This is a genomic window from Dyadobacter bucti (assembly GCF_005869225.1).
GTDB classification, from domain to species: Bacteria; Bacteroidota; Bacteroidia; order Cytophagales; family Spirosomataceae; genus Dyadobacter; species Dyadobacter bucti.
Genome location: NZ_SWFP01000001.1, coordinates 1 through 461,373 on the forward strand (window position 1 = coordinate 1; position 461,373 = coordinate 461,373).

Annotated in this window: 354 protein-coding genes and 1 tRNA gene (1 of these 355 only partly in view); 202 read left to right on the plus strand and 153 right to left on the minus strand. The window is 47.3% G+C overall.

Annotation, left to right across the window (positions count from 1 at the left end):
• Nucleotides 1–371: 371 nt before the first annotated feature.
• Both FBF61_RS00005 and FBF61_RS00010 read right to left on the minus strand, forming a co-directional pair.
• Nucleotides 372–1,916, minus strand: a complete 1,545-nt coding sequence (locus tag FBF61_RS00005) for a RagB/SusD family nutrient uptake outer membrane protein (protein WP_138475018.1) — start codon at nt 1,914–1,916, stop codon at nt 372–374.
• 42 nt (nt 1,917–1,958) lie between these two features.
• Nucleotides 1,959–5,126: a SusC/RagA family TonB-linked outer membrane protein gene (locus tag FBF61_RS00010; RefSeq protein WP_229214856.1), complete on the minus strand. Its 3,168-nt coding sequence runs from the start codon at nt 5,124–5,126 to the stop codon at nt 1,959–1,961.
• 473 nt (nt 5,127–5,599) lie between these two features.
• Here FBF61_RS00010 and FBF61_RS00015 point away from each other — a divergent pair, with 473 nt between their 5' ends.
• Nucleotides 5,600–6,472 (plus strand): helix-turn-helix domain-containing protein, encoded by an 873-nt coding sequence (locus FBF61_RS00015; protein ID WP_138475019.1) that lies wholly within the window; start codon nt 5,600–5,602, stop codon nt 6,470–6,472.
• Between the two features lie 79 nt (nt 6,473–6,551).
• On the opposite strand, the gene FBF61_RS00020 is transcribed toward FBF61_RS00015, so the two are convergent.
• Nucleotides 6,552–7,550: a helix-turn-helix transcriptional regulator gene (locus tag FBF61_RS00020; protein ID WP_138475020.1), complete on the minus strand. Its 999-nt coding sequence runs from the start codon at nt 7,548–7,550 to the stop codon at nt 6,552–6,554.
• 110 nt (nt 7,551–7,660) lie between these two features.
• Here FBF61_RS00020 and FBF61_RS00025 point away from each other — a divergent pair, with 110 nt between their 5' ends.
• The 5 genes from FBF61_RS00025 to FBF61_RS00045 are packed head-to-tail and all read left to right on the plus strand — an operon-like array spanning nt 7,661 to nt 12,734.
• Complete coding sequence (locus tag FBF61_RS00025) at nt 7,661–10,048, plus strand: TonB-dependent receptor (RefSeq protein WP_138475021.1); 2,388 nt, start codon at nt 7,661–7,663, stop codon at nt 10,046–10,048.
• A gap of 29 nt (nt 10,049–10,077) precedes the next feature.
• On the plus strand, nt 10,078–10,494 hold the full coding sequence (locus FBF61_RS00030) for a hypothetical protein (protein ID WP_138475022.1): 417 nt from the start codon (nt 10,078–10,080) through the stop codon (nt 10,492–10,494).
• Nucleotides 10,495–10,496: 2 nt separating this feature from the next.
• Entirely contained in the window at nt 10,497–11,306 is an 810-nt protein-coding gene (locus tag FBF61_RS00035) for a DUF4374 domain-containing protein (protein WP_510185885.1), read from the plus strand.
• A gap of 36 nt (nt 11,307–11,342) precedes the next feature.
• On the plus strand, nt 11,343–12,518 hold the full coding sequence (locus tag FBF61_RS00040) for a PepSY-associated TM helix domain-containing protein (RefSeq protein ID WP_138475024.1): 1,176 nt from the start codon (nt 11,343–11,345) through the stop codon (nt 12,516–12,518).
• A 9-nt stretch (nt 12,519–12,527) separates the two neighbouring features.
• Entirely contained in the window at nt 12,528–12,734 is a 207-nt protein-coding gene (locus FBF61_RS00045) for a hypothetical protein (protein WP_138475025.1), read from the plus strand.
• A 135-nt stretch (nt 12,735–12,869) separates the two neighbouring features.
• Here the strand turns inward: FBF61_RS00045 and FBF61_RS00050 are convergent, their stop codons facing one another.
• The 4 genes from FBF61_RS00050 to FBF61_RS00065 form a co-directional block, all read right to left on the minus strand.
• Entirely contained in the window at nt 12,870–13,778 is a 909-nt protein-coding gene (locus FBF61_RS00050) for a helix-turn-helix domain-containing protein (protein WP_138475026.1), read from the minus strand.
• A gap of 13 nt (nt 13,779–13,791) precedes the next feature.
• The gene (locus tag FBF61_RS00055; RefSeq protein WP_138475027.1) at nt 13,792–14,145 is read right to left on the minus strand and encodes a hypothetical protein; all 354 of its coding nucleotides are present in this window, start codon (nt 14,143–14,145) and stop codon (nt 13,792–13,794) included.
• A 123-nt stretch (nt 14,146–14,268) separates the two neighbouring features.
• Nucleotides 14,269–15,051 carry an SDR family oxidoreductase gene (locus FBF61_RS00060; RefSeq protein ID WP_138475028.1) on the minus strand — a complete coding sequence of 261 codons (783 nt, stop codon included), beginning with the start codon at nt 15,049–15,051 and terminating at the stop codon, nt 14,269–14,271.
• A 126-nt stretch (nt 15,052–15,177) separates the two neighbouring features.
• The gene (locus FBF61_RS00065) at nt 15,178–15,828 is read right to left on the minus strand and encodes a LuxR C-terminal-related transcriptional regulator (protein ID WP_138475029.1); all 651 of its coding nucleotides are present in this window, start codon (nt 15,826–15,828) and stop codon (nt 15,178–15,180) included.
• Nucleotides 15,829–16,100: 272 nt separating this feature from the next.
• On the opposite strand from FBF61_RS00065, the gene FBF61_RS00070 reads away from it, so the two are divergent.
• The 4 genes from FBF61_RS00070 (at nt 16,101) to FBF61_RS00085 (ending at nt 21,472) form a co-directional block, all read left to right on the plus strand.
• Complete coding sequence (locus tag FBF61_RS00070) at nt 16,101–17,210, plus strand: fatty acid desaturase family protein (RefSeq protein ID WP_138475030.1); 1,110 nt, start codon at nt 16,101–16,103, stop codon at nt 17,208–17,210.
• Nucleotides 17,211–17,346: 136 nt separating this feature from the next.
• Nucleotides 17,347–17,907: a helix-turn-helix domain-containing protein gene (locus FBF61_RS00075; RefSeq protein WP_205748203.1), complete on the plus strand. Its 561-nt coding sequence runs from the start codon at nt 17,347–17,349 to the stop codon at nt 17,905–17,907.
• A 314-nt stretch (nt 17,908–18,221) separates the two neighbouring features.
• Nucleotides 18,222–20,462, plus strand: a complete 2,241-nt coding sequence (locus FBF61_RS00080) for a glycosyltransferase family 4 protein (protein ID WP_138475031.1) — start codon at nt 18,222–18,224, stop codon at nt 20,460–20,462.
• Nucleotides 20,459–21,472: a glycosyltransferase family 4 protein gene (locus FBF61_RS00085; protein WP_138475032.1), complete on the plus strand. Its 1,014-nt coding sequence runs from the start codon at nt 20,459–20,461 to the stop codon at nt 21,470–21,472. Before FBF61_RS00080 ends, FBF61_RS00085 begins: the two co-directional genes overlap by 4 nt.
• On the opposite strand, the gene FBF61_RS00090 is transcribed toward FBF61_RS00085, so the two are convergent.
• Together FBF61_RS00090 and FBF61_RS00095 are read right to left on the minus strand one after the other, a co-directional pair.
• Nucleotides 21,459–22,931, minus strand: coding sequence for a glycoside hydrolase family 130 protein (locus tag FBF61_RS00090; protein WP_229214857.1), 1,473 nt, complete (start codon nt 22,929–22,931; stop codon nt 21,459–21,461). The genes FBF61_RS00085 and FBF61_RS00090 overlap by 14 nt on opposite strands.
• A gap of 297 nt (nt 22,932–23,228) precedes the next feature.
• The gene (locus FBF61_RS00095) at nt 23,229–24,149 is read right to left on the minus strand and encodes an alpha/beta fold hydrolase (RefSeq protein ID WP_229214858.1); all 921 of its coding nucleotides are present in this window, start codon (nt 24,147–24,149) and stop codon (nt 23,229–23,231) included.
• 351 nt (nt 24,150–24,500) lie between these two features.
• Here FBF61_RS00095 and FBF61_RS00100 point away from each other — a divergent pair, with 351 nt between their 5' ends.
• Nucleotides 24,501–25,565, plus strand: a complete 1,065-nt coding sequence (locus tag FBF61_RS00100; protein WP_205748204.1) for an NAD(P)-dependent alcohol dehydrogenase — start codon at nt 24,501–24,503, stop codon at nt 25,563–25,565.
• A 117-nt stretch (nt 25,566–25,682) separates the two neighbouring features.
• Here FBF61_RS00100 and map read toward each other — a convergent pair whose 3' ends face one another.
• Both map and FBF61_RS00110 read right to left on the minus strand, forming a co-directional pair.
• On the minus strand, nt 25,683–26,447 hold the full coding sequence (gene map, locus FBF61_RS00105; RefSeq protein WP_138475034.1) for a type I methionyl aminopeptidase: 765 nt from the start codon (nt 26,445–26,447) through the stop codon (nt 25,683–25,685).
• 215 nt (nt 26,448–26,662) lie between these two features.
• Nucleotides 26,663–27,001, minus strand: a complete 339-nt coding sequence (locus tag FBF61_RS00110; RefSeq protein WP_138475035.1) for a hypothetical protein — start codon at nt 26,999–27,001, stop codon at nt 26,663–26,665.
• A gap of 44 nt (nt 27,002–27,045) precedes the next feature.
• On the opposite strand from FBF61_RS00110, the gene FBF61_RS00115 reads away from it, so the two are divergent.
• Nucleotides 27,046–27,567 (plus strand): ABC transporter permease, encoded by a 522-nt coding sequence (locus tag FBF61_RS00115; protein ID WP_166444386.1) that lies wholly within the window; start codon nt 27,046–27,048, stop codon nt 27,565–27,567.
• Between the two features lie 164 nt (nt 27,568–27,731).
• On the opposite strand, the gene FBF61_RS34410 is transcribed toward FBF61_RS00115, so the two are convergent.
• On the minus strand, nt 27,732–27,869 hold the full coding sequence (locus FBF61_RS34410; protein WP_166444387.1) for a hypothetical protein: 138 nt from the start codon (nt 27,867–27,869) through the stop codon (nt 27,732–27,734).
• 72 nt (nt 27,870–27,941) lie between these two features.
• Between FBF61_RS34410 and FBF61_RS00120 the strand changes: the two genes are divergently transcribed.
• Entirely contained in the window at nt 27,942–29,084 is a 1,143-nt protein-coding gene (locus FBF61_RS00120) for a DUF418 domain-containing protein (RefSeq protein ID WP_166444388.1), read from the plus strand.
• Between the two features lie 119 nt (nt 29,085–29,203).
• On the opposite strand, the gene FBF61_RS00125 is transcribed toward FBF61_RS00120, so the two are convergent.
• Together FBF61_RS00125 and FBF61_RS00130 are read right to left on the minus strand one after the other, a co-directional pair.
• Nucleotides 29,204–31,516 carry an arylsulfatase gene (locus FBF61_RS00125; RefSeq protein WP_205748205.1) on the minus strand — a complete coding sequence of 771 codons (2,313 nt, stop codon included), beginning with the start codon at nt 31,514–31,516 and terminating at the stop codon, nt 29,204–29,206.
• 31 nt (nt 31,517–31,547) lie between these two features.
• Complete coding sequence (locus FBF61_RS00130) at nt 31,548–33,833, minus strand: arylsulfatase (protein ID WP_138475038.1); 2,286 nt, start codon at nt 33,831–33,833, stop codon at nt 31,548–31,550.
• 705 nt (nt 33,834–34,538) lie between these two features.
• On the opposite strand from FBF61_RS00130, the gene FBF61_RS00140 reads away from it, so the two are divergent.
• Nucleotides 34,539–35,093: a hypothetical protein gene (locus tag FBF61_RS00140; RefSeq protein WP_138475039.1), complete on the plus strand. Its 555-nt coding sequence runs from the start codon at nt 34,539–34,541 to the stop codon at nt 35,091–35,093.
• Between the two features lie 16 nt (nt 35,094–35,109).
• A complete protein-coding gene (locus FBF61_RS00145; protein ID WP_138475040.1) occupies nt 35,110–37,278 on the plus strand; it encodes a cation:proton antiporter in 2,169 nt (722 codons plus the stop codon).
• Between the two features lie 3 nt (nt 37,279–37,281).
• On the opposite strand, the gene FBF61_RS00150 is transcribed toward FBF61_RS00145, so the two are convergent.
• The 6 genes from FBF61_RS00150 to FBF61_RS00175 form a co-directional block, all read right to left on the minus strand.
• Nucleotides 37,282–39,663: a TIM-barrel domain-containing protein gene (locus tag FBF61_RS00150; RefSeq protein ID WP_138475041.1), complete on the minus strand. Its 2,382-nt coding sequence runs from the start codon at nt 39,661–39,663 to the stop codon at nt 37,282–37,284.
• Between the two features lie 33 nt (nt 39,664–39,696).
• Complete coding sequence (locus FBF61_RS00155; RefSeq protein WP_138475042.1) at nt 39,697–41,568, minus strand: glycoside hydrolase family 44 protein; 1,872 nt, start codon at nt 41,566–41,568, stop codon at nt 39,697–39,699.
• A 4-nt stretch (nt 41,569–41,572) separates the two neighbouring features.
• Nucleotides 41,573–42,739 (minus strand): glycan-binding surface protein, encoded by a 1,167-nt coding sequence (locus FBF61_RS00160; RefSeq protein ID WP_138475043.1) that lies wholly within the window; start codon nt 42,737–42,739, stop codon nt 41,573–41,575.
• A gap of 18 nt (nt 42,740–42,757) precedes the next feature.
• Nucleotides 42,758–44,383 carry a RagB/SusD family nutrient uptake outer membrane protein gene (locus FBF61_RS00165; protein WP_138475044.1) on the minus strand — a complete coding sequence of 542 codons (1,626 nt, stop codon included), beginning with the start codon at nt 44,381–44,383 and terminating at the stop codon, nt 42,758–42,760.
• A gap of 46 nt (nt 44,384–44,429) precedes the next feature.
• Nucleotides 44,430–47,648 carry a SusC/RagA family TonB-linked outer membrane protein gene (locus tag FBF61_RS00170; protein ID WP_166444389.1) on the minus strand — a complete coding sequence of 1,073 codons (3,219 nt, stop codon included), beginning with the start codon at nt 47,646–47,648 and terminating at the stop codon, nt 44,430–44,432.
• Nucleotides 47,649–47,961: 313 nt separating this feature from the next.
• Complete coding sequence (locus FBF61_RS00175; protein ID WP_138475046.1) at nt 47,962–52,101, minus strand: two-component regulator propeller domain-containing protein; 4,140 nt, start codon at nt 52,099–52,101, stop codon at nt 47,962–47,964.
• Between the two features lie 130 nt (nt 52,102–52,231).
• Here FBF61_RS00175 and FBF61_RS00180 point away from each other — a divergent pair, with 130 nt between their 5' ends.
• Nucleotides 52,232–53,908, plus strand: coding sequence for a sensor histidine kinase (locus tag FBF61_RS00180; protein ID WP_138475047.1), 1,677 nt, complete (start codon nt 52,232–52,234; stop codon nt 53,906–53,908).
• A 31-nt stretch (nt 53,909–53,939) separates the two neighbouring features.
• Here the strand turns inward: FBF61_RS00180 and FBF61_RS00185 are convergent, their stop codons facing one another.
• The 4 genes from FBF61_RS00185 to FBF61_RS00200 are packed head-to-tail and all read right to left on the minus strand — an operon-like array spanning nt 53,940 to nt 56,412.
• Entirely contained in the window at nt 53,940–54,209 is a 270-nt protein-coding gene (locus tag FBF61_RS00185; RefSeq protein WP_138475048.1) for a hypothetical protein, read from the minus strand.
• 34 nt (nt 54,210–54,243) lie between these two features.
• Nucleotides 54,244–55,386, minus strand: a complete 1,143-nt coding sequence (locus FBF61_RS00190; protein WP_138475049.1) for an NAD(P)/FAD-dependent oxidoreductase — start codon at nt 55,384–55,386, stop codon at nt 54,244–54,246.
• Nucleotides 55,387–55,392: 6 nt separating this feature from the next.
• Nucleotides 55,393–56,058, minus strand: coding sequence for a peroxiredoxin (locus FBF61_RS00195; RefSeq protein ID WP_138475050.1), 666 nt, complete (start codon nt 56,056–56,058; stop codon nt 55,393–55,395).
• Nucleotides 56,059–56,109: 51 nt separating this feature from the next.
• Nucleotides 56,110–56,412 carry a hypothetical protein gene (locus FBF61_RS00200; RefSeq protein ID WP_138475051.1) on the minus strand — a complete coding sequence of 101 codons (303 nt, stop codon included), beginning with the start codon at nt 56,410–56,412 and terminating at the stop codon, nt 56,110–56,112.
• A 66-nt stretch (nt 56,413–56,478) separates the two neighbouring features.
• Between FBF61_RS00200 and FBF61_RS00205 the strand changes: the two genes are divergently transcribed.
• The 3 genes from FBF61_RS00205 (at nt 56,479) to FBF61_RS00215 (ending at nt 59,841) form a co-directional block, all read left to right on the plus strand.
• Nucleotides 56,479–57,738: an Hsp70 family protein gene (locus tag FBF61_RS00205; RefSeq protein ID WP_138475052.1), complete on the plus strand. Its 1,260-nt coding sequence runs from the start codon at nt 56,479–56,481 to the stop codon at nt 57,736–57,738.
• Between the two features lie 130 nt (nt 57,739–57,868).
• Nucleotides 57,869–59,341: an ankyrin repeat domain-containing protein gene (locus FBF61_RS00210; RefSeq protein WP_138475053.1), complete on the plus strand. Its 1,473-nt coding sequence runs from the start codon at nt 57,869–57,871 to the stop codon at nt 59,339–59,341.
• A 5-nt stretch (nt 59,342–59,346) separates the two neighbouring features.
• On the plus strand, nt 59,347–59,841 hold the full coding sequence (locus tag FBF61_RS00215; RefSeq protein WP_138475054.1) for a DUF2271 domain-containing protein: 495 nt from the start codon (nt 59,347–59,349) through the stop codon (nt 59,839–59,841).
• 236 nt (nt 59,842–60,077) lie between these two features.
• On the opposite strand, the gene FBF61_RS00220 is transcribed toward FBF61_RS00215, so the two are convergent.
• Complete coding sequence (locus FBF61_RS00220) at nt 60,078–61,061, minus strand: FAD:protein FMN transferase (protein ID WP_138475055.1); 984 nt, start codon at nt 61,059–61,061, stop codon at nt 60,078–60,080.
• Between the two features lie 174 nt (nt 61,062–61,235).
• On the opposite strand from FBF61_RS00220, the gene FBF61_RS00225 reads away from it, so the two are divergent.
• From FBF61_RS00225 to FBF61_RS00285, 13 genes are all read left to right on the plus strand, one after another.
• Nucleotides 61,236–61,877 (plus strand): GntR family transcriptional regulator, encoded by a 642-nt coding sequence (locus FBF61_RS00225; RefSeq protein WP_138475056.1) that lies wholly within the window; start codon nt 61,236–61,238, stop codon nt 61,875–61,877.
• Between the two features lie 205 nt (nt 61,878–62,082).
• On the plus strand, nt 62,083–65,256 hold the full coding sequence (locus tag FBF61_RS00230; protein WP_138475058.1) for a SusC/RagA family TonB-linked outer membrane protein: 3,174 nt from the start codon (nt 62,083–62,085) through the stop codon (nt 65,254–65,256).
• 20 nt (nt 65,257–65,276) lie between these two features.
• The gene (locus tag FBF61_RS00235; protein WP_138475060.1) at nt 65,277–67,064 is read left to right on the plus strand and encodes a RagB/SusD family nutrient uptake outer membrane protein; all 1,788 of its coding nucleotides are present in this window, start codon (nt 65,277–65,279) and stop codon (nt 67,062–67,064) included.
• A 16-nt stretch (nt 67,065–67,080) separates the two neighbouring features.
• Nucleotides 67,081–68,289, plus strand: a complete 1,209-nt coding sequence (locus FBF61_RS00240) for a Gfo/Idh/MocA family protein (RefSeq protein ID WP_138475062.1) — start codon at nt 67,081–67,083, stop codon at nt 68,287–68,289.
• Between the two features lie 59 nt (nt 68,290–68,348).
• On the plus strand, nt 68,349–69,692 hold the full coding sequence (locus FBF61_RS00245; RefSeq protein ID WP_138475063.1) for an aspartate aminotransferase family protein: 1,344 nt from the start codon (nt 68,349–68,351) through the stop codon (nt 69,690–69,692).
• A 44-nt stretch (nt 69,693–69,736) separates the two neighbouring features.
• Nucleotides 69,737–70,915 carry a galactonate dehydratase gene (gene dgoD / locus FBF61_RS00250; protein ID WP_138475065.1) on the plus strand — a complete coding sequence of 393 codons (1,179 nt, stop codon included), beginning with the start codon at nt 69,737–69,739 and terminating at the stop codon, nt 70,913–70,915.
• 21 nt (nt 70,916–70,936) lie between these two features.
• On the plus strand, nt 70,937–71,707 hold the full coding sequence (locus tag FBF61_RS00255) for an SDR family NAD(P)-dependent oxidoreductase (protein WP_138475066.1): 771 nt from the start codon (nt 70,937–70,939) through the stop codon (nt 71,705–71,707).
• Nucleotides 71,704–73,083 (plus strand): neutral/alkaline non-lysosomal ceramidase N-terminal domain-containing protein, encoded by a 1,380-nt coding sequence (locus tag FBF61_RS00260; protein WP_138475068.1) that lies wholly within the window; start codon nt 71,704–71,706, stop codon nt 73,081–73,083. Before FBF61_RS00255 ends, FBF61_RS00260 begins: the two co-directional genes overlap by 4 nt.
• Nucleotide 73,084: 1 nt before the next feature.
• Nucleotides 73,085–74,656, plus strand: coding sequence for an SLC5 family protein (locus FBF61_RS00265; protein ID WP_205748206.1), 1,572 nt, complete (start codon nt 73,085–73,087; stop codon nt 74,654–74,656).
• Nucleotides 74,653–75,528, plus strand: coding sequence for an SMP-30/gluconolactonase/LRE family protein (locus FBF61_RS00270; RefSeq protein ID WP_138475070.1), 876 nt, complete (start codon nt 74,653–74,655; stop codon nt 75,526–75,528). Before FBF61_RS00265 ends, FBF61_RS00270 begins: the two co-directional genes overlap by 4 nt.
• A gap of 183 nt (nt 75,529–75,711) precedes the next feature.
• Nucleotides 75,712–76,221: a hypothetical protein gene (locus FBF61_RS00275; RefSeq protein WP_138475071.1), complete on the plus strand. Its 510-nt coding sequence runs from the start codon at nt 75,712–75,714 to the stop codon at nt 76,219–76,221.
• Entirely contained in the window at nt 76,222–76,692 is a 471-nt protein-coding gene (locus tag FBF61_RS00280) for a helix-turn-helix transcriptional regulator (protein ID WP_138475073.1), read from the plus strand.
• A 119-nt stretch (nt 76,693–76,811) separates the two neighbouring features.
• Complete coding sequence (locus tag FBF61_RS00285) at nt 76,812–77,621, plus strand: pseudouridylate synthase (RefSeq protein WP_229214859.1); 810 nt, start codon at nt 76,812–76,814, stop codon at nt 77,619–77,621.
• A 271-nt stretch (nt 77,622–77,892) separates the two neighbouring features.
• Here FBF61_RS00285 and FBF61_RS34975 read toward each other — a convergent pair whose 3' ends face one another.
• Nucleotides 77,893–78,699: an SRPBCC family protein gene (locus FBF61_RS34975; RefSeq protein WP_229214860.1), complete on the minus strand. Its 807-nt coding sequence runs from the start codon at nt 78,697–78,699 to the stop codon at nt 77,893–77,895.
• A gap of 204 nt (nt 78,700–78,903) precedes the next feature.
• Between FBF61_RS34975 and FBF61_RS00295 the strand changes: the two genes are divergently transcribed.
• Nucleotides 78,904–79,257, plus strand: a complete 354-nt coding sequence (locus FBF61_RS00295) for a hypothetical protein (protein ID WP_138475075.1) — start codon at nt 78,904–78,906, stop codon at nt 79,255–79,257.
• Between the two features lie 19 nt (nt 79,258–79,276).
• The gene (locus FBF61_RS00300; RefSeq protein ID WP_166444390.1) at nt 79,277–80,899 is read left to right on the plus strand and encodes a serine hydrolase domain-containing protein; all 1,623 of its coding nucleotides are present in this window, start codon (nt 79,277–79,279) and stop codon (nt 80,897–80,899) included.
• Nucleotides 80,900–81,094: 195 nt separating this feature from the next.
• On the opposite strand, the gene FBF61_RS00305 is transcribed toward FBF61_RS00300, so the two are convergent.
• From FBF61_RS00305 to FBF61_RS00315, 3 genes are all read right to left on the minus strand, one after another.
• Complete coding sequence (locus FBF61_RS00305; protein ID WP_138475077.1) at nt 81,095–82,084, minus strand: bestrophin family protein; 990 nt, start codon at nt 82,082–82,084, stop codon at nt 81,095–81,097.
• Nucleotides 82,085–82,232: 148 nt separating this feature from the next.
• Nucleotides 82,233–84,110: a tetratricopeptide repeat-containing sensor histidine kinase gene (locus FBF61_RS00310; protein WP_138475078.1), complete on the minus strand. Its 1,878-nt coding sequence runs from the start codon at nt 84,108–84,110 to the stop codon at nt 82,233–82,235.
• Nucleotides 84,111–84,291: 181 nt separating this feature from the next.
• Nucleotides 84,292–86,664, minus strand: coding sequence for a PDZ domain-containing protein (locus FBF61_RS00315; RefSeq protein WP_229214861.1), 2,373 nt, complete (start codon nt 86,662–86,664; stop codon nt 84,292–84,294).
• Nucleotides 86,665–86,821: 157 nt separating this feature from the next.
• Here FBF61_RS00315 and FBF61_RS00320 point away from each other — a divergent pair, with 157 nt between their 5' ends.
• The 3 genes from FBF61_RS00320 (at nt 86,822) to FBF61_RS00330 (ending at nt 91,986) form a co-directional block, all read left to right on the plus strand.
• Complete coding sequence (locus tag FBF61_RS00320) at nt 86,822–89,179, plus strand: ABC transporter permease (protein ID WP_138475079.1); 2,358 nt, start codon at nt 86,822–86,824, stop codon at nt 89,177–89,179.
• 138 nt (nt 89,180–89,317) lie between these two features.
• On the plus strand, nt 89,318–90,619 hold the full coding sequence (locus FBF61_RS00325) for a hypothetical protein (protein WP_138475080.1): 1,302 nt from the start codon (nt 89,318–89,320) through the stop codon (nt 90,617–90,619).
• Nucleotides 90,616–91,986 (plus strand): alpha/beta hydrolase, encoded by a 1,371-nt coding sequence (locus FBF61_RS00330; protein WP_138475082.1) that lies wholly within the window; start codon nt 90,616–90,618, stop codon nt 91,984–91,986. Before FBF61_RS00325 ends, FBF61_RS00330 begins: the two co-directional genes overlap by 4 nt.
• Nucleotides 91,987–91,992: 6 nt before the next feature.
• On the opposite strand, the gene FBF61_RS00335 is transcribed toward FBF61_RS00330, so the two are convergent.
• The 4 genes from FBF61_RS00335 to FBF61_RS00350 form a co-directional block, all read right to left on the minus strand.
• Nucleotides 91,993–93,039 (minus strand): hypothetical protein, encoded by a 1,047-nt coding sequence (locus tag FBF61_RS00335; RefSeq protein WP_138475083.1) that lies wholly within the window; start codon nt 93,037–93,039, stop codon nt 91,993–91,995.
• A gap of 109 nt (nt 93,040–93,148) precedes the next feature.
• Complete coding sequence (locus FBF61_RS00340) at nt 93,149–94,411, minus strand: alkaline phosphatase family protein (RefSeq protein WP_138475086.1); 1,263 nt, start codon at nt 94,409–94,411, stop codon at nt 93,149–93,151.
• 74 nt (nt 94,412–94,485) lie between these two features.
• Complete coding sequence (locus FBF61_RS00345; protein ID WP_138475088.1) at nt 94,486–96,291, minus strand: RagB/SusD family nutrient uptake outer membrane protein; 1,806 nt, start codon at nt 96,289–96,291, stop codon at nt 94,486–94,488.
• A gap of 18 nt (nt 96,292–96,309) precedes the next feature.
• Nucleotides 96,310–99,591, minus strand: a complete 3,282-nt coding sequence (locus FBF61_RS00350) for a SusC/RagA family TonB-linked outer membrane protein (protein WP_229214862.1) — start codon at nt 99,589–99,591, stop codon at nt 96,310–96,312.
• A gap of 218 nt (nt 99,592–99,809) precedes the next feature.
• Between FBF61_RS00350 and FBF61_RS00355 the strand changes: the two genes are divergently transcribed.
• Together FBF61_RS00355 and FBF61_RS00360 are read left to right on the plus strand one after the other, a co-directional pair.
• Nucleotides 99,810–100,421: a TetR family transcriptional regulator gene (locus tag FBF61_RS00355; protein WP_138475089.1), complete on the plus strand. Its 612-nt coding sequence runs from the start codon at nt 99,810–99,812 to the stop codon at nt 100,419–100,421.
• A 32-nt stretch (nt 100,422–100,453) separates the two neighbouring features.
• Nucleotides 100,454–100,786 (plus strand): DMT family transporter, encoded by a 333-nt coding sequence (locus FBF61_RS00360; RefSeq protein WP_138475091.1) that lies wholly within the window; start codon nt 100,454–100,456, stop codon nt 100,784–100,786.
• A 101-nt stretch (nt 100,787–100,887) separates the two neighbouring features.
• Here the strand turns inward: FBF61_RS00360 and FBF61_RS00365 are convergent, their stop codons facing one another.
• Nucleotides 100,888–104,343: a malectin domain-containing carbohydrate-binding protein gene (locus tag FBF61_RS00365; protein ID WP_138475093.1), complete on the minus strand. Its 3,456-nt coding sequence runs from the start codon at nt 104,341–104,343 to the stop codon at nt 100,888–100,890.
• 796 nt (nt 104,344–105,139) lie between these two features.
• On the opposite strand from FBF61_RS00365, the gene FBF61_RS00370 reads away from it, so the two are divergent.
• From FBF61_RS00370 to FBF61_RS00395, 6 genes are all read left to right on the plus strand, one after another.
• Nucleotides 105,140–105,958 carry an SDR family NAD(P)-dependent oxidoreductase gene (locus FBF61_RS00370; RefSeq protein WP_138475094.1) on the plus strand — a complete coding sequence of 273 codons (819 nt, stop codon included), beginning with the start codon at nt 105,140–105,142 and terminating at the stop codon, nt 105,956–105,958.
• A gap of 61 nt (nt 105,959–106,019) precedes the next feature.
• Nucleotides 106,020–106,910, plus strand: coding sequence for a helix-turn-helix domain-containing protein (locus tag FBF61_RS00375; protein WP_138475095.1), 891 nt, complete (start codon nt 106,020–106,022; stop codon nt 106,908–106,910).
• Between the two features lie 187 nt (nt 106,911–107,097).
• Entirely contained in the window at nt 107,098–108,639 is a 1,542-nt protein-coding gene (locus FBF61_RS00380; protein ID WP_138476091.1) for a M81 family metallopeptidase, read from the plus strand.
• An 83-nt stretch (nt 108,640–108,722) separates the two neighbouring features.
• Nucleotides 108,723–110,066 carry a WG repeat-containing protein gene (locus FBF61_RS00385; protein ID WP_138475097.1) on the plus strand — a complete coding sequence of 448 codons (1,344 nt, stop codon included), beginning with the start codon at nt 108,723–108,725 and terminating at the stop codon, nt 110,064–110,066.
• A gap of 338 nt (nt 110,067–110,404) precedes the next feature.
• Nucleotides 110,405–110,932 carry a YcxB family protein gene (locus FBF61_RS00390; protein ID WP_138475098.1) on the plus strand — a complete coding sequence of 176 codons (528 nt, stop codon included), beginning with the start codon at nt 110,405–110,407 and terminating at the stop codon, nt 110,930–110,932.
• Nucleotides 110,933–111,029: 97 nt separating this feature from the next.
• A tRNA-Leu gene (locus tag FBF61_RS00395) sits at nt 111,030–111,111 on the plus strand.
• 47 nt (nt 111,112–111,158) lie between these two features.
• Here the strand turns inward: FBF61_RS00395 and FBF61_RS00400 are convergent.
• Nucleotides 111,159–113,012: a T9SS type A sorting domain-containing protein gene (locus FBF61_RS00400; RefSeq protein ID WP_138475100.1), complete on the minus strand. Its 1,854-nt coding sequence runs from the start codon at nt 113,010–113,012 to the stop codon at nt 111,159–111,161.
• 56 nt (nt 113,013–113,068) lie between these two features.
• On the minus strand, nt 113,069–116,074 hold the full coding sequence (locus FBF61_RS00405; protein ID WP_138475101.1) for a CBM96 family carbohydrate-binding protein: 3,006 nt from the start codon (nt 116,072–116,074) through the stop codon (nt 113,069–113,071).
• 809 nt (nt 116,075–116,883) lie between these two features.
• Between FBF61_RS00405 and FBF61_RS00410 the strand changes: the two genes are divergently transcribed.
• Nucleotides 116,884–117,354: a hypothetical protein gene (locus FBF61_RS00410; protein ID WP_138475103.1), complete on the plus strand. Its 471-nt coding sequence runs from the start codon at nt 116,884–116,886 to the stop codon at nt 117,352–117,354.
• Here the strand turns inward: FBF61_RS00410 and FBF61_RS00415 are convergent.
• Nucleotides 117,351–117,965, minus strand: a complete 615-nt coding sequence (locus tag FBF61_RS00415; RefSeq protein WP_138475105.1) for a deoxynucleoside kinase — start codon at nt 117,963–117,965, stop codon at nt 117,351–117,353. The genes FBF61_RS00410 and FBF61_RS00415 overlap by 4 nt on opposite strands.
• A 196-nt stretch (nt 117,966–118,161) precedes the next feature.
• On the opposite strand from FBF61_RS00415, the gene trhO reads away from it, so the two are divergent.
• On the plus strand, nt 118,162–119,148 hold the full coding sequence (trhO, locus tag FBF61_RS00420; RefSeq protein WP_138475107.1) for an oxygen-dependent tRNA uridine(34) hydroxylase TrhO: 987 nt from the start codon (nt 118,162–118,164) through the stop codon (nt 119,146–119,148).
• A 3-nt stretch (nt 119,149–119,151) separates the two neighbouring features.
• Here the strand turns inward: trhO and FBF61_RS00425 are convergent, their stop codons facing one another.
• The gene (locus FBF61_RS00425) at nt 119,152–119,649 is read right to left on the minus strand and encodes a GNAT family N-acetyltransferase (protein WP_138475108.1); all 498 of its coding nucleotides are present in this window, start codon (nt 119,647–119,649) and stop codon (nt 119,152–119,154) included.
• Nucleotides 119,650–119,768: 119 nt separating this feature from the next.
• Between FBF61_RS00425 and surE (FBF61_RS00430) the strand changes: the two genes are divergently transcribed.
• Entirely contained in the window at nt 119,769–120,536 is a 768-nt protein-coding gene (surE, locus tag FBF61_RS00430) for a 5'/3'-nucleotidase SurE (protein ID WP_138475110.1), read from the plus strand.
• A 14-nt stretch (nt 120,537–120,550) separates the two neighbouring features.
• On the plus strand, nt 120,551–122,119 hold the full coding sequence (locus FBF61_RS00435) for a GH3 family acyl-acid amido synthetase (protein ID WP_138475112.1): 1,569 nt from the start codon (nt 120,551–120,553) through the stop codon (nt 122,117–122,119).
• A 14-nt stretch (nt 122,120–122,133) separates the two neighbouring features.
• Here the strand turns inward: FBF61_RS00435 and FBF61_RS00440 are convergent, their stop codons facing one another.
• Nucleotides 122,134–122,748 (minus strand): LysE family translocator, encoded by a 615-nt coding sequence (locus FBF61_RS00440; protein ID WP_138475114.1) that lies wholly within the window; start codon nt 122,746–122,748, stop codon nt 122,134–122,136.
• Between the two features lies 1 nt (nt 122,749).
• Complete coding sequence (locus FBF61_RS00445) at nt 122,750–123,304, minus strand: NUDIX domain-containing protein (protein WP_138475115.1); 555 nt, start codon at nt 123,302–123,304, stop codon at nt 122,750–122,752.
• A 39-nt stretch (nt 123,305–123,343) separates the two neighbouring features.
• Between FBF61_RS00445 and FBF61_RS00450 the strand changes: the two genes are divergently transcribed.
• Nucleotides 123,344–124,357, plus strand: a complete 1,014-nt coding sequence (locus FBF61_RS00450; protein ID WP_138475117.1) for a cation diffusion facilitator family transporter — start codon at nt 123,344–123,346, stop codon at nt 124,355–124,357.
• Nucleotides 124,358–124,378: 21 nt separating this feature from the next.
• Nucleotides 124,379–125,302, plus strand: a complete 924-nt coding sequence (locus FBF61_RS00455; protein WP_138476092.1) for a sugar phosphate isomerase/epimerase family protein — start codon at nt 124,379–124,381, stop codon at nt 125,300–125,302.
• A 153-nt stretch (nt 125,303–125,455) separates the two neighbouring features.
• Here the strand turns inward: FBF61_RS00455 and folE are convergent, their stop codons facing one another.
• Together folE and FBF61_RS00465 are read right to left on the minus strand one after the other, a co-directional pair.
• Nucleotides 125,456–126,145: a GTP cyclohydrolase I FolE gene (folE, locus tag FBF61_RS00460; RefSeq protein ID WP_138475119.1), complete on the minus strand. Its 690-nt coding sequence runs from the start codon at nt 126,143–126,145 to the stop codon at nt 125,456–125,458.
• Nucleotides 126,105–126,521 (minus strand): 6-pyruvoyl trahydropterin synthase family protein, encoded by a 417-nt coding sequence (locus tag FBF61_RS00465; RefSeq protein ID WP_138475120.1) that lies wholly within the window; start codon nt 126,519–126,521, stop codon nt 126,105–126,107. Before FBF61_RS00465 ends, folE begins: the two co-directional genes overlap by 41 nt.
• Before the next feature lie 349 nt (nt 126,522–126,870).
• Here FBF61_RS00465 and FBF61_RS00470 point away from each other — a divergent pair, with 349 nt between their 5' ends.
• The 6 genes from FBF61_RS00470 to FBF61_RS00495 all read left to right on the plus strand — a co-directional run bounded on the left by FBF61_RS00470 (nt 126,871) and on the right by FBF61_RS00495 (nt 133,316).
• Nucleotides 126,871–128,166, plus strand: coding sequence for a Gfo/Idh/MocA family protein (locus FBF61_RS00470; RefSeq protein ID WP_374756600.1), 1,296 nt, complete (start codon nt 126,871–126,873; stop codon nt 128,164–128,166).
• A 65-nt stretch (nt 128,167–128,231) separates the two neighbouring features.
• A complete protein-coding gene (locus tag FBF61_RS00475) occupies nt 128,232–129,452 on the plus strand; it encodes a sugar MFS transporter (RefSeq protein WP_138475124.1) in 1,221 nt (406 codons plus the stop codon).
• Between the two features lie 3 nt (nt 129,453–129,455).
• Nucleotides 129,456–130,538 (plus strand): GHMP family kinase ATP-binding protein, encoded by a 1,083-nt coding sequence (locus FBF61_RS00480; RefSeq protein ID WP_138475126.1) that lies wholly within the window; start codon nt 129,456–129,458, stop codon nt 130,536–130,538.
• Between the two features lie 212 nt (nt 130,539–130,750).
• Nucleotides 130,751–132,760: a (E)-4-hydroxy-3-methylbut-2-enyl-diphosphate synthase gene (gene ispG, locus FBF61_RS00485; protein ID WP_138475127.1), complete on the plus strand. Its 2,010-nt coding sequence runs from the start codon at nt 130,751–130,753 to the stop codon at nt 132,758–132,760.
• 17 nt (nt 132,761–132,777) lie between these two features.
• Nucleotides 132,778–132,957: a DUF6728 family protein gene (locus tag FBF61_RS00490; RefSeq protein WP_138476093.1), complete on the plus strand. Its 180-nt coding sequence runs from the start codon at nt 132,778–132,780 to the stop codon at nt 132,955–132,957.
• Nucleotides 132,954–133,316, plus strand: a complete 363-nt coding sequence (locus tag FBF61_RS00495; protein WP_138475129.1) for an MmcQ/YjbR family DNA-binding protein — start codon at nt 132,954–132,956, stop codon at nt 133,314–133,316. Before FBF61_RS00490 ends, FBF61_RS00495 begins: the two co-directional genes overlap by 4 nt.
• A gap of 179 nt (nt 133,317–133,495) precedes the next feature.
• Here the strand turns inward: FBF61_RS00495 and gldC are convergent, their stop codons facing one another.
• Nucleotides 133,496–133,837, minus strand: coding sequence for a gliding motility protein GldC (gldC, locus tag FBF61_RS00500; RefSeq protein WP_138475130.1), 342 nt, complete (start codon nt 133,835–133,837; stop codon nt 133,496–133,498).
• Nucleotides 133,838–133,895: 58 nt separating this feature from the next.
• Complete coding sequence (locus FBF61_RS00505) at nt 133,896–134,615, minus strand: DUF4197 domain-containing protein (RefSeq protein ID WP_138475131.1); 720 nt, start codon at nt 134,613–134,615, stop codon at nt 133,896–133,898.
• Between the two features lie 107 nt (nt 134,616–134,722).
• Here FBF61_RS00505 and FBF61_RS00510 point away from each other — a divergent pair, with 107 nt between their 5' ends.
• From FBF61_RS00510 to FBF61_RS00530, 5 genes are read left to right on the plus strand one after another with little or no spacing between them, the layout of a single operon-like run.
• Nucleotides 134,723–135,994 carry a competence/damage-inducible protein A gene (locus tag FBF61_RS00510; protein WP_138475133.1) on the plus strand — a complete coding sequence of 424 codons (1,272 nt, stop codon included), beginning with the start codon at nt 134,723–134,725 and terminating at the stop codon, nt 135,992–135,994.
• A 59-nt stretch (nt 135,995–136,053) separates the two neighbouring features.
• Nucleotides 136,054–137,346, plus strand: coding sequence for a dihydrolipoamide acetyltransferase family protein (locus FBF61_RS00515; RefSeq protein WP_138475135.1), 1,293 nt, complete (start codon nt 136,054–136,056; stop codon nt 137,344–137,346).
• Nucleotides 137,346–137,879, plus strand: coding sequence for a 5' nucleotidase, NT5C type (locus FBF61_RS00520; protein WP_138475137.1), 534 nt, complete (start codon nt 137,346–137,348; stop codon nt 137,877–137,879). Before FBF61_RS00515 ends, FBF61_RS00520 begins: the two co-directional genes overlap by 1 nt.
• On the plus strand, nt 137,876–138,553 hold the full coding sequence (locus FBF61_RS00525; RefSeq protein WP_138475138.1) for a response regulator: 678 nt from the start codon (nt 137,876–137,878) through the stop codon (nt 138,551–138,553). The genes FBF61_RS00520 and FBF61_RS00525 overlap by 4 nt, the downstream gene beginning before the upstream one ends.
• Nucleotides 138,554–138,556: 3 nt before the next feature.
• Nucleotides 138,557–139,933 (plus strand): sensor histidine kinase, encoded by a 1,377-nt coding sequence (locus tag FBF61_RS00530; RefSeq protein ID WP_138475140.1) that lies wholly within the window; start codon nt 138,557–138,559, stop codon nt 139,931–139,933.
• A 416-nt stretch (nt 139,934–140,349) separates the two neighbouring features.
• Here the strand turns inward: FBF61_RS00530 and FBF61_RS00535 are convergent, their stop codons facing one another.
• The 3 genes from FBF61_RS00535 to FBF61_RS00545 form a co-directional block, all read right to left on the minus strand.
• Nucleotides 140,350–141,096, minus strand: coding sequence for an acyl-CoA desaturase (locus FBF61_RS00535; RefSeq protein ID WP_138475141.1), 747 nt, complete (start codon nt 141,094–141,096; stop codon nt 140,350–140,352).
• 142 nt (nt 141,097–141,238) lie between these two features.
• A complete protein-coding gene (locus FBF61_RS00540) occupies nt 141,239–141,880 on the minus strand; it encodes a DUF4159 domain-containing protein (protein ID WP_205748230.1) in 642 nt (213 codons plus the stop codon).
• Nucleotides 141,881–141,923: 43 nt separating this feature from the next.
• Entirely contained in the window at nt 141,924–142,631 is a 708-nt protein-coding gene (locus FBF61_RS00545; protein ID WP_138475145.1) for an RsmE family RNA methyltransferase, read from the minus strand.
• A gap of 393 nt (nt 142,632–143,024) precedes the next feature.
• On the opposite strand from FBF61_RS00545, the gene FBF61_RS00550 reads away from it, so the two are divergent.
• Complete coding sequence (locus tag FBF61_RS00550) at nt 143,025–144,035, plus strand: glutamine synthetase beta-grasp domain-containing protein (protein WP_138475147.1); 1,011 nt, start codon at nt 143,025–143,027, stop codon at nt 144,033–144,035.
• Nucleotides 144,036–144,105: 70 nt separating this feature from the next.
• Here the strand turns inward: FBF61_RS00550 and FBF61_RS00555 are convergent, their stop codons facing one another.
• Together FBF61_RS00555 and FBF61_RS00560 are read right to left on the minus strand one after the other, a co-directional pair.
• Nucleotides 144,106–144,660 carry a hypothetical protein gene (locus FBF61_RS00555; protein ID WP_138475149.1) on the minus strand — a complete coding sequence of 185 codons (555 nt, stop codon included), beginning with the start codon at nt 144,658–144,660 and terminating at the stop codon, nt 144,106–144,108.
• 35 nt (nt 144,661–144,695) lie between these two features.
• Entirely contained in the window at nt 144,696–146,882 is a 2,187-nt protein-coding gene (locus tag FBF61_RS00560) for a glutamine synthetase III family protein (RefSeq protein ID WP_138475151.1), read from the minus strand.
• A 156-nt stretch (nt 146,883–147,038) separates the two neighbouring features.
• Here FBF61_RS00560 and FBF61_RS00565 point away from each other — a divergent pair, with 156 nt between their 5' ends.
• Entirely contained in the window at nt 147,039–148,874 is a 1,836-nt protein-coding gene (locus tag FBF61_RS00565; protein ID WP_138475153.1) for an LTA synthase family protein, read from the plus strand.
• A 36-nt stretch (nt 148,875–148,910) separates the two neighbouring features.
• Nucleotides 148,911–150,239, plus strand: a complete 1,329-nt coding sequence (gene mtaB, locus FBF61_RS00570; RefSeq protein ID WP_138475155.1) for a tRNA (N(6)-L-threonylcarbamoyladenosine(37)-C(2))-methylthiotransferase MtaB — start codon at nt 148,911–148,913, stop codon at nt 150,237–150,239.
• 116 nt (nt 150,240–150,355) lie between these two features.
• Here the strand turns inward: mtaB and FBF61_RS00575 are convergent, their stop codons facing one another.
• From FBF61_RS00575 to FBF61_RS00585, 3 genes are all read right to left on the minus strand, one after another.
• Nucleotides 150,356–151,675: an ammonium transporter gene (locus tag FBF61_RS00575; RefSeq protein ID WP_138475157.1), complete on the minus strand. Its 1,320-nt coding sequence runs from the start codon at nt 151,673–151,675 to the stop codon at nt 150,356–150,358.
• Between the two features lie 48 nt (nt 151,676–151,723).
• Entirely contained in the window at nt 151,724–152,947 is a 1,224-nt protein-coding gene (locus FBF61_RS00580) for a porin (protein ID WP_374756598.1), read from the minus strand.
• Between the two features lie 347 nt (nt 152,948–153,294).
• On the minus strand, nt 153,295–153,642 hold the full coding sequence (locus FBF61_RS00585; RefSeq protein ID WP_138475159.1) for a 4Fe-4S binding protein: 348 nt from the start codon (nt 153,640–153,642) through the stop codon (nt 153,295–153,297).
• A gap of 130 nt (nt 153,643–153,772) precedes the next feature.
• Between FBF61_RS00585 and FBF61_RS00590 the strand changes: the two genes are divergently transcribed.
• Complete coding sequence (locus FBF61_RS00590; protein ID WP_205748207.1) at nt 153,773–154,795, plus strand: acyl-CoA reductase; 1,023 nt, start codon at nt 153,773–153,775, stop codon at nt 154,793–154,795.
• A gap of 13 nt (nt 154,796–154,808) precedes the next feature.
• On the opposite strand, the gene FBF61_RS00595 is transcribed toward FBF61_RS00590, so the two are convergent.
• Nucleotides 154,809–155,621, minus strand: coding sequence for an alpha/beta hydrolase (locus tag FBF61_RS00595; protein WP_229214863.1), 813 nt, complete (start codon nt 155,619–155,621; stop codon nt 154,809–154,811).
• 192 nt (nt 155,622–155,813) lie between these two features.
• Here FBF61_RS00595 and FBF61_RS00600 point away from each other — a divergent pair, with 192 nt between their 5' ends.
• The 7 genes from FBF61_RS00600 (at nt 155,814) to FBF61_RS00630 (ending at nt 163,284) form a co-directional block, all read left to right on the plus strand.
• Nucleotides 155,814–156,521 (plus strand): esterase family protein, encoded by a 708-nt coding sequence (locus tag FBF61_RS00600; RefSeq protein ID WP_138475161.1) that lies wholly within the window; start codon nt 155,814–155,816, stop codon nt 156,519–156,521.
• Nucleotides 156,522–156,612: 91 nt separating this feature from the next.
• Nucleotides 156,613–157,752 (plus strand): ATP-grasp domain-containing protein, encoded by a 1,140-nt coding sequence (locus FBF61_RS00605; RefSeq protein ID WP_138475162.1) that lies wholly within the window; start codon nt 156,613–156,615, stop codon nt 157,750–157,752.
• A 27-nt stretch (nt 157,753–157,779) separates the two neighbouring features.
• Nucleotides 157,780–158,880, plus strand: a complete 1,101-nt coding sequence (locus FBF61_RS00610; protein WP_138475164.1) for a carboxylate-amine ligase — start codon at nt 157,780–157,782, stop codon at nt 158,878–158,880.
• Nucleotides 158,881–159,026: 146 nt separating this feature from the next.
• On the plus strand, nt 159,027–159,887 hold the full coding sequence (locus FBF61_RS00615) for a type 1 glutamine amidotransferase (protein ID WP_138475165.1): 861 nt from the start codon (nt 159,027–159,029) through the stop codon (nt 159,885–159,887).
• A 38-nt stretch (nt 159,888–159,925) separates the two neighbouring features.
• Nucleotides 159,926–161,116, plus strand: a complete 1,191-nt coding sequence (locus tag FBF61_RS00620) for a hypothetical protein (protein ID WP_138475167.1) — start codon at nt 159,926–159,928, stop codon at nt 161,114–161,116.
• 69 nt (nt 161,117–161,185) lie between these two features.
• Entirely contained in the window at nt 161,186–162,397 is a 1,212-nt protein-coding gene (locus tag FBF61_RS00625) for an aspartate aminotransferase family protein (protein ID WP_138475169.1), read from the plus strand.
• Between the two features lie 8 nt (nt 162,398–162,405).
• Nucleotides 162,406–163,284 carry an aldose 1-epimerase family protein gene (locus FBF61_RS00630; protein WP_138475171.1) on the plus strand — a complete coding sequence of 293 codons (879 nt, stop codon included), beginning with the start codon at nt 162,406–162,408 and terminating at the stop codon, nt 163,282–163,284.
• A 79-nt stretch (nt 163,285–163,363) separates the two neighbouring features.
• On the opposite strand, the gene trxA is transcribed toward FBF61_RS00630, so the two are convergent.
• From trxA to FBF61_RS00645, 3 genes are all read right to left on the minus strand, one after another.
• Nucleotides 163,364–163,696, minus strand: coding sequence for a thioredoxin (gene trxA / locus FBF61_RS00635; protein WP_138475173.1), 333 nt, complete (start codon nt 163,694–163,696; stop codon nt 163,364–163,366).
• A 90-nt stretch (nt 163,697–163,786) separates the two neighbouring features.
• On the minus strand, nt 163,787–167,437 hold the full coding sequence (dnaE, locus tag FBF61_RS00640; protein WP_138475175.1) for a DNA polymerase III subunit alpha: 3,651 nt from the start codon (nt 167,435–167,437) through the stop codon (nt 163,787–163,789).
• A 55-nt stretch (nt 167,438–167,492) separates the two neighbouring features.
• Nucleotides 167,493–168,164 (minus strand): DUF2461 domain-containing protein, encoded by a 672-nt coding sequence (locus tag FBF61_RS00645; protein WP_138475177.1) that lies wholly within the window; start codon nt 168,162–168,164, stop codon nt 167,493–167,495.
• Between the two features lie 115 nt (nt 168,165–168,279).
• Here FBF61_RS00645 and FBF61_RS00650 point away from each other — a divergent pair, with 115 nt between their 5' ends.
• The 7 genes from FBF61_RS00650 (at nt 168,280) to FBF61_RS00680 (ending at nt 172,580) form a co-directional block, all read left to right on the plus strand.
• On the plus strand, nt 168,280–168,477 hold the full coding sequence (locus FBF61_RS00650) for a hypothetical protein (RefSeq protein ID WP_138475179.1): 198 nt from the start codon (nt 168,280–168,282) through the stop codon (nt 168,475–168,477).
• Nucleotides 168,470–168,796, plus strand: coding sequence for a type II toxin-antitoxin system RelE/ParE family toxin (locus FBF61_RS00655; RefSeq protein WP_229214864.1), 327 nt, complete (start codon nt 168,470–168,472; stop codon nt 168,794–168,796). The genes FBF61_RS00650 and FBF61_RS00655 overlap by 8 nt, the downstream gene beginning before the upstream one ends.
• Before the next feature lie 35 nt (nt 168,797–168,831).
• Nucleotides 168,832–169,809 (plus strand): tryptophan--tRNA ligase, encoded by a 978-nt coding sequence (gene trpS, locus FBF61_RS00660; RefSeq protein ID WP_138475183.1) that lies wholly within the window; start codon nt 168,832–168,834, stop codon nt 169,807–169,809.
• Nucleotides 169,806–170,381: a phosphatase PAP2 family protein gene (locus FBF61_RS00665; RefSeq protein ID WP_138475185.1), complete on the plus strand. Its 576-nt coding sequence runs from the start codon at nt 169,806–169,808 to the stop codon at nt 170,379–170,381. The genes trpS and FBF61_RS00665 overlap by 4 nt, the downstream gene beginning before the upstream one ends.
• Before the next feature lie 38 nt (nt 170,382–170,419).
• On the plus strand, nt 170,420–171,364 hold the full coding sequence (locus FBF61_RS00670; RefSeq protein WP_138475186.1) for a ribose-phosphate pyrophosphokinase: 945 nt from the start codon (nt 170,420–170,422) through the stop codon (nt 171,362–171,364).
• A gap of 36 nt (nt 171,365–171,400) precedes the next feature.
• Nucleotides 171,401–171,967, plus strand: a complete 567-nt coding sequence (locus FBF61_RS00675) for a 50S ribosomal protein L25/general stress protein Ctc (protein WP_138475189.1) — start codon at nt 171,401–171,403, stop codon at nt 171,965–171,967.
• A gap of 112 nt (nt 171,968–172,079) precedes the next feature.
• On the plus strand, nt 172,080–172,580 hold the full coding sequence (locus FBF61_RS00680) for a DUF421 domain-containing protein (RefSeq protein ID WP_138475191.1): 501 nt from the start codon (nt 172,080–172,082) through the stop codon (nt 172,578–172,580).
• Between the two features lie 4 nt (nt 172,581–172,584).
• Here FBF61_RS00680 and FBF61_RS00685 read toward each other — a convergent pair whose 3' ends face one another.
• The gene (locus FBF61_RS00685; RefSeq protein WP_138475192.1) at nt 172,585–173,526 is read right to left on the minus strand and encodes a 2-hydroxyacid dehydrogenase; all 942 of its coding nucleotides are present in this window, start codon (nt 173,524–173,526) and stop codon (nt 172,585–172,587) included.
• Nucleotides 173,527–173,622: 96 nt separating this feature from the next.
• On the opposite strand from FBF61_RS00685, the gene pdxA reads away from it, so the two are divergent.
• The 6 genes from pdxA (at nt 173,623) to FBF61_RS00715 (ending at nt 182,028) form a co-directional block, all read left to right on the plus strand.
• Nucleotides 173,623–174,729, plus strand: coding sequence for a 4-hydroxythreonine-4-phosphate dehydrogenase PdxA (pdxA, locus tag FBF61_RS00690; protein ID WP_138475194.1), 1,107 nt, complete (start codon nt 173,623–173,625; stop codon nt 174,727–174,729).
• Between the two features lie 69 nt (nt 174,730–174,798).
• Complete coding sequence (locus FBF61_RS00695) at nt 174,799–175,686, plus strand: YicC/YloC family endoribonuclease (protein WP_138475196.1); 888 nt, start codon at nt 174,799–174,801, stop codon at nt 175,684–175,686.
• Between the two features lie 5 nt (nt 175,687–175,691).
• Nucleotides 175,692–176,312, plus strand: coding sequence for a DNA-3-methyladenine glycosylase (locus FBF61_RS00700; RefSeq protein WP_138475198.1), 621 nt, complete (start codon nt 175,692–175,694; stop codon nt 176,310–176,312).
• A 143-nt stretch (nt 176,313–176,455) separates the two neighbouring features.
• Nucleotides 176,456–178,300 (plus strand): tetratricopeptide repeat-containing sensor histidine kinase, encoded by a 1,845-nt coding sequence (locus FBF61_RS00705; RefSeq protein WP_229214865.1) that lies wholly within the window; start codon nt 176,456–176,458, stop codon nt 178,298–178,300.
• A gap of 69 nt (nt 178,301–178,369) precedes the next feature.
• Nucleotides 178,370–179,554, plus strand: a complete 1,185-nt coding sequence (locus tag FBF61_RS00710) for a class I SAM-dependent methyltransferase (RefSeq protein WP_138475200.1) — start codon at nt 178,370–178,372, stop codon at nt 179,552–179,554.
• A 230-nt stretch (nt 179,555–179,784) separates the two neighbouring features.
• Nucleotides 179,785–182,028: an efflux RND transporter permease subunit gene (locus FBF61_RS00715; protein ID WP_229214866.1), complete on the plus strand. Its 2,244-nt coding sequence runs from the start codon at nt 179,785–179,787 to the stop codon at nt 182,026–182,028.
• Nucleotides 182,029–182,079: 51 nt separating this feature from the next.
• On the opposite strand, the gene FBF61_RS00720 is transcribed toward FBF61_RS00715, so the two are convergent.
• The 4 genes from FBF61_RS00720 to FBF61_RS00735 all read right to left on the minus strand — a co-directional run bounded on the left by FBF61_RS00720 (nt 182,080) and on the right by FBF61_RS00735 (nt 185,538).
• Nucleotides 182,080–182,802, minus strand: coding sequence for a proteasome-type protease (locus FBF61_RS00720; protein ID WP_138475204.1), 723 nt, complete (start codon nt 182,800–182,802; stop codon nt 182,080–182,082).
• Between the two features lie 346 nt (nt 182,803–183,148).
• Nucleotides 183,149–183,472: a 2Fe-2S iron-sulfur cluster-binding protein gene (locus FBF61_RS00725; RefSeq protein ID WP_138475206.1), complete on the minus strand. Its 324-nt coding sequence runs from the start codon at nt 183,470–183,472 to the stop codon at nt 183,149–183,151.
• Between the two features lie 2 nt (nt 183,473–183,474).
• Nucleotides 183,475–184,479 carry an NAD(P)/FAD-dependent oxidoreductase gene (locus tag FBF61_RS00730; RefSeq protein ID WP_138475208.1) on the minus strand — a complete coding sequence of 335 codons (1,005 nt, stop codon included), beginning with the start codon at nt 184,477–184,479 and terminating at the stop codon, nt 183,475–183,477.
• A 153-nt stretch (nt 184,480–184,632) separates the two neighbouring features.
• On the minus strand, nt 184,633–185,538 hold the full coding sequence (locus FBF61_RS00735) for a diacylglycerol/lipid kinase family protein (RefSeq protein WP_138475210.1): 906 nt from the start codon (nt 185,536–185,538) through the stop codon (nt 184,633–184,635).
• A gap of 84 nt (nt 185,539–185,622) precedes the next feature.
• Between FBF61_RS00735 and surE (FBF61_RS00740) the strand changes: the two genes are divergently transcribed.
• From surE (FBF61_RS00740) to FBF61_RS00800, 14 genes are all read left to right on the plus strand, one after another.
• Entirely contained in the window at nt 185,623–186,357 is a 735-nt protein-coding gene (gene surE, locus FBF61_RS00740) for a 5'/3'-nucleotidase SurE (protein ID WP_138475212.1), read from the plus strand.
• A gap of 172 nt (nt 186,358–186,529) precedes the next feature.
• Entirely contained in the window at nt 186,530–187,834 is a 1,305-nt protein-coding gene (locus FBF61_RS00745; protein WP_138475214.1) for an MFS transporter, read from the plus strand.
• Between the two features lie 75 nt (nt 187,835–187,909).
• A complete protein-coding gene (locus FBF61_RS00750) occupies nt 187,910–190,225 on the plus strand; it encodes a DUF7133 domain-containing protein (RefSeq protein WP_138475216.1) in 2,316 nt (771 codons plus the stop codon).
• A gap of 65 nt (nt 190,226–190,290) precedes the next feature.
• Nucleotides 190,291–191,472 (plus strand): THUMP domain-containing class I SAM-dependent RNA methyltransferase, encoded by a 1,182-nt coding sequence (locus FBF61_RS00755; RefSeq protein WP_138475218.1) that lies wholly within the window; start codon nt 190,291–190,293, stop codon nt 191,470–191,472.
• Nucleotides 191,473–191,553: 81 nt separating this feature from the next.
• Entirely contained in the window at nt 191,554–191,730 is a 177-nt protein-coding gene (locus FBF61_RS34415) for a hypothetical protein (protein WP_166444391.1), read from the plus strand.
• Between the two features lie 211 nt (nt 191,731–191,941).
• A complete protein-coding gene (locus tag FBF61_RS00760; protein WP_138475220.1) occupies nt 191,942–192,682 on the plus strand; it encodes a DUF3891 family protein in 741 nt (246 codons plus the stop codon).
• 89 nt (nt 192,683–192,771) lie between these two features.
• On the plus strand, nt 192,772–193,344 hold the full coding sequence (locus FBF61_RS00765; RefSeq protein ID WP_138475222.1) for a hypothetical protein: 573 nt from the start codon (nt 192,772–192,774) through the stop codon (nt 193,342–193,344).
• Nucleotides 193,345–193,646: 302 nt separating this feature from the next.
• On the plus strand, nt 193,647–193,916 hold the full coding sequence (locus FBF61_RS00770; RefSeq protein ID WP_138475224.1) for a hypothetical protein: 270 nt from the start codon (nt 193,647–193,649) through the stop codon (nt 193,914–193,916).
• 232 nt (nt 193,917–194,148) lie between these two features.
• Nucleotides 194,149–195,744 carry a hybrid sensor histidine kinase/response regulator gene (locus FBF61_RS00775; RefSeq protein WP_138475226.1) on the plus strand — a complete coding sequence of 532 codons (1,596 nt, stop codon included), beginning with the start codon at nt 194,149–194,151 and terminating at the stop codon, nt 195,742–195,744.
• 15 nt (nt 195,745–195,759) lie between these two features.
• The gene (locus tag FBF61_RS00780) at nt 195,760–199,362 is read left to right on the plus strand and encodes a response regulator (RefSeq protein WP_138475229.1); all 3,603 of its coding nucleotides are present in this window, start codon (nt 195,760–195,762) and stop codon (nt 199,360–199,362) included.
• 42 nt (nt 199,363–199,404) lie between these two features.
• The gene (locus tag FBF61_RS00785; protein ID WP_138475231.1) at nt 199,405–199,770 is read left to right on the plus strand and encodes a response regulator; all 366 of its coding nucleotides are present in this window, start codon (nt 199,405–199,407) and stop codon (nt 199,768–199,770) included.
• 11 nt (nt 199,771–199,781) lie between these two features.
• Nucleotides 199,782–200,588 carry a CheR family methyltransferase gene (locus FBF61_RS00790; RefSeq protein WP_138475233.1) on the plus strand — a complete coding sequence of 269 codons (807 nt, stop codon included), beginning with the start codon at nt 199,782–199,784 and terminating at the stop codon, nt 200,586–200,588.
• A complete protein-coding gene (locus FBF61_RS00795; protein WP_138475235.1) occupies nt 200,570–201,148 on the plus strand; it encodes a chemotaxis protein CheB in 579 nt (192 codons plus the stop codon). Before FBF61_RS00790 ends, FBF61_RS00795 begins: the two co-directional genes overlap by 19 nt.
• 167 nt (nt 201,149–201,315) lie before the next feature.
• Nucleotides 201,316–201,693, plus strand: coding sequence for a DUF983 domain-containing protein (locus tag FBF61_RS00800; protein WP_138475237.1), 378 nt, complete (start codon nt 201,316–201,318; stop codon nt 201,691–201,693).
• 15 nt (nt 201,694–201,708) lie between these two features.
• Here the strand turns inward: FBF61_RS00800 and FBF61_RS00805 are convergent, their stop codons facing one another.
• Nucleotides 201,709–202,599 carry a helix-turn-helix domain-containing protein gene (locus tag FBF61_RS00805; RefSeq protein ID WP_138475239.1) on the minus strand — a complete coding sequence of 297 codons (891 nt, stop codon included), beginning with the start codon at nt 202,597–202,599 and terminating at the stop codon, nt 201,709–201,711.
• Nucleotides 202,600–202,733: 134 nt separating this feature from the next.
• Between FBF61_RS00805 and FBF61_RS00810 the strand changes: the two genes are divergently transcribed.
• The 8 genes from FBF61_RS00810 to FBF61_RS00845 all read left to right on the plus strand — a co-directional run bounded on the left by FBF61_RS00810 (nt 202,734) and on the right by FBF61_RS00845 (nt 209,012).
• Nucleotides 202,734–204,350, plus strand: a complete 1,617-nt coding sequence (locus FBF61_RS00810; protein ID WP_138475241.1) for an aminopeptidase P family protein — start codon at nt 202,734–202,736, stop codon at nt 204,348–204,350.
• Nucleotides 204,351–204,592: 242 nt separating this feature from the next.
• Nucleotides 204,593–205,114: a DinB family protein gene (locus FBF61_RS00815; RefSeq protein WP_138475243.1), complete on the plus strand. Its 522-nt coding sequence runs from the start codon at nt 204,593–204,595 to the stop codon at nt 205,112–205,114.
• 160 nt (nt 205,115–205,274) lie between these two features.
• Complete coding sequence (locus tag FBF61_RS00820; RefSeq protein ID WP_138475245.1) at nt 205,275–205,763, plus strand: hypothetical protein; 489 nt, start codon at nt 205,275–205,277, stop codon at nt 205,761–205,763.
• A gap of 21 nt (nt 205,764–205,784) precedes the next feature.
• Nucleotides 205,785–206,207, plus strand: coding sequence for a secondary thiamine-phosphate synthase enzyme YjbQ (locus tag FBF61_RS00825; protein WP_138475247.1), 423 nt, complete (start codon nt 205,785–205,787; stop codon nt 206,205–206,207).
• A gap of 94 nt (nt 206,208–206,301) precedes the next feature.
• The gene (locus FBF61_RS00830) at nt 206,302–206,796 is read left to right on the plus strand and encodes a DinB family protein (RefSeq protein ID WP_138475249.1); all 495 of its coding nucleotides are present in this window, start codon (nt 206,302–206,304) and stop codon (nt 206,794–206,796) included.
• 32 nt (nt 206,797–206,828) lie between these two features.
• Entirely contained in the window at nt 206,829–208,172 is a 1,344-nt protein-coding gene (locus FBF61_RS00835) for an MFS transporter (RefSeq protein ID WP_138475251.1), read from the plus strand.
• Between the two features lie 32 nt (nt 208,173–208,204).
• Nucleotides 208,205–208,591, plus strand: a complete 387-nt coding sequence (locus tag FBF61_RS00840) for a VOC family protein (RefSeq protein ID WP_138475253.1) — start codon at nt 208,205–208,207, stop codon at nt 208,589–208,591.
• Between the two features lie 43 nt (nt 208,592–208,634).
• Nucleotides 208,635–209,012 carry a DoxX family protein gene (locus tag FBF61_RS00845; RefSeq protein ID WP_138475255.1) on the plus strand — a complete coding sequence of 126 codons (378 nt, stop codon included), beginning with the start codon at nt 208,635–208,637 and terminating at the stop codon, nt 209,010–209,012.
• Nucleotides 209,013–209,024: 12 nt separating this feature from the next.
• Here FBF61_RS00845 and FBF61_RS00850 read toward each other — a convergent pair whose 3' ends face one another.
• A complete protein-coding gene (locus FBF61_RS00850; RefSeq protein ID WP_138475257.1) occupies nt 209,025–209,495 on the minus strand; it encodes an NUDIX hydrolase in 471 nt (156 codons plus the stop codon).
• A gap of 11 nt (nt 209,496–209,506) precedes the next feature.
• Nucleotides 209,507–210,025: an anthrone oxygenase family protein gene (locus FBF61_RS00855; RefSeq protein WP_138475259.1), complete on the minus strand. Its 519-nt coding sequence runs from the start codon at nt 210,023–210,025 to the stop codon at nt 209,507–209,509.
• A 228-nt stretch (nt 210,026–210,253) separates the two neighbouring features.
• Between FBF61_RS00855 and FBF61_RS00860 the strand changes: the two genes are divergently transcribed.
• The 5 genes from FBF61_RS00860 to FBF61_RS00880 all read left to right on the plus strand — a co-directional run bounded on the left by FBF61_RS00860 (nt 210,254) and on the right by FBF61_RS00880 (nt 215,133).
• On the plus strand, nt 210,254–210,703 hold the full coding sequence (locus tag FBF61_RS00860; protein WP_138475261.1) for a hypothetical protein: 450 nt from the start codon (nt 210,254–210,256) through the stop codon (nt 210,701–210,703).
• Between the two features lie 233 nt (nt 210,704–210,936).
• Complete coding sequence (locus FBF61_RS00865) at nt 210,937–212,757, plus strand: alpha-amylase family glycosyl hydrolase (RefSeq protein WP_138475263.1); 1,821 nt, start codon at nt 210,937–210,939, stop codon at nt 212,755–212,757.
• A gap of 374 nt (nt 212,758–213,131) precedes the next feature.
• Nucleotides 213,132–213,596, plus strand: coding sequence for a DUF1579 family protein (locus tag FBF61_RS00870; protein ID WP_138475265.1), 465 nt, complete (start codon nt 213,132–213,134; stop codon nt 213,594–213,596).
• A gap of 15 nt (nt 213,597–213,611) precedes the next feature.
• On the plus strand, nt 213,612–214,823 hold the full coding sequence (locus tag FBF61_RS00875) for a serine hydrolase domain-containing protein (RefSeq protein WP_138475267.1): 1,212 nt from the start codon (nt 213,612–213,614) through the stop codon (nt 214,821–214,823).
• Between the two features lie 58 nt (nt 214,824–214,881).
• Nucleotides 214,882–215,133, plus strand: coding sequence for a hypothetical protein (locus tag FBF61_RS00880; protein ID WP_138475269.1), 252 nt, complete (start codon nt 214,882–214,884; stop codon nt 215,131–215,133).
• 128 nt (nt 215,134–215,261) lie between these two features.
• On the opposite strand, the gene FBF61_RS00885 is transcribed toward FBF61_RS00880, so the two are convergent.
• Together FBF61_RS00885 and FBF61_RS00890 are read right to left on the minus strand one after the other, a co-directional pair.
• Entirely contained in the window at nt 215,262–215,858 is a 597-nt protein-coding gene (locus FBF61_RS00885; protein WP_138475271.1) for a 2'-5' RNA ligase family protein, read from the minus strand.
• 3 nt (nt 215,859–215,861) lie between these two features.
• Nucleotides 215,862–216,842, minus strand: a complete 981-nt coding sequence (locus FBF61_RS00890; RefSeq protein WP_138475273.1) for a GlxA family transcriptional regulator — start codon at nt 216,840–216,842, stop codon at nt 215,862–215,864.
• A 125-nt stretch (nt 216,843–216,967) separates the two neighbouring features.
• On the opposite strand from FBF61_RS00890, the gene FBF61_RS00895 reads away from it, so the two are divergent.
• The 4 genes from FBF61_RS00895 to FBF61_RS00910 are packed head-to-tail and all read left to right on the plus strand — an operon-like array spanning nt 216,968 to nt 219,042.
• On the plus strand, nt 216,968–217,381 hold the full coding sequence (locus FBF61_RS00895; protein WP_138475275.1) for a VOC family protein: 414 nt from the start codon (nt 216,968–216,970) through the stop codon (nt 217,379–217,381).
• A 57-nt stretch (nt 217,382–217,438) separates the two neighbouring features.
• Nucleotides 217,439–217,972, plus strand: a complete 534-nt coding sequence (locus tag FBF61_RS00900; RefSeq protein WP_138475277.1) for an SRPBCC family protein — start codon at nt 217,439–217,441, stop codon at nt 217,970–217,972.
• An 18-nt stretch (nt 217,973–217,990) separates the two neighbouring features.
• A complete protein-coding gene (locus FBF61_RS00905; protein ID WP_138475279.1) occupies nt 217,991–218,503 on the plus strand; it encodes a DinB family protein in 513 nt (170 codons plus the stop codon).
• Between the two features lie 56 nt (nt 218,504–218,559).
• Nucleotides 218,560–219,042, plus strand: coding sequence for a TlpA family protein disulfide reductase (locus tag FBF61_RS00910; RefSeq protein ID WP_138475281.1), 483 nt, complete (start codon nt 218,560–218,562; stop codon nt 219,040–219,042).
• A 41-nt stretch (nt 219,043–219,083) separates the two neighbouring features.
• Here the strand turns inward: FBF61_RS00910 and FBF61_RS00915 are convergent, their stop codons facing one another.
• Nucleotides 219,084–220,754: a serine hydrolase domain-containing protein gene (locus FBF61_RS00915; RefSeq protein WP_138475283.1), complete on the minus strand. Its 1,671-nt coding sequence runs from the start codon at nt 220,752–220,754 to the stop codon at nt 219,084–219,086.
• 218 nt (nt 220,755–220,972) lie between these two features.
• On the opposite strand from FBF61_RS00915, the gene FBF61_RS00920 reads away from it, so the two are divergent.
• Genes FBF61_RS00920 through FBF61_RS00930 form a run of 3 tightly spaced genes read left to right on the plus strand, consistent with a single transcriptional unit; the run spans nt 220,973 to nt 224,153 of the window.
• Nucleotides 220,973–222,157, plus strand: a complete 1,185-nt coding sequence (locus FBF61_RS00920) for an alpha/beta hydrolase (RefSeq protein ID WP_138475285.1) — start codon at nt 220,973–220,975, stop codon at nt 222,155–222,157.
• A gap of 40 nt (nt 222,158–222,197) precedes the next feature.
• Nucleotides 222,198–223,913 (plus strand): GMC oxidoreductase, encoded by a 1,716-nt coding sequence (locus FBF61_RS00925; protein WP_138475287.1) that lies wholly within the window; start codon nt 222,198–222,200, stop codon nt 223,911–223,913.
• A gap of 48 nt (nt 223,914–223,961) precedes the next feature.
• The gene (locus tag FBF61_RS00930; protein ID WP_138475289.1) at nt 223,962–224,153 is read left to right on the plus strand and encodes a hypothetical protein; all 192 of its coding nucleotides are present in this window, start codon (nt 223,962–223,964) and stop codon (nt 224,151–224,153) included.
• Between the two features lie 9 nt (nt 224,154–224,162).
• On the opposite strand, the gene FBF61_RS00935 is transcribed toward FBF61_RS00930, so the two are convergent.
• Entirely contained in the window at nt 224,163–224,366 is a 204-nt protein-coding gene (locus tag FBF61_RS00935) for a KTSC domain-containing protein (RefSeq protein ID WP_138475291.1), read from the minus strand.
• Between the two features lie 135 nt (nt 224,367–224,501).
• Between FBF61_RS00935 and FBF61_RS00940 the strand changes: the two genes are divergently transcribed.
• The 3 genes from FBF61_RS00940 (at nt 224,502) to FBF61_RS00950 (ending at nt 228,604) form a co-directional block, all read left to right on the plus strand.
• The gene (locus FBF61_RS00940; RefSeq protein WP_138475293.1) at nt 224,502–224,981 is read left to right on the plus strand and encodes a Dps family protein; all 480 of its coding nucleotides are present in this window, start codon (nt 224,502–224,504) and stop codon (nt 224,979–224,981) included.
• Nucleotides 224,982–225,641: 660 nt separating this feature from the next.
• Nucleotides 225,642–226,967 (plus strand): cytochrome P450, encoded by a 1,326-nt coding sequence (locus tag FBF61_RS00945; RefSeq protein WP_138475294.1) that lies wholly within the window; start codon nt 225,642–225,644, stop codon nt 226,965–226,967.
• A gap of 23 nt (nt 226,968–226,990) precedes the next feature.
• Nucleotides 226,991–228,604 (plus strand): Na+/H+ antiporter, encoded by a 1,614-nt coding sequence (locus FBF61_RS00950; protein ID WP_138475295.1) that lies wholly within the window; start codon nt 226,991–226,993, stop codon nt 228,602–228,604.
• A 14-nt stretch (nt 228,605–228,618) separates the two neighbouring features.
• Here the strand turns inward: FBF61_RS00950 and FBF61_RS00955 are convergent, their stop codons facing one another.
• The 4 genes from FBF61_RS00955 to FBF61_RS00970 form a co-directional block, all read right to left on the minus strand.
• A complete protein-coding gene (locus tag FBF61_RS00955) occupies nt 228,619–229,572 on the minus strand; it encodes a bifunctional metallophosphatase/5'-nucleotidase (RefSeq protein WP_138475296.1) in 954 nt (317 codons plus the stop codon).
• Nucleotides 229,544–230,308, minus strand: coding sequence for a 5'-nucleotidase C-terminal domain-containing protein (locus tag FBF61_RS00960; RefSeq protein WP_138475297.1), 765 nt, complete (start codon nt 230,306–230,308; stop codon nt 229,544–229,546). The genes FBF61_RS00955 and FBF61_RS00960 overlap by 29 nt, the downstream gene beginning before the upstream one ends.
• 82 nt (nt 230,309–230,390) lie before the next feature.
• Nucleotides 230,391–231,977: a RagB/SusD family nutrient uptake outer membrane protein gene (locus FBF61_RS00965; RefSeq protein ID WP_138475298.1), complete on the minus strand. Its 1,587-nt coding sequence runs from the start codon at nt 231,975–231,977 to the stop codon at nt 230,391–230,393.
• A gap of 11 nt (nt 231,978–231,988) precedes the next feature.
• Nucleotides 231,989–235,570, minus strand: a complete 3,582-nt coding sequence (locus tag FBF61_RS00970; protein WP_138475299.1) for a SusC/RagA family TonB-linked outer membrane protein — start codon at nt 235,568–235,570, stop codon at nt 231,989–231,991.
• 291 nt (nt 235,571–235,861) lie between these two features.
• Here FBF61_RS00970 and FBF61_RS00975 point away from each other — a divergent pair, with 291 nt between their 5' ends.
• A complete protein-coding gene (locus FBF61_RS00975; protein WP_138475300.1) occupies nt 235,862–236,257 on the plus strand; it encodes a hypothetical protein in 396 nt (131 codons plus the stop codon).
• 75 nt (nt 236,258–236,332) lie between these two features.
• Here the strand turns inward: FBF61_RS00975 and FBF61_RS00980 are convergent, their stop codons facing one another.
• On the minus strand, nt 236,333–238,471 hold the full coding sequence (locus FBF61_RS00980; protein ID WP_138475301.1) for a M43 family zinc metalloprotease: 2,139 nt from the start codon (nt 238,469–238,471) through the stop codon (nt 236,333–236,335).
• 220 nt (nt 238,472–238,691) lie between these two features.
• Between FBF61_RS00980 and dinB the strand changes: the two genes are divergently transcribed.
• On the plus strand, nt 238,692–239,798 hold the full coding sequence (dinB, locus tag FBF61_RS00985) for a DNA polymerase IV (RefSeq protein WP_138475302.1): 1,107 nt from the start codon (nt 238,692–238,694) through the stop codon (nt 239,796–239,798).
• Nucleotides 239,799–239,800: 2 nt separating this feature from the next.
• Here the strand turns inward: dinB and FBF61_RS00990 are convergent, their stop codons facing one another.
• Nucleotides 239,801–241,000, minus strand: a complete 1,200-nt coding sequence (locus FBF61_RS00990; RefSeq protein ID WP_229214868.1) for a putative sensor domain DACNV-containing protein — start codon at nt 240,998–241,000, stop codon at nt 239,801–239,803.
• Nucleotides 241,001–241,845: 845 nt separating this feature from the next.
• Here FBF61_RS00990 and FBF61_RS00995 point away from each other — a divergent pair.
• The 5 genes from FBF61_RS00995 (at nt 241,846) to FBF61_RS01015 (ending at nt 247,439) form a co-directional block, all read left to right on the plus strand.
• Nucleotides 241,846–242,829, plus strand: coding sequence for a glycosyltransferase family 2 protein (locus FBF61_RS00995; RefSeq protein WP_138475303.1), 984 nt, complete (start codon nt 241,846–241,848; stop codon nt 242,827–242,829).
• A gap of 113 nt (nt 242,830–242,942) precedes the next feature.
• Nucleotides 242,943–244,769 carry an ABC transporter ATP-binding protein gene (locus FBF61_RS01000; protein WP_138475304.1) on the plus strand — a complete coding sequence of 609 codons (1,827 nt, stop codon included), beginning with the start codon at nt 242,943–242,945 and terminating at the stop codon, nt 244,767–244,769.
• Nucleotides 244,770–245,714 (plus strand): glycosyltransferase family 2 protein, encoded by a 945-nt coding sequence (locus tag FBF61_RS01005; protein WP_138475305.1) that lies wholly within the window; start codon nt 244,770–244,772, stop codon nt 245,712–245,714. It abuts the gene before it with no gap.
• Nucleotides 245,711–246,667: a glycosyltransferase family 2 protein gene (locus FBF61_RS01010; protein WP_166444392.1), complete on the plus strand. Its 957-nt coding sequence runs from the start codon at nt 245,711–245,713 to the stop codon at nt 246,665–246,667. Before FBF61_RS01005 ends, FBF61_RS01010 begins: the two co-directional genes overlap by 4 nt.
• 1 nt (nt 246,668) lies before the next feature.
• Nucleotides 246,669–247,439: a glycosyltransferase family 2 protein gene (locus tag FBF61_RS01015; protein WP_138475307.1), complete on the plus strand. Its 771-nt coding sequence runs from the start codon at nt 246,669–246,671 to the stop codon at nt 247,437–247,439.
• On the opposite strand, the gene FBF61_RS01020 is transcribed toward FBF61_RS01015, so the two are convergent.
• Nucleotides 247,432–248,331, minus strand: a complete 900-nt coding sequence (locus tag FBF61_RS01020; RefSeq protein WP_138475308.1) for a glycosyltransferase — start codon at nt 248,329–248,331, stop codon at nt 247,432–247,434. The genes FBF61_RS01015 and FBF61_RS01020 overlap by 8 nt on opposite strands.
• 131 nt (nt 248,332–248,462) lie before the next feature.
• Between FBF61_RS01020 and FBF61_RS01025 the strand changes: the two genes are divergently transcribed.
• The 3 genes from FBF61_RS01025 to FBF61_RS01035 all read left to right on the plus strand — a co-directional run bounded on the left by FBF61_RS01025 (nt 248,463) and on the right by FBF61_RS01035 (nt 254,653).
• Entirely contained in the window at nt 248,463–250,421 is a 1,959-nt protein-coding gene (locus tag FBF61_RS01025) for a sialate O-acetylesterase (protein WP_138475309.1), read from the plus strand.
• A gap of 22 nt (nt 250,422–250,443) precedes the next feature.
• On the plus strand, nt 250,444–250,905 hold the full coding sequence (gene tnpA, locus FBF61_RS01030) for an IS200/IS605 family transposase (protein WP_138475310.1): 462 nt from the start codon (nt 250,444–250,446) through the stop codon (nt 250,903–250,905).
• A gap of 1,627 nt (nt 250,906–252,532) precedes the next feature.
• Nucleotides 252,533–254,653, plus strand: coding sequence for an outer membrane protein assembly factor BamB family protein (locus FBF61_RS01035; protein WP_138475311.1), 2,121 nt, complete (start codon nt 252,533–252,535; stop codon nt 254,651–254,653).
• A 1-nt stretch (nt 254,654) separates the two neighbouring features.
• On the opposite strand, the gene FBF61_RS01040 is transcribed toward FBF61_RS01035, so the two are convergent.
• The 9 genes from FBF61_RS01040 to FBF61_RS01080 form a co-directional block, all read right to left on the minus strand.
• Entirely contained in the window at nt 254,655–255,608 is a 954-nt protein-coding gene (locus tag FBF61_RS01040; protein WP_229214869.1) for an aldo/keto reductase, read from the minus strand.
• 128 nt (nt 255,609–255,736) lie between these two features.
• Nucleotides 255,737–256,165, minus strand: coding sequence for a hypothetical protein (locus FBF61_RS01045; RefSeq protein WP_138475312.1), 429 nt, complete (start codon nt 256,163–256,165; stop codon nt 255,737–255,739).
• Between the two features lie 131 nt (nt 256,166–256,296).
• Entirely contained in the window at nt 256,297–256,659 is a 363-nt protein-coding gene (locus FBF61_RS01050) for a hypothetical protein (protein WP_138475313.1), read from the minus strand.
• A 130-nt stretch (nt 256,660–256,789) separates the two neighbouring features.
• Complete coding sequence (locus FBF61_RS01055; protein WP_138475314.1) at nt 256,790–258,511, minus strand: PQQ-dependent sugar dehydrogenase; 1,722 nt, start codon at nt 258,509–258,511, stop codon at nt 256,790–256,792.
• 132 nt (nt 258,512–258,643) lie between these two features.
• Nucleotides 258,644–258,964 carry a hypothetical protein gene (locus FBF61_RS01060; protein ID WP_138475315.1) on the minus strand — a complete coding sequence of 107 codons (321 nt, stop codon included), beginning with the start codon at nt 258,962–258,964 and terminating at the stop codon, nt 258,644–258,646.
• A 197-nt stretch (nt 258,965–259,161) separates the two neighbouring features.
• A complete protein-coding gene (locus tag FBF61_RS01065; protein ID WP_138475316.1) occupies nt 259,162–259,461 on the minus strand; it encodes a hypothetical protein in 300 nt (99 codons plus the stop codon).
• A gap of 148 nt (nt 259,462–259,609) precedes the next feature.
• Nucleotides 259,610–260,395, minus strand: coding sequence for an SDR family NAD(P)-dependent oxidoreductase (locus FBF61_RS01070; protein WP_138475317.1), 786 nt, complete (start codon nt 260,393–260,395; stop codon nt 259,610–259,612).
• 8 nt (nt 260,396–260,403) lie between these two features.
• The gene (locus FBF61_RS01075) at nt 260,404–261,264 is read right to left on the minus strand and encodes an alpha/beta hydrolase (protein ID WP_138475318.1); all 861 of its coding nucleotides are present in this window, start codon (nt 261,262–261,264) and stop codon (nt 260,404–260,406) included.
• Between the two features lie 141 nt (nt 261,265–261,405).
• Nucleotides 261,406–262,785, minus strand: coding sequence for a Gfo/Idh/MocA family protein (locus tag FBF61_RS01080; RefSeq protein WP_138475319.1), 1,380 nt, complete (start codon nt 262,783–262,785; stop codon nt 261,406–261,408).
• 156 nt (nt 262,786–262,941) lie between these two features.
• Between FBF61_RS01080 and FBF61_RS01085 the strand changes: the two genes are divergently transcribed.
• Nucleotides 262,942–263,427 carry a DinB family protein gene (locus FBF61_RS01085; RefSeq protein ID WP_138475320.1) on the plus strand — a complete coding sequence of 162 codons (486 nt, stop codon included), beginning with the start codon at nt 262,942–262,944 and terminating at the stop codon, nt 263,425–263,427.
• 6 nt (nt 263,428–263,433) lie between these two features.
• Here the strand turns inward: FBF61_RS01085 and FBF61_RS01090 are convergent, their stop codons facing one another.
• A complete protein-coding gene (locus FBF61_RS01090) occupies nt 263,434–264,072 on the minus strand; it encodes a 3-keto-disaccharide hydrolase (RefSeq protein ID WP_138475321.1) in 639 nt (212 codons plus the stop codon).
• A gap of 188 nt (nt 264,073–264,260) precedes the next feature.
• On the opposite strand from FBF61_RS01090, the gene FBF61_RS01095 reads away from it, so the two are divergent.
• On the plus strand, nt 264,261–266,273 hold the full coding sequence (locus tag FBF61_RS01095; protein ID WP_138475322.1) for a PAS domain-containing sensor histidine kinase: 2,013 nt from the start codon (nt 264,261–264,263) through the stop codon (nt 266,271–266,273).
• A gap of 22 nt (nt 266,274–266,295) precedes the next feature.
• Here the strand turns inward: FBF61_RS01095 and FBF61_RS01100 are convergent, their stop codons facing one another.
• Complete coding sequence (locus FBF61_RS01100) at nt 266,296–266,586, minus strand: GNAT family N-acetyltransferase (protein ID WP_138475323.1); 291 nt, start codon at nt 266,584–266,586, stop codon at nt 266,296–266,298.
• 240 nt (nt 266,587–266,826) lie between these two features.
• Between FBF61_RS01100 and FBF61_RS01105 the strand changes: the two genes are divergently transcribed.
• The gene (locus FBF61_RS01105) at nt 266,827–267,270 is read left to right on the plus strand and encodes a hypothetical protein (RefSeq protein ID WP_138475324.1); all 444 of its coding nucleotides are present in this window, start codon (nt 266,827–266,829) and stop codon (nt 267,268–267,270) included.
• Between the two features lie 9 nt (nt 267,271–267,279).
• On the opposite strand, the gene FBF61_RS01110 is transcribed toward FBF61_RS01105, so the two are convergent.
• Entirely contained in the window at nt 267,280–268,194 is a 915-nt protein-coding gene (locus tag FBF61_RS01110) for a sugar phosphate isomerase/epimerase family protein (RefSeq protein WP_138475325.1), read from the minus strand.
• A gap of 106 nt (nt 268,195–268,300) precedes the next feature.
• Between FBF61_RS01110 and FBF61_RS01115 the strand changes: the two genes are divergently transcribed.
• Nucleotides 268,301–268,795, plus strand: a complete 495-nt coding sequence (locus tag FBF61_RS01115) for a VOC family protein (RefSeq protein WP_138475326.1) — start codon at nt 268,301–268,303, stop codon at nt 268,793–268,795.
• 47 nt (nt 268,796–268,842) lie between these two features.
• On the opposite strand, the gene FBF61_RS35790 is transcribed toward FBF61_RS01115, so the two are convergent.
• The 12 genes from FBF61_RS35790 to FBF61_RS01170 form a co-directional block, all read right to left on the minus strand.
• Nucleotides 268,843–268,905: a hypothetical protein gene (locus FBF61_RS35790; protein ID WP_510185886.1), complete on the minus strand. Its 63-nt coding sequence runs from the start codon at nt 268,903–268,905 to the stop codon at nt 268,843–268,845.
• 4 nt (nt 268,906–268,909) lie between these two features.
• Entirely contained in the window at nt 268,910–269,134 is a 225-nt protein-coding gene (locus FBF61_RS01120) for a type II toxin-antitoxin system PemK/MazF family toxin (protein ID WP_205748208.1), read from the minus strand.
• Nucleotides 269,135–269,356, minus strand: a complete 222-nt coding sequence (locus FBF61_RS01125; protein WP_138475327.1) for a hypothetical protein — start codon at nt 269,354–269,356, stop codon at nt 269,135–269,137.
• A 98-nt stretch (nt 269,357–269,454) separates the two neighbouring features.
• Nucleotides 269,455–270,591: a glycoside hydrolase family 5 protein gene (locus FBF61_RS01130; RefSeq protein WP_138475328.1), complete on the minus strand. Its 1,137-nt coding sequence runs from the start codon at nt 270,589–270,591 to the stop codon at nt 269,455–269,457.
• A gap of 95 nt (nt 270,592–270,686) precedes the next feature.
• On the minus strand, nt 270,687–272,699 hold the full coding sequence (locus FBF61_RS01135) for a M56 family metallopeptidase (RefSeq protein WP_138475329.1): 2,013 nt from the start codon (nt 272,697–272,699) through the stop codon (nt 270,687–270,689).
• Between the two features lie 30 nt (nt 272,700–272,729).
• Nucleotides 272,730–273,095 carry a BlaI/MecI/CopY family transcriptional regulator gene (locus FBF61_RS01140; protein ID WP_138475330.1) on the minus strand — a complete coding sequence of 122 codons (366 nt, stop codon included), beginning with the start codon at nt 273,093–273,095 and terminating at the stop codon, nt 272,730–272,732.
• A gap of 148 nt (nt 273,096–273,243) precedes the next feature.
• Nucleotides 273,244–274,251: a sugar phosphate isomerase/epimerase family protein gene (locus FBF61_RS01145; RefSeq protein WP_138475331.1), complete on the minus strand. Its 1,008-nt coding sequence runs from the start codon at nt 274,249–274,251 to the stop codon at nt 273,244–273,246.
• A 37-nt stretch (nt 274,252–274,288) separates the two neighbouring features.
• On the minus strand, nt 274,289–275,413 hold the full coding sequence (locus FBF61_RS01150) for a redoxin domain-containing protein (protein WP_138475332.1): 1,125 nt from the start codon (nt 275,411–275,413) through the stop codon (nt 274,289–274,291).
• Between the two features lie 489 nt (nt 275,414–275,902).
• The gene (locus FBF61_RS01155; protein ID WP_138475333.1) at nt 275,903–277,492 is read right to left on the minus strand and encodes a SusD/RagB family nutrient-binding outer membrane lipoprotein; all 1,590 of its coding nucleotides are present in this window, start codon (nt 277,490–277,492) and stop codon (nt 275,903–275,905) included.
• A 46-nt stretch (nt 277,493–277,538) separates the two neighbouring features.
• The gene (locus FBF61_RS01160) at nt 277,539–280,958 is read right to left on the minus strand and encodes a SusC/RagA family TonB-linked outer membrane protein (protein WP_138475334.1); all 3,420 of its coding nucleotides are present in this window, start codon (nt 280,956–280,958) and stop codon (nt 277,539–277,541) included.
• Nucleotides 280,959–281,125: 167 nt separating this feature from the next.
• Nucleotides 281,126–282,151, minus strand: coding sequence for a FecR family protein (locus tag FBF61_RS01165; RefSeq protein WP_138475335.1), 1,026 nt, complete (start codon nt 282,149–282,151; stop codon nt 281,126–281,128).
• A gap of 17 nt (nt 282,152–282,168) precedes the next feature.
• Complete coding sequence (locus FBF61_RS01170; RefSeq protein ID WP_138475336.1) at nt 282,169–282,723, minus strand: RNA polymerase sigma factor; 555 nt, start codon at nt 282,721–282,723, stop codon at nt 282,169–282,171.
• Nucleotides 282,724–283,147: 424 nt separating this feature from the next.
• On the opposite strand from FBF61_RS01170, the gene FBF61_RS01175 reads away from it, so the two are divergent.
• Entirely contained in the window at nt 283,148–283,372 is a 225-nt protein-coding gene (locus FBF61_RS01175; protein WP_138475337.1) for a hypothetical protein, read from the plus strand.
• A 143-nt stretch (nt 283,373–283,515) separates the two neighbouring features.
• Here the strand turns inward: FBF61_RS01175 and FBF61_RS01180 are convergent, their stop codons facing one another.
• Nucleotides 283,516–287,349: a PVC-type heme-binding CxxCH protein gene (locus FBF61_RS01180; RefSeq protein ID WP_138475338.1), complete on the minus strand. Its 3,834-nt coding sequence runs from the start codon at nt 287,347–287,349 to the stop codon at nt 283,516–283,518.
• Between the two features lie 214 nt (nt 287,350–287,563).
• Between FBF61_RS01180 and FBF61_RS01185 the strand changes: the two genes are divergently transcribed.
• The gene (locus FBF61_RS01185; RefSeq protein WP_138475339.1) at nt 287,564–288,463 is read left to right on the plus strand and encodes a hypothetical protein; all 900 of its coding nucleotides are present in this window, start codon (nt 287,564–287,566) and stop codon (nt 288,461–288,463) included.
• 105 nt (nt 288,464–288,568) lie between these two features.
• Here the strand turns inward: FBF61_RS01185 and FBF61_RS01190 are convergent, their stop codons facing one another.
• A complete protein-coding gene (locus FBF61_RS01190) occupies nt 288,569–288,835 on the minus strand; it encodes a hypothetical protein (RefSeq protein WP_138475340.1) in 267 nt (88 codons plus the stop codon).
• Nucleotides 288,836–289,448: 613 nt separating this feature from the next.
• On the opposite strand from FBF61_RS01190, the gene FBF61_RS01195 reads away from it, so the two are divergent.
• On the plus strand, nt 289,449–291,575 hold the full coding sequence (locus FBF61_RS01195; protein WP_138475341.1) for a type IA DNA topoisomerase: 2,127 nt from the start codon (nt 289,449–289,451) through the stop codon (nt 291,573–291,575).
• A gap of 8 nt (nt 291,576–291,583) precedes the next feature.
• Here FBF61_RS01195 and FBF61_RS01200 read toward each other — a convergent pair whose 3' ends face one another.
• Nucleotides 291,584–291,826 (minus strand): helix-turn-helix domain-containing protein, encoded by a 243-nt coding sequence (locus FBF61_RS01200; RefSeq protein ID WP_138475342.1) that lies wholly within the window; start codon nt 291,824–291,826, stop codon nt 291,584–291,586.
• Nucleotides 291,827–291,954: 128 nt separating this feature from the next.
• Here FBF61_RS01200 and FBF61_RS01205 point away from each other — a divergent pair, with 128 nt between their 5' ends.
• A complete protein-coding gene (locus FBF61_RS01205; RefSeq protein ID WP_138475343.1) occupies nt 291,955–292,791 on the plus strand; it encodes an aldo/keto reductase in 837 nt (278 codons plus the stop codon).
• A gap of 24 nt (nt 292,792–292,815) precedes the next feature.
• Nucleotides 292,816–293,565, plus strand: coding sequence for an SDR family NAD(P)-dependent oxidoreductase (locus tag FBF61_RS01210; RefSeq protein WP_138475344.1), 750 nt, complete (start codon nt 292,816–292,818; stop codon nt 293,563–293,565).
• 26 nt (nt 293,566–293,591) lie between these two features.
• On the opposite strand, the gene FBF61_RS01215 is transcribed toward FBF61_RS01210, so the two are convergent.
• The 4 genes from FBF61_RS01215 to FBF61_RS01230 form a co-directional block, all read right to left on the minus strand.
• Entirely contained in the window at nt 293,592–294,956 is a 1,365-nt protein-coding gene (locus FBF61_RS01215; RefSeq protein ID WP_138475345.1) for an amidohydrolase family protein, read from the minus strand.
• A 36-nt stretch (nt 294,957–294,992) separates the two neighbouring features.
• Nucleotides 294,993–296,156, minus strand: coding sequence for a Gfo/Idh/MocA family protein (locus tag FBF61_RS01220; protein ID WP_138475346.1), 1,164 nt, complete (start codon nt 296,154–296,156; stop codon nt 294,993–294,995).
• A 118-nt stretch (nt 296,157–296,274) separates the two neighbouring features.
• Complete coding sequence (locus tag FBF61_RS01225; RefSeq protein ID WP_138475347.1) at nt 296,275–297,102, minus strand: DUF481 domain-containing protein; 828 nt, start codon at nt 297,100–297,102, stop codon at nt 296,275–296,277.
• 69 nt (nt 297,103–297,171) lie between these two features.
• The gene (locus FBF61_RS01230) at nt 297,172–297,615 is read right to left on the minus strand and encodes an RpiB/LacA/LacB family sugar-phosphate isomerase (protein ID WP_138475348.1); all 444 of its coding nucleotides are present in this window, start codon (nt 297,613–297,615) and stop codon (nt 297,172–297,174) included.
• Nucleotides 297,616–297,755: 140 nt separating this feature from the next.
• On the opposite strand from FBF61_RS01230, the gene FBF61_RS01235 reads away from it, so the two are divergent.
• Nucleotides 297,756–301,148, plus strand: coding sequence for a DEAD/DEAH box helicase (locus FBF61_RS01235; RefSeq protein WP_138475349.1), 3,393 nt, complete (start codon nt 297,756–297,758; stop codon nt 301,146–301,148).
• Between the two features lie 10 nt (nt 301,149–301,158).
• Here the strand turns inward: FBF61_RS01235 and FBF61_RS01240 are convergent, their stop codons facing one another.
• Entirely contained in the window at nt 301,159–302,622 is a 1,464-nt protein-coding gene (locus tag FBF61_RS01240; protein ID WP_138475350.1) for a fibronectin type III domain-containing protein, read from the minus strand.
• Between the two features lie 14 nt (nt 302,623–302,636).
• A complete protein-coding gene (locus tag FBF61_RS01245; protein ID WP_138475351.1) occupies nt 302,637–303,542 on the minus strand; it encodes a magnesium transporter CorA family protein in 906 nt (301 codons plus the stop codon).
• 369 nt (nt 303,543–303,911) lie between these two features.
• On the opposite strand from FBF61_RS01245, the gene FBF61_RS01250 reads away from it, so the two are divergent.
• Nucleotides 303,912–304,769 carry an SDR family oxidoreductase gene (locus tag FBF61_RS01250; protein WP_138475352.1) on the plus strand — a complete coding sequence of 286 codons (858 nt, stop codon included), beginning with the start codon at nt 303,912–303,914 and terminating at the stop codon, nt 304,767–304,769.
• A gap of 53 nt (nt 304,770–304,822) precedes the next feature.
• Nucleotides 304,823–305,227, plus strand: coding sequence for a DUF1801 domain-containing protein (locus tag FBF61_RS01255; protein WP_138475353.1), 405 nt, complete (start codon nt 304,823–304,825; stop codon nt 305,225–305,227).
• A 70-nt stretch (nt 305,228–305,297) separates the two neighbouring features.
• Here FBF61_RS01255 and FBF61_RS01260 read toward each other — a convergent pair whose 3' ends face one another.
• The 14 genes from FBF61_RS01260 to FBF61_RS01325 all read right to left on the minus strand — a co-directional run bounded on the left by FBF61_RS01260 (nt 305,298) and on the right by FBF61_RS01325 (nt 326,696).
• Nucleotides 305,298–305,690, minus strand: a complete 393-nt coding sequence (locus FBF61_RS01260; protein ID WP_138475354.1) for an NUDIX hydrolase — start codon at nt 305,688–305,690, stop codon at nt 305,298–305,300.
• Between the two features lie 32 nt (nt 305,691–305,722).
• Nucleotides 305,723–306,172, minus strand: a complete 450-nt coding sequence (locus FBF61_RS01265; protein ID WP_138475355.1) for a GNAT family N-acetyltransferase — start codon at nt 306,170–306,172, stop codon at nt 305,723–305,725.
• A 55-nt stretch (nt 306,173–306,227) separates the two neighbouring features.
• Nucleotides 306,228–307,529 carry an MFS transporter gene (locus FBF61_RS01270; protein WP_138475356.1) on the minus strand — a complete coding sequence of 434 codons (1,302 nt, stop codon included), beginning with the start codon at nt 307,527–307,529 and terminating at the stop codon, nt 306,228–306,230.
• Nucleotides 307,529–308,167 (minus strand): bifunctional 4-hydroxy-2-oxoglutarate aldolase/2-dehydro-3-deoxy-phosphogluconate aldolase, encoded by a 639-nt coding sequence (locus tag FBF61_RS01275; protein WP_138475357.1) that lies wholly within the window; start codon nt 308,165–308,167, stop codon nt 307,529–307,531. Before FBF61_RS01275 ends, FBF61_RS01270 begins: the two co-directional genes overlap by 1 nt.
• Entirely contained in the window at nt 308,164–309,171 is a 1,008-nt protein-coding gene (locus FBF61_RS01280; RefSeq protein ID WP_138475358.1) for a 2-dehydro-3-deoxygalactonokinase, read from the minus strand. The genes FBF61_RS01275 and FBF61_RS01280 overlap by 4 nt, the downstream gene beginning before the upstream one ends.
• Before the next feature lie 366 nt (nt 309,172–309,537).
• A complete protein-coding gene (locus tag FBF61_RS01285) occupies nt 309,538–311,697 on the minus strand; it encodes an outer membrane protein assembly factor BamB family protein (RefSeq protein WP_229214920.1) in 2,160 nt (719 codons plus the stop codon).
• A 145-nt stretch (nt 311,698–311,842) separates the two neighbouring features.
• Nucleotides 311,843–313,321 carry a RagB/SusD family nutrient uptake outer membrane protein gene (locus tag FBF61_RS01290; RefSeq protein WP_138475359.1) on the minus strand — a complete coding sequence of 493 codons (1,479 nt, stop codon included), beginning with the start codon at nt 313,319–313,321 and terminating at the stop codon, nt 311,843–311,845.
• 97 nt (nt 313,322–313,418) lie between these two features.
• A complete protein-coding gene (locus FBF61_RS01295; RefSeq protein WP_138475360.1) occupies nt 313,419–316,406 on the minus strand; it encodes a SusC/RagA family TonB-linked outer membrane protein in 2,988 nt (995 codons plus the stop codon).
• Between the two features lie 164 nt (nt 316,407–316,570).
• On the minus strand, nt 316,571–317,818 hold the full coding sequence (gene dgoD / locus FBF61_RS01300; RefSeq protein WP_229214870.1) for a galactonate dehydratase: 1,248 nt from the start codon (nt 317,816–317,818) through the stop codon (nt 316,571–316,573).
• A 38-nt stretch (nt 317,819–317,856) separates the two neighbouring features.
• Complete coding sequence (locus FBF61_RS01305; protein WP_138475361.1) at nt 317,857–319,098, minus strand: mandelate racemase/muconate lactonizing enzyme family protein; 1,242 nt, start codon at nt 319,096–319,098, stop codon at nt 317,857–317,859.
• 74 nt (nt 319,099–319,172) lie between these two features.
• A complete protein-coding gene (locus FBF61_RS01310) occupies nt 319,173–320,210 on the minus strand; it encodes a LacI family DNA-binding transcriptional regulator (protein WP_138475362.1) in 1,038 nt (345 codons plus the stop codon).
• Nucleotides 320,211–320,581: 371 nt separating this feature from the next.
• The gene (locus tag FBF61_RS01315; protein ID WP_138475363.1) at nt 320,582–321,937 is read right to left on the minus strand and encodes an enolase C-terminal domain-like protein; all 1,356 of its coding nucleotides are present in this window, start codon (nt 321,935–321,937) and stop codon (nt 320,582–320,584) included.
• A gap of 60 nt (nt 321,938–321,997) precedes the next feature.
• Nucleotides 321,998–323,539 carry a SusD/RagB family nutrient-binding outer membrane lipoprotein gene (locus FBF61_RS01320; RefSeq protein WP_138475364.1) on the minus strand — a complete coding sequence of 514 codons (1,542 nt, stop codon included), beginning with the start codon at nt 323,537–323,539 and terminating at the stop codon, nt 321,998–322,000.
• Nucleotides 323,540–323,561: 22 nt separating this feature from the next.
• A complete protein-coding gene (locus tag FBF61_RS01325) occupies nt 323,562–326,696 on the minus strand; it encodes a SusC/RagA family TonB-linked outer membrane protein (RefSeq protein ID WP_138475365.1) in 3,135 nt (1,044 codons plus the stop codon).
• Between the two features lie 707 nt (nt 326,697–327,403).
• Between FBF61_RS01325 and FBF61_RS01330 the strand changes: the two genes are divergently transcribed.
• The 4 genes from FBF61_RS01330 to FBF61_RS01345 all read left to right on the plus strand — a co-directional run bounded on the left by FBF61_RS01330 (nt 327,404) and on the right by FBF61_RS01345 (nt 330,938).
• Nucleotides 327,404–328,600 (plus strand): sensor histidine kinase, encoded by a 1,197-nt coding sequence (locus FBF61_RS01330; protein ID WP_229214871.1) that lies wholly within the window; start codon nt 327,404–327,406, stop codon nt 328,598–328,600.
• Nucleotides 328,572–329,345 (plus strand): LytR/AlgR family response regulator transcription factor, encoded by a 774-nt coding sequence (locus tag FBF61_RS35380; protein WP_138475366.1) that lies wholly within the window; start codon nt 328,572–328,574, stop codon nt 329,343–329,345. The genes FBF61_RS01330 and FBF61_RS35380 overlap by 29 nt, the downstream gene beginning before the upstream one ends.
• Before the next feature lie 161 nt (nt 329,346–329,506).
• On the plus strand, nt 329,507–329,830 hold the full coding sequence (locus FBF61_RS01340; RefSeq protein WP_138475367.1) for a hypothetical protein: 324 nt from the start codon (nt 329,507–329,509) through the stop codon (nt 329,828–329,830).
• A 199-nt stretch (nt 329,831–330,029) separates the two neighbouring features.
• Complete coding sequence (locus FBF61_RS01345; protein WP_138475368.1) at nt 330,030–330,938, plus strand: LysR substrate-binding domain-containing protein; 909 nt, start codon at nt 330,030–330,032, stop codon at nt 330,936–330,938.
• A 687-nt stretch (nt 330,939–331,625) separates the two neighbouring features.
• Here the strand turns inward: FBF61_RS01345 and FBF61_RS01355 are convergent.
• Complete coding sequence (locus FBF61_RS01355) at nt 331,626–333,266, minus strand: ArnT family glycosyltransferase (RefSeq protein ID WP_138475370.1); 1,641 nt, start codon at nt 333,264–333,266, stop codon at nt 331,626–331,628.
• A gap of 129 nt (nt 333,267–333,395) precedes the next feature.
• On the opposite strand from FBF61_RS01355, the gene FBF61_RS01360 reads away from it, so the two are divergent.
• A complete protein-coding gene (locus FBF61_RS01360; protein WP_229214872.1) occupies nt 333,396–334,325 on the plus strand; it encodes a Nif3-like dinuclear metal center hexameric protein in 930 nt (309 codons plus the stop codon).
• Between the two features lie 48 nt (nt 334,326–334,373).
• Here the strand turns inward: FBF61_RS01360 and FBF61_RS01365 are convergent, their stop codons facing one another.
• The 4 genes from FBF61_RS01365 to FBF61_RS01380 form a co-directional block, all read right to left on the minus strand.
• A complete protein-coding gene (locus tag FBF61_RS01365) occupies nt 334,374–336,641 on the minus strand; it encodes an NADP-dependent malic enzyme (RefSeq protein WP_138475371.1) in 2,268 nt (755 codons plus the stop codon).
• Nucleotides 336,642–336,747: 106 nt separating this feature from the next.
• On the minus strand, nt 336,748–338,232 hold the full coding sequence (locus FBF61_RS01370) for a TolB family protein (protein ID WP_374756601.1): 1,485 nt from the start codon (nt 338,230–338,232) through the stop codon (nt 336,748–336,750).
• A gap of 57 nt (nt 338,233–338,289) precedes the next feature.
• Nucleotides 338,290–338,562 carry a hypothetical protein gene (locus tag FBF61_RS01375; protein ID WP_138475373.1) on the minus strand — a complete coding sequence of 91 codons (273 nt, stop codon included), beginning with the start codon at nt 338,560–338,562 and terminating at the stop codon, nt 338,290–338,292.
• Between the two features lie 264 nt (nt 338,563–338,826).
• The gene (locus tag FBF61_RS01380) at nt 338,827–339,582 is read right to left on the minus strand and encodes an MBL fold metallo-hydrolase (protein WP_138475374.1); all 756 of its coding nucleotides are present in this window, start codon (nt 339,580–339,582) and stop codon (nt 338,827–338,829) included.
• Nucleotides 339,583–339,807: 225 nt separating this feature from the next.
• Here FBF61_RS01380 and FBF61_RS01385 point away from each other — a divergent pair, with 225 nt between their 5' ends.
• Nucleotides 339,808–340,044, plus strand: coding sequence for a helix-turn-helix domain-containing protein (locus tag FBF61_RS01385; RefSeq protein WP_229214873.1), 237 nt, complete (start codon nt 339,808–339,810; stop codon nt 340,042–340,044).
• A gap of 32 nt (nt 340,045–340,076) precedes the next feature.
• Here the strand turns inward: FBF61_RS01385 and FBF61_RS01390 are convergent, their stop codons facing one another.
• A complete protein-coding gene (locus FBF61_RS01390; RefSeq protein ID WP_138475376.1) occupies nt 340,077–340,577 on the minus strand; it encodes a DinB family protein in 501 nt (166 codons plus the stop codon).
• 331 nt (nt 340,578–340,908) lie between these two features.
• On the opposite strand from FBF61_RS01390, the gene FBF61_RS01395 reads away from it, so the two are divergent.
• From FBF61_RS01395 to FBF61_RS01420, 6 genes are all read left to right on the plus strand, one after another.
• The gene (locus FBF61_RS01395) at nt 340,909–342,243 is read left to right on the plus strand and encodes a sugar porter family MFS transporter (RefSeq protein ID WP_205748209.1); all 1,335 of its coding nucleotides are present in this window, start codon (nt 340,909–340,911) and stop codon (nt 342,241–342,243) included.
• A 28-nt stretch (nt 342,244–342,271) separates the two neighbouring features.
• Nucleotides 342,272–343,180 carry a carbohydrate kinase family protein gene (locus tag FBF61_RS01400; protein ID WP_138475378.1) on the plus strand — a complete coding sequence of 303 codons (909 nt, stop codon included), beginning with the start codon at nt 342,272–342,274 and terminating at the stop codon, nt 343,178–343,180.
• A 32-nt stretch (nt 343,181–343,212) separates the two neighbouring features.
• Nucleotides 343,213–346,374 (plus strand): SusC/RagA family TonB-linked outer membrane protein, encoded by a 3,162-nt coding sequence (locus tag FBF61_RS01405; RefSeq protein WP_138475379.1) that lies wholly within the window; start codon nt 343,213–343,215, stop codon nt 346,372–346,374.
• Nucleotides 346,375–346,392: 18 nt separating this feature from the next.
• Nucleotides 346,393–348,105: a RagB/SusD family nutrient uptake outer membrane protein gene (locus tag FBF61_RS01410; RefSeq protein WP_138475380.1), complete on the plus strand. Its 1,713-nt coding sequence runs from the start codon at nt 346,393–346,395 to the stop codon at nt 348,103–348,105.
• 120 nt (nt 348,106–348,225) lie between these two features.
• On the plus strand, nt 348,226–349,740 hold the full coding sequence (locus tag FBF61_RS01415; RefSeq protein ID WP_138475381.1) for a glycoside hydrolase family 32 protein: 1,515 nt from the start codon (nt 348,226–348,228) through the stop codon (nt 349,738–349,740).
• Between the two features lie 139 nt (nt 349,741–349,879).
• Nucleotides 349,880–352,600 (plus strand): substrate-binding domain-containing protein, encoded by a 2,721-nt coding sequence (locus FBF61_RS01420; RefSeq protein ID WP_138475382.1) that lies wholly within the window; start codon nt 349,880–349,882, stop codon nt 352,598–352,600.
• An 8-nt stretch (nt 352,601–352,608) separates the two neighbouring features.
• Here the strand turns inward: FBF61_RS01420 and FBF61_RS01425 are convergent, their stop codons facing one another.
• Nucleotides 352,609–353,238: a hypothetical protein gene (locus FBF61_RS01425; protein WP_138475383.1), complete on the minus strand. Its 630-nt coding sequence runs from the start codon at nt 353,236–353,238 to the stop codon at nt 352,609–352,611.
• A gap of 466 nt (nt 353,239–353,704) precedes the next feature.
• Between FBF61_RS01425 and FBF61_RS01430 the strand changes: the two genes are divergently transcribed.
• From FBF61_RS01430 to FBF61_RS01490, 13 genes are all read left to right on the plus strand, one after another.
• Nucleotides 353,705–353,941 (plus strand): hypothetical protein, encoded by a 237-nt coding sequence (locus tag FBF61_RS01430; protein WP_138475384.1) that lies wholly within the window; start codon nt 353,705–353,707, stop codon nt 353,939–353,941.
• Between the two features lie 209 nt (nt 353,942–354,150).
• Nucleotides 354,151–356,595 carry a heavy metal translocating P-type ATPase gene (locus FBF61_RS01435; protein ID WP_138475385.1) on the plus strand — a complete coding sequence of 815 codons (2,445 nt, stop codon included), beginning with the start codon at nt 354,151–354,153 and terminating at the stop codon, nt 356,593–356,595.
• A 93-nt stretch (nt 356,596–356,688) separates the two neighbouring features.
• On the plus strand, nt 356,689–356,856 hold the full coding sequence (gene ccoS / locus FBF61_RS01440) for a cbb3-type cytochrome oxidase assembly protein CcoS (RefSeq protein WP_138475386.1): 168 nt from the start codon (nt 356,689–356,691) through the stop codon (nt 356,854–356,856).
• 47 nt (nt 356,857–356,903) lie between these two features.
• A complete protein-coding gene (gene ccoN, locus FBF61_RS01445) occupies nt 356,904–359,054 on the plus strand; it encodes a cytochrome-c oxidase, cbb3-type subunit I (RefSeq protein ID WP_138475387.1) in 2,151 nt (716 codons plus the stop codon).
• Nucleotides 359,055–359,069: 15 nt separating this feature from the next.
• Nucleotides 359,070–360,101, plus strand: a complete 1,032-nt coding sequence (locus FBF61_RS01450; RefSeq protein ID WP_138475388.1) for a cbb3-type cytochrome c oxidase N-terminal domain-containing protein — start codon at nt 359,070–359,072, stop codon at nt 360,099–360,101.
• Between the two features lie 181 nt (nt 360,102–360,282).
• Nucleotides 360,283–361,689: a cytochrome c oxidase accessory protein CcoG gene (gene ccoG / locus FBF61_RS01455; protein WP_138475389.1), complete on the plus strand. Its 1,407-nt coding sequence runs from the start codon at nt 360,283–360,285 to the stop codon at nt 361,687–361,689.
• Entirely contained in the window at nt 361,686–362,150 is a 465-nt protein-coding gene (locus FBF61_RS01460) for a FixH family protein (protein ID WP_229214874.1), read from the plus strand. The genes ccoG and FBF61_RS01460 overlap by 4 nt, the downstream gene beginning before the upstream one ends.
• A 7-nt stretch (nt 362,151–362,157) precedes the next feature.
• Complete coding sequence (locus tag FBF61_RS01465; protein ID WP_229214875.1) at nt 362,158–362,862, plus strand: sulfite exporter TauE/SafE family protein; 705 nt, start codon at nt 362,158–362,160, stop codon at nt 362,860–362,862.
• Between the two features lie 778 nt (nt 362,863–363,640).
• A complete protein-coding gene (hemN, locus tag FBF61_RS01470) occupies nt 363,641–365,005 on the plus strand; it encodes an oxygen-independent coproporphyrinogen III oxidase (protein ID WP_138475390.1) in 1,365 nt (454 codons plus the stop codon).
• Nucleotides 365,006–365,124: 119 nt separating this feature from the next.
• A complete protein-coding gene (locus FBF61_RS01475) occupies nt 365,125–366,357 on the plus strand; it encodes a PAS domain-containing sensor histidine kinase (RefSeq protein ID WP_229214876.1) in 1,233 nt (410 codons plus the stop codon).
• A gap of 53 nt (nt 366,358–366,410) precedes the next feature.
• Complete coding sequence (locus FBF61_RS01480) at nt 366,411–367,475, plus strand: response regulator (protein ID WP_138475392.1); 1,065 nt, start codon at nt 366,411–366,413, stop codon at nt 367,473–367,475.
• 125 nt (nt 367,476–367,600) lie between these two features.
• Nucleotides 367,601–369,394 (plus strand): hypothetical protein, encoded by a 1,794-nt coding sequence (locus FBF61_RS01485; RefSeq protein WP_138475393.1) that lies wholly within the window; start codon nt 367,601–367,603, stop codon nt 369,392–369,394.
• Between the two features lie 139 nt (nt 369,395–369,533).
• Entirely contained in the window at nt 369,534–370,262 is a 729-nt protein-coding gene (locus tag FBF61_RS01490; protein WP_138475394.1) for a TerC family protein, read from the plus strand.
• Here FBF61_RS01490 and FBF61_RS01495 read toward each other — a convergent pair.
• Entirely contained in the window at nt 370,253–373,726 is a 3,474-nt protein-coding gene (locus tag FBF61_RS01495) for a PAS domain S-box protein (RefSeq protein WP_138475395.1), read from the minus strand. The genes FBF61_RS01490 and FBF61_RS01495 overlap by 10 nt on opposite strands.
• Nucleotides 373,727–374,657: 931 nt before the next feature.
• On the opposite strand from FBF61_RS01495, the gene FBF61_RS01500 reads away from it, so the two are divergent.
• The 4 genes from FBF61_RS01500 (at nt 374,658) to FBF61_RS35385 (ending at nt 378,862) form a co-directional block, all read left to right on the plus strand.
• On the plus strand, nt 374,658–375,662 hold the full coding sequence (locus FBF61_RS01500) for a T9SS type A sorting domain-containing protein (RefSeq protein ID WP_138475396.1): 1,005 nt from the start codon (nt 374,658–374,660) through the stop codon (nt 375,660–375,662).
• A gap of 46 nt (nt 375,663–375,708) precedes the next feature.
• A complete protein-coding gene (locus tag FBF61_RS01505; RefSeq protein WP_138475397.1) occupies nt 375,709–376,476 on the plus strand; it encodes a phage tail-like protein in 768 nt (255 codons plus the stop codon).
• Nucleotides 376,477–376,986: 510 nt separating this feature from the next.
• Nucleotides 376,987–377,991 carry a T9SS type A sorting domain-containing protein gene (locus FBF61_RS01510; protein WP_138475398.1) on the plus strand — a complete coding sequence of 335 codons (1,005 nt, stop codon included), beginning with the start codon at nt 376,987–376,989 and terminating at the stop codon, nt 377,989–377,991.
• Nucleotides 377,992–378,037: 46 nt separating this feature from the next.
• Nucleotides 378,038–378,862, plus strand: a complete 825-nt coding sequence (locus FBF61_RS35385; RefSeq protein WP_138475399.1) for an exosporium glycoprotein BclB-related protein — start codon at nt 378,038–378,040, stop codon at nt 378,860–378,862.
• Nucleotides 378,863–378,946: 84 nt separating this feature from the next.
• On the opposite strand, the gene FBF61_RS01520 is transcribed toward FBF61_RS35385, so the two are convergent.
• Entirely contained in the window at nt 378,947–379,123 is a 177-nt protein-coding gene (locus FBF61_RS01520) for a DUF3606 domain-containing protein (protein ID WP_138475400.1), read from the minus strand.
• A 200-nt stretch (nt 379,124–379,323) separates the two neighbouring features.
• On the opposite strand from FBF61_RS01520, the gene FBF61_RS01525 reads away from it, so the two are divergent.
• From FBF61_RS01525 to FBF61_RS01535, 3 genes are read left to right on the plus strand one after another with little or no spacing between them, the layout of a single operon-like run.
• Nucleotides 379,324–379,698 carry a BlaI/MecI/CopY family transcriptional regulator gene (locus tag FBF61_RS01525; RefSeq protein ID WP_138475401.1) on the plus strand — a complete coding sequence of 125 codons (375 nt, stop codon included), beginning with the start codon at nt 379,324–379,326 and terminating at the stop codon, nt 379,696–379,698.
• Between the two features lie 11 nt (nt 379,699–379,709).
• Nucleotides 379,710–381,044 carry a M56 family metallopeptidase gene (locus tag FBF61_RS01530; RefSeq protein WP_138475402.1) on the plus strand — a complete coding sequence of 445 codons (1,335 nt, stop codon included), beginning with the start codon at nt 379,710–379,712 and terminating at the stop codon, nt 381,042–381,044.
• A 6-nt stretch (nt 381,045–381,050) separates the two neighbouring features.
• Nucleotides 381,051–381,650, plus strand: coding sequence for an OmpH/Skp family outer membrane protein (locus tag FBF61_RS01535; RefSeq protein ID WP_138475403.1), 600 nt, complete (start codon nt 381,051–381,053; stop codon nt 381,648–381,650).
• An 18-nt stretch (nt 381,651–381,668) separates the two neighbouring features.
• Here FBF61_RS01535 and FBF61_RS01540 read toward each other — a convergent pair whose 3' ends face one another.
• The 4 genes from FBF61_RS01540 to FBF61_RS01555 are packed head-to-tail and all read right to left on the minus strand — an operon-like array spanning nt 381,669 to nt 386,328.
• Nucleotides 381,669–383,552 (minus strand): aldolase/citrate lyase/malate synthase family protein, encoded by a 1,884-nt coding sequence (locus FBF61_RS01540; protein WP_138475404.1) that lies wholly within the window; start codon nt 383,550–383,552, stop codon nt 381,669–381,671.
• A 36-nt stretch (nt 383,553–383,588) separates the two neighbouring features.
• The gene (locus FBF61_RS01545) at nt 383,589–384,173 is read right to left on the minus strand and encodes a LutC/YkgG family protein (RefSeq protein ID WP_138475405.1); all 585 of its coding nucleotides are present in this window, start codon (nt 384,171–384,173) and stop codon (nt 383,589–383,591) included.
• 44 nt (nt 384,174–384,217) lie between these two features.
• Nucleotides 384,218–385,594 (minus strand): lactate utilization protein B, encoded by a 1,377-nt coding sequence (locus FBF61_RS01550; RefSeq protein ID WP_138475406.1) that lies wholly within the window; start codon nt 385,592–385,594, stop codon nt 384,218–384,220.
• Complete coding sequence (locus FBF61_RS01555) at nt 385,591–386,328, minus strand: (Fe-S)-binding protein (protein ID WP_138475407.1); 738 nt, start codon at nt 386,326–386,328, stop codon at nt 385,591–385,593. Before FBF61_RS01555 ends, FBF61_RS01550 begins: the two co-directional genes overlap by 4 nt.
• 251 nt (nt 386,329–386,579) lie before the next feature.
• Between FBF61_RS01555 and FBF61_RS01560 the strand changes: the two genes are divergently transcribed.
• A complete protein-coding gene (locus tag FBF61_RS01560; RefSeq protein ID WP_138475408.1) occupies nt 386,580–387,743 on the plus strand; it encodes a beta-propeller fold lactonase family protein in 1,164 nt (387 codons plus the stop codon).
• Nucleotides 387,744–387,746: 3 nt separating this feature from the next.
• On the opposite strand, the gene FBF61_RS01565 is transcribed toward FBF61_RS01560, so the two are convergent.
• Nucleotides 387,747–390,044 (minus strand): penicillin-binding protein 1A, encoded by a 2,298-nt coding sequence (locus FBF61_RS01565; RefSeq protein WP_138475409.1) that lies wholly within the window; start codon nt 390,042–390,044, stop codon nt 387,747–387,749.
• A gap of 105 nt (nt 390,045–390,149) precedes the next feature.
• Nucleotides 390,150–391,034, minus strand: a complete 885-nt coding sequence (locus FBF61_RS01570; RefSeq protein ID WP_138475410.1) for a sugar phosphate isomerase/epimerase family protein — start codon at nt 391,032–391,034, stop codon at nt 390,150–390,152.
• Nucleotides 391,035–391,443: 409 nt separating this feature from the next.
• Between FBF61_RS01570 and FBF61_RS01575 the strand changes: the two genes are divergently transcribed.
• The 9 genes from FBF61_RS01575 to FBF61_RS01615 all read left to right on the plus strand — a co-directional run bounded on the left by FBF61_RS01575 (nt 391,444) and on the right by FBF61_RS01615 (nt 407,976).
• Entirely contained in the window at nt 391,444–395,274 is a 3,831-nt protein-coding gene (locus tag FBF61_RS01575) for a malectin domain-containing carbohydrate-binding protein (RefSeq protein WP_138475411.1), read from the plus strand.
• 191 nt (nt 395,275–395,465) lie between these two features.
• Nucleotides 395,466–395,801: a PadR family transcriptional regulator gene (locus tag FBF61_RS01580; RefSeq protein WP_138475412.1), complete on the plus strand. Its 336-nt coding sequence runs from the start codon at nt 395,466–395,468 to the stop codon at nt 395,799–395,801.
• Nucleotides 395,798–398,431, plus strand: a complete 2,634-nt coding sequence (locus FBF61_RS01585) for an ABC transporter permease (protein WP_229214877.1) — start codon at nt 395,798–395,800, stop codon at nt 398,429–398,431. The genes FBF61_RS01580 and FBF61_RS01585 overlap by 4 nt, the downstream gene beginning before the upstream one ends.
• Nucleotides 398,432–398,566: 135 nt before the next feature.
• Nucleotides 398,567–399,679, plus strand: a complete 1,113-nt coding sequence (locus FBF61_RS01590; RefSeq protein WP_138475413.1) for a hypothetical protein — start codon at nt 398,567–398,569, stop codon at nt 399,677–399,679.
• Complete coding sequence (locus FBF61_RS01595; RefSeq protein ID WP_138475414.1) at nt 399,663–400,796, plus strand: Ig-like domain-containing protein; 1,134 nt, start codon at nt 399,663–399,665, stop codon at nt 400,794–400,796. The genes FBF61_RS01590 and FBF61_RS01595 overlap by 17 nt, the downstream gene beginning before the upstream one ends.
• 294 nt (nt 400,797–401,090) lie before the next feature.
• Nucleotides 401,091–401,702 (plus strand): RNA polymerase sigma factor, encoded by a 612-nt coding sequence (locus tag FBF61_RS01600; protein WP_138475415.1) that lies wholly within the window; start codon nt 401,091–401,093, stop codon nt 401,700–401,702.
• Nucleotides 401,703–401,798: 96 nt separating this feature from the next.
• Nucleotides 401,799–402,905 carry a FecR family protein gene (locus FBF61_RS01605; RefSeq protein WP_138475416.1) on the plus strand — a complete coding sequence of 369 codons (1,107 nt, stop codon included), beginning with the start codon at nt 401,799–401,801 and terminating at the stop codon, nt 402,903–402,905.
• Between the two features lie 176 nt (nt 402,906–403,081).
• Nucleotides 403,082–406,426: a TonB-dependent receptor gene (locus FBF61_RS01610; protein ID WP_138475417.1), complete on the plus strand. Its 3,345-nt coding sequence runs from the start codon at nt 403,082–403,084 to the stop codon at nt 406,424–406,426.
• A 29-nt stretch (nt 406,427–406,455) separates the two neighbouring features.
• On the plus strand, nt 406,456–407,976 hold the full coding sequence (locus FBF61_RS01615; protein WP_138475418.1) for a RagB/SusD family nutrient uptake outer membrane protein: 1,521 nt from the start codon (nt 406,456–406,458) through the stop codon (nt 407,974–407,976).
• A gap of 146 nt (nt 407,977–408,122) precedes the next feature.
• Here the strand turns inward: FBF61_RS01615 and FBF61_RS01620 are convergent, their stop codons facing one another.
• Nucleotides 408,123–410,717: a galactose oxidase gene (locus FBF61_RS01620; protein WP_138475419.1), complete on the minus strand. Its 2,595-nt coding sequence runs from the start codon at nt 410,715–410,717 to the stop codon at nt 408,123–408,125.
• Between the two features lie 248 nt (nt 410,718–410,965).
• Here FBF61_RS01620 and FBF61_RS01625 point away from each other — a divergent pair, with 248 nt between their 5' ends.
• The 12 genes from FBF61_RS01625 to FBF61_RS01680 all read left to right on the plus strand — a co-directional run bounded on the left by FBF61_RS01625 (nt 410,966) and on the right by FBF61_RS01680 (nt 434,411).
• Nucleotides 410,966–413,215 (plus strand): GH92 family glycosyl hydrolase, encoded by a 2,250-nt coding sequence (locus FBF61_RS01625; RefSeq protein ID WP_138475420.1) that lies wholly within the window; start codon nt 410,966–410,968, stop codon nt 413,213–413,215.
• Between the two features lie 220 nt (nt 413,216–413,435).
• Entirely contained in the window at nt 413,436–415,874 is a 2,439-nt protein-coding gene (locus FBF61_RS01630; RefSeq protein WP_138475421.1) for a Kelch repeat-containing protein, read from the plus strand.
• A 73-nt stretch (nt 415,875–415,947) separates the two neighbouring features.
• Nucleotides 415,948–416,898, plus strand: coding sequence for an O-fucosyltransferase family protein (locus FBF61_RS01635; RefSeq protein WP_138475422.1), 951 nt, complete (start codon nt 415,948–415,950; stop codon nt 416,896–416,898).
• A gap of 293 nt (nt 416,899–417,191) precedes the next feature.
• Nucleotides 417,192–418,202 (plus strand): peptidoglycan-binding domain-containing protein, encoded by a 1,011-nt coding sequence (locus FBF61_RS01640; RefSeq protein ID WP_138475423.1) that lies wholly within the window; start codon nt 417,192–417,194, stop codon nt 418,200–418,202.
• A 17-nt stretch (nt 418,203–418,219) separates the two neighbouring features.
• On the plus strand, nt 418,220–420,943 hold the full coding sequence (locus FBF61_RS01645) for a hypothetical protein (RefSeq protein WP_138475424.1): 2,724 nt from the start codon (nt 418,220–418,222) through the stop codon (nt 420,941–420,943).
• Between the two features lie 34 nt (nt 420,944–420,977).
• Nucleotides 420,978–423,440 (plus strand): hypothetical protein, encoded by a 2,463-nt coding sequence (locus tag FBF61_RS01650; protein WP_138475425.1) that lies wholly within the window; start codon nt 420,978–420,980, stop codon nt 423,438–423,440.
• Between the two features lie 30 nt (nt 423,441–423,470).
• Nucleotides 423,471–425,609 carry a hypothetical protein gene (locus FBF61_RS01655; RefSeq protein ID WP_138475426.1) on the plus strand — a complete coding sequence of 713 codons (2,139 nt, stop codon included), beginning with the start codon at nt 423,471–423,473 and terminating at the stop codon, nt 425,607–425,609.
• A 21-nt stretch (nt 425,610–425,630) separates the two neighbouring features.
• A complete protein-coding gene (locus FBF61_RS01660) occupies nt 425,631–427,910 on the plus strand; it encodes a hypothetical protein (protein ID WP_138475427.1) in 2,280 nt (759 codons plus the stop codon).
• 21 nt (nt 427,911–427,931) lie between these two features.
• The gene (locus tag FBF61_RS01665) at nt 427,932–430,172 is read left to right on the plus strand and encodes a hypothetical protein (RefSeq protein ID WP_138475428.1); all 2,241 of its coding nucleotides are present in this window, start codon (nt 427,932–427,934) and stop codon (nt 430,170–430,172) included.
• A gap of 11 nt (nt 430,173–430,183) precedes the next feature.
• A complete protein-coding gene (locus tag FBF61_RS01670; RefSeq protein WP_138475429.1) occupies nt 430,184–432,496 on the plus strand; it encodes a hypothetical protein in 2,313 nt (770 codons plus the stop codon).
• Entirely contained in the window at nt 432,493–433,575 is a 1,083-nt protein-coding gene (locus tag FBF61_RS01675; protein WP_138475430.1) for a hypothetical protein, read from the plus strand. The genes FBF61_RS01670 and FBF61_RS01675 overlap by 4 nt, the downstream gene beginning before the upstream one ends.
• A 35-nt stretch (nt 433,576–433,610) precedes the next feature.
• Nucleotides 433,611–434,411, plus strand: a complete 801-nt coding sequence (locus tag FBF61_RS01680; RefSeq protein WP_138475431.1) for a peptidoglycan-binding protein — start codon at nt 433,611–433,613, stop codon at nt 434,409–434,411.
• Nucleotides 434,412–434,415: 4 nt separating this feature from the next.
• Here FBF61_RS01680 and FBF61_RS01685 read toward each other — a convergent pair whose 3' ends face one another.
• On the minus strand, nt 434,416–435,876 hold the full coding sequence (locus FBF61_RS01685) for an NAD-dependent succinate-semialdehyde dehydrogenase (RefSeq protein ID WP_138475432.1): 1,461 nt from the start codon (nt 435,874–435,876) through the stop codon (nt 434,416–434,418).
• A 351-nt stretch (nt 435,877–436,227) separates the two neighbouring features.
• Here FBF61_RS01685 and FBF61_RS01690 point away from each other — a divergent pair, with 351 nt between their 5' ends.
• On the plus strand, nt 436,228–437,304 hold the full coding sequence (locus tag FBF61_RS01690) for a helix-turn-helix transcriptional regulator (RefSeq protein ID WP_138475433.1): 1,077 nt from the start codon (nt 436,228–436,230) through the stop codon (nt 437,302–437,304).
• Between the two features lie 661 nt (nt 437,305–437,965).
• On the opposite strand, the gene FBF61_RS01695 is transcribed toward FBF61_RS01690, so the two are convergent.
• The 4 genes from FBF61_RS01695 to FBF61_RS01710 all read right to left on the minus strand — a co-directional run bounded on the left by FBF61_RS01695 (nt 437,966) and on the right by FBF61_RS01710 (nt 443,917).
• Nucleotides 437,966–438,286 carry a hypothetical protein gene (locus FBF61_RS01695; RefSeq protein ID WP_138475434.1) on the minus strand — a complete coding sequence of 107 codons (321 nt, stop codon included), beginning with the start codon at nt 438,284–438,286 and terminating at the stop codon, nt 437,966–437,968.
• Nucleotides 438,287–438,448: 162 nt separating this feature from the next.
• Nucleotides 438,449–440,530: a CehA/McbA family metallohydrolase gene (locus FBF61_RS01700; protein ID WP_138475435.1), complete on the minus strand. Its 2,082-nt coding sequence runs from the start codon at nt 440,528–440,530 to the stop codon at nt 438,449–438,451.
• Between the two features lie 130 nt (nt 440,531–440,660).
• Nucleotides 440,661–441,410 (minus strand): SDR family NAD(P)-dependent oxidoreductase, encoded by a 750-nt coding sequence (locus FBF61_RS01705; RefSeq protein ID WP_138475436.1) that lies wholly within the window; start codon nt 441,408–441,410, stop codon nt 440,661–440,663.
• 173 nt (nt 441,411–441,583) lie between these two features.
• Nucleotides 441,584–443,917 (minus strand): malectin domain-containing carbohydrate-binding protein, encoded by a 2,334-nt coding sequence (locus tag FBF61_RS01710; RefSeq protein WP_166444393.1) that lies wholly within the window; start codon nt 443,915–443,917, stop codon nt 441,584–441,586.
• An 816-nt stretch (nt 443,918–444,733) separates the two neighbouring features.
• Between FBF61_RS01710 and FBF61_RS01715 the strand changes: the two genes are divergently transcribed.
• Nucleotides 444,734–445,207 carry a carboxymuconolactone decarboxylase family protein gene (locus FBF61_RS01715; RefSeq protein WP_138475438.1) on the plus strand — a complete coding sequence of 158 codons (474 nt, stop codon included), beginning with the start codon at nt 444,734–444,736 and terminating at the stop codon, nt 445,205–445,207.
• Between the two features lie 513 nt (nt 445,208–445,720).
• Here the strand turns inward: FBF61_RS01715 and FBF61_RS01720 are convergent.
• Complete coding sequence (locus tag FBF61_RS01720; RefSeq protein WP_138475439.1) at nt 445,721–446,113, minus strand: hypothetical protein; 393 nt, start codon at nt 446,111–446,113, stop codon at nt 445,721–445,723.
• A gap of 345 nt (nt 446,114–446,458) precedes the next feature.
• On the opposite strand from FBF61_RS01720, the gene FBF61_RS01725 reads away from it, so the two are divergent.
• Nucleotides 446,459–446,908, plus strand: coding sequence for a GNAT family N-acetyltransferase (locus FBF61_RS01725; RefSeq protein WP_138475440.1), 450 nt, complete (start codon nt 446,459–446,461; stop codon nt 446,906–446,908).
• Between the two features lie 42 nt (nt 446,909–446,950).
• On the opposite strand, the gene FBF61_RS01730 is transcribed toward FBF61_RS01725, so the two are convergent.
• The 9 genes from FBF61_RS01730 to FBF61_RS01770 form a co-directional block, all read right to left on the minus strand.
• Nucleotides 446,951–447,379, minus strand: a complete 429-nt coding sequence (locus tag FBF61_RS01730; RefSeq protein ID WP_138475441.1) for an SRPBCC family protein — start codon at nt 447,377–447,379, stop codon at nt 446,951–446,953.
• Between the two features lie 263 nt (nt 447,380–447,642).
• Nucleotides 447,643–448,326, minus strand: a complete 684-nt coding sequence (locus FBF61_RS01735; RefSeq protein ID WP_138475442.1) for a nucleotidyl transferase AbiEii/AbiGii toxin family protein — start codon at nt 448,324–448,326, stop codon at nt 447,643–447,645.
• Nucleotides 448,323–448,637: a hypothetical protein gene (locus tag FBF61_RS34995; protein ID WP_229214878.1), complete on the minus strand. Its 315-nt coding sequence runs from the start codon at nt 448,635–448,637 to the stop codon at nt 448,323–448,325. Before FBF61_RS34995 ends, FBF61_RS01735 begins: the two co-directional genes overlap by 4 nt.
• A 261-nt stretch (nt 448,638–448,898) precedes the next feature.
• Nucleotides 448,899–451,277 carry an ABC transporter permease gene (locus FBF61_RS01745; protein ID WP_138475443.1) on the minus strand — a complete coding sequence of 793 codons (2,379 nt, stop codon included), beginning with the start codon at nt 451,275–451,277 and terminating at the stop codon, nt 448,899–448,901.
• A gap of 70 nt (nt 451,278–451,347) precedes the next feature.
• Nucleotides 451,348–452,262, minus strand: coding sequence for a hydroxypyruvate isomerase family protein (locus FBF61_RS01750; RefSeq protein WP_138475444.1), 915 nt, complete (start codon nt 452,260–452,262; stop codon nt 451,348–451,350).
• A gap of 45 nt (nt 452,263–452,307) precedes the next feature.
• Nucleotides 452,308–455,415, minus strand: coding sequence for a PVC-type heme-binding CxxCH protein (locus FBF61_RS01755; RefSeq protein ID WP_138475445.1), 3,108 nt, complete (start codon nt 455,413–455,415; stop codon nt 452,308–452,310).
• 40 nt (nt 455,416–455,455) lie between these two features.
• Entirely contained in the window at nt 455,456–457,246 is a 1,791-nt protein-coding gene (locus FBF61_RS01760; RefSeq protein WP_138475446.1) for a RagB/SusD family nutrient uptake outer membrane protein, read from the minus strand.
• Nucleotides 457,247–457,250: 4 nt separating this feature from the next.
• Complete coding sequence (locus FBF61_RS01765; RefSeq protein WP_205748210.1) at nt 457,251–460,646, minus strand: SusC/RagA family TonB-linked outer membrane protein; 3,396 nt, start codon at nt 460,644–460,646, stop codon at nt 457,251–457,253.
• A 166-nt stretch (nt 460,647–460,812) separates the two neighbouring features.
• Nucleotides 460,813–461,373, minus strand: the 3' portion of a protein-coding gene (locus FBF61_RS01770; protein ID WP_166444394.1) for a FecR family protein. It continues 441 nt past the right edge of the window; only the last 561 of its 1,002 coding nucleotides appear in the window; its start codon lies off the right edge, out of view — the gene reads right to left on this strand; its stop codon occupies nt 460,813–460,815.

Below are 461,373 nucleotides of genomic sequence, written 5' to 3' on the forward strand. Positions count from 1 at the left end.
CGAATTCTCTTTAACGAACTATCTTTTTTGCTCTCTTCATCATGTCAAAGAACGTTGCTCTGAATCTTTCAGAACTCGTTGTCTCGCCGTATGCTAGACCGTTGTTCCCGATTGGGAGTGCAAAAGTAGGAAGTTATTTTTAAAATACAAGCAACAGCAAGAAATTTATCTCAAAACATTAAAAAAAGTATGGTATGATAATATTTGCGGGTTTGTATTTTTAGTGGATATCTCACTCATGGGCTCGTCAAGAAATCAAATTGTGCGGAATAACCATCGTTGGTGAACAGCATTGAACTAAAAAGTGGCCAATGCATTTTCCCGGGCCATTGCATTAACGGCCCGGGAAAAATGTATTTATCTGATTTTTGTCAATAGCCTGAGTTCTGTACCAGACTCTTATTCTGATCGATTTCAGCCTGTGGGAAAGGCAGTACGTTATTTATTTCTCCAAAAGATAATGTAACGCCTGCGGGGTTTTTAACGGTGGCCAATTTTGCCGCCATAATCCCCCAACGTTTCAGGTCAAAATAGCGGTGGCCCTCCATGGCCAGCTCGATACGACGCTCGTGCCGGATGAACTCCCGCAGTTTTTCTTTCGAATTGTACAAAGTTTGGTCAACTGCCGGCAGGTTTACACCGGTTCTTGCACGAATTTTGTTCAGGGCATCGTAAATCGTTGGATCCGGCCCCGACAACTCGTTTTTAGCCTCCGCATAAGCGAGAAGGACCTCCGCGTAACGCATATGCACAACATTCATGTCCGTAACAGTGATTTTGGATCTGTCCCAGGGCAGTTTCGAAACGTCCATGTACTTCTTTTGAGAGAAGCCGGTCAATATCGGGTCGGATGTTACAAATGTGGAACCGTCCGGATTGATGTACGGATCTCCCGGCACCAGAATTGTCATTTTCAGTCTGGGATCCCTTTTTGCGTAAGGATTGGCAGCGTCATAGCCGGATGCCGGATCCGTGATCATTTTCCCGTTTGCCATTTCATACTCATCCACCAGGTTTTTATATGGCTGAATGGCACCATACCAGCCAATTTCCACAAGCATACCTTCGCCGCCCGGGGGATTATTGCCCTGTGCGTTGTTTGGAGCAAGATATTTGGTTGAAAAAATGATTTCAGGATTCCCTTGCTGCGTCGGCTGCAGAAAAAGATTGGCATAGCCGCCCTGGAATATCGAGAAAGTATTGGTAGCCATAATCTCACTCGTCAATGCTACGGCGTCAGCCCAGTTTTGCTGATAAAGCCTTACCCTGGCCTTCAGCATCTGTGCACTTGCCTTCACTGCGTGGCCTGCATAAGCAGTTGCAGGTAATTTTGATATGGCATCGTCCAGGTCCTCGATCACAAAGGCCAATACATCGGCCTTCGGACTTTTGGCAATTTTGGCCTCCTCCGCGGTTTCTGGCGCTACCTTGTAAAGAACCACATCGCCAAAGAACTGAACAAGCTCAAAATAAAACAATGCGCGCAAAAAACGAACCTCTGCCGTATAACGATCCTTTGTCCCTTGAGGTACTGCAGTTACGTTGCCGACATTTTCCAGAAAATAATTACAGGCTGCGATACCGGCGTACGGCTCATTGTATAACGACGTGTTAACGTTAGATGCGTTGATCACTCCAAGGGTCGCATTGTTAAAATTAAAGAAGGTGTGCCTGTCCAGGGCATTATCCGAATAAGTGTCCAGAAACGGTTTTCGAAATCCAAAAATGAAACTCTGAAGTCTGCGGTAAACACCGGTCAGGGCCATATCCACATCTGCCTGCGTTTTCCAGAAAGTTGCGCCCGATATGGCGTGGAGCGGATTTCTGTCGAGATAGCTGTCATCGCAGGAACTGGTACTACCCAGTACCAAAGTCGCCAGCAATGCGGGTAAAATATATTTATGTCGGAAATTCATTTTATTAACGGTTTAAATGTTTGAGAATCAGATTCACATTATCTAGAACTTGATACTTAATCCGGCGGTGTAGATCCGCAACTGGGGAAACTGGGCAAACCTGCCCGAACCGGCACGTTCCGGGTCATTTCCCTCGTATTTGGTCCAGGTAGCAAGGTTATCTCCCGAAATATAGACCGTCAGACCCTTCGACCTGATCTTGCTCAGAATCTTCTCATTAAACGCGTAGGAAAGGTAGAGGTTCTTTAACCGCAGGTAAGATGCATCCTGGATAAAATAGGTAGACGAATAACCCGCGACACCCGCATAGCCCGTCAGATAAGTAGCAGGAACAGTGTTGCTTGGATTGGTAGGCGACCATGCGTCCAGGAATCGTTTCGGAGGTGCAGATCCCTGCATAAAGGGTTCATACCCCCAGCCCGTCACCTGGGTATTGACGCCCTGCACCCCCTGGAAGAAAGCGGTCAGGTTAAAGCCCTTCCAGCCGGCATTCAAACTGAACGAGTAATTGTATTTGGGAAATCTGCTGATCCGTATCCTGTCTTCCGGTCCCACAGTACCATTGCCGTCCACATCTCTGATTTTCAGGTCCCCAGGTTTTAGAGTGCCGGAAGCTGGCTGCTTGGGCGAGCTGTTTATTTCCTCCTGACTCTGGAACACCCCGATCCAGTCATACACAAAAAAGTTGTTATAAGGCTGGCCGACTTCAATCGTACCAAGTGTGGGAGCGAGTAATTTGGTGACCTTGTTATTGAACTTGTGATACAGCACGCTTACGCCGTAATTAAATTCACCGAAGCTCTTTCTATGCCGCAATTCAACTTCCAGACCCGTATTCTGCATACCACCGGCATTGACAATGGGCGCTATCAGTCCTACGCTGGACGGCAAATCCGCACGCGTAGAAAGAATATCCGAAGTATTACGTTTGTACCAGTCGATAGTGGCGCCAAAAAGCCCTTTGAAAATATCAACGTCGAGCCCAAAGTCCAGCATCGCGGTTTTTTCCCATCTCAGGTCTTTGGTGACTAGGCGGGTCAGTTGGGCACCGGAACTTAATGTTGTATAAGGGTAAGCCGTAAGGGAAAGAATGTCCTGGTAGGGATAGTTACCGGCAAGATTTATCCTGTCAGCAACCCCGACATTGATTTCCTGATTTCCCAGTACACCATACGAAGCCCGGAGTTTCAGATTGTCCATCCAGGATATTGAGTTTTTAATAAACCCTTCTTCCGATATTCTCCACGCCGCGGAGCCCCCGCCAAACGTACCCCAACGCGAGCTTACACGCGATGTGCCGTCACGCCGGATATTACCTTCAATAAAGTACTTCCCCTTGTAGTCATAGTTGACGCGCCCGAACGTGGATCGCAGCGCCCATTCCGACGCTGTTCCTCCTGTTGCCTGATTGTTAGGCCCGCTGCCGTCCAGCACCATGATGGTGTTATTCGGGAAATCAAACCGGTTGCCCGACAAACGCTCGGTCAGGTTGTCCTGTTGCTCAAACCCTGCCAGAAGTCCCAGATTGTGATTGGTTCCGAATTGTCTGGTATAGTTCAGGGTACTGAAAAATGTCTTTGTGATGCTACGGTCCTCACGCTGCTGCAAGCCGAAAAACGTGGGGTTACCATTCGCAACCTGTACATAATTTCCGGAGGCATCGGGCTGGTAAGCAAACGAAGGAGAACCAAATTGCCTGTTTTTAAGCTGCTCATTAAAAAAGGTCAACCCTGCTTTGTTGAGCCACTTCAACCCTTTCAGAATTTCTATCTCTACAAAAGCCTGGGCGTTGACATTATATGTTTTCGTGAACTGCCCGCCCGTAGCGTACACTTCCTCCACACTCCTGTTGCCCGAGCCATTGGTGGTAAAGTCCCTGTTGGTGACTCTCCCGCTTCCGTCAGGCACGAAAGGCATAAATGTTGGCGCCGACGCATAGGCGAGCAATAGCAGATCGTCGTTGACCAGCCAAGGCGCCTTCGCATTCTGGTACGAGAGGTTCAGGTTAGTACCAACGCGTACCCTTTTATGTACCTGCGTCGAGAAGTCGATAAGCCCGTTGTAACGTTTGTACAAATAGCCTTTTGTGATACTTTCCTGATCGAGATAATTAAAAGAAACATTATAAAGGGTTTTCTCATTACCTCCGCTAAAACCAAGATGGTGATTTTGGATAGGACCTTTGTCCAATACATGATCCAGCCAGTTGAAATTCGGGTATTGATCGCTGTTGGGATTGTTTCTGTACAGGTCAATCTGCTCCGGCGTATAAATTGGCGCCTGGCCGCTTCTTTGCCTGGCCGAATTGTACATTTCCATATACTGAACCGAGTTTGTAATCAGCTCCGGTGTCCTGGTGGCCTCGCTAAGTCCGAAACTGCCCGTATATTCAATTTCTGACGATCCCGCTTTTCCCTTTTTCGTCGTGATCAGGATAACGCCATTCGCAGCACGTGCACCGTATATGGAGGCAGAAGCGGCATCTTTCAGCACTGTAACACTCTCAATATCCTGCGGAGAAAGGTTCTTGATCGATGCGATAATTCCATCGACAAGGATCAGGGGCGCGTTAGACGCCCCAAATGAGCCGAACCCTCTCAGCTGGTAAGCCGCATCATCGCGACCGGGCTCGCCCGTAGACTGGATCACATCCAAACCCGAGACCCTTCCCTGCAGAAGGTTCTGCACATTGGGTACCGGGCGTTCCGTAAGTTCCTTTCCCGACACCGTCGTTACCGAACCCGATAAATTGGCCTTTTTACTCGTTCCATATCCCACAACCACCACTTCTGACAGCGATGATTCCTCGGACTTCAGGTTGACGTTCAGCGCAGTCTGGGTACCCACCGGAACTTCTTGCCTGATGTAGCCGATGTAACTGAACACCAGCACCGAATTTTCCTGTACCTGCAAACCGTATTTACCCTCAGCATCCGTAATCGTTCCCGTAGTCGTCCCTTTCAATTGCACGCTCGCTCCTGGCAATGGTGCGCCATCATTATCAAACACGGTTCCCGATACCTGCCGGGTTTGAGCAAATGCTACATGACAGGACATCAGCAGGATGACTATCAGCATCCGCGAAAATTTACATAAACAACCGTTCACAGGTGCAGCTTTAACCGGACGAAGTCCACTTCGACCAAACTGGCTCGGAGTAGGAAGCCAGCCCGGCCTCGTCCATACCCCTGAGATGTAAAATTGATTCATAGAAACCAAGTGTTTAGTGGGAAAATTTGTACAATAGAGCTATTCAAGAGATAAGGGAGGGGCAATGTGTGGGGGATCAAAAACCTATCCGGCATGGTTACTGATAAAATCTCAACCGACAGGCCATGTTTCAGACAGCCGGCCATATCAATATGATATCAAAAGTCGGGTTTGACCTGGTGTTTATTGTGAAAACCGTTTTGATCTCTTTCAACTATCTGATCATAAATTATATGTATTGATCAGTTGGCAAAAGATTCAGCAACCCGCAAAGCAGGAAATCCACATCACAAACCTCTAATATCTCTTTAAGACAAATTAATAGTATCTTAATCCAATAAGTTGATTTCAGGTTGATATTTTATAGTACTATGTTTGCATTACCAACAATAAAATGATTCCAAAAGCTGGAAAGTTGGTTAAAGACAGACGGACGATATACAATAAGAAGTCGCGATCCACATCCGGATAAAATGAAAGTTGTACAGTTTACTATTCCCGTTTCGAAAGAACAAACGATTGTTGTGCAGGAGGACATACTGCCTCACTACTACAATCACCTGCACCGCCACCGTGAAGTACAGATCGAGTGGGTTGTGAAAGGCACCGGTATCCTGATCGCCGGCAATTACATGCAGCGGTTCGAGTCGGGCGATGTTTATGTCATCGGTGCTAACCAGCCTCACTTATTCAAAAGCGATGACGTTTATTTTCAGGGAGAGGAAGACAAAAAGATCCATTCAATTTCTATTTTCTTCAATCACGGACAACTCTCCGAAAACCTCCTGCAGCTTCCTGAAATGACGGGTATCCGAAAGTTTATCGACGGCCTTCATAATGGTATGCAGCTGCCCGAATCGGACGTCATCAAAAACACCATCGCCGAGGTCGTCGCCAGCAGGGAAAGCCTCCGCGTGGCTTCTTTTATATGTCTGCTGCATCATATATCCACCGTTCGGAACATCAAACCGCTGGCGACGAACAACAACGAGCAGCTTATCTCAGAAGCGGAGGGTATGCGTATGGACGAGATTTTTCAGTACCTGGTTACGAATTACAAAAGGCACATTTCCCTCACCGAAATTTCCGAAATCGCCAGCCTTACCCCGCATGCATTTTGCCGGTATTTCAAAAAACACACCGACAAAACGTTCGTTGGTTTTCTCAATGAACTACGGGTGAATGAAGCGTGCAAGATGATCGTATCAGGAAAATTCGATAGCTTCTCGGATGTCTCCTACAAAACAGGCTTCGACAATGTGACCAATTTTAACCGTGTTTTCAAGAAAACCATTGGCCGGTCGCCGCGGGAATACCTTCGTGATTTCAGGGAGAAGGTGATGTAGCACCTTTCCCTGACCATTTTCCACCGTACATGGGCCTTCCCTACTCACTGGTGTGCTTTCAGGTATTTTCGCTTGAAAATTAACCTTTCAAGTCCTTTGGTAAAAGGTGAAACTTGCGTTTGAAAGCAGCAGTGAAATGCTGTGGATTTTTATAACCCGATAGCGTCGCAATCTCGGCGATAGACGCCTCCTGGCTGATATCCAGGATTCGCTGCCGGGCCTCTTCCAGGCGCATGTCGGTGATGTACCCGAAAATGGTTGTACCAAATAATTTCTTAAACCCTTCCTGCAACTTGGTACGGTTGATACCCGCGATTTTGGAAAGCTCTTCAATGGAATAAGGGTTGTGCATGTTATTGAGAAGCAGGTCGCGTACATAATTGAGCTTTTCGATGTCGGCATTTTTCAGGCCTGTGCCTGATTTTTCGGTCGTCATAATCTGGTTGATCTGCAACGCCAGCAACTCTTGTACCTTGGCTTCAACAAATAATTTCTTCAAAGGCGGGCTATAAGGACAATTGCGTACTTCGACCAGTATATGCTTCATGGCAGGGGTAATCGGAAAGCTTTTGTTTCCCATAATGGCTGGGAGGTTTTTTTCTATTTTCTCTCCGAACTCGCCCAGCACCTCAAGATCACCTGCAAAAAGCTTTCGCAAAAAGTCGAGTGACAACTCTATTTCTACGCTCTGCGACCATGGTTTTTTCAGATAATTCAATTTGCCTTTCAGTGAGGGGTAAAAAAGCAGGCAGTGGGAACCTCCATACACAACGGTATCAATTTCAAACTTGGCCTTGGGTTGGTACAGACAACCTACTGTCGAAAGCTCGAAATGCATCTGTAGATACGGAAAATCACTTTCCAGAATTTGGACCAGGTCATTTTCCGACTCACCTTCCATCATCGAAAAGATCATCCCCGGACAGTATATGCGATGTGTTCGGCTCTTAAAGCCTTTGTAATCCCACTCGTTCAGCAGCTCCCGGATCTGGGATTTTTCGCTCACAGCGAAGCCCTCCTCGTACTCCCTTACATAATTCAGCTCTGAAATATCTTCTGACCGGAATGTAATTTTCATATCTCTGCTTATCGCGTCATTAAAACTGCTTTTCGCGTTACCCAGCCTCGTGCCGGCCACACTACTTTTGCAACTATTTATAAATAGTCTTATTAAGCAAATTTAGAAAATTGATCCGGCTTTTCCTCCTCTCCTTTTTTGTTCCGATTATCATATTACTGGCTGGGGTAACCGCCAGTGGTCAAGACGTTTACATAAATGGTGTTGTCAGGGACCATGGTGGTGCCACGCTGCCTGGTGCGGCTGCTTCGCTGGAGGGAACAGGTGAAAATGCTACCGCGGATCGAGAGGGCAGATTTCGCATTCAAACAAAAAGCGCTGATTCTTACAAGATAACCATCCAGCATATCGGGTTCAAAAAGCTTACACGGACGATTTCAGGCAAAGAAATCTCTGAAAATGAATTGGTATTCGTGCTTGCCGAACAGCAGACACAGCTCTCGGAAGTGCAGATTACCGGCCGTACTGAAACGAACCAGGCGCGGTTACAGCCGATCAAAGCCGAGGTGATCAATACCAAGGCCGTGCAAGAGCAGCCGTCAACGCTGGTAGAACTGATGAACCGATCGGCGGGCATCCGGATCAGGCAAACCGGTGGACTGGGTTCTAATGCTGGTCTGATGATGAATGGTTTCCAGGATCGCGCAATCAAAAATTTCAAAGACGGTATTCCTATGGACTACCTCGGCGCGGGTTACAATATATCGCTGGTGCCTGTGAACATGCTCGATCGCGTTGAAGTGTACAAAGGCGTGCTCCCGGCATCACTGGGAGCGGATGCATTGGGCGGGGCCGTGAACATGGTTACGAAAAAATCGCTTTACCGCTACGCCGAAACCTCATACGAAGCGGCGTCTTTCAATACCCACCGGGCGTCTTTAAATGCTTTATACACAGACTCTACCCGGCATTTTTTCATTGGCGGCGACGCGTTCCTGAACCGTTCCGATAATAATTACAAAGTATATGTGATCGTAACCGACCAGGAAACGGCAGCGAGGACGCCGGCGACGGTCCGTTTGTTTCACAACAAATTTGCCAATTATTACGCGGAAGCATACGGTGGTGTTACCAACCTGAAATGGGTCGACGAACTGCGTGCAGGAGTTACCTGGTTTCACATTAACCGCCAGAATCAATATGGTGCGACAATGTCACAGCCCTTTGGTGCTTCGCTGAGCACACAATATTCCGTGATACCGACGCTGCGGTATCGCAAAAAATTTGGTAAGCTGAGCGTTGACCAGTTTCTGACAACGAGCAACATCCATACCACTCAGGTTGACACGGCCAGAGGCACTTACGACTGGTACGGCAACTTTATTCCGAGTCCCTCGCGGGTAGGCGAAACATCGGTCCGCGGGACGTTGTCGGAAATTAAATTTTCCTATTTCACTTCCCGCACAAACCTGGCTTACCGGTTAAATCAAAACCACCTGGCCGAGCTGAATGTCGTCTCTACCAACATGGGTCGCACCGGTCGTGACCCGCTGGGACTTATATTGCCCGAAACCGGCCGGGATATCCTGACGCTTCCTGCCAAATATTACAAAATCGTGGCGGCAGCCGGTATACAGTCGACCTTCCTGAATGAAAAACTGACCAACAACCTCATTGCCAAATTCTTCCATTATCATACGTCGACCATTAATGTAGATATTTACGGCACTGCATTAGGTGAGCATCGGTACACTTCCGAAAACAGCTTTGGGATTGCCGAGGCACTGAAATTTGCGTTGACACCGAATACTTTTTTCAGGGTTTCCGCAGAGGCGGCTACGCGCCTTCCCGAGCAGGACGAAATGTTTGGAGATGGTAATTTTCACCGTTCCAACTTCCTTTTGAAACCGGAAAAAAGCACCAACGTCAATCTCGGTTTCCGCACCGAAAGACGAAATGCATACAGTCTGGAGGTCAATGCTTTCTACCGTGTCACCCGCGACCTGATCCTGAAAATGCCGATCGACTTTTTGTTTACCCAAAATCAGAATGTCGAAAGTGTAAAAGGTCTGGGATTTGAAACCGACCTCAACATTTCCCTGACACGCTGGCTGCGCGCGAATGGTAATTTTACGTACCAGGATTTCCGAATTTTCGACACAGGTAATCGTCTGAAAGAAAACGCAAGGCTACGGAATACGCCCTATTTCTTTGCCAACCTCGGTTTGAACAGCACGCTCGACCGCATCGGCGGACAAGGGAAACTGCACCTCTACTACTTCTTCTCGTTCGTTCGGGAATATTACCTCGACTACGTGCCCAAATCGCTGGAACCCGACGGCTTCCTGGGACTTTGGGGTAAAGCCAAATTCGACGCGCCAAACATTATCCCAAACCAGGCACTGCATTCAGCGGGCTTTACTTACAACCCGGCGGGAGAGCGATTTTCCATTGGATTTCAGGCCAAAAATTTCCTGAATGCGCGTGTTTACGACAATTTCCGCATTCAGAATGCCGGCCGCAGCCTGCACTTTAAAGTGAATTATACCCTCAAATAAATTTTATATCTCTACAAAATAACCTGTTTATGAAAGTTCCTTTATTCAAGTTTGTTTATTTCGTTTTTGCTGCCTCCATGCTGGCTGGCTGTTCTTCCGACAACAATACGGAGGAGCCTACACCAGAGGAAAAGGACAAGTTTATCCTGATGTCCACTACATCGCGTTTTGACGCCGGTTTTATCACAGCACTTGACGGATTTCCAGCCGGAAGCGTGAAGAATACCAACGCCAAAACTTTGCAGGTATCCAGTGCTTTTGGTTTTCGTACATTTGGCAAATGGCTCTTCAACCGCTCCAATGCGGCCGGCGACGCAGGTTTGCAGAAGTTTACAGTGAATGCAGACGGCAGCTTGAAAGACGAAGGTTTTATCTCTGGTTCAACACAGTTCCTGGTTTTGAATGAAACCAGCGGCTACTACCTCGACCCACGCGCGGAACGCTGAAAATCCAGAAGTTTAACCCGGCCACGATGCTACGCACCGGCGAGATCGACCTGTCGGCGCTTAAAAAGGCAGGTGTGGAATACCAAGCCATCGGCCAGCACACGATTGCTGCAAAAGAGGGAAAGTTGTATCTCGGAATTACATATGGCACTACCACGGGTGGCGGTTACGGCGACGATCTTTACAACACCATCGAATTTGCCGTGGTCGACATTGCAACTGACAAGTATGAGAAAACGATCAAGTACGACGGTCTGCGCAGCATCGGCTGGGGTTCGTCGGGGAACAAAATGTGGTCGATTGGAGACGACGGCGCATTATACCTTTATTCGACAGGTCTTGGTAAAATGTCATTTGAAAAATCTTCAATTATCCGTATTAAAAAAGGTGAAACGGATTTCGATAAAGACTGGATCCTGACAGCACCAAACGGCAACTCTCTTGTAATGGCGCTGATTAAAGGTGGAAAGCTATATTACGAAATGACATCGACTCCTCTGAAAACGGACTATTCGAACCTTACTGCCAGCATTTTTGAATATTATGTCTACGATTTCGCTTCCAAGCAAAGTACTAAAATCACAGGCATGCCGCTCCACGATTATGCTTATGCCAATGAACAGGCTATCACTGAAATCGATGGAAAAGTATACTTGTGGGTAAGAAACGGTACCGTGACCACCGTCGGTAACACGCAGGTGACGACGGTTAACGAAGACGGATATTATGTATTGGACGGTACCAATGCAACCTCTGTTTTCAAAGTTGACCACGATGGTACGATCCAGGGTTTTGCGAAACTGAGCGACTAACGAATTTCTCATACTTAACAGATAACCTTGTTCACGATGAGTTCAGTAAAAAAAATCCAGGTCTGGTTTCAGATCCACAAATGGACCAGCCTGATCTGCACGGCATTTCTGCTGATGCTTTGCCTTACAGGTCTCCCGCTTATTTTTCACGAAGAGATCGAAGAGCTGGAAGGTAAGCCGCACCTGGCCAGAGAAGTTCCTGCCGGAACACCGGTCGCCGGGCTCGACAAGCTGGCCGAGACTGCGCAGAAAAAGTATCCGGACAAGGTTATCCGTTTTGTGTACTGGGATGAACACGAACCCAATACCACCACATTCAGTTTATCCGACTCGATCGACGCGCCGCCCGACAACTACGTCAATCTGATCCTCGACGACCATACCGCCGAAGTACTCGACCAGCCAAAAGTACAGGAAGGCTTTATGTACATTATGCTGCAAATGCATATAGACATGTTCATGGGCATTGGCGGCAAACTCTTTCTGGGGTTAATGGGCCTGCTTTTCATCGCGGCGATCGTGTCGGGTATCATGCTCTACGGTCCGATTATGAAGCGCTTTGATTTTGGTATGATACGCACCGAGCGCTCGACAAGGCTGAAATGGCTCGATCTGCACAACCTGCTTGGTGTCGTGACGATCGTATGGGGCGTGGTAGTCGGCTTCACCGGCGTGATCAACACTACCTCGGACCTCATTCTGGGACTATGGCAAATGGGGCAGTTAGCGGAAATGACGGCACCCTACAAAGATGCTGCACCGCTGACAGGCAAGCTCAGCTCACTCGATCAGGCACTGGCGCTTACCAAAAAAGCAGCGCCGGGCATGGAACCTTCGATCATCACTTACCCTGGCACTGCATTTACCAGCAAACATCACTACGCAGTATTTGTAAAAGGCAATACCCCGCTCACCAAACGGATCATCAAACCCGCATTGATCGATGCAAAGAACGGTACGCTGACCGATTTGCGTGATATGCCCTGGTATGTGAATGCCTTGTTTGTTTCCGAGCCGTTGCATTTCGGCGATTACGGCGGCCTCCCACTCAAAATCATCTGGGCGCTTTTCGACATTGCTACTATTGTTATTCTCGGCAGCGGTCTGTACTTGTGGTTTGCAAGAAATAAAGCCACCAGGGCACACATCAATCGCCTGTCAAAAAATGACACCGAAATCCTGACGGTACTGGCTCAAAAAGAAAACGCCTGACGATTAGCCATGAAAAGCACATTTTGGAAAATATGGGGAATTCCGGTTATAACCGGTGTATTATCTGGCATAGGGTTGCTGTCGGCGCTTACCGGCGACGGTTTTTACGATCTCGTATCCTGGTCGACGCTGGGAGTTCCGGTAGCGGTTACCATTTGGTTTTTGTTTAAAACTAAAAAGCCAAAGGCCGAGGGCCGCGCTAAATCCCGAATTTAACCTCGAACAAACCACCGGCCGGTAACGTACTGGCGCCCGGCGTTCCGGGCGTCTGCGTCGGGGTTATTTCTTTAAAAAAGTTTGTTGCAGACAAGTATAGCTACGCGAAAAGTTCTTCCCAAACGTTCCTTCCTGTCAGTTAAACGACTGTCGGAATTCCAAAGGGCTTTGTTTTGTCTTTGCTTTAAAAAGCTTGTTGAAAGATTGTGAATGTTCAAATCCCAGTTCATAGGCAATTTCACTCACCGACAATTCGGTGGCCGACAACTTCTCTTTCGCCTTTTCAACGAGTTTTTCGTGGATGTGCTGCTGGGTAGTCTGTCCGGTCAGCTGCTTCAATAAGCTGCTAAGATACTTGGCCGAAATATTAAGCTGATCCGCGACAAGTTTAACCGTTGGCAACCCTTTCGACAATAGATCGTCGTTATTGAAATACTCGGTTAACACCTGGTCCATGCGCTCCAAAATTCTGCTGTTGGTTATTTTTCTGGTAATGAACTGACGTTCATAAAAACGCTGTGCATATGTAAACAGCAGTTCCAGTTGCGCGATAATCACATCCTGGCTGAATTTATCAATGTTGGACCTGTATTCGTTTTTGATGTTCCCGATGATGCCGTTGACCAGGGTTTCCTCTTGATCAGAAAGGAATAGCGCCTCACTGGTGGAATAGCCAAAGTAGTCGTATTGCCTGATCTTTTTGGCCAGCGATGTATTCCATAAAAAGTCCGGGTGGATGAACAGCATCCAACCTTCGAGCCTGGAAGGCACGCCATTTTCTTCGCCGCGCAAAACCTGCCCAGGTGACATAAAGGCCATTAGCCCTTCGTCAAAATCATACTTCTGCTGTCCATAGTACAGTTTGTCGCACCCTCTCTTCATGGATACAACATACAAGTCAAATATCACCGCATGAATGCCTGTATCATTGCTCAGTCCGGCTAAATCGATGAGGCCGATCAATGGATGGTAGGGTTTTCCCAGTCCCATCAGGCGATGGATTTCCGCGATAGACTGTATACGGTAGGGTTTCATGTTTGCCATAGCGAAAGGGTTTTCAATGTTTGAACGGATATTTCAGCCATATCATCAACAGGGGCATTGCCAAAAACGGAATTTCCATCAACGCGATTTTATAGTTGCCGGCATGGAGCGCCAGTGCCATAATTAAAACTATGGAGAAGGCATTCAGCACATTGCCCAGAAAAAAAGTTTTGGGGATGAGCAGCAGAATACCTGTCGCGATGGTCAAAACGCCAAAGAATGGAGTGAGCGATTCGCTGATACCCAGTTCAGCCATCATTTTAGCTGACTGAGGATTGTCCCGGAGGTTAAACGTGTCCCAGCCATGTTTGAAGCTGAGCGCTGCTGAAACGATCAGCAGTACTAAGGAGATGATGTTTTTGATCATGAAAAACTATATTTATTCGCGTCTTTTAAATTTAAATGTTTTTCCAATCAGGAAATACCGGTATATCCTGATTGTGATGCAAAGGTGATCAGCATCAGAACGATGCAGAGTAAGTTGTTCATTTTAACGCTGGTCTTGCAACGCTCTGATCTTCTTAAACTCTCTGTGCCCAAACTTCACGAGCAGTTCAGGAACAAGCCTTGCCGCAAGTTTTATCACATTGATCATCGTCGGTTTGAGCTCCGGCCGATCTTTCAGAAGTCCGTTGATGGCAACACGCACCATCTTGTCAACATCCATCATCATGCCGGCATCGGGCTGTACCGGCCAGTCGTTCTGAAGGTTGGTCTTAACACCCGGCGGTACCATTTCGAATACTTTTACGTTCGTGTCCTCCAACTGCAAACGCAAGGCTTGGGTGTAGGCATGGACGCCCGCTTTTGTGGCACTATATACCGGTGCCGCCGAGTAAGCCATAAATGCGATTCCCGATGAAACATTGACAATCGCGGCCGAGTTCTTTGTGAGCAGGTGGGGTAAAAACTGGTGTACCATTTGTATGGTTCCGGACAGATTGGTAGCAACCTCCATGTTGATTTTTTGCAGGTCCAATGTCGTATCCCGAAGATCGATCAACCGCATGAGGCCAGCGTTATTGATTATGATATTCAGTTGGGGAAATTGCCGGGTGACATCCTCGTAGAGCTGTTTAATCTCATGCGGATCACTGACGTCGCTTTGAAACGTATATACGTTGGGGAACATTTTTTTCGTGTCGTTCAGGGCATCTGCATTGCGCCCGGTCACAATGATATTTGCTCCCTCTCCGGTCAGTTGTTTTACAAGCTCTAAACCGATTCCGCTTGTGCCTCCTGTGATCAGGATGGTGCTGTTTCTCAATTCCATATGTCTGATGTTTTGTTATTGCAAAGTTCATCAGTCACCATAAAACAAGTTTAGCCAAAAGGCTCAATGTTGTAGTCAAAAGGGAGGACATGTTATGCAACCCCGATCTGAAAAGCAATAATCCTTTTAACCTTCATCCAGGATTTCTTTCAGCTTCAAAATGTTATCAATGCCCAGCTTGGCGAAAATGGCGGTTTTGAATGTGCTGATGGTGGAAATGTGCAGGCCCGTCTTTTCGGCGATCAAAGAGGTGGTCATTCCCTGCACCAGCAGTTTGGCGACTTCTTTTTGTCTCGGGGTCAGAAGGTCGTATTTTCTTGAAGTTTTATAGTTTTTTAAAAGGTACTCGAACAGGTGTTCGAGATGACCAGCACTTACATACCGTTTGCCTTGCGCCACTGTGTGAATGCAATTGATCAGTTCGGTCAGGTCCTTGTGTTTCAAAAGGTACCCGTTGGCGCCGGTTTTTAAATAATCGATTACGATCTCCGGCCTCATTTCTTCCCCATACAAAACAACCTGGGCATCCGGATAAACTGATTTAATGGTGCTCACGGGATTCAGTCCGTCTTCCTCAAAATCCGTATTGATCACCAGGATGAACAGTAATGCTCCCTGAGCCTGTTGCGACTCCTGGAAACCATTGAAACTTTCAAAATCCGACACATTTTCGGGCTTAAACTTCTCTTTGAGCAAAAATGAGAGGCCCATGCGTGGAACAGGATGCGAATCGAGGATAATTATTTTCGGAATGATGTACTGTGGCTGATCAATCATAACCAAAGGTAGAGCGAAAGAAAATAGAATCGGGTATTTATTAACTATGAAATATAATTCTGCCACTGATAAGTTCCAGAGATACTTTTATTCAGTACATTATGAAATTTGATCTTTGCAATCAAAACATTACGATTTCAAAATCATATTTATTTTATATAAAATCAAATAAATATCGGCGTCGTTCGTATTGACTATGGACTTCATGGCACAACTACGGTTAAACTCTGTTTTCTACGACTTAATCAACACGAGTTTAAACCAGCATATGAATGACCAGCTTCGAAAAAATCAAATTTGCCCCGCACGAGAAAAGCCTCTTTTATCCTACACTTAAAAAACGGATCGATCAGTATTTTGCGCGGACGCACACTTCCCGGTACGCTAACCGGACCATGGTGATCAAAACGATTGTTTTGCTATCCGCCTACATCCTGCCATTCGTATTCTTACTTATTTTCAATCCGCCATTCTGGGTAGGTATGCTGCTTTGGCTCACGATGGGCGCAGGCATTTCCGGCATTGGGATGAGCATTATGCACGACGCGAACCACGGCGCATTTTCAAAGAACCCAACTGTAAATAAATGGCTCGGATATACCATTAACCTGGCAGGAGCGGGATTGACAAACTGGAAATTGCAACATAACATTCTTCACCACACCTACACCAATATTGCGAATGTTGACGAAGATATCAAAGACCGCGGCGTGATCAAGCTTTCACCGCATGAAAAAGTATCCCCGGTACACCGTTTCCAATGGTTTTACGCTATTTTCTTTTATGGGATCCTTACACTCTACTGGGTGATACTGAAGGATTTTATCCAATATTATCAGTTTATCAAATCGGGCGTGAACCGCCAAAGCCGGACAGAAAACAGGCAAATGCTCGCAGGATTGATCGGACTTAAAATCATTTATTTCAGCATCCTTTTTGTAATACCCGTTTTTATATTCAACATACCATTCTGGCAAGTCCTAACCGGCTTTCTTGCCATGCATTTTACCGCCGGACTTGTCCTGACGGTCATATTCCAGCTGGCACATTCCGTGGAAGGAACGGATCATCCGTTACCGAACGACCAGGGTGTCGTAGAACAGGACTGGGCAATTCATCAATTGGAAACTACGGTCAACTTTTCGCCGGGGAACAAATGGTTAAGCTGGTACATCGGGGGCTTGAATTTCCAGATCGAACACCACCTTTTTCCTAAAATATGCCACGTTCATTATCCCCAAATCGCTCCGATCGTCAAGCAAACGGCCGCGGAATTTGGGCTGGTTTACATGGAAAATAAATCCTTCCTGACTGCACTGGGGTCACATATCAGAAGCCTGAAACGCTTTGGTACACCGAGGCTAGATGAAGCGATCGGCTAATTATTTTAAAAGTAAATAGCAGTGCGCTGCATCCACGTTCGGCATCATCATTTATAATTCAGAAACACACCGTAAAAAGTGGTATCTTGCTATAGATCGTCAACATCAATCAGAGTACATCAAAAATTCGATTTGAATGACAGTATATATCAAATACATGGTCAGTTTACGATGCAAAATGATGGTTCAGCAAGAATTGGAAAAGCTGGGCATTCATTACAGCGAAGTGGAGCTTGGCTCAGTGGAAGTAATGGAAGATATGACTGCGGTACAGCGTGAAGCATTTAAAAGAAATCTTTTAAAGTCAGGGCTCGAATTACTGGATGATAAAAGGAGTATTCTGATCGAAAAAATCAAGAATGTGATCGTGAAAATGATCCATCATGATGATGAATTCCCCAAGATCAACTATTCTGACTATATAGCAGAAAAATTAGGATATGACTATACATATCTATCTAACATGTTTTCGGAAATAAAGGGAATTAATATTCAGCAATTTATCATATACCACAAAATTGAAAAGGTAAAGGAACTTTTGCTCTATCAGGAGCTGAACCTGACCGAAATTTCGTACAGGCTACATTACAGCAGCGTTTCGCATTTATCCAATCAATTCAAGAAAGTGACGGGATTGTCGCCTTCATTTTATAAAAAGCTCAGGCAAAAAAGAAACAGTAACCTGGAAAACATTTAGCACCTTCTGCTGCCGGTGTTTTGGACCGGCAGCAGAAGATTTCACTCGTCTTTTGATTTGCCATCCCGCTTTTCCTTCTTATCCGCACGCTTCTCTTTCAGGTTCTTCGCGGGTTTCTTCTTGTCACCTTTCTGCACTACTTTTTCGCTTGACATGGTTTTTTGGTTTTATTTAAAGATAAGCCTTATTGCCGGATATCAAAGCTTTTTTCGAATAAACAGAACACTTTTGCGGGTTAACTGCCATACCCCGCCGCTATTCCCGGAAATACGGGATAATAAGGTTAACTTAGAAGAAATCAACCGTGTACCAGTATGAAAATTTCATTGATAGGATCTTATCCGCCCCGGGAATGCGGGATTGGTACATTTACTAAAAACCTTTTTGATTCAACAACAAAAAATGCGTCCGGAGTAAAAGTTCACCATGGATTTGTCATTGCCATTGACGATCACGAACAGGAATATGACTATCCCGGGGAAGTGAAAATGTCGATCCGGCAGGAGGAGCAGACGGATTACCTCGAAGCAGCAAACCACATCAACCTGAGCGGGGCTGATGTGTGTATACTGGAACATGAATTCGGGATATTCGGCGGGCAGAACGGCATTTACATTCTGCCGCTTTTACACAGACTGAAAATCCCGCTGATCGTCACATTGCATACCGTTTTGAAAAATCCGTCGTACAACCAGCGGGCAGTGCTGACGGAGATCTGTAAAATAGCACAATCGGTGGTGGTCATGACCCGGACTGCCGTGGATATGCTCGTGGAAGAATATGAGGTGCCTGCCGAAAAGATAGCCAAAATCGAACACGGCGTGCCCGATCTGCATTTTGAGCAATCATTGGCAAAGCAGGAATTCAAGCTCACCAAGAAAAAGGTCCTGCTCACTTTTGGGTTTATCGGGAGGAACAAAGGAATCGAAACTGTGCTGAAAGCCATGCCCGAGGTAGTGGCCAAACATCCCGAAGTGGTTTACATTGTTTTGGGCAAAACCCACCCGAACGTAGTCCGGCATTCGGGCGAGGAGTACCGGGTGTTTCTTACCGGGCTCGTCAAAAAGCTGGGGATCGAAAAGCACGTGATTTTCCTGAACGAATTCATAGACCAGCTGGAACTGTTCAAATACCTCTCGGCCTCAGATATTTACATTACACCCTACACCAGTGAGGCCCAGATTACCAGCGGCACTTTGTCGTACGCGATCGGCGCAGGGACCGCGGTGATTTCAACGCCTTACTGGCATGCGACAGAGCTTTTAGCCGAAGGGCGGGGAAGGCTTTTTGATTTTCATGACTCTGCTGCATTAAGCGAAACCTTGCTCGAACTGCTGAGCCATCCGGAGCAAATGAGCGAGCTTAGAAAAAACGCTTATGATTATGGCAGAGGCATCACATGGCCGCGAATAGGCGAAAAGTATATGCAGCTGGCAGATGAGGTCGTGGAAGCCCACCCCGAGGCCGACGAAAAAGAAGCCATTTTTGATCCGCTGACACTTCCTCCGTTTTTACTCGATCACATTCAGCGGCTTACAGACGATACCGGCATTATTCAGCATGCCAAATATGGCATTCCGAATTTGAAAGAAGGGTACTGCCTGGATGATAATGCGCGTGCATTGCTGATGGTGCTGATGACTTATAAAAGAAACAAACATCCGCTCGCGCTCAAATTGTCGCCGACTTACCTGAGCTATATCAATTACATGCAGAATACGGACGGCACTTTCCGCAATTTCCTGAGCTTTAACCGAAATTTTTTGGATGAGGTCGGGTCCGAGGATTCATTCGGGCGGGCGATCTGGTCGCTGGGTTACTTGCTTGGCAATGCACCCAATGATGCGTATTATCAGACCGGACGTGAAATTTTCTTCGACGCAGTACCGAATTTCGCCAGGCTGAAATCGATCAGGAGCATTGCGAATACGATTGTCGGGATCTGTCATTATCTCAAAAGCAATCCTTCGGACGAAGGCATGACGGAGGTGTTGAAGGCGCTCAGCAGCAGGCTCATCGCTGATTACGATATCAACCGGAGAGACGACTGGCGCTGGTTCGAGTCTCTGCTGGCTTACGACAATGCATTTTTGCCACTCGCATTGCTACATGCAGCCGAATTTATCAAAGACGAGCGGATTTTGGAGGTCGCGCTGGAAAGCTTGAATTTCCTTACGGAAAGTACGCTGAGCAACGGCTATCTCTCCATTATCGGGAACGAAAATTGGTTCAGGCAGGATAGCGAACAATCAAAATTCGCCCAGCAGCCGCTCGACGCCCTTGCCATGGTGCTGATGTTCCACCAGGCGTTCCGGCTTACCAAAGATCTCGCTTATGTTTCCAAACTGTACACTTCATTCATGTGGTTTTTGGGAGAAAACGATCTCAGGATCAGCCTCTACGATTTCGAAACGAAGGGCTGCTGCGACGGTCTGGAAAGCTATGGCGTCAACAGGAACCAGGGTGCGGAAAGTACACTTGCCTATCTGATATCCCACCTGAGCGTACTGGAAGCATTTGAAGAGGTGACCAAATTGGAAGCGGAACTGGTATGAAGGTCGCAATATTGTCCTCTATTGCCTGGCGCACACCGCCACGGCAATATGGCCCCTGGGAGCAGGTAGCATCCTACCTGACGGAAGGTTTGCATCAGAGAGGTGTGGACGTTACGCTTTTTGCCACCACTGACTCAGTAACCAATGCGACATTGGAAGGAGTGATCGGAACCCCCTACGCAGAAGACCGTGAAACCGACCCAAAAGTAGCCGAATGCCTGCATATCAGCCACTTAATGGAGCGCTCCGAAGAATTTGATCTGATCCACAATCATTTCGATTTCTTGCCGCTTACTTATTCAAAACTGGTCAGAACACCGCTGCTAACGACCATCCACGGGTTTTCGTCAACCAAAATCCTGGAAGTGTACCGGAAATACAATGCAGGCACGTCCTACGTTTCCATCAGCGACGCCGACCGGGACGGAAGTTTGGATTACATTGCCACGGTTTACAATGGTGTAGATAGCAAAGACTTTCCATTTGAACCGCATCCGCAGGATTATCTGCTCTTTTTCGGGAGGATTCATCCGGATAAAGGTACCCACGAGGCGATTCAGATTAGCCGGCAGGCCGGGAAGGTGCTGATCATCGCCGGGCTCATTCAGGATGATAATTATTTTGACCAAAAAGTAAAACCGTTCATCAACGACAGAACGGTATTCTATCTCGGAAATGTAGGTCCCGACGAGCGAAAAACCTTACTTGGAAAAGCACTGGCCTTACTTCACCCGATCTGTTTTGACGAGCCGTTTGGTCTGAGCGTGGCCGAGTCCATGTTTTGCGGCACGCCCGTTATTGCGTTCAACAGAGGCTCGATGCGGGAGCTTATCGTGGACGGGAAAACGGGTTTTCTCGTCCACGATAATGACGAAGCCATTCAGGCCGTGGACATGCTGGGACGGATAGATCGCCAGGAATGCAGGCATTGGGCACAGGCGATGTTCTCGAAAGAGAAAATGGTCGACGGTTATCTGTCTGTTTATGAAAAGATCCTCAGCCGACGGTGACCTCACCGGTAAGTTTGTTCAACAGCTCTTTCAGGTCAACGACCGCATAAGTTGATGCGTAGTCGGACATAGCGTAGGGAATGATCAGGCTCTCGTTATGTATGAAAGCGCCGCATGAATACACCACATTCGGCACATAACCGTCGCGCTCGGTCTGGTTCGGCATCAGCAACGGCTGGTCGAGCCGGCCAATTTCATGTTGGGGATCATGGAGTTCAAAAAGGGATGCGCCAAGCACATACTCGCGCATAGGGCCCACCCCGTGCGTCAGCACAATCCACCCGGCTTCCGTTTCAATGGGTGAGCCACAATTTCCCATCTGGACAAATTCCCAGGGATATTTCGGCGACTGGATCATCGTAGCTTCGCGCCAGATGCTGATATTGTCTGAATAGGCAATGTAATTGTTGACCCCGTCGATCCGGCAGAGCATGGCATACTTGCCATTAATTTTCCGGGGAAAAAGTGCCATTCCTTTATTCTGGGCTATCTCTCCGTGGATCGGCAATACTTTGAAGTGATAAAAATCCTTCGTCATCAACAGCTTCGGAAGAATAGTCATGCCATCGTAGGCCGTGTAAGTGGCATAGTACGTCTGCTCCTGATCTTTGCCCACAAAACGCACGAAACGTGCGTCCTCGATCCCCCGCTTTTCCGTATCCGCAATCGGAAAGATCACACGCTCTGAAATATCCGTATCCAGAGAAAAATCCATTTCATAGTGTGACGAGGCCAGCCACATCATTTCTCGGAGGAACAGCGCACTATTCCCATCCATTCCGGGCATGTTCCTCGTTTCGTCGACGTAACGTTTGAGCTCCTCGTACGTAAAGGTTTCCGTTAGTTTTTCCGCGATCACCGGGTATGCCGGATTGTCAAAACTTTGCATTTCGCCAAGCTTGGCAAGAAAGGTTACGCGCTTGTAAACATGGTTCCGGACATGCTCAGGCGAATCCAGGAGGCGCCCGGGCGGGTCCACCGTGATCAGATTATCCTGGTCGATGACCGCCGACCTGAACACGATCGAAGAAATGTGCCCCTCTCCCGTTGCCCTGAAACTCAGTATCACCCGTTTTTGACCGGGTTCTATCCGCGACTGGTCGGGATCTTCCACGATCGACGGATTAAAAAATGCCGCGGCCTCAATGGAATATTCCATCGTAAAATACGCACCGATCAGAAGTCGCTGGTTCATTTCTAATTCTTTGACATCCAGCTTCATGATATCAAACAACCGGGAAAGCCTTCTGAAATGTCGTTCGAACACTTTCAGGATATTGCGGTGCCGCCTCGCATATTTACGCAAAACATTGTTCAGCTCTTCACGTTGCTGCTTTTCCGACAGGGTCAGGATAGCCGTGATGAGCTGAATGCCCCTTTCTTCACTACTAAAAAGAAATCGCGCAATAACGCGGCTCGAATCGGGCTGGAAGGTGATATCTTTCCTGGTAAGGCGCATATTTATTTTTAAAAGAGCAACTGACAGACGATCTGATTTGTGGGTGACTTTTACTTCAAAACAGTTGTCTGATCAGGCCGCAAAGGTCGGTTTACTCCCGTGCCTTTCTTTATAGATATGACCAAAAAAGTTGTATAATTCACTGGTCGGCCAGTCGGCCCAAATTGTAATATTTGCCTCCTGAGCAAAATACCACATCGAGCCACGGAACCGGACGGCTACCCTGCCCAATGTTTTTTCCCCTCCTTATTGCTGACAATACTATTCCGTGGAATGAGCAAAATCCGGTTGCATAATTTATTGTAAAAAACCATCCAAATAACCGGATATTGCTTTTGTCTGCGTCATCAGGCCAACATGGCTTTGATTGGGAATAATGGCCAGGTGAGATTTTGGCATTGGTTGCATGCCAGCAGAAATACCCCCTCCCAGCAACTTATATGTTTTTGCCAGTTCGATTTTATCCATGCCATCATTGTCACCCGATATGATCAATACGGGTGCAGTGATCTTTGCTATATTTTCGTCGCCCATATCATATGGCTCCTGCGCCATGGCGATCATCTGTTCCAGGAAATTTGTCCATTTTGTTTTATCTGGTGCCACAGCATCGTAGGCAGCTTGCAGAGGCGAATTCGCAAAAAGCTCCGGCTTCATTTTTTTAAAAATTTCGGTTGTTCCGGTTACCCAGCCATCGCTTTTATAGACCGCAGAAATGATAACAAGTTTTCTCAGTCGTTTAGGACTTTGTATCGCAAACTGGTAGGCAATCTGACCGCCAAAACTATATCCTGCGATATCCGCACTGTCAATTTTCAGGTAATCCATTACTTTCTCTACGTCACTCGCTAATGTGGCCCGTGATAATTTTCTATCTGAAAAGGGTGTATGTCCATGTCCCTGCAATTCTATGGCAATCACTTTTCTCGTTTTTGCCAATTCAGGTATTAATTCCCCCCAATTCATCTCAATGGTATAGTAGGCGCCATGCAGTAAAACAATAGGCTTACCGTCACCGTATACTTCGTAATAAACTTTGATACCATTAGCAGGCGCGTAGCCACTGTCGGCAGGTTTGATTCGTTGTGCACTGGATGTAGACGCTACACTCATAATGATCGCTATTAGAAGTAATTTAATATGATTTCCTGGCTTAATATTTTTCATAACGTCACCCGGTTGAGTGTGATTGTTGTCTAATACAAAGTTCAGAAGCATTTGATGATTCTGCGCGGTGCAAAAACGACAATTTAGAGGGCGAATCCCGACATTCCAGCCATTGCTTACAGGTTTTCTTTCGAAAAAGCCCCGGAGTAGGCGTTGATCTGATCACGTACCCTACGGAACTCCTGCTTAATCTCTTCATCGTTGCCCGTGCCTTTCGCCGGATCCGGAAGTTTCAGGCAGCCTGCATGAAAAATCCATGATAAAAAGCAATAACATCAAAAATTTAGCCTTTCGGCAGTTAGCTTTGTAAACCGTCCGACAGAATGCAGTCGCCGCGGCCGGGACAGTAGGCATCCGGCAAACTGATGAAACAAAACACAGAATAATTAACTTTTTAACAACATGATCGAAACAAAAGACATAAAAGCTTACGGGACGCAGGCGGCAGACGCTTTGCTGGACCAGCTCAATATCAGCCGCAGAAAACCGACCGCGCATGACGTGGAGATTGAGATACGCTACTGCGGGGTTTGTCACTCCGACCTGCATACGGCACGAAACGAATGGCACGGCACCGTTTACCCCTGCGTCCCGGGTCACGAGATCGTCGGAACGGTGGTGAGCGTGGGCGATCATGTGCATAAATTCAAAGTTGGCGACACGGTGGGCGTCGGCTGTATGGTGGACTCATGCCGTGAATGCCAGTATTGTCAGGAAGGTTTGGAGCAGTATTGTGAACCAGGCATGACCGGCACGTACGGCTCACCGGACAAATATCTGGGCACGCAGACATACGGGGGATATTCCGAAAGCGTAGTAGTGAATGAAAACTATGTATTGAGCATCCCCGAAAACCTGGACCTGGCGGCAACCGCCCCATTGCTGTGCGCTGGCATCACCACTTATTCACCGCTCAGACACTGGAATGTGGGTCCCGGCAAAAAAGTGGGTATCGTCGGCATTGGCGGGCTGGGCCATATGGGGATCAAGATAGCCAAGGCAATGGGCGCTCATGTGGTCGCATTCACTACTTCGGAGTCTAAATTTGCCGAGGCGCAGCGCCTGGGCGCGGATGAAGTGGTTTTGTCCAAAGATGCGGACCAGATGGCGGCTTACCGTGGCAAGCTGCACTTTATCCTCGACGCAGTGTCGGCCGAGCATGACATCAACGCATACCTGAGCCTGCTCCGCGTGGACGGTTCACTCGCGCTCGTCGGCGCGCCGGAACAACCTCTGCCGGTCGCAGCATTCAGTGTGATCATGGGTCGTAAAAGTTTTGCGGGGTCAATGATCGGCGGCATTGCCGAAACTCAGGAAATGCTCGACTTCTGCGGCAAACACAATATCGTAGCGGACATTGAAATGATCGATATCGGGCAAATCAACGAAGCCTATGAAAGATTGCTGAAAGGCGATATCAAGTACCGTTTTGTGATTGACCTGGCCTCTTTGAAAAACAACAACTGATTTTACATATCAATAAAAACACCTGCAAAATGCTTTGATAATCAGCCCTTTGCAGGTGTTTCCATATCTGGCCTTAGTGTAAGCCTGCTGGATAAATCTTGAGACGGAGTTGTTGCGTCACTTGAATATTTCATTCATCTCGGTCAATATAAGCGGAGCGTTATCGGTTACCACTATCGTATGCTCGTGCTGGGCCATAAACCCACCTTTATTTCCGACCATAGTCCAGCCATCGCTGAGTGCAGTGGCGTAGGACGATGTTGTCGAAATGAAGGTTTCAATAGCAACGACGGAATTCTTCTTGAACCGCCTCTGGTCAAATTTATTTTGATAGTTCAGCAATTCGTCCGGCTGTTCGTGAAGCCCTCTGCCGATACCGTGCCCTGCCAGGTTGCGGATCACTTTAAAGCCACGCTTTTTAGCCTCAGACTCCATTAAATGGCCAATATCCGCAATTTTAACACCGCCTCTTATACTGTTAATGGTCTTGATCAAAATTTCCTTCGATGCGTTGACAAGCTTTTGATGCTGATTGATATCTTGCCCGAGTACAAACGAGCCACCATTATCAGCCCAAAAACCATTCAGCTCTGCCGAAACATCAATGTTGACAAGATCCCCTTCTTGTAACTTCCTTTTATCGGAAGGAACTCCGTGACAAAATTCATTATTAACGCTGATGCAAGTCCACCCGGGGAACCCGTACGTTGAGTGAGGGGCTGATTTTGCTCCGAACTCTGTCAATATTTTTGCACCATACTCATCCAGCTCATTTGTTGTCATGCCAGGCTGGGCGTAGTCTGTCATTTTCTTCAATGTATGTGCTACCGCCTCGCTCGCCTTCTGCATTCCCGTTAAATCGGACTCTTTTGTAATGGACATAAATGATATTGTAATGTTGAACAGCTATACTTTTTCATACCGGGACACCCACTGTGATCTTGTACCCGATCCATTTTGATTTGCAAAAATACGATTTTATTTTTTTGCCTGAGCAGGTGTCGGCTCCCGCATTGTCGTACCGGTAAGCGGTTATCCCGTTCGCGATTATGTTCGGTTTTGCAAGATTCGAAGGAAAAAAACTTCCGGAAATAATATTATTCGCGAAAATGAAGGCCGGCGACCATATCCTGTTGAATCAGTGTATGCAGTCTTCCCAAGGCTTCATACACGTCCGAAACCTGCTTTGGATTGGCCACGATTGCGTGTTCGAGCGGTACTTTAATGAGTTCAAGTTTTTGAAAAACATCCGTAAACTGCGCCTCAATTGCCTTGCTCAGTTTTACGTCGCCGGATTTGGCATCAGCTTTATCCAGCAGCCAGTTAAGTCCCCCCACCCCAGTCGTGGCAGTCTTCTGCCCCACAAAAATTTGCAGTACGCTCCGCAGTTCGGCATGAATAAAGTTGATCGACTCTCCTCCATATTTCGATTCCACCAGCTCCGGTCGGGCTGCTCCCTGGTCCGCTCCTAAAGGTGCTTGTGAAAGTAAAAGGCAATGAAATACCGGGAACCATTCAATTTCTTAATAATCAAGTCAATAAGCTTTCGCCATCCGCAAAATTCACCTATACCTTCATTGACGAAACACTCGACAAGCTATATACATCGGAAAACCGGATGAGCCAGGTGTTCAACTGGTTTGCGGCACTGGCTATCTTTATCTCCTGTCTCGGGCTTTTTGGCCTCTCTGCCTACTCGGCAAAGCTTCGGATCAAGGAAATCGGTGTTCGCAAAGTGCTTGGCGCGTCGGTTGGCAGCGTGACGTTTTTGTTATCCAAAGATTTCATCGTCCTGGTACTGATCGCCATTTTCATATCACTGCCCATGGCATGGTGGGCAATGGAAAAATGGCTGGCTTCATTTGCTTACCGCGTCATGATCGGCTGGCAGGAATTTACACTGGCCGGATTATCGACATTGCTGCTCGCATGGATCACCATCAGTTTACAGTCCGCTCAAACCGCATTGGTGAACCCGGTCAAAAATTTGAGGGCATATTAGGGTAATTTTTTTTTATTCAATTCCGTCTTTTCTGCTTTTGCTGACAATGGTGAGGATCTAAAAAGTAATGTAAAAAAACTTGTTAGAGATGCTAGCAAGCAGTGGATTTGATCCGACACTACATCATGACGGACATATTTACACTACGTATGCGCAGTGCCGCATTAATACTTTTGCTCGCAGATCGCGATCAGGATGGAGGCCATGGGCGCCTCGAGACCTATTTTGTTCAATGTACCGCCGGCAACTAGTGAATTGATCATATTCCCCGACCACTTCACGGCCCATTTTGTCCATTCCACGGGCTACAACTTGGCATTCGGCCGGTTAGGGGCGAAATTGCGACAATGGTTTCTCAACGTAAACTGAACCATTTGAAAAACTTTATAAGCACTCCTGTACTAACCGATGAAAATGTATTGCTTCAAAATCTGGACGGACGTGTGCAGATTGTTGACGTATTGCGTGGCTTTGCCCTGCTTGGTATCCTGCTGATCCATTCCGTCCAGAATTTCCTCCATGCTACTACCCGGGGCCTGATGGGTCTTAGCGAGCGGAACACTTTTGTAAAAACATCCCTCGAATTTTTGATTGAGGACAAGTTTTTTATCATCTTTTCCTTCCTCTTCGGATGGAGCTTTTATCTTATTTATCAGCACGCAGCGCGGAAAAGCAGGCCATTTGTCAAGCTTTTTGTCTGGCGGCTGCTGATCCTGCTCGGTATAGGCATTTTTCATTCATTTTTTTACCGGTCCGATATTCTTCAGGTGTACGCCGTGGTTGGCTTCACGCTGATTTTCTGCAGGAACTTCAATAACCGGAGCCTGCTGATACTTTGTGTGTGCCTGTTTTTCAGCAGCATTCCCTGCGTGATATTCCGGGATGAGATCGCCCGTTATTTTACCGAACTGAAACAGCAAAATATCCCGATACCGACAAAACTGAGCTATAATCTGTCGTCCGGCCGGTTATTTGTAACCAGTTCCATGTTTGTACTGGGTCTGTATGCCGGCAAGAACAACATTCTGCAGAACCTTTCCCGAGCGCACGGTTTATTAAAGAAGATCGTCGCCGTCAGTGGCTGTTCGATTCTGCTCACGGCCATCGGCATACGCTCCGAAACACTCAACCTCGGCCTTACCCACAGCGGAATTTATCTCAGCAATGCTATTTTTTATTGTTTGCAGAACATTGCATTTTCCGTCTTCTACGTATCGCTGCTAACGCTTCTTTATTCCCGTTCCGCGTTAGGTACCTCGCTTTCCTGGCTGGAACCGCTCGGCCGCATGGGACTCACGGCATACATCATGCAGTCCGTTTTCTTCCAGCTTTTTTACATGCAATGGGACGGCCTCGAACTGGGCTTCGCCGGCGCGTTGCTCGTTACTTTCGCCTTTTACATCGGGCAGATCCTTTTTGCCGAATTCTGGCTGATGCATTTCCGGCACGGACCTATGGAATGGGCCTGGAGGTCCCTTACATACCTGGTCGCCACCAGGCTGCCGGGGCTTCGCTAGGAAAGACTACAATATTACACCGGACGCAGGCGGCCGACCAGGCATTCAAGTACATAGGGATGCTCGCTCAAACTCCTTAAAAACATGACAAGCAACTGATTACCAACGAATCAATCCACCTAAAAATCGATTACCACACTTTTCAACTTCCCTGTGAACGGAAACGGCGATTTGTAGCTGTTTGAAACTGCTGTATTATCGTCCCTGCCGACAGACAGACCATCCCAGGAGTCTTTAAATATTGCATTGGCAAATTGTTTTTCACCTACCTTGTTATTGTTGATATAAATGGATGCAGTGCCGGTTTTCGCTGCCTTGTCAGCCTCAAAAACAAATTTTACCGTTGACTTCCCAGCCGGCAAAGTCTGGCTTCCGGAATTAAGGTGCTCTGTCTGAGCATCAAAATTATGAACCGCCTGCAATTTCTTATCCTGAACAAAGAGGCTCAATCCGCCGAAATGCCCGCCTATTGCAAACAGCACTCCTTCCTGTTTAGGGTCGGTAAGATCGACATCGGCAGTGATCGTAAACGACCGGTTATTGAAAACAGGGGCTTCGGTCAGGTGAGAAATTCCGTTGTAGAGCACGATATGTTTTTTCCCTTCAAAGAAATCCGGCTCCTTATCGGTTTCATTTCCGCTACCGTTTCTGAGCGGAAATACATTGTATTTTGTGGCCTCAGCATCAAAAACAGCTTTCAGCTCAGCCAGTTTTTCCGGATTCTTTTTGGAAAGGTCAACAAGCTCGTTGAAGTCTTCATCGATTTTAAATAACTCCCAGGTGTCATTTTCAAATGATGTTCCCCTTTTATGAAAAGCCCCGGCTTTCCAGCCGTCCTTGTAAACAGAACGTGTACCGCTTATTTCATAATACTGTACATTATGCTGATTGACAGCATTTTGATTATTGAGTGAAGCCGCAAAACTGGTCCCTTCAAGACTATCCTGTTTGATACCATTGATCGTTCCCACCGCTTTTGCCCCGGTAAGTTCAAGGGTAGTCGGCAAAATATCGATCACGTGCGTATACTGGTGGCGGATGCCGCCTTTTTCTTTGATGTGATCCGGCCAGAAAACAATAAGCGGGTTATGCGTTCCCCCTTCGCCGTTGGCTTCGGCTTTGAAATAACGAAAAGGTGTATTCGTAGCCTGCGCCCATCCGATCGGGTACAGGACATTCGACTTATCTGTTCCGATGAGATCTATATTGTCCAGGTCCCGCTTGATGTCGTCGGTCTGAGTGTTTTTAGCACCCGTGCCAAAATTGCTTCTACCGTTAACCCCTCCTGCCCTCGCCGATCCATTATCGCCTATTGACAGAAAAATCAGGCTGTTATCAAGCTGGTCGATGCTTTTAAGATACTGCACCAAACGGCCTATCTCGTGATCAAGGTGCGCCAGGTAACCCGCGTACACTTCTATATGGCGAATAAAAAGGCGCTTTTCGTCGGCCGACAGGCTGTCCCATTTTTTTACGTCAGCATAATCGGGAGCCAGCTTTACATAGGAAGGCACCACACCCAGTTTCTTCTGACGCGCCAGTACTTCCGCGCGGTACCAATCCCAGCCTTTATCGAATTTACCTTTGAACTTGTCGCTCCATGCTTTATCAACCTGATGAGGCGAATGCGTCGCTGCCGGGCCGTAATACAGGAAAAAAGGCTTTTCGGGCGCAGCTGACTTTTGATTGGCAATGTAATGGATCGCCCGGTCGGTGATCAGCTCCGACAGTAACCTTTTATCATCGTACGCTTTCTCCACTTTGTCAGTACCCTCCCATAATATCGGGCGGTACTGGTCGGTTGCTCCGCCGATAAAACCGAAATACTTTTCAAAACCTCTGCCTACCGGCCAGCGGTTAAACGGTCCGGCCTGAGTCTGGTCTCTTTTGGGAGTCAAATGCCATTTGCCTACCGCAAAAGTATTGTATCCCTGTTCGCGGAGGATCTCGCTCACGAATCCCTTTTCAAAGGGTATCACACGGTCATAGCCGGGCGTAGCCGCACCTGCATTGCTGCCCACGTGCGCCGAGTGATGGTTTCTCCCCGTCAGCAACGCAGTACGCGTTGGGGAACAAACCCCGGTGGTGTGAAAATTGGTGTATCTCAGCCCGTTATTTGCCAGACTATCGATATTCGGCGTCGGTATCAGCCCGCCGAAAGCAGATGCGGATCCATACCCGATGTCGTCGATCAGTATGTAAATGATATTCGGTGAATTTTTCGGAGCGATGATCTGATGTTCGGTAAACGATGTCTGAGTCTCAGGAATCGTTTTTCCGATTTTGCCCTGCCACGGTTTCTGGGGCGTGTACTGGGCTGCTGCATGCTGCAGGTTCAGGCTTCCGGCGACGACCGTTGCAGTCAGAAGTTTTAATCCGTTGCGTAGTAAAGACGCGGAAACCCGGTTATTATTGATAAGATTGGTTTTCATCAGCATAAATATGTTTTGACCTGTCAGGAGGTTATAATTTTTCTATCACAATGTCTTTGAGCACACCGGTAAAAGCGAAAGGTGCTTTATAGGCAGGTGAAACTGTTGTACCTACATCACTTCCAACCTCCAGTCCCTCGTAACCGCTTGCTGCGGTGGCAATAGTCCCGAGATTCAGCGTTCCGGCTTTTTCTTCATTAATGAACAAGGTCACCTCTTTGTCTTTTTTGTCATTACTGTACAAAACCTGCACTTTCAAAGTGATATCCCCGGCAGGTACCGGCTTATCCGAAGTCAATTCAAGCACTTTGCCTTCGGAATTGTACGCAAAAACCAGCTTCTTGTTTTTGACGTAAAAGCTCAGTCCGGATAAGGTATTTCCATACGACAGCAAGACTCCTTCCGCGCCTTTTGCAGGTACGACGGCACGCGCGGAAATTGAATATGATGAAGTTCCGAATCGGAAGGCCGAGCTGCCGGTATAGTGCGTTTCAGGGTACAAAGTCACCTTCGTTTTCCCGTCATAAATACTTTGATTGGCCGTTTCCCATTTGTCTTTCAACGGGTAGACATTGTATTTCCAGGCTTCTTTGTCAAATACCTCGGCAAGCTCTTTCACTTTGTCGGGATGCTTATCGGCCAGATCATTAAGTTCATTGAAATCCTCTTTGAGGTTGTACAAATGCCACTTTTCTTGGCTTTGCGGGATACGCTTCGAACGGTCACGCGGGAAGGATGCTTTCCAGCCATCCTTATAGATCGCGTGGGAACCGGTCATTTCATGGTATTGCACAGTGTGGCGCTCCGGAGCATTTTTATTCGCGGCGTCAACGGAGTAAGCCAGACTAACCCCTTCGATCGGTTCCTGCGAATATCCATTGATTACGGCTGGTACTCTGGCGCCAGCCAGTTCAAGCGTTGTAGGAAGTATGTCGTTGACATGCGAATACTGATGCCGGATCCCGCCTTTATCCTTTATTTTACCCGGGTAAAAAAGGATCAGTGGGTCGTGTGTCCCGCCTTCCAGATTGCCGTAACTTTTATAATAACGGAAGGGAGTATTCGTCGCTGCTGCCCAGCCGTCCGGGTAAAGGGCAGATGAGTTTTCAGTTCCCAGCAGGTCCAGATTTTTTACATACCTGGCTATGGTCTGATCCTGGGTTTCATTTGGTTTATTGGTTAAAAAACGACCGATCTCGCGACCGGCGCCTTCCGCTCCGTTGTCTCCGACCAGCACCACCACCAACGTATTATCCAGCTGCCCGATTTGCTCAATGTGGTTGATGATCCGTCCGATCTCGTGGTCGGTATGCGAAACAAACCCTGCATAAACTTCAATGTAACGCTCAAAAAGTTTCCTTTCGTCAGCTGAAAGTGCATTCCATTCTTTCACGCCGGGATTCGCCGGTGCCAGTTTGGTGTTCGCCGGAACCACCCCTAATGCGATCTGATTCTTCAGAACAGTTTCCTTGTATTGGTCCCAGCCAGCCTTGAATTTACCCTTGTATTTGTCAATCCATTCCTTGCTTACCTGGATGGGAGCATGAACGGCACCGGGCGCAAAATACAGGAAAAATGGTTTGTCGGGAGCTGCGGCCTTTTGTCCCGAAATATAATGAATGGCCTCATTGGCAAGCAGTTCCGTTACGTGCCGTCCTTTTGTATCCTCCGGTTCACGTTGGGTATCGCGGTATAAAGTCGGATGCCATTGGTCCGTAGCGGCTACTTCCGGGGAAAATCCGAAATAATGATCAAAACCCCGGCCGGTGGGCCAGCGGTTGAACGGTCCGGCTTGCGTGGCGTCGGCCGGATGCGTCAAATGGTACTTCCCTACAGCAAATGTATTGTACCCATTTTCTCTGAGTATCTCTCCGACAGTCGCTTTTTCAAAAGGTAGATAACCGTCATACCCAGGCGTATTGTAAGAATTGCTTGCAAAAAAACCGAAATGAACCGAATGCTGGTTTCTCCCCGTCAGCAGGGCAGCCCGGGTGGGTGCGCAAAAAGCGGTCGTATGGAAATTGGTATACCTTATCCCCTGGTTAGCCAGGCGGTCAATATTGGGCGTTTCAATAAGCCCTCCGAAAGCAGAAATGGCGCCGTAACCAATATCGTCGATCTGTATCCATACAATGTTGGGAGCGCCTGCCGGTGCTTTCGGATTGATTTTCGGGGCCGACTCCGTAGTTGTTTCAACGGTCTTTCCAATTTTACCTTCAAAAGCTGGCGTCGGACTGTACTGCGCAGTCACGCTCCCGGTTAGTAAAAAGGCAAGATAAAATAAGGCAATGTTCTTAGTGGTCAGGATTCTTTTCATGTGATCTGTTATTGAAATGCTTAATAAAAACCGGCAGGAGCCGGCGGCATGGACAATCGAAGTAAAAACGGTACACTTTATACGCTAGCCGGCAAGGCGCAGCGAAACGATGCGAATGATCTATTATATATGATACATTCACGCGGTTAACGCGACGGATACGCGGCGCTCAATGCTTTCCGACAGGAATTTTAAGAATTGATAATCCGGAATGGGAGTAGCGTCAACAACTGCGACAAGGTTGCTGAGCGATGCTGAAAGGCACACGAATGTCCACCCGGAAGGATAACCTCAAGTAAAGTAAATTAACCGAATTCATATAAAATGTCATTTGGATTAATACTTAGCTTCGGGTGGTTCGGCGCTAACTAAATAGTCTATAATATTGATAGACAAAATAAGGTAATTAATTTTGTTTTGCCAAATGGCCGGCAGAAATTTCCGAAAGATTTCATCTTGGTTACTTCCTGGAAACAGCCAAACCACTTTGAGCGGCTGGAAATCCTTCGCCTTTCAGCTGCTCAAAGCCACCAATATTGTAGAAAGTATGGAATCCTGATGTTTTCGAAGTGTCCGCAGCTTTTCGATCCGGTTGCCGAAAGTCAGTCCGACTTATCTTCCAGCGACACAGAAAATGTCCGAAATGTTCGTTTTTTGTTTGCCGCCCCCTTTTTATTTGCTATCCTTATGTACTAAAAGATGCGTATGAATATCTGGACTTTATTTTTTGTGTTTTTCGCCTTATGTCTGCAAAGCTGCGGGCACAAGGAGAAGGAAGAGCAACTGGCCCTGAGAGAGCAGCAGATCGCTAAAAAAGAGCAGACGCTGATGCAGTGGGAGCAGCAGCTGACTGTCATGGAAAAGGAATTGCAGCAGAAGAAGAAAAAGCAACAGGAAGACTCAACGGCCATCACCGATTCGCTTCAGGCACAGGCAGTCACCGGAAAATGGGTCGTAAAAATGCGCTGCACAGAAGCGAGCTGCAGCGGGTCCGCCATCGGGGATTCCAAAACAGAGACCTGGGAAGTTGCCTACGACAAAGGAATAATCGTCAATGCTTTTACAGGGAATGAACTTTCAAGGATTTACAACGGATCTTTTTCTCAAAATCGCCTCGAAGCAGTGAATGGCCAGCCCGGCGCGGAATCGGTGATGCGGGTCATGCTGGAACTGAAAGGAAATAAAATGGAAGGTATGCGGGAAGTGGAGCGGACGGATTGTAAAATCCGCTATGCCCTGACTGCGGAACGGCAGAAATAAAGCTAAACTTGTGTGTATGACTTCCATGTTGTTATTAGACCTCTCATTACCCCTCAAAAATCCGGTCATTATTTTTTCCCTGGTGCTTTTTATTATCCTTTTTGCACCTATCCTCTTCAACCGGATCAAAGTACCCCATATCATCGGGCTGATTATTTCAGGTATGATCGTCGGGCCTTACGGGCTGAACCTTCTGAGCCGCGACAGCAGCATTGTACTGTTCGGAACGGTGGGCCTGCTCTATATCATGTTCCTGGCGGGACTTGAAATCGATCTGGCGGAATTCAGAAAAAACCGCAATAAGATCATTGTTTTCGGCCTCCTGACATTTTTACTCCCGCTGATTTCCGGTACGCTCGCCAGTTACTATATCCTCGGCTACGGGTTTTTATCCTCGTTGCTGCTGGCCAGTATGTTCTCTACACACACGCTGGTGTCGTACCCTATTGCAAGCAAGTACGGCGTCACCCGCAACCGCGCGATCAACATGACCGTCGGCGGCACGATGATCACGGATATTCTTGCCCTCCTGATCCTTGCCGGTGTTGCCGGTATGTCAAAGGGTGATGTGTCACCTGCATTCTGGTTCCGGCTCGGGTTTTCGTTCATTGTCTTCGTAGCAATAGTCCTATTCGTGTTTCCGGTGATCTGCCGGTGGTTTTTTAAACGCTTCGACGACAGTATTTCGCAATACATATTCGTGCTGGCAATGGTATTTCTCGCCTCTTTCCTTGCGGAGCTTGCCGGCGTTGAAGCCATTATCGGGGCATTTTTCTCAGGTTTGGTATTAAACCGGTTTGTTCCTCATTCATCCCCTCTGAACAACAGGATCGACTTCGTCGGCAATGCATTATTTATTCCATTTTTTCTGATAAGTGTAGGTATGCTGGTGGATATCAGTGTGCTGGTTAAAGGATGGGGAGCATTGCGGGTGGCAGGCGTGATCCTTGTCATCGCCCTCGCCAGCAAATACGTTGCTGCATGGATCACCCAGAAAGTTTTCAGGCTGACTTCCGACGAAGGACTGATGATTTTCGGATTGAGTTCTTCCCATGCCGCCGCCACACTGGCCATTATACTGGTCGGTTACAATATCATCGTCGGTGAAACTGCGCTCGGTGAGCCGATACGCCTTTTGGACGAAGATGTACTGAACGGTACCATTGTGCTGATCCTGGTGAGTTGCGGCGTGAGTTCGTTTGTAGTGGAAAGGGCCTCAAAAAAACTAGCACTACTGCAGGAAGAGCAGGCTCCCGAAGACTCCGATGCGCTGACCGACGAAAAAATACTGGTCTCTTTGTCCTACCCCGACATGGTAGCCGATATGGTCGATTTCGGGATTATGCTGAAAGCAAAGCGCAGATCCATTCCCCTGTACGGATTGCATATTGTCACGGATGAAGATCAGAAGCACGATTCCGCCTCACATGGCAAAAAGATCCTGAACAAAGCGGTCGATCATGCCAGTTCCTCTGAAAATATACTCGTCCCCCTTACCCGTTACGATACCAATATCAGCAACGGAATTACCTATTCGATCAAAGAGCAGAACATTACAGACGTGATAATTGGTCTTCACCAGGAAACTGATCATAAAACATTCCTGGGCCCGAAAGTTGAGAACATTGTCAAGCGGATCTTTGAAACTATTTACATTTACAAACCTGCGCAGCCTTTTAATACCCTTACCAGGATCGTAGTGGCGGTGCCACCTGCGGCCAGCAACGAACCCGGTTTTTTACACTGGCTGGGAAAACTGGTCAGTCTTGCAAAATCGAATACGATGCCGATTCACTTCTACGCACCAGCCCAGATCATCAAGGAGATAAAAAGCATTGTTACGCGCAAGGCGGGGTCTGTCGAGGCACACTTTACAGCATTCGCTGAATGGGACGATTTCCTGATCTTTTCGCGCGAGTTACGGATAGACGACCTCTTTGTGATCGTTTGCGCCCGGAAAGGGTCAGCCTCCTATCTTCCGCAATTGGAAAGGCTGCCCTATTATCTTTCCAACTACTTCCAGGAACAAAGTCTGATCCTGATATACCCCAAACAACTGGAATCGGGCATTAACATGAGTGATATCGAGCAGGCCGACAGCACATTGATTGAAACCCTGTCCGAAAAATTAGGATCGCTCAGTACCGCTGCCAAATACCTCCGCCGGATGCTGGGGGATAAATAGTTTTTATTTCAAAACCCATTTAATTTTCCCTCCGAACGGATCCTTGCTGACAACAGATCTGGTACCTTTTTTGGTGACAACAACCTCCTGTACCACGTCCTGGCCCGGGAGGTACAGTTTCAAACTTGCCGTTGCCGGAGTATTTGAAAAACGCAGCAGCTCGATATTGTTCCAGTCAATTTCGCCGGTCGATTGTGCCACCCGGACCTGCGGAAGAACAACACCTTCCCGCACCATCATAATGACATCCAGCTCACCGGCCGTCACTTCATGCCAGCCACCGTTGTATTCCTTTCGCGTCTGGTAGTCCACCCATTTTCCTTTTGGCAGATACACCTGCCGCGTTTTCCCTGTTTCGAACAAAGGCGCTACAAGAATATCGGATCCAAGCATATACGCATTGTCCACCATCCAGGCGCCGGGGTCAGAAGGAAACTCCACGAGCAATGCCCGCACCATCGGCAGTCCTTTTTCCGAAGCCAGCCTGGCCTGAGTATAAATGTAAGGCATGAGCTTATACTTCATTTCGACTGCTTTTCTGAAATAATTCTGGAAATCCTCTCCATATTCCCAGGGTTCCTTGGGCGCCTGGCCATGTGTGCGGGTGTGCGAGCTGAGCAGGCCCATCGGCAGCCACCGGCGGTAAAGGTCTTCCGGTGTCTTCATCGTAAAGCCTCCCACATCGTGGCTCCAGAATGTAAAACCCGACAGCCCCAGCGACAATCCGCCCCGCAGCTGCGCCTCCATACCTTTATTGGTCGTTTCGGCATCGCCGCCCCAGTGGATCGGGTAACGCTGGCTGCCCGCCCAGGTGCTTCTTGCCCAGATAATGTTTTCGCCGTTCAGTTTCCTGGTCAGGTCCGAGACGATCTTGTTATACCGCAGCGGATAAAGGTTGTGTTCGTAAAAACCCGAGCGACCGGACGCATAAATACCGGAGACCGGGGCTGCTTCACCAAAATCCACTTTGATAGCCGAAACACCCAGCTTCAGCAACCCTGCAATCTTATCTTCATACCATTTGACGGTATTAGGATTGGAAAAATCAAGCACGGCGTCTTCGTAAGGGATTGTTCCGTTTGCGTTTTTGACGGCCAGCCCTTTTGATACGATTTCAGGATAAAGATCATTTTTTGGTACAAAATACGGCAACTGCCACAGCGAGGTATGAAAGCCCTGTTTTTTCAGGTCGGCTATCATCAGCGCAGGATCTTTGAAGCGGCTCGGCGCAAACATGTAGTCGCAGCGCCAGTCTGTTTCAAACCAGCCGGTATCAAAATGGATCACGTCGGAAGGGATGCGGTTGCTGCGGAGCTTTGCTGCGACATTTCTTCCATCCTGCTCCGAGAAATAGGTGATCCGGCTCATCCACAGACCAAACGACCACAGCGGGGGCATCGGCGCTTTGCCGGTAAGATCTGTGTAGGCGTCCAGGATATCTTTGGGCTTTCCCAGAAAAACAAACAGGTCCAGGTTCTCGTCACCGATCTGCATGGCGTTCGATTCTCCATAGGTCGCCCCGAAATCACAGGTGATCGGTGAAGTGGTGTGCATGAACATACCATACCCGCGAGAGCTCATGTAAAAAGGTATGGGCTTGTACATGGTCTGCGTTTGCACCCCGTTCGGATCGTGCGTCCAGAGCACAATTTTTTGTCCGTTTTTATCCAGCCGCGTAAATGATTCGCCGCAACCGAATATTTTTTCGTCGGGAGAAATGGAAAATACCGCTGCAACGCTGCGGGAATAATCGGCCGCGCGACGCACAAACGAAAATGGCAAGGTGGGTGTATAGGAAGACCTTCCGTCGGCGGCACCACGGGTTTCCGTGAGGATCTTGCCGTTTACGTCACGGATCAGGATCTTCCAGGGATTTTCGTAAATCGTTACCGATCCATACTTCCCGGTATACTGATGTCCGCCGCTGATCTTCGCGTATTTCCAAGAAAGGTCCTTTCCAGGCTCGCTGACCAGCATCAGCGAAGGCTCCGGCGCAGTAACCTGCTTACTTGTGTTTGCGCGTATGCGAACAGTTCGCTCAGAGGTAAATTCCACAGAAAACGGAAGCACCGGGTCCTGGGCATATTCAATGGCAGGAAACTCGTTGCTGTACGAACGCTTGTAGCCAAGCATGGAATTGTCAAAATTATGTGCGGAAAACGGCTCATGCCTTTTCCACTTGATGCTGCCGGTTCCCGATTGCGGATCAAAAGCGGCGAGGCTGTCGGCAAAGAAGACTGTATTGGAAAAATCCCGGAAATCCTCGCTGATATCGACCGGCTCGTTCACCAACCTGCTATGCTGGGCCGTGCTTTGAAATCCAGCAAAAACAAGCAGAAAAAGAGGAATTGACAACCATTTATGTGAAACCGTAGTAGGATGCATTGTATGAAATTCAAAATGTAGTGCCCGGAAAGATCAATGGGCAATGATTTTTCTAATGACCGATCGCCCTTTGGCAACAGTCAGTCGGATCAGGTAGGTCCCGTCGGAAAGCTGCTGGCGGATGATAATTTCCCGCTGTGCTTTACCAATTGTTTTTTCAAATACCTGCCTGCCCGTGTTCTCAATAATACTGATCTTCTGGAAGTCCTGGTTGGTCCATTTCACGGTTACGTTATCCCAGGTCGGGTTGGGAAAAACCTGAAAAGGCTCTGAAACGGGTTCCTTTCCCAGCACTTCCCCGCCACTGCGGAGCAGAACCGATGTTACCGACATGGCAGGAAGTGACAAATCAAAACTGTTACCGACGACATTTGTTTCCGATTTTTTCAGAGCATTCTGCGTGTGGGAAATGAACGTTTCGGTAGCGGGTAATTGAGACAAGGTATACGTGGCAGCATTTTCCTGCAAAGGTAAAAAATGTTCCAGCCGAAGGCTGACCAGCTGGCTTTGATCCGGGGATCGGTTGACCAATACGACCGTCATGGAATCCTTGGCCGCGTTGACACTCGGGTATGCCGATACCAGCGTCTCATTGGCCGAAGCTGCCTTCACTGCGTGCGTCTGATTGTACCTGCTCAACAAATGCAAGGTTTCCCACATACCCGTTTTCCAGCTCCAGGGTGTGAAGATCTCTACCTTGTTTCTCATAAATTCCCCCAGCGTTGAAGCATACCACACCGCAGTAACGGAAGGTGATATACTATCGTCGATGCCCGTTTCGGTCAGGCCGAGCGTAACGCCGTGGTTCTCCCCCAGGTATTGCGTGAGCCAGTCGTTGCAGCGGCTGAAAATGTATTCTTTGGTAATGCTGTTGTCATAACCGCCATGGATTGTTTTTACACCGTTCGCTTCGGGAAAATTATAGGTTTTGTCAAAAAACACCCTGTGCAGCTGTACCACATCTTCTGTTTTTTTAGCAGACGGGTAAAAGTGGATATCCAGAACGTCCAACAGCCTCACCCCGCTTTTTTGCTGCTCATCGGCAATGGTTTTGATGAAATATTCCAGCCAGGGAAAGGTTTTTCCGTTTTCCGTGATGGTTTTGTTGTCCCAGTTGTACCATTGCCACTCGTTGGCAGTCACAGGGCCTGCCAGTTTGACTTCGGGAAACAAGGCCCTGGCTTTTTTCGCAAGATCTACGTACCGCTGCATGAACTCCTGTGCACTGACCTGTTTCGGCATCACATCATCGTGGGTACCCGACCATATCTCCGGCTCGTTGTCCATGTTCCAGTATTGAATACCTTCCCGCTTCAGACCGATCCCATTTGTCCCAAACCAGTGGTCCAGGATCGCAACAGCAGAATCGGCATCCCATTTTTCAAGATAAAGATCAATGTTGCCTTCCTGTTTTGCTTTCGTACCGGTCGTGTTCGGAACACCGCCGCCGGCCAGGTTCTGGTTCACGCCTTCCCACCATTTCGACTGGTTATAGTCCCAGTCGGCGAAGTTGGCGGTACCGGTTTTGGCCGCGTATCCCAGCAACGGAAAGGCCCACATACCCTGTGCCGACGGAAAGTTCTTTTGCAGGGTTTGTGCCGCCTCGTCCCAGTTGTTGGTATATACATTGTTATACCAGTCCGGGTGACTGCTGAGTTTTCTCCGCCAGTTGTATTTACTGGAATTGTTACCGCCGCTTTCCCTGAAAAACCTTACCCCTGCATCACGCAATCTCACCACGTCTTCCTGAGGCAAGGTCCAGTTAGGATTTGTAGAAGAAATTGAATTGTTCCGCCCATAGAGGTAAGGGGATACTTCCCTGATATCCGCCTCCGCATCGATCACGATGGTGATCTGTGCGGAGGCGATTGGGGAAAGCAGGAGTAACAGGATGAATTTATACATGCAATTACTTCTTCACGATGCGGAAGTTATCTACGCTGCCGTTGAACGACGCAATGGTCACATCCGGCGTGTTGAACAGTACTTTCAGATCGGTGATCTTGGAAACATCGGCAATGGTCGAACCAGCTGCGTTTTTGAACTCCGAAAGCTCGATCACTGCCGTTCTCCATCCGTTGGTCTGATAACCGGTGGCAGCATATTCCGTGGAATTCCAGGGCTGGAACGAATAAACATATTCGCTTCCGGCGGCCCCGATGGTAATGTCGTACTTGCCTGCTTTCCACGGCTCTGCAATATTGTGTTCAAATTTAAACTGCCTGTCGGCTGCTGCGCCTGCGGGCAGTTTGAACTCAAAATAGCAGGTTGAGAATATCCAGCCATCATTGTAGCCAGTGGCTGGTAATTTGGTTTCTTTGATCCTCGAATATTTACCCGAAATGGCCCCCGGGTCCGTGGCAGCAATGATCGGCGCGGCACCGTAGCATACGTCCGATCCCCAGGAAGTGGCAGGAACATCGAAGTTGATCATATGACCGTCGCTATCGTTCATTTTGAAGTTTGTTTTGGCAGTACCAAACTCTCCTTCCACTGAAATGGCATCGATTAAGCCCGTAGCGGGCATTTTCGCGGTGATCTGTTTTACCGAACTGCTCAGTATCTGCAGGCTGGTTGTTCCAAGCTTCACTGATTTGATATTATAAAAATAGTCGCCGTTGATCACCACCGTTCCGTTCGCTTTCACAAACTCAGAGTACAACCCGCTGATAACCGGCATAGGCGACGTCAATACAAAGTCATAGGTAGCTTCCCCGCCTTTTGTCAAAACCTTGATCTTGTTGGAGACACCGGCCTCAACTGCTTTTGTAGGCGCATTGGGCGGGATGTTGACTATGATATTTGAATTACTGCCCAAAGCGGAATTAAAGCTCGCTTCGAAATCATTGAAATACACCTTTAAAACACTCCCGAGGTTCTGCCCCTGAACGACGATCAAGGTGCCCGGCAAGGCTCCGGTAACCGAACTGTCTGCCTTTTCGGGATCCAGCAGACGAACGTTGGTGATCGTTGGCGCGCCGTCCATGTCATCCTCATTGCAGCTCTGGAAAGACAACAGCATCCCTGCCGCCAGCAAAACGCCCAGACCTGCCTTATATAGATATTTAAAATTCATGTTAGTCGTAGATTAGGGTTAGTCAACTAGTTTGCTGAAATCAAAAGCCACCGGCTCATTTTTCAATGAAGGTGCATTCACGATCTCTCCTTCCGGGAAGGGCAGATACAATGTGTTGGCCGACAGCGGGTAGTATTCCGCGGTTGAATAAACCACATTGTATTTTTTGGGATTCGTTGAGCCAGCCACGTACGTCATGGTATAGTTTTCCTTATGCTGTGCAGCGGTATAGGCTATCGCTTTCGCAGGATTGAAATAATACCAGCGAACAACCTCATTCCATGAATTGCCTTCAAAAACCGTTTCAATTCTTCTTTCTTTGAAGATATCCTCGAAAGTGAGCGAAGCTTTAGCAGGCATACCGGCTCTTTTGCGGACAGCATTAAAGTATTCAAGCGCTTTGGCATCGGAGGTAGTTGCATTGTTGGCAAGCACCGCATCCGCATAAATCAGGTACACTTCGGCGAGGCGCAGCATATAGGAATTGATGTTGGCCGACATAAATCCGCCCAGACCACCATTGTCCGCCGGTGAGCCTATGATGTATTTTTTAATGGCCGATAATGCAGCCGGCCGGGTATACACCAATCCGCCCGATGCCTTTTTGAGATTCGGATACACATCGCCGTCAAACATACCGATGGCTTTCCGGCGCAATGAATCGGCAGGGTTTTCTACAAAATACTTTACCAGGTCGGCAGATACTCCCTGTGCAGCTCCCCACCCGTCACCGGTACCGGTGATGGTTGCATCATAGGCAAAGTAAGCCTGGAAGGAATTGTTAATGCCCCAGGGATTGCTGATCGGCATCCATTGCAGGGAGAAAAGGCTTTCAGGATTGTTTTTCGAGCTGTTGTTGTTCGCGCTTTCAAACAATTCTGCATAAGTCGGGGCGAGCGACAGGCCGCTTTTTGTGATGACACTCTCCGCATAGTATTTCGCGCTGTCCAGGTCCGACTGGCTACGGGTACCGTTCTGGTTCAGTCCTGCGCGCATCAGGTACATTCTGGCAAGCATACCTTCTGCTGAATATTTGGTGAGCCGTCCCTGGTCGGCAGTAGCAGGCAGACTGGCCGCTGCAAACCGGTAATCCTGGATCAGCAGTTTCCAGATGTCTTCAATCCGGTTGCGGACAGGGGGTTCATTGATCTGGGCCACGTTATCATATACAATCGGTACTGCACCCCAGTTCGTTACCAGGTAATAGTATGCGGTAGCACGCATAAAACGGCATTCTCCCAGTCCCTGGGCTTTCACATTTGCAGAGGCAGTACTTCCGGTTGCCTCCTTGATCGCCTTGTAGGCATTGTTGCTCTGGGCAATGATCTTATAAAATGATTTATACCCTGGCAAAAGTGTACCGACATCCGTTGAAGGAATCGCATGCTTGACGTATGCAGTACGGTCATTGGAATTCAGGTTACCGGCACGTGCCTCCTGAAAAGCCATATTCGCCTTGTCATTGAAATCAAACCATACGATGTTGTAAAGCGGCGCGGTTCCCGCCAGGATTTCATTATCTGTTTTGTAAAAATTCCCCGAAGTGAGCGCGTCCAGCGGCGGGCGGTCCAGGAAGTCCTCGCTGCATCCCTGCATGAGCATCAGCGCCCCGATAGCTGCTATGAGTCTGAATTTGAATTGCATATAAAATATTTTTAGAATTGATGTTATATCAGTTTGTCAGAACCTGTTAAAAATCAGCCAGCAGACCGAACGAATACATACGTACCGAAGGATAACGGCCGGTATCGATCCCTGCCATCACGGTACCACCGTAGTTGACCATACCGATCTCAGGATCGTAGCCCTTGTATTTGGTGATGGTGAACAGATTTTGCGCGCCCACCGATGCCTTCAACCCTTTGATAAACAAATCTTTCAGGATCGATTTAGAGAAGTTGTAACTGATCGTAATGTTTTTCAGACGCACATAGCTACCGTCTTCAATGAAATTGGTGCTCATCCGGTTGTTGCCGTTCGGGTCGCCCGGAGCGATACGTGGAATTGCATAGCCCGGGTTGGTTAGCGTTACATTTTCTGCATCGGCTACGTCATAGCTGCTTGGCCTCGCATAGTTGGCTACAGATTTCCATTGATTACCAAATACCCCTCCGTTTCCAGGAATTTCGGCACGGTAACGCGGGTAATTCAGAATGTCATTTTTAAAGCTTCCGGTCAGGAATGCGTTCAGTTCGAAGTTCTTATAGCTCACATTGTTGTTCAGCCCAAGCGTAAACTTAGGCCATGGATTACCGATCACGGTACGGTCCTCGGCATCGATCACGCCATCATTGTTCAGGTCGCGGAACTTGGTATCCCCTACCCAGCTGCCGGTTGCAGGATTGATCGTCAATTCGCCGTTCGATGTCTGGATAGCGTGGCCTTTGATGTCATTGCCATCCTGGTAAAGCCCGTCGGCAATGTAGCCGGTGATCATACTTGCAGGCTGTCCGACTTCGGTTTTAAAACCTACAGATGTTGCATTCCAGATCGGTGTGATCGGGTTCAGGAGGGAAGTCACTTTGTTGCGGTCGAACGAAACATTTAAGCCTGTTTTCCAGTAGAATCCACCTTTGTCGATATTCACCGTGTTCAATGTAAAGCCTATACCCCTGTTTTTCATAGAACCGGCATTTACGGCAGGCCAGCTCAGGTAACCCGGCGAATACGCGATATCACCTCCGTAAGTAAAGGGATAAGAATTGATGGTGATCAGGCTGGTGATATTCTTGATGTATGCATCCACGATCAGTTCCACCCGGTTTCCGAACATGTGCAGGTCCATACCTGCATTGATCACGTCATCTTTTTCCCAGGTAAGAAATTCGTTCGCAAAGTTGGATGCCAGAAAGCCTGTTCCCCAGCCAGTCGGTACCGTTTGAAGCGTTGAGAAAATAGCGTTTCCGCCGCTTCCCTGGTTGCCTGAGCGGCCGATTTCAAACCTTAATTTCAGGTCGTTGATGGCATTGACAGATTTCATAAATGGTTCTTCCGAAACCCTCCACGCAGCGGATACGGCCGGGAAATTACCCCAGCGGCGTCCCTGACGGAATGCTGACGAACCGTCCATACGGTAGGTTCCCTGCAGAAAGTAACGCTCATTGAAGCTGTAATTTACACGTGCAAAATAGGATTCACGCGCACCGGCACCTTTCCCGCTGTTGTTGCTGACGTTGGAAATCACCGATCCGTCCCCGCCCGAAAGCTCCTCAATGGTGTTGGTAATGAATTTTTTCCTTGTGGCCGTCAGCGATTCATAAGTATACTGCTGTGCCTCGTGGCCGGCCATCATATTGATGCTGTGTTTGTCCAGCTTCAGGTCGTAAGTAAGGCGGCTGTGCAAACTCCACCAGGTATTGGTGTTCACTGAACGCGTGGAAGTAGCAGCATCCTGCGACACGACAAACCCTCCGATGGTATAGGACGGATGAAAGGAGTAATATTTCAGAAACTCCGAGGTTCCGTTCGCTTCTGTATGCCATACCAGATTTTTCGCAAGCTTCACATCCGCGAACAAGCTTCCCAGAATGGAGGTCCGGCGGTTGTAATCATTGTAAATTTTGGAGATCATCACAGGGTTGGTAAACTGGAACTGCGTGGAAGCAGGCCCGCCCCAGCTGCCGTCAGGATTGGTTACCGGTACGGACGGATTCTGGTCCAGCGCAAGTTGAATGATACCGCCGTTATTGGTATTTACTTTTTCTTCGGTGATACCCACGTTCAGGTTGGCCCCGATTTTGAGCCAGTTGCGTGTCTGGTTTTCCAGGTTCAGACGGCCATTGTAACGCTTGAAACCCGAACCTTCCACAATCCCTTTTTGGTTAAAATATTCACCGGAGAGATAATAAGTCGTTTTTTCAGTTCCGCCGCTAAGTCCTACAGAGTATTTCTGAAGAGTCGTCGGACGGAAAAGCGCACTTTGCCAGTCGGTACCGTTGCCTAAAACGGAAGGGTCAGCGAATTCCGGGTCGGTGGCCGTGGAGCCAACCGCCGCAGCTTCATTTCTGAACTGTGCGTATTCCCTCAGGTTCATTACATTGATATGTTTGGGCTCTGCCTGCAACGTCACCAGCGAGTTGAAACTAACTTTGGCTTCACCTGCCTTTCCGCGCTTGGTGGTGATCATCACCACGCCGTTCGCTCCCACCGCACCATATATGGCCGTCGCAGATGGTCCCTGCAGAACGTTGATGGTTTCGATATCGTCGGGGTTAATGCTGGACAGGATGTTGGAGAAGCCCGTCGGGCGGCTATTCGGATCGTCCCTCATGTTATCCGGCTTGATCTGCACCCCGTCGATCACGTACAAGGGCTGGGTAGTACCGGTCAATGAGCTCAGCCCGCGGATCAGAACGGATGGAGCAGCACCGGGCTGCCCGGAGTTTTGCTGTACCATTACGTTGGCGGCGCGGCCCTGCAAGCCCTGTTCCAGCGACGTGTTAATGGTTTTGCTCAGGTCTTTTCCGGAAACAGTCACCTGCGAACTGGAAACGTCTGTCTTTTTCATTTCACCATATCCCACAACAACCACTTCTTCGAGGCTCGATATGTTTTCTTTCAGTTTTATATCGATCCTGGTTTTATTCCCCAGCACTACTTCCTGCGTCTCATACCCGATAAAAGAAAAAACGAGCGTGTTGCCCGAAGCAGCTTCGATCGAGAACTGACCGTCTGTGTTGGTGGTAGTTCCGTTTGAGGTGCCTTTCACCACCACACTTGTGCCAGGAACCGCATCACCTCGCTCTACCGAAATCACGCTACCGGTAACGGTTCTTTTGGTTTCTGTCTGCGCATAAGCGCCTGCTGAAACAGTCAGGACCACCAGTGAATAAAGCAGCGGCCGCAGCAACCGGACGAGGAAATCTAAGCTTTGTTTTTCCCGCCTTGTTTCGTAAAAATTTTGTTGCATGTTGTTTTGTTTTAAAAATGCATGTTTGCCCATTTCCGATTTAGACTATTCCGATATCCCTGTCACAAATGAAGAATAATGGTACAAATCGAATGAATAGTTGGACAAATGTGCGCTATAAAAACATGCTCGAAGGGGTCCAAATGTTTACAATTAGGGGATCATTTGTAAACTCTGGCAAAAAATAAAGCCATTTTTTCACCTTTTATTACATTTTAGCCATCAGAAATGAAGAGACCAGCTGCGTAAACAGTGAATCTGCAGAAAGAAATAAATTTAAAGTATCAGAATTAAATATTGAATTATTCCGGTATCAATCCTGCACACTATGCTGCCTGCGGTACTCGGTCGGCAGCATTTTATACTCCTCCTTGAAAAGTTTGGCAAAGTATTTCGGGTTGTTAAAACCGATCTGGTAGGCTATTTCGGAAACGGTGAGCTGGCTTTTTTCCAGCAGTCCCGCTCCTCTTCTGATGCGGATAATGCGGATGAATTCAATGGGGGTTTTCCCTGTGAGCGACAGTACCTTTTTATACAGATAGACCCGGCTCATGGCCATTGCGTCACTCAGTTCCTCAACCGTAAACTCGGCATTGGCAAGGTTATCCTCCACGGCTTTAACTGCGCTGATTACAAATTGTTCATCCAGCGAACGAACAGCTACTTTACTGGGCCGGATTTCTATATGTTGCTGGAATTGCTCTTGGAGCTGCTCGCGCTGCCGGATCAGATTAGCAATCCTGACTTGCAGGATATCGAGCCTGAACGGTTTGCTTACATACGCATCCGCGCCCGTCTGATATCCCTGTAAACGTTGCTCTTCCTCAGCCCTGGCCGTCAGTAAAACAACCGGTATGTGGGATATGCGCCGGTCAGTTTTGATGATACGGCAAAGTTCGATCCCGTCCATTTCGGGCATCATCACATCACTCACGATCAGATCCGGGACCTTGTCAAGTGTGATGTCCAGGCCAACTTTTCCATTGGGCGCTTCAAGCAGCTGGTAATCCTTTTGAAACACTTCCCTGAGGTACTCCCGGAATTCATCATTATCTTCCACAAGAAGAACAACCGGCCTGTCTTTACCCGCCTTTTCAACGGGCAGGTCTATTTCAATGGAAGATTTTTGAACGGGTGATTCCCCGGAAGAAAGGGGTGGTGATTTAGGCGGGTGGCTTTCACGCAGCGGAAGGGTCACTGTAAAAGTGCTTCCCATACCCGCAGTGCTTTCCAGATCAATGGTACCGCCATGCATTTTGACAAATTCCCCGGCTATGGAAAGGCCTATCCCGCTGCCCTGGTTCATGATATGGTCGGGCATAGGATGCTGATAAAACCTTTCAAAGACCTTCTGCTGGGCTTCTGCGGGAATACCGATCCCCGAGTCCTCGACCCTGATTTCCAGCAGGTCGTCCTGCCCGTTGCCGCTGATAACGCTCAACTTAACCGCAACCTGTCCGTTTTCCGGGGTGAATTTAAAAGCATTGGACAGCAGGTTGTACATTACCTTGGACAACTTATCCTGATCAAAATCTGCATACCGCGAATCCACTTCGCTTTCAAACTGGTAACGGATATGTTTATGCTCTGAAAGTTCGGAAAATGTTTGGGCGATCTGGCCGACAAACCGCACAATATCGCCCCGTTCCGGCCTGAACTGGGTTTCTTCTACTTCCAGTTTTTTAAAATCCAGCATCTGCGTAACGAGATTAAACAGCCGCTGCGCGTTGCGGTATACCAGCGACAGCTGCTTATGGACAGCATGGTCCTGACGGATGTTTTTAAGGAGATTTTCCAGAGGCGTGAGCATCAGCGTGAGTGGCGTCCGGAATTCGTGGCTCACATTGGTAAAGAACTTGATCTTCATCATATCCAGCTCATGCATCTGCTGGGCATAGCGCCGCTCCTGTTCCAGTTTGAAGTTCATCCGTTCCCGCTCGATCAGGATCCAGCGGGCCGTCGTCAAAGCGGCGATCACCAGCAAAACATACAAGAAATAGGCCCAGGGCGTGCGCCAGAACGGAGGTAAGATCTCCACTTCAAGGTTTCGTTCTGTGGATACGCCGCCCTCTTTCATTTTCACTTTAAAAACATAAGTACCCGGATCGAGGTTGGTATAGGTTACTTTCCTGGAGTTGTCCGCCTCGAACCAACGGTCATTGAAACCCTCCATTGTATACAGGTAATGGTTTTTCTCGGAATGCAGAAAATTCAGTGCGGCAAACTCGATGGTAAACACGTTCTGGCTGTATTTCAAAACAATGCGGTCTGTAAGCGTCACCGATTTTTCCAAAACCTGGTCTCCTTCGAAAGACTCCCCCGGCCTGATACTTTTGTTGAAGATCTGGAAGTCGGTAAGCATCACCTTTGCAGCCACAGGCTCATCCGTGATCCGGGCCGGGTCAAATATCGAAAATCCATTGGCGCCGCCAAACACCATTTCTCCCGAGCGAAGCCGGAGGGCAGCATTCTCATTGAAGCCTCTGCCTTGCAGTCCATCCACCTCATTATAGGTACTGACCTCAAACGCAGCAGGCATGCCCCCTGCCCGTTTGGTAACCCTGAAATTCACAAGGCCTTTTGGTGTTCCCAGCCAGAGGTTTTGTTTTTGATCTGTAACGACAGTTAAAACAGAGTTGTCCGGCAAACCATGCGAAGTGTTGTATTTGATGAATGCATTTCGTTTGCTGTCATAAAGATTGAGGCCTTCGAGCGTTCCCGCCCAGATGTTGCCCAAACTATCCTGTGCCAGTGAGGTCACTGCGTCGCTGCTCAGGGCCAGAGAATCACCGGCACTGTAAGAATAATGGATAAAACGACCGGAATCCCGCTTTAAAACATCAATCCCGTTAACCGTTCCGACCCATAGATTACCCTGCCTGTCTTCCAGCAAAGCAGAAATATAGTCCGAGCGCACGGAGTTGGGCGCGAGCCTGCGGTAGTGCCTGAATGTCTTTTTTGTCCTGTCAAAAAGGTCAAGACCGTCGCCCAGAGTCCCTACCCACAGCCTCCGGCGCGAATCTTCAAAAATTTCCCAAACCCTGTCGTCGATCAGACTGGTGAAATCGGCCGGATCATGCAGGTAACGGGTAAAGGTTGTCCCGTCGAACCGGTTGAGCCCCCCGAAATAAGTACCTATCCAGAGCACGTCACTTTTATCCAGAAACATACTGACGATCACGTCATTACTTAAACTATTACGATCCCCCGGAATATTCCTGAATTGCCGGAAAGTGCTGTTTTTCCGATCGTAATAAATCAGCCCGCCGCCGTTGGTGCCCAGCCAGATATTCCCTTTCCGGTCTTCCGCAAAAACATTCACATCATCGAAGGGCAGGCTGCCCGCTTTGCCGGGGATATGCCGGACAAGCGAAAATTTGAAAATATTTTTATGATAATTGCACAGCCCCTTTTTGAAAGTACCTGCCCAGATCATGCCTGTTGAATCCTTGTAAAGCGTTTGTATGCTGTTCTGACTGATCGTCCTCGGGTCGTTCGGGCTGGATAATAATGTGGAGACACTCCTTCGTTTTTTGTCCAGAATGTTGATCCCTCCGTGGTCGGTACCTAACCAGATCGTCCCGTCGGGCCCGGAAATGACTGAGCTGACCGCGTTATTGTTCAACCTGAAATCCGGCCCTGCCGTACTGGCGGTAAGCAGCGTGTTGTTTTTTTGATCAAAACAGAAAGCACCCTGCACGGCTTTGACAATATATACCCACGGATCGCCTTCATCATCCACGAAAACCCGGTGATTGATGGATTTCGCCAAGCTTCTTTTCTGAAGTAATGTACTTTGAAGCCCCGTCCGGTAGGTTTGGGCCTCTACACGCACCAGGAACCCATCGTCACAAACCACCCACAGATTGCCCTGCCTGTCCTCATCAAAATCGGAAATCACCCGCTTGCCCGGCCCACTCTGTCCGTCGGAAAGGCTCAATTTAACGCTGATCAACTTTTTAGTGCGGGTCAGGTATTTCACCAGCCCCAGCTTGTTGTGACTGATCCAGTAATCCCCGGACCGCGTCTTCATGATCCGGCTAAAATCCGCATCGGTAAGTCCTAAATGTTCCGAAGCCTTGTTTGCGTTGTGATCAATGCGCTCGGTAGCGGGATTGTACACATCGTATCCCGCACGGGTATTGATCCAGATATACCCCTGGGGATCCTCGAACATAGCATTGATCTGATTGTCGGAAATGGTGGCGGAATCAGCCGGATCATGCTTAAAAACCCTGAACGAATAGCCGTCAAAACGGTTAAGGCCGCCGGAAGTACCTACCCACACAAACCCCCGGCTGTCTTTCAGGAAACAATTGACCTGGTTATGTGAAAGTCCCTGTTCTGCGCTGTAACGCGCAAACTGATAATGACCGGATTGGGCAAACCCACCCCGTACCTCTCCCAGCACAACAGCACAAAACAAACAAAACCGCCAGAACCAACTTCGCATTGAACAAAAATATGATCTTGGTTTGAAGGTAAGGAATACCTTTTGTCCGGCAAAATACCTGGCGTTTGAACTAAATGTATCTTACACTATATTTAAGTCGAATTAGCTCGGGAAAATCAAAATAGTTTTAATGGAAAAACCCATCAAATTGGAAAAAGATATTGATCCGGCGATCAGGCCGCAGTTTCTACGCAATGCCGGCGAAGCGGGTACATTAATCTGGGAGTATAATTGGGCTGAAAATCCTGTAGGCCCGATCAGCCGGTGGCCGCACAGCCTGCGCACTACCCTCGGTATCATGCTGCATTCAGCATTCCCTATGTTCCTGTTTTGGGGAAAACACCGTATCTGCTTCTACAATGACGCCTATCGGCCCAGTCTTGGTGTGAACGGCAAGCACCCGGCTATCGGTAAAACCGCGAACGAAGTATGGCCCGAAATCTGGGAAATCACGGATTCGCTGATCAGCGAGGTATACAAAACCGGTAGGGCGCAGTGGTTTGAAGACCGAATGGTGCCGATCTTCAGAAATGGCCGGCTGGAAGATGTATACTGGACATTCAGCCACAGCCCTGTATACGGGGACGAGGATCAGATTGAAGGCGTGCTGGTGACTTGTGTGGAAACGACGTCAAAAGTGAATGCCCGCAAGGAAATCGAAGAAACAGTCGCCAGCAGGACAGAAGAACTGGAACAGGCCAATGCATCGATCAGAGAAGCCAATGCTTATCTTCAGGATATCATCAACTCTTTCAAACAGCCACTTCAGATACTGGAACCGGTCTTTGAGAATGGTGAGATCATTGATTTCCGGTTTAAGCTGACAAACCAGGCATACGCATCTTACGCGAATACGATACCCGAAAAAATACAGTACAAACGAGTCAGCGAGATTTTTCCGGGATACCTGAACACAACCAGCTTCAGCAATGTTGCGAAGACTTATTTGTCTGGCATAACCGATACCTGGATGATCCACTACGATCAGGACGGCCTCGATCTGTACAATGAAATGACGGCTATCAAGATGGGCGAGGCGGTGATCCTGCATTTTGCGGACTACACGAAACTGAAATACCTGGAATTTGAATTACTCAAAAAAATTGCGGAACTGGAGAGCTCCAATCAGAATCTTCAGGCATTCGCCCATGCCGCTTCCCACGATCTTAAGGAGCCGGTACGGAAGATTCAGATTTTCACAGATCGCCTCAAAACCCAGCTGGTCAATCAGTTGACGGAAAATGATCTTGCGATGCTGAACAAGATAGCCAATGCTTCGAAGCGTATGGGGAATTTGATAGATGACCTGCTGACCTACTCGCAATTCAGTAGGGTACCTCTTGAAAAAGAACTGGTTGACCTGAATGAAAACATACAACAGGTTATTGAAGACCTGGAAGTGAGCATCCAGGAAACAAACGCGTCCATTACCCTCGGCAAACTGCCGGTTGTGAGCGGCTATAAAAGACAGCTCAATCAGATGTTTCAGAATCTGATCGGCAATGCATTGAAATACCACAATCCGGAAGTGCCTTTGCATATCGACATTTCGTCTCAGCCCACCAGCGAGCACGGCAAGCAGTACCACCTCATCGAGGTCCGGGATAACGGAGTAGGCTTTGAACAGCAGTTTGCCGAACAAATATTCGAACTTTTCACCCGCCTTCATGCCGGGGGCATACAAGCCGGAAGTGGCGTTGGGCTGTCAACGGTAAAGAAAGTCGTTGATAATCATAAAGGATTTATAAAAGCCCAAAGCCAGCCGGGAAGCGGGGCCTCGTTCCGGGTGCATCTGCCTTTTGACTAGCATGACAGATCTCATCCCGAAGGCACAAATCTTACTCTACCGCATACTGCGTGACATCCTCCACACGGAATTTCACCAGCTCAACGATCTGCGCCTGGGGCCTCATCAGCGGGGGGATAGACCGGAGTACTTCGTCCTTGTTTTCAAAATCATAGATAAACCACATTTTGTGCACACCGTCCTTGCATCCCCAATGCGCTTTGGAAATAATATGAGAACCTGAGGTCAAAAAAACATTGATGACGTGCATACAGTCCGAAACCTTTTCGGAATGGGGTATTTCAACCAGATAAGTTGGCATTTTTTCGAAGTTTAAGGTTTTAAAATTCACTTCATTACAGGCCAAACCAGCGGCTTACGCGGCTTGACCCAAAATATTCCTTGTCCGCTACGATCTCGCCGGAGGCTTTCGTATAAGTCCCGAAAGGTGACGGTCCTGAGAAAAAGTCGACACTGACCTGACCAACACGCCCATCGCCGAACTCTATATAACAAATGCCGTTTCCCTTGTAAGGCGCCGGTTCTTCGCCACGCTCAAAATCCGCTACTATCGATTCCGCAGCTACTTTTGCCGCTCCTTCCGCAAATACGCCCGCCTTGGGCGTTCCCACGCTGTTGACATCCCCGATGGCATACACACCGGGATATTGTGTTTTCAGATTGACCTTCGAAACAGGAATCCAGCCATTTACAGTCATACCGCTTTCCTCCACTACCCGCGGAACCCGATGCTTGGGAATGCCGAGAAACAGGTCGAAAGGCATCTCGGTCCCGTCATCGAGTATGGCGGCCTTGCGCGACGGATTAATGGTTTTCACGACATGCTTCGGAATAAAAGTGATGTCACGTTCCGCAAAAGCATCAAGCAGTGCCAGAGAAGTATCCGGCGACGGGGGAATGGGCAGTCCGAACGGCATCACGATGCTGATCGTACAATCTTTTCTGATACCGCGCTTAACCAGATAATCATGCATGAGCAAGGCGGCTTCGCTCGGCGCGGGCGGACATTTGAACGGGGCCGAACATACACCGACGATCACATTGCCTTTTGAAAACGTGGGGAGCAACTCCCGTAACATTTCTGCACCTGAAAAAGAATAGAACTCATTACCTGCTTCGGCCAGGCCGGGTGTCGCCGTCACATCATAATCGGCCCCCAGGGCAACTACCAGAATGTCCGCTTCATAAGTTGTCCCGCTGTGCGTGCTTACCTGCTTTGCAATCGGATCTATACGCGTGATGGTGTCGCGCACAAATTTCACGCCGGGTTTGACAATGTTTTTATAATAAACCCTGACCTGTTCGGCGGTTTTATGACCGAACATGATATCAAATTTGGAGAACCCGAAAAAAAATGAGTCGCTTTGATCAATCAGGGTCAGATCGAGACGATCCCCTATTTTTTCAGAAAGTATGGTCGTCAGTTCAAGGCCTCCGAACCCTGCACCCAGAACGACTACACGTAGTTTTGTGGCCATAAAAGATCAGTTTTTTCCTGGTTGCGGGATAATCCGCAAATACGGTTTAAGGGTTTTCCAGCCGTCCGGATACTTTTCTTTCGCTTCGGCATCAGAAACGGCAGGCACAATGATGACATCCTCCCCATTGGTCCAGTTTACCGGTGTGGCAACCCTGTGGCCGGCGGTAAGCTGCATGGAATCCAGGACACGGAGTATCTCATGGAAATTACGCCCGGTGGTCATCGGATAGGTAAGGTTAAGCTTAATCTTTTTATCAGGCCCTACTATGAAAACAGATCGGACAGTCTGATTGGTAGCGGCAGTACGGCCTTCCGAAGTGCCGGGTTCATCGGCAGGAAGCATGTCATACAGCTTGGCAATAGCCAGATCGGGATCTCCGATCATGGGATAGTTTACGGCATGGCCCTGCGTTTCCTCAATATCTTTTTCCCATTTCAAGTGGCTTTCGACAGGGTCAACGCTCAAACCGATCACTTTGCAATTCCTTTCCTGAAACTCCGGGGCCAGCTTGGCCATGTAACCCAGCTCAGTCGTGCATACAGGCGTAAAATCTTTGGGATGCGAGAAGAGGATAGCCCAGCTATCTCCCATCCATTCATGGAAATGGATAGGTCCCTGGGTGGTTTCCGCCTGAAAATCAGGCGCAACGTCATTTAATCTGAGGCTCATAAGTTTTAAATTAAAGGTTTGTGACTAGGGTAAAGATTTGCTTGTAGCCGGTTATATGAGCAGAAAACCCTTTTTACAGGTTTCGCACTCATAGCTCTCAGCCTTGATACTTCCGAGAGACGTGATCTTCACAAGCCGGGCAGCAAACGATCTTTTTTTTGAAACCACCAGGTTTCCGCCACATGCACTGCAGCGGATTCCGAGGATGGTTCGTTTAATGATGATTTTGTCCAGATCTAGAAGTCCCATAACGCCACCAAAAGTGGCGCTATCCGGTTTCAGATTCAAAAAAGAGGGACGAACGTGCCTGCTCCGGGACGAACCGCATGAACTTTGGGACTTGTGTGGCGGCATTAGTTTCAAAATTCATTTGGATAGCCCGGCAAATAATAGGAGATTGCGCCCCCAATTTTCCAAACGATGATAAATTCTGTTTTTTGCGGTATTGATTTCGGCACTTCCAATTCAAGTCTGGCAGTGGCAAATCAGGACGAAGTTTTCCTGGTTCCGGTTGAAAAAAACCACCATACTATTCCCAGTGCCATGTTTTTTGCCAGAAAAGACAATCAGGCATTTTTCGGCCGCGAGGCAACCGAACGCTTTCTGAGCCGGCAGCCAGGCAGGCTGATGCGAAGCCTGAAACGTGTTTTGGGCTCTCCTGCCATGCGCCAGGGAACCATGGTCAACGGCGAGCTGATGAAATTTGATCAGATCATTGCGGCCTTTCTGGATCAGATGAAACGCAAGGCGGAATCCGATTGCAATACAGAACTCAAGCATGTAGTAATGGGACGGCCCGTACACTTTACGGACAATGACGCGGCGGCTGACCAACGGGCAGAAAACGAACTGAAGGCCATAGCGAAGAGCCTGGGTTTCGAGCATGTCGGGTTTCAGTTTGAACCCATAGCAGCTGCATTTGCCCATGAAGCAAGGGTTACCGGAGAGAAACTGGCGTTGGTCGTAGACCTGGGCGGCGGAACATCCGACTTTACGGTTATCCGGCTGTCCGGTAAAAATGCCCGCAAGCCCGACAGAAGCAGTGACATACTGGCCAACACCGGCGTACGGCTCGGCGGAAACGATTTTGATAAGGATCTGAGCCTTGCCGAAATGATGCCGGAGCTGGGCTTTCGGTCCCGGTACGGTTCTAAAAATCTGGAAGTACCCTCCTACCACTACTTTGATCTTTCCGAATGGAGCAAGGTTAACTTTCTGTATACCAACAAGATCATATTTCAAGCCAAGCAATTACTCCGCGAAACCCATGATCCGGTACGCTACGGCAGGCTGGTGAGTATTCTTGAACAAGAAACAGGGCATGCGGTACTGGCAGAAACAGAGAAGATCAAGATCGGTCTGGCGAGCAATGATAGCTATGCGGCTGCGCTTGATTTCATTGACCAGAACCTGCGGATTGATGTGGAGCGGGAGAATTTTAACCTGGCAATTGCCACAAAAACGGAACGTATCGTCCAGGCAGCCACAGAATGTCTGCGCGCGGCCGGGATCGGACCGGAAGCGATCGGCCTGGTGATCATGACCGGCGGGTCAACGGAAATCCCGCTTATCCAGGATCAGTTCCGGCGGCTTTTCCCTGCGGCGGAATGGTCGGAAGAAAACAAACTTTCCAGTGTAGGGCTGGGCCTGGCCTACGATGCCCGCAACCGTTTTTCCTGAAAAATATACCACAATTCATCAAAAAACGGATAAAAAAATTTATTTAGACTCGTTCTCGTTAACTTTGTGCACTTCCAAACAGTGCCACATCGATGCCGAAGGTTAACAGCATCTCAATAACATGTTTTTTATGAAAAAACTAGTAATCGTTGCAGCAGCATTATTGTCCTTTGCTGCACATGCCCAGCAAAATACGCTTCTGGAGCAATCCTTCTGGAAAAACGCACCGGACGTGAATGCAGTAAAGGCGGAAATCGAGAAAGGAAGCAGCCCTTCCCAGTTCAACGGCGCTACATTTGATCCTGTGGTTCTGGCGATAAACGCCGGGGCTCCGAATGCAACTGTCGAATACCTGCTCAGCCAGCCAGGAAATCCTGTGGACAAGCTGACGCACGACAGCCGCATTTATCTGCACTGGGCAGCGAGCAAAGGCAATACCGAGCTCATGGAATATCTGATTGCAAAAGGCTCGAAAGCTGACGTGATCGATAGCCACGGGTCAACGCCCCTCAACTTTGCAGCCGGAGCCGGCCAGCAGAATACAAAGGTATATGACCTCTGCCTGGCCAATGGTGCCAATCTCAAAAAAGACCTCAACCATGAGGGTGCCAATGCGCTGCTGATCGCAGTCGCCAACGATAAGGATTTCACAATCACCAATTATTTTACATCCAAAGGCCTGGACCTGAAAAGCACTGACGCTGCCGGGAATAACGCATTCAGTTATGCGGCACGGGGCGGCAATATCGAGATATTGAAAACACTTTTGCAAAAAGGCGTTCCTGCCAACCCTACGGCCATGCTGATGGCTGCTCAGGGATCACGCCGCGGCGCCAATTCCATTGAAGTATACCAATATCTGGAAAGCCTGAAACTTCAACCGAACATTGTCGGTAAAAACGGCGAAACTGCATTGCATTCGGTGGTACGCAGGCCTAAGCAGGACGATATCATCCGTTATTTTCTGTCGAAAGGTGTGGATGTGAACAAGGCAGACGAAGACGGAAACACGGCATTCATGAACGCCGCCGCGTCCAATCCCGACACAGCAGTACTTGCATTACTCGCACCGGCCCTTAAAAACATCAATCAGGGCAACCAGAAAGGGCTTACTGCGTTGGCTATGGCCGTTCGCAGCAATTCTCCCGCGGTGGTCAGTTACCTGATCGGAAAAGGGGCGTCTGTGCGTGTAGCTGATGCCAATGGTGACAACCTGGCTTACTATCTGATCCAATCGTACGCGCCCCGGAATGCAGCGGATTTTGATGTTAAAATGAAGCTTCTTCAGGACAAAGGTTTAAACATCACCGAAAGTCAGAAGAACGGCAATACCCTGTACCATCTGGCTGTGGCGAAAAATGATCTGGCGCTGATCAAAAAACTGGAAGCATACCAGGTCGATGTGAACGCCAAAAATAAGGAAGGGATTACCGCCCTGCACAAAGCAGCCATGATTGCCAAAGACGACGCCGTGCTGAAATACCTGATCTCGATCGGTGCTAAAAAGGACATCGTAACCGGCTTCGACGAGACTGCTTTTGACCTGGCAGGTGAAAATGAGTCGCTTTCTAAAAACAATGTAACTGTTAATTTCCTGAAATAATTTTCATGTCTGATTTTATAAAAACAGCAGTTGTATCTGTAGTGCTAACCCTTGCCGCGCATTCGGGAACTTTTGCACAGAGTACCGGTACAAGCAAATACAAATGCATGGTACAGATGACCAATTACGCTGGCGAAGGTGCTTATATCGTAGTTTCTCTGATCAATAGCAAAAATGGATATGACAAAACACTGTATGTCATGGGTCCCGATAAAAAATGGTACAACAGCCTGAAAGAGTGGTACAAGTTCCAATCCAAAAAACCGGCCAATATCAGCGCTGTCACCGGAGCGTCGGTGACCGGCGGCGACCGCAGTGTAAATGTGTTTGAAATCGAAACTGCGAAAATCAATGCAGGTTATAAGCTCAGGTTTGAAAGTGCGGTGGAAGATCAGAAATACCACGTGAAAGATGTGGAAATACCGCTGACAACAGAAGCACTTTCCGCTAAAACCGATGGTACCGGCTTCATCCGGTATGTGAGGTTCAGCCCTAATTAACAGGCAGCGCTTTTCATGACCACCCGCCTCGAAGCTCGAATTTACCTACCGGCGAACTGCTAGCGATTTATCCTGCCGGCGACCCAGCGAGAACGGCTGTATTCCGTCGGTAAAATAGCGAACGATGTTCAGCTTAGTGTTCAAATCCATTAAAAAGGCCGCGGCTCGGCATTTTATACAACCTGAGACCGGGCGGTTCGATCATACCAGTAGAACGGCCAGGTTCTGATGGATTGTTACTGACGCCCTGGAATATCCAGATTGGAAGAAGAAAAAACTTTTCCGTCATCCGTGATCATCAGGCAGCTGAACTCGGGAAAGCGGCTTATAAAACGCAGACCGGCTTCTTTTCCCATCACCATCAGCGAAGTACTGAAACCGTTGGCCCGTTCCGCGCTGGGACCAAAAACTGTTACGCTGGTCAGTCCGGTTGCAGGATAACCGGTAGCAGGGTTAATAATATGTGAATAACGTTTGCCATTGAGCGTCACAAATTTCTCATAGTCCCCGGAGGTAACCACCGCTCCGTCGCGAACCGGCAATACCGCGAAAAGATCGCCCGGATCCATAGGGTCGTTGATACCGATGATCCAGTCGCTTCCATCGGGTTGTTTCCCCCATACACTCATGTCGCCGGAACCATTGACAATACCTGCTTTAATACCTCTTTCCAGCATCATATCCCGGCATTTATCCGCTGCGTACCCTTCACCCAAAGCTCCGAAGCCGATTTTCATTCCTTTCATTCGGAGGAAAACCGTTGAGTTTTTTTTATTGAGGACAATGTTCTTATAGCCCACTTTTTCAACAGACCTCTTAACCGACTCCGGCGAAGGCATCGTGGTCATGGAACCATCGAATTTCCAGATCCGCTCCATAGCCGCGAAACTGATATCGAAAGCTCCGCCGGTGAGGCGCGAAAGTTCCAGAGCCCTTTCTGTCAGCTCAAAAACCTCCCTGTCCACCCGTACGGGCCGGATCCCTGCATTTGCATTCACCTGTGAAATCTGGGTAGCCGGTATCCAGTCAGAGATCAGGTTTTCGATCCTGGTGATCTCGCGGATCACTATATCAATATGCATTTCCGCCGCCGCAGAGTCCGCCGCCACGATCGTGATATCAAACCGACCGCCCATGAGCATGGTGGTGCGCTTTCGCAAAACCTGCGAACGTGCGCTCAATGCTATGAAAACAAAAAACAGCGTCAGAATTTTTTTCATATAAATTGTAACCGGTACCGGACGCAAAAAGTCTCCGCAGCTTCAAAAGTAATTGTTTGAACCAACCGGAAAAAGTGTATCGCACTTTCAGCAAACCTTAACGGATACCAGCGTGTTCAAAAAAGTACTAACTTTATATTCTGTTTATGTTATTTAATATTTTCTGTATACATAATGAAAAGCGATTCACAGGCAAGCAAGGTATATGTAGAACTCCGGCGAAAAATCCTGTCCAACCAACTTACTGCCGGGAGCAGGCTTAAAGAAGATGTGTGGGCAAAAAAAATGGAAGTCAGCCGCATATCCGTCCGTGAAGCATTAACCCGTCTCCTGGGCGAAGAGCTGATCATTTTTGGTGAAAAAGGCGGCTATTTTGTCAAATCGATGACCGCCCGCGATGTAAAGGAAATACGCCAGATGCGACAAATACTTGAAATCGGAGCATTGAGGCTCATCTTTCAGCTGCAAGACCCGCAATGCATCGCCAAACTGGAAGAAATATGTGACGATTTCACGTCCATGATACACCGGGGCTATCTGGGCGGGGCCTGCGAGGCCGATATCAAATTTCATGAAACACTGATCAACAGCGCCGGAAACGAAAAATTGAAGATGCTGTACCAGGTCAGCAATATCCCTTTATTTCACCAGAAACTAGGCCAGACACAGTCCCACATGGACGATTACGAGTTGACAGACATGGAACACCGGCAGATACTGGAAGCCATCAAAGCCAACGATCCGGCTCTGGCGGAGTCCGTTCTGAACAAACATCTGCTCAGAGGCGAAGCCGCAGTTCTGGAAGATATTATGTAGAGCCACCCGTTTTACTATTGCAGAAAGCCACCTGATAGTGTGGCTTTTTGCTTTTTACCGATCATTCTTCCGGAGTTTCGCCTACCCGCCCATATTTCATTCTTCATTTTCGATAAAATTAGATAGAAAAAATTTTTGTATACAGAATTTTGATATATTTGTATACCATATCTACTTTTTCAATCTACCCTAATGTTCCTGCCCAATGAAGAAAAACTACGTTCCGAAACTGTGCTCGGTCACTCTCTTACTGTTGTTGTTTGCTTTCTGTATTTCACCTGACGCCACGTCCCAGGGCGTTCAAAAAGTTGAAGGTACGGTAACCGAAAAAACATCCAATGCACTGCTGCCTGGTGTGAACATCGTTATAAAAGGTTCGAGCCGGGGCACCACCACCGACAGCGAAGGACATTTTGCCCTGGATGCCTCACCTTCCGATACGCTTACATTTTCGTTTATCGGATACGTCAGGCAGGATGTTGCGGTCAATTCATCCTCTGTGCTCAACGTGGCACTGGTAACCGATTCCCAGGCATTGAATGAAATTGTGGTAACAGGTTATTCCTCTCAAAGAAAAAGGGACATAACTGGTTCAGTATCTGTCGTGGACACCAAAGCAATGAAGTCGATTCCATCCGGGTCGGCAGTTCAGGCATTGCAGGGACAGTCGTCGGGGGTGAACGTGATCAGCTCGGGAGCTCCGGGTTCGCCCAGCAACATATTTATCCGGGGTATCAGTTCTTTCGGCGACACCCAGCCGCTGGTGCTCGTAGACGGTATCCAGGCTTCCCTGAACGATGTCAGCTCGGATGATATTGAATCGGTACAGGTGCTCAAAGATGCGGGCGCTGCGGCCATATATGGTGTAAGGGGCGCGAACGGGGTAATTGTAGTGACCACCAAAAAAGGCAAAGCCGGAACGCCGGTAATTTCCTACGATGCCTATTATGGCACCCAGAGGCCGTTGCAGGGGAATGTTTTCAATCTGCTTAATCCCGATAATTTTGCCCGCATTACCAAAATAGCTAATCCAAACAGCAGTCTTTTCAGAAATGGTATCCCTGATTTTGTATACAGAGGACCGGGCGGCTCGGGAACAGGAATGGCCGGAGACGCTGCGGTAGACCCTTCGAAGTATAATTTCAGCACATCCAATCCTGCCAACAATTACCTGATACAGAAATTAAACAAATCAGGAACGGACTGGTTTCACGAGGTATTCAGGCCAGCAGCCATGACAAACCATAACCTGACTATCAGCGGCGGCAGTGAAAAATCGAACTATATGGTTTCACTCGGCTACCTCAATCAGCAGGGAACGCTTATGGAAACGTATCTGAAAAGATACAGCCTGCGGGTCAATACGCAATTCAACCCCAGAAAACACCTGCGAATTGGTCAGAATACCTATATGTTTTACAAACAAAACCCTTCCTTTAACAACCGCTCTGCCGGCAACGCCATCGCACAAACCTATCGCATGATGCCATTGATTCCTGTTTACGATATCATGGGCAACTGGGGCGGAACGTTTGGTGGTCCGGAACTCGGAAACGGAAGCAATCCGGTAGCAACCCAGAAAAGCCTGATCAATAACCGCAGTAATTTCTGGAATGTGGTAGGGAACGTATTTGCAGAGGTAGATCTTTTCAAGAATTTCACTGCCAGAACAAGCGTGGGCGGTACTATCGACAATCAATACCACGTCAATTTTGCCTTCACTCCTTACTTTAATTCAGAAGGGAATACGAACCTGAACTCCCTGACCGAGTCGCCCCTGTTCAACAGCAACCTGATGTGGACCAACACGATCACCTATAACAAGACCTTTGGAAAACATTCGGTCCAGGCATTGATCGGGTCGGAAGCGATCAAAAACTATGGCCGTGCGGTAAATGCGTCTTCGAGCAACTTTTTCTCGACGGATTTTGACTACCTCATCCTGAACAACGGTACGGCCAACATCGCCAACAACAGCAGCGCCTACAAAAACACACTGTTCTCCCTTTTCGGACGTGTGGACTATGCATTTAACGACAAGTACCTGGTGGCTGCCACAGTTCGCCGCGACGGTTCTTCCCGTTTTGGGCCAAACAAACGCTACGGGGTGTTCCCATCGGCTTCGCTGGGCTGGCGGATCTCCTCCGAGGAATTCATGAAGGATGTTAATTTCCTGAATGAACTGAAGCTGCGCGCGAGTTACGGGGTGCTGGGCTCGCAGGCGAATGCCAATCCCAACAATGCCTTCGATCTTTTCGGCGGTACTTTTGCCAGGGCATACTACAACATTACCGGCTCTGGTAACAGCCTCACGCAAGGTTTCATGCAGACCAGCCTGGGTAACCGCAATACCGGCTGGGAACGTAACATTATCAGCAATATCGGGCTCGATGCGACTTTGTTCAGAAAACTGGACGTGTCTGTGGAGTATTACCGGAAATCTATTGAAGGCTTGCTGTTTGCAGAGCCGCTTCCCGCTACTGCCGGTGCTGCCACGGCGCCTACCATCAACATTGGCGACATTCGCAACCAGGGGGTGGATATCTCGGTGAACTACCGCGGAAACATGACGGATGATCTCAAATTTAACCTCGGCGCAAGCATTACAACTTATAAAAACACGATCCAAAACATCCCCGACCCGGGCTACTTCGACACCGGCTACTCACAGGATCTGGGCAATATGGTGAGAAACAAGGAAGGCAACCCGGTAGGATCTTTCTTCGGGTACCAGATTGTGGGGCTTTTCCAAAGCCAGGAGGACATTAACGGTTCGCCTACGCAGTCTGATGCCGCGCCGGGAAGGTTTAAATATCAGGATGTCAACAATGATGGTAAGATCAATGCCGATGACCGGACTTTTATCGGAAACCCAAACCCCGACTTTACTTATGGCCTTAACCTCGGACTGAACTACAAGGATTTTGACCTGTCGGCTATCTTTTACGGTTCGCAGGGAAATGAGGTTTTCAATACTGTGAAATCGTACACTCATTTTTACAGTACCTATGTGGGTGCCAAAAGCAATGACCTGCTGAATGCATGGACGCCTGAAAATACGGACACGAACATTCCGAAAGTAGAGACATCAGGCTCTTTCAGCTCGTCGGGTATAGTGAATTCATTTTATATAGAAAACGGCTCGTTTCTGAAACTGCGCTCGCTGGTGCTGGGCTACACCGTGAAGCCGGTAGTATTGAAAAAAATCGGAATGGACAGGCTGAGACTGTATCTGCAGGCTGCCAACCTTTTTACCATCACCAAATACACCGGGCTTGATCCTGAGCTGAGCGGCAACAGTTCCGATTTCGGTATCGACTTCGCGAACTATCCCAACAACCAGAGAAATTTCATTATCGGCCTCAATCTTTCTTTCTAAACAGAAATTCATCCATCGTCATGAAGAAATTAGCAACCTTCTGCTTACTGATCATATTGGGCACAAACAATGCCTGCAACAATGACTTCCTGGAAATCGGTGCGATTGGCACTACCAGCGAAACCACACTCGCCACAAAGGCTGGTGTAAACGGACTCCTGATGGGCGCATACTCGCTCCTCGACGGCTGGGGCGTACCGGGATCTACCTACTATTTTGTGGGTGTTGAAAACTGGATATTCGGGGGCGTTGTTTCCGACGACGCACATACCGGGACCGAAGCCGGGGCATTACCGCCGATGACATCCGTTGAAAGTTACAATTACGACGCCAGCATGCTGCCTTTCGCACAGAAATGGCAGGTGTTGTATGCCGGTGTACAGCGTGCGAACGATGTACTGCGTATACTAGCCAAAGTTACAGATGGTTCCATCAACGCCGAAGAAGAAAAACAGATCCGGGCGGAAGCAACTTTCCTGAGAGGGATTTACCACCTCGAAGCCGCTAAACTATGGGAAAACATTCCTTTCGTGGACGAAACGGTTTCTTATGCCAATGGTAATGTGAAGGTTCCCAACAATGTATCTGCCTGGCCTAAAATTGAAGCGGATTTTGCTTTTGCCGCTGCCAACCTTACCCCTACCAAATCGGAAGTGGGACGCTGCAACAGCTGGGCAGCCAAGGCTTTTCTTGCCAAAACCTATATGTTCCAGGATAAATATACCGAGGCAAAACCACTGCTGGAAGAGCTCATCGCCAGCGGGGTAACATCCTCCGGCGCCAAATATGCACTGGTCAATTTCGCAGACAATTTTAACCCCATCAAAAAGAACGGCCCCGAGTCGGTATTTGCCGTACAGATGTCGGTTAACGATGCGTCGATCTACGAGCATGGAAACATGGGTGCTTCGCTGAACTTTCCAATGGGCGGCCCGGCTACCTGCTGCGGCGCTTACCAGCCTTCGTTCAGTCTGGTAAATTCGTTCAAAACGGATGCTGCTACCGGGTTGCCGCTACTGGATACTTTTAACAATACCGATGTGACCCACGACCTGGGCATTGAAAGCAATGCGCCGTTTACACCCTATGCCGGAACATTGGACGCGCGACTGGACTATACGGTAGGCAGAAGAGGAATCCCTTATCTGGACTGGGGACTGCACCCCGGCAAATCGTGGATACGTCAGCAGGCAGTGGCCGGACCTTACAGCCCTATCAAAGCGATTTATTATAAAGCTGACAAAGCCACCACATCCTACGGAAACGGCCGCTATACTTCCAATAATTACACAATGATCCGTTTTGCCGACATATTGCTGTGGGCCGCGGAAGTGGAAGTAGAGATCGGTTCGCTGACAGAAGCGCAAAAATACGTGAACATGGTAAGGGCGCGGGCTGCGAATACCAACGGCTGGGCAAAAAAATACATTGACAACGCCGATCCTTCTAAAGGTTATTCCACCGAGCCGGCCGCCAATTACAAGGTTGGTTTGTATACCACTGAATTTACGGCCAAAGGAAAGGATTTCGCCCGCGAAGCCGTACGGTTCGAACGCAAGATCGAATTCGCTATGGAAGGCCACCGGTTTTTTGACCTTCGCCGCTGGGATAACGGCACCGGCTATATGGCAAATGTTTTAAATGCATATATTCAGCATGAAACTACAATCGCCGGCTACAACTTTGTGTATATGAACGGTGCTAAATTTACAAAGGGGAAAAACGAGATTTACCCGATCCCGCAGGCTCAGATCGATTTGAGCGTAGTAGATGGCAAATCCGTGCTGACCCAGAATCCAAATTATTGACCTTTTCAATTTTGTTATGCGTGAAAATCTTTTGAACCGCCGCAAATTTCTTGCCCTTTCGGCCTCTACCGGCCTGGCGTTGTCATCCCGCTTCGCGTTTGCGGCACCTTTCCAATCCGAGAGAAAACTTCGTGTGGGGATAGTTGGCGGAAGGTTCGGACTGGGTTTCTTTTTTAATGAACACCCCAATTGTACCGTGGAAGCAGTCAGTGACCTGCTTCCAGACCGGCGGGCCGCACTCATGAAAACCTATCAGTGTACCAAAAGCTATGAGTCGCTGGAAAAATTGCTGAAAGACCCGAAGATCGAGGCTGTGGCATTGTTTACACCTGCTCCCGACCATGCGAGGCATGTGATCCAGTCGCTGAAAGCGGGCAAGCACGTGTTGTGCGCCGTGCCGGCTGCATTGACGATCGAAGAGTGCCACGAGGTACATAAAACGGTAAAAAGCACAGGGCTGACCTATATGATGGCCGAAACCTCCGTATTCCGGGGAGACACGATCACTGCCAAAAAACTCTACAAGGAAGGAAAGTTCGGTACTATTTTCAGCAGCTCGGCCCAGTACTACCATCCGGGGCTGGAAGTGTTGTATTTTGAAAAAGACGGTAAACCTACCTGGCGGCACGGCCTTCCGCCAATGCTCTACCCTACCCATGTAACGGCTTTCCTGATCGCTGTGACCGGCGAGCGGCTGACCCATGTAACCTGCCAGGGCTGGGGCGACGATAGTCCTATGCTAAAAGGCAACCCGTATAAGAATCCATTCTGGAACGAAGCAGCTTTTTTCAGGACCAATCAGGGCAATTCCTTTATCGGGGAGGTTTGCTGGAAAGGTGCCTTGGTAGGCTGCGAACGGGGCGAGTGGCGGGGCGATAAAATGAGCTATTACAGCCAATACAAACACAATGAAACCCATATCGTGGAAGCCACAGAAAAAAAAGGCACCGACGATGGCGGCTTTTCCATAGCTGAACCGGAAATGCAGATTTACAAGGAAACGGTATGGTGGAAAACCGATCTGCTCCCCGCACCCATGCGCCATGACAGCGGCCACGGAGGTTCGCATACTTTTATTACCCACGAATTCATCGATTCCATTATCAGCAACCGCGAGCCGATCGTAAATATCCGTGAGGCGCTTGCTTACACCGCGCCGGGCATTATAGCACACGAGTCGGCATTGAAAAACGGGGAGTACCTGAAAATCCCGAGCTTCGACTAACTGGTTTTTAATCGACTCATTTTTAAAATTTTAATATCAATACGTATAATTTTTCGGCAATGAATGTCTGGCCAAAGTCACAAGCACTATTAAAAAATAATGAAAAATGGATTCCCGGCGGAGTGGTTTCGCTCAACCGGAAATCCGACCCGAATATTTGTTTTACAAAAGGCCGGGGAAGCCGGGTTTGGGATCTGGAAGGCAACGAATACATTGATTACCAGGCTGGGTTTGCGGCTTCCTTTCTGGGCCACAACGATCCGGATATCAACAAGGCCGTGCAGGAGTCTTTTTCACAGGATATGGTTTTGATGGGCGCAGGCCCCACTGATCTGGAAGGTAAATTTGCGGAGCTGTTCTGCAGCAGCGTTCCGTCCGTGGACAGCATCCAGATCACCACAACAGGCTCCGAGGCCACTTACCACGCCATCCGGATTGCGCGTACCGTTACTAAGAAAGACCATATCATAGTGATGCAGGGCGGATACAACGGCTGGCACAACGACGTCGCCTGCAATGTGATCAGCGCGCTGGCAGATGTGGGAGAAAGGGTAAGCCCGGGCGAGTATCCTTTCGACTCGCTGTCGGCCGGAATTCCCGATGCGCACAAATCCCTGGTACATATCATCAATTACAATGACCTTGATTCGGTAAGGTATGTGCTTAAAAGATATCCCGTTGCCTGTCTGATCCTGGAACCTATCCTGCAAAACATTGGTATCGTAAAACCATTGCCGGGTTACCTCGAAGGACTCCGCCAGCTTGCCGATGAAAACGGGTTTCTCCTGATCTTTGATGAGGTCAAAACGGGTTTTCGTCACGCAATAGGCGGCTACCAGAGCATCAGCGGCGTCACGCCCGACCTCAGTACATTTGGAAAAGCAGTTGCCAACGGTTATCCTATGGGCGTGATCGGCGGGAAAAAGAAATATATGGACCATTTCGTACATCCCGAACGAGATCAGCGTGCATTGATCGCTGGAACCTATAATGCTTTTCCGCTCACTACGGTTGCCGCAATTGCCACGCTTAAAAAACTCTCTTCGCCGGAGCATCAGGTATACCAGCACATTAACAAGCTGGGGAAAATGCTTGAAGACGGACTGAACACCATTTTTTCGACACTTGACAAACCTTATTATCTGGCACGTCAGGGTTCGGCCTACTGCATGTATTTCATGGACCACGCGCCTGTTGATTTCCATGATATTGTAAAAAACCATGACTTTGCCTTCGATAAAAACTACCGGATCAAACTCATCGAAAAAGGCATATTCAATTTTCCGCTTCCCATCAAGCAGGGCAGCATTTCTTTTGCCCATACCGAAAAAGATATCGAGATCACCCTCGAAAAAACGCAGGATGTGGTGAATGAAATGAGTATGCAGTACTATCCAGCCTGAGTTTTTTGACCTTCCGGCTATATCCTAAACCACCATTTTTTTTAATGAAAATTACTGCCATCGAAACCCAGGTTTGCCATGCCCGCATGCGGAACTGGGTCTTTGTCAAAATCATAACAGACCAGCCCGGGCTCTGGGGCTGGGGAGAAGCTACCCTCGAATGGCATACCCGCTCGGTGGTGGGTGCTATTGAAGATCTTTCGCAATTGCTGATCGGTGAAGACCCGCGACGGATCGAGCACCTCTGGCAAATGATGTACCGCCAACATTTCTGGCATGGAAACGGCATCGTCCGCGGCACGGCGATCAGCGGGATTGACATTGCGCTCTGGGATATTCTCGGGAAAATCCACGGGGTACCCTGCCATGAATTATGGGGAGGGCGTGTCCGTGATTACATCCGCCTGTACTGCCACCTCGGCGGCGGGAAAATGGAGGATTTTTACCAGACCCGCCCCGACGATGCCAGCCGTTTCGGCGAGTTGGCGCAAAAGGCAGTTGAAGATGGTTTCACCGCGTTCAAGTCGATGGCCGTGCCCGAAACCATGCCACTGGAAGGTTTACAGCCTGTTTACTACGCCGAAGCCTGTGTAAAAGCGATGCGCGACGCAGTCGGCGACAGCATCGACATCATGGTGGACTGCCACGCCCGCCCTTCCCCGAGGATGGGGATGCTTTTTGCAAAAGCATTGGAACCTTACGGCCTGTATTTCTTTGAAGAACCCTGCTGGCCCGAATCGATTGAGGATATTGCATTGATACAACGTGCCGTAAAAACACCCATAGCGAGCGGAGAAAGGCTGATCGGCATCCACGCATTTCGGGAAATGCTCGAACACCGGGCTGTGAGCGTGATCCAGCCGGACATTACCCACTGCGGCGGACTGAGCGAAGTGCGGCGCATTGCTGCCCTGGCCGAAGCCTACAAAGTTGCCGTGGCGCCACATAACCCGCAAGGCCCCGTGAGCACCGCCGCTTCTATTGAATTCGGTTTTGCAACGCCTTCCTACGTAATTTGCGAAAGTGTACACAGCGATGTGCCCTGGCGTACCGAGGTAGTGAGCGAAGGATTTACGGTGGAAGAAAAAGGCCGTATCGTAAGGCCGAACACCCGTCCCGGACTTGGTATCGACATTGACGAATCGGTGGTTAAAAAACATCCGTTTCAGCAGGAAGTATTGCAAAGGACATTTTACAAAGACGGCAGCGTCGGCGATTGGTAATCTAATATGCAAAGTGATTTGATGGATAAAATTTTTGGAACAAAAACAGTCCTGATCAGTGGCGGGCTCGGTGATATCGGACGTGCGGTGGCATTGAAATTTGCCGCGTCGGGAGCCGCCATTGCTTTGGGGGATATCAAAGAGCCTACTTCCGCGAAAGGGTTTCTGACAGAGCTGAGAGGTTTTGGGATCGAGGCAATTTACCACCAGACCGATGTTTCCAATGCCGCTTCCGTCAGTTCCTGGATCGACGCGGTAGAGCAAGAACTGGGTACACCGGACATCATTATTGCCAATGCGGCTACCGTCACCATAGGTAGCATTCATGAATTTACTCCCGAACAATGGTCGCAGGAACTGCGGGTAAACCTGGACGGGGCTTTTTTTATGACCCAAAACGCTACTGCCAGACTTCTGGCAAAACAGATGCCCGGCAGGGTCGTGTTCGTGGGGAGCTGGGCTGCACAGGCTGTACATCCGGGGTTACCGGCTTATTGTGTGTCAAAAGCAGGTGTAAGGATGCTTTGCAAATGCATGGCACTGGAACTGGCCCCGCACGGTATTCTGGTCAACGAAATTGCGCCCGGTTGGGTAGAAGCGGGGCTCAGCGCAAGCATCTGGAAAGGCAACCCGGAACAAGCAAAGACCGCTGCACAAAAAGTACCTGTCCGGAAACTGATCGGCCCGCAGGAAGTGGCCGCGCAAATCGTCCTCATCTGCCACCCCGAAAACGTACATATGACCGGCAGTACAGTATTAATGGATGGCGGACTTTCCTTACTGACCCTATGAGCCAGCCATTTTATCCTGCTATCAAAAACCCTTCTTTTTCCGGTATTATCGGTGTTTCCCAAACGGATATCACACCACCATCAGGCATATACGCACGTAATTGGGGTGCCGCAACCCACGAGGTAGCCGCAGGTGTGCACCGTCCGCTGATGCTCACCTGCACTACTTTTCAATCGTCACGGGATGCAAAACCGCTGGTACTGATCGGCGCGGACCTGGGCTGGTGGAAAAGTAAGGAAGATGAGCTTTTTTTGCGCCAGGGCGTATTGGAAGCATTGGAAATTGAATCTCCCCAATTGATGCTCTGCCTGTCGCATACGCATGCGGGGCCGAGCCTTTTCAGGGAGGATGAAAATAAGCCCGGCGGACAATTTATCGAACCATACCTGACAGAAATCCAACACAAGGCTATTGCAGCCATTAAAAAAGCACTTTCCTCTGCCACATCGGCTACGATCACCTGGAACTACGGAAAATGCGACCTGGCTACAAACCGGGACCTGCCTGAGTACGGCAGCGAACGGCTGCTCGTCGCATACAATCCGTCGGCAGAGGCTGACGATACTTTGCTCGTGGGACGGATTTCGAACTCGCAAGATCAGCTATTAGGCACAATCGTGAATTATGCCTGTCATCCCACCACGCTTGCCTGGGACAACCAACTGATCTCACCGGATTACATTGGTGCAATGCGGGAAACTATTGAAAACCAGACACATGCCCCATGCCTGTTTTTGCAGGGAGCTTCCGGCGAGCTTGCCCCCAGGGAACAATATGTGGGCGATGTGGCGATTGCGGATACTTACGGACGGCAGCTCGGTTATGCAGCATTGTCGGCGCTCGAAGGCATGCCACCAGCCAAAAGCCAGTTGATTTTTAAAGGTGCGGTGGAATCCGGCGCGCCTCTCGGAATCTGGGAAACGGCTGACTACGAACCGTCAAATCATTGCTCGGCAGAGATGACCGGGGTCGAATTTCCCTTGAAGCAGCTCCCGACATTGGCCGAAATTGAAAAAGAATGGGCGGCTTGCGAGGATAATGTTTTGAAAGAAAGACTCTGGCGCAAACGGGGAATCCGGAAAACAGTTGGCGACGGGGTAACTTCCGTAATGCCGCTCTGGGTCTGGAAACTGGGTGATTCGTTTCTGATCGGGCAGCCCAATGAAACCTATTCTTTGTTCCAAAAAACACTCCGTGATAAGCTATCGCCTCATGCAGTCGGTGTCATCAATATTGTGAACGGCTATGCAGGTTATCTGCCTCCGCAGGATTATTATTACAAAGATATGTATGCAGTGTGGCAAACCCCTTTCGAACATGGTTCGCTCGAAATGCTGATCGCAGTTTCGGTTGAAACGGCAAAAAAAATGATTTAAAATGAACCTGAACCTGACTGCGCTGGACGCAACCATTTTCGGCGTTTACATTCTCGGTGTGCTTGCACTCGGCCTGTACGCGTCCCGAAAAGGGAAACAGACCAAAAGAGACTATTTTCTGGCCGGCGACAAACTGCCCTGGTGGATGATTGGCGGCAGTATCATTGCTTCCAATATCAGCAGCCATCATCTGGTGGGTGCTATGGGTGCCGCGTACAGCCGGGGATTTGTGGTCATAGCTATGGAATGGGGTGCTATTCTGATGGGTTTCAATGCCTTGCTCTGGATCTTTCTCCCTTTTTATATCAGAAACGGATTTTACACCATACCTGAATTCCTCCACAAACGATTTGGAACGGCTGCACGTACCACCTATGCAGGCCTCATCCTGCTGACTTATGTGTTTGTCGAGATCAGCGCGGTGCTGTACCTGGGCGCATTGTCGCTGCACAGCCTGCTCAATATCCCTGTTTTTGCCAGTGTGCTCGTACTGGCGCTGCTTACCGGCGTTTATACGATTTCAGGAGGGTTAAGGGCGGTTATCTGGACAGAAATGCTGCAACTGGGCGTTCTCGTCATGGGCGGGATCATACTTACTGTCGCAACCGTGAAAGCAGCCGGAGGTATTGAATCAGTATTGGAAACATCCAAAGACTGGGAGCTGATCCTCCCGGCCAGCGATCCCGATTTTCCCTGGACCATGTATCTGGGCGGGGCGCTTTGTATCAGTATCTTTTACTGCGCTACCAACCAGTTTATCGTGCAGCGGGTACTTGCGGCAAAAAATGAATGGCACGCGAGAATGGGCGTTATTTTTGGTGATTATCTCAAATTTCTCGTGCCGCTGATCATTACCGTTCCGGCACTGGTTGCTCCGAAACTTATTCCCCACCTCGACAATCCTGACCTTCTTTTCCCGACACTGGTCGGCACCTTGCTACCATCGGGGCTGGTGGGGCTGGTCATGGCCGGCCTGATAGCCGCAGTAATGTCGCACCTTTCCGGCGCGATCAATTCCTGCACGACCATTCTGACAGTGGATGTTTTCCTGCCTTATTTCAGTAAAAATGCCACCGAAGCCGAAGCCGTACGTTTCGGCAGGATCTCCGGGGGCGTGATCATTGTCGTCGGTATTCTGTGCACAGGCGTGCTGATGAGCTACTCCGACAAACCCATTTTCATATACCTGATGAATGCATACGGTCTGTTCACACCCGGGATAGCGACGATGTTTTTGCTTGGGATTTTATGGAAACGCACTACACAGCAAGGCGCTCTGACAGCTGGTATCCTTACTATTCCCCTATCAATCCTGATTGAATTCGTATTCCCGCAAATGCCATTTTTTAACCGTACCGGCATTGTTTTCTGGACTTGTATGGCCATGTGCGTGCTGGTAAGCCTGGTCACGAAACCCAAACCGGAAGCAGAACTCGCCGGGCTGATCTGGAACAAGGAAAGCCTTTCGCTATTGCCAGAAGAACGTGAACAGCAGCGCGGCCTGAAGAACCCGTTCATCTGGTGGGCGATCATCACGGCCATTGTACTCTATTTTTATGTGCGCTACGCATGAACTGGGAGGTTGTCAACAGTCACAGATGCACGCTGGGTGAAAGTCCGGTTTGGGACGCAAAAGCGCAACGGCTTCTATGGGTCGACATTCCGGAAGGCGAAGTCCATTCTTATTTTCCCGATACCGGTCAGCACAGCATTTATCCAACCGGTACACAAATCGGTGCCATTGCCCTGAGGAAATCCGGTGGTTTGATCGGCGCTGCTGCTGATGGTTTTTTCAGGTTTGACATAAATACTCAAACCCGTGAATTTATCTCCGACCCTGAGGTGCATTTGCCGGGCAATCGTTTCAATGATGGCAAATGTGATCCGGCCGGGAGGTTTTGGGCAGGCAGCATGTCTATGAACAATGAGCCGGGACGTGGGAAATTGTATTGTCTTGAAAAAGATCTTTCCATTTCGATAAAGCTTGCCAACATAGGTTGTTCAAACGGCCTTGCATGGAGCCCCGACCACCGGAAATTTTATTATATCGATACGCTTGCACAGCATGTGATGGGCTATGACTATGCTACCGCAACCGGAGAAATCAGCAATCCGGAAATTATCCTGAACATTCCCAAAGCTACCGGTTACCCCGACGGCATGACAATCGACTCCCAAGGTATGCTTTGGATTGCTGTCTGGGGTGCGTCCAAAGTCATACGCTGCAATCCCGCCAACGGATTTATACTGAACGAAATACACTTTCCGGCAACCCAGGTCACCTCATGTACATTCGGAGGCGAAAATCTGGACGAACTCTATGTCACTTCTGCCTGCGCCGGATTAACCCGAAAACAGCTTGACAGCCAGCCGCTTGCAGGCAAGTTGTTTGTCGTGAGAGATATTCGATGCAGCGGGGTCCGTGCCGATAGGTTTGCAGGGTAAACAGCAGCCCAAAGAATCTTCCTATTATTTCACGAAAACCAGAAAAGCACCGCATCTTCTACCGATAGATACTTCAGATCAACCGACGGCTAAATACTACCCACATTGTAGTGAAAAACGGAATGAAAAATACTTTTTGATTATACAAATCGTATAATTTTTCATATCTTCGTAGAGGCTTTTATGAAAGTCAACATCATCAGGCTAAAAGACAATCAGCGCGTCGAATCAAACATTATCAAACCAAACGGGCTTCCACTTCCTAATCTGGGTGACGGCTGGCGGTTTAACTTTGAGAAACATTCAAAGGGCACCTTTAATGAAACCTTTGTTTTAATCACCGACGAAATGCCTCAGGAAATCGAAGGCTGCCTGATATTCAGGTTGGAAAAAGGTGAGCCCTATATGGCATACATTGAAACGGCGCCGCATAACAAGGGTGCTAGCAGGCGTTTTGACAAAGTGGCCGGGTGCCTGATCGCCTTTGCCTGCCGACTTAGTTTTATTCATGGCGAGGGCCATTTTAAAGGCTGGCTGGCATTCGACGTATTGGAAATGTATAAGGACGATAAGGTTAAACTGATGAGCATGTACTGTCAGAAATACGGTGCCCTGAAATGGGGAGAAACTACGATGGTAATATCGCCGGAAGCCGGTGAAAGATTAATTAATCAATATCTTGAATCAGAATAAATGGAAAAGACCAGAGAAATTGAACCGGAAGAAATTTGGGCCAGGAGCAAAGCCAAGGGCCTGAAAGAATTTATTGCATCGGAGTCGGCGAAGCAAACGGACGAGCAAAAGCTTCGAAACGAGTTACTTGCGGTTAAATACCTCATGCAGGATTACATCGAAAGTGAGCATCCAAGCAACCGTCTGCGTTTGATAGATTTTGTCAAAATGTATCTCAAAATATTAAATATCACACAGAAAACACTGGCCAATTTGTTTGAAATGAAGGATAGTAACCTGCATAAATATCTGGTCGGAGAAAGAAAACTCAATGCCGACCTTGTCCTCAAACTAAGCTCATTTTCGCACATTGATCCGGAATTCTGGTTCAGGATAGAGGTTAAGAATGAGCTGATTGAAATCAGAAACGAACAGGCGAAGGCAAAGGATTACCGGAAATACGATTATCGGAATTTATTGTCCAGGGGCTGAGGTTCCGGGCTGAGAATGATGACAAATACATGAATCTGCCGGCAATTGCCTACTTTTGCACCCGGATACGATACAATATCCAACAGCACCATTGCTAAGAAGTATTCATATCGCTTTTGTTGAAATCCCCCATTTTACCAGCCGACGTTTTCTTCACGCCTTTTGAAGGATCCGCAAATGATTATCCTTTACCCGATAAATTCACTTTCCCTTTTGGTAACAATCCGCATCCACTCAGCGTACGAGCGGCTGAAATGCTGCAATTGCACCTTGAAAACCAGCGTGACTGGCAGCATAACTTTGGCTTATCCAATGAGCCGGGAAACGTCATCGGTAAAATGTTTGGTGTGCTGGTGGTAGAGACCGAAACTAACGAAGTAGGGTACCTTGCGGCGTTTTCGGGGAAACTCGCCGGCGGAAACCACCACGCCAAATTTGTGCCGCCCATCTTCGACGGGGTCACCAAAGGTGGTTTTCTGAATGCCGGGATGACAGAGCTTTCGAGGATTAATGAGGAGATCAAAACACTCGTGGAGAACAAAGGGGAAGACCAGGAAATACAGCTCCGGGATCTGAAAGTATTGCGAAAAAAGCACTCCGTTTCTTTGCAGAACAAGATTTTCGACCAATATCATTTTCTGAACCAGACCGGCGACAGGAGAAGTTTACGGGAGATTTTTGCCGACGCCGCTTACAAAAATCCGCCCGCAGGCGCCGGTGAATGTGCTGCGCCCAAATTGCTTCAGTATGCTTTCGGGCACAAGATGAAACCGCTCGCACTGGCGGAATTCTGGTGGGGACTGTCTCCGAAATCGGACTTTTGGAAACATGGCCAATTTTATCCTGCATGCCGCGAAAAATGTGCGCCGATACTAGCCCACATGCTGGAAGGAATAGCAATGGAGGCTGAGCCGATCAGCGAAATATAACCCGATATTCCAGTCACCTCGCCCTCCCCTGCTCAAGTCCGGAGCCGGGGAGGAAGCAAAACCATTCCAGATAAATGATGCGGGCGAAGTAGCTGATATTTTTCACCCCCGGTCGGAATTTCCGTCTTGGTTTTGCAACAGCCTCTCCGCCCGGTGTTGCATCGGATTTTTTAATCGCCAAATTGGATTTCCCTCCTTATTTCTTCTTACCAGATTCGTTGCGCCCCACCAGATCATGCTAATAACGATTCAGGGACGAGCTGAAAAAAATCTAATAGAAGAATTGTTCTGAAATGATTTTCCCGTTTTTCACCTCGTACAGCATGATCTGGTTGTATTGAATCCTACCCAGATCCTTCACCGTTATATCTACCTCCCTCCCGACAGCAAAATGATTACCGCCTACGACGGGCTCCGTAGTGTAAGCCCGGTGTACCGCCTCTATCCGTTTTACAAAATCTTCACCTTTCCGGCGAACTGCTGCTTTTCCTTCCGCATTTTGAAACCAGGGGGAATTCTCCGGCTCAATACTCTTTACATCATTCTCAAAAAACTCATCCTGTATCTCGAACCACTTCTCCTCTCTCGCAAGCTCACTGAAACGCGCCGCCACTTCATGAACTGTATAGGCGGCAGTGTCCGAGTTCGGCAGTCCTTTGCCTGTCGTTATCAGGTTGAAAAGGCTGCGCTCGATGTACTGTGTCCAACCGTTTACGCAGGCGCCATAGCATTCGTATTCCGGAACCAGGCCTTCGTGGGTAAATTTGAGCTCAGTCTGATTACTTTGTTCAGTGATCTCAAAACTAACCTTCGTCCCTATCCACTCACTTTTGTCGCTGGTAAAATTAAAATAGTTGTCCAAAACCAGCCAGACCATTTTCTTATCCTGTACCACTTCTATCAGTTTCATTCTGCACCTGTGCACGTCATGGTAACTATAAGTAAACTCGTCATTGAGCTTGGCTGTACCGCCTTTTACTCCCTCAGACCACCAGCCTCGGACGTTGGTGATGGCATCGAATACTTCCTTGGGGCTTTGGTCTACCAAAACGATAATGGTGAAATCCTGTGTCGTCATTTTTTGATGATTTTTGATGGCCATTGATTGTATGATGCAAATGTATTGTCTTAATCCTCCCCGGAAGAGGTGCTAAATGGACTTTGTAGCGGGCCGATCCGGACAATCTTACACTTTTATCTTCCGACGGTTACAAATTTTATATTCACCTGAATTACATCAACTGAAATTATTTGTATTATTAAAACAAAAAACTGCAAAGCCATGAAAGTGATCCGAATTGGTATACTCTGCCTGATTTTTTTATCCTGTCAAAAGAAAGAAACCCCGGGCTGTGGGTGTGACGGACCTTCTGTAAAAGTTGTTGAAAACGTTCAGGCCAGCTATCTCGGCAACAGCCATTTTTTACTCCGGCTTACCAGCGAAACCGGCTCCCCTTATGAGGAAATAGTGAGGTCATGTACCCTGGACGAGGCATGGACGAAGACTGCGGAAATTACAAATCCAGATTACCTGATCAGTGCGGAATTGAAACGGGGATGCGGAGATACTCCTTCTTATTCAAGTATTTATTTGCCCGACCAGTTTAAAATCATCAGCGCAGAAAAGGTTTTTTAATGAAAAAGCAGATATGATAATGCTGAGGGCGTTCGCCATATTGCTGTCGTTACCTATGCTATTGCCCATGTACCCGTGTCCGCCCAAGACTGCCGATGGTACTGAAGAGAAAATTGACAGCATCGTAAACTTTTACAATACCGATAAGCCGGGTGGTCAGTTGGCGGTCAGTTTGGATGGGCGGGTGATTTATTCCAAATACTGGGGCCTGGCAGACATTGAAAACAAGGTACCCCTCATGACCGAAACCCTCATAGAAGCGGGTTCGGTATCCAAGCAGTTTACCGCCGCCGCCATTCTGTTGCTCGAAAAGCAGGGGAAATTGTCGCTGGACGACGATGTTGCCAAATACATTCCCACACTGCCATCTTATGGCCACCGGATCCTGATCAGGCACCTTATCCATCACACCAGCGGACTGCGGGAATGGAGCGATATCGCCGAGCTGGCCGGCTGGCCTCTGGCTCTGAACGTCCCGGATAACCCGGCGGTGCTGGCGATCATCTGCCGCCAGAAAAGCCTCAATAACCTGCCCGGGACGATTTTCAGGTACAGCAACTCCAATTATATTCTCCTTGCACTGATCACAGAAAAAGTAAGCGGCGTCACCTTTGCAGCGTTTACAAAAAAACACATTTTCGAGCGGGCAGGAATGACACATACGCGCTGGCGCGACGCCTTCGGTGAAGTAATACCGATGCGAAGCCAGGCCTATGAAGTGAAAAATGCTGAATTCCGGTCACTGATGCCGGACAACGCGATCCATGGCCCCGGCGGCTTGCTGACCACGGCGGAAGATCTTCTGAAATGGAATGAATTTTACCTGAGCGGAAAACTTGGCGGCAAGGCGCTGCTTGCAAAACAAACCGGGCTCGATACGCTCAGTAACGGTCTTTTGAACAATTACGCAGCCGGACTCTTTGTTGAAAACAATACAAAACGTGTGTTTCACCATGGAGGCGCAACCGCCGGATACCGCGCCAAACTCGTATGCTCACCCGACCTTCGGCTCTCTGTCGCCTGGCTCAGCAATACTTCGATGCTGGATACCGCAGGCAGGGACCCTGCCATGGAGGTTTTTCAATTACTGTCTGGGCCGTCGGACAATTCACCCAAACCGGACGCAGAAAAAACCGTTCAGATCAGCCCGGAAAAACTAAAACAATTCACGGGCCTTTACAAAAGCGGGCACAGCGGGCGGGACGTTGAAATAACTTCGGGCCCGGAAGGACTTCTGTTGTCAGGAACGCCCCTGAAACCGCTGGGAGAAAACCGGTTCAAATTCCACAGCATTGCATTGTATTTCGGCGGTAACGGAGAACTGATCGTAACACCTCCTTCTTCGGAACCGATGTTGTACCAAATTACCGATACCCCCACCCCGGCCAGCCCCCAGGAATATGCATCCAAGTACTATTCCGAAGAAGCAAATGCATGGATCGAAATAAAAAACACAAACGGAAAGCTCACTGCAAATCTGGCATCCGGCCCCGCGTATTCGATGGAAAGCTACCGCACCGATGGCTTCCTCGTTCCCGATCTGAAGGCTGACATCGTTTTTAAAAGGAACAAACAGAAGAAAGTTTCAGCAATGGAAGTGAGTACGCAGCGTTCGTTGCGGGTTTTGTTTGAGCGGAGATAAATCTCATTCATATAATTACTTTTTTGACAAAGACCAATCGGAACTTTTAGAAAGTAAACTAAAAATCGGCGGTTTCCCGACCTATCTTTTGATCGGCCAAGACGGGACCATCATCGATTCCCAGGCTCCGCAGCCTTCCTCGGGCAGCCTAATTAAAACCAGGCTGGACAAATTACTGGAATAGCCCCGCGCATTTCAAAACAATACGCCCAGATACGGCTTCCTGCGCTCGGGGATTTCTTCGTCACCCAGCATGTCTTTGATATCGATCTCAATGTTGCGGACGATGCTTCCCAGAGGAACGTCGTTAAGCAGGCCCTCGAATGGGTTTTCGCTGATGTCGCCGACGTATTCCATGAACATAAAAACCCAGGAAACGATGAGGTTGAAAGGGATCAGCAGGAACATGTATTTTTCGCCCAGATCCAGAAACTGCGGTAACAACCCGAAGGGCAGCAATGTCATGAAAACGAAAATGAAAAGGTTGGAAGTGGTCGCGTACTGGCGGGGAAAAGGTGTGTTTTTGATCCGCTCGCTCTTTCCTTGCTCGTCATAAAGTTTTGAGATAAGATCCTGTAAAGCAACATGCTGGTAAGCGTCGATCTTACCGTTTTGCCTCAGCAGATTCAAATCCTGCGACTGCCGGTCGAGAATCTGGGTCGCCATATTGGACTTGGTTTTCAGCTCCGCGAGTTCGGTTTCCGGTAAATGTTTAGCTATTTCAGTCTCACAGATCTCCTTTGCCCGATGCAGCGCTTCCCGCTGCCGGTTGCTTGCTTTGTCCTTATGCTCCCAGCTGGTGCGCTGAGCCATCGAATTGCGGAGTGCATAGAGCCACGCAATGTGCCGGTAAACAATAACACGCACCTCCGGGCTGACCGGTGTGGTCCCGCCAGCAGCAAATGCCCGCACCGCCGCACCGAACGACCGGCTGTGATTGGTAATAGCCCCCCAAACCTTGCGCGCCTCCCAGCTCCGGTCGTAGGACTGGTTGTTTTTGAAACCCACAAAAAATGCAGTGGCCGTACCCACCAGCGACACCGGCAGCCAGGGAATCGCCACCCATTTCCAGTCGAGATAATCGTACACGAAAATGGACAATGAACCGGTGAACAATGAAAAAAGCACCATCCGCCAGGAATAATAGTAGACAATCAGGGGTGAAAGGTAGCGGTTGACATACATAATAGTTGCTCGGTAATTTTTATATACTGAATAAACCGGATTCGGGCCGTAAGAACATTTACATTCACAAAATAGGAATTTGAAGACGTTACACGCCCTTTTTTTCAGATTTTTAGTAAAATATTTTTCTGAAAGTAAACAGCTTTGTCTAAACCATATCGGGCAGGAGGACTGAAAATGTCGTTCCTTTTCCCGGCTCGCTGTCAAACCAGATCCGCCCCTGATGGGCATCGACAATCTGCCTGGCAATATACAGACCGAGCCCGAAAGGTTGCTCCCCCGATGTGCCCTCACGTTTGGACGACGTAAAAGGGTCAAATATTTTGGCTGCGGCTTCTTTGGGTATTCCTATACCATTGTCTTTAACCGAAATAATGATCCCCTCCGGAGAGCGCTGCGTACTGATCTCGATCCTCCCTCCGATTGGCGTGAACTTGATCGCATTGATAATCAGGTTATTGAGAACCCGCAATAGTTTATCCCGGTCGGCAAGGGCCGATTTGTTCAACGGCTCTTTCAATACCAGCTCCTGATCTTTTTCCTTGGCCCTGAAAGTCAGCAGTTTCACGGTTTGCTGTAAAAATGGAGGCAGGCTGATCTGCTCTTTCTGAAGTTCGGATTCCTTTAAATTAAAATTCGTTTCCAGTAAATCCGTGATTAGATTGATACAGCTATTGCTCGAATCATTGATGAGCTGTAAAAATTCCCTGGTTTCTTCCTGAGAGACATCGTCTTCCAGCAGCAACCTGCTCAGGCTGTTGATCGCGCCGATAGGGTTTCTGAGGTCGTGCGCTACCACTTTGATCAGTTTTGCATAATTCTGGTTGGTCTGTTCGAGCGCCTCGCTTGTTGATTCAAGCTGGCGAAATTGCATTTTGAGCACATCATTGGTCTTCCTGCTCATAATCCAGTTTTTCAAAAGAAAAATAACGCTCAGAATGGTCAGGAAACAAACAGCCGTTGCCAGCCATAACAGGTTAGAATTGTACGCCGACTTTGCTTTTTCAGACTTAAGTTGTTCATCTTTCACAGCATACTCGATGTAATCGATTCCGGAGCTGTTATCGATCTCCGCCTGCTGTTCATACAGCCGTACCAGTTTGCGTGTGTACACAAAAGCGGCTACGTTTTCGCCTCTTTGGGCGTAATAATCATATAGTTTTTTACAAATATCGATGGCATACAACCGATACCCCTTTTGCTCGCTGATCGTCAGTGCCTTGGTGTAAAGTCCAAGTCCTTTTTCAGGGTCTTTTTTGAGATAGATGGTGCCAAGCTCAATCAAAATGTCCATACTCAGATAGTACAGCTCCATATCCAACGCGCTGGCCAGGGTACCTTCAAGCAATGCGACACCTTTTGCCTGGTGACCGTCGGCTATAAGTTTATCCGCTTTGACCTGCTGTAATGCGAGCTCCATCAGCGAATCCTTGTATTTCCTCGCGATGCTTCCTGCCCTTTCAATGTACCGTTCCTTTTCCGCATCACTGAATTTCTGCGGATACATCAGAATGTAATTATATATCACGAGGGCCGTGATCGAATCATGAGAAATACGGTTTCCCAGCGACATGGCCTGCTCAAAATTGGCCAGCGCTTTATCGTGTTTGCCGTTCACGCTATAAACGGAAGCGATATTCATCAGTGTCTGGGTTATGTTTGACGAGTCGCCGATTGCCCGGTACTGATTGTACGCATCGTTATAATACCGCAATGCGAGCTGGATATTTCCTTTGATATCGAATACGATACCCAGATTATTCGTTGCGTCCGCAATTCCTTTTGCATACTGCATCCTCTGTGCAATCTCGCGGGCGCGAAGGGAGTAGTAGAATGTGCTGTCTACGTTTCGTTCATAAAAAAGCAGGGAAATTTTGTTGATCGCGTCCACATATTGAATACTGTCTTTGATCGCCGGGAGGCTTTTTTCCAGCTCCCGGATCTTATCCACCTGCCCGAAAGCCGGGCATCCCGTCAAAATCATCAGGAATAGCGCAGTGGTTTTAAAAAATGTTATGGGTTGCATTTAAAGTACTCACAAAATGTATAGAATAAATATTACAAAATTATCAGATTAAAAACAACGAAGTTCTTATGAATGCCACTATGATGAAATCAAATTATATACAAAGGTCATTCCCGGTCAGGTAAAAAAAAGGCCGGCCATGGTGACATCCCACCAAAGCCGGCCTTTTGTCCAAAAATATTTATTTAAAAGAGACAGTCTCCTTTTCTATCTGCTGGTTTCTGAAATAAGTCACTTCGGAATTTCCCATCCAGTTGACCTCCTGAAAAACGTTGATCAGTTCTGTTACATTATCGATTTCCCGGTGGCTCAGTGAGCGGATCACATCTCCTTTCCTTATTCTGGATTTCGCAAGGACACTTCCTTTGGGAAGGTCTTCGACGATGACACCCTTTTCGTCAGGCAGGCCATACGCCGACCTGTCCCCCAACCCGCTCACATTCCGGACCTTTGCGCCCAGCCAGATCCTTTCATGGGCAGAGTTGCTATCGCCCATACCAGTGATAACCGGGACCGGAGCGGTTTCTGCTTTGGTTTTGAGATCGGGTGAAACTACCCCGAATTGATCCATCGGGAAGTTCACAAATCCTATTTTCAGAGCGGGGCTTTCGGGCTTTACCTGATAATTCCCTCTGCCCGGATCCACAAACATCGGGTCTCCCGCGGCGCTGTTTAAGTCGGTATTGTTTTCCTGTGCTTTTTTCAATGCGGCCTCGTCCGGGAATAGGTTATGATCTACTTCCTTCCCCCAATCCTTCACCTGAATGGGGAAATAGCCTTTCGTTAAAATATTTTTCCGGAAAATATCCCCGCTGTTGGCAAACCATACGTGCGGATGAAAAGAATTATTGATCATGATGTTATTTTCGACAGTTCGCTGAAAACCTTCCCGGAGTTTAAGCCCGCCATTAAGGCAAACATTGTTATAAATATGATAATTGCTGCTACCGTCGTCCAGATCGATGTCCCAGCCGTGGTCGCAGCGGAACCTGTTGTTCCGGATGATAACCTGCTTTTGGGCATCGAGCAAAATGATCTCGGGATGTGCGGCGGCGAGTTGGTTCATCACTTCCCGCTCCGGATGCCAGTACCTGTCCCTGCCCCATGAGTTAAATGAACCGTGATCGCCGGTTTCCAGGACCGTATTGAATACATCGTTGAACTCAATTATATGCCCTCCCCAGGTTCCCTCGCTGATATTGATCCCTGAACGCGGCATGTTGTAAATGCTGTTATGGCTGACGGTTATGTCCATCGACATCGAAATCTGTACCCCTGCTATTTGTTTCTCCACTTGCCCCAGTCCGTGCATGAGGTTGTCATACACTTTGCATTCCGCAGGATAATTTTTAGACTTCGGACCAGGATTTTTGTCAAGCTGATCGTAGGGAACCGATTCATGGTATTCGAAGCTGGGGGAACGGACCGCAGAAGGATCCCCGACGAAACAAACCCCGCTCGCGCCGATGTTCTCCATTTCACAGCCAGAAACCTCGCTTTTCCGGTTGTAATTATTAAAAAACACACCGTTTCCGCCTACTGTATTGAAATAACATTTCCTGACAAAACAGTTTTCGGTACCATCAAAAACCACCGTGCCTCCTCTGTATATAGCCCAGTCGCTTCGCAGAAGCGGCTCCTTGGTTTCCATAAACGTACGCAGGGTATGAGCGAACTCGAAGCCTTCCAGCCCGATATTCCTGACGGGCCCGTTCATTGTGCCGCGGAATTCAAAAAGGTGCCTGATCTGGGGAAGGACGATCTTTGCAGCGGAAAGATCCTGACCGTCAGACGCATACAGGTACAACATCTTTTCAGTTTTGTTATAAAACCATTCCCCCGGTGCATCCAGCTCCTCGAAAACATTTTCGATAAAGCGGTATTTGTCATGCATGCCCATCTGGCGGTTGTTCTGGTACCCACCCACCCATTTGAGTGTGCCGTCAGTATTTTTTCCAGTGACCAGATAATGGTAGTCGCCCCACTCATGTTTATGCATGGCGTGGATAAAAGCCCCCTCGGGAGATTTCCATGAACCGATCTTTTCAGGCGAAAGTACGTCCGCTGCATATCCTCCGAAATGGCTCGCAGCAGGATCGAAATTGGGATAGCGTGCCATCCGCAGTTTTTCCCCATTTACAAAAAGCTGGTCCATGAGCAGGTTCGGCTTCACAGCAGCTCTTTTGATATTCCCTTGATAAGTCTGCCACTTTGGTTTGATCTCCACAGCTCCGCTCACTACCACCTTTTCGCCCGGAAAAGCCTTAAAAACCGCCTCTTCACCATCTTTTCTGGAATCCTGTACTGCGAAAACGACAGGCCGCTCAAGATAATAAGTCCCTTCTCTGACAAAAACCGTAACCGGGTCATGGATATTCCTGATCTTGTTACGGGCGGCCTCCAAAGTCGCCAGCGGCTTTTCTTTTGTTCCCGGGTTGCGGTCGTTACCGTTTTTGGCGACGTAAATATCCATCGCCCCGGCCATACCCGGCAACAGAAAAAGCAGCAGTTTCAATATAGATTTGAAAGATTCGGCAGGGTATGTACAACGCATATTAAGGACTGGAAAATTGTTTTGAATACAAAAGACCCGAACCCTCCGCTTTTCCCCTCATTTGTGAAATGTTATTACACTGGGGCCTTTGTTCATTTCGCTGCAACATTTGACCTATTCATTTAGTATTACTTATTATAACTAATATCCTAAGCCTGTGATCCGAAATAACTTCAAAATCGCTCTCCGCAATTTGCGTGCAGGCGGTTGGTATTCTGCGCTGAACATTGGCGGCCTGGCTGTGGTGCTGGCCGTAAGTCTGCTCCTTTTTTGGTGGGTTCAGGATGAGCTGAGTTTTGATCGCTTCCACGCCGATGCCGAACGGATCTACCAGATCAATGTTCACTTTGGCAAAGGAGAGGACGAATATACTTCCACCTCAACGCCTGGCCCTATTGCCGTGGCGGCCCTCAGGGAAGTGCCAGAGGTGGAAAGCGCGGTGCGCCTGGGCGATTATCCCTCAGCAACATTCCGCGCCAACAACAAAACATTTACGGAAAAGGATAATCTGGCTTACACAGATGCCAATTTTTTTGAAATCTTCAACGGCTTCAAAGTGCTACGCGGCGACAAAAATGCACTTTTCCCATCCCCGAATGCCGTTGTATTGTCGGAGAAACTGGCCAATAAGTTCTTCGGAACGGCTGATGCCATTGGCAAAACCTTCACCAATGTTGAAAGCAATGCGACCTTCACGGTCAGCGCAGTTCTGGAAAATGCGCCCGATAATTCATCCTTCAAAAACGATATGTATGTAAATATTGCCATTCTGAAAACCCTCGATCCAAAAAAAGGGGGACGTCCGGTGGACGAAAATTGGGATGATTACAGCTTCGGAACTTATCTAAAACTTGCAAGAAAAGCTGATCCGTCGGTGGTGGCGAAAAAGCTGACTTCCATACAAGCCAACACGCGCCAGGATGCTACCAATCCCTCTGACTTCCGGTTACAGCCAATTTCTGAAATCCATCTTTATGGTGTCGAGGGCAATGAATCGGCCGGTAAGCAAGTGGGTATGATGGGAGCGGTTGCGCTGCTTTTGCTCAGCATTGGCTGTATCAATTATGTAAATCTGACCACCGCTCGTGCCACCAGGCGGGCCAAAGAAATCGGCATTCGTAAAGTCGTCGGCGCCGGCTCGCGGCAGCTGGCCACACAGCTGCTGGTGGAATCCCTGCTGACATTATGCCTTTCCCTGATTTTGTCCATTGTGCTGCTGCAAGGTATTTTGCCGTTTTATGCGAGCATTACGGGCAAGTCGGGGCACTTTTCTCTTTTCGATCCGCATACCTGGCAAATTATGCTCGGCGCACTCACATTCTGCTTTGTTCTGGCAGGCGTTTATCCCGCATTTCTGATTTCAGGATTTAATCCGGTCCAGGCGTTAAAAGGACGTTCAGGGCAGGTGAGCGGCGCCTGGCTGCGAAAATCGCTTGTGGTAGCGCAGTTCGCGCTGGCAACCATGCTGATTCTAGGCACTTTTGTTATCGGGAGCCAAATGCGTTTTATCCGGGATCGCGACCCGGGTTTTGACCGAAAAAATACCTTTACATTCGATGGCCGGGCTTTCACTCCACAGATCAAGCAGGCGCTGAGCGGGGAGTCGAGCGTGCTGGGCGTAAGTACTTCTACGGATACGCCTGTTAATGTCTTAACTGGTACTCTGTCAACCGATTGGGATGGAAAACCAAAAGATAGGGCGCTGATCATGGCACAGTTGAATGTGGATCGTGATTTTATTCCAAATTTTAAACTAAAACTGCTCACCGGACAGAATTTCAGGGGCGTCAAAGCAGATTCGACTTCCGTAATTTTGAATGAGACGGCTGTCAAACAAACGGGAATCAAAGATCCGATCGGCAAGCGGTTTAAGCTGGATGCTACGGAGGGCACCATCATTGGTGTGGTGAAAGATTTTAATATAACCTCGGTACGCGTGCCCATTTTCCCTTTGGTAATATTCAGCCATCCGGAACGAAATTACATGGTGCATGTGCACACAACGGCACAACTTGCGCCATCGGCTATTAAGAAAGCCGAAAAGCTATGGAAGAAATATATGCCTGCTTACCCATTCGAATATGCTTTTCTGGATGCCGATTACAACGCGCTTTATCGCACGGAAGAGCAAACAGGCCGGCTATTCAATTTTTTTGCGGGAGTCGCCGTCGTGATCTCATGCCTGGGATTGCTGGGGTTGACATCATTTACCACCGAACAGCGCACCAAGGAGATCGGCATCCGGAAAGTACTTGGCGCGACAGTTTTGAACATTACAACATTGCTGTCAAGGGATTTTATGAAATTGGTCCTGATTGCTATCGTAATCGCTTCACCCGTGGCATGGTTCGCAATGGATCACTGGCTGAAAGATTTTGCGTATAAAGTGGAGATCCGATGGTGGACTTTCCTGCTGGCTGGCTTGTTGGCTATGATAACTGCATTATTCACCATTTGTTTTCAGAGTGTCAAGGCGGCCATGGCTAATCCCGTACACTCGATCAAGGCGGAGTAAAAGAGAAAAATCCTGATATCGATCGGAACCGGTTCCGTTAAATAAATCCCTTCACCAAAACCCTGTTTTTCGCCCGTAAAAATTGCGCTAACACCTTGGTAATTATTAAATTAGTTGAAAATACGAAATGTAATTATCATGGTTGGAAATGTAGCACTCGATGTGGTCATCGGCCTGGTATTCGTGTATCTGCTGTACAGCCTTTACGCCACCGTGATCATGGAAATCATCTCGTCGTCACTTGGGCTGAGGGCGAAAAATCTGTCCTATACGCTCAAACGTATGCTCATGGACGAGAAGAAGTATACAAGCAATTTCCGGGAGAGATCCGACCGGTTGCTGAACACTTTTATGCAGATCGGCGGCAGGGCTGCCAATCTCACGAACAGTAACCTGTACAACGCCTTTTTAAAACAGCCTTCTATCAAGTACCTGGGCAGCGGGGGATTGAATAACCGTCCCTCCTATCTCTCGGCAGAGAACTTTTCAAGAGCGGTCATCAATGCCCTCAAAACAGACGATCCGGATATCAGTCTGCTGGGGAGGGTAGAACAGGGGCTGGAGGAACTTGAAATAGACCTTGATATCGCGACAGATCCTGCGCAGCCGGAACTATCGGAGACGGTCCTGCATATTCAGTCGCTGCTGGACGAGGCAAATAACGATCTTGTCAAATTCAAAATCCTGCTGGAAAACTGGTTCAATGACACTATGGACAGATCCACGGGCTGGTTTAAAAGAACTACGCAGATGATCCTTGTCCTGATCGGGTTTCTGCTTGCAGTCTCTTTTAATGTCGACACACTGGCGATCATAGATAAGCTGTCAAAAGATGATGATGCCCGCGACCAGCTGGTGAAAATGGCGGTTGATTTCAGCGAAAAAAACGGCACGGCTATACAGACGTTTACAGCGGCCAGGGATACCGCCGCATCAGCCCTGGCATTAAAAAGCAGACTGGATTCTCTGCAGATTGTCAAAAAAATGTTGGAAGACGACATCAAAAATTCCCAGACGATCCTTTCCTCGAACTGGCAAATTCCGGACTTGCTGAAATATTCTTTAAAAAAACAGCCCCCGCGCCCCGATTCCGTGGAAGTTGCCTATACAACGGGCAACGCCGGAACGGTATACCTGTTAGTTCATAAGTCCGTCGACCCAGGCATACTTACAAGGCACCTGTCGGACGAGGCGGCAAACGGCAAAATAAAGGTGCATACAATGGGCTACAAAATGGCCTATGTGTTCAGCTGGGAACATTTCTGGGGTTATTTACTCACGGTGCTGGCACTGTCGTTAGGCGCACCTTTCTGGTTTGATCTCCTCAACAAGCTCGTCAAGCTGAGAAGTGCCAAAGCCATTGCCCCTGAATCGGAGGGAAAATCACTCACAGTAGCGGCTACCGTGTCCAATCGAGAAATTTTAAACAGACAGGGATGAGAGGGATCGTCATCAAAACAAGCGTGACCGAACGCCAGAAACCAAGTGTGAATTCGATGGTTACGGCTGCTTATAATTTTGGGAAAATCGTCAACGTAACAGGTTCCGTGTTCGGAGACCTGGTGGACGGTGAGGATATCTGGTACAAGCTCGACAACGGCTTTTATTTATGGAGCGGCAGCGTGGAGCTGGATGTTGACTGCTCGTTCCTGCCTGAGGATCAGCGGGACCATTACCTGATTTCCTACCGGCAACGTCACCCGGACGGACGCCCGAACCTCGATACCAAGGAACCGCCCAAAGAACTTTATTTCGTGCCGGTACGGTTACCGGCCGACACAGAGAGCATACGTGCGGACGTACTGAACCCCATCACTTTTGCGGAATCGATCAGGCAGGCGGTGAGTAAACTGGATGATCACCGGAAACACGTTTTTGTATATATCCACGGTTACCAGCTTTTTTCGTCCCTCAAACTGGACCTCTTGTCGAGCTTTGTACTGAATTACATGACGCATCCGGAAAACAGTATCGCCAAGGTACTGTTTCTGGCTTGGCCGGGACAGGGAGGTCCGAGCCGCAAAACAGTAGACGACCGGTCGGTGAAGGCGGGCCAGCAGTTTACCGGGCTGGGCTTTTTCAGCTACTTCGAACATCTTGCAAAAGAAATCGAAAAAGAAGGCAGAACGCTCAATCTGCTGGTGCATTCCTTCGGCCACCAGCTGCTGAACGGTATGCTGAATCCTGGTGACTGTGTTTCAGGGAACACATCAAAAACAGAGAAAAGATTTAACAGGATCTTCAAAAACATCTTTTTGATGGCTCCCGACATCACGCACCTGACGTTACAAATGGACGGCAAGTGCCTGCCGAATTATTTCCAGGACAATGACGGGCTGAATTTTCATTACCAATTCTCACGCCTGAAAGAGCTTGGCGAGCATGTGCATGTTTTTCATGACAAGTATGATTACCTGCTCTATTCCAGTACCAAAAAATTTGTAGGCAAAAGAAATCTGCGACGGGCGAAGGATAAACTCGCTGTTACGCAGGACTACCGTAACCTGGGAAATTATGGAACAGGCAAACTTACTGAGGATATGATTGAGCCGGATTTTAACCTGGTCAGTGTGGAAGATCTGGTTAACCGGGGAGCGCCGGGAGATCTTCTGGATTTTCCATTTCAAAACATCAAAGACCGGAAAGCGGGACAGCTGATCGACCGCGTCTGGGACTTTGCGGACTACGACGGCATCAATGCCAAACAAATTATTTTCAATGCGGGCCGCTTTCCCAATCACCACCGCTACCTTTTTACGTGCAGGCCGGTTGTGGAAGAGGTTTTAAGATTGTTAAAGCAGCCCTGATATGCGCTAGTTACCGTCTGAACGGACCGGCTTTCTGGCAACGTTTCTGATGTTGACGATTTTCAGCAGCAATTCGAACCAGAAAGGTGCACCGAAAGACAAGGCGGCGGCGGTAAGCGCCCAGCCAAAGATGGTCATTATCCAGCCACCGCTGAATGTATCTTTCCAGGAAACCCAGCCAATAGGAATGCCGAGCGACTCCATATTATCCTGCAGGTATTGCACATATATTTCGTGAACCCGCAAACTGTCGAGGCCTGTAAGATTTTTACCGTCCCTGACATTAACAAATAATGCCGAGTCCTTTGCACTCAAATATTTGTCGACAAAAACCCTGTCTATTACTTGGGTGGTGTCTCCTTTTGCCTGATTTTCCTTGAAGACACCTTTACTGATACCAACTTTTGCAGTGTGTTCCGCTTGTTCGACCAGATTAGCACGCAATGTCTGGTCGCTGGAAATACGTTTGGCGATGGTGAGGGTATTAATGTTAAAAATTACCGTCACCAGCACGGCGATGATCCAGATAATGCCCTGATTGTAACGTTTGAACCAGCCGGTAACCTGCTCCATATAACCGTCATACCACTTTTCCAGGGCTTTTTTAAAATCCTCGAAATTGTTCGCTTTTGCCAGAAAAGGCTCGATGATCGGTTTCAGGGATACAAATTGCGGATCTGTAGTAATGGCCTGCCGGATCATCGCCAGTGTTTTGTCGGTTTCCGGTGCGTCGAACGGAAGTATGGGCGGGGTTCTGCCTTCCACAAGCAGGCCGATGAGCACGGTAGAGAAACTGTCGGCGGAGAGGTACGATATGGGTTTTAAAAAACCACCAACCTGGGACTGTTTGATTGTCGTGAGCTGGTGGTTCCAGAAAGAATTAAATATGCCGGTTCCCAGAAGTTTTCGCAAAGCATACTGCATCAGTTCTGACCGTTTTTCGATCATGGTGTTGATGAATTCTGCGATGCCGGAAACAAAAAGGCTGATCGTGAGATAGACGAACACCATAGACAGCGCTACGTCCAGAATGGTAGATAAGTTCAGGTTCATGTCAGATTGTGAATTTTAGGGCGTTGGTAGAATGAAGTTGCTAAACATTCATCAAAGCCTTGAAAATAAACATCTTACTACCTGTTTATCTAAATTCCGTTTTGGAAATTTATTTCTCCACGACCCAGCGGTTTACGGTGTTGTATTTTCCCTCGATCACCATTTTGTAAAAACCCTTCGGCAGCTTCGAAACATCGAGAATAACCTTTTCGTCTGCCACAGGAAGTTGTTTCATAAGCATATACTGATCACTCCCGCCTTCCTCAAAACGATTGGTCACGGCCAGCCAGATTTTAACATTTCCGTCCTTTTCCGCCGACTTCCATGTGAGGGTGATCTGGTCCCCTTCTTTTTTGGCATCCGGATTGGTTACCGAAATTTTTCCGGTCAGTGATACCCCGTCCAGTTCAAAAGCCTGCTCTTTCGGGAATGGGATAGCGAGATGTCTGCCAATAGTAGGCATAATATCCACGATGCCCGGAACCGGGTTGTTATTGCTACCGGATTTTAAAAAATAACTGTTCAAACCTTTCGCATTGGTTACGATCCAGGTACTGCGCTCTGCGTCGGACTGCCCGCCGTGGTCTTTCCCGGACGGTTCTCCCCTGCCGTGATCGGTGGTGATGAAGATCTGCCAGTTCTCACCGGATTTTTCCTGGCGCGTTTTAACGGCCTCCCACAACCTGCCCATTTGCGCATCCATTTTTTTGATCGCATTGGTAAATTGCTCGCTGTTGCCGTATCTGTGCCCCATATCGTCGGTATATTCGAGGTACACCCATGAAAGGTCCGGTGACTGCTCTCGGATATATTCGGCTGCCTCGTCCACTACTTTCTCATCAATCCTGGCGATGTACTCTGCGTTTTTATCGTGCGGAAAATGGATGGTATCCAGCTCAAAACCGTCGAAATAATAATCCATTTTCAGGTTACCTGTAGCCCGGAGCCCGGTGCCTATCAGCTTTGTACGGTTATCAAGCCAGGTTGAAAATACTGCGGCTTTTTTAGCCGGATATGCCTCTTTGAAAAAACGGAATATAGTCCAGTAGTTGTAGTTGGGCTCTTTGATCTCGTTTCCCCACACATTATGCTTGTTTACCCAGGTACTTGTCAGCAGGCTGTTGTATCCCACTGCTGAAATCGTAGGCGTTTGTGAATACCCCTTTTTCTCCCCGCCCACATAGGCCCTGGAAATCCCGCCGGCTTTGGCGATGGCATCCAGATTCGGCGTGGCTACCTTCTTCAGCTGTTCATAGGATATCCCGTCGACGATCACAAAAAGTGCTTTGTTCTTATCGGTTTGGGCGAATGCAGTCACATTGGTCAGCAAACAAAAGATTACAATACAGATATTTGAGAATTTAAAAGACATTGGTGAAAATTTTTTCTTGTAAATAAAAGAAACCGGCAGCTGAATATATCAACTGCCGGCAAGTGATCACAGATTTACCATCCGAAAATCTGTTTCAGATTAGGGTTAAGGGTCACCTGCGCTTGTGGAACAGGACGGTAATAATATTTGGGTTCCTGGAAAGTACCTCTTTCGGGGTCGGTAACAATGGTTCCGCTCGTACCGTTTTTCAGGAAAAACGACGCGTCGCTTCCCACCGGCCCTACCCGGTAGTAGATCAGTTTTTTACCAAGGGAATTGGATTCTTTGTCAGCCTCCCCCGGGATGGACTCGGCTACAGGGATCAGCTTCACATCCACGACCCCGTCACCGGTAAGATCGTATTTGCCGATTCCAGGAAAATATAGTCCTTCAGGTTCTTTTTCGATCAGTTTGCCTGCGTTCCAGCGCATCAGGTCATCAAAACGGTACCCTTCCAATGCAAGTTCCACTCTTCTTTCCCTTCTGATTTCCAGCACAATGCCTGTATTGGCGCCGGTTACGAGCGGATATTGCGCTTTGAGAACTGCGTCCACCGGCGCGGCCATCGTCAAAGGCGGCATACCGGCACGCGCTCTGATCTTGTTCACGGAAAGATCCAGATCAGCCTGTGTCAACTGTCCAAGCTCGGCTTTCGCTTCCGCATAGATCAGCAATATCTCTGCGAAACGCAGTACGGGGGTGTCCAGGCTATTGGCGACTGCCACTTCTTTCTGGTTCACGAATCCTTTCAGCTGGTGGTAACCAGACTGGTTTTTTGCGAATTGCTGCACGTAAATCCCCGCTCCCTGCGAATAAGTCGTCGCATTAACAAGCTCCCAGCCCGGGTAGGCAAATGTCTGGTATAGACGCGGGTCCCTGTCCTTAAATTCTTCCGTGAAAAGTTTGGTCGCATAGCCTGGCTGGCTGGTGTATGGCGTGCCGTCTTTCATCTGGTAGGCCTGCAGCAGATCGCGGGCCGGACTTGCCTCGTAATTTCCAAACATAAATGCTCCCCACCAGCCGCTATTGATCTTATCCTGCTCATTGAAAGTGCCGAGAATTACCTCAGGATTACTTTCCAGACTGGTATTGTTGAAAAGAGAAGCATAGTCTTCGGCCGGTTTTCCGGTATTATGGATAGAAAAGTCGCCGCTCTCGATGAGCTGCTGCGCAGCGTCTCTGGCTATTTCGAGAAAACCATTGGCGGTAGCCTGCATGGAAAGTTCGCTGTGGTACTTGCGATAGGTGCCTTCGTATAATGCATGTCTCGCCTTGTAAGCCAACACCACGGATCTGCTCACAGCACCGGAGCGGCTGTCGTCCCGCACATGTTCGCTGGCGAAATTATAGTCCTCGAAAATCTTGCCGACTACCATGTCGCGGCTGTCACGTGGTTTATTGAGATCTTCATCGTTGGTTGCCAACACCTTATCATACCAGGGTACATCGGAGTACCGGCCTACTTTTTCCATGTAAAACTTCGCCCTGAAAAACCGCGCAAGTCCCTCATAATGGTTGAGCGATTCTTCACTGATAGGCGCTTTACGGAAATTATCCAGAAAAAAATTGGCATCCCTTAGCTTCGTCCAGGTCCAGCCCGAGTTGACCGTAGCAGCTGACGGGTTACCCACCATAATGCTTTTAATCTCCGTTGCACCGGTAGTAGGCGCATTGTCGGTCGAAGCGTCGCCAACGTAAATCCCCACACCAGGAAATTCATCTTCGTACAAACCTAAAATATAGGTTTCAAGATCCTGCTCACTGTTAAAATAATTTTCTTTGGCGATCTCTGTTTGCGGCAGACGTTCCAGGAAATCGTCGTTACAGCCTGAAACGGTGATCATGCCGGCTGCCAGCAGCAATTGAATATATCTTTTCATTGTCAGATGCAGATTAAATTAAAACTGTAGTTCGAGTCCGAACGAGAATTTCCGCTGGAACGGGTAGGCATAGCCCCAGCCGCTCGATGTTTCCTTGGACGGATCAACTTTGTCTACATTATCCGTAATGGATTCAGGATCAAAGTATTTTTTCACTTTGGACCATTCGGTAATGTTTTCACCGCTGGCGTAGATACGCAGCCTCGAAACTTTGATTTTTTCCAATATCGAAGACGGTAAGGTGTAACCTATCGTCAGGTTTTTCAGCCTGATGTAGGCACCGCTCAGCATGTATTTGGTTTGCGGGATAGCAAGACCCTGGGCCTGGTCAATCCTTTCACCCAGATTACGGTCGGCAAGCCAGGATTGCAGCACCGGGAAATTAGCATCCGTATTGGCATCTGCCAGCCCGGCATCAATGTAAGACTGAGAGTGCTGCGCCCGGCGCACGTCGCTGTCCGGCGCTCCCCGGTAAAAGTCTAGCAAATGCGCATAACCCCCGGCGTAAGGCTGCTGATAAAAGCCCCAGTACAGATAATTGAGCGGATAATAATCCATTTTACCGATTCCCTGGAAGAATGCGCGGAAATCAAATCCGTTCCATTCCGCGCCCAGGTTAAGGCCGAAACGCAGACGCGGCGTCAGGTTGCCGATCCTGGATAGATCTTTGGGAGCATCCACGGTAGATCCTTTTTCAATGATGCCGTTTCCGTCCAGATCCTGGTATTTCGGCCAGCCCGGCACAATCGAAAGTGCGCCCCAGGGGATGATCTGCGATTGGTCCAGCTTTGAAATTTCATCCTGCGTCTGGAAGAAACCGTCGCTTTTGAGCCCCCATATATCTCCCAACTCCATTCCTTTGTAATATTGGGTCAATGTCCTGTTGGGGTTATCAAAACCAGTAATAAACGACCGGCTGTCGCCCAACGTAAATTTGCTGTTAAAACGCAGGCTTTTCCCTCCTACATTAAAGTCGTCATCATATCCTACCGACAACTCCCACCCATTTGTTTTCAGGTTAGCAGCATTCTCACGCGGTTCGGCAGCACCCAGTACGTCCGGCAGGTCACGTCCCTGCGTGAGCATTCCTTCCGTTCTGCGGTTGTACCAGTCGAAGGAAGCCGTGATCTTATGCTGGAAAAAACCCAGGTCTGCACCGATATTGCTAGACAATACTTTTTCCCAGGTATAGTTAGGAGAGACCAGAGGTGCCGATTTTACGATCTGAGGAACATTTCCGTCGATAATATTAGGCCCTCTTTCGGTGGGCATGGTAGCGATATAACCATACTCATCTACAAATTGGTTACCCAGCAAACCGTACGAACCGCGGATCTTGAAATGGTTGATCACCCGTGCAACCGGCTTCCAGAACTCCTCGCCGTCCACCTTCCAAGCTGCCGAAGCCGACGGAAAAAAGCCAAAACGTTTGTTTTTGGGGAATTTGGAAGAACCGTCATACCGACCGTTGAACTCCACAATGTATTTGTCGTTGTAAATGTAATTCAGCCTGTAAAATGCTCCGCGGATCGCCCACTCACGTATCTGCTCGCCCACAAGCGCCTCGCCGGTAGCCAGGCCGATGCTCGGCAGGGACGGAGATATCACCCCTGCTTTTTGTGCTGTGAACATATCGGCGCGGTTCAGCTCCTGGTTGTAACCTGCTATTGCCGTGATATTGTGGAAACCAAGCTGTTTGTGAAACGTGGTGTATGCGTTAAAAACCGTATAGCTGATGTTGTCGCTCCGGCGGTAGGCAATGTTGTTGCCTTCTTCCCGGATGTCCGATGGTCCGTAGCCAATCCTGTATCTGGACTGATTTTGGGTCCGGTTGATGTTTTCACGTCTCGTTGTAAAATCCGAATTGAATTTGAGCGCATCCTCGAAAAAGCTCAGCTCTGCATTGAAAGTAGTCTGAAGCATGTTACTCTTTTGATTGTCCCTGCCTCCGTCGGTCAGCCGAGCCCCTACCCTTCCCACGTCCGTATTGGCCCAGGTACCGTCCGGATTTCGGTCCACGCTGGTCGGTGAAAGATTGTAAAGGTCTGCGATTGACAGCTGATAAGGTTTTGCCCGCTCCGTCAATGCAATGGATGTATTGTTGCCAACAGAAAGCCATTTAAAAGGCTTGAAATTGACTTTCCCGCGGGTGGTATAACGGTCAAATTTATCCTCCGCAATTTTCAGCGCACCGTTTTGCGAATCATAGGCTCCGGACAGGTAATAAGAAGTATTGCCGGATTTTCCAGAAAGCGAAATATTGTGGCGCTGGGAAAGCGTAAAATTGTCCAGGAAATATTTTGTCCAGTCTCTGTTGCCCATGTATTCGTACAGCGAATTATCAACAGGGTTCAGACGTATCGGATCGGTTCCCGAGGGATTATCGGAACGTTCCTTCGCCCATGCATACTGGCTGTCGGTGTAATTAATGTTGTCCCAGGGCGTATTATCGGTCGAAGTCTCAAGTAAACGCATGTATATATACGGATCAGTGATCTTGTCCGGCAATACGGTTGGTTTCCCCCATGAAAAGTTGTTGGAATAATTAATGCTCAGCTTTTCGCCGGTTCCGGTTTTGGTCGTGATCAGGATCACCCCGTAGGCTGCACGTGCACCGTAGATCGCCGCGGAGGAAGCATCCTTTAACACAGAGATGCTCTTGATATCCGACGGAGCGATGTAACTGAGCTCGGCCGCATCCATCGGAACGTTATCGACCAGGATGAGCGGGTTTCCGCCGTTGATGGACGTAAAGCCTCTGATGTTGATTTTGGGCGCCTGGCCCGGCTCGCCGCTCACGAAGTCAATGTTAAGGTTTGGAACAGCCCCCTGCAAACCCTGAGCTACATTCTGTATCGGCCTTGCTTCCAGCATTTTACTATCCACCACATCTACAGCCCCGGAAAGATTTTCCTTTTTCTGTGCGCCGTAACCTACCACTACGATCTCCTGAAGATTGGCTGCATCCAGTTCCAGCACCACATCGATCACCGAACTTTTACCTACAGCCACTTCCTGTGATTTATACCCGATAAAAGAAAAAACCAGGACGGATTCCGGCTGAAGACTTTTAAGTACATATTTACCGCTACCATCGGATACTGTTCCCTGCTGGGTACCTTTAATAAGTACACTCACACCCGGAAGAGGCCCACTTCCATCCGCAGAGGTGATTACACCGCGGATATCCGTACTTTGCGCAATAGTTTTAAAACTACCAGTCCACACCAATAAGGCCAGCATGAGCATCATGCAACCTGACCACCGGACTCTAAACGAATTGGATAAATGTTGCCCCATAAAAAATGATTTTAGTAAAAAATGGAGAATTACGGTTGTTTCCCTGTTGTTAAAATTTTCACAAAGTTGCAGATTGGATGTCACATACAGTTTATGCTAATGTTAAGAAATAAATAATATTTTGATTGAACGTTCATTCAATTAAAATCCTTTAAAGTAGATTATCTACTCAAATCATTTTCTTAAGTAATATCGCATTTTAAACCTCAGCAAAACGCATGGGAAGAAGAAGCCTTAAAGCTACACGCCAGCAGGAAATTATCGTTGCCTTTTACAAACTTGCCAAAAAAGAGGGGCTGGAAAACACCTCGATCGCCAAGATCGCCAAAGCCATGGATGTGAACCCAAGCCTGATCATCCATTATTTCCAGACAAAAGAAGAGCTGATATACGCGCTGATCGATTTTATCCTTGATAAATACACGCCCATTTTCCACGTTCCGAACAAGGCCTCGAAAACGCCTAAAACGATCCTAATGGAAGTGATCGACAATCTCTTTTCAAAAAAATGGAACACGCTGTTCGACGACAGCCTTTTTTACGGCTGCTATGCGCTGTCGTTCCGCGAAAACAAGATAAAAGCCCGCTATAAAGCACTGCTGGACGGTTTGCGAAGCAAGTTGGCAGAGCTAATCGAAGACTGCATCAGTGACGGGAGCCTGGCCACCGACAATGCGCTGGAAGCCGCCGACCTGATATTCATTATCCTTGACGGCGCCTATTTTTACATGAGCCTTGTGAAAGACCCTAAACTTCTGAATGAAAAGCTATCTTTATACAAACAAAAAGCCCTGACGGTACTTTATAACCATACCGAAATCCCGGCTTAACGCACTCGGTTTCCCTCTAAATATACCCCCCCATGAAAAACTGGATCTTCCTACTGATCGCGATTGTCTCCGAAACGATTGCAACCTCGGCATTAAAATCATCCGAAGGCTTCTCCAAGGTACTTCCCGGCATCGTTGTCGTCGCAGGGTATGCTGTGGCTTTTTATTTTCTCAGTCTGACGCTGAAAACCATTCCGGTAGGCATTGCCTATGCAATATGGTCGGGTGTGGGAATTGTGCTGATCACCATGGTCGGAATTATCATTTACAAACAAATCCCTGATCTACCTGGCATTATCGGCATACTCCTGATCATTTCCGGTGTGATTGTCATCAATGTTTTTTCTAAAATAAGCGCGCATTAAACGGCTATCACCCGGACGTATTTGAAAACAACGCCGAACTTCTACCAAAAAGCCTTCCGAGCAAGCGTTCGGAAGGCTTTTTGGTAATTTTACAATATCCACTATTCTGCGATCAGTACCTTAACGGTTTCCGTGGCAGCATCTGACTGTATTCTCACCAGGTAAATTCCTTTGTCCAAAGAGACGTTCGACAGATCTACTTCCGTTTCTGCTCCCGCTTGCTTGATCTGGGGTATGTTCAGACGGTGTACCCGCCCGGCCCCGCCGATCAAAGACAATGAAACGTGACCTTTGTGCTGCTCCGACAATACAAGAGAGAAGCGTTTCTGGATCGGATTCGGATAAATTACCGATTTCACAGTTTCGGTTTTTACAACAGCTTCCGGGATCTCCCCTCCAAACCGGGAGTTTCGGTTCGCATCCGCTGTCTCGATGACCAGCCGGGGCGGGTTTTCACCATTTTCCCTGCTATTGAAAGCCAGAAGCGTGTTCTGGTTTCCGGCATTTCTGATCAGCAGGCTAACCGTTTTATCCCCGGACCACTGCTGAACAACGTAGTCGGTCACATCCAGCTCGTAATACGCTTCATTACTAACTGTTACCGTACTCAATGCTGTTGACAAGCCAGCCGGGGCATTATTCCAGTTGATCCCGTTTTCAGTCCAGGAATCATTGTTAACACCGTAAGCGGACATGTCGATTCCAGTCGTGTTTTCGGTGTTGTACCCATACAACCGCAGTTTCGCAGAACCGATTTCACCGATACCGTCCAAAGAAAATTTCAAATAGGCGTTACGGCTGAAACCACTTGTGCTACTTGCTTTAAAATCCAGAGACTCTCCATTCCCGAAGTTGGAAGAAGCATAATTTCCGTCTCTCACCGAGGCGTCGGCTATGGGACTTAACTCCGGCTCGCTCACCGGCCCATCATCCGGAATAACCTCAATTGCCGACACTTTCGGCAAATTGGCTGATCCGCTCAGGAAATCAATGTTAAGCACACCGTCGGTCACTGTTACTTCAAAAACCTCCTGAATAGCACGCATTGCGCCACCGGCTTCTGCATAAATATCATATTCTGTCAGTTTTCGGCTGTTTTCGATATCCACATGGAACAATCTCTTTCCAGCTCCTCCGGCACCTTTTCCGGGAGCACCAAAATAAATTTCAGCAAAATGCAGAACAACCGTCATTCTGCCGTTCTGCACCGGGATATTGTAATCGAATGCAGCAGATGAACGTTCGGTAAGATAAAGGGCATCGTCGGTAGTGTAGAGTATATCCCCTCCTGAAATAGATGAGGTACGGTCTGTACCACCGTAATATTGGTCAGCGGAAAAAACCCCTTCCGAAGTATTCACAGACGCCCCGCCGGAGTTGATACGGATTGACGTGACAACCGGTACACTCGCTACCAACACGGTGATCTGCTCTTGATCAGACATGGCCGGAGTGCCATTGTCGGTCACTTTCACGGTAAATGTATAAGTTCCGGCGGTGGCAGGCGTCCAGGTAAAAACACCAGTCGAAGGATTAATAACTGCTCCGGATGGCGCACCCACCAGCGAGTATACTTTTGTCTGGCCCTGATTCACGTCCGTAGCCGTCGCAGTGAAGTTAAGTACCTGCCCTGCCGTTACAGATTTGTTGCCGATCGCCGCCAGTTCCGGCGCGTTATTTTCGGTATTGTTAACAACAGAAATCACCTCAATAGCCGAAACTTTAGGCATATTGACAGACCCGCTCGAAAAGTCGATGTTGAGGACACCGTCTTTTACTTCCACATCAAAAGTCTCTTGAACAGCGCGAAGCGCTCCTCCTGCTTTTGCATAAATATCATAGTCCGTCAATTTACGGCTGCCCTCGATATCAACATTGAACAAGCGCTTCCCGGCGCCTCCGGGACCTTTTCCAGGCACTCCGTACCAGATCTCGGCGAAATGCAGAATTACACTTTTCAAGCCGTTCTGAACCGGAATATTGTAATCAAAAGCAGCCGAGGAACGTTCGGTGAGATAAATCGCCTCGTCGGCAGTGTTCTGGATATCGCCGCTGCCGAGCGAAGATGTCCTGTCGATACCACCATAGTACTGGTCCGCAGAGAATTGCTTTGAGGCGGAGACCGTCACTGCGGGCCCGCCGGAATTGATCCGTATTGCAGAAGTTGCGGTACCATTCCCGGTGACCTGCAGATTAACGCAAAACGAAGCGGTTGTAGCCGGCGTCGCACCTGTTGCCGTAATGGTACCGGTGTAACTTCCGGCAGCCAGCCCTCCCGCATTGATTGTGACTTCCACATTAATGCCATTCTGGGTAGCCGTTCCGGACGCATTTTTGGTGACCGTGAGCCAGGTCGCATTGGATTTCAGCGTATACGGGGATGTGTCCTCAATATTGTAGATCAGATTGCCGGCGGTAGCCGAAGTACCAGACTGGACGGTTTTCGACAAACAGGAATACATAAACCCGAGCTTTCTGGTGCTCGTTCTGGTAACGTTGGCAGTATATGTTTCGGTACGTTCATTGCCATAGTTGTCCAGTGCTCCATTGGTGATCAGGAACGAACTTCCCACCAGCTTGGCAGAGAGCCCCAGGAAACTCCCCGGCAATTTGTAAGAAGAAAGATAAGTCCACGCCCCCAGCCCATTGTTCGATTCAGGTGTAAACTGATACACCGTGCTCTGGGTTTTGTTGTTGACACCCTGCCCGGCAGCCAGAAATATTTTCCCGTCCACTGCGAACGTAGAAGCCTCAGCATGGGAACGAGGACTGATAATGTCTGTGAGCCGTGTCCACTTGTCTGTCGCCGGGTCGTATACGTGGCATATCGGCTGGTCGAGGGCAAGGCAATCGTGTTTAAACTGGCCCCCCAGCGCATATATTTTACCTCCCAAAACAACATAGCTGATGTGGTTACGGGGCATTGGCATCGGTGCCAGCTTATTCTCCCAGGTTGTATTTTGCGGGTCGGCCAGGTACTTGTCTACGTCAAGGGTTAAGTGCAATGTGGCCTGATCTTCACATATGACCGGCCCAAATCCGCCAAAAACGTGGATTGTCCGCCCAATCAGCGCATAACCGCCGCCACCGATTGGAAACGGCTTTTTGGTCGCCGGATCGATCAGTTCCGGGCCGTTGGACCAGGTGTTCGTCGTGATATTGTAAATGATGACCTGGCTGGCTACCGGACCGTAAGCGTCCACCAGCCTTCCTCCGATATTCCATACGTTGTCGTCAACGAGTACTACACCCTGGTGCGTTGTTTCCTTACCCGCAGGAAATGAAGCAATCGCGCTCCATTTGTCCGCCGCAATATCATAAACTTCGTTGGTATGCTCGATGTGGGGATTATCTCCGAAACCGCCGAAGACATACATTTTATTTTTGTAGATCACATTGTTCGACTCAGCACGTTTGCTGATCTCATCGGCTTTTCTCGTCCATTGCCCGTAGGAATCATTTGCAATAAACTGTAAAGTAAAAATCAATCCGATATAAAAAATTTTGAAACGATTGGTTACGAAAATTCGCAAAATGACCTGATAGAAGTCGTCCATAGTAGAGAGTATTTATTAAACTGATAGGAATGGGATATTTCGGTATTCATCGGATACAGCGTTACCACTGTCAGGAGACAGATTTGCATTATTGCCATTGAGAGCTCTGCAATCGTCACGAGTAATTGTTACCGGTGCTAACGCTTAGTCGGTGGTATAACATAAAGAATCTGAGAAGAAAACAATAACACAACGAGTTACTCTGAAGCCTCGTTGAACAACTTTCATAACACAAGAAAATACAGCGTTCTTTTTACCTGTTAAACTTACTAACCGGTCTGCTTCTGGTTATAGAAAAACACTAATTTTTCCGGGTTGAATACTACAACAAACATAAGCTGCCAGCATTAAAAACAGATTAAAAAGACGGTCATTTCAGAAATAAAAGCCTCTTTTTCTCACTTTTCTTCCCTCCTGAGGCTTGTCACCTGCTGTTATTTAGACAAACATTAAACATGAATCCTTATGGATTGAAATTATTGGGGCAATCCCCCGGAAGTAAGGGGTAACACTGTAAAAAACGGGGGTTTTGAAAATGCGTTTTTCGTCAATTAATTCGACAAATTAGTATAACAACCAAATAAGGGAAATGCTATTTCATACCCCGCTTCCCACCTCCGCGCACGGCCCGTAAAAACGTTTAAGCTTACGCGTATTCAAGACTTCAGATCAAGTGAAACAACCTGCTAAAAAATGACCGGACGTAAAAATGTATCATTTTTCCCGACTTCTGTATTAACCCCGGCGAACGCCGGCAGGATAGCTTTGCATCATCATTCATTCAAACAAAATCGTGATGAAAAAGACAGTTTTTATTACCGGTGCTTCAAGAGGATTTGGAAAAATATGGGCAGAAGCCTTTTTAAAACGAGGCGATAACGTAGTCGCAACCGCCAGGGATATCCGTTCACTTGAAAGTCTTCAACAGGAATTCGGAGATGCAGTTCTGCCCCTGAAGCTGGATGTTACCGACAGGCAGGAAAGTTTTGCGGCAATTCAAAAAGCGAAGGATTATTTCGGGCAGATTGATGTTGTGATCAATAATGCCGGTTACGGACTTTTCGGCGCTATTGAAGAAGCAACGGAACAAGAAGCCCGCGACCAGATTGAAGCGAACGTTTTCGGGCTTTTGTGGGTAACACAGGCAGCATTGCCGATCATGAGGGCACAAGGCCATGGACATATCATCCAGCTTTCGAGCGTATTGGGGGTTGCAACATTACCCGTACTGGGCTTATACAATGCTTCGAAATTTGCGGTGGAGGGATTAAGTGAAACACTGGCAAAAGAGGTCGGGGAATTCGGGATCCATGTAACCCTGGTCGAACCCAACGGATTCTCAACTGACTGGGCTGGTCCTTCGGCTATACATTCGGCTCGCATTGAGGCTTATGACGATGTGAAAGCGGCTTTTCAGGCCGGATTGACCGAGGATAGTTTTGGAATTCCGGAAGCCACGGCCGGCGCGATCCTGAAACTGGTGGATTCGGAAAATCCTCCGCTCAGGCTTTTCCTTGGTAAAGTTGCATTGCCCTGGGTCCAGCAAGTGTACGCCAGCCGTTTATCTACCTGGGAGGAATGGGCAGATGTAGCGGCGGAAGCCCACGGCAAATAAAAATAAACCCGCAGCACCCGTTCCCACCAGTGAAACGGGTGCTGCCCATCGAAAACTGACTATGCTGCACTTTCAAAGTTTAAACGAGATGCACCGGGCCAATGGTTATCCTGCCCCGGAAAACCCTATGCTGAGCCTGCTGAGATGCAACCAGAGCTGCCCGTCGGGGGACCGCGAATTCAGTAGTGATTTTTATATGATCTCTATGAAAAAGATGAAGTCGGGCACGATTACCTATGGAAAGACAAAGTACGATCACGACAGCGGGTCCATGTTTTTTTCAAAACCGAGGCAAGTCCTTGAAATGCGGAACATCGAGCTAGAAGAGGACGGATTTTCGATCTATTTTCATGAAGACTACCTCAGCGGACATGCTTTGCATAACGAAATCAAAAAGTACCATTACTTTGACTATGAGGCAAATGAAGCGCTGCACCTCTCTCCCAAAGAAGAGGAGACGATATGGGAATTGTACAGAAAAATAGAAACAGAATATTACAACAACCCCGACGAGTACAGCAAAGGCATCATATTAGGGCATATCGATTCCATTTTACAATATTCCCAAAGGTTCTACAAACGTCAGTTTATCAACCGGACGGAGGTATCGGGAAGGATTATCACCCGGTTTAATGAAAAGCTCACAGCCTACCTGGAAACCGGGTTACTGATTGAACAAGGGCTTCCTACCGTCAAATTTATGGCGTCCGAGCTTAATTTATCTCCGCGATACCTGAGCGATCTTCTGAAACAGGAAACTGGCAAAACTGCGATGGAACTGATCCATATTTTGTTGATATCAGAAGCTAAAAACCTTCTCAAGGGAGAAGACCAAACGGTAGCCGAGATCGCTTACTCCCTGGGATTTGAAAACCTGCCGTATTTTTCGAGGTTATTTAAAAAAGAGGTCGGCCTGAGCCCGAATCAATTTAAAAAACAACTTCTGAACTGATCACCCCCCCCCTTTTTCCCCACAAACAGGAAAACTGTATTTAGACAGGATCTGCTGAAAGTTTTAGATGAAAATTACGTCCAGGTTCGAAAGTTGATTACTTTTAGTAAAATGGATACGTAAATATTTGTCTGTAAAAATTTCATATATGAAACCCAGGTTCACTCCCTTTGCTACGATCTTTTTAATGCTTTCCGCAGCGCTTTTCAGTATTCCGGAGATCAAAGCAGATCCCCCGCAGAAGGCCCTGCCCCGGATAGCCATCGCCGGACTGGGTATCGAATCCAGTACTTTCTCCCCTGCCCTCACGCTTGAAGAAGCTTTTCACGCCAGATATGGTGCTGATGTTTTTAAAGCTTACCCATTTTTCTCTGCCGACTCGGCGCTTCGCGGCAAGGCCGAATGGTTCCCCGCACTGGTCGGGAAATCGCTGCCGGGCGGTGCTGTTCCCCTGGAAGCATACGAATCGCTGGTGAAGCAAACATTGGATCTTTTGAAGAAAAACGGGCCTTATGATGGTCTGTGGTTTGATATTCACGGTGCCATGAGCGTGGTGGGGCTGGACGATCCCGAGGGTGATCTGATCAAAAGGATCAGAGAAGTCATCGGTACGAAAACCGTCATTTCCACTTCCATGGATTTGCATGGCAATGTGTCGTGGCGGCTCGCACAGCATACGGACCTCATTACCTGCTACCGGATGGCCCCGCACGAAGATGCGATGCAAACCAAAAAACGGGCTGTGGAAAATCTGCTGTCGCGCCTTGCAAGTGGAAAAGGGAAACCTGCGTATAAAGCCTGGATACCGATTCCCGTACTGTTGCCGGGTGAAAAAACGAGTACCAGAATTGAACCGGCGAAAACGATCTATGCCGCCGTCGCGCCTGCGTCGGTACAGCCGGGTATCATCGATGCCGCGATCTGGGTGGGGTATGCATGGGCCGACGAACCCCGCAACCATGCCGTTGTTATGGTGACAGGCGACGACAAACAGAAAGTAACCGGTACGGCCGAAAAACTGGCCGCCAATTTCTGGAAAGCGAGATCGGATTTTGCCTTTGTAGCGCCTACCGGTTCTTTACAGGAGAGTCTTGACAAAGCTGTGGCGAGTGATAAGCACCCATTTTTCATCAGCGACTCCGGCGATAATCCAACGGCTGGTGGCGCTGGTGACGTAACCTGGACACTGAAAGAAATTCTGGCCCGGCCGGAATTCAAATCCGCCGACGGGCCTACGTTGATCTATGCGTCCATTCCCGGACCTGAGCTGGTAAAAACTGCGATTGCTGCGGGTGTCGGCGGAAAAATAGAAGGTTTTGCCGGCGCGGCAGTGGATGCGCGGTATGCCCCGCCTGTAAAACTTTCGGGAATTGTCAGATCCATCGAACACGGGGATATCAATGCCGAAACGGAGGTTGTGGTACAGGTCGGAAGCGTGCATGTTATTGTTACGAAAAAACGCAAACCATATCACAAGGAAGCCGATTTCACCAGGCTTGGCCTCAATCCAAGAAAGGCGGCTGTTGTGGTCGTGAAAATCGGTTATCTGGAACCCGAGCTTTATGCCATGCGCGCCGACTGGATACTGGCGCTAACGCCCGGTGGAGTAGACCAAAACCTCGAACGCCTGGGCTATAAACGTATCAACAGACCGATGTTCCCGCTGGATAAAAACATGCCCGATCCCGACCTGAAAGCAAAACTGGTGCCGGCGTCAGATAAATTGTAGTCAATTAAACTATGCCGAAATGCCCATAATTGGTATATTCGTCGCTGTTGAATCAATTTGGGCGGGCTAAAACAAATGTTGGAATGCTACGGACAACCGTTCGGTTTTTATTTTTTTGCATATTCTTATTCATCGTGAATCTGGCGTGGAGCCAAACCGGAACTGTAAAAGACAGGCCATGGCTCAAAGAATATAATGAACACCGCGAGTACGACGGTATATATGTAGTCAAGAAAATTGCCGTTCCCTGCCGCTCCTATCAAACCTTTCTCGTCGACAAAAATGGTAAAAAGCTTACGCCTGCCTTTCGCGACATTGGCGATTTTTCGGACGGGCTGGCTGAATTTGTCCCTATGGAGCTTGATGCACAGCAACACGGCCTGCACGGGTTCATCAACAGGGAAGGTAAAATCATAGTCCCGCCGAAGTATCTCTCCACAGACAAATTCTATCACGGAAAAACCTGGGTTATCTATGCTGCCGGAAAGCAGTACGGACTTTCATACATTGATACCGGGGGCAAAGTCATCTATGAGATACCGATCCATTTGTATAAAGACGATTTTCTGATCTCCAACGCCACAGTCGACATGGTGTGCGGCAACGACAGCAAGGAGGATGTGATCTGGTGGAAAAAGGGGGATCTGTTTATTCTGAACTGGGTTTTCAGCCCGTTTATAGAAAAGGAAATCAAGAGCTCAAAGGGCGTCTACCATTTTAATTACCGGGGCAAATACGGGATTATTGATAAAAATATGATCCTGCGTGTGCCTGTGGCCCTGGATGACATAGATCCTACCTACAAATTTTCAGGGCAAGGTCTGGAACGTGTGCAGTATGGCGACAAATACGGTTACATCAGTCCATACACCGGAGACCTGGTCGTACCCTTTCAATTTACCGAGACTCGCAAACCAACTGCCGGGTTATTTTGGGTCAAAAAAGACAATAAATGGGGCTGTATCGACAAGACCGGAAATGTAAAAATTCAGTTTTTGTACGATGAGGCGACGGGTTTTACGGCCGAGGACCGTTCTGCGGTAGCTATCAACGGAAAATTCGGGCATATAGACAAAACGGGGAAAGTCAGAACACCACTTACATACGATTTTGCATCCTATTACAACCACGGTATTTCGATGGTACGTATCGGAGACAAGTACGGCTATATGGATGTAAAAGGAAAGTTTATCACCAAAATAATTTATAATGAAGCTCTGCCTTTTGATCGTGTCACCACCACAGCAGAACGCTTGTGGCTTCGGTTCCAGCTCTCGCTCGACGGCAAAGAAACTTTTGTCGGGTTTTCTTACAAACTCTACGCCATTTTTATTCTCCTGGGGGTCGTCCTCTTCGTTTACCTGAACAGTCTGTTTTTCAAACGTATCCAGAAAGCCCGCTACGTCAGGGCATTAAAAGGAAAGTAACGCTTCCCAAGTTTGACATCACTTTCTCCGGCCCATTCCGGCATGAAAAATTATAGATTTTATAATGGAATATTTCCAATAATATGGATTTATTCCATTATATTTGAATGCCGGTTGCCCGGACCGGTCAATATCAGGCAAAGGGGCTATTAGCCATGTATTTGAAGAATTTTCGAAAAAATGGGTTTTAAGGTTGTGATATGAAGCACACTGCCGGTTGTACTGGCAGGGTGCTTATTTTGCGTTCTGATGAAGATTGCGGGGACCAATATTGGCAACTATCCGCTAATTTTACGATCGTTAAATAAACCCGGTTCTAAATTTCAATAGTCATCCCAATGCTCCCTGTCACTTACAAGCTTACCAAAGACGAACTATACAAAGGTCTGGTAGAAACATCAAGATCGCGTTTTATCACCAAACTTTTCAGAATAATCGGAAGCGTCCTGCTGGCGGTGATGGTTTACATTTTCACCGTAAACCTGATCAACGGAACACTCTTCTTTAACCTCGGCTTTGCTTTTACGCTTTTACTTGGATTGCAAATGGTTTTTCTGGCGGAGATCGCGGCGAAGATACAGGTACCGGCGCTTATCAAATCCAAGAACCCGCTGACCCAGGAAGTCAAAGTAGACATACGTCCGGGCAGCTACCGGATCAAAGGAGAGTCTTTTTCAAACCAACTGGCCTGGAATCAACTGCATTCAATTGTAGAGACGAAAGATTTCTTTTTACTCCGGGTGTCGGAAGGCAGCGCGAATGTGCTGCCCAAACGGGCACTCAATTCAGATGCCATCACGGAGTTCAGGAACATTATAGGTGCGGTGCCCGGGCTTAAATTGAAGCTTTTGCCAAAAAATCTTTGATCCGGGTTTGCATCATATCTATAAAATTGTACTTTCGCACCACGATACGATGTAGCAGTCCCTCGCACACGATATCAAGTCAAAGATCACTACAATCGGCCAGGTGGTGAAATTGGTAGACACGCTACTTTGAGGGGGTAGTGCCTTCGGGTATGGGAGTTCGACTCTCCTCCTGGTCACAAGTTAAAAAGTGCGTTTGCAGGCTGCAAACGCACTTTTTTCGTGCCTAATTCTCAGAAACCACAATCTTCCGAATAACCTCCATCCCCTCCGAAAGCTCAACTTTAACGAAATACATTCCTGCTTCAAATGATTCCGTGTTAATATGCTGCACTGGTTCCAAACCCGATTTGTGAATTAACATTCCAAGGCTGTTCAGAATTAGGACGCTTTTTACCGTTGACCAGTCGGGAGCATTGATGGTTAATACTCCTTTCACCGGATTCGGGAATAGATTGATGGAAATATCTGAATCAAAATGTACGTTGCTGAGCTTGCTATATGAAAAAGTACCGTTGGTATCGACCATTTTCAGGCGGTAATAATTGTCGCTGGGTGCGGGATTGTCGTGTATATATTGGTAAGCATGTGACTCTGAACTTTCACCTTGCGCCCGTACGGTGGTTACAGTCTCCCACGATTTTCCATTTGTACTATGATCGATTTCGAAACGGTCGCTCCGGGTTTCTGATGTTGTTTCCCACGTCAGGACCGCGACGGTGTTTTCTTTTCGGACATTGAAGTTTTTTAGATTTACGGGAAGAGAGGGTTCTTCTGGCGCCAGCTTGATGAGCCAATAATCATTTTGTCCATTCGATGACTGTTCCTTCTCAAAAGAAGCTTCGGAGTCCGAAGACGCCGCGATCAAAGTTCCGCCGTCAGAAGTATTCAATATCTTAACAGCCTTGTCTGTACCAGTGCCGCCAATTGTTTTTTCCCACAGGATAGCCCCATCCGCTGATAATTTCACAACCCAAATGTCGCTGGATCCCCTATTATCTTGCGTCTTGTCCCATGCGGCCCCGGCATCTGAATGGCCAACAATGATAAAACTGCCATCGTCCTTTTCCTCTATGTCCATCAGGAATTCCTCAAATGCGTCTGCGTTCAGCGTTTTTTCCCATTCAATGGTTTGAACATCCGCATTCAGTTTCACGATCCAAAAATCCTGCCCTTTGCTGGCCACCGATTTTTCAGGTGTCAGCCCAAGATCAGAGACACCGCCAACGATATATCCTCCGTCCCTCGTCTGTTTAATCGTGGTTATCCGGCTGCTGCCGTTGTATAGCCCACCGATTGCCCGCTCCCACAGGGTAGTCCCGTCAGATGCTATTTTCAACATGCGATATTCATTATACACCTGTTCGAACCCGCCAACATCCAGACCTACAAGATATCCTCCATCATTTGCAAGATTGAGACTTTTTACCCGGCTTGCACCAGAATCCGGAAATTCTAGACTTCTTATCCACTCCGTTTCGGCGTTTGGCGAAATCTTCCATAACCAACTATCAATTATGGCTTCTCCACTTACTGACCGCGAGGTGGTAGATGCAATGATATAACCTCCGTCGGGCGTTGCTTTCATCTCCGTGATGTATGGGTAAACCTTTTCTCCCAACGGATTCAGCTGCTTTCGCCATACCATATCACCAGTCGAATTTATCTTGATAAACAATAAAGTACCGATACTTCCCGGGTACGTCTCGTCTGCATCTACCAGCCAGGAAAGTCCGGCGAGCATATAGCCTCCATCACTTGTCTGCGTTACACCCGATAGGTAATCAACAATGCCGTTTCCGAAAGACTTGTCCCATTCCTTATTTCCGTTGGCAGACACTTTAACAATCCAGTAGTCCTGACGGCCAATAGCGGGATCTATCCTATCAAAACCCGCCGGACTGGCAGAATATCCCCCCAAAAGATAACCACCGTCCGGCGTTTTTATCAAAGTCGTGAGATCATCTGCAGCAGACCCACCATAATTTTTTTGCCACTCGATATTTGGTTGAGCAAAAAGGCTCAGAGAAGAGCCAAGAAAAACGAGCGATAAAAAATATCGAAAGAGAGGGTTTTGCATGACGTTTTTAAATATCAGTTGAGGGTGTGTTTGACATTCACAAAAGGTTACCAGGGCTACTTGTCTATCAACACTTTCACCACTTCCGTCTTAGAATCAGACTCGACCTTTAACAGATAAATACCAGTTGCAGGGTTTACTTTCGAAAGATCTATTTCTTGCTCTCCCCTTACATTTTTCTGGCCTGGCAAACCAAGCTCATATCTTTTGCCCTGCTGACCGATCAACTTCATGGATACATTTCCCTGGTGACTTTCGGATAGCCGGATTGTAAAATGCCCTGAGGCCGGGTTTGGGAAAATGGTGGATTTTCCCTCTCCGGGTATGGAACTCATCGCAGTTTCTTTCTCTTTCAGGCCAGTGCGTACACCGGGATTGTTGTCAGAAGATCCTCTGGAAGTAATGATCAGCTCCGGAGCCCTGCCCGATGGGTTTTCTCTACTGTGGAAAAGGACGGATCTGTTACGGTTACTGGATTCGAATAGTGCGAGACTCACCACCTTATCCCCTGTGGATTGCTCCGTGACAAATTCCGTCACATCCATTTCCCAGTATTTGAGTGTGCTGTTTACCTGAACCCTTCCTTTGAGGGTAGTTGGCCTGTAGGCAGGAGCGTTATTCCAGGTGATGCCGTTTTCGGTCCAGGAGTCATCATCTACCCCTACACCAAGAATCAGGACGCCGTCGTTTGCTTGCTGATTATAACCGTAAAGGCGCAGTTTAGCAGACAACACTCCACCGCCAACAGCCCCTTCAATAGGAAACCGCAGGTAAGCGCGGCGGTTCGGCCCTCCGGATACATCTTTTACGCCTAATAACGCACTGGTCGCAAAATTCTGACCTGCCGCATTCCCGTCCTCCACATGCGCATCGATTTGTACGGCGACGGCTGTTGTTTGTTCCTCATCTGAAACAGGCACCACCTCAATGCCAGCTAAAGTAGGCTGGTTGGCGGCGCCCCGGGAAAAATTAAGATCGAGGATACCATCTGTGACTGTCACCGGAACCTGTTCCGTATGAGCCCGCATTGCGCCTCCCGCACGGGCAAAAACATCGAAGTTTTCAAATTGGCGAACACCCTCTATATCGATATTGAACATACGCTTCCCGGCTCCACCAGGTAAGCCACCCGGCCCCCCGAAGTAAATTTCGGCAAAATGCAGGGTCAACATATATTCCCCATTAACCATCGGAATGGCATAGTCAAATGATTCGGAACTTCTTTCAGAGCGGTATAGCTCGTCGTTATCGGTTCCCAGGATATCGCCACCGCTTATCGCGTTGATACGGCCGATCCCACTGTAATAACGGTCCTCGTTGAACACATTCCCGTTGGTGGCAGTAAAGTTGCCTCCACCCGCGTTAAGGCGGACCAAAGCCATGGACTGAAGGTTACAGACCGCCGCTGTCCTGATTTCCTCAATACTGGAACATCCGGAGGCATTGCCGGAAATCTCTGCCCGTCCGGCGGCTATCTGGCTGCACACAGCTTGGACTGCGCAATTTGAAAGTAAAGGGTTATTGGTGACAAACATGAACGAGGTATATCCAAGCTGTTTTAGTTCCGTAATGCTATTGAGCGTGCTATTTCCTGTGATTTCAAAACGCGCGCCCACATAGCCAAGATTTTCAAGACCCTGAAGGTTTGTAAGGGAGGCATTCCTGGCCAGATAAAAATAGTCTCCGATATAACCGAGTTTATGGATGCCTTTCAAATCTGAGAGGTTGGTATTGTCGCCGATTGAAACTTGTTTCCAGACCCTGTTCAAATTTTCCAATCCGGTCAGGCTGGTTAGAGACGGATTCCCACCTATGGATAAATACCCGTAGATTCTGGTAAGCCCCGTGAGAGCGGAAATGCTGGCGAGCCTTTCATTAAAAACAATCCGTACATTTTGTAAAGGGCGAACCAGATTTTCAAGACCGGCGAGAGACAGAAGATTGTCATTGTTTTCGATATTGATACTACCATCCACTTGGGCCAGACCGGATAAGCCAGCAATGCTGGCGAGACCGGGATTGTCGTTGATGTAAAGTGAGCCTTCGATTCTCGTGACATTGTTTAGGCCGTCCAGATTATTAATTGTGGTAGAAATGATACTGACATTACCGTTAATAACCTTGCAGCCGGGATTGGCTGTAGGAAAATTATCAACGTCCGCCTGCGTCTGCAAAGTCACAGCGTAACAGTTTTCAACGGAGCAGCCGGCAGATGTGCTGACCTCCTGAATATTGGAACAACCGGCTGCATTACCGGACACTGCTATTTTTTCGGCTTCTATCAGTTGACAAACATCCTGTATCGCACAGTTGGTAAGCAATGGATTATTGGTAATGATGATATTGAATGCAATGTCTAAATTACCCAATCCCAAAAGGCTGGTCAGAGCGCTGTTTGTTGTAATTTCGAGCCGCTCACCAACATGACTCAGCTTTTCGAGCCCTTGAAAGTCTGTGAGCGAGTTATTTTTTGCGAGATAAAAAAAACCACCTACATACGCGAGGTTACCTATTCCCTTCATATCGGCCAGGTGGGCATTATCGCCAATCGAAATAGCACCATCAACCCTTGTCAGATTCTCTAATCCGGCCAAGGTGGTGAGAGACGGATTGCTGCCGACGGAGAGAAAGCCCGGAATTCTGGTCAGACCACTGAGTGCGGAAATGCTGGTAAGATTCTCATTGTCGACGACCCGCACATTCCCCATGGGACGCACGAAATTCTCGAGGCCGTTAAGTGTTAAAAGGTTGTCATTGCCTTCAATATTAATTTCACCATCCACTTGGGCCAGACCGGATAAGCCGGCAATGCTGGTGAGGCCCTGATTGTTATTGATATAAACTGACCCGTTGATTCCCGTAACATCTCGCAGGCCGTCCAGATTGGTGATTGTTGTAGAAATGATACTAACATCACTATTAATGACCTTGCAGCCAGGGTACGTTGCAGAAAAATTATCAATTTCCGCCTGGGTCTGAAAACTGGCCACGGAACAGGTCTGGGACCAGGCAGTACTGATTGAAGCAGCCAGTAAAACTACGATGTGTAAAAAAAATTTCATTGAAAAGATCAGGTTAGATGAATGACAATTATTTCACTTTTAACAACTTACAAAATTGTAAAAATGCAGAACGGACGAGGAAAATAAATAACGGGACGGGGAGGCCGGTGGATTAGCCTAGTCAAAAGCGGGCCACGGCGGGCAAAACGACAGCAAGAAAAAATGAAGGGATTTTTGAAAAGGCAGGTAAAAGTTCTTTTTCATCAGCGTTGAGTAATTAAGAGTCGTTGAGTTGTTATGCAATATACTTCCGCTTCAATGAAATGTAATCGCAGGTTTACTAATTATTAAAAATAATCTCAATCTTTTATTCCTGAGCCGGTTATCGCGTAGTACTTCTTATCCAGCCCGTTTATAAATACTTTTAAATAATTTTTCCTTAAAATGAATTGGGCCGCTTTTCGTAGCACTTGCATTGCACACCTACATGGAAAAAATACAGACTTAGTCAGCTTGTTCCGTGACGTAACAGCATGTATCTTTATTTTGTAAAGTATTGGACCTGTTTGCCAGCATTCTCGAAAAATGAAAAGAAAAAATGTAAACCACACGTATACTGTTCGATACAAATAGAATGGAGATAGGCAGACCCTTTCCAACCGATGAATGGTTAACGGTTAAGGAGTATTGCAAGCGCTTCAATGTAACAACTACCCAAACGGTAAGTAACTGGATTTCCCGAGGAATTATTCCGGCTGAAAATGTATTGATTGTGGAAAAATACAATAATATCCGGCTGATTAAGGCGCTGCCTTATCATCACTAATTTTAATTTTTAACCAACTCAAATTTTGAAGATCGCTACTTCCATGAAAAGGACCTGCCTGTTCGGGGCTATTGGATTATTACTCGCTCTGCATGCCGATGTTTTCAGCCAATGCAAGGAGAAAAACAGCAAATCGAACAACCAGAAAATTTCCTATCAGGATGTTCCCCTGTCGGGAGCCGAGGAATTCCTGACACTTTCGAAAACCGGCGAGGAACAAATATTCAGCTATCAGAATGATCTGATCGAACTGGTTTACCACGTACAGATGTTTACCGAGATCAAATTCACTTCTACAAAAGGCAATTTTTCGCTTTTTACAGCCACGTCAGACCGGACGTTCTGGGACCAGCATTTTATTCTTTCTGCACCGGTAACATCCAGGGAGCTGGAAAAAATGAGAGGGACCACCAAAATCGAGATCATCCTGCCGGAAGATCATAAGGTATACAGCTTTAATGCACAAAAAAGCCAGATGCTCAACAAAGCCATTGAGTGCGTGAATATCCGCTAGATGTAAAACAACTCTTTGTTCAGCCTGGCCACAATCTGGTTGAAATCATCCGGTACAGATGCGAAATCCATATTGTTCACATCTATTTCGATGATTTTTCCATGCTCGTATTTTTGCACAAAATCTTCGTAATAACGATTGAGACCAGCGAGATAATCCGTTGAAATACCGGCTTCAAATTCCCTTCCGCGTTTTTTGATCTGAGACACCAGCTTGGGAATGTCCGCTTTCAGATAAATGAGCAGATCCGGTTGGGAAACTGTCTGGATAATGGATTCGAAAAGCAGCAGGTAGGTTTGATAATCCCGCTCGGTCATCACCCCGGACTCATGCAGATTTCTTGCAAAAATAAAAGCGTCCTCATAGATCGTACGGTCCTGAATAATAGTTGCATAAGTGGTGGCGCGTATTTTCTGGACCTGGGCAAAACGGTTGTTCAGAAAGAAAATCTGAAGATTAAATGCCCAGCGCGGCATATCCTGGTAAAAATCGGCGAGATACGGGTTCCCTTCAACTGCCTCGTACATCACCTCCCATTTGTAATATTCCCCGAGCATCTGGGTCAATGTTGTTTTTCCTGCGCCGATGTTTCCAATGATTGCAATATGCATGTGTTGATCCGATATGTAAATTTGAGATGTGCAGGTGCAAAAATATAGATTTCACGCAATAGTAAGCGATCGGTAAAAGTGCATTTTTTTCATTTCCGTTAAACTTCAGATCTTCGTATATTTGCGGCTGATTTGGAGAAAAGAGCGGCGTGAAATTCCCTCTTTTCTATTTGTGCTGTTTAAAATCGGAAGTGAAATGAAGCCTTTTCGGGTTATTTTATATTATTACTATGCTCCCATCGCGGACACGGAAACCTATCGGGACGAGCATCATTTATTTTGCGTCGAACACAATTTATTAGGACGGATTATCATCGCGCCGGAGGGATTGAACGGTACTGTTTCGGGCACTCCCGAGGATTGTGATGCTTATATGGACTATATCCGGTCTGACGCGCGGTTCAGGGATGTACAGTTTAAGGTGGAGGAACATGATAAGGTGGCTTTTCAGAAATTGCATGTCAGGGTGAAAGACGAGATTGTCAACTCCGATCTGCCGGTTGATCCGCTGGTGAAAACCGGAAAGCACCTGGAACCGTCCGAATTTAAGAAGCTTATCAATGATCCGAATGTAGTACTTGTAGATATGCGTTCGGACTATGAGCACGAGGTCGGCAAATTCAAGGGAGCGATCACTTTTGATATGCATAATCTCCGTGAACTGCCCGATCATATTCACGAAATCGAACATCTGAAAGACAGAAAAATTGTCACTTATTGCACAGGTGGTATCAAATGTGAAAAAGCCAGCGCATACCTTCTTGACCAGGGATTTACGGATGTTTATCAGCTTCACGGTGGTATTATACGTTACGGTCTTGAAGAAGGCGGTGAAAACTTTGACGGTAAATGTTATGTGTTCGACAACCGCATTACCGTGGATGTCAACAAGGTGAACCCCACCGTGATTTCAACCTGCCATATATGCGGCACCGCCTGCGACAGAATGATCAACTGCGCGAATGCAGAATGTAATACGCATGTACCTGTATGCCTTTCTTGCGGGGAAGAAATGGAAGGGGCCTGTTCACCGGAATGTAAGGCACATCCTGGAAAACGCGTTTACGACGGGACCGGGTACTATGTCAGCAACAGCAATCATTACCACCCGTTACAAGGGTTGAAAAGTCAAAAGAAAAACCTGAAGAAAATGAAGCTGGCCCAGCGCTCGCAGGAAGTTTAGGGATCAGCCGAGTTCTTTTTCGAGAATAAAATCGTTCATCCAGTAAGGACCGATCGGAATATCCTTTTCCCCTGTTACCCTATACCCCATCCGCTCGTAAAAAGTCCTGGCTTTATTGTATCTGTTAACGTTCAGTGCTATTTTTTTTCCGCCCGCGAACCTCACCCAGGACTCAACGGCATGGAGCAGGTATTTGCCCGCGCCGGAACCCTGGGTAGACGGAAGTACATATATTTTATGTAATTTAAAGCTTTCCGGCTCGTCTTCCGACACAGATGCGAACCCTTCGGGAATATCCTGGTTAAAGAGTATAAAAAACTTGTGACCTGCCGCTTCGATCTGATTTTGCAGTGATTCATGGGAATAAATTTTTTGGAACATATAATCTATCTGTTCCTTTTCGAGAATCTCACGGTAAGTTGGTTCCCAGGTCTGTTCCTGAATTTTGATGATCACCGGTATGTCAGCAACGGTTGCTGGCTGTATTGCGAATGAAGGCATATTATTTAAATTTGGCTCACTGTCCGCAAATAACTATTTATTCACCTAAAAACAACAACACTTTTATCGACAAAACCAGGCTTAGAGAACATAGTCCGGCTGCCGACAAGTAGAAATATATGAAACCCCTTATTTTAGTTACAAATGACGACGGCATCACATCCAAAGGGATCCGCACACTGGTAGAAACCATGAGAACGATCGGCGATGTTATCGTAGTCGCACCCAACAGCCCGCAGTCGGGAATGGGCCATGCGATCACCATAGGAGAGCCTTTGAGATTATACGAAACACATATTTTTGAAGACGTAACGGAATACGAATGTTCGGGGACACCGGCCGATTGTGTAAAACTTGCCAAACATTATGTTTTGCAGGACCGGAAGCCCGACCTCGTTGTGAGCGGGATCAATCACGGCAGCAACAGCTCTATCAGCGTGCTGTATTCGGGAACCATGTCAGCGGCCATTGAGGCTGCGATAGAGGGAATACCGGCCATTGGCTTTTCGCTGTGCGACTTCCGGGAAGATGCAGATTTCAGTCATGCAGTGCCTTTTATTAAATCCATTACCGAATCCGCTCTGAAAAATGGCATACCTACCGGCGTTGCACTCAATGTGAACATACCGGAAAAGACCGACCTGCCGATCAGAGGCGTAAAAGTTTGCAGGCAGGCACATGCTAAATGGCAGGAAAAATTCGATTACAGGGTAGATCCAAACGGAAGGGGCTATCTTTGGATGGCAGGCGACTTCGTTAACTTTGATACAGAAAAAGAAGATACCGATGTCTGGGCACTGGAGAACAACTACATTTCAGTAGTCCCGTGTCAATATGATCTGACAGAGTATGAAGCATTAAAACAGCTATCAACCTGGGATTTGTAATTTAAAAATCAGCTATGGCATTAGTAGGCAGTTTATTAAAAAAGGGAATTCATTTAAGTAATATCGTTGCCAACCGGAGAAAGGCAAGCCTTCATCAGCAACAGAAAAAGACCTTGGCCAGGCTTCTTGCTAAGGCGAGATACACCGAGTTTGGTGAAAAATACAATTTCGACGAACTGCTTTCTGCTATTCTTTTTGGTGAAAAAGGCGCATTTTATGAGTTATATAAAAAGTCAGTTCCTGTTTACGACTACAATAAGATCTTTAATGAATGGTGGCACAAATCGCTTGAAGGTGAAAAAGACATCTGCTGGCCCGGACAGATCAAATATTATGCACTGAGCTCAGGGACTTCCGAGGCTGCCACCAAGCATATACCGGTTACGAAAGCAATGTCCCGGGCGATACAGAAAACAAGTATCCGCCAGATCCTTTCCCTGGGACATTATAAAGACCTTCCCGACGACCTGTACGAGAAAGGTTTTCTGATGCTGGGCGGAAGCACCAACCTGAACAACCAGGATAAACATTTTGAAGGCGACCTCAGCGGAATTACCGCCAAACAGATTCCCTACTGGTTCCGCCCCTACTACAAGCCCGGTGAAAAAATCGCTGCCCAGAAAGACTGGGGCCTTAAACTGGAAGAAATCACCAAGCAGGCGCACGAATGGGACATCGGTTTTATTGTGGGCGTACCTGCCTGGATACAACTGCTGATGGAAAAGATCATTGCTCATTATCAGGTAAAAACGATACATGATATCTGGCCTAATCTTCGTGTCTTTGCGCATGGCGGCGTATCATTTGAACCATACCGGAAAGGTTTTGAAAAACTGCTGGCCACGCCGCTGATTTACATCAACACCTATCTTGCATCCGAAGGCTTCATTGCCTACCAGACCCGTCCCGGCGCTATGGGTATGGAGCTGGTCTGTGACAATGGGCTGTTTTTTGAATTTATTCCATTCAATCAGGAAAACTTCGATTCGGAGGGCACTTTACAACCCGACCCCGAAACCCTTATGGTGGACCAGGTTGAAGAAGGAAAAGAATATGCATTACTGCTCTCCACATGCTCCGGCGCGTGGCGCTACCTGATCGGCGATACGATCAAATTTGTTGACAAAACAAAAGGAGAAATTGTCATTACGGGTCGTACGAAACATTACCTCAGTCTCTGCGGCGAGCACCTTTCGGTTGACAATATGAATAAGGCGGTTGACCTGGTTTCTGATGAAATGGGTTTGACTGTCAAGGAATTCACTGTGTGTGGCGTGGAGCATGGCTCGTTGTTTGCCCACCACTGGTACATTGGCGTAGAGGAAAAAGATGTGGACGTCCAAGCACTAAAAACAAAACTGGACGCGAGGCTTTCGGAACTAAACGATGACTATGCTGTGGAACGCAGGCATGCGTTAAAGGAGATTTTTGTAACCGTGCTTCCCAATCAGGTGTTTTACGACTGGATGAAATCCAAAGGAAAAATGGGTGGCCAGCACAAGTTTCCGCGTGTTTTCAAAAACTTCCTGATCGATGACTGGCGGTCATTCTTAAAAAACAACGGCTATGATGATAACGCTTGAAATTCGGGCAGGATTTATTTAAGAAAACTGGCATAAGCAATCTGGCAGGCGATCAGGATAAAAACGACGCCTGTCACTTTGTTAAATATGGTAACCACTTTGGGTGTAAAAACACGTTTCAGCCGGTGGGCAAACACCGCGATACCGCATTCCACCAAAAAAACAGCGATCACACTAGCCCCAAAGAATATAAGCACCTGATTGATGTTGTAATGAAGATTCGTGCGAATGTAGGATGCAATGGTAACCCAGCTGATGAAGTTCACCGGATTGAGCGCATTTAGTAAAAAACCGGTTGTAAAGTAATAAAGAAAGTTGCCGAACCTCGTCTTCGGATAAGCGATTTTGGGTTGCCCCTTGATAAGGTTACTCAGGCCCAGCACTATCAGAAATATCACTCCCGCGCCAGCCATCCATTTTTTAAATCCGGGAATATCGGGCAGCAAAGCAGTACCGAATACAGCGAAGAATACAAAAATGACATCCCCTACAAATACTCCGAATGCAATTTTCATTCCGGTCCGGTAGCCATTGTCTACACTGTTCTGCACCAGGGAAAAGAACACGGTTCCGAATGTAAGACATAACGCAATTCCCGTAACCGTACCGTAAAATAAGGATTCCAGCATATCAGATACCTTTTTGTCTGGCTGTCATCAAAATTGCGCAAACCGAGAGCGAATCGGTAATTTCGGAGCGCATCACCATATCGACAGCTTCCTTTAAAGGTATTTTTTTGATCTGTAACACTTCGGTTTCTTCGGGCTCCGCCTCTTCCTGCACCAGGTCTTCGGCGATGAATAAAAACCCTTCTTCGTTCGTAGCCGAATTGGATGTATGAATTCTGGCCAATTTGGTCCATTTATTCGCTACCAGACCCGTTTCTTCCTTTAATTCCCGTTTTGCAGCTTCCAGCACATCGGTCCCAAGCAAGCCGCCGCCCTCCGGAATTTCCCACGAATATTCATCAATCGCATATCTGAACTGGCCAACGAGGTAAATATTTCCTTCTGCGTCGAGAGGGATAATTCCGATCGCCTGGTTTTTAAATTTTACCAGACCATAAATACCGTTATTACCGGATGGGTTAATCACTTCACGGTGACTGAGTTCAAGCCACGCGTTTTCGTAGACGGTTTGTGATGAAAGTGTTTTCCAATTATTTTCTGTGGTTATTACCCGCATTTTCTTATTATTTTTGACCCCTGTACGACAAAATACGAAATGCAAATAAACCAAAATAAGCTCAAACAACGTCTCATCCTGCTGTCTTTTATAGCCAGCATTTTGCTGACAGGCTTGAAGTTTTTTGCATACTATCTCACTTCTTCCAACGCAATATTAAGCGACGCACTCGAGTCGATTATCAATGTAATTGCCAGCGGATTTGCGTTTTACAGCATATACCTTTCCGCACAGCCTAAAGACCGTAACCATCCGTACGGCCACGGGAAAATTGAATTTTTTTCCGCAGGCTTTGAAGGCGCGCTGATCATCATTGCCTCTCTTTTTATCATTATCGAAGCAGTAAAGCGGTTCATTGAACCTGCCCCGATCCAGAACCTGGCACAAGGCTCCCTGTTTATATTGTTTACCATTTTTGTCAATACGGCCATCGGCTACAAACTCTTAACGGAAGGCAAAAAAGCAAATTCCCTTGCGCTGGTAGCCGACGGGCGACATTTGATGTCCGACAGTATCAGCAGCGCTATGCTGATATTGAGCGTCGGACTGATATTGCTTACCGGCCTGCAATGGATCGACAGCGCGGCTTCTCTTTTGTTCGGGGTGTTTCTTGCTTACAGCGGTTTTGTGCTTTTGAAAAAGTCTGTTGCAGGTTTGATGGATGCTACCGACGATGTGCTGCTCGACAAGGTAGTGCAGACTCTTCGTGCCAACAAAAAACCGGACTGGATCGATGTGCATAATCTGCGCGTGCAGCAATACGGTTCCGACCTGCACATTGACTGCCATCTCACGCTGCCTTATTACTGGGAATTGCAGAAAGTGCATGAATCCATACACGATTTTGAAAATATTCTGAAAGAACATCACAATGGGGAGACGGAAATTTTTGTGCACGCCGATCCTTGCCTCGAACAGTGCTGCTATTTTTGCCGCATAGCAGATTGTCCTGTACGCCAGCATGCTTTCCTGAAAGATATAGAATGGGATGCGGCCAATCTTGTAAAAAATGAAAAACTATATAACGAAGCAAAAATTAATATTCACGAATAATCATATCTAAATTTAACCATGATGCATTTCTCACGTCGCGATTTCCTTAAAAAGGCAGGTGCTACCGCCCTGGCCGCAACTACAATCACCGATCTTCTGGCCGATTCATACGCCAAAAAGCTTTGGTTTGATATTTCGCTTGCAGAATGGTCACTTCACAAGGAACTGTTTGCAAAAAAATTGACCAACCTGGATTTTCCTGAGTTGGCAAGAAAAGAATTCGGAATTTCCATTGTTGAGTACGTAAACCAGTTTTTCAAAGATAAAGCCGAGGATAAAACTTACCTGGCAGACCTGTTGAAAAGATCAAAAGACAATGGCGTTACCAACAACCTGATCATGATCGACGGTGAAGGCGGATTGGGTGAACTGGACGCGGCAGTTCGTAACAAAGCCGTAGAAAACCATTACAAGTGGGTAGAAGCAGCCAAATACCTGGGTTGCAAAACCATCCGCGTAAATGCATTCGGAAAAGGCAGCAATGAAGAAATCGCAAAAGCTGCGGTAGAAGGCTTAGGAAAACTGGGTGAATTCGCCAAGAAAACCGGTATCAATGTGATCGTTGAAAACCATGGCGGTTCTTCTTCAAACGGTCAGTGGCTGTCGGGCGTTATGAAGCAGGTGAACATGAAAAATGTAGGAACATTGCCTGACTTCGGAAACTTCTGTATCACAAGAAAAGACGGCGGCTGTGCAGAATCTTATGACAGATACCAGGGAACCAAAGAACTGATGCCGTTTGCAAAAGGTGTAAGTGCCAAAACTTACGACTTCGATGAAAAAGGAAACTGCATCGAAACGGATTATACGAAAATCCTGAAAATCGTTAAAGATTCCGGATTTAAGGGAATCGCCGGTATCGAATATGAAGGGAGCAAGCTTTCTGAATATGATGGTATCAAAGCAACCAAGGCGCTGCTTGAACGTGTAGGACCTACGGTTTAAGGAAGTGTGATTGTGGTCATTTTTAGTCAGTGATTGTCATTTATGGTCAAGTGTTGTTTTAAATTACACCAAAACAACACTTGACCATAAGTGACCACTAAGGAACAAACTTGACAATAAATGACCACACTTAACTAACCGGACAAAGTCCCTTCACATTCCCAGGTAACTCAGAAATTCCTTCCTGGTCACCTCATTCTCAAATTTTCCGCCATAATAAGCTGTAACCGTAGAGCTTCCTGAATCGCGGATACCTCGGGACTGTACACACATGTGCTGGGCGTCGATTACGACAGCTATGTCTTCTGTCTGCAAAGCTTCTTTTAACTCATTGGCAATCTGCACCGTAAGCCTTTCCTGAACTTGCGGGCGTTTCGAGTAGTATTCTACAATGCGGTTCAGTTTCGACAAACCTATCACTTTGCCGCTGGATATATACGCAACATGCGCCTTGCCATAAATGGGCACAAAATGATGTTCGCAGTTTGAAAAAACAGTGATATCCTTTTCAACAAGCATCTGATCATACTTGTATTTATTGTCAAACAATGCGATCGCCGGCTTGTTTTTGGGATCCAGTCCACTGAAAACTTCTTTGATATACATTTTAGCCACACGTTTCGGCGTACCTTTCAGGCTATCGTCTGTCAGGTCCAGACCCATGATCTCCATAATATGGCGAAAATGTTTCTCGATCAGCTCCATCTTCATGTCGTCGTCCATCGCAAATGCATCTTTCCGCATAGGCGTGTCGATGGAAGAAAATAAATGATCATCACCGATTTCCTCAACATCCAATGCGTTAGTCGACAGGATATTCGACAAAGTTCCGTTCTGTTTCATATAATCTGATTTTCAGAGCAAGCCCTGCGTCAATTTTAGGTCTTAATATTGAAAAAATAACGATAGCAATATTTTCTGCGGACGGGTTCAATGTCTTAAATTCCTCAACATCCAGGTTCAGATTTTTGTGATCAAACCGATCAACAACAAATTCTTTGAGTAAAGCACTAAGGATTTTCATATCAACCACATAACCGGTTTCCGGATCAACCGGACCAGTGACCTGCACGATCAGCTCGTAATTGTGTCCATGGTAATTGGGATTATTACACTTTCCGAACACGGCTTCATTCTTATCCTCAGACCATTCCGGATTGTGAAGACGATGCGCCGCATTGAAGTGTTCTTTCCGGAACACAGCTACTTTATGAACCATATGTACCTCTTAAAAATGATAATGCCTTAAATGTCGTTACAAAGTATGTGTCCAACACACTTAAAGCCTTTGGACCTGCCTGAAATCGTCCATCGGAGTTACTTGCTTTTTTGCTAACGCGATAGATTGTGAAATTGTTCATTGCCTGTTAAATTCCGTTGTAAAAATCCAGATCATGATTTAACAATTCGTTAATAAAAAAAATTAAAATCTCGTTATTGCGTGTAAATTGCGTACTTGGTCGGCCTAAACCTGGAAGATTTTAAAATATTATCAGAACCTTTATATGGACAGACGGGATTTTCTACAAAAATCTACTTTCGCCGCTTCCGCCTCCGGCATACTTTCAATGCCTTCTTTAATATTAAAAAAAGAAAAACCGCTTGAAAAAGTGCGTCTGGGCTTTATTGGCGTGGGGCTGAGAGGGCGAAGCCATATAGAACAGGCGCTGTTCCGCCCCGATATAGAGATCAATGCAATATGTGATATCGATCAGGCGGCGATCAATGCCACTCTGGAACAAATAAAAAAAGCAGGAAAAAAAGCTCCTGCTACATATGTTAAAGGTGAAGAAGATTTTCTCAATCTGGTAAAACGCGACGATCTCGACGGCGTCCTGATCGCTACTCCCTGGCAGTGGCACGTCCCGATGACACTTGCGACCATGAATGCCGGTAAATATGCGGCGGTCGAAGTTTCTGCGACGGTTACACTGCAGGAGTCGTGGGACCTGGTTAACACTTTCGAAAAAACCGGCTCGCATTGCATGATACTGGAGAACGTGTGTTACCGCCGCGACGTCATGGCGATCCTGAAAATGATACGTGAGGGTATGTTCGGCGAAATGACTTACGCGCATTGCGGTTACCAGCATGATCTCCGCGAAATTAAATTCAATAACGGAAAAAGCGACGGCGGTGTCGGGGTCGAATTCGGAGAAAAAGGATTCTCGGAAGCCCGGTGGCGGACACAGCATTCCATCGACAGGAACGGCGATATTTACCCCACGCACGGCCTGGGCCCGGTAGCGCACTGGCTCGACATTAACCGCGGCAACTGCTTAACTTACCTCACTTCCACTGCCACAAAATCAAGAGGCTTACATAAATATATCGTTGATCACGGTGGCAAAGACCATCCGAATGCCAAGGTTAATTTTAAGCTTGGCGACATTGTGACAACTGTGATCCAGTGCCATAACGGGGAAAATATCGTGCTGGTCCACGACACAAATTCACCACGCCACTATTCGCTGGCTTTCCGCGCGCAAGGAACCGAGGGCATCTGGATGAACGACGGCAATAGCATTTATTTGGAGGGCGTATCCCCCAAAGCGCACACTTCGGAGCCTGACAAGCCTTATCTTGAAAAAAACGACCACCCCCTCTGGAAAAAATATGCAAAAGATGCTGAAAACGCCGGTCATGGCGGTATAGATTATTTTGTACTAAGAGGATTTGTGGAATCCATTAAACGTAAAACCGCTCCGCCAATTGATGTGTATGACGCGGCCGTCTGGAGTGCGATCAGTCCTTTGTCGGAATTGTCGGTGGCACGTGGCAGCTCCCCGGTAGAAATCCCTGATTTTACCCGCGGGAAATGGAAAACCAATAAACGGATTTTCGGCCTGAACGATGAATATTAGCCTGATTTCTCAATTTAACAGTCATACTTTAAAACCCTGACCATATTTTACTAACAACCACTTAAATGAGCAAAAAGAACAGTTACCTTGGCCCCCTCATTATCATCGGCGTTTTATTCTTTGTGATGGGCTTCGTCACATGGGTGAACGGAACCCTGATCACTTTCTTTAAAAAGGCATTTTCACTGGATAACACCAGCTCTTACCTTGTAACATTTGCGTTTTTTATTTCGTACACGGTAATGGCCATCCCCTGCTCGATGGTTCTCAAAAAGACCGGCTTTAAAAACGGTATGTCGCTGGCACTGATGGTCATGGCTGTCGGAACGCTTATTTTTATTCCGGCCGCCGAAATGGCTTCCTACCCTCTGTTTCTGGTAGGGCTTTTCACGATAGGTATCGGCCTTACAGTCCTCCAGACCGCCTCTAATCCGTATGCAACGATCCTGGGGCCACGCGAGAGCGCTGCGCAAAGGATCAGTGTAATGGGTATTGCCAATAAAGGTGCCGGTATCATCAGCCAGATCGTGATCGGAAAATTACTTCTCGCGGGAGTTGCGTCAACTGACCCCAAAGAGGAACTTGATAAAGTAGTTGTTCCCTACCTGGTTCTTACAGCCGTTTTGGTAGGCCTTGCTTTACTGATCCGGCTGACGAAAGGTCTTGTTGAAGTAAGCGAAGAAGAAGACGAGCCAACAGGAACGGGCCAGATCACCACGCAAAAGACCAGCGTATTTCAATATCCGAACCTTGTATTAGGCGTTCTGGCTTTGTTCTGCTATGTGGGTGTGGAAGTAATCGCCGCGGACACGATTATTAATTATGGTGTTTCCCTGGGCATTCCGGAGGAGGAAGCACGGGTTTTCGGAGCATATACGCTGGGGGGAATGATGTTCGGATATGTGCTGGGCATTGTGTTGATTCCAAAGTTCGTTTCACAACAAGCTTATATGATATTCTCGGCTGTACTAGGGCTTGTCGTTACTGTTGCAGCGATCATGACAACCGGGTTCGCATCGGTAATGTGTATCGCTGTTCTTGGTTTTGCCAATGCTGTGATATGGCCTGCATTGTGGCCGCTGGCACTGAGTGGTTTAGGTAAATTCACCAAAATTGCTTCCGCTTTGCTGGTTATGGGTATCTCGGGTGGTGCTATATTGCCGCTTGTTTATGGAGGCATAGCCGATTCTATCGGGAGTACGCAGCAAGCATACTGGGTAATGGTTCCGTTATATTTCTTCATACTTTATTTCGGCCTTTCGGGTCACAAAAAGAAAAGCTGGTAGTTCATGAAAATTTCGACCCCTGGCCGTATTTGTTTATTTGGTGAACATCAGGATTATCTTGGCTTACCGGTAATAGCTGCGGCCATCTCGCGAAGAATAAGTATTGATGGTGATTATCGCAATGATGACAAAGTTGTCCTGCATTTGCCGGACTTAGGATTAAAGGAGGAGTTTTCCCTGAAGGATACCTATCCTTATATAGTTCAGAGAGATTATTTCCGAAGTACGATCAATATTTTAAAAAGAAAGGGAATTTCGTTCTCGAAAGGATTTGAATGTGTAATCCATGGCAATATTCCGATCAATTCGGGCACGTCGAGTTCTTCGGCGCTGATCGTTTCCTGGGCGCATTTTCTGGATAAAATGAGTGATAACCCTTCAAATTTTTCCCAAAAAGAGTTGGGGGAGATCGCCAATGCCGCAGAAGTGCTGGAATTCGGTGAGCCAGGCGGCATGATGGACCATTACTCCACTGCGATCGGGAATGTGATTTACCTGGAATCCACGCCGGTGATCAAGGTAGAGGCGCTGACCCCGAAACTCGGCACTTTTGTACTAGGGGACTCTCTGGAGCCAAAAGATACGCTGGGCATTCTGGCGAGATGCCGGTACGGAATGGAGGATGTGATCAGAAAAGTTAAAAACTATGATCCTGATTTTTCCATTTTCACTACACCTTTTGAAAAAGCTGTTGATTACAAAAAAGAGCTTTCCGAAGATGAAATGAGCCTTTTGATAGCCAATATCGAAGACCGGGATATTCTTTTGGAAGGAAAAACACTGTTAACGCAAAGTGTGAACAGCCCGGTGAACGAAAGTTTTGATACGCATTTTGGAGGGCTGCTTTATAAACATTACAAAAACCTCCGTGACCACAAACGCACATCCACGCCGAAAATCGAGCGGATGATGAATGCTGCACTTTCCGCCGGCGCATTGGGCGGAAAGATCAATGGTTCGGGAGGAGGAGGCTGTATGTTTGCTTACGCCCCCACAAGAGCTGAGGAAGTAGCTGAGGCGATTGAAAAAGAAGGTGGCAAAAGCTATATCATTACTGTCGACTCTGGGACGAGAATTGAATCATAGCCTTGTTTTCTTCTTATTATTGATATCGAAAAGACCCGGGAACCGATCGGATTCCGGGTCTTTTTCGTTTGTAAAAAGTACCTGAGCGAATTGGATCGAAAATGCACGATTGTAATTCCGAAAGTGTTTTTGTTTTAAGACCTTTGTAAAAACGATGCGAAGTAGTTTTCTTCGCAAAGACCGTTGCGGCGGCAATCATCAATGACAATTCCATGACAGTGATCACAGCTTCTGAAAATAAAACAAATCTCTACTGTCCTTCCCTGACAGCATATATAAGACGTAAAACCATCACGATCAACATCGGGGACCTTCCTATGGGCTCCGACTATCCGATCCGGGTGCAATCCATGACCACGGTGGATACGATGGATACGCAGGGCTCGATAGACGAAGTGGTAAGAATGGTGGAGTCAGGTTGTGAGTATGTGCGCATCACTGCTCCAAGTGTGAAGGAAGCCCAGAACCTGGAAAACATACGGAACGGCCTGCATAAGCTTGGCATTTTTGTTCCGCTCATCGCCGATATACATTTCACGCCCAACGCAGCCGAACTGGCGGCAAGGATTGTTGAAAAAGTAAGGATTAACCCGGGCAACTACGCCGACAGGAAGCGGTTTGAAGTCATTGACTACACGGATGCTTCCTATGCAGCGGAGCTCGAAAGGATCCGTGAGAAATTTATCCCGCTGGTTAAGATCTGTAAGGAATATGGAACCGCAATGCGGATCGGGACCAATCACGGATCGCTTTCCGACAGGATTTTAAGCCGGTACGGGGACACGCCCCTGGGCATGGTGGAATCAGCCCTCGAATTTTTGAGAATATGTGAGGAGCTGAATTATTTCAACATCGCATTGTCGATGAAATCCAGCAATACCCAGGTCATGGTGGAAGCCTATCGTTTGCTGGTTCAGCGCCTGGATGAAGAAGGCCTGAAACCTTATCCGTTGCATTTGGGCGTGACCGAAGCTGGCGAGGCGGAAGATGGCCGTATCAAATCGGCTGTCGGAATAGGAACATTGCTCGAGGACGGCCTGGGAGATACTGTCCGTGTTTCGCTCACCGAGGCGCCCGAAAAAGAAGCACCTGTTGCACGCGCGCTCATCGAAAGATATACAAACCGGGCTCAACACGATTTTATCGAGCCGGTCGACGTCTGCCCTATCAATCCGTTCCAATACACCCGTCGCGATACAACCGAGGTATATAATATTGGCCACATCAATGTCCCGAGGGTCATTGCCGACTACTCGGATATTGGTGTTGAAAAACTGGATGATCTGAAAAGCATCGGACATTTCTTCTTGCCGGTACCCGACAAATGGGCTATGAACGACCAGGGGGCAGATTTTATATACACGGGTCAAAATCCGGTACCTTTTATGTTACCTAACGGTCTGAAAGAAATTCTGGATTACAATCAGTGGCTGGGCCATAATGAAAAACAAAATAAATTTCCGCTACTGACGGTGAGGGAATGGAAAGAGGCTGAAAAAGATCAGGTGTCTGATCAGTTGAATTTCATCAAGGGTGATATTCACACTTTTGACACAGATCTGCTGGAAGATATCCGGTTTAGCAAAAATATTGTGCTAGTGTTGGGTACCGCCAACGCCCACGCCATGCCGGAGCTGCGCCGGTTTTTTTACAAACTCGTAGAAACTGGTATTAAAGTACCTGTCATTGTTCAACGAGACTACCAGGTGAATATGGGCGATAGCCTGACACTGTATTCAGCTACGGACATTGGCGGTTTGTTGGTAGACGGTTTTGGTGACGGAACTCTGCTAACCCCCGAATTTTCAGACCATTGCGTACCGGCTGAGAAGTTGAAATATGCTGCATCTTATAACAGCATTGCATTCGGGATTTTGCAGGCAGCCCGCACGCGGATGTCAAAAACGGAATATATATCCTGCCCATCCTGCGGCAGAACCCTATTTGATCTGCAGGAAACGACAGCAATGATCCGGAAACACACCGAACATCTGAAAGGTGTGAAAATCGGCATTATGGGTTGCATTGTGAACGGACCCGGCGAAATGGCCGACGCCGATTACGGTTATGTGGGTATGGGAAAAGATAAAATTGCTTTGTACCGTGGTCAGGAAGTGATCAAAAGATCGGTGACGGCGGCAAGAGCCGTTGACGAACTGATTGAGCTGATCCGGGAAGATGGACGCTGGATCGAGCCCAGCGAGCGCGAAATATTGATCTGACCTTTAAAATCTGAATGATGAAAAAATACTTTATGCTGGGTGACGTGTTCTATTACTTCGTCCGTGTTTTCAAAAAACCGGATCCGAACGCCCCCAATTCGTTCAACCTCCGCATGATGCATGGGATCAACAGGATCTCCATCGTTATGTTTTTGATTTGTGTTATTGTAATGATCGTCAGGGCACTTACAAGATGAATCTAGAGTCATTACGCGACTTTTGCATTGCGCTGCCTGGAGTAACCGAAGAACTTCCTTTCGGACCCGATACGCTGGTTTTCAAAGTAAGAGGAAAAGTGTTTCTTTTGACACCTCTGGACGGCTCGAAGACGCAGTTTAACGCGAAATGTGACCCTGAAAAAGCGGAAGAACTCCGGGAGACCTATTCTGATGTCAAGCCCGGTTACCACATGAATAAAAAACACTGGAATACGGTATATGTTACCGGCAGCATTCCAAGTGAAACTTTGTTTTCCTGGGTGAAAGATTCTTATGATCTGGTGGTTGCGTCTTTGCCGAAAAAAGACAGGGAAGAATTGCATTCAGCCACGGGTTAAAACCCGAAGGGCTGAAATTACCATTTTTACATCTAGCCACGGGTTAAAACCCGCGGCTAGAGAAATCCGAAGACCTCATGATCACCAAATCTCGGACTTCATTCCGGGGGAAATGGCTGCACGAAAACGGGCGCGCTCATCGCTACGCAGATTTGGGCCTTGTATTTTGCACCCGAAGATCACTTCGCTGCTTTCATCTCTTCGTCCAGGCGTTTGCTTAATGTTTCGCAGACGCCTTCAATGGCCTCCGCCATGGTACGGTCATTGGTGGCTGTGAGCAGAGTATCCGCAATTCCGCTCATCAGTTCGATGTAAAAACGCTTCATTTCAAATACTTCCATGTCCTTTGTCCAAAGGTCTATTTTCAGCGTACCGCGGTGATAATGATCCCAGACTGCGATGGCAATGGCCCTGGTATCGTTGATACCCTCGTTGGGGTTATCCGTAGCGTTCCAGAAAATCTTCTCAGGTATATTCTTTTCGTCCAGTTCAACGGTGAAGTTTATTTCCGACTTTTTCATAAGAGGTGTTAATATTTTTCACAAAAGTAAGCATTTCAGAAACATTAAAGTTCCTCGCCTACTTCCCACCTTGCCCGAAAACACGTTTTAAAACGTCGCTTACCCGCGCCACAGGATCCTCGCGGATCTTCTTCTCTTCCTGTGCGATCAGTACATACAGCCCGTCGATGGTCTTCTGGGTCGCATATTCTTTCAGGTTAGGATTTACTTTTTTAACCAGTGGAATCTGATTATAAGTGTTCACAATGTCGGCGTAATACTCCGTAGCCTTGTTCAGGTTCAGCGTACTATCCACGACGGGAAAGAAAGTTTTGAACAGATCATCATTGGTAGTTTTCCTGAGATACTGCGTCGCCGCATCATTCTGGCCTTTCAAAATACCCAATGCGTCCGGCACGGTCATGGAGGTGATAGCTGTTACGAATATCGGCTTCGATTTTTTTGCGGCATCCTCAGCCGCGCGGTTGAGAGATAAAGTGAATTTATCAACCTGGTCGCCTAATCCCATTCTCCGCAATGTCTCGGCCACTTTCTGAGCTTCCGGCGGTACTGCGATCTTGATCAGTTCATTTTTAAAAAAACCATCCACTTTCGATGCTTCGGCAGACCCGTTGGAGATCCCGACATTGAGCGCTTCTTTCAATCCCAGGACAATGTCACCTTCGCTCAGGCCTCCGCTTTTCTTGCCAAACTGATCAAGGAATTTACCAAGCTGAGCAGTTGACGTATAGCCACATAAGAGCCAAAACAAGGTTACAACTAAGAATTTGTATTTCATTACGGTTCTGTTTGTTAATTTTTCACTACGGTTTAAACGTACTCAATAACGATTAATTTTACTTATTTTTGGGAAAATAACGGTCTTTATTAATCCATTTTACGCTTATGGTTCCCTCTATTCGGGCTGAAATAATTACGATCGGCGACGAAATTCTTTTTGGACAAATTACGGATACGAACACACAATGGATTGGCACTCAACTGACTGATATAGGTATCCGCCCGGTCCGGAAAACATCCGTCGGCGATATCAAACAAGATATTCTCAATGCTTTTACAGAAGCCTCCGGCCGCGTTAATGTCGTGATCGTAACGGGCGGACTTGGCCCAACCCGGGATGATATCACCAAACATACCTTCTGCGAATACTTCGGTACCGAACTTGAGATCAATGAGGATGCACTGAAACTGGTTACGGAGTTCTTTGCGAAAAGAGGCCGGAAAATGACCGAATTGAACATACAGCAGGCTGCATTACCCAAAAATTGCACGTATATTCCGAACCTCTGGGGAACAGCGCCCGGCATGTGGTTTGAAAAGGATGGCGTAGTATATGTTTCGCTTCCGGGCGTACCTTATGAAATGAAAAGTCTCATGGAGTTTGAAATTCTCCCGAGGCTAAAAGCGAAGTTCAACACGCCGTTTATCCAGCATAAATCGGTCCGGACGATCGGCATTGGCGAATCCTTTCTGGCTGAGAAGATCGCCCATTGGGAAGATGCCCTTCCTGACCATATCAAACTGGCGTATCTTCCGCATTTCGGGCAGGTAAAGCTCAGGCTTACCGGCACCGGCGCTGATGCTTTGACACTGGAAAAAGACCTGGAAGGACAGGTCCAGCTTCTCCTTCCACTGATCGCAGAATATGTTTTCGGATTTGATTCCGATGAACTGGAATCCGTTGTAGGAGCGTTACTATTGAATCGTGATGCAACACTGGGGACGGCAGAGAGCTGCACCGGAGGATATGTGGCAAGCCAGATCACCAGCGTACCCGGTTCGTCGGCCTATTTTGAAGGCTCGGTGGTGAGTTACAGCAACGATGTAAAAATGAGCGTTTTAGGTGTAAAAAAAGAAACACTTGATGCCTATGGTGCTGTAAGCGAACAAACTGCTATTGAAATGGCAGAAGGAGCCCGCAGCGCTTTGAATGTAACTTTTGCGATTTCGACAACCGGTATCGCGGGGCCGGAAGGCGGAACAGATGAGAAACCGGTGGGCACTGTCTGGATTGCCTGTGCCGGACCTGACGAAACATTTACGCAGCTTTTGACATTAAGGAACAATAGGAAGATCAATGTGGAAATGACCTGTTCTTATGTCCTTAACCTGCTTAGAAAAACGATATTAAAAACAAATCTGGCTGTAAAAAGCTGAATGACAGATATTAATACAGGCGCAGCAGCGAAATATGTCTGTCCTGAAAAACGCGAAGTATGAAAATAGTAGAAATGGTAATGCCTCCGATGGGCGAAAGTATCATGGAATGTACGGTGCTTCACCTGCTGAAAAAAACAGGCGATGCGGTAACCATTGATGATTCCGTACTGGAGGTAGCTACTGATAAAGTGGACACAGAAGTTCCCTGCCCCTACTCCGGGGTTTTGACCGAGTGGCTTGTGAAGGAAAATGATGTAGTCGCGATTGGCAGCGCCGTCGCTCACATTCAGGTTGAAGATGATACAGAGGAGGAGAAACCTCTGCCGGTTTTACACGAAGAAGAAATTCCGGATGTTGAATCGAGCGTCGCAATCCTGGAAAAGGATTTTCATGAGGCTGTTACCAAAAAGGCAGAGCCGGTCCTTGAATATGCCAAAAATGATCCCGCAAGTAATACCTTTTATTCCCCTCTGGTTCTGAGCATCGCACGTGAAGAACACATCAGTCCGGGTGAGCTGGCTACAATCCCGGGTTCTGGTGTTGAGAACAGGGTTACCAAAAACGACATCATCGCTTTTCTCGATAAACGTAAAAAAGGCCTGTCGCAGCCTGCGCCGATTGTTACTTCTTTGAACGGAAGCAACGAGATCATCGAAATGGACCGTATGCGCAAAATGATTTCGCAGCGCATGATCGAATCCAAAAGGATATCTGCGCACGTTACTTCATTCATCGAAACCGATATGACGCCGGTTGTCAAGTGGCGTGAGGCTGTCAAAACGGAATACAGAAAAAAGACCGGTGACAGCATCACTTTTACACCTATCCTGATCGAGGCCGTAGTGAAGGCGATCAAAGATTATCCGCTGATCAATATCTCCGTCGAAGGCGAAAAAATAATCAAGAAAAAGGACATTAACATAGGAATGGCAGTGGCACTGCCGGATGGTAACCTCATCGTACCCGTTATCCATAACGCCGACCGTTACGATCTGCCGGGACTTGCGCGGAAAGTAAATGAACTTGCCAGAAGAGCCCGTGAAAACAAACTGAAAGCGGATGATCTTGCGGGTGGTACTTACACGGTTTCTAATATCGGGGCCTTTTCAAATCTCATGGGAACGCCGATCATAGTTCAGCCGCAGGTTGCGATCATGGCTTTTGGTGCGATTAAAAAGAAGCCGGCTGTGATTGAAACCCCGGAAGGAGACTTACTCGGGATCAGAAGCCTGATGTTCATCTCTCACTCTTATGACCATAGGGTCGTGGACGGCTCGCTAGGCGGTATGTTCCTGAAAAGAGTGAATGATTATCTTGAAAATTTCAATGTTAGCAGATCAATAATCTGATGCTGAGACTTACTTTGGACGTAGATGATGTGCTGGCCGATACGCATGAAAAGCTCGTGAATATTGTGCTGAACGATTTTGGAACAACACTTACGGAAAAAGAGCTGTATTCCAGGGCATTAAGGGAATTGTTGCATCCAAAGCAGCTCACCAAACTGCACAGGATCATCAATACACCCGGTTTTTTTACAGACATCAATGTTAAAAAGGGTGCGGTAGAAACGGTGTACAAGTTGTCGAAATTCTATGAGATCTACATCGCCACCGCATGCATGGAGTTTCCCAATTCGTTCAAGGACAAATTCGACTGGCTGCACAAAAATTTCCCGTTTATTCCCTGGACCAACATTGTTTTTTGCGGGTATAAAAGCATCATCAATTCTGACTACCTGATCGACGACCATGTGCGAAACCTGGTTGCTTTCAAAGGTGAGGGGATTTTGTTCAGTGCTCCACACAATTTGAATGACCACACATTCCGTCGCGTTTCCAGTTGGAACGACGTTTCGGAGTTATTTTTACCGATAGTATGAAATTATTGCTGATAGAAGACGAGCCGAAAACGTTGCAGTCCATCAAACAGGGATTGGAAGAAAATGGCTACGAAGTAGACATTGCCTACGATGGTCTGATCGGCAGACAACTGGCCAAAAACAACACGTATCAGCTCATTATCAGCGATATTATTATACCAGGTATCAACGGCATAGAGCTTTGCCGTGAAATACGTACCTGGGGCGACGAAACACCCATTCTGATGCTTACCGCATTGGGAACCACTGATGATAAGGTGACCGGGCTTGACGCCGGAGCAGATGACTATCTGGTCAAACCGTTTGAATTCAAAGAATTACTTGCCAGGGTCCGCGCGCTGACGAAACGGGGAACCACGGTTTCCCATACAGGGCAGATTCTCCGTTTTGCCGATCTGGAAGTTTCCCTGGATGCCAAAACAGTCCATCGTTCGGGGAATAAGATCAACCTCACTGCCCGGGAATTTAACCTCCTTGTTTATCTCATCAGAAACCAGGGACGGGTGATTTCAAAAGTTGAAATAGCAGAACAGGTATGGGATATCGGCTTCGACACAGGTACGAATGTGATTGAGGTTTATGTAAATTATCTGCGTAAGAAAATTGACAAGGATTATCCTGTCAAACTGATTCATACACAGTTTGGTATGGGTTATGTTCTTAAAATAGAATAGTATATGCAAATCCGCACCCGACTGACGGTCCAATTTTCATTGTTAGTGAGCGGAATTCTCCTTATTACCTTTCTTGCTATATACTATTTCACGTATAATAACGTCACTGAGGATTTTTATGACCGGCTGCGTTCAAAGGCCAAGTCGCAGGCGGAGCTCCTTTTAAAAGTGCCTCAGGTGAATACGGAGGTTTTAAAAGCGCTGGATGAAACCAACCGCGACCTGATCTACAATGAAAATACCTTCATTTTCGACGAAAAAAACCGGCTGATTTACAGTAACCCCACTACCCCGCAGTCTAAATCCATACACGTATCCAATTACTGGCTTGATGAAATCCGCAAAGCAGGGCAAATACGCTATACTGACGGCGATTATAAGGTTGTAGGTCTCTATTACAAATATCCTTTCAACCGCGCAGTGGTATTGCTGGGCGCCAAAGACTTGTACGGCCAAGCCAACCTATCCAACCTCAGCACGTTGCTGACGGTACTTTTCTTTATCGTGACAATCATTGTTGCCCTTGTAGGGTGGATTTTCTCCAAACGCGCCCTGAGGCCCATCTCAAAAGTAATGAACTCGGTGGAGGGAATTCTGCCACAGAAACTGGATACCCGTCTTGATGTCCCTAACCAGAAAGACGAGATCGGCCGACTCACAACGACCTTTAACAAGCTGCTCGACCGAATTGAGACTGCGTTCCAAATGCAAAAGATTTTCGTAGCCAATGTTTCCCACGAGCTCAAAAATCCCCTGACCAAAATCCGGTCTCAACTGGAGGTCAGTTTACTGAAAGAACGTACTGCGCTGGATTATCAGGTAACGATCCATTCGGTGCTTGAAGACATTCAGGAACTTGCGCAACTCTCTAATACCTTGCTGGAATTGGCAAAAGTCAGCGAAGATCAGCGCGATTTACTTACAGAAACCATTCGGGTTGACGACCTGCTCCTCGATTGCAGGCTTAATCTGGCAGAGGCGAATCCATCCTATAATATTCAGCTTAATTTCGAGGAGCTTCCCGAAGACGACACCTGGCTGGAACTGCCGGGGAATTCAACGCTATTAAAAACGGCATTTCTGAACCTGATGGATAATGCCTGCAAGTTCTCCGACGACCATACGGTTAATGTCAATCTGCAATCTTCCGGCAAAAAGTTAACCCTTAGTTTTTCTGATTCTGGAAAGGGAATCCCGAAAGAAGATCAGAGCCTGGTTTTTCAGCCTTTTTACAGAAGCGACAACACGGCAAGCATTAAAGGGTACGGGATAGGGCTCTCGCTTGTCGAAAGAATCGTAAAACTGCACAACGGTTCGGTCGCAATCAGCTCCAACCAACCCAAGGGAACTACCTTTCTGGTGACATTTTCACGTCTCTAAGGAAATTCTAACTTATTATTAACCCCCTTTTAAGTATTGAGGGATTTATTTGTATTGTAATAATAAAGATGCTTTAATCGGCAGATTTAATTAAGGATTTCATTTTTTGTGGTGTTAATAAGCAAACTTGGCAGGTGTATCTCACACCTGCCAAAGTTTTTTTTATGGCATTCTCAGTCATGTATAGTTTTTTGTAGTTAATGATAGTCATTTGTAGTGCTTTATAGTCACGTATGGTCATACGCAGTTATGTTTTATATTTGATTGGTAGTCGCGGTCAGTTGCTTTTGGTAAAAAGAAAAGGGTTGTATTAGCTATCTGAACTAATATCAACCCTCACTACAAATAACAATAAATGACTACGAATGACAATAGCTGACAACCAACGACCAAGCCGCCCCGTCCCCAGCTACTCCTTAGTTCTTCTTTCGGATCTCGATAACTTTCAATCTACTTAACAGCCTGATCACCGGGTAAGTGGGATCAACTTCAAACCATTTTGAACCGAAATTGATCGAATTAGGACGTTTGTGATGATTGTTCTGAAACAATTCGCCCATCATTAAAAAATCAAAAATCAGCGAGTTCTTCGATTTGTCATCATTATCAAAATTCTGGTATCCGTATTTGTGGCCACTCCAGTTTACAATCGCACCATGAATCGGCCCCATCAGAAAATGGATCGGCAATAAAAAGAAGAATGCCCAGTGCATATCAAGGTAAACATAGGCCAGCACATAAAACGCCAGATAAATCAATGCCCAGCCAGTTCTTGAAAACCAGGAATCTCCGAGTTTCTCAATGAAATTCCATTCCGGATAGTTACGCTCGAATTGGGATTCAATCGCTCTTTTTCTGTTGAGTACAGCATTATAAATATTTTTGGTCTCCCACATCATCGTAAAAACGTTTTTGGTATGGTGGGGTGAGTGAGGATCTTTTTCGGTATCACTGAAAGCATGGTGCATACGGTGCAGGATGGCATAAGCACGCGGGCTCAAATATGAGGACCCCTGCGACAGATAGGTAAGCAGATAGAAAAAACGCTCCCACGGCTTACTCATAATGAACATTTTATGCGCTGAATACCGGTGCAGAAAGAATGTTTGACAAAATAATGATAAATACCAATGTACAACAAATACAATCAGGACAATATACATGGAACGAGGAAAAATTATAATTTGAACTTTGTACAAAAGTACGCGCCAAAGGACGAAAAAACGAAATTTGCACAGTCTTATTTAGAATATATTTATACTACCCGATTAAAACTGCCACATTAAATTTGCCTGCTTTCTGATGTTACTGAATCATAAACGCGTAACTGAGCAGATTTGCACCCATTTGAAGCGCTTTCCGCCTCATTTCCTCTGGATCGTTGTAAACACTCTGATCTTCCCAGCCGTTTCCAAGGTCAGTTTCGTAGCTGTAATAACAAACCAACCTGCCTTGCCAGATAAGTCCAAAACCTTGCGGATGTTTACCGTCATGCTCGTGAATTTTAGGCAGACCTTCGGGAAAGTTATATTTGATGCGGTAGATCTGATGGTCATGAGGCAACTCCACGAAGGACAATTCAGGAAACACCTTTTTCATCTCACGCCTTACAAACTGGTCCAATCCATAATTATCGTCCACATGTAAAAATCCTCCTGACAACAGATAATTCCGCAAATTTTGCGCCTCTGCATCTGAAAAAACCACATTACCATGCCCGGTCATGTGCACAAAGGGGTAGGTAAAAATATCCGGGCTGCCTACTTCCACTACATCCTCCACCGGATTGATATTCATTTTGAGCTCTGAATTACAAAACTTGATCAGGTTGGGCAATGACGTCTTATTGGCATACCAGTCGCCGCCGCCCCCGTATTTGAGCTTCGCAATTTTAAGCGATGATTGTGCCTGGGCAGCATAAACAGTGCCTAGCAGCATCGCCAACATTATTATCCTGAAATTCGCTACTGTTATTCTCATAAATATCCTGTTAAACAATCTGTGCCAGGTTCACCGCATGGCAGCCGGCAACCGCCGCCGTTTCTGTACGCAACCTCGTCTGACCCAGCGATACCGTTACATATCCGTTCTCTTGCGCCAAAACAACCTCCTTTTCACTAAAATCCCCTTCCGGGCCGATCAGTAAAGAAGTAGTGCTGTCTTTACGGCTTTTCTTAAAAACATGCTCCTCTTTTGCGTGATCAGGCACATAAGCGATCATTTTCACCTGCTCACCACGGTTCGCGACAAAAATCTCGTATTTGTTATTTACAGTGATCACCGGCATATAATATTGCTGAGACTGCTTCATAGCCGCCGCTGCGATACGGTTCAGACGTGTCAGGTTAACCACTCTGTTCAAAGTCTCCAGGTTCGTATGCTCGGTCACGAGAAAATCAATACGTTCCACCCCTATCTCGGTCATTTTTTCAACCATCCATTCATTACGCTCAGCCTTGCGGGTAGGTGCTATGGCCATATGTACGGAAAAAGACCTTGGAGGGATTACCCGGGTCTCCAGTACTTCATATCCTGCTTTTTTTCCCTGGATGTTTAACACACATTTCTGCAAAAGCCCTCTGCCATCTGTTACCTGAATGATATCGCCGGACCCCAGTCTAAGAACCTTCGAACTATGCCTCGCCTCCTCTTCATCCAGTTCATAAAGGTTGGCTTCCGGCTGATAAAATAAATGCATGCGGATGTAATAATGTATAAGATAATGACGAAAGTTCTAATTTCAAAAATAGAGGATATTTATCCAACAGCCACCATGATCGATCATTCTTTTGTGACGTAGGCCTATGGGTTCACTATAAACGAAATAATTGCATTTTCTCATTATTCTACGTCCTCCAACCTATATATTAAGCCTAGTTGATGTGATTTTACACAAATTTTTCGTCTGGCCGCTATTTTTAAAACTGAACATATTTATTAAAATAGTACATTTTTTAATGCTAATACTACCATTAACCCAATAATATTCTGTCTAACCATAATATTTCTTAGATATTATTTTTTGTAAATACATTTTTGCATTAATATTGTGCCGTTATACTTATTCGTCACCACTTTATCTAGTACTATTATGTCAAAATCCAAGCTGGAATATATTTGGTTGGATGGCTATAAGCCGACCCAAAGTTTACGCAGCAAAACCAAAATTGAAAGCGACTTTAGTGGAAAACTGGAAGATTGCAGCAATTGGTCATTTGATGGTTCTTCTACCGAGCAGGCGCTTGGCGGTTCATCAGACTGTTTGCTGAAACCTGTTTACATAATCCCTGACCCGCTTCGTAAAGATGCGTATCTGGTAATGTGCGAAGTTCTCAATGCCGATGGAACTCCTCACGTATCCAACGGTCGGGCCACAATTGAAGATGATGACAATGATTTCTGGTTCGGTTTTGAGCAGGAATATTTCCTTTGGGATACTGAAACCAATAAACCTCTGGGCTTCCCTGCAAACGGATTCCCTGCACCACAAGGACCATACTATTGCTCAGTAGGTGCATACAATGCATTTGGCCGCGATATCATCGAAGAACATCTTGATGCATGCCTTGAAGCTGGTCTGAATGTGGAAGGTATCAATGCGGAAGTTGCAGCAGGACAGTGGGAATTCCAGATCTTCGCAAAGGGTGCGAAAGAAGCTGGTGACCAGATCTGGCTTGGTCGTTACCTGCTTGAAAGAATCGGAGAGAAATATGGTGTTGCAATCAACTGGCACTGCAAGCCTCTGGGCGAGCTTGACTGGAACGGAAGCGGAATGCATGCTAACTTCTCGAACACTGCTTTGAGAACTGCCGGCAGCAAAGAAGTATTCGACAAAGTTTGCGAGTCTTTCCGTCCTGTTGTAAAAGAACATATCGAAGTTTACGGTGCAGATAACCACCTGCGTTTGACAGGAAAGCACGAAACTGCAAGTATTCATGATTTCAGCTACGGAGTTTCTGACCGTGGTGCGTCCATTCGTATACCTGTACTGGTTCCACAGAAAGGATGGAGCGGCTATCTTGAAGACCGTCGTCCAAACTCAGCTGCTGATCCTTATAAAGTTGCTGCCCGTATCATCAAAACTGTTAAATCAGCTTTGTAATATCTTTAGACAGAATAAACATAAAAAAACCACCTTGCGGTGGTTTTTTTATGTTTATTAATTTTAGAGATCAATCCTCGTCTTCACTCCCGGTGAAAGAATAGAGCGTAGGATCAAGCTGGATACGGCCGGAGTTAAATCTTATAATGAAATCGTTGATCGTCTTTTCATTGATTTCGGTTTTGTTCAAACCAACCTCCAGACCAATTCCGTATTCAAACTGATTGTCGATTTCGACATGCTCGCGAACGGTTATCTCTTCATTTTCTTCAATTTCCTCAATAAATTCCGTCAACAGCAATTCTGCTTCTTCGTCCTCCTCTTCCGTGATCTTTTCATCTCCTGCCCGCTCATCCTGAGATACATAGTGAGGCATCTCTTTTTTCAGCCTTTCCAGTGCGGCATCATATACTAATGTAGAATGGTGCAGCCTTAGCGTATATATCAGGGCGTCATAAACGACTTCCTTTTCTTTATAATATCCCACGAACTGAACATGTGCATGTTCGTTGTTTTCCTCTTCTTCATCTTCCAGTTCGTCTGCAACATAAATAAAGTTCAATCGCTCTGCTTTACATTCCTTTTTAAGCTGAGCAATTTCTTCTGGATCAAATCCCGGATTCATAGTTTTTATTATTTGTTTAACCGATAACTGCAAAATTACTCTAAAAATAACATTTCACGGTATTTTGCCAAAGGCCAATCTTCGTCATCAATCAGGAGTTCGAGCTTATCCACGTGGTAGCGGATCTCATCAAAATGCCCTTTCACATCAGAACCGTACAATCTGGCACGTTCAAACAGATCGTCAACATTGTTCGCGGCTTTCCTGCTTTCGGTCATGGCATGCACTACCCTTTTGATTACCACCACATGTGAAGATATGTCTTTGATAATTTCCTTGATGGGTTCGGCTTCTTCCAACATTTCCAGATCGGTCAGCGAGCGGGCAGTCTGCGCCAGCTTGAACTGGTATTTAACAACCGTCGAAACAATGTGGTTAAGTGCCAGATCGCCAATTACCCTCGATTCTATCTGTAATTTCTTGACATAATTTTCCAATTCAATTTCATACCGGGCGTGCAGTTCACGGGATGTGAGCACACTCATTTTTTCAAAAACAGCAACCGTTTCTTGAGTTTTGTAAGCATACAAAGCATCATAGGTAGCTCTGATATTGCTGAGCCCCCTGTTTTTCGCTTCTTCGACCCATTCCTCCGAGTAGCCATTCCCTTCGAAAAGTATTCGTTTGGACTCCTTGAAATATCTTTTAAGAATTTCAACCGTAGCTACCTTCTTTTCTTCTCCGGCAGCCAGGCGCTCGTCCATTTCCTTTTTGAATTCAGCCAGCTGATGGGCCACGATTGTATTCAGCACAATCATCGGCGACGCACTGTTCTGCGCACTGCCAACTGCCCGGTATTCAAATTTATTCCCTGTAAAGCAAAAAGGTGAGGTCCTGTTTCTGTCGGTGTTGTCACGCTGAAGATTGGGAATGCGTGTTATGCCCAGCTTGTAGTAAAAATTCTCTCCTTTTTCCAGTGTGATTTCTCCCTTGTTGACCAGGTCTTCCAGCATGGTGGTCAGCTCGTTGCCCAGGAATACAGACACGATCGACGGAGGTGCTTCGTTGGCGCCCAGCCTGTGTTCATTTCCGGCGGATGATATGGATGCTCTCAGCAAGTCCGCATGATCGTGCACCGCTTTGACCACATTGAGCAAAAACGTCAGAAAACGCAGATTTTCCTTCGGTTTGGTCGTAGGTGCCAGCAGGTTTATCCCAGTGTCCGTCGACAGCGACCAGTTATTATGTTTTCCGCTTCCGTTTATTCCGGCGAACGGTTTTTCATGAAACAATACCTGGAAATTGTGCTTATCCCCTATTTTTTGCATCAAATCCATCAGCAAGGCATTGTGATCGATCGCCAGGTTCACCTCTTCAAATGTAGGGGCACATTCGAACTGGCCGGGCGCAACTTCATTATGCCGTGTGCGCACCGGAATCCCAAGCTTTAAAGCTTCAAACTCGAAATCCACCATGAATGCATTGACACGCGGCGAGATTGAACCGAAATAATGATCGTCAAGCTGCTGGCCACGGGCAGGGCTGTGGCCAAAAACAGTTCTTCCGGCCATCAATAAATCAGGCCGAGCGTAATACAATGCTTTATCGACCAGAAAATACTCCTGCTCAATCCCCAATGTAGCAGTTACCTTATCGACGTCCCTGTTAAAAAACTGGCATACCGAAGTTGCAGCTTTGTCCAGCACAACAAGTGACCTCAGCAGGGGTGCCTTATAATCCAGTGCTTCGCCGGTATAGGAGATAAAAACTGAAGGAATACACAAAGTCTTCCCACCCGCACCGTTGTCCATCAGAAACGCAGGAGAACTCGGGTCCCAGCCCGTATAGCCACGGGCTTCAAAAGTAGCACGCAATCCCCCACTCGGGAACGAAGAAGCGTCCGGTTCCTGTTGTACGAGAGCGCTGCCTTTGAATTTTTCAACGGCTTTTCCGTCCATAGTGAGGTCAAAAAAGGAGTCATGCTTTTCAGCGGTGGTACCTGTCAGCGGCTGGAACCAGTGCGTATAATGGGTTGCCCCCTTTGAAATAGCCCAGGATTTCATGGCTGCCGAAACCTCGTCGGCCACTTCCCTGTCGATGGTCGAACCGGAGCGGATTGCATTCGAAATTTTGGTATATGCTTCGGCGGAAAGTAAAGTCCGCATTACATCGTCACTGAAAGTATTGCTACCATACAAGTCGGCTACTTTTTCGACAGGAGGGGTTAAAACGGGAGCTACACGGCCCTGAGCAATCTCAAAAGCTTTGGAACGAAAAGTCATTGTTTATTGATTTATATTAATTCTTCCCAAAATTATCTAATTCATGATACGTTCAACAATTCCGGTGCAGATTTTACATATTTTCAGTTTGAGCTATGTGTATTAACATTGATTTAATCAATTTTTCGGACTTTTGCATATTGTTACAAGACACCAATGCGTAAAAGAATTGAATTTATCGGCCTGTACGGGCTTCTCTGGATAGTGCTTTTCCAGTTTTTCCGTATCCTCTTTCTCATTTATCATCACAAAAAAACACTAGAACTTCCTTCGTCGCTTTGGGTCAGCAGTGCCTGGCACGGGTTACAGATGGACATTTCCTTTACCGGTTATATCCTCGTTATTCCTACCATGCTGATCGCGTTTACTGCAAGAAGCTGGAGCTGGTATTACAAGACACTCAAAGTATTCAGCGCCGTCGTTTCCTCCCTGATCGTATTCCTTGTGGTTGCCGACCTCGAACTGTTTCGTGCATGGGGATTCCGCATTGACGGCAGTTCCCTGCATTATCTTAAAACCCCGGCAGAAGCCCTGGCATCCATGGGGTCATCTCCTGTTTTTTCTTTGCTTTTGCTGTTTATGATACTGGTTCTTTTGGTAAACAGGCTTCTTGGGACAGTTATTAAACGTAGTGTACCTTCTTTCCAAAAAACAGCTTTCACCGTTAATTTCATCGTTTTTTTAATCCTCACAGGAAGCCTGATCATCCCGATACGCGGGGGATTTCAGCTTGCGCCTATGAATGAAAGTACGGTTTTTTTCAGTACCAAAAGCTTTGCTAATTATGCAGCCGTAAATGTCCCCTGGAATTACGTAGCCTCCCTCGTGAATGCTACGTACTCGAAGAAAAACCCCTTCCTGTATTCCGATGAAAAAGAAGCTGAGCGGATCGTTTCTTCTTTCTATAAAGCCGTCGGGGAAACTGAGCAGCTGATCAATACCGAACAGCCGGTGAATGTGGTTGTGATCATCTGGGAGAGTTTTACGGCCAAAGTGGTTGCCGGGCTGAATGGTGTAAAAAATGTTACACCTCAGTTCGACCGACTGTCAAAAGAAGGAATTCTGTTTACCAATATGTATGCAAGCGGTAACCGCAGCGACAAGGGAATGGTAGCAATATTGAGCGGATATCCCGCCCAGCCCACGCAGTCGATCATTAAAATACCAAAAAAAACCGTTTCGCTTCCCTCTCTTCCCAAGACATTAAAGAACGCTGGCTGGTATACTTCGTTCTATTACGGAGGCGAGACTGAATTCGCCAATATGAAATCCTATTTTCTGCAACAGGGGTTTGACAAAATAACGGACAAAAACGATTTTGATAAAGCAGACATGAATTCCAAATGGGGCGCGCATGACCACATTGTTCTCGACCGGCTGCTGGCCGACCTCGATAAAAAGAAGCAGCCTTTTTTTTCGTCAGTTTTTACGCTAAGCAGCCACGAACCTTTTGAAGTGCCTGTCAAGACGGTCATTCAGGGAAATGATTCTGAGCATTTGTTCCTGAACGCACATCACTACACCGACGCTTCGATTGGCGATTTTATAGAAAAGGCAAAAACAAAACCGTGGTGGAAAAATACATTGGTTGTCATCATTGCGGATCACGGGCATCCCCTTCCGGAGACGCAAAAAACAAAGCCCTCAGAATTTCACATTCCGATGCTCTGGCTCGGTGGTGTGCTCGAAAAGAAAGGTGTCAGGATAGACTCACTATGTTCGCAAACTGACTTTGCTGCGACGCTACTCAATCAGCTACATGTGCCATCGACGTCTTTTAAATGGAGCAACGATATCATGAAAAAAGGCCGTGTGCCATTCGCATACTTTGCTTTTAGTAACGGACTGGGCTGGATGAAACCGCAGGGTTTTATAGTTCGGGATAATATTGGAGGGAACATTACTGAAAACAGCGGCGTTCTCAAATCTTACGAAGAAAAAAATGGCAAAGCTTATCTGCAGGCTTCCTTTACAGATTATTTAAAGCGTTGATTATAAAAGTGTAATTTTGCAGGAATATTTGAAACTATGAAAAAGGTCGCATTTTACACATTAGGCTGTAAACTGAATTATTCGGAAAGCTCGTCCATCGGCAGGATGTTTGAGCAGAAAGGATATCAGAAAGTAGAATTCAACGAGTCTCCTGATATTTTTATTATCAATACCTGCTCGGTTACCGAAAACGCTGACAAGAAGTGCCGCAAGATTGTGAGGGAAGCGCAGAAGATCAATTCTGACGGATATGTGGCGATCATCGGCTGCTATGCGCAGCTGAAACCCCAGGAAATTTCAGAAATTCCCGGGGTCGACGCAGTACTGGGTGCCGCCGAGAAGTTCAGACTGGTGGAATTGATCGATACTTTTGAAAAAACACCGTCAGGGCAACCCGCCCAGATCCTCGCGTCGCACATTGATGATGCTGTTGACTACCATACCTCCTATTCGCTCAACGACAGGACCCGTACTTTTCTGAAGGTCCAGGATGGCTGCGATTATCCTTGTGCATACTGTACAATTCCGCTTGCGCGGGGTAAAAGCCGCTCGGATACGATTGCAAACATTGTAAAAGCTGCGAATGAAATTGCTGCCCGGGATGTGAAGGAAATTGTGCTAACCGGCGTCAATATCGGTGATTTCGGTTTACACGGAGGTGAGCGAACAGAGACTTTTCTTGATCTTGTGAAAGCCCTGGATGAAGTGGAAGGGATTTTGCGTTTCCGGATTTCGTCCATCGAACCCAATTTACTTACTGATGAGATCATTGAATTCGTGGCCCAGTCGAAACGTTTTGCGCATCACTTCCATATCCCGCTGCAATCCGGCTCCAACAAAGTGCTGGGGTTGATGAAGCGCCGTTACAAACGGGAATTGTATACCGAACGGGTTGAAAAGATCAAGGCTCTGATGCCTGACTGCTGTATAGGCGTGGACGTGATCGTTGGACATCCAGGGGAAACGAAAGAGTATTTCAATGAAAGCTACCAGTTTCTGAACGAGCTGGATATATCTTATCTGCACGTTTTTACCTATTCGGAACGTGAAAATACTTCGGCCCTGGCAATCAGGCCGATCATTCCAAAATCGGAAAGAGCAGAACGTTCAAAAATGCTTCACATTCTTTCTGAAAAGAAAAAAAGGCATTTCTATGAAGAGCAAATCGGCAAAACAGGCGTTGTTCTTTTTGAAGATGAAATTCAGAACGGGCAAATGCTGGGTTTTACAGGCAACTACGTTCGCGTAGCCGTGAAGTATGATCCGCTGCTGATCAACGAGACCAAGGAAATCCGGTATGACTATTTGAATGATGGCGGACTTATGGAAGTTCTGGAACTTGAAGAAGAAGTATTGCATCATTAGCGCACCCAGTTGGCGCCGATTTCCAAATCGGCACCAGACAGATTAAACACCCTATATAAAAGCAAACGATCCCCGGAAATTTCCGGGGATCGTTTGCTTTTATATAGGTTAAAATATTAAGCCTCTACAAGAAACTCATCATGCTGACTTACATCAAGACCAGCTTTTTCATCCTGTTCAGATACACGAAGCGGAAGGATAAGGTCAGTAATTTTCAGAAGCAACAACGAACCTCCGAAAGCGAATACCGATACACCAACCAAAGCAATCACGTGGTTGATGAAAAGCGTAGTTTCTCCGAAAGCAAGACCCTGGTCAGTTACAAGAGAGTTAACACCGCTTGTTGCGAATACACCGGTCATTAACATACCAACCATACCGCCTACACCGTGGCAAGGAAATACGTCCAGTGTATCGTCCAATGTAGAACGGGTGCGCAGGTGGGCAACGTAGTTACTGGTAACAGCAGCAATTGTTCCTATAAAAATAGAAGCTGGAACAGTTACAAAGCCAGCGGCAGGAGTGATAGCAACCAAACCAACTACGGCACCGATACAAAAACCCAGTGCAGAAACTTTTTTGCCTCTTGCTACGTCAAACAAAACCCATGAAAGACCTGCCGCACCTGCAGCCGTGTTGGTAGTTGCAAAAGCCGAAACCGCCAAGGGAGAAGCAGAAAGTGCAGAACCAGCGTTGAAACCGAACCAGCCGAACCAAAGCAAACCTGTTCCCAAAAGAACGAATGGAATATTAGCAGGAGGTAAAACGTGGTCTTCCAACAAAGATCTGCGTCTTTTCAGGTAAAGTGCCCCAGCCAGAGCAGCCCATCCTGCCGACATGTGAACAACAGTTCCGCCTGCAAAATCAAGAACACCCATTTTGAACAGGATACCATCTGCATGCCATGTCATGTGGGCAAGCGGGGAATATATGAAAATACAGAAAAGGATAATAAACAAAACGTAAGAACGGAAGTTGATACGCTCAGCCATAGAACCCGTTACAAGCGCGGGGGTGATGACCGCAAACTTCATCTGGAACATTGCGAACAAAGCGAAAGGAATCGTTCCGAATGCAGGTCCGTCAAGAACGCCCTTGAACATAAAGTGAGTGGTTGGATTACCGACAAATCCTCCGATATCGTCACCAAATGCAAGACTAAAACCTACAACAACCCAAAGTACACTGATAACACCCATGGCGATAAAGCTTTGGAGCATCGTGGAAATAACGTTCTTGTTATTCACCATACCACCATAAAAATAAGCCAGTCCCGGAGTCATCAATAAAACGAGTGCGGCAGAAACAAGTAACCATGCGGTGTCACCTGAATTGATCCCTTCGGTGACGATCTGGGTCGGAACATTAGGCACAAAGGCACCGAGGATACTGATTATCAATAGAATAATCAGTGGGACATAATTGCGTTTTTCCATTGTAGTAAATTGTTGTTATTGTAGATTAAGAAGGTATAAAAGTTAAAATTAGAATTTGTAAATAAATGCAAGTCCGAATGTTGTCTGGCTGTTTTTAGTCCAGTTGCCGTCTGAATCCTGAAATTGCTGCGACTCTGTCGATCCCGCTACCTTTGGATAAGCGTCCAGGCGGAATTCGGGTTTGACAAGAATATGACCATCTGCGAGACTGATGTTTCCTGTAAGTGTAACTGAGTTGACACTTGTCCCTGCGCCATCTGCTGTCAATACTCCTCGCACACCATTATCATTGTTGAAATACTCGTACCGGGCACCGATTCCAAAATTTTCAGTCAGTGCAGTATTTGCGTACACTGCAAATCCCCCCCACGACTGTGAGTCGGCAGGACCTGCATAGCCTTGATATTCTCCTTTTTGCGAACCATATGCGGCATTCACACCTAAAAGGAATTTTTCTGTGATCTGGTAACTGGTAGTAATATCAAACACACGGTAATGCGCGTCGGGCGTATTGCCAACGCTGTCCATGTTTGCTTCATTACTATTAATGAAGTTCAGATAGACGTTCCAATTGTTGACGGGAGAAAAGTAAAATTGTCCGATAATACCTTTCTTACGGTTGTTGTCGCCAAGCCCATCCACATTATTCACAACCCCTAACATTAAGGATGCTTTTTCGGTAAATGCGTAAGTAGCTTTCAAACCGGCATGATAAAATGGCCCGTTGTTAAAAAGATTGGAAAGCGAGTAGTTAAAGTTGGCGGGTGCATCAATCACCTCATATCCGATGTGCGTACCAAACTGTCCCGCAGTCATCGAAAATTTATCTGTAAAATTATACGTGAAGTAAGCCTGTTTGATAGCAAGTGCTGTGCTGGTACTAACGCCATCCAACGGGCTGAACAAATTACCATAATTACCATAATCTGCATTAGGTCCGAAGCTAAGATCCACAACCGCCTCCGACTTTGCATTGGTGTAAGCAACTTTTGCCTGAACCAGACCTAGAGAAAACTGCCCTGATTTGCGGTCGAATACACGGGCTGTTCCGGCGGCACCCATATTGGAACGTGAGGCAGGTTTGTTGAAATTAGCCATATAATAGGAATCCAGGTAACCAGAAAAAGCAAATGCCCCTTTCGCTTCTTCGTCATCCTTTGCCTCTGTTACCATGATCGTATCTGCTTTGACTGCCTTTTTGTCTTCTTCAGACTTCGCAAAACCCAAAAAGGGAACCATCAAAGATAATACTGTACAATAGACTTTTTTCATAATTATATTCTGTTTAAGTTAATATTACTCTCCGGCAAGATTGTTGGATCAAATATTGTACTTAAATTATATTTATCAAATATAATAGAGAAAATTTATCCTAAAAAATACAATTTTCATCTTTTTTTACTCTTTTTTATTGTTTTTGAACCATAAAATGGTCGATTTTTAAATTATACTACAAAAATTAATATTCTGTACAAGTATTAATATACAGAATATTATAACATGTACTAATCCGTAGTTAATAAGAAATTTTATTATTATAATGACATTTCAGCGAAGTTTGGGCATAAAAAAAGCCCTGCTGCTCGCAGGGCTTTAAAATCATATATTGTCAGCAGGTCCTATTCGCCGTGCATCCAGGCTTTTTTGGCCAGTAACGTATCCTCTTCTTCTTCGTTATCGGGATCAGGCACACAGCAATCCACCGGGCAGACAGCAGCACATTGAGGCTCTTCATGAAATCCTACGCACTCTGTACATTTGTCTGTTACTATATAGTAAAACTCGTCGGACACAGGGGACTGTTTTTCCTTGCCACTAACAACGGTGCCATCGCCAAAATCCACCTCATCTAAACTCGTCCCATCCCCCCAAGTCCATTCTACACCTCCTTCATAAATTGCTGTATTCGGGCATTCTGGCTCGCACGCCCCACAATTTATGCATTCATCGGTTATCATTATAGCCATAGTCGCCGGATTGTTTATATTTGTTGCTATTTCTTCTGTTTAGAGTAACAAATATAACTATTTATAGTTTCACAACAATCAGAAAAATAAAAACGGGGAACATAATTAAACTATTTCCATTTCACAAAGAATGATATCAAGAATCCAGAGAATAAATGCATTTGTTAATCTCGGAAAGTTCATCACAAACGCTCAAAACGCCCTTTTTATTGAAGAATGGATCTATCGCGCAAACAGTAAAAACAACTGGTTTACCCCTCAGAACGTAGCCCGTTCACTGGATGCAATTGCCGCCGAATACCTCAATGAAGACAAATTGAGCGGCTGGGCAGGAAATTATGGAGAGGTTTCTTCCCCTAAAAAGATAGGCGTAGTAATGGCTGGCAATATTCCTGCGGTCGGTTTTCACGACGCATTATGTGTGCTGATAAGTGGTCATGTTTTGCTGGCCAAACCCAGTTCAGATGATTCGTTTTTAATGCGGGCGTTGCTTGAAAAGCTTGTCGAGATCGAGCCGGCCTTTACAGACTATATTCATTTTGCAGACCGACTGAATGACTCAGATGCGTATATTGCTACCGGAAGCGATAATACAGCCCGCTATTTTCATTATTATTTCGCAAAAAAGCCGAACGTGATCCGTAAAAACCGTACTTCGGTGGCCGTACTCACAGGCAATGAAACCGACGCTGACCTTTCATCCTTAGGTGTGGATGTGTTGCAGTACTTCGGGCTGGGATGCAGAAATGTGTCAAAGCTGTTTGTTCCCGACGGATATAATTTTACCAAGTTTTATGAATCCATCGAAGAAACGGCTAACACATTTCTCAACCATCATAAATACTTCAATAATTACGAATATAACAAGTCTATTTTCCTCATTAACCGGGTCCCGCATTTTGACAACGGTTTTTTAATGATCACCCAAAACCCCGCGCTGGTCTCGCCGATCAGTGTACTGCATTATGAAAATTACGGGTCTCACCAGGAAGTAAAAACGCTGCTTGACGCTTCATCCGAAAAAATTCAATGTATTGTCGGGGCTGAAAATGCTATCCTCAAAGACGTGATCCCGTTTGGCGTGGCGCAGCAACCCGGGCTTTCCGATTACGCAGATTCGGTGGACACAATGGCCTTTCTGGCCGACGTCTAGCTGACTCTAATAATCACCGGCCAAACGCCCAACTTAGAAAACGGGGCAGAGCTGAAGACCAGGTTTGGACGTTATGTTCCCCATTTTTTATTTCATGATAAAAAACATCCCTGTTCCAGGCGTATCCTTTACGCTCTAGTTCTGCAATGCATTCCAGGGTGTCCTGGATGGAGTCTATGATCCCGTCGCAGTCGCGATCATCGTATTCATCTCTTGATCCGCATTGAAACCAGAATTTCAATGCCGGTTTAAAGGGCAGATTCCTGATCTGTGCATGCATGATACGGTCGGAGTCCCGGTAACCCTCCGAAAGGGATCTGGATCTCCACCATAATGATCCTGAAAATACGCCCACTTTTGAAAATATCCCCGGATGATTCCACGCGATATCCAGCGCCATCAATCCGCCCAAAGAGAATCCTGCGTAAGTGATCCCCTCAGTTTCAATTTCAAAATTATCCTTAAGGAAAGGTATCAGTTCCATTAAAATGAAACTGGTTGTAAGCCCGGCTTTGTTTCCCCGCCCGGCATAGTCGGGCTGCGCGGCGGTTCCGTATTCATAAATCCTGTCCTGCCCGGCATGTATGCCGATCGTCAGAAACGGGTTAATACTTCCCGCGCCATACATTTCAGTAAGAATATCCTTGATTTTCAACGCCCCAAAATCCTGACCATCATTGAAAAGCAATACAGGACAGGTTCGGACACTTGGTTGCACATCGCTGTCATCGGGCGGAAGTACCACAGAAAGTACCACTTCCCGTCCCAGAAAAGAAGAGTAAAGGCTTATGTCAAAGGATGTAACTGGATGGCGGGTCAAATTCAAACTGATCTATCGGTTATATTTCAGAAATAAAATCTGCAAGATATGCCAAAGCAGGTTTTAATGAAAGAATTTGTATACCGGCTGTGCATAAATCAGCAGGGCTTAAGGCAGCCTGTAACTATACTGCCTTTAATTTGCTTCCTTTAATTTGTTTTGTATATTTCATTTATCAATTCATCTAATCCGTTCCTTTTGGAAGAGAAGCATATTAAATACTACTCTCATCATCTTGAAAGGGATGTCGAGATGCTTGTGTACGGTAACTGGGGCTATCCTATCCTGCTTTTTCCTACCACGAAGGGGCGCTATTATCAGGCAAAGGACATGGGGCTGATCGAATCTGTCCGGGGAGCCGTAGAATCGGGAAAATATAAAATCTACTGTATCGATTCTATTGATGCAGACTCCTGGTACGCCAAGTACCTCAATCCGCAATACCGGGTTTTGAACCACGTTCAGTACGACAAATTTTTGCACACCGAGCTCGTTCCCTATATCCGCAATGAGTGTAATGTCGGGAAAATAGGCGTCGCCGGATGCAGTTTCGGAGGATACCATGCAGCCAATTTTGCATTCAGGCACCCCGAACAGGTCGCTTACATGGTCAGTATGAGCGGTGCTTTTGATATCCGAAGCTTTACTGACGGCTTCTACGACGATACAGTATATTTCAACAACCCTGTCGACTTTATGCCGAATGAACAGGGCTGGCGATATGGCCACATGAAAATTGTACTGGGGACTTCCGAATGGGATATCTGCCTTGAAAGCAACATGCGCATGTCGGGGATCCTCAGCAACAATGGCATTGACCATTGGCTGGATGTTCGGGGCTGGGAAAAACACGACTGGCCACTGTGGCAAAAAATGTTTCCGGATTACCTGGCGCGGATATTGTAAAAATTCCTCAGTGTTCAAATAGAACAAATTAAAACGTTGCTCCCAAGATTAACCTCGCCGGAGCAGATTCAATTAAAAAGACAGCCTGGATATGAAAAAAATAGGAATTTTGTTTGGAATGGAAAATACGTTTCCAAATGCTTTTATTGAAAGAGTGAACAGCAAAGGTGAAAACGGGATTATGGCCGAAGCCGTGACCATAGACAAGGTCATCCAGGCCGATCCTTCAGAATATGCGGTAATAATTGACCGTATTTCGCAGGATGTACCATTTTACCGGGCTTACCTTAAAAATGCCGCATTGTCTGGAACAGCGGTGATTAACAATCCCTTCTGGTGGAGCGCTGATGAGAAGTTCTTCAATAATGCGCTGGCCGAAAAAATAGGTGTGCCGGTACCTAAAACAGTTCTTTTGCCCTCAAAACAACGCCCTGACAATACTTCTGAAACTTCTTTCCGGAACCTGGCATTTCCGATGGCCTGGGAGGAGATTTTCCAGTATGTCGGATTTCCGGCTTATATGAAACCGCATGATGGCGGCGGCTGGAAAAGCGTTTACAGGGTGGTTAATCCACAGGATATGTGGCATAAACATGAGGAAACCGGACAGCTTGTGATGATGTTGCAGGAGGAAATCGTTTTCACAGACTACTTCCGCTGCTATTGCATTGGCCAGAAAGATGTGCTGATCATGCCCTACGAACCCAGAAACCCGCATCATTTAAGATACGCAGCGGAAATGAAAGCAACCGGGGAGGAAGGGGAAAAACTGCTTGCTACTATAAAGGATTACACGTTAAAACTGAATATAGCTCTGGGATACGACTTCAATACAGTCGAGTTTGCGGTGCGGGACGGTATCCCAATAGCAATAGATTTCTGCAACCCGGCACCGGACGCGGATATTTATTCGGTAGGCAGGGATAATTTTGAGTGGGTGGTAGAAGCTGCGGCGAATATGGCGATCGAGCGGGCCAAAAGTCAAGTGCCGGGCAAAACCAATCTGACCTGGGGTACATTTGTGAGCGATGCTCTCAAAGCTGCTGCTCCTGATCCAGCGCCTGTTTTGTCAGCCAAAGAGGTGAAAGTGAAAACAGTCACCCCTAAAAAGGCCTCAAAATCGGCAGAAGTAAAACCTGTTGAAATCGAAGAACCTGCACCAAAAGTGCCTACAAAAAAAGCGGCAGCAACCAAAGCTCCGGCTGCAAATTCAAAACTGAAGAAGTCGTAATCCTTCCATTCTCAACGAAGTTTCAATATGGCTAATTTCACCCTGGGGATAGAGGAAGAATTTCAGACCATCGATCCGGTCACACGGAACCTGCGGTCGCATATGTCCAAACTTGTGGAAGACGGCAAAATCACTCTAAAAGAACGCGTTAAGGCAGAAATGCATCAGGCCGTTGTGGAAGTAGGGACCAACATTTGTCACAACATCCAGGAAGCGCGGGAAGAAGTAACTTACCTGCGGAAGATGATCCTGGACCTGGCCGAAAAGCAGAACCTCCAGGTAGCAGCAGCCGGAACGCATCCTTTCGCCGACTGGGTCGAGCAGTTGATCACGCCTGATCCGCGCTATGATGAAATCATAGATGAAATGCGGGACGTGGCCCGCGGCAACCTGATTTTCGGTCTGCACGTGCATGTGGGAATTGAAAACCGTAACGAAGGCATCGAGATCATGAATGCCGTGCGTTATTTTCTTCCCCATATTTACGCGCTTTCTACCAACTCTCCTTTCTGGTGTGGCAGGAATACCGGGTTCAAATCTTACAGATCCAAGGTTTTTGATAAATTTCCACGGACCGGAATCCCCGATTTTTTTTCCAGCGCTGCGGAATATGATGAGTATGTGAACCTGCTGATCAAAACCAAGTGCATCGACAACGGGAAAAAGATATGGTGGGATATCCGCGTCCACCCGTTTTTCAACACCATCGAATTCAGAATGTGCGACGTGCCCATGCGTACCGACGAAACGATATGCCTGGCTGCAATCATGCAGGCACTGGTGGCCAAGATCCATAAATTGCACCGCATGAACCTCAGCTTCCGGCCTTACCACCGGATGCTGATCAATGAAAATAAATGGAGGGCGGCTCGCTATGGCATTCAAGGCAAGCTGATCGATTTCGGAAAGCAGGAAGAGGTCGATTACAGCATTCTGGTGATGGAATTGCTGGAATTCATTGACGATGTGATCGATGAACTGGGCAGCAGGAAAGAAATCGATTACATTCACAAAATAATGGAAATGGGCACCGGCGCCGACCGGCAACTTGCTGTTTTTGAGGAAACAGGAAGCCTGAATGCAGTCGTCGACTACATTGTGTCGGAGACAAAAATCGGGCTAGACTGAATTGAGATAGCCAGGCTGGCAATACTACCCTATTCCAGCTTTTTCCAATTCCGACCGAACTAACGGGGATTTTTTTACTGTTAAACTTATTTGCAGATTTATAAAACCCAAAAAGTTGGCCGTGTAGCGCTGTCAGCTTCAATCAAATGAATAACCAAAATCAACATTTCCGGATCGCGATCCTGGATATGTACAACGGAATTGAAAATGAAGGGATGCGGTGTATCAAAAAGATCATCACCGCGTTCGGTGAGAAGGAATCCGTACCCGTTACCTACACAATATTTGATGTCAGACAGAAACTGGAGATCCCGGACATGGAATTCGACGCCTATGTATCTTCCGGCGGTCCGGGCAATCCCACTCCTGCAGGAGAGGCCTGGGAACGAAAATTCTTTTATTTTCTTGACCAATTGCTCCAATACAATTCAGACCGTCACAACCGCACAAAAAAACATCTATTTCTGATCTGTCACTCGTTCCAGATGGCCTGCATACACTGGCAGCTCGCGAGTGTGAGCAAAAGAAGAAAAACATCTTTCGGAACCTTTCCTGTTTATAAAACACATTTTGGACGTAAGGATCCAATGTTAACTTCGCTGACGGACCCTTTCTGGATCGTCGATTCGCGTGATTTTCAGGTAACACAACCTAATCAGCTTTCTTTTGATAATATGGGGGCAAAATTGCTTTGCCTGGAAAAAATACGACCGCATGTGAAGCTGGAAAGGGCAGTGATGGCGATCAGGTTTTCCAACGAGATCATCGGAACTCAGTTTCATCCGGAAGCGGATGCGGAAGGTATGCTGCGTTATTTTTTGAGGGATGATAAAAAGGAAACCATCACTGCAAATTACGGCGCCGAAAAATACAATGATATGATCACACATTTGAATGATCCGGACAAGATCATGATGACGGAATCTGTCATCATCCCGGAGTTTCTTAAACATGCCTATCAGAAAACTTTTGCAAGCAGCGGAACCGCTGATCTTGTAAAATACTGAAAATGAATTCATTTCCCAGCATGCTGAAATATTGATCTATGCAAAAGGAAGCGCGTGAGGCATTCAACCGTTCGTTTACCGAAAAAAAATATCAGGAATTTGTAAAATCTATTGAAGCCTCATTTCCGGGCTCCCTGGATTTTCGCGTGGCCGAAACGCCTGTTTTTGTCCCTGCCGATTTGAAAGCAAAGCTCATTGAAGCTTCCGAAGACATTATAGCTACGATTTTGTCAGACGGTTTTAAAGAGAAAAATGATCGGGCAGTACCTCCCGGACAGCGTGTTCCCGGTGAAAATGCACATTCCTCTTTTCTGGCGATTGACTATGCGATCTGCAAGGATGAATCCGGAGAACTTGTACCCCAGTTGATCGAATTACAAGGCTTTCCGTCCATTTTTGGATATCAGGCTTTTTTATCCGAATCATTCAGAAAACATTTTGACGTACCCGAAAATTTCGATTATTGTTTTGGAGCAGACTCTTATGAAACCTATGCCAATAAACTGAAAAAACTGATTTTGGGGAATGAAGATCCGGAAAATGTAATCCTGCTCGAAATTTTCCCCGACAAACAGAAAACAAGGATTGATTTCCAAGTAACAGAACAAATGTTGGGTATCAAAACGGTTTGTTACACCAAATTGATCCGGGAAGGCCGGCAGCTTTTTTATTATCAAAATGGGCGTAAAATTCAGGTTAAGAGAATTTACAACAGACTCATATTTGATGACCTCCTGAATTATCCGGACCTTCAGACAAATTACCATTTTACGGACGATGTGGACGTTGCCTGGGTCGGACATCCCAATTGGTTTTTCAGGATCAGCAAATTTATTATGCCCTATCTGAGTGGAAAGTATGTTCCGGAAACCAGGTTTGTGAGTGATTATCAAAACGATTTCCCCTCAGATCTGGAAAATTATGTGCTCAAACCTTTGTTCTCATTTGCCGGCTCGGGCGTTAATCTTCATGTAACCAGGCCCGTTTTGAAAGCTCTTCCCGATCCACAAAACTACATTCTTCAGAAAAAAGTAAAGTATGAACCAGTTATCCAGGCACCTGACGGGTTGGTAAAATGTGAGATCCGGCTGATGTATGGTTGGGAAGATAAAGCTGCAAAGCCCGAACTTCTGATCAGTCTGAGCCGGTTGAGCCGGGGCGAGATGATCGGTGTGCGTTTCAACAAAGATTTCACCTGGGTGGGAGGAAGTGCCACTTTTTTCGAATAACTGATTAAGTATAATACAAAAAGATATTTTAATAAGTATTATACATTTTAAATGTATAAATAAATTCAAATGCACATATCGCATCGACAACATTTTTTCGACCATTTAGCACAAACCTCAGACTATCCGCTTGCGCTTGAAATTGACCGTGCCGAAGGTGTTTACATGTACGGTCCTGACGGAAAACAGTACCTCGACCTGATCTCCGGCATTGCAGTAAGCAACGTTGGCCACCGTCACCCGAAAGTATTGGCCGCAATACATGCACAGCTTGAAAAGCATATGCATCTTTTAGTTTATGGCGAGTATGTACAAAGTGCGCAAGTTCAATTGGCAAAGGCCCTTACCGACACTTTGAAAATCCAGTCCGCCGGCAAATCCCCGTTCGGGCTGATCGATAACGTTTATTTTACAAATTCCGGAACAGAAGCGGTTGAAGGGGCGATGAAGCTGGCTAAACGGTTTACGGGAAGAAAAGAATTTGTTTCTTGTTATGATGCTTACCATGGTGCAACCCAGGGCGCGCTGAGCCTGGCTGGTGCCGAGTTTTTCAAACGGAATTTCCGTCCTCTGCTACCGGGTATCCGGCATATCCAGCACGGAAATTTGTTTGACCTCGAAAGAATTACGGAGAAAACCGCGGCTGTTGTAATTGAAGTCATCGGAGGAGAATCCGGTGTAAGAATTCCCTCGCAGGAGTATTTTACCACCCTGAGAAATCGCTGCACAGACACAGGGACATTGCTGATTCTGGACGAGATCCAGACAGGATTTGGCCGGACAGGCAGTTTTTGGGCATTCGAACAATTTGATATTTATCCGGATATTTTGCTGAGTGCCAAGGGAATGGGCGGCGGAATGCCGATTGGTGCGTTTATGGCCTCGCAGAATATCATGGGGGTTCTAAAAAACAATCCTATTCTGGGGCACATCACTACGTTTGGCGGACATCCGGTCAGCTGCGCGTCTTCGCTGGCGGCTCTTCAGGTAACGCTGGACGAAAATCTAGCGGAAGCTGCCGTAGAAAAAGGAGAACTGTTCAAATCTTTGCTCGTACATTCTAAAATCAAGGAAGTAAGAGGCCGCGGACTTATGCTTGCCGCGCAAATGAGTTCTTTTGAGGAACTGAAAACAACAATCGACAGCTGTATCGAGAGGAGTTTGGTGACGGACTGGTTTCTCTTTTGCGACAATTCGATGCGCATAGCGCCTCCTCTGACAATCTCCACCGACCAAATCCGTGAAGCCTGTGCAGTAATTTTGGATGTTTTAAACAATTAACCAGAAAGATGAAGTACTCGATCGAAAATGATTTTCTGAGAATCTCGGTAGAAGAAGTCGGAGCCGAACTCTGCCAGATCCAATCCTCGGTAACGGGAAAGGAATTTATGTGGAATGCCGATCCTGAGGTTTGGGGCAGTTATGCACCAGTGCTTTTCCCGGCGATCGGAGCTATAAAAAATGGTTTTGTGAAATACAATGGCGGTGAATACAAAGTACCGAGACATGGTTTTATCAGAAACAATGCTAATGTAAAAATGATCGATCAAACCACGGACAGGCTTACGTTTGGGCTAAAATTCAGCGAAGAGACGCTGGCCATTTATCCTTTCAGGTTTGAATTCCGGATCACCTATCAACTCGATGGCAACCGGATTATCGTTCGCCACCAGATAAAAAATCACGATAAAGAAAAAATGCTTTTTTCGTTGGGCGGACACCCTGCTTTCAAGTGTCCGCTGAATGAAGACGAGGTATATGAGGACTATTATCTTGAATTCGAGAAAGTCGAAAACGATTCTACATGGCTGCTTGAAAAGGACGGACTGGTTGGGAAAAATACAAGGCCGGTGCTTGAAAATACCAACATTCTGCATCTGAACCCACATTTGTTTGACAATGATGCCTTGATTTTCAAACATCTGAAATCCAGAAAGGTGAGCCTTCGAAGTAATAAATCTTCACAGGTTGTAACTGTACATTACCAGGATTTCCCCTACCTGGGTATCTGGGCGAAGCCAAATGCGCATTTTGTTTGCATTGAACCTTGGCTTGGAATTGCGGATAATGCGGATTCAGACCAGGATTTTAACACAAAAGAAGGGATTATCAAACTTGCCGGCGGCGCGGAATTCGAGGCTGAGTTTTTGATTGAGGTTAGTGAGTAAATTTCGGCTCAGAAACTAGTGAAAATAAAAAAAGGCTCCTCGCGGAGCCTCTTTTATTGTATGAATAACAAAAGTGTAATTACACTGTTGCTTCGATTTGAGCATTCAATTTATCTTCAAGGGTCGTTTTAGGAACTACACCTACCACTTTATCAACCAATTGTCCTCCTTTGAAGATCATCAACGTAGGGATACTACGGATACCGAACTTAGCCGGAATCGAAGAATTCATATCTACGTCCATTTTACCAATAACAGCTTTTCCGTCATACTCGCCAGCCAATTGTTCAACAACCGGTCCGATCATCTTACAAGGACCGCACCACTCTGCCCAAAAATCTACAAGTACTGGTTTGTCTCCCTGGATAAGTTCTTCAAAGGTGCTATCGGTAATTTCAAGTGCTTTTCCCATGTCAAAATAATGTCTAATGTTATATATTATTAATGTGATCTAATAAGGAATAATACTAACTAAAAGTTCCTTAAAGAAGCATTCCTGATTTCAGTTTAAAGAGAATTTTACGCCATGGAATCCACTAAGCACTTTAAACAGTTCGTTAGTCGGCGAAACACGGTAGCTGCGGGACAGCATTTCCACTTCCAAGTGCGTTTCCGGGTCCACAACCGTCATATTGACTGCGCAGGATCCGGGATAACTGCTGAATGTATCGTTCAGTAAATGGATGAACTGTGCATCGATCTGGTCAAGTGTGAGGTTGATTTTTATCTTTCTGCACATTTTTTCACGTATTTCCGGCAAAAGCTGTATCTGTGATATCTTGAATTCAAACTGATCTTCCTGCTTCCACCGGTTCTGGACTTTTCCTTTTATATACAAAAACTGCCCTACTTGCAGGTAATTTTTGAAACGGATATAATCCTCACCACCCAAAAGCATTTCCATGGAGCCCCGGTAATCTTCGAGCTTGAAAATCATAAACAAACTTCCGTTACGTGACATGCGTTCCTGGGCACTGGTGACAATACCCCCCACATTAATATCCTTCCCAAAGTACTTCGGCGCCCTCTCATTTTCACCGATCTCCATCACTTTTTCCAGCGTACAGTTACAGAAATTATCCAGCTCAACCCGGAAAGTATCCAGAGGGTGACCTGAGATGTAAAAACCGACCACTTCCTGCTCATAACGCAGTTTCGCAAGATCATCCCAGGGAATGATGTCAGCGGGCTTTGGTTTCGCCAATGTAGAGTCCGACCCATCGGCAGACCCGAAAAGCGATGCCTGAGCCGAGGATTTTTCAGCATGGTAATTATTGGCATATCTGATCAGACGCTCTATAAAAGTACCGTTTTCCCCTGCTTCCGAAGCAAAATACTGCGCCCGGTGATATTCTGTAAAACAATCGAAACCGCCTGCGTACGCAAGACTTTCTATCGTTTTTTTGTTGACCGTCCGGAGGTTAACCCTGGTAATGAAATCAAAAATGTCCTTGAAAGGTCCATTCTGAGCCCTTTCTTCAATAATCGACTCTACTGCAGCGTCGCCGCTCCCTTTTACACCCGCCAGTCCGAAACGTATCTCACTTTTCAAATTCGCGTTAAACTGCCGGTCAGATTCATTGATATCAGGGCCCAGAACCTTGATCCCCTGATTTTTACATTCCTCCATAAAGAAGGTGATCTTTTCAATGTTGCCCAGCGAGCTCGTCAATACCGCCGACATATATTCGGCTGTGTAATGTGCTTTGAGATAAGCCGTCTGATACGCTACAAAAGCATAGCAAGTCGAGTGTGATTTATTAAATGCGTAGGATGCAAAAGCTTCCCAGTCTGTCCATATTTTTTCCAGTTTTTTGACATCCAGACCCTTCTCGGCGCCACCTTTCATGAAATCGCCTTTCATTTTGTTCAGCGTCTCAATCTGCTTTTTACCCATTGCCTTACGCAAAGTATCCGCCTGGCCTTTGGTAAATCCGCCCAGCTTCTGAGACAAAAGCATCACCTGCTCCTGGTAGACCGTAATACCATAAGTATCAGACAAATACTCTTCCAGCTCAGGTAAATCGTAGGTAATTTCCTCCTGCCCGTTTTTACGTCGGATAAAGTTCGGGATGTAAGCTATCGGCCCCGGACGGTACAAGGCGTTCATGGCGATCAAGTGCTCGAAACGATCGGGGATGAGGTCGCGCATGTGCTTTTTCATTCCGTCCGATTCAAACTGGAATATCGCATTAGTTTCTCCCCGTTGAAACAACTCGAATACTTTCGGATCGTCCAGCGGAATGTCGTCAATGACAATATCATGACCGTGGTTTTGCTTGATCAGTCGCAGGGCTTCTTTGATAATGGTCAGGTTTCGCAGACCCAAAAAGTCCATCTTGATTACACCCGCATCCTCGATAATCTTACCCTGGTACTGCGTGATCAGAAAATCAGAATCCTTGGAAGTACTCACCGGAATAATTTCCGTCAGATCACTCGGTGCAATGATAATACCTGCCGCATGGATGCCCGTGTTCCTGACAGTACCTTCAAGCCGTCTCGCTTCCTGCAACACACTGGCCTGCAAATCGTTGCCTAATGCTATGGCCCGCATTTTCTTAACATTGTCGAGCTCCTCCGGTGCAATACCTTCCTTTTTCATCAAACTACCCTCCCCTTCCAGCGGGGCCGTAAAAATACGGTTAAGAGTCATGTTATAAGTAGGCTTGTCGGGGACAAGCTTGGCCAGAGCGTTCGCCTCGATCAATGGCAGGTCCATAACCCGGGCCACATCTTTGATCGCCGATTTCGCAGCCATAGTACCATAGGTGACGATCTGCGCAACCTGGTTGTAACCATATTTTTTTACAACATAATCAATTACTTTCTGCCGGCCCTCGTCGTCAAAGTCCGTATCAATATCGGGTAGTGATATACGGTCAGGATTCAGGAAACGCTCAAAAAGGAGATCATATTTAATAGGATCAATATTGGTAATACCGGTGCAGTAGGCCACCACCGAGCCCGCCGCAGAACCACGGCCCGGGCCAATGAACACGCCCATTTTACGGCCTGCATCAATAAAATCCGCCACGATCAGGAAGTAACCCGGAAAGCCCATGTTGCGGATGGTGTTCAGCTCGAAATTGAGCCTTTCTTCAATCTCCGGCGTGATCGTGCCATATTTTTTGCGCCCACCTTCAAATGTGATATGCCGCAGGTACTCCCACTGGTTCAAAACATCGGCCGTAAGTTCCTTCTTCCCAACCATTTCCGACAATGTATGCGTCTTGAATTCTTCCGGGATCGGAAAATTGGGCAAAAGGATGTCTTTCCTCAAATCCAGCGTTTTGATCTTGTCAACGATTTCATTGGTATTGTCCAGCGATTCGGGCAGATCGTTGAACAACTGCATCATTTCACTGGTATTCTTGAAATAAAACTGGTCGTTAAAAAACGCGAAACGTGATCCTTTCGGAATACCTTTATCATCGTCAAAATCCTTGGCTGAAGGTGTGCTTTGCTTGTCACCGGTGTTGATACACAGCAAAATATCGTGTGCATTCCAGTCTTCCTGATCCACATAATGCGAATCGTTGGAAGCGATGATCTTGACATTATACTTTCTTGCGAACCTTACAAGTACTTCATTAACAATATATTGATCGCGGATTTCATGTCTTTGCAGCTCCACATAAAAGTCGTCGCCGAACAGATCCAGCCACCATCTGAACTCTTTCTCTGCTTCCTCCTCGCCTTTTCTCAAAATGGTTTTGGGTATGATCGCACCAATGCAGCAGGTTGTAGCAATTAATCCTTTGTGGTATTTGACGATCAGCTCCTTATCGATACGCGGATACTTACCATACATTCCCTCGATGAAACCCAGCGAACACATTTTGACAAGGTTCTTGTAACCGATTTCGTCTTTTGCAAGCAGCAACTGATGGTGGCGTACGTCCTTTTTATCTTTTGTAAACTGGCGTATGTGCCTGTCTTCCACCACATAAAATTCGCAGCCGACAATAGGCTTTACGCCCTGCTTGTTACCCTCCGCCACAAACTCGAAAACACCAAACATATTCCCATGGTCGGTGATCGCAACAGCAGGCATATTATCCGCCTTCGCTTTTTTAAACAGCTTTTTGATATCCGCTGCACCATCAAGCAGCGAAAATTGTGTGTGGCAGTGTAAATGAGAAAATTGCATATAGTAGAGTGAAATATTTCGAAGACTTGTTGACTACCTGTTCAGGACGTTCCGGCTATTGCTCGGCAGGTTGTTCATACAATACATAATTCATATAATCGGTAAAAGGTTTAAGGAGCTCAATCCCTTTCAAAACCTTTTGGCCGAAGTCTTTGGAAGCCACTTCTTTATCGGTAAAGCGATGCATGAAAAAAAGTTGTTTCCTTTTCAGCAATGCTATTTCTGGATGGTCTTTCGAATAACCTTTTGGCACAGTTTTGAGCGATTCTCCTTCAATTTCTGGGTAAAAACTTCTGAATTCCTGATCTTTGATGATCCCTTTCAGCTCATCCGCGTTGTAATCTATTTCCTGTCGGAACCTTCCGAGTTGTTCCGTCGTGACATCCCACATGCCACCCCCGAGAAACGTCTGGTTTCCAGGCTGTACCTGAATGTAATAGTCAATCTTTCCTGAACTTTTGCCTCCCGGACCGATTCCCGCGCTGAGGTTATTTTTGTAAGGGGCCTTATTTTTTGAAAACCTGATATCCCTGTTGATTCGTAAAAGACATTCTTTAACCTGCAGATTTCCCAGATCCTGGAACTTCCCTACCTCCCCGATCAGGTATCCTACCAGACTTTCCATATCCGCTTTCGCAGCGTCATAAAGTTTTCTGTTTTCCTGAAACCATTCGCGGTTGTTGTTTTCTGCTAAGAGACTGAGAAAGTGAAGTGTTTTGGATTCCATCGTATTTTAATGAAGCTATAAAATTCAAATTTACTACGTTTTCTTGTTCAATTTAACGAATTTTGGCAATTAGAAAGACGATTCTTTCTTCAAAACTGATAATCAACCGGAAAGCATGAACGTCCAATTTTTGTCAAACGAAAAGGGTAAAAAAACCGCTGTTGTGATTCCTATCAAAGATTGGGAAGAGATTCAGGAGAAGCTGGACCGGGAGAAATTTTTCAATTCTTTGAGTAAATCTGTTCAGGAAATGAAATTGATGAAAGAAGGAAAAATTCCGGAGCCTGATATAAATGAGTTATTTAATGACTGAAATAACTTATACCGCAGAATTTAAGAGAGAGTTCAAGAGACTGTCAAAAAAATTCGTTTCGTTAGACGAGGACATGCACACACTCATCGATGAATTAAGCCGAAATCCGGCGCAGGGGCAGGCGCTTGGAAAAAACATCTTCAAAATTCGCCTTGGTATTAAGAGCAAAGGAAAAGGAAAGAGCGGCGGAGCGCGAATTATCAGTTATTTTTATTCGGATGGCGACAAATTGTATCTACTTTATATTTATGACAAATCAGAGCGACAATCAATATCGAATAAAGAAATCCGCTCATTAATCGATTCTATCATAAACTAATATAATCCATTTCCCCATTACCTATAATCAATTAAATGGCCAGAATCCTTACAGGAATTCAAAGTAGCGGACGCCCGCATTTGGGCAATATTTTAGGAGCAATCCTGCCGGGTATCGAACTTTCCCGGGACCCGCAAAACGAATCCTTCTTTTTTATCGCAGACCTTCATTCACTTACTACCCTAAAAAACGGCACCGAGCGCGAGGAATATGTACGGGCAGTAGCCGCCTCCTGGCTCGCTTTCGGGTTTGATTTCAATAAAAATACATTCTGGCGTCAGTCCAGGGTTCAGGAACATACGGAACTGGCCTGGTACCTCAATTGCTTCACGCCTTTTCCAATGCTTGCCAACGCAACTTCTTTTAAAGAAAAGGCGGAGAAATTATCGGATGTCAATGCAGGGCTTTTTACTTATCCGGTATTGCAGGCAGCTGACATTTTGCTTTATGATGCCAATATCATCCCCGTAGGCAAGGATCAAAAACAACACCTGGAAATGACTAAAGACATTGCCAGCCGGTTCAATCTGCTGGCGGGCGAGGAAATCCTGGTACTTCCGGAGCCCCGGATAGACGAACGTATCATGACCATCCCCGGCATTGACGGCCAAAAAATGAGCAAGTCTTATAACAACTACATTGACATATTCCTTCCTGAAAATGAGTTAAAGAAAGTCATTAAGAAGATCGTCTCCGATTCAAAACAACTGGAAGAGCCCAAAGACCCAGAACAGGATATCACATTCAAGCTATATTCACTGGTGGCCTCAGATACTGATATCGCGGCCATGCGTCAGAATTACCTGAATGGCGGATATGGTTATGGTCATGCGAAACAGGCTTTGCTTGAATGTATGCTGGAAAAATTTGCCGAACCCCGTCGTATTTTCAATTATTACATGGAAAACAATGACGAGCTCGAATCGATTTTGATACAGGGTGAAGCCAAGGCACGGGCGATTGCACAGACAACGATCGAAAAAGTAAGGAAAGTCCTTGGTTTCAGCTCATGACAGAGACAATTGATGCACTGATCCGCCAGGACCAGCAATTTTTTTTATGGCTGAATGGCATGCATTCCCCTCTCATGGATACGCTGATGTATTGGATCACATACAAATACACCTGGATCCCGATGTATCTGGTGCTTGTAACGCTGACGCTCAGGGAGGACAGGAAAAAAGGCCTTTTTAAGCTTCTGATAGTTCTGATCGCGGTGATCGTTGCAGACAAAATCACTTCCGGACTGATGAAGCCCTATTATATGAGATTTCGCCCCTGTCATGAACCGGCATTGCAAGGATTGGTCCATCGGGTAACCGATTGCGGAGGCCTTTACGGATTTGCATCCTCGCATGCTTCCACGAGTTTTGCAGTAGCTGTAACATGGTTTGTCATGCTCAGAAATAGCGTCCGTTATATAGGAGTGATCTTTGTCTGGGCTGCTATTTACTCTTACAGCCGGGTGTATGTAGGCGTTCATTATCCCGGTGACATCCTGATCGGGGCATTTGTAGGACTCGCTTCCGGATGGGCAGCTATTTGTCTTAACAATACTTTTTTGAAAAGATATTATCTTAATTAATTGATTTTATTTAATTTTGCGCAAATTTTAAGTTGGCCATGGGTTCATTTAACACAGTAAAGATCTTTTCGGGAAGTCAATCCGAATATTTGGCCAAAGACATTGCCAGGTATTATGGCAAAGAGCTGGGGGGTTATACTTTAAGAAAATTCAGTGATGGCGAACTGTCACCAAGTTTTGAAGAATCCATAAGAGGCTGCGACGTATTTTTGATTCAGTCGACCTTTCCTCCCGCGGACAATTTGCTCGAATTGTTACTGATGGTGGACGCCGCACGTCGCGCCTCCGCTCATTACGTGACTGTGGTAATTCCTTATTTCGGTTATGCGCGCCAGGATAGAAAAGACAAGCCGCGCGTTGCTATTGCTGCAAAAGTTGTAGCTAATTTGCTGACATCAGTTGGTGTAGACAGATTAATGACCGTCGATCTTCATGCAGGCCAGATACAGGGGTTTTTCGATTTGCCTGTTGACCACCTCGAGGGAACGTCCATTTTTGTTCCCTACATCAAATCCCTGAACCTGAAAAACCTCCTGATCGCTTCCCCGGATATGGGTGGTGCAGCGCGGGCACGGAATTTTGCTAAGTTCCTGAATGTGGACATGATCCTTTGCGATAAGCATCGGAAAAGGGCCAATGAAATTGCCAGTATGCAGGTGATCGGCGATGTGGAAGGGATGGATGTAGTGCTTGTGGATGACTTGATTGACACCGGTGGAACGTTGTGCAAAGCTGCGGAGCTCATTCTTGAAAAAGGCGCAAATTCTGTCAGAGCGATTAGTACTCACGCCATTATGTCGGGAAAAGCGCACGAAAACATCGCAAATTCTGTTCTGGAAGAGTTGATCATTACAGATACGATCCCTTTGAAGCAACATAATGAAAAAATTCGCGTACTGTCAGTTGCTGAGCTTTTCGCAAAAGCAATAGGCCGTATCCGTGATCACGAATCTATTAGTTCATTGTTTATAAATAATCAGTAAATTTTTATTTTTTTAACTTTCTAATTAAATATTCTTATGAAAACGCATGAGATTGTAGGGTTTAAAAGAGCGAATCTCGGCAAGACGGAAGCCATGGAACTTCGTTCGCAGGGTTATGTTCCGTCTGTGCTGTACGGTGGAAACGAGCAGGTACATTTTTACGCACCGGCCATGTTATTCCGCGAATTGCTTTTCACACCGGATATTTTTAATGTCACTCTGAATATCGAGGGTACTTTATATAATGCCATATTGCAAGAAAAACAGTTCCACCCTGTTAATGATTCTCTGATCCACGCCGACTTTCTTCAAATCATAGATGGCAAGGAAATTAAAGTGGATGTACCTGTTAAATTGACTGGTACTTCATCCGGAGTAATGAAAGGTGGTAAAATGAACCAAAAATTGCGTAAATTGCGTGTACAAGGTTTGGCGAAGAACATTCCAGACTATGTTAATGTTGATGTAACTGAACTGGATTTAGGTAAATCTGTTAAAGTGGGAGCAATTAAAGCTGAAAATTTTGTTATATTGACAGCCGCAAGCAACCCGATTGCCTCAGTTGAGATCCCACGTGCACTGAGAGGTACGCTTGGTAAATAAGTATTTTATTTTTCATGGCTAATAGATGCAAACGTGCCGACCTTTGGTCGGCATATTTGTTTTACAGGTAACCAGTTACAGATCAATTCATTAAATTAATCACTCTTTCTTTATGGATAAAATATTTGCGCTCGACTGGCAGGCAATGCTTATTCCAAGCCAATCTTTACTGGAAGTATTTATAAGAGGAACGGTCACTTACTGGATTATTTATCTGTGTCTCCGGATTTTCCGGCGGGGAACCGGTCAGTTGAGTATCAGCGATTTGCTGCTCATAACCATGATCTCAGATGCAGCCCAAAATGCAATGGCGGGAACCTATAATTCGATCAGCGAAGGGGCTGTGTTGATCGTCACTTTGATCTTCTGGGATTACGCGATCGACTATATCGGTTATAAGAAGATCCTCTTCGGCAACATCGCGAAACCTGACCCCATACTGCTGATCAGGAACGGCAAATTGCTCCATGCCAATATGGAAAAACAACTGATCGATGAAGACGAGCTGATCGGTCTGCTGAGGGAAAAAGAAGTGGACGATTACAGAAAAGTTAAAACCTGTTACCTGGAAGCGACCGGTAACATCAGCGTTATCCTGAAAGAAAAATCCTGATCAATCAGGCAGAAACAAAAGTATACCAGTCTTTGATCTGCTTCACCAGTACTTCATTGATCCGGACATAACTCTCATGCGTCCAGCCTCCGATATGCGGAGTTAAAACCACATTGTCGGAAGTCCGCAGATAATCAAATGATTCCTGCTGTGCCGCGGTAAGTTTGTCCAGTTTCTCATTTTCAAGCACATCGAGGCAGGCACCCCTTACTTTCCCAGATCTCAATCCGTTTACTACCGCGTCAAGCTCCACAATTTCGCCCCTTGACAAATTCAGAAGAAAAAACGGCCTGGAAAAACGCTCAATAAAATCCCTGTTGATCCAGTTTCGGCTCTCCTTTGTTAAGGGAATATGCAGGCTGAGAATATCGGCCTCACTCATAATTTGCTCCACGCTGGCCTCCTCGGCAAAAGCATCCCCATAATTGTCACGATACTTATCATAGACCAGTACGCGGCATCCAAACCCGCTTAATCTTTTAGCAGTTGCGGTTCCGTTGTTCCCGTACCCGATAATCCCCACTGTTTTACCCATCAACTCCACACCTCTGTTACCTTCCCTGTCCCAGATTCCTTTTCTTACTTCCCGGTCGGCTTTAAGTATGTTGTTAAAAAGTGAAAGCAACATACCCAACGCATGTTCAGCGACTGCATCCCTGTTCCCGGTACCTGCATGAAAAACCTCAATACCCCTCTCCTTCGCCTCATCCAGGTCAATAAGGTCCAAGCCGGCACCGGCGCGCGCGATAAATTTTAGCTTTTCCGCACCTGACAGCAGTTCATGATCTAAATAGGTTTTGCTTCGGATAATGAGGCCTTCATATTCAGGAAGGGCGCGCTTGATGTCGTCACGAATAAACTTGGGATGATATGAATAATCCCAGCCCTGCTCATCCAGCATGTTGAAAAGTGAGGGATGCATAGAGTCTGCAATTAGGATTTTCATGGGAGCACAGGATTTTTTGTAACTTGCCGATCGAATAGTTTCGCAAAAGTAATACAGAAATACTCAGAAGAACAGATACAATATCATTTTAGCTACATGAGCGATCAAATCAACGATAAACCCATAATAGGAATTACGATTGGAGATTATAACGGAATAGGCCCCGAAGTTATCCTGAAAGCACTGGAAGGAAACCAGTTAGCAAAACTCTGCACACCCGTCATTTATGGTTCACTGAGGGTTTTGAACCAATACAGAAATCTTCTTGAAATGAAGGACTGGACTTTGCATGGGATCCAGAAGGTAGAGCAGATCAATCATAAATTAACAAATGTGATCACCTGCTGGCACGATCACCAAACAGAGATCCATCCGGGAAAGATCACAGCCGAGGCCGGCCAGGGATCGCTTGCATCCCTGAAACGTGCAGTTGAGGACTTAAAAGAAGGAAAAATAAAAGCCCTGGTTACCGGACCGATCAACAAGGACAACATCCAGAGTGAAACCTTCCAATTTCCCGGGCATACAGAATACCTGGCTCAGGAATTTAAAAAGGAAGACGCGCTGATGTTTATGGTATCGGGTGATCTGCGCGTGGGAGTTCTCACCGGCCACATACCGCTGGAACACGTACGGGCCAACATTACCGCGGAAAAGCTGACAGCGAAACTTGATCAGATCATACTATCGCTGAAGGACGATTTCGGAATTAAAAAACCTCGGGTAGCGGTGCTGGGCCTTAACCCGCACGCGGGAGAAAACGGATTGCTCGGCAACGAAGAGATTGACATTATCAAACCCGTATTGCAGACTTTTAAAGATAAAGGCAACCTGGTTTTTGGCCCTTTTCCCGCCGACGGCTTTTTTGCAGCCGGTACTTACCGTCAGTATGATGCTATACTTGCGATGTACCACGACCAGGGCTTGATACCTTTTAAAACCCTTGCTTTCAACGAAGGAGTCAATTTTACAGCTGGCCTGTCAGCTGTACGTACCTCCCCGGACCACGGAACAGCTTATAATATAGCCGGCAAAAACCTCGCAGAACCAGGTTCACTTTTACAGGCCATTTATCTGGCTTGCGATGTTTCAAAATTTCGCCAGACCAACCAGGAGATCAATCAGAACGCGTTGGTCTCCAAACCACAACCATCTGAAAGTCAACACCCTGCCAAGTCGGGAGGAAAACAGAGATATAACTGATCAGATCCCGAATCAACTTGCGGGACCTACATTTCTATTTTATAATCACAGGAATTAAAGAAATTCAACATGCTAAAATCAATGACCGGGTACGGTGTATCCAACATCGAATCCGATTCAATCAATGTAACGGTTGAAATTAAAACGCTCAATTCCAAGTTTCTGGACATCTATTGTCGTATCCCCAGAAATTTCTCGGAAAGGGAAATCGAAATACGTAACCTGATCACCCAGTCACTTGAGAGAGGGAAAGTGGAGTTTACGCTGTCCGTGCAGCCTATTGGCAAAACAGTAGCTTCCACTTCCGTAAACCGTGCGTTGGTTTCTGCATATTTCAGGGATCTTTCAGACACTTCCAAAGGGTTGGATTTCGAAGCAGATCCCACTGAATTACTGCGGATAGCCCTTCAAATGCCAAATGCCTACAACAATGAAACTGTAGATGATTCAAGCAAGGAAAATGACTGGACACAGATCAAGGTAGCAGTCATGGAAGCACTCAGAAAATGTACTGTTTTCAGGGAGCAGGAAGGTAAGATGACCGCCGATAAATTCGAAGAATACATTAAAACAATCGAAAACCTGCTCGCCGAAGTGATTGAACAAGATAAACTCAGGATACCGGCAGTGCGGGAAAGGCTTGAAAAACAGGTCCGTGAATTATTGTCAGACGACAACTTTGACACGAACCGGTTTGAGCAGGAGCTGATCTATTATGTGGAAAAATTCGATATTTCGGAAGAAAAAATCAGGCTGGCCAATCACCTCACCTATTTCTCCGAAACCTTGAAAGCGTCGGAAAGCAACGGGAAAAAATTGAATTTCATTGCCCAGGAAATCGGACGGGAAATCAATACGATCGGTTCCAAGGCGAATGATGTGTCCATTCAGCACCTGGTAGTCCGCATGAAAGACGAACTGGAAAAGATCAAGGAACAAACCATGAATATCATTTAAGGTGAATGCCGGCAAATAAGCTTCCCAAGGAATTCTATCAGGCATACGATACGCTTACACTTGCTCAAAAATTACTGGGCTGCGAGCTGGTACACGAGAGCCAGGAAGGAACTACAAGCGGCATTATTGTCGAAACAGAAGCTTATTTGTCGGACGATCCCGCCTGCCACGCCTACAACCGCCGCACGCCCAGGACCGAGCCGATGTATGCAGCCGCGGGAACCGTTTATGTATACCTGATCTACGGAATGTACCAGTGCGTCAATGTCGTCAGCAACAAGGAAGGCATTGGAGAAGCGGTATTGATCAGAGCGCTTCAGCCAACAAGCGGAGCGAACCTGATGGAAATGCGCCGTCAACTGGTCGTCAGGTCCGGGAAAGAAGTGTTATCCCCCAAGAATATCAGTCTCAAAGAACTCTGTCGCGGCCCGGGCAAACTCGTGAAGGCAATGGGTATAGAAAAATCAGTCCACAACAATATGCACTTTACGCAGGGCCCGCTATACATTGCAGAGCCATTAATCAGCGGGTTCGACATAAATATCTCCCAAAGAATCGGAATCAATGTCGGGAAAGACCTCCCCTACCGTTTTTCTGTCCGGGATAATCTTTTCGTTAGCAAGTAGCAACTGCCAAAAGCATAAAAATACTTTATAAAATTCTATAAGGTGTCGAATTAACAAGCACCTTTTGGAATTGATTTTCTATCTTTGAAGTGCGGAAATCATGACTCAACGCTCTTCAATGAATTACCTTCACTTTTACCGGTATGCGCTCAGGCAACTCCGGCCTGGTCCTGAAACGTATGGTTGGTTTTAGCAAATTGGCTATATTTTTGGCAATTGCATGCCTGGTTGTGGGAAGTGGATGCACCTCTTTACAAGAAAAAGAACACCTTGGACAAAAAGATGCCAGGGTCGTAGATGCTATGCCTCAGGAAAATTTTGCAGAAGACACCGTCCTGATCCTCAAATACAATAAGCTTGCTACAGACTACCTTTTTCAGGATGCGGAACGTGCAATGTTTTACGCAAAATTCGTCTTGCGTTTATCGCAAAAACACCAGTGGGGAAAAGGCAAATTATTGGCATACAATCTTTTAAGTACTTATTACCTATTTGACGGAAGCTATGATATTCTGCGTGAACTGTCCAACGAAAGCTTAACTTTATCGCGAAACCTCGGCCAGCCCCTCTACACAGGCCACGCCAAGCGGTTCATGGCAGAAAGTTATTCCGAATACAGGCATTGGGATTCCGCACGGATCAACTACGAACAGTCAATCAAGATTTTCGCAGATCTGGGTAGCACGGCAGACAGCTCACGCGCAACGAGTCTGGATAATATGGGCAATTGCTACAGGGACAAGAAGATATATCCGAAAGCATTGGAATATTACGACCAGGCTTACAAGCTCTTTGATAAAATAAACTCAGACTGGGGAAAAGCCACAGTACTGGGAAACCGCGGATATTTGCATGCGAAAAAGGATGAGTTCGTGGCAGCCGAAAAATTGATCAGGGAGGCCTACGAGTTGTTCAAGAAAATTGATAACCGGTACGGACAGCTGAACGCGCTGAATGACCTTGGAAACATCTATTACCACCTCCGTGACTACGATCAATGTATAGAAACCAGCCAGATGGCGCTGGACTTATCCCTTATCTACCACTCCGCCCAGCAGACCAATTGGGCCCTGCTCTCGCTCTCCAGAGGATACAGGGGCAAGAAGATGTTTGAAGAAGCGCTGAATGCTATGGAAAAAGTAAATCACAACCGACGTATGATCCATACCGGTTATGTGGAAAGGCAATACACCATGTACCAGCTTATTTACGATAATGAACTGATCAATTCCGAAATCCAGAAAAAGATCATTGACGAGCAACAAACCGTACAGCAGTTCCTGATCGGATTTTCCTGCCTCATTATTGCTTTTGCTGCATTCTTATGGTTTAACAACAAAAAACTGAGACGCAAAAATGCTGAGATCCAGCAGGCAATGATCCAGGGCCAGACACTTGAAAGAAAAAGGGTAGCCGCTGAACTGCACGACCATCTCGGCGGTACACTCGCGTCACTGAACTGGTACCTCTACGGGATCGACAAAAAAGTACTTTCGCCGGAAGAACAGAAAATCTATGACAGCGTCCATCAGATGGTGGGAGCTGCATACCGCGAGGTAAGGAGCTTATCGCATAATCTAATGCCTGCCGAGCTGGAAGAACACGGACTGGTCATGGCGCTGTACCGCCTGATCGGCAAGCTGAACGAGAACAAGAATATCCAGTTTGCCTTTAATCTTTCGGGACTGGATGACCGGCTGAACAATAAAATTGAATTTGAGCTTTACAGCATTGTCCTTGAACTTACGAATAACATTATCAAACATTCCGGCGCAACCGCGGGCTCCATCCACCTCATCGTAAATACCAGGAGTATTCATCTCGTGGTGAGCGACAATGGAAACGGTATGGCGGAACCATCCGGACAGGGAATCGGGCTTCGCAACGTAAAAAGCAGGGTCGAGAGCCTGCATGGAAAAATAAAGATCCTGCAGGAAGAGCCCAAGGGAATGAAGGTTGAAATAGAAATCCCGAAAACCATTTCCTGACAACTTTTCGGGGACGCCAAACTGTATAGGAAATTTTGGCGTTAACATATTCAGGACAATAAATTTAAAATGAACATCACACGACCGCTACACGAATTCATCTCCGAATTCAGAACAAGTCTCGACAATAATACCTTCGCCAAACTCTCGCTGGGCAACTATCAGGGAAAAGAAGAAAACCTCAAAAATATTTATGTCAAAAAGACCCTGATCAAGAAAGAGGAAAAGCTCAGCTTCACTTATCGCTACAAGACAAGGGATATCGTCAAGAATTACACATTTGAGGAGGCGGTGCAACTCGTGGATGTTTTTCTTCAGGGTGACTTTTTCATTGCCACGCTTTTTGCATTATCATTTGAACTGCAATTTGAAATATTGAAAAACAATAAGATAACCCTTAAAAAGAAAACCGTCGAATTAAAAGGTATTCCTGCGCCGGAGCATGATAAGGCAAAAAAACGATTGATCCAGTCGGGTGATAAAGCATATCTGACCGAACTTAATATAACCGATCAGCAGGGCAATGTTTACAAAAATGCGCAGGACAAATACCGGCAGATCAACCATTATGTCGAGCTTCTGAGTCCTTTGCTTAAAGAAATCCCGGCGGGCAAACCGCTGAGAGTCGTTGATATGGGTTCCGGAAAAGGCTACCTTACATTTGCTTTGTACGACTATCTGAAAAATGTACTGCAACTGGATACTTCCGTAACGGGAGTTGAGTACCGCCCCGACCTTGTGGAGCTTTGCAATGAAATCGCCCAAAATGCAGGTTTTGGGAATCTCGACTTCAAGGAAGGCTCCATAGAAGATTACGACAGCGCAGGTACCGACGTCCTGATCGCCCTTCACGCCTGTGATACAGCCACCGACGATGCGATTTATAAGGGAATAACTGCCGGTTCGGAGCTGATCGTGGTTGCCCCGTGCTGTCACAAACAAGTCAGACGGGAAATTGAAAAGAATAAAACCATAAATGACCTGAGTTTCCTGACCCGCCACGGTATTTTTCTGGAACGGCAGGCGGAAATGGTGACGGATGGTATCAGGGCGCTGATCCTTGAATATTTCGGATACAAAACCAAAGTCTTTGAATTCATATCAGATGCACATACGCCCAAAAATGTGATGATCGTCGGTACAAAAGACGCGCGCAACAGTATTGATAAGAACGCCGTACTGAAAAAAATCAAAGAAGCCAAGGAATATTTCGGAATCGGGTACCACCACCTGGAGAAGATTTCCGGGATTTAAAAATCAGACTTACCACGCTGATTCTGGGGAGTTTTTGGATTGGCTCGGCTTTTGTAACATGATATCCAAACGTTATAAATCCTTCAAAAAACGCTGATTCCCGATCATGGTGCGTACCTTTGCAACTTTTGTGAAAAACTCAATCGAATAATATGTGGAATAAAATAGCCGCCTGCATTATCCGGTACCGGCTAATGTGGGTTGCATTAGTATTTGTATCAACAGTATTCATGGCTTACCAAGCCAGCAAAATAGAGCTCTCCTATCAGTTTGCCAGAATCCTGCCGTCGTCAGATCCCATAGAAAAAGAATACCAGGATTTCCGCAAATTATTCGGTGAAGACGGTAGTGTCATGGTGATCGGCTGGCAGGACCCGCAGATGTTCGAGATCGATAAGTTCAGGGACTGGTGCAAGCTTTCACAAAAAATAAAAGAGTCAGAGGGTATAAAAAATGTTCTTTCACTCGCCAGTGTTTACAGAGTCGTCAGAAACGACAGCCTTAACCAGTTTGATTTCGAGCCCGTGATCAAACAAATACCCTCCACACAAACCGAAGCTGACAGCCTCAAGAAGGAGATCGCGAACCTGCCCATTTACGAAGGTCTCGTCCTTAACTCCAAAACCAATGCTACTTTAATTGTCGTTACTTTCAACGATAAAGAACTGAATTCCAAGCGTCGCCTTACGATTGTGAGCGATATAGAAGCGATGGCCGAGGAATTCGCTGTGAAGTACGACACCGATCTGCATTATTCCGGAATGCCATATATCCGCACCGTGAATATGAAAAAAATCTCCGGCGAAATGCAGCTTTTCATGGTATTGGCTGTTTTTGTGACCCTGTTGATTCTCTGGGCATTTTTCCGTTCGCTTAGGCTCACTTTGTTATCTATTGTCGTTGTATTGATAGGCGTGGTATTTGCCGTCGGGACATTGCATCTTTTTGGATACAAAATCACCGCTCTCACAGGGCTCATCCCTCCCCTGCTGATCGTCATTGGCGTACCTAACTGCGTTTTCCTCATCAACAAATACCAGGCCGAGCTTCTTTCGCATCAGAACAAGGACAGGGCCTTAATGGAAATGATCCGGCAAATAGGATTATCAACGTTCCTGGCCAACATGACCACCGCGATCGGGTTTGGTGTATTTTATTTTACAAACAGCATCCTGCTTGTGGAATTCGGAGTGGTTGCCGCCATCAGCGTAATGGTAACTTATGTACTTTGCCTGCTGCTCCTTCCTATTACACTGCATTACATGAGTGTGCCAAAAGCCCGGCACCTCAAACACCTCGAAGGAAAATGGGCAGCCGGATTTCTACGCAAAATTGATTATCTGGTGCATAACCGTCGCAAGGAAATTTACATATCGATGGTTTTACTGATCATCATTTCGGCTTTTGGAATGACCAAGATCAGGACTATTGGTTATGTCGTGGACGACCTACCTAAAAAGGATGTGGTTTACACCGATCTTCGTTTTTTTGAAAAAAACTTCAACGGCGTTTTGCCGTTTGAAGTAATGATCAATACCAAACAACCCAATGGTATTTTCGCTGATCAGGCAAAAGTGCTGTATAAAATAAAAGCGCTACAAACCGAAATGGCGAAATTCCCGGAATTTTCGAAGCCGGTATCCGTCGTAGAAGCCTCTCGCTTCCTTTATCAGGCCTATCGGGGCGGAGACGCCAAATACTATGCGCTGCCGGGCGTGCTCGAACTGAATAAACTGACCAACTATGTGCAGGGAAAACAGGGCGCAGCCAAACAGCTGAATGCATTCCTGAACGAAGATAAGAGTGTTACACGCGTTAGTTTTCAGATGGCCGATGTAGGGTCAGAGCGCATCAAGGAACTGATGCAGCAGATCCGGCCGAAAGTGGATTCTATTTTCAGCCCGAAAGAATACAAGGTCAGCCTCACCGGCCACAGCCTCGTTTTCCTGAAAAGTAATGATTATCTGCTGAGTAACCTGTATGAAAGTCTGCTGATCGCCATTTTACTGATTGCGATTGTCGGGATGGTCCTTTTCCGGTCTATTCCCATCATATTGCTTTCCAAACTTCCCTGCCTCATTCCATTGGCGCTCACTGCCGGTATCATGGGCTATTTCGGGATCTATTTCAAACCTACTACCATCCTTATTTTCAGTATTACATTCGGTATTGCTTCCGACGGAACCGTTTACTTTCTTACCAGGTACCGGCAGGAATTGTATGAGCGGGGCCTGAATCCCTCACAGGCAGTAACACAATCCATTTATGGTACAGGCCTAAGTATGATCTACACGGCTGTAATCCTGTTCTGCGGTTTTTCAATCTTTTCCGCTTCCAGTTTTGGAGGAACGGCAGCTATGGGCGTAATGGTATCGATAACCCTGCTGGTAGCCATGTGTACCAATCTCATTCTGTTACCGGCACTGCTTTTGTCGATCGCCAAACGGCAGGGAAAGAATGTAATACCTGATTAAAGAAAAAAGCTCACCAGCGAACGCTGATGAGCTTTTTTCCGGACAAATCGTTTACGGAATTTTATCAAACGATTTGTCCATCCATTCCTCCGGGATGTCGTCCAGCGCCTGTTTAAGTTTGTCGGCCCATATTTCAGAAATCTGCGCCAGGTCCTTTTGCTCGTAACGGTGCTCTACGATGGAAAAACTGTCCTTTTTATAAAGTACCACGTCAATCGGGAAATCAACATCATTGTTACTCACCCTGGTAGAATCAAAAGACAGGAAACCAGCCTTAAGTGCCTGTTTCATGGTTGAGTCTTCATTCAACACCCTGTTCAGGATCGCTTTTCCCTGGCCCGAATTTCCGATGATCACATAGGGTGAGCCTTCATCCAGTTCTACCCAGTTTCCCTCCGAATAGAGCAAAAACAATTTATGGTCAGCATCATCCTTCAGCTGCCCACCGACTATGGTATTGAGGTTAAATTTAAAACCGGCCCGTTCCAGAGTGGCCCTGTCCTCTTCAGCTACCCGCTTGATCTGCTCGCCGAACGCATTGACAGCCTTATATAGTTTGTTATAGACTACCCCATCGTTGAGCAGTTCCTCGAAATAATGTACCGCCTTGTCACGAACAGAGCGAAGCCCGCTGGTCATGATAAAAAGGGAATAATTCTCCTTTTGAGTCACATACATTTTCTTTTTTACTGTGGTGTTGGTGCCGGCGGTAATACGCGTGTCGGCCAGTGCAACCAATCCTTCCTTTACTTTTATTCCTAAACAATAAGTCATTTTTGTAATTATTTAAAATCAAACAGAGGCTTTTCAAGCGCCACAACCTGCCTGACTGCAACTTTAATTGACCGCAAAAGTACCAAATTGAGCACTCAGGAATGAAAATTAACCCGGATACTTCAGTATTTTATCGAAAGTTGATTAAAATAATTTCACTAAGATACTGTAAGTCAAATAGTTAATTAGAAAAAGATTGATATCCATCAATACCATAAAAGCTTAATAACATATTCACAGACAATTTCGGGATCTTTAGTAGTTCCGCTGGCCCGAAAACTAAAAACCTCCGCAGTTAAAACAGGCGAAGGTTTATGTACTATTATTCCAAAATTCTAATTCTCAATTACACCTCATGGAAGGCTTTTAACCGGATCACCAGTCCATCCATATTTTGGTCGGGACGAAGCTGGCACGAAAGCCGGCTGTTCATATCGGCGTCCGGCAATGTATCGAGGGTAGCAAGCTCGCTATCGTTCGATTCCGGCAGCTTTTCAGCCCCTTCGAGGATTTCAATGTGGCACGTCGCACACAAAGCCATCCCCCCGCAGGTGGCCATTATATCGTATTCATAGGCCTTCAGAACTTCCATCAGGTTCAGGCCCATATCTTCGGGTACGTCCAGCAGGTGGCGCTCCCCAACGTGGTTTTCAACTGTTATATTGATCATGGCTAAAAGGGATTGACTCCGTTCACGGTGGTGTATTTGAAACTTAACTTTTGGTCGGGATATACATATTTGAATGCGCTTTGCATCATAATTGCCGCCTCATGGAACCCGCAGAGGATCAGTTTCAATTTCCCGGGATATGTGTTGATGTCACCGATGGCGTAGATCCTTTCGATATTGGTGGAGTAATCAGCTGTGTCGACGATTACGGCTGACTTTTCTACACCCAACTGCCAGTCCGCAATCGGCCCCAGTTTCGGACTTAGCCCAAAAAGCGGGATAAAATGATCCGTAGCGATTGTACGGATGCTTTTGTCGTTGGCCTGAATAGAAATTTCCTTCAGTACCCCATTCCCGCCGAGGCTGCTTACCTGAGACTGAAGAATGAGATCGATCTTGCCTTTTCCGGCTAGCTCAAAAACCTTTTCGGCAGAATCCGGCGCACCCCGGAAAGTATCGCCCCGGTGCACCAGCGTAACCCGGGAAGCAATATCGGCCAGAAAGATCGTCCAGTCCAGGGCTGAGTCACCGCCACCGGCAAGTACGACGTGCTGGTTACGAAACTGCTCAGGCTTTTTAACCATATAATGTACCCCTTTGCCCTCAAAATGTTCAAGCTTTTCCACGGCAGGTTTACGGGGTTCAAAGCTGCCAAGGCCGGCGGCGATTACCACTACCTGACAATGCACTTCGGTGCCTTCATTGGTTTTGACCAAATAACTTCCGTCGTCAAGCTTGTTTAATGCTTCTACGCGCTCACCCAGTGTAAAGCCTGGCTTAAACTCCTCAATCTGGATCAGGAGGTTTTTGATCAGGTCTTCGGCAATAATACCCGGAGCACCCGGAATATCGTAAATTGGTTTCTGTGGATATATTTCAGCAAGCTGACCGCCGATAACAGGTAGCGCGTCGATCAGATGACAGCGCATTTTGAGCAGTCCTGCTTCGAATACGGCAAACAACCCTACCGGGCCAGCCCCGATAATGCAGATATCTGTGGTTATCATAACTATAAAGAATTTTGGATGGATGATACATCAAATAATCCGGGGCCAAAGGCTCTTTCTTATTTTGATGCATCAAAGGTAGACCTCTCCCGGGCCTGCCGCCAATCATTATATGTTATCCGTGATAACCAAAAGTTATTGAAGAAACGGCGTTTACTTTTTACTCATTACCATAAAATCGAGCATATCCGGCTGGACGTCTATCTTGATTTCGATCGGGTCATCGAGCTTGATGCGTTCGTCATCTGCATGCAGGTCCTTTCCGTCCCAAAGAATCTCAAAGCTTTTTGCCCGCACCGTATTGAATTTGTAGGGTTTGTTTTCGCCGTTGATCATATTAGTCAGATAGGTTTCCAGTTTGCCGCGGTCTTTTTCGTATACCAGCACCAAATCCAGTTCACCGTCACCAGGATCCGCCGACGGCGCCAATACCAGATTAGGCCCTATTGACCTGATATTTAACAGCTCAACCATAATATACATACCAGAATAATCCTTCCCGTCGGCTTTAATGGTACATTCCCGGGCCTTATAATTCTGGACAATATCGAGCAAAACAGTCCTTGCCGCCCGGATTTTTTCATTAACATCTGCCTCAGGGTCCTCTTCCAGTTTACTCATCGTTTTGATCAGCTTGGGAAAAACTCCGTAGCCAAAGCCTTCCAGAAAAAACAGGTCGTCCTTCATTCCCTGCACCTTTCCGATATCAAATTTTTTGAGGTCGCTTTTATGCCAGGAACGTACGATGTCCCGAATCTGCCCGTCCACTTCCAGAGAGCAGGAAATGTTATTTGCCGTACCATGCGGCAACAGCGCCAGTGGAAAGTGTTTTTCGATCCGCTTCCTTTTCATGAGGGATTTTGCAACCCGCCGTACAGTGCCGTCCCCACCGGCAATGACCAAAAATTCAGCATCATTTTGGAATGCATCCCATTCGTCCTCTTTTACGGAAGTATAGATACATTCAAAATTTTCCTTCTCGATCAGCTTAACCAGTTCCTTTTTAGAAAAATCATTGTCCCCGGCTGTCGGGTTGTGAAGCAGATGTACTTTTTTCATAGGTTATTTTTGGGATATACGGATTTTTATAAAAAACATACCAGGCATAATTTTATTAGAATGGTCAGAAAAAATGATTTGCGTATGAAAATCCTGGTAACAAACGACGACGGAATATACAGCCCCGGCATTGCTGCACTTGCTAAAATTGCGGCAAGGTTCGGCGAGGTCAAAATTGTGGCACCCGATGTCGAGCAATCTTCTATGGGGCATGCGATCACCGCTTCGAGACCACTTTCCTATAAAAAATCCCCGGTAGATTTCGGTGGAATTGATGCGTACCGCGTCAATGGTACACCTGCCGACTGCGTGGCGTTGGGACAGCATCTGTGGGAAAAAACCGACGTGGTGTTGTCGGGCATCAACATGGGGCCCAACCTGGGAAATGCCATGTGGCATTCGGGCACGTTGGCTGCGGCCAAGCAGGCTGTGTTGTTTGGCATCAAGGGAATTGCCCTGAGCACGCCCACTGACGTTGAGCCCGATTTCGATGTCCTCGACCCATTTGTGGAAAAGGCCCTGGAACTTCTTTTTAACAATCCGCACTTAAATCTGGTCAATGTGAATTTCCCGCATAACCCGCTCGGCGTAAGATGGACCCGGCAATCGGTGCGGTTATACGATAATAAGATTGTCCCCGGTCTGGACCCGATGGGGAGAAAGCATTACTGGTTCACCGTAGTGCCTCTGGAAGCAGCCGAAGAAGGGACTGACCGGTGGGCAATCGAGAATAATTTTGTATCCATCACACCACTCCGGCTCGACCTCACCAACGAGGCAGAACTGGTAAAAGCACAGCTGGCTAACCCAATTGTGTAAGTTCAAAAAACAGCGATCATCCTGTCCGCACGAAGCATTTGTTTCAGGACAGGATTTTTTGTTTCAAGTCTTTGTCGTTGATTTAAGGGGTAGAATGGCAAAAAAACAGTCTTATTGCCAGACACGCGTTTTTTACTAATCCTGAATCCTGAGAAACCCCTTAGTCCTCACTATGAAACAAACCAAAACTGGCAATTATCGTTGGGTCATTTGTGCTTTATTATTCTTTGCTACCACAATCAATTACATCGACAGGCAAATTCTGGGTCTCCTCAAACCCACTCTTGAAATTGAATTTAACTGGTCCGAGTCCGACTACGCTAATATTGTAATGGTTTTTGCCGGCTGCTATGCGCTGGGATACGTGATCTTCGGGAACTTTATCGACAAAATCGGTTCCAAACTGGGATATTCCATTTCCATTATTGTCTGGAGTATTGCCGCGATATTGCACGCTTTTGTCAAAAGCACATTTGGTTTTGGTGCTGTACGCGCACTTTTAGGTTTGGGAGAGGCGGGTAACTTTCCTGCCGCGGTAAAAGCTACAGCGGAATGGTTTCCCAAGCGTGAACGGGCGCTCGCCACCGGGATCTTCAACTCCGGCACAAGCATTGGCGCGGTAGCCGCCCCGATACTCGTGCCCTGGCTGTTAGGCGCATACGGCTGGCAGGAGGCATTTCTGATCACCGGAGCGCTCGGATTTATCTGGCTGATTTTCTGGTGGTTATTTTATGAAATTCCGTCGCGGCATAAAAAAGTTACCCAAGAAGAATTTGAATATATCCATAGTGATAATGAAGTAGTGGCGTCTGAAAACGAAAAGCCAATCCAATGGGGCAAACTGCTTCAGTTGAAACAGACCTGGGTTTTTATCGTAGGCAAGCTGCTCACCGATCCGATCTGGTGGTTTTTTCTGTTCTGGCTGCCTTCCTATTTTGCAACCACATTCTCTCTCGACCTTAAAAAGCCAAGCCTTCACCTGGCCATTGTTTACACCGCTACTACATTCGGCAGCATTGGCGGCGGATATTTATCATCCTACCTGATCCGTCGTGGCTGGGCACCATTACGTGCCAGAAAAACGACGCTTTTGATTGTTGCATTTGCAGTTCTGCCCATTATCCTCGCGCAGTTTGCAACGGATATCTGGGTGGCTGTAGGTATTATCAGCCTTGCTACTGCGGCCCACCAGGCGTGGAGTGCGAATATTTTTACCATCGTTTCCGATATTTTTCCAAAAAGGGCGGTAAGCTCCGTGGTAGGTATCGGCGGCATGGCAGGATCCATCGGCTCTACGCTTTTCCCGCTTCTGGTAGGCTTTCTGCTGGATTATTACAAAGCGGCGGGCAACATTGGCGCTGGTTACAATATCCTCTTTATTATTTGCGGACTGGCCTATTTTGTCGCGTGGTCAATTATTCAATTCCTTACTTCACGCATGAAACCTGTTGAAGATTCGTTAAACGAAATGAAATAAGCGGGAACTTGCGAAAACCCCGAAATGCCGGAGGTCACTCCTATCTACCAATTTAATGACAGACAAACTTCTAACATGAAAAAGTACCGTTATTCCCTTCTTTTTCTGACCATTTCTTTCACGTTAATTTATTGCAAAACCAATAAACAAACCATTTCCAAACAACCGGTAGCTGCAGAAACCGTAAAACAGGAAGTGCAGCATCCTCAGGCGGTGACATCTCCGATTATTCCGGGGGAAGAGGCCATCAAAAAAATGCAGGTTGAGGAAGGGTTTGAAGTGAAGCTGGTGGCCGCGGAACCGCTGGTCAGTGCCCCGGTTGCTATGGTTTTTGATGATCTGGCAAGAATGTGGGTGGTAGAAATGGTCGGATATATGCCCGATACCGTCGGCACCGGCGAAGATATCCCGAACGGAAACATCGTGATGCTGGAAGACAAAGATAAAGACGGTGTGTACGATCAGCGAACCGTCATCATCGACTCACTTGTATTGCCACGGGCAATTTGCCTGATCGAAAACGGTATTCTCGTAGCTGAACCAACCAATCTTTGGTTTTACGAATTAAAAAACGGCAAGGCCGGAAAACGGACACTTGTGGACGGCAAATACACCGAGGGCGGCAATGTAGAGCACCAGCCCAACGGCCTGCTGCGCGCCATGGATAACTGGATTTATAATGCCAAATCAGACAAACGTTACCGGAGAAAAGGAGAAAAATGGCTGATCGAACATACCCATTTCCGCGGGCAGTGGGGAATCAGTCAGGATAATTACGGGCGTTTATACTACAATAACAATTCACAGAACCTGCTCGGAGATTACTTTCCGCCGGGACTGGGCGCAGGCAACAAAAACCAGAAAGGAGTAGCAGGTTTTAATGAAAAAACGGTTGCCAACAATAAGGTTTACCCGATCCACCCCACTCCGGGTGTAAACCGCGGTTATATGAAGGGCATTCTGGACGACAGCCTTCGCCTCAATGAATTTACCGCTGCCGCAGCACCGGTCGTTTACCGCGGCGACCTGTTTGGCGAAGCATACGAATCCAATTCATTTGTACCGGAACCATCCGCAAACCTGATCAAACGCAATTTGCCGGGCGAAAAAGGCATTGTAGTAAAAGGTGAACAAGCGTATAAAGGAAAAGAATTCCTCGCCAGCACAGACGAGCGTTTCAGGCCTGTAAGCCTGTACAATGCACCCGACGGAGCAATGTATATCCTGGATATGTACCGTGGGATCATCCAGCATAAAACATATCTGACACCGTACCTGAAATCCCAGATCGGAAAAAGGGAGCTTACACAGCCGCTTTCCTGCGGCCGGATTTACAAAATTGTCCCCAAGGGGGCAAAAACCCAGCCGCTGCTCATCCCGGACGATGCCAGCCGGCTTGTGAAACTGCTCAGCCATCCAAACGGTTGGGTACGCGACAGGGCACAGCAAAAGCTGATCGACGGTAAATACAATCAGACACTGCCAGCTCTCCGTGAAGCGCTCAGGCAAACCGCAGATCCGATCCTCGCAAGCCATGCACTATGGACGCTGGAAGGACTCAATTCCCTACGGACCGAAGAGGTATTGGCGTTGATGAAACTACCTAACTGGCCATTGCGTATGCAGGCATTTGCCGCGACACCGTCTGTCATAACGCCGACGTCGTACAAAGTTTTCGCATCGGCATTTGAGACAATGATCAATGAAAATGACAGTATAGCAGCGCCTTGCATTGCATTTCTTTGTAAAAACATCGAGACTTTTGACCAGCCTGCCGCCAACACCCTGCTCGTCCGGCTCGCGACCAAATATCCAAGCAACAGATATGTAGCCGACGCGGTGATCAGCAATTTGCACGACAGGGAGGAAATATTCATGAATGAAGTTTCTCCTTTGCTTCCGACAGAAAGCACTACCTTTTCCAAACAACTGCAGCGCATCATAACAACCGTAAGAAGCGCGCAGGCAAACCGCAACCCGGAACTGCTTAAAAAGGAATTCCCGAAAGGAGAAGCCCTTTTCACATCTGTATGCCAGACCTGCCACGGACCTGACGGAAGCGGGGTAAAATCACTGGCCCCTCCGCTGAACCAGTCGGAATGGGTGACGGGAAATAAGGAGAAACTAATATCCATTGTGCTGTTCGGGTTAACCGGGCCGGTAAAGGTGAACGGACATGTATACCAGACCCCGGAAGTGAGTGGCGATATGCCTGGCATCGGCTACGATCCGGATATGCCAAGTGAAGACATCGCTGAGTTGCTGAGCTTTATCCGTAAATCCTGGCGCAACAATGCCGAGAAGGTAACCACTGAGGAAGTAGTTAAAACAAGACAAAAACTAAGCGGACGACAAAAGGCTTTTACTGAGTCGGAGCTGAATAATATTTAATGGCAAGACGGATGAATTCAGGGAAAGCCCTAATTTCGCTGCCTGAATTCATCTTTTGACACCATATGTCCTTTTACACCACTCCCGCCCCGGTCATTGTTACCTGCCACAAACGCCTCGCTCCTTACCTGGAACAGGAAGTTAAAGACTTGGGATTTGATGTTGAGGAAGCTTTCATTACGGGTATCCGCACAAAAGGAACCATCAACGACTGCATCCGGCTTAACCTGAATCTCTACTGCGCAAGCCAGGTTCTTTACAGTCTCGGATCTTTCAAAGCCGACCATCCCGACGACGTTTACAAGCATTTTTCAAATATTGCCTGGGAGGATATCCTGCCCGATCCCGGTTACTTTTCAGTGACCAGCAACGTCCAGCATCCTTCGATCAACAACAGCATGTTTGCGAACCTGCGGGTCAAGGACGCGATCGTGGACAGGTTCCGTGAAAAGAAAGGCACGCGGCCCTCCACGGGTTCCGAGCTCACAGGCGCAGTAGTACACCTTTTCTGGAAAAACGAATATGCAGAGGCTTTTATAGATACTTCCGGCGATTCGCTCGCCCGTCATGGTTACCGGAAAATACCCGGCAGGGCGCCGATGCTGGAGGCGTTGGCGGCAGCAACCATACTGGCAAGCCGGTGGAACAAAACCTCATCATTTGTAAATCCGATGTGTGGGTCCGGGACGCTGGCGATCGAAGCCGCGCTGATCGCTACCAACAGCCGGCCAGGACTTTTCCGTGATAACTATGCTTTCATGCATTTGCTGGGGTATGATCAGGAAGTATATTACGCCGAGCAGGACAAATTGGAAGAGCAGATCATAGCTATACCGGACCTGAAAATCATAGCCACCGATTACAGCAACGTCGCCATAGCAAACGCGCGAAAAAACGCGATTGCCGCAGGCGTTGCGGATATGATCGAATTTGAGGTTTGCGATTTTGCGGATACTTTGGTACCACAGATCAATAAGGGTGTCTTTTTTATCAACCCGGAATACGGGGACCGTTTGGGAGAAATCGGAGAACTTGAAGAAACCTATGCCCGAATCGGGGATTTTATGAAACAAAAATGCGGCGGTTATTACGGCTATGTATTCACCGGCAACCTTGACCTGGCAAAGAAAATCGGACTTAAAGCAAAACGCAGAATTGAGTTTTATACCAGTAAAATCGACTGCAGGCTGCTGGAATACGAACTTTATGAAGGAACAAGGCGTGAGATTGTCGTTGGCCCGTTCTGACTTCCCGGACCAGACTGGAACATCCGATCAGACTGGCATAATATTTATACTTTACATGACAGAACCAATATTTTAAATGTCATGAAGCAGTCACAAAAATCGGGGAATTTGCAACAACATCAAGTTTCCAAATCACGTACTGAAAACAAGGACAACCTGGATAGCAGGCACAAAGAGGAAGAGATGGTGAAGGGAAACCACATCACTAATAATCAGAAAGAGCATCGCAGTTCGGGAAAACAACAGCAAGAACAATAGTTAAAGCTGCTTAAAATATTGTTTTCTAAATTAGAAGGAGCCCTGCACGAAATTCGATTTCGGTTGCTAGGCTCCTTTTTTTGTGCCTGAAAAGTATCTCCGGTTAGGCCTAGTTTTAGTTAGGTTTAGTTTTCAACCGCCTGACTAAGACTAGGCTTAACTGATGTTAACAAACGCCTAACTAACTTCAATCGCGCCAAATTATAAATACATGGTAGTCAATTATCAGGAAAACGGGTGGCAAATCATTTCTCAGAGGGCGCACGGACTGCTGGCCGGGCAAATTTGCTTTCATTGGAAAAAAGACCTCTGCCCTGACCGCTGGGTAGAAACAATTATCGCGACGACAGAGCATGACGACGCTTTCAACGAATTTTATAACGACGACATACTACTCAATGAAAACGGTGGGCCTTTGAACTTCAAAATGCGCAGGTTCGAGAAGGATAAATGTGAGGAACTGATGCAGCTGGCATTATCCAAGAGCCGGTACATTGCCCTTCTGACATCCCGCCATATACAGTTTTTGTACAAAGCAACGAATGATAAAAAGGCTTTACTGTTTTGTAAAGAATTAGAAAAAGCAGATAAGAAATGGCTGAAAGAAGCCGGTATATCTGCAGAAGAAATCTCAAAAGCATACAGCATCCTGCAATGGTGCGATGCTTTTTCGCTGCTGATCTGCCAACAGCTGATACAACCTGAAAACCGCAAAATTGAAATCAGCAGCGGCAATGGTGACCAGCATTACCAGTTGCACAGTGCGGACAACAAAAAACTGATCGTCGAACCCTGGCCTTTTGAAAATGATCATTTCGAAATCAGGTATGAATCGAAGCTCGTGCCGCAGTTAAAATTTAAGGACGTACGGGAATTTCGGAATAAATTAAAAGAGGCCCCGGTTACCCAGCATACCTATATGGTAGCAAAACAGGAAAATGCTGAAAGTTGAAATCCGGGAATTCAATTTTTCATGCCGGGTCTTCGTTCAGTAGCTGACGGCACCACAAGCCGTTTTCCTCCCGAAAAGCAACCAGCCGTATGAGAATATTCATTTTGTGCATTTTGATATTCCTTTCCACAACTTCCTGCGAGTGGCTGGGCAATACCCCGGGTTTCGGCGACGATTTTATTACATACACGATCCGGTCAGGAGAACATGAAGTCAGTAACAACGTCAGCTCACTTTTCACGTCCAGTTCCATGCGTTTTCAGGTCCTGTTTGACAGCAGCTGTGTATACAAAACGAAAATTCCTGAAAATCAAAATGATATCAATAAACTGATGGGCTTTTCAGACTGCAGTTCGCAGCATCAACAAAACAGCGCACGTTTCGGATGGAACTGGCGGGAAGGTGCCCTTCGTATGTATGCCTACGTTTATGTGAATGGACAGCGCCAGGAACGGGAGCTGGGCACCGCGGAGATCAATGAAATTACAAGCTGCAAGATCGAGCTTCGCGAAAACTCCTATATCTTCACTCACCGGGGCGTCGAAACTGCTATGCCGAGACACTGCTCAGGCGGCGTGGGCGTCGCATATAAACTGCTCCCCTATTTTGGCGGAGATGAAACCGCTCCCCAGGAAATCAAAATCAAGATCAGGAACCTGTGAGCGATCCTGACTAGCGGGTTACACACCCCTGGGAAGATTTTCCCCAACCGGGCAATTCGCACTGCAAGATTTGAATTGTATGGGATAAACACTGCTGTACGACCAAAATATTTTTGACAGAAAACACGAGGCCGGGTACGACAAGTGGAACAGATTTGGTAAAATTGCCACGACGTACGCTACGACCTTAACCCGGATGCATTGTTATGCTGAACTAATGAAAAAAGTCACAACCGAAACGTTTATTGCTGAACGCCAGAAACCGCGCCAGGCTGCCATTAACATTTTAATCCCAGTTCAAGATGACTGATCAAAAGCATTTTAGCAAAGCGTTATTAGCAGAAATTTTATCATTTCTCGATGAAGTGAGTGAGATGAACGAAGACACCGAATATGATTCTTCCAAGGAACACCTGGTGAACGCAATCATTGATTTTGTAAAAACAAAGGAAAAGACTTCCATTGCGGAAGATTTCGAGACGCCGTTTATACACCCTATGATCACAATCCAGAAATGGGTGGAAGAATTGAAACTTCTGGTCGGACAATCTATCCAGGAACTGCCATCTTGAAAAATTAGGCTATTCCGCGATCTGAACTATTTTTGGTACAATTCTTTTAAACAGAACTGGGTTTACACACACTCACCTATGCACTATGTGCACACTTACTCTGTGAATCGCTTGTTTTCGCACAGACCCACATCAACGAATCTGTAAAATGGATGGATGACGGTAATTGAAAAACTGTTGTCGACCAGCTCAGTAATCCGAAAACAGCTATGATAATTTTGTACGATTTACTATGATTCTGATTGTCGACGACAGACCGGAAAATATCCTCCCGTTAAAAAAAATCCTGGAACTACATAACTTCAAAACGGACAGCGCGGAATCTGGTGAGGAGGCTTTGAAGAAAATCCTGAACAACAGTTATTCTGTCATCATCCTGGATGTACAGATGCCCGGCATGGATGGATTTGAGGTGGCCGAGGCTATTGCCGGCTTCAGCAAGGCCAAAGACACCCCCATTATTTTTCTCTCTGCGGTAAACAAAGAAAAGAAATTTATTACAAAAGGTTATTCTTCCGGTGGTATAGATTACCTGACCAAGCCGGTAGATACTGATATTTTGTTGCTCAAGGTCAAGACATTCTGCAAGCTTTTTGAACAGCAACAAGAGCTGAAAGCGATTCAGAACTCCCTCCAGACTGAAATTGAAATCAGAAAACAGGCGCAGGAAGAGCTCGCCGTGCGCATGCAGGAGTTGCATTTTATACTCGAATCCCTGCCGCAGATCGCGTTTACAATATCCGTAAACTCCCGTATCGAATACGTAAACGAGCACTGGTTCCAATATTCGCACGACGCGACGGCATTTCCCGAGACACATCCCGATGACAATGTTTGCGAAAGGTGGGAGAAACATTTCGAAGAAGGCGTGGAATTTTCCAGCGATGTGCGGCTGAAACAACTCGAAACACAAGAATACCGGTATTTTTTATTAAAGATCATTCCTGTACTTCAAAATGGGATCATCATCAGGTGGGTCGGAACTTTCACAGATATCCATCAGCAGAAAATAGCCAACGAACTGCTGGAACATAAGGTTGAGCTTCGCACAAGAGAGCTTCTTGATAAAAATTCCGAACTTGAAACGACCAACCACGAGTTGCAGCAATTCGCCTGGGTAGTGTCCCATGACCTGAAAGAACCTCTGCGTAAGATCCAGACGTTCAACAACCTGGTGATGGACAAATACCTGAACGAAAACCCGGAGGCCGCTTCTTACCTCAACAGGTCCATCAACTCTTCGGCTCGCATGTCACGGTTGATCAGTGACCTGCTCGACTATTCCCGGCTTTCGGTGAAGGCCTATTTCCAGCCAACTGACCTGCGGGCGCTTGTAGAAGAGCTACTTCAGGACTTCGATGAAGTGATCGTGGACAAACAGGCCAAGATCACAATGGACGCATTGCCGGTAATCGATACCATTCCCAGCCAGATCAGGCAGGTATTCCAGAACCTGATCAGCAATGCGCTGAAGTTCTCCAAGCCGGACGTGCCGCCCGTTATAAAGATCTCTGCCGAAATGATAAAAACGAGGGAAGCTGACGCCCCGGCGGATCCCGACGGCCAGTTTTGCCGGATCATCATTCAAGACAATGGTATCGGTTTCGATGAGAAATTCCTCGACCGGATCTTTGTTATTTTTCAGAGGCTCAATAACCTCAATAGCTATGAAGGCACGGGTATCGGCCTGGCGATAGCAAAAAAGATCATGGATAAACACAATGGGTTGATTTCAGCCCAGAGTATTGAAAATAAAGGGGCCAAATTCCTGCTCATTTTACCCGTGAATCAGGAAGGCGCGCTCACCCAAAAACGTATAGAAAATTAGAATACTTTACCTCCAATGAAAAAAACTTCAGATTCTATTATCCAGCAACTTCAGATTGTATTCTCTTTTTCAATATTACTTCTGATTTTCAGCTTACTGGCTTCGTATTACAGTACCCAAAAGCTTATCAACAATTCCGAACTGGTTAACCATACCAACGAGGTCCTCATTGAGGCGGAAAGCATTATCTCTTATGTAAAGGATGCCGAAACCGGTCAGCGTGGATATTTGCTCACCGCCGATGCCAACTTTCTGGAACCATATACCGGGGCCTATGAAAAAATTACCAACAGCCATGGCAACCTTGTAGAACTGACCGCCGATAATCCTGCTCAGCAAAGGAACCTTCGGGAAGCCAAAGCATTGTATGAAGCAAAGTTTGGCCAGATGCAGCGCATCATCGATATGACAAAGAAAAATCCCGTAATAGCCGTGAACTCCGAGGAACGCCTCGCCGAGATGCTCAAGGGAAAAAAGATCATGGATGATCTTCGGCTGATCATGAACAGGATCAAGGACGAGGAGAAAAATATGCTGGCCAGCCGTCTGGAGCAGCAGTTGTTGTATATCAAATACACACCGGTTCTGCTGGTTATCGCTGCTTTGATTTCCATTTTCATCACCATTTTTGCTTACATGCGTATCCGGAATGATATGGGCAAACGGATAGCCCAGCAGAGATTAGAGGTTGAAAAATATGAAGAAACCGAAAAACGGATCAATCATATCGAGCAGGTTACCCGGCAGGTTTCTTCGGGAGACTATTCGGCTAGAAGTGAGGACGAAAATGAAGATGAGCTGGGCCGCATTTCTTTTGCCCTCAATGCCATGACCGGGTCACTGCAGCAAACCTTCAATGATCTTCACACCAAAAACTGGCTGCAGACCGGCACAGTGCTGCTGAGCGACGCGATCAGGGGTGAAAGAGTGCTCAGTCAGCTGGCTTCCAACATCATCAGCGCTATTACGAGCTATGTAAAAGCTCCGGTGGGTACTTTTTATATTATTGACAAAGACTGGAATTTCAAGCTCACGGCCTCGTTCGCCGCCAGAAATGCACCGGCTTATATCACTGCAGGCGAAGGACTGGCAGGAGAAGTTATCAAAAATAACAAGACACTGATCGTTCAGAATGTGCCCGAAAATTACATCGCGATCGGCTCCTCCCTGGGACAGACCAAGCCGACTACATTGGTTATTCTTCCGCTGACCTACGCTTACGAATGCATAGGGGTCATCGAGCTGGGTTTCCTGAAACATCCCGACCCTGTTGAATTACAATACTTGCAGGATAATCTTGAGATCATATCGACAGGTGTGAATTCTGCCCTCGACTATCTGAAGCTACAGAATTTCCTCGAAGAAACGCAAGCACAGTCCGAAGAGCTGCAAACCCAGCATAATGAGCTGGAAAACCTAAATTCAGAGCTGGAAGCACAGTCTCAAAAATTGCAGGCATCCGAAGAAGAGCTGCGCGTACAGCAGGAAGAACTGCAGCAAACTAACGAAGAGCTGGAGGAAAGGAGCAGCCTGCTCGAAGAGAAAAACATTGAGATAATCAAAAAAGCAGAAGAACTTGAACTAACCACCCGGTACAAATCAGAGTTCCTCGCCAATATGTCGCATGAACTCCGCACACCTCTGAACTCGATCCTGCTGCTAAGCCGGTTATTGTCGGAAAATGATGAGAAAAACCTCAGCAGCGAGCAAATCGAATATGCTACTGTAATACAGTCGTCAGGCAACGGTTTGCTGGGCCTGATCGACGAAATCCTTGATTTATCGAAGATCGAGGCTGGTAAGATGGAACTGGAATATGTACAGGTGTCCATCAAAGAAATCGGTGAAGACCTTAAGGCATTGTTTACGCCGGTTGCCCGCGACAAAGGCCTGGAGTTCACCGTTCTGACGGAAAATTCGGTGCCCGCAATCATTGAAACGGATAAAATGAGGCTGGAACAGATCCTTAAAAACCTGATTTCCAACGCACTGAAATTTACTTCAATCGGATCCGTCAAGCTTAATATCAAGCTGCATTCGGGCCATGAAAACACCCTCTGCTTTTCGGTAAGGGACACAGGTATCGGCGTAGCCCCTGAAAAGCAGCAGCACATATTTGAGGCATTTCAGCAGGCCGACGGCTCTACCAAGCGAAAATACGGCGGGACCGGACTCGGGTTGTCGATCAGCCGAGAACTGGCAAAACTCCTGGGCGGGGAAATATCACTCACAAGTGTCGTCAATGAAGGGAGCGAGTTTACGCTGTTCATACCTATTTCCCCTTCGCCCGGCGGCGAGGAGCAGGGGCCACGTAATTTTTTCGTGAGCCAGCTTGAGGAGCAGCCTGCGGCCAAGCTGCCCGAAGCCGATCCGCGTTTTATCAGCACGATCATTCCTGAAAGCGTTGCCGACGACAGAGGTGATATCAGAGAAGATGACAGGGTCATTCTGGTCATTGAAGACGATACGCTTTTTGCCAAGTCACTTCTGGATTTTACAAGAAAACAGGGTTACAAAGGTGTGGTTGCCGTGCGTGGGGACGAAGGCCTGAAACTGGCGGCGACTTTTAAGCCGATGGGTATTTTACTGGATATCCAGCTTCCTGTACTCAGCGGCTGGGAAGTGATGGACCGTTTGAAACAAAACAATGAGACCCGGCACATTCCTGTGCACATCATGTCATCGCACAGGATGAAGAATGAAAGCCTCCTGAAAGGTGCGGTGGATTTTATTGACAAACCCGTTGCCCTCGAGAAGATGCAGGAGATTTTTGAAAAAATAGAATATGTGATCAGCCGGAAAACCAAGAAAGTACTGATCCTGGAAGACAATTCCATGCACGCGAAAGCGCTTGCCTATTACCTGGGCACCTACAATATCAATTCCGAGCTGAAAAGCGATATTAACACGGGAATTGAAGCTTTAAAAAATAACGAAGTGGACTGCGTGATCCTGGATATGGGCATACCCGATAAAAAGGCATACGAAACGCTGGAGGAAGCAAAAAAGAATCCTGGTTTTGAAAATATCCCGATCATTATTTTTACAGGGAAAAGCCTTTCTATGTCAGAGGAGCTGCGGATCAAGCAGTATGCGGACTCTATCATTGTAAAAACGGCGCATTCTTACCAGAGAATGCTGGACGAAGTTTCTCTGTTCCTGCATGTGGTGGAAGAAAATAAAAAAACGCCCGGCAAATCCGCCGACAGCAAAAAGCTCGGTGGCCTGGGAGAAATCCTGAACGGCAAAACCGTCCTGATCGCAGACGATGACGTCAGGAACATTTTTTCCCTGACAAAGTCGCTGGAAAACTATAAAATGAATGTGATTACCGCTCTTGACGGTAAAGAAGCTTTGCAGAAATTACAGGAAAGTCCGGACGTGGACGTGGTGCTGCTGGATATGATGATGCCCAGAATGGACGGTTATGAAACAGCCAGGAGAATCCGCGATAATTACCAGTGGAAAAACCTGCCAGTGATAGCGGTCACCGCCAAAGCCATGACCGGCGACCGGGAAAAGTGCATCAATGCCGGAGCATCTGACTATATTACCAAGCCGGTGGATATTGATCAGCTGATGTCACTGCTGAGAGTATGGCTTTATGAGAAATACTAGACATGAACTTACATCACAATAACAGCCGGAAGGATGCCCTAAATGGACAAGAAACAGGTACTGATCATTGACGACGATGCCCGAAATATTTTTGCACTGAAAGCCACTTTAAGAGCAAAATCTTTTGACTGCATATCATGCTCCGGTGCACTGGAGGCATTGGAATTACTTAAAACAGAAGAAAAAGTAGATGCCATCCTGATCGACATGATGATGCCGGAAATGGATGGCTATGAGGCAATTCCACTGATAAAAGGACTGGAAAACAGAAAAGACACGCCAGTATATGCCGTGACCGCGCAGGCGATGGTCGGGGATAAGGAAAAGTGCCTCGCAGCGGGCGCCGACGATTATATCTCCAAACCCATTGATGTAGAGAAGCTATTGAATCTGCTCAAGGATATTTAACAGATCGAAATGTGGAGGATGAAGATATAGATTTGTTGCTGACTGACTTATTCGATCTTTACGGATATGACTTCACGAATTATTCCCGGGCGTCACTTAAAAGACGTATTGTGAGGCTGTGTTCAATTGACAAATTTCCCAGTTTTGCGGAGCTGCGTTATAAAGTCAGAACAGACGAAGCGTACCTGAAAAGGTTTGTTGAGGAAATTACGGTGAACGTGACGGAGATGTTCCGCGACCCTTCATTTTATAAGTCACTGAGAGAGGATATCCTGCCGGTACTGGGTACCAAACCATTTATCCGTGTCTGGCATGCGGGATGTTCCACCGGTGAAGAGGTTTATTCGCTGGCCATTCTGCTGAAAGAAGCCAATCTTCTGCGCAAGTCGCTGCTCTATGCAACCGACCTGAATCCCACAGTGCTTGAAAAAGTACGCAAAGGTATTTTTCCGCTGAACCAGATGAAACAATATTCTGAAAGCTACATTGCTTCCGGAGGCGTAAATGATTTTTCTACTTACTACACAGCCAATTACGGACAGGCGAAATTTGACCAGTCACTGGCTGAAAAGATCATTATCTCAACACACAACCTTGTATCCGACGGTTCCTTTAATGAGTTTGATCTTATTCTCTGCCGAAACGTACTGATCTATTTCGACAAAGACCTGCAAGACAGGGTTTTGAAATTGTTTGACGCAAGCCTTGGCTCTCTGGGGTATCTGGCACTGGGCACGAAGGAGACGCTCAAATTTTCGGTGGTACAACACAACTTCAAACAGTTGAATCGTGAGAAAATATGGAAGAAGATAGTTTAAACCGGCCTTGCGGCGCTCTCGTGATCGGGGGCTCTGCGGGCAGTTTACAGGTATTGTTCCAGCTGTTGCCTATCCTCAAACCGGCACTGACCTTCCCGGTGATCCTGGTATTGCATCGCCGTAATTCGGCAGATTCCACCCTATCCGAAGTGCTTTCCAGCAAAAACCAGAACCCTGTCAAAGAAGTAGAGGACAAAGACCCGGTCCTTCCCGGTAATGTATATCTTGCCCCGGCAGACTATCATTTGCTGGTCGAAAGAGACTTTACTTTTTCGCTGGATTATTCTGAAAAGGTCAATTTCAGCCGCCCCAGTATCGACGTTACTTTCGAATCCGTTGCGGAAGTATACGGCCGGCTTGCCGTAGCCCTGCTCCTTTCCGGGGCTAATGAAGATGGCACAAAAGGTTTCTTATCCGTTAAATCATCCGGAGGACGAACGATCGTCCAGGATCCGGAAACAGCGCAAATGCCATTTATGCCACACCATGCGATCACGCATTCCTCCGTGGACTATATCCTGAACATCACGCAAATGGCAGATTTGATCAATCGCCTGTGATCATTTAACTTCGCCGCAGGTTCATCATAAAACTTACAATCGTTGATTTTTACCATAAAAGGTGGTATTTGTATTTCATTTACATGGTATTTTGAAGGAAATTTGATACAAATTAAAATGTGCAGGTTTTTAACGCTGCATGTTACAACCTCTAAGCAACTTCCGTCATGGCAAAACCAGGTAAACTGTATAGCGTTTTATTCAATAAATGCCCCAGGTGCGGTGTAGGTGATTTTTTTATTACCAAAAGCGCATATAATCTGAGAAACTTCGATAAAATGAACAAACAATGCCCGCATTGTGGCGAACGGCTTGTGCCTGAGCCGGGATTTTATCAGGGTGCATTGTATATGAGCTACGCTTTTTATGTAGCTTTCATGGTGATCTATTTTCTGATATTTGTCAATTTTTTTGAACAATATCTCGATTATTTCCTGATCAGCATCATTCCAGTCCTGATCATTCTGACACCCTATTTTTACAGATTGGCGCGGCGGTCCTGGCTGGCGCTCTTTATCACACCGGCCGAAGAACCTCAGCCATAATTTGCAACGGATCCGTTACACCGTGCCGCCGGGCTCATTTGCAGACTTGGCTCTGAATGCTTCCGGCGTCATGCCTACCTCCTTCTTGAAGAACTTCGTAAAGTAGGAATTGTCGTTAAAATTGAGCGTATAGGCTATTTCCGACACGCTGAGCGAAAGATTGACCAGCAGCCTTTTTGCCTCCAGCACAATCCTGTTCCTGATCAGTTCGCCCGCCTGCTTTCCCAGATGCTCCTTACTGAGCGCATTGAGGTGATTGGGCGTCACATGCAGGAGTTCTGCATACTCCCCCGGTAGCTTAAGGTCGACAAAATTCTTCTCGATCAGCTTCTGAAAATTCCTGATCACCGCATTGTTGTGATGAAAATGCTGGTGTTTTCTGTCCAATGAATCACTTTGCTCGATCGTAAGAAAAAGCCGCAGCAGTAACACCCTGATCATATCTTCCCGAAACTGCCCTGCATTTGCATTTACCACCAGAAGCTCCTCAAATTGGCTGACTATCAACCCTCTTATGCTTTCGGAAAGTCCTATAACGCTGTTAACCGTGACACCATTGAAGAAAGAAAAAGTCTCGAGATAATCAGGTTTGAGCAGGAAGGATTGAAAAAATGAACCTGAAAAATTGACGACATAACCTTCTACCTTACCTTCAAAATTCCACGAATGTACCTGCCCTGGCGCCATAAAATACATCTGATATGGATTGACAGGAAAATGGTTGAAATCAATGGTGTGACTGCCGCCTCCTTCCGTAAACAGCACTGCATGGTAAAAGCTATGCCTGTGCGGAAAAAACAGGTTTTGATGCTCGGTCAGGTAGTCTGAAAAACGGCTGATCATAAGCTCTTCTTCCTTATGGTCGGAAAGTGATCCGATATCTAGCCGGGGAAAAGTATGTTGCATACTGTGTGTTAAAGCTGCTTTTGTTTTCGCAATTTAACATTAATCCCGGTTGCACATCCGCGGGCATGCCAATCCTGTTGCCCACATATATTATATTGTGAAAAATTTGAACACTTCTGCAAACAAGGCTTAGGATGAAAAAAGCGCTATCCTTACTACTGATATTGATCTCTGCGGCGGCTTACGCCCAGCTGCCCGTACCTGATGATTTCCTGAGCAAGGATTTTCACAAAGGCCGGCGGGAAGCTTTGAGACAGCTGCTCCCGGCCAATTCGGTAATGGCCGTCTTCGCCAGTCCGCCGAGGAATTTTGCCAATGATGTGGACTATAAGTACCACGCGAATCCAGATCTGTATTATTTCAGCGGCTACACCGAACCCAATGCTGTCCTTCTGATTTTTAAAGAAGCCCAAAAAGATGGTGACGGTCAGTCCTACTCGGAGCTGTTTTTTGTTCAGAAAAAAGATGCTGCCAGGGAGCAATGGACGGGGAAAAGGCTCGGCGTTGAAGGTGTGAAACAACAATTGGGGTTTTCACATGTTTATAATTCCGCCGAATTCCGGGACTTTCCCCTCGACCTCACCAAATTCAGCAGCATCATCTTTGAGTTCCCCCAGGATATCGCCGACAAACTGGGACAATCGGACGATACTTATGATCTGACCCAGAGCTTCCGAAAAAAATCAGGAATGCCTGATGATTTTGACGTAGCTGTCGTTGCCAATCTTGCCTCTCTGACCCGCTCCCCTGAAATTGCCAGCGATGACGTGTCCCGTCCGGGTCTTATCAAATATTACCAAAGCCTTGCGGCCGGCAACGAGCGTTACAAAGCAAACGCTTTCGTAAAGCGGCTTATCAATGTCAAGGACTCGCTCGAAATGTCGGCGTTTTTGAATGATATCAAAACGCTGAAATGGAACTCCGCCCTTTACACGCTGTATACCAATCAGCTCAGGCAGATCAAGACCAGCGAGGAGCTGGTACTGATGCGCAAGGCAATCGACATTTCTGCCCTGGCCCACAATGAAGCCATGAAAGCAGTGAAACCCGGCATGTCCGAGCTGGAGTTACAGGGTGTCCAGGAATTTATACATAAAAAACTGGGAGCCGAATATGTGGGCTACCCTTCTATCGTAGGTGCGGGGAACAATGGCTGTGTATTGCACTACATTGAAAACAATGTTACCCAGGTAGGAAATAAAATGGTACTAATGGACGTCGGCGCGGAGTACCACGGATATACGGCCGATGTTACCCGCACCTTCCCGGCCAACGGTAAATTCACGTCAGAGCAAAAACAAATCTATGACATTGTATATCAGGCCCAGGAAGCCGTTTTCAAGATTTGTAAAGAAGGGACCACTTTTCGGCAAATCGAAAAAACAGCCCGGGATGTTGTCACGGACGGTTTGGTAAAACTGGGGATATTAAAAGATGCCACGGCCAACCGGCTCTATTATCCGCACGGCTGCTCGCATTTCCTGGGTCTGGACGTTCATGACAAAGGGATTTACGACAGTCTGTTCGAGAACATGATCATAACGGTCGAGCCGGGCGTGTATATCCCGGAAGGCAGCGACTGTGACAAAAAATGGTGGGGAATGGCAGTCCGGATTGAAGACGACGTGCTGATCGGAAAGCAAAAGGGGGAAATCCTATCGATTAAAGCTCCGAGAAAATCCGGAGATGTGGAGAAAATGGCGTCCCAGAAAAGTTTTGTAGATGATATCAAGCTTGAAAAGATCAAATAGGGATGCTGTCCCTTTGCTGATTTCATCATGGTCATTATTGTAACTGATCATGAATTTTAATTTAATGTGCTCGCAGACATCATCTTATCAATTTAATGGAAAGCCGCAGAGCTTTAAAATTGTGCCTGATCGCCGTCGAAAAAAAATCTGAAAATCTGAAAAACCTGCTGACATAGGGCTGTCATCAGGGGGTGTTTCCTTTGTAATGTAATCAAAACGGAACATTTTAAAAATCAGAAAACATGGAAACTAACAGCACAGCAACCCCTGAAACCGCAGCAATTTCATTTGTCCTTTCCCCGGAAGCATTACTGAATCACTGGCAGGGTCACCGTCGTCTCACAAGAAGGGTGATCGAAGCTTTTCCTGAGGAACAGTTTTACAATTTTTCCATCGGCGGCATGCGCACGTTCGCCGGCCTTACCATGGAGATGATCGGACTGGCTGCACCGGGAGTAAATGGTATTGCCACAGGCAACTGGACTTTTGACGAACCCAAGCTTGATTATTCTACCGAAGCACCTGCCACCAGGAAAGAAGTCCTGGAACTTTGGGACCTGACAACAGACATCATCAACAATTTATGGGCGCAAATACCAGAGGGACGCTTTCAGGAAAACGACGTGGCCTATGGTATGTATGAAGGCACCATATATGATCTTACATTGTACCTCATCGACAACGAAATCCATCACCGCGGGCAGGGATATGTTTACCTGCGCGCGCTTGGAATCGAACCGCCTGCATTCTGGGATAGAAACTAATTCCAGGTAAAAACAACAGCCCTTTGCTCAGCTAATTCCGGAAATCGTAACCGTAGTTGGCTGGGCTTTGCAGGCTAGTGACGGTGAACGTCTGGTGGAATGGTTTTGGTAAGCTGAAGTGGAAACAAATATATTTGTACCACAACTAACATACACAACAATGAAATCAGGAAAAATAGGGCTCATCGCTTGTTTGATAACATTGATGGCCTGCGGCCAATCGTTTTCGCAAATCGTCGGCGCCCCGGCCCGCCCTGCTCCCACCGGACAAGTTCCAAAAGCATACACAGGCCAGCCCGCGCGTCCCTACTCTCAGTACCAGCCGAAACCAACAGGACAGATCCAGCCAGCCGCCGCACCCGCTATTCCTCAGGGAAACAACTCTCAGAATACAGAACGTATCCATCAGAACACGCAGCAGGCGGCTCCGGTAACTTCGCAAGAGATTATCACGGTTCCGCAGCAAGTACAGACCAACCAACAAATACAGACTACCCAACCTACCGGGGAAGTCCCGAAAATGAACACCAACCAGGATTCGAGAACAGTACCTTCTCAATCGCAAATAATTATCCCGGCCAATCCACAAAGCGTTCCCGGACAAATTCAGAACGTTCCTCAGCGAACTAATGCCAATGCTACACCCTGACCTCTGTTTTTACAATTATTTATGAAAATTTACCAGGCGACGGTACAGCTGAAAGAACAACGAAGAGGATTTCACTTGATCACCGCAGAAATCGAGCATGTGCTTCCACAGATCCGCGAGATCAGAACGGGTATGTGCCAGGTGTTCATTCAGCACACATCGGCGTCGCTGACCATCAACGAGAATGCAGACCCGACGGTCAGGAAAGATTTTGAGATGTATTTTAACAAGGCAGTACCGGAAAACGATCCGGACTATAAACACAATTACGAGGGATCGGATGATATGCCGGCCCATTTGAAAGCAGCCCTGCTGGGAAGTTCGGTGATGATCCCCGTCCGTAACGGTCAACTCGGCCTGGGCATGTGGCAGGGCATCTATTTATGCGAACACCGGGACTACGGTGGTCCAAGAAATCTGATGGTCACGGCCTGGGGAATTTAGATTGTCGCGATCCCCCCCTAACAATGTCTTGTAACACCACCTTCTTAATGTTTGATTGATAGTACTTTTGATCAGTTAACAAACATGTAAGATCATGGAGAAAGTTAAAAGCAACAGGATGATCTCATTGATTGACCTGTATGATATGCAATCGACGTTTTTCAACAATGTACTCGATGGCATTTCCGATAATGACCGCCATAACAGATTGAATACGCCTGCCAACCATATTGCCTGGCTTACAGGAAGTATGGTGGAACAAAGATTTGACCTGGCGAGAGTTTTTGGCAGCGACCTGAAACAAACCGCAGACGATTTTTTCAGGGATAACAAAGGCATCCAGAACGATGTCATCTACCCTTCGCTGGACGTATTCCGGGAAGACTGGAAAAAAATCACTCCGGTTTTGAAGGACTTGCTGGTCAACGTTGCAGACGAAAAACTTGATTCCACCATCGAAATGATGCCGGGTTATTCAATGACATTGTACGATATTTCTTATTTCTCCAGCTATCGGGAAGCCAACTGCATTGGCCAGATCGCCCTTTGGCGGAGACTGCTCGGTTACGAGCCTATGAAGTACATGTAACAAACCGGAAAGAAATAAAATCTGAAAACCCGATGAAGTTCTTTTATCCCATATTGGGCAATTCGCTGGTTGCCTCGCTGACCAATAATTTCGTTTGGTTTGCGGTGACGTTCTGGGCGTATCTGGAGACCCAGTCCGTGCTGGCAACGTCATTCATGGCGGGGATCTACCTGGGAACGGTAGCTATTTCAGGTTTTTTTCTGGGCTCACTGGTGGACAGGTTCAAAAAGAAAAAGGCAATGATGATATCAGGCATTATGTCCCTGATCTTGTATACCACCGCATTCATCATCTACATATCCACGCCTGAAAGTGTTTTCAAGGATCCGTCCAGCGTTGCCTTCTGGGGATTCATCATTCTGACTCTTTTTGGCGCAATCGCCGGAAATATCCGGACGATAGCTTTGTCGACACTGGTTACCTTCCTCATACCTGAAGAAAACAGGGACAAGGCCAACGGAATGGTAGGAACCACAAATGGCGTTTCCTTTCTGGTAGCCTCGATTTTCAGTGGGATGACAATAGGTTTTCTGGGCATGTACTGGACGCTCGTACTGGCAGTAGTGCTTTCCGTCGCTGTCCTTGTTCATTTGTGGACCATATCCATTCCGGAAAAGGAGACGATCCATGCGGAAGACCACACCCAGCATATAGATGTGAAAGGAACTATTGCCGCCATACGCATGGTGCCCGGATTATTCGCTCTGATCTTTTTTAATACTTTTAACAACTTCCTGGGCGGAGTGTTTATGTCTCTGATGGATGCCTACGGATTGTCAATGGTTTCAGTACAAGCCTGGGGTATATTGTGGGGAGTTCTGAGTATGGGCTTTATCGTAGGCGGCCTTGTGGTTGCCAAAAAAGGGCTGGGCAAAAACCCTTTACGCACTCTTTTTGTGTCAAACATCGTCATGTGGGCGATCTGCGTGGTCTTCACTATACAGGCATCCATAGTTTTGCTGGCAGTCGGTATGTTCGTATATCTCTGCCTTATTCCTGTGGTGGAAGCTACCGAGCAGACCATTTTACAGAAAGTAATCCCGCCGGATCGTCAGGGAAGGGTTTTTGGATTTGCCCAAAGTATTGAACAGGCTGCTTCCCCACTCACTGCATTTATGATTGGCCCGATCGCGAAGTTCATCTTTATTCCTTTTATGACCACAGGCGGCGGTGTCAGCTTGCTCGGACCCTGGTTTGGGACTGGTACGGCCCGGGGACTTGCGCTTTTGTTTACTGTCACCGGTATGGTCGGTCTGGTGGTGACAATACTGGCAATGCGGTCAAAGTCCTACAGGCTATTGTCAGCGAAATACAAAAGAGGAGACGAAAATGATATGTCACTAGAAACGGAACCTGTTATTGCATCAAAAGATTAACACAATTCATCATCAACTAAACTCCAATTTTTATGTTCAGAAATTCAAAAGCATTCAGCGGTTTTTCAGTAGACAGCGTCCTGAAAGCGAAACAGTTCTATGGCGAAATTCTTCAACTGGAAGTGGAAGAAATAGAGGAAATGAACCTGCTTAATATAAAACTTTCCGGCGGTGCCAGCGTGATGGTCTACGAAAAACCAAACCACACCCCGGCCACATTTACCATCCTCAATTTTAATGTGCCCGATATTGAAAAGAGCGTTGCGGACCTTAAAAAGCTGGGCGTTCCTTTTGAAAGTTATGATATGCCGGGCCTCAAAACGGATAACGATAACATTTTCCGTGGTGAAGGACCCACCATCGCCTGGTTTACCGACCCGGCCGGCAATATCCTGTCGGTGATCGAAGATAAAAATTAGCCTTGCTTTTATTTTAAATCAACTAAATCGCCTGCCAGTTACTATGAAATTTGTAATAATCATTGTCCGCGTCCTGATGGGCCTCATTTTTCTTTTTTCGTCGGTAGTAGTGCTGTTCAAACTGGTACCTCAGCCAGAACTGACCGGGCCTGTCAAAACCTTTAACGAAGGTATAGCAGCCAGCGGCTATTTTATGCCGGTACTGAAATCCATCGAACTGATTTGTGCTGTTGCGTTGCTTACAGGCAGATTTATCCCGCTCACGCTGGTAGTCCTGTTTCCGATCACCTTTAATATTCTTCTTTTCCATGCGTTTCTTGCGCCGGAGGGGTTGCCGGTGGCAATTTTCATTTTTGCAGGAAATTTATTTCTCGCCTACGTCTACCGCGACAGATACAGTCCGTTATTTTCGGCAAAATAGTTTTCACCGGATTTAGTGTTCGGGCCGGTAATCGAGGATTACCGCCAGTTGTTCCAGAAAAGCGAGCTGCTTTTCGTTGATCAGCTTTTTGGCCTCACCGAGTTTTAACCAGGCCGCCTTATCATTTTCAGGATAACTTTTCATTTTTCCTGATTTGGGCGGCCATTCCATTTCAAAGGTATTGCTTACAAACATTGCCAAATCCAGGTTTCCTTCGAGCGCCCAGCAAAAAACCCTCTTCCCTCCTTTTTGAGTAATGGGATTGAGGGGTATAAACGCGCCGGAAATACTGGCACCTGTTTCTTCCTCAAATTCCCTGACTGCGGTTTCCAGCAAATCCTCAGACGGCAGCCCTTCTCCTTTGGGTATAGTCCAGGAGCCTTCATTCTTTTTCGCAAAAAATGGTCCGCCAGGATGTACCAGCAATACCTCCGGTTCTTCTGCTGTCACTCTGAAAAGTAAAATACCGGCACTTTGTTTCATAATTTCAGGGATTAATCAAGTAAATCCGAAAGTACAGATTTCGGATAAGCCAGAATCGCGGCCAGAACAAATAATAGGGTCAGCAAAGAAACAATCGTGCGGACCATGTTTAAACGATTCCATGGTTTTTCAAAAACCTGCCGCTCCGCCCGGATCGCATCCGCTGAGGCAGTATGAATGTTAAAAGCATCGAGTGCCTCATTTAAAGGAACATTGCCGAAAACGGTCATGCCAAAAACGCCGGCAAAATACAAAACCGTCGCCGTCAGAAAACAGGTAAACCGAACCGAGCCGCCCGGACTATAACTGAGGTATGCACTCAGGGGCAACAAAAGCAGCGGGCTGAAAAATGCAATAAAAAAGACGGGATTAAGAATGGCGCGATTGATCGACTGCATTGCACTGAGGTATCCCGCATCGGGCAACAAACCAAGCCCGAGATTAACGGAACAGGAATAAGCGAAGAAAAGTCCGGCGATCAGGGCGGTAGTTGCGCCGGTAAACATCAGCACGAGGTAGTACAATGTCATCTTACGTTCAGTTTTTTACAAAAATAACCAGACTAAAAAAGCAGTAATAGAATAAACCCGGCAATGTTGAATTTAAGATAGAAGAGCGTAGCGCAGAATCAAGTCAGGCGTAGTTTTCAGCTACGCCAAACTGGCCGATATTCCCTGCAAGCTGCGCCAAACTACGCTTTCAAATCTGCATTGGCACGATTTTAGCATGCTCATCATCGACACAACCCAAACATCAGTATGAAAAACAGACTAATAGCAGGCACTCTAGTATTATTTTTTGTCTCACTTTCGCTTTCTGCACAAGTAGTTTCCAAAGATTCAATCAAAGCTCTTAATGAGCAAAAAGATTTAATAGAGGTTAATAAAAAATTGAATGACAGGAAGATTGAACTCGCTAAGCTGGAAAATCAGGTAGCAGACAAAACGCGTGAGGTTGAAAAGACAGCCGAAAGAGCGCAGAGATCAGCCAATGACAATCAAAGATCGGCAGATCGACTGCGGGACGATGCACAAGACAAGAAACAGTCCAGGAGAGCCAGTAAGGCAGCACGAAAAGCCAGAAAAGACGCAAAATCTGCCAGAAAGGCGGTTAGTAGTCTTGAAAGCCTGAAAAAAGACATTGAGTCGCTCAGGCGAAAGATCGCTGACGATGAATCCAAATTATCGTCGTTATCTGGATCGCGGTAGCAATTCGCTTTTTGGATCTTAACTGGCTGTCCGGTTCGCTTTTTTGTTGGCGGAACCGGGCAGCTTTTTTTTTGTCGTAGATGTTCCGATTAGGAGTACCTGGAAGATACATATAACCCCGGGGAAATGAATTATTAAAAGGTTTGCACACACAACAATATATTGTTTAATTCACAAGCCGCACTTCCCCTGGCAATCGCAGGGAACACTTCACCTTAGCACAGATACCGAACATGGGAACATTCAGATCTTTACACGAGATTGACTTTGCGGATATCATTCAGCCCGTCTACTTTCCATCTCCCCAAGCCTGGGAAGACCAGGTTTTGTACTTTTTGCTGGTGGACCGTTTTTCAGATGGGGATGAAACGAACTTCACGGATAACAACGGAAACATCGTCTCTGCCGGGAACACTCCATTATTTACCGGGGTAGAAGCGGGGAATGCAATTGCCACAGAAGAAACCGCCGCGCGATGGAGAGACGCGGGGGGAAATTTCGTCGGAGGAAACCTCAAAGGCCTGAAAAGCAAGATAGGATATCTGAAGCGGCTCGGCGTCACCGCCATCTGGATCAGCCCTGTTTTTAAGCAGGTCGCTGCACAAGAGTCGTACCATGGTTATGGCATCCAGGATTTTCTGGATATCGAGCCGCGGTTCGGTACCACCACCGACCTGATCGATGTCGTAAAAACCGCACATGAAAACGGCATTTTTGTAATACTAGACATCATTTTGAATCATTCCGGAGATGTTTTCGGCTACGTCGGCGGACAGCCCGCGTATCAAAATGGCCAGACCTTCCCTGTACAGGGATTCAGAAATGCGGCAGGAAATGCAGCGCTCCCGTTTGGGCCGCTGGCTGCCGGTGAATCCGCAGACGCCGGGATCTGGCCGGCGGAATTGCAGGAAGCTGGTACTTTCACCCAAAAAGGGAAAATCGTAAACTGGGACTACGAACCGGAATTTCTCAACGGCGATTTTGAATCGTTGAAAGATATCACACACGGCAGCGGCGATGTCGATAATTTCAGGGTTTCAGACGCATTCAAATATCTCACTGAGGCTTACAAATACTGGATAGCGGTAGCAGATATCGATGGTTTCAGGATCGACACAGTCAAACATATGGAGTTGGGTGCCACCAGATATTTTTCTTCCGTGATCAAAGAATTTACAATGGGCATCGGTAAGGAAAATTTTTACCTGATCGGCGAGATCACCGGAGGCAGGCAAAGGGCTTTTAACACACTCGAACTCACCGGCCTTGATGCGGCGCTGGGAATCGATGACATACCCGACAAATTGGAATATCTGGTAAAAGGTTATAGAAATCCATCCGAATATTTCGGACTGTTCAGGAATTCGGAACTTGTTCAGAAAGAGTCACATATATGGTTCAGAAATAAGGTGGTTACCCTGTTCGACGACCACGATCAGGTTCGGAAAGGCGGGCATAAGGCCCGGTTTTGCGCCGACTCGCTGGGAACCGACATGCTGGTGGCTGTGTTGGGGCTGAACCTGACCACGCTTGGGATTCCATGCATCTACTACGGGACCGAGCAGGCTTTTGACGGAGAAGGAGGTAATGACCGCTACATCCGGGAAGCTATGTTCGGGGGAGAATTCGGGGCTTTCAGGAGCAGAAACGTCCATTTTTTTAACGAAAACAATCCCTGGTATCCCGAGATTTCAAAAATCAATGAATTAAGAAAACAGCACATCGCCTTGCGGCGGGGTCGCCAGTACTTGCGGACTACATCAGCGAATGGAATTGATTTCAGCCTGCCAACCATTTTTGGTGAGCGGATGAATTCTATAGTAGCCTGGTCCCGGATTTTCAATGACAGAGAAGTTTTGTGCGCAATCAATATCGATCCTCAACATGAGACCATTGCATACGTTACAATCGACAACGATCTGCATCCGGTCAATTCCCGGATACGTTGCCTGTATTCATCTAAAAACAGCCCGCAGGAGTTAAATGTAGAAGTCCGTAACGGAAAAGCGGTAAGGCTGACCATCCCACCGGGAGGTTTTGTGATTTATGCATAAAAAGATCTGCCCCGTCCGCATTACCAAAACACTGCCGCTTCGGAGCAAGTATTGTGAAACTGAGCTCAGTAATTTGCGTTTTCAAAGCAGCATCGTATCTTTTAAAAAATTTCCGTCTCAAAATGACATGAATTTCCAAAAGCGGCGATTGTCACAATTACCCCCCTACATTGTCGCAAATTCCATCGTAAAAAGTGATTGAATACTTGTTAGTTTGTTGTGCTGATATTGTTTCGGATCAGATGGATACCGGGCTTGCATGCACAGCAGCTGACAGAATTTTCGGCACCAGGAAAATACAGGTTGTTTTAATAACCTGAGCAATTTTGGTAACTGTGCACAAACATATTACTAACAAGCCAAACTAAAATCCAATGGGAAACAACTACAGCAATCAAAAACCAGGTCCGGAAGCGGCGTATAAACTTCTGGAATCTTTTGTTGGTAAATGGGATACCTCCGGAAGCTTAACTGCGGGCCCCGAAAGTGTTGCCCTTCCGATCAGCGGAACGGATACTTACGAATGGCTCCCTGGCGGCTTTTTTCTGTTGCACCGGGTAGATGTGATGGTTGGCACAGACCGGAAAGAAAGCATTGAAATCATTGGATACGACCAGCTGAGCGATACTTATCCGATGCACTACTATGACAACACCGGCGAATCGGGGATCATGCATGCGGTTGAAGAGGATGGTGTCTGGGCTTTCCTGTCACACAATCTACGGTTCACCGGTGGTTTCAGTGATGATGGGAATACCCTATCGGGGGTTTGGGAGCAGCTTTATGAAAATGATGCCTGGCATCACCTGATGAATATCAAATTATCCAGGACTTCTTAGTTTAAGGGATGGCAAATGATCAACACGGAGATAAAAAATACCGGAGGCACACTTGCTCCCGGTCTGAAGGAAATCCTTGAAGGTTATGTAGAAAGGGGCGAGATACCTGGCCTGGCCGCGCTGGTCAGCCGCAACGGTATGGTACAGGTTGAAACAGCCGGAACCCTGGCTTTGGGAGAGAATGTGCCTGTTCAGCGGGATTCTATATTCCGCATTTCGTCCATGACCAAGCCGGTGACGGCGGTAGCAGCCATGATCCTGGTGGAAGAATGCAAACTCCGCCTGGATGATCCTGTGGACATTTGGTTACCGGAACTTGCCGATCGGAAAGTGTTGAAAAAAGTGGACGGGCCACTCAGCGAGACCGTTCAGGCCAGCCGCCCGATCACATTGCGTGATCTGCTGACCCTCCGGATGGGAATGGGACATTTGCTGAATTTCAACGGAACCTATCCGATACAACTTGCCCTGCAAAAATATGGAATCCTGCAGGGGCCACCCAAACCGCAGCATTGGCCCTCTCCCGACAAGTGGATCGAACAGGTTGGGTCGCTGCCCCTGATGTACCAGCCTGGTGAGATGTGGATGTACGATCTTGGACTGGATGTACTGGGCGTACTGATTGCCCGGGCCGCCGGCCAGTCGCTGGAAACATTTATGCAGGAACGCATTTTCGGGCCGCTGGGCATGAAGGATACGGCTTTCAGTGTGCCCGAAACAAAAATCGGACGGCTGGCAACGAGTTATATGCCCGATTACAAAACCGGAAAGCTATCGGTTTACGATGAGGCCGAGGGCGGGCAATGGAGTCGACCACCTGCTTTTCCGATGGGTAGTGCCGGCCTGGTGTCCACAGTTGATGACTTCCAGGCGTTCGGCCAGATGATGCTTAACAAAGGCAGGTACGGAGACACACGCATCCTTTCCAGGCCAACCGTAGAGCTGATGACGACAAACCACCTGACGCGAAAACAGATTTCGGGCTGGGAACTATTCCTGGGAGAAAGCAGTGGCTGGGGATTCGGGATGTCGGTGGACATCCAACGCGCTAACTTATGGTCGAAACCGGGAAATTTTGGATGGAGTGGAGGAATGGGCAGTACCTGGGCCTGCGATCCGGCTGAGAACCTGACCGGCATACTACTGACACAGGTTGGATGGACGTCTCCAGAACCTCCGCGTGTTTGCTCGGACTTCTGGACTTGCATATACCGGAACATCGGATAGCGTTCGGAGCGGGATCGAAAACTGCTTGATTAACACCTTTTAACTATAATATTAAGGCATGGTAGAGGTATTTAAGACGAATGTAGAAAATCAGGAGCAGGCCAATTTCCTGATCGGACATATACAGCATACTTTCGTGGGCTACCTGGCAAGTTTTGATCTGGAAGACTGCGACAACATCCTTCGTGTGAAATCCGGAGAGGGTTTTGTAGATGTTTCCGCCCTAGTTCACCTGCTGCAAAGGTTCGGATTCTTCGCAGAAATCCTTCCGGACGAAATCATCATTCCCGAAACAGTACTGTATAATTGATTGAATATGGGCAGCAAATCTTTTATAATTGAACAACCTCTTCATACTCCGGTGGCACCTGTCTGGAAGGCTGTTACTGATAAAACAGTCTCGAGCTGCCTACCTGGAAGACCGGATGCATAGTTTTGTTACACGGCGGACTCCTTGCTGTTCCCGAAATATATTTCCTTGATCCGGTTGTAGGCCCCCAACCCATTTTCAGTTACCGTTCTTCTCAATATTATTACGCTTTTGCATACAAATTCACCCTTATGATCATACTCAGCAAGCTGCGGATCGATGATGTCAAATTTGTCCGCCGGCAATGCGCGTACAATCGTGATATGGTACCTGTTGGTTTGGGATTTGAAGGGAAAGTACTTGAAGAGTATCTTGACAACCTCTTTAATCGGATCCGGATTTTCTATTTTTAGGACCAGCGACTTGGTAGTTTTGTGCCGGTAAATTTCTTTACCACCGTAACGCACCACAAAACCTTTCACCGATGTCAAAGCTTCACTTGCTTTTTCAATGACCATTTCGTCCATGATCTTGGAAGTTTTCCACTCAGCGAGCGAAAGATGCGCTTTCGAGGAAAGACTGTACTCTGAGGTTTCATTGATCGTCCGGGCAATTTTCTGTTTCAGAGTGCCGACGATCTCTTCCGTTTCCTGATCAGGAGACAAAACGAACGCATATTCGTAGATATCCATGTTGAACAAGGATAGCTGGTATGGTTTCACCATTTGTCAGATCTGGATTTGGCGATTGTATTTGTTCCGGTATTCCACTGGCGACAGGCCGGTTATTTTTTTAAAGGTACTGCGAAATGCCTTGTTATCTGAATATCCCACTTCATACATCAGCTCACTTACATTTTTCCTGCTCACCTCAAAGCTCTTTTTGGCAGCCTCGATCTTCACCCGCTGAATATATTCCACAACCGAATTGGAAGTTGCTTTTTTAAACCGTCTTTCAAAACTCCTGCGCCCCACAGAGAACATCTCGGAAAGCTGGTCAACGGTAATCTTGTCCTGAAAACTCCGCTCTATGAACTCCTGGGCTTTCCGCACCGTATCATCTTCATGACCTTTCTGCCCGGTAAACATAATAAACGGCGACTGCGTATTCCGGTCGATTTCAATCACAAAAAACTTGGTTGTATAAATCGCCATTTCCCTGTCGATATACTTTTCAGTGAGATACACCAGCAGGTTCCAGAAAGAATTCGCACCTCCGCTTGTGTAGATGCCGTTTTCGTCCGTAATGATCCGGTCGTCGACGAGATTGATGGTTGGGTACATCTTCCTGAAATCATTCGCCGACAGCCAGTGTGTCGTACAGTTGCGGCCATTGAGCAAACCCGTAGCCGCCAGTAGAAACGCGCCAACGCACAAGCTTGCCACCTCCGAACCGGACCCATGCTGCTTACTGATCCAGGTGAAAAAAGGCCGATTTGCCTCCACTACTTGCTCCTTATCACCGTTCACCGCCGGGACAATGATCAGGTCCGTTTTCTCGACATCACTGAAAATGACATCCGGGACCACCGAAAAAACACCGCCGTAACGCTGCGGTTCAAGGGAGAAACCCACCAGCTGTATCTTAAATGCCGGCTCCTTCCCCATCCCGGCCAGAAAGTCGTTGACCGCGCTGAAAAACATCAAAGGACCTTCAATAGTACCCAAGGCTGCATCACCCTTTGGAACCAATATGGATATATGCTTCATAATCCAAAAGTAAGTAATTAGAATGTCGCATTCAACCCCTCTCTTTGCCGTTTTTACACCCTTCAAATTCGGAGGATCAGAGGTACGTTTGTAACATCCAATTACAACAACAAATACTTACCGAGATGACACAGATTAATCCTTATCTAACATTTAGCGGCCAGTGTCGGGAAGCTATGCACTTTTACCAGGAATGCCTGGGTGGAGAATTGAGTTTGCAGACAATAGGCGATTCACCGATGGCAGCGCAGTGGCCGGCTGCCGTTCAGAAGAATATCCTGCATGCCAGTCTGACGAACAATGGCATTGTGCTGCTGGGTAGCGATATGCGTGATTCAGATGTCGTTTTGAGCGGCGGGAATATTTCATTATCAATCAATTGCAGTAGCGAGGAGGAGATCAACCGCTTTTTCACTAACCTTTCGGAAGGCGGAAATGTGACGCACCCGTTGCACGATTTCTTTGCAGGCAAAATCGGGACACTTACCGACAAATTCAAGATCGACTGGATGTTTTACTACACCAAAAATCCTTCATAAACTATTGATAAATTATAGCTTACAACTTATTACAAAACGCTCTTAAATCCCAAAAACATGAAAATCCTTTTGAAAATCCTCGTGGGCCTGGCCAGTGTCTTCGCGCTGTTACTCGTCGTCGCCCTTTTTGTAAGAAATGAATATGAAGTAAAACGCGAAATAACGATCAGCAAACCAACACCGGAAGTTTTTGATTATATCAAATACCAGAAGAACATGGACCACTATAACAAATGGGTGATGGTCGACCCGAACATGAAAAAGGAGTATACCGGAACGGACGGAACGGTTGGGTTCATCTATGCCTGGGACAGCGCTACGGACGCAGGAAAAGGTGAACTAGAAATCAAGAACATAGATCCGGACAAGACGATCAATCTGGAAATCCGTTTTGTCAGGCCTTTCGAGAGTGTAGGACTGACGGAAATGAGTACGCTGCCCGTTTCGGACCATGAGACCCTTCTAAAATGGGGCATGTCCGGCAGATCGCCATACCCGATGAACATTATGAATTTATTCATCGACGGTATGCTGGGCAAAGACCTTGAAGAAAGCCTCAACACATTAAAGGGCATTGTTGAAAATAAATAACCATTAAAAACCTACGTCATGAAAACCAGGGAAATACTTGAAGAACTCGAACAGACTACGAATGACTTTTCCCGTGTTCTTGGTTCTTTTACACCTGCGCAGATCAACATAATACCTTTTGAAAACAGCTGGACCGCCGGCCAGGTTGCGGAACATATCCTGATGTCAGAAACCGGCCTGCCGGGCGTGTTGCTCGAAAAGACCAAACCAGCCGAACGCCCGAAGGATGAAAAAGTACCGGAGATCGAAGCCGTTTTTCTGGATTTCACAACCAAGCTGCAAGCCCCGGAATTCATCATTCCGGGTAACGGCCCTCATGATAAAAACCAGCTCCTGATGTCTTTTCAAAAAGAAAGGTCTGAAATTCTGATGATCACAAGCGCGGAGGACCTTACACAGCTTTGTACCAGCTTCCCTTTTCCGGAGATAGGCGAACTGACCCGATGGGAATGGGTCAGCTTTGTGATCTGTCACTCGAAGAGGCACATTTTCCAGTTACAGAACATACTCGAAAAAGTAAAGGGAAAATAAATCAGACGGGTATTTTCGTATCTTGCAGCCATTTCCACGACCATCGTTCTCAACCCATGAGCAGAAAATTGATTATGCTGTTTTTGCTTCTTACCGGAAGCGTGTTTTGTTTTTCCCAGGGCACAGGCCAGACCAAAATAGCCCCGTTTCAGATCAGGCTGACGAGCGGCCACATGTACACTGCTTCACAGCTCGCACCCGGGCCAGTTGTACTTGTATATTTCTCACCCGACTGCGACCATTGCCAGGATTTCACAAAAGATTTGGTTAAAAACTACAGTGTTGTTGCCAACAAGCAGGTGGTAATGGTGACTTTCCAACCGATGGAAATGGTCAAACCGTTTGTAACCCAGTACGGACTGGCTTCGTATCCCAACTTCAAAGTGGGCACGGAAGGCACCACGCTTACGGTGCAGAAATACTATCAGATCAGATCATTTCCATACATTGCCATTTATGACAAAACAGGCAAGCTTGTACGGACTTTTGAAGGCGAACAGCCCCATGCTGAAATTTTCAAAGCATTGAAGCAGATCTGAGATTGTAATCGCAAACCTGCTTCCGGTTTTTCTCACTACCGTTATTTTTTCCGGAATTTAAGATTTTTGACCCGGCCCCCGGAAACGGTAAGGCCGGATATTTTTTGTTGCGCGTCCTTCATAAAAAGAATATTTCCTATTGAACTGGCAAACTGGTCCTGGCCGGTGGCGTCGGGAGTCAGCATTATGTTTCCATTCCGCATGTGGTGCATTGCCAACGTATCGCCCTTCAGTTTCACCTTGTACTCAGTGCCCAGTTCTTCGCTGTAATAGGTGCCTGCGTACTGGCTAAGCTGACTGGCCTTTGGAGACCAGGGTGTAATTCTCCTGGCAATAATATCCCTGTATTTCAAGGAACTGAACGAACCGTCGGCATCTTTCACGAAAGTCGCAGACGCGCCGTACGCGGGTACCCATACCACCGAATCAGACTTGGCTTCTACAGGGAACTTCGGCTCGCCGGTGGCCTGTACCATCAGTTCGCTGTTTTCCCAGGTAAAAGTGGCAGCCCAGCCGGGGCCCAACTGATAAGTACCAAGGAGTTTGCTGGCAGCGCCAGGCTCCAGCTTAATCGTAGCCAAATCTTTTACATGATCTGCATGTCCTCCCTCCGATTTGAGTTTTTTACCCAAAAACTGGTCTGCAACTTGTGAGGCGTATGCATCCGGATTAAAATCGCTCGAATTGCTGAGAATAATGACCGAGATTTTTTCATTGGGGTAATTGCGGATGATAGTCCTGTACCCGGCCCAGCCCCCCGTGTGCGAAATGGTTTTCAATGTGCGGTCCTGCCCTGTTGCCAGGCCATAGCCATAATGCACAGTCTCTCCGTTGTTGAGCTTGCCTTCTTCGAGCATTCTGAGATAAACCGGATTTTTTGCAGCAACCTCTTTGTCAAAATGGATCACCCACTTGGAAAGATCTTCCACGGAGGTGAATAATGAACTTGACCCATAGGCAGTTAATGCGCCGGGAGTTTTTACAAATTCTTTGTCACGGGCGCTGTAAGAGTAAGCCATGTTTTTGATCAGCCTTGTATAATCGTCCTGAAATTCAGAAGAATTCATGTTCAGCGGTTTGAAAATATTTGCCTCCGTCCAGGTCCTGAACGATTGCCCGCTGACTTTCTCCACGATGGCTGCCAGCAAATTGTAGCCGGTGTTGGAATAAGAATAGTGGTTGCCAGGGTCAAAATCGAGGTCCTTCTGGGCCCTGACCATATTCATGATATCATTAAAAGAAAAAACCTCGTCCCATCGCCAGCCCGCTATGTTCAGCGCTTCCGGCCAGTCCCGCAGTCCGCTGGTGTGATGTACCAGATGGCGGATCGTGATCTTCTTGCCAAAATCCGGAACATCGGGCAGATATTTGCGGACATCATCATCGAGCGAGATTTTTTTTTCTTCGACCAGCTTGGAAACCGCGAAACCGGCAAACTGTTTGGAAACCGACGCGATATCAAAGATAGTGGCCGGCGTGACCGGGATATCGTATTCAAGATTGGCCATACCATACCCTTTTTCGAATATCACTTTACCATCCTTAACAACCGCCACCGCACAGCCCGGGCCGTCTTTACGATCGAATTCTTTAAAGACGGCATTCATTTCCGATTCACTGACGTCCGGCTTTTCTTCGGAAGATGAACAGCCGGCAATCCAAAAAAGCATCAGCAAAACGACAAAAACGGGAAGTTGCAAAGGTTTCTTCATGACGATTTCAAAAGGGATTGGTTTTGTGAAAGATTGAATGTGCCTATCAAAGGTTGCACCGGAAAGCCTGCCTGTTCTGTAATACTTTAAAAACTGCCGTTTTCTAAAATATACTTTTTGAGGTTACAGGGTATTGTTCAGTACAATACGTCTTTTTAAATCGGAATGCAGGAAAGTAAAAACCATGCGAACCAACTCAACAGCATATTCGGCAGCGCATGAAACAATATTTGATCAGACAAACCTTTTGCTTCGTATTGGCAGCATCTTCCTTTTCGGTTGCCCAGCAAGCCAATGTCAACCTGGATTTTAATCCTCAGAAAAATACAGAAAAACTGGTTCCTTATGGTGGAAACCTCATTTCTCCCGAAGTCAGTGACAACCATACCATTACTTTCAGGATCAAGGCGCCAGACGCGAAAAAAGTAGAACTCACCGGCGGACCTATCCTGCTCGCACTAAAATCCAAAGCCGCTATACCTTTCGAGAAAGGCGGTGACGGTGTGTGGACGCTGACAGTTGGGCCGGTCAAACCCGATATTTACGTATACCGTTTTCTGCTGGACGGAGTCAGCATTGTGGACCCGAACAATACTTTTACCGGCGCTTCCAATCAGCCTGGTTACAGCAGCGTGATCGTGCATGGCGGTGAACCTGCCTATTATGATGCCAAAAATAACCCGCATGGAAATGTGACCCGCCACATCTACCATTCCGATGTTTTGAATGGCGAGCGTGAAATGTTCGTTTATACACCGCCTGGTTACGATCCTAAAAAGAAATATCCCGTCCTTTATCTTTTGGGTGGCAGCGGAGAACTTGCATCTGGCTGGGGCCTCGACGGCCGGGCCAATTTTATAGCCGACAATCTGCTAGCGGAGGGGAAAATGATCCCTATGATCATCGCTATGCCCAATAACCAGGTCATTCACCGCAGCGACCCGCAGCATCTTGAAAAAACCTATGTACTGTTTGACGCGGAATTGCGCAAACAGATCGTTCCCTATGTCGACAAACGTTACAGCACCATTGCCGACAGAAAAGGCAGGGCCATCGCAGGCCTTTCTATGGGCGGCCGTCATACGCAGGCTGTGGGCATGAATGCGCTGGATCTTTTCAGCTCGTTTGGTATCCTCAGCGCCGGCGACCTGGAAACGGAAAAGCTCAATGCCGCATTTTTCAGCGATCCGGACGTCCAGAAAAAAGTGGACTATCTGCTGGTGGGACTGGGCAGCGGGGAACTGGATAACATTGGGAAACGGTCGACCGCCACGCATGAGGCATTGGAAAAACACGGTATCAAACACGAATATTACGTGGGAGGTGACGGTGCCCACGACTGGGGGACCTGGCGGCACCTTTTGAATTACAAGCTGCTACCCAATCTATGGAAGAAAAAATAGATCTGACGCATACATTTATCACCTTGAACAAATTGAAAGAATGTCGCATTTTAATATAGATTCCGTCAAAAAAAGAACTTTTGATGCAATCGTGGTGGGGACCGGGATCAGCGGCGGATGGGCTGCAAAAGAGCTGACGGATAAGGGATTAAAAACATTGATCCTGGAACGCGGCCGGGATGTGAAGCATATTGTCGACTATCCCACCGCCAACATGCAACCTTGGGAGTTTGAGCACCGTGGCCAGCCTTCGCTGGAAATCCGGCAGCAAAATCCTATCGCCAGCAAACATTACATTTTCAAGGAGGACGCCATGCATTTCGTGGTCAAAGACGCCCAACACCCCTATGTACAAGACAAGCCTTTTGACTGGATGCGCGGGTACCAGGTAGGCGGAAGATCATTGCTATGGGCACGGCAAACGCAGCGGTGGTCGGACTATGATTTTGATGGCCCGGCACGCGACGGCTTCGGCGTGGACTGGCCTATCCGGTACGCAGATATCGCTCCCTGGTACAGTTACGTGGAAAAGTTTGCGGGAATTTCGGGAAACAAAGATGGTTTGCCTCAGCTTCCCGACGGCGAATTTCTCCCACCCCATGAAATGAGCTGCGTTGAAAAGCATTTCAGCCAGCAGACTGCCAAAAACTACAACAACACCCGCCCGATCATCATCGGGAGGGCTGCGCACATTACTGATCCGCAGCCGATACATACTGAACAGGGACGTGCCAAATGCCAACACCGGACTATGTGCCAGCGGGGTTGTCCGTTCGGCGGCTATTTCAGTACCAATTCGTCCACTTTGCCCTGGGCGGAAAAAACCGGGAACCTTACGTTGCAGCCCCATGCGGTTGTACATTCTGTGATTTTTGACGAAAAGAAAAACAAGGCGACCGGTGTGCGCGTAGTCGATGCGAATACGAAAGAAATGACTGAGTATTACGCAAAGATCATTTTCATCAATGCGTCGGCGATCAACTCCAACCTGATCCTGCTGAACTCCACTTCAAACCGCTTTCCAAACGGTCTGGGCAATGATAGCGGCACGTTAGGAAAATATATCGGTTTCCACAATTACCGCGGAAGAGTGAGCGCAGAGTATGACGGCTTCCACGATTCCACCACAGATGGCAGGCGGCCCAATGGCTCCTACATTCCGCGTTTCCGGAATGTTTTCAAGCAGGAGACCGACTTTCTCCGTGGATATGCGGCTTCATTTTCTGCATCCAAAATGGGAAACCCGATCAATGAGATCGGCGAATCGCTTAAAGAATCCCTTTTCGGCCCGGAAACCGCCGGATGGAGCATGGGCGCGCAGATGATGGGAGAAACCTTACCGAAAGAGACCAATTTTGTGCAGCTGGACAAACAACTGAAAGACGCCTGGGGAATTCCGCAACTGAGAATGCACGTCGATTTTGACGATAATGATAAAAAAATGATCCAGGATTTTTATACGGAGCTTTCGGAAATGCTGGACAAGGCGGGTTTTACAAATATTAAAACTTCGGATACAATGCGTAATCCGGGCAGTGAAAACCATGAAATGGGTGGTGTACGCATGGGTAAAGACCCAAAAACTTCGATGCTGAACAAATGGAACCAGCTGCACCACGTTCCCAATGTACTTGTGACCGACGGCGGATGCATGACCTCTACATCGACCCAAAATCCGTCGCTGACCTACATGGCGCTCACGGCAAGGGCAGTGGACCATGCTGTTGGTGAGATGAAAAAAGGTAACCTGAAATGATATCAATCGGAACTGCCTTATCTTTGGCCCTCGACTTTATAAAATTCAATGGCTAGTACACAGAAATTTTTCGACGGCACGCGCGTCAGGATCAAAGGCAGTTCACAGGTTTGGAAGATTTTGAGCCATGAGTCCATACAAAAAGGATCCATGGTCAAAATTACAGGTAAAGTAAAATGCAGGAATGAAGAAACGGGCGAAGTGAAGTTCTGCAATGAAAAAAACTGTGAAATAGCTTAAAACATCCTGCTAGCGAAGGCTGACTTTTTCAAACTCATAGTTTGTTTTGATATGCCTGTTCAGAAATGTCCCCTTGGAGCCCGAAGCCTTCATCGCTTCGTACACCTCCGGCGGGACATTTTTGTAATCATAAACCATGCCCGAAACATACACGATCCTCAACACCTCCGACTCCGGATCATACTGCATTTTTGATACGACAGATGATGGCATAAGGCAGTTCTTCTTTTTATGATTGTGATCAATTATTATGCCTAAAAACCTAGGGTGTAGAGCTGGAAACCTTGTTTCCTGGTATGATTTTGGTACCTTGTCCTTCAAATATACCATTAAAAAATATTTGCTATTATGGACGCAAAAGCAATCAGCCTCAAAGAAAAAGACGTAAAACCTGTTGTTGACCTTCTTAATGATTATCTGGCCAATTACCATATTCATTATCAAAAACTGAGAGGCTGCCACTGGAATATCAAAGGACAGAACTTTTTTACGCTGCACGTCAAATTCGAAGAATTATATACCAATGCCCAGTTGACCATAGATGAGATCGCTGAACGTGTACTGACCCTGGGCAAGCCGCCGCACAGCCGCTTTCAGGATTACATCAACGAATCGACTATCAAAGAAATAGATACCATCGGCCTGAAAGACCTTGATATGGTTGACGCCATCCTGGATGATATGTCAAAGCTGATCGAACTGGAGAGAAACCTGCTCGAAGCGACGGAAACGGCCGGCGACGACGGGTCCAATGATATGGTCAACCGGTTTATGCAGTTCAAAGAAAAAAATACCTGGATGCTGCGTTCTTTTGCAGGAAAAAAATAGATTAGTAAGAGCTGCCACGCATCCCGAAAATAAATTCACAGTGTTTGTGCGCTGTACCTTCCCACCCGGAGGTGCAGCGCATTTTTGTTTTTGTATTAAAAAACTCCTGGACACTCAGTAAAAGAATCCCGAAGGGATGTAATGATTCCAGAAAAACGATGTTGGACCCAGCGCTGTTAGCCCTGAAAGGGTGACATCCTGCAAACAATGCCACCCCGCGCGGGGTTTCCCGTCATATTGTTGTGTTCGTGTTACAATAATGTCAGCCCTTCGGGCTTGGATAGATCATTACACGCTGCCACGCATCCCCGAAAATAAAATCACAGTGTTTGTGCGCTGTACCTTTCCAACCGGAGGTGCAGCGCATTTTTCGTTTTTGTATTAAAAAACTCCTGGAAACTCAGTAACAGAATCCCGAAGGGATGTCATGATTCTAAAAAAACGATATTGAACCCAACGCGATTAACCCTGAAAGGGTGACATTCTGCAAACTATGCCACCCAGCGCGGGGTTTCCAGTCATATTGCTGTGTTCGTGTTACAATAATGTCAGCCCTTCGGGCTTTGATTCTCTCAATGCTAGTCCGCTATTTTCTTCGTTCGATTTCTATTTAAACGACCTTATGGTTTACTTGCATTAAATCTCACCATTTTCACGAACATGCGCGACATTCCTTCCTTCAAGATTGGAAAATTCAACCTGCTGAGTCCTTTCAAGTTTGCCGGGGATCCATTGCGGTTTTTGCATGAAGGGTTTGAAACCTGCGGTGATACTTTCAAACTGAAACTTTTCAGGGAATTCACGGTGAGCCGGGACCCGGCTTTTTTCAGACATGTTCTGCAGCAAAACAACAGGAATTACAAAAAAGGGAATTCATCGAAAATGCTGCGTCCTGTACTCGGCAACGGGCTGGTAACCAGTGACGGGGATTTTTGGTTGCGTCAGCGTCGGCTGGTTCAGCCGGCCTTCCATCGCGAAAGATTGCAGGAGTTGTTTTTGACAATGGGCCAATTGACCCGCCGGTTTCTGGATGAAATGGAGCAGTTCCGGGGCAAAAGTGCTGTCGATATTGATGCCAAAATGATGGGCATTACGTCCGATATCGCTCTCAAAACGCTGTTCGGAAATATGACCCATGAAGACAAAGCCCAAATATATCAGCAAGTCAGCAGGACGCAGAAATACCTTGTTACCCGTGTGCGCCGCCCCTATCGGATTCCGTTGATGGCTGTAAATGGTGAAAACCGGCGTTTTCAAACTGATCTGGCTTATTTTAACAAATTGGTTTTTGATTTTATACACCAAAGGCGAGTTTCTGGTGAGCAGCCCAACGATCTTTTACAGCTGCTTCTGGACAGTACCGACGAGCTGACCGGCGAACAAATGAACGATCAGCAGATCCGCGATGAAGCCATTACCATGTTCGCCGCAGGTCACGAAACTTCTGCGACCGGGCTAAGCTGGCTCTTGCTGGAACTGGCGAGCCAACCTGATATGGTATCAAAAATCCGGCGGGAAAGTGAGATTTTTGATACAGTCCCTTCGTTTGAGCACTTGATGCAAATGCCTTACACCCGGGAGGTTGTGGAAGAAGGGCTGCGGCTCTACCCGCCCGCCTGGACCATGACGCGGGAAGCCATCGACGAGGATGAGATTGAAGGTTTACGGGTGCCAAAAGGAATGTCTATGTTTTTATCCGTTTTTGAATTGCATCGTAATCCCAATATATGGGAGAATCCCCTGGCGTTTGACCCGGACAACTTCAGTCCCGAGAAAGCGAAAACGCGTACAAAATTCGGTTATCTGCCTTTTGGAGCTGGCCCCAGGGTATGCATCGGTCAGCAGTTCGCAATGATGGAGATGCAGCTGATACTGGCAGCTCTGCTGAAAAGGTTTACGTTCGAGGTTGACCCGGCGCATCATGTGAGGCTGCATCCGCAGATAGTACTAAAATCTAACAATGGCATCAAATTGTATATCAGATAATTACCAGTCCCGAAACATCCTTTATGCATCATTCTGTTATCCTGTATTTGTCTCTGATCATTGTTATTTTATTCCTGGTGATGCTCGCTCAGCGGATCAGGATCTCCTATCCTATCATCCTGGTGATCGGCGGTCTTGCGCTGAGCTTCGTCCCCGGTCTTCCTTCCGTTTCCATTGACCCTGAATTGATCTTCCTGATCTTTTTGCCTCCTCTTTTGTACGAGGCAGCCTGGCAGACATCCTGGAAAGACTTCTATAAATGGCGCAGGGTAATCGGGTCCTTCGCTTTTATCATTGTGATCCTTACATCCTGCGTAATCGCCTATGTGTCCAGCTCAATAATCCCCGGCTTTACCTTGCCACTGGGTTTTCTGCTCGGCGGTATTATCTCGCCGCCCGATGCCGTGGCAGCGACATCCATCCTCAAAGATGTGAAAGTACCCAAACGGCTGGTCACCATTCTTGAAGGCGAAAGTTTGCTCAATGATGCCTCCAGCCTTATTGTGTTCCGGTTTGCAGTCGCTGCCGTGACCACCGGCACATTTGCTTTTTCCGATGCCGTCGGTAGTTTTTTTCTGGTGATCACAATGGGTGTGGTTACCGGGCTCGCCATTGCACTGATCTTTTATGCAATTCATCGCTGGTTTCCCACTACACCAAGTATTGACACCATTCTTACTTTGGTTGCTCCGTATACTATGTACATCGCGGCAGAACAATTTCATTTTTCGGGTGTGATAGCCGTAGTGACCGGCGGACTTTTTCTCTCCTACCATAGACAAAATATCCTCAGCCACCTTAGCAGGATACAGGGTGTAAATGTCTGGGCGACGGTCGGTTTTGTTTTTAACGGACTGGTTTTCATGCTGATCGGGCTGGAACTGCCGGTTATCGTCGACCAGCTGGGCGACAATTCACTATTTGACGCAATCAAATACGGTCTGATCATCTCACTGGTGGTTATTGTGACGAGGATCGCGAGTACACTGGGCGCGTCCCTTTTTACAGTGGTGATCAGCAACGTAATTACCACGGCCGACAGTCGTCCGGGTTGGCGGATGCCACTGGTATTTGGGTGGACGGGCATGCGGGGTGTGGTCTCCCTGGCGTCGGCGTTATCCATTCCGCTCATGCTGGACAATGGCCAGGCATTTCCGCAGCGCAATCTTATCCTGTTCATCACATTTGTGGTCATACTCGTCACCCTTGTTTTTCAGGGGCTTACCTTACCAATGGTGATCAAATGGATGAAGCTTGCAGAAAGGGATTACACTGTTTCTCACCCGGAACAGGACGTCATGATCCGCCGGAAACTCGCGGATGAATCATTGAAGCTGATTGATACAAAATATAAAGATGAAGTATCCAGAAACGAACTGCTGCAAAGTCTGAAGTTCAAGCTGGAAAGTGATATCGGTTTCCTAAATCACGTTCAGGAACCGGACATTGTCGATTCAGGTGTAAAGTATGTTGAAAAATATCAGGCTATAACCAAAGAAATGCTCGACAACAAGCGGGCCTTGCTGCACAAATTCAATAAAAAGGAAATGTTTGATGAAGAGCTGATCCGCACGCATCTGGCTCTGCTGGATCTGGAAGAGGAAAAAATCCGGCAGCAATTTTTACATTACGAATAAAAAGAAAATACCCTTTACCCCAGTCCGGAACTATGAACCGGATATACTGCGGCGCTCATTTTCTTGTCCGGCGATCCTTTTTCAAAGAAAAAATCAAGGCGCCCCAGGTTAATGCCCGCAAAACCAACCTGATTCACGACGGTTACTTTACCATCGAGGTTCATGATATTTTCTGGAAGTTTCATAAACGTGTGGGTATGCCCGCCGATGATCAGATCAATATGCCTTGTGGATTGGGCAAGTACAACGTCCGAAACCTTGTTTTCGCGATATTTGTAACCCAGGTGGGAAAGGCAGACCACCAGATCGCAATGGTGTTCGTTTTTTAATAAAACAGCCATTTCGTTGGCCTTGGATACAGGATCGAGATAAACTGTGTCTCCATAATTTTTCTTATTGACCAGTCCGTCCAGCTCAATTCCCAGCCCGAAAACGCCTACTTTGATCCCCTGTTTTTTAAAAATCTTATAAGGCTGCGTTTTGCCTTTTAATTCAGTATTATTAAAATCGTAATTGGCAATGAGAAAAGGGAAATTTGCATGGGGCATTTGTCTTAGAAAACCTGCGACACCATTGTCAAAATCATGGTTGCCCAGCGTTCCGGCGTCATAGCCCATATCGCTCATGAGCCTCATTTCCACTTCTCCTCCGTATAAATTAAAATAGGGAGTTCCCTGAAAAATATCCCCTGCATCAAACAAAAGCACATTTGGTTGCTCTGCCCTGATCTTTTTGATCAATGCGGCCCGCCTGGCAACACCGCCCATACCCTGGTTCCGGGAACCGTCCATCGGAAAAGGCTCGACGCGGCTGTGTACGTCATTGGTACGTAAAATCGTCAGCTGAACGACAGAATCCCCCGCGAAAGCCGAAAACGGTGTAGTACTCCATGCAAAAGCCGCCGCCGCTCCGGCGCCGCGTTTAAGAAAACCTCTGCGGTCAGTCTTTAACAATGACAATTCTTCCATCGAGCTGAGCAGTTATTTTTTTACCCTGACTGGTCAGGTCGTTAATATTTTCAAGAATAGCTTCCCTCACTTTTATTCCCACATCCCTTCTTTCAATAGGATTGCTAAGGAAGCTTAATTCATCTCCCCCATCTGCGAGGTAGTCGTAGGTCAGCAAATTGTAGGTTTTTTGGCTATCGAACGGCTCGCCTGCAATAGTCACTTCATAAGCCTTGTTATCTCTGATTTTCATCCTGATCCCGGATACAGGCTGTCCGTTTTTCAGCGCAATGAAATCAATTAGTTTCTGTACATTTTCACCTGACAATTTCAATATAACCACCTCATTTTCAAAAGGCATCAGTTCGAAAACGTTGGAAACCGTAATATTTCCTTTTGGAAATGTCGTACGCAAACCTCCTTTGGTTGCTAATGTAAACTGGGCTGCCGGTTCTTTCTTACGGCCTTCTGTCAACATGGCGTCGGCAAAGTAATTGCCCATCAGCGTTTCAGGTTCGGACGGTTTGGTCAGAGCCTCTTCGGTCTGCCCGATCACCCGGCTCATTTCAGCCTCCATTTTCTGTTTATAGGGAAGATAAAACCGGATAGCGGAAGAATCCTGTTCCGTTCCCGCGTCAATACCATATTGGGTGTATTCGCTTTTCGTAACAGACAGGCGGCGGTTGCAGGAAGACAAAAATGCCGTTGCGAAGATAAGGGCCAGAGCAGCTTTTCTGTACTTCCAGGAAGCTTCCATAAAACTATTTGTTGAGGCAACAAAAGTAGCATGGAATTACAGACTTGCCAAGCCGGAGAGGCCTGGCAAGTCAAAAGATAATCTACCAGCCTTCGTTCTGGCTCAGGTTGGGATTGGCGTCAATCTGGGATTGAGGTACCGGATACAGTTCGAGCTTGGGCGTATAGGGCAGCACCACATTGTCCACAATCTGATCATCCGACATGGCTGCTATTTCCTCAGAAAGCGTTCCCCACCTGCGTATATCGAAAACGGTGGTCATTTCGCCTGTAAGTTCCAGCCGCCTTTCTTTACGTATAGCAGCACGAAGATCCGCCACGGTAGCCGCTTTGGAAGCAGTAGCCTTGGCCCTGGCGCGTACGCGGTTCAGAAGCGGCAGCGCTTCGGCTGTTTTTCCGGTTTCTACCAATGCTTCGGCAAGGCTCAACAGTACATCGGGAAATCGCATTTCGATTAAATCCGAACTATAACCCTGAATAGCCGCACCGGCAGGCCGTGCTACCCTGGCCAGTTTTCCGTAAGCGATCCCATATTTAAAATCATCATGTCCAAGAGAAGCATTGGTTCTTTTATTAATGTAATTTCCCAGTGTCGGATTATATATGATGCTGTCGCCCGGTTCCGCACCGGCTCGCGCACCACCCTGAAAAACATATTTTTCCACCAATGTGAAACCCCTCCTTACATCGGTTTTTTCAAACAGTTTGTAAAAATCATAGGTCAGGCCGTAATTGGTTTGTTCGTCCCCATTCACCAGCCCGGAAGGAAAGAGGTTGAAAGGAAGGATATTTCCGTTGGGATTGGAAGAGTTGACAAAATACCCGAACGAAAGCACGATTTCCCTGTTTCGCTCATTGGTCAATGACCATACATCCGAAAATACCGGCAGGAGCTCAAAATCGTACTTTTCTTCGTTCACCGGCCCGACCAGTTCGCTTAACTTATCCACCGCTTTCTGGTAGTTCGCAGTCAGGCTCAGAGGCTTGCCCGCCATGGTGAGATATACTTTTCCAAGCATCGCTTTGGCGGTACCGGCAGACACACGTCCCAGTTCCGCCCCGCCCCTGGAATCGGGAAGGTTGGCCTCTGCGAACGTCAGGTCGGCTATAATGGCTTCATAGACGGCCAGCGGCAGCGATCTTGGTGCGAAAATAAGCCCCGTATCATCCAGCGACTTGATCTCGTCCAGCAAAAGCGGCACCTCACCAAACAGGCGAACCAGATTGAAGTACGCATAAGCTCTTAGAAAACGTGCTTCTGCGATGTATGGATCTGCCTCTTCCTCCTCGCCCGGCACAGCCATCTTTGCGTTCGCAATTACCGTATTAGCCCTCAAAATAATTTTATAAAACCGCGCCCACACCGAAGCAAAAGCGCCGGAAGTAGCCACGTGGCCAAACCGGTAATACGGATCAGAGCCAGACCCCAATATTCCTGCCGTCGCATACCTGTGCCCCGATTCGGTCAGGATAAACCGGTTGGTAATATCTGAAAAATCCGGTGCTGTCCAGGCATGGTATACACCGATAGTGGCCTGGTTAAGGCCGTCCTCGTCTTTGAAAACAACCTCCTTGCTCAGGGACGAATACGGCGATTCTTCCAGGTTGTCTTTGCAAGCAACAATACTCAGCATCAGGAGCACTGCGATTGCCGTTATTTGGTATCTCATATTTTTGCGGATTAAAAATTGCAGGAAAAACCGATGGTATACGAACGCTGGGTCGGATAAGCTCCGTAATCAATCCCCTGTTGCAGAAGCGATTGCGCATAAGAGCTTACTTCGGGATCAAATCCTGTGTATTTCGTCAGTGTCCAGAGATTCGTACCGGTCACGAAGAGTCGCGGGTTCTGGATCGGGCCGAGTTTTGGAAAAGTATAGGACAAGCTCAGCATTTTCAACCTTACAAAACTGCCGTCTTCCAGCATCGTCGAGTTAATATCACCGGAAGCAATGCCTCTCTGAATTCCCGGGTATTTCGGATTGTTGTGAACATTCGACTCTGTATACCGTTTATTGAACCATTCTTCCGACTGGTTAAATCCTACGCCGCCGTAATCCACCACGCCGTTGTTGATGTAGAAGCTGGTAAGGTTCAGTACATCATTACCGACGGATCCTGTAAAAAGTGCATTGACCGCAAAATTCCGCCAGGTAAGGTCATTGCTCCACCCAAACGTAAAATCAGGGGTCGATTTGCCCAGTACCACGCGGTCGTTATCATTGATAATGTTATCCCCGTTGACGTCCTCATAAATCCAGGAACCATAAACCGGCGTTCCCTTGGAACCCGGCGGGCGCGGCCCTTCGAAGGTCGCGAATGTCGGGTTTCCGTCCGTGTCAAAGTCGGTAGTCTGCGTCAGGCCGGCCACCCGGTACCCGAAAAACCGACCTACTTCCTGCCCTGGTGTGAGAATACCCGACACGCCGCCAAGCAGGTTCCCGTTGATCGTCACATAATCCGACTGCGTTCTTTCGCCCAGGTCGACAAGCGTGTTCAGGTTCCTTGAAACATTGATCCGGGATGAAAAAGTCACGTTTTTCTTTTGTATGATGTTCCCCTGAATACTCAGCTCAACACCCCGGTTTCGCATTGTACCATAGTTGTCTATGATAGTGCCGACACCTGCCTGGGTAGGAACCTGACGCGGCTGAAGAAGATCGGATGTTAATTTGTCATAATAATCAAAACTGATGATCAGACGGTCTTTGGCGGTATTGAAATCAGCACCCGCATTGAACTGGCGTGTCCGTTCCCATGAAAGATTCGGATTGGCAATGGTATTGGGATAAATGCCGGTTGAAATAACACCGTTTCCACCCGGCCCCATTTCATAAAAGCCACTGCTGTATTGCGATAGTGACGAATAGGGTCCGATTGATTGGTTTCCGGTTTCACCATAAGATGCCCGTAGCTTGGTATTGGAAATGAACTTCACACCTTTCATGAATTCTTCCTCTTCCAGGTTCCAGGCAAGAGCTACCGAAGGGAATATCCCGTATTTTTTATTCGCAGCAAAAGCTGAAGCTCCATCCATACGAACCGAAGTATTCAGCACATACCGTCCTTTAAAAGAATAATTAGCGCGCAGAAAACCCGACTGAAGTATTCGTTTTTCCTTGAATGATCCAATTGCCTGCGACTGCCCGCTGCCAATGTTATCCACCCCAAAAAACGGCACATCAAAACCGGAATAATTGGTGTTGACGAATTCAACAGACTGGTCGTTATATTCCACACCCAAAGTTGTATTCAGATAGTGGTTTTTCCTGAATGTCTTTTCATACTGGAAATAGGCGTTGACATTATAGCTGTAGGTATTGGACGTATTGTTGCTGCCACGGCCTTTCACCGGATTCCCCTCTGCTGTGGATGGCGGCAAAAATACCTTTCTGCGGGTCAGATTCTGGTTTCCGCCCAAACTGATCACCAGCTGCAACCCATCCACGATCCTGAAATAATTCTCGATATTGATAATCGAATAATCATTTTGTGTCACGTCGGTTTTGGCCATCAGCTCATTGTAAGGGTTCGAGAAATAATAACCCTGATAATTGGGAATCCCGAGGCTGTTGTTGCCCAGGTAATCAATCGGCAGCGTAGGCGCGGCACGGAGACCGTCCATCAGCCCGCCCGAGCTCGGCCATGCCCGCGAAGCCGTTACCGCCCGATTGGATTTCTGCCTGGTCAGCGCAAGCTGTCCTTTAACAGTATACCAATCGTTGATTTCGTTATTAAGATTAACCCTGATACTCCCGCGATTGTTATTTGAATTGATGATGGTCCCCTTCTCGCTCAGGTAGTTGCCGGATATATAATAAGAAGACTTTGGGCTTCCGCCGGAAAGACTGAGCGTGATATCCTCCCGAAAACTCTGCTGCGTAATGGCGTCCACCCAATCTGTGTTGGTCAATGTGCTGTCGAGGTTCTCGAACGGGGGCTGCCTGTCGGTAAGTGTATAACTCTCGTTGATAACCTGCGCATACTGTCGGGAGTTCATCATCCGGATCGGATTGGAAACTGTTCCAATCGAGGTTTTGTTCACCAGCTCTACCCTGCCGGTTCCTCTTTTCCCTGCTTTGGTTGTGATCAGAACGACACCGTTTGCTCCCCGCGAACCGTAGATCGCAGTGGCCGAAGCGTCCTTCAAAATCTCCATGCTCTCGATATCATTGGGATTGATCCCGTAAAGGCCGTTTTGAGAATATGCACCAGAAAAGTTAGCCCCAGCCTCCCGGTATGCGGGCATAGGGAAGCCATCGATCACATACAAAGGCTCATTGTTCCCGCTCAGTGAGTTATTCCCCCTGATACGTACCACCGAGGCCGCCCCGGGCTCCCCGGATGTTTCAACCACCTGTACTCCAGTGGTCCGGCCTTGCAGTGCCTGATCTACGGTATTGATCACAGCCGACTTATACTCGGTGGCTGAAACCCTTGAAGTTGAGCTCGCCAAGTCCTTTTTACTCTGAGCGCCATATCCTACCACGACGACTTCCTTCAAAGCCTTGGTTTCAGGAACAAGCTGTACATTGAATTGCGACTGCCGCCGTACCGGCACCTCACGGGTAGTAAAACCTACAAAACTGTACACCAGGATACCTCCCTGGGCAGGAACTTTCATTTCAAAGGTACCGTCCGTATTTGTAACAGCCTGTATTTTAGTGTTTTTTACCAAAACAGATACACCAGGCATACCGGTACCGTTTTCATCTACTACGACACCCTTTACTGATCTTGCTCCGGGGCCTGGATCTGCTGTGGCATTGGCTCCGGTCGCTACATTTGCGGAATCGGTAACAGTCTGCTGCGCCGCCTGCCCGGGAACTGTGTTGTTCGCGCCGTTCGCCGGTACGCTGAGACTGTCAGGGCTGGTAACTGTGCTATCCGGCCTGGCAACATTACCCGGCGCAGTTGCATTGGGTTTGCTTAAAGTATCTATTTGATTACTGGGTTTTACGAGGGGGTCAAAGGTCTGCGTTGGTTTGGCAGGAGCTGCTGTTGCAGGAGTTGCGGTGTCAGCGGGAGGAGTAGCAGGTGACTTGGGAAGTGTGTCGGCAGCTGGCTGTTTGTTTGAAGAATCAGGCTTGATGACCGGCAACGCTTCCTGACCGGGGCTTTGAGTGGAATCTGGTTTTACATTCTGGGCATAAACACCGGGATATACACCGGCATGAATAAGCATCAGGAACAAACCACTCTTCAGCAATATGAGCAGGCCAGTGTGCGGCCTATACTCACTTGTTGGTTGAGTTTTATGCATATAACTTCTTGGCTAGGTGACAGGACCATGTCCTTTATAAAAGTTTAGTTTTTGAGCCAATAAAAAATCATACCTCACTTTACCCGGTAACCCTCAGACCTATATGTATGGCCTGTTACCTGATCTAAAAAAATATCAGCCTGTGGATTTGCTTATTTTACAAAAATTGATGAAACAGAAGTCATTATTTTTGGAAACAATGCGGTTACGATTACATTTGTCAAAATGCCCAGTATCTCCGGGGATTGAAACGTACCCAGTTAATCAGGAGAAAAAGAAACTAATACCACCATGAGCCAGGAACAACTGCTGACCGCCGACTATATTGATTCTCAGATAGGAAACGTCATTGAATATTATATCCGCTGGGACTTTGAAGAAGATCCGTTTTTCGGGAAAGCCAGGATCAAGGGTCTTGTCGACGATGATTTTGGTAAACTAAAAATCATCTGTGATGTCATAGAAGGAAGCGATCTGGAACTCGCTTATGAAGAAGAAGAAGTTTTCATGTTTTCCGACAACCACCCGATTTATTCAGGCACGCTGCCAGAGATCTATTCTGCCAACTGGGTAAGCACCGACGGCAAGAAAAAGAAACAGATATTCATTTCACCTCCTAATGAAAACGCAAGGGAATTTGCTGCTTCTCAAACCAACAGCAAAGTGATCGTGAAAAGAATTCATTGATATTGATAAAAATATGGGCCGGCCCTAAAGTAAACACCTCCGGACCGGCTCATTTGCAAGCACTTACCTCCTCATCTAGTTCTTCACGATTTTCTTGGTAAGTACCCTGTCTGCAAATTCCGCCTTGATAATGTAAAGCCCGGCGGCATGATATGTGAGATCGAAATCATACATATTTGTACCGACCTCGCCTCCTGTGACCTTTTCAGCTACTTTCTGCCCGCGTACATTGTAAACCGAAACAGATTTCAAGCCGTCGGGATGCGGGTAAAACTGCACCGATATCATTCCGCTCGTCGGGTTGGGCGTGACCAGAAAACCTGCCTCTTTCAGATTCGGGTTGATAGTTACCGTCCTGATATTGATGTCATCCAGGAAAATATCATTTTCATTTCCGTTGGTATTTCTGAATGCGACAAGTACTTCGCCCTGGCCGATAAAATTACTGATGTTGATTTCCTCCCGCCGCCATTCGTTAAGAGCGGGTACAAACGAAATGCGGGTTGCCGGAGCCCTTGTTACCAGTGATGCGCCCCATTTTTTATACACGCTGGTGTATGTCTCCCCACAATCCGTACTGATCATCACCTGCAGTGTATCCCAAACGTTACCTTGTACAGACGTGTTATTATAAGCCGCCGCAGCTAACTGGAAAGAAACAAATGCCGAATCCGCCCCTGCGATTGTCACGGTGGGTGTTCTCAGATCATCGTGCTGGCCAAGCGACTGATTGCCATAATTAGAAATCTTTACTGATGAAGCGCCGGATTTAGAGGCCTGAGAGGTTTTCTCCCAGGTATTTCCCCTGTCCTCATTCACGATATCCCAGCCCAGCGGAAGAAACAGACTTTCAAAACCTTCGGAAACCGGCGCCGCAAACGGTTCATAATAGATGAAAGCGAGGTTTACTGCATCATTGGTAATATCCTCGTCGGCTGCTCCGTTGGGGTTGCTGGTGTAGACACTTAATACATGATTCCCCTCGGTAGTGGTCATCGAAGGCAATGTTACCACGGTTTCCGCATAGGTGGCCAGCGAACCTGTCCAGTTGTAATCCCTTACTGTGCCGTCGTCAATGACAGCATGAATAACTACGGATGTGAGCGTTTCAATGCCTTTATTGACCAAAGTAAACTGCGGCACAATGGTATTGGTACAAATCCGCTGTTCCGGCTGGCTGATCGTTTTCAGGGAAGCATCCTTATTTTTCAGATCGACCGGGGTACACGCATTGGAAAGGCTCAATGAAGATCGGTAGGTATCAAAGGCCGCGTGCATTCGCTCCACCTGCAAAGCCGTGAACATAAAAAGACATGCGTCCGGAGTGTAATCCATGTAATTCTGATACATAATCCCTGGTGAAGCAGGCGAACAATTATCAGTTACTATTCCTGTCCTGCATGAAGTAGTGTTTCCGCTTTGATTGGGGGTATCCGCTACGCCATCAGATCCCGAACAGGAAGTGCCGTCATCGCCCCAGATATGGTACAGATTGAAATAGTGCCCGACTTCGTGTGTCAGCGTTTTTCCATAATTAAAACCAGCAGCACTTCCACCCGGTAAACTTGCATAATCCACAGCGACCCCCTGCTCGTCTTTGACCCCGTCGTCCGGGAAAGTAGCGTAACCCAGGGTACTGCCGGAGAGGTCGCAGATCCAGATATTAAGATATTTGTCAGAGTCCCAGGCATCTGCTCCGCCCGATTCAGCATGCTTTACAAGATTGCTGCTGAAATCAAACGACGACCGGTTGGTCTGATAGCGAACGATGCCCGTTGATGGAGCGTCTTGAGGTGTACGTTGCGCCAGGCAGAATTGTATGCCCGATTGCCCGTATACCGCCTGAAACGCGGCTGGAATCCTGCTGTTTTTTCCGTTCAGGCCTGCATAATCCTTATTAAGTGTATCAAGCTGTGCCATAATCTGCCTGTCCGATACCAGCGACTGGTTGCCGAGCACCACATGAAAAACAACCGGGATGGTTATCTGCGCATGGGTCCTGAGCGATTTCCCGGCCCGTGCTCTTTCCTCGATAATCTGCCTGAGCCGTGTTTCCCGCTGATCGAACATGATCTTCAGGGTTGGCTGTTCCGTAAACTTTTTATTAAGTAAATCCATCGTTCCGCACCGGTCCTGAGCAGAAAGACGGAGGGATAAAAAAACAGTGACCACGCAGGCCAGAACATATTTGACAGGAGGTAGAATATTCCGCATTATACCAATTTTGTGCAAGTTGATGGTTTCCCACAGTACGCTGTCGCAGGATTTACTAGCAACTACGAAAAAAGGGTACCATTTGATGCGAAGTCTTGCGTATTTAATTAATTTTTAATTGATTGAGAAATGCCTGGTAGCCCTTATGAACCTGATTGCCGATTTTAATTGTTTAGTTTCCTGCCGTACTATTTCGCCGGAAAGCCCGGAAAACCAGTTTATGCAACCAATAACCGTTTCACCCGTGCGCAAAATCATTCATATAGATATGGATGCTTTTTATGCATCCGTAGAGCAGCGCGACTTTCCCGAATACCGGGGAAAACCGCTCGCGGTGGGCGGATCTCCCACCGGCCGAGGCGTGGTAGCCACAGCGAGTTATGAGGCGAGGAAATTTGGCGTCAGATCGGCTATGTCTTCCCGGAAAGCCATGCAGCTTTGTCCGGAAATCATTTTTGTATTTCCCAGGTTCGAAGTCTATAAGGCTGTTTCAAGAAGCATCCGCGAGATTTTTTCAAGATATACAGATATCATTGAGCCGCTTTCATTGGACGAGGCTTTTTTGGATGTGACGGAGGATAAACAAAAGATCGGCTCTGCACTCGAAATTGCTACACAGATCAAAAATGCGATCAAAACGGAGCTAAACCTGACAGCTTCTGCCGGGGTATCAGTCAACAAATTTGTAGCGAAAATCGCATCAGATATCAACAAACCAAACGGGCTTACTTTTATCGGTCCTTCCAAAGTTGAATCGTTTATCAATGAACTGCCTGTCGAGAAATTTTACGGAGTTGGAAAAGTAACTGCCGATAAAATGAAAAACATGCAACTGTATACCGGCGCGGATTTAAGGAAATTATCCGAAAACGAGCTGGTGAAGCATTTTGGGAAAACAGGGCATTTCTTTTATAATATTGTCCGGGGTATCGACGAACGTGAAGTACAGGTACACCGTGAGACCAAGTCTCTGGGTGCTGAGGATACATTTATGTACGATCTGGAAAATATTGAAGAAATGCACAAGGAACTGGACAAAATTGGTCTGACAGTTTTTAACAAACTTCAGAAAAATCAGCTGAAAGGCCGCACAGTTACCCTGAAAATCAAATACAGTGATTTTACCCAGATCACACGTAATCATTCTTTTTCAAAACCTGTCGGTGACTTCGATACCATCACAGAGACAGCAAAACGACTGCTTGAAAAAGTCGACATGGAAGAAAAAACCGTGCGGCTCTTGGGCATTTCGCTGTCTAATTTCGGAGAACCGGAAACAAAAGCCAAAAAGCCAAGAAATCCCGAACAGCTCGAATTATTTCCCTGAGTTTACAGCAATAAGGCATCTACCCTGTGTGCCTGCACCTTTCCTTCACAAGGCGACCACGAAAAGATCGTAAACCTGCCATCCTGAGAAGCTACCAGCGCAATGGCATCGTGCTGGTCATGTACAAACTGGGCGGCAGCCAAATGCCGGGTCCCCCCGTTCTGCACCGGATGCACCACCATGCCTTTATTCCCGATGATCGGCTCGGTCACCAGCATTTCCTCCACCGGCGCACCGCCCGGCGCCCGTCCGATTTTGGCCCCAAACGCCAGCAGCTCATACTGATCGTTGATGATCGTTGCGCCATCCACTGCAGTGAGCCCCGCGAGGTTATGGATTGCCGACTGCAACTGGCCCTGCCACGTAATAGGGTTATGTTCGTCGACGTATTTCCGATGGAGTTCCGCCAGTTCCGAGAACGCCGGGTATACATTATAGGTAATGGGGTGAATGATAGATTCTCTCCATCGCTCCTTCCCGTCCGGCACTACCAGCAATATCCCGCCACGTTCGTGACTTCTCATAGATACTGCGAGCTGCACGAGCAGGTTAAGCGAATCGCTCCACAAAGAAGATGAGGTAAAGCCGATCATTGAATTGATCACCGAAGGACAGTCACGCACTTTTCCGCTTTCTTCGTCCACAACTTTTATCTGATCACCCTTAAGAACGGCTACGTTCACAAATTTGCCGAAACCATCCACCCTCCGGTGTTTGATCACCAGCATCCCCGGCTCAATCACCTCCAATACAAAACAAAGGCCGGGAATCACCCGGGTGGTACCCCAGATGCAGAGCTCATCCCCATACCTCCAGACGCCCAGGTGAATGCCTGAGCGTTCAACGGCAGGAGCCAGTTTGGTAAGGTTATTGGTTGTCAGCGCAAGTTTTTCCCCAAAAATGAGCGGATAAGAGGCATTTTCCGGAGAAAGGTAGGCGAGTGATATTTTCGGGGATCTTCCCTCCTCTCTTCTGAGGCTGGCCCAGAAGGTTGTATCTATGATCGTCTCTATGATTTTCGCATCGGGCAGAGGCGCAAGTTCCTGATCATAATGCTTGGCAACAGAAGCGTGGTGACGTTCGAAATGCTTCTGCACAAGCCCTGCCACCGCACGGGCAGCTTTGTAGGTAGTCACGGGAACAGTTTCGCCCGGTTCCAATGCAGTCATCCTTAATTTATCGCTCAGCACTTTTGGTAACATTAGATTTTCAAAGGTTCAATGCAATCTTTCGCTTAGGATTGATATACTAAAACTACCAACAAACACCGGCAATAAAAAGTTGGATAGTCCGTACCTTAATTTACCCGCATAAAAACATTCTGCACGGAAAAATTATAATCGGCTGAGTGAGTATTTTTTTTCTCATCGATGTATTTTTTTTACCCAAAAGAAATCCGTTATAGATGAATATGAAGGACTTCCGATCGACTCAGGTACTGATCAGGAGTTTTTCCCACAAATTCATCCCCCTCACTTCCAACCATTTTTTCATTCTGGGAGTCGTATAATGCAAGGCCTGATGAAGGATTTGACACCATCGAACCACAAAATCATTAATAATACTGGAATGACTGAATTATTGAAAAATTTAACTTGTTTGCAACACAGCCCGAATATTACTGGTATAATAACAAGCAATGGTACTAAAAGAACAAAGTTTTGGGAATATACAGGAATGGTCGGCGCTACAAATCAAAATCAGACTTAGAAGCTTCAAAATTTATTTATCCCCCCCTCTTCACTAAAAAAATAATTCGGGAAACGCTGGCGGGCGCCCTTAGAGTCAAATATGTTTTTCGGTTAGCAAAAAAGAATTAACCGGTTTAATGTAAAGCGTATATACACGATTCAGAGCAAGCGGATCCAGGAATAAATGGTTCAATTATTTTATACGCCAACAGCAACAGATTGCTGAAGGACAATGAAACATAAAAATCCGGCGTTTGAAAGGCTATCTACTTTCATTCACCCTTCAAAATTATAATTAACTAAAAACCTAGAGCTATTGGTAACACTATATACTCTACACTTAAAATGAATAATTGATGAAAAGTATTTCTGTTGTAATACCAAACTATAACGGCCAACATTTATTCGAAAAATACTTCGGCACTAATTATAAAATTCTCAACAGCCTTGGGACAAAAGTACAGATCATCGTGGTCGACGATGCTTCTACGGACGGTTCGGTTGCCTATCTTGAACAACACTATGGCGACACCGTTACCATTTTAAGAAAGGAGAAAAATTCGGGGTTTGCCCAGACCTGCAATCTGGGTATTGAACAAGCGACCAACGATCTGATCTTCCTTTTGAATACAGATGTAACGCTTGAAGAGGGTTATTTTGAAAAATTATATAAATACTTTGAGCTGGAAGATACCTTTGGTGTCATGGGCCGGATCATCGGAATGGACGACGATAATATTCTGGATGCTGCCAGATCGCCTAAAATTCTGGGCAGAAAGATCAAGCCAAGCAATTTTTTCTATCTCAAAGACTCTGACACACTTACCCCTACTTTCTATCTTTCCGGCGCGATAGCACTGATGGATACAAGGAAGCTGAAAGCCATCAATGGGTTCAATGAGATGTTCAATCCGTATTACGGAGAGGACCAGGAAATGTCGATCCGTGCCTGGAGACTGGGCTGGAAATGCTACTACGAGCACAATGCGGTTTGCCGTCACGAGGTTTCAGCCACTACCAAGGGACATAAGGATATCTATTCCGTAAAGAGGATTTATTTCAGGAACCGTTACTACATGCACCATCTGCACCTGCACGGAGTTGACCTGAACCTTTATCATATTCAGGTGATATTATGCGATGTGTTACCAAGTATCCTGACTCTTCAACTCTATAAAGCGCAGGCTTACGTGGATTTTCTTAAGAATATGAATGAACTTAAAAAGAAGAAAACCGCGTTTAAAACCCAGATGAAGATTCACAAATCGAACATCGGGATTATCGACGTGATCGAGACGATCAAGATCATGCTTAAGTACAAGCAGGTAATAAAATTATAGCCCTCGGGCTGCACATTCTGCCGATATACATTAATTTGCACCTTGAACCGGAAACCAACAGTTTCCGGCTATTTTACTTTCCGGCATATTGTGATTATGCCACTTTTAGATAAATGAAAACATACTTCCGATTATTATCTTTTGCTCAACCCATCACCAGATTTGCTATCCCTTATATCATTTTCACCGTTCTGGGGGTCATTTTTAACACACTGAATTTAGCGCTTCTGGCCCCCCTTCTCATGACGTTGTTCAATAACAACAAGGAAGGAACTGAAATCCTGGCCAAACCGGAAAACTGGCTGGACCCGCTCGGCTATTTCAACTATTATGCGCAACAGGCCAATATCATCTACGGTCCGCATGGCGCTTTAAAACTGGTTTGCGGTGTAATTGTCGGGTCTGTTCTGTTTTCAAATATTTTCAAATACTTTTCCCAGCGCGTGATGGAAAACCTGCGTATCCACACGCTGCTCAATCTTCGCAAAGCGGTTTTCAACAATGTCATGAACCTCCATGCGGGGTATTTCAGCAATCAGCGGAAGGGTGATATTATTTCAAAGATTGCATCAGATGTCCAGGTTGTTCAGTTTTCGGTAACAGGCACGCTTCAGGTCGTATTCAAAGAACCGCTGCAATTGCTGGCTTACATATTCATGTTATTTGCTACCTCGGTAAAGCTCACACTTTTTGCAATACTGGTAATTCCCATTTCCGCTTTTCTGATATCAAAAATCGTCAAAAGGCTCAAAGAACAGGCAACGTTGGCCCAGCATCTTTTCGGATTGATGATCAGTTATCTGGACGAAGCACTATCAGGGATCAAAATCATCAAGGCCTTCAACGCAACTGACGATATAAAGGATAAATTTCACCAGGAGAATGTAAGGTACTCGGACCTTGGCCGTAAAATGGCCCGCAGGCAGCAAATGAGCGCTCCGGTTTCAGAATTTCTGGGCGTTACCATGGTCGCCATCATTGTTCTTTACGGCGGATCTCTGATCCTCGACAACCAGTCTGATCTGAGTGTCGCCAAGTTTGTAGCTTACATTGCGCTGTTTTCGCAGGTTATGCGTCCAGCAAAAGCGCTGACCGACTCTTTCAGCACAATTCATGCCGGTATTGCTGCCGGTGAAAGAGTTTTGGAATTGATTGATGAAAAGCCTGAAATCACCGATGCCCCTGATGCTATCGAATTGAAAGAATTCAACGATTCGATCAAGCTCACCAATCTTTCCTTTGCGTATCCGTCGCGCCCTGTTCTGAAAGACATCAATCTTACAATACCGAAAGGCAGAACTGTTGCGCTGGTCGGGCCTTCCGGAGGTGGTAAATCCACATTAATGGACCTCCTTCCACGGTTCATAGATGCTCAGGAAGGTAGTGTAACCATCGATGGTATCAATATCAAAAAAATAAAACTGGAATCGCTTTGGTCTCTGTTCGGCGTCGTCAACCAGGAGTCCATGCTTTTTAATGATACGATCTTCAGCAACATAGCATTTGGCAGCCCTGACGCGACTTACGAGGAAGTCGAAGCTGCCGCAAGAGTAGCGAATGCCCATGACTTTATTATGAACACTGAAAACGGCTATGACAGCAATATCGGTGACAGGGGAATGAAGTTGTCTGGTGGTCAGAAACAACGTATTTGCATTGCAAGGGCTGTGTTGAAAAACCCTCCGATCATGCTGCTGGACGAAGCTACGTCTGCCCTGGATACTGAGTCGGAAAAACTGGTCCAGGAAGCATTGAACAATCTGATGAAAAACCGCACCTCGCTGGTTATAGCTCACAGATTGAGTACGATTCAGAAAGCGGACACGATCATTGTACTGGAAGACGGTGTTATTGTGGAACAAGGCAATCACCTCGAACTTATTGCTCACGAAGGGCTCTACAGAAGGTTGGTGGATATGCAGCAGTTTACCGAAGAATAAATGAAAAGTACGCAGCTGCACAAGCCGTTGATATCCATTGCAATGTGTACGTACAATGGCCGTGAGTTCTTAGAGGAGCAACTGGATTCCATTGTTTCTCAAACCCTGGCGGAGTGGGAAATAATCATCGTGGACGACTGCTCTTCGGATGAAACCCGGACTATTCTGAACGCCTATGCTGAGCGGGACGTACGATTCAAAGTGTATTCCAATGATCAGAACCTGGGTTACAACAAAAATTTTGAAAAAGCGCTTCAACTGTGCCAGGGGACATTCATCGCCATCTGCGATCAGGATGACATCTGGCGAAAAGACAAACTTGAAGTTCAGTTCAATGCAATCGGGGATAATCAGCTGATTTACCATGATTCCGAATTTATCAACCAATCCGGAGCACCATTGGATTACAGGATGTCAGATAAGTTCAATTTTTACAGGGGCAGCGATCCGGAGGTCTTTTTGTATTTCAATTGCGTGTCGGGCCATAGCATTATGCTGAAAAGTGTAGTAGTGAAAGCTGCGTTGCCCTTTCCGGAGGATTTTCATTACGATCAGTGGCTGGCTTACAACGCCACGCTCCTGGGTTCTATAGATTTTGTGAATCAACCACTCGTACGATACCGACAGCATCAAAATAATAAAACAGATGTACTTGCATTACGCTCGGTTTCCAAAAGCGCAGACAGGAAAATTGTAGAATTACGTAAAGAAAGCGAGTGGTTGTTGCTTTGTTCCGAAAAAGCAACCGGTAAAAGTAAGTACCTGATTACCAAACTATATAACCTGAGCCTGCTGAGAAACAAGTCGTTTGCAAGCGTCGCCTATGGAATGGTCATCTGGGCAAACAAGGACACACTGCTTAGGTTATTAAAAAAATCAACGATAAGTAAGTTCTTCTTCACCCTTAGAAAAATATGGGGAAGCCAGGCAAAAAAACTGATATGAATAAACTGGTCAGCATTATTATCCCTACTTACAATTACGGTTTTATTATTGAGGAAACCCTGAATAATCTTCTGGAACAATCTTACCAGAATTGGGAAGCGATTATTATTGATGACGGATCGCCGGACAATACCGGTGAGGTGGTTAAAAAATTCGTAAAAACGGATAGCAGAATAAGTTACGTTGTACAGCCCAACAGCGGCGTTTCCGTAGCCCGTAACCATGGCTTTAAAAAATCCAAAGGTGAATACATTCAATTTCTGGATGCGGACGATCTGCTCAGTAAGGACAAGTTAATGCTTCAGATCGCTTTTCTGGAAGCAAATCCGGAGGTCGATATTGCATACACAGATCACCTGTACTTTGAAACGGAAAGGCCCGATGTGACTTACCCGGACTACGAAATGAACCATCATAACTGGCTTCCTAAAATCAACGCAAAAGGCTATGAGGCAGTTAACACGTTGATATACTCCAATATTGCAGTCGTGAGCAGTCCTGTATTGAGGCGGGCAATCGTAGAAAAAGTAAAGGGTTTCCCCGAACTCAGTAACTACACGGAGGATTGGGAATTCTGGTTCCTATGTGCTATTTACGGGGCGCACTATTGTTTTTTTGATAACGATGCCGCCAGAACACTGATCAGGATACACCACAAGAATACGAGCAAGAATATCCAGATCATGCAGGCGGGAGAACTGCAGTTCCGTAAAAGGATCGTGAAAGCCGTTCAGGACTCCCCGGTTTTATCCGACCCTGAAAAAGAGAAATTATTGGAACGAAATGCAGCCAGCACCCAGAAGCTGTATAAGTATATGATGTACCACGCCAATTTACTGGATTTGAGCCAATTGAAGATTCTACATAGCCTGACCAGTACTAAAACATTCATTTCTTATTACTTCAAATCTTTGAATTTTAAAAGAAAAAACCTTTTCAAAAAGAGCCGGTAAGATGGTTGAAAATACGGATAGCAAGCCAATTGACATTGATGTGATCATTCTCAGTTATGCGCGAAATGAAGATTTACAGAAAGTAACACTCAACGCGCTCGAAAGTCTTGAAAATTCGGAAGATCCTGGGAAAGTCAGGTTTCATGCAGTGGTAATTGAATCAAATAAAGAGCTAAAACCTTACCAGTACCCTTTTTCAAAAACCGTATACCCGTGGCAACGATTTGGTTATCACAGATATATGAACATAGGTATAGGAATGACCCGGAGCAAATATATCTGTATTGCCAATAATGACCTTATTTTTCACAAAGGCTGGGCGACTGAGATACTGAATGCTTTTTCGCATGATCCTGAACTGCAAAGCGTGTCGCCGGCTTGCAGCATTCACCACCCTGAGCACGGCACTACCCTAAATAGCGGACTGCATTATGGTTACGAGGTCAGGAAAGAACTGGTAGGCTGGTGCATCCTGTTCAAAAGGGATATGCTGAAAATTACAGGAAAACTGGATCCCGCATTCAAATTCTGGTTTGCAGACAACGACTACGCCAATACTTTGGAAAAATACAAACTCAAACATGCGCTGGTCACGTCATCTGTTGTGGATCATCTGGAAAGTCGCACTTTGAAAACAAAAAGCACAAAAGAACAATTGGAACTTACCAGCCGCGAACGTTTCTACTACGAGTATAAATGGCAGGGGCGCAGCTATTTATCCTACCTCAACAACATCCGGAAATTCTATAAAAACCTCCGCAAGATCAGGTGATCGGATCGCCCTTTTTCATTTTTAACAACCTGACCATCAATTTGTACGGAAAAGAAAGGCTAGCAATCCGGGAGTGCCGGGTACTCCATATTAATTTCAAAAGTTCCCATTTGGAGTAATAGTCATCATTGAGACTTTGCTGTAGAAAAACCTCCAGCGCATGGCGTTCGATCCTTTTTAAATGAGATTCGGGGATCTTGGCAACATTGATTGGTAAAACTGCGGCCCATTTCTGATGGACTTTCAAAATTTCATCCATCCAGACTTTATTGAAATTACCTTCGGAAAAATGCTTTAAGAGGATCTCAAATGTTACGGCAGCCTCAAATTCGCCGCTGATCGAAATCCCGAAGTCGAGATCATAGCCATGAAATTTCCGAAGCAACTTTTGATCAAAAGGATACTTCAGCGCTACTTTCCTGGAAGTACAAAACCAGCAGCCGTCTACACACGCGACTCTGCTCAATAGTTCGTCTCCCGGATTGCGGCAATCCTTCATGTCCGGCTTGCCGGTATGCTTGTAGCCTTGAACCAGGTTACAATAAAACCCGCCGTTTTCCTGCAAATGATAATTGTACCAACTCGCCGGCGCCAACGATTTGTAACCTCCGCCAGCAATTCCGAGCAGGCCAAGCTTTTCATTATTTGCAAAAATATCCAGAACCTTCTTCCCCCAATTGTCCGTCAGCATTTCTATATCCTCATGCATGAAACACAGCATGTCAAATTTAGCCTGCCGGGTACCTTCATTATAGATTTCGCAGATCCCCTTTTGGGCAGCGCTGTTGTCAAAACCCAGAATTTCATGAGGTACGCCAATAGTCCTTTCAATATTCTTTTTAACCAGTGACAAATCCTTGGCATTGGCAGAGCAGATAATGACAGATAGCATTCAGTGTATTTGAAAATAAATATTAGCCGAAATAATTACCAAAAGCGGCATGCAGCTGATACAAAGTTAGCCCATTAAGTAGAATCTGCACATCTTTGACATTTATAAACATATCAACCTGCCTGACCCTTATGAAACGCTTTTTCTTCGTATTTCTTCTTGTAATCGTAAACACGTCTCTTTTTGCACAGGTAAAATTTGCCAGGCTCTTCTCCGATCATGTAGTACTCCAACGCCAGAAACCGGTTCCGGTATGGGGCTGGGCAAAACCCGGGGAAAAGGTAAAGATTACACTGGCAACCCAAACCCTGAACGCGAAAGCAGATACCGAAGGGAAGTGGAGCGTTAAATTTGCGCCGCTCGAAGCAGGAGGACCATACACGCTTTCAGTAAGTGCCCGCTCTGGAAATGCGACAGTAAACGATGTACTGATCGGGGAAGTATGGCTCTGCTCGGGTCAGTCAAACATGGAATGGCCGGTTTCTGCCGCGAACAATTTCCAGCAGGAAAAACAAAATGCCAATTTCCCGCAGATCCGTCACTTCAAAGTAGAACATCATGTCACGCTCACACCAGAAAAGGATCTGAATGCAGGTGAATGGAAAATAGCCTCTGCCGAAACGGTAGGGGGATTTACGGCAATCGGCTTTTTTTTCGCGCGGGAGTTATACCAAAAACTGAATATCCCGGTCGGGATACTTCACTCATCCTGGGGAGGATCTCAAATTGAGGGCTGGATCAGCAAAGAAGCGATGCTGACGAACGATGAACTTAAATCTTATGCACAGAACCTGCCACAGACCTGGGAAGAAGCAGACCTGATTATGGACGCCAAGCTTAGGAAACAACTATTTAAAAACACATCTTATACCCCAACAGGCGAAGATGAGCAAAAATACCTCAGTGGTTCAGCTGATTTTTCAGACTGGCAAAAAACCGCCGATCCGATCGGACAATGGGACTGGAAAGGCTTGATGGGATTTCGGGGAAAGGGTTATATGGCACGTGAAATCGATATTCCGGCTGACATGGTTTCTAAGGAAACGATCCTTTCGCTCGCAGAAAATGACAGTCCAAACCAGATCTATATCAACGGGAAGCTGGTGAATGAGGTATCCGTAAAAGGAGCCAAAAAAATCACTATTCCCGCCAATACATGGAAAACCGGAAAAAATGTCCTTGTTATCAAACTGGGAAATATGGTTGGCAACGCATGGTTCGGCCCCGGCTTTGCCGGTTCCGCCAATGATCTTTTTGTTTCAGAGGGTTCTCAGAAAATCAGTCTGGCCAAAGACTGGATGCTCATGCCTTCATTTGCTGAAAAGCACGAGTTCGCCCATTTGATGAACAATGTAGGCACTTCCATTTTCAACGCGATGATTGTCCCGCTCATACCTTTTGCAGTGCGCGGAATGCTTTGGTATCAGGGTGAAAGCAATGCCGGGAGGGCTTATCAGTACCGTCAGTCCTTTCCGTTGATGATCAACGACTGGCGTAAATTGTGGAATGACGAATTCTCATTTTACTGGGTACAGCTTTCCAGTTTCGGGGCTGAAAACAACAGCAACACCGGAAGCAGATGGGGAGAGCTGCGCGAAGCCCAGAATATGACCCTGAGCCTGCCTAAAACAGGCATGGCCGTAAGCACCGACGTGGGAAATCCCAAAGATATCCACCCGACCAACAAGCAGGACGTCGCACACAGACTTGCCACAAATGCCCTTAAACTCGATTACGGACAAAATATCCCCTATGCATCCCCGCTTTACGACAAAGCTCAGTTTCAGGACGGAAAGGCAGTTGTTTCTTTTAAACATGCTGAAAACGGACTAGCGGTGAAAGACCGTTACGGGTATCTGAAAGGTTTCGAAATCGCGGGCGATGATAAGGTATTTTACTATGCCAAAGCAGAAATATCAGGCAATACCGTAGTAGTTTCACATCCGAAAGTAACCCGGCCAACGGCTGTGAGATATGCATGGTCAGACGCGCCGGAGGATGCAAACCTGTACAGCACAGACGGTTTCCCAGCAAGTGCATTCCGTACCGACAGTTGGCCGGGCTTGACGGTATCGAACAAATTTGAGTAAATGACTTCAACTAACACACACTATGCCAGGTACTTATTCTCAGGTTTACGTCCAGGTTGTATTCGCCGTCAAAGGAAGACAGAACCTGATCGCGAAAGAATGGAGGGATGAATTGTATAAATATATCGCCGGGATAATAAGTGGGAAAGGGCAAAAGCCCATTATTGTAAATGGCGTTGCAGATCATGTACATATTTTTATCGGATTGAGACCAGCGACAGCGATTTCAGATCTGGTTAGGGATATAAAGAACAATTCGTCCAACTTCATTAATAACAGCAAATTTGTTCAGGGGCATTTTTCATGGCAAGAAGGATTTGGTGCGTTTTCATACAGTCACTCTCAAATTGATTTAGTTTACAAATACATTCTGAACCAGGAGCAGCATCATCAGAAAAAGACCTTCCGGGAAGAGTATCTGGATATGCTTAACAAATATGGAATTGAATACCAGGAAAAATATCTTTTCGAATGGATTGAATGATTAAAAGACGCAAAAAATTGAGAATAGTTGTGAGAAAATAATGTCATCCCGTCGGAATTGTACGAAGTTCATTTCAAGAATAGTTTTCAATCCCGAAGGGCTGGCATTTTTATAGAAAGGACAGAATAGAACGATGCAAAACCCGGAACGGGTTATATGATTTGACATAGCATTGTGCAGGCATAATGTCATCCCGTCGGGATTCTAATTTCGGATCAACGTTATTCAGCTATAAAAATTTCATCCCTTCGGGATTGGACGAAGTTAATTTTCAGCATAGTTTTCAAGCCCGAAGGGCTGGCATTTTTATAGAAACAACGGTAAGACAACGATGCAAAACCCGGAACGGGTGATATGATTTGAAATAGCATTGCGCAGGCATAATGTCATCCCGTCGGGATTCTAATTCGGATCAACGTTATTCGGCTATAAAAATTTCATCCCTTCGGGATTAGGCGAAGTTCATTTCAAGAATAGTTTTCAAGCCCGAAGGGCTGCCATTTTTATAGAAACAACGGTAAGACAACGATGCAAAACCCGGAACGGGTGATATGATTTAGCTAGCATTACCCAGGCATAATGTCATCCCGTCGGGATTCTAATTTCGGATCAACGTTATTCGGCTATAAAAATTTCATCCCGTCGGGATTGGACGAAGTTCATTTCAAGAATAGTTTTCAAGCCCGAAGGGCTGGCACTTTTATAGAAAGGACAGAATAGAACCGATGCAAAACCCGGAACGGGTGATATGATTTTAGCTAGCATTACCCAGATATAATGCCATCCCGTCGGGATTCTAATTTCGGATCAACGTTATTCGGCTATAAAAATTTCATCCCTTCGGGATTGGGCTAGGCATTCAAAGATTAATTTTAAGCCCGAAGGGCTGCCATTTTTATAGAAACAACGGTAAAAAAACGATACAAAACCCGGAACGGGTGACATGATTTGAAACAGCATTGTGCAGGCATAATGTCATCCCGTCGGGATTCTAATTTCGGATCAACGTTATTCGGCTATAAAAATTTCATCCCTTCGGGATTGGGCTAGGCATTCGAAGAATAGTTTTCAAGCCCGAAGGGCTGGCATTTTTATAGAAACAACGGTAAGACAACGATACAAAACCCGGAACGGGTGACATGATTTAATATATTGTCACGCATGAATAATGTCATCCCTTCGGGATTCTAATTTCGGATCAAGGTTATTCGGCTATAAAAATTTCATCCCTTCTGGATTGGGCTAGGCATTCAAAGAATAATTTCAAGCCCGAAGGGCTGCCATTTTTATAGAAAGGACAGAATAGAACCGATACAAAACCCGGAACGGGTGACATGATTTAGCTAGCATTACCCAGATATAATGTCATCCCGTCGGAATTTAATTCTAAATCTCGTTATTTACAGCTATAAAAATTTCATCCCTTCGGGATTGGGCTATGCATTCGAAGAATAGTTTTCAAGCCCGAAGGGCTGGCATTTTTATAGAAACAACGGTAAGACAACGATACAAAACCCGGAACGGGTGACATGATTTTAGCCAACATTGTGCAGGTATCACAACCCGGAACTGGTGATATGCCAAATTATAAAACTCAAAAAACCTTAATTATTCGAAAATACCCCTTATGCCAAAATCTCTGCTAACCTGCGTTCTTGTCTGCACAGTTGCCTTAATTGCCGCCAGGCAGCTTGCACAAGAAGATAAACCTGTCAAAAATACCGAATGGACTGAATACCTCGGCGGCCCCGACCGTAACCATTATTCTACCCTCACGCAGATCAATAAAGGCAATGTAAAAAATCTGAAAGTAGCCTGGACATATTCTATGCCGGACTCAGGGCAGACACAGGCAAACCCGATTATCGTAGACGGCGTTCTGTACGGCGTAACTCCGGCAGTACAGGCTTTTGCGCTGGACGCCGCGACCGGTAAACAAATCTGGCTTTTTGGCGATAAATCGAAAAACGGATCCAATACCAGCCGCGGCGTTTCCTATTGGAGCGACGGTGCTGACAAAAGGATCATGCACGCGATGGGCTCATTTTTATATGCGCTCGACGCCAAAACAGGGAAGGTTATTGAAACATTTGGCGATCATGGAAAGATAGATTTGCATACGGGTTTACCTGAAATCGCCAAAAACAAATATATGGTCTCCAACACACCCGGAACGATATTCGAGGACCTGATCATTATGCCGTTAAGACTATCGGAAGACTCCGACGCCGCGCCGGGCGACCTGAGAGCTTTCAATGTACGTACCGGAAAACTGGAATGGACTTTCCACACGATCCCGTACCCCGGTGAATTCGGTTATGAAACCTTTCCTCCAGATGCATACAAAAATACGTTTACCGGCGCAGCCAACAACTGGTCCGGAACTGCTATCGATCGTAAACGTGGAATACTATACGTACCTACTGGATCAGCTGGTTATGATTTTTACGGGGCCAAACGAAAAGGCCAGAATCTTTTTGCAAACTCCTTGCTGGCCTTGGACGCACGTACAGGAAAGCGGTTATGGCACTATCAAACCATGCACCATGACTTGTGGGACCGCGACCTGCCTGCCCCTCCCAACCTGATCACCGTGAAGCATAACGGGAAAAGCATAGATGCTGTCGCTCAGGTTAGCAAGCAGGGTTATGTATTTATTTTTGACAGGGTGAGCGGCAAACCACTGTTCCCTATCAAAGAAGTAGCTGCCCCTAAATCTGCCCTAACAGGTGAATTCCCATGGCCGACACAGCCTGTGCCGGGAAAACCAGCCACCTTCGCACGCCAGGCCTATACCCTGACAGAAAAAGATATCAGTGTTTATGCGCCGGATCGTGATTCATTGGTTTATAAATTCAAAAAATATAAAAAAGAACTTTTTGCTGCACCGAGCAAGGAAGGAACCGTCATTTTACCGGGATTTGATGGCGGTGCTGAATGGGGCGGCGCAGGTGCTGATCCCGAAAAAGGCATTTTGTATGTAAACAGCAACGAAATGGCGTGGATACTGACGATGAAAGACACTCCGAAAGAAAGTGAACTCTCAACGCTCAGTCCGGGCGGAAAAGTATACACGACCTATTGCGTCACCTGCCACGGGCCCCAGCGGAAAGGCAATGCCAAGAGCGGGTACCCTTCGCTGGTTGACTTAGGAACACGCCGGGACCGGCCATTCGTGCATCAGATCGTTACATCCGGAAAAGGAATGATGCCAGGTTTCACCATGCTGACGGCCGACGAAAAGCAGGCGTTGATTTCATTTTTGTTCGGAGATGAAAAAGTTGAGGCGGTGTCCGCAGTTCCTGCGTCCAAAAAAATCTATCTTCCGTATCAGAGCACTGGTTACAACAAATTCCTGGATAGCCAGGGGCTTCCGGCAATAGCTCCTCCATGGGGCACATTGAATGCAATTGATCTCAACACCGGAGAATTTTTATGGAAGATTCCTTTTGGGGAAGTGGAGTCGCTGAGAGCAAAAGGAGTACCCGCAACAGGTACCGAAAACTACGGCGGCCCCGTGGTGACCGCCAGCGGGCTGCTTTTTATTGCCGCTACCAAAGACGGAAAATTCCGCGTGTTCGATAAAGACAATGGCAAATTGCTTTGGGAAACCATGCTTCCGGCAGCTGGGTTTGCGACGCCTTCAACTTACGAAGTAAATGGGAAACAATATGTAGTGATTGCCTGCGGCGGTACCAAGCTGGGTACCAAAAAAGGCAACCAGTATGTGGCATTCGCTTTGGAATAGTTCAGGATAATTTCGTGATCCATTCAACCATTTTCTTTCTTCCGGCCTGATCGGGTAACCGGCCCAAACCGGCCCTCAGGTTGTCGGTAAGATGCTTAACGTCCGAAGTGCCGGGAATAACGCAGGTTACGGCCTCGTTCCCTAATATGTATTTCAGGAAAAGCTGCGCCCAGCTGCTGATGTCATAATCTGCTGCCCAGGCAGGGAGGTCTTTGCCTTTTACAGCCCTGAAAAGGGCCCCCTGCTCGAAAGGCTCATTGATAATCACAGCCACTCCGTTATCCCTTGCTGCATTCAGCAAGCTCTTCTCTGCATTTCTTGAACGTATGGAGTAATTGAACTGAACAAAATCAACTGCTTTCGACTTGACGATTTCTTCCAGTCGCGCATGTGCAGAATCAGTATAATGGGTAATACCGATATATCTGATCCGCCCCTGAGATTTCCAGTCTCTCAGTGTTTTGAGATGGGTTTGCCAATCCTGCAGATTATGTATTTGCATCAGATCCATGGTTTTACGACCCATTTTCTGGAGAGATTCATTCATCTGATCAATACCGGCCTGCTTTCCCGTTGTCCAAACTTTGGTAGCCAGGAAAAATTGATCGTTCAGTTTCAAATCTCTGGTAAGATCGCCGATTACCTGCTCTGCTCTCCCGTACATAGGGGAAGCATCGATCACTTTGCCACCCAGTTCATTCATTTTTTGAACGACTTCCTTTAAAGAGGCCCGTTCGCCGGCGGAAGCTCCTACATCGAACTGCTGCCACGAACCCAATCCTACCGCTGGTATTTTTTCGCCGGTTGCAGGAATTGCTCTTTGTAAAATCATTTTATCAGGTTTTTTTGCAAACGAATCCAGCGAATTCAACGCCACTGCGCCACCGGCAACGCCCATGGTCTTTAAAATTTCTCTTCTTGAAAATACAGGATTCATAAGCTTATGAGACGCCATTTTTGACTTTTTCAAAGCCAATTTACGGAACAAATGTCAAAGCAGCCGGTTTGTTTTCCTAAAAAATAAAAGGAGCCTGGTCAACGACCAGGCCCCTTATTCAAAACTGTTCACCAAATCTCGTTAATCTATTTTGTTTCAATTGTTACATTCACCTTATAGTCTTCCAGCTTTGGCGCTACACTGGAAATCGGATAAGGATTTACTTCGCTAACTTTCAGCTCGTAATTTTTTCCGTTTAGACTAAATGCCTTGATGCCGGAATTTTTACCGTCCCCGGAAAAGGTAACGTCAACATCAGCGGAGCTAGACCCGTCGGTAACACTGAATTTAATTTGGGCACTTCCCATTTGAACGCATATTACGTCTTTGGGGCAGCGGCTGTCTGTCAGTTCCCTGAGATCTACTTTCAGGTCTACACCGGAAATCGCAACGGTAGTGGCCTGCCGGTAAGGCACAATAGCCGTCTTAATTTCAGCTTCCGGTGTTGCTTCTTCCTTTTTGTCGCAGGCCATTGCCGCAACCCAGATCATGGCAAGTAAAATCGTTTTTTTCATGGAATAGTGTTTTTTTAGACTTGAATTAAAAGAAACAATCGACTTACAAAAGGTTGTAATCTTGAAGAAATTAGTTCGCAAAATCCTATTTTTCAGAAGCCGCATCCTTATGGCATAAAATGCGGTTTATACTATACTTCAAAAGGCAGATCATAGTCCTTGATAACAGGCTTTGAAGTCCGTGTCTTTACGATAATCCTGGCTTTCAGAGGACTGCCGAGCACGAGGTAGTTTTTGACATATTGATCATCGTAAAACACCCAGGATTCATTTTCCAGGAAGTAAGTTTCAAGTCCTTCTTTGTTTGCTCTGTAAGCCCATTGTTCTACTATTCCAGGCTCATAATTGATCGTCCGGCCCATACAGGAGACCTGTACGCCAGGCTGCGCACTATTGCCAAGCTCCGTGCAGCTTTCCACAACGACGCCGATTGCAGAGTTGTCTTCGAGGTCCTTTACATACCACTGTTCAATGACGGTTTTTACGTTTGCCATTTTTTGAATTTGTTTATTTGTTTCAACCATTTGACACAGTTCGCAAATAAACAATTACCTCCATATTGGAGGCGGGCAAATTACCTTACGGCCTTAGATATATTATCAAAGGGCGAAGTCAGCAGCGGGGTTATTGATTTCCCGAAAAACCGGCTTTACTGATCCGTCGGATCCTGCCGTCACTTTTGGTCATCACATACATTTCTTTTGTAAAGCCGTCATATTCTATCCTTACGTCTACCCGTTCCGAACCGGACATTTTACGGAGGCTGGTTTCGTTTCCGTTTTGGACGATCATCATCTCATGCACCGTAGAGTCGGACAGAGCCTTGTTGATGTTGACATAAAAAATACGCCCGTTGACGATATCGCCAAAAATATATTTGTCTTTCAGTGCATCAATTTTTCCTTCATACACATAGCCGCCACTGATCGCATTCCCGTCGATATGATCATATAATGCGAAGGGTTTGACCGTTTTTGCTGTCTCTGCACCAGGCAGTTTGTATACATTTTTCAGATCTTTCGGCGAAATCCCGTAGTTGCCTTCCTGTACATTCCATCCGTAATCGCCCCCCTTTTGTATAATATTGATTTCTTCAAAATTGGATTCTCCGACTTCAGTGCTGAACATTGTTTTTCCATTTGTCATGTGCCAGGACATTCTGTGAGGGTTCCTAAACCCGTATGCGTAAATCTCCTTCCGGACCAAAGGGTCTGTATCGTTTACGAAAGGATTGTCTGCCGGGATTCCATACCGGCCATTTTTGCTGTTATTTCCCAATGGATCAATACGGATAATCGTACCCAGCAGGGAGTTTTTCGAGTGGCACAACTCAGGATGTTTGCCAATCGTCGATCCGCCGTCGCCGGTGCCTATGTATAGCATTCCGTAATCCTTATCGTTTTTCGACAGCCCCGGCACAAAACCGATATCCTGCGTACCGTGCACATTTCCAGGCACATTAATACGGACTAACTCCCGTCTTTCACCCTTGAATACCGGACTTTGAACATCAATATTTTTCCATTCCGAAACCACCCATTGCAGGAACACCTTTACTGAATCAGCATATTCGTAATCTGCTTTTTTGCCTTTAAATGCCTCCGTGTGGGTAAGGTAGATTAAACCATTATTCAGATAGTCTGGATGAAAGGCAAAACTTCCCAGGCCGGTACCTAACCCCGGTTCATTGATATAATTTTCTACCAATGGCCTGATATCCAGAAAAGTATTCACTTGTCCATTTTCGATACGATGAATAATTCCACGCTGGTCACTCACATATAGTGTACCATCGCCTGAGGGATGTGGCCGCATATTGGCGATCCTTGTTCGGGGCATCTTATCGCTTGATGGAGGAATCAGAACAAAATCTTCGAGCTCTATCTGCAAGCCTGATTTGGTCACCGGCGCAGCGAGTCTGGGAGCTATAGTTACCTCTTTCTTAACAATTAATGGCTTAATACCGTGAACTTTGGTTTCATCCTCAATATAGCCGAGGATCGCATTGATCTCTTCTTTCTTAAGAAAATCGAAAGGTGGCATGATCAGTTTGTAGCGTCGGCTCAGACTTACCGCCCGTTCATCACCTGCCTCAATGAATTTTCCCGGATTGGTGATAAAACTTGTTAACACATCTTTGGACAGCAGGCTGGTAATCCCTCCGAGCGGCGGCCCGATACCATCATCCTGCAATGCATGGCAGGACACACAGTTTGTCGTAAAAAGTTCTTTTCCATTCAGGGCAGCAGCGGTGCCTTGGCTCAATTTAGCTTTTTTGTTTGCGGCACAGCCCGCGAAACCAATCAGTAGGATCAGGAAAAAAGGGTAGCGTAAAATTCGGAACATTCAGTGTCGAATAAGTCTTTTTTAGAGTTTCAGGCAATGTTAAGGATAAAATTTCTATGAAAAAACGGATGATTATATAATAAAAAAAGCCGGAATATTTCCGGCTCTTCATTTGGATGTGGGAAGGTTTCGTTATCCTACATTATTTCCATCTTTATCAAGTTTCACCCGGGCACTTTCACTGCCTTTGGCTACTTGCAATTCGTAATATTGTGACTTGTCTTCTCCCGTCACGAGGAAAGCCTTGGTAACTTTCCATCCTGAGAACTCTTCACCTTTGATGGTTTTTTTGATCCCTTCGGGGAGATCTTCCGGTTTAACCGCTACCTTTTCCTGTTTCGTAACAGCGAAAGCCGTCGTCTCTGTTTTTCTGTTCTCACCTGCTGTGCTCGTCTGAACGGAAGCGAAGGATATCATTGTCAGGGCCAGGGCCGATACTATTAGCTTTTTCATGATCTGTGTTATTTTTCAATGTTTGACTTTAACAGTTTTGCGTCTGTCATTACAGAAGCATTGATGTTTAAAGAACTAACATCATTATGCCAAAACACATAATACATTGATTATTAATAGGTTATAAAAACAAACCTCTTTTCATTGTGTCTATTGAAATCCACGTTTTGTGGGTTTTGTCTTCAAAAACAGCATGATCAGTTCAACACATTTCCGTCTTTATCGACCTTGATGCGCGTCTGCTCATCGGTTTTCCGGACCACCAGCTCGTAGTATTGAGAGTTGTCTTCATTGGTGATCAGAAATGCTTCCGTAATCGTCCAGCCTGTGTACGATTTTGCGTTCATAGTGTTTTTAACTTTTTCCGGAAGATCATCAAGCTCGACTGCGACCCGCTCCTGCGACTGGCAGATATGAGATGGTACTGCGAAGGCTGTTTCGGTCAAAAAACATGTGCCGAAAGTCAATGCCAGTAAGAATGTGATGCGGTTTTTCATAATATTTTGGAATTAAATCTGGATGTATAAATCTTCATGTCTGATGATCTAAAAGCATGCCGGATGTTGACCGAAGTAATGTCAGAAAGAAAATATCGTCTGTCAGATTGTGTAAGCCAGAAGATAGTGCATCTAAATATTTCAAAAATCACTTGGCCGTCCAGCCGCCGTCAACCGTCACTACCGACCCAACCATGTAGCTGGCTGCGCTGCTGGATAGAAAAATGGCCGCGCCCTGGATTTCCCGGAGGTTTGCCCATCGTTTTAACGCGGTGGCCCCGAGGATAATGTTCCTTGCATCGTCGCTTTCTGCGATAGGGATGTTCATTTCAGTCAAAAACGGCCCCGGGCAAATAGCATTGACCATAATATTAAAAGGTGCAAGTTCCAGTCCGAGTGCCCGGGTCATTTGCACTACGGCACCTTTGCTGGCCGTGTAGGGGGTTCTGTCCGCAAGACCAACCAGCCCAAGGGTACTGGCCAGGTTGATGATCCGCCCGCTGCCGCTCTTTTTCATGTAGGGAATTACAGCCCTGGACGCGAGCCAGGTGCCGTTTACATTTACCTCCATCACTTTGGTAAAATCCTCATAAGCGAGCTGGTCGATCGGCCCGCGGATATTGATCCCGGCACTATTGATCAGGATATCTATTTTACCAAATGTTTCCATAGCAAACCTCGCCATATCTTCCGTTTGGCGCATACTGGTGATGTCGGCTGCATAGGAAATCACCCGCGTCCCGAAGGCCTCACTAAGCTCAGTTGCACTTTTTTCGCCTTCTGCGGCATTACGGTTGACGAGGATAACGTCCGCCCCCGCAGAAGCCAGTCCAGCCGCTATCGCAAACCCCAGGCCTTTGGAGCCCCCTGTAATGACGGCCGCTTTACCGGTGAGGTCGAAAAGCTTAATCCCCGGAAGTAATTCTTGAAGCATCGAAAAAATCAGTACTGGTGAAATGCCTGGGATACAAATTCCAATACGACAGGAAGCGACTGCCGCCAATAGGTCCAGTTATGCGCCCCGTCCCTGATGCGGAATTCATGAGGAATTTCCTTTTTTCTCATCGCAATGTGAACAAGGCTGTTTCCTTCAAACAAAAAATCGTCATCGCCGCAATCTATAAACCAGCGTACTGCTTTTTTCTGTGCATCGGGCATGTTATTCACCAATGCCAGCGCGCTGTGCCTACTGTAATAATTGGCAACTACTGTATCCTGAACATCCGGATTATTTCTCAACAGGTTCTTTTTAGCATCTTCCAGGGTGATAGGACCGGTGGAAGCACTGAGCGGACATGCCGACGAAAACAGCTCAGGATGGTGCAAGGCATACATAAAGCTCCCTCCCCCTCCCATCGACAGACCGGCGATAGCCCGATATCTTTTTTCGCCTTTGATACGGTATTTCTTTTCCACGAAAGGCATCAGTTCCTGAAAGAAAAAGTCTTCGTAAGGCCAGTCGCCCTTCACATCGTTAAAATATCCCCGGCGTCCGGTATCGGCATCGGGCATGACAATGATCATCGGCGTTGCAGTGCCTTCTCTGATCGCCTTGTCGGCAATATTTAGAACCTCCCCGAACTGTACCCAGCCTGTATGGTTGTCCCCGGCTCCGTGCAAAAGATATAGTACCGGATAGCTTCTTTCGGACGTGGCATAATCGGGCGGAAGGTATATTGCAAACTTCCTTTCCGATTTCAGCAGTTTGCTCGGAAGAGACACGTTATCAAGTACTTTTCCGGTCTGCGCAAAAAGAGTCGCCGCGCAGAAACAAGCAAGCAGGGTAAATGTTATTCTTTTCATGAAGCAATTTTGGTTGTTCGGATGTTCGTACTAACTTCCAAAAGTAACTTCCTGCTGCGCTATACCCTTGTATGCCACGAATGCACAAATTTGCACGAAGGCAATTCGTGTTTATCCGTGCATTCGTGGCAATAATAGATGTTATTTCTTCTTCATTTTCATCGAAACCGGATCCCAGTTGATGACCTTTTTTTCAAAATAACTTTCATTACATGCAAGAACCGGAGCCGCAGCCCGGAAACCGAAAACCGGATCTTCGACTGTTCCCAGACTTCCTTTTTTGATGTTTTCAAAGAAATCCCGGAAATGGTTGGCATGCGCATCGTCCTCTTTGGGAGCTTCAAATTTCACTTCTTTTACCGGCTCAGCTTTTCGCGTATCTTCCGGATACTGGGCGTCGTACTGTTTTTTAAATTCTTTTTGTTCGCGCTCGGAAAAAGTATTATAGCTGTCATAACCCCCGTAACCCGGCGCTTTCGGCAGTTTTTTTTGGGTAAGGATCAAATTATTTTCGGTAAACTCGATCTGTCCTTCTGTACCGATGATCCGCGTGTTATTGGCGATCGCCCCTGCATTGGCGAAGTTCACCCGGAGCACCATCTGGAAGTTGGCATGAATATCCGTTTTGGGATAGTCAAGAATAGACACCAGTACGTCCGGTACGTCACGCCCGTCTTTCCAGTAGCTTAGCTCCCCCGATGAAAATATACGTTCTGGCCCAAGTGAATTGGTTACGAAGTGGACACCTGTAATCAAATGCACAAAAAGGTCGCCGGCAACACCGGTACCATAGTCCCGGTAGTTTCTCCATCTGAAAAAGCGTTTTGCATCAAACGGCACTTTTGGCGCATCACCCAGGTATGCGTCCCAGTCAAGAGTGGTGACAGAAGCATCGGTCGGGATCGAATAATTCCAGGCGCCTATCGAGTTGAAACGGTCATTATTGGATTCTACATAATTGATCTCCCCGATATCTCCCGCTTGCAGAAGCCTTTTTGCTTCCCTGAAGGAAGCAGAACTGATCCGCTGGCTGCCGATCTGCATCGTTTTTCCTGATTTTTTCCATGCATCGATCACCGAAAGGCCTTCATTGATATGATGCACCATCGGTTTTTCACAATATACATGTTTTCCTGCCTGCAGAGATGCCTTGGTAATGTGGTCATGCCAGTGATCCGGAGTTACGACAAGCACCGCGTCGATATCCTTTCTTTCCAGAACCTGCCGGTAGTCACGGGTAGTAAAAATATCCTTTCCAAAAACCTCTTTTACACGTGTGAGCCGACCATCGTACAAATCTGCGGCTGCAACAAATTCCACATCCGGGGAACTGCGCAAAGCGGCTTTTGTATCCTGGTGTCCCTGGATGCCCATTCCGATTGTAGCAAAACGGATTTTATCGTTAGGACTGATTTTTTTCAGGTCCCGTATGATGTTAAACGGCTTTGCAATACTTTCGGTAGCTACGAGCGCAGAGGCCGCAGTGACATTTCTAAGAAAATTCCTTCGGGTCGGATTCATCGGAAGTTGTGACTAAGAGTGATGTAACATATTGAATTCTCTAAAATAAGGAATAAATGCAGACCTTGGCAACAGCCCGCAAATAAGTGCATTCCGAAGCCTGAATGATTATATTTTTTCCAAAAGATTTATTAAAACTTATTGTCCGTTACCGATATGAAAACAGACCAGGAGAAGAAATTAGTCAGCGAATTGATAGTCCTGATTGAGAAAGGAAATGCCCACGTGACATTTGACGAAGCCATAGCAGAACTGCCCGCGAACCAACGCACAGTTGTGCCCGAAAACCTACCATACAGCATCTGGCAGCTCGTGGAGCACCTGCGGATCAGCCAGAAGGACATTGTGGATTTTTCGGCATCCGACCGGTTTGAAGCCCTGGTCTGGCCGGACGATTACTGGCCGAAGAAAGTCGCAGATCATGTCAGTGACGAAACATGGGAAACCTCTCTGGAACAGATCCGGGATGACCGGAACCGTTTTTTTGATCTGCTCAGGGACGACAAAAATGATATCTTCAAAGCATTTCAGTGGGGCGACGGACAGTCGCTGCTGCGCGAGGCCCTGCTGATCGCAGACCACAATTCCTACCATACCGCAGAAATTGTGGTCGTGCGCAGGCTGCTGAAAAGCTGGCGTTAGGAGTCTTTACAGTTCCTCGATCGTAATATCCTTGTAAGCAACGAGCGCCTTGCCTCCGCCATGGATCTGCATGCCTATCACGCCGCTTTGTGGAATGCTTTTGTCAGGTTCGGTATAATCTACTGTTTGTTTCCCGTTCAGCCAGATCTGGATGTGGCCTTTGTCGCTTTTTACTTCATAGTCATTCCAGTCGCCGGGTTTCAGTATGCCCGCGACCATGGCTGAATCGGGAGCTACGAGCGTTTTGTTTCTTCTTGACTCGTCATATAAGCTCGCCCAATAGCCGTCCCCAAGGTCAGCCTGATAGCCGACCATTTCATAGGAAGGATCTTTGGACCTCACACTATTGAATTGTACGCCCGTATTGATAAAACCCTCGGTCCCGCTGAGTTTGAATTTCAGTTTCAGCAGAAAGTCGGAATAGGTTTTTGTTGTACAGAGGAAATTGTTGTGCGGAACAGTTTCTTCCAGCGATCCTCCGGTAATGGCACCGTCAACGATCTGCCAGGTTTTGAGGGTGTCTCCTTCCCACCCGGTAAAGTCTTTGCCGTTAAAAATGGAGACCGACTTTGTTTCGTTTGCGGATTTGCAACCCGATAAAAATAAAACTATGACTAAAAAAAGGACTATCTGCGCTTTTATCATAACTTAAACCGTTTTGATTGTGTACTACTTTTACCCGAAACTCTTGTTAAGATCAAAAGACCCCGACCCACATACTTTACTATTGCCGGTGAAACAGACAGTCACCCGTTTTTCATTAATATCCGTATTTTTAGAAGGAGTATTTTCCTGTTCCGGTTATTTCCAGAAAAATAAAGCAGAAAGTTATAATGATTGACGCGATTAACAGCCACGATGACAACCTGCTTGTCGCCATTGAAAGGTTCGAACTTGTTGCGAAAGCCACGCGTGATGTGATCTGGGACTGGGACCTTGTAAACGGTACCGTCTGGTGGAACAGCGGTATGGAACTGATTTTTGGCTACGCCATCGGAGATGTGGGCACCGGCCCTGAATCCTGGTTCGACAGGATCCATCCCGACGACCAGGAGCAAGTGGTCAAAAGTATCCATGATGTCATTGATCAGGGAGGCACCAATTGGGCCGATTTCTACCGTTTCCGCCGCGCCGACGGTACTTATGCCAAAGTTCACGACCGGGGTTATGCGATTCGGACGGACGGTAAGGCTGTCAGGATGGTTGGCTCTATGATCGATGTTACGGAACAGCTGAGATTGCAGGAAGCGAACAGAGAAAGTGAAGAAAACCTCAAATTCGCAATGCAAGCCGCCCAGCTCGGTGCCTGGAACCTTGACCCCATCGGGCAGACCGTGCACTGGGACGACCGGTGCCGTGAACTGTACGGTTTCCCATCCAAAAATGAACTCAGATACGAAAATCTTGTAAAGTTTATCCACCCCGGAGATAGGGACCGCATGATGACTGCGGTGAGAGATGCCCTGGATCCTGCTATCAGGAGTACCTATGACATCCGGTACCGGACCGTAGGAGCCAGCGATAAAAAACTGAGATGGCTGCATTGCAGAGGACAGGCTTATTTTGATAACCAGGGAAAAGCCTACCGTTTTTCAGGTATTTCAAGGGACATTACGGATGAAGTCGATAACCGTGAAAAAGTGCTCTGGGCTGATCAGCAAGCCGCTATGACCCTTGAAGAATCAGGGGCCGGCTCGTTTCATGTCAAACTGGAAACAGATGAACTGATTTATACCCCGGTAATGGCCCAGATCATCACCGGACGGGAAAGCAGCAAAGTAACCAGGGACGTTTTCATTCGCCATATTCACCCTGATGATGCTGCTCTTCGGTTACAGGCTTATCAAAAAGCCGAGACGACAGGCCAGCTCAGATATGAGGCACGCTTTATATGGGAAGATAATTCTGTTCACTGGATCAGGGCGATTGGCCGCTACCTCTATGACAGCTCCGGAAAGGCGGTGTCACTGTCCGGGCTTGTGATGGATATAACCGATCGGATCGAGTCCGAACAAAGATTAAAAACTGGTGAAGAGCGTTATCGCCAGCTGGCTGAGGAACTGGAACAACGGGTCAGCCAACGGACAGAAGAACTGCGCCAGGCAAATCAGGAGCTGATCAGTTCCAATAACAATTTGCAGCAGTTTGCCTACGCGGCCAGTCACGACATGAAAGAGCCCCTTCGGAAGATCCAGTCATTCAGTTCCCGTTTACAAACAATTTACGGCAAGGAATTTGATGACAACGGCACCTTCATGCTCAACCGCATCCAGGATGCTTCCAGCAGAATGTCCCTGATGATCGACGATCTGCTGGCTTATTCAAGGCTTACCGCAGAGATGAACTTCGAGCCTGTCTCTCTCGATGAGCTCCTGGCAAGCGTACTCGCTGACCTGGAAATATCCATTCAGGAACAAAACGCAGAAATCACTTCGGACCCCTTACCGGAGATATGGGGAAATGCAGGTCAGCTGGCGCAGCTGATACAAAACCTGCTGACCAATGCCATCAAATACAGGCGACCCGATGAGTCGCCGAAGATCAGGATAACTGCTTCTGATGTAAACGAAAATGAAAAAAGATCCCTGCCAGCGCTTATCTCCGACCACCCCTACGTAAGGCTTGAAATATCAGATAATGGAATCGGATTTGACGAAAAATACATTGAGAGGATTTTCCAGATGTTCCAGCGTCTGCACGGAAGAGGCGAATTTTCCGGTTCCGGGATCGGACTGGCGATCTGTAAAAAGGTTGTTCAAAATCATCACGGCTACATTTCTGCCAAAAGCATCCAAGGTGAGGGCTCCACTTTTGTAGTATATCTCCCGGCGGTCCGGCAGGAATGACGTTGCTGGTCCGTATGCAAAATTATTTTTGCCAGATGTCCTCAAACTGTTCGGGATGCCTCCTGAACTGTGCTTGCACGTATACGCATAACGGAATAACCTGCAAATGGTTTTCCCTCGCGTATTTAACCATTTCATCTAAAAGTTTGCGGGCCAGCCCTTTCCCTTCCATTTCCGGGTTCACTTCGGTGTGATATGCCGTCAATGCTGTTTCCGAAATGGCCACCGCCATTTCACCGACTTTTTTGCCATCTTCTTCAATGACGAATACGCCTCTTCTGCGATTATCCAGTTTCAGACTAACTTCGCTCATGCCTTGTATATTTTGTATTAATGTTGATCCCTGCTGACAAATTCATGCATATTCCGGTAAAAAACAAATAAAAACACGGGAGAAAAGATCATGTTTTGGAGAAGGGTGATTTCTGTATATTTTTGGTGTAAAACAGTTTTTGTCACACACTATACTCCATCTGAAATGCTCCTGAAACTTCTGTGCCCACTTCTTTTTATTTCCGGCCTGTACTGTCTTATTAAAAGTATCAGCGGAATTATGAACCTTTACGGCGGTAAAATAATCGAATTCCCCGCCAACAGCCCCTCCAACGATTTTGATATTGATAATCCTGGTGATTATGAAATATCCCTCAAACGTCCCTTTACCTTCAAAGGCATCAAAACCGACATGGTTTTTAGCTTAACCAATAAAACCACAGAAAACGAACTGACGGTGGTAAAAGTGCTGAACCTGCTGGGTACCAGAAAAGACCTGTCCGGTAACCGCATCATACCTGTGGCGGAATTTGCGGTCACAGAAAAAGGCCTTTATCACATCGAAATTGTAGATTTCCCCAGTTACCGAGCGAAGGACCAATTTATCATTATGCCCAAAACAGGAGGACGTGCCGTGCCACTTACCTTCGCCATTGTTTTTTCAGGGATTGCTGCCATTGCCGGGTTGGTCCTGAGCATACTGGCCTTTCTGAACAAATTCTGAGGCAAATCATCAGACGCCTTCGGCCGCTTTTTTCATTTTGGCGAGACCCGTTTTCGCTACCAGCAATGCATCCTGCGCATAATAATCTTTGTTGAAAACTTCGAAAGAAAGTATGACCGGCTTATCGGGGTTTTTGAGCGAAATCAGCAGGTCTTTGAGTGGTGCAACGCCATCGCCGGCGTAGACCCTGTCGGCGTCAGTAATCGTTTCACGCGGCGGCGTGGCGGGATAATCATTGATATGGAATATTTCGATCATTGGTTTCCCCACAGCCTTTACACTGTCCATACCCGAACCGCCTTTGTGCAAATGATAAACGTCCATCAGCAAACGTGCCGAAGGATGCCCCGATTCGACCGCTACATATAAAATTTCTCCCACCCGGCTTAGGTTTTTGGAAAAGCCCCAGAGTTCCAGATGCGGTACCACGCCGGTTTTGTCGCCCAGTTCTAGAATCGTGCGATAGCGTTCCGCTACTTTCGCCAGATCGAGCGACGGCCCGGTAGTAGCTCCCATGGGCGGTGCTGCCACGCGGGGGCAGCCGATTTGCGCCAACTGTTCCATTTCCATTTTGAGCTGATCCAATGCCTTGGCACGCGTAGCTTCGTCGTCCACGATCCAGGGTGCAAATCCGATGGCATCCTCTACCTTCAAGCCCAGATCATCAATAATCCGTTTGGCTTCCGGAAGCGTGCCTCCGGTTTTGAGATAATCCTGTAAAGTATTAATCCATATCTCCACAGCTCCATATCCTGCTTTCGCCGCTACTTCCAGCTCTTTCCTGAACCCGAGTTTGTGACCCCGTAAAGTGCTCATGTTCAAAGAATAGACAAAAGCGGGGTTTTTGGTCTTCATGATGTCGAGAGGTAATGTACCCGCTCCGGTAACGGCCAGAACGGAGGATAGTGCTTTTCTGCGGTCCATTAATACGGTATCTGATTTAAATGTTGATTTCTTGTTAAAGCCGCCCGCGGGAATTTTTTACCGCTGATTGGTGTAAATTCATTGACAATAAAAAGACAACCTTCTCATGGAAACAGACGATTATCAGCTGCCCGCGCAGACCAGAATAGGACACGTTCACCTGAAAGTAGCCGACCTGGAACGTGCGATTGATTTTTATTGCGGTTTACTTGGATTTGAGATCACGGCCCGCTACGGGGCCCAGGCTGCTTTTATATCCGCTGGCGGTTATCACCACCATATCGGGCTCAATACCTGGTACAGCAAAGACGCCCCTCCTGCCCCGCAGCATGGCGTGGGCTTGTTTCATACCGCAATTCTCTACCCTACCAGAAAAGACCTGGCGACGATTTTCAATCGTTTGCGGCAAGCGGACTACCCATTTTCCGGCGCAAGCGACCACGGTGTTTCCGAGGCGCTTTACCTCAACGACCCCGATGGCAACGGCGTGGAATTATACTGGGACAGGCCCAAAGAGCTTTGGAACTACATGCCCGACGGGACTGTCGAAATGTATACGAAAAGTTTGAATCTGGCTGGTTTGCTGGCAGAGTTGAAGTAGTTAGAATTCAATTCCCAAATGTATAAGAACGGCCATTTCCACTTCCCTCATTTTTCCTGACTTAATTGACCGATCCGATTACCAAATCGGATCTTGTCAATAGTCCTTATCTGATTACCCTTTACTTTTGATTCGTTTTTTCAATCCTCCTTCATTGATTAGAAGAAGCACCTCAAAAGGATAAATCTTATTTGTACTTGAGGTTATTGGCAAAACAGTTATAGTAGCCCCGTATTGATTATTAAAGTCATTGGAAATGATTAGTACCGGCCGCGTTTTTGCTGTTTCGCTTCCAAGGGTTGGATCAAGATTAGCCCAATATATCTCTCCTTTATTCATTTACAAATTTTCAAAATCAGCAAATGAGAAGTCTTTTGCAATAATCAAATCCTCTTTGGCAGTTGCTTGGTAGCCTTCTTTCAAAAGAGTTTCTAGTTTAGTTTTTTTCTCTCTCGCTATTTTTTCATCGATCGCTTCCTTGGCGAATAGACTTTCATCTTTTGACAAAGAATGTATAAAATCGACTACTGGATCAGGCAGGTCAAGTTGTATCGTCTTCATGTGCGTTTTAGTTTTAATAAAATTTAAGATATTTTGCTATGAATTCAACCGGACTTCGCTCCCCAGTTCCTGATTTTAAGTTACCTAAAAGAGTAACATCAATACTTCATCATCAAATTCAGCAATTTCCGATCCAGTTTGTGACCGTGAAAATCTTCATAGGCTACATCAGCGCGGCGGGAATCAAGTACTCCGAAATCCCCGGCGAACTCCCATAGAGAAAACCCGATTCCGTTGGATGAAAGGATATCCAGCACGTCATTGAACCACGCCAGAAAAACGGGATGAGGTGTTTTGTTCCAGCTGCCGCATTCTCCGCAGTGAACACCGACCCCTTTGCCGATCAGGTCGATCCAGGGTTGGTAAAACTTTTCGAGCAGCTCGCGGCTGAGATATTTGTCTCCTACCTGGCCCGGCCACTTCGGTTCCGGGATATTCGCCGTATCCTTCATAGCCCACGGTGCTTTATAATGCGAAATGATCCCGGGATTATATCCCCGGCAGCTTTGCGCAACATCCAGGTCTGTAATTTCGGGGATCACTGACGAACCCACATCATTGCCGTCGGCGATGATCAGGTGCTTCGGATTTTCCTTGCGGATCGCCTCGGAGGCGGCGATTACAAGTTTCCGGTAAACTGCGCCGGGGACCGAAGTCCTTTTCGAAAGCTGATCGTTCATATCCTCCCGCATGCTCGGCTCGTTCAGCAGGTCGAAACTGATGCTTTTGGAGGAAACATTCTTATACCGCTTCGCCCACATGTTCCAATGGAAACAAAACGCATCCAGCGCCTTCTGGTCTGTCCATAAATTGTAGGGTTCGTGAAAACCAGCATTTACGCAATAACCGGGTGCACGGTGCAAATTGAGACTGACGTGTATATTGTATTGATGGGCAGCCTGAACCAGCTTGTCGATCTGATCCACCGCGCGCTCATCAATCTGGTAAACTTCCTCGGGCGTAATGTTGCGGCTGCGGTCAAATCTGACATAAGCCGGATAAGCGATCGGAATCCTGACGAAATCAAATCCCCAGTCGCTCATCCATTTCAATTGTTCGGATGCAGTTGCTTTGCGCTGTTTGTTAGGATCAGGAGAGAAAAAATCCAGTAGATTAAATCCCTTCCATTTCGGTAATTTGTTTTTTGCCTTTACTTCCGTGAAAGCAAGTCCGGGCGACGCTGTGCCCAATGCAACCACGGCCCCTGTATTTTTAATGAAAGTCCTCCGATGCATAGTTTTAAACCGATGTCGTGAATAAGGTTACCTTCCTTAAAATACATTCGGATAAAGGTTATACTTACTATGCAGGATGTTATCTCCCGTATGCGTTACCTGGTTTGGATCGTTCCTGTAATTGTGTACCCAGTCCGGCCGTTCCAGTTGTAAACCATTTCCACCCCGCCGTTCCTGATGTATTTTGCCTTCATTTTTTGGTGCAAAACCGAAGGCTGTTGTACGCCGTTGACTACCAATTCATCATCGGAGAGCTTATAGGACAATTTTTTTGTATCCTTAATGACGCCTTCCTGCATTAAATCGTCGATCAGCCGCTCCTGCATCTTTTCATATTCGGCGCGCTGTTTTTCGGCCTGCTGCCTCGTGATCTCAGCCTGTTGCCGGATAACATCTGCTTGCTGGCGCACTTTTTCAGCATTTTGCCGCTGTATTTCGGCGTCAGCCCGCATTTTTTCGGCCATTTTTTTCAAATCCTCATTCTGGTTTCGGATCTGGTCGGAATTTGTCTGACTATTGCTATTGGTCATACGTTCGTTCTGCACTTTCACACGCATCAATTCGGTTTCTTTCCGAATTTTTTCCGCCTGAATCCGCATTTCTTCTGCTTTAACCCTGTCCTGGCTGGCCTGTTGCCGCAGTACCTCGGCTTCCTGTCTTATTTTCTCCGCCTCCATTCTATATCCGTCCGCCTTGCTTCTCATTTCATCAGCTTTCAAGCGGTCGGCTTCCGCATGCTCGTGCGCCACTTTTATCTCCGCTACTATTGCATCAATCTCGGACTGGTGAGCCGCTATTTTATCCGCAGGAATCTGTTCCCCGTCGATTTTGAGAGAGGTAATCTTACCATCCGTTTCAACGATCTCATATTGCTTGTCATTGGAATTTACATGATACGTATTGGTCCCGCTGTCGAGCCCCGGAATTTTGTTGGGGGCAGGTAAAGTATCAGGATGTACTGACAATTCATTCACAATCAAATTCTTACTTTTATGCAGCTCTTGAATAGCAGCAGGTTTCTCTTTGGCATTTACGCTAACTTTCGGTTCTGGATCGGCAGCGGTAAAAGCAACCGACAAGGCAGCGGCGGTGATCAGACTGGCAGTTACAAATAATTTTTCCATGGCATCTAAAGGTTTATTGTTGTTATAAATAATTCGCTTAATCCTGTATAACAAAGGGTTACGACTTTTCGCGAAGGCCATCTGCAAATCCGCGCTATTCAGTTTATAATCCTGAAAAGTCACCAGTGCCTCGATAAAAGACGTTTTATCCTGTAAAACGGCTATCGCCAGGTCATCGCAGCAATGTTCTCTCTCCTCTTTGATCAAAGAAGAGATCCATAACAAAGCTGGATTAAAGAAAAAGAGGTTTTCGCAGCATATCTGGAGCAGGTTGACCAGATAATCATTTCTCCGGATATGTGCCAGCTCATGCAGGATAATTGCCTCTACCTGCGCCTGTGAGAGGTTTGTCAAAAGCCCTACCGGCAAAAGAATGACCGGTTTGAAAAACCCTGTGACCATTGGAACGGTTATAATCTCAGATTCCATCATTACCACAACCTGATGGATGCCCAGTGTTTTTGATAAGGATTTTAACCTGTTTTTCCAATGCGCGGACGGTTCATGGATTTTCTGTTTCCTGACCATTTTTATATATGCAAATCCGGCCGTCGCCTGCAGGGATTTAAAGCAGAATACAAGCAGCCAGACCGTCACAATATGAAATGAATAATTGTGGCAGAATTGAACTATTGTATTTATAATCAAGCTTTTAATATTTGTAAGGTCATTATTTTTCACAAAAGCAGCGGTTGTGACCGTCTGTTCCCCAGCCAGCACAATCAACCCGTTTTTTGATTCAGCATGTGCGTTTCCGGAATTCATTAAACTCCAGAAAGTCAACCCGCTCGCAGCTACAAAAACCACCAGCAACAAGGAAAGCAGATTATACCTCACCGCGGGTTTTGACTTTCCTGTCAACGCCAGGACCGCGCCTGCTGCGACTGCCAGCAACAGCCCCTGCCAGATTGAATGAAACAGTGTAAGGCAAACTGCCTGTACAAGTTTTTGAAAAAAGGGATGATCAATGATATCAAAATTCATGGCTGACAGATTGTAAAAGTTTGGAGCAACTTACTTATCCAGCTTTTTCAGGAAATCCCTGATCTCGTCCAATTCCTCTCTGGATGTATTTTTATTACCGAAAAGCTGCATCACCAGGCTTGAAGCGGAGCCTTTGTACATAGAGTCCACGAATTTTTCGAGAAGGGCCGTTTTAGTCCTGTTTTCCTCTTCCGCTGGACTATATACGTGTTTCATGCTGCTCTCGTCCCTGAGCAGAATCCCCTTTTCAGCCATGATCTGCATGAGCTTCAGGGTGGACGAGTATTGTACAGCTCGTTTCTGCTCGTTGAGGGTATCATTGACAAACCGGACCGTCGATGGGCCATGCTGCCAAAGGACTTGTAAAATCTCTAGTTCTGATTTCGTAGGCTCCATTTGAAACTGTTTTATAAGTAACGTTTCAAAGGTAGGAAAAATTTCGTACGAACAATGGATTAGGTATATTATTTTTATAAAAACCTATAAACGCCAATAGCCCAGGACTTAAGTCCTGGGCTATTGGTTATGTGGTTCGGGCTATCAATTACGCTCCCAACGCCTTCCTCGCAAATTCAACGCATTTGGCCGTTTCCTTCACAGCATCAGAGCCGGCCGGTATTTCATATTCGAGCTCTATCGTAGCCGGGAATTTGTATTTTTTCGCACGCATCAGTTCCAGGGCTGCAACTATGGGTGTATCACCCTGTCCCCAGGGAACATTAGCTCCTCCATTTTGCTTATTTTTTCTGTCTTTTACGTGCATGCTCACGATATGGTCGTGTTTGGCGTCAATTTGCGCGATCGGATCGAAACCGGCGGCTACATAATGTCCCATATCAAAATTCATCGCATTGTATTTCGACTGGCCCAATGCAACATCCCACCAGGTCGGTGTTTGCTGCGTATGGCCGTGGTACCCCACATATACCTTATTTTTTGCCGCGATATCGCCAAGTCGTTTCGTTTCAGCGGCATCATTGGGGAGTTCCACATTGGCCTGATTGGCACCCAGCGCTTTTGCAGCACGAAAAGCATAATCCACTTCTGCATCGGTATTGTTGGTACCCAGGGCAGATGGTTTGAAAGCATAGATACTCACGCCGGCAGCATTGTACATTTTCCTGAGCTGAACGAATTTATCCATAGAAACCTTCGCGCGCCACTCAGCAAGTTTTGCTGCATACTCGGTTTGAGCGGCTTTTTGCCCGGCGGTCATTTCCGGACGCTTGCCATCGGGTCCGGGAGCCAGGTTAGGGCGTGGCGGTGCTTCCGGTGCACCGGCAAAAGACTCACCGGTCGGCCCCATGAGCTCTATTGCACTGATGTTACAGTCTATACAGTATTTCAGGATATCTTCCGCCCCGCCCGGCATGCTTCGCCAGGAGTAGGTAATGGCGCCTACCTGAACACCATTGAAAAGGGAATTAGGTTTCCCCAGATTTTTGATATAGGCCGGTACCCCGAAGATTTCTCCCGGAACAAGTGCGATGCCCGTTGCTACCAGCGACGCCGCCCCCAGAAACTGACGTCTTGATATGTCATTATTTGCCATTTTGAATATTTAAGTTAAATACTGAATCAATTATTAATCAATAATACCTGCCAACATACTTGTTTTCCACGATGATTTTTTTCATTTTTTGCGGGTCTATCGGGCCCTGGGCGGCATATACTATCTTCCCTCCGGGCTCTACAAGTAATGTGTACGGTAATGCCCCCTGCCACTTAGGGTCTACGGCCTCGATCAGTTTATATTTGTCTTCCACATTGAAAATATAGTTCTTGTTCGACGCAAATTTTCCCTGGAGGAATTTCAGCGCCTTGTCCTTTTTATCCGGACTATCGGCGCTGATGGAAACAAACTCAAAATCCCGGCCGCGGTACATGTGGTGCATCGTCATAAAATCCGGAAATTCGGTGACGCAGGGTCCGCACCAGGTAGCCCAGACGTTGATCAGACGAAGTTTGTCAGACTTATTCTGTATCAGTTCCTTTAACCCAGCCTCATCAATCGTTTCAAGGCTGACCGGTTCTTTCGCCCAGCCTGCCTGCTCCTTTTGCACACCCTGCTCCTTCGAGATCCATTTCATGGAGCAGCCGAACGTTTTGGTTGACGGCACAGGCACCGGTTTGCCAGCGATCAGCGCTTCAATAGCATTACGGGCATCGGTATGGTTGGGTGTGCCGGTCGGTTTTTCCACATCATCGATCCTCCCGTGGTACTGCAGTTTTCTTTCTTTGTCAAAAATAAAAATATGTGGGGTAGCCACCGGTCCGTAAGCCAGGGCTGTGGACTGGTTATCGCCATCAAAAAGGTAGGGGAAATTATACTTCATATCCTTTGCCCGGATTTTCATTTCTTCATAAGTATCGCTCAGATCGGTGTAACCCAGCTCATCGAGACGTATAGCTTTGGGATCATTGGATGATATCGCTACTACCGACACACCTTTTGACTTAAAATCGGAAGTAAGCTTGATAATCCGGTCTTCGTAGGCCTGGGCGGTGGGACAATGATTGCAGGTAAATACAATCGCCAGGACCGGGGAAGCTGCAAAGGATTTTAGTGAATATTTCTTACCATCAACACCCGGCAAATTAAAATCCGGAGCTTTGGCACCTATTTTCAACGTTTCGGGCTGCTCGGCATGAGAAGCAGTTGCAGTAGCGACGTAAACAAAAAGAGCCGTTAATATCTTACAGAATGCGCGCATAGGATCAACGATTTAATTGAACATCATTTCGATGAAAAGCCTTTAAGCGACAAAAAAATACTGGTTTTTTCACATTAATCTGTCCGAAATGGTAGGATTAAAAAGAATTCAGCATTGTATACGCAGAGCCATTCCGATATTTCCGTCCGGAATAATATTATTGCGATGACCACATCAAAAAAGCCCAAAGGGCTGAAATTATTATAACAGAACAAGGACGTTGCAAAAGCGAAAACCCTGAAAGGGTGCCATTGCAGGGACGATGTCACCCTTTCAGGGTTTTGTAACTTTGGTACAGATCATTTTCTATAATAATAACATTCCGTTCGGGATTGGCGTGTTGGCTTTATTGAGAAAATTCCTAAAAAAGGCCGGTGCCCGAAAAACGAACACCGGCCCAACATTCAATAACCCCATCACCTCATGTCCATACATGACCATTACCTGACTACACATGACAAAAAATGACTATCAGGACAAAACTCCCCTTTACTTATCCCACCAAACCCTGGTCGTAAACAAATCAGGCCCTTGTTTCGCCACGGCGGCACTATATGCTTCGCGGTTCAGGCTGGCTTCCGATTCAGGATATCTCAAACGTCTCGGTATAACGCCGCCGGTTTCGTTGCCCGGATAATTGGTCGGGGTAAGTTGGGGGTAACCTGTCCTTCTCCAGTTGGCATATACTTCAATATTGTTCATAAAAGACGAAGCCCAGAACTGGTTATGGATCTGTTTCATCTGTTCCTCCATCGTTCCGGTTTTAAAAGGATTGGCGGTAAGATATGCGGTGATCGCAGCCGGAGTAATGGTCACGCCGCCAGGATAAATCGACTGGATTTCCATGGAAGCTTTCACAGCATTCTCATATCTTGTCTTTACATTGTCGGAAGTCCAGCCGCGCAGTGCCGCTTCTGCCAGTAACAATGATACCTCGGAATAGCTCTGGAAAATCGTCGGCGCGGCCAGAGCTGCGATCGTATTGATGTTGATCTCCGAAAATTCTGCCTGCATATCGTCCGTCCAGTTCGGGATCAGGTCTTTGATCGTAGTATAATCGTATCCGCTGGGAAGGCCTTTCTGTACCGCAGGAGCGCTGGTCTGCGGTAGTTTCGAAGCATCCGCATTTCCCTGCCATAACGTAGCATAAAACGGAAGGCGGGGGTCCGCTGTTGCTTTAAGATAATCGATAAATGTTTTGCTCAGCTTCGAATACCCTTTTCCCTGGGCCGAAGGCGGCACCCCTTCTCCTCCTTGCAGCAGGTAGCTGTTCACGTTCCAGTTGTTGGCAGAACCACCCGTATGGACCAGCCTGGCAATGTCGTCGTTGCTTTGCATCACACCTCCGGCAATTGCCTTTTTCACCCATGTTTCAGCCATTGCAACATCTGCATTGGTGAGTCGCATACCCAACCTGAGCATCATGGAATAGGCAAATCGTTTCCATTTTGCGGCATCGCCATTGTAAAGAAAATCAGCCGACCCGAATGTTGGTTTTGCGGGGTCAAGCGCCAGGGCGCTTTCTTCCAGTTCGGCGAGCATACTCGCATATATCTGATCCTGGGAATCATATGCAGGCTTGTAAGTAGCATCAATATAACCCAAACCTGCCTGTGAATAAGGGATATCCCCGTACATATCCGTTACCCGGTGCAGGATAAAAACCCGCCAGATCCTCGCCACAGCATAATGATTGGACATTTCAGGATTGTCTTTGACCAGTGAAATGATCTGCGCAGTTTCTTTTAGCTCGCTGCTGTATGCTGTTTCAAAAAGCCCTTTGTTATAATCCTGTTTGTACAAATATTTGTCCCCCGTCCACTGCCAGGGATTCAGGGATGAAAAATATTGCACGAAGCATCCCGACAATTTATCATTGGCATACAAGGTGTTATTGTCCCCGTCACCAGCCGTTTTGATGATACTGGTCGAGAAAAGGCTCCCGATCACAGGCGTGGTGTAGGCATTGGGATTTGTATTCATTTCTTCAAATCCATTGTCGCAGGCAGAAAGAAACAACGTTCCTGCAAACAGCGTTTTGACGGCCAGGCTTTTCAGTTTTATATTTTTGTAATTCATGATTATGGTCAAAATTGGTAGTGATGAAAATGAATCCGTTAACAAATCAGAACCTTACCAGCAGGTTCAAACCGAAGCTGCGGGTCGGAGGCACACCAAAGTTTTCGAGCCCTTGCGCATTGGAATTGCTATAATTGGATTCGGGGTCCACGTTCTTCACCTGGCTGTAAACCAGCAAGAGGTTGCGCGCCACAAAGGACAGACTCGCCGACTGGAAAGGCGTTTTGGCAATGATATTCTGAGGGAGTGAATAACCCAGCGTCAGTTGGCGCAGCTTGATAAATCCCGCATCCGAGACAAATTGGTCGGTAATCGAGAAAGCAATCCCCTGATAATAATTCTGCGCGGGAAGTGTTTTGGAGAAAGAATCACCCTGGGTGTCCACGCCGCTTACCGTTACACCGGTTTCCCGTACATTGTTCTCAACGGTTTGTTTGTGCAGGCCATAATTGGTGGCATAAGCATTACTGGAAACGTACATTTTGGAACCGAATTTACCATCGAGCAAAAAGCCGAGCGACAGGTTTTTGTATCTGAAAGAGTTGGTCAGGCCCAATGTCAGCGGAGGCACACCTCTTCCCAGCGCGCCGAATGCGCTCTGGATCGGCAGGCCGCTGTCACGATTGTAGACGGTATTCCCGTTTTCGTCCTGCCTCATGCGGTAACCTGAGATCATACCGAAAGGCATACCTTCGAAGTGATAAACGAAGCCGTTTTGCGTACGTGCCACAGCGCCCGGCAAAGCCAGACTGGTAAGCCCGTCGGCAATTTTAACGACCGTATTTTTATTGTAAGCCATATTAAAACTCACATCCCAGCTGAAACCTTTTGAAGATCTCACAGGCGTTCCGGTCAGCAAAAGCTCCACCCCACGGTTCTGAACCTTTCCTACATTGAGGGAAACATTGGTATAACTCGTTGAAAAAGGAACAGTTGCGTTAACAATATCATTGGTAGTGGAACGGTCGTAGAAAGTAATGTCGGCGCCAAGTTTGTTACCAAACAATTTTGTTTCCAGACCAAACTCGGTAGTCGTAGAGGTATAAGGTTTCAACTGGCTGTTCGGGATCGTACCACCGTTGATGTTCATCAAAGGTTGTCCCAGATGCGACTGCGAGGGGGCTGCATAAGCAAGAGTCAGTCCATAAGGATCAGGTGCCCCGCCGCCCACTTTCGCCCAGGATGTCCTCAGTTTTCCATAGTCCAGCCAGGAAGGTCTGGATTTGAAAGCATCCGAAAATACGTAGCTCAAACCTACCGACGGATAAAACAGCGTGTTATTGTCTTTTGAAAGCGTTGAAAACCAGTCCTGGCGTCCGGTAACGGTCAGGTAAAGCAGATTGTTAAATCCCACATCCGCAGAGGCAAACAGTGAATTGATGCCGAATTCGCGAAAAGTTTCCGTGTACGCCTGGCTGCTTCCGTTCGTGATAAAATAGTTGAATGGGACGTTGAACCGGCCGCTTGAAGCAGTTACCCCGTTCGAGTTGTTGTACATTTTGTTTCCGCCGGCAATCGCATTGACAGATATCTTGCCAAATTCCTTGTTCAGACCGACAATAAACTCTGCGTTGGTCTCATAGGTAGTGATCCTGCGGGTAGACATTTCGCCCTGGGTATTGTAAGCCATCCCGGTAGGTGTGATGTCTTTTCCATTGATCGAAAACTGGTCGATCCCCAATCTTCCTCTGGCGTACAGGTAATCCGTGAAATTGTAACGCGTACTGAAAGATCCGATCACCCTCCGCTTGTTATCGTTGTTCCTAACTTTGTTGACGGCAAAATAAGGGTTAACCACAAAAACATAGTCGTTCCAAAGGTTTTCATAACCCCTGTCGTCGTAGCCTGGATCCAGGGTACGGATGTCGATGTTTGTGGCGGCAAGCTGAACGGATGCATTCGGATTTTTGGTAAAATCGGCCACAAAAGTCCTGTTTTTGACATCTTCAATGTTATACTGTACAGTTCCTTCGAATACCACCTTTTTGGCAAGAACAGAAGAAGCGCTCAGGCTGAAAGTTTTGCGGTTGACGGAAGAGTTGGGCACCACACCCTTGTTGTCCATATTGGAAGCCGAAAACCTGAAATTCGTCGTTTCGTTCCCGCCGTTGATTGCAATGGTATTACTGAAAGTACTTCCTGTATCGTAGAAATTTTTGATGTTGTTTTTCTGAGCGACATAGGGCCTCTCCACACCGTCAGGCTGCATGACCATGGAGCCGTCCAGCTTTGCGCCCCAGGAAGTCCTGCCGTAAGAAATCGCTTCCGCCTGGGAAGTCGGGGCAGTTCCGCGGGCACCGGCGCCGTACTGGTATTGCCAGTCGGGAAAGGATAATGGACGTTCAAGCGTATAAGTCGAGGCAAATTCTACGCCCAGTCCTTTTTGCCCCTTTCCGGTTTTGGTTGTAATAATAATAACCCCGTTTGCCGCGCGTGACCCGTACAATGCCGCAGCAGTACCGCCTTTCAGAACCGAAATACTTTCTATGTCGTCCGGGTTGATGCTCATCAGGCCGTCACCCTTGTCAGTACCTCCCCATGTACCCGGGGAACCCTGGTTTGCATTGTTGATAGGGATACCATTGACCACATACAACGGCTGATTATCACCACTTAAAGAACCGTTTCCACGGATAATTACCCGGCTTGAACCCGCAGTACCATTGGCAGTACTGGTTGCATTGACCCCGGCAATTTTACCTGATAATGCATTTCCGAGGTTAGCTTCCCTGGCCTGTGTAAATTCACTTCCTTTTACCTCGGTCACTGCGTACGTCAGGGCTTTTTTATCTTTGGCGATACCCAGCGCAGTTACCACGACTTCGTTCAGCGACTTTTCTTCGGGCAATAATTTTACAGAAATATTGGTCTGCGAACCTGCTGCGATTTCCTGGGCGATATATCCTACGAAACTAAAAATCAGTACCGCATTGTCCTGGGGCAAATCGAGGGAAAATTTACCTTCCGAATTGGTGGTAGTCCCACTCTGGGTGCCTTTTACAAGGATGCTTACGCCAGGCAACGCGTCTCCTTTTTCGTCCGAAACAAAGCCGGTGATGTTTTTGATCGCAGATTTGAAATCGGGTACTACCGGTTCTCCGGCAGGTTTCTTATGAAGTAAAATATGTGAATCCACGACCTCATATTCAATATTAAGCGGATTCAGCAGCTCGTCAAGTACCTTCGAAAGTTTGCTGTTGACCGCATGAACGGACACTTTCTGACGGGCTTTGATGCTGTTTGTGCTGTAAATAAATTTGATACCGGTCTGTTTTTCAATCCGGCTCAGCACATTCTTCACTTCCACGGATTGCATTTGTATTGAAATTTCCTTCCGGAGTATTTCCTGGGCATGGGTTTCCCTCGCAAAGGACAGACCGCAGAAGAGGGCCGATAACATTAACTGTACGACAGTTATTTGCATAGCATAAATCAGAAACCGTTTGACGGATATACTTTTTTGCATAATTTTAAATGTTTTTGTTTTGTAACAGACACAGGAACAATGGTATCCTGATCAGAATTGGCGTTCTGAAAGGATCTCGTAAAGGCCAGTAATGCTCGCAACATTATTGGCTTTTTGTTTTTCAAAGGGTTATTTGCATAGGCAGGTTATGGGATTTTTGCGGGCGGTTATTTGTTGCAGCCGTCGCCGTTGATAAAAAAAGTAGTACCTCTCAATTCGTAACCGGAATTCACTGATTTACAGATAAACCTAAGCTGAGTGTGTAAAGGAAGACCGTTCAGATCACCGGTAAAAGTGCAGTTGTCCAGGGCCGGCGTTTCGACCACAATTTCAATTCCGTAGGCTTTCTGGATCGCGTCCAGTACATTTTGTAGCGGTGCCTCTTCGAAGGCGAGTTCAAACTTCTTTTCGGGGATTTTCACCATAGCAGGGACTTCTACCAGCTCCGGGACTATCTTTTTCGAAACTTTGTCGAATGTCATCTTCTGGTTGGGCCGCAGGATAACACCATTCCGGTTTTGAGGAGACTTCTGCTTGTTTTCATAAACAGAAACCCGGCCGGTCAAAACCTGCACTTCTATGGTTTTTGAGCCTTCATAAGATTTAACATTGAAACTTGTGCCGAGTACCTGCGTCACAAGTTCGCCTGTATACACAAAAAACGGTCGCGAAATATCTCTCTTCACATTAAAAAATGCCTCGCCTTCCAGCTCAACCCGGCGGGTTTTATCATCAAAATGTTTGGGATATTTCAAACTGCTTTCCTTGGTGAGCGTCACCACTGTCCCGTCTTCGAGAGAAAGCGCCTGGTTGCTGCCGGTCGTGTTTTTGATCTCAATATAATCCCGCACCACCGCTACGCCCGGTTTGGCCGCGACGGAATTTCTTGCTTTGTCCTCACCGAAATGTTTTAACGCACCCGGAAAGATGAGGCCTGAAACCAGCAAAATAGTGGCCGCAATACCGATTCCCGCCCAGCTTAGGCGCCTTATCAGCGATGGCCGCAACATTACCGACCGGCCGATCCGTTTCCAGATCCGTGTTTCAACGGTTTTCTGCTCGGATCGTGTCAAAGTCAATTTCCCGTTTGAAAAAACCGTTTCCGACCAGTCCAGTACCTGTTTTTCCTCTTCCGGACTGCATAGTCCGGAGAGGTATTTTTGTAATAATATGTCAAAATCGTGCTGACTCATTTGTAACGTTTTCCTGGCTAGTTATCTGAATGGTAAACTTTGAGATGGTCCTTCAAGACTTTGAGGGATTGTGTAATATGATACTCCACACCTTTTTCGGACAGGCTCAGTTTCTGGGCAATGTCTTTGACCGACTGGTTTTCAAACCGGCTCAACCGGAATATCTCGGAAGTTTTTTCAGGCAGCTTTTTCATCACATCATCCACAGCCCGCGACAAGTCAGAGAACTGCACGATTTCATCAGTGCCATAGGATTGCTGGATCTCGTGAAAAATGAGGTATTCCTGGTATTTTCTCTGGGTGATGCAGGATTTGATGTAATTCGTCACCCGGTGTTTCATGGATACCACCAGGTATGCGCGAAGATGTTTGATCAGCGATTCTTCACGTTTGTACCAGAGATTTTCAAAGACGTCATGGACCAGTTCCTCGGCTTCCTCCTTCGTGCCGGTTTCCTGATATGCAATACCAAACAAGCGGTACCAGTACCTGTGGTATATCTCTTCAAAGGCTTTCTGATCGCCGCTTTGGAGAGATTCCACTAATTGCTCGTCGGTAAAACGTTTGTACATAGGTTTCAAATGCTAATATGCTCTAAAGGCAATTAACAAAGAAAAACCCCTAAACGATTTTGCAAAAAATTTTGATTTTATTTTTAATGCTAAAATATTATTTCGCTTTTTGATAATTTATGACGAATAATATTCATTATTTCGAGAATATAGAAATATGTTAAAATTCACGACACTCCGTTCTCTTGAAAAATAAGCTGGAGCGGAAGCTCGGTTCCGGGGTTTACCTGAACAGGTTTTTGAATGGACCATGGCCCACAAATAGGATTCGTCGCGGGTTTGGAATTCTGTTTACTCATTTGAACAAGATCTCAAAAATCAGAACAACAAATAGTCCGGATAAGCTGAATATTTTTAGCTGAATTGTTTAAAATTTGTGACGGCATAAATTTGGCCGCCGATTCTGAATTATTTATAAAAAGTCATGGATGAACAACAACTTACAGGTCTGCAAAAGCGGGCTTTGAAATATATCAACAAAGCGATCAACTATCAGGTCAGGCCGGACGACATCATAGAGGGCACGTTCATCGGGTTTGACGAACATTCCATGGACCGTGCCGTGATACAATTGTCCAATGCTGCCGACAAAACCAGTCTTCCGCTGATGACCGTCGTGAATTATTTCGAAGGTGTGGACGACGAATAAAAAGCGAGCAAAGCGAGCTGGCGCGAACGTCACGTTCGTGCCCACTATTACAAGGCCTCCGGCCGGAGGAGCACAACTTCCCCGGCCAAAGGCCTAAGAATCAAAGGCACAGACGTCTACGTTCGTGCCCGCCGCTAACGCGGCTACGGTACCTGGGCGGTCGTTTTTAAATACGCTACCAGCTCGGTTACTTCCTTCTCCGACAATGTTTCCAGCAATCCGGAAGGCATCATGGACACTGGCGTCACTTCTCTAGTCTGAATATCAGACTTATTGATCGCAACCGCATCCTGCCCCACGACTCTTAAAGTAACCTGCCGCTCATTTTCCTTTGCAACGTTGCCTACATATGTTCTTCCGTCACGTGTTGTGACTACCACCATTTTATAATCATCCTGAATTTCCCCGCTCGGATCCAGGATATTGCCGAGCAGGTAATCGAGGTTGGCACGGTTAGAGCCCGTCAGTTCCGGCCCGATGATCCCGCCTTCGCCGTAAAGCTTATGGCAGGGCGCGCAGGTTCTCTGGAATACAAGCTTTCCCTGGTTTTTACTGGCCGCCGAAACCCGCTGGTCTGTAAGCAGGTCCTTGTATTTCTTATATGCTTTTTCATCAAAAGCTACATGGTCAATAGGCCCCCATACCTCCACAAAACCACTGCCTACGACCCGGCGAAGCTGGCGCGCAACATAAGTTGGGATTTCTTTTTTCGGGATTACATTTTTAGAAATAGCCTGTGTCAGCAGCCAGCCCGATTTCGGCCGGGATGCCAGGGTCTGGATCGCTTCTGATTTTTCAGCGCTGCTGAATTTCGGATAACGTTCGATCAGCAATTTTGCGAGCGGTTCACTGTCAAATCCGGCAATCGCCCGGATCGCATCCATTCTCAGGTTATTGTCGTCCAGCAAAGCCGGAAGCTCCCGCACCAGCTCAGGCCGCTGCTGGCTGGCGAGCGACTGTACTGCTTTTTTTCGCTGATCTGCCGGTGCCTTTGCATTTTTCAAAACAGTCATAAAATTTTTGGCGGCCTCGGTATCGCCGAAATTCTGGGTAATGTCCTGAGCCAGCTGGGCTGTTTCTTTGTCCGACTGCTTTAATTTTGCATATATGGCCTTCCAGTTTGCCGGGGTTTTGACATCCGTCCGCCCTTCCAGCGCATCCCGCATACCTTTCAGCAGACTTTTTTGAGTTGACGGCACTTTTCCTATAGAAGCAACCAGCGTTTCAATAGCATCGGCATCCACTGTTCTTCTGGCGATAAACTGAGTAACCATCGGGATCTGGCTTTTTGAAGCCAGTTCCAATGCTTTCGCGGGATTTCCCTTTACCAGCGGCTCGATTCCGTACCATATCATTTTGGGAAGGTTATGGTCTTCAGAGTCTTCTTTATGGGTCAGTAATTCTGCCGCGACAGTCCATTTTGAAGCCGGATCCATCCGTTGCAGGGCAGAAGCCAGATACAGCCTTACAACCGGCGACTGATCTTCCCGCGCCAGCTTTACAAAAGCGGCAGTTGCCTGAGGAGAAGGATTGCTGTTTTCACACAAAAACTGGATCGCCCAACTTCTGATGTGCGCATCCTTATCCGACAATGCTGCAATGCGTGTTTTTTCGTCCAGGGAGTTGGTAACCTGCAAAGCCCACATCGCACGCAAACGCCAGTTCGCGTCAGGATTTCCCAGGTATGTCTGCATCAGTTTTTCGACGGCTGTTTTAGACAAATTACCTTTCGCAGCCCGGTTTTGCAGGATAATTCTGGCGCGGCGGGCATGCCACTCGCTCTTGCTGGTTTGCAGTTCGGCCAGTTCGACATCGGTCATTTTTCCCAGATCCGAATATCTTCCTTTCCAATTCTCCGCCAGTGAAACTTTGGGGGTGATCCTGAAAATCCTTCCGGTTTCTTCATTCAAAACGTCCGAGCCGCAGATATCCGCATCATGCCAGTCCAGCACATATATGGCGCCCTCAGGCCCTATTTCCATGCTAAACCCTACCCACTGCGCATTGTTTGCCATCATAAAATCATCCCCGTGTCTGCCGCTGAAACCCGATCCCTTGGGCACGAGCATATCCGACAAAACGCCGTGCTCATGGATATTAGCCATGAATATTTTCCCTTTTTCAGTTTCCGGAAATGCGTCCGAAAGGTAAACCCTCGCGCCCCCATGCGCAGAACGATGACTATGGTCGGTAATGGTTTTGATATCCTCATACACATAGGGGTTAAAATGCTGCCCGCCCTGCCGGTGATAAATCCCACCCGGGATCACGTGCCACAAATGCGGTATGACGCAGGCCGTCATCAGCATCTGGCCCTTTGCATCATAATCAATACCCCACGGATTGCTGAAACCATGCGCCACAACTTCAAATTTGTCTTGGGTAGGATGGTACCGCCACACACCACCATTGATATCCACGCCCTCGCCTTGCAAGATATCCTCCGGAAAAGGATCATTATGTCTGTATAGTTTCCCTTTACCTTTGGGCTTTCCAACCTTCGATGGCGTAGCAAAACCCTGCAATCCATACAACCAGCCGTCCGGCCCCCAGTGGAAACTGTTCAGTGTTTCGTGCCGGTCGCGGATGCCCCAGCCGGTAAGCCTTACTTCAATATCGTCCATATCAGCTTTGTCGTCCCCGTTTTTATCAGGTACGAAAAGGAGATTAGGCGGTGCACCGACGAAAACGCCGTCGAAACCGACTGCAATGGCGGCCGGGAATGCGATGCCTTCCATAAATACCTTGCGGCTGTCGGCAACCCCGTCCCCATCGGTATCTTCCAGGATCAGGATCCGGCTGTCACCGGAATTTGAAAACCCTTTTCCCCTCGATTCATAATCTTTGTTCTCCGCGATCCACATCCTGCCTCGATCATCCCAGCAAAACGCCATAGGTTGCGTCATCATAGGCTCAGACGCCCAGGCATTTACCTGAAAACCATCTTTGATAGTCATAGCCGCAACGGCTTCCTGCGCACTGAGAAATTTGGCTTCCCGACCCTCTTTCTGGGCTATTGCCCAAAGTGCAGCCGTGTTATAAGTGCCGTTGTTCCCTATAAATTCTCCGAAAGTCTTGGTCAGTTCTACATCATTAAGAACCCCGGTATACACTACCAGCTCGTGTTTGATGGTCTCTGTTTCGCCTTTCTTGATATGCCAATCCCCTTTTCTCGCCCGGGCCGGCCCGGCACCCAGCTGTCCGTCGACCCGCCAGGTTTGCGGATATCCCTTATTTTCAGGGTGGTCGAGAATTGCGATATGTGCCAGATTGTCCCTTCCTTCGACCTGCATACCAATATCAACCCACATTGCGGCCTGGCCCTCTGCTTTTTCATTCCGCTGCCTCGCCGCGTTGATCACCTCTCCTTTTATACCTTCTTTCCAGGGCATGCGCACAAACAAGCCGCCGTAATCGTATTTTCCAATAGTCACGTCCGTCTGTGCTTCTCCATTCCATTCCAGGTCAAGCAGGTATTTTCCATCCCTCTGGCGCATCGACCAGTTTTGTGTTTCTGTCAAAACCGCCTTTCCGGTCGAATCCAGCAAATCGTATACCGTCTGCCATTTTACTTCGGCACCTTTTCCTTCAATGACTTTTGCCGAAACCCTGCGCCAGTAATCTCCGTCGGGATGGTGGAAATAGTCCCGGCCGTTGACGCGGGTATATCCCCAATAAATCCCCGTCTGATGCTTGTGGTGCCCCGGACTATACTCGGTCAAAACACCTTTTCCGTCGGGTGCCATGATCGGATGCAGATACGGTCGAAAATTTGCTTTTGCGTTTTGGGTAAGAATGGGCATTTTTTCATCACCCCGAAATACACTTATTGTCTCATCTTTTTCATTTTGAACGAGACGCAACTGTACATCAGCCGTGGTAATTGTGATTGGAGCCTTCTCAGGTCTGTGATAATTGTAAACAAAGCCCGACAACAAAAGAAGAATAAAAAGCGGAACCGATTTTATCATGTTCATCAAGGAAATACGGTATTATTTTGATCAGATTTGGTACTTGAAACAGATTTTGACTTACCTGTAGAAGTAAGAAATGACATTGAAATACTCGGAAGAAATCGTGCGGAAGAGCAGGTAATTACTGAAGGACGGCGAATGTATTATCATCGTCCGGTCACCAAAAAGGCACGGAAAAAGTTTTATCTTTAACAATCAGGAATCCATACGCTGCGATATGACAACGGTCAGACTAATTTTTCTTCTCGTAATCATTGCCATGATGAACCGCTATGGCATTATTTATCGCGGGGCTGAAAAGAAAAGGAATGCGGGTCTTGATCTCGAAAACTCGGACATCGACACATCTCCGCGGGACAAAGGCCTGAGCGGCTCCTGGCGTCTTTCAGAAGTCAGCGAGTTTAGCCCGGACACAGACGAAGAGGGCTTTTTGACTGATAAAAAAGTGACGGACAAGCATCAGCTTCTCCTTTCATTTTTCCCCGACAGCAGTTTTACCAGGATCAAAAGTGATGGTTCTTTTGAGTCGGGCAGATGGGTTTATGACGATTCTACGGGGTCCGTTTTTTTAACCATAAAACGGAAAACAGAGGAGGTCAATGTCTTTTTCGATGTAGCCGCCAATGACCGCCGACAAATCACTTTTGAGTTTTCACCGCAGGTGAGCCTGTCCATGGTGGAATTCGGCACGGGGATACCCAGGTTCAGGGAAGATCCGTTTTATGCTGCCAACAACAGATGGCGGACCAAACCGGCGCAGTCGGAAAGTGAAAAACAAATACTGGCAAGGCTTCTCAACTACATTGCCCATAATGCATACATCCTGAAAACCGCCCAGATCAGAAAACAGGATTATGTTTCCTGGGAATTTTCAAAAGGTATTATCAAGATCTATAGAAGCGGGATCGGCATTGTCAGGCCGGAAAACATTCCGGCTGAATGGATCGATGTATTTTATTCCAAAGAAAACGCATTGCAGGCCCACGCGATATTCGAAAAGTACCTGCGCGAAAAAACCTACAAAGGAAAGGCGACCAAAGACTGGGTCCGCGACGATTACGCCATTCTTTCCAGCATTCACAATGGCTTGAAACAACAAATGGCTAAAACCCGCTGAAACTGCGGTTTAGCCAGACTAAAGGGCATAAAAAAAGAGGAAGAAAACTCCTCCCCTTTTATCTTCTTATTCAATATAACCGTCTTACATTAGGGCTATCCGCGTTTACTTCGTAGCAGAGCTTGACAATTGAAGCCCTACGATAGCTGCTTTTTGAGTTGCACTATGTTTGTTGATGTCAGACGTTGCTTTGTCCCTTTGTGGTGCCGGGCTTTCCAGTACAGGAGCCGAAGCAGGCAATGCTTTGTTCAGAACATTTAATTTTACTTTCTCTTCAACTGTTAATATATGTGCAGATGTATTAGCGTTGGCGTAAGTTGCGATAGTCATTGCCATCATGGCTCCTACTAAAATATTTTTTGCATTTTTCATTGATAGTCGTGTTTAAATTTTCTTTTCTGTTTTTGTCTCTAAATCTTGTACAAATATAATACAATATTCTGAATACAAACGTTCAGTGCATATATTAACAAAATAAAATAAGTTAATCTGAATCTTAAAAAGCGATTAAAAGGTCATTTTTAACGAAAATATTATGGTATTATTCAAAGATCACTTACTCGCTTTTGACTTACTTTTGCGGTTTTGTCACTTTATAACATTTTGCCTGTTTGCCGCGACCTGCCTGTGTTGTGAATGCTTTACAAAAAGACTGATATAATATTTTGCCTAGAATAGAAATGGCAGCATTTTATTTGTAGTGCATTATATCAATACCAAAAAATGCCGAAGAAAACGTGGAAAAAGAGGCTGATTCGAAAAAAAATATTTAAAAAATCTGAAATATTTTTTCACCAACTGATTATCCGGTCAGAAAACTGCCGCTTCAACCAGAACTGGTCCTATACCACTGGTTTCAATGTGGTTATGAATCATCGGAAAACCGACAGCCACAGTCTCGATAAATTTCATAAACTTTGTCTGCATAAATGAATTTTTAATTTCAACAGACCGGCATGTATCCAGCGGTCTCCTCATTGACAACATGAAAGTTTGCATTGCCGAAAAGCCAAGTGTAGCGAAGGATATAGCCGGGGTGATCGGGGCGAATCAGCGAAAAGACGGATATTACGAAGGCAACGGATACCAGGTCACCTGGACGTTCGGGCATTTTTGTACTTTAAAAGAACCGCACGATTATACTGAACGATGGAAATCGTGGCGACTGGAAGACCTGCCGATGATCCCGTCCAGCTTCGGTATCAAGCTGATCGACAATGCCGGCGCGCTGAAACAATTCGGTATCATCGAAAATCTGGTCCGGAACTGCGAAGAGGTCGTCAACTGCGGGGATGCGGGACAGGAAGGAGAATTGATACAGCGCTGGGTTCTGCTGAAAGCGAAGTGCGCCGTGCCTGTCAAACGACTATGGATCTCATCGCTGACCGAGCAGGCCATCCGCGAAGGATTCGGAAAGCTGCGGGAAAGCGAGCAATATGATAACCTGTATGCTGCGGGAAGCGCACGGGCCATCGGTGACTGGCTGCTCGGCATGAATGCGACCCGCCTTTTCACCAAAAAATTCGGACAGGGAAAAGTTGTGCTTTCGATCGGAAGGGTACAAACCCCTACCCTCGCCCTCATTGTCCAGCGGCAAAAAGAGATCAACGCTTTTGTTTCGGAGGAATACTGGGAACTGAAGACCCTATACCGGGAAACAGAATTTACAGCGACTATTGACCGCATCAGAAATGAGGAAAAGGCGAACAAAGGGCTGGCCTATTTGCTGCTGCATGAATTTGAGATAACGGCATTTGAGAAAAAAGAGGGAAAAGAAGGTAACCCGCGTCTTTTCGACCTGACCTCGTTGCAGGTTGAGGCCAATAAAAAGTACGGCTATTCGGCGGAAGACACCTTGAAGCACATTCAGAATTTATACGAAAAAAAATTCGTGACTTACCCCAGAGTGGACACCACTTACTTATCCGAGGATCTGCATCCGAAGATCGAGGGTATCATGAAAGACCTTACCTATTATGCACAATACACGGCATCCATTCTCGAAAAGCCGATCCCGAAATCCAAAACGGTTTTTGATGACAAAAAAGTAACCGATCACCATGCCATTATCCCAACCGGTGTTTTGCCCGGGCATATCAGTCAGGATGAGAAGCGGATCTACGATCTGATCGTCCGAAGGTTTATTGCAGCTTTCTATCCTGAATGCAAGGTTTCCAATACCACCGTCCTCGGAATGGTTGGCCAGGTTGAATTTAAAGCGACAGGAAAGCAAATTCTGGAACCGGGCTGGCGGGCGGTTTACGCCAGCGATGCATCGGCAAAAAAGGAGGCAGAAGAAGAAAAGGTGATGCCCAATTTTGAAGTAGGTGAAAAAGGCCCTCATGAACCGCGCGTTCATCAGGGCAAAACTACGCCGCCAAAGGCCTACACAGAAGCCACTCTCCTGCGGGCAATGGAAACAGCAGGCAGACAAGTAGAAGATGAAGAAATGCGCGAACTCCTGAAAGACAATGGAATAGGACGCCCATCGACCCGCGCCAACATCATCGAAACGCTATTCAAACGCAGGTATATAGAGAAGAAGAAAAAAAACATCTTCGCAACCCAGACCGGAATGGACCTCATTGACACAATCCAGAATGAGCTGCTGAAAAGCGCCGAACTGACGGGTAACTGGGAAAGGAAGCTGCGCCTGATCGAAAAAGGCGAATATTCCATGGATACATTTAAACAGGAGCTCATCCAGATGGTGGTGGACCTTACCCATGAGGTCAAAAGTAATCACCACCGGACCATTTCAATAACCGAAGAGATCGCTCCTGAGAAAGCGGAGAAGGAAGAAAAAGTAAAAAAAGAAGCCAAGCCGCGGGAACCCAAAGAAGAAATTCCCATAGAGTCGCTTACATGCCCGAAATGCAAGGAGCATTTACTCAAAAAAGGAAAAACCGCCTATGGCTGCGGGAATTTCAAAGTGTGCGGTTTTATCATCCCATTTGAATTTCTGGGTAAAAAACTGACGGATAAAAACGTGTTTGACCTCCTCAGCAAAGGAAAAACCGTAAAGCTGAAAGGGCTTCAGATTCCCGGCAACCCCGATCCTGTTGATGCCCGCCTGGTCATGAATGGGGATTTCAATTTTGAAGTGGGTTAAAATGCCCTTTACATAGCTGTATTCGGTGTTTCCACAAAAGGCAGCTTGAATTCAATTCCTGAAATCTGGCACAGGGCAAGAAATTCAGATAAACTTGGAATTGTTTCTCCACTCAGGATTTTCTCCATTTTCTCCCTGGAAAACCCTGTCTGCTCAACCGATGTATCCAGATTAACCCCCTTTGCCTCCATCAATGCCCTGATATCTGCAATAATGGCCTTCGCCTGGCCTTCATAAATTGTCGTTTCCATGGTATTTATCAAATAGGTTTCCTGCTAATTGTTACAAAACTGTGCCAGATTGTTCTGGCGTGAAATTTGTGCCATGTTAAAGTTGTTGACGAATCAGAACGTTATCATCATTTTTAACATACATCAAAATGATTGTCGCAAACAAGTTCCGCATCGGCGGTGAAATTGAAATCAACAGAATGGGCTACGGTGGCATGCAGCTCACCGGCCAGGGCGTTTGGGGAGACGCTCCCGATCGCGAGAAGGCGAAAGAAGTGCTGAAAGCAGCAGTTGCGTCGGGTGTCAATTTTATCGATACTGCGGATTCTTACGGTCCGCACACCAATGAAATCCTGATTTCGGAGGCGCTGCATCCTTATTCCGACGATCTGCTGATCGCTACCAAAGGCGGATTTGACCGGACGGGGCCAAACCAATGGGTTGTAAATGGTAACCCAGAACATATCCGCGAAGCTATTGAGGGAAGCCTGAAACGGCTTAAACTGGACCGGATAGACCTCTGGCAACTCCACCGTTTTGATCCGAAATTTCCCATCGAAGAAACGTTGGCCCCTGTGGTTGACGCTGTAAAAGCCGGAAAGATCCTGCATGTAGGATTGTCGGAGGTTAATATTAAACAGATCGAAAGTGCGGAAAAAGTACTGCCGATTGTTTCCGTTCAGAACCTTTACAACCTTGGCGACCGCAAATGGGAAGAGGTGGTGGATTATACTGAGAAGCGGGGAATGGCCTTTATTCCATGGTACCCGCTGGCTTCCGGTCCGCATAAGATGAAAAGCAAGATCACACAAATTGCCGAAAAACATGGTGCTACGATTTCGCAAATCGCACTGGCATGGCTGCTGAAACGTGCACCGCACATCTTGCTTATTCCGGGAACAAGCTCCCTCGACCACCTTCATGAAAACCTCAAAGCAGGAGAAATTAAGTTATCAGACGAAGATTTCGCGGCGCTTTCAAAGTAGGTTTCAACAGTAAAATCCAATCAAATGCTTTCTTATCAGAATAGAGTGGTGATCGTAACGGGTGCTGGAAACGGCATTGGCAGCGTAATTGCCGCGTTTTATGCCCGGCAAGGCGCGACCGTGGCCATGTGGGACCGGGACAAAAATGGATTGGCGCAAATACAAAAATCCTTGAAAAATGAGGGTTACTTTGTGACTTCCCGCATCATTGATCTTACGTCTCCTGCGGAAATCGTCAAAGCGATAGAGGACGAGCGACAGGCACTGGGCAGGATCGATATCCTGATCAACAATGCAGGGCTTGGAAGGAGCGCATCGCCTTACGATCTGTCGGTAGATGACTGGGATTATGTGATCAATACCAATCTGCGCGGCAGCTTTTTATGTGCGCGGGAAGCAGCAAAAATCATGCGCCAGAACGGTCGGGGTGCTATTGTGAACATTGCGTCCACCCGGGCGCTGATGTCCGAACCCGATACGGAGGCTTATGCAGCTTCCAAAGGCGGGATACTCGCGCTCACACATGCGCTGGCCATCTCATTGGGGCCGGACAAGATCACCGTGAATGCCATCAGCCCCGGCTGGATCGAGACCGGTGATTATGAGAAGCTAAAACGGTCAGATCATGAACAACATCCGGCTGGGCGCGTCGGGAAACCGGAAGATATTGCCAGGGCTTGTCTGTACCTGACCAACCCTGACAATGACTTTATCACCGGTATCAACCTCGTGATCGACGGCGGAATGACACGCAAGATGATTTACGAAGAATAAGATTTCGAAAAACAGAAGCCTCCACTCTATCGTTTTTCAAGCTTTTTCAGCTCTTTCTGAAGATATGCTTTGGATAACCATTTGGTACCGATCATCACACCTTCAATGTTTCTGGTTTGGCCGATGTCTGTCAGCGGATTTCCGCTCAGCAGCACCAGATCAGAAACATTTCCCGTTTTTATCACACCCGTATCCGTTTTTTTAAGATAGGAAGCAACATTGACGGTACCGGTACGCAGTGCCTGGTATGGTGTAAGACCCGCGTCGGTCAGGTATTTCATTTCATGCAGTGTTGAAAATCCCGGTACGTTTAATACCTGCGGCGCGTCGCAGCCCAATAAAAGTTCCACACCGCCGTTTTGGCAAGCCAGGATGAGTTTCCGGCGTACATTCACAAAAGCCTCGGCCCGCTCTTTGGTAAATTTGGGATTATTGATGTAGCTGTTTTTGGCATTCATCCAGTTTTTCACCTCCTCCGGTTTCATGTATTTCAGGTTCGGATCATTGGCATAAGCTTCCGCCGGTAACGGGGAAAGCCAGCGCTCGGCAATAGCCTGCGTAGGTACCACCCTGATATTTTTATCCTTCAATGCTTTAATCAATTTCGGGATGCGGGTCGTGTCTGCGGCGTAGGCTATCCATGTCCCGAAAAGTCCGGTTTCCTGTTCAGCCAGCGTATCGGTTCCGGGCGTGATCGCTTCCACGAAACCATCGAGGTGATCGATGGATGAATATCCGGCGTCGATCGCAGCCCAGACGCCCACGGCAAATGACACGTGCCCTACCATCGGAATTCCGAGCTGGGCGGAAGTTTTGGCGATACCGGGAAAAGTTTCCTTTGTGAGCCCGGGCAAAAGTTTCAGATAGTCGTAGCCCGCTGCCTTTTCCTCCTTTACCATCTCAATACCACGCTCTGCTGTTTTTACAGTTTGACCACTGAATGCCGGGCCGGTGGTGTAAAAGTTCGGTCCCAGGATTTCGCCGCTTCTTACTTTGGTCCGCAGTTCAAGGTGCTTGGCATTGCCGAGCATTCCACGGATCGTTGTGATCCCATTTGCAAGATAAAGCATTAATACATCCTTCATAGGCCCCAGCTCGTCGATCGCAGGCACATGGGCATGCATTTCCGACCAGCCGGGTACCAGATATTTTCCTATGGCATCAATGACCAGCGCATCCTTACCGTACTTCACAGCAGCATCGGCGCCCAGCGATGTGATCCTGCCGTTTTTAACTACCACGGTCTGTCCGGAAAGTACGGTTTCCTTGTCCATAGGAACCACATTCACCATTTTGAACACAATTTCACGATTGCTGTTATTTTCAGGTTCCTGTGCCAAAACAGCCGTCGAAAGGGCGATTCCGAGAATGAAAATCAGTTTGCGGATCATAGTACGAAATGGTTGGAATGTTTGGAAAACACGTTCTTAACTTATCTTACTGACGTTCTGCGCCATTTTCTGAGCTTTTAATGCAAGTTCCGTAGCCAGGAAACAATGCTCCTGCGACATCGCAGTTTCGGTGCGGTTGAGCACATCGTCTACCAGTTGAGTGCCGTAAGTGAGCTCTACCTTACTGCAATCTACATATTGGGTTTCTTTATTGTTCACGACAAACAAATGATTGCCTCCGTCCCTGCCGGCGATATCAATGTTTTTCCTGATCTCGATGTAGCCTTCCGTACCCAGTACGGTCAATCTGCCGTCGCCCCAGGTTTTCAGTCCGTCGGGGGTAAACCAGTCCACACGGATATAGCCGGCACCACCGTTTCCACGCAGCATAGCATCGCCGAAATCTTCAAATGCAGGATACTGCGGGTGGTTAACGTTTCCAACCTGCGAAGCCACTACCTCAGCTTTGGTTGAATTGGTAAAAAACAGATATTGGTCAAACTGGTGCGAAGCAATGTCGCAGATAATGCCGCCGAAACGTTTTTTATCAAAAAACCACTCGGGCCGTGAAGCCGGGTTCATACGGTGCGGGCCCAGGCCGATCGTCTGCACTACTTTCCCGATCACGCCTTGTTTGATCAGTTCGCCAGCCTTCACAGTCGCGCGGTTTTCCAGCCGTTCGCTGTACATGATGGAATAAATGCGCTTGGTTTCTTTCTGAACCTTACGAACCTGCGTCAGCTGTTCCAGAGAAGTGACGCCCGGCTTGTCAACCATATAATCCTTTCCGCTTTTCATCACGCGTATGCCCAGGGGCGCACGCTCGTCGGGAATGCCTGAGCTCAGGATGAGCTGAATGGATTTATCTTCAAGAATCTCGTTTTCGCTTTTCGCAGCTTTTGCATTGGGGTACTTTTTTGCAAAATCGGCGGCCAGATCCTGTTCCCTGGCATAAAAAGACACCAGTTCCCCGCCTCCTCTGGTAACCGCCTCCACCTGCCCGTAAATATGGCCATGGTTCATTCCAATCACTGAAAATCTGATTCGTGGCGCAACATTTTTACGGATTGCTACGGTGCTGAAATCCGGCGTCGCAGCAGCAAATACTTCCGGTGAAACGGCTGGCAACATCATCAGCCCGGCGGCGGTGTTAACGGAATTTCTGATAAACTGGCGGCGGTTGTTTTGTGGTTCTTTCATCGACTAGGTTTGAATGGTCTCTGTAATTTGATAAAGCACATTTTCGGACATATATAATGTACTTATGAAAAGACATGGTTATACGATTTCTGCCCCTACGCCGCTTGCCCGGTAAATGTTATTTATTTCCGACAGATACCCCAAAAGTGATCCTCGAATCATTTTTCTTACGGGTAGCCTCTACCACGCTTTCGTATGAATTTTCAAAACTGGTCCTCAGCGTTACCCACTTGTTGATCGGAAGCTCAATGGAAAGGATCGTGTTCCAGCGCAGATTTGACAGATCATTCAGGGCTGGCTGGATAAAAGTAATGTGATTGAAGCGGATCTTATCCTGTAAAACGGAATGTTTTCCTTTGATCCTGAAAGAATTACGGACGGTGGTAACAGTGGCTATTTCCGCAAAATTAGTCGACTCGTAAAGAATGGCATTGGTAAGGGAAAGATTGTTCGCCGCGCCGCGCAATACCCTGAAACCGACCCCGGCACCGGCCATCTGCCTCAGGTCGATGCGGCGCAGATTACTTGTTTCCAGCACACCCAGCCCAAAAACATAAGTCCTGCTTTTCTTGAAAACATCAAAAAACAGATCCGCGTAACTGTCCCGCTCGGCGAGCACACCGTTTTGTTTTCCGTATGTAAACCGTGGGTTGGTGGAAATAGAAATCAGCGGCCCGCTGAAAAGCAGTTCCGCGCGCAGCACCATGAGGCTCCGGTTCACGTTGCCGCGGGTAAAGTTCCCATCGCCGATCAGCCGGTAGCGGATGGTATCTATCAGCACAGGGTCAGGCCTTGGGATACTGTCAGGTTTCACTGCTGCGACCGAATCGGCGGGGATCACTTTTACCTTTGTTGAGTCAAGATCCTGTGCGCGGGCGACCTGACCAAAAATAAACAGCAGACAAGTCGCAAGTTTGACGGAACGGTAGTAGGCTATTTTTTTCATTAACGGATTTTGCGCAAAACAATAGTGCCAAATACCGCAAAGCAAAGAAACGATGACACTATTTAGATACTAACCTTCCAGGGCCCGCACTTTGCCCAGCCTGCGCAAGTGCCTTTCTTCACCTGTAAATTTCGCATTCAAAAATGCCGTGACCAGTTCCTGGGCAGCCATATTTCCCGTTACCCGCCCGCCCAGACAAAGAAGGTTAAGATCATCATCCTCCACACCCTGATGAGCTGAAAAGTGGTCGTTGATCAGTGCGGCCCGCACGCCTGCCACTTTGTTTGCTGCTACCGAAGCGCCCACCCCGCTTCCGCAGACCGCAATTCCCCGTTCAACTTCTTTATTCACCACAGCATGTGCGAGCGGGATTACAAAATCGGGATAGTCATCTTTTGAATCCAGCACATAGGCCCCAAAATCGGTGATATGATGACCCTGGGAAACCAGAAAGTTTTTAATCGATTCTTTCAGTTCATATCCTCCATGATCCGCAGCTATTCCTATTTCCATGTTTTTCACGTTTTAAAAACAAAATTTATACCGGCAAAACCTTCCGGCGTTGTGAAAAGCAATTTCGTTATTTTTATCAGAATATTACTTCGTGAAACCATAGATCCGGCGTTTTTGCCCGGAGTTTTTTAATTTGCCAAATGAAACAAAATGAGCCTGCCGAAGCTGTCGATCCAAATCCGGGAAATTTTACATTTGAGGATTTCAATATATCTGCGCTAAGTCACTCACATATCTTACAAAATAGCGCCGAGCTGCCGGCAACCGACACAAGAGGCTTTTTTGATATCCAGCCAGAGTTCATTGATCTTAACTACGCAGTCTTCAACTTCCCGGTCACATACATCGACCCGGTTAAAGTCACAATCCGGCAAACCCCGCATTCCGTAGTCATATATTGTGCATGCCAGTCGTCAGTCAAAAAGCTGTGCAAGCATCAGATTCAAGTACTTTACAATATCATGAACCGCAAAGATATCCGCGCGTTTTTTGATGAAAAGATCCGTTTTGAAAAGATAAAAGACGTAGCAAAGGATTATGGCCTCGAAAATGAGCTTAATCCCGATCAGTATTTTGAGTTGAAATACATTAATAAAACCCTTGAAATAAAACCGAAACTCAAAGAACTGATTCCTGTCAACGCCGGGTCAGCAGCGATTTTTGAGCATCAGTTTGTGTCAGCCGAAGCGGTAATTCCCGGAAATGCGCTGCCTGCCGATAATTCGGTGACAATCATCGTGTTGAGTCAGAACAAATATTACGACCGTTTCAATATTGAGCTTTATTCGGCAGCTACGACCAAAGAAGGCAAACTGAAAAACCCGCTGACAATCATTGACCCCCTGGACCTGATCTGGAATAGCAACGATCCGGACATACTCAAATTTCATACGGCTGTGTCGGCATTCCGGAACAATTTCAGGAAGAAAAACGCAGATACGGACCTGCAAGGGTTGAAATCGATTGTCAAAAATCCGCTGGGGCTTACCGCTTATTACCACAACCAGTCTGTCTCCGAAAATGCCGGCCCCAATTCACTGGTACCTGTTACACTGGTGCGTTCCGCATTTGATCTGCAATTGGTTATTGACGAAAAAAAACCGTTCTATCACGTTTCAGGCCAATTACTGCTGGACGGACTCACGCTCGACCTCGAAAAAGTAGAGCTGCGGTTTGAACATTTTGTTCAGTACAAAGATAATCTCTACCTCATCGATCACCCGGATATCCTTAGGGTGATCAGTTTTTTTCGCCAGCACAACCAAAAAATAATCGTTCATCAGTCGAAGTTCGATGAGTTCAGAGAAACGCTTCTTGCCAAAATTGAGTCAAAAATCAGGATTACGTATTCCTACCTCAAACCTGCAACAGAGAAGCAGCTTGAAGATGAAGGATTCAACAGCGAAAATCAGAAGATCATTTACCTGGAAGACTTCGGGAATTATGTATTGTTGACGCCGGTACTCAAATATGGAAATGTGGAAGTGCCGCTTTTTTCCAAAAAACAGATCTATGCAGTCGATGCACACGGGAATCCGTTTATCGTGCGCCGTGACGAGGATGCAGAAATACGTTTTACGAGTATGCTGGTGCGGCAGCATCCCGATTTTGAAGATCAGCTGGGCAGAAAGTTTTTTTATCTGCACAAAGACCAGTTTCTGGATGAAAACTGGTTTCTGGACACTTTTGAAGCCTGGACTACCGATAATATTACAATCCTGGGGTTCAACAAGCTGACCAAAAACCGCTTTAATCCTCACAAACCGCAAATCTCGGTCAGTGTTGCCAGTGGGATCAACTGGTTCAATACCACGGCTATCGTTCAGTTCGGCAAACAGAAAGTCACCCTGAAACACCTGCAAAAAGCAGTAAAAAACCGTACAAAGTATGTACAGCTCGGGGACGGAACGCTGGGGATATTGCCCGACGAATGGATAGAGAAATTCCACCGCTTTTTTGAGGCAGGGGAAATTGAAGGCGAGCTTATCCGCACTCCGAAAATCAATTTTGCGACGGTCAGCGAAATGTATGAGGCCGAAGTGCTGGACCAGCAGGTGCAGGAACAACTGCTTCAATACCAGTCGGGATTCGCTAATTTTGATGCGATACAGCCTGTTCCGGTACCAGAGGAATTGAACGCGTCGTTGCGGGAATACCAGAAACAGGGCTTGAACTGGCTGAATTTTCTGGATGATTTTGGGTTTGGCGGCTGCCTTGCGGATGATATGGGTTTGGGAAAAACCTTGCAGATCATTGCGTTTATTTTATCACAAAGAAAAAAACCGGTACAGAATACCAACCTGATCATTGTACCTACTTCGCTGATTTTCAACTGGCAGGCGGAAGTCGAAAAATTTGCCCCTACCCTGAAAATCCTGACGATTTACGGGGCCGGCAGAATAAGGGAAGTTTCCGATTTCGACCAATACGAGATCATACTGACATCTTACGGCACACTGCTCTCTGATGTTAATTTTCTCAAAAAATATACCTTTAACTACATCATTCTCGACGAATCACAGGCCATTAAAAATCCCGAATCGCAACGGTACAAAGCCGCACGGCTGCTGCATTCGCGCAATAAGATCGTACTCACCGGTACGCCTGTTGAAAACAACACGTTTGATCTGTACGGCCAGCTTTCATTTGCATGCCCTGGGTTATTGGGGAACAAAACCCAGTTCAGAAACCACTTTTCAACGCCCATAGACAGGTTTCAGGACAGTGAAAGGGCCAGAGAACTGCAAAAAAGGATCAATCCGTTTATTCTGAGAAGGACAAAAAAACAGGTAGCAACCGAACTTCCTGACAAAACGGAAATGATCATTTACTGTGAAATGGGCGACGAACAGCGAAAGGTTTACAATGCCTATGAGCTGGAATTCTACACTTTTCTGAACAGCAAGAACGAGATCGACATTCCGCGTGAAAGCCTGCATGTATTGCAGGGACTCACCAAGCTGCGGCAGATCTGCAACTCGCCCGCACTGCTCAATGATCATGAATATTATGGAAATACCTCGTCCAAAATAGAGGTGCTGATGGAACAGATCCAATCCAAAACACCGCAGCACAAAATCCTGGTGTTTTCTCAATTCGTCTCCATGCTCGACCTGATCCGGGAAGAACTCGTCAAAAACGACATCCAATTCGAATACCTCACCGGCCAGACTAAAGACAGGGCTGCCCGTGTGGAAAATTTTCAGAACAATCCGGACGTACGCGTGTTTCTGATCAGCCTGAAAGCCGGGGGGACCGGCCTTAACCTCACGGAAGCAGACTACGTTTTCCTGGTCGATCCGTGGTGGAACCCTGCTGTTGAGAATCAGGCAATTGACAGGAGTTACAGGATAGGACAGAAAAAAAATGTGATTGCTGTGAGGCTGATTTGCCCCGATACCATCGAAGAAAAGATCATGGAATTGCAGCACTTGAAAAAAGACCTGGCAGAAGATCTTGTCAAAACAGATATTTCGGTACTGAAATCGCTTTCCAAAAAGGACTTGCTTGGATTGGTTTCTTTCTACAAATAATACCGGTTTCTCAGTAAACAAGAATTTTGCGACGTATCGTTTCTCTGTCCGTCTCCACCACCACCAGATAAATTCCAGGAGTAAATGTTCTGAGATCGGTCTCGGACACCTGACGTATTTCAAGGTGCTTGTACAGTCGTCCGCTGACATCAAAAACGCTCAGCCTGGCCGGGGAAGATCTTTTTAATTCAATGTTCAGGATTTTATTATCCAGATAAATGACGTGACCAGCCGCAACCGGCTCCGTACCTGTGACAATGGACCTTGCGGGTACTATGGCCACCAGGCTGTAAGGCGAGCCGCCTCCGGAATTCAGCGCCTTGATCCTGTAATAGTAATCCGCAATCTCCAGCTCCTCCCTGTCTTCGTACTGTATGATATTGGCAGGTAATTTTGCCAGTTGTACAAAACCATTTTCAGGATCACGCGAGCGCTCGATCACCACTTCCGAAGCATTGCCTGTGAGGGCAGCCCAGCGCAACTGGATGAAATCGGGAGCAACAGGAACTGCCGTCAGATTCTGCGGCACATCAGGCACCGGGATATTCTGGGTCGTTGCGGAAACCACATTACTGTATGCCGACGCTCCCGCCGAATTAACTGCTCTGACGCGGTAATGATAAGTTGTGACTGCGGTCAGGCCGGTATTTTGGTAGGAGATCAAATTGAGCCCTACATCCGCAATTTTCGTAAAATTGGTAGCATTTAATGACCTCTCGACCTCAAAACGGGTTTCATTGGCAGACTTGTCGTTCCATGCAAGGTTGATCTGGGTTGACGAAACCGCTTCCGCAGTGAGCCCGTCCGGAGCGGCAGGCGGCACCTGAAGCGTGGTGGCACTGGCAATGTTGGAGTAGGCAGATTTACCTGCCGAATTTTTGGCAAGAATACGGTACCAGTATTTTGTCGTTGCCGCCAGACCGATGTTCTGGAAATATTCAACGTCGGGCCCTATGTCGGTGATCTTTACAAATGTGATCCCGTCGGCCGATCTTTCCAGCTCGAAAGCTGTTTCATCTGTGGCATTGTCTGTCCAGCTGATATTGATCTGCGTCCCGGACACGGCAATGGCGGTGAGGTCGGAAGGTGCTTTTGGGATGGTGACCACCGGTGGTTTGGTCGTGGCAGTGGCCACATTGGAATAAGCGGAGTTACCTGAAAGGTTTTTGGAGCGGACACGGTACCAGTACGCAGTTGAAGCTTTGAGCCCTGTGCTCTGAGCGGTAACAATGTCTTTGGCCAGGTCAGCGATCTTGACAAAAACTTTCCCGTCCCCGGAAATTTCCAGGTCGAATCCGGTTTCGTCAGTCGAGTTATCCGTCCAGGTCAGGTTGATCTGTGTGGGAGAAAAGGCGGTTGCTACCAGATTGGAAGGCGTTTTCGGTACTATAAAAGCATACATTTTCCCCGAGAACATCGGGCAAATCAGCAACAAAACATTCAGAACAAAATATCGCGTAAAATTTTTCTTCATTTGATCATGTAACATCATTGCAACCAACCTTTCTTTTTAAACCAAAAATACACTCCGGCCGTAATAACTGCCATCACCAGCATGATGCCGGGATAACCGTATTTCATCCTGAGCTCCGGCATAAAATCGAAATTCATACCGTAGATACCTACAATAAATGTAAGCGGCATGAAAAATACTGAAAACAATGTCAAAATCCGGACAATTTCATTGGTACGCTGGGAAGAAATGGAAAAATAGATAATCACCAGCTGATTCATGTTCTCGAAAAGCGTATCATAAATATTGTGGAGCTTTACGTACAAGTCCCTTGTATCACGTGTGTAAGCATTGGTATGCTCTTTATCATCGAGCTTATCGACGATTTCGTGCGAGAGCATGACTATCCTGCGGGTCACTTCTACCCGCCTTCTCAGATAATAAAGCCCTTTGAGGAGCGTGGGTTTCCTGTTTTTCAAAAACATATTCTCCTCGTAGTACTCAATATCTTTGGTGAGCTCCACGGACGGCTGTTCGTAGCTCAGTAGGCAGTTTTTTACAATTTCATTGACCAGATGGTGTGTATTTTCGCAAAGTTTAGTGTCCACATAATTTTCCTTGATCACGCTGCAGGCAGTCCACTTCTTTTTATGGAGTGTAAGAACAAGGTCTTCTTTCACGAAAATCGCTACTTTATTGCTCAGTTCCTGAACAGTGTCGGCCTCATCCAAAACCTTTTCCGCATGCGTCCTGAAAATGATGAATATATAACCGTCCACTTTTTCATATTTCGGGAGGTGGTCGGGCTGCAGCCAGTCTTTGATCGAAGAGTCGTGTAGTTTGTACTTTTGAGCAATCTCTTTCAGCTCATCCTCACTGGGATCTAAAACATCCAGCCATTCAAAAGGGTATTCGGACTTGTCGGCAATGGTCTGGATCATAAATGGTTATTTGTCGGATTTGGTATCAATAATAAAACTTAGGGGCCAGTCTCTTGTGAAAAAAGGTACAGAAATTTTTCACTTGCTTATGCACCTGATCAGTGAAAACAAATGTAATACGGGCCGCAGAAAGTAAGCGATAAAACCTTTGATATACAAACCATAAAGGTTATCCACCAGCTATCATGGCCACTTTGACTGGTACCTTCCGCCCGCCAGTTTCATGTTTTCAGACTTATAAACCCCGTTATTATAATTGTGCCGATGCAACACCGCCGCCAAAAAATGGTCCGACATCGTCCGTCTGGCACGTGGTTTGTGGTCTCGCCTGCATCACAATCTTATTTCTACACAATAATCATCAACATCATGGAATTTAACATTGATACCAAAGGTCAGACGCAAACTAAACAGCCAGGAGTAGAAGAAGCAATGAACCCGGAACCGGTTGTTATTCGCGAAAACTACCGTGGAAGCGACAAATTGCAAGGAAAAACTGCGCTCATCACAGGCGGAGACAGTGGAATAGGGCGGTCTGTTGCGGTACATTTTGCCCGGGAAGGTGCCAATGTTGCCATTGTTTACCTTGACGAAAACCAGGATGCAAAAGACACCAAATCCATGGTAGAGGCTGAGGGAAGAGCATGTTTGCTAATTCGGGGCGACATCCGCGATGAACAATTTTGTAAAGATGCTGTCCATAAAACCATTGCAGAATTCGGGAAACTGAATATCCTGGTCAATAATGCTGCGGAACAGCATCCGAAGGAAGACATCCGGGAAATCTCGGCCGAGCAGCTCTCCGACACTTTTTCAACCAATATCTTCTCATTCTTCTATTTCACGCAAGCTGCACTGAAACACCTCCAGGAGGGTGACAGCATTATAAATACAACGTCGATCACGGCTTATCACGGGAGCCCTGCGCTGCTGGATTACTCGTCCACGAAGGGAGCCATTGTAGGTTATACACGTTCCCTTTCATTAAATCTGATCGAAAAAGGGATCAGGGTTAACGCAGTCGCGCCGGGCCCAATCTGGACTCCCCTGATCCCATCGACCTTTGATTCAGAACGTGTAAAAGAATTTGGTAAGGACACGCCAATGAAACGTCCAGGTCAGCCTTGCGAAGTTGCGCCGAGCTACGTATTCCTGGCTTGCGAGGATTCTTCTTACATCAGCGGTCAGGTCCTGCATCCCAACGGAGGACAGGTCATCAACGGGTAAACCGATATTTCCTTTATATTAGGAAATCAAAAATACCACGGGCCCAAAGCATTATGCCAGCAAAAGAAAGCAAAGCCGCTACCAAAGTAACCAGGAAAAAACCGGACGATGCGGAACAGGTATCGTTTTTTATGGACCAGCTCGAACATCCGCTCAAAGCCGAAATTGAAGCGTTGAGGCAGATCATCAAAAATGCCGTTCCGCAAATTTCCGAACGGGTCAAATGGAATGCGCCGAGCTACTATACCACGGCAGACCTGCTGACATTCAACCCGCGAATGGTGGGAAAAGCGCATCTCGTTTTTCATCACATTGCCATTGTGCAGGTCAAGTCTGCATTGCTCGAAGGCGACTATAAGGACCGACGGATGATGTATTTTACAGATATGGCAGATGTAGAAGCCAAAAGGCCGGAACTAGAAAGGATTTTGAGGGAGTATGTTTTGCTGGTTGGCTGATGGTTTGAGAAAGTGACTTCCGGCTTTTCATTATGGCGAATCTGCCATAATGAAAAGTCAGGAAGAGAATTCAATCCAGCAATCCCCTCGATCTCAAATCGTCAAAGATTATTTTATCGACAGTTGAGATAATATCCATATCCGCACAGGAAAGCCACCTGACTTCTTCAATTTCGGCGGCTGGATAAAATGGGCCAAGGGCGGTCGTTGTATAACATCTCATTCTGACCATTACTCCATCAGGATGGTTATGAGCCTGCGCCTGAAATTCTCCGTAAAAAACCAGGGTTGAGGGATCAATTTTTACAGATAACTCTTCCTCAATTTCTCTCACAAGGGCTTCTTCATCGGATTCCCCAGCTTCGCGTTTGCCTCCGGGAATGTAGAAAACATTGCGTCCTATGCTCCGGGCCGAGAGTATTTTTTTATTCTGTATTTCGATTAGTGCTAGTTTGTCGATCATAGTTGTCTTTGCCCCGGGTTGAAACCCGGGGTTTATAGTATCTTCTCAAAACATACGCTATTCTCCACTCCGGCATACTGCCCGTAATTGGGAATGATCTGGTAATTATTCTTTTTGTAAAGCTCGACGGCTTCTCGCTGCCGTTTTCCTGTTTCGAGAATGCATCTTTTGCTGGAAAGTTCTGCCGCCCAATTTTCAAGTTCGGCAAGCAGTTTCGTGGCAATACCTTTGTTTCTGCCCTCCGGCGAAACATACATCCGTTTGACTTCCATAGTATCCGGCGCAAAGGCCTTGATCGCCCCGCAGCCTACTGGCGTCTCACCATCGTACGCCAACACTACATGGCGGATCTTGTCAAGCTTGTTGTATTGTGAATAAAAAGAATGGTCATCACCGTCGGTCACAGCGAGATATGCATCAAGCTGCCGCACGAGGTCGATGAAATCGGGGTTATCGGAATCGGTTCTTACGAGTTCGATCATCGGATGGTCTATAGCCCCGGGTTTCAACCCGGGGTTCGGTGAATAGAGGACAAGTCTACCGCAATTCTTCCAGTTCTACAACTTTCCCGGTTTTGGTCAGGAGGTGGATGATCAGCCAGGCTATGAGGTAAGTGAAGCCGCAAATGGTGAATATTATATTGTAACCGCCTGCCAGATTTCCTGCGGCTTTGTAGGTGTCAAGCAGGCTCCCGATCAGCATCGGAAACAGTATCCCCCCAACTGCCCCAGCCATTCCACCGATCCCAACAACGGAACTTACTGCCTGTTTAGGGAAAAGGTCAGACGGCAAGGTGAAAACATTTGTCGCCCAGGCCTGGTGCAGCGCCACCGCAAAACTAATCAGCCCGACAGCGATCCAGACATCGCCCGCAAACTGGATCATGATCACCGAAAGCTCGAGAAAAGCAAATGCCAGCAAAACCGTTTTCCGGGCTTTGAGCGTCGGCCAGCCTTTTTTGATCAGCCATGACGACAAATATCCCCCGCCTATGCTGCCGACGGTTGTAGCTGTATAAATCAGCATCAGTTCCAGACTGGGTTTTTTAAGGTCTAAATTGAATGTAGAAGCAAAGTAAGACGGCAGCCAGAACAGAAAAAACCAGTAAATCGGATCAATAAGGCCTTTTCCGGTAATATAAGCCCAGGTTTGCGGGAATGTGAAAAGCTTGATCCACCTTACCGGCTGCTTTTCTGCATCGTTTTCGTCCTGATCCTGGCCGCTCATGATATAATCCAGTTCCTCCGCGCTGAGCCTTTTTTGCTGAACCGGAATGTCATAAAAAATCAGCCAGAACACCAGCCACACAAATCCCAGTGCACCTGTAATCCAGAAAACCTCCTGCCATCCATAGTGGCTTAATATCCAGGGAACCAGAATCAGCGCGACTACCACGCCAATGCTTGTTCCTGCATTAAAAAGTCCGGTTGCCAGCGCCCGTTCCTTTTTGGGAAACCACTCTGCCACTGTCTTTACCGCAGCCGGGTAATTGCCGGCTTCTCCCAACCCCAGGCCCACCCTGGCCACGCCAAATCCAAAAGCACTTCTGGCCACTGCATGCAGCATACCTGCCACACTCCAGAAAACAATCGTAATCGAGTACCCTAGTTTTGTCCCGATCTTATCGATAAGCCAGCCGAAAAGCAGCAAACCGATTGCATAGGCGGCCGTAAAGGCCATAACTATTCTCGCAAAATCCGTTTCCGTCCAGACAAATTCTTTTTCCAGGATCGGCTTTAATAAACCGATGATCTGCCGGTCGAGGTAATTGATCGTCGTGGCCGTGAAAAGTAAGACGACAATGATCCATCTGTAATTTTTAGTTGTCTTGTTGACCATTACGAGGAGAGTTTTTGAACAAATTGCCGGAAATGAGCTTTCAGTCCTTCCCAGTTTTGTTCCTGAATCAGTTTTTTATCAAAAAGCTGTCCGCCTATTCCAAGCCCGTTCGCTCCGGCTTTCAGAAATGCCGACATGTTTTCGAGACCTACGCCACCGGTCGGAAGCAGTTTCAGCTGGTTCATAGGCGCTTTGAGATCCTTGATATATTCCGGGCCAAGCGAAGTAGCAGGATATATTTTCACCATACCAGCGCCCAGTGTCCAGGCATTGTAGATTTCGGTCGGTGTAAATGCTCCGGGGAAAATGGGGATATTTTTTTTTACGCAGGACTTAATCACTTTTTTATTTATAATCGGGGTCACAATAAACTGTGCCCCAGCTTCCAGCGCCTGGTCCAGATCGTCTTTCGTACAAACCGTCCCCGCTCCGATATTGAGTCCTTCGCTCTCATTTTCAAGCGCGTAACGGATCATTTCGGTCGCATCGGGTGTGTTCATGGTAATTTCTACGGTGGTTAACCCTGCTTCGCGATAGATCGGCAGGATCTTCACCACGTCTTCCATTGAAATGTTACGGATAATCCCGACTATCGGCGTTTTTTGAAATAATTCCCAGGAAAATGTAAGCTCACTCATAAATTTAATTTGTTCAATGTTGATTTCTGATAACTGAATATTTTCACATGTCCGGCCACTGCCGACTTATCGACCATCCCGGCAGGTATTGTAACAGTCCTTTCCGAAAGCTGTAACTCTTCGATGGCCATCCTGTATAATTCATAAAGGTTGTTTCCGCTGCATAATACCAGTTGCCAGTCTTTTTCCCGCAAAAGATATTGGATTTCGTGCCCTATCAGCAGCCCGCTCAGGAACATACCGTTCTGTTGTTTATCCCATAAACTGAACAGTTGATTGGTCCGCACGGTGAACAATGCATTTAAAATATTCGTCACCCCGGCCTCCCTGACCCCGGCCTTGTAGGCTTCCACTTTCTCAGCAGAAAATTCCTCGCTGCCGTTCAGTTCTATGGAATCTCTGAGGATACTGTGGCGCGTCATCAGGTTGAAAACCTCGCCGGTCATATATGTTTTAAAATCAATAAGCTGATTGTTTCTGACATACATGTGCTTGGAATGTGTGCCGGGAAAAATAAAAATTACGTCCCCGTTTTCCGGCAGACCGGCCGTTTCCACCAACCCGATCAACTGGGTTTCTTCTCCCCGCATCACGTCGTGGTCGCTGCGGACACCGGATACCAGCATAATTTCGTGAGGAAAATCCGGCTGCACCCCAAAATGCTGCATCAGGGCACCACTTCCGTCCAGGGCGAAAGGCAAATTGGAGTACGGAATTTCCTGCATACCTATTGATGAAGACGCCATTCCCGACATGACGATAGTAACACCGTCCAGGCTAAAACCCACCTGGCGGGCCAGCGCATCGATATGTTCCTGTAACTGCTGCCTGAAAAATTCCTCCCTTGATAACCCGTCATTTTCCCTGCTTTGCCAGAGGTTGTAAGTCTGTCCGATTCCGTTTTGCGAGAGCACTTCGCCGGCGAGCGTGCTATCTGCCCTTTCGATCAACCGCAACCGGAACGACGTCGTCCCCCAGTCACAACTCAGCAGATATTTTTTCATTCCTGTATCGTTTGGTATGTTAGGTGTTTTGCTTGGTTAGCTCCCCGGAATGAATTCCGGGGTTAGTGTGTGGGGGTGCCTGACGGCACTTTTTTGTTTTGCCTGACGGCACCTTTTTGTTTTGCCTGACGCCACTTTTTTGTTTTACGTGACGGCAATTTTTTGTTTTGCCTGACGGCACTTTTTGTTTTGCCTGACCGCACTTTTTTGTTTTGCCTGACGCCACTTTTTTGTTTTACCTGACGGCACTTTTTGTTTTGCCTGACGGCACCTTTTTGTTTTGCCTGGCGCCACTTTTTTATTTTGCCTGACTCTACTTTTTTGTTTTACCTGACGGCACTTTTTGTTTTGCCTGACGCCACTTTGTTATGGGAGCGCGAAGGATATGTATGTTCCTCCTGGTTTTAAACCGTAGCGTGTGCCTCCCGCTGCTATCGCAATGTATTGTTTTCCGTTTACCATATAAGTGATGGGTGTGGCAAAACCACCGGCCGGAAGCTGGTATTCCCACACAATTTTACCTGTTTTCGTGTCGAAAGCTCTTAATTTTTCATCATAAGTAGCGGCAATAAAAAGCAGGCCGCCAGCCGTCACAATCGGGCCTCCGTGGTTTTCAGTGCCCGTAGGCGGAATACCCTGTTTTGATAGCTCAGGGTATTCTCCCAAAGTCACTTTCCAAAGATATTCACCAGTATTGAGATCCACCGCATTCAATGTGCCCCAGGGAGGTTTGATGGCCGGATAGTTGTCCTGATCCCTGAACTGTACATTACCATTGTTGATATAAGGCGGTGAAAACGGAAAACCTGCATCCTTTTTAGCGGCGATCTGATTAGCCGGATTATGGATATCATTTGCCGCTGGTTTCGTTTCTGTTTTTAACAGATAATTGATGATCTCGTTCCTGTCTTCTTTTGAAATATGCTGGAATGAGGGCATCCTCCCCCGGCCTGTTTCGAGTATCGCGGCAATCTGCCCGCGGTTCATCCTTTTTTCAATATCCTTTAAAACTGGATAAGCCTGCGTGCCCGCCGAGGCCACGGCACCTTTGTTATCATGGCAGGCAGCACAATTGTTATTAAACAACATCTGACCTTTTGACAAAACCTGACCTTCGGCTTTTTCCCTGCTGTCCCTCATTTTCAGCCACCACAGCATGTTATTGCCATTTACATACATAACTCCGTTCGGATCGGCGGCAGTTCCTCCCCACTCTGCCCCGCCACCAATACCGTACAACAAATGTCCTTTCAAACTTGGCGGCAAGTTTTTCGGCCCCTGCTGACTATTCACAAACCGGTCGAGCACATAGGCGTGTGCTTCGGGTGTCCGGTCGGTAATGTCTGCTTTGGTCAATGTCTGGTTGGCAAAAGGTGCGGGTTTCGACGGTACAGGCTGCGTTGGCCAGGGTTCCTCTCCCGGCAGCGCAGGTGACCGGGGTGCGGCTACCTCTTTTACAGGGAATAAAGGCTTACCAGTTTGCCTGTCGAGCACAAAAATATATCCGTCCTTGGTAGCCTGCGCCACGGCATCAACCATTTTTCCCTTGTTTTTTACCGTGATCAAATTCGGCGGACAAGGAATGTCCCGGTCCCATAGATCATGGTGGACAGTCTGGAAATGCCACATGCGTTTCCCGGTTTCTGCATTCAATGCAATGATGCAGTTGGCAAAAAGATTGGTACCTTTTCTCGCACCTCCATAAAAATCAACAGACGGAGAACCTGTACCCAGGAAAACCATCCCGCGTTGCTGGTCCATCACCATTCCCGCCCAGCAGTTGGCGCCGCCCAGTTTTTTGTACGAATCTTTCGACCAGGTTTCGTAACCATATTCGCCCGGAAGCGGGATGGTACGGAATATCCAGGCCATTTTTCCGGTTCGCACATCAAAAGCACGGATGTGCCCGGGAAGCGCGTCGCCCCCTTCGGAAACGGACGAACCGGTGATCAGCAGGTTTTTGTAGATAACCCCCGGCGTAGTAGAACGTATATTAAAATTGTTCACGTCATAACCATAAGTTTCCTTGTCGCCCAGGCCCTCATGGAAATCAACCTCTCCATTTTTACCAAAAGTCTTGACCAGCTCACCGTTTTCGGCGTTGATGGCATATAGGGTTGAACCAGCTGTGTAAAGAATGCGTTTGTCGCTTCCGTCCTCCCAGTAAACGACACCGCGAACGGGATGAAATCTTGGCCGTTTCCCTTCAAAGGGATCGAACTTCCAGAGCTGCTTTCCCGTGGCAGCATCTATTGCAAATACTTTCAGCTTGGGTGTAGTGCCGTACATAACACCGCGCACCACGATCGGCTGGCATTGGACATCCATACCTCTTTCTCCCGGAACATTATTTTCGCCGGTATCGAATGACCAGGCCGGCCGCAGGTCCTTCACATTCTCTTTATTGATTTGATTGAGGGGTGAATACCGGTTCCCCGCATCATTTCCTCCATACACCGGCCAGTCCTGACCGGTGTCGGAAGTTTTAATTTCTTTCTGCTTATCCCGATAGGTAAGTCCGCATATCAGGAATACGAGTAATAAAACAAAAGGGTATTTCACGGTTATTTGTAAAATTTTGTTTTCGCCGGCAACAAAACAGACGAGAGACGTTTTTTCATTTTCAATGTCAGCCCGAGCGAAGGTTACTACGCTCGGGCTGACACATGAACTAATTCAAATTCGGGTTCAGTGACGTGTCGGAATACGGCAAAGGAAACCAATAATTCGCTTTTGTGATCGGTTTGATCGGCTGAAGATCGTCGGGGCTTTTGTTGGCATTGGCTTCTTCTACTTTTTCCAGACGGATCAGGTCAAACCAGCGTGTTCTTTCGCAGGCAAATTCCCAGGCGCGTTCCTGCACAACTGCATCCGCAAACTGAGCGGCGGAAAGGCCGTCAGTGGCAGCAAGTGGCTTGGTACCCGCAGGCAGGCCTCTCAGGCGAACCTGGTTGAGCGCATCGTAAGCCGCTGCGTCAGGACCGCCTGTTCCGCGCGCTTTTGCTTCCGCATAGATTGTCAATACGTGGGCATAACGCATCATCACCGAAGGCAGTGAAGCCTGGTAGTTCGAAACATCGCCTTTGATGTACCATTTTTTGTAATAAGGATGTTTTGTCAAACTGTTTTGCCAGGGGATTTTGGTACCCGACAGCCCGAATTCGGTGCGGAAAGTCGCGTCTTTTCTTGGGCCTGCCGGAAACTGGTTGAAGAAATTCAGCTCGGCAAACATGTCGTCCCAGCCACCCTCTTCACCCGGCATGGTTGTCAATCCGTAAGTAGAATTCCCCGAGTCGCCACTGGTAAATCCATTGATCTGGAACACAGCCTCGGCAGTGCCAGTGGAAGCAGGATCATTTTCAAAAACCGCGGCAAATGTGGGCAGGAGCTGGAATCCGTACAATGCCCTGTTATCAATTACTTCCTTGGCTTTGGCGGCAGCAAGGTCATATTTATCGGTTTGTTTCAAAGGCCAGCCTGCCATTGTCAGATACACGTCAGCAAGAAAAGCCTTCGCAGAACCTTTGTTGGGGCGACCCGGCGCACGTTTTGCATTGGGAAGATTGGTTTCCGCAATTTTGAGGTCTGCCACTATCAGTTCATAAACCTGCTCTGGAGTCGATTTGCCAATTTCGAGCAAGTCGGCAGAATATTCGCCAGCCAGCACGAGCGGGATGTTGCCGTAAAAGCGGGTCAGCCAGTAGTAGGAAAACGCACGGATGAAATAAGCCTCTCCCACAATGATATCAATGGAAGCTTTGTCCCCCACTGTTTTCTCAAAATTGTTGATCACATTGTTCGATCCCTGAATAGCCTTGTAACAACCATTATAAACTGCATTGGAACGCTGGTTGGTCGTAGATGGATTGAACTGATCAAATTCCCGCCAGTCGGCTTTGTTACTGGCCGGGTGCGTGGTAACATCGTCGCTTCCGAGCGTCGCCGCGTTGGCTGATGGATGTATAAAACCCCGTCCCCATTGCGTAGCCAGCCCTTTGTAGGCACCCGTGAGTGCTGATTCGAGACCGTCCTGGGTCGCCAGTACGTTGTTACCATATAAAAGCCCGGTGGTATCTTCTTCCAGATAATCTTTACAGCCAGAGCCGCTCAGCAGCGCAGCAGCGAGAATATATATGCTTATTTTTTTCATTGTTCTGATAAATTTTTAGCTCCGGCTTCAGGCTTTCGGCCGTCGGCTTTGCGCATTTTTGATGAGTTTATTATGTTAATAGCGTGTCCGACAGCCATCAAAATCCAAGATTCAGCCCCAGCGTATACACTTTTGCATTGGGATATGAACCGCGGTCAATACCAATGGCCGTATCCGTGCTGGATCCCACGTTACTGGATTCCGGATCAGGACCTGTGTATTTCGTGATCGTGAACAAATTGGTAGCGCTTGCAAATACCCTGATCGTGCCTTTATCACGCAAGAACGAAGAAGGGATGTTATAAGAAAGGCTTACGTTTTTCAATCTTACAAAACTTCCGTTTTCGAGGAAGCGGCTCGACTGGGTAAATGGCTGGTAAGTCTTGGTAAATGCGGGAATGTCAGAATCCTCATTGCCTTCGCGGTAGTAATCGCGGATCTCGGTCAATAAAAACTGACGTGCTTCTCCCGATCCTGACATGGCGCCCGCACGGGTGTAGTTCAGTTTATCCACCCCAAAAACTCCGTTGACGAATACGTTCAAAGTCAGTCCGCCGTAAGTAAATGTGTTGTTCCAGCCTCCTGTAACCTTTGGAAATGCGTGACCAATTACCTTGAAATCGTCGGTGGTAATTGCATTGTCCCCGTTTACATCTTCATAACGCGGATCTCCCGGAACACGTCCCTGTAAGGCAGCGGCATCCGCATCACCCGGTTTGAAAGTACCGAGGTAATTAAGTCCCCAGTAAGAGCCAAGCGGCTGCCCCGGCATCAGCATAAATTCATTGGTAATAGACATCCCGCCGCCTGCGCCGGTACCGGTTCCGATCCTCGGCAGACCTCCTAAATCAAGGACTTTATTTTTCAGCGTTGAAAAATTCAGGTTGGTTTCCCATGCGAATTTGTTACCCTGAACCGGCGTACCTCCGATAGAGAATTCAAACCCTTTGTTTTCGATCTCACCGATGTTACGTGTCTGCGTACCGCCGCCCGCATAATTCGGGATCGATACGTTCAGGAGCAGATCTTTGGTGTTTTTACTGAAATAGTCAGCTTCCAGTCTCAATCTTCCGTTGAGGAACTCCATTTCGATACCAATGTCGGTCTGGCGTGTGGTTTCCCATTTCAAATCCATGTTACCCGCGTTGCCCTGAATCACACCTGCAGTAATGCTGTTGTTATTGAAAGCCACGGCAGTTGTTCCATAGGTCGATAACGTTGCATAAGGATTGATGGCCTGGCTACCCGTTAAACCCCAGCTTCCTCTCAGTTTCAGGTTGCTGAAAACATTGAGGTCCTTGATAAAATCCTCTTCGGATAACCGCCAGCCGACCGCCACGGAAGGGAAAACGCTGTATCTGTTGGCCGGGCTGAATTTGGATGAACCATCCCTTCTGATCGCCGCAGTCAGCAGATATTTATCTTTAAACGCGTAGTTTACACGTCCCAGAAGCGACATCAGCGTCCATTTCTGGAACCCGGAACCCACGGTAGCAGCCGAGTTACCGCCTATGTTGTCGTATCCCAGCTGAGGGAAGCGCAAACCCGCAGCCGTGGCCGACATGTTCCGGTTGGTATATTGCTGCGTTTCCAGTACAGCCACTGCATTGATGGAGTGGTTGCCAAGTGTGATGTTGTAGTTCAAGGAGTTGGTGTTCTGCAAAGTCACCTGATCGGACGCGTAAAGCCCCGCGTTTGGTGTTTTATTGGTAACTCTCGGACCGTTTACATACCTGCTTTTGTAATCCAGATAGTTTACCGCATATTGTAAATCAAGGCTTAAACCTTTGATCGGCAACTGGTAGTTCAAGCCGCCAATGGCATTGACGTTGAATTTGCTGATGTCATTGGATTTGTCGTAAAGATTGTCCAGCGGGCTTCTGGAAACTGAACCGATCGGGTCAGCGAAAGTTGGCTGGCCGTCTGCCCCGTAAGCCGGCGTGGTGGGAGCCCACTGCAACGCCTCAATCAAAGCGCCGCCGCCATCCGTATTGTGGTTTCGTGAAAATGCACCGGACATATTGAACCGCAGCGTCAGCCTCTTATCGACCTGCGTATTTAGGTTTGTACGGAAAACATAACGCTTGAAATCGCTGTTTTCCACGATCCCTTTCTGTTTCACGTAGTTACCCGAAACAAGGAAAGTAGTTTTTTCGTTACCGCCATTGATCGTGATCTGCTGCTGCTGTCCGCGGCCTGTCCGATATACCAGATCTTGCCAGTCAGTACCGCCATTTGCTTTGTAGTCAGCAATTTGCGCGGCAGTAAAAGGAGGCGTAGAACCTGTTGCAGTCGCACGCGCATTCACAATTTCTGCAAATTCGCCTGCCGGCAGAAGGTCAAATTTCTTGATGACCTCTGAAACGCTTCCCTGTCCCTCATAGGTTACTTTGATCCCCTTTGTACCTTTTTTGGTGGTAATGATTACAACCCCGTTGGCACCACGGCTTCCGTAAATCGAAGTTGATGCCGCATCTTTCAATATCTGGATTGATGCAATATCACTGGGGTTTAAAAGGTTATAGTCAGCTCCGATGTAGCCGTCGATCACGTACAACGGATCGTTGTTACCCAAAACCGAGTTGGCACCCCGGATACGTATTCTGGAATCACCGCCCGGCGATCCGTTCGATTGTGTTACCTGCACCCCCGTAGCACGGCCCTGCAACACCTGGTCCAGGCGCGTCACAGGCTGCTGGGAAAATTCTTTGGTAGAAATAACGGACAAAGCTCCTGTAACATCCGTTTTTCTCTGCGTACCATACCCCACTACTACCAGTTCAGACAAGCTTCTTGATTCCTGCCTTAACTGAACATTGATCACCGAACGGTTGCTTACCTGGACGGTCTGGCTTTCATAGCCGATAAAAGAAAAAACAAGCGACCCGGTACCTGGCGCATTGATGGTAAAATTCCCCTCTCCATCCGTCGCCGTCCCTTGCGAGGTTCCACTCAGCAAAATATTCACACCCGGAAGTGCGACATTATCCTGATCCGTCACTTTCCCGGTTACACTACCATTTTGGGCAAAAACAACCTGTCCCAAAATGAGTTGTAAAAAAATCAAACTTACAAGTTTTCTCATAGCTCGCGCATATAATTGTTATAGTAAAAATTTAAATAATACTGTTTTTTGATTGAAAATAAAACGACGATCCCCAATCCTGAGTCCGGAGATTCAGGCAGATGCCGGGTACATTACACTGTAATTGTTATTAAATTTGAGTAGGAGAGCTATGCACTATTAAATCACCAGTCGACCACCGAACCATCCAGCGCGTTGTAGCTTTCCGGATTTTTCCAGTCGTGCCCTATTTTGTCCTTCATGGCATCTTCGTCGAGCTCAATCCCCAAACCGGGCTTGGTTGGGACCATAACGGTTCCGTCGCTCTGGAGCTTGAACGGATTTTTCAGATATCCCTCGCCCAGCGTAACCTGCTCCTGCACCAGAAAGTTGGGCACACTGGCAGCCAATTGCAGGCCCGTCGCCAGAGAAATAGGGCCCATAGGGTTGTGTGGTGCAATCGGCACGTAGTAGGCTTCTGCCATTCCCGCAATGATCCGGCCCTCGGTAATGCCGCCTGCGTGGCAAAGATCAGGCTGTACAATGCTGGCAGCCCCTTTTTCGAGAATTTCCCGGAAGCCCCATTTTGTAAATATCCTTTCACCTGTGGCAATCGGGATATGCGTTCCTCTGGCGATATCCACCATCGTATCAACATTTTGTGCCTGGCAAGGCTCCTCCACAAACATGGGCTGGTATTGTTCCAATTCTTTGATCAGCACCTTGGAAGTCTGCTGGGAAATCGCCCCGTGAAAATCAATCGCAATATCCATTTCGGGGCCACCTGCTTCCCGGAGTGAGGCAAAATTATCCGCAGCATATTTGATAAATGCCGGATTCTCGACAATGTTCGCAGGGTTTTTCTTCGCTACCCCGGTCTTGATCACAGTAAAGCCTTCCGCTTTTCTTTTCTTCATGTCCTCGGCATTCGCCGCACGTCCGTAAACCCGCACGCGGTCACGGGTGGGCCCGCCGAAAAGTTCATAGATCGGAACATTCAGCAGCTTGCCTTTGATGTCCCACAACGCCTGATCGATTCCGCTGAGCGCACTGGTGAGAATAGGACCGCCCCTGTAAAAAGCATGGCGGTAAATGGCCTGCCAGTGATGCACCACCTGACGCGGGTCCTTTCCGATCAGGTAAGGTTCTACTTCCTGGATCGCCGTTTTGATGGTGAGCGCACGGCCTTCGAGCAGCGGTTCACCCAGCCCAACGACCCCGGCATCGGTGTGGATTTTCAGAAAAATCCATCTTGGCTTCACCAGAAATGTTTCCAGTTTGGTGATCTTCACTTTACCATACTCCCGGAATTCCCCGGGTGCAGAAGCATAGGAGGTCTTAGGCAGAATCATCGAACCCATCGCCGCAACTCCCAAAACGGACTGTATGGCCTGTCTCCGCGACATGCCAGGCTTTTTATCAGTTGGTTTCATTGTTTAAACATAATTGTGAATGTATGGGGAAATGCATTTTACCAGTTGTGGATCGAGCCGTCGGGGGCTTTCAGTATCGGATGCGGGAACTTCGTTTTTTCTTTTACCTCCATCACAAACGTTGCTTTTTTCGGATCAAATTTGACCCCCAGGCCGGGACTGTCGTTCAGATACAGTTTCCCGTTTTTGAAATTGATAAAATCCTCGTTGAAATAAGCGGGACGCTCCGGCTCTCCCCCACCCAGCTCCATCATCGCGCGGGAAGGGCTGCTGGAACCCAGTATATGCACCAGCGTGGCTGTCGAAAGCGGGCCGGTAAAATGCGGGATCATGCCCACATAATGCGTTTCGCACATGGATGCCAGTTTTTTGAATTCTCCGATGCCGCCGGTGTTCGGAACGGTGAAACGGGTATAATCGATCAGGCGGTTTTCGATGAGCTCGTTGGTATCCCAGCGATCTCCAAACTGCTCGCCAACCGCAATAGGCACCTTCGTCATAGAACGGACATTTTTGTAAACACCCGGATTTTCGGAGCGCACAATGTCTTCAATGAAATAGGGTTCCAGGTCTTCCAGTGCCGTGCATATTTTCAGTCCGTCGGTCAGGTCAAAACGGGTATGCAGGTCAATCGCCCACTTGCCTCCACCGCCGACTGCTTCGTCGATCCTTTTACAGAATTCAATGGTTGTTTTTACATTGCTGTAAAAATCGAAAGGCTGATCGCCATTTCCACCTGTCGGTCCGATGCGGTATGCGCGCAAGCCGGCTTCGATACAATCCCTTGCCCGCTCTTCCTCCGTTTTGGCTTTTGATGCACGGAAACCAGTGGCGTAGCATTCGACGTAATCGCGGGTAGCGCCCCCCAGAAGCTCATAAACAGGCACGTTGAGTGCTTTTCCCTTGATATCCCACAGAGCCATTTCTAGTGCGCCCAATGCATGGAGTTTTTCACGTCCCGGAGGATAGAACATTCCGCGATACACATTCTGCCAGATATGCTCAATGCGGAAAGGGTCCTCCCCGATCATCATTTGCGCACATTGTTCGATCATATCCTTTGAACCGCCCTCACCGATCCCGATGATGCCACCGTCCGTTTCAATCTCTACGATCCCGCGGGCCTGGTTGAAAAGTGGCTTGTTGTAGCCCGGCGCGCTGTAATAGCGGATTTTAGTGATTTTCATTTTCGATGCAGCTTCCGCACGCATGAGCGGCATTCCTGATGCAACCGCCGCTGTGCCCAAAGCCGCGGTCCTTATAAAGTCTCTTCTTCTCATACAAAGGTGTAGCCCCTACGGGCCATTTTTGGTAACCGCGTTTTTATTAATCGATTAAGCATTCTCACAAAAAATTAGCCGGCCGGCCAGGCAGATTTGGCCATGGAAGAATCCCTGGCGATCAGCTTCGCTTCCATCAAAATCTGTTTCATTCCTTCGTCCGGATTTTTCATTTTTTTCAACAAAAACTCTACTGCCGTCTTGCCCAGCATTTCGAGAGGCTGCCGCATATAAGTGATCGGACAGTAATACAGGTCGAATACCTCCGCCTGCCCGAAACTGACAATAGCCAGATCCGACGGCACTTGTAGCCGCAACTCGTTGATGTACTTTAAACCATTGATAGCCAGACCATAAGTTGCAAACACAAGTGCCTCCACTTTCTGATCCGCAGACATAATTTCATCAATGGCAGTCTTTACATCCTGTTCCATGGTTTCAAACTTCACTTCTTTCAGCCAGTTTGCATGGAAATCGATCTGACTGTCAGCGAGCGCATGTTTGTATCCCCGAATCCGCTCAACCATGTGATACATATCTGATTTATAGGCAATTAACCCTATATTCCTATACCCTCCCCGAATCAGATGCACGCCGGCATCATAGGACGCCTTGTAATTGTTGGTTGCTACAAAGTCGGTCTGGATATCCGGGAAATGCCTGTCCAGGAGCACAAACGGGATATTTCTTTCTTTCAAATAATGGATCTGGTTCTCGGAATTTTCGCAGGAAACGATGATAAAACCATCTACCTGCCGGTTAACCAACACATTCAGCAAATCCCAGGATTTGTCCGCATTTTCGTCACAGCTTCCTATGATCACCGTATAGCCGTTTTTCTTGGCTTCATCTTCCACCACCCTTGCAATATTGGCAAAGAAAGGGTTAGAAATATCGGCAATGATCAGCCCGAAAGTATGCGTTTTGCCGCTCCTGAGGCTTTTTGCCAGATGATTGGGATGATAGTTCAGCTCCTTCGCTATTTCCTTGATCCTGCGCGCGATCGTTTCCCCCACCCTGGTCTCCTTTTCCTTTCCGTTCAGGACATAGGAAACCAGGGCGGTCGATACACCGGCTTTTTGTGCTATGTCTTTGAGGGAAACCTTTTTCATGTCGTTTTTATCTGGGTCCCCGGACTGAAGTCCGGGGCTGGTAGCTGCTTCTCATACGTGATAGGGTCGCCGATGACCGGGACACGCGCCCATCCTCCCCCCGGGACACCGCGGACGTCGCGAGCCCCGGAGCCCCGAGCCCCGGACACCCCGGATGTCCCGGACACCCCTGAGATCCCGAGCCCCGGACACCCCCGAGCTCCGGACACCCCGGATGCCCCGGACACCCCCGAGCCCCGGACACCCCGAGCCCCGGACACCCCCGAGCCCCGGACACCCCGAGCCCCGGACACCCCCGAGCCCCGGACACCCCCGAGCCCCGGACACCCCGAGCCCCGGACACCCCCGAGCCCCGGACTTAAGTCCGGGGTTTATGGACGTATGCTGGTACCGTCGAATTTCCGGACCTGCCAGTTGGATTTGGTTGTGATCGGATATTTGGCGGCCTCTTTTTCGTTGATATCGACGCCGATCCCCGGCACTTCGTTCACGGACATATAGCCGTTTTTCATGGTCGGACATCCTGAGAACACCTCCAGCGTTTTTTCATTGAACTGCACAGCTTCCTGAATACCAAAATTCCACACAGCCAGATCAATGTGCGCGTGCGCCGAGTGTCCTACCGGAGAAACATCGCCGGGTCCGTGCCAGGCCGTTTTGATATTAAACCATTCACCGAGCCGCGCTACCTTCATAGCCGGTGTCACCCCGCCAATCTGAGAAACGTGGATCCGGATGTAGTCAAACCACTGGTTCGCCATCGGTTCCAGGAATTCATTGATATTGTTAAAAAGCTCACCCATTGCAAGGGGTACGGTAGTACTTGCGCGGAGTTGTTTGAACCATTTCATGTTTTCAGGCGAGAAAGGATCCTCGATGAAGAACGGACGGTACTCTTCCAGTTTCTTGATCATATTGATGGCATCCATAGGCTGAACGCGTTCATGGATATCGTGCAGCAGCTCCACTTCCTCGCCGCATCCCTTTCTTACGGCTGCAAACAGCTCGGGAATTGCTTTTAGGTAAGTACGCTCGTTCATGAAATTATCCGTTTCTCCGCCAAAGCCTGCTGCTTTGAAATCAGGCTTCTGGTCCGTGCTGCCCACCGCGCCGTAACCTCCCTGCTGGATCCGGATATACTTGTAACCCTGCTCCTGGATTTTCTTTACGCTTTCGATCACTTCCTCAGGTGTACGACCGTTGGCATGCGTGTAACAAGGCACTGCAAAACGTGCTTTACCGCCTAGCAGCTGGTGCAGGGGCATACCTGCGCGTTTTCCTTTGATATCCCAAAGCGCCTGATCCAGACCACTCAGGGCATTGTTAAGAACGGGCCCGTTACGCCAATACGAGCTTACATATGCCGATTGCCACATGTCTTCGATGTTGTCCACATCTTTACCTACACAAAATTCATTGAGGTAAGTATTGATCGCGACGATCACCACGGCAGCGCGCTGGGTAAATGTGGCGCAGCCCAGGCCATACAATCCCGGCTCGGTGGTCTCTACTTTTACAACGATCAGATTGGATCCCTGCGGAGCTGTGGCTATAGCCTTGACACTCTTGATCTTGACAGGTTTCATGCCCCGGGCGTAATCGGGAACACCTTTTTCCTCGCGGGCCTTGGCATCGGAAATACCACCAAACAATCCCAGTAACCCTGCCGAGCCGCTTAACCCCAGCATTTTCATGGTGTCACGACGGCTAAATTCACTTTTATTCATGCGTATATTTTTATAAAATGAAATGTTAGTTCAACATTAAAAGTAGCTGACAAGGCTGTCTTACTTTTTGTCCCACCATACCCTGGTATTCAGATCATTAGGGCCTTGCCGGGCATTGGCATCATTGACATTCTGCAGATTAACAATGATCTCACTGTCTGGATAAGGCATTCTGCGGATGAAATCCTCGGTAATCTCTGAGCCGGGATACGGGTTTTTCTTCAAAGCCGGAAAACCACTTCTGCGGAAATTCGCGAAAAGCTCGTTACCGTCCAGGAAGGATGCTACCCAATATTGCGTATTGATCTGATCGAGCTCCTTGCCTTTATCCAATGGATGTGCTGCCAGATATGCCGCAATAGTTGCCTCGGGAATGGTAGCGCTGGCGTCGTACAAAGCCATCTGTTCCAGGTGTGCACGCACGCCTTTTGCAAAATAAGCTGCCGCATCGCCGGTAATCCAGCCGCGAAAAGCAGCTTCGGCCAACAGAAGCTGGCTCTGTGCATAAGTCACGTGGAATTCAGGGGCGTCCAGTTTCAGTACTGTCGTCAAATTTACTTGCGTGAAATCCCAAAGGCTTACAACCCCGTTTTGCGCCAGTACACTATTGATGGAAACATCATTGTAGCCCATGGGCATTCCGATCTGTACCTTAGGATCAGACGAAGCCCGTGAGGGAGTTTGTTCCGGACCGCCTTTTGCGCCTACATAACGGACCGCCATGATCGGAAGCCGCGGATCGTTATTTTCTTTCAGATAATTCACAAAAGGTGCCGCCAGGTAAAAGTTAGTTTTTTCTCTGGCTGCCAGGTGGTTAGCGATATAATTGTTATAAATCGCTGTGTGCCTGATGATAGAATTGTCTGCATTGCTTTCGAAAAGTCCGCCTGTCATGGCTTTGGTCACATAGGTTTTGGCAGTCGTCGGATCGACCTTTGTGAGCCGCATGGCAGCCCTGAGCATCAGTGAATAACCGAGTTTTTTCCATCTTGCTACATTTCCGCCATATAAAATATCGGTGGTAACAGGTGCAACGGATGCATCCAGCGCGCCGGAAGCCTCTTCCAGTTCTTTCAATATATCCTTGTAAATAGCCTCCTGCGGATCATACTTAGGACGTATTACCTCACTGATGTAACCTTGTCCAGCCTCAAAATAAGGAATATCGCCGTAAGTGTCGGTCAGGATCATAAACGCATAGGCTTTCCAGATCCGGGCAGAATGATAGGTATTCGCCTGCAAAGGATCATCCTTGGTCTGATCGGTTACGGCTACCAGCTGTTTAACCACATTTCTGTAAAAATTAACCCAGACCAACGGGGTATTAGAGTTGTTGAACTGATTATAATTCCCTCCGGACAGCGAGCTTCCGTACGGTGTAATGATCTGCTGCACAATACCGAAATTATAGCAAAGCATACCCAGCGTGGAAACACCGTCGAGGTAAGTGGTGCTGATAATGGCTTTGTTCAGGATCAAAGAAGGCGCCAGCGAGGTGGGGTCAACTTTATTGATATTAATATCGTCAAATCCCTGGTCACACCCCGATATCAGGCTGATAGACAGGAGTAATCCGAGTGTATATTTTAGTTTAGCTTTCATTTCAATACGATTTAAAAAGTGCTTAAAATTTCACATTCAGGTTAAATCCAATGCTCCTTGTCGGAGGGAGTCCCGGCCAGAAATCCAGTCCGGTTGCATTGTCGGATGAATTAAGCACTTCTTCGGGATCCATATTTTCCGTCCACTTCTTGATGATCAGCACATTATTTGCCACGGCACTTAGTCTCAGGCCTTTGATGAAGAATTTATCCGGAAGCAGCCTGCCGAGATCGTAGCTCAATGTAACCTGGCGCAGTTTCCAGAAACCTGCATTCGATACGAAATCCTCGTTGATACCCAGCGGGTTGATCGACTCGTAAAATGGCTGTACAGCAGCTTTGGTCTGGTTCACCTCACCGTCGGGATTCACGCCATTTCCGATCACGAAACCTTCTGCGCGGCCCGGTAGCGTCCTTTTAGACAAACCGTGGCGCATGTAGTTGATATTCCTTCCGGCGATCATTTTATGCCCGAGCTTAAAGTCGATCAGGGTAGACAGCATAATCCCTTTGTAGGTAAACGTATTGGTAATCCCTCCGAAATATCTGGGAAGAGCATTGCCCACATTTGCCAATGTATTGTTTCTCAAAGGCATACCGCTATTTTTGTCAAAAACCTGCCGTCCTTCTTCATCTCTCAGGTATTTAAATGTATACAGCTGACCAAGCGGCTGGCCCACGACCATATTCAGCGTCCGGCCACCACCGCCACCTACCGTGATCACCGTGTCTTTTTCCGCCAGGCCCAGTTTTAAAACTTTGGACGTATTATACGATACGTTGACACTGACATCCCAGCTAAAATCCTTGGTTTTGACAGGAGAGCCGGTCACCAGCAACTCGATCCCTTTGTTCATACTGCGACCGACATTGATCAGCTGGGCAGTGTAAGACGACGCATCCGAAATCTGGGCTGCAAGTATTTGATCATCAGTAGTTTTATGATAATAAGTAAAGTCAAATCCGATCAGGTTGTTAAAGAGTTTCATTTCAAGACCTGCCTCGGCTTCTTTGATCCTTAAAGGACGCAGATTTTTATTGGGAACTGTCGAAGCATTGATGCCGCCTACGGGCACCAGCTGTCCGGACGGGTTCGGGAACGAATTATTATCCACCGCATAGTAGAGCGCATTGGAATAAGGGTTCACGTTATCCGATCCCACTTGCGCATAAGCTGCCCGCAACTTTCCGAATGTGATCCAGGAAGGCAGATTGGAAAAGGCCTGTGAAAAAATGAAACTACCTGTAACAGAAGGATAAAGAATACTGCGGTTCTGAGGCGCGAGCGTCGAAAACCAGTCATTTCGCGAGGTGACATTCAGATAAAGGAATTCTTTATAAGAAATAGTCGCCGCTCCGTAGAGGGAATTGATTTTCTTTTCCGACAAACTGTAAAGCGGATTTTTGACACGTCCGTTCATGACCGTATACAAGCCCGGCTGAATAAAATCCTGAACCGTCACACTATTGTAATCCATACGCGCATACCGTTGATTTCCCCCCAGCGTCACGTCGAGTCCGATATCTCCGAAAGTATGGTTGCCGCCCAGGATAAAGTCAAAGTTCCTTTCCGTATTTCTGCGTATATCCTGTGTAAATGAACCGTTTACATATCCGACGGGAGCTTTTGCAATGGGGGCATAACCGTTTGGAATGTTGTATTCCTGCCCGCGGACATAAAAATCCTGGGCGATACGTCCCTGCAGATACAGCCAGCTTGTAAACTGGTATTTCATGGCCACGTTACCAAAAATCCGGTCACGGTTGATATTCTCAAAGTGACGGCTCATGGAATAATAAGGATTGTTCCGCACCAGGAACCTCGCAAACGAAAATTCGTCCCCGTTGGGTAAAGTCTGATTTTGTTTCAGCGCTTCGAACGGCATGGAATTCGCCAGTGTAAAAATCACCGTCGACACCGCAAAGTCCTGAGCATCAATCTGTGGCGGATTTACATTCTTTTCTTTCGAATAGTTGATGTTACCGAATACAGTGAGTTTTTTGGAGATATTCTGGGTAAAACCCAGGTTCACGATCTTCTTGCTGAACTTGTTGTTTTCCAATATGCCCTTGTTGTCGGTATTGGCGAGCGACAAGCTGAAACCTCCGTTCGGACCATTGTTTGAAACGGTTACCGTGTTGGTCATATTGGTACCCGTGCGGTAAAACTTCTTAACCCTGTCAAATACAGGCTCGTAAGGCCAGGTTTCGTTATCAAAAAGGATTTGCGTCATACCCGGCTCGAATTTCTCTCCAAAACTCCACACACCGGAAGACGGGTTGGCGGAGGTAGGGCGTTTGCCGCCTTCACCCTGCCCGTATTCATATTGGAAATCAGTAAAATCCAGGGGAGTATCGGTGGTAAAATTGATGTTGTAATCCACCCCGATCCCACTACCAGTACCCCGGTTTTTGGTGGTGATCATTACCACCCCGTCTTTTGCGCGGGACCCATACAAAGCAGCAGCAGTGGCACCTTTCAAAACGGTCATCGACTCAATATCGTCCGGATTGATACTGGAAAGCCCGTCGCCACCGTCGGAAGCATTCTGTGATCTTTGTCCATAGTCACCGCCTCCCGCAAAATTTGAATTGTCGATCGGAACACCATTTACGACGATCAGCGGACTATTCTGGCCGCTGAATGACGACTGGCCCCGGATACGGATCTTGGCCGTTCCGCCTGGTCCGGTGGAGAGGGAGGAAATATTCACGCCCGCCATTTTTCCCTGAAGTGAGCTTACCACGTTGGGGGTACGGTTGGTTGAAATCTGGTCGGCATTCACGGTGGCAGTGGCATAACCGAGCGTTTTCGCCTCCCTTTTTATACCCAATGCCGTGACTACCACCTCGTTGAGGTTTTTCGACTCCTGCGCCAGCTCTACATCGATCACAGACCTGGAATTCACCGCAACCGTCTGACCCACGTAACCGATGTACGAAAAAACCAGGCTGGCAGTAGCCGGTGCTTCAATAACAAATTTACCTTCTGCATCAGAAACTGTTCCCTGGGATGACCCGCTGATGAGGATATTGACGCCCGGAAGCGGTTCCTTGTCCTGCCCGGTCACCTTCCCGGTGATCCGGCCATTCTGTGCCGTGGCCAGGTTGCCCAGCGCAGCGATCAGAAGCATTAAAATAGTAAACGATCTTTTCATAATGAACAACAGACATGTGTTTGGAAATGACTCATACCAACCTTGAAAACAACACTCAACTACAAACGAACTACTATATACGCACAAAGCTTACCTGTGTTAGCGAATGGAATTCTCTCTAACAGAAGTTGAATCATGATTAAAAAGGCACAGCGTTCAATCCGTGAGACAAAAACCGTTTTGTTTAATCGGTTAAGCAGGTCTGCACAATTTTACAATCGCTGAAATATTTAACTATCAGATGAATTTGTTAGGTTTTATACTTTTGGTAAAAGATTCTTCCCGGCAGATCATTCGGGATACAAGTCATGAAAAGCGCGTGTACTTCAATATTTTATATTTATTCATATAAAAAGGAAATAAACTCGACCAAATTTATATTTAATCGTTTAAACAAAAAAATATTATTTTAATTTTTTTGATATTTTTTCCGCAAATAAACATATTAACGAGGGTTGGCGTACACGTGGACGTTCGTGGCTTGTATTTTGAGCCTCTGCCCGTTCTTGCTTTTATGCTCTCCGGCCGGAGGCCTTGGAATAGTGGGCCGAACGACCCGTTCGCGCCAGCTTGCCAACTGCTTTCGCGCCAGCCTTCGTTCGCGCAGTTCAGATAATAAACAGAACTGTTCACATAAATCCGGCTGGGTATGTTACCCAGGAAAAGTTAAATTTGTTTTGCGTATTTCACCAATCCAAAACCCATTTATGTCATTTGTCCAACGCTTGCTGGATCAGTCCCGACTGCCACTTACCGTGCGGCAATTCTGGAAATATGCTTTTTGCTACTGGGCCATTTTCGCCATAATCACACTCGGACAGCTTTTTGTACTGTGGTTATTGCGACAAGCTACTATGATGCGACTGCATGAGCTATTCATCTGGCTGCTTGACGGACTATTCTGGTGGTCGGTCACCCCGCTGGTCCTGTATGCTTCCCTGAAAATCCCGATCGTGTTCAAAAACCGCCAGAGGTCGCTGCTGCGGGCTGTATGCTATCATTTATTGATTGTAACCTTCTGCAATATCTTTGTCAATACTTTTCATTATTTGATCACCAACCCGATCATGTTCATGATCATCGGGAAATCCATTCCGATTGAGAGCTACTTCTATTCTTTTTTTGTTTCATATACCGCGAGTTTTGGCCAGTACATGCTTTTGGTAGTGGGTTTTAACAAAGTATCCTATATTTACCGCTATCAGGTTTTGAAACAGCAGCATTTTGAGGCTGAGCTTCACAACGAGCAGTTGCGGGGACAGCTTGCGAATGCCCAACTGCAATCCCTGAAAATGCAGCTTAACCCACATTTTTTATTCAATACCCTTCATTCGGTCGTGAGCCTGATGATCAAGAACGACATCCGGAAAGCGACGCAGATGATCACGACACTGAGTGACCTGCTGCGTGCGGTGCTCGTCAACCAGAAAAGCGATTTCATCCCTTTTCATGAAGAACTGAAACTCACACAGCAGTACCTGGCCATTCAGCAGATCCGTTTTCAGGACCGGCTCCGGGTGGAGTACCATATTGATCCCGAAACCGAAACGACGTCTGTGCCGCAGCTGATCCTGCAGCCCCTGGTGGAAAACTCTTTTACCCACGGGATATCCGAGCTCACCACCAATGCGCTGATCCGTATTTCGAGCAGAATACAGGGAGATTTTTTACAAATCGATGTTTTTGACAATGGTATCGGCGTGAAGCAACGCAAAGCTTCCGCAGGCACCGGCCTCGGACTAAAAAACACACTGGCGAGGTTACAGCAGGCCTACGGAGAAAATGCCGGGCTTATTTTTTCACACCCGGCGCAGGGCGGGACACTCGTAACCCTGACCTTTCAATGCCGACCAAACCCCAAAATACAGATAGCCGATGAAGCATTCCTGCCTGATCATAGATGATGAATTTCTGGCCCGGGACGTCATCAGAACGTTTCTTCAGGCGGACCCGTCGATCCATGTCACGGACGAAGCTGCCAATGGTACACAGGCTGTGATCAAGATTCTGCAGCACCGCCCGGACATTGTTTTTCTGGACATTCAGATGCCCGAGCTCGACGGCTTTGAGGTACTTAAGGAAATATGGCCGCACCACCAGCCTTTTGTAGTTTTCACTACCGCTTATGATCAGTATGCATTGCGTGCATTCGAAGTGAATGCCATCGACTATTTATTAAAACCTTTTGACGAAATCCGATTCCACCAGTCATTGGGCAGGGTTAAGGAACGTCTCAGTCAGCAGGCACAGCCTAAGGTCGAAGAACTCGTAAACCGTCTGCTGCACGATCAGCGCGAGGGTAACGAAGGACATTTCCTGAGGAGGATACTTGTGAAGGAGTCAGGGCGGATGTTCCTCGTGAAGCTGGACGATATCATCTATTTCGGAGCCGACGGCAATTACATTTCACTACATACTGCTCAAAAAACATATGTGATCTACGAAAGTCTTTCCAGTCTTGAAAACCGCCTGGACCCGGCTGTGATGATCCGCACAAGCAGGTCCAATATCATCAATATCAATTTTATATCGGAACTCGAAACCTATTTTAACGGAGAGTACATTGTGCACCTGACCAATGGTGAAAAGATCAAATGGACCCGCGGTTACCGTGACAATATCAAGGCATTCCTGACCCGTACCGGCTGAACCGCCGCCGACACTTGACCCTCGGATTACGACGTTCCACAGGGTTGAACGCTCACTTCGGATAATTCCGTTCTTCTTTTGAAACTGTGTTGGATAGTTTTAGCCCGGATAATTCTGCTTATCCGGTTTTTCAGTTCTTAAACAATCTAATAGCCATGTCAATGAAAAATTCGAACACCACTTTTTCTTCTTTCAATCCCTTCAGGTTCATTCGTGCCAACCTGGCTGCATCCATTTGTCTGGCTCTGGGATTGAGTTTTGTTTTCTACGAGCGGTTCGTCACTTCTGAAAATGAAGCTTCCAAAAGTCAGAGCCCCGAACACGGCACACCCAAAAAAATGACCGAAAAATGGACGTATGACGAGATCGCGAAAAAACTCATTTTCCAGTACTGTGAGCAACCCGACGATCATTCAACTCCTGATGGTACGAGGGTATTCTTTCAATGGAAACCGGAATGGCCGAAAATCAAAGTAACGATCTGAGCCAGGCAGATATATGCAGGATTTCTCTCCCCTATCCAAAAGCAGCCGGATGAATATGATCGGGCTGCTTTTGTTTTTTGAACGACCGCGGCAGGAAAGCACCGGCACAGGCAAAAAATAAGTTAGGTTTTGTATATGATACTTCGGTTACATAACAAGAATTGATATCTTTATTCATTGTATATCATAACCCTTCTTTATGCTATCATTTCGACACGAGGTATTTTTTGAAGTTGCCAGTCTTTTGAGCTACACCAAAGCAAGTCACGTATTGAACCTTAGCCAGCCCGCCATCAGCAAACATATCAAAGCATTAGAGGACGGATACAAAACAAGTCTGTTTGAGCGAACAGGCAGCAGTATCCGGCTGACCGACTCAGGAAATATCCTGTTGACCTACCTCCGCCAGGCGAGAGAAATACAGGTCCGGCTGGAATACGAGCTCAGCGTACACCAGGATGAGTATAATGCCAAGGGTGAGCTGCGGCTGGGTGCGAGTACGACAGTTGCGCTGTACATCATCCCTGAGATTCTCTCTGCATTCCGGCATTTGTACCCCCACATTCATATTACCCTCCTTAACCGAAATTCGGAGAACATTCTGGCCGCCCTGGGCGGTAACCAGATAGACCTGGGAATTATTGAAGGCCAGACTAAAACCACTTCCTTCAACTACCGCTATTACCTTACCGATGAGATCATTGCGGTTTGCTCCCCCAAGAGCGAGCTATGGGAGAAGGATTCTATTTCCCTGGACGACCTCCGGAAATATCCCGTGGCACTCCGGGAAAGAGGATCTGGTACGCTGGCCTCCGTCAAATCCGCGTTAAAAGTAAAAGGTCTGAAAATTTCGGACCTGAAGAACAACATCTCACTGGGTGGTACAGAAGCACTCAAAAACTTTCTTCTTGTAGACGACTGCCTGGGGTTCCTGCCGCTGCTTTCTGTAAAAAAGGAACTGGCTTCCAGGACGTTGAAGCGCGTTTTTGTGGACGGACTGGATGTGAAAAGGCAGTTTTATTTTATTCAGCGCCACGGCTCAGAGAATGACCCGATGGGGCAGGCTTTTGTGAAATACGCTTTGAACGGTCATAACCTCAAGTTATAGTGTATAACTAAATAGTATTGGCTTTTAAAATTATGCCGGTTTATTTTCGTGCGAATTTCCCATCTGGATAAATAACCCGGCCTTTTGCATTCACTCAACGGCGTGCAGGCTACATCTTCTGATCATTGAACCCATACACTAAGGATAGGTAAAACTATAATGTCGGACACTAAAAATTTATTCCCGCAATTCAAGCATTCTGCTACACAATTACAAAAATTCCTCCAGGCCAATGACATGTTTACAATTTTACTTAAGAACGGCACCATCATCCATCATCAACCTGAAGATGCCGCAAAATTCCGGAATTGGCTGCTAGCGCACCACATCGAGGATCTGAGAACTTCGGTTTCAAAGCGATCCAAGGGTTTTCCGAAAAAATAACCACGCGGCCCCGGCTCCTTTAAAAATTCAATTAAAAATTACGTTTATCATATATCGTTAGACAATCCGGGTATAATCCATCCGCTGTCATTGTAGCATGCGACTGTTTTCGAACGCATGGTCACTACGGGAAATAGGACCCAGACATCTGGCGCTGTAAACGGCTTCCATGGATGGTTTGCAGCACGTTTTGCAAGGATACGCTGGCGGTAAGTGTTAACGGTATGTATACTAATCGACAAAAGGCCGAAATTTCCCAAGTTAATTTCCCATCGCAGATCATGCCCACGGCAGGCTGCAATGCTATTTTATGTAAAGCAGGTAACGCTGCTCCACGGTTTCACTTCTCGTTTTGGGCGATAAAAACTCCCTTTTCAAACGGGTGATATGAAAATGGTCGGGCCGGGCAACAATACTGGTCTGCACACCCGCTTTCGTCAGGCTGTCGTTGACGGCCGGTGTGGTATACAAAACACAGGGCCGCGTGCCGAGAAACCTGCTCAAACTATCTATATTCCCGATCACGTTTACATCTCCCGGTGCATAAAATTCAAATGCGTGCGCATAAGGCGTCTTATAAGTTGCGGCTGGCAGGTTCTTCCCTTCCAGAATCCTCGCAGCCTGCCTGCCCGACTGGTATTGCAGCAGAAACGGATAAAAATTGAAAAACAAGAACACATACATGACCGCGGCTGTCGCGTAACCTCTGAAGACGAGTTGCTGCAATTGGTCTGGTGTACGGCCAAAAACACCTAATATCAGGATCACTATAATTTCCACCGTCGACACTATTCCCTGTTTGATTCCCGTGAAATATAAAAGCCACAGCGCCAGCGCACCCGTCAGCAGTAATATGACCGTCTGAGCCAAAGAAAAATAGCGAAGACCGCCCCGGTTAGCCTGCTCGTACAGAAAGTATGCGGTGATGATCGAGAAATAAGGGAAAACAATAACGATATAATGCGGGAGCTGGAATTTGGACAGGGAAAACAGCAAAAATGTAACCAGCGCGCTGCCATAGATCACCCACCGGACAGGTTCACGTTTTTTATCATAACGAATCAAATAAACGATCCCCGCCACCAAGCCTATCGACCAGGGCAAAAAAGCCCAGAGCGTGGTATGCACAAAAAACAACAGACTCCCGCGGCCTTTGATCGGGCCGGTATTAAAAAACCGCCCGAACTGACTGTCCCAGAAAAAGAATTTCAAACCTGAAACATGGGTCCTGCCGAACACGATCTTCTCCGGATGCATATCAAACTGAACATATAAACTGTACAATTCGGGCAGGATAAAAATAAAGCTCAGCACCAGGAATAGGTACCAGCGGTAATTTAGAAACTGCTTCCACTCCCCTGCTATCGCCCAGAAAATCACCCAGCCTCCACCAATTGTGATCAGTACAAAAATCCCTTTCGTCATGATAGCCGCCGCGGTAAAAAATGCCGCGGCAACGATATGAATCCAATGTTTCCGGTGGTAAACGTTCAGCATGTGCCAGATAGCCGCAATGATGCAGGTGGTGAGGTAGGGTTCGGCACGTACATCGAAATTGCCCAGCGAACTATGCAAAGCCACCGCGTAAATCAGTACCGAAAGCTGCGCCACGGACACATTAAAAAGGTCCCTGGCTGTAACATAGGTATACCAGAGCCCGGCCAGCCAGAAAATAAAGGAAGGTACCTTGTATGCAAAACCCGTCACCCCGAATATTTTGTAGCTGATCGCAGCCATCCAGAAAGGAAAATGAGGCTTATCCAGCCACTCGTGCCCGTCGACAAATAAATTACTCCAGTCGTTATGCTCCGCGATGCGTTTGGCGATCGTGGCATAAAGCGCGCTGTCGGGCTCCATGACATCCAGCCAGAGGCCCGGAACATTTAAAAGGATACCAAACAGTAAAAGCCAGGGAAAGTGACGTTGTAGAAGCGGGTAAGCCATGCTTGCCGGAATTATTTTAAGTAGATCGGGAACAATTGTATTTTTAGAAACAGGTCAAAGATATACGGTAACCGCTGTTTTTTGCCCTTTGCAACGCATTTAATCTTGAAAATATCAACCATAAAAAGCATGAAAAAACCATCATCCCCATCGTCGGCCACCAGCAGGGACAGGCGAAAGTTCATGATCAATACTGTGAAAACCGCTGGCGGGCTGGCACTTCTTGGCATAAAACCTGCCTTTGCGACGCGCCATGATGCTCATGCAAATAAGCAGCATACGGTGCAGGATATCATGGACCTGATCTTTAAAGAAGGAGGGCTTTCCCCGATCAAGGATACGGTGGATACGCTCAAATCCGGTAAAGCCAGTCAGCCGGTGACAGGAATCGTGACCACCATGTTTGCAACAATTCCTGTCATTGAAGAAGCCGTAAAACGCAAAGCCAATTTTATCATCGCCCACGAGCCAACTTTCTACAATCACCGCGACGATACCGAAATGGTGCCGGATAATGGCGTTGTAAAACAAAAACAGGAGCTGCTGGACAAACACAAAATAGTTGTCTGGCGGTTTCACGACTACTGCCACGCACTCCGTCCCGACGCTGTCAGCTATGGCGTAGCCAAAAAAGCAAACTGGCTTTCCTACTTTAAAACCGGCGAAAATATGCTGACCATCCCGCCTGTTTCCCTTCAGGCACTTGTGAAACATCTGAAATCATCGCTGGGAATTGCGCACCTGCGTGTCATTGGAAATCCCGAACAAACCTGCGAACGGGTGGCGCTGCTGCCAGGCGCATGGGGAGGTACGCGGCAAATTTCCACGGCTGAAACACAAAAGCCCGATGTGCTCATTGTAGGGGAAGTTTCGGAATGGGAAACCGCGGAATACATACGCGACGGGAGATCGTTGGGCAGGAAAACCGCACTGATTGTACTCGGGCACGCGCAGAGTGAAGAGCCGGGAATGGAGTGGTTTGTGGACTGGCTGCAACCGAAGATCAGGGACGTAAAAGTTTCCCACATTGCTTCGGGAAATCCTTTTACCTGGATGTGATAAATCGTCCGTCGCACCACCAATTTGCTGCGACGGACGACAACCATTTTATGACCTGTCCACAACAGCTACTGCCACCATATTGAAAATTTCCCTTACCGTACTGCCCAGCTGAAGAACGTGGATCGGCTTTTTGAGACCCATCAGCACCGGGCCTATTTTTTCAATCTGCGCGATTTCTTTCAGCAGGTTATATGCGATATTGGAAGAAGATAAGTCGGGGAATATCAATGTGTTGGCACCTGATTTTGCAAGGGGAGAAAACGGATATGTTTCTCTCAGCAAATCAAGGTTAAAAGGTAAATGCGCCTGCATTTCACCATCAACGATCAGGTCGGGATGTTTTTTCTGAAGAATACTGACCGCCTCCTTCATTTTTAACGCATCGTCACCTGCCGCACTCCCAAAAGTGGAATAGGAAAGAAAAGCAATCCGCGGTTCCACATTCAGCCTTCTTACCTCCTTGGCTGTGATCTCGGCAATTTCAACAAGTTCCTCTGCCGTAGGACTGAAATTGACCGTAGTATCAGCCAGGAATATCGGCCCGAACCGGCTCATGAGAATATACATTCCGAGCACCTTATTAATACCATCCTGCAACCCCACCACCTGTATGGCTGGACGTAAAGTCTGGGGATAATTACGGGTAAGGCCCGAAATAAGGACATCTGCCTCCCCTACCGCCACCATGGCCGCGCCGTAGTAATTCCGGTGTTTCATCAGATCCATGGCATCCGACAAAGTCAAACCCTTCCTTTTTCTTCTTTCGTGAATAAATTCGGCGTACGCTGTCAGCTCTTTTTCCTGCTTGCGTGAGCGCGGATCAATGATACGGACACCTTCGATCGCCAGTTTGTTCTCCTTGATCATTTTCTTGATCCTGGTCACATTCCCCAGCAGGATCGGCCATGCAATTTTCTGTTCGAGCACTTCCTGCACGGCTTTTAACACCGTTATATTTTCACCGTCCGTAAACACCACCCGTTTCGGAGTCTGTTTTGCCTGGTTGATAATGCCCCGGATCAGCGAATTGTCCAGCCCGATCCTGTTGGACAAATTGAGATGATATTCATCCCAGTCCGTAATTGCCTTTCGGGCCACGCCCGATTCCATTGCGGCTCTGGCGACCGCCGGAGCTACCGTTGTCAGCAGCCGGGTATCGGTGGGTTTTGGTAAAATATAACGTCTCCCGAACGACAGGTTTTTTTCTCCGTAGGTCATATTGACGATTTCCGGCACTGTCCTTTTTGCCAGCGAAGCCAGCGCACGTACCGCAGCCAGCTTCATTTCTTCGTTGATCATCGTCGCCCTTACATCCAGCGCACCACGGAAAATATACGGGAACCCAAGCACATTGTTCACCTGGTTGGGATAATCGGAGCGCCCCGTAGCCATGATGATATCCGGACGAACTTCAACCGCATCGGTATAAGAAATTTCCGGATTAGGGTTTGCCATCGCAAAAACGATACAATCGGATGCCATGGATTTGACCATATCCTGGGTCACCACCCCTCCTACCGACAACCCCAGGAACATATCCGCTCCGTGCATGGCGTCGGCCAGTTTCCAGTCTTCGGGCAGGCCTTCAACTGCGTACTTGAATTGTTTGGGTGCGAGATTGGTACGTCCGGTATGGATCAGCCCGTCTTTGTCAAACACTGTTATGTTCTCAGGTTTCACACCCAGCACAACGTATAAATCCAGACATGCGATCGCCGCTGCGCCTGCTCCGTTGGCTACCAACTTTATTTTGTCAATCTCTTTTCCTGATAAATCAAGGGCATTCAGCAGTGCGGCTGCACTTGTTATTGCGGTACCATGCTGGTCGTCGTGCATCACCGGAATGCTTAGTTCCTCCCGAAGGCGTTCTTCGATCTCGAAACATGCTGGGGCAGCGATATCTTCCAGGTTTACAGCACCGAAAGTAGGCTGCAATATCCTTACCGTCCTGACAAACTCATCTACATTTTTGGTATCGAGCTCAATATCAAATGAATCAATGTCTGCGTAGATTTTGAACAACAGGCTTTTTCCTTCCATCACGGGTTTGGACGCGCCGGGGCCGATATCTCCCAGGCCCAGAACGGCGGTACCGTTGGTAATGACCGCCACGAGGTTACCTTTTGCCGTATAATCGTAAATCTTATCCGGCGACTCTGCAATAGCAAGACAGGGTTCAGCTACCCCAGGTGAGTAGGCCAGAGACAAATCCCGCTGGTTGAGGGTTTCTTTTGTCGGGCGGACTTCAATTTTTCCGGGACGACCTTTTGCATGGTAATGCAATGCGTCTTCCCGTAATTTTTGTGAGGACATATCAAGTTGGTTACTAATGAAAACCCGGCCCGATCATTTCTGCCGGGTTTTCGGGTCTTTCTAAACCTAACACTTGTCGCGACAATATCCAAATCCGATACCTTACTTATTTGCCGCCCGCTTCCACTACCGGCAGTTCTCCGGAATTGCTGATAAAAGCAATTTTCTTGCTATCCGGCGACCACGAAGGCGTATTGATCGTTCCCTGTCCTCCGTACACATATGCGATCACTTTGGGTGTACCGCCAGTGACGGGCATCAGACGGAGGTATACATGTTTGTAAAATGGATGGTCATCGGCCTTCACTTCTTCTTTGAGGAAAGAAATAAATACGATCCATTTTCCGTCCGGTGAAATGTGCGGGAACCAGTCGTGATACTCGCCCGTATTCAGAACAGGCTCCTGTTCGCTTCCGTCGGCTTTCATTCTCCAGAGCTGCATCACGCCGGTTCGGTTCGAATTGAAATATATATGTTTTCCGTCCGGTGAATATTCCGCCCCGTCGTCGAGGCCTTTGGCGGATGTAAGCCGTACTTCCGGCCCGCCGCCGGCCGGTACGCTGTAAATATCATATTCATTGTCGCGCGAACCGGTAAAAACAAGCGTTTTCCCGTCGGGCGACCAACCGTGCAGGTACGAAGGACCCTTGGGTGTAATTTGTTTGGGTTCACCCCCCGCAAGCGGAACCGTCCAGATGATCGAGCCGCCCAGTTCCTTTACGCCACTGCTCAGTCCCAGCATTTTGCCGTCAAACGAAAGTACATGGTCGTTGTTGTTGTTTTTTACACTTCCGGTGTTGAGCACGGCCGGAGTTCGTTTGGCAATATCAAAATTGTAAATCAGGCCTTCGCTGTTATATATCAGGCTTTTGCCGTCGAGAGTCCAGTTCGGAGCCTGCAGTGACTTGGGTGAGGTATGGATAATTTCCCGTTTACCGCTAGCCACGTCCAGCAATTCTATGCTGCTTCCCAGATATTGCCGGTATGGAACAAGCGAAGCAGGTGCAGGCACCGAAATCCGGACATCGCTGTACACACCTTTTTCAATCACATCCTTGTTGTGCGATCCCAGAAACAGGCCTACATATACCTCATCCCCGAGATCCAGGTCCGCAATCTCTTCGGTCACAAACGGCTCACCGAACTTCGCTACCCGCATAGTGTAGGTATTCCCTTTTCTTTCCAGCTGAATCACGTCGGCATGCGTAAGTTTCGCCTTGATTTCCTCCGTTTGGGCTCCTGCGGTTTTCCTGAATTGCAGGGAGGTAAGTCCGTCGCCATGTACCACCGCGTTTACGTGGGCTGAGGTGCCTTCCAGATTTTTACGCACCATCCAGCCTACTTTCCGGTGCGGGTCCACTCCTTTTCCGATAAAACGGGCGCGGGTATAAACGATAAAATCCCCCTTCATTTTCTTCCACAAAAAATGAAATTCGTCATGGTCTGCCCAGATATTGTACCCGGAGCCGCTCAGTTCGTATTCCTGGGTTTTAGGGTTAAAAACTGCTGAGCCAGGTTTCACATCTTTACCGACATCTCCATGGCCGTCAAATATCCCTAGTTTGTTTTTTTGTGAAAAAGCCGGGTTCATGAAGAAACCCGTTGCCGCCAGGAACAACCAAAAAATTGCTTTCATTGTGATTGTCGTTTAAGTACCGTTTTGATCTCTGATGTTGGCCATCTGACCTGCTTTTCGGCAAAGGCAGATGTACTGATTAGCAAAGCCGGTTTTGGGAAAATATACCTGTATTGAAAGAAGCTGGCGGTTCGAAGGCGCATTTTCCGGTCTGTTGAGAAATTTGCCCGCTGGGCGAGCAGCGGGGGAGATTTCCGCGCTAAAGTCGGTCAGTGGATCGGGTTTACGCTGCATACCACCGATGCCGATCTCGGCCCGGAACGTCTGTTTTTCGGGTAAAAGCAAGAGGCAATGGTAGCCCTGACCTGTTTGATGACAAGATAATTATTGCCACTTTCAGAACACCATTGCGCCCGATATCCGTATCAATTCCGGCTGAACTGTCTTCGCGGGAGCGTTTGAAAACAGTTTTATTGCCGACAAATATTGCAACGGAAACAGCGGTACCAGCTCTCTGCCGGGTTTTTGGATCTTTTCTAAACCCAACACTTGTCGCGACAATATCCAAATCCGGCTATCCGAAAGCAGGCCCCGCTTTTGAACCTGTCGTCATTTAATGGAATACCAGTCACGCAAACGCACTTCTATGCCGGGGCTGGCGCTGTCGACGATCTTCTTGAATTCTCCTGTGTCGCTCAGCCCGTTGGCTCCGCGATAGTGGTAAGGATAAACGATTTTGGGTCTGAAATCAAGGACCGCAGTAGCGGCCTCTTTCACATCCATAGTGTAAGGAAGGTTCATGCAGACAAATGCAGCGTCGATATTTTTCAATGCCCTCATTTCCGGAATACCGGAAGTATCGCCGCTGATATAGACCGATTTGTCTCCGAATTTCAGAACATAACCATTACCCCTTCCCTTTGTATGACGCGATTCGGCCGATTCGGGCAGGTTGTACATCGGTAGGGCGGTGATGGAAATGTCCAGTTTGCTGATCGTCTGACCATTATTGATCACCACTGCTTTTGATTTCAGTTTATCAGACATCTTTTCCGCCACTGCCTGCGGTACCACAATGGTCGTTTTTGTCAGGTCCAGCGCTTCCAGCGTTGCCGGATCAAAATGGTCCCCATGGATATCTGTGATCACGATAAGATCAGGTGCGGCTATTCCTGCGAAGGTCTTGGTGCCGCCATAAGGATCTGCGTAAATCGTTTTCCCGTTCCAGGTCAGTGCCATAGTGGCGTGATTGAGCGGCTGGATTTTCAACGGACCTTTTGAAGTTTCGAGATTGTCGGCTGCTGGAATCTGCGCCACCGCGGATAAGGAAATGAACAGGAGCAAATAGGAACAGATTGTTTTCATGGATTGGTTATTGGTTAAAATTTTGAGACGAAAATCGCATGTTGTGCGGGCAAATACCCCTGTAGGGCCTGACGTTCATTATTAACCTTCATAAGGTAGATCTTTAAAACCAAAAAACCTGTTAATAATGAAAAAGAGTATGAGGCTCTGTTCGAATGGATTGATGGTCAATTCGATAACAAGCCAGCCCTTGAAAGTCGTGAAGGCAACGATCTGCAAATAGCCGTGCTGCTGATCAAGGCCTATGAGGATATATATCACCACATACCCTCACCAGACCCGATTGACGCGATTAAATTAAAAATGAGTGAAAAAGGGCTAAAAAACAAGGACTTGGTAGAATGGGTTGGTAGCAAAAGCTACGTTTCTGCATTGTTAAATGGGAAAAAGCCGCTGACGCTGAAACTTGCTAAGCTATTCCATGAGAGGCTTGGGATCCCGGCACAAGTATTGCTAAGCTGATATATCTGTCAAATTCAGATCCTCATAATTTTCTAAAAATTCCTTTCATCAGCCGAAGGACCATAAATAGACGGCACTGCGATATCGTTCAGCCGCATATAAACGGTCAGCTGCCCGCGGTGATGTACCCAGTGGTTGATGGTCGACCCCACGCTGTCACCAGTAGGCGTCTCCATTAATACCTGATCCCCGTTTTTGAGGTAAAAAGGCCGTTCAAAAATCTCCGGCGCAACGTTTTTCAGCGACGCGATCGCTTTCTGAAAATTGTCTTCAAAATGGGCCAGCATTTGCTCCGTGTTCTGCGGCTCGATGTGTTGGTACGTCTGAAAATCAATCACGCCGGTTTCGATCGTATGATGAACCCAAAGCGGTATTTCGGCAACCAGCAACGTGAGGTAACCCATCTTCATTGATTTTTCGTGGGGCTTAAATTCATAGGTGGACTCGGGAATCCGTTCCAGGCATTTCTTTGTGGCCGTGTACTCTGCTTCCATCTCTTTGACGTAGGCAGATGCTAAAACATGGTTGCTCATATTTTACAAAGTTTGTTTTGATAAAATTTTATAAAAATGATGCCTGGGAAGTGCTGGGGCAATGCCACGGATGCACGAATGCCCACGAATAATTTCGTGCAAATTCGTGCATCCGTGGCAAAAAAACACAGCCTCAAAAAACCGGTGAAACATTTCTTAAAAAACCCGTAACAAATTTAAAAGTCTGGGAAAAGACAAATTTATTAATTACCTAAAAATCAGACAGTTATCTTAAAAAATACCACCATCTGATTTTTAATTTATTTGGTACGATTTTAAAAACCGCCGTCCGGGATACCAGTTAGTTTCGTCAGAAAATAATTCTGAAATCATGACGAACAAAAAAGTATTTTTCTGGGCCTTCACCGTTGCGCTGGGCGGGTTTTTATTCGGGTTTGACACGGCAGTCATTTCCGGGGCCGAAAAATCCATCCAGCAATTGTGGGGGCTTACCACAGTCGAGCACGGCTTTACAGTTTCCATCGCATTAATCGGAACGGTTTTCGGTTCGCTCACCGGTGCCATCCCCTCCGAACGTTACGGAAGAAAATACACGCTTTTCGCGATAGCCGTACTCTATCTGATATCCTCGGTCGGCACCGCGCTCGCCTCCGACTGGGTTACTTTTTTGATCTTCCGTTTTCTGGGCGGGATCGGTGTTGGCATTTCCTCCGTTACCGCGCCGCTATATATATCCGAAATATCCCCGACCAACTCCCGCGGCCGGCTTGTCGCCATGTTTCAGTTCAATGTAGTGCTGGGAATCCTTATCGCCTACCTCTCCAATTACCTGCTTGTAGGTGCCGGTGAAAACGACTGGCGCTGGATGCTGGGTGTGCAGGCCGTGCCTTCACTGATTTTCCTGGTAACCGTATTGTTCGTCCCCGAAAGTCCGCGCTGGCTTATCGTTAAACGCGGCAAAGTGGAAGAAGCCAGGCGTATACTCACCATCGCAAACAATGGAATGGATGTCAGTTCCATCGTAAATGATATCTTATCATCATCCAACGCACAAAAGGAATCGGGCATTAAATCATCCATTTTTTCATCCCAGTACAAGCTGCCTGTTTTGCTCGCGTTGCTCTTCGCCTTTTTCAATCAGGTATCAGGCATCAATGCGATCATTTATTACGCGCCGCGTATCTTTGAAATGGCTGGTCTGGGCAAAAGCTCTGCACTACTCTCCTCCGCCGGAGTGGGCCTGGTCAACTTTTGCTTTACATTTATCGCTATCAATCTTATAGACCGTTTCGGCAGAAGGACATTGATGTTCATTGGTTCTTTCGGGCTGATCGCCACTTTGGGACTTGTGGCCCAGGCTTTTTATTCAGGAAACCTGGGAGGGTATTCCGTACCCGTGTACCTGTTTATCTATATCGCATTTTTCGCGCTTTCACAAGGTGCGGTGATCTGGGTTTTTATCTCCGAGATATTCCCGAACCAGGTCCGGGCGGCAGGGCAGTCGATGGGCAGTTTTATGCACTGGCTGCTTGCTGCGGTCATCGCCTTCACTTTTCCTTACGTAGCCGAAACGCTGGGAGGCGGCAACACTTTCATGATCTTCTGCGGCATGATGGTCCTCCAGTTGCTTTTTGTCTGGAAAATGATGCCGGAAACCAAAGGGACTTCCCTGGAACAAATCGAAAAAACATTGATCCTTCACTAATAACACGCAACCAAAACCCATCAATAACATGGCACCAAAAGTAACCGTTTTTGGAGAAGTGCTCTGGGACGTGCTCCCCGGCAGTAAGCTGGCCGGCGGCGCACCGATGAACGTTGTCGCTCATCTGCACAACTACGGAATTGAAACCGAATTCATCAGTCGTGTCGGAAATGACGAGCTCGGGGCTGAACTGATGGCGTTCATTCAAAATCAGGGATTGCCCACCGGGCTCATACAAACCGGACAAACGCACCTTACGGGCATCGCCAAAGCCAATATTTCTGATACCAATGAAGTCACCTACAAAATCCTTCATCCGGTAGCCTGGGACTATCTTCAGTTCGAAGAAAAGGCTTTGCAAAAAATAAAAGAAAGCGATTTGTTCGTTTACGGCTCACTTGCCGCGCGGGATGACCTATCGCGGGAAACTTTGCTGACCTATGTTGAAAATGCATCCATGCCGGTATTTGATGTGAACCTCCGGCCTCCGCATTATACCCGCGAGGGCGTATTGCTCCTCATGGAATATGCTTCGGTGGTCAAAATGAATGAACATGAACTGAAAGAAATCACCGGCTGGCTCACCGATTATGAGAATGACCGCCAGGCAATGGCTTTTCTGAAAAAACTGTTCAGGCTGCAAAAGGTCATCCTCACCTGCGGGGCCGACGGTGCCATGGTCCTCACGGAGACAGACGAGTTTTTTAGTCACCCCGGCTTTCGGGTTAAAGTAGCCGACACCATCGGAAGCGGAGATGCGTTTCTTGCAGCTTTTTTATACCAGACACTTCATCAGCAAACTACTCAGGACGCGCTTGAATTTGCCTGTGCAGCAGGGGCTTGCGTAGCTACCCGCCAAGGTGCCCTTCCGGCATTTACCGAAAATGACATCCACCAGATGATCCGTCGCCAACATGCCGGCGAAGCTTTGATCTGACCCACCAGAAACAATTTTTAATCCATCATTTTATGAACAGAAAACTACTGTTGATGGTTATGACCATCCTTTGCTCAGTCTCTACCATCGCCTGGGCGCAAACCAAACAAACCGTGACCGGTACCGTAAAAGGCACCGACGGCGAACTGCTCCCGGGCGTAAGCATTCTCGAAAAGGGTACATCCAATGGTGCCGTGACTGAGATTTCAGGAAAGTATACTATTTCCGTTTCCGCTAACGCCACCCTCGTTTTTTCATACATTGGTATGCAGGCCAAAGAAGTCGAGGTCGGTAACCAGTCTGTAGTGGATGTGGTGCTGGCGGCCGATTCGAAGATCCTGAACGAGGTAGTTGTGGTCGGTTATACCTCTTCCAAAAAAGAGGATCTGACCGGTGCCATTGCCGTGGTGGACCTGACGCCTATCAAGAACATCAGCTCGGGAAATCCGATGCAGGCTTTACAGGGCAGGGTTCCCGGGTTATACATCGAGAAAAACGGTTCGCCAAACGGCGCCAATACCCGGATCCTGATCCGTGGTGCCAACACTTTGGGGAATACCGATCCACTGTACATCATCGACGGTATGCCGACAAAGCGTCCGGATGTAATGCAAAATCTCAATCCGAGTTCCATTGAATCTATCCAGGTTTTGAAAGATGCCTCGGCTTCGTCTATCTACGGATCCCGGGCATCGAACGGGGTAATTATCGTGACGACCAAAAACGGCAGCAATGCCAGCGGGAAAATCTCGATCGACTTCAACAGCAGTATTTCTGCCCAATCTGAAAAATACCAGCGGTACAAGATGGTCAATGCCGCAGACCGCGGCCGGGCACTTTGGCGGGCCTCCGTCAACGACGGCGTCAACCCGGAGGACGGCTACGGCGACTTGTATACTTTCGACTGGAATAAAGACTTTGCTAACCCGGTACTGAACGGCGTTTCCGTCAAACCACTGGTGGGCGGAAATGCCAATATGCCCGCAGGTGACACCGACTGGCAGAAAACGATGTATAAAACAGGCATCGTGACCAACAATGAGATTACAGTTTCGGGAGGTTCCAAAACATCGTCCCTGCAGGTGAATCTTGGATATTACCACAACAATGGTATGCTGAGATTTACCAAATACAGCAGGCTCAGCGGGCGTATCAATGCACTTACCAGCGCTTTTAACAACAGGCTGAAATTCGGGGCCAATGTTCAGATCGCTAATTCCAATGAAACATTGGCCTCGACGGACATCGGCGGCGCGCTGACGCCCGGCCTGGCCGTAACCCTTGCCCCTACCATTCCGGTTTATGCCAAAGACGGGACCTACGGCGGCGCGATCGGCTCGGGCTACTCCGACAGGAACAACCCGCTCCACATGCAGGATATCAACAAATGGGACAATACCAACCGGCAGACCCTATTTGGCAACGTGTTCATGGAGATCGAGCCGGTCAAAAATCTGTTTTTCAAAACGAGCGTCGGGGCCGATAATGCCAATTATCTTTTCAAAAATATCGAACAGTCGTTTGAGGAAGGTTCTTTCGGACGTACCAACAACAGTCTGACACTCGATCAGAACAAATTCCTGAGCCTTACCTGGTCCAATACCGCACGCTACAATCTGGACCTGGGCGAAAACCATTTCAAATTTCTGGTTGGTGTAGAGGCTATTAAAAATGATATCAATTTCCAGGTTGCCCGCAAGGAAGGTTTTGCGGTGCAAACTGAAGACTACTTTGTACTGAGCTCGGGGACCGGAAATACCAACGTGACAGGCACAGGCACCGGAAACAGGTTACTGTCCCAGTTTGGAAGAATTGACTATGGTTTTTCCGACAAATATCTGGCTGCGGTAACGATCCGCAGGGACGGTTCCTCCCGTTTTGGTACACAAAACAGATACGGTATTTTCCCGGCAGCTTCCGTAGGCTGGCGGCTCGATAGGGAAAATTTCCTGAGAGATTCCAAGTTCATCAGTACACTAAAAGTCCGCGCCGGGGTTGGCCGCGTCGGAAACCAGGAAATCGGCGACCTGGCACGTTTCGGATTATATGATACCCGTTATGGGGCAAGGGCATCTCAATATCCCAATGGCCACGACGGCTTTTTCGATCAGTTTTACAACATCGGAACGGCTTATGATCTCGATGGCGTGAATACCGGAAACCTTCCATCGGGCTTCGTATCTACCCAAGGTGAAAATGCGAATTTGAAATGGGAAACCACCGACGAGCTGAACACCGGTATCGATTTCGCATTCCTGGACGGCAGCATACAAGGCTCCATCGATTATTTCACCCGCAAAACCAGCGACATCCTGATCACCCCTCCGGTTGCTTCCGCAGTGGGTGAAGGTCAGCTGAAAGTGGTAAACGGCGCTACCAAAACAAACCACGGCTTTGAACTTTCACTGGGCTATTACGCCAAACCAAAAGGCGACTTTACATATAGCGTACTGGCCGGGCTAAGCCGTTTCAGGGACAAAATCACGGTTTTGCCGGAAGAAGTGAGGTCAGCTTATGCAGGAAATGCAATCAATACCATCCTCGGACATTCGCAATTTGATCTGTTTGGTTATAAAACGGATGGTCTTTTTCAAAACCAGGCCGAAGTGGACGCCGCTCCAAATCAGGTCGGTGCCGGCCCGGGCAGGATACGTTATGTGGATACAAACGGTGATAATGAGATCAATGACCTCGACCGCGTTTTCTTCGGGACTTCACTGCCAGCATTTGAATACAATGTCAGAATTGACGCCGGTTATAAGGCTTTTGACCTTTCTGTATTCGGGTCGGGCATCGCCGGGCGCACGGGTTTCGATTCTTATACTTTTTTCAACAATTTCATTAGAGGCCGGGAAAATGTCGGACCTGGGGTATTCAACGCATGGTCAACGACGAACACAAGCTCAAAGATCCCGGCGCTGTCACTATCTGACGCAAACGGCGAAACCCGCGCTTCGGATTATTTCAACGTTAATACATCCTATTTCAAATTACGGAACATACAGCTGGGTTACACCATCAACGGGGAGGTGACGAGGAAAATCGGCTTGCAGCGGCTGCGTGTGTTTGCGATGGTAGACAATCTTTTCCTGATCAAATCGAAACAATTCCAGGGGCCTGACCCGGAACGTGTGGACATCAATGCGATCCCGGTACCAAGGACGCTCACTGCGGGAATCAATGTATCATTCTAACATTAACCTCTGACGACAATGAAAAATAAATCAACATACAGCTTAATTCTTGCCGGGGTGATGGTACTCACTTCCTCCTGCAAAGATTTCCTCGACTACCAGCCGAAAGGACTTTTATCCTCCGAAAATATACAATCCGTGTCCGGCGCCGAGTCGCTTTCAACCGCTGCCTACGCGGGTATCGGAAACGATGATATGATCGGTCCGATGACCAGCATGTGGGTGTATGGAAGTGTACGTTCCGACGATGCCTACAAGGGTGGCGGCGGTGTGGGCGATGTGGCCGACATCGATTTTTACGAACATTACAACCTTACCCGGCCGCAGCAGGGCATGATGCATCCTTTTACCTGGGAAAATTTTTACAAGGCGATTTCCAGGGCCAATGCTGCACTCAGAAGCTTGAACGTGCTGACGGAAGAGGAGTTTCCGTTAAAGAAAACAAGGCAGGCGGAAATGCGTTTTTTGCGGGGACATTCCCATTTTATGCTGAAAATGCTTTTTAAAAACATTCCTTACATTGACGAAAACCTTTCCAGCGACGATATTCTGAAAGAATCCAACGTGAAATACAAGAATGACGAACTATGGAACAAGATCGGTGAGGATTTCCAGTTTGCGATTGACAATCTGCCGGTTAACCAGGCTCAGATAGGACGCGCCAATAAAATCTCGGCCAGCGCTTATCTTGCCAAACTAAGGCTGTTTCAGGCATATGAACAGGATGATATGCATAAGGTGGTCAATATCAATAAAACACGGTTGCAGGAAGTGGTTAACCTGACCCAGGCGGTGATCAGCTCGGGTAAATATAGTCTGCAACCCGATTTTGCGGAGAATTTTATAGCCGAAACCGAGAATGGCCCGGAATCTGTGTTCGCGATCCAGTATTCCATCAATGATGGTACTGCGGTGGGCAGGCTGAGCTATGTAACAGGTCTCAATTACCCCCACGGCGCGCCTCAGTACGGCTGCTGCGGATTTCACCAGCCAAGCCAAAACCTGGCCAATGCCTACAAAACAGACGAAAACGGGCTGCCTTTTTTCAGCAATTTCAACGAAACCAATGTTGATTTTAAAACCAATACGGTTGACCCCCGTGTAGACCATACCATCGGCATTGACGGACATCCGTATAAATACAACAATGCCCTGCCATTTACCAATAGCTGGATACGGGATCCGGGTGTTTACGGCTTTTTTCACACCATGAAAGAGCAGCAGCTTGCGACAAGTTCATCCTACCACAAAGAAGGCCCGTTCATTGGTTCCTCCAAAAACATTGATATCATCCGCTATGACGATGTTCTGCTGATGCAGGCTGAGGCGTATATTGAACTGGGACAGCAAAACCTGGCTCTCCCGCTGGTGAATCAGATCAGAAAAAGGGCTGCTGCGAGTACGGGCAGGCTGAAAAAGGCGGACGGCACCTTTGCTTCAAAGTATAGCATCAAGGAATATTCCGCCACGGGCTGGACGCAGGAATATGCCCGTAAGGCTCTTCAGTGGGAACGCCGCCTCGAATTCGCGACAGAAAGTCCGAGGTTCTTTGACCTGGTTCGCTGGGGCATTGCAGAACAGACATTGAACGCTTATATTGACAAAGAAAAAACGAGGAGACCGTTTCTGGCAACGGCAAAATTCACTGCCGGACGAGATGAATACCTGCCGATCCCGCAGCGGGAAATCAGTTTTACCAAGGGGCTATATAAGCAGAATCCGGGGTATTAGTGTTTTTTTGCCACGGATACACGAATGGACACTAATCTAAAGCATTCGTGAAAATCCGTGCATCCGTGGCATATCCGACAACACCCGAAAACCAACTTCCAAATACTTACCAACTCAGATATGAACAAAATTATCGGCATTGCTTTTCTATTTGCAGCTATTCTGGGAACGTTTTGTGTACATGCACAGGACATGAAAGAGAAATACCGGCCGCAATTCCATTTTTCGCCCAGGGCAAACTGGATGAACGACCCCAATGGTATGGTTTACCACAATGGTATTTATCATCTCTTTTTCCAGTATTACCCCGATGACAAAATCTGGGGGCCGATGCACTGGGGGCATGCCACGAGCAAAGACATGATCAGCTGGCAAGAACAACCGATCGCACTTTATCCGGATAGCCTGGGCTACATTTTTTCGGGAAGCGCGGTGGCCGATGTGAACAATACTTCCGGGTTCGGAAAAGACGGAAAAGTGCCGCTAATAGCTATTTTCACCCATCATAACCCGGTACTCGAAAAACAGAAAACCGGCAAACACGAATACCAGAGCATAGCGTACAGCCTGGACGATGGTAAAACCTGGACCAAATATGCCGGTAACCCCGTTCTTCAGAATCCCGGAATCAGTGACTTCCGCGACCCCAAAGTGAGATGGTTCGAGCCACAGAAAAAATGGGTACTCACGCTCGCAACCAAAGACCGCATTACTTTTTATTCTTCCCCAGATCTTAAAACCTGGGCGCGGGAAAGTGAATTTGGAGCAGATGCAGGTGCACACGGCGGCGTATGGGAATGCCCGGACCTTTTTCCGATCACCCACAATGGAAAGCAGGTGTGGGTGCTGATCGTCAACATCAACCCCGGCGGACCAAACCTGGGCTCGGCCGGACAATATTTCCTGGGTGATTTTGACGGAAAAGATTTCAAAGCCTATTCCAAAGAGACCAAGTGGCTGGACTTCGGAACGGACAATTATGCCGCTGTCACGTTTTCTAACACCGGTAACCGCATCCTTCTGATGGGCTGGATGAGCAACTGGCAATATGCCAACCAGGTACCTACGCATCCCTGGCGGAGCGCCAACACCATTGCGAGAGAAGTTGGTTTACAAGAGGTTAACAAGGAATTATACCTCACGTCAATGCCTGTAAAAGAGCTGGATGTACTCAACAAGGACGGATTTAAAGAGAAAAACCTGAAAATAAAAGGCCAGTTCGACCTGACACCAAAAACCAAAAACAGCACCGGACTTTTCCGCCTGGATTTCGAGACAAAAAACACAGCCGATTTCTCCATAACACTGGCCAACAAATCGGGGAATGAAGTCATTGTAGGTTATGATAAAGCCGCCAACCAGTATTATATCGACCGTACCAAATCGGGAAAAACGGATTTTGAAAAAGGTTTTGCTAAAAAACACATTGCACCGAGAATATCCCTCGACGGCAACATTTCCATTTCGCTGATTGCCGATGCCGCCTCCGTCGAGCTCTTCGCCGACCAGGGTCTCACCGTCATGACGGACATCTTTTTCCCGGACGCTCCCATGGCACAATTGTTTATCAAGTCCATGTCCGGCATCACCATAGATAACCTTAGCTACACCAGCCTGAAATCAACCATTGAGTAAAATCAGGCTTACAGAAGAATTTTATTTTTAACCTATGATCGAGAAATGAGATACAGGAAGTAATTCCTGTATTTTCATTTATGCACCATTTTTGTATTATATTTAATAATAAAATAAGGATTTGAAGTTTGCCTCATCCATGAGATTTATCCTGATCGTTTGCTGGCTTTTACCACTGCTCTGGAGCTGCTCCGCAAATACGGATGAAAAGTACATCATTGGTTTTTCCCAATGCACCGGCGACGATGAATGGAGGAAGGCCATGCTCGATGGCATGCAGCGGGAGCTTAGTTTTTATCCCAATAGCCATCTCATTTTCAAAGATGCGAAGGCCAGCAGCCAGACGCAGATATCCCAGATCAGAGAGCTGCTGCAAAGCGACATTGACCTCCTGATCGTTTCCCCCAATGAAGCCGAGCCAGTAACGCCTGTGGTGGAGGAAGCTTATAAAAAAGGCATTCCGGTAGTGGTGGTGGACCGGCGCACCGCTTCATCTTATTTCACGGCTTACGTCGGCGGCGACAATTACGAGGTAGGAAAAACAGCCGGACAGTACATAGCCGGCTTACTGAAAGGAAAAGGGAAGATCATCGAGATCACAGGCCTTCCCAAATCTTCCCCCGCATCAGACAGGCACAGGGGGCTCAAAGATGCACTGGTACCTTACCCCGGCATCCGGCATGTAGCAACGCTCAACGGGCAGTGGGAAAAAGACATTGCCAAAGCCGAGCTTTCCAAAATAATCACCGCCCATCCGGATCTTGACCTGGTTTTTGCCCAAAACGAAGTGATGGCGCTGGGCGCGCACGAAATATGTGAGAAAATGCTTCCCGCCCGGAAAGTGAAGATCATTGGCGTAGACGGTCTGCCGGGTAAATTCGGGGATATACAGATGGTGTACGACAAAGTGATCACAGCTACTGCGCTATACCCTACTGGAGGCGAAGAGGCTGTACGGGTAGCGATGAATATCCTGAAAAAACAGCCTTATGAGAAGGAAAACCTGCTGCAGACAGCCATGATCGACTCGTCCAATGTGCGAATGATCAAAATGCAGACGGACAAAATCATGGATCAGCAGAGCGATATCGAACGGCAGCAGGACCGCATCGACGAGCAGCTGGAAATTTACAAAACCCAGCGCAACCTCCTCTACGTGATGACCGGCCTGTTTATCATTTCGATCATTCTCGGGTCGGTAGCTTTGTATTCACTGGTCGAAAACAAAAAGATCAACAGAGAGCTGAATTCCAAAAACGAAGAAATCCTGATCCAGCGGAACAGGATCCAGGATATAGCCGAAAAAGCACAGGAAGCCACAGAGTCCAAGTTCAGGTTTTTCACCAATATATCCCATGAATTCCGCACTCCGCTGACACTGATCATGGGTCCGGTGGAAGAGCTTTTGCAACGTAAAAATGAACATCCGCTGGTCAGAAAAAATCTCTCGCTCGTGCAGAAAAATGCCCAGAGACTGTTGTGGCTTGTAAATCAGCTGATGGATTTCAGAAAGATCGAAAGCGGAAAAATAAGATTGCAGGTTGCAGAGAATGACATAGTCGGCTTCATCAGCGGATTGATGGTACCGTTTGAGTATGTCGCGAAAAAACGGAGAATAGACTTCCGCCTGATCACCAAAATATCGGCATTAAAAGTATGGTTTGATGTAGATATGATCGACAAAGTGCTGTTTAACCTGCTTTCCAATGCATTCAAGTTCACGTCCGATTTCGGGCGTATTTACATATACATTGAACATACCGGCAACGAAGTCCTGATCCGGGTGGAAGATAACGGTTCGGGCATGTCGGAGGCTGATGTCGCGGGGGCTTTTGAAATGTTTTACCAGGGAAATGATGCGATCAAGGGAACCGGGCTTGGGTTGCCGCTGTCGCGGGAATTTGTCGAACTGCACCAGGGTACCATTGAGGCGGGCGGCACAAAAGGGGAAGGCGCGGTTTTCACCTTCCGGCTTCCGCTGGGCAAAGCGCACCTCCGACTGGAAGATATGGCAGATGCATCCCGGAAGCCCGCATCCGAGGTACAATATTTCACTACAAATGATCACAATGATAACCAGGCGCCCCCTGAAAATGCAGAAAGCGGGGCCCCTGCTGTTGTTTTGATCGAAGACAACGAAGATCTGCTTTCATTCCTGCAATCCCTTTTGCAGCCCAAATACCACGTAATAACTGCTGCTGACGGGAAAAACGGATTGGAAAGATGCCTTGATTCTGTACCCGACCTGGTGATCTGCGACGTCATGCTCCCCGAAATGGACGGGTTGAAAATAGCCTCGGCCCTGAAATCTGACCTGCGTACGTCCCATATCCCGGTGATCCTGCTAACGGCAAAAAACAGTACAGAACAACAAATTGAAGGCATGCAAACCGGCGCGGACATGTATATTACCAAGCCTTTCAGCCCGCAGTTCCTGCTCGAAAGCGTCAGAAGCCTGCTCACCAACCGGGCAATCCTGAGGACGTCCCATGTGGGCCAGAACATGGCTGAAAACAGCAACGCAATGTCACGTCTGGATAAGAAATTTTTAAACGACCTCAGGGCCGCGATACTGGCGAGGCTCGCCGATCCCAGTTTGAGCGTGGAGCATCTGGGAAAGGAAATGGGGCTGTCGCGGGTGCAGCTGTTTCGAAAAACGAAGGCACTTCTTGATTTCAGCGTGAACGACCTCATTATCAACATGCGCCTGGAAAAAGCATGCAGCCTTCTGGCGGAATCGGAACTTTCCATTGCGGAAATTGCCGACCAGACCGGTTTCTCTTCCCAAAGTTATTTTTCCACGGTTTTTAAAACAAAATATGCAGTATCTCCTAAAGACTGGAAGGTGAGCATCAGATAACGCCCGGACTATATTTCGGAGTCCTTTTTCGAATCGATTTTAAATACAGAATTCCCGTCCTTTCCGTCGGCCCATTTATAAACAACCTGATGAAACCTGAGGTCATGAATAATCTGATCGATATTTTTCATGAATACTTTCTTGTTCTTCTTGGACTCAAACACTGCACCTTCAAAAGTCAGCACATCCTTTTTGTCCCCTGATAGCGCAATTTCAATGGACTGCTGATGTAAAACATCTTTTTTTGAATTCACGTAATCCTGCCTCAAATCCGGAAATTCCAGCGTCTGTACTTTCAGGATCCTGTCTTTGAGCTTTTCCGTTTCCTGCTTCACCTCTTTATCCTTGCTGTCTTTTACTTCCCCGTACAAAGCCGTGTTGGATTTGTGCCACGAAACCCTGGTCGCGATATCCGCACCATCACTTTTGTCCGCCAGCTCCCGGTCGATATCGATGATCTTGTTCTGTATAAAAAGGAGCATATTTTTATTCGATGCTACATCTATTTCTTTCGGTTTAAATAAATGTATCCCGATACCAACTGCCGCAATAGCGAGCAAAACCAGTACGATATATTTGAATGTATTTCCTTTTTTGTTCTGATAATTCTCCATTTCTATGTAGATAAGTTTTCCCAATCTCTACGTTTTTCTACGAAATTCTCCCCTGAGAACACATTGTAAAAAAAGCGACCCTGAAGCTTTTAGAACAATTGCTACCTCCTCCTACAACACAATGCAATAGAAATAAATAAATTCTATAACCCCGAAATACCAATGACTTATTACGACAAAATCAAACTACATAATGTGCTACAAAGCCTATTAAAGTTTACCGCTTGTACGAACAAGCACTACAAAAATGTGCCCGCTTTACACATCAATTTGTCCGTTTTGTCGCGTCCTTATATATGTATAAAATATTTTTTACGCACATTTGAATCATAGTTGTACAAAGTATTTCTAATATCAGATCAGCCGAAAGACCGTGTACTTAAAAACGATAAGAATTACAACTACAACTTTATAAACGGTTAGTTCACAGATTCGATACCGTATAAATTTGTTTACTCAATTACTTAATACTTAACGTTAGAATTAAATTATGAACAGCACGAGTTATTTCTTCCCGGAGTTTCACTACCCGTTCCCTCATTTAACAAGGTTTCTGCAAGCCGACAAGTTGTTTACGATTTTACTTAAGGACGGCAGCATTACCCATTTTGAACCCTCCAATGTGAGAGAATTCAGAAACTGGCTTACACAGCATCAGATTGAAGATCTTAAAGATTCGAGCAGAAGATTGCGCTCATTTGGCATGATGGCTTTTGGCCTCCAATAAAAAATAAACTCTATCCCTTCTTTCAAAGTACTTTCACATCAGTTTTTTATCAAGTCGCTGATGTAACTCCTGTTCCTGACAACATGGTCACGGAGCAGGAGTTTTTTATTTGCCCCAAAACTGACCAAAGTCATTTTTCTACGGCAGATACGTCATCTTCTCCTACATCCTATTCCCCGAATTTTGAGCCAGGGTTAAACCAATAACTTATGGACGCAATTCAATTACCGGCCGAACCGGTACAGCAGCACCTCTGCTATCACTGCGGGGAGGAATGCCGGGACGAAATAATCCATCTTGACGCGCATGAATTCTGCTGCGACGGCTGCTCGCTGGTGTATGATCTGCTCAAAGAAAACGATTTATGCAGCTACTACAACATCGACGGCGCCCAGGGCATTTCACCCGACAAATCCTATTTTAAAGGAAAATACGATTACCTGGACCTCCCCGACGTGGCCGAAAAGTTGCTGGAATTCACCGATGGAAAACTGTCGCGCGTGAACTGGCTTGTGCCCAAAATGCACTGCAGCTCCTGTATCTGGCTTTTGGAACAGATGCACCGGCTTAATCCGGCGATCCGCAGTTCTGTGGTCAATTTCCCTGAGAAAAAAGTACGTATAACTTACGACGCGCAAAAGATAAGTCTGAGTGAACTGGCTTCATTGCTGACACAGGTAGGCTACGAGCCATATATCAGTCTTAATGATCTGGAAAACAAGCAACTAAGCAAGTGGAACCGCAACAGGTTATATAAAATCGGGATTTCGGGCTTTGCTTTCGGGAATATCATGATGCTGAGCTTCCCGGAGTATTTTCATCTGGGCGAAACCACTTCCGACCGTGAGCTGGGGACGTTATTCAGCCTATTGAACATCGCACTCGCTCTGCCCGTATTCTTTTACTGCGCATCAGATTTTTTCAAATCAGCGTGGGCCGCCCTGAGAGGCCGATACCTGAACATTGACGCACCTATTGCCCTCGCGCTGCTCAGCGTTATGCTCACAAGCCTGTATCAGATTATCTCACAAACCGGGCCCGGTTATCTGGATTCCCTCGCCGGAGCCGTGTTTTTTATGCTGATCGGCAGGTATTTTCAGGATAAAACCTACGCAGGCATCTCTTTCGACCGCGACTACAAATCTTACTTCCCTGTCGCAGTAACAGTGTTAAATAACGGAACGGAGGCCAGGAAGCCTGTTACGGAGCTGGAAAAGCAAGATCGTATCCTGGTCAGGAACGAGGAGCTGATCCCCGCCGACGCTGTTTTGCTGAGTGCCCGCGCCATGATCGACTACAGCTTCGTATCTGGTGAAGCGGTGCCGGTAGAAAGGAAAAAGGGCGATACCATTTATGCGGGCGGCAAACAAACAGGCCCGGCTATTGAGCTGGAAGTACTGCGCCCGGTATCCCAAAGTTATTTGACACAGCTCTGGAACAACGATACTTTTACACGCGAAAAAGAAGACCAGAATCAGACGCTGGCCGCGAAGATCAACCGGTATTTCTCGGTGATCGTGATGGGGATTGCCCTGGTCACATTTCTGATATGGCTGATTAAATTCCACGATCCCGAAACGGCATTTCGCGCTTTTACCACCACCCTGCTTGTGGCATGTCCGTGTGCGCTGCTTTTGTCCTCCACTTTTACGAACGGAAATCTCCTGAGCCTTTTCGGCAAAAACCGCTTTTACCCCAAAAACGCACACGCCATCGAGCGGCTTTCGCATGTTGATGCCGTGGTTTTTGACAAAACCGGCACCATAACCCAATCCAACGAAGCCGAAATACAATTCATAGGACGCGACCTGACGGAGAATGAACTGGTGATGGTGAAAATGCTCGCCATGCAGTCGTCCCACCCGCTTAGCAGGATGCTTGTGAAGAAGCTGGCCGGAATTGTAGCCAGCAAACGGGTCCTGACCGATTTTTCAGAAACCGGCGGCGCCGGGATGCGGGCGTTATGGGGAAAACGCGAAGTAAAGCTCGGCTCGGCCACATGGGTTGGTGCATCGGTTTACGAAGAGTTGCATAGCAATGCATCGCATGTGTATGTCTCCATTGAAGACGAGATCTGTGGTTATTTTGCCATCAAAAGCAAGTACCGCCCCGAGCTTCCTGAAACATTATCCGCTTTGCAAAAAGCAGGTTTTGAGACTTATCTGCTTTCCGGCGACAAGCCAACAGACCAGCATATGCTTACGCCTCTGTTCGGAAAAGAATCAAACCTTCTTTTTCGCCAAACACCGGAAGAAAAGTTAAGGTTTATAGAAAACCTCCAAAACAGCCGAAAAAAGAATGTTTTGATGGTCGGTGATGGTTTGAACGATGCCGGCGCACTTCGGCAGAGCAATGTAGGATTAGCCGTTTCCGATGATATCAACAACTTTTCACCTTCCTGTGATGCCATCGTGGAGGGAAGCCAGCTCGCGCTCCTGCCGGCATATATCAGGCTTGCCAGGTCTGGCCAGCGGATCATCCGTACAAGCTTTGCCATTTCGTTGATTTACAACATCGCCGGGCTTTCTTTCGCGGTTTTCGGCAAGCTTTCACCTGTGATCGCGGCCATCCTCATGCCTGTAAGCACCATAACGATCGTGGCATTTACAACCGTCGCCAGCAATGTAGCTGCCCGGAAATGGATTAAAAACTGACCAATGTCATAAAAAAGCAGGGGGGCAGGTCATCATTACCCCGGGGGCTTGCAGGTAGTTTTGGAATATCAAAAAAGCTAAAACAGATCAGCTATGAGCGCGCTGTATATCATGATTTTTACCAGCCTGCTGGTTGCGCTTGGCTTCCTCGGCGCCTTTATATGGTCGGTCAGAAAAGGACATTATGACGACGATTACACGCCCTCCGTTCGCATCCTGCTGGATGACAATCCGCCCGGCGACACAGACATAAAACCATAATCTTACCTTTCACAAGCACATTTATTCACCTATCTTCTACAAAAACTATGTCAAACATCACGCATCCGGATATCGCATCGGTTGAGCTGGACGAGTTTCAATACGACAACAAAATTGTCAGGAACTTCGCGATAGCCACGATTTTATTCGGACTCATCGGGATGCTCGTTGGCTTACTCGCCGCATTTCAGCTCGTATTCCCCAACCTGAACATGGACCTGCCCTTTACGACGTTCAGCCGTATCCGTCCGCTCCATACCAATGCCGTCATTTTCGCATTTGTCGGAAATGGCTTTTTCACAGGCCTCTATTACTCGGCGCCCCGCGTATTGCGGACGCCCATGTGGAGCCCGATGCTCAGCCGTTTTCATTTCTGGGCCTGGCAGTTTATCATCCTGGCCGCAGCCATTACCCTCCCGATGGGCCTGACGACTTCCAAAGAATACGCCGAGCTGGAATGGCCGCTGGATATCGCCATTGCTGTGGTATGGGTTTCCGCACTGATCAACCTGGTCATGACCACGATCAACCGCCGGGTCGAACATATTTACGCTGCGATCTGGTTTTATATCGCTTCGTTCGTGACCGTGGCGATGCTGCATGTTGTGAACAGCGTAGCCCTCCCTATTTCTTTGTTCAAAAGCTACTCCGTATACGCCGGTGTCCAGGATGCGCTGGTGCAATGGTGGTATGGCCATAATGCGGTCGCGTTTTTCCTGACCACACCCTACCTGGGGCTGATGTATTATTTTTTACCAAAAGCCGCCAACCGGCCTATCTATTCCTACCGCTTATCCATTGTCCACTTCTGGGCACTGATCTTCCTGTACATCTGGGCAGGACCTCACCATTTGCTGTACACGGCTTTACCGGAGTGGGCGCAAACATTGGGTACCGTTTTCTCCGTCATGCTTATCGCACCGTCGTGGGGCGGAATGATGAACGGGTTGATGACGCTCCGCGGCGCCTGGGATAAAGTACGCGAAGATGTGGTTTTGAAATTCATGGTTGTGGCGATCACAGCTTACGGTATGGCTACTTTCGAAGGGCCGATGCTGTCGCTTAAAAATGTAAACGCTATCGCCCACTATACCGACTGGATCGTGGCGCACGTGCACGTAGGCGCACTCGGCTGGAACGGTTTCCTTACATTCGGTATCCTGTACTGGCTTTTTCCAAAAATATACGGCCGCCCGCTATATTCTCAAAAAGCCGCCAACTTCCACTTCTGGATCGGTACGCTCGGGATCATTTTTTACACGGTCCCTATGTATTGGGCAGGATGGGTACAAAGTTCGATGTGGAAGGAATTTACACAGGAAGGTCTTTTGAAATACCCCAATTTCCTTGAAACTGTCACTCAGCTAGCTCCTCTGTACTTTCTGCGCAGCGTAGGCGGAACATTGTATATCGTCGGGTTCATAGTGATGATCTATAACCTGTGGATGACTGCATTGAAAGGAAAGCTGATAGCGACAGAAACCGCCAAAGCCATGCCGCTGAGCGCGATCTGGCATGCGGAGAAAAACGAATACTGGCACCGGAGGCTGCTGGAACGTAAGCCGATGACGCTGACCATCTTTGCCCTCGTGGCAGTGGCGATCGGCGGGATGATTGAGATGATCCCTACTTTCATGATCGAATCCAATGTGCCTACCATTGCCGCTGTTAAACCCTATACACCACTGGAGTTACAGGGAAGGGATATTTATGTGAGGGAAGGCTGCTATGTATGCCACACCCAGATGATCCGTCCGTTCCGTTCCGAAATTGAAAGGTTCGGGGAGTATTCCAAATCGGGCGAATTTGTTTACGACTACCCGCACCAGTGGGGCTCCAAACGCACCGGCCCGGACCTGCACCGGGTAGGTGGCAAATATCCGGATTCGTGGCACTACAACCACATGGAAGACCCGACAAGCATGTCGCCGGGATCCATCATGCCGAGATACGGCTGGCTGCTGGAAAATTCCCTGGATACCACCACTACAAAAGCCAAGATCAAAGCGATGCAAACCCTGGGCGTACCTTATGAAAAAGGATACGAGGACATAGCCAATACCGAGCTGGAAAAACAGGCCAGGAAAATTCAGGCCGGACTGAAACAAAGCGGCATCAAAACCAGCGCGGACAAAGAGATCATCGCCCTGATCGCCTACATGCAGCGGCTTGGAACAGACATCAAAACCAAACAATGAAAACCATCTTTCATTATGAAATTCCGAAATTATCTTGAAACCATTGCCGGCATCGAAGTTTACCCGATGATCTCGCTAATCATATTCTTCGTATTCTTTGTGCTGCTTCTGGTCTATGTGTTTTTTTTAGATAAAAAAACCCTGGACAACATGAGGGACATCCCATTACAGGACGGCATTGTAAAAAAAGGCGTGCTCTCTGTGGCGGTATTTCTGCTGGCTTCGTTTGCAGCCTCGGCCCAGCAGCCGGAGGAAACTGTGGTACGGGCGGTCAGCGGTACCGAACTGTTGATTTACGTGTTGCTGGCGGCATTGTTTTTCATCATGATCCAGGTCGTGATCCTGCTTGTTAACGCGATCAATGTGCTCAACAAGTTCAACGCAGCCACAGGCCAGAAAGAATCCCCATCCATTTTCAGCGCAGGCTGGTGGAAAAGGTTTGGAGGGGTTGGTGTTGACCTTAAGGATGAAAAGAACATTCTCATCGAAGGCCACGATTACGACGGTATCCAGGAGCTCGACAACCGGATGCCTCCCTGGCTGCAATCCCTTTTCCTTGCGACCATCGTGATTGCGGTGTTTTATTCTGTCTATTATTTCAGCGGGTTCGGCGACCTGCAGATCGCTGAGCTGGACAAGGAAATAGCACAGGCGGAGATTGATAAAAAGGCATACATAGAGAAAGTAGGTGCCTCTATGGACGAAAATAATGTAACACGGCTGGAAGATGAGGCGTCCGTCGCACAGGGGAAAGCTATTTTTCAGGAAAAGTGTACGGCATGCCACGGCCCCGACGGCGGCGGCTCGGTAGGCCCCAACCTGACCGACGCATACTGGCTGCATGGCGGCGGTATCAAGGATCTCTTTAAAGTGCTTAAATACGGTGTGCCCGAAAAAGGTATGATATCGTGGGAAAAACAGCTCTCTCCGACCGACATACAGAAAATCGCCAGCTATGTGATGACCCTCAAAGGAACTAAACCAGCCAATCCCAAGGAGCCGCAGGGGGAGTTGGCTGGGGAAGCAGAACAATTGACGCAGAAGTAGCAGAGGGCGGTCGGCTATCGGCTTTCGGAGTTGGATAAGCTTGTGTAGAGGGCGATATCTAACAATAAAGTAATAGAACTAAAAGCCTTCAAATGTTGATCATAGTCATTGGCTCGACGGCCGAAAGCCGACCTCCGGTAGCCCAACCCAAAATTCTACGGCCGATAGCCGACAGCCAAACATGAACGAAACAGCTAAACTCCCGCCCGACGATTACTTTCGCGACCATTTTAGCGGGGTGAGTGAGGATGGAAAGCGGAACTGGTTTTATCCTCAGAAACCAAAAGGCAAATGGCATAACCGCCGCGTTGTATTTACCGTGGCGGTGCTCGGGATACTTTTCGCCGGTCCGTTTTTAAAATTTAACGGCCAGCCCCTGCTGCTCTTCAATGTTCTTGAAAGGAAATTTATCATTTTCGGCATTTTCATAGGGCCGCAGGACTACTGGCTTTTCGGGCTTACGATGCTCTCGTTCATGGTTTTTGTGGTGCTTTTCACTACCGTTTTCGGAAGGTTGTGGTGTGGCTGGGCGTGCCCGCAGACGGTTTTTATGGAGATGGTTTTCCGCAAGATCGAGTATGCGATTGAAGGCGATGCCGGTAAACAGAAGCTGCTGAACAAAGCGCCCTGGAATTCCGAGAAAATCCTGAAAAAAGGTTTGAAGTATACCCTGTTCCTAACCGTTTCATTTTTGATCGCGAACCTGCTGCTTTCCTATGTGCTGGGCGTGGACGAGTTGGCCAAAATCATTCGCGAACCCATAGCCGACCATATTCCGCTTTTCTCGGGGATTGTTGGTTTTACCGCAGTGTTTTATTTCAATTTTGCGTGGCTGCGTGATCAGGCGTGCACTGTAGTATGCCCCTATGGGAGGTTGCAGGGCGTTCTGCTCGACCGCAATTCGATCATGGTTGCCTATGACCACGTACGCGGCGAGCCTCGTGGGAAATTGCACAAAGGTCAGGAGCGTCCCGAGGGAGATTGTATCAACTGCCACCAGTGTGTAGCGGTCTGCCCGACCGGGATCGACATCCGGAACGGCACGCAAATGGAATGTGTGAACTGCACGGCCTGCATCGATGCCTGCGATTCTATTATGGACAAAGTGGGCTTTCAGCAGGGATTGATCCGCTACACCTCTGAAAATGCAATCGTACACAAAACCCCGAAGCTGATCACGCCAAGAGTCATCGGTTACTCGGTAATATTGGTGCTGCTTTGGTCTGTGCTCGGTTTCATGGTTGTATCAAGAAGCGACACACAAACCACACTTTTCCGGGCACCGGGCAGCCAGTATATTGAAAATAAGGACGGTACTGTCAGCAACCTGTACACTTTCAAGATTTTTAACAAAACAAATTACATTGTAAAACCCACCCTTCACCTTGATGCCCCAAACGGAAAACTGGTGTTCGCAGGTACCCCGGACCTTACCCTCGATGGGGCCGGAATGTCGGAAGGGACGGTTTTTATTATCATACCAAAAACAGAATTGAAAACCCGCAAAACGAAACTGAGGCTGTCGGTATACCAGGGTACGGAAAAATTGGAGAGCTTCGAAACAACCTTTATCGCACCGGAAGAATGAAAAATACTATCAAAATAAACTGGGGCACAGGGATCGCCATTTTATATACCGGCTTTGTAGCCATGATACTGGTACTCGTGGTGATGAGCACAAACCAGAAAATCGACCTGGCAACTGACCGCTACTACGATGAAGAACTGAAATTTCAGGATAGGATCAACAAAACAGAACGAGCAGAAGCCCTCTCCAAACCGCTCAGCTGGACGGTCACTCGGGAAGGTTTGCTGATACAATATCCTGAGTTTGGCACGGACGCTGATATAACCGGCAAAATAACGCTCTACTGTCCATCGAATAACAAAAATGACCGGAGTTTTCCAGTGGCAGCGAGTGATGGCAAGCAGTTTATCGCTGCATCCGACATCCCGCAAGGCCGTTACCGCTTACAAATAGACTGGAAAAACAGCAATCAGACGTTCTGGAATGAGGGTGTGATCCTGATCAGCCACGGAAATCAATAAACAAACCATGACAAACGCACTTCCCTACCTGGCACTGACGATGGGACTGCTGAGCAGCTTCCACTGCATCGGCATGTGTGGCCCTATCGCCCTTGCTTTACCAGTGCATACGGGAAGCAAGTTCAGGCAATTCGCCGGCGTAGGTATCTATAATGGTGGTCGGGCGCTTACGTATGCTGCCCTGGGGCTGGCATTCGGCACGGTTGGGTCTTCTCTGGTCTGGATGGGTTACTTGCGCTATCTGTCTATTTTTACAGGTGTGCTCATGCTTATATATGTCTTCTGGCCTTCGCGGATGAACGGCTACTTGCACACACCTGCCTTCTGGGAACGAAGCGTTCACTATATTAAAAAGAGAATGTCCGAAATGCTGCGCAGCCGCAAAATGCATGGCTGGCTCATGCTCGGTATCCTCAACGGCCTGCTGCCCTGCGGCCTCGTATACCTCGCGCTGATCAGTTCGGTAGCTACCGGAAGTACGGTTGGCGGCGGCATCTACATGCTTCTGTTTGGTGTCGGAACTTTGCCCGCGATGATGGCGGTCGGGTTTTTCAGGCAATGTTTTACCCCCGCGTTGCGAACCCGAATGCATAAACTGACTCCGGTTGTCCTGGCGGTGGCCGGGATCTGGCTCATTGCCCGCGGTGTTTTTATTGAATATCCTTCGGCTGGCGGCGTTGCCGCCTCTATTCCCGTTTGTCATGGGAGGTAGCTTCTTTCTATCCTGGTCCCCGGACTGAAGTCCGGGGCTGGGTGATCATCGGATGTTTGGATTCACCGCAAATCGCCGCAATCGCTGTCAAATCTGTCACCCTTTCAGGGTTTTTAACTTGTCCGCAACATCTCGCTAGTAATGGGTAGCCCCGACGGGGCTGGGCCGACATACTCTAACCCCGGGTTTTAACCCGGGGCCGGAGGCACACCGCAAATCGCCGCAATCGCTGTCAAATCTGTCACCCTTTCAGGGTTCTGACCTTGTCCGCAACATCTCGCTAGTAATGGGTAGCCCCGATGGGGCTGGGCCGACATACCCTAACCCCGGGTTTTAACCCGGGGCCGGAGGCACACCGCTATCGCCACAATCGCCGTCAAATCTGTCACCCTTTCAGGGTTCTGACCTTGTCCGCAACATCTCGCTAGTAATGGGTAGCCCCGATGGGGCTGGGCCGACATACCCTAACCCCGGTTTTAGCCCGGGGCCGGAGGCACACCGCCAACGCCGTCAAATCTGTCACCCTTCCAGGGTTCTGACCTTGTCCGCAACATCTCGCTAGTAATGGGTAGCCCCGATGGGGCTGGGCCGACATACCCTAACCCCGGGTTTTAACCCGGGGCCGGAAACGGCCATACCTGTGTTCCTAGGTGGGCGTACCGGCAAATAGGGATTAAACCATCAAATGCCAGTTTTATATATGATGAATATCATGTTTTTAAGATTCAGGCTTAGGTAGTTTTGATTGTTCTATTAAATGCCTCAAAACTATTATCCCATGGAGAAGGAATTGCTCTTTAAATACAATATACCCGGGCCACGCTACACCAGCTATCCAACTGTACCTTACTGGCAGAAAACACCTCCAACCGAGCAAAAATGGGAAGAACTGGTACGCGACGCTTTCACAGTTTCGAACCACCGGGAAGGGATCAGCCTGTATGTCCATCTACCTTTCTGCGAAAGCCTTTGTACGTACTGCGGATGCAATACGCGGATCACCGTGAACCATGCCGTTGAAACAAAATACATCGATTCGGTACTGAAAGAATGGGAAATGTATCTTTCAGTTTTCGGGGATACAAAACCGGTGATCAGGGAACTGCACCTGGGAGGAGGAACACCTACTTTTTTCAGTCCGCTGAACTTGAAAAAACTGGTAAACGGTCTTTTAAATAACGCTGAAGTACATCCAAAAGCACAATTCGGGTTTGAAGCCCATCCCGGCAACACCACCGACGAACATCTGAAAGCTTTGTATGAAACCGGATTTCGAAGGATCAGTATCGGTGTGCAGGACTTTAACCCGGTTGTGCTGGCGGCTATTAACCGGTACCAGACCTACGAACAGGTAAGGCAGCTCACAAACAAGGCGCGGGAGATCGGGTATACTTCGGTGAACTATGACATAATATATGGCCTGCCTCAGCAGAAAGCATGTTATATGATGCAGACGATGCTACAGGTGATCCGCCTTAAACCCGACAGGATTGCCTTTTACAGTTACGCACACGTACCCTGGGTCAAACCGGGACAAAGAAATTTTACGGAACTGGACCTCCCGGATGCCGACAAAAAAATGGCGATCTACGAAACCGGAAGGAATGCACTTGAACTGGCAGGATATAAAGACATTGGTATGGACCATTTCGCTTTACCGGGTGATTCACTTTACACAGCACATGCTGAACAGCGTCTGCACAGAAATTTTATGGGCTATACCGATACCCCTACCCAGCTGCTCATCGGCCTTGGCGCTTCGTCTATCAGCGATACCTGGAACGGTTATGTACAAAATGAAAAGAAGGTTGAAGATTATTATCTGCGCATCGCCAAAGGACAGTTCCCGATCAGTCGGGGACATGAGCTGAGTCGGGAAGACTTGGTCCTGCGCCGCCATATCCTCCACATGATGACCCGGTTCGAAACTTCGTGGCGAAATGACAATGAAATTTGCGACCATATTTATAAAGCTATCGAAAGCCTGTCGGAAATGGAATTTGATGAGCTGGTGGAGATCGAGCCCTATCAGTTGCGGGTAACAGAAAAAGGAAAAGCATTCGTCAGGAACGTATGTATGGCCTTCGATGCGCGGCTCTGGGCAGAGCTTCCGCAAACCACGCTTTTCAGCCAGACGATCTGACATTTTACTGTCAAATCAAATTCAGCGAAAGTTTCTCATTTCAATAAATCCTTGTTCCCTTAACCTGTGTCCCTTAACTTGGTATGTTCGATACGGATATTTTAATACATACTCAAGTAATGACCCGGCATATTGAAATGCTCGACGCTCTTTTTAAACATGCTACCGAGGGGATTGTGGTCGTGGACAAAAGCGGTACGATTGTCATGCTGAATCCCAAAGCCACAGAGCTTTTCGGTTATCCCAATACCGAGCTGACAGGCAAAAAAATTGAAACACTGATCCCCCAGAGATTTAACCATAACCACGTTCAGTACCGGGACAAATACCTGGAAGAACCCCGGGCGCGCGGTATGGGGCACTTGATGGATTTGTATGCCCGGCGGCACGATGGAAGTGAATTTCCCGTAGAGGTAAGCCTGAGCCCGTTCAAAACGAGTGAAGGCGAGTTTGTAGTAAGCTTTGTAATTGATATTACAGAGCGAAAAATGCAGGAAAACCGCATCATCGAAGCAAATCTTGAAATCCAGAAACTGAATGCTGAACTGGAAGAAAGGGTAAGCCTGCGGACCAAAGAACTGGCTACCGCCATCAAAAAAGTAGAGCAGTCGCAGGAAGAAGTGATCCGTGCTTTGAAAAAAGAGCGGGAGCTGAATAACATGAAAAGCCAGTTTGTAACCATCGCTTCGCACGAGTTCAGGACACCATTGGCCACGATACTGTCTTCCGCCTCACTGATCGGCCGTTATCCGAAAACCGAGGATGAAGACAAACGACAAAAACATGTACTCAGGATCAAGTCGGCGGTCACCAATCTGACGGAAATTCTGAACGATTTCCTGTCGATAGGCAAGCTGGAAGAAGGCCGTGTGCACAGTGTTCCGGTACTGATGGACCTTCCCGAATTTTGCAAAAACCTGATCGAGGAAATAAAAGGGCTTTGTAAGGAAAGCCAGCAGATACAGTTTGGGTACGACGGAGCCGCGGAAGTATGGCTTGACAAGCAGTTGCTGCGCAATGTCATATTTAACCTCCTCTCCAATGCCATCAAATATTCGCCGGAAGGGAAATTCATATTTTTCAGGGTAAATACCGGCGCGGCGCTGGTTCACATCGAAATTGAGGACCAGGGTATTGGCATACCAACGGCCGACCAGGCCCATGTTTTTGAGCGTTTTTTCCGTGCCCATAATGCCGGCACTGCGCAGGGAACAGGGCTCGGTCTCAACATCGTTCAGAATTACATTGACCTGATGGGCGGGAAAGTAACATTTTCCAGCGAAGTCACGAAAGGCACTACATTTCACATTACACTACCCAATCATCAGCCCGCTCCTGCGGGGAACGACTGAACTTTTACGGCAAAAAACTAATAAAAAATCTTTTAGAAAGAACCGCTGACACATTGGAAACGAGGAAAATATTATTGATCGAAGATAATCCCGAAATGCGGGAAAACACAGCAGAAATACTTGAACTGGCCAATTACGAAGTATTGACTGCGAAAAACGGCAAAGAAGGCGTGCAAATGGCCGGCCAGTCGGAGCCGGACCTGATCATCTGCGATATTATGATGCCGGAACTCGACGGCTATGGTGTCCTGCATCTCCTCGGAAAAGACGATCGTACTTCCAACATACCGTTTGTTTTCCTGACAGCCAAAGCTGAAAAGGAGGATTACCGCAAAGGCATGACCATGGGTGCCGACGACTACCTGACCAAGCCCTACGATGACGTGGAGCTGCTGAACGCTGTGGAAATGCGGCTGAAAAAAAGCGACAGGGTCAAACGTTCTTTCGACCGTTCTGCCGAGGGGCTGGATCAGTTTATACAAGAAGCCAAATCATTTGACCTGATCGTCAAACTGGCTGAGGATAAAAAGGTTAAGCTTCTCAAAAAGCGGGAGACGATCTATACCGAAGGAAGCTTTCCGTCCAATGTTTTTTTCCTGCAAAAAGGAAAAGTAAAGGCATACAAATCCAATGATAACGGGAAGGAGTATATCACTGACCTGTTCAAAGAAGGTGATTTCTTTGGCTACCTCGATCTTTTGCAAGGTGAACCCTACCAGGAAACGGCCATCGCGCTGGAATCCTCCGAAGTAGCGATGATCCCCAAAGATGACTTTTTCAATCTCTTGCAGGGAAACCGAGAAGTAGCCTCGAAGTTTATCAAAATGCTATCCAACGAGATCAAAGACAGGGAAGAACGCCTGCTTCAGCTGGCCTATAATTCGGTGCGGAAAAGGGTCGCCCAAGCATTGGTGATGCTCGTAAACCGCTACCAGGAAGACCGGTCCAAACCTTTTTCCATGGCCATCACCCGCGAAGACATTGCCTCTATGGTGGGTACAGCCACTGAAACCGTCATACGCACCCTGTCCGATTTCAAAGACGAGCGCCTGGTGGACATGAAAGGCAGCCTGATCACCGTCCTGGACTACGACAAGCTGGCGAGGATGCGGAACTGAGCGTCCGCAGACATGATTTTTATCATTTAACAGCACCCTTCCGCATCAATTTTTCTCTTCTTTCAAAGTCCTAGCTTTGATATCGGGAACGCATTGTTCCTGTCTCATTAAAATCTGCGAAAAACATGTCCCATACTTTCCATATTCCGGTCCTGGGACTGGGGTACTCTGTTGATACACCAATCAAAGCCGCCCGGTATGGCATTTCCTCGGTGGCTTCTATCGTCGACGACGAACTTATTGAAAGGATCAGGAAATATCATACACTTCAAAACAACGAACATTTTATTCCGATCCCCGCCACCGAGGCAGATTACCGCGCCAAACGCATCACTGCTTATCTGGACCTGATGGATCGGATCGTAAACAGGCAATTTGAAGCGCTGCGACAGGAACCTTTTGAAGAAGGCAGGGAAATCTCTCGCTATTTTGAGCTACTGCCGGAAACGGCACCTTTGAAAATACAATACGGAGAAATGCTCGCTACCGAAGACCCGGTTGAAAAATCACGACTACAGAACGAGCTGAGGAACAACCTCACAAAGGGCGCGATTGATGTAAATATTATGTCAAAAGTAGATAAAATGAACCGGGGCACTGATGGCGAACTTTTGGACGAAATCTATTCCGATGCTTCAGCGGCCCTGCGGGGGTTCGCAATGAGCACACTCCACTCGTCCCTGATACTTTCGGCAGGCATGAATCCCAGGCTTTACAATTACCTAGAACAATTTGAAGATTTTTATCCGGATGAAAACGGGAAATTCAGAAAAAAGGTAATCCTAAAGGTAAGCGATTTCCGCTCTGCTTTTATACAGGCAAAGTTTCTTGCAAAAAAAGGGATATGGGTATCCGAATTCAGGATCGAATCGGGACTGAACTGCGGCGGGCATGCTTTCGCGACTGAGGGGTATCTGCTCGGTCCGATCCTGGAAGAATTCAAAGCAAAAAAACAGGAAATGCGGGTGGAATTGTTTGCACTTTACCGATCTGCCTTGGAAGCCAAAGGCAGAAAAACAGCGCGCATACCGGAGATACGTATTACGGTTCAGGGAGGGATAGGTACCGCAGAGGAAGACCGTTTCCTGCTCCGGCATTATGAAGTGGACGCCACCGGCTGGGGCAGTCCGTTCCTGCTTGTCCCTGAGCTGACGAATGTGGACGAAGCAACATTAAAAGATCTCGTAACAGCCGAGAGCGAGGATTTTTATGTCAGTAATTCTTCGCCTCTGGGTGTGCTTTTTAATAATTTCAAAAAGAGCAGCGCAGAAAAACAGCGGCTGGAACGGATTGCCAAAGGAAGGCCGGGAAGTCCTTGCAAAAAGAAATATCTCGTTTCCAACACAGAATTCACCACAGAACCGATATGCACCGCATCCAGGCAATATCAGAACCTTAAAATCAAACAGTTACAGGCAATTACGCCTCAGCCGGCAGACTACGAGCAGCAGTTCAACGCCATTACAGAAAAGCTCTGCCTTTGCGAAGGATTAAGCACTGCGGCCCTGCTGGAAAACAAATTGCTCAAAACGGGTGAAAACAAGTCTGTTGCGATATGTCCGGGCCCCAATCTTTCATGGTTTTCCAAGATTTATTCTGTGGAAGAAATGGTAGGCCACATTTATGGCAAGATCAATCTGCTGGCCAACGTGAACCGTCCGAATATGTTCATCAACGAACTGAACCTGTATGTGGATTATCTGAAAAAAGACATGGAGCTGCATGCGGAAACGCTGACCGATAAGAAACAGAAATATTTTCAAAAATTCAGAGAACAGCTGCTGGCGGGAATTGCGTACTATAATACCCTGGTTGCCGATTTCACACACCAGACCGAAGCATATAAACAGAAAATGCTGGATGAGCTAAAAGCGGCTTCCGCAAGCCTGGAAGCACTTTGTCCGGTAGCGGCAGTCTGAATTTTTTAGCGAGCAAGCTACCCCGGCACAAAATTTTTTAAGGTGTCTGCGGGAGGTTGTTTGGACAGATCCGGTAGAAACCGGATCATCCAGCATTTTCCTATCTTGCCAGCCATTGAACTCACTGACGACCATATTTATGGATTTCGAAATTATAGTATCGCTTCTGACCCTCGTTGCACTGGAGGCTGTCCTGGGAATTGACAATGTAATTTTTATCTCCATCATTGCGGGCAAACTGCCTGAAAACCAACAAAAAAAGGCGAGACAATACGGACTGATCCTGGCCGGTGTGCTTCGGATCATACTGCTGCTGCTGATTTCCTTTATCATGCGGCTCGACAAAGATCTGTTTGTCGTTTTCGGAAACGGCTTTTCGGGAAAAGAGCTGGTGTTGCTGGCCGGAGGGCTGTTCCTTCTTTATAAAAGTTCGAAGGAAATTTACCATAAAATGGAGGGCGAGGCTGGCGACCAGACTAAAAACTTAAAGGTTTCAACCTTCGGAGACGTACTTATACAGATCCTGATCATGGACATGGTTTTTTCTATTGATTCCATAATAACGGCTATCGGAATGGTAAAAGAAGTATGGGTAATGTATGTGGCGGTGATAGTAACGGTATTGATTATGCTTGTGGCCGCGGAACCTATCAGCAACTTTGTGAACAAGCACCCTGCGTTCAAAATGCTCGCACTGTCTTTCCTGCTGCTGATCGGCTTTTCGCTCATCAGCGAAGGTCTGGGCGTTGAGATACCGAAAGGGTACATTTACTTCTCTATGGCATTTTCACTGCTGGTGGATGTTTTCCAGATGAAAATGAACAAACAGGGTGGCACGCCGGTCAAGACCAACGAGCATTACGAATGAGGCGCGTTATCAGTCTTGGTTTCGTCTGAGATATTTCTGATAATGCCGTCGAGCTCGTTGGCTGATGTCAGAATGTGGCCCAGCAGCATCTCTTTTTCCACAGGAGAATTCTCATAGTTTTTGACCAGGTCGACCAGCCCCATGAGCCGCGCAAGCGGGGCGCGTACAACATGTGACTGAATCCATGCAATGTTCTGCAGTTTTTCATTCTGCATCTCAATGGCCTCCACATACTTCATCCGTTCCGTTACATCGTGTCCTATCGAAACCCAGTGCGTGATCACACCATTTTCGTTTTCGATCGGGTTCAGCGAAAGGCGCACCCAGTATTGCTCGCCGCTTTTCTTGTATTGAATCGTCTCCAATTGGGCCGAACGGCCTTTTCTGATTACCGATTCCATAGGATCAGCCTCCTCGGTTTTGTCGGGGTTCGCCAAAATACTTATCCTTTTGCCAATGATTTCGTCACGCGAATAACCGGTCAATTTCACAAAAGCCTCGTTCACATACCGTATTATCACCTGCATTTTATTGTCCGGCTCGGCTATCAGCACCGAATCATTTGCATGGGTGATCACCGACTCGAGCATTTTAAGATGATGTTCCTCTTCTTTCATGCGTGTAATATCCCGCATCACCCCGATCATCCTTACAGCGTTTCCTTCATCATTTCTCAGGATATATGCATTTTCCTGAACATAGGCAAAACCGTCATCTGCCCTCTTGAACTGGTATTCTTCCTGCCAGCTGTTGCACGAAGAGTCGGCCAGCGCTCCGGAGAGGCTTGTTTCTATCCTGTTTTTGTCTGGCGGATAAATGTTCGCATACCACGACCCGACGGGATAACATTCCGCATGGGTCTCAAAGCCGAAAATGCGGGTAAAACCTTCGCCCCACTGGATATGGTCTTTATTGATGTCCCAATCAAAAATGGCATCTTTTGTTGCCTTATTGACATATTCATACCGCTCGTTACTGATTTTCAACGCGTCTTCCGCATGCTTCCTGTCTGTGATATCCAGGCCAATACATTGTATTTCAAACGGTTCGCCCAGGAAGTTGGTAAGGCAGATCAAATGCCAGTAAGTGGAGCGCACACCACCACGTTCGGAAAACTTGTCGAGTTCCAGCTGGAATATCGTTCCCGGATTATTGATGCAATCCTGTGAGGTTCTCAACAGACTTTCATGATGGCACGGCGCAACGGTAGCCAGCGCGCTTTTGCCGTCCATATCCTGTCCATCAAATATCCACCCGAAATCCTCCCTGTACTTGTTATTATAATAGGTATAATTGCCGTCAAGGTCTACGCGCATCACGTAGTTCGTCTGCGCATCCACAATGCTTCGCAGCCGCGACTCGCTTTTCAGGAGCTGCTGCTGTATTTTTTTACTGTCCGTAATATCCAGGCAAGCCCCCAGCATCACTACCGGATTACCGTTTTCATCGGTTTTTACCCTGCCCCATGATTTCAGATGTCTTATTTCACCGTTCGGGTGAACGATCCTTTCTTCAAAAACAACATCGTTTCTGGTCTGAACAAGACTTTGTATGTGATCCGAAACGCGCTCCTTGTCGTCCTCATGAATAATGCTGAGATATCCCTCAAAAGTCGCCTTTACCACGGCCTTATCCAGACCGTAAATACTATACAGGCCGTCGGACCATTGGACCACGTCGCTAACCATGTCCCACTGCCAGTTGCCAAAATGTGCCAGTTCTTCCCCCTGCTTCATCAAAAAAGAAGATTCTTCCAGAAGCTCCGATTTCTGCCTGTTTTCCAGAATGATCTGCAATATCGAAGCGCACCTGTTCACCACCTTTAATTCTTCCTCTTCGGGTTCCTTTTTCTCATTGTAATATACCCCGAAAGTTGCCATCACCTCTCCTTCCGAGCTGATGATCGGATGCGACCAGCAGGCGCGGAGGTTGTATTGCAGGGCAAGGTGCTTATAGTCGGCCCATACAGGGTCGTTGGCAATATCACTGACTATGACAGTCTTCTTAAAGAATGCGGCCGCGCCGCACGATCCGGCTGACGGGCCCATGGCTACGCTATCCGCCATCTCGCAATATGCTTCCGGAAGCGATGGTGCCAGCCAGTGCCGGAGATGGTTGTCTATTACCTTATATATAGAGCAATGCATATTGGGAAATATTTCCTCGATGCCCCTCAGGTATTTCGATAAGAGTGTCTGGATTTCAGTATCTCCGGAGGAATTGATTTCGAGTACGGATTTCTCGAGACGACCGAGTTCCTCCATACGTTTGGTCTCGGTGATATCCACCATTAATCCCCTCGCACACACGGGCCGGCCGTTTTCCCGTATTACCGACACCACATCCTTGATCCATACAACATTTCCGTCTGCCTTGATCATCCTGTACTCGCAGGTGTAGTTGCGGTTCCTTTTCAGTTGGCGCTGGCAATAGTCAATCGCTTCTGCTCGGTCTGCCGGGTGAATATGGTTTTTCCAGAATTCCCGTTCGCTCAGCCATTCCATGGGTGTAAAACCAAGGATATCCTGTACATGGTCGCTCACAAAGAAAAATTCCATTGTATCGAGGTCTGCCTCCCAGACAATTCCGCGGATGGTCTGAATGAGCGATTCAAACTGGTTTCTTGACTCCGTCAGCGACTGTTCGGTTTGCCTTATTTCAGTAATGTCCTGGGCCGCCCCGAAAATCCGGGTGATACCATCTTTGTGCTCGACCTGCCCTGTTGTCCTGATCCAGCGTTCGTTGCCTTTGGCGGTCATGATACGCGCCTGAAAATCAAACAGGCTGCCGTCTTCAATGGCTTTTTCCACCAATGCGATAAAATTCCGTCTGACACCCTCTTCCACATAAAACGCCAACACACTTTCGAAGGTCGGATCATAAGCCGGGCCGACCTCGTGGATATCACGCACCACTTCCGACCACGTCACCTCATTGGTGGCAAGGTTTACCTCCCAGCTTCCCACCCTGGCTATGCGCTGAGTCTCTTCGAGTATTTTGCCGTTTCTGATCAGATTGGCGTGCGCAAGCTTCTCATTTTCCTGGGTCTGTACGACCTCAGTAACATCTGTCAGTGAACGCACAATAAACTCTACCTCGCCGGCGGAATTAAGAACAGGCGTATTAGCAGCCACCAGGTATACAACAGTACCGGAGAAATTATTTTCGTACCGGATCACGGGCGTTTTATTGGGACGTTTTTCATTGACTACTCTTTCGAGCAACATTCCCCAGTCGGCAGTTTTGAACTCAGGATTGGCAGCAAAAATTTCAGGGAAACCCCGACCGACCAGATACTCCCGCGTCGTATTGACCAGGGCAAGGTACGCGTCGTTTACCTGTGCAATGGTAAAGACCGGAGAATCAGGCAGCACGATCATGCTGGGCACAGGCAGTATTTTAAAAATTTCAGCCAACGAATTAAACTCTTCCGTCTCCGTTAACAGGGATTCCAAAGTTCTCATAAAGTACAGTTCAAAGTCCAGGTCGCTTCCATACTGATTGACAATCCAAGGCCATTGCTATCAGCAATAAAGTCCTCAATCAAAAGCTGTCTAAAAAAGCTTCTGATAAAAAACAGCCCGGTTTTGTTAATTGATTTATTGCAGCAAAAAACAAGACACTTTGGAAGTCCGGTCCCGAAAAGGCCTTGTATACTAACAGCTCAAAAGTGACTGTATTCCATTTACAAAAAACAAAATAACTCGACAAAACAGAAAAAAGTACTTCTATATTCATTTTTATCTTTCAATTTCTGAATCAGTTCTTTTATCAGGCTTTTTATTCCAAAGAAGTTAAAAAGATACGTTTAATTTTCATGATTTGGAAAGACATTCAGCGATATAATTAGTCCAGCAGCATCAATCACTGGATTAAACCAAACAAAAAAATGTAAGTATTAATTTGAATAATTGTAAAATATATTTAATTTCCGCCGTAATATTAAAACTACCTTTGAGAGAGGTAGCTGTACTTTCAAAAAACTCACTGGCTTTGCACAGGCACATCATTCATCCGTTTCTCAGTGTGCTTGTTTAGTAATCTCTATTACCCTTCATAATTGCGGATCATTCTTTATTGCTGCTTTTTTACGCAAAAGCTCTGATGATTCTGTATAACTTTTTTCAAAAGGAATTCAATTAGACAGTTAATCAACGTCCAGCAAAAATTGACCATCTATTTACACACTATCCGCTGCATCCATGATATATACAGAAGTGCGCCCGTCGCCTGAAAGTTAACACCCTCCACATTTTTATCGTTAGAGTCTAGCCTCGTGGTTACCCTGGGCCTAGATTTCATTTTCAACTAAATATCAATTGACATGACTTTCGACACCTCATGAAAAAACTAAAATCCAAGGTTTATTAATTCACTTCATCCATCAGATATGACATGAAACAAGTTATAATTTATCTTCTGCTGCTGACAACGGTGCATTTCGCCGCAAACGCGCAGTTTACGGCCGGCTCAGACGGATTCGTGATTGTTGACGAGACCCAGGTCGTCATCGACGGGCTTACGTTGAGGCCCACAGCGGGCGACCTCAATATCAACAACAACACCCTGAGCATTTCACCAACCCCGATTGCGGGGAACCCGACAGGAAGTATCGCCAGGGTATACTCTTTTACAACGCCAGTACCCTTTTCAGGGGTCGTAGGTATCATTTTTCTCACCAGCGAGCTGAATGGAAATACAGAAGAAGATCTGGAAGTTTCATTCACAAATACCACTGGAACCGCCTTTGAAATATCCACAGGCAGCACCAACGACCTGGAATTGCACCATGTATACAATACCCTGGTGGAAGACCTCTCCTCGGCGACCGCTACCAATGCCAGCAGCAGCCTGCCCGTTACACTCGTTGACTTTACCGTCAGGAAAGAAGGCGCAAATGCGCAGCTTGCATGGAGCACATCGGCGGAAACAAACAGCGATTATTTCGAGGTACAAAGAAGCCAGAATGCAAAGAACTGGGAGGTAGTGGCAAAAGTCAATGCAAAGGGGGAAAGCAACGGGCTACACGGCTACTCCTATGCCGATGCAAGACCGCTGGCCAACGGGAACAATTTCTACAGACTGAAAATGGTCGATCAGGACCAGACTTTCGCTTACAGTGTGATTCGCCAACTGTCATTTGAAGGCAACCCGCTCACGGCCACCATGTTCCCCAACCCTACTGCCGGAAAGCTCGTCATCAGGCTCGACGACTGGACCAATGTCAGCACCGTGCAGATCACCAACCTGCAGGGTAAGGTAGTTTACGAAGCGATGCCAGTAAAAACCATGGACGGCAACGCCGAAATTGATATGAAATCACTGCCCAGCGGCGCTTACATTGTCAAAATCAACCGTACAGCAGGCGTCGCAAGTGCCCTTAAAATCATCAGACAATAAGTTTATTCTTTAATATTCTACACTTTCATCTTAACAATCTTTCGATATGAGACAGATCCTTACACTAGGGGTGTTCCTTACACTTCTTTTAACAGGCAGCACCATTTTTGCGCAAGTCGGCGTGGGTACGATTACACCAAATCAAAGTGCACAACTTGACGTAACTTCCACTAACAAAGGTTTCCTGCCACCCCGGCTGACCCTTGCTCAACGTGGAACCATACCATCTCCTGTTGCAGGGCTTTTGATTTACCAGACTGACAATACCCCAGGCTTTTATTATTTTGATGGCGACTCATGGCAACCGTTCAACCAGAACTTCAGCACCGCGTCCGTGGGATTTGCTGCCTCAAAAACCGCTGCTGCGATCAGTGCCAGTGGAACCATTACTGATTGGACCACAACACAATATTCTTCAACGCCGGGTGCATTCAACACTGCGACCGGTGTTTACACGGTACCGGCAACGGGAGTGTATAAAATAACTGCAACTATAAATTATGCGACCGCAGCAGCGCTATCCGTTTCGCTGGGAGCAGGTATCGATCCAGGTTTTGAGGTAAGAAATCTGACCACGTCCACCTCCATAGCGGGCGGGTTATTTCCTGTATTAAATGTAAATGTGGTCCTTGTTTTAACATTACGGGCTGTTCTCGGAAATGGCACGGTCAATTTTACAGGTACCGCCCCGCTCACAGCAGGCCAGACACTTGATCTTTATTACAATGCCGATGGCCTTTCACTGGCTCTAAACCTGGGAGGCATAAGCTCCACCAGTCCAGGGATCCAGTGGTCTGTTGTTAAAATTGATTAGCAAGACAATCCCTATAAAATCATTTTTTTAACCGAAAACGATCGTGCGACCTGCAATGGGCTGTTCCAGATCTCTTTGATTTGGAACAGCCAAGCTGATATGATGTCTGATCTAAAATCCCTTTTCCGAGTCGCCCTGTTCACTGAACACACATTATGAAAGCGGGAAAAAATGATCTGGCAAGGAAAAAACACGTAAAAATCTAATTTTTCTCTTAAATAGTTTTATTTTAATAAAAGTAGTTGTATCTTGCTTTATAGAAATACTTCTAACAAGAAGTTTTTGCTTTTAACACTGTTCACACACTTAAATATTTGATCCGGCAAAAACGTATATATATAGCGTTAGCGCCCGGCCCCTCCATAACCTGCTAAAACAAACGAATTTCAGTCTACCTGTCCCATGCTATGGGCTGAATGCCTATGTCGAACCAAAACCAATCCCTTATGAACACCTCATGAAAAACTAAAATTCAAGGTTTATTAATTCACTTCATCCATCAGATATGACATGAAACAAGTTATAATTTATCTTCTGCTGCTGACAACGGTGCATTTCGCCGCAAACGCGCAGTTTACGGCCGGCTCAGACGGATTCGTGATTGTTGACGAGACCCAGGTCGTCATCGACGGGCTTACGTTGAGGCCCACAGCGGGCGACCTCAATATCAACAACAACACCCTGAGCATTTCACCAACCCCGATTGCGGGGAACCCGACAGGAAGTATCGCCAGGGTATACTCTTTTACAACGCCAGTACCCTTTTCAGGGGTCGTAGGTATCATTTTTCTCACCAGCGAGCTGAATGGAAATACAGAAGAAGATCTGGAAGTTTCATTCACAAATACCACTGGAACCGCCTTTGAAATATCCACAGGCAGCACCAACGACCTGGAATTGCACCATGTATACAATACCCTGGTGGAAGACCTCTCCTCGGCGACCGCTACCAATGCCAGCAGCAGCCTGCCCGTTACACTCGTTGACTTTACCGTCAGGAAAGAAGGCGCAAATGCGCAGCTTGCATGGAGCACATCGGCGGAAACAAACAGCGATTATTTCGAGGTACAAAGAAGCCAGAATGCAAAGAACTGGGAGGTAGTGGCAAAAGTCAATGCAAAGGGGGAAAGCAACGGGCTACACGGCTACTCCTATGCCGATGCAAGACCGCTGGCCAACGGGAACAATTTCTACAGACTGAAAATGGTCGATCAGGACCAGACTTTCGCTTACAGTGTGATTCGCCAACTGTCATTTGAAGGCAACCCGCTCACGGCCACCATGTTCCCCAACCCTACTGCCGGAAAGCTCGTCATCAGGCTCGACGACTGGACCAATGTCAGCACCGTGCAGATCACCAACCTGCAGGGTAAGGTAGTTTACGAAGCGATGCCAGTGAAAACCATGGACGGCGACGCCGAAATTGATATGAAATCACTGCCCAGCGGCGCTTACATTGTCAAAATCAACCGTACAGCAGGCGTGGCAAGTGCCCTTAAAATCATCAGGCAATAAGGTTATTTTTTAATGTTCTACACTTTCATCTTAACAATTTTCCGATATGAAACAGATCCTTACACTAGGGGTTTTCCTCACACTTCTTTTAACAGGCAGCACCATTTTTGCACAAGTCGGAGTAGGTACGATCACTCCCGATCAAAGTGCGCAACTTGATGTATCTTCCACTAACAAAGGTCTGCTTGCTCCCAGGATGACGCTTGCTCAACGCGGTACCATTCCTACCCCAGCCGACGGGCTTCTCATTTATCAGACCGACAATACCCCAGGGTTTTACATGCGTGAGTCAGGACAATGGGTAAGGCTTGCGAATATGAGCAACCTCAACGTTTCGGGCTCTGCAATCATTCCATATGCCTCGGGAACACCTGTTGTCCTCACTACTGTACTCGGAGGGCTTCTTAATACATCATCACTTGTAGGCTTCGGAAGCTCAGCAACGGGCGTTAGCATTGCGGGTGGTACAGTAGACTTGACCGGAGGCCCCGGAATATTACTGAACACCGCTTTTTCAATGCCCAGGGACGGCATTATCGAATCTGTGAGCGCATATTTCAGCACCACAGCGGCATTAAGTCTTATTGGAAGTACCGTGACGATTACGGCTCAGCTGTACCAATCGACAACGCCAAACAATACATTCACTGCTGTCCCAGGCGCGGTGGTAACACTTGCTCCTCCTTTTACCGGCATTTTAGCACTTGGTTCAATTTCCAATGGAATTACCACAGGGCTATCGATTCCTGTAACCGCACAAACAAGGTTATTAATGGTATATACGGCAAATGTTACCGCGGGAATTGACATAGCAAGTACTATCGCCGGCTATGCAAGCGGGGGGGTATCCATCGCTGCTTCCGTCCCCTGACATTATGATTTTTATAAATTTAAAAGGAGCTGTTCCGATCTGGAGCAGCTCCTTTTTGCCGATGCACAATTACTGGTTACCAACTTACCTCGTAAAATAGTCCCGAACGTCATCTGCGGACACCCCTACTTCTTTAACGGCCTGCCGAAGTTCCGCCTCTGTTATTTCCAGCGCGTGGGTCCAGAAATCGATATCGTACTCCTCGTTCAGGTTTATCTTGCTCCCGTCGGCCGATCCGGTCTCTATGCTGTTGTCTGCCATAACATTCTTGATTTAGTGTACGTACTTTTAGTCAGCGCGCTAAAAAACCATTCCATGGGTAGCAATTAGGAAAGTGAAATCAAAAAACACCATTGCAAGCACATAAAAACAATACTCCTAATTATTTAGTTTGCAAACTAAATAATTAGGAGTATCTTTGGATCATCAGTTTACCTTATGCTGAAAAATATCAGTTTTTTATGGAAATAAGATCCCTGACCCGTGCGGAAGCCGAGATCATGAAAATTTTATGGCAACTCGAGAAGGCTTTCATTAAAGACATTCTGGCCCTGATGCCGGACCCCAAACCTGCATACAATACCGTTTCCACTTTTATCCGGATACTCGAAAAGAAAAATGTGGTAGGTCATACTACGTATGGAAATACACACCAGTATTTCCCGCTGATCAGCGAGGAAGAATACAAGCGCCATGAAGTACAGCAGCTAATGGCTAATTATTTTGATAATTCGGTAGAAAACCTGGTTTCATTTTTTGTAAAAGACAATCATCTCAAGACCAAGGATTTTGATGAAATCATGAAGTTTATCAATGAAAACAAAAGCAAACAATAACACGGATTTTCATGGAAACGATATCATATTTACTGAAAGTCAATCTGTATTGGGTATTATTTTACGGCTGGTACTGGCTGATGCTTCGCAACCATACATTTTTTAAGCTGAACCGTTTTTTCCTGGTCATTTCCTTACTACTGTCGCTGCTATTACCATTAATAGAATTTCCTGAAATTGTAACTTTGGCAGCTCCTGTGCCGAATAATATTTCCGGTTATTATTCTTCCCCGCAAACAGTCATACAAAGTGTTGATGACCAGCTTCATTGGGAAATTTTTGCTTTTGTTTTTTATGCTGGTATTGCATCCTGTTTATTGTTGAAATTATTAAGAGGGTTTTACCATTTGGGACTGCTGATCAGAAACGGAGAGCGCCTGCAATTTGAAAATTACACCCTGGTCCTTTTACCCGAATCATCCCCACAATCGCCGGGGGTAGGCTCGTTCTCGTTTTTCAACTGGCTCATCGTTTCCAGTCAGGATTATGACCGGAACCTTGACACGATTATTCAGCATGAAACGGTACACATCAGGCAGTTTCACAGCTTTGATATCATTCTTATTGAAGTTTTGAAAATACTGTTCTGGTTTAATCCGGTGTTATGGTTGTACAAATCTTCCATCCGTGAAGTGCATGAATTCCTGGCCGACGAACAGGCTGAAAACCGCGATTCCTATGCTGCATTTTTAGTTTCTTATGCGCAGAAAAATTCCGTAGCATTCATTACCAATCAATTTTTCAACGCTTCACTGCTCAAAGACAGGGTCAGGATGCTATATAAAAACCGGACATCAAACCGGCTTATCTATCAATATCTGGTGGTCGTTCCGGTTATAATTCTGGTCGTTTTGATAACAGCTGCAAGGCCAGTTGTAACGACCCATATTGAACCGAAAAATAAGGAGAAAACGACCGCGTTTTTAAACGCAAACAATGCCCTGACAAAACCTGATTCCACAACAAACACTGCCAGGAATTCAGAAATTGTAAGAACAAAAAATACATTCTCAAATAAAACATCAAGCCGGATAACCAAGCTGCCCGATACAACCATTAAAAAAAATAATTCAATTGAAATTCAGAAACTAGAAGTTCAGGATACAGTCTTTGCAGAGAACCATAACAAAAAGAGGTATTTTACTAATTTTAATTTGAAACAGATTAAAGTAGACGCACCAAATACATTTTTTCCTACACTATCGAGTTTTCATAAATCGGTTAACAGAAATGTAAAATATCTAAAAAACCAACCGCCAAAAACGCAATTAAATATGGGTTATAGTATGCTGAGATATGTCTATCCCTACCCGCCCGTCAAAATAGATACAATCTTTTTTCCCTAAAAACTGATGAAATACATATTTCTTTTGCTGACGTCTGTGCTTATGCAGATATCGGCAAGCAGGCAAAGCTTTGCCCAAACATTAAAAGTCGGATTTGTTGACCAGCAAATGGTGTACAGTAATATGCCCGAATTTCAGAATTTCATGAAGGAAATTGAAGCGAGTTCTGCCAAATACCAGGATATCCTGAAAGAAAAATACGATCTGTATCAGCAAAAAATTGAATTATATCAAAAGAGTGTAAAAGATAAGGCAGCGGAGCCCATCCTGAGGGACAAGGCGACGGAGCTGGAGAACATCAAAAAATCAATCGAGGAATTTCAGATGAATTCGGAAAATGATGTCCGGTCTGCCTACCAGAAAAATTTCACGCCTGTAAAAAACAAGGTAGACAAAGTCATTGCCGAATATGGAAAGGAAAATGGATATACCTATATTTTCAGGCTGCAAATTGAGGAAGGAATTGGGGAATCCCGTCCATTTCTGCTTTATGCCAACGATCTGAACGATGACATTTCCAAACAGATCATATTGAAATTGGGTATTACCACACCTGTGAAAACTGCCGAAACCAAGCTGGGACTGTCGAGGTACCTCAAAAAATGAGGTACCTGCGATTTTCAATTATTCAGTAAAGTCGAAATTTCCGGTGATCCGGGTACCGTCCTTTTTAAATGCATCCACATAAGCCTGTATCCTTTTTTTGGCAACGTCCAGACTAAGGTTATTGAGGTTAATATTCAGCAGATCAATAAACCATGGAAGCTTTTCTTCACTGTTGATATATACCACGGCAATTTCCCTCGCTATCGGGAGCGTCGTTGTTTTTGATTCTTCGTACACGTCCCTGGTGTCGGCTTTCAGCAGTTTGTCGTATTCTTCTTCCAGCAATTTTTGGAATAGTTCCATCGTGAAAACGTCCCCGGCTTTGATCCCCGTCTGAGTATCATCTTCGGTTATGACCGCACTTTTGTGCACCCACTCCCACAGGATGCTCAGGCGGATTTCCCCCGTCGCCATATCTTCCATGAGGTAAAGAATATCATCATTCCCGAAGAAATCGGCTGGTTTGAGGGCCGCCGCCTGCATTCCCTGTCCGAAAGCATTGCCATATTGTATAGCAACGCTCAGGAGATTTCGCGCGCCCCGGATCGTAGTTGGCGCCTGCTCGATCAATATCAGGCCGTCGGCATCCTCCTGTGAATAGCCCAGTCGCGGAAACTCCCTGCCGAGCTGATTGGCCGCGCCCGCTTTTTCCCAAACAGGCCGCACAATGTTCACCATTTTCCAATGTGCCACCCACTTTCCGCTTGCTCCTTCACGTTGTTCGCGCTCGGCGCCAGCCACTGCTTTTTTCATACTCGCAGCAACACCTTCCTCAGAGCCAACGGGGATATTCGGCTCCATTCCGCCCTGCCAAAGCGCGTAATTCCCGTTGATATCCGGCGTGTTCACGGTACGCCTCACGCGGTTTTCGTAATTCCGCATGTAGCCGTAAGTCATTGTAATGCCCTCAATATCAGGATTCACAAAACTTTTATCCCACGACATCGCGTCGGCCACGCTGTTGATATAATCCCAACGTCCGGTATTATATCCTACAAAGTGTTTCCCGAGGGCCGCCCGGATCTCCATCAGCTGGTGTGTGGCTTCAAGCTGCTCCACCAGCACGTATACTTTAATGGTACCGACTGGTAATTCCAGGTGGTTTTCCAGAGCAGACAGCATGTCGTTCCAGAGGGCAGCTTCTCCGGCAGTCTGGATTTTGGGCAGGTATAGAACAACGGAGGAACCCGCTTTTTGTAACTCCTGGTAATTATTTACAACATACAATGTCATATCGACAATCGACGCGGCCATGGCCACACCGTCGACGTCGAGCATGTGGCGGTCGTCCAGATGAAGGCCGCGCGCCCTAAAAAGTTTGGTCGTAAAATCGAGTTGCTCACGCCAGTCGGTGATAATGCTATGGCCAAAAAAGCTCATCGACCACCGGTTCATTTCGCCCGCCACGACTTGCGCCGCCTTCAGAAACACAGGATCCTTACTGATCGCAAGTTTAAGGTTCCGCTGGTTATCCAGTGACATGGTAGTGATCTGCCCCAGGGCATCCTCGCCATCGAACATCCAGCCGTCGGCACCGGAAAGCAGTGCATAAGCGACATTTCGGATGCTGTTTTCGACGGGTGCATTGGGCTTGGCAGCCGGGCCCGTGCCCTGTATCCATTGTCTCTGAAGATCCGCCGGGATCACTGCGCCCTCAAATTTACCTTCCCTGGCATCTTTTACTTTTATATTGGTACGGGGAATAAAACTCTCCGGGTCCAGGAACGTGATCCTCCTCTTCTGCTGTGCCCGGTCGGCGCGGCGTTTGATACGCGCAACCATGGCCTCCTTGACGTCCTTATTAAAATGAGCCAGGAAAGAAATTGCCGCCAGCGCCTCGGGCGTATAAATATCACTGTAAGTTTCCTGTAAGTTACCGCTGATCCTGATGTTGCCTGTCATGTGAATTGAAAACGTAATATCGAAATGATTAAAATTTTACCGGATGATGTAAACTGTCATGGTTAATGGTCCGTGAGCACCCAGCACGAGTGCCTGTTCGATGTCCGCTGTTTTGGATGGCCCGCCGATGAACCCGCCGAAACCATAATCGCCCAGCCCTATCCTTTCGTAGGCTTCATGTAAAGTCGGGACTATACTTTCTGCCGTGAGCACTACCGCCAGGTGCTGGCAGATGTAGGGGATAATACGCTGACCCATAACCTCTTCGGTAAGCCACACCGCACCATTTTCCGCAACCGAAAAGTGCCCTCTGATAATGGCGAGCTCCACATCTTCATACAAATGCGGATCAATAGCCGGTGCTATCAGCTCGGCAATATCCTGCATTTCGGGGAGAGTGGTGGCGATGCGCTTGGTGGTGTCAAACTGTTCGGCAACCATGCTTTTCACAACTTCGAGGTCATCAACCAGATAGGCTGCCCCTCCTATGGTCTTGAAAATATCGATGTATTTCCGGACAGTATCGTCATCGCCTCCTTTGAACATGCCGATGTCCGGCAACGGCATACTTTCAGGCTGATTTTTTAAAACTGCTTCCAGGATTTGTTCTCGGGTCGTCATTGTTTTGTGTTTTTATTGCCACGGATCCACGGATTTACACGAATCTATTTTTCGTTTTTGGCGTACCATTCGGCGAACGATTCTTTGGGGCCTTCGGGCATTTCGCGTTGTTTGTACCACGGGTTGAATTTGTTGTTGACGACAAACGGGATGTTGTGTAAAAACCACCGCCCTGCCTTTCCGGCTGTCGAAAATTTTTCCGGGGAAGCCAGCGTCCAGGCCATCGCTTTCATTCCCAGCGCTTTTGTATTGGCCGCGTATCCTTCTTTTACAATAACCTGCCGCCATTTGTAAAGCTGCTCATGGATGTTGATCTTCACCGGGCAGACATTGGAACATGAACCGCAGAGCGTGGAAGCGTAGGGCAGATCGGCGTGTTTTTTCATGTCCAGGTTAGGCGCCAGAATAGCCCCTATCGGCCCGGAAATGGTATTATGGTAACTGAGTCCGCCACTTTTTCTGTACACCGGACAGGTATTCATGCAGCCACCGCATTTGATACATTTCAGGGAATTCCGAAAATCCGTTCTGCCCAGCTGCCGGGTACGCCCGGCATCCACAAGTATCAGGTGCATTTCCTGTCCCTCCCTCGGCTTTTTGTAATGACTTGAATAAATCGTGATCGGCTGGCCGGTAGCGCTTCTCGCCAGTAACCTCAAAAATACGCTCAGGTGTTTTTTTTGCGGGATAATTTTTTCCAGTCCCATCGATGCAATCTGTACTTCTGACAAATGGGCACCCATATCGGCATTTCCTTCGTTGGTGCAAACCACATATTCACCCGTCTCAGCCACCGCGAAGTTAACGCCCGTCAGCGCCCCGCGACGGGTCAGAAATACATTGCGCAGATGTTTGCGGGCAACCCTTGTCAGTAAAGTAGGGTCCGACAACCCTTTTTCCGTGCCCAGGTGCTCATGAAAAAGCTCGCCGATTTCCTCCTTCCTTTTGTGGATGCAGGGCAATACAATATGGCTTGGCGGCTCATTGTCAAGCTGCTGAATGTATTCTCCCAAATCAGAGTTAATTACACCAATCCCCCGCTCTTCCAGGTACTCGTTCAAATGGCACTCTTCCGTCAACATGGACTTGCTTTTCACCATTTCTGTAATCCCCTTTGCTTTCAGAATGGAGTAGACAATCGCATTATGCTCATCGGCATTGTTGGCCCAATGTACCTTTACACCATTTTTAGTGAGGTTAGCCTCAAATTGCAGCAGGTAGTCATGCAGGTTTGAGATCACATTGTTTTTGATCTGCGAAGCCGCTTCCCGAAGCGCCTCCCATTCCGGGATCTGCTTGGAGGCGATGTCTCTTTTTTCCCTGATGTACCATAAGGCGCCATCGTGCCAGTTCACGCGCTCCTCATCTTTGATAAAATCCTCCGCCAGTCCGGCATGGTCTTTTGTCTCCGTCTGTTTCATACTGTAGCGTTTAAAATCTCCGCGATGTGAACCACTTTAACTTTGCTCTTATTTCTGTGGAGAATCCCTTCCAGGTGCATCAGGCACGATAGATCTGACGATGTAATGTATTCCGCGCCGTTCTTGCTGTGATCGGTGACCCGGTCTTTTCCCATTTTCACGGATACGGCTTCCTCAGCCACACAGAAAGTCCCGCCGAAACCGCAGCATTCGTCAGGCCTGTCCAGTGACACCTGTTCCAGCCCGCTTACCATATTCAGGAGTTGCTGAGGTTTGGAGAACGGGGCGGCATTGAGTTCAGTCATCTGGGACAGATATAGTCCGCGCAGCCCGTGGCAGCTGTGGTGAATCCCGACTTTGTGCGGAAATACAGCATCCAGCTTCTCAATTTTAAGAACATCGGTCAGGAATTCAACCAGTTCGTATATTTTCCCGCGGATACCCTCCGCTTTTCCCTCGTTTTCCGCCGAATGAAGGTGATCTTTCACATGCAGGACGCAGCTGGCCGAAGGGGCGACGATATAATCAAATTCGGCGAAGTTCTGGATAAAAAGTGCATCGCAATCCGATGTCAGGTGCGCAAAGCCCGAGTTGGCCATGGGTTGCCCGCAGCAGGTCTGCTTCGCAGGGTAGACAACCTCCACGCCCAGCTTTTGAAGCAACTGAAGAGTGGCCTTGGCGGCATCGGGATAAAACTGGTTTACATAACAAGGTATGAAAAGTCCTACTGTCATAATATATCCGGTTACAAACATATACCAGAAGACTTTAGCGCGGTAAATTATACTGACAGGCTGTTCTAATATTGTCCTTTTTCTAGGTTTTTCATTACTATTTCACCAGACTTCATCCTGTTTGTCTGATGCCATGCCACAATATACTGTGATGAAAAGTTGCCGGCGCTATATCCCGAACACCATTGGAAACGGTATCACGGAGAAAGTATAATATGAATTTTTTGCTCTTTGCTTTTCTAAAAAAGACTATGACGTCCCGAAAAAATATTCTCGTATTCCTCCTGAGTGGATTGTGCCTCTTGTCCGCAACGGCCTCCACTCCTTTCCTCAAAAACGCCACCCCCGGTAAAGCTGCGCCCAAAGTACGGAAGTACCTTTATGTGGTAACGCCCGGCGTCCGGAATTACCTCGGTTATGGTGGTCATGGGATACAGGTTTTCGATATCGATAACAACCACCGATTTGTCAAATTCATTGAAACGCCCGCCGGCCTGAACAAGGAAGGAAAGCCCTCCAACGTAAAAGGCGTTGACGTGAGCCTGGCCACCAACTGCATCTATATCAGCACACTGGAAGCCATTCAATGCATTGATCTGATCACCGAAAAACTATTGTGGGAAAAACAGTACGAAGGAGGAGTCGACCGCATTTCCATTTCCCCCGACGGAAAGATCATATATGCTCCTTCACTGGAAAAGGAGTTCTGGAACGTACTGGATGCAAAAAACGGAGACATCATTAAGAAGATCGTAACCAATTCGGGATCACATAACACGATTTATGGCCCGGATGGAAACTTTGTATACCTCGCTGGACTCAAATCCCCAATGCTGAATGTGGCAGATACGAAAACGCATACGGTTACCAAACAAGTCGGTCCGTTTACCGCTGCCATTCGCCCATTCACGATCAACGGCTCCCAGACGCTGGTATATGTGAATGTGAACGGGCTACTTGGATTTGAAGTCGGCGACCTCGTTACCGGCCAGAAACTGCATCGCGTGGTGGTGGAAGGCTTTGATATAGGCGAAGTGAAAAGGCATGGCTGCCCGAGCCACGGCATAGGCCTCACGCCCGACGAAAAGGAAATCTGGCTCTGTGACGGCTTCAACAACCGCGTGCATGTATTTGACAATACGGTAATGCCGCCCGCACAAAAAACGTCCGTCACCACCAGAGACATGCCAGGCTGGATCAGTTTCAGCATGGACGGTAAATATGCCTACCCTTCCTCTGGCGATATCATTGACGTAAAAACCCGGAAAATCGTAACCACACTGGAAGACGGTGACCACAATGCAGTACAAAGCGAAAAAATGGTTGAAATCCATTTCAGCGGCAGCAAGCCGGTCGCAGCAGGCGATCAGTTCGGCATCGGGCAGTTGAAAGCACGTCCGAATACAAACAGGTAACGGTTAAAACAATACGCCCTCATCATCAGAACGTGCAGGCGGGATGTAGGTGCCCGTGCTGTCCGTAGTGATTGTGTTACAGTTCTTTACGTAATTCTCGGGCTTGACGAACGGTCCTTTCCGGTATTGGATCAAGGTCTGATCGTTGTATACCTTTTTCATAAAAGCGCCCCAGGCTGGCATCGCCACACGTCCCCCCTGCCCCAGCGCAATGGTACGAAAGTGAATGCTCCTGTCCTCACCGCCTACCCACAGGCCCGATACAAGATGCTGGGTCATACCCATAAACCAGCCGTCCGAATGGTTTTGGGATGTACCGGTTTTCGCGGCGATCTCATTGCCCTGCGTCACTCCGTACTGGCTGAGCCGGCCAGCCGTACCACCCGGATCTTCCACGGCGCCCCGCATCAGGTAAAGCATGTCGTAAGCAGTATTCTCGCTCAGCTCCTGGTTTTGCTTTTCGTGAAATTCCTGCAATACATTACCATACCTGTCCTCAATTTTCAGGATCGTCATCGGTTCCGTTTTGTAGCCTCCATTGGCAAAAGAACAATATGCCCCCACCATTTCATACACAGAAACGTCGCCGGTACCGAGGCATAACGCCGGCGTAGCGGGCAGTTCGCTGGTAATACCCAGCTTGTGCGCGTACTGCACTACGGCATCCGGCTTCACCATTTTCATGATATAGGCACTCACGGAGTTAACTGATTTCCCGAGCGCCTGCCTTAGCGACAGCGACTGGTAGCTGAATGAGTCTCCGGTATTTTTAGGTGTATATTCTCCGTCCACGCCATCGGCAGGCCCGAAAGTCACAGGTTCGTCCATCACATGATCGCAGGGTGTCAGAAAGTTCTTATCGATGCCCGCCACATACACAAACGGCTTGAAAGTAGACCCCGGCTGGCGTCTTCCCTGTTTGACATGGTCATATTTAAAATATTTGAAATTGATCCCGCCTACCCACGCCTTTACGTGGCCGTTCCTCGGGTCCATGGACATCATGCCCGCGCGCAGAAACCGTTTGTAATATTTAATGGAATCCACCGGGCTCATGGTCATTTCCTTTTCTCCGTCCCAAGAGAAAACCCGCATTTTGTAAGGCCTGTTCATCACTTTCCATGCCTCTTCCTCCCCTACCAGATTTTTTAGCGTGATAAAGTACGGCAACCTCCTCACCGCTTTATCGATAAACCCGGGCATTTCCCTTCCCCTGTCATCAATCCAGGGGTTACGGCCTTTCCAATGCTGGTCGAAGATCTTTTGCTGTTGCTTCATGTGCTCCCGGATCGCCTCTTCCTGGTATTGCTGCATTCGGGAATCGATGGTTGTATAAATCCGCAAACCACTGGTATTCAAATCTATATTGGATCCCGTTTCTTCGTTATATCTTCTTACCCAGGCTTTCATGTAACCCCGCATCGACTCACGGAAATAAGGGGCGAGGCCGGTATTATGCCCGTCAACCGTGAATTTCAGGTTCAGCGGTTTTTCTTTAAAAGTTTCAAAATCTTCGTCAGCCAGATAATCATACTTAGCCATTTGAGCCAAAACCGTATTTCTGCGGTTCAACGCATTCACCGGCAGCCGCAAAGGATTGTAAAGCGTAGGGTTTTGCAGCATACCCACCAGCAGCGCGGCCTCGTTAACAGTCAGATCATCGGCTTCCTTGTCAAAATAAGTTTTGGCGGCGACTTTGATCCCGTAGGTATTGTTACCGAATGAAACCGTATTGAGATACATCATCATGATCTCCTGCTTGGTGTATTTCCTTTCCAGGACCACCGACAGTATCCATTCCTTAGTTTTGGAAATAATGGTTTTGACGACCGGTATGCCGCCGAGGAACCCTCTGTATTTTTCCGAGCGTGTCTGAAAAAGGTTTTTGGCAACCTGCTGCGTGAGCGTGCTGCCTCCGCCTGAACTCGTATTCACGGTCAGTATACCTTTTGCAACACGTATCAGGCTTCGGGGGTCTATGCCCGAATGGTCCTCAAAACGTGCGTCTTCGGTGGCGATCAGCGCATTGATCAGGTTAGTCGAAACTTCGTCGAAACCTATGGGCGTGCGGTTCTCCGTAAAATACTTCCCCAGCGATTTACCATCTTCTGAGATCACTTCCGACGCCAGTTCGCTTTTGGGGTTTTCAAGGATTTTGAGGTCGGGCATTCCGCCGAACAGCCAGAGAAAATTTACGCTTACAGCTAGTACGAACAGGATAAATGATAGCAAACCCAGTATGCTGTATCTCCACAAAAGAACAATTTTACGACGGTATTTTCCGGGCTGAAATGCAATCATCTATATTAATTTATCAAAACTCACTGGGACAAAGTTATCGGGGTTTAGTGTGAGTTACAAGCCTATTTTACGTATATCGGATTACGTTTTTCGGTATTTCCGGCCTCACCCAATAGCTGCGACCATCTTATCAAACACCGCCCGCTGCTCTCTCATCGACTTGATCTTATCATCCGGATTGGTATGGCATTCCAGTAATACCCAGCCTTTGTAGTTCATTTTTGCAAGATTATTGAGCAGTTCCGTATAGGGGTAATCGGTATTGCTCAGCTCACGGACGTGACAGGTGTCACCAAAGTATTTCTTGACGAGATCGAAATTAGATTGAAATCCCTCGCCGTTCAGATCCTCCTTGTTGCAGTTCCAGCATATAGTTGCATTGGGGTGATCGGCGTAATCCATGATCTTTTTGACGTTGGGAAGTTCCTGGGTTTGCTGCCCGTGCACTTCCAGGCGCAGTTGCTGCCCGAAATCCGAAGCATACCTGGCCAGTTCATTCAGCGACTTCCCGATCTGTTCCAGCGTCTTCTCAACCGGAACATCCTTATGTAACGCATTGGGTTTCACCTTCACACCTGACCCGCCAATATCCGCACCCAGTCTGATAAACTCCTTCGTCCGCTCTATCGACGCGCGTAGTTTGTCCTGGTCGGGGTAATCGTACTGCTGGTTCGTACCCAGCCCCACGATCTGCACCGGACTGTCCGCAAATTTCTTTTTTACTTCCCGTCGCTCGGCGGCGGTAAGCTCCGGCATCACCTTGTGCGCATGCTCCACCCGGAGCTCCACACCGTGGATTTTGGTATCCGTGCAATTTTTGATCAAAGTAGGCACATCCCAGTCTTTGCCCCACTGATAGGTAACCAGGCCGAGCTTCATTTTCGTTTTCTTCCATTCCACGTCTGCCGCAAAACCCTGGGTGGAAAGTATAGACATCCCCGTCAAGACCGAGAGGTTTTTGAGAAATTGTTTTCTATCAATGTTGGACATTTTCCTGAGGTTAGGTAAGTGATACTTTGCTTAAAGCATAAAGCGCTGACGCAGCAGAATTTAATGCTTTTACCTATTTTTCATCCCGCTGCAACCGGTAGGCCTTGCTGTTCAGCATCTTGCGGTGACATATAAAAATGCTTTTCCAGGCTATTTTGGCACAAAATTTGCATATATACACCCAATCAACTTTCAATCTGTTTCCATCTATTAAATCTGGTAGCAACCGATGCACCTCAGACCATCCATACGGAGCCCCATCCGGCTATCAGTCCGGACTTAATATGCTTTTAATCAGCTTATTAAACTACAAAATTAAGTACATTTTACGATTACTTTGCCCAAAACACCCTGATATTCTCAACTCTACACTGTGTGGGAAAATGTACCACATCAAAAAGGACTTTTTATGAAATTTACAATTTTTACTTTACGGTCTCTCTTTTTTTTGTCCGTTTGCTGCAACCATGCTTACAGTAAAACCGCACCGGAAAAAACATCGTCACCAGCCACTCGGGAGGCGTCCGGAAGCGCCGCACCCCTGCTCGCAGGCTGCACCCCTTTCAGTACTATGGAATGTGCCGACCTGAAGGTCAACCTGCCTTTTACTTTGTCATTTGCATCTGCGGTAAGCGGTACGATCGCCGATAAAAATGGTCAGGGAACAGGTTTCAGAACTGTAAATACCTATTCTGGTACCCGGCTGGCGGCAGATGGTTCGCCCAGTGTCGTGGACGTACCCGGGTATGAACCATCCAAACTGACCCTCGGTAGCGGCCGTCTTCAGATCGTGACCAACAAAGGGATTGATTTTCTAACTAACAACAACCAGATCAATGCATTGGGGGTAAGAGTGCAGACCGTGAGCAAGTTTCAGCTGGAAGTAAAACTTGTCAATCCATTCAACGGCGCCCAGTCTCAGCAGGCGGGGCTTTGGTATGGTCTGAACGACAAAACGTTTGTCAAACTCGGTGTCAGCGGAAACAGGATAGAGCTGAGAAAAGAGACCAATGACGTGTCCAGCTCGATAACCGGCACCGGAAATCCCGACCAGCGCCGGACAGAAACCGTCAGCAATCTCAATACACAGACGGTCTGGCTGAGATTGGTCGTGGATGCCGCCACCAACACCGTGGAAGGTTTTTATTCCACCAATGGGGTTAATTATATCAGCACCGGCGCATTGTATTCAACACCAACCCTGAACATCGCGGGAATGGGGCTGACCTCGGGTGAAGTTTATGCCGGTATATTTTCAACTCACCGTAACGGCACTGCCGCGGTAACCTACACCTTTGACGATTTTGCAGCCACGGACATATCGGCAGCGGCACCGATCAGCGCGAAAATCAATTTCCGCCCGAGCGGAAGTGCTGCACCCGCAGGTTACACGGCAGATAACGGACTTCCTTTCGATGCAGCACGCAAGTACGGCTGGATTATTGCTTCCTCCCAGCAGCCATCGAATTACAGTGCTAACATGCGTTTGAGATCAGGGACGGGAGATGCCAGGCAGCTTTCTCTCGTACAAGTACAGTCGGCTACCGACAATACGGCGCCGGGTGCCTGGGAATATGTTGTCCCCAACGGCTCTTACCGCGTGGTTGTCAGTGCCGGTGACAACAATTATTATAACAGTAACCATCAGGTCAATGTAGAAGGGCTTCCTGCTATCAGCGATTTTACCCCTTCTGCCCAGAACAAATTCCGGGTTGCTACTGCGACCGTTCAGGTAAGCGACGGAAAACTGACGCTTTCTGCGACCGGAGGTACCAATACAAAAATAAACTATGTGACCATTGACCCTGCCAACGCGGTCAATGATGCCGTGGCTCCTGTGGCCAGCGCCCGATTCACCGGCAATCTGATGTCAGCGGGGGTTTACGATGGTCCTGTGAAAATATTTGCCACCGCGACGGACGCGGGCGGATCGGGGCTGAAAACGCTTCAGTATGCATTGAACGGAGGTGGCTATACCAATTACACCGAACCATTTAATGTAACCACTCCCGGAAGTTATACATTGCGGATCAGGGCTACGGACGCCAACAACAACGAAACGGTTACCAGTGCCTACAACTTTTCCATTTACGCGCCACCCGCCGCAAGCCCATATATGGTCTTGAAAAATATGGACAATTTTCCGGCAAACGATCAGCTTGTATTTTCCAGAATACAAATCCCCTGGAGACGGACATCGCCCGCAGTAACACCTTATAACAGAAACCATGATCAGGTGACGCTCAGGATCAGCAGCGCAGGAGCTTCCAGTCTGGTTGTAAACAGCTTATCTTTATCGAACCCGTCGGCCTGGCAGATCGTATCGGTCAACAACAATACCTCGCCAGCCTATCCACTTACAATCAATACGCCCAATTTTGCAGATGTAGTGATCCGGTTTACTGCCGTGGATGCTGCCACGCGGGTGCGGATATTTCACGATTCCCTCACGATCGTGAGCAATGACAATGCGACGCCCGCAAAAAAAGTGGCCCTGCACGGGTTGTACCAGCGGCAGGGTGAGGGCCGGAATGAACCTTATGCGCAGGAAATTATCAATGCGTTCGGTTTTACATCTAATACGGGCTACACGGCAACCGACGGCTCAATTATGGGAAGCACCGTCGTACCTAATTCCAACGAAGTTACTGCTTCATATTTTGTAAGGGCAGATAACACCAAGCCGGTGACGGTTTACCAGCTGGCAGCATACCACGGCTGCTGTGCTTCCGTGGAATCTTTCAGGTACTTCAACAAAGGCTCGGGCTCAAATACAATCCTGTTCACGCATGATCCGCTGGACGGCCAGTCGCTGCTTCCGCATCTCAGGAATTCCACCACGCAGCTGGCCACCGGGACATTCTCACCAGCCGGTTCATTCGGTATGAGGCTGGCGCTCTCTTCTTCCGACCGTACTCAGAATGGCGGTAGTCTGATCGGTCTTCGTTTTATCAAAGTGCTGGATTCCAACGGGAATGTGGTACCGAACGCTTATTTCGTAAACCACGATTATATCAACAATTCCTCCACAAACTACGATTACCAGGATAACCTGTTTTACGTGGAAAATATAAAACCGGAAGCCGGAACTGTCAATTACTCGACGCTTGAGGCCATTTCTTCATCGGCAGTAAATTTCAATCCAACCTTGACCGGGGCCAATACAGCAGTGAATGTCACGCTCAAAAACCAGGGGCTTACCTATGCGAACGGTTCAAGTGATCCGTCTATTCTAGTGAAAAACATCCGGATAGCCGGGCCCAATGCCAATGAATTTTCCGTAGGAACACTGAGCTCGATGACGATCCCTGTTCAGGGTACCACACCATTGAATGTACGGTTTGCACCGACTTCGGTAGGTATCAAAAATGCGGTGCTGCTGATCACTTACAACAATTCGCCATTGCCCCTGCGCATCCCGCTTTACGGTATCGCCAATAGTTCCACAGCGACGGTCAGCACGGTCAGGCGGATCAAAAGCGGATCCAATAGCAGCCTGACGGTCGGCGGCAATGTATATGAATCCGATCAGGCTTTCCGTACCGGTTCCGTTCAGCTGGATACGCAAACACCTACTACGAACGTAGCCGGAACAGACATTGACGCCTTATATCAGACTTATCTGTCTGCCAGCGCAAATCTGGCCCAGACAGGCTACAACATTCCGCTTGCCAACGGTAACTATCTGATACGCATGCATTTTGTGGAAAATTTCTTTACCATTCCAGGGTCAAGGGTTTTCAGTGCCACGATAGAAGACCAGCCTGTACTCTACAATCTGGATATTTTTAATGAAGCAGGTTACCGGGCGGCCCTGGTGAAAGATTTCAGTACGACTGTGGTCGGCGGTGTTCTGAACATCAGGTTCAACCCGTCCGTCAACAGGGTAGCGCTGGCAGCTGTTGAGATATTCAGCGTTAGCGGCAGTGGCGCAAGAATGGGCGCGGAAGAACTGGTAAGCGATTTTGAAACCGGGCCTAAACAGATCAACGTTTATCCAAACCCCGTTACAGGAGGCATTATCAACCTGAATGCAAACAATTTTGGTAAAAATGAAAAAATAACTGTTTCTGTCACCAGCATTTCCGGTCTTACAGTCCAGAGCGAGACTCTGACCACCGACAGCGAGGGCAGCGGAACCATTGCGCTGCACATCAACAGTAGTATGACGAAAGGGATTTATATCATCAGCGCGTCTGACGCCAAGGATGTTGTAAGGTCAAAAATTGTTATCGAATAAATAACCCGGGATTAAATAGCTACGGAGGAATGATGGTTTGAAGCCACATTCCTCCGTTTTTTTGCCCCCTGCCACCATTTTTCATCCCGATAATTTCCAAAAAAAGTTTTTTACATACAAAACATGAATTAATAAATTCATTTTACATACATTTAGATACTTAATTCATCTGAACAATTGTAAAAAGTAAAATGAAGGGCACCAACCTGGGCGAATTTGAAGAACTTGTACTGCTTACCATTGCAGCATTGGTCGATGAGGCATATAGCGTCGCGATTTGCGACGAACTGGAAAAACATACGGGCCGCTCGGCCAAGCTAGGTGTGGTACATGCTGTACTGAACAGGCTGGAAGAGAAAGGGCTGGCCAAAAGCAAGCTGGGCGATGCCACAAGTGCCCGGGGCGGCAAACGCAAGCGCTACTACGAAGTTACCCACTCCGGCAAGGTGGCACTTACCCGTTCCAAAGAAGTGCGCGAGTCGATCTGGCGTATCATTCCCGGCTTTAACCTGGAAGGATCAATATGAAAATCCACGATACTCCCCCGCCCCGACCTCCCCGCTGGGCACAACGTCTGCTGAGCTGGTACTGCAAACCATCCCTGCTCGAAGACCTGCAAGGCGACCTGAACGAATATTTTGAAAGAAACCTCAAAAACAAAGGTGCCCGACGCGCCCGGTTGATCTATGTTATTGACGTACTGAAATTTCTTCGCCCCTATACCATCCGAAAACCCGAATTCCTGACCCTTTTAATCCACTTTATGATGATAGGCAGCTATTTCAAAACCTCGCGCCGCAGCCTTGTGCGCAACAAACTGTTCTCGTTTATCAATGTGTTCGGGCTGGCGGTCAGCATGTCTGTCGGACTGCTTGTGATCGCGTTTATTTCCGACCTGTTCTCCTATGATGATTTTCACGAAAAGAAAAACCGGATTTACAGAGTGATCACTTCACATCAACCTGCCGGCCAACGGGAGATGAACTTTGCTTCCACCTCGGTAAAGGCCGGAAAGTCGATCAAAGAATCTGTACCGGGCGTCGATGACCTGACAATCCTGCGGAGCGGGTTCAGCGGTGATGCTGCCGTGGGCTCAAAAACATTGCCCGTTGAAGGTCTTTGGACAGACCCTTCGTTCCTGAGAGTTTTTAGCTTTCCGCTTATACAAGGCGATCCGGCGAGTGCGCTCCGGGAACCCTATTCGCTGATAGTAACCCAAAAAACAGCACAGAAATTATTCGGCAGTGCAGATCCTCTGGGAGAAATAGTGAGATTCGATACACTAAATTATACGGTTACAGGCGTCATGGAAGACATTCCCAAACTTTCACACCTGCAATTTGAAGCGCTGGTTTCCTTTCAAACATTGGAATTGCAGCAAGCCAGGGACCCGAATTTTACCAGCTGGGAAAATATCTGGCAAAATTATGTCTATATCGCCCTGCCCGAAAAAAGCACGCCGGAGATGATCAGCAGTTCACTGGATAAAATCAATAAACATGAAAATGCTGCGCTGCAGCAAAAACAAATCTCAATATCCTTACAGCCCCTCAAACAGGTCGTAACCAGCGGCGGACTCTCCAATTCCATTGGCCCTACGGTTAACGCTTCCCTGCTATGGATACTGGCCGGGCTGGCTTTTGTCATCATCCTTTCGGCTTGTTTCAACTATACCAATCTGTCTATTGCGCGGTCACTCCGGCGAACCCGGGAAGTAGGCATCCGCAAGGTCATAGGCGCGTTGAAAGGCCACGTGCTCGGCCAGTTCATCACCGAATCCGTCATCATTTCAATGCTGGCGCTGGCGTTTTCTTTTACATTATTCCTGGTTTTACGGAAACAGTTTTTATCCCTCGATCCCCACCTGGCCAGGCTCGCTTCATTCGATATTTCGCCCGCCATGATAGGCTACTTTATTGGGCTGTCGGTAATTACGGGCATTGTCGCGGGATTTTTTCCAGCTTTGTTCTTCTCCCGGGTCAATGCGATCCAGGTGATCCGGGACTCTTCTTCGCTGAAAGTGTTCCGCCATCTCAGCATGCGCAAAGCGCTGATCGTAACGCAGTATACAATTTCACTGATCTTTATCACCACCACGCTGATCGGCTACAAACAGTACCGGGGCATGCTGACGTTTGACCTGGGTTATACCACCAGAAATATCGTCAACATGAAATTGCATGGAAACAAACCGGATCTTCTGAAAAAAGAGCTGGCGGAGATTCCCGAAGTAGCCGGAATTTCAAAATCCATGATGGTAACAAGCCTGGGAAGTGCGCACGGTGCGCAGGTAAAATACGAAGACGCCAGGGACTCGGCTATGGTGTGGCAAAATCTGGTGGACGAAAATTATCTGCCTCTGCACAAGCATCGGCTCCTGGCAGGAAAGAATTTTGCTTTAAGACCCAAAAAAGGCGAAGACAGCGAAGTGATCGTCAATGAGGAACTGCTGAAACGTTTCGACATCGCGAAAAGAGATCCGGAAAAAGCGCTGGGGAAAAACATTATAGTCGACGGCAGAAAGCTCACGATTGTGGGCGTTCTCAAAGACTTTCATTATGGTACGCTGGAAAACAGGATCGAGCCGGTGATGCTACGCTATTCGGCAGACGAACCCTGGGGTTATCTCAATATCAGCATCAATTCCAAAGACCCCGTTGCGACAATGGCAGGAATAGAAAACGCCTGGCGTAAAATTGACAAGGTACACCCGCTGGATGCGAAATTTTACGATGACCAGATCGAGGAAGCTTACAGCCAGTTTTCAGTCATGATCAAGGTGATCGGGTTCATCACATTTCTGGCGATCTGCATCGCTTCGATGGGATTGTTCGGTATGGTGGTTTTCACCACAGAAACACGTCTGAAGGAAATCAGCATCCGTAAGGTACTGGGGGCCAGCGAAACGGGACTCGTGTATCTGCTGAGCAAGGGTTTCCTGCTTTTACTGACCATCTCCGCACTTATCGCGCTGCCGGTCACTTATCTGTTTTTTGACAAGATAGTCCTGCAAAACTTTCCGTATCACCAGCCCATCGGCGTGCAGGTGCTATTCTCCGGACTGTTGGTAGTGATGCTCATCGCTTTTTTCCTGATCGGTTCGCAGACATTGAAAGCATCCAGGCGCAATCCTGCCAAGGTGCTGAAAAGCGAGTGACGGCCGGCCTGCGTTTTTTGGCAAAAGAAAAACCCATTGCTGGTTTGGCAAGATAGTTATCCCAGGCTGCTGAAAATGAGTAGTATAAACATGAAAAACACTTTTGTCATACAACTTCATTAAACTGATTCGGATATGAAAAAGATGTATTTTCTGCTGGCTGTGGCTGGTGCCGGACTGGCATTGCTCGCTACTACGACCCGCTTCACGCACCCGAAATACGGTTTTACCATCGGCACTCCCGAAATCAAATCGATCAATTCGCTGGCTTTCGGACCTGACGGGGTTTTGTTTATCGGGGATTCCAAAAGTGCCACGGTTTTTGCTGTGGATACCAAAGATGCAGCGGCGACCAGCCAGGCAGCGGCGATCGAGATCAAAAACATTGACCAGAAGCTTGCAGCTCTGCTGGGAACTGACGCCCAAAATATTACCATCCAGGATATTGCTGTAAATCCGCTTTCCAAAAGTGTTTATTGCGCTGTGCAGGGCAGCGACGGCACGCCCGTTCTGTTCAAGATCGAAGGAGATAAAATTACGGCTGTTAGTACCAAAAACATTCCCTTTTCCAGCGTGGCCCTCAATGATGCCCCGGCCGAAGATGCGAAAGACAAAAGAGGTAATCCGGTGCGGGTAGCGGCTATTTCCGATCTCGGCTTTGCAGACGACAAAGTGCTTGTGAGTGGACTGTCAGGAAAGGAATTTAACTCTGTTTTCCGCAGCATCCCATTTCCTTTTACCAATAAACAGGATCAGGCTACGCTCGAAATCTATCATGCCGCGCACGGAAAGTACGAGACACTCTCACCGATCAGGACTTTCACAACGGCCGAAATTGCCGGGAAAAAGTACCTGGTTGCCAGCTACACCTGCACGCCGCTGGTATTGTTCCCGCTGGACGAACTGAAACCCGGCACACACGTCAAGGGCAGGACGGTTGCCGAAATGGGAAGCGGCAACTCGCCTATTGATATGGTAACAATGAAAAAAGGTGGTGAATCATTTTTGATGATGGCGAATTCCAGCCGTCCGGTGTTTAAGGTAAAATACAAAAGCATTGAAACCTACCAGGGCTCGCTCACTACACCCGTGGAAGAAAGTTTTGCCACCGCCGGCGTGGATTTCGTATCGCTGCCGGTGACCAATGTAATCCAGCTCGACAAGCTCGACGACACCCGGATGGTCCTGCTCCAGCGCAGGTCCAACGGCAGTCTTGACCTCTGGACTTCCAGTGAAAGATATCTGTAACCAAGTCGCCAAAAGAGAGAAGATCGCGCCATACGTCAGGTATGGCCTGGTCTTTTTTGCTTTTGTGCTGATTTACGGATGTAGTGGCAAGCAGAATGACAAAATCACTTTTCAATGGAAGGACAACAAGGCTACGGGTGTTTTCATACCCAAGCACATTATCGGCAACATCAGGCCCGACTCGTTGAACCTGATCGAAGTCAGTCTGGTAACCGGCGAGAAACCCGTGGCCATTCTGGGCAACTACAATGCGGAAAACAATGCAGTCCTGTTCCAGCCGCTGATCCCGTTTACCCGCGGGCTCCACTATGACATCCGCCTGAAAGGTGAGCAGATCGCCCGTTTTGAAATCCCTCCCGCCGATCCCGCAGACGCCCCTGATCTTTCAGCTATTTTTCCTTCGCAGGACACATTACCTGAAAATCTCCTGAAGATTTACCTGCACTTTTCGCGTCCCATGCGCGAAGGCCAGTCGGGTAAGTATGTCGTTTTGGTAAAAAATAATACAGATACCATCCGTGGCGCTTTTCTCGATCTTCAGCCCGAGCTTTGGAACGAAAACCGGACTGTACTCACGCTTTGGCTGGACCCGGGCAGGATTAAACGCGACCTTCAACCCAATCAAACATTAGGCGCGCCCCTGCAAAAAAACGCAGCCTACCAGATTACCATTTCCCCCGAATGGCAAGACGAAACTGGCGGGAAGCTTTTGAAAAATTACACCAGAACTTTTGTAACCAGTGAAAGAGACAGTCTTTCTCCCAAACCCTCCGACTGGAAAATAACACCACCTAAAGCCGGTACAAGCCAACCATTCAAAGTGGATTTCCAGGAACCGCTCGACCATAGCCTGTTGACCGAAACTTTGACCATACTATCAGAAAACGGAGTTCACATTCCCGGAAAATGGCAAATTGGCCCCAAAGAAAAAACAGCAGCATTTACACCAACCCAACCCTGGAATCCCGGAAAATTTAAACTAAAAATCCAGCCTAAACTGGAAGACCTGGCAGGGAATAATCTGAATCGGCTGTTTGACCGGGATATCAGCCGGAAAATGTCAGCACCTGATCCTCCCAAAAATTCTTTTGAAATACTTTTCGCCGTTTCGGAATAATGAAGGGCTAATTGGCGGATGAAAAAAGCAATGTTTGACGTTCGCCGAGCGATAACGCTGGTGTCGTCATCCTGAGGGCAGTCGAAGGTCGTTACTGGCTCGGCACACGTCTTTTGCGTACTGCTTGTTGCAATTCGACTCCGTCAGTGTGACATATCCCAAAAAACATTTATCATTAATCACAGATAAAACTATAGATATGATAGTTTTTATACATTTGTAATATCGGTAAATATGCGCCGGATCTGTACAAAACGACGCATGAGATCCTTTTCAGCAGGTCACCTAACTTGAATGAAGCCTATCATCATTGATAATCACCAGGAAGACAGGGAGATAACGCTTTGGCGTGAACTGCTGGCCGGTAACGTGAGTTCTTTCGAACAATTGATTGACCGCACCTACGACCTGCTTTTTCAGTATGGGAACAAATTCTGCCGCGACCGTGAACTTGTAAAGGACTGCATTCAGGACATTTTTCTCGAAGTCTGGGAAAAAAGAAACGCGCTCAACCATAATATTCCCCCAAGGGCCTATCTGCTTGCATCCCTGCGCCGCCGCCTGCACCGGGTTACCCAGCGAAACCGTCTGCAGCCCGTCGAAGATTTCAGCCCGGAAGGTTCGCAGTTTGACGTCGAATTCAGCGCAGAATACCAATTTATACAAACCGAACAGGATCAGCAGATTGCCAGCCGGATCACTACATTGATGAACGAACTGCCTAAACGTCAAAAAGAGGCGGTTTATCTTCGGTTTTTCCACGATCTTGACCGCGAAGAAATCGCCGCTATCATGGACATTCACCCCCAGTCCGTTTCCAATCTTCTGCAGACTGCATTCAAATTCCTTAAAACACAGTGGAAAGCGATTATTTCCGTCGCCATTTTCTTCCGTTTTCTTGCCTGAAATTATCCTCAGGGAAATAATTTAAAAAAAAGGTAAAAAAATACAGTATCCGCCGCGATGCCTGGTCTAATGGTACTTGAATGATAACATTTCGCCATGGATCAATACCATAATTTTACTCTGGAGGAATTTGTTTGGGATGACTCTTTTCGCAACTGGGTACTGCGTCCGACCCGGGAAGACGATGAAAAATGGCAAACCTGGCTTGTGGAAAATCCCGAAAAAAAGGCCCTGATCGAAAGTGCGCGTCAGCTAGTCGCCGCCATTTCACCGAAGGAGGCTCCGTTGAGCAGTCAGGAAAAAAAGAGTGCAGTGAGCAGGATCATCAGCAGGTCGGCGGAAGAAGAGCTCCTTCCCTATCCTGCTGTCACACCCTGGTATGAAAAAAGCTGGCTGAGCATTGCTGCGACTGTACTACTGATGATCGGCCTGGGCTGGGGAATCTGGTTTAATAACCAGAGAACGGTGGTCGACTACGAGGAGCTGGTTGCTGCCTCTACTGATCAGCTGATGGAAAAAGTGAATAGCACGGGTAAGCCTCTTTCGGTGAAGCTGGAAGATGGGAGTACCGTGAAACTTAATCCGGGGAGCAGGATCAGCTATCCGGCCGGATTCAAGTCGGGGAAAAGAGAAGTTTACCTTTCGGGAGAGGCATTTTTCGATGTTGCCAAAGATCCGGCCAATCCTTTTTTCGTGTATGCCAACGAGGTGGTTACCAAGGTTTTGGGAACAAGTTTCTTTGTCCGTTCCTACACCAATGAAAAGGAGGTGTCAGTGGCAGTGAAAACAGGCAGGGTCGCCGTGTTCACCCGCAATGATCCGGCCCTGGACATCAAGAAGAACAGCAGGGAATTATCAGGTGTCGTCATTGAGCCCAACCAGCAGATTGTCTTCGTCCGGGAAACTGTAAAAATTACCAAAAGCCTGATCTCCAAGCCTGAACTACTCGAAAAAAGCACACTGCATCACAATTTTGAATTTGACGATGCCCCGGTTTCTGTGGTTTTCTCCACTTTGCAAAAAGCTTACGGCATTGAGATCATTTATGATAAAAACATCATGGATGAATGCCCTGTGACGGCCAAACTGACTGAATTATCGCTTTTTGAGAAACTCGATCTGGTATGTAAGGCTGTGGACGCCAGCTACGAGATGATCGACGGACGCATTATTATAGAAGGAAAAGGCTGCAAGATGAATTAAGAAAAAACCGGTAATGGTGGAACATTACCGGCCAGAGTGCCCCCAAGGTTTGCCGACCGGTTCATCTCACGGAAGTGAGATGCAGGGGGAAGTTTTATGTCAATATCCATAATTAACAAAAACCGTTCAAAACTATGAAAATACCGGTACAGTTCAACCATCAACTGTTAGTTCTTATGCGGATAGGTTTAACACAACTTGTTTTGTCAGTGTGGTTTATGTGTACGGCCGCCGCTGTCGATCTGAGGGCTCAGGAATTGTTGAACAAAAAGGTAAGTCTTGAAGCCCAGGACCAAGAAGTCAAAAAAGTGCTCAACCTGATTGAAAAACAGGCTGGTGTGCGTTTCATTTTCAGCTCAAAACTGATCCAGTCGGGCAGAAAGATCACAATCCAGAAAAGTAATCAGGAACTTTCGAAAGTACTCAACGATCTGCTGGTACCCCTCGGCCTGATGTATGAGGTTTCGGGTAAAAACATTGTGATCAAGCCGTCTGCGGCCAATGCCCCGCCCCCGGCCGGAGCGGAAGTTTCGCTGACACCCGGCTTTTCAAAACCGGCGGACATTGCGGTAAAAGGACAGATTATTGATGCGGAAACCAAAGATCCGCTACCCGGCGTGAATGTGCTGGTGAAAGGAACGCAGACCGGAACATCCTCGGACGCCAATGGCAATTACACGCTCAATATTCCCGATGCCAATGCTACTCTTGTTTTCAGCTTCGTCGGATATGAACCTACCGAAGTAAAAGTCGGAAGCCGGACCGAAATCAACGTTAGCATGAAAACGGATTTGAAATCGCTGGAAGAAGTGTTGGTTGTCGGTTATGGTACGGTGAAAAAAAGCGACCTGACCGGATCTGTTTCGTCCGTCAAAGCGCAGGAACTGACGGCTTACCCGGCTTTGGGTACCGTTCAGGCGTTACAGGGGCGTGCGGCCGGCGTGCAGATCCAGGCCAATAACGGCGAACCGGGATCCGCTTTCAAAGTAAGGATCCGCGGAGGTACTTCCATCAATGCCAGCAGCGATCCTATTTACGTGGTGGATGGCTTTGTGGGCGGAGCTTTGCCACCTCCGGAAGATATAGAATCCATTGAAATCCTGAAAGATGCCTCCGCAACAGCCATTTACGGTTCAAGAGGAGCAAACGGGGTAATTATGGTCACTACTAAAAAAGGTATGTCCGGAAAACCCAGAATTGAATTCAATACATCGTTTTCAACCCAAAAGGAAATAAACAGACTTGACCTTCTGAACGCGGAGCAGTTTCTTGAGTATGTTAAAGAGGTAAGGCCCAATATTGTGTCGCAGGGAGCAGATACCGACTGGCAGGACGAGATTCTTCGCAGGGGAGGCATCCAGAACCACCAGCTTTCTATCGCAGGCGGGAGCGACGCAGTCAAATATTATGTGTCAGGAGCCTATTATGACCAGAAAGGTATCATCCTGAACTCAGGGTTCAACCGGTTTTCGGTGACCAGCAATATCGATATCCAGGCAGCCAAAAGGTTAAAACTCGGGCTCAACCTGTTTGCCCAGCGGATTTCGAGAGAACAGTCCAGAACCCAGGAAGGGTCGAGCGGATTGACACCGGGGGTTATTTCTTCGGCATTCAAATTTGAACCTGACCAGCCGATCCGCGACGCAAACGGCCGGTTCACGGTGGCAAGGTTAAATGATCCGATCGATAACCCGTATGCAATTGCAACCCAGCTGGTAAACGAGTCGATCAACGACCGGATCCAGGGTAACCTTTATGCGGAATATGATATTCTGAAAGATCTGAAATTCAGGATTACGCTGGGTGCAACCACCAACAGTGGCCGCGTGGGGGCATTTACGCCCACGACGCTTAACGATGGAAGAAATCTGGGCGGTTCGGCTTCCGTGGATGGTTCAAAAAGCACTCTGCTCCTGAACGAAAACTATTTGACCTACACCAAAAAAATCGGCACAATACATGATATCTCGGCCATGGCGGGTTACTCCTATCAGACTTCGTCCAGCGAAGCATGGCGGGGAGCTGGCCAGTCGTTCATCACCGATGCTGTGAGCTACTGGAACCTCGGCGGTTCTTCCGTTTGGCAAAGCCCCACATCCGAACTTACCGAGTGGCAGCTTGCTTCCTACTATGCAAGATTTACCTATTCGCTGCTTGACCGTTATTTGTTCACCGCCAACATCCGCCAGGACGGGTCTTCCAATTTCAGCAAAAACCACAAGTGGGCGACGTTCCCATCGGGGGCGTTTGCATGGAAAATGTCGAGCGAGCCATTTATGGCAAATGTGACGGCCATCAGCCAGTGGAAATGGAGAGCAAGCTACGGATTGACCGGGAATCAGGCTATCGAGCCATATCAGACCATGTCGCGGTTCTCCAATGTGTATACCATCATCAACGGTGTGCCTGTCAACGCGGTCCGTCCGACTACTGTTGCCAATGATGACCTGACCTGGGAAACGACGCGCCAGTTTGATATCGGAACGGATATAAGCCTGCTGAACAACCGGTTGAACCTGATGGTAGATTACTACCGCAGGGTCACGAAGGATTTACTTTTCAGTGTTCAGCTCCCCCAATATTCAGGTTATACAAATCAGCTACAGAATATCGGCTCGGTTGAAAACAAAGGTTTTGAAATAACGCTCAACACCCGGAACCTGGTAGGCGCTTTCAAATGGAATACGGATATCAATTTTTCACTGAACCGTAACAAGGTGCTTTCGTTACCTGCGGGCACGGACATTATGTACGGATCGGGCCCAGGGCACCTTGTGGGACTTGGACAAACCCAGATACTGCGTGAGGGATACCCGGTTGGGAGTTTCTTCGGATGGATCTATGATGGCGTATATCAAAACGGTGACAGCTTCATTCCGGGAGGCGGATTTGAAACTTCCGCGGGAGGTGAAAAATTCAGGGATATCGATGGTAAAAAAGACGCCAACGGCCAGCTTACCGGTGAGCCCGACGGCATGCTGAACAGCGACGACCGCACCATTATCGGAAACCCGCATCCTAAGTTTACATGGGGTATGAACAATGATTTCAGCTGGAAAGGCCTCGATCTGAATGTTTTCTTCCAGGCTTCGCAGGGCAACGAAATGCTGAGCTACACCCTGATGGAACTGAACCTGCTCTCCGGGATCAACAACGCTACCACGGATGCACTGAACAGGTGGTCGCCAACCAATACCAATACCGATGTTCCCAAGGCACAGGCCGGCCGCACGAGGAGAGTTTCCACCCGCTGGATACAGGATGGCAGCTATATCCGGATGAAAAACGTGTCTCTTGGTTATAATGTACCAAAATCGGCTTTGGAAAAACTGAAGATCACAAAACTGAGAGTGTATGTGAGCGCCCAGAATGTCCTGACTTTTACGAAGTACAAAGGTTTTGACCCTGAAGTGAATTATTCTTCCGACGGAAATACCAACAGTAACCGTAACCTCGGGCTGGATTATGGCAGTTATCCCAATGCAAAATCGTACACAGTGGGTTTGAACGTAGGTTTTTAGGGATTTTGAAATCATTAAACAGAAGAAAAATGAAGCCTTTTATCAATAGATCTTTAATCCTCTCATTAACCGCCACATTCCTCCTGAGCTGTGCTGACCTGGACGAAAAGCCGGTGGGGTTACTCGCGCCTGAATCGTTATTCCGGACGACGAAAGATGTGGAAACTGCGATTTTCGGTGCTTATGGCTGGATCGCCAGTGAGCGCCTTTACGGCAGGCAGTTTGTGTCGGCCCTGATGCTGCGAAGTGATATGGAAGACATCGGAGATCGCGGAACGCCCGCTGAAAGACAGCAGGTTAACGATTTCAACATGGACGACAACAACAATATGGTCAACCAGTTCTGGCCCTATTGGTACCAGGTGATCAGCGCCACCAACGCGGCTATTTCGGGTGCGCAGAGTCTGGGATTACCGGAAAACTCGATCAACCCGCTGATCGCGGAAGCGAGGTTCGTACGTGCCTTCAGTTACTTTCACCTGGTGCAGGTATTCGGGGATATTCCTTACATCGACTATTTTATCAGTAATCCGGAAGCGGTAAAATCTATAACCAAAACGCCGGCGGCAACCGTTTACGCCGGCATTATCGCTGACCTGGAATATGCAAAACAATGGCTTCCCGACAAACAGCCTGGCGAAGTGAGAAGCCGTGCGTCCAAAGGAACGGCAGCCTCATATCTTGCATCGGTTTACCTCACTATGGCCGATTATCAGAAGGCATATACAGAAGCAAAATGGGTGATCGATAACAAAGACAGGTTCGGCTATGCATTGGAAGCTGATTTCCAGACATTGTTCAAAGCACCTCAGGCCAACAATATAAAAGAACATATTTTCGACGTCGATTTTCTGGGCCTGCAGAGCGGCGCCGGTGGTGCGAATGACGACATCATGGCGCCTATGACGGGCGTGCGGGGAGCTGATGCGCCTAAAAGCGGATGGAGCGTCATCGTGCCGTCCCTCAAAGTTTACAACACTTGGGATGCACGGGATTATCGGAAAGAAGTAAGCTTCGACGATTCGGCGATGGTGGCAGGCAAGCTGGTGCCGTATACAGAATTTTCAAACACAAAAAGGCCGCATATCGCCAAATACGCGAGATTTGCCGGTAACTCCAATTCCGAGGGCCGCTATTCGGATCAGAATTATTCGGCTATGCGTTATGCCGAGATCCTGCTGATCGCAGCGGAAGCATCTGTGGAGGTGAGCGGGCCGACCGCTGAGTCAATAGGATACATCAACGAGATCCGTGCGAGGGCAAGGAACTGGGCTGGAAGACAAACTACCTTTCCTGCAAATGTGCCGGCCGGCCTGACCAAAACGGCTATGATCGACCTGATTATGGAAGAAAGAAGGCTCGAACTGGCCTTTGAATATAAACGCTGGTACGACATCAAACGCAGGAACCTGGGCGAAAAAGTCTTCCTCGGTCCCGACGCTATGGAACCGCAACCGAATTTCAATCCGGCCCGCGATTACCTGATGCCGCTGCCCCGCGTAGAACTTCAGGTGAACCCCAACCTAGGTCCGCAGAATCCGGGGTATTGATGGTCTGATTACATTTCTCACAACTAACCTAATCCCCTTCTCCCATGCCAGCCTTCGGGCTGGCCGGGAGAAGGATTTTTTATATATGACAGTCAATAGGTTAGCGTAGTTTGACGTAGTTTTCAACTCCGCCAAACCGCGATGCCTCACGAGTGCAAAACCTCCGGCATATCCTTCTGAAATTCCTCTCCGTAAATCCGCCGGTACTCTCTGGAAAAATTCTCCAGTGCAGTCTTGGCCATCGAATGCTTGCCGAGATGCGCAAAGGCTTTGCACTTGATCGTCATCGCCTCTTCGTTCACGGGATCAAAATAAAAGATGTAATTGGCCAGCTTGATCAGGAATTCAGGATCGTCGCTGATACTTACCGACGCTGCATAACGCAGATAGGCATCCACAATTTCATTGGAAGTTTCGGATTTGAAGCTGTCCAGCCATTCATAATCCAGGTCGGACAAAAAGCTGCCGCGCTTGGTGATATTAGACAACTCCGTAATATCCTGCTTGCTCAATACCCTTTTGTCCGCAACCAGATTCAAGTAATCTGCATAATCGATCGTGATTTGCCCATAATCCACATTGATCTTCCAATAACCTGTTTCCTTCGAGATATGGCAGTATTTCAGTTTGTCCAATATCCCTTTTAGTTTGGCTATATTCACCGACCGGTTGTTACGCGCGCTTTCGGATGGTTTGTCAAACCACAACAGCTCTTTCAGCTTTTCGGAACTGATACCGTCACGCCTGATGGAATAAAGCAGGATCACCAGAAAAAGCTCTTTCAGCAAAGGCGTGAACAATTTTGCGATCTCATTACCCTGTTCGTCAAACAGCTGCAGATTCCCGAAAAGCATGATACTGTTATGCGCAGGCGCTTGTTTAGCATCCGGTGTCCTTTCGGGTGCGTCCGTGGTACTGGGTGATCCGGCTGCCGAAATGTTAACGGGGACCGGTGCCTCGGCTGGTATCTTGGAAACTGCGGCTTCATCCTTGCCCGGAAGCCTTTTCCGGTTTTTAATTTTGTATTGATATACCAAAAATCCGCCCGCCAGGGCAAGAAATGCCACGATCATCCATGTCAAATTTCCCGGTTTTGTCTCCGCTGTGCTCACAAGCATACTGGCGTCCAGCGGAGGGGCATAGAGCGAATAAACCGAAATAATTGTCTGTTTTTTTTCATTCCTGAAAGAAGTTACTGCAACAAACCGGCTGGTTGCCTGATCATAGAACAGATCTGCAAATGATTCTGTGTCAATAAACTGGTAGGGTATTTTGGAACCTACCAACTGATACTCCGGGCTTGTCAGTGAGCCGCGCACGAGTTGCAGCTGGGAACTGAACTTGTCTTTCGGAAAGATCAGCGCAAAGAACGTCTTCGCCTTTTCGTTCACAATCATAGAGTTGGCAAATACGAAATCTTCTTCGGGAATTTTCAGGTTATACACCTTTTTAAAAGTGCCTGTTTTGGTATCAAAAAACAGCAGGTCATACCGGTTGCCAGGGTTAAGGATCTGTTGCCCGGTCGTACTTCCATATCCCCCTATCAGGTAGGCTCCGCCGGTCGCCCTGCCCAGAGCCGCCAGATATCTCGGCGTAAAAACAGAATCCTTTCTGATCAGGTCTGTCCATTTTCCGGTTGCCAGGTTATATTTGTGAACGTTGCCCTTGTAACGAAGGTGGCCGTAACCGCCCAGGATATAGATCGATGAATCTTCCGCAGAATAGAATTTATTGGCGTGTAAAAAATGCGTCTTCGAGGAAGAATCCACCAGACTTTTATTCCACTTTCCGGTTTTCAGATCCAGGGACGAAACCTGTTTTTCATTGATGTAAATGTTGTGGATCTTCCCGTCAGATCTTTCATAAAGCACCTGATTATCCACGAAAAGCGCCTGTTTACCCGACTTGTAAACCACGCGGTTAGCTCTGTTCGAAAGTATGCTGTACGTTATCAGCGAGTCGTTGCACACGATCTGAACCACCCCATCAACCTGATTGCTGGTTATCCTGGCAGGGCCATTCACCACGAAAGTCCTCAGCGGCTGCCATTCATAATGCAATTTTTTGATCCACAGCGGGTTGAAGATCAGCCCGTCGGCCCCGGAAAGCCGCTCAGGTGCAGTGTTCCCTTCAATCTCGTCCAGCGGAAAGTAATATGTCCGTTTGTCATCTTCACGGATCTCAATATTCCGGATCTTCATCGGCGGAACATCCGTTGTGTTGAAATTCTTGTATTTATTGGTACCAAACAGCATTTTAAACCGTCCGGCCTGGTCGAGGTTCAGCGACTGGGTGAAACTTTTAGAGCCGCCAAAAACTGTGATCGTCTTTTTTTGTTTGTTGAAAATGAGCCGGATCTTGTTCCATTTTTTATAAAGCTGTTCACCGGGAATATCAAAGGCGATTCTGGAAAACTCGTCCCCGACGATCACTTTGAAATGGTCATCCTTTAAAAGAGAATTGTCGTAGAGGATATCAATGTTTTTCTTGTCGTTTTCGATCAGTCTGAGGATGTAGCCAAAGTAGGTTTTCTTGCCTGGTAAAAAAGCTATTTCAAAAGAAACTTCGAAATCACCATTAAACTGGAACGTACCTTCCGGGCTCAGATCGAGGCCCGTCCTTTTGTCCTGTACAACGTCAAAACTTTCAAAACCCAGCCCATAAGATTGCCCGAGGCAGACATTGTAAATGCTGAAATGAAATAATGTTATGATTAAAATAAAGCGGCTACAGAAATTCATGGGGTCGGGCTAATAGTGGGGCAGTCTTTTTTAACAATTTGGTACAAGTATAATTAATGGATGAAAAACCTAGATTCATCCTTTCTGTTAACCAATTATTAAGTTTTTTTTAAGCATGTTTTACTTTCTTGCCCTTCCATTTATCAAAGGAAGGCATTACCGGATACATTTAAATATAATACAGCATTATTTAAATTAAAAATAGCACAGACCGGCACATCTCGTAACCGTATATCTTAAAACAATCCATGCTGAGCAGACCTACAATATTTCTATTTGTTTTTTTCGTTTCCATTCTCACGCCGGCGCTCGCACAGACGATCACTAAAAACAGCACCGGCGGCAATCTCGGTTACATTGACCCGCGCATAGGCAACGTCGGCCAGCTTCTTGAGCCAACCCGGCCGACGGTTCAGCTTCCCAACCAGATGATCCGCATGGCGCCGATCCGCGCCAGTTACCTCGACGACCAGATATCAAGTTTTCCACTTACGATCGTTTCCCATCGCCTGGGCGAAGCGTTTTCCATAAAACCTTCCGTACAGCCCGTTCAGGCCGATAGCTGGGATCAAAAACTAGCTTATGACCACGATCTGGAGATTATCAGGCCTTGGTACTACAATACGTATCTGATTGACGATGAAGTAACTGTTGAATATGTGCCCGGCAAGAAAACCGGGATTTTCAGCTTCGATTTCCCGAAAGCAGGCGGGAAAAGCATCCTCTTCGGACTCTACAACAACGGAGAAGGTTCCTGGCAGTTTAATGAAGGGAAGGAAATTGTAGCTACCGAAACCTGGGCCGGCGACGTCAGGATCTATCTGTACGGAGTTTTCAACGAAAAAGGTAAAGCTGGCACGCTGAAAGGCGGAAAGATACAAACCGACCAAAATGTTAGCGGCGCCAATACCAGGGCCTGGATCAGTTTTCCGGACAATAAAACCGGAAAAATCGAATTCAGATATGCGATATCATTTGTATCGGCTGAACAGGCGCGCAAAAATTTCAACAATGAGCTTCAATCCACAGATCTTGAAGCATTGAAGAAAAGCGGCGAAAATGCCTGGTCGAAAGTGATCAATCAGATCCGTGTCGAAGGCGGTACCGAAGCCCAGAAAAGAACTTTTTATACATCACTGTACCGGACATACGAGCGGATGGTCGATATCACCGAAGGAAACCAGTATTACAGTGGTTTTGATAAAAAAATCCATCAGACAACCCGCCCGTTCTACGTCGACGACTGGACATGGGACACGTATCTGGCACATCACCCGCTGCGAATGATCCTGAACCCCGCCCAGGAAGAAGATATGCTTGAATCATTCGTGGAAATGTACAGGCAAAGCGGCTGGGTGCCTACTTTTCCGGTGCTGTTCGGGGATCACGCCTGCATGAACGGATTTCATTCCTCCATTGTATTTCTGGACGCTTACCGAAAGGGCTTACGAAAATTTGATGTAGCAAAGGCATATGAAGGCATGGTCAAAAATGCAAATGAGGCTACTATGCTGCCCTGGATGAACGGGCCGAAATGTGAGCTTGATGATTTCTATCTGAGCAAAGGTTATTACCCGGCTCTGGGAAAAAACGAAAAGGAAACCGTAAAACTGGTAACTCCTTTTGAAAAACGGCAGGCTGTAGCGGTAACACTTGGCGGCGCATACGACGACTGGGCCGTGGGCGAGCTGGCCAAAGACCTCGGCAAAACAGCCGATCACAGGACATTCAGCGCACGCGGGCTCAATTATAAAAACCTGTGGAACAAAGAGCAGAACATGTTCATTCCCAAAAACAGCAAAGGCGAATGGATACAGATAGACCCGAAATTCGACGGTGGAATGGGCGGCAGGGATTACTATGACGAAAACAACGGCTGGACTTACAAATGGCAGGTGCAGCATGATATCCCCGGCCTGATCGGTCTGATCGGCGGAGAAAAGAAGTTTGAGGAAGACCTCGACCAGCTTTACCGGGAAGGACTGGGACGGAGTAAGTACGAGTTCTGGGCAAAATTCCCCGATGCTACCGGCCTCGTTGGGCAGTACTCCATGGGCAACGAGCCGAGTTTCCATATTCCTTACCTCTACAATTATACCTCGCCCTGGAAAACCCAGAAACAGATCCGCTTTTTGCTGGATGTATGGTTCAAGGATAATATTTTTGGTATACCGGGCGATGAAGACGGCGGTGGCATGACTGCTTTTGTGGTATTTTCTTCCATGGGTTTTTACCCGGTAACACCCGGAAAGCCGCTTTATACAATCGGCAGCCCGGTATTTGAAAAGGTAACAATTGACCTTCCAAACGGGAAACAATTTACGATGGAAGCTAAAAACTGCTCGGTTGTAAACAAATACATTCAGAGCGCCCGTCTCGACGGAAAACCTCTGGACACGCCTTGGTTTACCCACGAACAATTAAACGACGGCGGTAAGCTGGAACTTGAAATGGGGCCCAAACCAAACAAAAACTGGGGAGCTGCTATAAAAAACTAAAATAAGCTTTTTGCTATTGGCACTTACTGTGAGGCAGCCGAGCGTTGCGCGGTTCCGCAATCCTTCGATTGCCTCACGGCAGGGCGTCCAAAATAGTCCTTAGATCGCAAGTAACTGTAAAAAACTATACCCAGTTTTGCGGCACGTTCGCTTCCGAAGTGACTGGCACAAATTTGATGGTTAATTTGTAAAATTAATTCATCTAACCGGCCGGGTCAATATGATAACTTCATCTACATTTTCTCTTTTTTTTCCCAAAATCCAATATCTGTCGCTTGCAATTTTTCTGGCAATGATCGCGGCGGATCGCGGGCATGCGCAAAACTGTTTTCCGATCAGTCACCTCCCATGTGAGAACGTGTGTGTGGAACTCCCCTACTCTCTTTCATTCGGTAATTCCATACCCAATACGATTTCCGACAGTGGAAATCTGGGAACGGGATTTACAATGGTACAGAATTATTCGGGGACCAGACATGTAAACGACAGCGAGCCGGCTGATGCTAATTTACCTGGCTACCTTGCTTCGAAACTAGCACTGACGGCTGGAACACTTCAGATCACTACCAACAAAGGCCTCAACTTTCAGACGTCCAACAACCTCATCAATGCATTGGGCGTGGAAGTTCGTACGGATGAAAAAATACAGATTTCAGCGCAGGTGATCAATCCCTATAATGGTGCGCTGGATGAGCAGGCGGGTATATGGTTTGGCCTGAATGACAAAACGTTCCTGAAACTGGCGATCAGCAAAAACAGGGTGGAGCTCAGGAGGGAAATCGACGACATATCCAGCACGTCGACAGCAACTACCAACCCCGACCAGCGACGGACCGGTACGATCAATGGCTTGAACACAAAAACCGTTTATCTCAGGCTGGTCATCGATCCGGTTTCCAATACAGCGACAGGTATGTATTCGACAGATGGAGGCACCTCATACAGCAACGCCGGAGCCGGTTATCCGTCGCAGGAAATCAGCATTGCGGGAACAGGCCTTACCGGCAGCAAAGCACATGCAGGATTGTTTGCCTCGCACCGCAACGGTACCACGCCTGTGACCTACACTTTCGATAATTTCGAAGTACGCAAATCAGTACAGTTCAAATATCCGGCATACACCATGACATTGCCTGAAACCTGGACCCCGGGTACATCCACAGGCACCTTATCTGCCACTTCTGCGGAGGGCGGAAGTATTGTTTACAGTATTAAAAGCGGCAATACAAACGGCACTTTCTCCATCCACCCGACGACGGGCGTACTTTCTCTGATCAAAAAACTAAATCACCATACACAGTCGATATACAACCTGACGATGCAAGCAGTAGCGGGCCAGGCGATCGGTACGGTGCCGATGAAAATTACTGTAATCAGTAGTCCTGCAGCCGATTTTCCGACTGTGAACTGGTCCAAGGTTGCCAACCAGCCTTACAAAGTCAGTGAGGCGCAGGGCGAGGTGGTCAACGAAATGCTGTACACTTTTGGCGGTTTTGACAGCCAGAAAACCGGTTTTACCCCTACCAAACGGAGCTATGTTTATAAACCTGGGCCGAATACCTGGACCGCAATTGCAGATCTGCCTTTTACCCCCAATGGTTCGAACTTCGGAGGGATCACCCACGCCGGGATTACCAATGACGGCACGGACATTTATATCGCAGGCGGCTACACGTCCAACGCTGCAGGTACCGGCCAGGCTTTCGGAACACAGCAGGTATGGAAATACAATGTGGCGGCCAACAATTACACCAGGCTGCCCGACCTGCCGATCAAAATCGCGGCCGGACAAATGGAATACCTGAACGGCAGACTTCACCACATTGCAGGTACCAATGCGGCCAGGACGCATGATCTGGGAGATCATTACGTACTGGATCTGGGCAATCTTGCGGCGGGCTGGAAAACGCTTTCGCCATTACCAAATCCACGTCAGCATGCCGGATCTGCCGTCTACGAAGGGCATATCTATTACATCGGCGGACAGCGCGGACATGATGCGCATCTGGTTACGCTGAAAGATGTGCACAGATATGATGTGCAAACCGACACGTGGACAAAAATGACCGATTTGCCTGCCCCGGAAACCTATGGGCGCGGGCATATTTCATCAGCGACTGTTGTCATGGGAAACAGGATCATTGTGATCGGGGGCGAAGTAAGACAACACATCCAATGCGCACTGGTGTCCGCGTATTCTCCGGCAACAAATACCTGGACAGAGCTGACGCCTATACCCGAAGCACGCTTCTCGGGCGTATCGGCTGTTTTAAATGGAAACCTGTTCTACACCGGCGGCTCGAAGACCAATACTACCTTTAAAGGTGTGCCCGCTAACCCGGCTGCGAGACTAGCCGCCGAGAGTCATGGTACGATTTTCCCGGATCAGTTTTTATCTAAAAAAATAACAATTTTCCCCAATCCCGCGAGAGGCCGTAATGTGTTCATGAAACTGGAAAATTTTGAAAAAAATGAAAAAGTAAAAATCTCCGTCCTGGACAGCGAAGGAAAGCTGGTACTGGCAAAAAGTTTCGACACCGATGAAAAGGGAAGCACGTCGGCAGATATGAACGGTCATTTACCACTTTCAAAAAATACCTATATTATCAGGGCCGATGCTCCTTCGGGTTTCTGCATGGGCAGACTGGTTGTAGACTGACCGAATAATTAATCGTTCTTGCATCCAATCCCGGCACCCTATATCTTTCGGTCATACAGAAATACATCCTGGTATGACCGGAAGAAACAAAATAGTATTGCTCCACTGGAACGGACGCTTTGGCAACCGCATGTTCACGTATGTTTTTCTGAGGCACTATGCTGAGAAATTCAAACTGGACATCTGGGTGCCTTCAAACTGGGAAGGCGATGTGCTGTTCGAGGATACCGGATGCAAAATCATCGACGACGACGAGCTGCGGCTTTACCTTAACCAAACTATCCCCGAACTGGACAGTCTCGACGCCAGGCTGGCTGCGATCAACAGGTATAACCAAAAAAACGGCGACACTATCTCGTACATGAACCCTGACGATCCGGGCCAGTTCGGAAGGATCAATGTGTGCATAGACAGCCTTGCCTGCTACCACGACTCTATTTTCAGGCATTATTCGCGGGATAAGATCTTAAATAACTATTGCAGATTCTCCGATAGTATAACCGGATCGGAACTCTATAAACGCATGCAGGCCCGCCAGGGCACCTACCACATCGCCCATTTGAGGCGTGATGATATCGTTAACCCGGAGATTACCAGTAACCAGGGATATTCTGTCATTTCCCGGCAGTCGTATGAAAAGGCGTTTGTAAAATACGGCTATGATCCCGAAACCGTGGAATGGGTGACCGACGACAAAACCGGTAACTGGGGCATTATTTATCCCAAATATGAGGACAACTGGCGCTACCCGGAAGGTTCTCAGCATTATCAGGAGATCATATTCTCCTGGTTTCCGGATTTTTTAAAGCTGATGTTCGCCAAAACTATTTTCAGGGCAAATTCATCATTCAGCTGGTGGGCCTCTTTTCTGAGCAATGCCAAGGTGTACTCGCCCAGGTTGCATACCCGCGTGCTTTTTCATCAGACCGGCCAGGAAACAGACTTTGAATTTGAAGAGGGAAACCATCCGCACTGGCTTTGCATTTACGGCCAGGACCAATGCGATGACATTATTATCAAATAAAAACAAAAATTTTTTTTGCGTTTTTAAAAGACTGTTTCCGGTTTCTACAAATACACCCCTTTGGACACCAAAAAAATAAATTATATAACTATTCCTAGAAGATAGGTTATAAGTTATAATGCTTGGTTATAAAGCCCGATTTGGGTTGTACAACCAGTTCTACAATAGCACCCCGGGAGGCGTACCGCTAAATAAGAAACACTCCTAATGCAGTGATTTTCACTATATAATAGTTGACTCCGTTAAAATAGCTCGTTATATTTATCATATTAATTCCATAAAAGCTCCAATTTATGAAAATTGACAGCTCCACTTTATCCGCACTTTGTGACGAATTTTGTTATGTCACCGGAGAGGACAAAATCATTATATTCGGTGTTCGCGGAAGTTTGCCCCTGGACGCTCAAAAAGGCGATTTTGACGCAACTTCGGGGTTTCGTGAAGGGTATGAAACAGGGTATATGAAGCTAAATTACACGACGAGCCGTTGCACCGTCGGATTGTGGGATAAAGAGAACCATAAAATTGCATTATTCCCCGGAAGCACTGTTCCGTCCAAACGGTACCTTCTCAGGAATAAGGCAGCCCTCAAAACATTCAATATACTGTCGCCCGGAAAGTACGAGTTGAAAAAAGGTATACACCCAAGAGAGAAAGACGCATATCAGCGGCATGAGGCGCTCCTGATGGATGATTATGGGCTGATCAGCATCCCGGAGGTGAGCATTGCCGGAGGCAGGCTGAAATTCGGGCTAAAACAGGCGCAAAACAAAGTGATGCTGGCCGGCGACAACCTCCACGCCTCCCGAACGGAACCACGTGGCATATTTCAGGACGAAAACCAAAAGTGCCTGGCAGCACTGAATATGCATTTCAGCAGCTCCGGCTGTATCACAATAGTCGGGCAGCCAAAGGAATATGTCAGCAGCCAACAGAGTGACGGGCCATGGAACAGCTGGATGCGTTTTCAAGAACTTTTAAAAAAAGCGAATGTCTCGAAGGCCGACAAATTCAGTTTCTTACTTTTCAATTATGCTGATTTCAGGAGGGGTCGAAAAAATCGGGATCCTTTGCCGATCCGCTACGGAGCGTCGGGAAACGATGTCAGGAAAATTCAACGTATACTAACAACAGTTAGCAATATCAAAAAATCTTCCGCCTATTATTCAGGCCCGGAAAACGGGCTTTTCACAGAAGAAACGGTGGTGTCTCTGTTGGCATTTCAGGAAGATTTTTTTACCGGCAAAGGCAATCATCCATCAGACCTTTCAGGCTTTTTCAGGAACACAAGACATTTTATGTAACGCTAAAAAATAAGAATATGCTATCAACTGACCATGTCCAGATCAAAAAGGGTATTACGATATACCGTGATTTTCAGAATCCGAACCAGTACTACTATCTGCCTTCCGAAAAAGTAAAAATTGCGAATAATGGAAAAGGCATCCAGTTTGTGGCTTACATAGACGGTGAAGTGCTGGAAGGGACCGACCCCGAGTTCGACAAAGACCTGGACCGTGAAGGCGGTTTTCTGACGCTGGAAGTAGAGCTAGGCCCGTCGGAAGATGAAATTGAAGCTTTGAGGTCGGAGCTGGAATCATCCGGCGGAGGGGAAGTGCAGCTTGCTCAGGTCCCTTTTAAAGACGGGGCAGTTAAGCTGGTGATGTTCGGCAGTACCGGCGGGGATGCCAACCCGGCTGTCGACTTTACGGTGGCGGGATCGACAAAGCCCGCCATGCTGGGAAAACAAACCGCCGTTTTCTCCCTGCAACTGGGTGGAAAAGAAGCGCAGATCATGTGGGCACTTCTGAAAAAAGGTTCTCAAACCCAGGTCGGCGTGGTTTATGACCTGGAATACCTGGGTGTTGCCCCAGCTTACCATCTTGAAATTACAGTTGATTTTAAAGCTACCGAAGAGTTTTGGCAACATCATATCGATGCCGATTTCAACCTGGACAGCGGCAATCTTAAGATCGTTTCCAACAATGACATTGACCTGATCATGCGTGATCTGGTCAATACGGGAGCTATTACGGTGAAGGAAATAGATTTTACCGGCACTGGTACCGGTTCGGGGCCGCTGGGTTCCGACGATCCCAATGCGATGAAACTTGTGAGGGAGCTTTTATCCCCTACGCTCTTTGACGCAACCGCCATACCCAGAGAAGATTACAACGTCCTGGGCAGCACATTGCCCAGCCAGAGAGACGGTGGCGGAACCAACACGCCAACACGGACGCAGGCCGCTACGCCAACACCCACACCAACAACGCCGACGACGCCGACAACCCCAACGACGCCCAGGCCCGTCACTACACCCGCTACAAACAGCCCGACGCCAACAGCCACGGCTACACCAACCGTGACAACTACGGCTACCGGAACAACAACCGTTACACCATCAAGAACTGAAACCCCGCCAAGTAACGACGGTGTTACTCCGGTGCCCACGCCGACACCCGAGCCGCCTCCAAGAATTACACCCACAACAACTATTACCACACCGACGCCAACAACGCCGACAACGACCATTACTACGCCGACACCAACCACGCCGACAACGACCATTACCACACCGACGCCAACGACACCAACGCCGACTACCCCCACAACAACGACCCCGACCCCGACCAATACGGTACCGGAAAGAGTTGAGACAAAGATCAATATCAATGCCGGCTATTCGCTGAAACACCGGTCGATATCGCAGGAAATGAAACGGACGTACATCTTTGACAAGGCGGAAGCCAAAAGCAACGTTTACCACCCCGCAAGTGCGCTGACGCTGGAAGGTACTGATTTCGATGCTGACAAGCAGGTAATGCTGGTCCGGCTGGGCGACGGTCCGTTTAAAGAAATAACCCTGGAGATCAGGTCGGCCCTGGATTTTGATGAATTCCAGATCACCGAGGCCATCGTGCATATCTCGTACGGGTTCGCAGGGGCTCAGGGCGATAAGTCAAAAAGAAAACTCAACGAAAGCATTGCGGTAAGCAATAACGTGCCCAGAAAAGCGATCCGTTTCTTCGTCGACGATTTCGGGACATTGACCTACGACTACTATGTTGAATTCATTCACAAAGCGGGTTCCATTATCGGCAGCCATGAAACAAAGATCAAGTCGCGGGTTTTCGAAAACGTAACTGAAAAGGACATTGCCGTGAACATTTCGGATCATTCGCCTTTGATACCCGTTGAAATCCAGCCGGGAAATCTTGTTTTCTCAAATGACGGTATCCAGTCTGTACAGGTATTTGTAGCCCCTGCAAAAGACATGAATGGAAGGACGACCATTTTCAGGCAGGATAACACTTTATTACAGAAGTTCCTGATCTTCCCGGCCGCCCCCAACAAGTATCAGTATTTTAAACGTCAGGAGTTTTTCTTCAAAGACGATTCGATACAGGAAGAATTCCCGGAACAAAAAGATTCGCAGGTCATTGTCAACAGTCCGAGAACCGGAGTGCTGACCATCGCTCCGATCGTGCGCGATAAGATGAACATCATTGCCAAGGCGATTGTCCAGATCAGCTTCACCAATATTGAAGGAGAAGTTCTTGCCAAATCCCTGGTGATCAACCCGATGAGCAACGATGCGGTTCAGCAAAGTTTTTCCATAGTACTCGAAGACGACGAGCCCAGAATATGGAGAGCTACCACCCAGTTCCTGCTTTCCAACGGGGAGATCGTAAACGGCAATGAACAGGAGTACAACACGGACACGCCTGCGATCAGTCTGGAAAACTGCGGGCTGCGCGTATTGAAACTATTCACCCTGCTTGGTGCCTCAACCTTTGACGGCACGATCGCCGCAATAGAAGTCCAGTTTTTCGACAATGAGGGAGAAGCAGGAGCTGTGCCGCTGGAAACCGTACTGCTGAGGAAATTGAAAATTGAGGAAGTAGTCGTACTGGCAAATGTCGGCATTGCGGACCCGCTCAGTGCGGTTGCCCATATCTTCCGTACCAATGGCACCGAAGAAACGCTCAACCTTGTGATCCCCGCAGGCCTTGACGAGATCATGCTAAGAATTACCAATATCTAAAAATTCAACACTGTTCACTTAAACTTTTTTTATTATGTTAATGCTATTCCCCACCGTTAAAGTCCCTGGTTTAGACGATATTGAAATTTTCAGAGATCACGAGAAAAGCGATACATTTTACGCACTGAGAGGACGTCCGAAAATCGCCATCGATACGGACGGTAACCCCCAGATGTCATTCAACTTTTTTTCCAGAAATGCTGATATTGCCTACGCCAGCAGTGCCAACAAGGAACTGGTGGAAACACAGCTCGGCCAACTCCTCTTAACAGTGGACTTGTCCGTAACAGAGGAAGAACACAACAAAATTACCGAATACCTCAGCTCCCTGCTCGCTAAGCCTGCTTCCCGCTTCGTTCGCTTGTACGGGCTCCTGGCTAAAAGACCGGGCGTAATGCTGACGCCGGGATCAAACAAACCAGTGATCAAGCTGGGCACACCCAATACCTGGAAAGAAGGCACCGCCAAGCTGGAAATACTGGAGGGTCTGGGTGATACATTTAAAAAATCGTCGAGCGCGGAAGTAAAACCTTCGCTGATCGGTTCAAATTCGGCTTCATTTTATGCAACTTTGGGCATCGAAGGCTCCCAGATTTATTATGATGCGCTGACGCAGGGTTACTCAGGCGACGGCGAAGAACTGACCCCTCTGCAGGCTATTGTGCGGTACGACCTTTCTGGTTTCGCTTTCGTCCCGAACATCGAGGCAAAGGTCTGGGCAAATTCCACCCAGATGTACAGTTACATGGAAACATTTTCGGAAGATTACCGGAAAGAAAACAGAGGCTATACAAAAACCACCCACAGCCCAGGAAAAACGGTCCGCATTGATGCGAGAAGTGTTACCGCCAGCAAATATGACATTGCTTCGCTGATTGAGGAAATGATCGACAAAAAGGTGATCAACATCGAGATCACGGATTTTGGCGATGTAGCCGCCAACAGCGCCGACATCAAAGAACTGGAAAGCAGCCTGCGGTCTTCACTGATGGATACCATCATGAGTACGATCATCCCTAATTTCTTCGAATCGGCTTTTATCGGAAAAGAAGAAGGGACGGCAGCCGATGGAACCCCGCTGAAACCCAATCCGGAAATGGGCGTAACAGACGCGGAAAGGACCAAACCTACCGTGGACACCTATTATTCCTTTAAAAACAATGTCGACAAGAAGCAGGTCAACGAACTCAATTTCAGCTTCAAAAAGAACGGTACCGTTGAATTCCGCAGGTTTCCGAATGCCACACTGAGCACGCAGCTCACAAAAGAGCAGCGTGAAAAACTGATCAAGCACATTGATGTAAGCAGCCCTGAAGTACAGATACTGACTGTCCAGATCGGCGTGAACGCCGATTTCAAAACTGATAATATCCATAGCATCATCGTGAACATCTCGTACAGCCAGCGGGATTTCAAAAGCGGCGTTGTGAGGGAAAGCACCAAGTCATTTATGTACAAAACCGGCGAAGAGATCAATACTTTCCGGGTAACCATGGCCAGAAATGAAAAGGGTGAACTCATCGATTTTTACAATGTGGTTGCAAAGATCTCTTACATCGGAACTGCGGATTCTCCTCCGGAGATAAAACTTGACAAGATCAGCGACAGGTCCCTTGTTATATCGTACGACAAACTTGGCTTCGTCACCGTGAACTGCATCGCCAATGATATCGACTGGACGGTGATCAGGGAAGCGGTAGTGAGTCTTGAATATCCGCACGTTCCAGGGAAACCCGATACTAAAAAAGACATCAGGCTTACCCAGCAAGCCCCGACAGGCAACTGGCGCTGCTACATGTACGGGAATTCGAACAAAACTTACAAGTATAGCGTCCGGTACAACCACATAGACGGTTCAGAAACCCAGGGCCCGGAAAAAACAGACAGCCGCGACACGCTGATGGTGGACGATCTCCTGACCGGACGTGTGAAAGCATCCTTCGACGTGATCCTCAATACTGATACGGTAAAAGCAGCCAAAGTGGAAGTATTGTATGAAGATCCGGCATTCCATATCAAAGAAGAACATGCGCACTGGTTCAAAGATACTGAAACCTGGGAATGGGTGATACGGCTGACGGAAGGAGCGTCCGAGAAATTCAAGTACCGGTACTTTGTCGAATACATCGACGGCCTGCTGTATACGTCACCCTGGACAGAGGCCAATTCTGACGAAGACATCAATCCTATCAACCTGAGACGTCATAAAAAGAAACTCACCATTGACGGTTCGTCATTGAACTGGACGCAATGGGCGGCGGTCCTGGTGACGATCACATACAGCGAGCCTGAGAAAGATTATTTTATCAGCGAGACAGTCAAGATCGATTCGGAGCAGAAGAAATATGATTTCAATGCACTGGCATTTACGGCAGCCGGTCTCCCGTTCAAATACGCCTTGCAGTTTGAAAAAGCAGCGGAGGGATCGGATTCTGTTTTGGTCGAAGAAAAGGATATCACATCCGGATATCTGCTGCTGAAAGCCCCTCAGGCCTGATCTCCCTTATTGTTTTAACAAAATCGCTTTATGGCAACTACAGATAAATTTATAATCAAGCCTCAGCAGTTCATGCTTGCGAGCAGCGTGAAGTTCATGAACATGGTGTTTTTAAACCCGAACCGGCTTTACGACGAACCTTCGGACCCTGACCGTGCCTATGTGGTAAACGGCGCCAAGTACGGACAGCCGAAATTCAGGATCAAAACCAGAAGCGGTGGCGGGATCACTCCCGACTCGGATGCATTCTGGTTTACCAAAGATGAAAAGGATGGCAAGATCAAGCTCAATGCGATCATAGAAATATACAGGCCCGAAGCTGACGTACATCCGCTCTCGCCTACCAACACCGCCATTTCACTCACATTTCAGTCAGGCGGAAAGCAGGTCGTCAAACCCTTGACGATCACGCAGTCGCCCATGATCAATGCGGTTAATATCCTGCAGGATCTGCATGTGGAGACAGCGGTGGAATGGGATGAGATAAAGGACCTGATCGTAGGCCTGACACAGGATACCCCGGCCATGTTTACCATCAGTATCGATTCGGAACTGTCGTGGGAACGGATCAAGACGGATACTCCCGCTACCCCTCAGCCGCAAACCAGGCCGCCTGTTATCATCCGGGACCACCGGACCGGAGGCGGGGTTATCAGAAGCAACCCGTTTCTGGCCCGGACAGCTATGCTGAGGACTGCGGCCATGCCTATTGGTGACCTCCGGATGACCACAGTCCGAACGGATCTTCTTGCGGCGGCGGCATTGGCAAATCAGCCCATGTCCGGAAAAATTGCTTTGAAATACACAGACATCAAACAGTATACCAAAGAAAACACCTCTGTGTTCGGTGTGTTTTCAGATCAGTTTGAAGTAAAGGAGCTGACCTGGAAAAACCAGTCTCTCGCAAAAAACACCGGGAACTATACGATAAACTACCGCCCGACTTCCAGCCCGGACGTATTTTATTTCCTGCCGCAGGAATTCAGGATCAATGTCAATGAATACTCCGGTGAACCCCGGATTTCGATAGCTATGGTACCATCCGTGGAAGGCGCCGGCCAGCCCGCTACCTACCGGATCAAGAACAGCATCCAGCTTGTCCCCTATTTTAACCCAAAAGCAAAAAAAGACCTTTTCACTACATTGGACAAAGAATCCAAAGGTGTGATCAAATATTGTGACCTGAGAATGGGCGGGTACAGTGCCGCCAAGTTTGTGCTCAGGGATGCGTATGCCGGCGACAATGCTGTGTTCCGGGGTAAGGTACCGGATAAGATCGATAAGATAGATCCGGTTTCAGGATTTACGCTGACGGTGGATTGCTCTCTGGAATCCTTTGATTTTTTCAAAAAAGAGATCACCAGCGGATTTTCTATCGGCGATATTGAATTTGAACTACCCTATGAAGATGCGCAGGGACCAAAAACACTGATCCAGTCAGTGCCGGTTTATCTTGACATCAGAAAACTGGCGGGTATCCCTGTCGATATTGCGGTAACCGAGACGGAATCGGAAATCAAGGGTTTTGCCCTGACCAACCCGAACAAATTCAAGATCAAAGTAGGCGGTGTGGAAGTGACGCTGCTATCCGAAATCAAGGGGACGATCTATGATGCCGACTATGAAATCGGTATCCAGTCACCTTGGGTGGAAGAATTTGCCCCAAACCAGACTGAACAGGTCACACTCAAAACAGGGGATATCGCCGAGCTCGGTGAAGGAAGTTTCTGGACAAGACTAGTAGCCGAGCCCCTGAGCATTTCCCTGACGGAAGATCCCGACGTCATACTGTCCCGGGTGATAGACTACGCAACCGGTGATCCGGAAGTATGGGAACTGCAGATCAGCTGCCCGCTTTTTGAGAGGTGGACCGATCTGGATGCGGAAACGCTGAAGCCTTACCAGCAGATCAGCCGGGTAGAGGTCGAAGTACAAAATGGAGCCAGCAACACATTCACTGTCAATCTTACCAAGACAAACCATACCGGCTCGGTAAAAATGGCGAGGTCTATTTCGCAGATCCTGAAATCGCAGCAGCTCACAGAACGCACCTACAAGTATCGGATTGGTACGCACTATATCCTCGACGACAGCAAATGGACGGAGTGGCTGACCCCCGAAACAACAGCCGGAAACTTCCTCAGCGTGAGGCCTCAAAAACTTGTTTAATCAGCTTTAAAATACAACAACATGATAACGATACCCAGTGTCCTTAACCACAAAAACGTGGCCGTATACCCCGACGACGAGGATTGCAATATGTTTTATGCCATCAAAACGAGTCCTGAGATAAGGCTTGCCCCAACTGGTGAGCCGGTGTTCAGCGGACTGTTCTGGACCGACCAGGCCGATGGGGCGGCCGGCAATACCGCCGGTATCAATGGTGCATGGATCAATTTCGATGCACATCTGGGTGTAAGCGAGCAGGTTTTGAAAGAAATTTCAGACAAGCTAAAATCCGGCCGGGTGCAGGAAAATCGCAGAAAGGTATTGATAAAAAAAGAAAAGGAAAGGCTGGGCCTCATCGCAAAAGCCCGGGGCGAATCGACCATTCCCGATCCCGACATACCGCCCATCCAGGATATCCGTTTTGGCGCCCTGAACTTTACCGAAGGTACCGTGACCCTGTTGGAAGAACAGGCGGGCGAGCTCGTGGGATGGTCATCGGCAGGCGGGCCCGCAAGTCTTATCGGCGACAACAACGCTGCCTTCGCGCTCAGGCTCAACCCGAAAGGTGCGGCCATCTGGCTGAAATCCCTGCAGGCAGGCGTAAAAGCTATCAGCATCCGTTTTGACCTCAAATTCCAGCTCCGGCTGCCCAGTCTGGAGATCAGGGCCTGGGCCGGATCCACGCAGGAAAGCGAGGTCAACAGGAAAGTGGACCGCGTCTGGAGAAATACCGACCAGGGCTGCTCCGATGCCGATGTGGAACGCATTGATGTAAAAGAGGTGACCGAAAAGCTCGTAGAGGAAGGTCTCATGAACATTGAGATCAAAAAAGGCTCTTCCGAAATTTCCGACGAACATGTAAGCCAGCTTCGCAACATGGCGATGAAACTCATCGAAGATAAAGTTCAGGAGATCATCAAAAGCAGGATCCACGGTATGACACCACAGGAAAGATCCAGCTCGATGATCCAGCTGATGTCGGAAGAAGTACGTTCGTTTGTGGAACTTCGCTTTACGCAGGAAGATGTAGTGGAATGGAAGATATCGCCCCAGGGAACGATCATGAATTTCCTCGAAGGCATACCCGACAGCAAAAAGCAACAGATCACCAAAGTAGTGGACCTGAGCGAACATGAGGTCGAAACCATCTCGATCGAGACTTCCGCGGAAGCTCCCTGGGACGAGCCACCGTTTGTGAATGCAGTGAAAGTTATCCTTGAATATCCTTCGGCCAATGAAAAACATTCGGTACTGTTCAAAAAAGGAGATCCGAAAAATACCTGGCACTTCAGAAGACCGAAAAAAGACAATGGAGAGGCAAAATATACCACAGAAGTCTACTTCAAAGGTATTTCGGAACCTGCGATCATAAAGGAAAAAACGTCCAACTCCGATACGATCAATGTCAACGTGGGTAAAATCGGGTTGATTGACGTGACGTTTACGCCCCATCCGATACTGGCTTCCCTGACCGGCAACAATGCCGTAACGGCTATTCAGGTGGATGTATCCTACAAAGAAGAAGGGGACCCCGACCATTTTACAGACTCACTGGTACTGAAAGTAGAGGAACTCGAAGGGAAAAAACTCACAAGGATCATCGGAAAAGCCGTAGATGCGCCTCTGGTATGGACGGCCACCTACTTTTCCAAAGACGGAAGCTCCCTTCAGATCCCGCAAAAAAAATCTTACCTGACCGAAAACAACCAGGAAAAGATCGAGGTGCCAACACCCTACCAGGATTCACTTTCATTGAATGTGGAGCTTGCCGCGACCCCTGATGCGTCTGTCAAGAAAATTCTGGTGGAATTCAAATATGAAGACAAGGTCAACAACTTTTCGAGCATCGACAAGGTAGACCTTTCAGCCGAAGAAGAATGGGAAACAGCGTCCATCAAACTGGTACTGCTGGACAAAACGCAACGCAATTACCAATACAGGTACCGGATCGTGTCGGAGGACAACATTGCAAGAAGCGGCTGGATACAGGGTGAAGAATCAGAAGAAACGCTGATCCTGCCATTGTACAAAGTGACGATCAACCCATCGCTGCTCAAAATCGGGACAAACTTTGCAAACGCATTTCTCACGCTTCAGCATGACGACGGCGGTATTATCAACAACAAAGAATGTTTCCTGGATGCAGAATCGGGCGCGAAACCGCTCAGCTGGTTTATACCCCGTACCAATATGAATGCCACGTCGTACAGCTACAATTTAACATTGGTGAAAGATGACGGCACTTCGGTTGAAACTTCCGGTACCAACCAGGGAAGCATGTTAACTCTGAAAGCCCCTTGATCCACCATTAAACCTGCTGACATGCTGCTTTACAAAAGCCCCTTTCTCCTGGTGGACGGCCTGACCATTTTTGCCGACGACATGGACCCGGAAACATTCTATTACGCCTGCAACCAGCCGGTGATCATGACCGGCCCTGATAATCAGCCGAGGCTGGATGCATATGCAATCCTGCCGGAGTCGGGCGTGGGCGGCAATACGGATAGTATCCTGGAAGCCAGCCTGATGATGGACGTTGCACTGAGCGTGACGACCGAACAAATGGAAATGGTAACCAAAGCCATCAAAAAACAATATGGAAAAGAGCCTAAGGCCATCGTACCGGCGCCCATTTACGGAGGCAAAGTATACCTGATCATTGCCGCCGCAGGTGAAGAGCCCGATCCCAAAAAATGGTTTATCACTTCCGAAGTAAAACCCTCGATTTTCGGGGATAATATCGCTTCGCTGGTGGTACGGGCTACCGGAAACGACGCCAAGCTGCTCATCGCCGCCCTGAACTCCGATACCGTTGCGGCAGCTGTGTACTACGAGCTGGATATGCTGGGCATTGCGCCGGTTTTCAAGGCCCACATGAAAGTGAACTGGTCTTCTGTGTACCATCATTTTGAGAAATTCGATAAGCTCAACCTGATATTCTACACGGACGAAATCACAGAAACCATCGATAAGCTCACCGAAACAAGCGCTATCGAAGTGGTAATTGAAGAACTCGACCCGTTCATCAAGAGCGAGGCTATGAAGAGCCTTATGAATGAGCTGAAAGCCGAAGTGATCAAGAAGCTGTTCCAGCCTGCTTCTTCACCTCTGAGCGCCTCCGGGAAGGTGGAGGACAGGATCGCTGCCGGAGTGAGCAGGGTTGTGGCTTCGCTGGCGATTGGCTCGCACCACATCAGGCGGAACATCGACGAAACCCACCTGAGCACAACCATTGTGGAGCTCAGCCAGAAAAACGTCAAAACCTACCCCCTAAACCCGCAGGCATTGGTACCGTCCATGATCAAGGCGGCCGGCGGTATTAAGGATAAGATCAAGTGGATCAAACTGGATGAACTGCCGTTTATTGAGCAAAAAGTGGAGGTAAGGCTGGCTGCGGATACTTTCAAAACCTCCAATATCACATCGGTTATCATCGAATGCCGGGTGGTGGATACCGACGGGGAAAAGATCAAAGTGCAGGAAACGGTCGTTTTTGACTCCGATGATGTGCTGGCGAACCATATCAGTTTTATCAGGGAGAAAGATAAAAAATACCGCTACGACTACCGTACCACCCTCTTCATTAATGTAGCGGCATCCAATTTGCCTACAACTTTGGAAATTGAATGGGCCCCGCTGGATTCACCGTACATTTATTTTAATGCAGCTGAATATTTTGAAACGAAAAAACTAAACATCAGTCTGGACGATACCGACATCTTTGAACATGCTACGGTCGTACAGGCGGATCTTAAGGTGCTCAACAGGACAGACCAAACACCTGTCCTCAACCAGACTTATTTTTTCCGGAAAACAGACAATGAGCAAAAGTCGCTTTCTGTGATCGTCAACAAGGCCATACCGATCCAGTTTGACCTGGAACTGATCTACTTTATTTCAGCTTCCAAAGACCATAAAACCGTTCTTAGGGATATTACTTCGGAAGTTCTTTTTATACCCAATCCTTTTGAAAACAAATGGTCCGTAGACCTGATCTGCCATGCCGACTGGGAGAAAACGAGTAAAGTGATCCTGGAAACAAGGATACTCGATGCTGAACGGCTCGATCCGATCCAGATGAAATTTGATTTCAACAAAGACCTCACTGAGACAAAACTGGTAGCGGCCACCAGTCTCGACACCGCGAGCCAGGCTTTTGAATACAAAGTCACCTGCCTCACGACCGACGCGACCATTATTCACGGCCCCTGGATGCAAAATGAGGACAGTATCCTCGTGATCACCGATCAGATCAAGCCGGAAAGGATCATCCGCGCTACCCTTGCCTCTGCGCCGGACTTCACCCAAAAGGATATCCAGCAGGTGACCGTTGAATTTACTTATGAAGACAGCAAAAACCAGATCAGCGAAGTCAGCGAAAAACTGGTTTTCAAGAAAAAAGGGGACGTTGTCGAGTTCAGGCACCCGATGCCCGATTTTACCCAAAAAGAATTTAAATACAGGGTGAGGGCAAAAAGCAGAAGCGGAGAAACCTATAAGGCTGAATGGGTTACCGAGAAAAAGGAAAAAATAGACATTGTCATCCCGGAAAATATCTGGTAAATAAACAGACTATGCTTGACCTATCAAAACCTCTTGGCATACATGAAGGCGTTGTCTTCTACGGTGACCATGAAACCGATTCCCTGGTATATTACTTTCCCGATGAAGTAAGCCTTGCGCCCCAGATCAGCAGCAGCGGCGGATCCGAGAAGGTATATGAATTGTTTTTCCAGATTTTCAACGAAGGCGGAACCATTGAAGGCGACCTGGAAGAGCTGCGAAAAACAGCCGGGTCGATCCTTTCTCTGGGCATACAATGTACCGTATCGCCGCCGAGGCTGGAAAAAGCGATGCAGCTGCTCAAAGCTGCGCATCCGGGTTTTCCCGAAAACATGAATGCGACAGTGCCTCCCTGGAAAGACGGCACCGTAAACCTGATGGTGCTGGATGCGATCACCAGCAAGGAAGAAACCATGTCCAACGATTCGTTTGTGAAAAGCATTATCGGCGCCAACAAGCCGTCGCTGATGTCGTCAGACCTGAAAAGTATCTTCAATGTACGGCTTGACCGCCGGGGTACCGCACTCACACTGGCTGCCCTGGAAGGTGAGGCAGGCAATGTGGCCGGTGTACTTTATGACCTCAAATATACCGCGATCCGTCCGGCCCTGGACCTGCGGATATGGGCAAACCTCGGCAGATGTTACGATAGTGTTTCTCACCAGCTTGGGGTTAAGGCAGAATTTTATTATGGTGTAAAATTCTCATTAGGTGCAGATTTTGAATGGGTTACAAAAAAACTCGAAGAAGACGGGGATCTGAAAATAGAAGTACTCAGCCAGGCCGAAGATCCCGAAACCAAAAGGATGATCGATGAAATGGTGAAGGATTTCAAGAACAGCATTTTGCAGGAAATGTTCCGGCCTTATGTCAATCCGCAGACGGTCAACATTCCGGGTGCGGCCGCTGAAAGTATGGTACCGGTTGTGGGCGTAGCGTATAAATTCAAAAAGGAGAAAATCTCCCATGACAAGGTGATCGAAGTGGATTACCGGGAACGCTCCGCGATAGTGAGGACCCACAATCCCCAGTCGCACCTGTGGGTGCTTGGCAAGCAGATTGCCCAGAACAGAAGCAAATACGTCCAGAAAATAGTTTTCAGTGATATATGGCGGGAACAATCGCTCACCATCAAAATGGTATACGATTTCGAAGCACCCGAAAGCGACCTTCTGAATGCCGAACTGATCGTCTGGCGGGCGGCGGACGGTGTGAAGGAAAATGTGAAAGAAGGACGGTTTGCGATCCCCGATCTTGCCACGCCTCTTAAAAACCTGAGCTTTAACAAAGACAGTAATGAAAAAACAACGATCGCCTGGAATTGCGAAAAGGATGAACCGATCGGATATTATTACCAGATCAGGTTCCTGTATGAAACCAACAAGCCCAATGTGACCAGTCCGGCAGAGATCATCACTCCACCCGAATTCAGCAGCAACGAAGATCTCAACATTTTCCCCGATACGTATATTTTCCACCGTCGCATCGAGATACGGCAGGGCAACATATCTTTTCAGGAGTTCAAAAGCGTGGATGTCTCGCTGAAACTCAAAGATGACACGGGCAATATCCTCGGCACGGAAGTCATTACGGTCAATGAAGAGAACAAAAGCGCAATATGGACGGTACGGGGCAAGGATAAAAACGCGCTCATGCCGGAAGCGACCAAAGACTTCTTTTACAGCGACGAGCGGCCGTCAATCAAAACAGCACCGCTTTTCCTGATCGACGACGAGATTATCATCAATAAACCGTTCCTCCGGTCGAGCTTCAAGCTCATTCCGGTGGTAGCCGGCAAAAATGAATCTGTTGTAGAGATCCTGCTGGAAATTATCATTACTTCCCCCGAGCTGGACGATCCGTTAAAAGAACTTTACAGGATCAAGGGGCCCGCTTTCGACGCCCAGGAAATTGATATCAAGCTGCACTCTGATAAGGACAAGATTTCCTATACCGCAAAGGCGATCACGAACGAGGGGAAAATCATCGATATCAGCAACGGCCCTGTGCCCACCAATGCCCTGGTGATCGACCTGAAAAGGACGACTATGCGGGAGATCATACTGGAATGGGAAGGCCCGACGCCCGAGGCCAGGGGATTGAAAAACCTGACCCTGGAATTAAAGAAAAGCCTGAACGGACAGAGCAGCCAGGAGACGGTTGTTTTCAGCGGGGATATTGTCCCGGCCCCGGTCCGCAAGCAGTTCGACCTGAATGAAAAAATAGAATGGAGGATTTTGAAGCGGTTTCAGGACGGCAGCAGGGAAAAAGATGAGTTCAAACCACTGGGAGACGATCAGACCATTATAAAATTAAAGGCATGAAAAAGTATATTCTTCTGACAGCCGGATATGAATACCAGAACGGCGGGACCTTCGTTGGGCTCGCCGACCAGAGAAGACAGTTTTTGCTTGGGAAGCACCCCGAGTGGCGGAACGATCCCGAGGTGATCTTTGTAAGATTTGATCCGAAATCAGGAAAGATAGATCGCAATACTTCCGCTGCGGGCGCCGGGACCTGGACGCCGGAACCCGTGAATTTTGAAGCTGTGAACAGGCGGGTGCATTACCGTGAAGGCCATCTGCTGCCTTCGGACAACAGGCTCATGTCGATCACGGATGTGTACCGGTATGCTATAAACATAGGCGCTACGGAGCCCGGTACTTTGTTGGAATTCAGCATCATAGGACATGGCTGGTTCGGTGGGCCGATCTTGCTCAATTCTTTCCAACGCGACGAGTACACCGCTTCCGGTGACAACGCGGCCCTCCGGGATCCCTGGGACAAAGACGGCCGGACGAAAGACTTTTTCAATCAGAATATGAGCGATGCCGATTGGGAAAATTTCAAAAATGCCTTCGCGTCAGACGGCTACGCCTGGATCTGGGGTTGCCTGTTTCCAAGGGCCTACTACGATACTTTGTACAAATTCATGCAAACCCCTGAGTTCAAAGCCAAGCCCATGGCCAGCCTCACGGATTCCGATTCTTTCACCATTACCGTCAACAGCACTTTTGTCAACGATTATTATAATGTGGACCGGCAGTTTTTCCCGACCGACGATAATACAAAGACATTTACCCGTTCGCTTCTCGATCTGAAACAATATTTAAAACGCGGCATACGGCGCTCCTACCCGGGCCGGTTTGTGTCCGACACAGGCATTACCTGCGTGGCGGGCTACCTGGGTACGTATTCAGACTACGAAAGGAGCTACCCCGGCCATCCCGCCCCGCATCCTGTCATGGTAATCCCCAGAAATGCTTCCGTATTTGGAACCGATTTCACCAGGGTTATCAATTTTTACAAGACTTTTCTGAACATACCCGAAGATCCCGACGGGCGCGGATATGCTATTTATAATGCCGTTCAGGTGAACCAATGGTGGATTGATACGCAGTAGCCAGTTACATTTTCTACATTCTAACTTTTTCCTTTATGCAAATTCTCCAACTCAATTCATCCGGGGCCGACGTGGTCCGTTTACAGGAAAAACTGAAATCCCTGGGGTTTAATCCCGGTAGTATCGATGGCGATTTCGGGCCTGGCACTCAGGCAGCCGTTATTGCATTCCAGCGGAGCGAGGGGCTATTGGCAGATGGTATCGCAGGCCTGAAAACGCTCAAAGCGCTTGGCCTTGAACCGGAGCCGGAACTGATCGCAGCCAGCTCCGTCATATCCCAGGTCACTGTAGGTGTTGTTTCCCGCATGTTCCCGCTTACCCCTCTTGACAACATCAAAAAATACCTGCCGGCGGTACTTGCCGCTTTACAGAAATTCGGCCTCACCGACAAGCATATGGTATTGATGGCCCTGGCCACGATTCGTGCAGAAACAGCTGGTTTTCAACCGATAGATGAAGGAAAATCAAGATTCAACACCTCGCCCGGCGGCAAGCCTTTTGACCTTTACGATAACCGCCGCGACCTCGGTAACCAGGGGCCTCCGGATGGTAATTCGTTCAAAGGGCGGGGTTTTATACAACTTACCGGCCGCAGTAACTACCAGACCATCGGCAAGGAACTGGGCGTGGACCTGATCGGAGATCCGGCAATGGCCAACAAACCCAATATTGCCGCCGAGGTACTCGCTTTGTTCTTGAAACGCAAGGAAATAAAAATAAAAGAAGCACTTCTGGAAAATGACCTCCGGCGTGCGCGAAGGCTTGTCAATGGTGGCAGTCACGGACTGGATGCCTTCACCGAGGCATACCGCACCGGTGAAAAGCTCCTGTCGTAAAAGGTCAGGAATTGATACCTCCGAAACACAAATATTTGATTTCCATGTAGTAATCCATTCCGTATTTTGACCCTTCGCGGCCTATCCCGGATTCCTTCACGCCCCCGAAAGGAGCTACTTCCGTGGATATGAGCCCGTCGTTGATACCGACCATGCCATATTCCAGCGCCTCAGCGACCCGCCAGCAACGGCTTACATCCCTGCTGAAAAAATACGATGCAAGTCCATAAGGCGTATCGTTGGCCAGCCTTATCACCTCTTCTTCGGTCGAAAAGCGCGATACCGGCGCCACCGGCCCGAATACTTCCTCCTGTGTGATCACCATTTCCGGGGTAACGTCTGTGAGCACTGTGGGTTCGAAAAACAGGCCGTCCATTTCGTTTCCACCGACCATAACCCTGGCACCTTTGGAAACTGCATCAGCCAAATGCTGCTTCACTTTTTTCAGCCCCTTTTCATTGATCAGCGGGCCCATCTGGCTGTCGGTATCCAGTCCGTTGCCCACTTTCAGCGCACTTACGGCTTTTGACAGTTTTGCGACAAATTCCTCATATATCCCATCCTGCACATACAACCGGTTTGCACAAACACAGGTCTGGCCATTGTTCCTGAACTTGGATATCATGGCACCTTTTACGGCTGCGTCTACATCGGCATCGTCAAAAACAATAAAAGGCGCGTTACCTCCGAGTTCCAGGGAAATCTTTTTCAGGTTGGATGCACATTGTTTCATGAGTATTTTGCCTACCGCGGTGGAACCGGTGAAAGACAGTTTCCGCACTTTGTTATTCCCGCAAAGTTCCTCCCCTACCTCGGTGTTCCTGGTGGTGGTTATTGTATTGTAAACTCCTGGCGGGAATCCCGCTTTTTCAGCTAAGTAGGCGATAGCGAGGCCGGTAAGGGGTGTTTCGGAAGGCGGCTTCACTACTACCGGGCTGCCTGCTGCCAGTGCCGGCCCCACTTTGCGGGTGATCATGGCCAGCGGGAAATTCCAGGGGGTAATGGCAGCTACCACACCAATGGACTGCTTCACAACCACGAGCCGCCGGTCTTTGGTATGGGCCGGTATCACATCGCCGTATGAACGTCGGGCTTCTTCGGCAAACCATTCGATAAACGATGCACCATAATCCACCTCGCCCCTGCTTTCCGCCAGCACTTTTCCGCATTCCATGGTCATTAACCTGGCGAGTTCTTCTTTGTGCTCCATCATCAATGCATACCATTTTTTCAAAAGACCGGCACGTTCTTTGGCCGTCAAATCACGGTATGCAGGCCAGGCGGCATTTGCGGCATCAATCGCCTTCCTGACATCCGATGCATCCATGTCGGTTACCGAGGCTACGACATTTCCGTTTGCGGGATTGACAACCTCAAAAGTTGCCCCGCGAGCTGCGCTTACCCAGGTTCCGTTTATGTATGCCTGCGTCCTGATCAGGCTGTTCACTTCTTCGTTAGTGGTCATATTGTATATTTTGAAAATCAGATAAAGCTGCAAAAAAGTAATGCCCGCCCGAGTTTTTAAGTATTTTGATTTAAAAAATACTCAAAATCGCCTTTAAACTTGGCTGTAAAAAAAGCAGTCGGAACATACCCGTCCTCACTGACATTTAAGCTATAACTATTTGAAACGGTCCAACTTAGTCCATTTAGTAGTTTTTTTTACGGTCCCCATTTCTAAAAAAACGGTACACGGAAGCGGATATCCTTTGAGATCCCAATGTATTTTCGTACCATTGTTTATATACAGTCTAAATACAGAACGGTTTTACGAAGGTATCATTTGAACGAATTGGCATAAGGAGATCATGGAGAAATGAATGCGACATTGAATTTCAAGCAAGAAACAATTACCCCCGACTGGCACTTCCCCGATTTTGCTGCGCCATATCATGAAGAAATCACCGACAAAGAGATCGTCTATGACGATGAATACGGTAAGGGAACAGGCAAGGAAATATTGCTCGAAGGCGTTTACATCTGGTATGGGCGTTTTCAGGTACAATCCAAAAAACCGATGCTGATCAGGTCGATGGGCTCGCACGTGCAGCTTAATTTCTGCATACAGAGCACTACAAGCTATTTTTCAAAAAATTCGTCCAAGCCCTTTGTCAGGTTTAAACCGCATCAGCACAATATGATCCTCCTTCCGCAGAAGGACATGCTGATTCAATGGCAGCCAGGTGAGGAAACCGAATCTTTTGCGATCAATATCACTACCGACTTTTTTTTCGATAATTTGCCAAAAAGCCACCCGATATGCGCACATTTCCGCAGGGGGATGAATCTTTCGATGCCCGAATTTCTGAGCCGTCAAAATCTGCCGTTGACCTCTAAAATGATCGCCACGCTGTTTGAATTAATCCATTGCAATTATTCCGGCTATCATAAAATCCTTTTCATCAAAGCCAAGGTGATCGAGCTGCTTGCGCTGCAGTTTGAACAATATGAACAGCTCCCGCTGCTGCATTTTACATCGTTTTTGAAGCATGAAGACATCGAAAAAATGCATGCGGCCAGGCAGATCCTGATCGATAACGTTGAAAAACCATTGTCACTACGCGACCTTGCACATCAGGTGGGAACCAATGAGTATAATCTTAAAAAGCATTTCAAAGAAATTTTCGGCAAGACTGTTTTCGGTTATCTGCACGATTTCCGAATGGATGAAGCCAAACATCAGTTATGTCAGGAAGGAAGCAAAATAGTGGAAGTGGCTCAGAGAATGGGCTATAAACATGCGACACATTTTACGGCTGCCTTTAAAAAACACTTTGGCTTTCTCCCCAATAAAATGCGGATCGGGCTTTTGCACCTCGTCCATTTTTCGGAATACCTGATCCAGCTTTCCACCGAAATCCTGCAGGAGGTTTATCTGGTGGAAATGATTTGAGAGGGCCTTAAAACTGTGTACTGATCCAGGGTTTTGCAAGATCCAGAAATTCTGGATACAATAGTCGATCCGGCTCCCATCGTTGTGAGGAGCAAATAATAGGAAGAGCCGTCTGAAATTTTCGATAACTCTCCATGATATACGGAGCGTGGGGAATTCGTGCCGGCCATTTAGACCTGGATGCCAACCAATTACGCAAACAATTAATGAGTTCTGCGACATCATTCTTATGAGCCATCGGATCTTGCCCAGCCAGATCCGACAAATAAGATTTTGAAGAAAATGGATTTCCTTCCAGAATCAGATGACTTTTCATTCTTTGTATGCTACTTCCATATCGCTGACAACCCATAAAAAGCCCCAGCTCCAAAGGCATATTGAGCCGTCCATCCCGAACAGATACATCGTGTATACCAAACTGGCACCCATGAATAACATCCATTATTTTATTCAGCCTGTTTGCATCTCCGTCAAATTCCAGTGCACACCGTGAATTGAATCCGCAAGCCTGTGTGGTAAATACTATAGCATGGAACAGCGGTTTGAAAACATCATCAAATGGGCAATTGATAAATACATTTTCACAGTAACCTGCAGGGACAGACCTGCCACCAGTCATTGACTTTTTCACTAGTTTCAGCAGTGTGTGTTATTACTATTATTAGGCATTGTTGTTCAGAAAATCCAATACCGCTTTTTCAGCGATTAGAGCTCTTTCCTGATTGTTGGATGGGACGATAAAAGAAGGCTGAGCGGTATCACGCATCTCGATATCTTTAACAGGTAAGTTATTGTCGGTCGCGTAAAATTTGCCGGAAGACAAATCTCGAACTATCCAATGCCCCGTGCTGGCGTTCCTGGCTTGGGTTAGGGAGGTTGAAATCATTGGTCGTTTGATGGTAGAAAATATTTTATTCCTGGAAGAGATTGCCATGGGTAACAAAGCTGAACACTTTACAAGGATATCTGATTTTCTGTTCATTGGACAAACATTGTGTGTGGTGACTAAAACAAAACTTGTTAAAAATTTCCAGAATTACAAATCCTACATCAAAATATACGCTCAAAATTCTTAAGAAGCCCGTCAAACCTACTAAATATTCTGTTTTGTGACATTTTAAAAAAATCGAAATGAAAACCAGGTTCACTTCCTGGCTTGGACGGAAACCTCCCGGGAAGTTAAAAATTCCTGAATAGCTTTTTGTACTTTTTGGGATGCGTGTTTCAATGCGCCGGAAAATTCCGTTCCCGACAATTTATTTTGTTCATTCAAGATGGCTGCAACCTGTATGATTACAGACTGATCGAAATTTTCCAGTTGCTTCAGAAGTTTCGGGATTTTGAGATCAGGAATCTCAGTCAGTTGCCGGGCATAACCGAAGGCGCTTGTCCTTTTACCATCCTTGTCGCAGTCCAGCCATACCGCGCCCGTGGAGCCGATCACACGCGGGTTCCACGCACTGGAAGTACGCGAGTACGGATTGGGAATCATCCAGAAAGGGCGCCCGGGATCTGGCCCTTCCGCAATGGCCACCAGGTAGGTATCCTGCATTTTGACCGGTATTTCCCAGGTTCCCTCCCATTTAATTATTTTGCTGTTCTTGGGATCAATACGCGCCTCGCGGATCTTTTGCCCATTGGCATACAAAGAAATTTTATCGGCACCAGTCCACGACGGCCCGAGCACCCGCACCAAAACATTCACTTTGCCCGATACCGGCACGATCTCACCCGGGCCATATTTTTCATCCACAGTTATTTCTGTCAAAAGCCCGAAACTGACGGACACCCTGCCCGCCAGAAACTGCTCCGCCGCGTGATTTACATCGATATTCCGGGCAGAAGAAAAGGCAGTGTCCCTGATATATGTCCGGCCCTGCCCTACCAGGTACCGCATCACATCATGCGAGTCACTTGAACCGACAGGCGTGATAAAACTTCCGTGATTCAATACGCCAAACCAATCCCGGTAAAGCTGCATGACATCCTTCTGCTGCGAACCCGAATTAAAGACTTCCATCGCGTTGACCGGCAGCTGCCAGCCGTCAAGATCGATACCCGCGACAGATAGGTAGCGCTTTGGCCCGAAAGGTTGGAAATTATTGTGAAAATCGCGCGCGTGGTTCAGGATAACTATGGGCGTCGAATTTCCGAGATTTCTCGCAACCGACTTCCAATCGTTTACCCGGTGATCGGGCAACGCGGAATTTTTGGTTACGGGAAAAACATTGAAATGCCCCACCGGAGTAGTGTATTCGTTTCCCAAAACCGGCGTAAAAAAAGTATCCAGCTGCATTTCCCGAACCAGTGGTTTCACGTCAGCCAGCACATTATGATCCGTAAAAACCGGCAGCTCTATGCCTTCGCCGGCGATAGTCAGTAACCGTTCCGCAACAGTCGCATCACCATGGCGCGAATGAGTAAAGGTATGTACATGTGTGTCCGAAGAAATCCAGCCCCATGTAGGCACCTCCCGCGCTATTCTGAACTGGTGCCGGACAAACTGACCTTTTTCAATGTCCAGTTCCAGCGAGTCTACACCATATTCAAACCCACGGGTTGCATACACTTTGTACTTTCCCGCGGGAAGGGTAAAAGAAGCTGCACCGTTTCCGGTATAAATACAGCCCGCGCGCACCGCGAGTTGCAGGCCGGGCAAAGTCGCAACGGGCTGGAAGGAATTCCCGGTGTTGGTGATGGTGATACGCGCCGGGACAGGCTTTTCTATACCTTTTTCGGTCACAGACACCTCTATTTTTGCTTCGCCCAGCAATTCATTAATCGGGCTGTTAAATAATGTGATTGCTCCGATGTAGATATCATCCGGCAGATTATCTGCTTTGCCCGCCGGCTTTTTGTAGGATATTAAAATTGTATTCTCTCCATTTTTGAGACTATCAGCAGGAACAGGCAGATAACGGGTCCGCCTGCTCTCGTCCTGGTCCAGTTTCCCTAATTCAAAACCATTGAGATATACAATCCAGCTCAGTTTCACATCCTCCTGCCGCAGCATCAGTGTCATTTCCCTGGTATTCTTTACAGCACTGAACTTCAGTAAATACTGAACTTCCGGGTTCGACGAGAAACGGTCCCATTCCCGCTCATCTCCGGCGCGTAAATGATGTATTTTGTCATCAAGAACCTGGGCGTTTAAAGACCCGCAGCAAAACAAAAAAAGTACAGGCAGGCCAGCCCGTATACCGGATATTCTACTTTTCTTTTTCATCATCGTGCATGTTATGAATACTACTGTCTTTCAATAAGAAAACAAGCCGTCCCATTTACCCAGGCACAAAAAAAGCACCGCCACAAGCTGGTGCTTTTTACCCTTATTACTCAACACTATTTTTTCAAGATCACTGCGCCAGATAACCGCCATCAACCGGATAGTAGGAACCTGTAATGAAGGATGCCTTTTCAGAGCTCAGAAAAAGCACCAGCTCGGCTACTTCTTCCGGCTGCCCGAGCCTGCCCGCAGGGTGTTTGGATTCGAGCCATTTCAAAGTGGCTTCATCGAAATCCTTTAACAATGGGGTAATAATAAATGCAGGTCCGACAGCATTGGCGCGAATATTGTGCTGGCCGTACTCCAGTGCGATGTTCTTCGTCATCCCCACCACGCCGTGCTTCGCTGCGACATACGCGGGGCTATTGGCAAAGCCAACGCTCCCCAGAATGGAGGCCATATTCACGATGCTGCCGCCACCGGATGCCAGCATAGCCGGGATCTGGTACCGCATGGCGTAAAAAACACCTGAAAGATTTACTGCAATCACCTTATCCCAGCCCTCGACAGGATATTCACCAGTAGGTGCCGACGGGCCGCCAATGCCGGCGTTGTTACATGCGATATGCAATGCACCGTATTTTTCAACCGTAAGCGATACCAGTTTCTGGTTGTCTTCCGGCAGAGATGAGTCTGCTTTTACAAAAATAGCATCTCCTCCTTTTTCTGTAATCAATGCTACCGTTTCGGCCCCCTCTTTTTCATTGATGTCCGATACCACCACTTTCGCACCTTCCTGTGCATATAAAAGTGCTACACTCTTCCCGATCCCTGATCCGGCACCGGTGACAATGGCTACTTTTCCAATTAACTGGCTCATATTTTTCCCGTTTAGTCAACTCATAAGATACATTTAAAATTCCGGCCATCCGACCGGAAAATACATGACGAGCGTCACAAGAAAAACTGAGATTTGCTAGAAAAAATTAGGCGGGACTGTTATCCAAAGGCTGCGGGGTATACTTTGTTTGGTCAAAGCATACCCCGCAGGGATTAGTTTTTAACGATTTTGTAAGTCAATCTGCTGCCATCGGTGCGGTTCACGTGCACCACGTACATGCCCGAAGGAAGATTTTTCACATCTATGCCTTCTGCTGGCGCAGTCCGTGATTCAAGGACCATGGTCCCCAGCATATTAAACACTTGTACTCCTGTAATTTTATCCAGGTTGTCCACTTTCAGGATCAGCTTTTCGGCCACCGGATTGGGATAAAGTGATGCACCGAACTCAATATTAAAGCGCAGGTTAACCAGTTTTGAGTAGGCGTAGGTACTGTCGCTGTCTATCATTTTTAGACGATAAAGATTTTCGCCGTCGAGCGGATTTGCATCCACAAAAGAATAACTGAACGGTTTCACGCTCTCTCCCTGTGCTGCCACCGAACCAATCGCACTCCACGATTTACCTGACTGGCTACGCTGAATTTCAAAACGTTCACTATTGACTTCGTCTGCTGTGCTCCAGTTGAGCAAGGCAGTATTGCCTTCTCTTGCCGCAGTAAAATCGATCAGTGTCACAGGCATGGCAGTATCGGTAATTTTGAAAATCTCGATCGCGGCAATCGCAAGCCTGTTGACAGTTGGCGTAAAATTGATATTGAGGACGTCGTCCAGTACCGATGTCGTGAAATCTTTAACAATCGCAGTACGATAGCCCACTTCATTGTATATATCCAGATTGTTTAAGATCTGCTGCCCTTCCATCGTGCCGCTGAAAACCCTTTGTCCGGGTTGTCCGTCAAAGTAATTTTCTACGAAATGCATACGCACGAGATAACTACCATTGGTGAGCGGAATGTTATACCCGGTAGCGGCAAGATCTGTCGCCGCAGAAAGATACGTCTGGTATAACTGATCAACGTCCGTTCCCGCCACGTCCGAAGGACTTACCTGGCTGTCGAGGCGTACCGAGCCTGTGCGGTAAGCCTGGTCGGATTCATATTCAATACCCCCGATTGTCACATTGGAATCCGAGCCACCTTTAATCCGCTTCACGACGCTTACCATCGAAACGCTGCTACGGCCTGAGCCGTAAAGCGGAATGCGGAGAGGCGATGTAGAATTATTGTAGCTGATAAGTATGGAAGCATTTTTAATCCCCACTGAAGTCGGTGTAAAACGAACATCCAGGGAGGCTGTGCCCTGGGCGGGTATGTTGGTCGAGCTGATAGAACCTAATGAAAATTCACTGGCATTTGGGCCGCTCAGCGTGATCCCTTTAATTGTTATTGCCGGATCTGTTGAACTATCGTCATAGGTCGTACCCAGGTTTTTAACAGTAAAGTTAATCGTGCTGTCTCCTCCTATGGAAACCGGGTTGAACGCTACCGCAGAAGATGTAAGCGGCGCAAGGGTAGAGTAATTGGCAGTTCCTGTTTCAGGACGTACATTTTCTATAAAGTACATATTGTCCTGGTAATCGTAGTTCGTAAATTCTACATCAATGTAATCATGATTTACAAAGTAGGCATTGGGAACCACATTTCCGTTTGCGTCAACCGCCTTTAAAAATCGCAATCCGATCAGCTGGCCTGGGTTTCTGGTCCTGTCGGAATAAGAAATCCCTACCCGGATACCAAAAGCACCGGAAGGTTCAAACGAACCCTGCGCCAGCGCCAGCGTCCCGTTTCTGATCCTGGGTGTGAGGCTTTGTCCGTCGAGTGTACTATGGGAGAAAAGGCTCACATTACCGCCACCGCTTGTAAGGAAATAATCAAATGATTCGGTGGATGCACAGCATGCATGATATGCCGCCAGCTGATATACCTTGACAGGTTTCGCAGGATCAGCCCTTACGAAATGGGAAACTGCAATTTCTTCGGAATTGGGAACAACCGTGGACCCTTCTATTGTACCGTCGGTTGCATTATATCCAGCTCTTGAACTGAAATTAAAAGCATCTATGATCTCCTGCGCATAAGGCTCGTTCCTTCCTTCACCCTGCCTCTGGTACAATCCATGAAGCATCACTTCTTTCGCAGGAGAAATACCGTCGTTACTATTGATTGTGAGCTTGTCATGGAATACTTTAACCCTCGTTGCCGCATCCACAGCGATAAACTGAACAACCACTTCCGCATAATTCCTTGTGGCAACGCTCACCGGCAGGGTAAACGACGTGTTCCCGTTGACCGAAAGAATTTTCCAGGCCGTCGGGTCCGATAATACCAAATCGCTCACAACCAGATCATCGCCTCCGAAATTGTTGATCCTGAGACGGATGCGATCGTGATTTTCATTATAGGGAGTTACTTCCGGGGATGTCCGTCTCCATGGCTCCTGGATCAGAGAGAAGACGAGCTGGTCATTGGCGGGAAAATTATCCATGTTTTTCAAAACCATATAGGGTCCCGCAGACTGAGCGTAGGCGCCGGGAGCCATCACACAACCATAAATCACACATACACAAGACAATAACAAACGAAATTTGTTATTTACAGTGTTCAATAAAAACATTTTGTAGAGATAATTTTTCACCATTTTTACTTCATTTAAGTGAGTTAGTAAACGCTATGGACAAATAATGCAAAACGGATTGCCTGCTAATCGTGAGATCAGCAAGAAACGTGTAATGCCAGCATGGTTTTGAGGAGGGGTGAATCACAGTATTCGTTGCAGCAAACAACAACGATCAAAAAGAAAGCGAACTTCGGTCCAGGCCAGGCAAACAGAATTAATTTGATCTCCTTCTCCCCTATTTCACCCATTTCCTCATCGGATCTTTTCGTTACCCACGTATAAAAGACGTTCCCAAAAATTTGATTGTAGCTATTTGACCATGCAGTTCGAATTAATTTTCAAATTCCGCTTTCAGAATCTGACGTGACAGTTTTATTAAAATAATTGTGCAGACAACTATGAGGTAAAAATGGTTTTAAAATACATACACCTGCAATATTTTATCATAAGACGGACAAATTGAGTCACAAAGCGGACAAATACGCAGATTGTCATTTTGGCCCGATATCCGGCTACAACCCGCCCGTCGCCAAATAAATACTGCGGAAGTAGAACTTTTTAGTGAATCAGGGCAACTAGTATGTATTCGAAAACCAAAAAAAAATCCGTCCAAAATGTCCAGTTTCAGACAGCCCGTTGATTAGGCAGGTGTAGTTCAAACATTCAATCATAATCAGAATCAAAATGAATCAAAGAATCAATGCTTTTGAAAAAGGTCAGCAGGCTATGAAGGCGATGTACGGCCTCGGAATGTATCTGTCCAAATCCTCCATCGAGCAAAAACTGCTCAACCTGATCTACTTCAGGGTTTCGCAGATCAATGGCTGCGCCTATTGCCTCGACATGCATTCCAAAGATCTGATGATAAAAGGAGAAAGTGAGCAACGGCTTTTCATTCTGAATGCATGGCGGGAGGCACCGATGTTCACCGATCGTGAACGCGCCGCACTGGCGTGGGCCGAGTCCGTTACCCGGCTCCGGGAAGGGGAGGTTACGGATGAAGTTTACGAACAGGCAAAAGCCGAGTTTTCAGATACGGAACTCATCGACCTCACCCTGGCCGTGACGACCATTAATACGTACAACCGGATCAATATCGCTTTCCGGACAGCTGCCGGTAGTTATGAGCCGGGTGCCCATGCTGTAAAGGCCGGTTAAGAACGGGCAAATCACCAACAGACAAAACCGCGGCAGTTTGCATAGTGATGCAAGCTGCCGCGGTTTTGTCGTCTACATGGTTAATCAAAAAGTGATGACAGATCAGGATGGCAGGGATATTACAATAACGGAATCCGATTACCTGAACGGGAATTTCCATACGGTGTTTCCCACAAGAAGATTGTATGAATAAAAGTGAAGTATTCTTAATAAACCTGGCAATATATAATCCCCCGAAAAGAGGATAATTAAAAAATTATATTATTACTATTAAGTATGAATAAACCAAAAAGCTAAATGAAAATATGAATGAATTAATATCTATTTCTATTTAAATAATTGTTTTAAATCTGAATCAAACATTTAAATTATATTTAATTAAATTCAGATTCATATTTTTAGAACAGGATATTAAATGAATTGTAATTTATGGCTTGAATCAATCAAAATATGAATTTACATTCGCAGAACACCTATTAAAATTAACATTAAGATGATGTTCAAAAAAAGGGATTACATTGTAATCAAGGCGTACTCATTGTTGTCAAGCAACATCACACCGTCTCTCACAAATCCGGACATATTTATATTATCTCCGGTAATCTTGATCGCATCACCAGTCCTTTTAAATGAGCAAGTTACAATAGGGCCGGTATATTTTTTATTGATATCCGCCCTTACCAGATATGCTTTCGTTTCAGAAGCAAATATTACTACCTCATAATAATCTTTACCGGTTTTAATATCATAACCCAGCAATTTCGCCCAGCTCGTACCTACCAACATATTACTGTATGGCTTTAATGTTACCTTTTCTTTGACGTCACAAGATGTTAGGAATGCCACGAAAATAATGATAAAAAATTTTGTAGCTAATAATTGCGGGTCATTGTAGAACTTTTTCATTTTCTTTGTTGCCTATATTTTTTTGTTGTGTGATTATAATTACCCCTGAATTATAATTCTGATTCGAATGTAAAGGGAGTATTAATATTCATAATTATTAATGGGGTGATTGCAGGCAACTCAGGGTTCAAATTGAGGAAAGTTGGGGTTTGCTACTTATTAGAATTAACTGAATGTTAATCCATCAAAAAGTAGAAATACCTTGAAATGAATCTTACAGTTACATCTATATCATATAATAAAATTAGTTTTGTGTGGTGAACGCCTGTTTCCGTGGGGTGAACGCCCATAAAACCGAAATTCTGCCTTCTACGGATTTATAAAGTGCTATAAACAAACAGCAAAATGAGCAGCTACAAGATCACAGTTCCCGATGAAAATGACTTTGACGAACTCGCCGAGGTCTGGGACGCATCCGTGCGGTCAACACACGATTTCCTGGGGGAAAATGATATCCGGTACTTTAAACTCCTGGTCAGAAACAAGTATCTTAAAGCAGTCAGTTTATTTTGTGTAAGGGATCAATCAGGGGCGATAGCAGGGTTTTCGGGGATATCGGAGAAAACTCTGGAAATGCTTTTTGTGCACCCTCTGCATTTTGGAAAAGGAATTGGCAAGCAGCTGATCGTGCACGCCATTTCAGAGAAGGGAATCCGGAAAGTAGATGTAAATGAGCAGAATCCTTCCGCCCTGGCATTTTATCAGCACATGGGATTTATTGTAACCAAACGTTCACCAATTGATGGCGCGGGCAAACCATATCCCATCCTGCACCTGGAATTGCCTTCCAGCTGATGCACAGTAATTGACTTTTGATTAATGTTGTGGGGCGGACGGTTAGAAAGTTCTGCTTTGATAAGGCGTGCCTTCATCGTTTTCACAATATAATTTAAGGCTCAGCAGGAACATTGCCCAATTATAATTGCACCATTGGTAAAACTCCGTGAGTTCCCGCCAATTGTAGTGACGCAAGACCACCGAAGTAACATTGCTTTTTTCGGAAAGGTCAAATGAAATCCCGGTACCTATCCATTCCGCGTCGGAATCGGTACACTCCCAAACGATCCTGTTATTTTCGGAAAGTTCTACGATCTTCATTTTAGTAGGTTTCTCATCCCCAAACCCGAATTCGTTTACAAACCCTACTTCGGGCTTCACGATCAGGTCCGTGGTCCACACGCGGGAAAGGCCTTCGTGCGTGGTCAGTGCCTCATACACCTTCGCAACCGGCACTTTGATGTAGTTGATATGCTCTATTTTTTCCATTTTCTGATCAAATCTGGAAACAAACATAACAAGAATACCACGCCGCACAGCCGGGCAAACAAGACATCCTGCGGGGGAGTATGGGACAAAGGCAGGTACACATGAGAAAATTTTGATACATTTTTCATTCTGTGTACGGCCAGAAAATGGGTTTTGGTTTAAGACCACGAGGCTCCGCAGGAGCCTTTTTGTTGTGTTTACATGACATTTTTTGACATAAATGGGGGCCTCTCCGAGGCCGCAAGAGAAACCAGATCGCGATTTCACGAGTTTACAAATTCCGTCAGGCTTCCCAGGATATAGTTTACCCTCCTTTTTTCAGCGTATTCCAAATGCGATCCGATCCATTCCTCCAGATAAGCGTTTTCAAGCAACTGACTGATTTCATATCTAAGATATTGTCTCAATCCATGTTCACTGACAAGCATTTCCTGCCATAATGTTAACCGGTGGTTAAATAAGTATACAAGATCCTCAAAGTCAGAACTTGTGCGACCGTCACCGCCACCTCTGTTTTTAAATGCTTCCAGCTTGGTGGCAACAAAATATTCAGGCCTAAAAATATTTATGACGTATCCATCTCCTATATCGTACTTAACCGCGGTTGAAAAACCGGCGGGATACCATCTATTGCTAAACCCAAGAACTGTCTCTCCGGTTGGCATAACATCCACAATAATACCCTTAACTTTATACCGGCAGATAACACCCGACTCCATGTCGTTGACAAATTTCTTGCCCCGTAATTTTTCATCAACAGCACTATAACTTTTGTAGTCTGCCAATTCAACCAGTATGTCAATATCATTAGTCGGCCTTACCTCTTCAGCAGCCCTTTGAACATACAAAGCAACCGTAGCTCCACCAACAAATACTACTTCATCTTTTAATTCCTCCAATGCGTCATGCACCACTTTAATACGCAGTATATTGTCTTTATAACTCATTGCAGGATGACTTTCTTTATTTGTTCCAAGGCTAATTTTTTCTCCCTTATTCGTCCGATACGCAGAATATCAACGCCGGCAAGCAGTTTATACAGGACATCGTCCGTCAATATAGCTCTGGGAACACCTTTATGAAGTGGTTCAATCGCCAGACCTCTTATCCCCCCGTTTTCATCCTTCCAAACATAGTCCAAAGAACTGGAAAAATGATCCTTATAAAAGGGATGAGAATGAGCAGTTGGTACACCTGTGACAATCGGTCCGGGCTGCAATGGAAATACATAGGAAAGACCAAATTCTAAAAATTCCATTAGTGAATTTTTAAACACGTCTCTCTTACTTTCATTCAGAAGCCCGGCTATGCTGCTACGGCTTAAAGATTCAGACACTTCGGATGTACTAATATACAGTGTCGATGATAAGTCGCGGTATTGCCATTCAGTTCTATTCAGACTGATTATTTTAAGTAAGATGACCACGTCCAACGGACGCATTCCTTTATGAGCTCTCATAACACAAATGTACAAATTCTGTTCGCTGTTTGCAAATCGCGAACAGCGAACAGGAGTTATCTATTCTGAACGCAATGAATCAGCTGGATTGGCAAGCGCAGCTTTGAGGCCCTGAAAACTGATGGTAATCAGCGCCATAACAAGGCTGGCAGCACCGCCCGCGGCAAACATCCACCAGCTGATCTCGATCCGATAGGCGAAATTATGTAACCATTGATCCATGCAATAATACGCCACCGGTATTGCGATAAGGACGGAAATCAATACAAGAATCAGAAAATCCCGGGAAAGCAGGGAAAAAATATTGGCGACGCTGGCACCCATGATTTTTCTGATACTGATCTCTTTTGAACGGGTCTGACCGATGAACGTAACCAGTCCGAACAAACCCAGGCATGCCAGAGAAATCGCCATGGCAGTAAATATCTGCACCATATAGGAAATCCGGGTTTGAGACTTGAATGCTTTTTCAAAATCATCATCCAGAAACGTGTATTGAAAAGGTGATTCCGCATCATACGCATGATAAATTCGTTCCAGGATCGCGATCTTTTTGCCGATATCGTCCTTTGGTAGAAAACGTACCTGAATGTTCGAGAACCCGTTTGCCGGCAATGTCGTTTTTTTGATCAGTAACAACATGGGTTGAATTTCATATTGCGGTGTGCTCAGATTAAAGTTTTTTACCACGCCGGCTACCTTTCCCAACTGGCTGCCATCTTCTTGCAATAAGGTTTGCCCCACTGCATTGACATGGGTATAACCCAGCTTCCATACGGCCGTTTCATTGAGTACCAAATAAGACCCGCCGGCATTTGTTTCCTGATTTTTATCAGGCGCCGTACGCCAGGTAAGCCCCAGGTTCGCGGCGAAATCAGAATCCACCTCTAGTCTTGCAATGTCGAGTACCTTGTCCGACAATCCTGTTTTATACTTGTTCATTCCATAACTTCTGAAAAACGCAGTATTCGACATACTGACTTTATCGATGCCCGTTTTACTGATCACTTCCTTTTTAAAACTTTCGCTCTTATTCGAAATCGCATTGCTCAGCCGGATATTCACCAGCTGATCTTTATTGTAACCCAGATCTTTGTCTTTCATAAACTCTATCTGCCGCTGAACGACAAGGCTGCACAAAATAAGCGTTGCGGATACGCTGAACTGGAAAACCATCATAGCCCGACGTGCTTTCGCACCCTGGTTCCGGCCGGTATAATCACCTTTTAAAACGCTCACGGGTGCAAAACGGGAAAGGATAAGAGCCGGATAAATGCCCGCCAATATGGTACTGGCCACAAACAGAGCCACCAAAACTGTAATAAAAAGTTTGCTGGTCAAGAAAGAAAAATCTATGGTCAGGCCGAAAAGGTTATTGAAAGGGTCCCTGAAAAGCAGGACCAGCCCGATGCTCAAAACAAAGGCGATAAAAGTAACAAGTGCAGACTCGGTAAAGAACTGCGACACCAGGGTGAACCTGCCGGCACCGATGGATTTCCTCACCCCTACTTCTTTGGCTCGCAAGGTAGAACGTGCCGTAGCCAGATTGATATAATTAAACAAGGCCAGCGCCAGGATCAGTACTGCAATTCCCGACAAAATATACAAGACCCTGGGACCCGTTTTTTCATTGAATGTATAGTTGCTGCCCAGTCGCAAAGCATGCAAAGCTTCCAGTTCGTAGCTGTCTTTTTCATTGTAATTAAAGGTCGCAATAAGCTTGTTGGCCGTCGCGATATTCCTGATGATCCTGGGATGCGCATCCTTCCGTTCGATCAGCAAAAAGGTTTCGAAATTGGGCAGTTTTTCAAAACCGAATGGATTGATTTTGGAAAAAGTATCATTGGAAGAAACAAAATCGAAGGTAATCGTGGAATTGGTCGGGGCGTTTTTAGCTACGCCGGTTATTTCAAAAAGATGCTCTCCGTTGTAGCTGATCCTTTTCCCGACGGGATTTTCATTCCCGAAATATTTGTCTGCCATACGTTCTGAAATAACGACGGTAAATGGCTTTTCAAGAACATTCCTGGCATTCCCATATTTTAAAGGAAAAGAAAAAACAAAGAAAAGGGATTGGTCCGCAAAGATGAATCCCGTTTCTTCGTTGAGCTGGGCAGGGTTTTCCGGATTTTTGATATTGGTCGACCAATCCCTGTAAATACGGGTATAGCCTTTGATTTCCGGATTCTCGCGGGCCAATTGCGGAGCCAGCGCCGAAGAAGCCAATGTATAGGAAAAACCTTTCTCATTCCGACTCAGTACCCGGTAAATATTCTCTCCGTTCTGATGAAACTTGTCATAGCTCCATTCATGGATGACAAACTGGACAATAATTATGGAAACCGCAATCCCGACCCCCAGGCCTGTGATACTGATTAGTGAGAACAACCGCTCTTTCCATAAATTCCGGAGCGCGATATTGAGATGGTTTTTAATCATAAACAGAGGAGGTTACAATTTTTATCAATATAAAAAATGTAACCTCCCGGTCTACTTATGTAACCTGATTTTATTTGGGGTCAATCGAACGGTATGCTTTCAGTGCGGCCAGTTCGCCCTCTACACCTGCTTTTTTGATCCTGTGCTCCATGCCTATAAAACCCGTATAGCCTTTATCGGACACGTGCTGCAAGACATTCACAAAATTGATTTCCCCCGTGGTCGGCTCCATCCTGCCGGGTGTGTCGCCGATCTGGAGGTAGGCTATCTCGTCCCAGGCATAGTCAAGGGTTGGAAGGATATTTCCTTCTTCAATCTGGACGTGGTAAAAGTCAAAAAGTATTTTTACGCTCGGACTGCCCACAGCTTTGGCCAGGGCGTAAGCCTGGGGTATTTCGTGCAGGAACATGCCGGGATGGTCAATTTTGTGGTTCATAGTTTCCATTACCATAATCATCCCGTGGGGTTCGTAGATATCAGCGATCCTTTTCAGCAGCTCCACCGCATTCACCATCTGAAAATCTTTCGGCAGCTTCGGGTCTTCCAGGCCCAGCACATTGTGGATGAATTTGGTATTCATTCTTTTGGCGATTTCCACTGACGCCTTCACTTCGCTCAATACCTTTTCGCGTAAATCCTTATCAAGTCCCGCGAACGTTACATCCTTAAACGTCATCGTGCCCACAAACTGCCCGAACTCCATACCCAGCTGCTGGACTGTTTTGCTGATCTTTTCCTGTTCTTCCACAGACCTGCTTTTCAGGCCGGTACTTTCCCAGGCCCGGAAACCCTGGTCGTATCCCCATTTGATCTGATCAACCGGATCCTTTCCGCCTGCATCGGCGAAAATGTTGAACTCCGGAGAAAACTTCATTTTAAAAGGTTTTTCGCCTTTTAGAGTGTCGGCGGCGGCAGTTTTTACACAACCGGATACCATTGCGGCGCCGGCCAACAGGCTGTTTTTTAAAAATATATCCCTTTTCATGTAATTAAATTTTGGTAAATGCGGCATGCGGACAATAACCGTGCACTAGCGTAAAAAAGCTTTGTCTTTATCAGGATCCTGGTCCTGCCCGATCAGAAATGCCATCAGATCAGCCATTTCCTGTTCTGACAGCAGTTTGTCAAGTCCCTGGGGCATCATCGAAACATCCATCACTTTCATACTGGTAACGTCTTTCCGGGAAATGCGGACCGTAGTTTGCGGCCCGGTTTTCAGCGTAATCCCTTCCGGCGACTGCTCCTCGATCACGCCCGTGTATTCATTGGCTTTTGTTTTGATCTGGTAAGTTTCAAATTCCCGTACAAAGCTGGCGTTTGGATAAATGATGGCTTCCAGCAAGTCGTGGGCCGACCGGTCCTTCTGGATCGACGTCAGGTCCGGCCCCAGTTTCCCGCCTTCCGCACCTACTGTGTGACAGCCAAAACATATCGCTTTGCTAAAAAACAGTTGCCGGCCGTTTTCAAGATTTCCTTTGCTGATCTGGCTTTCCAGGGATTGCAGGTATTTGAGCCTGTCGGCTTGTACAAGGTTAAGCTTTGCGAGCAATTTGTCCACTTCCGGTTTCACCTCTTCGGGATATTTCTCAAAAATGGATTTGAGGCTGGCCTCAGTAAAACTGTCGAGTGTAGACGTTTTCATGAGCGTACCGGCCAATGCATGGCCTATTTTCGCAGAATGTTCGCCACCAAATACCGAAACCAGACGCGGAAGAATGAAAGCATCTGCCTGCGGCAGGTACGCACTGGCGAGTTTGTAAAGCTGGCCTTCGGAAGGTTTTGCCTGTGAAAGCACAGTAGCAGCCTGAAGACGCAGCGGCGCTTCATTTTTGACATTCAACTGACCATACAAGTATTCAAAATCCTTGTCCGCCAGCTTGGGCTCTGTTTCCAGCAGGATCGAAATGGCCTCCATGCGTAAACCGGCAGGATTTTTGACGTCGGCGGTAACTTTTCCGAGCGTTTGCCCCAGCGATTTGATCCCCGCCAGACGAACAAATTCCAATGCGCTTGTTTTTACAGGCGGATTTCCCGCTGCCAGCAGTATTTCATTCACCCGGTCCGTCCAGACCTGCGGTACTGTTTTCAGCTGGCTTCCTTTCATCACATTGAGCAAAAACAATTGCTGGTCCTTCGTGGCAGTCTTGATCTGATCTGCCACAAATTGCTGGATCGACGGGTCGGCGCGAAATGAGATCAGTATGTCGCGGAAAGATTCTTTTTCACTTTCCGTCAATGCTCCTTTTTTGAACCTTGCAGCCAGAAATGTCCTGATATCCCCCGACCATTCAGGATGGTGGGACGTAACCCAGAGCGCAGTCCGCTGCAAATCAGTATTTTTATTGGAAAGAAAACCTATCACCTGCCCCGAACGCAACGGTTTACCTTTCATCTGGTCCAAAGCGATCAGCGCAGCCTCCTGTACTTTGGGTGACGTATGCGCCAGCGCTTTTACAACCAGTTCCGGCCGGTTCAACGAAATCAGCGAGTAAATGACCGAATGCCGGATAAAAGGATCAGAAGTAGTCGCGGTGGCTGCGATCAGCCCGGGAATTGCCTGTGCATCACCAATCTGGCCCAATGCGGTAGCCGCCTGCCGACGTACAGCGGGTTCATTTTTTTCGACCAGCGCCATCAGTTTGGGTAACGATTTAAGATCTTTTGCAAGACCAACGGAACGCGCTGCTGCAACTCTTACCTGCAAATCCGGGTCGTCCAAGCCCATACGGACACCTTCCCTGGCGCTTCCGGTTCCGATGCGGTACAACATAAAAACGGCCTTGGTCCTTACATCAGCTGATGTCGATTTTTGTAAAAGACTGATCAGCGGGGCCACCGCTTCGTCACCTTTATCGACAATATAATTGGTGGCACGTCCTGCAACATAGGGCCGGGCGTCTGTGAGATAACCGGTCACTTCTGCCGCAGAAAGCGATGCCCAGGCAATCTTATTTCCGTAGGGGTCCTCCGTTTTTTTCAAACCCTTTTTCCTGATCCTGTAAATGGCCCCTTTCATTTCGGGCTTGGAAACCTGCGAAAGCGGGCAGCCTTTGATAAACCAGCCACCGGTCTCTACTACCAGCAGGCTGCCGTCTGCGTCTTCCAGCACGTCGGTCGGGTGGTAATCTTCTTTGTCTGTCCACATAAAAACCTCGTCTTCCGTGCGGAATGAAGCTCCTTCGCGGAAAAGCTTATGCCTGAGGATCCGGTGCGTATTAAACTGCGCACTGAAAAGATTACCCCTGAAATCCTCACCGAAAACAGCACTTTTATATCGTCCGATCCCCGAGGGAGCAACTCTCGAATACTTCGAAACCACCGGCATCAGTTCGCCGGTACGCACCAGGCTGTCACGGTCAATGTTTTTATTGGGTTTGGGATACACCCCTCCCTCCGTCCAGTACACCAATGCATCCCGCTGGCCGGCTTTGGGATCAGTGAAATAGGTTTCGGTACCAATCGGTTCGGAAGCTTCTGTAAATGTCAGTTCCACCGGGTTGTTCATACCGCCTGCCGATACCCATTCCAGTTGCGAACCATCCGGGCGCACCCGCCAGATCCGGGATGTTTCGCCTTTGAGCCGCACGCCTTCTTTGGTCGTTACATCAAATCCATTGATAGCACTTGTCAGGTAAAGCCAGCCGTCTGGCGCTATAAACGGGCCGATGAGACTGTTGGCATTGACATTCAGTGCCCAGCCGGAAAGGACCACTTCCCTTTTATCGCTGACTCCATCACCGTTTGTGTCTGTAAGTTTGATCAAATCCGGGGCTGACGATATGTAAAGGCTTCCTTTGTAAAAATAACCTCCCTGCGGAAACCCAACTTTATCGGCGAAAATCGTGCTTTTGTCATACACGCCGTCACCGTTATTGTCTTCCAGCAGGTTAACCCTGAACTTCGGATCGGTCAGTGCGTCTTTTGTTTTGTCATACACATTACCGGTCGACTCGAAAAGGAACAACCGGCCGGTATCGTCCACATATCCGAACATCGGATATGCCACCAGACTGGAATCGGCGACGACCTCCACAGTATAGCCTTCGGGCACATGAATATCGCTCGCCAGGTCACGGACCTTTCTGACAGACGATGCGCAAAACGTGGCAATGACCACGAAAATCAGCATGTATTTCATTTTTTAAATCGATTTAAATGTAGCTTTTACTGATACCAGTTCAATAACCCGGGTTTTGTACCAATAAATTATTCTTATTGATCTCCGTCCGCATGATCGGGAAAAAGTAAGCCTTATCCAGCCAGGCACTTTTCTGTACTACAATAGGCTTGATTGTTGGTATCGTCGCGGTCGTTTTATCGGGATTCAGCTTATACACAATGTTTACGCCTGTAAATCCTGTGTAGGCCTGGGCGGCGATCATCCACCTTCTCACATCATAAAACCGATGGTCTTCGATAGCCAGTTCAATGCGTCTTTCATTCCGGTAACGCGTCCGCAATGCAGCGCCGGTTTCCGTTATATCGGGCATACCGGCCCTTTTCCGGATCATATTGATGTATTTTTTCGCTTCAACATCCTGTCCGAGTTCGATGCACGCTTCCGCATAATTCAGTAAGACCTCGCCGAACCGGATATACCGCAAAGGCACAGACTGGCCGGAATATTGCCCGTCAATTGCGGGATCGATGAGTTTTCTGAGATAATAACCGGTATATCCTGCATTGAAATTCTCGATCGGGCTGTTCCGGGTATCTAGGCCAGGGACTATTACCATTTCGTTTTTTGCGGCATCCCATTTTTCCCAGGATCCGGTTTGAATAACGCCCACTGGTTCAAGCGCCTGCACATCCGGTGGTCTTGCTTTCCATTTTGCGCCGTCATACAATATGTCGGCATAAAAACGCGGGTCGCGGTCTTTGTAAGGCTGGGCCGCGTGGGCCGGATTTGTCCAGCTGAACCGGGTTCCGTCGGCCATTTCAAAATCATCCACAAGTTGTCCCGAAGGCGTATCTTCCCCGTATAAATGGTAGCCGTTCGGGCCGGCCACTTGTGCAAGGTTGTTCTGCCTGGTTTCCGGCCGGAAAAACCGCACAAAAATATCTTCCTGCGTCTGTTTTACGATAAACATATCGATCAGGTTCTGTACAGCCTCTTCTTTGGAAGCGGGTTCCGGCTTATAAAGGCTGTATGCACCCAGATCAATTGCAGCCTTCGCGGCGTCTTTGGCGGCCTGCCATCGCGCGGTACGGTCGCCGTCGGTATATCCCAGAAGTTCAGGATTTGAAAAGGCCGGGGCCACAGGTTTGTTGTGCAGATCGCTGGCCGCATAAAGCAGTACCCGCGATTTCAGGGCCAGTGCGGCACCCTTCGTTACACGGCCCAGATTGTCGCCTGTTTGTGCAACCGGCAGCAGCGCAGCGGCCTTGTCCAGATCTTCCGAAATGAATTTAATACAATCCGCATAGGTATCTCTTTTAACCTGAAAAGCATCGTTGAGACCGAAGATTCCGGTCACGATCGGTACCCCGCCGTACAGGCTCACCAGCTGCTGATAAAAGTACGCCCGCAGAAAATACACCTCGCCGGTCATGCGGTCTTTGAGTGCTTTATCTCCCGAAAAAGTGGCATCCAATTGCTGCTGAGCCTCTTTTTCAAGAAACAGATTACAATATCTCACACTTTTATAGAGCTTTGTCCACTCCTCATGATTCCAGGAAGCGAGATCATCGGCTGTCAGAAGACTATTGTTAAATTCAAAAAAGCTGTACCACTGGTCATGCATTTCGTCCACAAACTGGCCTTTCAGCACACCGTCGCCGCCGTTGAAAGAATTGTCGACGCTCAGATAAATGCTATTGATAAAAGCTTCGATCAGCGCCGGGTCATTCCAGGTATCTATCTCGGTAAATTCACTCAGTGGTTTTGTTTCCAGCAGATCTTCCTGGCAGGATGCCATCAGAAAAACAAGAAGCAACAGGATCTTGGGAAAATTTATTAGTTTTCTCATCTTGCTAAAAGTTAATGTCCACGCCCAGGTTGAATAATTTGTTGGTAGGATAAGAGAAACCGATGGTTTCAGGATCGAAACTTTTCAGTTTGTCGATCGTCAGCAGGTTTACGCCGCTCGCATATATTCTCAGCCCTGACAGTCCCAGTTTTTTGGTCACCTGGGTAGGTACATTGTAACCGACCATGAGGTTTTTCAGCCTGATATAGTCATTGTTACGGACCCAGTAGGTATTGTTGATGGACGCCCAATATTCTTCCGTTGTACTCCATGTCCTCGGTTTGGTAGCGTCGGGATTATCATCTGTCCACCGTCCGTCGGCGTCTTCTGCAAGAAAATTCCCGAAATTTCCAGAGTTGGTGAAGTAAGTCCTTACCGCACCGGCAGCGCCCTGAAACAGGATATCAGCATAAAAAGCCTTATATCTGAGGTTAATGCTCACACCGCCCGTAAAAGTCGGCAGGTCTGTTTTATCGTTCCTGACCTGGTCCTGGCCGTCGATCTGGCCGTCGCGGTTCACGTCTTCAAAAATGATATCGCCTGGTCTGGCATTCGCCCAGTGCGGGTAATTATCCACCGCAGCCTGGTCACGGAATATGCCTATGGCCTGGTAATAAAGGGCCGAGTTCATCGGATGCCCGGTAGACTGCTGGTATTCAGGCAGGCCGGGCGTTTCATCCCAGAAATGGATCTTGTTTTTCTGGTGTCCGCCGTTTACGGAAACCCCGTATTCAAAATCGCCGATTTTCCGGTTATAGCCCACTTCAAATTCAAAACCCTGGTTGATCACCTCGCCGATGTTTTCGCGGGGAAGTGTCAGCCCCGTAGTGGTAGGCACGGAGGCGTTGCGGAACCACAGAATGTTATTGCGGAAATTGTAAAAATAATCCGCCGAGAAATGCAGCGCGCCGGAGAACATCTCCCCTTCCAACCCTATGTTCGACTGGTTGGCAACTTCCCAGGTAACGTTGGGATTAGCAATCCGGAGTTCGGGCAGCGTTTTCTTTTCGACGTCTCCGTTGAAAACATAGTTGGTGGAAAATCCGTAGCTGGAAAGGTACTGGTAAGGCGTGATCCGGTCATTTCCCAATTTACCCCACGAACCTCTTACTTTTAAGTAATTGACAAACAACCCTTTGTCTTTCCAGAAATTTTCCTCGCTGACCTGCCACCCCAGCGAAACGCCCGGAAAAAAACCGAAGCGTTTGGCTTCCGGGAAAATATAGGAGCCGTCGTATCTGAACACAAATTCAGCAAGGTATTTTCCCTGATAATTATAGTTAAGCCGCCCGAAATAGTTCTTTCTGGCACTTTCAGAGGCGGAACCGTTATTATTTTTTTCAAGATCGCCACCCGCATAAAGCTGGTCGACAGAAGCTGTAATGAAGTATCTTCTGAACGCGGAAAAGCCTGCTGTATCGCCAACCATACGCTCCACCCCGACCAGCACATTGATATTATGTTTGTTGCCGATATGCCTTTCATAATTGAGCAATGCATTCAATGTCGAGCGATTGGTATTCATGGTATTCTGCGTAAGCCTCGGCTCCGAAAATCCGCGTTGCCCGCGCACCAGCACCGGCTGGTTATCAGCATCCAGGCTCTGTCCGTCCCAGGTATAGAGGTACCACGGCCGCTGCCAGATCTTTCCGTTGATAAATGTTTTGTCAAAAGAAATATTGGTGGTCAGTGAGAGGCCCTTTACCCAGGGATTGGTAATGCTCAGTTTCACATTACTCTGCATGATGTACGATTTGGTGCGGTTGTAGCCCGTCTGGTCGGTAACAAGCACCACGGGGTTTTCGCCCCGCTCGATATCAGGACCGGCAAGCCCGTTCGGCCAGTAGGCGATCATGGTCGGCTTGCTCTTGAAAAGTGTATTGAAGATCGTATTCACAGACGCGCTCGGATAATTCCTGTTTTCCTGCCGCCCCGCCAGGTCTACGCCCAAATTGACGTAGTTCGAAAGCTTGCCATCGAGATTGATCCTGAAATCGGCCTGGGAATAATTGGTCGCCGAATTTTTATAGATCGCGTCCTGGTATTTGGCTCCGGCGGAAACAAAATATTTGATATTCTCGGAACCGCCCCGCACCGAAACATTGGTGACACGCTGCTGGGAATAGGGTTTGAAAACACTTTTGAACCAGTCGGTATTGGGGTACCTGAGCGGGTCGGAACCGTCCCGGAATTTTTCCAGCTCGGCATCCGTGTACACCGGCTGACGGTCGCGGTACTCGCTGATCTCGTTCAGCATTTGTCCGTACGTAGCAGCATCAGCATTTTTTGGTATAATGGTCGGTTTGCTCCACGCCTGGTTAAAAGTCACGTTGATCCTCGGCTTGCCGTCAACACCTCTTTTCGTGGTGATCAGGATTACCCCGTTGGCAGCCTGCGCACCATAAATGGCAGCCGAAGCATCTTTTAAAATGGTGAGGCTTTCGATATCAGACGGGTTCAGCCCTTCCATGGTCCGGTTGGCTATCCCGTCGATCACAATGAGCGGAGAGTTGTTACCCAGCGTATTGGAACCCCTGATCCGCAGTGTAGTAGCATCATTTCCAGGCTCTCCCGAACGTGTTACGGCTACGAGGCCGGGCAAACGTCCTGCCAGGGAATTGGTGATATTGACCGAAGGTGCGGCCTGAAGTGTGCGGCCGTCGACCGTAGCGATTGAACCGGTTATGGTGGCTTTTTTCTGCGTGCCATACCCAACCACGATCACTTCTTCCAGTGACTTGGTATCGGCCTTCAGAGTGATGTTGACCACGCCCCGGCTACCCAATAAAATCTCCTGGCTCTGATAGCCTACAAAGCTGAATATCAAAACACTGGATTCGTCGGGAACGGTGATCTGGAACATACCCTGCGTATTGGTGGTCGTGCCCTGGGTGGTGCCTTTGAGTACCACGCTCACTCCGGGCAGCGGCTCCCCGTTCTCGTCTGTGACCTGCCCGTTTACAGGCGGCGGAAGCACAGGGATGGAAAGTACCGGCTGAGGTCTTTCTTTGAGGATAATTGTCTTGCCCTCCTGCCTGAAATCGAAGTGCGTATTGTTAAGGATCAGTTCCAGCGTCCTGTAAACCGTACGGGTCTCTTTTTTTAAACTGATACCAGTATACGGCGTGATTTTCGGGGACAGATAAAAGATATTGTAGCCCGATTCCTCTTGTAATTTTTCGAGGGCATTTTTAAGAGAAGCATTGTTGAGCTCCAGGGCTACACGGCTCTGCCGGATATCCTGCGCTCCACTTACATTCGCCATTAAAAGCTCGGCGGTAATGATAAGGATGGTACAACAATAAAAGCTGATTTTCATAAGATTGAGAAAATTAGCCCACACCCTGTCCTGCCAGGAAATAGGGAATACCCAGCTTGCAAAAGCTAAAGATTTTTGCATACTTTTGTTATGTTTAGAAAGTTGGTTCCAATTTTTTGAACAAGAACTCCTCATCGCTGTCCAAGGCCGGGGAGTTTTTTTGTTTTCAATCGGCCGGGTCTTACGGTGCCCTGCTGTTGTATTTTCCAGTATAGGTCATTTGTTAAAGATTTAGTGGATCAGAAGTTTAGTGGCATTTTTCCCCGTCAATGACCAGATCCCGGCCATTGATCGAAAACGTCGTATTGCTCGTCGTCGAAAGTATCCTGAACACTTCCTCAATTGTTTCCGTCCCCGAAAACCGGCCGGTGATCGTGCATTGCCTGAGTGCAGGGTTTTTAAAAGATATGCTGACATCATAACGTTTTTCAAGCCGCGCTGCGAGCTCCCCGAATGGCAGGGCATCGAAAGTCATGTCTGTTTGCGCCCAGGCCACAGTTTCATTGGCTCTGACCATTTTCTCCCCTGAATGCAGGGTAGCGGTATTGAATACAACCTGCTTGTTTTCGGTCAGGATCGCCAGCAGTTTACGCTCATTTTCAACTCTTACTTTGCCTCTGGTTACGGTAATGACCACTTCTTTCTGATCTTGCCACGCCTTGATGTTGAAGGCTGTGCCCAAAACAGTCGTTTTTACGTTTCCGGTGCTGATGATAAAAGGCACATCGCTCTTTTTATTTTGACCTGGTCCCAAATGCACGACATCAAAATAAGCTTCCCCGACAAGGGTTACCTCACGGGTGGTTTT

Bases quoted from the DNA above. Each gene is read 5' to 3' on its own strand.
- FBF61_RS00005 (WP_138475018.1), bottom strand. From the start codon at position 1,916: ATGAATTTCCGACATAAATATATTTTACCCGCATTGCTGGCGACTTTG.
- FBF61_RS00010 (WP_229214856.1), bottom strand. From the start codon at position 5,126: ATGAATCAATTTTACATCTCAGGGGTATGGACGAGGCCGGGCTGGCTT.
- FBF61_RS00015 (WP_138475019.1), top strand. From the start codon at position 5,600: ATGAAAGTTGTACAGTTTACTATTCCCGTTTCGAAAGAACAAACGATT.
- FBF61_RS00020 (WP_138475020.1), bottom strand. From the start codon at position 7,550: ATGAAAATTACATTCCGGTCAGAAGATATTTCAGAGCTGAATTATGTA.
- FBF61_RS00030 (WP_138475022.1), top strand. From the start codon at position 10,078: ATGAAAGTTCCTTTATTCAAGTTTGTTTATTTCGTTTTTGCTGCCTCC.
- FBF61_RS00040 (WP_138475024.1), top strand. From the start codon at position 11,343: ATGAGTTCAGTAAAAAAAATCCAGGTCTGGTTTCAGATCCACAAATGG.
- FBF61_RS00045 (WP_138475025.1), top strand. From the start codon at position 12,528: ATGAAAAGCACATTTTGGAAAATATGGGGAATTCCGGTTATAACCGGT.
- FBF61_RS00050 (WP_138475026.1), bottom strand. From the start codon at position 13,778: ATGGCAAACATGAAACCCTACCGTATACAGTCTATCGCGGAAATCCAT.
- FBF61_RS00055 (WP_138475027.1), bottom strand. From the start codon at position 14,145: ATGATCAAAAACATCATCTCCTTAGTACTGCTGATCGTTTCAGCAGCG.
- FBF61_RS00060 (WP_138475028.1), bottom strand. From the start codon at position 15,051: ATGGAATTGAGAAACAGCACCATCCTGATCACAGGAGGCACAAGCGGA.
- FBF61_RS00065 (WP_138475029.1), bottom strand. From the start codon at position 15,828: ATGATTGATCAGCCACAGTACATCATTCCGAAAATAATTATCCTCGAT.
- FBF61_RS00070 (WP_138475030.1), top strand. From the start codon at position 16,101: ATGACCAGCTTCGAAAAAATCAAATTTGCCCCGCACGAGAAAAGCCTC.
- FBF61_RS00075 (WP_205748203.1), top strand. From the start codon at position 17,347: ATGACAGTATATATCAAATACATGGTCAGTTTACGATGCAAAATGATG.
- FBF61_RS00080 (WP_138475031.1), top strand. From the start codon at position 18,222: ATGAAAATTTCATTGATAGGATCTTATCCGCCCCGGGAATGCGGGATT.
- FBF61_RS00085 (WP_138475032.1), top strand. From the start codon at position 20,459: ATGAAGGTCGCAATATTGTCCTCTATTGCCTGGCGCACACCGCCACGG.
- FBF61_RS00090 (WP_229214857.1), bottom strand. From the start codon at position 22,931: ATGCGCCTTACCAGGAAAGATATCACCTTCCAGCCCGATTCGAGCCGC.
- FBF61_RS00095 (WP_229214858.1), bottom strand. From the start codon at position 24,149: ATGCTTCTGAACTTTGTATTAGACAACAATCACACTCAACCGGGTGAC.
- FBF61_RS00100 (WP_205748204.1), top strand. From the start codon at position 24,501: ATGATCGAAACAAAAGACATAAAAGCTTACGGGACGCAGGCGGCAGAC.
- map (WP_138475034.1), bottom strand. From the start codon at position 26,447: ATGTCCATTACAAAAGAGTCCGATTTAACGGGAATGCAGAAGGCGAGC.
- FBF61_RS00125 (WP_205748205.1), bottom strand. From the start codon at position 31,516: ATGAAAACCAATCTTATCAATAATAACCGGGTTTCCGCGTCTTTACTA.
- FBF61_RS00130 (WP_138475038.1), bottom strand. From the start codon at position 33,833: ATGAAAAGAATCCTGACCACTAAGAACATTGCCTTATTTTATCTTGCC.
- FBF61_RS00140 (WP_138475039.1), top strand. From the start codon at position 34,539: ATGAATATCTGGACTTTATTTTTTGTGTTTTTCGCCTTATGTCTGCAA.
- FBF61_RS00145 (WP_138475040.1), top strand. From the start codon at position 35,110: ATGACTTCCATGTTGTTATTAGACCTCTCATTACCCCTCAAAAATCCG.
- FBF61_RS00150 (WP_138475041.1), bottom strand. From the start codon at position 39,663: ATGCATCCTACTACGGTTTCACATAAATGGTTGTCAATTCCTCTTTTT.
- FBF61_RS00155 (WP_138475042.1), bottom strand. From the start codon at position 41,568: ATGTATAAATTCATCCTGTTACTCCTGCTTTCCCCAATCGCCTCCGCA.
- FBF61_RS00160 (WP_138475043.1), bottom strand. From the start codon at position 42,739: ATGAATTTTAAATATCTATATAAGGCAGGTCTGGGCGTTTTGCTGGCG.
- FBF61_RS00165 (WP_138475044.1), bottom strand. From the start codon at position 44,383: ATGCAATTCAAATTCAGACTCATAGCAGCTATCGGGGCGCTGATGCTC.
- FBF61_RS00170 (WP_166444389.1), bottom strand. From the start codon at position 47,648: ATGCAACAAAATTTTTACGAAACAAGGCGGGAAAAACAAAGCTTAGAT.
- FBF61_RS00175 (WP_138475046.1), bottom strand. From the start codon at position 52,101: ATGCGAAGTTGGTTCTGGCGGTTTTGTTTGTTTTGTGCTGTTGTGCTG.
- FBF61_RS00180 (WP_138475047.1), top strand. From the start codon at position 52,232: ATGGAAAAACCCATCAAATTGGAAAAAGATATTGATCCGGCGATCAGG.
- FBF61_RS00185 (WP_138475048.1), bottom strand. From the start codon at position 54,209: ATGCCAACTTATCTGGTTGAAATACCCCATTCCGAAAAGGTTTCGGAC.
- FBF61_RS00190 (WP_138475049.1), bottom strand. From the start codon at position 55,386: ATGGCCACAAAACTACGTGTAGTCGTTCTGGGTGCAGGGTTCGGAGGC.
- FBF61_RS00195 (WP_138475050.1), bottom strand. From the start codon at position 56,058: ATGAGCCTCAGATTAAATGACGTTGCGCCTGATTTTCAGGCGGAAACC.
- FBF61_RS00200 (WP_138475051.1), bottom strand. From the start codon at position 56,412: ATGCCGCCACACAAGTCCCAAAGTTCATGCGGTTCGTCCCGGAGCAGG.
- FBF61_RS00205 (WP_138475052.1), top strand. From the start codon at position 56,479: ATGATAAATTCTGTTTTTTGCGGTATTGATTTCGGCACTTCCAATTCA.
- FBF61_RS00210 (WP_138475053.1), top strand. From the start codon at position 57,869: ATGAAAAAACTAGTAATCGTTGCAGCAGCATTATTGTCCTTTGCTGCA.
- FBF61_RS00215 (WP_138475054.1), top strand. From the start codon at position 59,347: ATGTCTGATTTTATAAAAACAGCAGTTGTATCTGTAGTGCTAACCCTT.
- FBF61_RS00220 (WP_138475055.1), bottom strand. From the start codon at position 61,061: ATGAAAAAAATTCTGACGCTGTTTTTTGTTTTCATAGCATTGAGCGCA.
- FBF61_RS00225 (WP_138475056.1), top strand. From the start codon at position 61,236: ATGAAAAGCGATTCACAGGCAAGCAAGGTATATGTAGAACTCCGGCGA.
- FBF61_RS00230 (WP_138475058.1), top strand. From the start codon at position 62,083: ATGAAGAAAAACTACGTTCCGAAACTGTGCTCGGTCACTCTCTTACTG.
- FBF61_RS00235 (WP_138475060.1), top strand. From the start codon at position 65,277: ATGAAGAAATTAGCAACCTTCTGCTTACTGATCATATTGGGCACAAAC.
- FBF61_RS00240 (WP_138475062.1), top strand. From the start codon at position 67,081: ATGCGTGAAAATCTTTTGAACCGCCGCAAATTTCTTGCCCTTTCGGCC.
- FBF61_RS00245 (WP_138475063.1), top strand. From the start codon at position 68,349: ATGAATGTCTGGCCAAAGTCACAAGCACTATTAAAAAATAATGAAAAA.
- dgoD (WP_138475065.1), top strand. From the start codon at position 69,737: ATGAAAATTACTGCCATCGAAACCCAGGTTTGCCATGCCCGCATGCGG.
- FBF61_RS00255 (WP_138475066.1), top strand. From the start codon at position 70,937: ATGGATAAAATTTTTGGAACAAAAACAGTCCTGATCAGTGGCGGGCTC.
- FBF61_RS00260 (WP_138475068.1), top strand. From the start codon at position 71,704: ATGAGCCAGCCATTTTATCCTGCTATCAAAAACCCTTCTTTTTCCGGT.
- FBF61_RS00265 (WP_205748206.1), top strand. From the start codon at position 73,085: ATGAACCTGAACCTGACTGCGCTGGACGCAACCATTTTCGGCGTTTAC.
- FBF61_RS00270 (WP_138475070.1), top strand. From the start codon at position 74,653: ATGAACTGGGAGGTTGTCAACAGTCACAGATGCACGCTGGGTGAAAGT.
- FBF61_RS00275 (WP_138475071.1), top strand. From the start codon at position 75,712: ATGAAAGTCAACATCATCAGGCTAAAAGACAATCAGCGCGTCGAATCA.
- FBF61_RS00280 (WP_138475073.1), top strand. From the start codon at position 76,222: ATGGAAAAGACCAGAGAAATTGAACCGGAAGAAATTTGGGCCAGGAGC.
- FBF61_RS34975 (WP_229214860.1), bottom strand. From the start codon at position 78,699: ATGACGACACAGGATTTCACCATTATCGTTTTGGTAGACCAAAGCCCC.
- FBF61_RS00295 (WP_138475075.1), top strand. From the start codon at position 78,904: ATGAAAGTGATCCGAATTGGTATACTCTGCCTGATTTTTTTATCCTGT.
- FBF61_RS00300 (WP_166444390.1), top strand. From the start codon at position 79,277: ATGCTGAGGGCGTTCGCCATATTGCTGTCGTTACCTATGCTATTGCCC.
- FBF61_RS00305 (WP_138475077.1), bottom strand. From the start codon at position 82,084: ATGTATGTCAACCGCTACCTTTCACCCCTGATTGTCTACTATTATTCC.
- FBF61_RS00310 (WP_138475078.1), bottom strand. From the start codon at position 84,110: ATGCAACCCATAACATTTTTTAAAACCACTGCGCTATTCCTGATGATT.
- FBF61_RS00315 (WP_229214861.1), bottom strand. From the start codon at position 86,664: ATGCGTTGTACATACCCTGCCGAATCTTTCAAATCTATATTGAAACTG.
- FBF61_RS00325 (WP_138475080.1), top strand. From the start codon at position 89,318: ATGGTTGGAAATGTAGCACTCGATGTGGTCATCGGCCTGGTATTCGTG.
- FBF61_RS00330 (WP_138475082.1), top strand. From the start codon at position 90,616: ATGAGAGGGATCGTCATCAAAACAAGCGTGACCGAACGCCAGAAACCA.
- FBF61_RS00335 (WP_138475083.1), bottom strand. From the start codon at position 93,039: ATGAACCTGAACTTATCTACCATTCTGGACGTAGCGCTGTCTATGGTG.
- FBF61_RS00340 (WP_138475086.1), bottom strand. From the start codon at position 94,411: ATGTCTTTTAAATTCTCAAATATCTGTATTGTAATCTTTTGTTTGCTG.
- FBF61_RS00345 (WP_138475088.1), bottom strand. From the start codon at position 96,291: ATGAAAAGATATATTCAATTGCTGCTGGCAGCCGGCATGATCACCGTT.
- FBF61_RS00350 (WP_229214862.1), bottom strand. From the start codon at position 99,591: ATGGGGCAACATTTATCCAATTCGTTTAGAGTCCGGTGGTCAGGTTGC.
- FBF61_RS00355 (WP_138475089.1), top strand. From the start codon at position 99,810: ATGGGAAGAAGAAGCCTTAAAGCTACACGCCAGCAGGAAATTATCGTT.
- FBF61_RS00360 (WP_138475091.1), top strand. From the start codon at position 100,454: ATGAAAAACTGGATCTTCCTACTGATCGCGATTGTCTCCGAAACGATT.
- FBF61_RS00365 (WP_138475093.1), bottom strand. From the start codon at position 104,343: ATGGACGACTTCTATCAGGTCATTTTGCGAATTTTCGTAACCAATCGT.
- FBF61_RS00370 (WP_138475094.1), top strand. From the start codon at position 105,140: ATGAAAAAGACAGTTTTTATTACCGGTGCTTCAAGAGGATTTGGAAAA.
- FBF61_RS00375 (WP_138475095.1), top strand. From the start codon at position 106,020: ATGCTGCACTTTCAAAGTTTAAACGAGATGCACCGGGCCAATGGTTAT.
- FBF61_RS00380 (WP_138476091.1), top strand. From the start codon at position 107,098: ATGCTTTCCGCAGCGCTTTTCAGTATTCCGGAGATCAAAGCAGATCCC.
- FBF61_RS00385 (WP_138475097.1), top strand. From the start codon at position 108,723: ATGCTACGGACAACCGTTCGGTTTTTATTTTTTTGCATATTCTTATTC.
- FBF61_RS00390 (WP_138475098.1), top strand. From the start codon at position 110,405: ATGCTCCCTGTCACTTACAAGCTTACCAAAGACGAACTATACAAAGGT.
- FBF61_RS00400 (WP_138475100.1), bottom strand. From the start codon at position 113,012: ATGCAAAACCCTCTCTTTCGATATTTTTTATCGCTCGTTTTTCTTGGC.
- FBF61_RS00405 (WP_138475101.1), bottom strand. From the start codon at position 116,074: ATGAAATTTTTTTTACACATCGTAGTTTTACTGGCTGCTTCAATCAGT.
- FBF61_RS00410 (WP_138475103.1), top strand. From the start codon at position 116,884: ATGAAAAGGACCTGCCTGTTCGGGGCTATTGGATTATTACTCGCTCTG.
- FBF61_RS00415 (WP_138475105.1), bottom strand. From the start codon at position 117,965: ATGCATATTGCAATCATTGGAAACATCGGCGCAGGAAAAACAACATTG.
- trhO (WP_138475107.1), top strand. From the start codon at position 118,162: ATGAAGCCTTTTCGGGTTATTTTATATTATTACTATGCTCCCATCGCG.
- FBF61_RS00425 (WP_138475108.1), bottom strand. From the start codon at position 119,649: ATGCCTTCATTCGCAATACAGCCAGCAACCGTTGCTGACATACCGGTG.
- surE (WP_138475110.1), top strand. From the start codon at position 119,769: ATGAAACCCCTTATTTTAGTTACAAATGACGACGGCATCACATCCAAA.
- FBF61_RS00435 (WP_138475112.1), top strand. From the start codon at position 120,551: ATGGCATTAGTAGGCAGTTTATTAAAAAAGGGAATTCATTTAAGTAAT.
- FBF61_RS00440 (WP_138475114.1), bottom strand. From the start codon at position 122,748: ATGCTGGAATCCTTATTTTACGGTACGGTTACGGGAATTGCGTTATGT.
- FBF61_RS00445 (WP_138475115.1), bottom strand. From the start codon at position 123,304: ATGCGGGTAATAACCACAGAAAATAATTGGAAAACACTTTCATCACAA.
- FBF61_RS00450 (WP_138475117.1), top strand. From the start codon at position 123,344: ATGCAAATAAACCAAAATAAGCTCAAACAACGTCTCATCCTGCTGTCT.
- FBF61_RS00455 (WP_138476092.1), top strand. From the start codon at position 124,379: ATGCATTTCTCACGTCGCGATTTCCTTAAAAAGGCAGGTGCTACCGCC.
- folE (WP_138475119.1), bottom strand. From the start codon at position 126,145: ATGAAACAGAACGGAACTTTGTCGAATATCCTGTCGACTAACGCATTG.
- FBF61_RS00465 (WP_138475120.1), bottom strand. From the start codon at position 126,521: ATGGTTCATAAAGTAGCTGTGTTCCGGAAAGAACACTTCAATGCGGCG.
- FBF61_RS00470 (WP_374756600.1), top strand. From the start codon at position 126,871: ATGCCTTCTTTAATATTAAAAAAAGAAAAACCGCTTGAAAAAGTGCGT.
- FBF61_RS00475 (WP_138475124.1), top strand. From the start codon at position 128,232: ATGAGCAAAAAGAACAGTTACCTTGGCCCCCTCATTATCATCGGCGTT.
- FBF61_RS00480 (WP_138475126.1), top strand. From the start codon at position 129,456: ATGAAAATTTCGACCCCTGGCCGTATTTGTTTATTTGGTGAACATCAG.
- ispG (WP_138475127.1), top strand. From the start codon at position 130,751: ATGACAGTGATCACAGCTTCTGAAAATAAAACAAATCTCTACTGTCCT.
- FBF61_RS00490 (WP_138476093.1), top strand. From the start codon at position 132,778: ATGAAAAAATACTTTATGCTGGGTGACGTGTTCTATTACTTCGTCCGT.
- FBF61_RS00495 (WP_138475129.1), top strand. From the start codon at position 132,954: ATGAATCTAGAGTCATTACGCGACTTTTGCATTGCGCTGCCTGGAGTA.
- gldC (WP_138475130.1), bottom strand. From the start codon at position 133,837: ATGAAAAAGTCGGAAATAAACTTCACCGTTGAACTGGACGAAAAGAAT.
- FBF61_RS00505 (WP_138475131.1), bottom strand. From the start codon at position 134,615: ATGAAATACAAATTCTTAGTTGTAACCTTGTTTTGGCTCTTATGTGGC.
- FBF61_RS00510 (WP_138475133.1), top strand. From the start codon at position 134,723: ATGGTTCCCTCTATTCGGGCTGAAATAATTACGATCGGCGACGAAATT.
- FBF61_RS00515 (WP_138475135.1), top strand. From the start codon at position 136,054: ATGAAAATAGTAGAAATGGTAATGCCTCCGATGGGCGAAAGTATCATG.
- FBF61_RS00520 (WP_138475137.1), top strand. From the start codon at position 137,346: ATGCTGAGACTTACTTTGGACGTAGATGATGTGCTGGCCGATACGCAT.
- FBF61_RS00525 (WP_138475138.1), top strand. From the start codon at position 137,876: ATGAAATTATTGCTGATAGAAGACGAGCCGAAAACGTTGCAGTCCATC.
- FBF61_RS00530 (WP_138475140.1), top strand. From the start codon at position 138,557: ATGCAAATCCGCACCCGACTGACGGTCCAATTTTCATTGTTAGTGAGC.
- FBF61_RS00535 (WP_138475141.1), bottom strand. From the start codon at position 141,096: ATGTATATTGTCCTGATTGTATTTGTTGTACATTGGTATTTATCATTA.
- FBF61_RS00540 (WP_205748230.1), bottom strand. From the start codon at position 141,880: ATGTTGGCGATGCTGCTAGGCACTGTTTATGCTGCCCAGGCACAATCA.
- FBF61_RS00545 (WP_138475145.1), bottom strand. From the start codon at position 142,631: ATGCATTTATTTTATCAGCCGGAAGCCAACCTTTATGAACTGGATGAA.
- FBF61_RS00550 (WP_138475147.1), top strand. From the start codon at position 143,025: ATGTCAAAATCCAAGCTGGAATATATTTGGTTGGATGGCTATAAGCCG.
- FBF61_RS00555 (WP_138475149.1), bottom strand. From the start codon at position 144,660: ATGAATCCGGGATTTGATCCAGAAGAAATTGCTCAGCTTAAAAAGGAA.
- FBF61_RS00560 (WP_138475151.1), bottom strand. From the start codon at position 146,882: ATGACTTTTCGTTCCAAAGCTTTTGAGATTGCTCAGGGCCGTGTAGCT.
- FBF61_RS00565 (WP_138475153.1), top strand. From the start codon at position 147,039: ATGCGTAAAAGAATTGAATTTATCGGCCTGTACGGGCTTCTCTGGATA.
- mtaB (WP_138475155.1), top strand. From the start codon at position 148,911: ATGAAAAAGGTCGCATTTTACACATTAGGCTGTAAACTGAATTATTCG.
- FBF61_RS00575 (WP_138475157.1), bottom strand. From the start codon at position 151,675: ATGGAAAAACGCAATTATGTCCCACTGATTATTCTATTGATAATCAGT.
- FBF61_RS00580 (WP_374756598.1), bottom strand. From the start codon at position 152,947: ATGAAAAAAGTCTATTGTACAGTATTATCTTTGATGGTTCCCTTTTTG.
- FBF61_RS00585 (WP_138475159.1), bottom strand. From the start codon at position 153,642: ATGGCTATAATGATAACCGATGAATGCATAAATTGTGGGGCGTGCGAG.
- FBF61_RS00590 (WP_205748207.1), top strand. From the start codon at position 153,773: ATGATATCAAGAATCCAGAGAATAAATGCATTTGTTAATCTCGGAAAG.
- FBF61_RS00605 (WP_138475162.1), top strand. From the start codon at position 156,613: ATGAAAAAAATAGGAATTTTGTTTGGAATGGAAAATACGTTTCCAAAT.
- FBF61_RS00610 (WP_138475164.1), top strand. From the start codon at position 157,780: ATGGCTAATTTCACCCTGGGGATAGAGGAAGAATTTCAGACCATCGAT.
- FBF61_RS00615 (WP_138475165.1), top strand. From the start codon at position 159,027: ATGAATAACCAAAATCAACATTTCCGGATCGCGATCCTGGATATGTAC.
- FBF61_RS00620 (WP_138475167.1), top strand. From the start codon at position 159,926: ATGCAAAAGGAAGCGCGTGAGGCATTCAACCGTTCGTTTACCGAAAAA.
- FBF61_RS00625 (WP_138475169.1), top strand. From the start codon at position 161,186: ATGCACATATCGCATCGACAACATTTTTTCGACCATTTAGCACAAACC.
- FBF61_RS00630 (WP_138475171.1), top strand. From the start codon at position 162,406: ATGAAGTACTCGATCGAAAATGATTTTCTGAGAATCTCGGTAGAAGAA.
- trxA (WP_138475173.1), bottom strand. From the start codon at position 163,696: ATGGGAAAAGCACTTGAAATTACCGATAGCACCTTTGAAGAACTTATC.
- dnaE (WP_138475175.1), bottom strand. From the start codon at position 167,437: ATGCAATTTTCTCATTTACACTGCCACACACAATTTTCGCTGCTTGAT.
- FBF61_RS00645 (WP_138475177.1), bottom strand. From the start codon at position 168,164: ATGGAATCCAAAACACTTCACTTTCTCAGTCTCTTAGCAGAAAACAAC.
- FBF61_RS00650 (WP_138475179.1), top strand. From the start codon at position 168,280: ATGAACGTCCAATTTTTGTCAAACGAAAAGGGTAAAAAAACCGCTGTT.
- FBF61_RS00655 (WP_229214864.1), top strand. From the start codon at position 168,470: ATGACTGAAATAACTTATACCGCAGAATTTAAGAGAGAGTTCAAGAGA.
- trpS (WP_138475183.1), top strand. From the start codon at position 168,832: ATGGCCAGAATCCTTACAGGAATTCAAAGTAGCGGACGCCCGCATTTG.
- FBF61_RS00665 (WP_138475185.1), top strand. From the start codon at position 169,806: ATGACAGAGACAATTGATGCACTGATCCGCCAGGACCAGCAATTTTTT.
- FBF61_RS00670 (WP_138475186.1), top strand. From the start codon at position 170,420: ATGGGTTCATTTAACACAGTAAAGATCTTTTCGGGAAGTCAATCCGAA.
- FBF61_RS00675 (WP_138475189.1), top strand. From the start codon at position 171,401: ATGAAAACGCATGAGATTGTAGGGTTTAAAAGAGCGAATCTCGGCAAG.
- FBF61_RS00680 (WP_138475191.1), top strand. From the start codon at position 172,080: ATGGATAAAATATTTGCGCTCGACTGGCAGGCAATGCTTATTCCAAGC.
- FBF61_RS00685 (WP_138475192.1), bottom strand. From the start codon at position 173,526: ATGAAAATCCTAATTGCAGACTCTATGCATCCCTCACTTTTCAACATG.
- pdxA (WP_138475194.1), top strand. From the start codon at position 173,623: ATGAGCGATCAAATCAACGATAAACCCATAATAGGAATTACGATTGGA.
- FBF61_RS00695 (WP_138475196.1), top strand. From the start codon at position 174,799: ATGCTAAAATCAATGACCGGGTACGGTGTATCCAACATCGAATCCGAT.
- FBF61_RS00700 (WP_138475198.1), top strand. From the start codon at position 175,692: ATGCCGGCAAATAAGCTTCCCAAGGAATTCTATCAGGCATACGATACG.
- FBF61_RS00705 (WP_229214865.1), top strand. From the start codon at position 176,456: ATGCGCTCAGGCAACTCCGGCCTGGTCCTGAAACGTATGGTTGGTTTT.
- FBF61_RS00710 (WP_138475200.1), top strand. From the start codon at position 178,370: ATGAACATCACACGACCGCTACACGAATTCATCTCCGAATTCAGAACA.
- FBF61_RS00715 (WP_229214866.1), top strand. From the start codon at position 179,785: ATGGCTTACCAAGCCAGCAAAATAGAGCTCTCCTATCAGTTTGCCAGA.
- FBF61_RS00720 (WP_138475204.1), bottom strand. From the start codon at position 182,802: ATGACTTATTGTTTAGGAATAAAAGTAAAGGAAGGATTGGTTGCACTG.
- FBF61_RS00725 (WP_138475206.1), bottom strand. From the start codon at position 183,472: ATGATCAATATAACAGTTGAAAACCACGTTGGGGAGCGCCACCTGCTG.
- FBF61_RS00730 (WP_138475208.1), bottom strand. From the start codon at position 184,479: ATGATAACCACAGATATCTGCATTATCGGGGCTGGCCCGGTAGGGTTG.
- FBF61_RS00735 (WP_138475210.1), bottom strand. From the start codon at position 185,538: ATGAAAAAAGTACATCTGCTTCACAACCCGACAGCCGGGGACAATGAT.
- surE (WP_138475212.1), top strand. From the start codon at position 185,623: ATGAAAATCCTGGTAACAAACGACGACGGAATATACAGCCCCGGCATT.
- FBF61_RS00745 (WP_138475214.1), top strand. From the start codon at position 186,530: ATGAAACAAACCAAAACTGGCAATTATCGTTGGGTCATTTGTGCTTTA.
- FBF61_RS00750 (WP_138475216.1), top strand. From the start codon at position 187,910: ATGAAAAAGTACCGTTATTCCCTTCTTTTTCTGACCATTTCTTTCACG.
- FBF61_RS00755 (WP_138475218.1), top strand. From the start codon at position 190,291: ATGTCCTTTTACACCACTCCCGCCCCGGTCATTGTTACCTGCCACAAA.
- FBF61_RS34415 (WP_166444391.1), top strand. From the start codon at position 191,554: ATGAAGCAGTCACAAAAATCGGGGAATTTGCAACAACATCAAGTTTCC.
- FBF61_RS00760 (WP_138475220.1), top strand. From the start codon at position 191,942: ATGGTAGTCAATTATCAGGAAAACGGGTGGCAAATCATTTCTCAGAGG.
- FBF61_RS00765 (WP_138475222.1), top strand. From the start codon at position 192,772: ATGAGAATATTCATTTTGTGCATTTTGATATTCCTTTCCACAACTTCC.
- FBF61_RS00770 (WP_138475224.1), top strand. From the start codon at position 193,647: ATGACTGATCAAAAGCATTTTAGCAAAGCGTTATTAGCAGAAATTTTA.
- FBF61_RS00775 (WP_138475226.1), top strand. From the start codon at position 194,149: ATGATTCTGATTGTCGACGACAGACCGGAAAATATCCTCCCGTTAAAA.
- FBF61_RS00780 (WP_138475229.1), top strand. From the start codon at position 195,760: ATGAAAAAAACTTCAGATTCTATTATCCAGCAACTTCAGATTGTATTC.
- FBF61_RS00785 (WP_138475231.1), top strand. From the start codon at position 199,405: ATGGACAAGAAACAGGTACTGATCATTGACGACGATGCCCGAAATATT.
- FBF61_RS00795 (WP_138475235.1), top strand. From the start codon at position 200,570: ATGGAAGAAGATAGTTTAAACCGGCCTTGCGGCGCTCTCGTGATCGGG.
- FBF61_RS00800 (WP_138475237.1), top strand. From the start codon at position 201,316: ATGGCAAAACCAGGTAAACTGTATAGCGTTTTATTCAATAAATGCCCC.
- FBF61_RS00805 (WP_138475239.1), bottom strand. From the start codon at position 202,599: ATGCAACATACTTTTCCCCGGCTAGATATCGGATCACTTTCCGACCAT.
- FBF61_RS00810 (WP_138475241.1), top strand. From the start codon at position 202,734: ATGAAAAAAGCGCTATCCTTACTACTGATATTGATCTCTGCGGCGGCT.
- FBF61_RS00815 (WP_138475243.1), top strand. From the start codon at position 204,593: ATGGAAACTAACAGCACAGCAACCCCTGAAACCGCAGCAATTTCATTT.
- FBF61_RS00820 (WP_138475245.1), top strand. From the start codon at position 205,275: ATGAAATCAGGAAAAATAGGGCTCATCGCTTGTTTGATAACATTGATG.
- FBF61_RS00825 (WP_138475247.1), top strand. From the start codon at position 205,785: ATGAAAATTTACCAGGCGACGGTACAGCTGAAAGAACAACGAAGAGGA.
- FBF61_RS00830 (WP_138475249.1), top strand. From the start codon at position 206,302: ATGGAGAAAGTTAAAAGCAACAGGATGATCTCATTGATTGACCTGTAT.
- FBF61_RS00835 (WP_138475251.1), top strand. From the start codon at position 206,829: ATGAAGTTCTTTTATCCCATATTGGGCAATTCGCTGGTTGCCTCGCTG.
- FBF61_RS00840 (WP_138475253.1), top strand. From the start codon at position 208,205: ATGTTCAGAAATTCAAAAGCATTCAGCGGTTTTTCAGTAGACAGCGTC.
- FBF61_RS00845 (WP_138475255.1), top strand. From the start codon at position 208,635: ATGAAATTTGTAATAATCATTGTCCGCGTCCTGATGGGCCTCATTTTT.
- FBF61_RS00850 (WP_138475257.1), bottom strand. From the start codon at position 209,495: ATGAAACAAAGTGCCGGTATTTTACTTTTCAGAGTGACAGCAGAAGAA.
- FBF61_RS00855 (WP_138475259.1), bottom strand. From the start codon at position 210,025: ATGACATTGTACTACCTCGTGCTGATGTTTACCGGCGCAACTACCGCC.
- FBF61_RS00860 (WP_138475261.1), top strand. From the start codon at position 210,254: ATGAAAAACAGACTAATAGCAGGCACTCTAGTATTATTTTTTGTCTCA.
- FBF61_RS00865 (WP_138475263.1), top strand. From the start codon at position 210,937: ATGGGAACATTCAGATCTTTACACGAGATTGACTTTGCGGATATCATT.
- FBF61_RS00870 (WP_138475265.1), top strand. From the start codon at position 213,132: ATGGGAAACAACTACAGCAATCAAAAACCAGGTCCGGAAGCGGCGTAT.
- FBF61_RS00875 (WP_138475267.1), top strand. From the start codon at position 213,612: ATGATCAACACGGAGATAAAAAATACCGGAGGCACACTTGCTCCCGGT.
- FBF61_RS00880 (WP_138475269.1), top strand. From the start codon at position 214,882: ATGGTAGAGGTATTTAAGACGAATGTAGAAAATCAGGAGCAGGCCAAT.
- FBF61_RS00885 (WP_138475271.1), bottom strand. From the start codon at position 215,858: ATGGTGAAACCATACCAGCTATCCTTGTTCAACATGGATATCTACGAA.
- FBF61_RS00890 (WP_138475273.1), bottom strand. From the start codon at position 216,842: ATGAAGCATATATCCATATTGGTTCCAAAGGGTGATGCAGCCTTGGGT.
- FBF61_RS00895 (WP_138475275.1), top strand. From the start codon at position 216,968: ATGACACAGATTAATCCTTATCTAACATTTAGCGGCCAGTGTCGGGAA.
- FBF61_RS00900 (WP_138475277.1), top strand. From the start codon at position 217,439: ATGAAAATCCTTTTGAAAATCCTCGTGGGCCTGGCCAGTGTCTTCGCG.
- FBF61_RS00905 (WP_138475279.1), top strand. From the start codon at position 217,991: ATGAAAACCAGGGAAATACTTGAAGAACTCGAACAGACTACGAATGAC.
- FBF61_RS00910 (WP_138475281.1), top strand. From the start codon at position 218,560: ATGAGCAGAAAATTGATTATGCTGTTTTTGCTTCTTACCGGAAGCGTG.
- FBF61_RS00915 (WP_138475283.1), bottom strand. From the start codon at position 220,754: ATGAAGAAACCTTTGCAACTTCCCGTTTTTGTCGTTTTGCTGATGCTT.
- FBF61_RS00920 (WP_138475285.1), top strand. From the start codon at position 220,973: ATGAAACAATATTTGATCAGACAAACCTTTTGCTTCGTATTGGCAGCA.
- FBF61_RS00925 (WP_138475287.1), top strand. From the start codon at position 222,198: ATGTCGCATTTTAATATAGATTCCGTCAAAAAAAGAACTTTTGATGCA.
- FBF61_RS00930 (WP_138475289.1), top strand. From the start codon at position 223,962: ATGGCTAGTACACAGAAATTTTTCGACGGCACGCGCGTCAGGATCAAA.
- FBF61_RS00935 (WP_138475291.1), bottom strand. From the start codon at position 224,366: ATGCCATCATCTGTCGTATCAAAAATGCAGTATGATCCGGAGTCGGAG.
- FBF61_RS00940 (WP_138475293.1), top strand. From the start codon at position 224,502: ATGGACGCAAAAGCAATCAGCCTCAAAGAAAAAGACGTAAAACCTGTT.
- FBF61_RS00945 (WP_138475294.1), top strand. From the start codon at position 225,642: ATGCGCGACATTCCTTCCTTCAAGATTGGAAAATTCAACCTGCTGAGT.
- FBF61_RS00950 (WP_138475295.1), top strand. From the start codon at position 226,991: ATGCATCATTCTGTTATCCTGTATTTGTCTCTGATCATTGTTATTTTA.
- FBF61_RS00955 (WP_138475296.1), bottom strand. From the start codon at position 229,572: ATGGAAGAATTGTCATTGTTAAAGACTGACCGCAGAGGTTTTCTTAAA.
- FBF61_RS00960 (WP_138475297.1), bottom strand. From the start codon at position 230,308: ATGGAAGCTTCCTGGAAGTACAGAAAAGCTGCTCTGGCCCTTATCTTC.
- FBF61_RS00965 (WP_138475298.1), bottom strand. From the start codon at position 231,977: ATGAGATACCAAATAACGGCAATCGCAGTGCTCCTGATGCTGAGTATT.
- FBF61_RS00970 (WP_138475299.1), bottom strand. From the start codon at position 235,570: ATGCATAAAACTCAACCAACAAGTGAGTATAGGCCGCACACTGGCCTG.
- FBF61_RS00975 (WP_138475300.1), top strand. From the start codon at position 235,862: ATGAGCCAGGAACAACTGCTGACCGCCGACTATATTGATTCTCAGATA.
- FBF61_RS00980 (WP_138475301.1), bottom strand. From the start codon at position 238,471: ATGCGGAATATTCTACCTCCTGTCAAATATGTTCTGGCCTGCGTGGTC.
- dinB (WP_138475302.1), top strand. From the start codon at position 238,692: ATGCAACCAATAACCGTTTCACCCGTGCGCAAAATCATTCATATAGAT.
- FBF61_RS00990 (WP_229214868.1), bottom strand. From the start codon at position 241,000: ATGTTACCAAAAGTGCTGAGCGATAAATTAAGGATGACTGCATTGGAA.
- FBF61_RS00995 (WP_138475303.1), top strand. From the start codon at position 241,846: ATGAAAAGTATTTCTGTTGTAATACCAAACTATAACGGCCAACATTTA.
- FBF61_RS01000 (WP_138475304.1), top strand. From the start codon at position 242,943: ATGAAAACATACTTCCGATTATTATCTTTTGCTCAACCCATCACCAGA.
- FBF61_RS01005 (WP_138475305.1), top strand. From the start codon at position 244,770: ATGAAAAGTACGCAGCTGCACAAGCCGTTGATATCCATTGCAATGTGT.
- FBF61_RS01010 (WP_166444392.1), top strand. From the start codon at position 245,711: ATGAATAAACTGGTCAGCATTATTATCCCTACTTACAATTACGGTTTT.
- FBF61_RS01015 (WP_138475307.1), top strand. From the start codon at position 246,669: ATGGTTGAAAATACGGATAGCAAGCCAATTGACATTGATGTGATCATT.
- FBF61_RS01020 (WP_138475308.1), bottom strand. From the start codon at position 248,331: ATGCTATCTGTCATTATCTGCTCTGCCAATGCCAAGGATTTGTCACTG.
- FBF61_RS01025 (WP_138475309.1), top strand. From the start codon at position 248,463: ATGAAACGCTTTTTCTTCGTATTTCTTCTTGTAATCGTAAACACGTCT.
- tnpA (WP_138475310.1), top strand. From the start codon at position 250,444: ATGCCAGGTACTTATTCTCAGGTTTACGTCCAGGTTGTATTCGCCGTC.
- FBF61_RS01035 (WP_138475311.1), top strand. From the start codon at position 252,533: ATGCCAAAATCTCTGCTAACCTGCGTTCTTGTCTGCACAGTTGCCTTA.
- FBF61_RS01040 (WP_229214869.1), bottom strand. From the start codon at position 255,608: ATGGCGTCTCATAAGCTTATGAATCCTGTATTTTCAAGAAGAGAAATT.
- FBF61_RS01045 (WP_138475312.1), bottom strand. From the start codon at position 256,165: ATGAAAAAAACGATTTTACTTGCCATGATCTGGGTTGCGGCAATGGCC.
- FBF61_RS01050 (WP_138475313.1), bottom strand. From the start codon at position 256,659: ATGGCAAACGTAAAAACCGTCATTGAACAGTGGTATGTAAAGGACCTC.
- FBF61_RS01055 (WP_138475314.1), bottom strand. From the start codon at position 258,511: ATGTTCCGAATTTTACGCTACCCTTTTTTCCTGATCCTACTGATTGGT.
- FBF61_RS01060 (WP_138475315.1), bottom strand. From the start codon at position 258,964: ATGAAAAAGCTAATAGTATCGGCCCTGGCCCTGACAATGATATCCTTC.
- FBF61_RS01065 (WP_138475316.1), bottom strand. From the start codon at position 259,461: ATGAAAAACCGCATCACATTCTTACTGGCATTGACTTTCGGCACATGT.
- FBF61_RS01070 (WP_138475317.1), bottom strand. From the start codon at position 260,395: ATGCTTCAAGAATTACTTCCGGGGATTAAGCTTTTCGACCTCACCGGT.
- FBF61_RS01075 (WP_138475318.1), bottom strand. From the start codon at position 261,264: ATGAAAAGAATAACATTTACCCTGCTTGCTTGTTTCTGCGCGGCGACT.
- FBF61_RS01080 (WP_138475319.1), bottom strand. From the start codon at position 262,785: ATGAATCCGACCCGAAGGAATTTTCTTAGAAATGTCACTGCGGCCTCT.
- FBF61_RS01085 (WP_138475320.1), top strand. From the start codon at position 262,942: ATGAAAACAGACCAGGAGAAGAAATTAGTCAGCGAATTGATAGTCCTG.
- FBF61_RS01090 (WP_138475321.1), bottom strand. From the start codon at position 264,072: ATGATAAAAGCGCAGATAGTCCTTTTTTTAGTCATAGTTTTATTTTTA.
- FBF61_RS01095 (WP_138475322.1), top strand. From the start codon at position 264,261: ATGATTGACGCGATTAACAGCCACGATGACAACCTGCTTGTCGCCATT.
- FBF61_RS01100 (WP_138475323.1), bottom strand. From the start codon at position 266,586: ATGAGCGAAGTTAGTCTGAAACTGGATAATCGCAGAAGAGGCGTATTC.
- FBF61_RS01105 (WP_138475324.1), top strand. From the start codon at position 266,827: ATGAACCTTTACGGCGGTAAAATAATCGAATTCCCCGCCAACAGCCCC.
- FBF61_RS01110 (WP_138475325.1), bottom strand. From the start codon at position 268,194: ATGGACCGCAGAAAAGCACTATCCTCCGTTCTGGCCGTTACCGGAGCG.
- FBF61_RS01115 (WP_138475326.1), top strand. From the start codon at position 268,301: ATGGAAACAGACGATTATCAGCTGCCCGCGCAGACCAGAATAGGACAC.
- FBF61_RS01120 (WP_205748208.1), bottom strand. From the start codon at position 269,134: ATGAATAAAGGAGAGATATATTGGGCTAATCTTGATCCAACCCTTGGA.
- FBF61_RS01125 (WP_138475327.1), bottom strand. From the start codon at position 269,356: ATGAAGACGATACAACTTGACCTGCCTGATCCAGTAGTCGATTTTATA.
- FBF61_RS01130 (WP_138475328.1), bottom strand. From the start codon at position 270,591: ATGCATCGGAGGACTTTCATTAAAAATACAGGGGCCGTGGTTGCATTG.
- FBF61_RS01135 (WP_138475329.1), bottom strand. From the start codon at position 272,699: ATGAATTTTGATATCATTGATCATCCCTTTTTTCAAAAACTTGTACAG.
- FBF61_RS01140 (WP_138475330.1), bottom strand. From the start codon at position 273,095: ATGGAGCCTACGAAATCAGAACTAGAGATTTTACAAGTCCTTTGGCAG.
- FBF61_RS01145 (WP_138475331.1), bottom strand. From the start codon at position 274,251: ATGGCAAATAATGACATATCAAGACGTCAGTTTCTGGGGGCGGCGTCG.
- FBF61_RS01150 (WP_138475332.1), bottom strand. From the start codon at position 275,413: ATGCGCGCATTCTGTAAGATATTAACGGCTCTTTTTGTTTACGTCGCT.
- FBF61_RS01155 (WP_138475333.1), bottom strand. From the start codon at position 277,492: ATGAATTACAAAAATATAAAACTGAAAAGCCTGGCCGTCAAAACGCTG.
- FBF61_RS01160 (WP_138475334.1), bottom strand. From the start codon at position 280,958: ATGCAAAAAAGTATATCCGTCAAACGGTTTCTGATTTATGCTATGCAA.
- FBF61_RS01165 (WP_138475335.1), bottom strand. From the start codon at position 282,151: ATGAGTCAGCACGATTTTGACATATTATTACAAAAATACCTCTCCGGA.
- FBF61_RS01170 (WP_138475336.1), bottom strand. From the start codon at position 282,723: ATGTACAAACGTTTTACCGACGAGCAATTAGTGGAATCTCTCCAAAGC.
- FBF61_RS01175 (WP_138475337.1), top strand. From the start codon at position 283,148: ATGGATGAACAACAACTTACAGGTCTGCAAAAGCGGGCTTTGAAATAT.
- FBF61_RS01180 (WP_138475338.1), bottom strand. From the start codon at position 287,349: ATGAACATGATAAAATCGGTTCCGCTTTTTATTCTTCTTTTGTTGTCG.
- FBF61_RS01185 (WP_138475339.1), top strand. From the start codon at position 287,564: ATGACAACGGTCAGACTAATTTTTCTTCTCGTAATCATTGCCATGATG.
- FBF61_RS01190 (WP_138475340.1), bottom strand. From the start codon at position 288,835: ATGAAAAATGCAAAAAATATTTTAGTAGGAGCCATGATGGCAATGACT.
- FBF61_RS01195 (WP_138475341.1), top strand. From the start codon at position 289,449: ATGAAAGTTTGCATTGCCGAAAAGCCAAGTGTAGCGAAGGATATAGCC.
- FBF61_RS01200 (WP_138475342.1), bottom strand. From the start codon at position 291,826: ATGGAAACGACAATTTATGAAGGCCAGGCGAAGGCCATTATTGCAGAT.
- FBF61_RS01205 (WP_138475343.1), top strand. From the start codon at position 291,955: ATGATTGTCGCAAACAAGTTCCGCATCGGCGGTGAAATTGAAATCAAC.
- FBF61_RS01210 (WP_138475344.1), top strand. From the start codon at position 292,816: ATGCTTTCTTATCAGAATAGAGTGGTGATCGTAACGGGTGCTGGAAAC.
- FBF61_RS01215 (WP_138475345.1), bottom strand. From the start codon at position 294,956: ATGATCCGCAAACTGATTTTCATTCTCGGAATCGCCCTTTCGACGGCT.
- FBF61_RS01220 (WP_138475346.1), bottom strand. From the start codon at position 296,156: ATGAAAGAACCACAAAACAACCGCCGCCAGTTTATCAGAAATTCCGTT.
- FBF61_RS01225 (WP_138475347.1), bottom strand. From the start codon at position 297,102: ATGAAAAAAATAGCCTACTACCGTTCCGTCAAACTTGCGACTTGTCTG.
- FBF61_RS01230 (WP_138475348.1), bottom strand. From the start codon at position 297,615: ATGGAAATAGGAATAGCTGCGGATCATGGAGGATATGAACTGAAAGAA.
- FBF61_RS01235 (WP_138475349.1), top strand. From the start codon at position 297,756: ATGAAACAAAATGAGCCTGCCGAAGCTGTCGATCCAAATCCGGGAAAT.
- FBF61_RS01240 (WP_138475350.1), bottom strand. From the start codon at position 302,622: ATGAAGAAAAATTTTACGCGATATTTTGTTCTGAATGTTTTGTTGCTG.
- FBF61_RS01245 (WP_138475351.1), bottom strand. From the start codon at position 303,542: ATGATCCAGACCATTGCCGACAAGTCCGAATACCCTTTTGAATGGCTG.
- FBF61_RS01250 (WP_138475352.1), top strand. From the start codon at position 303,912: ATGGAATTTAACATTGATACCAAAGGTCAGACGCAAACTAAACAGCCA.
- FBF61_RS01255 (WP_138475353.1), top strand. From the start codon at position 304,823: ATGCCAGCAAAAGAAAGCAAAGCCGCTACCAAAGTAACCAGGAAAAAA.
- FBF61_RS01260 (WP_138475354.1), bottom strand. From the start codon at position 305,690: ATGATCGACAAACTAGCACTAATCGAAATACAGAATAAAAAAATACTC.
- FBF61_RS01265 (WP_138475355.1), bottom strand. From the start codon at position 306,172: ATGATCGAACTCGTAAGAACCGATTCCGATAACCCCGATTTCATCGAC.
- FBF61_RS01270 (WP_138475356.1), bottom strand. From the start codon at position 307,529: ATGGTCAACAAGACAACTAAAAATTACAGATGGATCATTGTCGTCTTA.
- FBF61_RS01275 (WP_138475357.1), bottom strand. From the start codon at position 308,167: ATGAGTGAGCTTACATTTTCCTGGGAATTATTTCAAAAAACGCCGATA.
- FBF61_RS01280 (WP_138475358.1), bottom strand. From the start codon at position 309,171: ATGAAAAAATATCTGCTGAGTTGTGACTGGGGGACGACGTCGTTCCGG.
- FBF61_RS01290 (WP_138475359.1), bottom strand. From the start codon at position 313,321: ATGAAAAAAATAAGCATATATATTCTCGCTGCTGCGCTGCTGAGCGGC.
- FBF61_RS01295 (WP_138475360.1), bottom strand. From the start codon at position 316,406: ATGAGAAAACTTGTAAGTTTGATTTTTTTACAACTCATTTTGGGACAG.
- dgoD (WP_229214870.1), bottom strand. From the start codon at position 317,818: ATGAAACCAACTGATAAAAAGCCTGGCATGTCGCGGAGACAGGCCATA.
- FBF61_RS01305 (WP_138475361.1), bottom strand. From the start codon at position 319,098: ATGAGAAGAAGAGACTTTATAAGGACCGCGGCTTTGGGCACAGCGGCG.
- FBF61_RS01310 (WP_138475362.1), bottom strand. From the start codon at position 320,210: ATGAAAAAGGTTTCCCTCAAAGACATAGCACAAAAAGCCGGTGTATCG.
- FBF61_RS01315 (WP_138475363.1), bottom strand. From the start codon at position 321,937: ATGAATAAAAGTGAATTTAGCCGTCGTGACACCATGAAAATGCTGGGG.
- FBF61_RS01320 (WP_138475364.1), bottom strand. From the start codon at position 323,539: ATGAAAGCTAAACTAAAATATACACTCGGATTACTCCTGTCTATCAGC.
- FBF61_RS01325 (WP_138475365.1), bottom strand. From the start codon at position 326,696: ATGAAAAGATCGTTTACTATTTTAATGCTTCTGATCGCTGCGCTGGGC.
- FBF61_RS01330 (WP_229214871.1), top strand. From the start codon at position 327,404: ATGTCATTTGTCCAACGCTTGCTGGATCAGTCCCGACTGCCACTTACC.
- FBF61_RS35380 (WP_138475366.1), top strand. From the start codon at position 328,572: ATGAAGCATTCCTGCCTGATCATAGATGATGAATTTCTGGCCCGGGAC.
- FBF61_RS01340 (WP_138475367.1), top strand. From the start codon at position 329,507: ATGAAAAATTCGAACACCACTTTTTCTTCTTTCAATCCCTTCAGGTTC.
- FBF61_RS01345 (WP_138475368.1), top strand. From the start codon at position 330,030: ATGCTATCATTTCGACACGAGGTATTTTTTGAAGTTGCCAGTCTTTTG.
- FBF61_RS01355 (WP_138475370.1), bottom strand. From the start codon at position 333,266: ATGGCTTACCCGCTTCTACAACGTCACTTTCCCTGGCTTTTACTGTTT.
- FBF61_RS01360 (WP_229214872.1), top strand. From the start codon at position 333,396: ATGAAAAAACCATCATCCCCATCGTCGGCCACCAGCAGGGACAGGCGA.
- FBF61_RS01365 (WP_138475371.1), bottom strand. From the start codon at position 336,641: ATGTCCTCACAAAAATTACGGGAAGACGCATTGCATTACCATGCAAAA.
- FBF61_RS01370 (WP_374756601.1), bottom strand. From the start codon at position 338,232: ATGAACCCGGCTTTTTCACAAAAAAACAAACTAGGGATATTTGACGGC.
- FBF61_RS01380 (WP_138475374.1), bottom strand. From the start codon at position 339,582: ATGAAAACAATCTGTTCCTATTTGCTCCTGTTCATTTCCTTATCCGCG.
- FBF61_RS01390 (WP_138475376.1), bottom strand. From the start codon at position 340,577: ATGAGCAACCATGTTTTAGCATCTGCCTACGTCAAAGAGATGGAAGCA.
- FBF61_RS01395 (WP_205748209.1), top strand. From the start codon at position 340,909: ATGACGAACAAAAAAGTATTTTTCTGGGCCTTCACCGTTGCGCTGGGC.
- FBF61_RS01400 (WP_138475378.1), top strand. From the start codon at position 342,272: ATGGCACCAAAAGTAACCGTTTTTGGAGAAGTGCTCTGGGACGTGCTC.
- FBF61_RS01405 (WP_138475379.1), top strand. From the start codon at position 343,213: ATGAACAGAAAACTACTGTTGATGGTTATGACCATCCTTTGCTCAGTC.
- FBF61_RS01410 (WP_138475380.1), top strand. From the start codon at position 346,393: ATGAAAAATAAATCAACATACAGCTTAATTCTTGCCGGGGTGATGGTA.
- FBF61_RS01415 (WP_138475381.1), top strand. From the start codon at position 348,226: ATGAACAAAATTATCGGCATTGCTTTTCTATTTGCAGCTATTCTGGGA.
- FBF61_RS01420 (WP_138475382.1), top strand. From the start codon at position 349,880: ATGAGATTTATCCTGATCGTTTGCTGGCTTTTACCACTGCTCTGGAGC.
- FBF61_RS01430 (WP_138475384.1), top strand. From the start codon at position 353,705: ATGAACAGCACGAGTTATTTCTTCCCGGAGTTTCACTACCCGTTCCCT.
- FBF61_RS01435 (WP_138475385.1), top strand. From the start codon at position 354,151: ATGGACGCAATTCAATTACCGGCCGAACCGGTACAGCAGCACCTCTGC.
- ccoS (WP_138475386.1), top strand. From the start codon at position 356,689: ATGAGCGCGCTGTATATCATGATTTTTACCAGCCTGCTGGTTGCGCTT.
- ccoN (WP_138475387.1), top strand. From the start codon at position 356,904: ATGTCAAACATCACGCATCCGGATATCGCATCGGTTGAGCTGGACGAG.
- FBF61_RS01450 (WP_138475388.1), top strand. From the start codon at position 359,070: ATGAAATTCCGAAATTATCTTGAAACCATTGCCGGCATCGAAGTTTAC.
- ccoG (WP_138475389.1), top strand. From the start codon at position 360,283: ATGAACGAAACAGCTAAACTCCCGCCCGACGATTACTTTCGCGACCAT.
- FBF61_RS01460 (WP_229214874.1), top strand. From the start codon at position 361,686: ATGAAAAATACTATCAAAATAAACTGGGGCACAGGGATCGCCATTTTA.
- FBF61_RS01465 (WP_229214875.1), top strand. From the start codon at position 362,158: ATGACAAACGCACTTCCCTACCTGGCACTGACGATGGGACTGCTGAGC.
- hemN (WP_138475390.1), top strand. From the start codon at position 363,641: ATGGAGAAGGAATTGCTCTTTAAATACAATATACCCGGGCCACGCTAC.
- FBF61_RS01475 (WP_229214876.1), top strand. From the start codon at position 365,125: ATGACCCGGCATATTGAAATGCTCGACGCTCTTTTTAAACATGCTACC.
- FBF61_RS01485 (WP_138475393.1), top strand. From the start codon at position 367,601: ATGTCCCATACTTTCCATATTCCGGTCCTGGGACTGGGGTACTCTGTT.
- FBF61_RS01490 (WP_138475394.1), top strand. From the start codon at position 369,534: ATGGATTTCGAAATTATAGTATCGCTTCTGACCCTCGTTGCACTGGAG.
- FBF61_RS01495 (WP_138475395.1), bottom strand. From the start codon at position 373,726: ATGAGAACTTTGGAATCCCTGTTAACGGAGACGGAAGAGTTTAATTCG.
- FBF61_RS01500 (WP_138475396.1), top strand. From the start codon at position 374,658: ATGAAACAAGTTATAATTTATCTTCTGCTGCTGACAACGGTGCATTTC.
- FBF61_RS01505 (WP_138475397.1), top strand. From the start codon at position 375,709: ATGAGACAGATCCTTACACTAGGGGTGTTCCTTACACTTCTTTTAACA.
- FBF61_RS01510 (WP_138475398.1), top strand. From the start codon at position 376,987: ATGAAACAAGTTATAATTTATCTTCTGCTGCTGACAACGGTGCATTTC.
- FBF61_RS35385 (WP_138475399.1), top strand. From the start codon at position 378,038: ATGAAACAGATCCTTACACTAGGGGTTTTCCTCACACTTCTTTTAACA.
- FBF61_RS01520 (WP_138475400.1), bottom strand. From the start codon at position 379,123: ATGGCAGACAACAGCATAGAGACCGGATCGGCCGACGGGAGCAAGATA.
- FBF61_RS01525 (WP_138475401.1), top strand. From the start codon at position 379,324: ATGGAAATAAGATCCCTGACCCGTGCGGAAGCCGAGATCATGAAAATT.
- FBF61_RS01530 (WP_138475402.1), top strand. From the start codon at position 379,710: ATGGAAACGATATCATATTTACTGAAAGTCAATCTGTATTGGGTATTA.
- FBF61_RS01535 (WP_138475403.1), top strand. From the start codon at position 381,051: ATGAAATACATATTTCTTTTGCTGACGTCTGTGCTTATGCAGATATCG.
- FBF61_RS01540 (WP_138475404.1), bottom strand. From the start codon at position 383,552: ATGACAGGCAACATCAGGATCAGCGGTAACTTACAGGAAACTTACAGT.
- FBF61_RS01545 (WP_138475405.1), bottom strand. From the start codon at position 384,173: ATGACGACCCGAGAACAAATCCTGGAAGCAGTTTTAAAAAATCAGCCT.
- FBF61_RS01550 (WP_138475406.1), bottom strand. From the start codon at position 385,594: ATGAAACAGACGGAGACAAAAGACCATGCCGGACTGGCGGAGGATTTT.
- FBF61_RS01555 (WP_138475407.1), bottom strand. From the start codon at position 386,328: ATGACAGTAGGACTTTTCATACCTTGTTATGTAAACCAGTTTTATCCC.
- FBF61_RS01560 (WP_138475408.1), top strand. From the start codon at position 386,580: ATGACGTCCCGAAAAAATATTCTCGTATTCCTCCTGAGTGGATTGTGC.
- FBF61_RS01565 (WP_138475409.1), bottom strand. From the start codon at position 390,044: ATGATTGCATTTCAGCCCGGAAAATACCGTCGTAAAATTGTTCTTTTG.
- FBF61_RS01570 (WP_138475410.1), bottom strand. From the start codon at position 391,034: ATGTCCAACATTGATAGAAAACAATTTCTCAAAAACCTCTCGGTCTTG.
- FBF61_RS01575 (WP_138475411.1), top strand. From the start codon at position 391,444: ATGAAATTTACAATTTTTACTTTACGGTCTCTCTTTTTTTTGTCCGTT.
- FBF61_RS01580 (WP_138475412.1), top strand. From the start codon at position 395,466: ATGAAGGGCACCAACCTGGGCGAATTTGAAGAACTTGTACTGCTTACC.
- FBF61_RS01585 (WP_229214877.1), top strand. From the start codon at position 395,798: ATGAAAATCCACGATACTCCCCCGCCCCGACCTCCCCGCTGGGCACAA.
- FBF61_RS01590 (WP_138475413.1), top strand. From the start codon at position 398,567: ATGAAAAAGATGTATTTTCTGCTGGCTGTGGCTGGTGCCGGACTGGCA.
- FBF61_RS01600 (WP_138475415.1), top strand. From the start codon at position 401,091: ATGAAGCCTATCATCATTGATAATCACCAGGAAGACAGGGAGATAACG.
- FBF61_RS01605 (WP_138475416.1), top strand. From the start codon at position 401,799: ATGGATCAATACCATAATTTTACTCTGGAGGAATTTGTTTGGGATGAC.
- FBF61_RS01610 (WP_138475417.1), top strand. From the start codon at position 403,082: ATGCGGATAGGTTTAACACAACTTGTTTTGTCAGTGTGGTTTATGTGT.
- FBF61_RS01615 (WP_138475418.1), top strand. From the start codon at position 406,456: ATGAAGCCTTTTATCAATAGATCTTTAATCCTCTCATTAACCGCCACA.
- FBF61_RS01620 (WP_138475419.1), bottom strand. From the start codon at position 410,717: ATGAATTTCTGTAGCCGCTTTATTTTAATCATAACATTATTTCATTTC.
- FBF61_RS01625 (WP_138475420.1), top strand. From the start codon at position 410,966: ATGCTGAGCAGACCTACAATATTTCTATTTGTTTTTTTCGTTTCCATT.
- FBF61_RS01630 (WP_138475421.1), top strand. From the start codon at position 413,436: ATGATAACTTCATCTACATTTTCTCTTTTTTTTCCCAAAATCCAATAT.
- FBF61_RS01635 (WP_138475422.1), top strand. From the start codon at position 415,948: ATGACCGGAAGAAACAAAATAGTATTGCTCCACTGGAACGGACGCTTT.
- FBF61_RS01640 (WP_138475423.1), top strand. From the start codon at position 417,192: ATGAAAATTGACAGCTCCACTTTATCCGCACTTTGTGACGAATTTTGT.
- FBF61_RS01645 (WP_138475424.1), top strand. From the start codon at position 418,220: ATGCTATCAACTGACCATGTCCAGATCAAAAAGGGTATTACGATATAC.
- FBF61_RS01650 (WP_138475425.1), top strand. From the start codon at position 420,978: ATGTTAATGCTATTCCCCACCGTTAAAGTCCCTGGTTTAGACGATATT.
- FBF61_RS01655 (WP_138475426.1), top strand. From the start codon at position 423,471: ATGGCAACTACAGATAAATTTATAATCAAGCCTCAGCAGTTCATGCTT.
- FBF61_RS01660 (WP_138475427.1), top strand. From the start codon at position 425,631: ATGATAACGATACCCAGTGTCCTTAACCACAAAAACGTGGCCGTATAC.
- FBF61_RS01665 (WP_138475428.1), top strand. From the start codon at position 427,932: ATGCTGCTTTACAAAAGCCCCTTTCTCCTGGTGGACGGCCTGACCATT.
- FBF61_RS01670 (WP_138475429.1), top strand. From the start codon at position 430,184: ATGCTTGACCTATCAAAACCTCTTGGCATACATGAAGGCGTTGTCTTC.
- FBF61_RS01675 (WP_138475430.1), top strand. From the start codon at position 432,493: ATGAAAAAGTATATTCTTCTGACAGCCGGATATGAATACCAGAACGGC.
- FBF61_RS01680 (WP_138475431.1), top strand. From the start codon at position 433,611: ATGCAAATTCTCCAACTCAATTCATCCGGGGCCGACGTGGTCCGTTTA.
- FBF61_RS01685 (WP_138475432.1), bottom strand. From the start codon at position 435,876: ATGACCACTAACGAAGAAGTGAACAGCCTGATCAGGACGCAGGCATAC.
- FBF61_RS01690 (WP_138475433.1), top strand. From the start codon at position 436,228: ATGAATGCGACATTGAATTTCAAGCAAGAAACAATTACCCCCGACTGG.
- FBF61_RS01695 (WP_138475434.1), bottom strand. From the start codon at position 438,286: ATGAACAGAAAATCAGATATCCTTGTAAAGTGTTCAGCTTTGTTACCC.
- FBF61_RS01700 (WP_138475435.1), bottom strand. From the start codon at position 440,530: ATGAAAAAGAAAAGTAGAATATCCGGTATACGGGCTGGCCTGCCTGTA.
- FBF61_RS01705 (WP_138475436.1), bottom strand. From the start codon at position 441,410: ATGAGCCAGTTAATTGGAAAAGTAGCCATTGTCACCGGTGCCGGATCA.
- FBF61_RS01710 (WP_166444393.1), bottom strand. From the start codon at position 443,917: ATGGATAATTTTCCCGCCAATGACCAGCTCGTCTTCTCTCTGATCCAG.
- FBF61_RS01715 (WP_138475438.1), top strand. From the start codon at position 444,734: ATGAATCAAAGAATCAATGCTTTTGAAAAAGGTCAGCAGGCTATGAAG.
- FBF61_RS01720 (WP_138475439.1), bottom strand. From the start codon at position 446,113: ATGAAAAAGTTCTACAATGACCCGCAATTATTAGCTACAAAATTTTTT.
- FBF61_RS01725 (WP_138475440.1), top strand. From the start codon at position 446,459: ATGAGCAGCTACAAGATCACAGTTCCCGATGAAAATGACTTTGACGAA.
- FBF61_RS01730 (WP_138475441.1), bottom strand. From the start codon at position 447,379: ATGGAAAAAATAGAGCATATCAACTACATCAAAGTGCCGGTTGCGAAG.
- FBF61_RS01735 (WP_138475442.1), bottom strand. From the start codon at position 448,326: ATGAGTTATAAAGACAATATACTGCGTATTAAAGTGGTGCATGACGCA.
- FBF61_RS34995 (WP_229214878.1), bottom strand. From the start codon at position 448,637: ATGGAATTTTTAGAATTTGGTCTTTCCTATGTATTTCCATTGCAGCCC.
- FBF61_RS01745 (WP_138475443.1), bottom strand. From the start codon at position 451,277: ATGATTAAAAACCATCTCAATATCGCGCTCCGGAATTTATGGAAAGAG.
- FBF61_RS01750 (WP_138475444.1), bottom strand. From the start codon at position 452,262: ATGAAAAGGGATATATTTTTAAAAAACAGCCTGTTGGCCGGCGCCGCA.
- FBF61_RS01755 (WP_138475445.1), bottom strand. From the start codon at position 455,415: ATGAAATACATGCTGATTTTCGTGGTCATTGCCACGTTTTGCGCATCG.
- FBF61_RS01760 (WP_138475446.1), bottom strand. From the start codon at position 457,246: ATGAGAAAACTAATAAATTTTCCCAAGATCCTGTTGCTTCTTGTTTTT.
- FBF61_RS01765 (WP_205748210.1), bottom strand. From the start codon at position 460,646: ATGCAAAAATCTTTAGCTTTTGCAAGCTGGGTATTCCCTATTTCCTGG.